417 protein-coding genes, 7 tRNA genes, 1 pseudogene, 1 CRISPR repeat array and 1 riboswitch (1 of these 427 running past the window's edge) are annotated in these 432,948 nt (G+C 44.2%); of the genes and pseudogenes, 159 read left to right on the top strand and 266 right to left on the bottom strand.

Going from position 1 to position 432,948, the window contains the following annotated elements; genetic code table 11:
* Positions 1-151, bottom strand: a 151-nt coding sequence (locus MSP8886_RS21880) for an aldehyde dehydrogenase family protein (protein ID WP_139063105.1), incomplete at its 3' end; no start/stop codon positions are given.
* A 341-nt stretch (positions 152-492) separates the two neighbouring features.
* Here MSP8886_RS21880 and MSP8886_RS07740 point away from each other — a divergent pair.
* The 8 genes from MSP8886_RS07740 to MSP8886_RS07705 all read left to right on the top strand — a co-directional run bounded on the left by MSP8886_RS07740 (position 493) and on the right by MSP8886_RS07705 (position 8,507).
* Complete coding sequence (locus MSP8886_RS07740) at positions 493-1,230, top strand: fumarylacetoacetate hydrolase family protein (RefSeq protein ID WP_067014411.1); 738 nt, start codon at positions 493-495, stop codon at positions 1,228-1,230.
* A gap of 8 nt (positions 1,231-1,238) precedes the next feature.
* Positions 1,239-2,009, top strand: a complete 771-nt coding sequence (locus tag MSP8886_RS07735) for a fumarylacetoacetate hydrolase family protein (RefSeq protein WP_067014409.1) — start codon at positions 1,239-1,241, stop codon at positions 2,007-2,009.
* 11 nt (positions 2,010-2,020) lie between these two features.
* Positions 2,021-2,824, top strand: a complete 804-nt coding sequence (gene hpaH / locus MSP8886_RS07730; RefSeq protein WP_067014406.1) for a 2-oxo-hept-4-ene-1,7-dioate hydratase — start codon at positions 2,021-2,023, stop codon at positions 2,822-2,824.
* Positions 2,825-2,834: 10 nt separating this feature from the next.
* Positions 2,835-3,641, top strand: coding sequence for a 4-hydroxy-2-oxoheptanedioate aldolase (gene hpaI / locus MSP8886_RS07725; RefSeq protein WP_067014403.1), 807 nt, complete (start codon positions 2,835-2,837; stop codon positions 3,639-3,641).
* Between the two features lie 160 nt (positions 3,642-3,801).
* The gene (locus MSP8886_RS07720) at positions 3,802-4,707 is read left to right on the top strand and encodes a helix-turn-helix domain-containing protein (protein WP_067014399.1); all 906 of its coding nucleotides are present in this window, start codon (positions 3,802-3,804) and stop codon (positions 4,705-4,707) included.
* 153 nt (positions 4,708-4,860) lie between these two features.
* Positions 4,861-6,045, top strand: a complete 1,185-nt coding sequence (locus tag MSP8886_RS07715; protein WP_067014396.1) for a multidrug effflux MFS transporter — start codon at positions 4,861-4,863, stop codon at positions 6,043-6,045.
* 276 nt (positions 6,046-6,321) lie between these two features.
* Complete coding sequence (locus tag MSP8886_RS07710) at positions 6,322-7,491, top strand: p-hydroxyphenylacetate 3-hydroxylase oxygenase component (protein WP_067014393.1); 1,170 nt, start codon at positions 6,322-6,324, stop codon at positions 7,489-7,491.
* Positions 7,492-7,592: 101 nt separating this feature from the next.
* Positions 7,593-8,507 (top strand): p-hydroxyphenylacetate 3-hydroxylase reductase component, encoded by a 915-nt coding sequence (locus MSP8886_RS07705; protein WP_067014390.1) that lies wholly within the window; start codon positions 7,593-7,595, stop codon positions 8,505-8,507.
* 281 nt (positions 8,508-8,788) lie between these two features.
* Here the strand turns inward: MSP8886_RS07705 and MSP8886_RS07700 are convergent, their stop codons facing one another.
* Both MSP8886_RS07700 and MSP8886_RS07695 read right to left on the bottom strand, forming a co-directional pair.
* Positions 8,789-11,050, bottom strand: coding sequence for a YgiQ family radical SAM protein (locus MSP8886_RS07700; protein ID WP_067014387.1), 2,262 nt, complete (start codon positions 11,048-11,050; stop codon positions 8,789-8,791).
* Positions 11,051-11,220: 170 nt separating this feature from the next.
* On the bottom strand, positions 11,221-11,868 hold the full coding sequence (locus tag MSP8886_RS07695) for a class I SAM-dependent methyltransferase (RefSeq protein WP_067014384.1): 648 nt from the start codon (positions 11,866-11,868) through the stop codon (positions 11,221-11,223).
* A 159-nt stretch (positions 11,869-12,027) separates the two neighbouring features.
* Here MSP8886_RS07695 and MSP8886_RS07690 point away from each other — a divergent pair, with 159 nt between their 5' ends.
* Positions 12,028-12,186 carry a DUF2496 domain-containing protein gene (locus MSP8886_RS07690; protein WP_067014381.1) on the top strand — a complete coding sequence of 53 codons (159 nt, stop codon included), beginning with the start codon at positions 12,028-12,030 and terminating at the stop codon, positions 12,184-12,186.
* A gap of 28 nt (positions 12,187-12,214) precedes the next feature.
* Here MSP8886_RS07690 and MSP8886_RS07685 read toward each other — a convergent pair whose 3' ends face one another.
* From MSP8886_RS07685 to iscR, 19 genes are all read right to left on the bottom strand, one after another.
* Positions 12,215-13,363 carry an enoyl-CoA hydratase/isomerase family protein gene (locus MSP8886_RS07685; RefSeq protein WP_067014378.1) on the bottom strand — a complete coding sequence of 383 codons (1,149 nt, stop codon included), beginning with the start codon at positions 13,361-13,363 and terminating at the stop codon, positions 12,215-12,217.
* A 291-nt stretch (positions 13,364-13,654) separates the two neighbouring features.
* Positions 13,655-14,992, bottom strand: a complete 1,338-nt coding sequence (der, locus tag MSP8886_RS07680; RefSeq protein ID WP_067014375.1) for a ribosome biogenesis GTPase Der — start codon at positions 14,990-14,992, stop codon at positions 13,655-13,657.
* A gap of 92 nt (positions 14,993-15,084) precedes the next feature.
* Complete coding sequence (gene bamB, locus MSP8886_RS07675; RefSeq protein WP_067014372.1) at positions 15,085-16,218, bottom strand: outer membrane protein assembly factor BamB; 1,134 nt, start codon at positions 16,216-16,218, stop codon at positions 15,085-15,087.
* A 2-nt stretch (positions 16,219-16,220) separates the two neighbouring features.
* Positions 16,221-16,862, bottom strand: a complete 642-nt coding sequence (locus MSP8886_RS07670) for a YfgM family protein (RefSeq protein ID WP_067014369.1) — start codon at positions 16,860-16,862, stop codon at positions 16,221-16,223.
* Positions 16,863-16,912: 50 nt separating this feature from the next.
* The gene (gene hisS / locus MSP8886_RS07665) at positions 16,913-18,187 is read right to left on the bottom strand and encodes a histidine--tRNA ligase (RefSeq protein WP_067014366.1); all 1,275 of its coding nucleotides are present in this window, start codon (positions 18,185-18,187) and stop codon (positions 16,913-16,915) included.
* Between the two features lie 9 nt (positions 18,188-18,196).
* Entirely contained in the window at positions 18,197-19,309 is a 1,113-nt protein-coding gene (ispG, locus tag MSP8886_RS07660; protein ID WP_067014363.1) for a flavodoxin-dependent (E)-4-hydroxy-3-methylbut-2-enyl-diphosphate synthase, read from the bottom strand.
* 8 nt (positions 19,310-19,317) lie between these two features.
* Positions 19,318-20,403: a RodZ domain-containing protein gene (locus MSP8886_RS07655; protein WP_245659052.1), complete on the bottom strand. Its 1,086-nt coding sequence runs from the start codon at positions 20,401-20,403 to the stop codon at positions 19,318-19,320.
* A gap of 1 nt (position 20,404) precedes the next feature.
* Positions 20,405-21,133: a hypothetical protein gene (locus MSP8886_RS07650; protein ID WP_067014358.1), complete on the bottom strand. Its 729-nt coding sequence runs from the start codon at positions 21,131-21,133 to the stop codon at positions 20,405-20,407.
* A 74-nt stretch (positions 21,134-21,207) separates the two neighbouring features.
* The gene (gene rlmN, locus MSP8886_RS07645) at positions 21,208-22,320 is read right to left on the bottom strand and encodes a dual-specificity RNA methyltransferase RlmN (RefSeq protein WP_217491180.1); all 1,113 of its coding nucleotides are present in this window, start codon (positions 22,318-22,320) and stop codon (positions 21,208-21,210) included.
* 142 nt (positions 22,321-22,462) lie between these two features.
* A complete protein-coding gene (gene ndk / locus MSP8886_RS07640; protein ID WP_067014352.1) occupies positions 22,463-22,870 on the bottom strand; it encodes a nucleoside-diphosphate kinase in 408 nt (135 codons plus the stop codon).
* 184 nt (positions 22,871-23,054) lie between these two features.
* Positions 23,055-24,200, bottom strand: coding sequence for an IscS subfamily cysteine desulfurase (locus MSP8886_RS07635; protein WP_067014350.1), 1,146 nt, complete (start codon positions 24,198-24,200; stop codon positions 23,055-23,057).
* Between the two features lie 69 nt (positions 24,201-24,269).
* Positions 24,270-24,695: a SufE family protein gene (locus tag MSP8886_RS07630; RefSeq protein ID WP_067014347.1), complete on the bottom strand. Its 426-nt coding sequence runs from the start codon at positions 24,693-24,695 to the stop codon at positions 24,270-24,272.
* A gap of 116 nt (positions 24,696-24,811) precedes the next feature.
* Positions 24,812-25,342 carry a putative Fe-S cluster assembly protein SufT gene (gene sufT / locus MSP8886_RS07625; RefSeq protein WP_067014344.1) on the bottom strand — a complete coding sequence of 177 codons (531 nt, stop codon included), beginning with the start codon at positions 25,340-25,342 and terminating at the stop codon, positions 24,812-24,814.
* A gap of 3 nt (positions 25,343-25,345) precedes the next feature.
* Positions 25,346-25,696 carry a HesB/IscA family protein gene (locus tag MSP8886_RS07620; protein ID WP_067014341.1) on the bottom strand — a complete coding sequence of 117 codons (351 nt, stop codon included), beginning with the start codon at positions 25,694-25,696 and terminating at the stop codon, positions 25,346-25,348.
* A gap of 9 nt (positions 25,697-25,705) precedes the next feature.
* Positions 25,706-26,923: an aminotransferase class V-fold PLP-dependent enzyme gene (locus MSP8886_RS07615; protein ID WP_067014583.1), complete on the bottom strand. Its 1,218-nt coding sequence runs from the start codon at positions 26,921-26,923 to the stop codon at positions 25,706-25,708.
* 11 nt (positions 26,924-26,934) lie between these two features.
* Positions 26,935-28,194 (bottom strand): Fe-S cluster assembly protein SufD, encoded by a 1,260-nt coding sequence (gene sufD / locus MSP8886_RS07610; RefSeq protein ID WP_067014338.1) that lies wholly within the window; start codon positions 28,192-28,194, stop codon positions 26,935-26,937.
* Between the two features lie 3 nt (positions 28,195-28,197).
* Complete coding sequence (gene sufC / locus MSP8886_RS07605; RefSeq protein ID WP_067014335.1) at positions 28,198-28,983, bottom strand: Fe-S cluster assembly ATPase SufC; 786 nt, start codon at positions 28,981-28,983, stop codon at positions 28,198-28,200.
* Positions 28,984-28,996: 13 nt separating this feature from the next.
* Positions 28,997-30,433 carry a Fe-S cluster assembly protein SufB gene (sufB, locus tag MSP8886_RS07600; RefSeq protein ID WP_067014332.1) on the bottom strand — a complete coding sequence of 479 codons (1,437 nt, stop codon included), beginning with the start codon at positions 30,431-30,433 and terminating at the stop codon, positions 28,997-28,999.
* 66 nt (positions 30,434-30,499) lie between these two features.
* The gene (gene iscR / locus MSP8886_RS07595; protein WP_067014329.1) at positions 30,500-30,988 is read right to left on the bottom strand and encodes a Fe-S cluster assembly transcriptional regulator IscR; all 489 of its coding nucleotides are present in this window, start codon (positions 30,986-30,988) and stop codon (positions 30,500-30,502) included.
* 357 nt (positions 30,989-31,345) lie between these two features.
* On the opposite strand from iscR, the gene MSP8886_RS07590 reads away from it, so the two are divergent.
* On the top strand, positions 31,346-31,888 hold the full coding sequence (locus tag MSP8886_RS07590) for a hypothetical protein (protein WP_067014326.1): 543 nt from the start codon (positions 31,346-31,348) through the stop codon (positions 31,886-31,888).
* Positions 31,889-31,947: 59 nt separating this feature from the next.
* Positions 31,948-33,309: a DUF2254 domain-containing protein gene (locus tag MSP8886_RS07585; RefSeq protein WP_083200857.1), complete on the top strand. Its 1,362-nt coding sequence runs from the start codon at positions 31,948-31,950 to the stop codon at positions 33,307-33,309.
* 38 nt (positions 33,310-33,347) lie between these two features.
* Here the strand turns inward: MSP8886_RS07585 and MSP8886_RS07580 are convergent, their stop codons facing one another.
* The gene (locus MSP8886_RS07580; RefSeq protein ID WP_067014323.1) at positions 33,348-34,247 is read right to left on the bottom strand and encodes an aspartyl/asparaginyl beta-hydroxylase domain-containing protein; all 900 of its coding nucleotides are present in this window, start codon (positions 34,245-34,247) and stop codon (positions 33,348-33,350) included.
* Between the two features lie 171 nt (positions 34,248-34,418).
* Between MSP8886_RS07580 and MSP8886_RS22320 the strand changes: the two genes are divergently transcribed.
* Positions 34,419-34,565, top strand: coding sequence for a hypothetical protein (locus MSP8886_RS22320; RefSeq protein WP_175365282.1), 147 nt, complete (start codon positions 34,419-34,421; stop codon positions 34,563-34,565).
* A gap of 12 nt (positions 34,566-34,577) precedes the next feature.
* On the opposite strand, the gene MSP8886_RS07575 is transcribed toward MSP8886_RS22320, so the two are convergent.
* From MSP8886_RS07575 to MSP8886_RS07565, 3 genes are all read right to left on the bottom strand, one after another.
* Entirely contained in the window at positions 34,578-36,254 is a 1,677-nt protein-coding gene (locus MSP8886_RS07575) for a SulP family inorganic anion transporter (protein WP_067014320.1), read from the bottom strand.
* Between the two features lie 94 nt (positions 36,255-36,348).
* Complete coding sequence (locus MSP8886_RS07570) at positions 36,349-37,128, bottom strand: endonuclease/exonuclease/phosphatase family protein (protein WP_067014316.1); 780 nt, start codon at positions 37,126-37,128, stop codon at positions 36,349-36,351.
* Positions 37,129-37,165: 37 nt separating this feature from the next.
* Positions 37,166-38,620 (bottom strand): phospholipase D-like domain-containing protein, encoded by a 1,455-nt coding sequence (locus MSP8886_RS07565; protein WP_067014313.1) that lies wholly within the window; start codon positions 38,618-38,620, stop codon positions 37,166-37,168.
* A gap of 215 nt (positions 38,621-38,835) precedes the next feature.
* Between MSP8886_RS07565 and MSP8886_RS21875 the strand changes: the two genes are divergently transcribed.
* Complete coding sequence (locus MSP8886_RS21875) at positions 38,836-39,189, top strand: YkgJ family cysteine cluster protein (protein WP_083200856.1); 354 nt, start codon at positions 38,836-38,838, stop codon at positions 39,187-39,189.
* Between the two features lie 19 nt (positions 39,190-39,208).
* On the opposite strand, the gene MSP8886_RS07560 is transcribed toward MSP8886_RS21875, so the two are convergent.
* Complete coding sequence (locus tag MSP8886_RS07560; RefSeq protein WP_067014310.1) at positions 39,209-41,686, bottom strand: molybdopterin oxidoreductase family protein; 2,478 nt, start codon at positions 41,684-41,686, stop codon at positions 39,209-39,211.
* A gap of 349 nt (positions 41,687-42,035) precedes the next feature.
* Here MSP8886_RS07560 and nirB point away from each other — a divergent pair, with 349 nt between their 5' ends.
* The 5 genes from nirB to MSP8886_RS07535 all read left to right on the top strand — a co-directional run bounded on the left by nirB (position 42,036) and on the right by MSP8886_RS07535 (position 48,915).
* Positions 42,036-44,576 carry a nitrite reductase large subunit NirB gene (gene nirB / locus MSP8886_RS07555; protein ID WP_067014306.1) on the top strand — a complete coding sequence of 847 codons (2,541 nt, stop codon included), beginning with the start codon at positions 42,036-42,038 and terminating at the stop codon, positions 44,574-44,576.
* Between the two features lie 40 nt (positions 44,577-44,616).
* Positions 44,617-44,943 (top strand): nitrite reductase small subunit NirD, encoded by a 327-nt coding sequence (gene nirD, locus MSP8886_RS07550; protein WP_067014304.1) that lies wholly within the window; start codon positions 44,617-44,619, stop codon positions 44,941-44,943.
* Positions 44,944-45,009: 66 nt separating this feature from the next.
* Positions 45,010-46,476, top strand: coding sequence for a NarK family nitrate/nitrite MFS transporter (locus MSP8886_RS07545; protein WP_067014300.1), 1,467 nt, complete (start codon positions 45,010-45,012; stop codon positions 46,474-46,476).
* A gap of 386 nt (positions 46,477-46,862) precedes the next feature.
* Positions 46,863-47,639, top strand: coding sequence for a hypothetical protein (locus MSP8886_RS07540; RefSeq protein ID WP_067014296.1), 777 nt, complete (start codon positions 46,863-46,865; stop codon positions 47,637-47,639).
* A gap of 115 nt (positions 47,640-47,754) precedes the next feature.
* Positions 47,755-48,915 (top strand): esterase-like activity of phytase family protein, encoded by a 1,161-nt coding sequence (locus MSP8886_RS07535; protein WP_217491331.1) that lies wholly within the window; start codon positions 47,755-47,757, stop codon positions 48,913-48,915.
* Between the two features lie 128 nt (positions 48,916-49,043).
* Here the strand turns inward: MSP8886_RS07535 and MSP8886_RS07530 are convergent, their stop codons facing one another.
* Complete coding sequence (locus MSP8886_RS07530) at positions 49,044-49,877, bottom strand: AraC family transcriptional regulator (protein ID WP_067014574.1); 834 nt, start codon at positions 49,875-49,877, stop codon at positions 49,044-49,046.
* A gap of 170 nt (positions 49,878-50,047) precedes the next feature.
* Here MSP8886_RS07530 and MSP8886_RS07525 point away from each other — a divergent pair, with 170 nt between their 5' ends.
* From MSP8886_RS07525 to MSP8886_RS07505, 5 genes are all read left to right on the top strand, one after another.
* A complete protein-coding gene (locus MSP8886_RS07525; RefSeq protein ID WP_067014294.1) occupies positions 50,048-51,187 on the top strand; it encodes an ornithine cyclodeaminase family protein in 1,140 nt (379 codons plus the stop codon).
* Between the two features lie 103 nt (positions 51,188-51,290).
* A complete protein-coding gene (locus MSP8886_RS07520) occupies positions 51,291-51,710 on the top strand; it encodes a RidA family protein (RefSeq protein ID WP_067014291.1) in 420 nt (139 codons plus the stop codon).
* A gap of 61 nt (positions 51,711-51,771) precedes the next feature.
* Positions 51,772-53,064, top strand: coding sequence for an NAD(P)/FAD-dependent oxidoreductase (locus MSP8886_RS07515; RefSeq protein ID WP_067014289.1), 1,293 nt, complete (start codon positions 51,772-51,774; stop codon positions 53,062-53,064).
* A 38-nt stretch (positions 53,065-53,102) separates the two neighbouring features.
* Positions 53,103-54,494: an APC family permease gene (locus tag MSP8886_RS07510; RefSeq protein WP_067014286.1), complete on the top strand. Its 1,392-nt coding sequence runs from the start codon at positions 53,103-53,105 to the stop codon at positions 54,492-54,494.
* Between the two features lie 95 nt (positions 54,495-54,589).
* Positions 54,590-55,681 (top strand): methyl-accepting chemotaxis protein, encoded by a 1,092-nt coding sequence (locus tag MSP8886_RS07505; protein WP_067014283.1) that lies wholly within the window; start codon positions 54,590-54,592, stop codon positions 55,679-55,681.
* A gap of 102 nt (positions 55,682-55,783) precedes the next feature.
* On the opposite strand, the gene MSP8886_RS07500 is transcribed toward MSP8886_RS07505, so the two are convergent.
* The gene (locus MSP8886_RS07500; RefSeq protein ID WP_067014280.1) at positions 55,784-56,686 is read right to left on the bottom strand and encodes an aspartyl/asparaginyl beta-hydroxylase domain-containing protein; all 903 of its coding nucleotides are present in this window, start codon (positions 56,684-56,686) and stop codon (positions 55,784-55,786) included.
* 472 nt (positions 56,687-57,158) lie between these two features.
* Positions 57,159-59,180 carry an NADPH-dependent 2,4-dienoyl-CoA reductase gene (locus MSP8886_RS07495; protein WP_067014276.1) on the bottom strand — a complete coding sequence of 674 codons (2,022 nt, stop codon included), beginning with the start codon at positions 59,178-59,180 and terminating at the stop codon, positions 57,159-57,161.
* A 174-nt stretch (positions 59,181-59,354) separates the two neighbouring features.
* Between MSP8886_RS07495 and MSP8886_RS07490 the strand changes: the two genes are divergently transcribed.
* On the top strand, positions 59,355-59,963 hold the full coding sequence (locus MSP8886_RS07490; protein WP_067014273.1) for a TetR/AcrR family transcriptional regulator: 609 nt from the start codon (positions 59,355-59,357) through the stop codon (positions 59,961-59,963).
* A gap of 117 nt (positions 59,964-60,080) precedes the next feature.
* Here MSP8886_RS07490 and MSP8886_RS07485 read toward each other — a convergent pair whose 3' ends face one another.
* From MSP8886_RS07485 to MSP8886_RS07470, 4 genes are all read right to left on the bottom strand, one after another.
* Positions 60,081-60,572: a DUF2165 family protein gene (locus MSP8886_RS07485; protein ID WP_067014268.1), complete on the bottom strand. Its 492-nt coding sequence runs from the start codon at positions 60,570-60,572 to the stop codon at positions 60,081-60,083.
* 115 nt (positions 60,573-60,687) lie between these two features.
* Entirely contained in the window at positions 60,688-61,980 is a 1,293-nt protein-coding gene (locus MSP8886_RS07480; RefSeq protein WP_067014265.1) for an NAD(P)/FAD-dependent oxidoreductase, read from the bottom strand.
* 77 nt (positions 61,981-62,057) lie between these two features.
* A complete protein-coding gene (locus tag MSP8886_RS07475) occupies positions 62,058-62,477 on the bottom strand; it encodes a RidA family protein (protein WP_067014261.1) in 420 nt (139 codons plus the stop codon).
* 106 nt (positions 62,478-62,583) lie between these two features.
* Positions 62,584-63,723, bottom strand: a complete 1,140-nt coding sequence (locus tag MSP8886_RS07470) for an ornithine cyclodeaminase family protein (RefSeq protein WP_067014258.1) — start codon at positions 63,721-63,723, stop codon at positions 62,584-62,586.
* A 315-nt stretch (positions 63,724-64,038) separates the two neighbouring features.
* Here MSP8886_RS07470 and MSP8886_RS07465 point away from each other — a divergent pair, with 315 nt between their 5' ends.
* A complete protein-coding gene (locus MSP8886_RS07465; RefSeq protein WP_067014255.1) occupies positions 64,039-64,872 on the top strand; it encodes a helix-turn-helix domain-containing protein in 834 nt (277 codons plus the stop codon).
* Between the two features lie 173 nt (positions 64,873-65,045).
* Here the strand turns inward: MSP8886_RS07465 and MSP8886_RS07460 are convergent, their stop codons facing one another.
* From MSP8886_RS07460 to MSP8886_RS07450, 3 genes are all read right to left on the bottom strand, one after another.
* Positions 65,046-66,536 (bottom strand): carbon starvation CstA family protein, encoded by a 1,491-nt coding sequence (locus tag MSP8886_RS07460; RefSeq protein ID WP_067014253.1) that lies wholly within the window; start codon positions 66,534-66,536, stop codon positions 65,046-65,048.
* Between the two features lie 213 nt (positions 66,537-66,749).
* Positions 66,750-67,484, bottom strand: a complete 735-nt coding sequence (gene btsR / locus MSP8886_RS07455) for a two-component system response regulator BtsR (RefSeq protein WP_067014250.1) — start codon at positions 67,482-67,484, stop codon at positions 66,750-66,752.
* Between the two features lie 54 nt (positions 67,485-67,538).
* A complete protein-coding gene (locus tag MSP8886_RS07450) occupies positions 67,539-69,215 on the bottom strand; it encodes a sensor histidine kinase (RefSeq protein WP_067014247.1) in 1,677 nt (558 codons plus the stop codon).
* 152 nt (positions 69,216-69,367) lie between these two features.
* On the opposite strand from MSP8886_RS07450, the gene MSP8886_RS07445 reads away from it, so the two are divergent.
* The 4 genes from MSP8886_RS07445 (at position 69,368) to MSP8886_RS07430 (ending at position 72,798) form a co-directional block, all read left to right on the top strand.
* Complete coding sequence (locus MSP8886_RS07445; RefSeq protein ID WP_067014245.1) at positions 69,368-69,832, top strand: GNAT family N-acetyltransferase; 465 nt, start codon at positions 69,368-69,370, stop codon at positions 69,830-69,832.
* 147 nt (positions 69,833-69,979) lie between these two features.
* Entirely contained in the window at positions 69,980-70,960 is a 981-nt protein-coding gene (locus tag MSP8886_RS07440) for a TRAP transporter substrate-binding protein (RefSeq protein ID WP_067014243.1), read from the top strand.
* Positions 70,960-71,481 (top strand): TRAP transporter small permease subunit, encoded by a 522-nt coding sequence (locus tag MSP8886_RS07435; RefSeq protein WP_067014241.1) that lies wholly within the window; start codon positions 70,960-70,962, stop codon positions 71,479-71,481. The genes MSP8886_RS07440 and MSP8886_RS07435 overlap by 1 nt, the downstream gene beginning before the upstream one ends.
* Before the next feature lie 9 nt (positions 71,482-71,490).
* On the top strand, positions 71,491-72,798 hold the full coding sequence (locus MSP8886_RS07430; RefSeq protein ID WP_067014239.1) for a TRAP transporter large permease: 1,308 nt from the start codon (positions 71,491-71,493) through the stop codon (positions 72,796-72,798).
* Between the two features lie 207 nt (positions 72,799-73,005).
* Here the strand turns inward: MSP8886_RS07430 and MSP8886_RS07425 are convergent, their stop codons facing one another.
* The 8 genes from MSP8886_RS07425 to MSP8886_RS07390 all read right to left on the bottom strand — a co-directional run bounded on the left by MSP8886_RS07425 (position 73,006) and on the right by MSP8886_RS07390 (position 79,390).
* Positions 73,006-73,584 carry a hypothetical protein gene (locus tag MSP8886_RS07425; protein ID WP_067014237.1) on the bottom strand — a complete coding sequence of 193 codons (579 nt, stop codon included), beginning with the start codon at positions 73,582-73,584 and terminating at the stop codon, positions 73,006-73,008.
* Positions 73,585-74,101: 517 nt separating this feature from the next.
* A complete protein-coding gene (locus MSP8886_RS07420) occupies positions 74,102-75,295 on the bottom strand; it encodes a lipase family protein (protein WP_067014235.1) in 1,194 nt (397 codons plus the stop codon).
* A gap of 13 nt (positions 75,296-75,308) precedes the next feature.
* On the bottom strand, positions 75,309-75,857 hold the full coding sequence (locus MSP8886_RS07415; protein ID WP_139063104.1) for a DUF6795 domain-containing protein: 549 nt from the start codon (positions 75,855-75,857) through the stop codon (positions 75,309-75,311).
* A gap of 506 nt (positions 75,858-76,363) precedes the next feature.
* Positions 76,364-76,771 (bottom strand): GFA family protein, encoded by a 408-nt coding sequence (locus tag MSP8886_RS07410; RefSeq protein ID WP_067014231.1) that lies wholly within the window; start codon positions 76,769-76,771, stop codon positions 76,364-76,366.
* Positions 76,772-76,908: 137 nt separating this feature from the next.
* Complete coding sequence (locus MSP8886_RS07405; protein ID WP_067014229.1) at positions 76,909-77,373, bottom strand: GNAT family N-acetyltransferase; 465 nt, start codon at positions 77,371-77,373, stop codon at positions 76,909-76,911.
* 88 nt (positions 77,374-77,461) lie between these two features.
* Entirely contained in the window at positions 77,462-77,830 is a 369-nt protein-coding gene (locus MSP8886_RS07400; RefSeq protein ID WP_281197713.1) for an Imm41 family immunity protein, read from the bottom strand.
* Positions 77,831-77,943: 113 nt separating this feature from the next.
* Positions 77,944-78,522, bottom strand: coding sequence for a hypothetical protein (locus tag MSP8886_RS07395; RefSeq protein ID WP_175365281.1), 579 nt, complete (start codon positions 78,520-78,522; stop codon positions 77,944-77,946).
* 109 nt (positions 78,523-78,631) lie between these two features.
* On the bottom strand, positions 78,632-79,390 hold the full coding sequence (locus MSP8886_RS07390; protein ID WP_067014223.1) for a hypothetical protein: 759 nt from the start codon (positions 79,388-79,390) through the stop codon (positions 78,632-78,634).
* Positions 79,391-80,673: 1,283 nt separating this feature from the next.
* On the opposite strand from MSP8886_RS07390, the gene MSP8886_RS07385 reads away from it, so the two are divergent.
* Genes MSP8886_RS07385 through prpD form a run of 4 tightly spaced genes read left to right on the top strand, consistent with a single transcriptional unit; the run spans position 80,674 to position 84,979 of the window.
* On the top strand, positions 80,674-81,357 hold the full coding sequence (locus MSP8886_RS07385; protein ID WP_067014221.1) for a GntR family transcriptional regulator: 684 nt from the start codon (positions 80,674-80,676) through the stop codon (positions 81,355-81,357).
* Between the two features lie 31 nt (positions 81,358-81,388).
* Positions 81,389-82,267: a methylisocitrate lyase gene (gene prpB / locus MSP8886_RS07380; protein ID WP_067014219.1), complete on the top strand. Its 879-nt coding sequence runs from the start codon at positions 81,389-81,391 to the stop codon at positions 82,265-82,267.
* A 56-nt stretch (positions 82,268-82,323) separates the two neighbouring features.
* On the top strand, positions 82,324-83,451 hold the full coding sequence (gene prpC, locus MSP8886_RS07375; RefSeq protein ID WP_067014218.1) for a bifunctional 2-methylcitrate synthase/citrate synthase: 1,128 nt from the start codon (positions 82,324-82,326) through the stop codon (positions 83,449-83,451).
* Positions 83,452-83,491: 40 nt separating this feature from the next.
* Positions 83,492-84,979, top strand: coding sequence for a 2-methylcitrate dehydratase (prpD, locus tag MSP8886_RS07370; RefSeq protein WP_067014216.1), 1,488 nt, complete (start codon positions 83,492-83,494; stop codon positions 84,977-84,979).
* 109 nt (positions 84,980-85,088) lie between these two features.
* Here prpD and MSP8886_RS07365 read toward each other — a convergent pair whose 3' ends face one another.
* From MSP8886_RS07365 to MSP8886_RS07355, 3 genes are all read right to left on the bottom strand, one after another.
* Positions 85,089-88,157, bottom strand: coding sequence for an efflux RND transporter permease subunit (locus MSP8886_RS07365; RefSeq protein WP_067014214.1), 3,069 nt, complete (start codon positions 88,155-88,157; stop codon positions 85,089-85,091).
* The gene (locus MSP8886_RS07360; protein WP_067014571.1) at positions 88,157-89,209 is read right to left on the bottom strand and encodes an efflux RND transporter periplasmic adaptor subunit; all 1,053 of its coding nucleotides are present in this window, start codon (positions 89,207-89,209) and stop codon (positions 88,157-88,159) included. Before MSP8886_RS07360 ends, MSP8886_RS07365 begins: the two co-directional genes overlap by 1 nt.
* A gap of 492 nt (positions 89,210-89,701) precedes the next feature.
* Positions 89,702-89,959: a hypothetical protein gene (locus tag MSP8886_RS07355; RefSeq protein ID WP_067014212.1), complete on the bottom strand. Its 258-nt coding sequence runs from the start codon at positions 89,957-89,959 to the stop codon at positions 89,702-89,704.
* Between the two features lie 487 nt (positions 89,960-90,446).
* On the opposite strand from MSP8886_RS07355, the gene MSP8886_RS07345 reads away from it, so the two are divergent.
* Complete coding sequence (locus MSP8886_RS07345) at positions 90,447-90,836, top strand: tautomerase family protein (protein WP_067014208.1); 390 nt, start codon at positions 90,447-90,449, stop codon at positions 90,834-90,836.
* A 111-nt stretch (positions 90,837-90,947) separates the two neighbouring features.
* On the opposite strand, the gene MSP8886_RS07340 is transcribed toward MSP8886_RS07345, so the two are convergent.
* Positions 90,948-93,461: a CoA transferase gene (locus MSP8886_RS07340; protein ID WP_067014206.1), complete on the bottom strand. Its 2,514-nt coding sequence runs from the start codon at positions 93,459-93,461 to the stop codon at positions 90,948-90,950.
* 431 nt (positions 93,462-93,892) lie between these two features.
* Between MSP8886_RS07340 and MSP8886_RS07335 the strand changes: the two genes are divergently transcribed.
* From MSP8886_RS07335 to MSP8886_RS07315, 5 genes are all read left to right on the top strand, one after another.
* Positions 93,893-94,339, top strand: a complete 447-nt coding sequence (locus MSP8886_RS07335) for a universal stress protein (RefSeq protein ID WP_067014204.1) — start codon at positions 93,893-93,895, stop codon at positions 94,337-94,339.
* Positions 94,340-94,391: 52 nt separating this feature from the next.
* A complete protein-coding gene (locus MSP8886_RS07330; protein ID WP_083200869.1) occupies positions 94,392-95,948 on the top strand; it encodes a BCCT family transporter in 1,557 nt (518 codons plus the stop codon).
* 143 nt (positions 95,949-96,091) lie between these two features.
* The gene (locus MSP8886_RS07325; protein WP_067014199.1) at positions 96,092-97,252 is read left to right on the top strand and encodes an iron-containing alcohol dehydrogenase; all 1,161 of its coding nucleotides are present in this window, start codon (positions 96,092-96,094) and stop codon (positions 97,250-97,252) included.
* Positions 97,253-97,290: 38 nt separating this feature from the next.
* The gene (locus tag MSP8886_RS07320) at positions 97,291-98,787 is read left to right on the top strand and encodes a CoA-acylating methylmalonate-semialdehyde dehydrogenase (protein WP_067014197.1); all 1,497 of its coding nucleotides are present in this window, start codon (positions 97,291-97,293) and stop codon (positions 98,785-98,787) included.
* A 135-nt stretch (positions 98,788-98,922) separates the two neighbouring features.
* The gene (locus tag MSP8886_RS07315) at positions 98,923-99,831 is read left to right on the top strand and encodes a LysR substrate-binding domain-containing protein (RefSeq protein ID WP_067014568.1); all 909 of its coding nucleotides are present in this window, start codon (positions 98,923-98,925) and stop codon (positions 99,829-99,831) included.
* Between the two features lie 306 nt (positions 99,832-100,137).
* Here the strand turns inward: MSP8886_RS07315 and MSP8886_RS07310 are convergent, their stop codons facing one another.
* The 5 genes from MSP8886_RS07310 to MSP8886_RS07290 all read right to left on the bottom strand — a co-directional run bounded on the left by MSP8886_RS07310 (position 100,138) and on the right by MSP8886_RS07290 (position 103,190).
* A complete protein-coding gene (locus tag MSP8886_RS07310; RefSeq protein ID WP_067014195.1) occupies positions 100,138-100,905 on the bottom strand; it encodes a hypothetical protein in 768 nt (255 codons plus the stop codon).
* A gap of 649 nt (positions 100,906-101,554) precedes the next feature.
* A complete protein-coding gene (locus MSP8886_RS07305) occupies positions 101,555-101,845 on the bottom strand; it encodes a hypothetical protein (protein WP_067014193.1) in 291 nt (96 codons plus the stop codon).
* Entirely contained in the window at positions 101,838-102,263 is a 426-nt protein-coding gene (locus MSP8886_RS07300) for a hypothetical protein (protein ID WP_067014191.1), read from the bottom strand. Before MSP8886_RS07300 ends, MSP8886_RS07305 begins: the two co-directional genes overlap by 8 nt.
* A gap of 223 nt (positions 102,264-102,486) precedes the next feature.
* Positions 102,487-102,771: a hypothetical protein gene (locus MSP8886_RS07295; protein ID WP_067014189.1), complete on the bottom strand. Its 285-nt coding sequence runs from the start codon at positions 102,769-102,771 to the stop codon at positions 102,487-102,489.
* Complete coding sequence (locus MSP8886_RS07290; protein ID WP_067014187.1) at positions 102,768-103,190, bottom strand: hypothetical protein; 423 nt, start codon at positions 103,188-103,190, stop codon at positions 102,768-102,770. The genes MSP8886_RS07295 and MSP8886_RS07290 overlap by 4 nt, the downstream gene beginning before the upstream one ends.
* Positions 103,191-103,502: 312 nt before the next feature.
* Positions 103,503-104,731: a CRISPR direct-repeat array (repeat unit 28 nt; unit sequence TTTCTAAGCCGCCTGTTCGGCGGTGAAG).
* A 1,029-nt stretch (positions 104,732-105,760) separates the two neighbouring features.
* Here MSP8886_RS07290 and abiEi point away from each other — a divergent pair.
* The 4 genes from abiEi to MSP8886_RS07270 all read left to right on the top strand — a co-directional run bounded on the left by abiEi (position 105,761) and on the right by MSP8886_RS07270 (position 108,852).
* Positions 105,761-106,285, top strand: a complete 525-nt coding sequence (abiEi, locus tag MSP8886_RS07285; RefSeq protein WP_067014185.1) for a type IV toxin-antitoxin system AbiEi family antitoxin — start codon at positions 105,761-105,763, stop codon at positions 106,283-106,285.
* Between the two features lies 1 nt (position 106,286).
* Entirely contained in the window at positions 106,287-107,177 is an 891-nt protein-coding gene (locus tag MSP8886_RS07280; protein ID WP_067014182.1) for a nucleotidyl transferase AbiEii/AbiGii toxin family protein, read from the top strand.
* A gap of 90 nt (positions 107,178-107,267) precedes the next feature.
* Positions 107,268-107,615, top strand: coding sequence for a helix-turn-helix transcriptional regulator (locus MSP8886_RS07275; RefSeq protein WP_067014565.1), 348 nt, complete (start codon positions 107,268-107,270; stop codon positions 107,613-107,615).
* Positions 107,599-108,852 (top strand): type II toxin-antitoxin system HipA family toxin, encoded by a 1,254-nt coding sequence (locus MSP8886_RS07270; protein ID WP_067014180.1) that lies wholly within the window; start codon positions 107,599-107,601, stop codon positions 108,850-108,852. The genes MSP8886_RS07275 and MSP8886_RS07270 overlap by 17 nt, the downstream gene beginning before the upstream one ends.
* A 216-nt stretch (positions 108,853-109,068) precedes the next feature.
* On the opposite strand, the gene MSP8886_RS07265 is transcribed toward MSP8886_RS07270, so the two are convergent.
* From MSP8886_RS07265 to MSP8886_RS07210, 12 genes are all read right to left on the bottom strand, one after another.
* Entirely contained in the window at positions 109,069-109,383 is a 315-nt protein-coding gene (locus MSP8886_RS07265; RefSeq protein WP_245659051.1) for a DUF411 domain-containing protein, read from the bottom strand.
* A gap of 152 nt (positions 109,384-109,535) precedes the next feature.
* Complete coding sequence (locus MSP8886_RS07260) at positions 109,536-111,884, bottom strand: heavy metal translocating P-type ATPase (RefSeq protein ID WP_067014176.1); 2,349 nt, start codon at positions 111,882-111,884, stop codon at positions 109,536-109,538.
* Positions 111,877-112,104: a hypothetical protein gene (locus MSP8886_RS07255; protein ID WP_067014175.1), complete on the bottom strand. Its 228-nt coding sequence runs from the start codon at positions 112,102-112,104 to the stop codon at positions 111,877-111,879. Before MSP8886_RS07255 ends, MSP8886_RS07260 begins: the two co-directional genes overlap by 8 nt.
* Before the next feature lie 99 nt (positions 112,105-112,203).
* A complete protein-coding gene (locus MSP8886_RS07250; RefSeq protein WP_067014173.1) occupies positions 112,204-112,917 on the bottom strand; it encodes a copper resistance protein B in 714 nt (237 codons plus the stop codon).
* Positions 112,918-112,929: 12 nt separating this feature from the next.
* On the bottom strand, positions 112,930-115,017 hold the full coding sequence (locus tag MSP8886_RS07245; protein ID WP_067014171.1) for a copper resistance system multicopper oxidase: 2,088 nt from the start codon (positions 115,015-115,017) through the stop codon (positions 112,930-112,932).
* A gap of 211 nt (positions 115,018-115,228) precedes the next feature.
* Positions 115,229-115,624: a hypothetical protein gene (locus MSP8886_RS07240; RefSeq protein ID WP_067014169.1), complete on the bottom strand. Its 396-nt coding sequence runs from the start codon at positions 115,622-115,624 to the stop codon at positions 115,229-115,231.
* Between the two features lie 57 nt (positions 115,625-115,681).
* Positions 115,682-116,575, bottom strand: a complete 894-nt coding sequence (locus MSP8886_RS07235; RefSeq protein WP_083200854.1) for a CopD family protein — start codon at positions 116,573-116,575, stop codon at positions 115,682-115,684.
* Positions 116,576-116,656: 81 nt separating this feature from the next.
* The gene (locus MSP8886_RS07230) at positions 116,657-117,004 is read right to left on the bottom strand and encodes a copper resistance CopC family protein (RefSeq protein WP_067014165.1); all 348 of its coding nucleotides are present in this window, start codon (positions 117,002-117,004) and stop codon (positions 116,657-116,659) included.
* A gap of 130 nt (positions 117,005-117,134) precedes the next feature.
* Entirely contained in the window at positions 117,135-120,254 is a 3,120-nt protein-coding gene (locus MSP8886_RS07225; protein WP_067014163.1) for an efflux RND transporter permease subunit, read from the bottom strand.
* A gap of 9 nt (positions 120,255-120,263) precedes the next feature.
* Entirely contained in the window at positions 120,264-121,817 is a 1,554-nt protein-coding gene (locus MSP8886_RS07220) for an efflux RND transporter periplasmic adaptor subunit (RefSeq protein ID WP_067014161.1), read from the bottom strand.
* Positions 121,814-123,202 (bottom strand): TolC family protein, encoded by a 1,389-nt coding sequence (locus MSP8886_RS07215; protein WP_083200853.1) that lies wholly within the window; start codon positions 123,200-123,202, stop codon positions 121,814-121,816. The genes MSP8886_RS07220 and MSP8886_RS07215 overlap by 4 nt, the downstream gene beginning before the upstream one ends.
* A gap of 70 nt (positions 123,203-123,272) precedes the next feature.
* Positions 123,273-123,692 carry a hypothetical protein gene (locus MSP8886_RS07210; RefSeq protein WP_067014159.1) on the bottom strand — a complete coding sequence of 140 codons (420 nt, stop codon included), beginning with the start codon at positions 123,690-123,692 and terminating at the stop codon, positions 123,273-123,275.
* 414 nt (positions 123,693-124,106) lie between these two features.
* Between MSP8886_RS07210 and MSP8886_RS07205 the strand changes: the two genes are divergently transcribed.
* Positions 124,107-124,454, top strand: coding sequence for a helix-turn-helix transcriptional regulator (locus MSP8886_RS07205; protein ID WP_067014157.1), 348 nt, complete (start codon positions 124,107-124,109; stop codon positions 124,452-124,454).
* Positions 124,438-125,691 (top strand): type II toxin-antitoxin system HipA family toxin, encoded by a 1,254-nt coding sequence (locus tag MSP8886_RS07200; protein ID WP_067014155.1) that lies wholly within the window; start codon positions 124,438-124,440, stop codon positions 125,689-125,691. Before MSP8886_RS07205 ends, MSP8886_RS07200 begins: the two co-directional genes overlap by 17 nt.
* A 39-nt stretch (positions 125,692-125,730) precedes the next feature.
* Here MSP8886_RS07200 and MSP8886_RS07195 read toward each other — a convergent pair whose 3' ends face one another.
* The 9 genes and pseudogenes from MSP8886_RS07195 to MSP8886_RS07150 form a co-directional block, all read right to left on the bottom strand.
* Positions 125,731-126,444 carry an HAD family hydrolase gene (locus tag MSP8886_RS07195; RefSeq protein ID WP_083200852.1) on the bottom strand — a complete coding sequence of 238 codons (714 nt, stop codon included), beginning with the start codon at positions 126,442-126,444 and terminating at the stop codon, positions 125,731-125,733.
* Positions 126,445-126,446: 2 nt separating this feature from the next.
* A pseudogene (locus MSP8886_RS07190) lies at positions 126,447-127,088 on the bottom strand (FGGY-family carbohydrate kinase); the annotation flags it as partial.
* A gap of 770 nt (positions 127,089-127,858) precedes the next feature.
* On the bottom strand, positions 127,859-128,161 hold the full coding sequence (locus MSP8886_RS07180) for a hypothetical protein (protein ID WP_067014149.1): 303 nt from the start codon (positions 128,159-128,161) through the stop codon (positions 127,859-127,861).
* Positions 128,154-129,401, bottom strand: coding sequence for a reverse transcriptase/maturase family protein (locus MSP8886_RS07175; protein WP_067014147.1), 1,248 nt, complete (start codon positions 129,399-129,401; stop codon positions 128,154-128,156). The genes MSP8886_RS07180 and MSP8886_RS07175 overlap by 8 nt, the downstream gene beginning before the upstream one ends.
* A complete protein-coding gene (gene avd / locus MSP8886_RS07170; RefSeq protein ID WP_067014145.1) occupies positions 129,398-129,748 on the bottom strand; it encodes a diversity-generating retroelement protein Avd in 351 nt (116 codons plus the stop codon). The genes MSP8886_RS07175 and avd overlap by 4 nt, the downstream gene beginning before the upstream one ends.
* Before the next feature lie 55 nt (positions 129,749-129,803).
* Positions 129,804-131,276, bottom strand: coding sequence for a hypothetical protein (locus MSP8886_RS07165; RefSeq protein WP_067014143.1), 1,473 nt, complete (start codon positions 131,274-131,276; stop codon positions 129,804-129,806).
* 18 nt (positions 131,277-131,294) lie between these two features.
* Complete coding sequence (locus MSP8886_RS07160) at positions 131,295-136,112, bottom strand: phage tail tip fiber protein (protein ID WP_067014141.1); 4,818 nt, start codon at positions 136,110-136,112, stop codon at positions 131,295-131,297.
* On the bottom strand, positions 136,112-136,624 hold the full coding sequence (locus MSP8886_RS07155) for a hypothetical protein (RefSeq protein WP_067014139.1): 513 nt from the start codon (positions 136,622-136,624) through the stop codon (positions 136,112-136,114). Before MSP8886_RS07155 ends, MSP8886_RS07160 begins: the two co-directional genes overlap by 1 nt.
* A 2-nt stretch (positions 136,625-136,626) precedes the next feature.
* Positions 136,627-137,178, bottom strand: coding sequence for a hypothetical protein (locus MSP8886_RS07150; protein WP_067014137.1), 552 nt, complete (start codon positions 137,176-137,178; stop codon positions 136,627-136,629).
* 162 nt (positions 137,179-137,340) lie between these two features.
* Here MSP8886_RS07150 and MSP8886_RS07145 point away from each other — a divergent pair, with 162 nt between their 5' ends.
* Positions 137,341-137,904: a hypothetical protein gene (locus MSP8886_RS07145; RefSeq protein WP_067014136.1), complete on the top strand. Its 564-nt coding sequence runs from the start codon at positions 137,341-137,343 to the stop codon at positions 137,902-137,904.
* A 21-nt stretch (positions 137,905-137,925) separates the two neighbouring features.
* Positions 137,926-138,474, top strand: coding sequence for a hypothetical protein (locus MSP8886_RS07140; protein WP_067014134.1), 549 nt, complete (start codon positions 137,926-137,928; stop codon positions 138,472-138,474).
* 32 nt (positions 138,475-138,506) lie between these two features.
* Here the strand turns inward: MSP8886_RS07140 and MSP8886_RS22315 are convergent, their stop codons facing one another.
* From MSP8886_RS22315 to MSP8886_RS07035, 20 genes are all read right to left on the bottom strand, one after another.
* Positions 138,507-139,253 carry a phage antirepressor KilAC domain-containing protein gene (locus MSP8886_RS22315; RefSeq protein ID WP_175365280.1) on the bottom strand — a complete coding sequence of 249 codons (747 nt, stop codon included), beginning with the start codon at positions 139,251-139,253 and terminating at the stop codon, positions 138,507-138,509.
* A 3-nt stretch (positions 139,254-139,256) separates the two neighbouring features.
* A complete protein-coding gene (locus MSP8886_RS07130) occupies positions 139,257-139,661 on the bottom strand; it encodes a hypothetical protein (protein ID WP_067014132.1) in 405 nt (134 codons plus the stop codon).
* A 315-nt stretch (positions 139,662-139,976) separates the two neighbouring features.
* Positions 139,977-143,081, bottom strand: coding sequence for a hypothetical protein (locus MSP8886_RS07125; RefSeq protein ID WP_067014130.1), 3,105 nt, complete (start codon positions 143,079-143,081; stop codon positions 139,977-139,979).
* A 288-nt stretch (positions 143,082-143,369) separates the two neighbouring features.
* Complete coding sequence (locus tag MSP8886_RS07115) at positions 143,370-143,720, bottom strand: hypothetical protein (protein WP_067014126.1); 351 nt, start codon at positions 143,718-143,720, stop codon at positions 143,370-143,372.
* An 11-nt stretch (positions 143,721-143,731) separates the two neighbouring features.
* Positions 143,732-144,664 (bottom strand): phage tail tube protein, encoded by a 933-nt coding sequence (locus MSP8886_RS07110; RefSeq protein ID WP_067014124.1) that lies wholly within the window; start codon positions 144,662-144,664, stop codon positions 143,732-143,734.
* Positions 144,665-144,757: 93 nt separating this feature from the next.
* Positions 144,758-145,168, bottom strand: a complete 411-nt coding sequence (locus MSP8886_RS07105) for a hypothetical protein (protein ID WP_067014122.1) — start codon at positions 145,166-145,168, stop codon at positions 144,758-144,760.
* Positions 145,168-145,449 (bottom strand): hypothetical protein, encoded by a 282-nt coding sequence (locus tag MSP8886_RS07100; protein ID WP_067014120.1) that lies wholly within the window; start codon positions 145,447-145,449, stop codon positions 145,168-145,170. Before MSP8886_RS07100 ends, MSP8886_RS07105 begins: the two co-directional genes overlap by 1 nt.
* A gap of 4 nt (positions 145,450-145,453) precedes the next feature.
* Positions 145,454-145,813, bottom strand: coding sequence for a hypothetical protein (locus MSP8886_RS07095; RefSeq protein WP_067014118.1), 360 nt, complete (start codon positions 145,811-145,813; stop codon positions 145,454-145,456).
* A gap of 73 nt (positions 145,814-145,886) precedes the next feature.
* Complete coding sequence (locus MSP8886_RS07090) at positions 145,887-146,924, bottom strand: major capsid protein (RefSeq protein WP_067014116.1); 1,038 nt, start codon at positions 146,922-146,924, stop codon at positions 145,887-145,889.
* A gap of 75 nt (positions 146,925-146,999) precedes the next feature.
* Complete coding sequence (locus MSP8886_RS07085) at positions 147,000-147,380, bottom strand: head decoration protein (RefSeq protein WP_067014115.1); 381 nt, start codon at positions 147,378-147,380, stop codon at positions 147,000-147,002.
* Between the two features lie 52 nt (positions 147,381-147,432).
* Positions 147,433-148,737 (bottom strand): S49 family peptidase, encoded by a 1,305-nt coding sequence (locus MSP8886_RS07080; RefSeq protein WP_139063101.1) that lies wholly within the window; start codon positions 148,735-148,737, stop codon positions 147,433-147,435.
* Positions 148,703-150,226 carry a phage portal protein gene (locus tag MSP8886_RS07075; protein WP_067014111.1) on the bottom strand — a complete coding sequence of 508 codons (1,524 nt, stop codon included), beginning with the start codon at positions 150,224-150,226 and terminating at the stop codon, positions 148,703-148,705. The genes MSP8886_RS07080 and MSP8886_RS07075 overlap by 35 nt, the downstream gene beginning before the upstream one ends.
* Positions 150,223-150,450: a gpW family head-tail joining protein gene (gene gpW / locus MSP8886_RS07070; RefSeq protein WP_067014109.1), complete on the bottom strand. Its 228-nt coding sequence runs from the start codon at positions 150,448-150,450 to the stop codon at positions 150,223-150,225. Before gpW ends, MSP8886_RS07075 begins: the two co-directional genes overlap by 4 nt.
* Positions 150,447-152,474, bottom strand: coding sequence for a phage terminase large subunit family protein (locus MSP8886_RS07065; protein WP_067014107.1), 2,028 nt, complete (start codon positions 152,472-152,474; stop codon positions 150,447-150,449). The genes gpW and MSP8886_RS07065 overlap by 4 nt, the downstream gene beginning before the upstream one ends.
* Positions 152,458-152,943: a DUF1441 family protein gene (locus MSP8886_RS07060; RefSeq protein WP_067014105.1), complete on the bottom strand. Its 486-nt coding sequence runs from the start codon at positions 152,941-152,943 to the stop codon at positions 152,458-152,460. The genes MSP8886_RS07065 and MSP8886_RS07060 overlap by 17 nt, the downstream gene beginning before the upstream one ends.
* A 337-nt stretch (positions 152,944-153,280) precedes the next feature.
* Positions 153,281-154,012 carry a phage tail protein gene (locus MSP8886_RS07055; RefSeq protein WP_067014103.1) on the bottom strand — a complete coding sequence of 244 codons (732 nt, stop codon included), beginning with the start codon at positions 154,010-154,012 and terminating at the stop codon, positions 153,281-153,283.
* 74 nt (positions 154,013-154,086) lie between these two features.
* Positions 154,087-154,308 carry a hypothetical protein gene (locus MSP8886_RS07050; RefSeq protein ID WP_067014101.1) on the bottom strand — a complete coding sequence of 74 codons (222 nt, stop codon included), beginning with the start codon at positions 154,306-154,308 and terminating at the stop codon, positions 154,087-154,089.
* The gene (locus MSP8886_RS07045; protein WP_067014100.1) at positions 154,301-154,606 is read right to left on the bottom strand and encodes a hypothetical protein; all 306 of its coding nucleotides are present in this window, start codon (positions 154,604-154,606) and stop codon (positions 154,301-154,303) included. The genes MSP8886_RS07050 and MSP8886_RS07045 overlap by 8 nt, the downstream gene beginning before the upstream one ends.
* A 2-nt stretch (positions 154,607-154,608) precedes the next feature.
* Entirely contained in the window at positions 154,609-155,124 is a 516-nt protein-coding gene (locus MSP8886_RS07040; RefSeq protein ID WP_067014098.1) for a hypothetical protein, read from the bottom strand.
* Complete coding sequence (locus MSP8886_RS07035; RefSeq protein ID WP_067014096.1) at positions 155,121-155,450, bottom strand: hypothetical protein; 330 nt, start codon at positions 155,448-155,450, stop codon at positions 155,121-155,123. Before MSP8886_RS07035 ends, MSP8886_RS07040 begins: the two co-directional genes overlap by 4 nt.
* A gap of 408 nt (positions 155,451-155,858) precedes the next feature.
* Between MSP8886_RS07035 and MSP8886_RS07030 the strand changes: the two genes are divergently transcribed.
* From MSP8886_RS07030 to MSP8886_RS07010, 5 genes are all read left to right on the top strand, one after another.
* Positions 155,859-156,227 (top strand): hypothetical protein, encoded by a 369-nt coding sequence (locus MSP8886_RS07030; protein ID WP_067014094.1) that lies wholly within the window; start codon positions 155,859-155,861, stop codon positions 156,225-156,227.
* An 82-nt stretch (positions 156,228-156,309) separates the two neighbouring features.
* Entirely contained in the window at positions 156,310-157,200 is an 891-nt protein-coding gene (locus MSP8886_RS07025) for a hypothetical protein (RefSeq protein WP_067014092.1), read from the top strand.
* Positions 157,201-157,202: 2 nt separating this feature from the next.
* Positions 157,203-157,691 carry an Aca2/YdiL-like domain-containing protein gene (locus MSP8886_RS07020; protein ID WP_067014090.1) on the top strand — a complete coding sequence of 163 codons (489 nt, stop codon included), beginning with the start codon at positions 157,203-157,205 and terminating at the stop codon, positions 157,689-157,691.
* The gene (locus tag MSP8886_RS07015) at positions 157,684-157,917 is read left to right on the top strand and encodes a hypothetical protein (protein WP_067014089.1); all 234 of its coding nucleotides are present in this window, start codon (positions 157,684-157,686) and stop codon (positions 157,915-157,917) included. Before MSP8886_RS07020 ends, MSP8886_RS07015 begins: the two co-directional genes overlap by 8 nt.
* Positions 157,918-158,025: 108 nt before the next feature.
* Positions 158,026-158,286: a hypothetical protein gene (locus tag MSP8886_RS07010; protein ID WP_067014087.1), complete on the top strand. Its 261-nt coding sequence runs from the start codon at positions 158,026-158,028 to the stop codon at positions 158,284-158,286.
* Between the two features lie 46 nt (positions 158,287-158,332).
* On the opposite strand, the gene MSP8886_RS07005 is transcribed toward MSP8886_RS07010, so the two are convergent.
* The 12 genes from MSP8886_RS07005 to MSP8886_RS06955 all read right to left on the bottom strand — a co-directional run bounded on the left by MSP8886_RS07005 (position 158,333) and on the right by MSP8886_RS06955 (position 165,772).
* Positions 158,333-159,484 (bottom strand): tyrosine-type recombinase/integrase, encoded by a 1,152-nt coding sequence (locus MSP8886_RS07005; RefSeq protein ID WP_067014085.1) that lies wholly within the window; start codon positions 159,482-159,484, stop codon positions 158,333-158,335.
* Positions 159,481-159,981, bottom strand: a complete 501-nt coding sequence (locus MSP8886_RS07000) for a hypothetical protein (RefSeq protein WP_067014083.1) — start codon at positions 159,979-159,981, stop codon at positions 159,481-159,483. Before MSP8886_RS07000 ends, MSP8886_RS07005 begins: the two co-directional genes overlap by 4 nt.
* Positions 159,982-160,059: 78 nt before the next feature.
* Positions 160,060-160,953, bottom strand: a complete 894-nt coding sequence (gene orn, locus MSP8886_RS06995; RefSeq protein WP_067014081.1) for an oligoribonuclease — start codon at positions 160,951-160,953, stop codon at positions 160,060-160,062.
* 31 nt (positions 160,954-160,984) lie between these two features.
* Entirely contained in the window at positions 160,985-161,296 is a 312-nt protein-coding gene (locus tag MSP8886_RS06990; RefSeq protein ID WP_175365279.1) for a MarR family transcriptional regulator, read from the bottom strand.
* 35 nt (positions 161,297-161,331) lie between these two features.
* Complete coding sequence (locus MSP8886_RS06985) at positions 161,332-161,643, bottom strand: helix-turn-helix domain-containing protein (RefSeq protein WP_067014079.1); 312 nt, start codon at positions 161,641-161,643, stop codon at positions 161,332-161,334.
* Between the two features lie 2 nt (positions 161,644-161,645).
* On the bottom strand, positions 161,646-161,810 hold the full coding sequence (locus tag MSP8886_RS22310; protein ID WP_175365278.1) for a hypothetical protein: 165 nt from the start codon (positions 161,808-161,810) through the stop codon (positions 161,646-161,648).
* A gap of 3 nt (positions 161,811-161,813) precedes the next feature.
* Positions 161,814-162,446 carry a hypothetical protein gene (locus tag MSP8886_RS06980; protein ID WP_067014077.1) on the bottom strand — a complete coding sequence of 211 codons (633 nt, stop codon included), beginning with the start codon at positions 162,444-162,446 and terminating at the stop codon, positions 161,814-161,816.
* 2 nt (positions 162,447-162,448) lie between these two features.
* On the bottom strand, positions 162,449-163,135 hold the full coding sequence (locus MSP8886_RS06975) for a replication protein P (RefSeq protein WP_067014075.1): 687 nt from the start codon (positions 163,133-163,135) through the stop codon (positions 162,449-162,451).
* Complete coding sequence (locus tag MSP8886_RS06970; protein ID WP_067014073.1) at positions 163,135-164,109, bottom strand: LvrA C-terminal domain-related protein; 975 nt, start codon at positions 164,107-164,109, stop codon at positions 163,135-163,137. The genes MSP8886_RS06975 and MSP8886_RS06970 overlap by 1 nt, the downstream gene beginning before the upstream one ends.
* On the bottom strand, positions 164,106-164,804 hold the full coding sequence (locus MSP8886_RS06965; RefSeq protein WP_067014071.1) for a DUF2786 domain-containing protein: 699 nt from the start codon (positions 164,802-164,804) through the stop codon (positions 164,106-164,108). The genes MSP8886_RS06970 and MSP8886_RS06965 overlap by 4 nt, the downstream gene beginning before the upstream one ends.
* The gene (locus MSP8886_RS06960) at positions 164,801-165,361 is read right to left on the bottom strand and encodes a hypothetical protein (protein WP_067014069.1); all 561 of its coding nucleotides are present in this window, start codon (positions 165,359-165,361) and stop codon (positions 164,801-164,803) included. The genes MSP8886_RS06965 and MSP8886_RS06960 overlap by 4 nt, the downstream gene beginning before the upstream one ends.
* Before the next feature lie 84 nt (positions 165,362-165,445).
* The gene (locus tag MSP8886_RS06955; RefSeq protein WP_067014068.1) at positions 165,446-165,772 is read right to left on the bottom strand and encodes a MarR family transcriptional regulator; all 327 of its coding nucleotides are present in this window, start codon (positions 165,770-165,772) and stop codon (positions 165,446-165,448) included.
* A gap of 243 nt (positions 165,773-166,015) precedes the next feature.
* On the opposite strand from MSP8886_RS06955, the gene MSP8886_RS06950 reads away from it, so the two are divergent.
* Both MSP8886_RS06950 and MSP8886_RS06945 read left to right on the top strand, forming a co-directional pair.
* Positions 166,016-166,768: a helix-turn-helix domain-containing protein gene (locus MSP8886_RS06950; RefSeq protein WP_067014066.1), complete on the top strand. Its 753-nt coding sequence runs from the start codon at positions 166,016-166,018 to the stop codon at positions 166,766-166,768.
* Positions 166,769-166,834: 66 nt separating this feature from the next.
* Positions 166,835-167,455: an outer membrane beta-barrel protein gene (locus MSP8886_RS06945; protein WP_067014064.1), complete on the top strand. Its 621-nt coding sequence runs from the start codon at positions 166,835-166,837 to the stop codon at positions 167,453-167,455.
* 45 nt (positions 167,456-167,500) lie between these two features.
* On the opposite strand, the gene MSP8886_RS22305 is transcribed toward MSP8886_RS06945, so the two are convergent.
* The gene (locus MSP8886_RS22305) at positions 167,501-167,662 is read right to left on the bottom strand and encodes a hypothetical protein (RefSeq protein ID WP_175365277.1); all 162 of its coding nucleotides are present in this window, start codon (positions 167,660-167,662) and stop codon (positions 167,501-167,503) included.
* Positions 167,663-167,883: 221 nt separating this feature from the next.
* Between MSP8886_RS22305 and MSP8886_RS06940 the strand changes: the two genes are divergently transcribed.
* From MSP8886_RS06940 to MSP8886_RS06880, 15 genes are all read left to right on the top strand, one after another.
* On the top strand, positions 167,884-168,195 hold the full coding sequence (locus tag MSP8886_RS06940; protein WP_067014062.1) for a helix-turn-helix domain-containing protein: 312 nt from the start codon (positions 167,884-167,886) through the stop codon (positions 168,193-168,195).
* Between the two features lie 140 nt (positions 168,196-168,335).
* Positions 168,336-168,758: a hypothetical protein gene (locus MSP8886_RS06935; protein WP_067014060.1), complete on the top strand. Its 423-nt coding sequence runs from the start codon at positions 168,336-168,338 to the stop codon at positions 168,756-168,758.
* 11 nt (positions 168,759-168,769) lie between these two features.
* A complete protein-coding gene (locus tag MSP8886_RS22300) occupies positions 168,770-169,207 on the top strand; it encodes a hypothetical protein (RefSeq protein ID WP_067014058.1) in 438 nt (145 codons plus the stop codon).
* Between the two features lie 9 nt (positions 169,208-169,216).
* Positions 169,217-169,432, top strand: coding sequence for a carbon storage regulator (locus tag MSP8886_RS06925; protein WP_067014056.1), 216 nt, complete (start codon positions 169,217-169,219; stop codon positions 169,430-169,432).
* Positions 169,432-169,755, top strand: coding sequence for a hypothetical protein (locus MSP8886_RS06920; protein ID WP_067014054.1), 324 nt, complete (start codon positions 169,432-169,434; stop codon positions 169,753-169,755). The genes MSP8886_RS06925 and MSP8886_RS06920 overlap by 1 nt, the downstream gene beginning before the upstream one ends.
* 10 nt (positions 169,756-169,765) lie before the next feature.
* On the top strand, positions 169,766-170,032 hold the full coding sequence (locus MSP8886_RS06915; protein ID WP_067014052.1) for a hypothetical protein: 267 nt from the start codon (positions 169,766-169,768) through the stop codon (positions 170,030-170,032).
* A 40-nt stretch (positions 170,033-170,072) separates the two neighbouring features.
* Positions 170,073-170,228, top strand: coding sequence for a hypothetical protein (locus tag MSP8886_RS22295; RefSeq protein WP_175365276.1), 156 nt, complete (start codon positions 170,073-170,075; stop codon positions 170,226-170,228).
* Entirely contained in the window at positions 170,213-170,491 is a 279-nt protein-coding gene (locus tag MSP8886_RS06910; RefSeq protein ID WP_067014050.1) for a hypothetical protein, read from the top strand. The genes MSP8886_RS22295 and MSP8886_RS06910 overlap by 16 nt, the downstream gene beginning before the upstream one ends.
* Positions 170,492-170,500: 9 nt before the next feature.
* Positions 170,501-171,418, top strand: coding sequence for a recombination-associated protein RdgC (locus MSP8886_RS06905; protein ID WP_067014048.1), 918 nt, complete (start codon positions 170,501-170,503; stop codon positions 171,416-171,418).
* Positions 171,415-172,101, top strand: a complete 687-nt coding sequence (locus MSP8886_RS06900) for an ASCH domain-containing protein (protein WP_067014046.1) — start codon at positions 171,415-171,417, stop codon at positions 172,099-172,101. Before MSP8886_RS06905 ends, MSP8886_RS06900 begins: the two co-directional genes overlap by 4 nt.
* Positions 172,098-172,565, top strand: a complete 468-nt coding sequence (locus MSP8886_RS06895) for a hypothetical protein (RefSeq protein WP_067014045.1) — start codon at positions 172,098-172,100, stop codon at positions 172,563-172,565. The genes MSP8886_RS06900 and MSP8886_RS06895 overlap by 4 nt, the downstream gene beginning before the upstream one ends.
* 23 nt (positions 172,566-172,588) lie before the next feature.
* The gene (locus MSP8886_RS06890; protein ID WP_175365275.1) at positions 172,589-174,091 is read left to right on the top strand and encodes a DNA cytosine methyltransferase; all 1,503 of its coding nucleotides are present in this window, start codon (positions 172,589-172,591) and stop codon (positions 174,089-174,091) included.
* A 9-nt stretch (positions 174,092-174,100) separates the two neighbouring features.
* Positions 174,101-174,265 carry a hypothetical protein gene (locus tag MSP8886_RS22290; RefSeq protein ID WP_175365274.1) on the top strand — a complete coding sequence of 55 codons (165 nt, stop codon included), beginning with the start codon at positions 174,101-174,103 and terminating at the stop codon, positions 174,263-174,265.
* Between the two features lie 47 nt (positions 174,266-174,312).
* On the top strand, positions 174,313-174,624 hold the full coding sequence (locus MSP8886_RS06885) for a hypothetical protein (protein WP_067014043.1): 312 nt from the start codon (positions 174,313-174,315) through the stop codon (positions 174,622-174,624).
* Positions 174,621-175,862: a tyrosine-type recombinase/integrase gene (locus MSP8886_RS06880; protein ID WP_067014041.1), complete on the top strand. Its 1,242-nt coding sequence runs from the start codon at positions 174,621-174,623 to the stop codon at positions 175,860-175,862. The genes MSP8886_RS06885 and MSP8886_RS06880 overlap by 4 nt, the downstream gene beginning before the upstream one ends.
* Positions 175,863-176,064: 202 nt before the next feature.
* Here the strand turns inward: MSP8886_RS06880 and MSP8886_RS06875 are convergent.
* The 3 genes from MSP8886_RS06875 to uvrB all read right to left on the bottom strand — a co-directional run bounded on the left by MSP8886_RS06875 (position 176,065) and on the right by uvrB (position 178,532).
* Positions 176,065-176,141, bottom strand: a tRNA-Val gene (locus MSP8886_RS06875).
* A gap of 85 nt (positions 176,142-176,226) precedes the next feature.
* Positions 176,227-176,409 (bottom strand): hypothetical protein, encoded by a 183-nt coding sequence (locus tag MSP8886_RS06870; protein ID WP_067014039.1) that lies wholly within the window; start codon positions 176,407-176,409, stop codon positions 176,227-176,229.
* Positions 176,410-176,501: 92 nt separating this feature from the next.
* Positions 176,502-178,532 carry an excinuclease ABC subunit UvrB gene (uvrB, locus tag MSP8886_RS06865; protein WP_139063111.1) on the bottom strand — a complete coding sequence of 677 codons (2,031 nt, stop codon included), beginning with the start codon at positions 178,530-178,532 and terminating at the stop codon, positions 176,502-176,504.
* Positions 178,533-178,720: 188 nt separating this feature from the next.
* Between uvrB and MSP8886_RS06860 the strand changes: the two genes are divergently transcribed.
* Positions 178,721-179,593 carry an MBL fold metallo-hydrolase gene (locus MSP8886_RS06860; protein WP_067014036.1) on the top strand — a complete coding sequence of 291 codons (873 nt, stop codon included), beginning with the start codon at positions 178,721-178,723 and terminating at the stop codon, positions 179,591-179,593.
* A gap of 81 nt (positions 179,594-179,674) precedes the next feature.
* Positions 179,675-181,417, top strand: coding sequence for a SulP family inorganic anion transporter (locus MSP8886_RS06855; RefSeq protein WP_067014034.1), 1,743 nt, complete (start codon positions 179,675-179,677; stop codon positions 181,415-181,417).
* A 124-nt stretch (positions 181,418-181,541) separates the two neighbouring features.
* Here MSP8886_RS06855 and MSP8886_RS06850 read toward each other — a convergent pair whose 3' ends face one another.
* From MSP8886_RS06850 to ihfB, 5 genes are all read right to left on the bottom strand, one after another.
* Positions 181,542-181,859: a ComEA family DNA-binding protein gene (locus MSP8886_RS06850; RefSeq protein ID WP_067014032.1), complete on the bottom strand. Its 318-nt coding sequence runs from the start codon at positions 181,857-181,859 to the stop codon at positions 181,542-181,544.
* Between the two features lie 191 nt (positions 181,860-182,050).
* Positions 182,051-182,752: an orotidine-5'-phosphate decarboxylase gene (gene pyrF, locus MSP8886_RS06845; protein ID WP_067014029.1), complete on the bottom strand. Its 702-nt coding sequence runs from the start codon at positions 182,750-182,752 to the stop codon at positions 182,051-182,053.
* An 89-nt stretch (positions 182,753-182,841) separates the two neighbouring features.
* Entirely contained in the window at positions 182,842-184,020 is a 1,179-nt protein-coding gene (lapB, locus tag MSP8886_RS06840; protein WP_067014027.1) for a lipopolysaccharide assembly protein LapB, read from the bottom strand.
* Positions 184,021-184,025: 5 nt separating this feature from the next.
* On the bottom strand, positions 184,026-184,349 hold the full coding sequence (locus MSP8886_RS06835) for a LapA family protein (protein WP_067014024.1): 324 nt from the start codon (positions 184,347-184,349) through the stop codon (positions 184,026-184,028).
* 75 nt (positions 184,350-184,424) lie between these two features.
* Positions 184,425-184,748 (bottom strand): integration host factor subunit beta, encoded by a 324-nt coding sequence (gene ihfB / locus MSP8886_RS06830; RefSeq protein ID WP_281197711.1) that lies wholly within the window; start codon positions 184,746-184,748, stop codon positions 184,425-184,427.
* 204 nt (positions 184,749-184,952) lie between these two features.
* On the opposite strand from ihfB, the gene ppa reads away from it, so the two are divergent.
* Positions 184,953-185,483 carry an inorganic diphosphatase gene (gene ppa / locus MSP8886_RS06825; protein ID WP_067014020.1) on the top strand — a complete coding sequence of 177 codons (531 nt, stop codon included), beginning with the start codon at positions 184,953-184,955 and terminating at the stop codon, positions 185,481-185,483.
* Positions 185,484-185,615: 132 nt separating this feature from the next.
* Here ppa and trxB read toward each other — a convergent pair whose 3' ends face one another.
* Positions 185,616-186,569 carry a thioredoxin-disulfide reductase gene (gene trxB, locus MSP8886_RS06820; RefSeq protein ID WP_067014018.1) on the bottom strand — a complete coding sequence of 318 codons (954 nt, stop codon included), beginning with the start codon at positions 186,567-186,569 and terminating at the stop codon, positions 185,616-185,618.
* Between the two features lie 134 nt (positions 186,570-186,703).
* Complete coding sequence (locus tag MSP8886_RS06815) at positions 186,704-187,447, bottom strand: HesA/MoeB/ThiF family protein (protein WP_067014017.1); 744 nt, start codon at positions 187,445-187,447, stop codon at positions 186,704-186,706.
* A 54-nt stretch (positions 187,448-187,501) separates the two neighbouring features.
* Between MSP8886_RS06815 and MSP8886_RS06810 the strand changes: the two genes are divergently transcribed.
* Positions 187,502-188,800 carry an inosine/guanosine kinase gene (locus MSP8886_RS06810; protein WP_067014014.1) on the top strand — a complete coding sequence of 433 codons (1,299 nt, stop codon included), beginning with the start codon at positions 187,502-187,504 and terminating at the stop codon, positions 188,798-188,800.
* Between the two features lie 171 nt (positions 188,801-188,971).
* Here the strand turns inward: MSP8886_RS06810 and MSP8886_RS06805 are convergent, their stop codons facing one another.
* From MSP8886_RS06805 to MSP8886_RS06745, 13 genes are all read right to left on the bottom strand, one after another.
* Positions 188,972-189,481, bottom strand: a complete 510-nt coding sequence (locus tag MSP8886_RS06805; protein WP_067014012.1) for a chemotaxis protein CheW — start codon at positions 189,479-189,481, stop codon at positions 188,972-188,974.
* A gap of 115 nt (positions 189,482-189,596) precedes the next feature.
* On the bottom strand, positions 189,597-190,466 hold the full coding sequence (locus tag MSP8886_RS06800; RefSeq protein WP_067014010.1) for a Tim44 domain-containing protein: 870 nt from the start codon (positions 190,464-190,466) through the stop codon (positions 189,597-189,599).
* Positions 190,467-190,479: 13 nt separating this feature from the next.
* Entirely contained in the window at positions 190,480-191,487 is a 1,008-nt protein-coding gene (locus MSP8886_RS06795) for a tryptophan--tRNA ligase (RefSeq protein ID WP_067014008.1), read from the bottom strand.
* Between the two features lie 144 nt (positions 191,488-191,631).
* Complete coding sequence (gene recD, locus MSP8886_RS06790) at positions 191,632-193,569, bottom strand: exodeoxyribonuclease V subunit alpha (RefSeq protein WP_083200848.1); 1,938 nt, start codon at positions 193,567-193,569, stop codon at positions 191,632-191,634.
* Complete coding sequence (gene recB, locus MSP8886_RS06785; RefSeq protein WP_067014006.1) at positions 193,556-197,227, bottom strand: exodeoxyribonuclease V subunit beta; 3,672 nt, start codon at positions 197,225-197,227, stop codon at positions 193,556-193,558. Before recB ends, recD begins: the two co-directional genes overlap by 14 nt.
* On the bottom strand, positions 197,224-200,619 hold the full coding sequence (gene recC, locus MSP8886_RS06780; RefSeq protein WP_067014004.1) for an exodeoxyribonuclease V subunit gamma: 3,396 nt from the start codon (positions 200,617-200,619) through the stop codon (positions 197,224-197,226). The genes recB and recC overlap by 4 nt, the downstream gene beginning before the upstream one ends.
* A 351-nt stretch (positions 200,620-200,970) precedes the next feature.
* The gene (locus tag MSP8886_RS06775) at positions 200,971-204,105 is read right to left on the bottom strand and encodes a DEAD/DEAH box helicase (RefSeq protein ID WP_067014002.1); all 3,135 of its coding nucleotides are present in this window, start codon (positions 204,103-204,105) and stop codon (positions 200,971-200,973) included.
* Complete coding sequence (locus tag MSP8886_RS06770; RefSeq protein ID WP_067014000.1) at positions 204,095-204,910, bottom strand: Hachiman antiphage defense system protein HamA; 816 nt, start codon at positions 204,908-204,910, stop codon at positions 204,095-204,097. The genes MSP8886_RS06775 and MSP8886_RS06770 overlap by 11 nt, the downstream gene beginning before the upstream one ends.
* Positions 204,911-204,927: 17 nt before the next feature.
* Positions 204,928-206,679, bottom strand: coding sequence for an ATP-binding protein (locus tag MSP8886_RS06765; protein ID WP_067013998.1), 1,752 nt, complete (start codon positions 206,677-206,679; stop codon positions 204,928-204,930).
* Positions 206,680-206,999: 320 nt separating this feature from the next.
* Positions 207,000-207,302: a type II toxin-antitoxin system RelE/ParE family toxin gene (locus tag MSP8886_RS06760; RefSeq protein ID WP_067013996.1), complete on the bottom strand. Its 303-nt coding sequence runs from the start codon at positions 207,300-207,302 to the stop codon at positions 207,000-207,002.
* Positions 207,292-207,546 carry a type II toxin-antitoxin system ParD family antitoxin gene (locus tag MSP8886_RS22285; protein WP_067013994.1) on the bottom strand — a complete coding sequence of 85 codons (255 nt, stop codon included), beginning with the start codon at positions 207,544-207,546 and terminating at the stop codon, positions 207,292-207,294. The genes MSP8886_RS06760 and MSP8886_RS22285 overlap by 11 nt, the downstream gene beginning before the upstream one ends.
* 131 nt (positions 207,547-207,677) lie before the next feature.
* Positions 207,678-207,753: transfer RNA gene (locus MSP8886_RS06750), tRNA-Ala, on the bottom strand.
* Between the two features lie 47 nt (positions 207,754-207,800).
* Positions 207,801-207,876: transfer RNA gene (locus MSP8886_RS06745), tRNA-Ala, on the bottom strand.
* 358 nt (positions 207,877-208,234) lie between these two features.
* On the opposite strand from MSP8886_RS06745, the gene MSP8886_RS06740 reads away from it, so the two are divergent.
* Together MSP8886_RS06740 and MSP8886_RS06735 are read left to right on the top strand one after the other, a co-directional pair.
* The gene (locus tag MSP8886_RS06740; RefSeq protein WP_067013992.1) at positions 208,235-209,476 is read left to right on the top strand and encodes an EAL and HDOD domain-containing protein; all 1,242 of its coding nucleotides are present in this window, start codon (positions 208,235-208,237) and stop codon (positions 209,474-209,476) included.
* A gap of 66 nt (positions 209,477-209,542) precedes the next feature.
* Positions 209,543-209,627: transfer RNA gene (locus MSP8886_RS06735), tRNA-Leu, on the top strand.
* A 94-nt stretch (positions 209,628-209,721) separates the two neighbouring features.
* On the opposite strand, the gene MSP8886_RS06730 is transcribed toward MSP8886_RS06735, so the two are convergent.
* From MSP8886_RS06730 to MSP8886_RS06715, 4 genes are all read right to left on the bottom strand, one after another.
* Positions 209,722-210,171 (bottom strand): acyl-CoA thioesterase, encoded by a 450-nt coding sequence (locus tag MSP8886_RS06730; protein WP_067013990.1) that lies wholly within the window; start codon positions 210,169-210,171, stop codon positions 209,722-209,724.
* Positions 210,172-210,329: 158 nt separating this feature from the next.
* Positions 210,330-210,809 (bottom strand): DUF4156 domain-containing protein, encoded by a 480-nt coding sequence (locus tag MSP8886_RS06725; RefSeq protein WP_175365273.1) that lies wholly within the window; start codon positions 210,807-210,809, stop codon positions 210,330-210,332.
* A gap of 244 nt (positions 210,810-211,053) precedes the next feature.
* A complete protein-coding gene (locus tag MSP8886_RS06720; RefSeq protein WP_067013986.1) occupies positions 211,054-212,673 on the bottom strand; it encodes a methyl-accepting chemotaxis protein in 1,620 nt (539 codons plus the stop codon).
* A 142-nt stretch (positions 212,674-212,815) separates the two neighbouring features.
* Positions 212,816-213,964: an EAL domain-containing protein gene (locus MSP8886_RS06715; protein ID WP_067013984.1), complete on the bottom strand. Its 1,149-nt coding sequence runs from the start codon at positions 213,962-213,964 to the stop codon at positions 212,816-212,818.
* A 162-nt stretch (positions 213,965-214,126) separates the two neighbouring features.
* On the opposite strand from MSP8886_RS06715, the gene MSP8886_RS06710 reads away from it, so the two are divergent.
* On the top strand, positions 214,127-214,525 hold the full coding sequence (locus MSP8886_RS06710; RefSeq protein ID WP_067013982.1) for a helix-turn-helix domain-containing protein: 399 nt from the start codon (positions 214,127-214,129) through the stop codon (positions 214,523-214,525).
* Positions 214,526-214,722: 197 nt separating this feature from the next.
* Here MSP8886_RS06710 and MSP8886_RS06705 read toward each other — a convergent pair whose 3' ends face one another.
* From MSP8886_RS06705 to MSP8886_RS06610, 22 genes are all read right to left on the bottom strand, one after another.
* The gene (locus MSP8886_RS06705; RefSeq protein ID WP_067013980.1) at positions 214,723-215,022 is read right to left on the bottom strand and encodes a hypothetical protein; all 300 of its coding nucleotides are present in this window, start codon (positions 215,020-215,022) and stop codon (positions 214,723-214,725) included.
* Between the two features lie 112 nt (positions 215,023-215,134).
* A complete protein-coding gene (locus MSP8886_RS06700; RefSeq protein ID WP_067013978.1) occupies positions 215,135-215,350 on the bottom strand; it encodes a hypothetical protein in 216 nt (71 codons plus the stop codon).
* 98 nt (positions 215,351-215,448) lie between these two features.
* Positions 215,449-215,628 (bottom strand): type II toxin-antitoxin system RelE/ParE family toxin, encoded by a 180-nt coding sequence (locus MSP8886_RS22530; RefSeq protein ID WP_245659050.1) that lies wholly within the window; start codon positions 215,626-215,628, stop codon positions 215,449-215,451.
* A gap of 317 nt (positions 215,629-215,945) precedes the next feature.
* On the bottom strand, positions 215,946-216,122 hold the full coding sequence (locus MSP8886_RS22280) for a hypothetical protein (protein WP_175365272.1): 177 nt from the start codon (positions 216,120-216,122) through the stop codon (positions 215,946-215,948).
* Complete coding sequence (locus MSP8886_RS06690) at positions 216,115-216,540, bottom strand: Tse2 family ADP-ribosyltransferase toxin (protein ID WP_067013976.1); 426 nt, start codon at positions 216,538-216,540, stop codon at positions 216,115-216,117. Before MSP8886_RS06690 ends, MSP8886_RS22280 begins: the two co-directional genes overlap by 8 nt.
* Before the next feature lie 109 nt (positions 216,541-216,649).
* Positions 216,650-216,832 (bottom strand): hypothetical protein, encoded by a 183-nt coding sequence (locus MSP8886_RS06685; RefSeq protein ID WP_067013974.1) that lies wholly within the window; start codon positions 216,830-216,832, stop codon positions 216,650-216,652.
* 187 nt (positions 216,833-217,019) lie between these two features.
* Positions 217,020-218,099: a hypothetical protein gene (locus MSP8886_RS06680; RefSeq protein ID WP_067013972.1), complete on the bottom strand. Its 1,080-nt coding sequence runs from the start codon at positions 218,097-218,099 to the stop codon at positions 217,020-217,022.
* Positions 218,096-218,233 carry a hypothetical protein gene (locus MSP8886_RS22275; RefSeq protein WP_175365271.1) on the bottom strand — a complete coding sequence of 46 codons (138 nt, stop codon included), beginning with the start codon at positions 218,231-218,233 and terminating at the stop codon, positions 218,096-218,098. The genes MSP8886_RS06680 and MSP8886_RS22275 overlap by 4 nt, the downstream gene beginning before the upstream one ends.
* Before the next feature lie 175 nt (positions 218,234-218,408).
* On the bottom strand, positions 218,409-218,993 hold the full coding sequence (locus tag MSP8886_RS06675) for a Rha family transcriptional regulator (RefSeq protein WP_067013970.1): 585 nt from the start codon (positions 218,991-218,993) through the stop codon (positions 218,409-218,411).
* Between the two features lie 448 nt (positions 218,994-219,441).
* Positions 219,442-220,269 (bottom strand): hypothetical protein, encoded by an 828-nt coding sequence (locus tag MSP8886_RS06670; protein ID WP_067013968.1) that lies wholly within the window; start codon positions 220,267-220,269, stop codon positions 219,442-219,444.
* A gap of 134 nt (positions 220,270-220,403) precedes the next feature.
* Entirely contained in the window at positions 220,404-221,162 is a 759-nt protein-coding gene (locus MSP8886_RS06665) for a hypothetical protein (RefSeq protein ID WP_139063098.1), read from the bottom strand.
* A gap of 67 nt (positions 221,163-221,229) precedes the next feature.
* A complete protein-coding gene (locus MSP8886_RS06660; RefSeq protein ID WP_067013964.1) occupies positions 221,230-221,571 on the bottom strand; it encodes a hypothetical protein in 342 nt (113 codons plus the stop codon).
* A gap of 87 nt (positions 221,572-221,658) precedes the next feature.
* Positions 221,659-222,036: a hypothetical protein gene (locus tag MSP8886_RS06655; RefSeq protein WP_067013962.1), complete on the bottom strand. Its 378-nt coding sequence runs from the start codon at positions 222,034-222,036 to the stop codon at positions 221,659-221,661.
* A gap of 413 nt (positions 222,037-222,449) precedes the next feature.
* Positions 222,450-223,826, bottom strand: coding sequence for a phage tail tape measure protein (locus tag MSP8886_RS06650; RefSeq protein ID WP_067013960.1), 1,377 nt, complete (start codon positions 223,824-223,826; stop codon positions 222,450-222,452).
* Between the two features lie 259 nt (positions 223,827-224,085).
* Positions 224,086-224,172: transfer RNA gene (locus MSP8886_RS06645), tRNA-Leu, on the bottom strand.
* A gap of 11 nt (positions 224,173-224,183) precedes the next feature.
* A tRNA-Cys gene (locus MSP8886_RS06640) sits at positions 224,184-224,257 on the bottom strand.
* Between the two features lie 21 nt (positions 224,258-224,278).
* Positions 224,279-224,353: transfer RNA gene (locus tag MSP8886_RS06635), tRNA-Gly, on the bottom strand.
* A gap of 96 nt (positions 224,354-224,449) precedes the next feature.
* Entirely contained in the window at positions 224,450-225,010 is a 561-nt protein-coding gene (gene pgsA, locus MSP8886_RS06630) for a CDP-diacylglycerol--glycerol-3-phosphate 3-phosphatidyltransferase (protein ID WP_067013958.1), read from the bottom strand.
* Positions 225,011-225,053: 43 nt separating this feature from the next.
* Entirely contained in the window at positions 225,054-226,874 is a 1,821-nt protein-coding gene (gene uvrC / locus MSP8886_RS06625; protein ID WP_067013956.1) for an excinuclease ABC subunit UvrC, read from the bottom strand.
* A 14-nt stretch (positions 226,875-226,888) separates the two neighbouring features.
* Positions 226,889-227,530, bottom strand: a complete 642-nt coding sequence (locus MSP8886_RS06620) for a response regulator (RefSeq protein WP_067013954.1) — start codon at positions 227,528-227,530, stop codon at positions 226,889-226,891.
* Positions 227,531-227,658: 128 nt separating this feature from the next.
* A complete protein-coding gene (locus tag MSP8886_RS06615) occupies positions 227,659-228,465 on the bottom strand; it encodes a replication protein P (RefSeq protein WP_245659049.1) in 807 nt (268 codons plus the stop codon).
* Entirely contained in the window at positions 228,374-229,285 is a 912-nt protein-coding gene (locus MSP8886_RS06610) for a DnaT-like ssDNA-binding domain-containing protein (RefSeq protein ID WP_067013950.1), read from the bottom strand. The genes MSP8886_RS06615 and MSP8886_RS06610 overlap by 92 nt, the downstream gene beginning before the upstream one ends.
* A gap of 237 nt (positions 229,286-229,522) precedes the next feature.
* On the opposite strand from MSP8886_RS06610, the gene hpf reads away from it, so the two are divergent.
* The 6 genes from hpf to MSP8886_RS06580 all read left to right on the top strand — a co-directional run bounded on the left by hpf (position 229,523) and on the right by MSP8886_RS06580 (position 232,136).
* Positions 229,523-229,840: a ribosome hibernation-promoting factor, HPF/YfiA family gene (gene hpf / locus MSP8886_RS06605; RefSeq protein ID WP_067013948.1), complete on the top strand. Its 318-nt coding sequence runs from the start codon at positions 229,523-229,525 to the stop codon at positions 229,838-229,840.
* 169 nt (positions 229,841-230,009) lie between these two features.
* Positions 230,010-230,666: a Bax inhibitor-1/YccA family protein gene (locus MSP8886_RS06600; RefSeq protein ID WP_067013946.1), complete on the top strand. Its 657-nt coding sequence runs from the start codon at positions 230,010-230,012 to the stop codon at positions 230,664-230,666.
* A 106-nt stretch (positions 230,667-230,772) separates the two neighbouring features.
* Complete coding sequence (gene tusD / locus MSP8886_RS06595; protein WP_067013944.1) at positions 230,773-231,165, top strand: sulfurtransferase complex subunit TusD; 393 nt, start codon at positions 230,773-230,775, stop codon at positions 231,163-231,165.
* Between the two features lie 4 nt (positions 231,166-231,169).
* A complete protein-coding gene (locus MSP8886_RS06590; RefSeq protein ID WP_067013942.1) occupies positions 231,170-231,514 on the top strand; it encodes a DsrE family protein in 345 nt (114 codons plus the stop codon).
* Between the two features lie 2 nt (positions 231,515-231,516).
* Positions 231,517-231,804 carry a DsrH/TusB family sulfur metabolism protein gene (locus tag MSP8886_RS06585; protein WP_067013940.1) on the top strand — a complete coding sequence of 96 codons (288 nt, stop codon included), beginning with the start codon at positions 231,517-231,519 and terminating at the stop codon, positions 231,802-231,804.
* A 5-nt stretch (positions 231,805-231,809) separates the two neighbouring features.
* Positions 231,810-232,136: a TusE/DsrC/DsvC family sulfur relay protein gene (locus MSP8886_RS06580; RefSeq protein WP_067013938.1), complete on the top strand. Its 327-nt coding sequence runs from the start codon at positions 231,810-231,812 to the stop codon at positions 232,134-232,136.
* Positions 232,137-232,215: 79 nt separating this feature from the next.
* Here MSP8886_RS06580 and cobA read toward each other — a convergent pair whose 3' ends face one another.
* The 6 genes from cobA to MSP8886_RS06550 form a co-directional block, all read right to left on the bottom strand.
* Positions 232,216-232,959: a uroporphyrinogen-III C-methyltransferase gene (gene cobA / locus MSP8886_RS06575; RefSeq protein WP_067013936.1), complete on the bottom strand. Its 744-nt coding sequence runs from the start codon at positions 232,957-232,959 to the stop codon at positions 232,216-232,218.
* A 114-nt stretch (positions 232,960-233,073) separates the two neighbouring features.
* Positions 233,074-234,375 carry a serine--tRNA ligase gene (gene serS / locus MSP8886_RS06570; protein WP_067013934.1) on the bottom strand — a complete coding sequence of 434 codons (1,302 nt, stop codon included), beginning with the start codon at positions 234,373-234,375 and terminating at the stop codon, positions 233,074-233,076.
* A 133-nt stretch (positions 234,376-234,508) separates the two neighbouring features.
* Positions 234,509-234,880, bottom strand: a complete 372-nt coding sequence (crcB, locus tag MSP8886_RS06565) for a fluoride efflux transporter CrcB (RefSeq protein WP_067013932.1) — start codon at positions 234,878-234,880, stop codon at positions 234,509-234,511.
* Positions 234,881-234,923: 43 nt separating this feature from the next.
* On the bottom strand, positions 234,924-236,267 hold the full coding sequence (locus MSP8886_RS06560; protein WP_067013930.1) for a replication-associated recombination protein A: 1,344 nt from the start codon (positions 236,265-236,267) through the stop codon (positions 234,924-234,926).
* Positions 236,267-236,899, bottom strand: a complete 633-nt coding sequence (gene lolA, locus MSP8886_RS06555; RefSeq protein WP_245659048.1) for an outer membrane lipoprotein periplasmic chaperone LolA — start codon at positions 236,897-236,899, stop codon at positions 236,267-236,269. Before lolA ends, MSP8886_RS06560 begins: the two co-directional genes overlap by 1 nt.
* A gap of 30 nt (positions 236,900-236,929) precedes the next feature.
* The gene (locus tag MSP8886_RS06550) at positions 236,930-239,788 is read right to left on the bottom strand and encodes a DNA translocase FtsK (protein WP_245659047.1); all 2,859 of its coding nucleotides are present in this window, start codon (positions 239,786-239,788) and stop codon (positions 236,930-236,932) included.
* A gap of 295 nt (positions 239,789-240,083) precedes the next feature.
* On the opposite strand from MSP8886_RS06550, the gene aat reads away from it, so the two are divergent.
* A complete protein-coding gene (aat, locus tag MSP8886_RS06545) occupies positions 240,084-240,860 on the top strand; it encodes a leucyl/phenylalanyl-tRNA--protein transferase (protein ID WP_067013926.1) in 777 nt (258 codons plus the stop codon).
* Between the two features lie 246 nt (positions 240,861-241,106).
* Positions 241,107-241,325, top strand: coding sequence for a translation initiation factor IF-1 (gene infA, locus MSP8886_RS06540; RefSeq protein ID WP_067013924.1), 219 nt, complete (start codon positions 241,107-241,109; stop codon positions 241,323-241,325).
* Between the two features lie 157 nt (positions 241,326-241,482).
* Here infA and clpA read toward each other — a convergent pair whose 3' ends face one another.
* Together clpA and clpS are read right to left on the bottom strand one after the other, a co-directional pair.
* A complete protein-coding gene (clpA, locus tag MSP8886_RS06535; RefSeq protein ID WP_067013922.1) occupies positions 241,483-243,741 on the bottom strand; it encodes an ATP-dependent Clp protease ATP-binding subunit ClpA in 2,259 nt (752 codons plus the stop codon).
* A gap of 20 nt (positions 243,742-243,761) precedes the next feature.
* A complete protein-coding gene (gene clpS, locus MSP8886_RS06530) occupies positions 243,762-244,112 on the bottom strand; it encodes an ATP-dependent Clp protease adapter ClpS (protein WP_217491104.1) in 351 nt (116 codons plus the stop codon).
* A 322-nt stretch (positions 244,113-244,434) separates the two neighbouring features.
* Between clpS and MSP8886_RS06525 the strand changes: the two genes are divergently transcribed.
* From MSP8886_RS06525 to MSP8886_RS06465, 13 genes are all read left to right on the top strand, one after another.
* Positions 244,435-244,707: a cold shock domain-containing protein gene (locus MSP8886_RS06525; protein ID WP_067013920.1), complete on the top strand. Its 273-nt coding sequence runs from the start codon at positions 244,435-244,437 to the stop codon at positions 244,705-244,707.
* Between the two features lie 158 nt (positions 244,708-244,865).
* A complete protein-coding gene (locus MSP8886_RS06520) occupies positions 244,866-245,594 on the top strand; it encodes a pseudouridine synthase (RefSeq protein WP_067014542.1) in 729 nt (242 codons plus the stop codon).
* Entirely contained in the window at positions 245,515-245,934 is a 420-nt protein-coding gene (locus MSP8886_RS06515; RefSeq protein ID WP_245659058.1) for an NUDIX domain-containing protein, read from the top strand. Before MSP8886_RS06520 ends, MSP8886_RS06515 begins: the two co-directional genes overlap by 80 nt.
* Before the next feature lie 63 nt (positions 245,935-245,997).
* Positions 245,998-247,125, top strand: a complete 1,128-nt coding sequence (mnmA, locus tag MSP8886_RS06510; RefSeq protein WP_067013916.1) for a tRNA 2-thiouridine(34) synthase MnmA — start codon at positions 245,998-246,000, stop codon at positions 247,123-247,125.
* A gap of 72 nt (positions 247,126-247,197) precedes the next feature.
* On the top strand, positions 247,198-247,824 hold the full coding sequence (hflD, locus tag MSP8886_RS06505; RefSeq protein ID WP_067013914.1) for a high frequency lysogenization protein HflD: 627 nt from the start codon (positions 247,198-247,200) through the stop codon (positions 247,822-247,824).
* Positions 247,825-248,267: 443 nt separating this feature from the next.
* Complete coding sequence (locus MSP8886_RS06500; protein ID WP_067013912.1) at positions 248,268-250,490, top strand: NADP-dependent isocitrate dehydrogenase; 2,223 nt, start codon at positions 248,268-248,270, stop codon at positions 250,488-250,490.
* A 257-nt stretch (positions 250,491-250,747) separates the two neighbouring features.
* Positions 250,748-251,986, top strand: coding sequence for a hypothetical protein (locus MSP8886_RS06495; protein WP_067013910.1), 1,239 nt, complete (start codon positions 250,748-250,750; stop codon positions 251,984-251,986).
* Positions 251,987-252,103: 117 nt separating this feature from the next.
* Positions 252,104-252,889 (top strand): hypothetical protein, encoded by a 786-nt coding sequence (locus MSP8886_RS06490; protein WP_067013908.1) that lies wholly within the window; start codon positions 252,104-252,106, stop codon positions 252,887-252,889.
* Positions 252,890-252,924: 35 nt separating this feature from the next.
* A complete protein-coding gene (locus MSP8886_RS06485) occupies positions 252,925-253,716 on the top strand; it encodes a hypothetical protein (protein WP_067013906.1) in 792 nt (263 codons plus the stop codon).
* Positions 253,717-253,761: 45 nt separating this feature from the next.
* Positions 253,762-254,550, top strand: a complete 789-nt coding sequence (locus MSP8886_RS06480; protein WP_067013904.1) for a hypothetical protein — start codon at positions 253,762-253,764, stop codon at positions 254,548-254,550.
* Between the two features lie 166 nt (positions 254,551-254,716).
* The gene (gene purB, locus MSP8886_RS06475) at positions 254,717-256,090 is read left to right on the top strand and encodes an adenylosuccinate lyase (protein WP_067013902.1); all 1,374 of its coding nucleotides are present in this window, start codon (positions 254,717-254,719) and stop codon (positions 256,088-256,090) included.
* A gap of 103 nt (positions 256,091-256,193) precedes the next feature.
* Positions 256,194-257,399 (top strand): cupin domain-containing protein, encoded by a 1,206-nt coding sequence (locus MSP8886_RS06470; protein ID WP_067013899.1) that lies wholly within the window; start codon positions 256,194-256,196, stop codon positions 257,397-257,399.
* A gap of 11 nt (positions 257,400-257,410) precedes the next feature.
* Positions 257,411-257,827: a GNAT family N-acetyltransferase gene (locus MSP8886_RS06465; protein ID WP_067013897.1), complete on the top strand. Its 417-nt coding sequence runs from the start codon at positions 257,411-257,413 to the stop codon at positions 257,825-257,827.
* A gap of 99 nt (positions 257,828-257,926) precedes the next feature.
* Here the strand turns inward: MSP8886_RS06465 and bamJ are convergent, their stop codons facing one another.
* Positions 257,927-258,547, bottom strand: coding sequence for a BamJ family beta-barrel-assembly machinery protein (bamJ, locus tag MSP8886_RS06460; RefSeq protein ID WP_067013895.1), 621 nt, complete (start codon positions 258,545-258,547; stop codon positions 257,927-257,929).
* Between the two features lie 193 nt (positions 258,548-258,740).
* On the opposite strand from bamJ, the gene MSP8886_RS06455 reads away from it, so the two are divergent.
* The 3 genes from MSP8886_RS06455 (at position 258,741) to MSP8886_RS06445 (ending at position 261,586) form a co-directional block, all read left to right on the top strand.
* Positions 258,741-258,959 carry a hypothetical protein gene (locus tag MSP8886_RS06455; RefSeq protein ID WP_067013893.1) on the top strand — a complete coding sequence of 73 codons (219 nt, stop codon included), beginning with the start codon at positions 258,741-258,743 and terminating at the stop codon, positions 258,957-258,959.
* Positions 258,960-259,011: 52 nt separating this feature from the next.
* Positions 259,012-259,503, top strand: coding sequence for a universal stress protein (locus MSP8886_RS06450; RefSeq protein ID WP_067013891.1), 492 nt, complete (start codon positions 259,012-259,014; stop codon positions 259,501-259,503).
* A 67-nt stretch (positions 259,504-259,570) separates the two neighbouring features.
* A complete protein-coding gene (locus tag MSP8886_RS06445; protein ID WP_067013889.1) occupies positions 259,571-261,586 on the top strand; it encodes a DNA topoisomerase III in 2,016 nt (671 codons plus the stop codon).
* Between the two features lie 17 nt (positions 261,587-261,603).
* Here MSP8886_RS06445 and MSP8886_RS06440 read toward each other — a convergent pair whose 3' ends face one another.
* The 4 genes from MSP8886_RS06440 to MSP8886_RS06425 form a co-directional block, all read right to left on the bottom strand.
* Complete coding sequence (locus MSP8886_RS06440; RefSeq protein WP_067013887.1) at positions 261,604-262,221, bottom strand: LysE family translocator; 618 nt, start codon at positions 262,219-262,221, stop codon at positions 261,604-261,606.
* Between the two features lie 87 nt (positions 262,222-262,308).
* Positions 262,309-263,082, bottom strand: coding sequence for a hypothetical protein (locus MSP8886_RS06435; RefSeq protein ID WP_067013885.1), 774 nt, complete (start codon positions 263,080-263,082; stop codon positions 262,309-262,311).
* A gap of 136 nt (positions 263,083-263,218) precedes the next feature.
* Positions 263,219-263,920 carry a hypothetical protein gene (locus tag MSP8886_RS06430; protein WP_139063096.1) on the bottom strand — a complete coding sequence of 234 codons (702 nt, stop codon included), beginning with the start codon at positions 263,918-263,920 and terminating at the stop codon, positions 263,219-263,221.
* Between the two features lie 173 nt (positions 263,921-264,093).
* On the bottom strand, positions 264,094-265,668 hold the full coding sequence (locus MSP8886_RS06425; protein ID WP_067013879.1) for an inorganic phosphate transporter: 1,575 nt from the start codon (positions 265,666-265,668) through the stop codon (positions 264,094-264,096).
* A gap of 478 nt (positions 265,669-266,146) precedes the next feature.
* Between MSP8886_RS06425 and MSP8886_RS06420 the strand changes: the two genes are divergently transcribed.
* Together MSP8886_RS06420 and MSP8886_RS06415 are read left to right on the top strand one after the other, a co-directional pair.
* Entirely contained in the window at positions 266,147-266,587 is a 441-nt protein-coding gene (locus tag MSP8886_RS06420) for a universal stress protein (RefSeq protein ID WP_067013877.1), read from the top strand.
* Between the two features lie 11 nt (positions 266,588-266,598).
* On the top strand, positions 266,599-268,185 hold the full coding sequence (locus MSP8886_RS06415; protein WP_083200846.1) for an alanine/glycine:cation symporter family protein: 1,587 nt from the start codon (positions 266,599-266,601) through the stop codon (positions 268,183-268,185).
* Positions 268,186-268,296: 111 nt separating this feature from the next.
* Here MSP8886_RS06415 and exaC read toward each other — a convergent pair whose 3' ends face one another.
* Entirely contained in the window at positions 268,297-269,814 is a 1,518-nt protein-coding gene (exaC, locus tag MSP8886_RS06410) for an acetaldehyde dehydrogenase ExaC (protein ID WP_067013875.1), read from the bottom strand.
* 209 nt (positions 269,815-270,023) lie between these two features.
* Between exaC and MSP8886_RS06405 the strand changes: the two genes are divergently transcribed.
* Together MSP8886_RS06405 and MSP8886_RS06400 are read left to right on the top strand one after the other, a co-directional pair.
* Positions 270,024-270,941 (top strand): helix-turn-helix domain-containing protein, encoded by a 918-nt coding sequence (locus MSP8886_RS06405; protein WP_067013873.1) that lies wholly within the window; start codon positions 270,024-270,026, stop codon positions 270,939-270,941.
* 181 nt (positions 270,942-271,122) lie between these two features.
* Complete coding sequence (locus MSP8886_RS06400) at positions 271,123-272,334, top strand: MFS transporter (protein ID WP_067013872.1); 1,212 nt, start codon at positions 271,123-271,125, stop codon at positions 272,332-272,334.
* A gap of 13 nt (positions 272,335-272,347) precedes the next feature.
* Here MSP8886_RS06400 and MSP8886_RS06395 read toward each other — a convergent pair whose 3' ends face one another.
* The 3 genes from MSP8886_RS06395 to folM form a co-directional block, all read right to left on the bottom strand.
* Positions 272,348-272,626 (bottom strand): hypothetical protein, encoded by a 279-nt coding sequence (locus MSP8886_RS06395; RefSeq protein WP_067013869.1) that lies wholly within the window; start codon positions 272,624-272,626, stop codon positions 272,348-272,350.
* A 159-nt stretch (positions 272,627-272,785) separates the two neighbouring features.
* The gene (gene folE, locus MSP8886_RS06390; RefSeq protein ID WP_067013867.1) at positions 272,786-273,472 is read right to left on the bottom strand and encodes a GTP cyclohydrolase I FolE; all 687 of its coding nucleotides are present in this window, start codon (positions 273,470-273,472) and stop codon (positions 272,786-272,788) included.
* Positions 273,473-273,554: 82 nt separating this feature from the next.
* A complete protein-coding gene (gene folM / locus MSP8886_RS06385) occupies positions 273,555-274,277 on the bottom strand; it encodes a dihydromonapterin reductase (RefSeq protein ID WP_067013865.1) in 723 nt (240 codons plus the stop codon).
* A gap of 259 nt (positions 274,278-274,536) precedes the next feature.
* Between folM and MSP8886_RS06380 the strand changes: the two genes are divergently transcribed.
* Complete coding sequence (locus MSP8886_RS06380; RefSeq protein ID WP_067013864.1) at positions 274,537-275,448, top strand: dienelactone hydrolase family protein; 912 nt, start codon at positions 274,537-274,539, stop codon at positions 275,446-275,448.
* Between the two features lie 82 nt (positions 275,449-275,530).
* Here the strand turns inward: MSP8886_RS06380 and rpoS are convergent, their stop codons facing one another.
* From rpoS to MSP8886_RS06315, 13 genes are all read right to left on the bottom strand, one after another.
* A complete protein-coding gene (gene rpoS, locus MSP8886_RS06375; RefSeq protein ID WP_067013862.1) occupies positions 275,531-276,544 on the bottom strand; it encodes an RNA polymerase sigma factor RpoS in 1,014 nt (337 codons plus the stop codon).
* Positions 276,545-276,574: 30 nt separating this feature from the next.
* The gene (locus tag MSP8886_RS06370; RefSeq protein ID WP_245659046.1) at positions 276,575-277,447 is read right to left on the bottom strand and encodes a peptidoglycan DD-metalloendopeptidase family protein; all 873 of its coding nucleotides are present in this window, start codon (positions 277,445-277,447) and stop codon (positions 276,575-276,577) included.
* Positions 277,448-277,502: 55 nt separating this feature from the next.
* Positions 277,503-278,423 carry a DUF368 domain-containing protein gene (locus tag MSP8886_RS06365; RefSeq protein WP_067013860.1) on the bottom strand — a complete coding sequence of 307 codons (921 nt, stop codon included), beginning with the start codon at positions 278,421-278,423 and terminating at the stop codon, positions 277,503-277,505.
* Complete coding sequence (locus tag MSP8886_RS06360) at positions 278,416-279,081, bottom strand: protein-L-isoaspartate(D-aspartate) O-methyltransferase (RefSeq protein ID WP_067013859.1); 666 nt, start codon at positions 279,079-279,081, stop codon at positions 278,416-278,418. The genes MSP8886_RS06365 and MSP8886_RS06360 overlap by 8 nt, the downstream gene beginning before the upstream one ends.
* Entirely contained in the window at positions 279,078-279,824 is a 747-nt protein-coding gene (gene surE, locus MSP8886_RS06355) for a 5'/3'-nucleotidase SurE (protein ID WP_067013857.1), read from the bottom strand. Before surE ends, MSP8886_RS06360 begins: the two co-directional genes overlap by 4 nt.
* Positions 279,802-280,896 carry a tRNA pseudouridine(13) synthase TruD gene (truD, locus tag MSP8886_RS06350; RefSeq protein ID WP_067013855.1) on the bottom strand — a complete coding sequence of 365 codons (1,095 nt, stop codon included), beginning with the start codon at positions 280,894-280,896 and terminating at the stop codon, positions 279,802-279,804. The genes surE and truD overlap by 23 nt, the downstream gene beginning before the upstream one ends.
* Positions 280,897-280,979: 83 nt before the next feature.
* Complete coding sequence (gene ispF / locus MSP8886_RS06345) at positions 280,980-281,465, bottom strand: 2-C-methyl-D-erythritol 2,4-cyclodiphosphate synthase (RefSeq protein ID WP_067013853.1); 486 nt, start codon at positions 281,463-281,465, stop codon at positions 280,980-280,982.
* A gap of 23 nt (positions 281,466-281,488) precedes the next feature.
* Positions 281,489-282,196, bottom strand: a complete 708-nt coding sequence (gene ispD / locus MSP8886_RS06340) for a 2-C-methyl-D-erythritol 4-phosphate cytidylyltransferase (RefSeq protein ID WP_067013851.1) — start codon at positions 282,194-282,196, stop codon at positions 281,489-281,491.
* A complete protein-coding gene (locus MSP8886_RS06335) occupies positions 282,193-282,468 on the bottom strand; it encodes a septum formation initiator family protein (RefSeq protein WP_067014532.1) in 276 nt (91 codons plus the stop codon). The genes ispD and MSP8886_RS06335 overlap by 4 nt, the downstream gene beginning before the upstream one ends.
* A gap of 106 nt (positions 282,469-282,574) precedes the next feature.
* Positions 282,575-283,876 (bottom strand): phosphopyruvate hydratase, encoded by a 1,302-nt coding sequence (eno, locus tag MSP8886_RS06330; RefSeq protein WP_067013849.1) that lies wholly within the window; start codon positions 283,874-283,876, stop codon positions 282,575-282,577.
* Positions 283,877-283,927: 51 nt separating this feature from the next.
* Positions 283,928-285,562, bottom strand: a complete 1,635-nt coding sequence (pyrG, locus tag MSP8886_RS06325; RefSeq protein WP_067013847.1) for a CTP synthase — start codon at positions 285,560-285,562, stop codon at positions 283,928-283,930.
* Between the two features lie 187 nt (positions 285,563-285,749).
* A complete protein-coding gene (locus MSP8886_RS06320; protein ID WP_067013845.1) occupies positions 285,750-286,706 on the bottom strand; it encodes a PDR/VanB family oxidoreductase in 957 nt (318 codons plus the stop codon).
* Between the two features lie 165 nt (positions 286,707-286,871).
* Entirely contained in the window at positions 286,872-287,990 is a 1,119-nt protein-coding gene (locus MSP8886_RS06315) for an aromatic ring-hydroxylating dioxygenase subunit alpha (RefSeq protein ID WP_139063095.1), read from the bottom strand.
* 324 nt (positions 287,991-288,314) lie between these two features.
* On the opposite strand from MSP8886_RS06315, the gene MSP8886_RS06310 reads away from it, so the two are divergent.
* Complete coding sequence (locus MSP8886_RS06310) at positions 288,315-289,034, top strand: GntR family transcriptional regulator (protein WP_067013843.1); 720 nt, start codon at positions 288,315-288,317, stop codon at positions 289,032-289,034.
* Between the two features lie 38 nt (positions 289,035-289,072).
* Here the strand turns inward: MSP8886_RS06310 and MSP8886_RS06305 are convergent, their stop codons facing one another.
* Positions 289,073-289,372, bottom strand: a complete 300-nt coding sequence (locus MSP8886_RS06305) for a DUF6482 family protein (protein ID WP_067013841.1) — start codon at positions 289,370-289,372, stop codon at positions 289,073-289,075.
* 201 nt (positions 289,373-289,573) lie between these two features.
* Here MSP8886_RS06305 and MSP8886_RS06300 point away from each other — a divergent pair, with 201 nt between their 5' ends.
* On the top strand, positions 289,574-290,254 hold the full coding sequence (locus MSP8886_RS06300) for a P-loop NTPase fold protein (protein WP_245659045.1): 681 nt from the start codon (positions 289,574-289,576) through the stop codon (positions 290,252-290,254).
* 77 nt (positions 290,255-290,331) lie between these two features.
* Here the strand turns inward: MSP8886_RS06300 and MSP8886_RS06295 are convergent, their stop codons facing one another.
* The 22 genes from MSP8886_RS06295 to rpsB form a co-directional block, all read right to left on the bottom strand.
* Positions 290,332-292,377 carry an FUSC family protein gene (locus tag MSP8886_RS06295; RefSeq protein WP_067013839.1) on the bottom strand — a complete coding sequence of 682 codons (2,046 nt, stop codon included), beginning with the start codon at positions 292,375-292,377 and terminating at the stop codon, positions 290,332-290,334.
* Between the two features lie 10 nt (positions 292,378-292,387).
* Positions 292,388-293,248, bottom strand: a complete 861-nt coding sequence (locus MSP8886_RS06290; protein WP_067013837.1) for an efflux RND transporter periplasmic adaptor subunit — start codon at positions 293,246-293,248, stop codon at positions 292,388-292,390.
* Positions 293,245-293,457: a DUF1656 domain-containing protein gene (locus MSP8886_RS06285; protein ID WP_067013835.1), complete on the bottom strand. Its 213-nt coding sequence runs from the start codon at positions 293,455-293,457 to the stop codon at positions 293,245-293,247. The genes MSP8886_RS06290 and MSP8886_RS06285 overlap by 4 nt, the downstream gene beginning before the upstream one ends.
* Positions 293,458-293,706: 249 nt before the next feature.
* The gene (locus MSP8886_RS06280; RefSeq protein ID WP_067013833.1) at positions 293,707-294,645 is read right to left on the bottom strand and encodes a D-2-hydroxyacid dehydrogenase family protein; all 939 of its coding nucleotides are present in this window, start codon (positions 294,643-294,645) and stop codon (positions 293,707-293,709) included.
* An 11-nt stretch (positions 294,646-294,656) separates the two neighbouring features.
* On the bottom strand, positions 294,657-295,994 hold the full coding sequence (tilS, locus tag MSP8886_RS06275) for a tRNA lysidine(34) synthetase TilS (RefSeq protein ID WP_067013831.1): 1,338 nt from the start codon (positions 295,992-295,994) through the stop codon (positions 294,657-294,659).
* Between the two features lie 88 nt (positions 295,995-296,082).
* Positions 296,083-297,030, bottom strand: coding sequence for an acetyl-CoA carboxylase carboxyl transferase subunit alpha (accA, locus tag MSP8886_RS06270; protein ID WP_067013829.1), 948 nt, complete (start codon positions 297,028-297,030; stop codon positions 296,083-296,085).
* A 114-nt stretch (positions 297,031-297,144) separates the two neighbouring features.
* Positions 297,145-300,621, bottom strand: coding sequence for a DNA polymerase III subunit alpha (dnaE, locus tag MSP8886_RS06265; RefSeq protein ID WP_067013827.1), 3,477 nt, complete (start codon positions 300,619-300,621; stop codon positions 297,145-297,147).
* A gap of 4 nt (positions 300,622-300,625) precedes the next feature.
* Positions 300,626-301,225: a ribonuclease HII gene (rnhB, locus tag MSP8886_RS06260; protein WP_067013825.1), complete on the bottom strand. Its 600-nt coding sequence runs from the start codon at positions 301,223-301,225 to the stop codon at positions 300,626-300,628.
* Entirely contained in the window at positions 301,225-302,379 is a 1,155-nt protein-coding gene (gene lpxB / locus MSP8886_RS06255) for a lipid-A-disaccharide synthase (RefSeq protein ID WP_067013823.1), read from the bottom strand. Before lpxB ends, rnhB begins: the two co-directional genes overlap by 1 nt.
* A gap of 70 nt (positions 302,380-302,449) precedes the next feature.
* Positions 302,450-303,226: an acyl-ACP--UDP-N-acetylglucosamine O-acyltransferase gene (gene lpxA, locus MSP8886_RS06250; protein ID WP_067013821.1), complete on the bottom strand. Its 777-nt coding sequence runs from the start codon at positions 303,224-303,226 to the stop codon at positions 302,450-302,452.
* Positions 303,227-303,664 (bottom strand): 3-hydroxyacyl-ACP dehydratase FabZ, encoded by a 438-nt coding sequence (gene fabZ / locus MSP8886_RS06245; RefSeq protein WP_067013819.1) that lies wholly within the window; start codon positions 303,662-303,664, stop codon positions 303,227-303,229.
* On the bottom strand, positions 303,661-304,701 hold the full coding sequence (gene lpxD, locus MSP8886_RS06240) for a UDP-3-O-(3-hydroxymyristoyl)glucosamine N-acyltransferase (RefSeq protein WP_067013817.1): 1,041 nt from the start codon (positions 304,699-304,701) through the stop codon (positions 303,661-303,663). The genes fabZ and lpxD overlap by 4 nt, the downstream gene beginning before the upstream one ends.
* Before the next feature lie 3 nt (positions 304,702-304,704).
* Positions 304,705-305,199, bottom strand: a complete 495-nt coding sequence (locus MSP8886_RS06235) for an OmpH/Skp family outer membrane protein (protein WP_067013815.1) — start codon at positions 305,197-305,199, stop codon at positions 304,705-304,707.
* Positions 305,200-305,231: 32 nt separating this feature from the next.
* Positions 305,232-307,553 (bottom strand): outer membrane protein assembly factor BamA, encoded by a 2,322-nt coding sequence (gene bamA, locus MSP8886_RS06230; RefSeq protein WP_067013813.1) that lies wholly within the window; start codon positions 307,551-307,553, stop codon positions 305,232-305,234.
* A gap of 10 nt (positions 307,554-307,563) precedes the next feature.
* Entirely contained in the window at positions 307,564-308,907 is a 1,344-nt protein-coding gene (gene rseP / locus MSP8886_RS06225; protein WP_067013811.1) for a sigma E protease regulator RseP, read from the bottom strand.
* Entirely contained in the window at positions 308,904-310,079 is a 1,176-nt protein-coding gene (gene dxr / locus MSP8886_RS06220) for a 1-deoxy-D-xylulose-5-phosphate reductoisomerase (protein ID WP_067013809.1), read from the bottom strand. Before dxr ends, rseP begins: the two co-directional genes overlap by 4 nt.
* Entirely contained in the window at positions 310,079-310,882 is an 804-nt protein-coding gene (locus MSP8886_RS06215; RefSeq protein ID WP_067013807.1) for a phosphatidate cytidylyltransferase, read from the bottom strand. Before MSP8886_RS06215 ends, dxr begins: the two co-directional genes overlap by 1 nt.
* Positions 310,883-310,885: 3 nt before the next feature.
* A complete protein-coding gene (gene uppS / locus MSP8886_RS06210) occupies positions 310,886-311,617 on the bottom strand; it encodes an undecaprenyl pyrophosphate synthase (protein ID WP_067013805.1) in 732 nt (243 codons plus the stop codon).
* Positions 311,618-311,667: 50 nt separating this feature from the next.
* Positions 311,668-312,225: a ribosome recycling factor gene (gene frr / locus MSP8886_RS06205; protein WP_067013803.1), complete on the bottom strand. Its 558-nt coding sequence runs from the start codon at positions 312,223-312,225 to the stop codon at positions 311,668-311,670.
* 7 nt (positions 312,226-312,232) lie between these two features.
* Complete coding sequence (gene pyrH / locus MSP8886_RS06200; RefSeq protein WP_067013801.1) at positions 312,233-312,955, bottom strand: UMP kinase; 723 nt, start codon at positions 312,953-312,955, stop codon at positions 312,233-312,235.
* Between the two features lie 126 nt (positions 312,956-313,081).
* Complete coding sequence (tsf, locus tag MSP8886_RS06195; protein WP_067013799.1) at positions 313,082-313,942, bottom strand: translation elongation factor Ts; 861 nt, start codon at positions 313,940-313,942, stop codon at positions 313,082-313,084.
* 86 nt (positions 313,943-314,028) lie between these two features.
* Entirely contained in the window at positions 314,029-314,763 is a 735-nt protein-coding gene (rpsB, locus tag MSP8886_RS06190; protein WP_067013797.1) for a 30S ribosomal protein S2, read from the bottom strand.
* Positions 314,764-315,146: 383 nt separating this feature from the next.
* Between rpsB and map the strand changes: the two genes are divergently transcribed.
* The 5 genes from map (at position 315,147) to MSP8886_RS06165 (ending at position 321,542) form a co-directional block, all read left to right on the top strand.
* Entirely contained in the window at positions 315,147-316,004 is an 858-nt protein-coding gene (gene map, locus MSP8886_RS06185) for a type I methionyl aminopeptidase (protein WP_083200845.1), read from the top strand.
* 86 nt (positions 316,005-316,090) lie between these two features.
* Entirely contained in the window at positions 316,091-318,784 is a 2,694-nt protein-coding gene (gene glnD, locus MSP8886_RS06180) for a [protein-PII] uridylyltransferase (protein WP_067013795.1), read from the top strand.
* A gap of 6 nt (positions 318,785-318,790) precedes the next feature.
* Entirely contained in the window at positions 318,791-320,005 is a 1,215-nt protein-coding gene (dapC, locus tag MSP8886_RS06175; protein ID WP_067013793.1) for a succinyldiaminopimelate transaminase, read from the top strand.
* Between the two features lie 40 nt (positions 320,006-320,045).
* Positions 320,046-321,083, top strand: coding sequence for a 2,3,4,5-tetrahydropyridine-2,6-dicarboxylate N-succinyltransferase (dapD, locus tag MSP8886_RS06170; protein ID WP_067013791.1), 1,038 nt, complete (start codon positions 320,046-320,048; stop codon positions 321,081-321,083).
* A 114-nt stretch (positions 321,084-321,197) separates the two neighbouring features.
* Entirely contained in the window at positions 321,198-321,542 is a 345-nt protein-coding gene (locus tag MSP8886_RS06165) for an ArsC family reductase (RefSeq protein ID WP_067013789.1), read from the top strand.
* Between the two features lie 86 nt (positions 321,543-321,628).
* Here MSP8886_RS06165 and MSP8886_RS06160 read toward each other — a convergent pair whose 3' ends face one another.
* Positions 321,629-321,829 carry a hypothetical protein gene (locus MSP8886_RS06160; protein WP_067013787.1) on the bottom strand — a complete coding sequence of 67 codons (201 nt, stop codon included), beginning with the start codon at positions 321,827-321,829 and terminating at the stop codon, positions 321,629-321,631.
* Positions 321,830-321,906: 77 nt separating this feature from the next.
* On the opposite strand from MSP8886_RS06160, the gene dapE reads away from it, so the two are divergent.
* From dapE to panD, 4 genes are all read left to right on the top strand, one after another.
* A complete protein-coding gene (gene dapE, locus MSP8886_RS06155; protein WP_067013785.1) occupies positions 321,907-323,043 on the top strand; it encodes a succinyl-diaminopimelate desuccinylase in 1,137 nt (378 codons plus the stop codon).
* 15 nt (positions 323,044-323,058) lie between these two features.
* Positions 323,059-323,331 (top strand): hypothetical protein, encoded by a 273-nt coding sequence (locus tag MSP8886_RS06150; RefSeq protein ID WP_067013783.1) that lies wholly within the window; start codon positions 323,059-323,061, stop codon positions 323,329-323,331.
* Between the two features lie 3 nt (positions 323,332-323,334).
* Positions 323,335-323,709: a hypothetical protein gene (locus tag MSP8886_RS06145; protein WP_067013781.1), complete on the top strand. Its 375-nt coding sequence runs from the start codon at positions 323,335-323,337 to the stop codon at positions 323,707-323,709.
* A 151-nt stretch (positions 323,710-323,860) separates the two neighbouring features.
* Positions 323,861-324,241: an aspartate 1-decarboxylase gene (gene panD, locus MSP8886_RS06140; RefSeq protein ID WP_067013779.1), complete on the top strand. Its 381-nt coding sequence runs from the start codon at positions 323,861-323,863 to the stop codon at positions 324,239-324,241.
* A gap of 85 nt (positions 324,242-324,326) precedes the next feature.
* On the opposite strand, the gene tpx is transcribed toward panD, so the two are convergent.
* Both tpx and MSP8886_RS22665 read right to left on the bottom strand, forming a co-directional pair.
* Entirely contained in the window at positions 324,327-324,821 is a 495-nt protein-coding gene (tpx, locus tag MSP8886_RS06135; RefSeq protein WP_067013777.1) for a thiol peroxidase, read from the bottom strand.
* A 92-nt stretch (positions 324,822-324,913) separates the two neighbouring features.
* Positions 324,914-325,384: a cold-shock protein gene (locus MSP8886_RS22665; protein WP_067013775.1), complete on the bottom strand. Its 471-nt coding sequence runs from the start codon at positions 325,382-325,384 to the stop codon at positions 324,914-324,916.
* Between the two features lie 278 nt (positions 325,385-325,662).
* Between MSP8886_RS22665 and MSP8886_RS06125 the strand changes: the two genes are divergently transcribed.
* The gene (locus tag MSP8886_RS06125; protein WP_245659044.1) at positions 325,663-325,884 is read left to right on the top strand and encodes a SlyX family protein; all 222 of its coding nucleotides are present in this window, start codon (positions 325,663-325,665) and stop codon (positions 325,882-325,884) included.
* Positions 325,885-325,924: 40 nt separating this feature from the next.
* On the opposite strand, the gene MSP8886_RS06120 is transcribed toward MSP8886_RS06125, so the two are convergent.
* The 8 genes from MSP8886_RS06120 to cysM all read right to left on the bottom strand — a co-directional run bounded on the left by MSP8886_RS06120 (position 325,925) and on the right by cysM (position 336,955).
* Positions 325,925-326,710 (bottom strand): class I SAM-dependent methyltransferase, encoded by a 786-nt coding sequence (locus tag MSP8886_RS06120; RefSeq protein WP_067014519.1) that lies wholly within the window; start codon positions 326,708-326,710, stop codon positions 325,925-325,927.
* Positions 326,711-327,186: 476 nt separating this feature from the next.
* The gene (gene tsaB, locus MSP8886_RS06115; RefSeq protein WP_067013774.1) at positions 327,187-327,912 is read right to left on the bottom strand and encodes a tRNA (adenosine(37)-N6)-threonylcarbamoyltransferase complex dimerization subunit type 1 TsaB; all 726 of its coding nucleotides are present in this window, start codon (positions 327,910-327,912) and stop codon (positions 327,187-327,189) included.
* A gap of 7 nt (positions 327,913-327,919) precedes the next feature.
* Positions 327,920-328,576, bottom strand: a complete 657-nt coding sequence (gene adk, locus MSP8886_RS06110; RefSeq protein WP_067013772.1) for an adenylate kinase — start codon at positions 328,574-328,576, stop codon at positions 327,920-327,922.
* 225 nt (positions 328,577-328,801) lie between these two features.
* A complete protein-coding gene (gene ppc, locus MSP8886_RS06105; RefSeq protein WP_067013770.1) occupies positions 328,802-331,432 on the bottom strand; it encodes a phosphoenolpyruvate carboxylase in 2,631 nt (876 codons plus the stop codon).
* A gap of 83 nt (positions 331,433-331,515) precedes the next feature.
* Entirely contained in the window at positions 331,516-332,397 is an 882-nt protein-coding gene (gene mazG, locus MSP8886_RS06100) for a nucleoside triphosphate pyrophosphohydrolase (RefSeq protein ID WP_306455639.1), read from the bottom strand.
* A complete protein-coding gene (relA, locus tag MSP8886_RS06095) occupies positions 332,394-334,646 on the bottom strand; it encodes a GTP diphosphokinase (RefSeq protein WP_067013766.1) in 2,253 nt (750 codons plus the stop codon). Before relA ends, mazG begins: the two co-directional genes overlap by 4 nt.
* 16 nt (positions 334,647-334,662) lie before the next feature.
* Complete coding sequence (rlmD, locus tag MSP8886_RS06090; RefSeq protein ID WP_083200843.1) at positions 334,663-335,976, bottom strand: 23S rRNA (uracil(1939)-C(5))-methyltransferase RlmD; 1,314 nt, start codon at positions 335,974-335,976, stop codon at positions 334,663-334,665.
* Between the two features lie 85 nt (positions 335,977-336,061).
* Positions 336,062-336,955, bottom strand: a complete 894-nt coding sequence (gene cysM, locus MSP8886_RS06085; protein ID WP_067013764.1) for a cysteine synthase CysM — start codon at positions 336,953-336,955, stop codon at positions 336,062-336,064.
* Between the two features lie 133 nt (positions 336,956-337,088).
* Between cysM and MSP8886_RS06080 the strand changes: the two genes are divergently transcribed.
* Together MSP8886_RS06080 and MSP8886_RS06075 are read left to right on the top strand one after the other, a co-directional pair.
* Positions 337,089-337,319, top strand: a complete 231-nt coding sequence (locus tag MSP8886_RS06080) for a hypothetical protein (protein WP_067013762.1) — start codon at positions 337,089-337,091, stop codon at positions 337,317-337,319.
* A 55-nt stretch (positions 337,320-337,374) separates the two neighbouring features.
* On the top strand, positions 337,375-340,227 hold the full coding sequence (locus MSP8886_RS06075) for an ATP-binding protein (protein ID WP_067013760.1): 2,853 nt from the start codon (positions 337,375-337,377) through the stop codon (positions 340,225-340,227).
* On the opposite strand, the gene acpS is transcribed toward MSP8886_RS06075, so the two are convergent.
* From acpS to glgC, 8 genes are all read right to left on the bottom strand, one after another.
* A complete protein-coding gene (gene acpS, locus MSP8886_RS06070) occupies positions 340,208-340,591 on the bottom strand; it encodes a holo-ACP synthase (protein WP_067013758.1) in 384 nt (127 codons plus the stop codon). The two genes, MSP8886_RS06075 and acpS, sit on opposite strands and share 20 nt — an antisense overlap.
* A 25-nt stretch (positions 340,592-340,616) precedes the next feature.
* On the bottom strand, positions 340,617-341,354 hold the full coding sequence (gene recO, locus MSP8886_RS06065; protein ID WP_067013756.1) for a DNA repair protein RecO: 738 nt from the start codon (positions 341,352-341,354) through the stop codon (positions 340,617-340,619).
* Positions 341,355-341,381: 27 nt separating this feature from the next.
* Positions 341,382-342,284, bottom strand: a complete 903-nt coding sequence (era, locus tag MSP8886_RS06060; RefSeq protein ID WP_067013754.1) for a GTPase Era — start codon at positions 342,282-342,284, stop codon at positions 341,382-341,384.
* Positions 342,284-342,961 (bottom strand): ribonuclease III, encoded by a 678-nt coding sequence (gene rnc, locus MSP8886_RS06055; protein ID WP_083200842.1) that lies wholly within the window; start codon positions 342,959-342,961, stop codon positions 342,284-342,286. The genes era and rnc overlap by 1 nt, the downstream gene beginning before the upstream one ends.
* A gap of 13 nt (positions 342,962-342,974) precedes the next feature.
* Positions 342,975-343,799 carry a signal peptidase I gene (gene lepB / locus MSP8886_RS06050; RefSeq protein WP_067013752.1) on the bottom strand — a complete coding sequence of 275 codons (825 nt, stop codon included), beginning with the start codon at positions 343,797-343,799 and terminating at the stop codon, positions 342,975-342,977.
* 59 nt (positions 343,800-343,858) lie between these two features.
* A complete protein-coding gene (lepA, locus tag MSP8886_RS06045; protein ID WP_067013750.1) occupies positions 343,859-345,664 on the bottom strand; it encodes a translation elongation factor 4 in 1,806 nt (601 codons plus the stop codon).
* A 243-nt stretch (positions 345,665-345,907) separates the two neighbouring features.
* Entirely contained in the window at positions 345,908-346,540 is a 633-nt protein-coding gene (locus MSP8886_RS06040) for a riboflavin synthase (RefSeq protein ID WP_067013748.1), read from the bottom strand.
* Positions 346,541-346,886: 346 nt separating this feature from the next.
* Positions 346,887-348,140, bottom strand: a complete 1,254-nt coding sequence (gene glgC / locus MSP8886_RS06035; RefSeq protein WP_067013746.1) for a glucose-1-phosphate adenylyltransferase — start codon at positions 348,138-348,140, stop codon at positions 346,887-346,889.
* 90 nt (positions 348,141-348,230) lie between these two features.
* Between glgC and glgA the strand changes: the two genes are divergently transcribed.
* Positions 348,231-349,661, top strand: a complete 1,431-nt coding sequence (glgA, locus tag MSP8886_RS06030) for a glycogen synthase GlgA (protein WP_067013745.1) — start codon at positions 348,231-348,233, stop codon at positions 349,659-349,661.
* Between the two features lie 90 nt (positions 349,662-349,751).
* Here glgA and MSP8886_RS06025 read toward each other — a convergent pair whose 3' ends face one another.
* Both MSP8886_RS06025 and MSP8886_RS06020 read right to left on the bottom strand, forming a co-directional pair.
* Positions 349,752-350,615, bottom strand: coding sequence for a substrate-binding periplasmic protein (locus tag MSP8886_RS06025; RefSeq protein WP_245659043.1), 864 nt, complete (start codon positions 350,613-350,615; stop codon positions 349,752-349,754).
* A 109-nt stretch (positions 350,616-350,724) separates the two neighbouring features.
* Complete coding sequence (locus MSP8886_RS06020; protein WP_245659042.1) at positions 350,725-353,001, bottom strand: transglycosylase domain-containing protein; 2,277 nt, start codon at positions 352,999-353,001, stop codon at positions 350,725-350,727.
* A gap of 396 nt (positions 353,002-353,397) precedes the next feature.
* Between MSP8886_RS06020 and MSP8886_RS06015 the strand changes: the two genes are divergently transcribed.
* The 6 genes from MSP8886_RS06015 to MSP8886_RS05990 all read left to right on the top strand — a co-directional run bounded on the left by MSP8886_RS06015 (position 353,398) and on the right by MSP8886_RS05990 (position 357,753).
* Positions 353,398-353,748 (top strand): Rieske (2Fe-2S) protein, encoded by a 351-nt coding sequence (locus MSP8886_RS06015; protein ID WP_067013742.1) that lies wholly within the window; start codon positions 353,398-353,400, stop codon positions 353,746-353,748.
* 99 nt (positions 353,749-353,847) lie between these two features.
* A complete protein-coding gene (gene grxB / locus MSP8886_RS06010; RefSeq protein WP_067013740.1) occupies positions 353,848-354,519 on the top strand; it encodes a glutaredoxin 2 in 672 nt (223 codons plus the stop codon).
* Between the two features lie 5 nt (positions 354,520-354,524).
* The gene (gene modA, locus MSP8886_RS06005; RefSeq protein WP_067013738.1) at positions 354,525-355,301 is read left to right on the top strand and encodes a molybdate ABC transporter substrate-binding protein; all 777 of its coding nucleotides are present in this window, start codon (positions 354,525-354,527) and stop codon (positions 355,299-355,301) included.
* Between the two features lie 75 nt (positions 355,302-355,376).
* Positions 355,377-356,072, top strand: coding sequence for a molybdate ABC transporter permease subunit (gene modB / locus MSP8886_RS06000; RefSeq protein ID WP_067013736.1), 696 nt, complete (start codon positions 355,377-355,379; stop codon positions 356,070-356,072).
* The gene (gene modC, locus MSP8886_RS05995) at positions 356,072-357,160 is read left to right on the top strand and encodes a molybdenum ABC transporter ATP-binding protein (RefSeq protein ID WP_175365270.1); all 1,089 of its coding nucleotides are present in this window, start codon (positions 356,072-356,074) and stop codon (positions 357,158-357,160) included. The genes modB and modC overlap by 1 nt, the downstream gene beginning before the upstream one ends.
* Positions 357,161-357,306: 146 nt before the next feature.
* The gene (locus MSP8886_RS05990; RefSeq protein WP_067013732.1) at positions 357,307-357,753 is read left to right on the top strand and encodes a MarR family winged helix-turn-helix transcriptional regulator; all 447 of its coding nucleotides are present in this window, start codon (positions 357,307-357,309) and stop codon (positions 357,751-357,753) included.
* 88 nt (positions 357,754-357,841) lie between these two features.
* Here MSP8886_RS05990 and MSP8886_RS05985 read toward each other — a convergent pair whose 3' ends face one another.
* Both MSP8886_RS05985 and MSP8886_RS05980 read right to left on the bottom strand, forming a co-directional pair.
* Positions 357,842-360,082, bottom strand: a complete 2,241-nt coding sequence (locus MSP8886_RS05985) for a bifunctional diguanylate cyclase/phosphodiesterase (RefSeq protein WP_067013730.1) — start codon at positions 360,080-360,082, stop codon at positions 357,842-357,844.
* A gap of 217 nt (positions 360,083-360,299) precedes the next feature.
* Positions 360,300-360,917, bottom strand: a complete 618-nt coding sequence (locus tag MSP8886_RS05980) for an OmpW family outer membrane protein (protein ID WP_067013728.1) — start codon at positions 360,915-360,917, stop codon at positions 360,300-360,302.
* A 330-nt stretch (positions 360,918-361,247) separates the two neighbouring features.
* Between MSP8886_RS05980 and MSP8886_RS05975 the strand changes: the two genes are divergently transcribed.
* On the top strand, positions 361,248-362,126 hold the full coding sequence (locus MSP8886_RS05975) for a carboxylate/amino acid/amine transporter (protein WP_067013726.1): 879 nt from the start codon (positions 361,248-361,250) through the stop codon (positions 362,124-362,126).
* Positions 362,127-362,132: 6 nt separating this feature from the next.
* On the opposite strand, the gene MSP8886_RS05970 is transcribed toward MSP8886_RS05975, so the two are convergent.
* From MSP8886_RS05970 to MSP8886_RS05960, 3 genes are all read right to left on the bottom strand, one after another.
* On the bottom strand, positions 362,133-363,548 hold the full coding sequence (locus MSP8886_RS05970) for a mannose-1-phosphate guanylyltransferase/mannose-6-phosphate isomerase (RefSeq protein WP_067013725.1): 1,416 nt from the start codon (positions 363,546-363,548) through the stop codon (positions 362,133-362,135).
* Between the two features lie 119 nt (positions 363,549-363,667).
* Positions 363,668-364,411, bottom strand: a complete 744-nt coding sequence (locus MSP8886_RS05965) for a YccT family protein (protein ID WP_067013723.1) — start codon at positions 364,409-364,411, stop codon at positions 363,668-363,670.
* Between the two features lie 241 nt (positions 364,412-364,652).
* Positions 364,653-364,922: a hypothetical protein gene (locus tag MSP8886_RS05960; protein ID WP_067013721.1), complete on the bottom strand. Its 270-nt coding sequence runs from the start codon at positions 364,920-364,922 to the stop codon at positions 364,653-364,655.
* A 315-nt stretch (positions 364,923-365,237) separates the two neighbouring features.
* Here MSP8886_RS05960 and MSP8886_RS05955 point away from each other — a divergent pair, with 315 nt between their 5' ends.
* Positions 365,238-365,696, top strand: coding sequence for a superoxide dismutase family protein (locus tag MSP8886_RS05955; protein ID WP_067013719.1), 459 nt, complete (start codon positions 365,238-365,240; stop codon positions 365,694-365,696).
* A 71-nt stretch (positions 365,697-365,767) separates the two neighbouring features.
* Here MSP8886_RS05955 and MSP8886_RS05950 read toward each other — a convergent pair whose 3' ends face one another.
* The 4 genes from MSP8886_RS05950 to MSP8886_RS05935 form a co-directional block, all read right to left on the bottom strand.
* Positions 365,768-367,177, bottom strand: coding sequence for an esterase-like activity of phytase family protein (locus tag MSP8886_RS05950; RefSeq protein WP_067013717.1), 1,410 nt, complete (start codon positions 367,175-367,177; stop codon positions 365,768-365,770).
* 157 nt (positions 367,178-367,334) lie between these two features.
* Complete coding sequence (locus MSP8886_RS05945; RefSeq protein WP_245659041.1) at positions 367,335-368,945, bottom strand: ATP-binding protein; 1,611 nt, start codon at positions 368,943-368,945, stop codon at positions 367,335-367,337.
* 371 nt (positions 368,946-369,316) lie between these two features.
* Positions 369,317-370,921, bottom strand: a complete 1,605-nt coding sequence (locus tag MSP8886_RS05940; protein WP_067013713.1) for an isocitrate lyase — start codon at positions 370,919-370,921, stop codon at positions 369,317-369,319.
* Between the two features lie 49 nt (positions 370,922-370,970).
* Positions 370,971-373,139, bottom strand: coding sequence for a malate synthase G (locus MSP8886_RS05935; RefSeq protein ID WP_067013711.1), 2,169 nt, complete (start codon positions 373,137-373,139; stop codon positions 370,971-370,973).
* A gap of 167 nt (positions 373,140-373,306) precedes the next feature.
* Here MSP8886_RS05935 and MSP8886_RS05930 point away from each other — a divergent pair, with 167 nt between their 5' ends.
* The 3 genes from MSP8886_RS05930 (at position 373,307) to MSP8886_RS05920 (ending at position 376,704) form a co-directional block, all read left to right on the top strand.
* Entirely contained in the window at positions 373,307-374,839 is a 1,533-nt protein-coding gene (locus MSP8886_RS05930) for a DUF3612 domain-containing protein (RefSeq protein WP_067013709.1), read from the top strand.
* A 260-nt stretch (positions 374,840-375,099) separates the two neighbouring features.
* Complete coding sequence (locus MSP8886_RS05925; protein WP_067013707.1) at positions 375,100-375,303, top strand: tautomerase family protein; 204 nt, start codon at positions 375,100-375,102, stop codon at positions 375,301-375,303.
* Positions 375,304-375,486: 183 nt separating this feature from the next.
* A complete protein-coding gene (locus tag MSP8886_RS05920; RefSeq protein ID WP_067013705.1) occupies positions 375,487-376,704 on the top strand; it encodes a ribose-phosphate diphosphokinase in 1,218 nt (405 codons plus the stop codon).
* A gap of 456 nt (positions 376,705-377,160) precedes the next feature.
* On the opposite strand, the gene MSP8886_RS05915 is transcribed toward MSP8886_RS05920, so the two are convergent.
* A complete protein-coding gene (locus tag MSP8886_RS05915) occupies positions 377,161-377,745 on the bottom strand; it encodes a hypothetical protein (RefSeq protein WP_067014503.1) in 585 nt (194 codons plus the stop codon).
* A gap of 224 nt (positions 377,746-377,969) precedes the next feature.
* On the opposite strand from MSP8886_RS05915, the gene MSP8886_RS05910 reads away from it, so the two are divergent.
* Complete coding sequence (locus MSP8886_RS05910; protein WP_067013703.1) at positions 377,970-378,413, top strand: hypothetical protein; 444 nt, start codon at positions 377,970-377,972, stop codon at positions 378,411-378,413.
* Between the two features lie 119 nt (positions 378,414-378,532).
* Positions 378,533-378,913 carry a hypothetical protein gene (locus tag MSP8886_RS05905; protein WP_139063094.1) on the top strand — a complete coding sequence of 127 codons (381 nt, stop codon included), beginning with the start codon at positions 378,533-378,535 and terminating at the stop codon, positions 378,911-378,913.
* A gap of 35 nt (positions 378,914-378,948) precedes the next feature.
* Here the strand turns inward: MSP8886_RS05905 and MSP8886_RS05900 are convergent, their stop codons facing one another.
* A complete protein-coding gene (locus tag MSP8886_RS05900; RefSeq protein WP_067013698.1) occupies positions 378,949-379,212 on the bottom strand; it encodes a DksA/TraR family C4-type zinc finger protein in 264 nt (87 codons plus the stop codon).
* A gap of 288 nt (positions 379,213-379,500) precedes the next feature.
* On the opposite strand from MSP8886_RS05900, the gene MSP8886_RS05895 reads away from it, so the two are divergent.
* Complete coding sequence (locus MSP8886_RS05895; protein WP_067013696.1) at positions 379,501-380,592, top strand: OmpP1/FadL family transporter; 1,092 nt, start codon at positions 379,501-379,503, stop codon at positions 380,590-380,592.
* A gap of 28 nt (positions 380,593-380,620) precedes the next feature.
* Here MSP8886_RS05895 and MSP8886_RS05890 read toward each other — a convergent pair whose 3' ends face one another.
* Positions 380,621-381,937, bottom strand: coding sequence for an MFS transporter (locus tag MSP8886_RS05890; protein ID WP_067013694.1), 1,317 nt, complete (start codon positions 381,935-381,937; stop codon positions 380,621-380,623).
* A gap of 255 nt (positions 381,938-382,192) precedes the next feature.
* Between MSP8886_RS05890 and yiaY the strand changes: the two genes are divergently transcribed.
* Entirely contained in the window at positions 382,193-383,341 is a 1,149-nt protein-coding gene (yiaY, locus tag MSP8886_RS05885; RefSeq protein WP_067014500.1) for an L-threonine dehydrogenase, read from the top strand.
* An 89-nt stretch (positions 383,342-383,430) separates the two neighbouring features.
* Here the strand turns inward: yiaY and MSP8886_RS05880 are convergent, their stop codons facing one another.
* From MSP8886_RS05880 to nudK, 3 genes are all read right to left on the bottom strand, one after another.
* Positions 383,431-384,342, bottom strand: coding sequence for an AEC family transporter (locus MSP8886_RS05880; protein WP_217491328.1), 912 nt, complete (start codon positions 384,340-384,342; stop codon positions 383,431-383,433).
* A gap of 12 nt (positions 384,343-384,354) precedes the next feature.
* On the bottom strand, positions 384,355-385,254 hold the full coding sequence (locus tag MSP8886_RS05875; RefSeq protein WP_067013692.1) for a TauD/TfdA family dioxygenase: 900 nt from the start codon (positions 385,252-385,254) through the stop codon (positions 384,355-384,357).
* A 382-nt stretch (positions 385,255-385,636) separates the two neighbouring features.
* Positions 385,637-386,218: a GDP-mannose pyrophosphatase NudK gene (gene nudK, locus MSP8886_RS05870; protein WP_067013691.1), complete on the bottom strand. Its 582-nt coding sequence runs from the start codon at positions 386,216-386,218 to the stop codon at positions 385,637-385,639.
* Positions 386,219-386,486: 268 nt separating this feature from the next.
* Here nudK and MSP8886_RS05865 point away from each other — a divergent pair, with 268 nt between their 5' ends.
* Complete coding sequence (locus MSP8886_RS05865; protein ID WP_067013688.1) at positions 386,487-387,185, top strand: helix-turn-helix transcriptional regulator; 699 nt, start codon at positions 386,487-386,489, stop codon at positions 387,183-387,185.
* Positions 387,186-387,546: 361 nt separating this feature from the next.
* Here MSP8886_RS05865 and MSP8886_RS05860 read toward each other — a convergent pair whose 3' ends face one another.
* Entirely contained in the window at positions 387,547-388,896 is a 1,350-nt protein-coding gene (locus MSP8886_RS05860; protein WP_067013686.1) for a hypothetical protein, read from the bottom strand.
* A gap of 566 nt (positions 388,897-389,462) precedes the next feature.
* On the opposite strand from MSP8886_RS05860, the gene urtA reads away from it, so the two are divergent.
* From urtA to MSP8886_RS05790, 14 genes are all read left to right on the top strand, one after another.
* The gene (gene urtA / locus MSP8886_RS05855; protein WP_067013684.1) at positions 389,463-390,743 is read left to right on the top strand and encodes an urea ABC transporter substrate-binding protein; all 1,281 of its coding nucleotides are present in this window, start codon (positions 389,463-389,465) and stop codon (positions 390,741-390,743) included.
* Positions 390,744-390,919: 176 nt separating this feature from the next.
* Positions 390,920-392,578: an urea ABC transporter permease subunit UrtB gene (gene urtB, locus MSP8886_RS05850; RefSeq protein WP_139063093.1), complete on the top strand. Its 1,659-nt coding sequence runs from the start codon at positions 390,920-390,922 to the stop codon at positions 392,576-392,578.
* On the top strand, positions 392,575-393,741 hold the full coding sequence (urtC, locus tag MSP8886_RS05845; protein ID WP_067013682.1) for an urea ABC transporter permease subunit UrtC: 1,167 nt from the start codon (positions 392,575-392,577) through the stop codon (positions 393,739-393,741). The genes urtB and urtC overlap by 4 nt, the downstream gene beginning before the upstream one ends.
* The gene (gene urtD / locus MSP8886_RS05840) at positions 393,738-394,610 is read left to right on the top strand and encodes an urea ABC transporter ATP-binding protein UrtD (protein WP_067013680.1); all 873 of its coding nucleotides are present in this window, start codon (positions 393,738-393,740) and stop codon (positions 394,608-394,610) included. The genes urtC and urtD overlap by 4 nt, the downstream gene beginning before the upstream one ends.
* The gene (gene urtE, locus MSP8886_RS05835) at positions 394,607-395,338 is read left to right on the top strand and encodes an urea ABC transporter ATP-binding subunit UrtE (protein WP_067013678.1); all 732 of its coding nucleotides are present in this window, start codon (positions 394,607-394,609) and stop codon (positions 395,336-395,338) included. The genes urtD and urtE overlap by 4 nt, the downstream gene beginning before the upstream one ends.
* Before the next feature lie 66 nt (positions 395,339-395,404).
* Positions 395,405-396,346 (top strand): urease accessory protein UreD, encoded by a 942-nt coding sequence (locus MSP8886_RS05830; RefSeq protein ID WP_067013675.1) that lies wholly within the window; start codon positions 395,405-395,407, stop codon positions 396,344-396,346.
* Positions 396,347-396,419: 73 nt separating this feature from the next.
* Positions 396,420-396,722, top strand: a complete 303-nt coding sequence (locus MSP8886_RS05825) for an urease subunit gamma (protein WP_067013674.1) — start codon at positions 396,420-396,422, stop codon at positions 396,720-396,722.
* Positions 396,723-396,745: 23 nt separating this feature from the next.
* Positions 396,746-397,063, top strand: a complete 318-nt coding sequence (locus MSP8886_RS05820) for an urease subunit beta (protein ID WP_067013672.1) — start codon at positions 396,746-396,748, stop codon at positions 397,061-397,063.
* Complete coding sequence (gene ureC, locus MSP8886_RS05815) at positions 397,063-398,769, top strand: urease subunit alpha (RefSeq protein ID WP_067013670.1); 1,707 nt, start codon at positions 397,063-397,065, stop codon at positions 398,767-398,769. The genes MSP8886_RS05820 and ureC overlap by 1 nt, the downstream gene beginning before the upstream one ends.
* Before the next feature lie 25 nt (positions 398,770-398,794).
* Positions 398,795-399,241, top strand: coding sequence for an urease accessory protein UreE (gene ureE / locus MSP8886_RS05810; protein WP_067013668.1), 447 nt, complete (start codon positions 398,795-398,797; stop codon positions 399,239-399,241).
* Positions 399,219-399,896, top strand: coding sequence for an urease accessory protein UreF (locus MSP8886_RS05805; RefSeq protein WP_067013666.1), 678 nt, complete (start codon positions 399,219-399,221; stop codon positions 399,894-399,896). Before ureE ends, MSP8886_RS05805 begins: the two co-directional genes overlap by 23 nt.
* Positions 399,897-399,974: 78 nt before the next feature.
* Positions 399,975-400,619: an urease accessory protein UreG gene (gene ureG, locus MSP8886_RS05800; protein WP_067013664.1), complete on the top strand. Its 645-nt coding sequence runs from the start codon at positions 399,975-399,977 to the stop codon at positions 400,617-400,619.
* A gap of 28 nt (positions 400,620-400,647) precedes the next feature.
* Positions 400,648-401,232, top strand: a complete 585-nt coding sequence (locus tag MSP8886_RS05795) for a HupE/UreJ family protein (RefSeq protein ID WP_067013662.1) — start codon at positions 400,648-400,650, stop codon at positions 401,230-401,232.
* 226 nt (positions 401,233-401,458) lie between these two features.
* Positions 401,459-403,678, top strand: a complete 2,220-nt coding sequence (locus tag MSP8886_RS05790) for a bifunctional diguanylate cyclase/phosphodiesterase (RefSeq protein ID WP_067013659.1) — start codon at positions 401,459-401,461, stop codon at positions 403,676-403,678.
* 120 nt (positions 403,679-403,798) lie between these two features.
* On the opposite strand, the gene MSP8886_RS05785 is transcribed toward MSP8886_RS05790, so the two are convergent.
* From MSP8886_RS05785 to ectA, 5 genes are all read right to left on the bottom strand, one after another.
* The gene (locus MSP8886_RS05785; protein ID WP_067014492.1) at positions 403,799-405,238 is read right to left on the bottom strand and encodes an aspartate kinase; all 1,440 of its coding nucleotides are present in this window, start codon (positions 405,236-405,238) and stop codon (positions 403,799-403,801) included.
* An 87-nt stretch (positions 405,239-405,325) separates the two neighbouring features.
* On the bottom strand, positions 405,326-406,324 hold the full coding sequence (gene thpD / locus MSP8886_RS05780) for an ectoine hydroxylase (protein ID WP_245659040.1): 999 nt from the start codon (positions 406,322-406,324) through the stop codon (positions 405,326-405,328).
* An 80-nt stretch (positions 406,325-406,404) separates the two neighbouring features.
* Positions 406,405-406,794 (bottom strand): ectoine synthase, encoded by a 390-nt coding sequence (locus MSP8886_RS05775; protein ID WP_067013657.1) that lies wholly within the window; start codon positions 406,792-406,794, stop codon positions 406,405-406,407.
* Positions 406,795-406,970: 176 nt separating this feature from the next.
* Positions 406,971-408,284, bottom strand: a complete 1,314-nt coding sequence (gene ectB, locus MSP8886_RS05770; RefSeq protein ID WP_067013655.1) for a diaminobutyrate--2-oxoglutarate transaminase — start codon at positions 408,282-408,284, stop codon at positions 406,971-406,973.
* Between the two features lie 60 nt (positions 408,285-408,344).
* The gene (gene ectA / locus MSP8886_RS05765; protein ID WP_067013653.1) at positions 408,345-408,836 is read right to left on the bottom strand and encodes a diaminobutyrate acetyltransferase; all 492 of its coding nucleotides are present in this window, start codon (positions 408,834-408,836) and stop codon (positions 408,345-408,347) included.
* A 494-nt stretch (positions 408,837-409,330) separates the two neighbouring features.
* On the opposite strand from ectA, the gene MSP8886_RS05760 reads away from it, so the two are divergent.
* Positions 409,331-410,677 (top strand): sodium-dependent transporter, encoded by a 1,347-nt coding sequence (locus MSP8886_RS05760; RefSeq protein ID WP_067013651.1) that lies wholly within the window; start codon positions 409,331-409,333, stop codon positions 410,675-410,677.
* Between the two features lie 103 nt (positions 410,678-410,780).
* Here the strand turns inward: MSP8886_RS05760 and MSP8886_RS05755 are convergent, their stop codons facing one another.
* On the bottom strand, positions 410,781-411,020 hold the full coding sequence (locus tag MSP8886_RS05755) for a DUF2061 domain-containing protein (RefSeq protein ID WP_067013649.1): 240 nt from the start codon (positions 411,018-411,020) through the stop codon (positions 410,781-410,783).
* A gap of 153 nt (positions 411,021-411,173) precedes the next feature.
* Positions 411,174-412,064, bottom strand: a complete 891-nt coding sequence (locus MSP8886_RS05750; protein ID WP_067013648.1) for a MerR family transcriptional regulator — start codon at positions 412,062-412,064, stop codon at positions 411,174-411,176.
* Positions 412,065-412,267: 203 nt separating this feature from the next.
* Between MSP8886_RS05750 and MSP8886_RS05745 the strand changes: the two genes are divergently transcribed.
* The 7 genes from MSP8886_RS05745 (at position 412,268) to MSP8886_RS05715 (ending at position 419,810) form a co-directional block, all read left to right on the top strand.
* Positions 412,268-413,266, top strand: a complete 999-nt coding sequence (locus MSP8886_RS05745) for an NAD(P)/FAD-dependent oxidoreductase (protein WP_139063092.1) — start codon at positions 412,268-412,270, stop codon at positions 413,264-413,266.
* The gene (locus MSP8886_RS05740; protein WP_067013644.1) at positions 413,263-414,261 is read left to right on the top strand and encodes a YbgA family protein; all 999 of its coding nucleotides are present in this window, start codon (positions 413,263-413,265) and stop codon (positions 414,259-414,261) included. The genes MSP8886_RS05745 and MSP8886_RS05740 overlap by 4 nt, the downstream gene beginning before the upstream one ends.
* 9 nt (positions 414,262-414,270) lie before the next feature.
* A complete protein-coding gene (gene phrB, locus MSP8886_RS05735) occupies positions 414,271-415,674 on the top strand; it encodes a deoxyribodipyrimidine photo-lyase (RefSeq protein ID WP_067013642.1) in 1,404 nt (467 codons plus the stop codon).
* 198 nt (positions 415,675-415,872) lie between these two features.
* Positions 415,873-416,352, top strand: a complete 480-nt coding sequence (locus MSP8886_RS05730) for a MarR family winged helix-turn-helix transcriptional regulator (protein ID WP_067013640.1) — start codon at positions 415,873-415,875, stop codon at positions 416,350-416,352.
* A 295-nt stretch (positions 416,353-416,647) separates the two neighbouring features.
* The gene (locus MSP8886_RS05725) at positions 416,648-417,652 is read left to right on the top strand and encodes an ABC transporter substrate-binding protein (RefSeq protein ID WP_067013639.1); all 1,005 of its coding nucleotides are present in this window, start codon (positions 416,648-416,650) and stop codon (positions 417,650-417,652) included.
* Between the two features lie 63 nt (positions 417,653-417,715).
* Positions 417,716-418,612 (top strand): ABC transporter permease, encoded by an 897-nt coding sequence (locus MSP8886_RS05720; RefSeq protein ID WP_067013637.1) that lies wholly within the window; start codon positions 417,716-417,718, stop codon positions 418,610-418,612.
* The gene (locus tag MSP8886_RS05715; protein WP_067013635.1) at positions 418,605-419,810 is read left to right on the top strand and encodes a quaternary amine ABC transporter ATP-binding protein; all 1,206 of its coding nucleotides are present in this window, start codon (positions 418,605-418,607) and stop codon (positions 419,808-419,810) included. The genes MSP8886_RS05720 and MSP8886_RS05715 overlap by 8 nt, the downstream gene beginning before the upstream one ends.
* A gap of 103 nt (positions 419,811-419,913) precedes the next feature.
* Here MSP8886_RS05715 and dapB read toward each other — a convergent pair whose 3' ends face one another.
* The 7 genes from dapB to rpsF all read right to left on the bottom strand — a co-directional run bounded on the left by dapB (position 419,914) and on the right by rpsF (position 426,057).
* Entirely contained in the window at positions 419,914-420,714 is an 801-nt protein-coding gene (gene dapB, locus MSP8886_RS05710; protein ID WP_067013633.1) for a 4-hydroxy-tetrahydrodipicolinate reductase, read from the bottom strand.
* A 169-nt stretch (positions 420,715-420,883) separates the two neighbouring features.
* The gene (locus MSP8886_RS05705) at positions 420,884-422,446 is read right to left on the bottom strand and encodes a methyl-accepting chemotaxis protein (RefSeq protein WP_067013631.1); all 1,563 of its coding nucleotides are present in this window, start codon (positions 422,444-422,446) and stop codon (positions 420,884-420,886) included.
* Positions 422,447-422,537: 91 nt separating this feature from the next.
* A complete protein-coding gene (gene dnaB / locus MSP8886_RS05700; RefSeq protein ID WP_067013629.1) occupies positions 422,538-423,914 on the bottom strand; it encodes a replicative DNA helicase in 1,377 nt (458 codons plus the stop codon).
* A gap of 123 nt (positions 423,915-424,037) precedes the next feature.
* Positions 424,038-424,481 carry a 50S ribosomal protein L9 gene (gene rplI / locus MSP8886_RS05695; protein ID WP_067013627.1) on the bottom strand — a complete coding sequence of 148 codons (444 nt, stop codon included), beginning with the start codon at positions 424,479-424,481 and terminating at the stop codon, positions 424,038-424,040.
* A 19-nt stretch (positions 424,482-424,500) separates the two neighbouring features.
* On the bottom strand, positions 424,501-425,367 hold the full coding sequence (locus MSP8886_RS05690) for a YybS family protein (protein ID WP_067013625.1): 867 nt from the start codon (positions 425,365-425,367) through the stop codon (positions 424,501-424,503).
* Positions 425,368-425,389: 22 nt separating this feature from the next.
* Positions 425,390-425,620, bottom strand: coding sequence for a 30S ribosomal protein S18 (gene rpsR / locus MSP8886_RS05685; RefSeq protein ID WP_067013623.1), 231 nt, complete (start codon positions 425,618-425,620; stop codon positions 425,390-425,392).
* Positions 425,621-425,643: 23 nt separating this feature from the next.
* Positions 425,644-426,057: a 30S ribosomal protein S6 gene (rpsF, locus tag MSP8886_RS05680; protein ID WP_067013621.1), complete on the bottom strand. Its 414-nt coding sequence runs from the start codon at positions 426,055-426,057 to the stop codon at positions 425,644-425,646.
* A 259-nt stretch (positions 426,058-426,316) separates the two neighbouring features.
* Here rpsF and MSP8886_RS05675 point away from each other — a divergent pair, with 259 nt between their 5' ends.
* Positions 426,317-427,057: a MipA/OmpV family protein gene (locus tag MSP8886_RS05675; RefSeq protein WP_067013619.1), complete on the top strand. Its 741-nt coding sequence runs from the start codon at positions 426,317-426,319 to the stop codon at positions 427,055-427,057.
* A 197-nt stretch (positions 427,058-427,254) separates the two neighbouring features.
* Here MSP8886_RS05675 and MSP8886_RS05670 read toward each other — a convergent pair whose 3' ends face one another.
* The 5 genes from MSP8886_RS05670 to MSP8886_RS05650 all read right to left on the bottom strand — a co-directional run.
* Positions 427,255-428,142: a DMT family transporter gene (locus MSP8886_RS05670; RefSeq protein ID WP_067013617.1), complete on the bottom strand. Its 888-nt coding sequence runs from the start codon at positions 428,140-428,142 to the stop codon at positions 427,255-427,257.
* A gap of 151 nt (positions 428,143-428,293) precedes the next feature.
* Positions 428,294-428,995, bottom strand: coding sequence for a thiamine ABC transporter ATP-binding protein (locus MSP8886_RS05665; protein WP_067014485.1), 702 nt, complete (start codon positions 428,993-428,995; stop codon positions 428,294-428,296).
* The gene (gene thiP, locus MSP8886_RS05660) at positions 428,982-430,586 is read right to left on the bottom strand and encodes a thiamine/thiamine pyrophosphate ABC transporter permease (RefSeq protein ID WP_067013615.1); all 1,605 of its coding nucleotides are present in this window, start codon (positions 430,584-430,586) and stop codon (positions 428,982-428,984) included. The genes MSP8886_RS05665 and thiP overlap by 14 nt, the downstream gene beginning before the upstream one ends.
* On the bottom strand, positions 430,586-431,587 hold the full coding sequence (thiB, locus tag MSP8886_RS05655; RefSeq protein WP_067013613.1) for a thiamine ABC transporter substrate binding subunit: 1,002 nt from the start codon (positions 431,585-431,587) through the stop codon (positions 430,586-430,588). The genes thiP and thiB overlap by 1 nt, the downstream gene beginning before the upstream one ends.
* Before the next feature lie 48 nt (positions 431,588-431,635).
* A riboswitch (TPP riboswitch) is annotated at positions 431,636-431,746 on the bottom strand.
* Positions 431,747-431,768: 22 nt separating this feature from the next.
* A protein-coding gene (locus MSP8886_RS05650; RefSeq protein ID WP_067013611.1) for a 3-deoxy-D-manno-octulosonic acid transferase crosses the window boundary here: on the bottom strand, positions 431,769-432,948 show its 3' portion. 47 nt of this gene lie beyond the right edge of the window; the window shows 1,180 of its 1,227 coding nt (coding positions 48-1,227); its start codon lies off the right edge, out of view; its stop codon occupies positions 431,769-431,771.

Genomic DNA, 432,948 nt, shown 5'->3' with positions numbered 1-432,948 from the left:
GAAATGCGGCTTTCGCAGCGGCGACCGCTTCTGCTACTTGTGTATCGGACGCGTGGGCCACTTCGGCAAGCACTTCTCCCGTCGCAGGGTTAAAGGTTTGAAACGTCTCCTTACTTTCAACCCATTTACCATTTATTAAGTTCTTAATCATTGTCTTCATTCTCCAAGCTAGAAATCAGGTATTTTCTTTATCACACCCAATTTAATTAACATGTTAAATAAATTAAACTTAACAGCAATAAGGTGTCAAGCCCGCACAGCGAAAGAAAGCAAATTAATTTGCGAGAGAGAATGACACGACTAAGAAGTACATAGGAATTGGCAATAAAAACATGGTTACGCACAGGCAATGGACTCGATCCAGAACCTTGATGCCATCAGTGACATTAAGATCGCCAACTATTCATCGATTAAAGTGATCCTCGGTGTTGACAAAGATTTTCTTTTACGCAAATATGATTAACATGTTAACTACATTTGGCAAAAATCATAATGTTTTACTTTAGGCAAAAAGAATCCGATATCGCCATTGAAAAAACGGCCCAAACCCGTGTTGAGGTCCCGTTAGACGACGCACTCCTTCCCCCGACATCTGGCAGCGTTATCGGCGTGGCACTCAATGATAAAGCCCTCGTTCAAACGCTTGAAAAAAGCTTTCACGAGAAGCCCCATGTGCAACCACCGAAAACACCTGTTTTGTATATCAAAACAGACAATACGCACCTAGGCTATGGCGCTCCGATCAAGGTACCGACTGATAAAGGCCCTGTTTATGCAGGCCCAGCATTAGGCATTGTCATTGGGAAAACCGCCACACGAGTGAGTACAGAAAACGCCCTTGATGTGATTCAAGGGTTTACGGTAGTGAACGAAGTCAGCTTGGCGGAAACGTCGTTTTACCGCCCAGCCGTCAAGGCCAAATGTCGTGATACTTTTTGCCCTATTGGCCCTTGGATTATTGACAAGGAATCGGTCCAGAATCCTAACAGTCTCACCATCCGCACAGTCATTAATGATCAGCAGGTCCATGAAACCAACACAAACCAGCTCATCCATTCAGTTGAAGAAATCGTGAGTTATATCAGCGGATTCATGACCCTTGAGGCGGGTGATATCCTCATTGCCGGAACACCACTGCGTTCTGCCGAGCTTGAAATCAAGCCTGGCGATAGTGTGATGATCGATATCGACGGCATTGGTCAACTTAGCAACCCAGTGGAAATGGAGTAGGAAAAGACATGAAGAGTGCTCGTATACTATTTAATCATGAAACTTTGCATGTCACGGTGAACGAGAAAGACCAAGTCGTTACACAAGAAGGCAAGGTGCTTGAAGAAGGCTCCTTCACTTGGCTGCCCCCTTGTGACGGAAAGATTTTCGTTTTAGCCATTAACTACGCTGACCATGCGGCCGAGCTGTCCTTCAAAGCACCGGATGAACCGCTTGTGTTTTTAAAAAACAACAACTCTTTGATCGGCCATAACCAACACACCTATCGACCAGACAATGTGGATTACATGCACTATGAGTGTGAACTGGTGGTTGTCATTGGCAAACAAGCCAAAAACGTTTCCGTCGACGACGCGATGGATTACGTGGGTGGGTACACAGTGGGTAACGATTACGCCATTCGTGACTATTTGGAAAACTACTACCGTCCAAACTTACGCGTTAAGAGCCGTGACACCTGTACACCAATCGGTCCTTACCTTGTCGATGCGAAAGAGGTCAAAGACCCTCACAACTTGGTTCTTCGTACCTATATCAACGGCGAACTCAAACAAGAAGGCAATACAAAAGACTTGGTTTTTAACATCCCTCAGTTAATCGCTTATCTAAGCGACATCATGACCCTATCGCCTGGCGATATGATTTTCACCGGCACGCCAGAAGGTCTAGCCGATGTAAAACCAGGAGATGTGATTACGACCGAAGTAGAAGGTGTTGGTGTTCTAAAAAATACCATCATTTCAGAAACGGACTACCTAAAAACGATTCATAAACAATAAGGGGGAGAGACATGCTTTCTAAAGATATTATTACTTCCTGCGCACAACGCCTTAACCAAGCGGAAAAAGAGCGCAAGCAGATTCGTCAAATCTCCCTTGATTACCCAGACATCACCTTTGAAGATGCCTACGCCATCCAGCGCGAATGGGTGCAGATCAAACTCAATGAAGGCCGTAAAATTATTGGTCATAAAATTGGCTTAACCTCTCGCGCCATGCAAATGAGCTCCCAAATTGATGAGCCGGATTACGGCACTCTATTGGACGATATGCTCTATCACGATGGCTGTGAGATTGACACGGACAAATTCATTGTTCCTCGTATCGAGGTCGAATTGGCTTTCATTCTCGATAAACCGCTGAAAGGGCCTAACTGCACGATTTTTGATGTGTACGATGCCACAGGCTACGTTGTTCCAGCGTTAGAGCTGATTGACGCACGCAGCCAATCTATCGATCCTGAGACTAAACGCCCAAGAAAAGTTTTCGATACGATTTCAGATAATGCTGCTAACGCCGCCATCATTCTAGGTGGCCGTCCCATCAAAGTGGATGAAATGGATTTACGCTGGGCTGCCGCCATCATGCAACGAAATGGCATCATAGAAGAAACCGGTGTGGCGGCTGGCGTGCTCAATCACCCTGCTAATGGTGTCGCTTGGCTTGCCAATAAACTGGCCCCATTTGATGTGGAATTAGAAGCAGGTCAGATTATTCTGGGCGGCTCTTTCACACGCCCCATTGCCGCAAGAAAAGGCGATACCTTTAATGTTGACTACGGTCCATTGGGTTCTGTTTCTTGCCATTTTGCCTAGGAGGTTATGAATGTCTGCCCCAAAAAACACCTTTAAAGCCGCGCTAAAAGAACGTCAAGCACAGATTGGTCTCTGGTTAGGGCTCGCCAATAACTACACCGCAGAACTGATTGCATCAGCTGGATTTGATTGGCTATTGATCGATGGCGAACATGCCCCCAACACATTGCAAACGATGGTTGGCCAAATGCAAGCCATAGCCCCTTTTGCTAGCCATCCTATTGTTCGTCCTGCATGGGCAGATCATGTGGCCATTAAGCAAATCTTAGATATTGGTGTGCAAACCATTTTGGCTCCCATGGTGGACAGTGCTGAACAGGCCAAACAAATTGTCAAAGCCACTCGCTACCCTCCAGAAGGCATTCGTGGCGTTGGCAGTGCTCTAGCACGGGCTTCACAGTTCAATAGAACGCCTGATTATCTAAAAACCGCCAATGACGAAATCTGTGTATTGGTACAAATTGAATCCGTTCAAGCTGTTGCAGAGTTGGACAACATTCTGGCGGTTGAAGGGGTCGATGGCGTATTTATTGGTCCGGCGGACCTCAGTGCATCCCTTGGCTATATTGGTCAACCTAATCACCCTGATGTGGTTAAGGTTATTGAAGAAAGTATTGCTAAGATTGTAGCCGCTGGCAAAGCCCCCGGCATCTTGATGGCAGACAAGAAGCAAGCAAAACATTATTTATCTTTAGGAGCGTTATTTGTCGCCGTTGGTAGTGATACTGGCTTACTGATGAATAGCACCAAGGCTTTAGTGAGTGAGTTCAAAGGTGAGCCCAACTCGCTAGAAGAGGCAACAGTATCCGTCTATTAGGCGTCTGCTGCTTGTAATCTGAATGTTTATATCCTCCCATATTTTCATTCAGAAAACGGATCTAATTTGATCATTCCTATTTTTGCCAGCACTATGACAATTCATAGGCTGGCCTTTTTTAACCGCAATCATTCACTAATAAAAATAAGAATGCTTTACCATGAACAAAGAATGGATACCAAATATAAATATTGGTCAAGACTACGATAAAGCCTATCAGGATGCGACCATTCATTTTGATGTGCTGGGTAGAATGGCAGACTTTTTTGGCCGCGATATGCCTATGCATCTGCATGCCGAGTATTGTCAAATCCACCTTATTCTATCCGGTAAAACGCTTTTTAATATCGATCAAAACGTGTTCAAGGCTGAAGACTGTGCCGCTTTTTACACCCCACCCGCGACGCCTCATGCGTTTTTAACGGAGCCAACCGCTCCAGGTTATGTGATTACCATCCATAGTAGCCACCTGCAAAAAATTATGGTTGAGTTGAACAAATACAGCAATCAAGAATCCTTGCTGATGCCCTTCTGTATTGATAAACAAAAGGCGTCAGAAACAGATAAGATATATTGGGAACAACTATTAAACCTTTTCAAGATGCTCAAAGCAGAATGGGCATCTTCTTCTCTCTATCAACAAAACAGCATCGAATCTATTGTAAAACTTATTTTTATCAATATGTTAAGACTGTCTGGTGAAGAACACCCCAAAAAGCAACACAGTCAAAATGAGATTCTTTGTTTTAGAGAGTTCAGTACCCTTATTGAGAAATACTTCCTTAAAGAAAAACAAATTCAATTCTATTGCCAGCAATTGAACATCAATGAAAGCCGGTTAAACTATCTGTGCAAGAAAATAACAGGGGCGAGCCCAAAGAAAATGATCAATAATCGGATTCTTTTGGAGGCTAAACGTCTACTTACTCATACTAACAAAAACTTAACTGAAATATCCTACACTCTGGGCTACATAGATCCTTCTTATTTTTCTCGCTTCTTTATTAAACATGCGAATATCAGCCCATCAGAATTTCGGAAACACCATAGAACAGAGTCAACTTAATTTTAAACTGAAGCAATTAAAGTAGATTGATAAACACTCGCCTTTTGGCAATTCAAGGTAGTTAGAGCCATTGGTATTTAAAGAGGCAGTGAACACCAAGATATCGATTGTGCAACCACTGTAATTAATCATCTTAATATAAGAACGAGACTTATGAATTCGTTAAAAAGTAGACTGTTAATTCCCTTACTTGGCTGCCTTGTGGCATTTGGCCCTTTATCCATCGATATGTACTTACCAAGTTTGCCAACCATCGCCAATGATTTAGGAACCAGCAATCAAGTCATTCAAACAACTATTACCGTTTTTCTATTAGGAATGGCATTAGGCATGTTGTTTTTTGGCCCTCTATCAGATTTATTAGGTAGGAAAAAACTCTTGATCGTGGGCATTATCTGCTACCTTTTAAGCAGTTTTGGCTGTTCTATTGCGGCCTCAGGTGAAAGTCTTATTGCCTATCGTTTTTTACAATCCCTAGGTGGTGCGGCAGCCTCTATCTTAGGTAGGGCGCTGGTGAGAGATCTATTTGAACTAAAAAGAGCCGCATCTATTCTTTCTTATATGCATGTCATTTCGATGATGGTGATGCTCGTTTCTCCTATTTTGGGTGCCGCCATCGTCGAGCATTTTGATTGGCGTTGGATTTTTTACGTTCTAGCCTTATTCTCTCTTATCACGCTACTTAGCAGCATTTGGATTCTGCCTTCTGAACAGAGTAAGAAAAAGCAATCCTTTCACATTACTCATTATGTGGAAAACTATCTCATCTGCTTACGGGCACCACTCGTGGTTCAATACGCACTGACTAATGCGTTCTCGTTTGCAGGTATGTTTGCTTTTATTGCGACCTCCTCTTTTATTTACATAGAGCATTACCATATTTCAAAGCAGCACTACGCTATGCTCTTTTCAGCCAATATATTCGCCATCATCCTGATCACATTACTGAATTCATATTTAAGTAAACGCTTCACGGTGAAAGCGGCTCTTTATTGCATGATATTTGTTTCTTTCTCTGCAACACTAATGATCTGGTATACATACTTTTTCACTCAGGTGCCTATGACGTTATTTATTGCTGCAACCATGATTTATATATCGGTTACTGGGGCTATTGGTGCTAACAGTTTGGCTATTCTATTCTCCCAACTACCTGATAAAGCCGGCACCACGTCAGGGTTATTGGTTGCTGTTCAATTTGCCATGGGGAGCCTGATCAGCTACATCGCCAGCTTGCTTTTCGATGGCTCCCCACAAATTTTACTTATTATGATGGGAAGTTGCGGCATACTATGCAGTAGCTGTTTTATTAGCACATTGATAACGCGAAATAAGTAGGTTTGATATATTGAACGTAAAAAGCGTCTGATGATCACACCAAGCATTTTGACTATCAAAAAGTGTGTCTTAATTTTCTGAGCCTACCTATTTCACTTAGGGTATTGTCAAGAAAACCCTGCCATTTCAAGAGATATCCGTCTTGGTGTTTTTCTAAACAGGCAAGCACCGCATTCTAGAAAAGTCCTAACTTTTGTGAAAAAAGCACATTCATTAAACCTTGCTCCCGTCTAATACTGTTCTAATCAAAACAAAAACAAAATAGAGAGAAAAATAATGAAACGAGCTAATCCTTTATTAAAAGACCTTCAAGCTGTTCTACCAGACATCGCTAAAAATGCGACAAAAACAGAAGAACTCAGAAAAGTACCATCTGAGAATATCGACCTTCTTAAAAAAGTTGGCTTACATAAAGCCTTTTTACCAAAAGCCTATGGTGGCTATGAAATATCGCTTCCTGAATTTGGCGATTGTATTGCTGCGTTAGCGGGCGCTTGTGCCAGTACCGCTTGGGCATTCAGTCTTTTATGTACCCATAACCATCAACTTGCCTTGTTCCCAAAGCAGCTACAAGATGAGATTTGGGGTAATGACCCTGATGCACTGGCAAGCAGCAGTATTGCACCATTTGGCCGCTATGAAGAAACGGAAGGCGGCATCCTATTCAATGGTGATATGAAGTGGAGCAGTGGTTGTGATCATGCCCAATGGGCGATTGTTGGCTTCTTACGTGATAATCAAGAAGGGGCTAAAGATTACTGTTTTGCGGTGATTCCCGCGACCGATTACACCATCGACGACGATTGGAATGCGATGGCAATGAAAGGCTCTGGCACAAAGACGCTGCAAATTAGAGATGCCTATGTTCCAGAACACTGCATTCAAAAAGCCAAAGATATGATGGAAGGCAAATCCGCAGGTTACGGCCTGTATCCGGACAGTGATTTATTTTATTCACCCTACCGCCCTTATTTTGCCTCTGGCTTTTCGGCCATTTCTCTTGGTATTGCAGAACGTATGCTCGAAGTTTACAAGGAAGTAACCAGCAACCGTGTGCGAGCCTACACTGGTGCAAAAGTGCATGCCGCTATTCCAGCGATTCTTCGTACAGGTGAGTCGACTCACCAAATTCTTGCCGCTCGTGCTTTCCTAGAAAAAACATGGGAAGAGCATGCTGAATACGCTAAAGCCCATCGCTACCCTGATCGTTACACTCTCGCCCATTGGCGTACAAACCAAGCCTACGTGACAAAAATGTGTATTGAAGCCGTTGATAGACTATTTAATGCTATTGGTGCATCAAACTGGCTATTGGATAAAGAAGCACAACGCTTATTCCGCGATGCTCATATGACAGGTTCACATGCTTACACGGATTATGACGTTTGCGCTCAAATCCTCGGCCGTGAAGTCATGGGGTTAGAGCCGGATCCATCACTACTATAATTTCACTTTAAAGGCTCCTTAAAGAGGTCAGATCCCTTAAACATTAAGAGATCTGACCCCTTTAAAAACAAAATACATGCATAATAATAAGAGAGAATACTATGAGCTTTGACCCTAAAGAATTCCGACGCTGTCTGGGCAATTTCGCGACAGGCGTTACTGTTATGACGGCTAAATCATCCGACGGAAAACAAGTCGGTGTCACTGCGAACAGTTTTAACTCTGTGTCACTTGATCCGCCACTTATTCTGTGGAGTATTGTTAAAACTTCCAGCAGCTATGCCATTTTTGAACAATCAGAGCACTTTGCTGTCAACATACTAGCAGCTGATCAAATAGACTTATCCAATAATTTTGCGAAACCCAGTGACAATAAATTTGCCAACATTGAATATACTTCGGGCGTTGGCGGCGCTCCTATATTGCCAAACACTGCAGCGAATTTTCAGTGTGAAAAATACCAAGTTGTCGATGGTGGAGATCATTGGATAATGATTGGTAAAGTCGTCGCTTTTGAAAATCACGGCCGTGCGCCCCTGCTTTATGTGCAAGGAAGCTATGCTGGTGCTGTGTCATTTACCGGAGCAAAAACGGCTGCCAATAATGTGGCATCAGGAGAAACTCTAGCAAGACTCCATGACAGCACGATTTATCTCATGCATAAGGTGCTGCAAAAAGTCCAAATGAACTACTTGCCTAAACAGTCTTCGACTGGATTAAGCACAGGTGAAGCGCGTATTTTATTGGTACTAAGTGATGCTAAAAACATTACTAGAGAGGATCTAGATAACCTTGTTACTATTCCATCTCGGGATGTCACGAATGCCCTTGAAAGCCTTAAATCCTTTGGACTAATCAATGAGCGCTTTGAATTGACAATAAAAGGTTTCGATGCTGCAGAGCACTTGTGGGCGATTTCTGATCAACAACAGAGTACACTGTTTGCTAACTTTGACCATAAAGAATTAACCACATTCAAACAAAGTCTTCATCATTTAATCAAACAGCTTTCCTGATCATTTGCTCCCTTCGCCGATAACAACAATTAGTTAAGCCGCTTGCTAAACTCATTTTACCAAGCGGCTTATTAAACCTCTTACTTATAAAGAATCTAGCTTCACTCTATACTCAGGCAGGTTCTTGTCACTCAAATCGTCTTAGACGTCTTTAACCCTATAAAAAATTAGACGACCCATGACCCTACAGTTTTGTTAAGGGCACGCGAATCATCACCCTAGGAAGCCATGTAGACTAATTAGCTTGGATGTCTCTATTATCATGCTAGCAACATAGCCATCTAACGTGACTTCACCTTGGGTTTACGACGCTTCGTAGACTGAGCCACGCCCCCCGCCGCTTGATAACCAGATGGCTTTCCACCATGGGCATTTTTACGACGCGCTTTTTCTGTAGCGGCATTCTTTTCCATGGTGGGGCGATTAGAGCTATGGGAGGCTCCTGTCGCCTGGCCAACTTTAGCTTTCTTTGGACGACGATGTACTTGCTTATCCTTATCTTCTGCTGGAACCAACTTATTCGCACCGTGGCCGATCAAATCGGCACGTCCCATTTTTATCAAGGTATTACGTAAATCTTGCCAATTACTGGGATCATGGTATCGCAAAAAGCCTTTCTGTACCGTCCGCTGCTTATAGTCTTTCGGCGTATAAACTTCTTCACTTTTGTAGGTCACAGGCTTCAATGGGTTTTTCCCAGAGTGGTACATTGCAGTGGCCAATGACATGGGCGAAGGATAAAAGGTTTGTACTTGATCAGGTTTAAAATCATTAGTTTTCAGCCAAACTGCCAGATTCATCATATCTTCGTCTGAACTTCCGGGATGAGCCGCAATAAAATAGGGAATCAAATGCTGCTTCTTGCCAGCCTCTTTGGAGAACTTATCAAACATTTTCTTAAAGCGGTCATAGGTCCCCATCCCAGGCTTCATCATCTTAGACAGCGTACCTTGCTCAGAATGTTCAGGGGCAATTTTCAATAATCCCCCCACGTGATATGTTACAAGCTCTCGAACATACTCAGGGTCTTCTACGGCGAGGTCATAACGTAAACCAGAAGCAATCGATATGGTATGAATCCCTTCAACGGCTCGAGCTTTACGATATAACTGAGTCGTTGGACTATGATCCGTATTCAAATTAGAACAAATCGTTGGATACACACAAGACAACTTACGGCAGGAGGCTTGAATCTCGTCATCCTTACAATTCAAGGTATACATGTTTGACGTGGGTCCACCTAGATCAGAAATATGTCCCGTGAAACCCGGCACCTTGTCTTTGATGTCGTCAATTTCTTTTAAAATAGACTCGTGTGAACGTGATTGAATCACTCGACCTTCATGTTCCGTAATCGAACAAAAGGTACAGCCGCCGAAACAGCCACGCATGATATTGATCGACGTTTTGATCATATCATAAGCGGGAATACGCGCTTTTTTATACTTGGGATGCGGGACGCGTGCATAAGGTAAATCAAATACCCCGTCCATTTCAGAGGTTTCTAATGGAATCGGTGGTGGATTCACCCATATCTCTTTTTTGCCGTGTTTTTGTACCAAAGCCCGAGCGTTGTGAGGGTTCGATTCCAAATGTAAAATACGTGATGTATGTGCATACAACACGGGGTCTTTAGAGACTTTTTCAAACGAAGGAAGACGAATATAGGTCTTCTCCATTGCTAACTTCTCTCCTCGACGGAGCGGTGCAGGAATCACGCGAATCGGCATTACATCACTGTCTGCTTCGTCTTTAGACTGACATTTTCCCTCTGGAATATACTCGTAAGGACTATAGATTTTCTCTACTTTACCGGGCCAATCCACTCGGGTTGAATCAATCTCAGTATAACCACCCGGAGGGGCATTACGCACAATGGTCGTACCACGAATATCGGTAAGTTCATCAATTGTTTTACCCATCGCCATTTGATGAGTCACCTCAAGCATGGCTCGCTCTGCGTTACCATAAAGCAGAATATCAGCCGTGGAGTCAACCAACACAGAACGGCGCACCTCGTTGCTCCAATAATCGTATTGGGCAATGCGGCGCAAACTGGCTTCAATACCACCAATCATCACAGGCACATCATGGAAAGCCTGCTTACAACGCTGTGAGTAAACAATGACAGCCCGATCAGGACGTTTACCGCCCATACCATAAGGCGTATAAGCATCGTCATTACGAACTTTAAGGTCTGCCGTATAGCGGTTTATCATAGAGTCCATGTTACCGGCAGTAATCCCGAAGTATAAATTCGGTCGACCAAGGCGCATAAAATCATCCGTATTACGCCAATCTGGTTGGTCTATAATCCCTACTCGATAACCTTTTGACTCCAATAAACGACCCAAAACTGCCATGCCAAAGCTAGGATGATCCACATAAGCATCCCCTGTGACAATAATCACATCGCAGCTGTCCCAGCCAAGCGCGTCCATTTCTTCTCGTGTGGTTGGCAAAAAAGGCGAGATGCCATAGCACTCTGCCCAATATAAAGGGTAAGAGAAAAGCTCTTTGGCAGTTTTATGTCGTTTGGTCATTATCGGCTCTTGGTCTTAGTCAATATTCAACACAATGGTGTTGCCATATCATGAAGACATCGTTTATCAAGTGAATTTTCCGGCATTATCCCAGAAAACGACTCAGGTAAACAGCGTCAATCTCCAAAGCCATATAAAGAATATTTATTAATCACTCACGCCATTTGCCGTTAGCTTTGTTGCGGTAAGATATGCCAAACACTCTCTTCAAAAAAAGCATAGCCACGCTCTTTATATTGTGGGTTAGCTTGCACCAAATCTTCCGATGCTACTTTCTGAATCGCATCGCCCCACATGGTGACAATACTGTCATCTTCTACAGAAAATGGAGGCCCCTCTTCCCCACCGCCATGCCTAGTGGAGACCAACAACAACGTGGCGTTAGGGGACAAGCGTGCTTTTGTATGCGCCACATAGTCCGCTCGTATTTCTTCAGGTATTGCAATCATGGCGGCACGATCGTAACAGGCATCAAAATCTTTCTCGTCAAAAAGGAAATAATCTCCTTCAACAATACGCAGAGGTAGTCCAATCACGGTATGGATTTTTAAATCTCCTACCTGTTGAGTTTCATAAGGCAAATCATTATCACCCAAGAACTGCACAACCGCTAACGGTGACAGCTCTATCCCCGTTACTTGATAGCCTTGTTCAGCAAGCCAAATCATATCATTGGACTTACCACATAAAGGCACTAATACATGACTGCCTTTCGGCAGGCTCGGCCAGTACTCTACCAACCAAGCATTGACTCCTTCCTGATGAAATCCTATCCGGCCATTTAGCCAACGGTCTAGCCAAAACTCATTCGTAATCACAACAACCTCGCGGAGTACTCACAGATTTCATTGTCTTGTCCCCTGTATTCTTAGACAATACCTGAATAAAGAAGGACACACCTTTGCGACACATACTATTATAAGTTCACTTCTTTATTTTTACAGGCCAAATACGACAATTAATAGATAGGAAAAAGAATGTCACTAGACAATGCTCCCACCCATATCAAGCTCGCTGTCGATCTTATCGAGATGCTAGAAGAAAGCAACATCGATAACCAAACCATTATCGATGCATTGACAATTGCTCTTAATGACTTCAAAGCAAAGCAAAAACAAGAAGAGCAATCATCCTAGCAAAATAAAGCGCCTTCAGGCCAAAAGATTACCCTTCGGCATCCATCACGTCGATTAATTTTTTATTACCTAAGAGAATCTGAACCTTTTCTTCAAGAACATCTGAGACTCTTCCATACAGCCACTTAGGGCGCTTATCTTTATCGACTAATAAGGCTCTCACGCCTTCGGAAAAATCGCCCTGCTTACAGCAAGACACAGACAGTTCTAGTTCTCGTGCAAAAACTGACTCTAAGGTTTGATGTTTTGCCCACTCAAGTTGCTGCACAATAATATGGGCTGACAAAGGACTGCCTGTCAAAAAGGTATTTTTGGCTTTTATCATGGCGGGACACTCTGGAGAATAAGACAACATGGAAGCATAAATATTATGGATATCGCCTGTCATCAAACTAACAACCGTGGGAGATAGAGCAGTCAACTCAGGCTTGAGCAAAGGTAAATCATCAGACTGGGACAAAGTAAATAATGCCTGCTCAATAATTAACGTGACTTTTTCAGGGTTCAAATCCGTCATTTGAGCCATCATTAATCGTTGCTTCAACTCGGCACAGTCCTGCTCCATTAAATAGTGCGTTGCTAGCCCAATCTCACAAGCATCCGTGGCATTAACTTGATAAGCCGTTAATGCCAAAAAACGTGCAACGGCGTCATCATCCAACTGATTCAAAAAGTAACTTGCGCCAACATCAGGGTACAAACCGATGCTAATTTCCGGCATGGACAAGCGACTCTTTTCGGTAACAATACGGTAGTTTGAGGCCATCATTAACCCCATGCCGCCGCCCATCACATAACCACTCCCCCAACAGATAACGGGTTTCGAAAAACGGTGTAACAGATAATCAAGAGCGTATTCTTCACGAAAAAACTGTTCACAATACGAGGTATCCCTTTCCTTTTCTAAACTACGATAGACATCCACCACGTTACCGCCCGCACAAAATGCCTTAGCGCCAGCACCTTCCAACCAAATAGCGACGACAGTTTGATCCATCGCCCACTCTTCTAGTTGGGAGTATATTGCCTGAATCATGGGTAATGTGAGGGAATTTAACGACTCTGGACGATTTAATTGAATCACGCCCATTTTATACTGTTTTGCAAACGGCAGGACATCAAATATAACACTATTACTATTCGCAGTGGCCTCCACTACGCTTAATCGATTAGCCATTACCTTCTCCTTTCTTATTGTTATGAATGGCTTGCTATCATCCTTGCTCACCATTTTGTCACAGCGAAATCTATGTTGACGACAACGCTTTACAATACTTTATTAAACCAATATCAAAATGCTCATCTACATCCCATAAGTACCAACGGCGGCACCCTACTAGGATCTAACGGTAACAAAGCTACACTTTAAACATAAAAAAACCCCTTGATAAACACAAGGGTTTTTTTCGTAAATCAAAAGTAAGAGACAGTAAATACGGCTTACCATTCACCGCTCTTCCTCTTGATGTTACTTTTTCGTCGCGTAGGGGTTGTCACCCGACTTGAACTCAAACGAGATAGGAGTACCGGTAATATTCAACACCGTTCGAAACTTATTTTCTAAATAACGCTTATAGCTACCAGGCAATGCATCGGTCTGATTGCCATGCACTATGATACGCGGCGGATTGGATCCCCCTTGGTGGGCATAACGTAACTTAATACGGCGGCTGTTCACCAATGGTGGCTGATGTTCTGCAACAGCATCTTCTAAAATTCGAGTTAAACGATTCGTTGACCATTTCGCATAGCAAGAATCATAAGTCGCTTCGATTGTGTCATATAAGTTACCGACGTCAGTCCCGTGCAAAGCGGAAATGTAGTGCACTTTCGCATAAGGAACAAAACCCAAACGACGCTCAATTTCATTTTTTATGTGCTCGCGTTCATCTTTCGTCAGGCCATCCCACTTATTCACAGCGATCACCACACCACGCCCAGCATCCAGCACATAGCCAATCATGTGAAGATCTTGTTCAACTAAATCTTCATGGGAATCAATGACGACAATAACCACATTCGCATCTTGAATCGCTTGCAAGGTTTTCACAATAGAGAATTTCTCTACCGCTTCTTTCACATGTTTACGACGACGCACACCAGCGGTATCAATCAAGGTGTACTCTTTTTCATTACGAATATAAGGGATATAGACACTGTCCCGAGTCGTACCTGGCATATCGTAAACCACCACACGATCCTCGCCCAACATACGATTAACCAGTGTCGACTTACCTACATTTGGTCGGCCCACGACCCCGATACGAATACCACGAGCAGACAATTGGATATCATTTTTAGCCTCTGCAACCTGCTCAGCAAAAGGCAACATAACTTTATCAATTAAGATATGAACCCCTTTACCATGAGCAGCGGCAATAGGATGTAATTCCCCTAAACCAATTGAATAAAAATCGGCTAGCGCAATATCCTCATTAATCCCATCCGTTTTGTTAACGACCAAATAAATCGGTTTATTTGCACGACGCAAATGATTAGCAATCATCTCGTCTGCCGGATTCAATCCATGGCGGCCATCAACAAGAAACAAAACTGCATCGGCCTCCTCAATGGCCAACAATGACTGACGAGCCATTTTTTCATCAATACCCTGCTCGTCACCGCTAATGCCGCCCGTATCAATGACGATAAACTCATGCTCGCCCACTTTACCATCACCGTATTTTCGGTCACGTGTTAAGCCCGGATAATCGGCTACCAAAGCATCACGTGTCTTCGTCAGACGATTAAACAGTGTTGACTTACCAACATTGGGTCTACCTACCAATGCAATAACTGGAATCATTTTATTACCTATAAAAATACAAAACGGCCACCATCCCTATATTGGCATGGCGGCCTCTTTAAATGTGCAGGTTAGAAAAGTCGAAGCCGACTTCAATAACTTAATGCGGTCACATCAGAGTCTGGTGTAAGTATAAACAATTGCTTATCAGCCGACACCATACGACTGCCCGAAGGCACATCATCATGAGCAATGTCCCGCGCGATCACTTTGCCATTTTTCAGATCAAGCAAATGCACGTAGCCACCTCTGTCCATGACAGCAACATAATCTCTAAAAAACTCAGGCGTAATCAAAGCTCGATCTTTCAGGTTCTTATTGACCCAAATTTCTGAGCCATTGCTGGCATTTAAGCCATAGACCGTACTATCTTGGCTTACTACGACCAGCAAATTATTTCGAAGCGCCACACCAACATCACTTGAAATACTACGCTGCCAAATAGGACGTCCGGTTTCGAGTGACAGGGCCGCAAGCGTGCCATTGTAAGCAATCGCATAGACCACACCATCTTTTACTACCAAACGACCATCCACATCAGATAATCGCTCTATTTCATAGCGACCTTCAGGAGTACCAACCGCATACTCCCAATCCGTTTTACCTGTTTTCAGGTCATAAGCTTTTACGCGGCCATCAGCAAAACCTGCAATGACTTTGCCATCTGCAATAACGGGGGCACTTGTACCACGCACAGTCAAGGCTGGCAAATCCTCTTTCGCGCGCCACAAAACATCACCCGTTGTCGCATCCATCACGGTTAACCAGCCATCACCTGTTTGTACAGCCAATTTACCATCAGCGTAAGCCGGACTTGATAAGACTTCTGAACTCAAAGTTTTGGTCCAGTTTACTTTCTTATCTTTTAGGGAGACCGACACAAGCTGAGCTTGATAGGTACCAAAATAGATGTTATCGCCAACTTTTGTCACACCTGCACTTGGCTTGTATTTGGTGTCAATACGCTCCAATTCATCGCCATTTTTTTGCGCTAGTTGATAAACTGAACCCTCATCGGTCACAAAAAACAGCGAACCGTCTTTTGCTACAATATTATAGCGCTCGCTGGATTCACCAAAGTTGCCATCCACGCCAGTCCGCCAGGTACTATGCAGATCCACTTCACTCTTAATGGGCTTAGGATCAGGTAATGCAGGAAGCGAGCTAGAACAACCTTGTAACATCAAGGCCACCAATACTACGCCCGCGAGAAGTGACTTACTCATAATTAACCTTTCACCAAGTCTCTAAGTTTAATATCTAACAAAGGATGTTGTACTTTATTACCCAAAGCCTTACTAGCTTTTTCATAAGCGGCACGCGCTTCATCGCGCTTACCTTGTAATAAGTAAATATCGCCTGCCGTTTCTTCTCGTTGTGCCACAAATTGCGGCTCTGTCACCTTATCAAGAGTCGCTAGCGCTTTAGAGTAATCTGCCTTTTGAGCCAACACTCGAGCAATACGCACATAAGCAATGGCTTTAAAAGAAGCATCGTCTGTTGCTTTCGCCGCTGCTTCAAGATCACTTATCGCTTTATCATAATCCTTATTATGGACTTCTAAGCGCGCCGCAATAAGCTGGCCAAGCATGGCATATCCCGTATCACTGTAATCTTTCTTAAGCTGATTAGAGATATAGGCAACGGTTTTTTGGTTATCCTTATCAGATAAATCCCCAGATGCTTGAAGCAAATTCTGATATAAGGCAGATGCTTCACTAATATGGGTTGCTTGGCTACGTTGCCATGCTTGCCAGCCAAAATACCCACCAACGACAACAACAACAGCAATCAGAAGAATCGTGCCGTACTTTTTCCACCACTGTTTAAACGCTTCAATTTGTTCTTCTTCAGTCTTTAACTCAGACACTTTCTATTCCTCATTCAACACGCCGCAAACAGGCGTGGTACGGTTATCGATTAGAATTTTGTATTAACATAAGCAACGACTGAATCGAATGAACAAGTCTCCTGCTCACCCGTTTGCATATCTTTTATTTGGCAAATACCTTGATCCACTTCATCTTGACCTAAGATAACGGTAAAGCGTGCACCAGAATTATTGGCCTTTTTCATTTGGTTTTTAAAATTACCACCGCCACAATGACGCATCACGACAAGATCATTGGTATGTGAGCGAATCTCTTCCGCTAGCACAAAAGAACGCACCTCGGCATCCTCTCCAAAGCTCACAATAAATAGATCGACCGATGGTTTCGCTTCATCTGGGATCAAATCAAGGGTTTCCAGCAATAAGACTAAACGCTCAATCCCCATAGCAAAACCCACGGCAGGTGTCGGCTTACCGCCCAAGAGCTCCACCAAACCATCATAGCGGCCACCACCACAGACCGTTGCTTGCGCCCCTAAATGCGTTGTCACCCATTCAAACACCGTTTTGCTGTAGTAGTCTAACCCTCGAACCAAGCGGCGATTGATTACAAAAGACACACCATTGGCTGTCAACAAACTCTGCAAACGATCAAAATGCGCTCTCGATTCTTCACCAATGAACTCTTCTAGACTTGGTGCCTTGTCTAATATGGCTTGCGTATTAACATCTTTCGAATCAAGAATACGCATTGGATTAGTGGATAGGCGACGCTGGCTATCTTCATCCAACTGATCTTTAAAGCCTGTCAGATATTCCACAAGCGCCGCTTTATAGGCCTCGCGCTCCGATGACTCACCAATGGTATTGAGCTGTAATTCCACGTGATCCAGCAACCCTAGTTTTTTCCATAAACGGGCTAATAGAACAATCAATTCCGCGTCGATATCGGCACTGCTCATGCCAAAACACTCCAGTCCTATTTGATAAAACTGGCGGTAACGACCTTTCTGTGGTCGTTCATAGCGGAACATCGGGCCCGTGTACCACAGACGCTGAACCTGATTGAATAAGAGACCAGCCTGATCCGCAGCACGCACGCAGCTAGCCGTTCCTTCTGGACGTAACGTTAATGATTCACCGTTACGGTCTTCAAATGTGTACATTTCTTTTTCAACAATATCCGTCGCTTCTCCTACACCACGTTTAAAGAGGTCGGTATTTTCTACGATGGGAAAACGGATTTGCTGATAACCATAGGATTTAGCAACATCGGCAACAACATTTTCTAAATACTGCCAAACAGAGGATTGACCAGGTAAAATATCATTCATTCCCCTGAGTGCTTGAATTTTACGAGCCACGGTGGTTCCTTAATCTTTTGCGATAATATTTGCAAGTTCACGTTCTTTTGCGACAGCTTTCTGACGAATCATTCTTTCTAATTCATCAACAAGCGTCTCATTTTTTACTTTACCACTGGGCTTACCATCGGTATAAACCAAATTATTCGGTGTGCCACCAGCCAAACCTAGATCAGCCTCTTTGGCCTCTCCGGGGCCGTTAACAACACAACCAATCACGGCCACATCCATGGGAATAGTAACGTCGTCTAAGCGCTCCTCTAATTGATTCATCGTTTTGATGACATCAAAGTTTTGCCGAGAGCAGCTTGGGCAAGCAATAAAGTTAATGCCACGATTACGCAATTTAAGACTGCGCAACATATCCCAACCGACTTTAATTTCCTGCACTGGATCAGCCGCTAACGAAACACGCAGCGTATCACCAATACCGTCCATCAAAAGCAGACCAAGACCGATGGAGGATTTCACCGTTCCTGAGCGTAACCCACCGGCTTCGGTAATCCCTAAATGCAATGGGTTATCAATTTGTGCGGCAATCTTACGGTAAGCCGCAACCGTCATAAAGACATCAGACGCTTTTAAACTGAGCTTGTACTCATGAAAATCCAGCTCATCAAAATATTGCAGTTGACGAAAAGCCGATTCAACTAAGGCATCGGCTGTTGGTTCACCGTATTTTTTCTGTAGATCTTTTTCTAATGAGCCAGCATTCACACCAATACGAATGGGAATATTTTTATCACGGGCACAATCCACCACCGCACGAATACGATCTTTATTGCCAATATTACCTGGATTAATACGCAAGCAATCCACACCATATTCGGCGACTTTCAAGGCAATTTTATAATCAAAATGAATGTCAGCAACTAAAGGAATGGATACCTGCTCACGAATGTGCTTAAACGCTTCTGCCGCATCCATAGAGGGAATGGACACACGAACAATGTCTGCACCAGCATCGGCAATCGCACGGATCTGTGTAACGGTTGCTGCCACATCGCAAGTTTCTGTATTAGTCATACTTTGTACACTGATTGGGGCACCACCACCAACAGGTACATTACCCACCATAATCTGACGAGACTGACGGCGCTTAATAGGCGATTCAAAATGCATAATATTCTCTACTTGAGCTCAAAACGAGCCAGGTCTTTATGTGTATAAGAAGAAAAGTCGAAAGACTTACCTTTATAATCAAAAGAGGAAACGCCCCTCGCATACCCCAACACAACGCGGTACGGAGGCGTGCCAGTTAGATCCAACTTATCTCCTGCGTTTTTCACGCCAGAGTATAAAATCTTACCAGTACTATCACGTACTTCTACCCAGCAATCGGCATCAAAGGTGGCTTCAATATCATTAGTATAGGTCGGTGCAGGCTTCGCAAGTTCGCCATTAGCGGAGGGTTGTGATAGATCCGCTGTCGCCACAGCTTTTGTTTCCTGCTCAACCTTTTTCGCATTTACCCCTGAGTTTTCAAGCAAAGCAATGGTTTCAGCAGACATTCCCGTAGTCACGCCATCGTCTTTTTGAGTGTGAACCTTTGCATCAGTAGACTCATCTGCAGCGCTTGCTGCTGCCGCTTTTGATTGCGAGATATCGGTGTCTCCAGTCTTCGCGGCCGTATCGCTGTCCACATCTTGCTCATTTAATGCATCAAGAGCTGGCGGTGTACTATCTGCTACTGGAGAAGACACTGTCGAGGGAGGTGATGTTTTTGCTTGAGAAGAGTTTGCCACTGGTGGATTTTTATCTATCGCAGCAGAATTTTTGCTCGAAAAGCTCGGCCACCAAACCGCTAAGAAAATCAACACAGCAATAATAACGGCGGAGACCAACATGACAATAGGATCCCCAAACTTGGTCTGTTTGTTAATAACCTTATCTACAGGTTTAATAGTCGTTTCAGCACCAGACTGCATTGCATCGAAGGCAATTAATATTTCGGCCTGATCCATTTCAAGGAAACGACAGTAGGCCTTCAAATAGCCCCGTGCAAATGTTTTAGAACGGAAGTAAGCAAAGTTATTGGACTCAAGCGCTCGTACTTGATCAATTGGTAACTTAAGCTCGGTCGCCACTTCCCTTTCATCAAAGCCACGCTCAGCACGCTTTGCTTTTAATCGATTACCTATGTTGATATCAACAGTAGGCTTGTCAATTTGACTCTTTTCTACATTTGGAACGTCAGCTTTGAATTCAGTTGTCATATCAATACCTTGAGCGATCCAGGCAGGTCAAAGTGCTCGCAGATGAATAAATTGTAGGGTCAGTCTCGCGTGCGATTACTTGCCGCGACAGACAGTTATATTCATCAAAATACACGCTATTGGTAGCGTGTTTTGTGTCAGCCTGGATATTATTTAAAATTAGGCGAGCCTTACTAAGGTTACCCCGTATTAAAACAAGATTAAGCTCTGTCATCAAACCTATCAGAGGCAAATCATCAATTTCTTTTGCTCTATCTAAGTCCTTTTCAGATAATTTTACGTCAAACTGACGCAGCTCACACCGAGACAAATTAATCCACACGGATTGTCGAGCTGAATAACCACCTAAACTGGCCTTTTTGAACTCGTGACACGCTTTTTGCCAATGATTTTCTTTACCTAATAAAACACCGTAGTTATTTAAGATAAAGTCATCGTCTGGATACAAAGACAAGGCCTTCTCATGCTCAGCTAACGCCTTGCTTTCTCTTCCAGCATTAAACCAGTAAAGACTTCTCAAACGCCAGTAATTCCTACCTTGATGTGCTTTTGACACCTGGTCGAGCTGAGCTTTGCTTAACGCAAACTGCCCTAACAATATATGCGCTTGTGCAAGATCCAATCGGCGTTCATCCGAGATATCAGACTGTAGGTTATCGGTACGCTGATAAGCACAGCCAGTCATCACCCAACACACCAAAAAAAGACAGATCACTCGTATTATCTTCATTAAGACATCCTTGTCTACAATGATATTCATTTACCTGTTGTCTCTCAAAAGAAACAACCTAACACCTTAGCCCATTACTTTACTTCACGTAACTCAATGTATTTTTGACTGCGGCGCGTTTTATCCTGAAAGTCTCCAACCAGTTGACCACATGCCGCATCAATATCATCGCCACGGGTAGTTCTAACTGTCACAGTGTAACCCGCATCCGCCATAATTTTCTGAAAGCGACGGGTACGGTTATTAGAGGGTTTTTCATAGCCAGAGTGAGGGAAAGGGTTAAACGGAATCAAGTTAACCTTACATTCCAACTCTTCCAATAAAGCCGCCAATTCATAGGCCTGCTCTTCATTATCATTCACCCCAGACATCAAAGTATATTCGATGGTGATATGGCGCTTATCTGGCAAATTGGCCAAATAATGCTGGCACGCCTCCAACAATTGCGCAATGGGATACTTTTTATTGATTGGCACCAGTTCATTACGCAGAGCATCGTTCGGCGCATGCAGAGAAATCGCCAACGATACATCGGTACGTTTAACTAACTCGTAGATTTTAGGTACCACACCGGAAGTGCTCAAGGTCACACGGCGCTTCGATAGCCCATAAGCGTTATCGTGCATCATCAAGATCATCGCATCAACAACAGGCTCAAAGTTCATCAGAGGTTCCCCCATCCCCATCATGACCACGTTAGTCACACGACGAGGGCCATTAGGATCCATCGGGCCAAAAGATTTTATCGCAATCCAAACCTGACCAATGATCTCAGCTGGTGTCAAATTACGATTAAAACCTTGCTTGCCAGTAGAACAAAAACTGCAATCCAAAGAACAACCTACCTGGGAAGACACACATAACGTTGCTCGATCCCCATCGGGAATAAGCACCGTCTCAACACAATCATTCTTGCCGCCTTCGGTACGAATGATCCATTTACGGGTACCATCGCTAGAAATATTTTGCGAAACGACTTCAGGCGCCCGAATCTCGCAAATCGTTTCCAGTTTCGCACGTAATGCTTTACTGACATCCGTCATCTCTTCGAAGTTTTCCGCCCCCTTTTGATGAATCCACTTCATCACTTGAGTCGCACGAAACTTCTTCTCACCGATAGACTCAAAGAAGGCAATCAATTTTTCAGGGGATAAACCTAATAGGTTTACTTTTTTGGTGTCAGTCATAATAAATATCGCTTGCTACGAATAGCATTTAGTGTAAACGAAAAAAGCTTCTGAAAAGAAAACGCTTTTCAGAAGCCTCTGTAAATCTGTAAAAAAGCGGGCTAATGCCCGCTTTAAGCAATCAGATCGGGCAAGCGATCAATTACTTACCGAAGAAGTAAGCAACTTCACGAGCCGCTGATTCTACAGAGTCAGAACCGTGAACCGCATTTGCATCGATAGATTCTGCGTAATCTGCACGCAAAGTACCAGCAGCGGCTTCTTTAGGATTCGTCGCTCCCATTAGTTCACGGTGACGAAGTACGGCATTTTCACCTTCAAGAACGGATACAACAACAGGACCAGATGTCATGAACGCAACCAAATCTTTATAGAAAGGACGCTCTTTGTGCTCAGCGTAAAAACCACCGGCCAATTCGTCGTCTAGTTGAACCATTTTCGCTTCAACAATTTTAAGACCAGCACGCTCAAAACGAGTGTAGATTTCACCGATTACGTTTTTCGCAACCGCATCTGGCTTGATGATAGATAGAGTGCGTTCTAACGCCATGATATAACTCCAAAATTAATTCAAAAGGGTGATGGCTAATTGGACAAAAACCATAAAAGCCATGACCCAAGACATAAAAGTTTCAGCGCGTGGATTATACGCATCTCTTTGTTAAAATTGTATGCTCAACACGAGATTCTTTTGCAATTCTCAACAAAAAATACACTTTTACAGCAAAAAAACCTTACCTAAGCGCTGTAACGGCCTTTTTAATTGTCTCCGCAGCAAAGTCCACCTCTTCTTCTGTGGTAAAGCGCCCCACAGACAGACGTAATGAGCTATGCGCCAAAGTATCGGACAAACCAATGGCTCGTAACACATATGAAGGCTCTAAGCTCGCAGAGGTGCAGGCGGACCCAGATGACACAGCGATGTCCGTTAATGACATCAACAACACTTCCCCATCCACATCAGCAAACCCAACGTTTAACACACCAGAGACACGGTTAACTGAATCGCCATTAAGATGTACACCAGAGATTTCACTTAGGGACGACCATAAACGCTCACGTAAAGCTTGAATTCGAGCACAGTCTTGCGCCATCTCTTCATTCGCCAGACGAAATGCCTCTCCCATTCCAACAATTTGATGGGTTGCCAAGGTTCCAGAACGCATACCTCGCTCATGACCACCACCATGGATTTGCGCTTCTAGCTTCACTTTTGGTGAGCGACGTACGAATAATGCACCAACCCCCTTTGGTCCATAGGTTTTATGAGCCGTAAGTGACATGAGATCAACCTTCATTGCGTTCACATCAATCGCAACTTTACCTGTAGTTTGGGCTGCATCCACATGCAAAAACACACCATTTTTACGAGTTAATTCACCGATAGCCGCAATGTCTGTTAATACACCCAGTTCGTTATTACCATGCATCAGAGACACCAAAATAGTATCTTCTCTGAGAGCGCCCGCTACTTGATCTGACGAGATAACGCCATGAGTATCGGGTTTTAAATAGGTCACTTCGAACCCTTCTTTTTCAAGCTGCTTACAAGGATCCAGTACCGCTTTATGCTCAATCATAGACGTAATAATATGACGACCTTTTTGACGATACGCATGCGCTACACCTTTTAGAGCCAAGTTATTCGCTTCCGTGGCACCGGATGTCCAAACGATTTCCCGGGCGTCCGCACCAATCAAACTGGATACTTGCTGCCTTGCTTCCTCTACCGCCTCTTCGGCACGCCAACCAAAGAGATGTGAGCGAGAAGCTGGGTTCCCAAAATTGCCATTCTGGGTCAAACACGCCATCATTTTTTCAGCCACTCTTGGATCAACAGGCGTGGTCGCTGAATTATCTAGGTAGACTGGGGTGTTCATTTAAAGCTCTCCAATAAAAATAAAATCGATATCTTTTAGTAAACAAGAGTCGATCAAAACAACACAATACTAAGCCGCCGCTTGCGCGATATTTTTTATACGTCCCACAATAGAACGCAAACCATTGCCCCGAGTAGGACTCAAATGACGCTCAAGGTCCAGCTGAGCAAAATACTCATCAATATTAAAATCCAAAATATCTTGCGGCGTTTTATGATCGAATGCTGCCAGCACCACACCAAGCAAGCCACGTACGATAATGGCATCACTGTCGACAGCAAAGGTAAGCACTTCACCTTTCTGAGCATCTTGCTCGGTACCTGGTTGAATCCATACATTGCTTTGACAGCCTTTCACCAAACGCTCGGACGTACGCCACGCCTCATCGAACGCAGGCAAAGACTTACCTAAATCAATAATATACTTGTACTTATCTTCCCAATCGTCAAAAAACGACAGATCGTCCACAATGTCTTCTGTACTAGGTAAGGACATGACTCCCCTCTTTTTTATCAAGGCCATAAAAGCAAAAACGGCGCTTAGCAATATCCAAGGCCGTTTCTTATTGTATTAGATTTTAATCGTCGACCGAAGCGATCAAGAGAAAGCTATTAGAAGAAGAGACCCGCTTCTAGTTGCGCTTCTTCACTCATCATCTCTCGCGACCAAGGCGGATCGAACACTAAATCCACTTTAACCGCTTCGACGTTCGGCACTTTGGCAACACGGTATTCCACATCGCCCACCAACACAGGCCCCATACCACAACCCGGTGCCGTTAGCGTCATATCAATCAAAACCCTTTTATTTTGTTGATCCAGTTCAACCTTATATACCAACCCCAGAGACACCAGACTGATGGGTATCTCAGGATCATATATGGTATCCAAAGCTTGCCAAACCTGATCTTCACTAATCTGATCCGTGCCGAGATCATCAAACTCAAGCACTTCTGGCTGTTGCCCAATGGCCTCGGCATCGGTTCCATCAATACGCAACATATTACCCTGCCAAGTGACGGTATAGTTGCCACCTAGACTTTGATTGATTGTAATAAATTGCCCTTCTGGAATACTAACCGAATCACCGCTGGGTACTCTACGTGCTGGACAAGCTCGCTGGGTTACTACCATTTTCTGCATGTATTAGCTCACACTGAAGCTTTCGCCACAGCCGCACTCAGCCACAACGTTTGGATTATTAAATTTAACAACTTCGTTCACACCTTCACGAACCAAGTCAATTTCTGTCCCTCTAAGCATTTGAGCGGATTCTGAATCCACAGCAAAAATCACATCACCAAAGGTCAGCACATCATCGCTATCAGATGCCCCTTCGACAATGTCCAACACATAAGAAAAGCCAGTACAGCCACTTTCTTTCGTGCTCAATCGAATCAACTTACCAGGCTGCTTAGCCAATTTAGAGGCAAAATATTTCTGCGCTGAAGCGGTTAAAGACACGCTAGAGACAGGATCAAAGGTAGTTGCTGTCATCACACCCTCCTAAGCCAACATGCTGCGCACTTTTTTCAGCGCAGCAAATAAGGCATCAACTTCTTCTAATGTATTATAAATCGAGAACGACACTCTTGCCGTACCAGGCACATTAAAACGCGCCATTAAAGGCTGAGCACAATGATCGCCCGTTCGCACGGCGATACCTTGTCGATCCAGCAAAAAGCCGATATCCGCTGGATGCCCGTGATCCATCACAAAGCTCAACACTCCAGCTTTGTCTCTCGCTTTACCTATAATGGTCAGACCTTCAAACTGTTCAGCAAGTGCCGTCGCGTGATCTAACAAGGCTTTTTCATGAGCCTCTACCGCTTCTCTATCCAACGCACTTAACCAACGGATGGCTTCGCCCATAGCAATAGCATCACCCACATTTGGCGTGCCCGCTTCAAAACGATAAGGCAACACATTCCACGTCGCGTCTTGCAACGTCACAGTAGAAATCATCTCACCACCAGTACGCCAAACAGGCCACTCAGCAAGAACAGACTCCTTACCCCACAAGGCACCAATACCCATTGGTCCATAAATTTTATGCCCTGAAAACGCATAAAAATCACAACCAATTTCTTGTACATCGATCTTACGGTGGGCAGCACCTTGCGCACCGTCCACTAAAACCAACGCCCCGAACTGCTTAGCTTTAGCAGTCATCTCTTTAATAGGATTGACCGTACCTAATGCATTCGATACATGGGGGAAAGCGACGAACTTAGTATGTGCGCTTAGCAGCGCCTGGTAAGCATCTAGATCCAACTCACCAGACTCAAGTACCGGCACCGTTTTCAAAGTCGCACCAGAGGCTTTACATGCCTGCTGCCAAGTCACTAGATTGGCATGATGTTCCATTCCCGTCGCGATCACTTCATCACCAGCAGACAACAAAGCAGCCAAACCGTTAGCAACGATATTAATGCCTTCAGTAGTGCCCGTCGTCCAAATTACTTCTTCGCGCTTTGGCGCATTGATAAAGTCTTTTACGATGTCTCGCGCCGCTTCAAAATGGCGCGTTGCTTCATCCGCAAGTCGATGGGCACCACGATGCACATTGGAGTTACAGGTCGTGTAATACTCCACCAAAGCGTCGATCACACACTGCGGTTTTTGTGTCGTGGCCGCGTTATCGAGATAAATAAGTGGATTACCATCAATTTCACGTTTTAATATGGGAAACTGCTCACGAATAGCTGCTACATCAAAACTCATCATTTTCTCGCTTATTCCACATCCATTTGCGCAAAACGTTCACGAATAATCGGGCGAACCCATTCCGCTAACGCCGCATTTGGCATTAAATCTATCAACTCATTAATAAAACCAAAGTTGAGCATCACTTGCGCTTTGGAGCGACTTATACCACGAGTTTCCAAGTAATAAAGTGCTTGCTTGTCGATCTCTGCAACCGTGGCACCGTGAGCACACTTCACGTCGTCTGCGTAAATCTCTAGCTCCGGTTTGGTATTGATTTCTGCTTTGTCCGACATCAACAGATTACGATTATTCAGTTCCGCCGACGTTTTCTGCGCATCTCGGTGAATATGAATACGGCCATTAAATACCGCACGAGCACGATCTGCGACAATACCACGGACGTTTTCTTGTGTTGTACCGTTCGCCATGGCATGTTCGACAGTAGCATGAAGATCAAAAAGCTCTTTATTATCCAGCAAATACATGGCATTGAGCTTAGCGTCCGCATACTCGCCCGCATGAATAATATCCGTGTCTAAACGCGATAAATCACTACCAAAAGCAACAATCGAGCTGTGCATTTTGGCATGGTCATGCAGGTTAAAATGACTCCCTCCGATGGCAACATTGGTTCCTGTCTGCAAAGCAAATCGGTAATGCTCTAAATATGCCTTTGCGGCGACATTGTACTCAACAAATGCCGTGTTTAAGCTTTCACCTTGGGCCTGCACATCTTCAATCACCGTTAATCGAGCTCCAGCACCCAATGACACCTGAACTCGTGTATGAGACTCCGCACTCTGGCTCAGTAAAGAGCTAATACGGATGGGCTCGGCAACCTCAACACCTTCTGCAACCGTCACAATCACCACATCTTGTGCTAAGGCATCGTTAACTAAGCCAAAAAGATGTCGCTGAGGTTTAATAGTTGAAAAAGCATTCAAGGCATCTGTTTGTTTTGCCGAATCCAAATCACGACCTAAGGCAATAGACACCCCATCAGGCAGCGTTTTGGCTAATTGGGACGGATCAAATTTCCCGTTTACAAAGACCAATTCAATGGCCGACAAATCCGCAATGGCAATCGGCTCCAAGTTGACCTCATCAGTCAACACTTTGGCTTGCGAACGCTCAACCGGACGAAGCGGTGTATAACGCCATGCTTCTGTTTTACGTGTTGGCCATTGGCTATTGGCAAGGAGATCCAAGGCATCAGCTCGTTTTGGAGCAAGCCAATCATTAATACCTTGCGCTCGAGCAATGGCACTTTCTAACCATTCACTCATGCATTACCCCTCAAGTTCGTCTTCAGCTGGCTCATTCTGTAGCCAAGCATAACCTTGCGCCTCTAATTCAAGCGCCAAGGATGCATCGCCACTCTTGACAATTTTGCCACCTGACAAAACATGAACGAAGTCAGGTTTAATATAATCCAAAAGACGCTGATAGTGAGTTACAACAATAAAGCTACGATCATCAGAGCGCTGGCTATTTACCCCTTCTGCTACCACTTGAAGGGCATCGATATCCAAACCCGAATCGGTTTCATCCAAGATGCAAAGCTTTGGTTTCAACAGCAACATTTGCATGAGTTCATTACGCTTTTTCTCGCCGCCGGAAAACCCTTCGTTCACGCCACGCTTCAAGAAGGCCACAGGCAGATTTACCTGTTTACAAGCGGCTTTGGCTTCTTTCAAAAAATCTGCTGAGGTAACGGGGTCCTCTCCGCGAGCCTGTCGTTGTGCATCAACCGCCGCCTTCAAGAATTCCAAGTTGCTGACGCCTGGGATTTCAACTGGGTATTGAAAGGCTAAGAATAAACCAGCACGAGCACGCTCTTCGGTTTCCATTGCCAGTAAATCATCACCATCAAGGGCCACACTGCCGCTTTCAACATGGTAACCATCACGGCCAGACAATACATAACCTAAGGTACTTTTACCTGCGCCATTCGGGCCCATAATGGCGTGCACTTCACCGGGCTTCACATCTAAGCTCAAGCCTTTAATAATCTGCTTTTCTTCCACGCTGGCGTGTAAATCTTTTATCGTCAACAAACTCTTTGTGTTTGACATCGCTAATAATTCCTTAACCTACAGAGCCTTCAAGGCTTATTTCTAGTAACTTGCCCGCTTCAACGGCAAATTCCATGGGTAATTCTTTAAATACTTCCTTACAGAAGCCATTCACAATCATGGACACGGCTTTTTCGGGATCAAGACCACGCTGACGACACAAGAATAATTGCTCGTCACTCACTTTAGAAGTGGTGGCTTCGTGCTCAACAATAGCGGATGGATTTCGGCTTTCCACATAAGGGAAAGTGTGCGCACCACACTGGTCGCCAATCAATAAAGAGTCACATTGAGTGTAATTACGCGCCCCTTGGGCACCTGGATTCATTCGCACAAGGCCACGGTAGCTGTTATTACTTCTACCGGCAGAAATCCCTTTGGAAATGATGGTGGACTTAGTATTTTTTCCAAGGTGAATCATCTTGGTACCGGTGTCAGCTTGTTGGCGACCCCGTGTTAAAGCAACCGAGTAAAACTCTCCTACACTGTTATCCCCTTTTAGAATACAGCTTGGGTACTTCCAAGTAACAGACGATCCGGTCTCGACCTGAGTCCAAGAAATTTTCGCGTTGGTATGACAAATACCGCGTTTGGTGACAAAGTTATAAATGCCGCCTTTGCCGTTCTCATCCCCTGGATACCAGTTCTGAACCGTGGAATACTTAATCTCCGCATTATCCAGAGCCACTAACTCAACCACTGCGGCATGCAACTGGTTTTCATCACGCTGTGGCGCAGTACAGCCTTCAAGGTAACTTACATGACTGCCCTCATCCGCAACAATCAAAGTACGCTCGAATTGACCTGTATTCTGCTCATTGATACGGAAGTAAGTAGACAACTCCATTGGACAACGCGTGCCCTTAGGAATATAGACAAAAGAGCCATCAGTAAAAACAGCACAGTTCAATGCCGCGTAGTAGTTGTCTTTTTTCGGCACGACACTACCAATGTATTTTCTAACAAGATCTGGGTACTTATGCAGCGCCTCAGAAATAGAACAAAAAATTACACCCGCTTCTTCTAGCTTTTCGCGAAACGTGGTAACCACAGACACAGAGTCAAACACCGCGTCCACTGCAACGCCCGCCAACATCTGCTGTTCGACCAAAGGGATCCCAAGTTTTTCGTAAGTACGCAGTAACTCCGGATCTACTTCGTCTAGAGATTTAGGCTTATCCTGCATACTCTTTGGAGCGGAATAGTAAGAGATGGATTGAAAATCGATCTTGGGATAATCCACCAATGCCCAATCGGGCTCTTCCATTTCTAACCACTCACGAAATGCACTTAGACGCCATTCGAGCATCCATTCAGGCTCATTTTTCATTGCTGAAATACGGCGGATAACGTCTTCATCCAAACCAGGCACAAAGGTTTCTGATTCTACATCAGACACAAACCCGGCTTCGTATTCTCGCGCCAGCGCCTTATCTATCTGCTCAGTCATATTAACACTCACTATTTATCGGAATAGATATGAATTACCACACCATTCACTAATGTCTACGCTACCCTAGCCAACAAGAGCGGCACTAATTTTGTCATTCTCAGAACAATTTTTAATACTGTCGGCATTCTGACGTCGAGCAACTTCTCGAACATCATTGCGCAAAACCAATTGCTCTAAGCTAATTTGGCTTAAGAAATCGTGTATTTGATCACTTAAATCACACCAAAGATGATGCGTTAAACAGGTATTTCCACCCTGACAATCACTTTTGCCCTTGCAACCTGTCGCATCAACGGACTCATTTACCGCATCAACGATTTGTGCAACAAAGATCTCCCCTAAGGAGCGACTTAAACGATAGCCGCCACCTGGGCCTCTAACGCTGGACACCAAGGATTGCTTTCGAAGCTTGGCAAAAAGCTGCTCTAAGTATGACAGGGAAATGCCTTGCCGATTTGAAATATCTGATAACGACACGGGACCATGGTCTGAATGTAACGCCAAATCGAGCATGGCGGTTACAGCATAACGACCTTTTGTTGTCAGGCGCATAAGCTATCCAATTAAGACTGTGTATTCATACCAAATAGTACACAAAACCTACTGTTTTGATCAAGTATTTACCTGACTATTTTACTTGGTTATTTAACAGCTATAAAAAAGGGATTCATTCTAATAAGCAAAGCTGGCACATTTTACGTTGCACGCCACAAAAACAAAACCTTCACCCAAAGAATACTCATCATTTCACTATTTATATCACCAAAAGTTCATAGGAATGAGCAAGAATAAAGCCCAGACCTCAAGAAATTGTGCAAAGCACCGTTATAGAGGTATAAAAGCAACATAATAAGAAATAAACATCAGACAGAATGACTTTGTAGCTAAACAGAAGTCGTAGGAGTTAAGATGGCGACATCCACTAATAACAAAGAAAAAGACAAAACTGCCCCAGCCTTAGAAGAGCCCACCAAAAAGAAGAGTGGAAAACTTATTATTGGCTTTTTACTCTGTTTTCTGGTTAGCGTTGGCACTTCTGCAGGTATCACTTTCTTTCTTGCCCCTAAGGAAGCGAAGCAAAGCAGCGTAACAGAGGATAAAGATGTTGCTAAAGAGTTAGCGACGTTCCAGCAAACCATCGACAGTCAAAACGAAAAACTACAAGCCATGAAGGCTGAGAACGACATTCTCAAACTGTACCTAAGACACAGCAGCGCTACAGCATTAAAAAACATTCTTATCAATCAAGAAGATAATATTCAAGCCTTCTTAAAAGTACTAAAAGCCTCCATGGCTGATTTAACCAAGCAACTCCAAGACAACACCCCTGAAATAAAAAATTGGAACGAGCAGTACCAGTACCAACTTGATCTAGCACTCAAAGGCAGCCTTGAGCGAGAGGATTTATTGAAACTCCTAAAAACAGGTGAGCCCAATGAAAAAAGCCAGTAGCGTATTAATACATGCAAATTCGCTAAAATACATTCAAATTTGAGACAGGGTCGTGTCATTTGACATTATTTATAAAAGATACGCAGCTACTAAAAACCTACGATACAGTTAAAACCAGCTTCTGGTTTACACCTTGCCTGATTTTATTGCTGACGATTTCCTGTTGCGCAGTATTGTTATGTATTGACTTCTATTCAGAACTCCACTCGGTCCGCTGGCTACATTTTTTATACCATGCGGACGCCGACATCACTCGCAGCCTACTAACCAGCATAGCTGGTAGCATCATGACCGTCGTCAGTATCACCTTCTCCATCACCATAGTGGCGCTGACCACTGCTTCGTCACAGTTTGGGCCAAGACTTATTCGTAACTTCATGGAAGATACCAGCACCCAACTGGTACTTGGCACATTTATCGCTCTATTTGTCTACTGCCTTGTTCTGGTGCGTATGACTGGCCACTTTGCAAATGGCGATTATCTCCCCGGACTCACTATCGCTGGTGCCATGCTCATGACGCTATTCGGTATTCTGCTACTGATTTATTTTATTCATCATGTGTCGCAAAACCTGCAATCAGATAATGTCATTGATAATGTTCATTTAGAATTACAGCGCACACTCGAAAAAATATTTGATCAACAAAAAGAAGATGAAAACACTGAAAGTCGGCATAACCAACTAACAACTGAATCAGTCAAAACAGACAATCAAAAAGAGATCATTAATCTAGCCGATGCCATTCAGATAAAAAGTGACCAGTACGGCTATATTCAAACCATTAATTACACGTGCCTTTGTAAACTCATGAAAAAGCTTGATGGCTATATCGAGATCGTTGTGAAACAGGGCGATTTTGTGGTCAAACGCATGGTAACCATGAAATGCTATCTTCCCTACCTATCAAAAGAAGACGAACAAGCCCTTCTCCAATGCTTTACTTTTGGTGCCAAACGAACCCCAATACAAGACCCTGAATTCGCCATTCATCAACTTGTCGAGATTGCACTGAGAGCCCTTTCTCCTGGTATTAATGACCCATATTCCGCCATCGCCTGTGTGGATAAACTCACCGCGACCTTGTGTGATATGACACAAAAGACCTTTCCAAAAGGCTATGCCTGTGATGAAGATAACCTTGAACGCGTTTGCTATAAAGTCACTTCATTCCATAACCTTGCCAGTATTGCCTTTGATCAAATACGACAACACTCACAAACTTGTCTGGCCATCAGTTTGCGTCAATTAGAGGGACTGATTCATATTGCAGAGCAGGCAACCGATTCAAGCCACTGGTCTTTTATCGACCATCAAAAACGCATGATCGAACATAGCCTAAAACAGCGCCCACTAATCGATTTAGACAGAAGAGAGATCACTAATCGGCTGCAACACCTAGACAAGCTATTAACAGCATAAAGAAGACAGCAAGAGGCCTAGAACCTCTTGCCAAACAACTAGAAAAATAACAGGTAAATTAAGCCGAGATAAATACCATACTGAACAAAATAGTATAGAGGTTTATTGACGCCTTTTAGCTTTCTCACCCAATTACGCGCTTTATACAAATAGTGGAATGCTTTATTTAAAACACCAACTTTATCTCCTTTAACATTTTTAGTCGCGGAAGCCGCCAATAATGTATAAGACAAAAACTGATTGAACCAATCAACTAAAAAGAAAGTAACAGGACGTTTAACATCGAGAAAAAGCACAATCCTATTATGGTCTGTTTTATTCTCAGCATGATGAATATAGGTTTCGTCAAACATAACGGATTCACCATCTCGCCATGAGTATTTTTCCCCGTCCACTACAATATAGCAATCGTCGGAGTTAGGGGTTACCAACCCAAGATGATAACGAAAAGACCCAGCATACGGATCTCTATGCTCACCCAATCTTGCCCCAGGCGGCAACATGGCAAACATGCCCCCTTTCACACTTGGAATACCCGATAAAAGCGCAACAGTCTTCGGACAAAGCTCCATAGCGGACTTTAGATCAGTGCCGTACCACTTCAAATAAAAACGCTTCCACCCCGTGCGAAAGAAGGAGTTAAAGCCCAAATCATCCAAATCATCAGAGGCTTTAATTTGCGCAGCCTCATTAAGTTTCAACGCCTCATCACGGATCATTTGCCAGTTCTCATCGACTACTTTAAGCTCGGGGAACTCATTAACACTAATATAAGGCGTTTTTTTTACTCGTGAAAACAAGTAAAACAAGCAATTAATCGGTGCTAACAGATTTGAATGATCAGTAATTTTCCGTTTCAACCTTTGATGCTGTACAACCCCACGATTTTGAACATATATTCCACACAATATGAAAATCAGTAAAACAGCCAACCCCATGACATTATCCTTCAATACGATCAGATAAAAAAACTTAACTTAAAAGGAAAAGATATTAAATAAATTCATAACAGAAATTAGATTTTTTAATATTTCTTTTTTAAATCAACACTTATTGGCGTAGTGTGAGGACAGATCGAAACCAAAGCCAGCTAAAAAAAAGAAAAAAAAATGAAAATGAAAAATACAAAAACGGTTTCTTTTAGACAAAATCCACTTTTCTCCCAGAGAAAAGATCTTTCCAGTCAAAATAAGCACGAAAAAACTTATTTTTTACAAGATTTATCAATAGTAACTTGTGAAAAAAGCGAAGGTTAGAAGAAAGGCCATCTACTTAGCGCGTTTTCGAAATGCATCAACAACATCGGCAACCGTCTCATGGTAGGCATCAGCACCAATCAACTGAGTTACTCCAGAACGATCAAGTTCCGAACGGACGTTTTCTGTAACTTCCGCAAACACCAAACGTATTGCCAACGTTTGCAACTCTTCAGAGAGAGACAGTAGGGTTTTTGCAGATGTAAAATCGACATCATCCACGGCTCCAGCATCAATACAAAACCACTGCAATGAAGGCTGAGCACGGGTGACTAAATACATAATCTGATGACGCATGTATGACGCGTTCGCGTAATACATGCTGTGGGTAAAGCGATAGACAAGCAACCCAGGCGCTAGCTGTGCGTTCTTATCCAAAGCAACCGCACGCCAGCGGCCATGATCAGAAGGAACAACCACACTATTATGGGGCTGATAGCCATGACGAGTATGAACTAATAAGGAAAGGGCAATAGCGAGTAAAATCCCCTGCTCTACCCCCCATAAAACAACAACCAATGCGGTAATCAAAGCAACCCAAAACTCCCAAGGACGTTCAGATAATATAGTGCGCATTCCTTTTATGTCGATCAGTTCAACCCCAATAAGAAACACCACTGCAGACAAAGTTGCTTGGGGCAAATAGGTTAAAGGAGCAGTCAGTAGTAATAATACGATGGCAACGATCGCTGCCGTAATCAGATGGACCAGCTGGCTTCGACCTCCCGCACTGTCGACCATTTGAGTTTTGGTGGGACTACCATTGACCACAAATGATCCCGAAAGAGCCGCACCGATATTAGCCGCCCCTAGACCAATTAAATCACCGTTATCATTGACACTTTCTCCATGCCGAGCGGCATAAGCTCTAGATGTCGCGGCACTTTGTGCGATAATGACAATGAACATAGCAAAAGCAGGCGGAATAAGAGCCTCAAATGTTTGCCAACTAAGTGAGGCATCTGGCCAACTCAAACGGGGCAAACCACTGGGAACCGTACCAAGAGATTGAATCCCGTAACCTTGCAAATCCAATAACCAACTAGCCAATATCGCACCAACCACCGCAATCAAGGTCCCTGGTATACGTCTAGATACTCGTCGTAAGCTGAGGATCACCACCAAGGTGGCAATAGCAACAACCATGCTATCAATGTTGGCACTTTCCAATCTCGACCAATGAAGCAATGTGTGATACAAGCTACCGATCCCACCCGCCTGCATTCCTAGCATACCGGCAATCTGACCTAAAGAGACTTGGATTCCAACTCCAGTTAAAAACCCAATAAGCACCGTTCTTGACAGAAAATTGGCCAACATTCCCAGATTAAAAACACGAGCAACCAATAACATAACGCCAACCATTAAGGCCAACACTCCTGCTAACGCTAAATACTCCGGTGACCCAACCACGGCAATGCCTGCTAACGCCGTTGCCAACATAGCAGCCGTTGCGGAATCGGCCCCAACCACCAGTTGGCGGGAAGAACCAAAAAGGGCAAATAAAAACATTGGTAGTAACATAGTGTAGAGCCCTGCCACCACGGGTACGCCTGCAATTTGCGTATACCCCATCACTTCAGGGATAGCGAGGGCGGCCAGCGTCAATCCAGCCATCACTTCTTGAGGGAATTGAGCCCATTTGACCGGTAACACACCTTGAAAAAAAAGATATTGCTTATTACTCATTGCCACACCAATACTCTTCTTGCCAGTCTGCCGTAGGATTACTATTTTTATTTACAGTATTGCCCATGCCTTTACTCATTATCACTTCATGGCGTTATCTAGACGCTACTATTTTTAGCGACAGGCTGATGGGAAAATGATCCGATGAATGAATATCTGTATGCACATGCACATCCACCACGTCTAAGCCACGACAATAAACATGATCGAGATGTTTAAAAAAATGGCTTAGCCTTGGCTGACGTATCAACTTAACTTCCTCTAAAAAAAGAGACATCGCTAGGCTATTAAAATACGCTAATCTTTTTCCATTCCAAGTATTAAAGTCACCAGCCAATATAATCGGCCCATTATGATGTTTTAAGACTTGAAAAACTTGATCCAAATGCGTTTTAAACTTTCTCAAAGAAACAAAGTTTATAATATGGGTATTCACTACCAGCAACGAAGACTCTAGAAAAGAGCTCTCGGCACTGGTAATCGGATACTCCGTCGCCAATAGCATTTTTTTGGTTTTCGTTATCGGCTCACTATAGGGAGAAGCAGAACAAAAATGTTTATTAGCAGTGACGGATGACCCCGTTTTAATCCCTGTTTCGATGCTAGTTTGCAGATTTTTAAAACTGCGCGCCATAATCCATTGATGTTGAGTCGACTGACTGAAGATCACATCGAATGGAGAATTAAAAACGGCTTCTTGTAAGAGTACCAAATCTTTGTCATGAATGAGTGTCTGGAAGTCTTCTTGCCATCCCTCTCTTCGGCACTTAAAAACATTCCATAATAGCACGTCAATGTTTGGCCCCATTACCGCTTTCGATGCACTCCCCATTACCTTTAGGGATTCTATTTTTCGATAACGACTTTTCATCATGAAATATTAGCCTTGTAGAAATCGTGCTATTAATGTCTCACAGGTAAGGTGAAAATAAACGAACCAAATTATTTCGAACTTTTTTATAACTCGGCACAGCTCTAACATCATTCTCAGTAACCAGAGATGCATTCTGTTTCTTTTGCAGAAAGAACTCTGTTAACTGCTTATTTAGCCCCACATCAAAGCACTCTAAATTAATTTCGAAATTAAACTCTAAACTTCTCGCGTCCCAATTTGTCGAGCCTATAAACGACCATATATCATCAATCATGACTATTTTACTGTGATCAAAAGGCCGCTTGTTTTTATAGATTCGTATTCCATGCTCCATAATTCTAGAGAAATTTGCTTCCATTACCCAGTCGATAAATGGAATATTACTGTGTTCAGGTACAATGATTTCAACCAAGACACCGCGCAGTGCTGCCGCATGAAGAGACGTCATCAAGGTTTGGTCTGGGATAAAATAAGGCGTCATAACCTTAACGCTTTTTTGGGCACAACCGATTGCGCTTATTAACGTCCAATGTATTCTATCATGGTATTCATCTGGTCCATCTTGAACCACTCGGGCAATAACGGGTTTGTCGCCCCTTGACGTTTGCGTATCTGGACAATACAAAGGAAACTCAATTAACTCGCCAGTTGCAAAGAACCAATCTTCGATAAAAACTTGGCTAATTTGATCAATAACAGGGCCAGTCACTTTAAAATGGATGTCATCAATAGGATGCTTCGATGACATCACCAAGTTATCTTTACTGACGTTCATACCACCGATATATGCTTCTGCCCCATCGACACACAATATTTTTCGGTGATTCCTTAGGTTAATAAATCGCGTACTGGTCAGCGAGATAGCGGGTAAAAAGCGCGCTGTTTTAACCCCGCGTTTTTTAAGAGCTCTATCTGACTTATGCCAACTGTAACCAATGCCAACCCCATCCAATAACACATTGACGATAACCCCCCGCTCATGGGCTTTGGCTAGCGCATCAACAAACTGATGTCCAAGAGAGTCATAATCAAAGATATAGCTGGATAAAACAATATAATGCTGTGCACGGTCAATGGACTCAATCATAGCTGGATAAGCCATCTCACCATTGATGAGTGGCGCCACTCTATTTCCCGCAACATAATTAACAGGGTGAATGGCATACCCAGCAACGATAGCAGAATGCCAGTTTGCTGGGAGCTGATGGAAATCTACCGTCTTTTCTTCTGGACGAAAATCTTGTTTAAGGGTTTGCGGGTGCTCCTTTCGCGCCAAGCGCTTGATACGATTGATCCCAAACAACCAATAAAACAAGCTGCCCACAACGGGCGATAATATAACAAGACCAATCCAAGCTAGCGATGTACGTTCGTTCTCCTTAAACAAAAGGACATGCAATGATGTCATAATCGATAAACTGACATGCAAAACCACAATGATCGTGACAAAATGGAAGTCAACCCACCTAAACAATACTTCAAATATATGCATAAACCTCAACTCAAAGAATATTCAGCTAAACCATTAATACCGCTAACAACAGCAAGCTCTATCATGTCTTTTATAGTGCCAAGTTACCATGTATTTTATAGTGATAAATGACACCAATAATCAAATGGATAAAGCCGCTTATAAAGCAAGTACAAAGCACTGAGTTAAGCGCTAAACTTGACCAATAAAAAAACAGTAAATCGGATAACCACACCATGATAGATAATCGCAATATTATTGCCAAACTACGCGAGAACATCCCTTCGTTTGCATGCAAACCTGGCTGCCATGACTGCTGCGGTCCTGTCACGGCATCCTCGGAAGAAATGTCACGCCTCCCGGAAAAAACAGAGGCAGAACACGACGCCGCCTTAGCACATTTTAACTGCGTACACTTAGGGGAAAATGGTTGTGAAGTTTACGACGAACGCCCGCTAATTTGCCGACTTTTTGGTACAACACCACATCTGGCTTGCCCAAATCACTGTCGCCCTGACAACATGATTGATCCGGACATTGAAGCTCAGATCCACCACTATATAGCGAATACACGACAAGTTCTGGTATAATCTCACTTTCGATATACTATCAGCAAAGCATGGCGAGAATCGTACTCAATGGTTCATCTATTGCTCTGGCTTTAGGTTGCCTATCGAAGAGTGCTCGCAGTTCGTTAATCTTATTCCTAGAAAGCGCTCCCGTTTTGGTCACGAGTAACTGATTCATTATGCCCTCTTGGTCAAACCCCATTCGAATGTCTCCATTCTCATGGCTCAAACGGATCGTTTGTCCATCACAAAAGCCCAACGCTTTGATGATCTCCTCTAAAGAAGACTCACTGGCAATGTGATAGAGATAGCCAGAGGTGATTTTTTGTCTGGACCAATAGCCCGACAGAGAAAATGTAACAGGCTGACGAAGCATCAAAAGAGCGCTGGTCTGAGCCATAAAAGGCGCAATAGTCACGGGGGTGTATTTAAACTCCGGCTGTCCTGAAACAGGGTCTGTATCGCTTGCGATCAATACACAAGGTTTGCTGTTTGCAGCGGTGACATCATTCCAATGGATTGGCATAAAGATCTCATTGTCACTCATTGACTCACTGAGCACCACACGGGCAAAACAGCTCCCATGTTGATTACGGATACAGGCCAACGCATCAGGATGAAGGGAAAAGGCGGCGGCAGTCTTGGCATTAATCAAGACATAAGGCTCAGGGGTGTGCTCAGCGAGTCGAGAAGACAACCCTGTGCGTGTCATGGTATGCCACTGGTCTCTGGTGCGGCCACTATTAAGTACCAAAGGAAAGGCCTTGGATAACGGGTTTTTAGGCGCACTGTGCTGCACGGCAAGAAAGTTAGCCCGATGGTTGGCTGTAAAAAAACGTTTATCTTCAAAGAATCGCCGGTTTTGAGAAACACCTTGGTCTTCTATAACAGGCCATTGCCGTGGTTGAAAAGATTGATACTCTTCATCAGACACATTCGCCAATCCGGTTAGATTTAAGTCACGCTGACCAGAATCATTATTTAACCCGGTAAGCTGAGCATATTCACGAAAAATATCGCCTTCATGGCGATAGTCAAAAGCCTCTTTAAATCCCATACGCTGGGCAACTTGGGATAAAATCCACCAATCCGGTTTGGCGAGGCCCGGACTGGCCATAAGACGACGCTGCCTTGATATGCGACGTTCTGAGTTGGTAACAGTGCCCGATTTCTCACTCCACCCTTGCGCGGGCAATACTATATCGGCACAACGTGTGGTTGCAGTATCTGCGATGCAATCAGACACCACAACCAAAGGACAATCCAATAATGCTTGTTTGATTTTCGCACTATTAGGCAAGCTGACGACAGGATTTGTCGCCATAATCCAAATCGCTTTAATTTTGCCGGAGGCGAGCGCATCGAACATATCAACCGCCTTTAGACCCGGCTTGGAGGCAAGACGCTGAGTCTGCCAAAATGTTGCCACGGCCTCCCTATCTTTAGGGTTGTCAAACTCCATGTGTGCGACTAACGTATTCGCTAACGCCCCTACTTCTCGTCCCCCCATTGCATTCGGTTGACCCGTCACGGAAAACGGCCCACAACCAGGCACACCTATTTTGCCCATAGCGAGATGGCAGTTAATAATACTGTTCACTTTATCTGAGCCTTGAGTGGACTGATTTACCCCTTGGGAATAAATCGTTAAGACCTTATCCGTCTTCGCAAACGTCTCGTAAAAGCCTGCCAATGTCTGCTCATCCAAGCCAGTAATATAAGACACATCGCCTTCTTGTAATGCGGCCTCCAGCGCTTCGGAAAAGTGGTTTGTATGGTCAGCGATAAAGGAGGCATCAAGCTGTTGCGTTTTAGAAAGATAGTGCAATAAGCCATTAAACAAGGCCACGTCCGCCCCTGGATTTAATGCCAAATGCAGGTCTGCAATTTCACAACTCTCATTACGACGTGGGTCAATCACCACCACGACTAAATTAGGATTAGCTTGTTTGGCAACACGTAATCGCTGGTATAAAACAGGATGGCACCAAGCCAAATTAGAGCCAACTAAAATAACCAGCTCAGCAAGCTCAATGTCGTCATAGCACACAGGAACAGTGTCCATGCCAAATGCACGCTTATGACCAACCACAGACGAGGCCATGCAGAGCCTAGAATTACTATCAATATTACTGGTACCAATAAAGCCTTTAAGCAATTTATTGGCGACGTAATAATCCTCAGTCAAAAGCTGACCCGAGACATAAAAGGCCACAGAATCTGGACCGAACTCCGCTACTGTTTTGGAAAACTGCTGAGCCACCTGATCCAACGCTGTATCCCAATCCGTTTCCTGCCATTGTTTATCGACCTTCATTTTTGGCATTAACAAACGGCCATCCTCGATGACGGTATCCCCCAACGCAATGCCTTTCGTGCATAACTTACCGTGGTTGGATGGATGATCTTTATCTCCTCGGATATCGAGTTTTCCAGTTATCATAGGACGAGCTTCTATACCACAGCCAACCCCACAATAAGCACATGTCGATTTAACCCATCCTTCATCGTTAAGCATAATCCTTCTCTTATGGTTTCTTCCTTTCCTATTTAGCAATTTATCGATTACTCACATGTGGGTAATTGCCCTATTAAGCTTAGCAAAGACCCAACACAGAGACATAAGAATGATGTGCACATGTTTGATGAAGAGCAACGTTTCTCTCATCGGTGCCGAACAGAGTGATCCAGGGTTACTGATAATGAAAGCCGTCAAAGGCATGCAAGATGCACCCTCATTGCAATCGGTAACATCATTACGATTGCCATACAAGAGACGTCACTAAAAGCTAGCCTCGATCAAAAGCAACATACACATCCTGCATTATACTTACCTTTAACGGCCTAACCTGGAAAAGGAACTTCTTATGAAAAAGCAAAGAATTTTAGTGGTTGGTAACGGTATGGTAGGCAATAAGCTGATTGATAACCTCATTCAAGCGGACCATCACCACATCGATATTATGGCTTTTAGCGGTGAACCAAGATTAGCTTACGATCGAGTTCACCTTACCTCTTATCTGACAGGCAACCATGCTCAAGACCTTGCGTTAGTTGATGCTGACTACTACCAACAGCATCAGGTGCATTTCAGCCTGAATGATAAAGTGACACAAATCGACCCGCTTGCTCAAACCGTCACAACCGAGTCAGGCAGACTAGAGTCCTATGACAAACTGGTGCTTGCCACAGGCTCTTATCCTTTTGTTCCTCCTATATCAGGTAATGACCAAGAGCACTGCCATGTCTATCGTACTCTTGAAGATCTGGACGCCATCAAACGCTCCAGTCAACGAAGCAGAGCCGGCGTAGTGATTGGTGGCGGATTACTGGGGTTAGAAGCAGCAAACGCCATCCAAAACCTTGGCCTTGAAACCCATATAGTGGAATTTGCGCCGCGTCTCATGGCAGTACAGCTGGACCAAGAAGGTGGCGATCTACTCCGTCGTAAAATTGAAGCGATGGGAGTGACTGTTCATACCCAAAAAGTAACCACCGAAATCGTGGCTGGGGAAACCTTACGTTATCGCATGAACTTTAACGATGGCAGCCATCTTGAAACCGACATGATCGTCTTTTCAGCTGGTATACGCCCACAAGATAAATTGGCGAGAGCAGCGGACATCGCCGTCGGTGAGCGTGGTGGCATTGAAATAAACCAATATTGCCAAACCAGCCATGCCAACATCTACGCCATTGGCGAGTGTGCCTTATGGCAACAGCAAATTTTTGGGCTCGTCGCACCTGGTTATCAAATGGCGAAAGTCGCCGCTCAGCACATTCTCTCTCCCGAACAGACTACACCGTTTACCGGTGCCGATATGAGCACCAAGCTGAAATTGCTGGGGGTTGATGTAGCCAGTATTGGGGAGGTTCACGGTAAAACTGAAGGTACCCTCTCCTACACCTACAAAGATGATATTGAACAAGTTTATAAGCACTTAATTGTTTCCTCCGACAAAAAGAAAATCGTTGGAGTCGTATTAGTCGGAGATACCCAAGCCTATTCCAATTTATTGCAAATTCGTCAAAACGGCATGCCACTGCCAAACAATCCTTCAGTACTGATTCTACCAAACCTAGTCAATGATGATTCTGCGGCCATCGGCGTCGAGGCGTTACCAGACAAAGCCATCATCTGTTCGTGTTTTGATGTGTCTAAAGCGGCGATTAAACAGGCCATAATCAGCGGCTGTGTCAATATGGCCGACCTAAAAGCAAGTACCAATGCTTCAACGGGATGCGGTGGCTGCAGTGCTTTAGCCAAACAAGTACTTGATAGCGAGTTAGCGAAACTGGGCGTCGAAGTCAACAATCACCTATGCGAACATTTTGCTTACTCCCGCCAAGAACTCAGTGATCTTATTCGCGTACAACAAATCAAAACATTTGAGGCATTACTGGCTCGCTATGGTAACGGCCATGGTTGCGAAGTGTGCAAACCAACCGTCGGCTCCATCTTAGCGTCGTTTTGGAATGACTATATTTTGCAGCAAGAACATTTGGAGCTTCAAGACACCAATGACCTTTATCTAGGGAACATGCAAAAAGATGGAACCTACTCCGTAGTACCCCGCATTCCAGCAGGAGAAATCACCCCTGAACGTTTAATTGTCCTCGGTGAAGTCGCCCGCGATTTTAACTTATACAGCAAAATAACCGGGGGGCAGCGTATCGATTTATTTGGCGCCCAATTAAACGATTTACCTGCCATCTGGCAACGTCTGGTAGATGCTGGGTTTGAAACAGGCCACGCCTATGGCAAATCACTGCGTACCGTCAAATCCTGCGTTGGCAGCGCCTGGTGTCGCTATGGCGTTCAAGACAGCATGGAGTGTGCAATCGATTTAGAAAATCGCTACAAAGGATTGAGATCACCACATAAATTGAAGTTTGCGGTTTCCGGTTGCACCCGCGAATGCGCTGAAGCCCAATCAAAAGACATTGGAGTGATCGCCACGGACAAAGGATGGAATTTATTCATCTGCGGAAACGGAGGCATGCGCCCTCGTCATGCAGATCTGTTTGCAACAGACCTCGATACGACAACCTTAATTCGTTATATCGACCGACTATTGATGTTCTACATTCGCACTGCTGACCGATTACAACGCACCTCTGTCTGGCTAGAAAACCTTGATGGCGGCATAGACTACCTAAAAGACATCATTATTGACGATAAATTAGGACTAGGGGCGGAGCTCGAACAAGCAATGGCCGACAGTATTTCTAAATATCAATGTGAATGGAAAACCACACTGGAATCGCCAGAAAAGCGCCAACGCTTTCAACACTTTATTAATAGCTCAGAGCGAGATGATGGCGTTCAATTTATAGAGATTAGACATCAAAAATCCCCCGCTCCAAAAGGTAATACGTTAGAGATAGATAAGCCTGTTACGGCCTAATCATTCTGCTAATTAACTCTATATAAAATGAGGAATGGTCATGAATAACTGGCTAACCATTTGCAACATCATAGACATTGCCCCCAACACTGGCGTTTGCGCGAAAGTGGGAGAGAAACAAGTCGCTATTTTTTTCCACAAAAGAACGGATGCCTTATATGCCATATCTAACTATGACCCCATAGGCAAAGCGAACGTGTTATCCCGAGGCATTATTGGCTCGATTGGTGACCGACTATGTGTCGCCTCACCTCTGTATAAACAGCATTTTGATCTGCAAACAGGTACCTGCCTTGAGGATCCTAGTGTGCACATTAACGTGTACAAGGTTCGACAAAACAGCGGCCTAGTTCAAATACATCAATAATGACGCCAAATACCCCATCAGAACATGTCATCACTCATGATCTTTGATAAAGGATAGGAACACAGTATGGAACACTCTAAATTCTCACTGTTCAGTTTTACCGGAAAAATGAAAATTCTCCATTTAAGTTGGATGGCTTTCTTCATCACCTTTGTGGTGTGGTTCAACTTTGCCCCTATGCTAGAGATGGTCAAAAGCACCCTTGGACTGTCCAATCAAGAAATAAAAACGCTGCTCATTCTTAACGTTGCGCTCACCATCCCAGCACGTGTTTTCATTGGCATGTTAACGGATCGGTTTGGGCCACGTTTAGTCTATTCGGCGCTCTTAGCTCTCTGCTCAATACCTTGTTTTATGTTTGCGTTCGCCGATACCTTTTTACAAGCCGCCATTGCACGCTTTTTATTAGGCTTTATTGGCGCGGGTTTTGTTATTGGTATTCGACTGATCTCTGAATGGTTTCCCCATAACCAACTGGGCACAGCAGAGGGTATTTATGGTGGCTGGGGAAACTTTGGTTCAGCCGCTGCGGCTTTCTCTTTACCTACACTGGCGATTGTTTTTGGTGGTGAAAATGGTTGGCGTTATGCAACCGCACTAACAGGTCTGATGAGTTTACTATTCTCTATTGTGTTTTATCTAAACGTGGCAGACACACCCAAAGACTCAACCTATTTTCGACCTAAACATTTATCGGCCATGGAAGTCACGTCCAAAGGCGACTTCATCTTTCTGTTGATTATGAAAATTCCCATGTACGCGGTACTGGCCTTATTAGCGTGGAAGCTATCACCAAGTGGTATCAACATGATTGAGCAAGATGTTGTTTATGTCATTGATGCTGTACTTATTGCTATCTATCTACTGGAAGTGAAGCAGGTTTGGCAGGTTAATAAAAATATTTTCACTACACCTGTTGAGCCAATCCACCAATATAAATTTAAGCAAGTAGCGGTGCTCAATGGCTTGTATTTTGCCACATTTGGTTCTGAACTCGCCGTGGTCTCTATGTTGCCATTGTTCTTCTCCGATACCTTTACCTTAACCCCAGTCATGGCTGGCATGGTAGCCTCTTCCTATGCCTTTATGAATTTAATGTCGCGTCCTGGCGGCGGCATACTCTCTGACAAGTTTGGCCGGAAAACGACCTTAATCGCTCTGACTGCTGGCCTATCATTAGGGTATTTATTAATGGCTCAAGTCAACAGCTCATGGCCTATCGGCCTCGCCGTTACAGCCGTTATGGCTTGCTCTTTCTTCGTACAAGCCGGTGAAGGAGCGGTCTTTGCGACCGTACCACTAATCAAACGTCGTATGACAGGGCAAATAGCAGGGATGACAGGAGCTTATGGTAACGTCGGATCCGTTGTATATTTAACAATACTCTCCTTCGTAAGTTATCAAACCTTCTTCTACGTGATTGCTGCAACCGCCGTCATCGGATTTCTGACATTGTTTTTTCTAGAAGAGCCACAGGGAGAAATTGCTGAAATTAATGCGGATGGTACCGTCACTATGATTAACGTCTCTTAACAACAGCAAGGTGGTGATAGCATGCACGATCACCACCTTTTGCTTTACTTGATGCTTCTCCATCGCAAACAAACAAGCACCGTCATCACAGAGCCTTGTAGCTGACCACTAAAACAGCAAAAAGATCTCTTATAAAACGTAACCTTCACTCTCGATTAGAAGAGACCGTTTTATCGATCAATACGAAAGACCATTAGATAGTAATATCCGCTTTTTAATGTATTTGTCCTATCATATCTAAATTAATCCTATGACAAGCCAAAACAAAATGCCTACATCTCATGATGGACTGTATCCTGCCAGTTATAACCAGTATAAATTTGCCGATAGTTCTCTCTAACCGTTTCTTATATGATGGACAGACAATCACAAAAGTAGAGTACGCCATGGGTACGAAAGTTGTTGCTTTAATGTTTTTGGGAGTGAGTTCTTGTACATTTGCTGCGAGTGCTAACCACTCTGTGAAACTCGGTATTTATGCCTCATCCATCACTTATAAAGAGCCAAGTGTCATGACCGAAAAAGGGATGATGACGGGCTTGAAGGGTCAGCTTTCTCTGCATAACAATGGCCAGGCTATTTTGCTAGACCTAATGTATTCAGAAGGTGATATGGATTACGACGGTAGCGGAAAGTTGACCAACATACCAGACAGTATATTAGAAGTGCGAGGCATGTTGGGCCGAGACCTATATCTTCAGTCTGGTTACAGAGTCACCCCTTACATTGGTTTGGGCTATCGTAATTTAAACGATAACTCCAAAGACATGATCACGACAACCAATCGTGTTGGTTATGAACGGGAACAGGTTTACTGGTACAGCCCACTGGGTATTGAGATTCAAAATGGCACCTTAAATGGTAGTTGGCGTCTTGGTGCTAGATTGGAATACGATTATTTTATCGCTGGTAGAAATCATACCTATTTAAGTTCTGTTCCAGGTAATAACGATCTTCACCTCAAACAAAATCGCGGGTCTGGTTACAGAATGAGTGTCGATTTTACGCGAGCCCTTTCCAGTATAACCGCCGTAACAATTCAGCCTTTTTACAAATATTGGAATGTAAAGCAATCAGACACGGGACGAAGCGGTGGAAAAGTATACGTAGAGCCTGACAATAACTCGACTGAATGGGGAGTCGGCTTATTACTGTCTTTTTAACACGTGACTCTTGCATCTTTCTCTTACCATACAATGCTGGTCATAAATTTGACAAAACAAGTGATTAGAATGCATTAGGGTTTCCTTGAGCTTCTCTTTCACTGGTAGAGATTTAATGATGAAAAAGCAATTATTCCACACCGTATTTTTCGGACTACTACTTAGCTCCGCTATGATGGCCCAAGCACTTGAAATAGGCGCTAAAATCAACACGCCTTGTCCCTTTGGAGAATGCTCAAATGGGTTTGAGCTGTCTTATTTTGGTGAAGTGGATGTACCAACTAACACGTTTTTTCAGAATGTAGAAGTCGGTGGGCTCTCTGGGATCGACTATGATCCCAATACGGGCCATTATATTGCCATTTCCGATGATAGGTCAGAAAAGGGGCCCACTCGTTTTTACACCCTGAGTCTGGATTTCACCAAAGAGAGTCTTAAAGCGGTGCATATTCTCAAATCCACCACGCTCCTTACTAAACAAGGCAAACCATTTGGCAAAATGATGGCTGACTCTGAATCCATCCGAGTATTCAATGGTAAAGTCCTTTGGACAAGTGAAGGCTGGGGTAGCCATGAGATTCCCCCTTTTGTTCGCATCGCCGATATGAATGGCCACTTTATAAGGGAATTTACTCTACCTAAAGGCTTTGCGCCAACCAAGAATCATAAATCTGGTATTCGAGACAATCTCGCTTTTGAAGGCTCCACCGTCTTGCCCGACGGTGACATTCTAATAGGCATGGAAACCGCTCTCTACCAAGATGGTCCAATTTCCAGTCTATTGCATGGCAGTCTCGCTCGAATTATTCGTTACAATGCTCAAACAGGCAAACCTAAAGCGGAGTATGTTTATCCTGTCAGCCCTATTCCTCAAGCGGCAGCAACAGCCAAAGGGGGAAATGATAATGGTGTATCGGAAATTTATGCTCTAGACAACACCCATTACCTAGCGCTAGAGCGCGGCTGGGCTGAGGGCGTCGGCAATTATGCCAAGCTGTTTTTGGTGGACATTAGCGGCGCCACCGATGTGTCTAACATTGCCTCTTTAATCCACACTAAACAACGCATTGTCCCTGTTCGCAAAACCCTAGTGCTCAACATTCGTGCTCTAGGGATCAAGCCAGATAACCTAGAAGGCATTACCATCGGCAAAACGAAAGCCGGTCAGGAAGTACTGATTATTGAAGCGGATAATAATTTTAATAAGCATGAAACTAACCAGTTCCTCGCCTTTAAAGTATTAAAACGTCCTGGTTCCAACCAATCAGCGAACTAACGAACAAAGCGTCTTTCTCCCATAGACGCTAGGCCATTATGGCGAATGGCGTGGTTTCTTTAGCCCTAAGGAAGCCATTGAATGCACTACAAAAGAGCAAAATTCATTTTAGTAAGCACCGTTTTAAATCAAACGTATCGAATACGGTCAAGATAGCTTTGCTCTTTGACACGGCTTTGGTAAACCATTGGCGTGGTATTAACCAGCTTTTTGAACTCCCTAAGGAAGTGTGGTTGATCACTAAACCCAAGATCACAAGCAAGTTCTGAAAAGGCGACTTGATCATTGTGATTGATATTATACACGGCAGATTGGCAGCGAATAATACGGCTAAAGGCTTTTGGTGACATGCCTAAATCCGCCTTAAATTGACGTTGTATCGTGCGTGTCGAGAAGCCCGTTAAATCCTCCAATTCCTCCACTCTAACACTACCTCTGGTTTCACTAATCGTCTTCACCACTTGCGCCGTTAAAGAAGAGTGTTGTCGCGTTTCTTGACCATTATAAAACTGCTTAAAAAGCGCCACTTGATCAGTGAAATTTTCTTGCTTAACAATACTCTCAAATACTTGATTTGATTCAGGAATCACCTCAATAAATTGATAATGATGCTCGACTAACTCTTCAGCGGACACCCGCAAAAAATCAGGCACGATACCAAACGCAAAACGCACACCGAAATAGCGATGATGGCTCTTCAATTCGATATCAATCGCTGCCATCGGCGTCCCAAACACTTCCGCTGTTGGCTGGTTGCTATCGCAATCAAATAAGATGTCCACGCAGCCATCTGGAATAGCGAATGCCTGTTCGTTAGAGCCATTCGCCTCAAAACTATAGTAATGGGAAATGGCCGGATTATCCGATCTAGACAAATAGAAATTTTTCGCTGCACTCATTACCAGCCAAGGCTGCTTAGAGCGTATTTCCGCAAGACGATTTACCAGCGCATGTTTTGACATAACGTAACCCATTAATGAGAACTCTTTACTGTTATGTTGCAAACCAAATGCCAAAACATGGCTAGGAAACTATTTTTATCTATGTCGCAAAAATTCAATACACCACACAAAAACCTGACTAGGATCAAATAAATCGTTTCAAAAACCACGCTACAAAAATAGGTGTTGCTATGTCTGAAGATACTAAAATTGATTTTATTTACCTGTCAGAAGAAGACATGATTAAAGCTGGTGTCACGGATATGCCAAGTTGTGTTGATACCATGGAAGAGATGTTCACTCTGCTTTACAAAGGCGACTATCGTATGGCAGGACCCAATAGCGACTCTCATGGTGCTATGATCACTTTCCCCGACGAGTCCCCTTTTCCGACTATGCCAAAGCCCACTGCCGACCGCCGTTTAATGGCGATGCCAGCTTACCTTGGCGGTAGCTTTCAAACCTGCGGAGTAAAATGGTATGGCTCCAACATTGCCAACCGTGAAAAAGGTCTACCACGCTCTATCTTGATGTTTATTTTGAATGACATCGATACGGGTGCACCGATGGCTTACATGTCAGCTAACCTACTATCGGCTTATCGTACGGGCGCAGTTCCGGGTGTTGGTGCTCGCCATCTTGCACGTAAAGACTCCAAAGTCATTGGCTTACTAGGCCCCGGCGTCATGGGCAGAACCGCAGTTGCAGCCTTTATCGCCGCTTGCCCAGAGATCGATACCATTAAGGTAAAAGGTCGCGGTCAAAAAAGTTTGGATGAGTTTGTGAAATGGACAAACGAGAATTATCCACAAGTCACGAATATTCAAGTGGTCGATACCCTAGAAGACGTAGTACGTGGTTCTGATATCGTCACTTATTGTAATTCAGGTGAAACAGGTGACCCATCAACTTACCCGATCGTTAAGCGCGAATGGGTGAAACCAGGTACTTTTCTTGCCATGCCAGCTTACTGCAGCTTAGACGATGCCATGGAACAGAAAGATGTACGTAAAGTCTTGGACAACACTGGCTTGTACCAAGCGTGGTATCACGAAGTTCCAAAACCTGCCCACAACTATATTCCTCTCCCTGGTGTTCGCTTCATGGACATGATTGAGGAAGGCAAGCTGACTCTAGAAGAGTTGGAAGACATCGGCAAAATCACCGCTGGAGAAGCTCCCGGCCGTCTAAACGATGAAGAAATCATCATCATGTCAGTGGGCGGTATGCCCGTAGAAGATGTGGCATGGGCAACAGTGGTTTACCGCAACGCTGTCGAGAAAAACATCGGTGTCAAACTCAACCTTTGGGACACACCAGCACTTCGCTAACAGCAACCATTCGCCAATAGCAACGACGCGAGCGCCTTTTCCTAATGTGCGCTCGCTTATCGTGCATCTCGTTACTAACTTGATAAAAGATTTGAGAACATAAATGAGCACCATTGTAAAAGTAAAAACGGGTTCTAAATTTGAAGAAATCGCCAGCTACTCTCGCTTAGTAGAAGTAGATAACTGGATCTTTGTCTCTAACACAGCGGGTCGAAACCCAGTCACTCAAGAAATACCAGAAGACGTGATTGAGCAGACAAAACAAGTCTTCGCCAATATCGAACGCGCATTAGCGACCGTAGATGCCTCTCTTGGGGACGTAGTGATGTCCCGTGTATTTATCCAAAACCCAGAAGACACAAACGCTGTTATGGAGTTTATTGGTACCCAGTTTAAAGGCGTTAATCCAGCCACAACCGTGACTTGCCCGCCGCTAGGTTCCACCGTCTACAAAGTGGAACTAGAAGTCACCGCGTACCGTGGTGCAGCTAAAGCAGACGTTCAAGAAATCAAATTAGCTTAACAGAACGTTTGCATTACTTGTCCTCTGCAAATGCTCTCTTTACACCATCCGGAAATGTGCTATGACAAAAACACTTGACGCAATTGAAACACAAGACCAGCTTCCCGAAAGCACCAGTGTGGTGATCATTGGTGGTGGCATTGTGGGTGTCACTGCGGCACTCACCCTTGCTGAACGTAATATCCCAGTGGTGTTGTTGGAGAAAGGTCACATAGCTGGCGAACAATCTTCCCGTAACCTTGGCTGGGTGCGTAAAACCAATCGACATTTTGATGATGTGCCCTTAGCCGTAGAGGCGGATCGACTATGGTCAGAGATGCCAAACCGTATAGGTCAGGATGTTGGCTACAAACAAGCGGGCATCATGTTCCTTGCTAAAACCCAAGCTCAACTTGCTATGCACGAAAGCTGGCTAAAATCCGTTGAGTCATTAGAACTCGGCTCCAAAATACTAAGCGCTAAAGAAATCAGCCAAAAAGTACCGGGCGGTCAAGGCCACTGGGAAGGCGGTATTTTCACCGCATCAGATGGTCGTGCTGAACCTTCAATAGCAGTGCCTGCTATGGCAAAAGCAGCCCAGAAAAAAGGGGCAATTTTGATTCAGCACTGTGCCGTTCGCACCTTATCCATGAGCGCAGGAAAAGTTTCCGGTGTCGTCACAGAGAAAGGGGAGATCCGCTGTGATCGCGTACTGCTTGCGGGTGGCGCTTGGTCACGCCGCTTCCTCGGCAACTTAGGTGTATCGTTGCCGACACTGCCGCTGATTTGTTCTGTGTTTAGAACCAAACCGATGGAAGGTCCGACTGATATCGCTGTGGGTGGTCCTGATTTTTCTTTTAGAAAACATAAAGACGGTGGTTTTATTATCACCCAGCGCGGCAAGCTTGATGCGCCCATCACGCTGGACCATTTGCTAATTGGTCGTCGCTATATGGATCAACTTCGCACCCAACGTAGCTTTTTGAATATTTCTTTTGGTCGTCATTTTATTAAGGACCTTGCCCTTGCTCGTCGCTGGGGAGCCAACAAGGTGTCACCATTTGAAAAGATCCGCACCTTGGATCCGAATTTCAATGCCAACCTTAATCAAGATGCGTTCAACAATCTTTGCAACGCTTGGCCTGCTTTCGAAAAAGCCGAGCTAGAAGAAGCTTGGGCGGGTGTGATTGACGTCACCCCTGACTCAAACCCCGTGATTGATCATGTTCAAAAAATCCCCGGATTAACCGTTGCTACGGGCTTTTCGGGCCATGGTTTTGGAACAGGGCCTGCCGCAGGGGAATTAGCCGCGGACTTAGTATCTAACGCGACGCCATTAATCGATCCAAGCCCTTATCGCTTTGATCGTCTCTAAAATCGACCTAAGATTTTAATTATAAGAGGAACGGAACAATGAGTGATACATCGACCATAAATTCAATACCGACAGGTCACAGTACCATGTCGAAAAAAAAGATCGGTCTGCTCACTATGATGGCAACTTGTATTGGTATGGTTATTGTCCAAGGGGCAATGATTTCTGCTATGCAAGGTATTGGCCTAGGTGGTATGGGATTTATCTTTGCCATGCTGGCGGCTTTGATCATCGCACAATTTAATGCCATGAGCTTTTCTGAATTGTCTTTGATGTTTCCACAAGAAGGAACACTGGCGACTTACACACAAAAAGCCATTGGTCATTTTCCTGCTATCGTTTCGGTGTTTGCAGGTTATGTCGTCGTCGCTACGTTGGCTTTGCCAGTCGAGTTATTCCTAGTGGATGCCATGGTTGGTCAGCTGCTGCCAGGCATGTTCCCTGAAAAACTGATCCCGATTTTGATTGTGGCAATTTTGGCCATCACCAACATTATCGGTACCGACGTTTTTTCAAAAGTTCAAAACGTGCTAGCTTTTGTCATGGTCAGCGCCTTAATCCTTACTGCTTTAGCCGCTGTTTCAGGAAGCACAGAACCGCATCCTATCTTAACGGGCGCGACGGTCGACTGGGGCTTTTCTGGCGTAACAAATGGTAGCTTTATTGGTTTAATTGCTTTGGCTATGTGGCTGTTCGTGGGCTCTGAATACATCTGCCCCATGATCAATGAAGTAAAGAATCCAGAGAAAAATATTCCTAAAGCCATGCGTCTTTCTTTGCTCGCTATCTTCTGTATTTTCGCCCTATTTGTTTATGGCGCAAGCTTATACTTAAATACGGACGAGTTACTGAAATCCCCTATTCCTTACCTAAATTACGCGAATGCCGTATTTGGTAAAGCGGGATTAATCATTGCCACCATTATGGCGTTGACAGCGACCTGTAGTACAGTAAACACCATTTTTGCAGCACTACCACGTATGCTTCACGGTATGGCACAAGACAAACAAGCTTTTCCTATTCTAAAAGTGACCAATCGCTTTGGTTCTCCTTGGGTAGGCATTGTGATGATGGCCGTTCTAGTTATCATTCCTTTTTTAGTGATGACTATTGACTCTTTAATTGTCTTTGTAATCGCCGCCACCACAAGTTATTTGTTGGCCTATATCATCGCTCATATTGATGTCATCATCTTGCGTCGTCGCATGCCGAATCACAAGCGACCTTATCGCACACCTTTCTTCCCAATACCACAAATTCTGGGGATCGTTGCGATGGTGTACGTGGCTCTCCACAACTCTCCATCACCAGATATGACTAAAATGGTGTATAGCATTGCTGGGGGCATGTTGGCTGTAATCTGTGTGATCGCGGCTATCTGGGTGAAATTCTATATGAAACGTAAGCTCTTTGAACCCGATATGGACTAAGACTCCCACTTCAAAACGTCAGCTGGCTTTCCTAGTCACTGGCGTTTTGCTTTTTCAATACTCATATTATCGTGTTTAAGTAAGCGAGCCTGCCTATGCTGTTTAGTAAAAAGAAAAATCTCGAGGCTTTACAAGAAAAATTAACGAAAGTGAGTAGCGAAAAGCTCGCTTTAGAACAGGAAATTCACCACCTCAAAGAAAAACTGCATCAGCAGGAAGAAAAACATCAACACACACCTCCGCCACAAACGCACGATGATCGCTTACTACTCGCCCAGCAGCCCCTTCTTAGTCAAGCTCTCAACACGATCAAACAAGTTTCCGAATACCTATTTGAACCTATGAGTGCGTCAGAAGGCAGTAACCAAAAAATTGCCGACAACAAATCCGATATTGCTAACATCACCCTCTCCTTAACTGAGATTGCCAACAAAACCCAGTCCAGTCTTGACGATGTTAACAATCTAAAAAACATTACCAATGACATTAAAAATTTCACGGACACTATCCAAAGCATTTCTGAGCAGACCAATTTATTAGCTCTCAATGCCGCCATTGAAGCGGCTCGTGCCGGCGAATACGGACGAGGCTTTGCGGTTGTTGCAGACGAAGTTCGCACACTGGCTAACAAAGCCCGTGACTCCAGTGAGCAGATATCTAGTTTGGTACAAAAAATTGATGGTCATACCAACGCAGTCAGCGGGCAAATCGACACACTGCATCGGTCAGTATCCGCAGTCAGTCAGAGTTGCGAACAGCTCGATCAATCCTTTCGTCTCACCGCACAAGACTCTGAAAATATGATGTCAGCAGGCTATCACTCCATGGCCTTTGCCCATGTCTCTGCCGCCCTGCTAGAGCTAAATCAATGGCAATCATCTTACCTTATCGCTGCCTTAAACAATCAAACATCAAGCCCCTTTAGAGACATAAAGGAGACGGATTTCGGTGCTTGGTATTACCAAGGAACAGACAATGAATTTAACTTCCGTTCACAATCCGGTTTTCTTAAAATCGATAATGAATTGTCTGCTTTAAATAAGATAGCAAAGGAGCTGACACAATCCACGCCCCATAGCGCTGCACACCTAGCGCAACTAGAAGAGAATATAGTAAAACACATTATGAATACCTACCAATATATGCAACAGATCCAGAATTATCTATTTAAGCAAATCAACCATTAAAGTAACTTTCTTTTCTCTTCAGAGACAGAAGTCATTCCATAGGCAAGGTTGCCTATGGTCTTTTATTTTTAGCAAGCATAAAATGAGAACATTAGCTTTATCTTATTTAAAAAAGATAATATAAATAAGGTAAATATACAATGCGTACTGTAGAAAGTAATATAGAGGCTTATTAAAGGCCTTAACCTTTTTACCAACCACCCTTATTTTATACACATAGGCGAAAATTTTATTTAGGAAGCCAACTTTGTCACCTTTTACATTTTTTGTCGCCGAGGCTGCCAGTAATGTGTAAGACAAAAACTCATTAAACCAATCCACTAAAAAAAAACTAACTGGTCGCTTAACATCTAAAAATAGCACAATTCTATTTTGGTCTGTTTTATTTTCGGCATAATGAATAAATGTCTCATCAAACATAACAGACTCACCATCCCGCCAAGAATACTGTATACCATCAACCACAATATGACAGTCATCAGAATTAGGGGTCACCAATCCTAAGTGGTAGCGCAACGAGCCTGCATAAGGATCTCGATGCTTCACTAAGCGAGCCCCTGGAGGCAACATGGCAAACATAGCCCCTTTCACGCCCGGCACAGTGGAGAGTAGTGCCACTGTATTAGGACATAGCTGCTTAGCGGACTTTAGATCAGCACCGTACCACTTTAAGTAAAAGCGCTTCCAGCCAGTACGAAAGAACGAATTAAAGCCGAGATCATCCAAATCCTCAGATGCCTTGATTTGTGCTGAACTATTCAAGACGAGTGCCTCATCACGAATCATTTCCCAGTTATCTTCTACAACCTTCAGCTCAGGAAATTCTTTGACATCAATAAAAGGGCTCTTTTTAACGCGAGAAAACAGATAGAATAGGCAATTAATTGGGCCTAAGAAATTGGAATGATCGGTAATTCGACGAGATAACTTACTATGCTTAACCACACCACGGCTCTGAACATAAAAAGCACACATAACGAACAATAGAAAAACAGCAACCCCCATAAGCGTATCCCCCAAGGTATTGAAAACACCTCAAGAATGAGGTCAATTCAAACTATGCTATTTTAACCACCATTCAAAAACAAATTCACTTTACTCATTATTGAAATAAGAAATAGGAATAACTTAAAAATCCCTTATAAAAAAACACTATTCTTAAGAAAAGAGGAGAATAAGAAAATAATTAGAAAACACATTAGAGTATAATAGTGCTATTCTTCTACAATAAGAATAAATATAACCCCTTCGACAGATCTAAATAGCAATCGATTTTCAAGAAAATTAGGTTAACAAAGGCACTCAGAAAAATTCACCCAGCAAATAATGCTATAGCCATAAAAGAAATGATCCATTATAGCTATAGTAGGTTAGCTCTGAGCTGGAGAATAAGACTTACGAAAATAATTCCATCCCTCAAATAGCAGATAATCACATAAAAAAAACATGAGTAAAGTCTCTGCTATACTCTAGATGCTTACAACTCACACGCCAATAACGTGCCTTGTTTTATCGCACGTTTCGCATCAAGCTCTGATGCAACATCCGCTCCGCCAATAAAGTGCACAGGTCTATTTATGCTCTCACCTAAGGTTTTATTGGGTAATTGACCCGCACAAATCACAACGTTATCAACAGCCAAGCATTGTGGCTCCCCAGCCACGGTGAGGTGCAGCCCTTGATCATCGATTTTTTGATACTCACAATTGGCAAGCATGGTCACGCCTTTTTTCAACAGCTCAGTTCGATGAATCCAGCCTGTGGTTTTTCCTAAATTCGCACCGACCTTGGAGGCTTTTCGCTGTAGCAAGAAGACTTCCCTCACGGCTGGTTGAAAGTTTGGCTTCATTCCTTCCACGCCACCTCGGGTTTGAAAGGTCATATCCACTCCCCACTGATTCATAAACTCACCAATGGTTTTGGCTCCGTGGGATAGCTCATGGATCAGGTATTCGCTGATATCAAACCCAATACCACCCGCACCGATCACCGCCACACGCTTACCAACGGCATGACCATTCATGACATCCAAATAGCTCAACACTTTTGGATGATCGATCCCCTCAATCTCCGGTTCCCTTGGTAGGATGCCCGTTGCCATGACTACATCGTCAAAATCGCATTGATTCAATAGCGATTCATCAACGCATGTATTGAGTTTTAACGTGACACCTGTCAGCGCGATTTGACGCTTAAAATAGCGCAGTGTTTCATAAAACTCTTCTTTACCAGGAATACGCTTAGCAATATTAAATTGCCCACCAATCTCACTGGCCATATCAAATAAAGTGACCTTATGTCCTCGTTTCGCCGCCGTTGTCGCAAACGCTAAACCGGCAGGGCCAGCCCCTATAACGCCAATACGCTTTGGCGTTTCAGCGGGCGCAATAATGAGCTTCGTCTCATGGCAGGCTCTTGGGTTAACCAAGCAAGATGTGACCTTCTGATAAAAAACATGATCCAAACAAGCTTGATTACACCCGATACAGGTATTGATTTCATCAGCTCGATTTTGCTGTGCTTTCACCACAAACTCAGGATCGGCAAGAAACGGCCGAGCCATAGACACCAAATCCGCATCGCCCCGAGCCAGAACATCCTCAGCGACCTCCGGCATATTGATCCGGTTAGAGGTGACTAAAGGGAGAGTTAACGACTCTTTAAGCTTCGCAGTCACCCAAGTGAAGGCCGCTCTTGGAACTTTTGTAGCAATTGTCGGCACTCTGGCCTCATGCCAGCCAATGCCCGTATTGATAATCGTTGCGCCTGCTTTTTCGATCGCTAAACCAAGGGATATGACTTCCTCTAACGTACTCCCTTGTTCCACCAAATCCAGCATGGACAAACGGTAGATAATAATAAAATGCTCGCCCACCGCGTCGCGAATGCGTTGTACGACTTCTACCGGAAGACGCATCCGATTCTCATATTCTCCGCCCCAATCATCCTCGCGGTGATTCGTACGAGCAGCAATAAACTGATTGAGTAAATACCCTTCGGAGCCCATCACTTCAACTCCGTCGTACCCGGCTTTTTGCGCTAATAAGGCAGCATTCACAAAGTCATCAATTTGCTTAGCAATTTCATCTTGGGTTAATTCATGGGGAGGGAAAGGGTTAATCGGGGCTTGTAATGCGGAAGGAGCAACCAACTTGGGGGTAAAAGCATAACGGCCTGAATGCAAAATCTGCATACAAATCTTTCCGCCTTCGGCATGGACCGCAGACGTCACTTGACGATGGTTGATGACATCCTCTTCGGTTGTCATCAAAGCCGCATTAGCGTAAACCCCTCCTTCTTCATTTGGACCGATACCACCCGTTACAATCAAAGACACACCGCCCTTTGCTCGCTCTGCGTAAAACGCCGCCATACGAGGAAAGCCATCTTTGGCTTCTTCTAGACCCAAATGCATGGATCCCATAATAATGCGGTTTTTTAATTGCGTAAAACCGAGATCCAATGGTTGAAAGAGATGCGAATAAGCTGACTGACTCATAATGATGCCCTTTTAAGGATGTTATTGTTATACAAACCACGACACGACTGCTGTGCTCGATACCTCGTACTGGGTTCGCTTATAGAGGTCTCTTAACAAGCTAAAAACAATCTAGACAGCGTCAAGATAGAATTTAATTTTGACACTGTCAAGATAAACAGCTTTAATCCGAGCATGACCACAACGAAAAAAACCTATCATCATGGTGATTTGAAAATCACCTTAATCCAAGCCGCTAGCGACCTTCTTCATAAAGAAGGGGCCAATGCCTTATCGATGCGTAAGTTAGCAGACATCGTTGGCGTATCTCGCACCGCCCCCTATCACCATTTCAAAGATAAAAATGCCTTACTCTGCGCCATCGCAGCCAATGGCTTTGAGCAGCAAACAGAGCGGCTTAGACAGCTAATTAACCAGCAAGACCATAGCGAAGAAACCTTTAAAAAATACGTCTTTTTATACATTCATTTTGCCCAACAACAAAGTGAGCTCTATGACCTGATGTATGGCCGTACCTTATGGCAAACAGGCACACCTAATGACAGCTTAAAGATAGCATCACGCCAAGCTTTTAAATGCTGGATAGACTGGGTGGAAGCCCTGCAAAAAAATGGCGTTTTGACCAGCAGCAATACACCACTCAGGGTCGGACAAGCCACCTGGGCAAGCCTACACGGCCTTGCCAGATTCTTAATCGATGGTATTTATATTGACGAAGAAAATGTCACCGAAATGGCAGAACAAATGCTTGAGATGATGATACTCAAGCACTCTCTTGTTTGAATAAAATTAAAAGGTAAAAACATAAGATATTGAGTACATGAATATAAATACCATGCACTCAATATAAAACTGGAGAAAAAACAAATCGAGTGAATAAAAGCAACGCTAATACATCTACTATGACTTTTCCTCTTGATTAATAAAGATCAATACTAGAAAGAGTACCACGATAAAACGAAATGCAGAGGATTGCCCATTCCAAATTTTAGACTGCCACATTAAAAACCACTCTGCACCAATCGTCATAAATCCAGTAAACCAGAGCAACACCCCAAGTAATAAGCCAACATTGGCCCATTTTTTAGCATGATTAAAGGTCCTGTTATCGGCAAGACGGCTATGCCACATTTGCCACACACCTAAGGCACACAATATCCCTACCATGGCTTCGGTAAAGATAATCAGCCAATAAAAGGCATGATGTAGAAAAGGAACTTGAATTGAACGATAGACCAGAGGATTATTATCAAAAATCGAATCCATGGTTAAGACATGCTGAACAAAAGCATAATTGGATCCATAATCCACTATATTATTAAAGGCAACTAACCCTGCAAACAAGGCAACACAAGCCACTAAAATAACTTTGATAACTCTTAAATGATTCATACCCACTGTCCATGTGATAATCGTTAGTCTTCGAGTCTCTCCTTATACACTGGAATCTAATGAAAAAAAATACCAACACAAAAAATGTGTCAGTATTTTTTTGAGAGACAACCGCCTAGAAGCGATCAAATCGATAAGGAGCAGGATTAACAATCGGTTCGTGATTGGAGACAAGATCCGCCGCTAACTGACCTGCTGCAGGTCCTGTTCCAAAACCGTGACCAGAGAAGCCCGTTGCAACCGTTAAGCCAGGAATGCTTTTCACATGATCAATCACTGGACTTGAGTCAGGTGTGATATCAATCACCCCAGCCCACGCTTCCTCTAGTTCAGCCGCTTCAAACGCTGGCCAAGCCTTTCTCAAGTTGGTTATGGCTTCATTGTTCAAAGCAGGATTGGCTTGTGGATCCATAGTACGGATTTTTTCAAAAGGCGTCACTTGATTGCCTTTCCAACGACGTGCCAAGGTTAGGTCTTTAAAAAACTCACGACCCATCGACACTCGCAAAAAACCACCTTGAGTGCGTAATTGGGATAGGTAGCGTCGACCAATTAATAAATGATCTAAAGTGAGTTTGGCATCTAACGCCCCACGCTGGGTGACAATAAAACCACCACCTTGATGTTTCCTAAAAGAGAAATCTGGACCACCAACAGCAATATCAGTCGGCCCTTCCATTGGTTTGGTTCGCATCACTGAGCATATTAATGGCAAGGTATATAAAGACACACCTAAGTTGCCCAAGAAGCGTCTTGACCACGCGCCACCAGCCAGCAGCACTTGTTCACAGCGAATTTCCCCTTGCTCTGTCACCACACCAGAGACCTTGCCCCCAGACATGGATAAAGTACGAACAGCACAGTTTTGTACCATTATTGCACCCAGCTCAATGGCTTTTTTCGCCATGGCAGCTGTTGCCACGGCAGGCTCCGCACGACCATCAGAGGGGGTATAGATTCCCCCTACCCAATCGCCCTTTCCACCTGGCACTTTTTGATCAATTTCTTTTTTACTCAATAAATGTGAGTCCAAATCCAGAGCCTGAACGGACTTCAACCAGCCTTCACTTGCTGCCAGTTGTTCTTCTGTTTTTGCCAAAAACATAATGCCAGCTTGTTTATAGCCTGCATCATGGCCAATTCTCTCCGGCATTTGCGCCCAGAGTCGATCCGCTGCAGCCGCCAGAGGCACATCCTCTGAGTGACGGTTGGTTTTCCGAATCCAGCCCAAATTTCGTGAAGATTGCTCTCCTCCGATGTGGCCTTTTTCTAACAAAACAACAGGAATATTACGCTCAGCTAAGGTTAGCGCAGCCGTCACACCAACAATACCACCGCCAATCACCACAACAGTCGTTGATTCAGGCAACTGATCTTGCGTTTGTACCGTATCGAGTGTTTTTGTCATAACAAATTCCCTAGGAATGAAAGGATGCTTTCTTCATGGCGAAAACATCCTTCTTAGTGTTTTAAAAAACAGGATAATTAAGCAATTGTGATCTCTTGAACATTAGCTTTCGAAGCGCCACGATAAGCCGTGACTTCTAATTCCACTTTATAAACAGTGGAGCCTAAAGGAGGACAAGTTACCGTCGTCGCTGGGTTAACCCCTTTAAACTTAGTCCCAATAAACTCCATCACCGCTGGCGTGTCTGCTGGGTCTTGGATAAACACTCGTGACACAACGACATCTTCTAAACCAGAATCGACCGCCTTAAGAGCTTTCTCAATGTTACTGAAAACTTGTTTAGCTTGCTCAATCACGTCCTCTGGAATTTCTTTTGTCTCTGGATTACGGCCTGCCGTATTAGAAACATAAATCCAATTATCAACAGAGACAACACGAGAATAGCTGCCTTTCTCTTCAAAAATGGAACCTGTTTTTGCTTTGATAATAGTCGTCATGATATTCACCTATAAAATAATGATGTTTAAAAGTCGTTTTGTGAGTAGCTCAATGACAGCAAACCTAGTTGAGGCTTGCCATCACTGTTATTTCAGTTTTATGCTGCTATTTTAACACTGGGGTTTCCCAAAGGTTCAATTTGACACCAATACCTTTCTCTATTGCATTGCGGTAAATCACGGTTGCCCAAGCAATGTCTTCTACTGGCATACCGCCGACAGACATAATAATGATTTCGTCATCATTCTGACGACCTGGCGCTTCATTTGCCACGATTTTACCAATGTCTTCAAGCTCCGCTTTATCAAGTTGACCGGCAGCGATCATGTCCATAAAGCGCACACCGACTAGTGGAACATGGTTATGGGCTGGTTTCGGTAATTCTTCATACCATGCCTCGTATAAACGCGTATTATCCAATACCTTACGCACACCAGGACCTTCCATTCCCTCATCTAACGAACAACTTGCTGGCATGGCTAAAAATGCCCCCGGTTTCACCCATTCGCGTTTTACCATTGGGTAAGTTGTTGGATCACCAGTCTCTCCAGAGTTACAATAAGTGACAAGATCTGAACCTCGGACCACGTCTTCAATAGTATCCACTACTTGGATATTGCTAATTTGTGGAAAGGTTTCCTTCACCCACCCGATAAAATCATCGAGACTCTTTTGACCACGCCCTTTAATCTTGATGGTATCAATATGATGGCACGCCGCCATAAAGGCTGAAACAGTGGTTTTCCCCATCACACCTGGGCCAAGCAAGCCAATCACTTTGGCATCTTTACGAGCTAAGTGACGCGCGCCCACACCTGGGATCGCTCCTGTGCGGTAAGCAGACAGTAAATTAGCCGACATATAAGCCAAAGGCGCAGCGGTCTCAATATCGCTTAGCGTTAACATCAATATAGAGCGAGGTAAGCCTTTCTCACGATTGGCGATGTTAGAACCATACCATTTTACGCCACAGGTCTGAAAATCCCCACCTAAATAAGCAGGCATAGCCATTAAGCGTCGATCCGCTGTGGGTTTAGGCATCGTTGGAAAAGGGGACTCATCAGGGAACGTAATTAAAGCGCCGTGGGAATCACTATTAGGACCTGCCATGCGATAATCGCCTTTATGCAAAAGCGCAAACATTTCTTCCATGGTGTCGACACATTTGGGCATATCGGTAACACCGGCACGAATCATGTCTTGCTCAGATAGATAAATAAAATCGATAGTTGTGTTCTCAGACATAGCAATACCTAATAATAAAAATGAATAGTTTTTGTTTTTACGTCCCTAAACCGAACAGAATAAACCCCTTTATCTTGATTCAACACCAATGAACAAGTGGTTCTTGATACAAATGGGTTAGCAACGCTTGCCTTTGATCCTAATCCTGTCCAATAGCTGCGTATTGGAATTTTCCGACATGAATCATGTTCACCCAACAAACCAAAAATAACGGCATTATTTTTGCATGATTATTTGACAACAGTACCTAAGAGCAAGTGAAAGCAGCCTATAAGCTGACTTTTTATTCATCCTTCATTCAAGCAGAGCCATGCCATGTCAATATCATCCAGACCTATTCCGATGTTCGATATTCGCTCAGAACAACCTTGGTTTGTTCTTAATTCTGCTAAGCAATTCTCTCTTTACCCATCGTCAAACCCTGCCATTTCCCACTATTACAGTTTTGAACTGAAACAGGAATGCAAACTTAACTTTGCCATTCCTGATGGTTGTGTTGATGTGGTATTTGACTGTGATGAATATAAGCCACGGGCCATGATTTGCGGTACGCCACTAGAAGCTCGTAATACCCAACTTATCGCTCAACATCGCTATTTCGGTGTGCGCTTTGCAAGAGGTGTCATACCAGACTTTATTGATGTCGCCACAGAAGAGTTAATCGATCAAGAGTTTGACTTTTTAGAGACGATCCCCAACAGTTACGAGGCTTTCGAGAAGATTGTTAGCCAGCCTAGCTTTGCCAAACAGGTGGCCATTTTTAACGAATTTTTATTGGGTAAGCGGATAAGACAACCTTCCTCACTCACTCTTCAAGTAGTGCAGGATATCTACAAGAAAAAAGGCAATATCCGAATTCAAGACTTAGAAGCTCTAACAGGCTACACAACGAGAACCATACAAAGACAATTTCGCGACGATCTTGGCGTGTCTCCCAAAACATTCAGCCGCATCATTCGTTGCCAATCAGCTGTTTGTGATATTCACAATAATAATGAATTGGTTTTCTCTGATTTGGCCTGTGACTTAGGGTTTTATGATCAATCACACTTTCTTAGCGAATTTAAAAAGCTTGTCAGCACCACACCGTTGGATTATTTGAATCGTATATCGCACGGTACCTATCAACAAAGAATTCGTTATCTCTGAGCGATTTCAGTGCAATAACGCTCCCCCGGTAAAGAAAAAGCCCAAAATGAAGCACTCTGACTGTTTTCATTTAGCAAAATCCTCATATAAAAAAGCCGATTGAGACTTTTCTCAATCGGCTTTTTCACTAATATCAAACTTAACGTTTGCCTATTGCTTCTCCACCTACAGGGTTAAACCGTTTTCGGCACCGTGTTTAACTTATCTTCTTCAGCCTGATCAAACGCTGGATCGCCTTTGCCTTTGGAGATTTTGATCACATAGCCAGTCACAAATAAAGTGACAACAATACCAATCGCAGTCGATAAAGACATAGATAAGCCAAAGCCCAAAGTACTGTTGTTGAGTATGAAAGTGGTACAGACCGCTGTCATAAACATCGCAGGAATCGTAGAGATCCAGTGTAACTTATTGAATCGAAGCAAGTAGGCCGAGGCGGTCCATAACATCATTACCGCCGTCATTTGATTGGCAAAACCGAAGTAGCGCCAAATCACTGCAAAATCCACTTGCGTCAGAATGCCACCAATAATGAACAGAGGAACAGACATAAATAAGCGGTTTTTCAGTGTTTTTTGCTCCATGTTAAAGTATTCAGCCAAGATCAGACGGCTAGAACGAAATGCCGTATCGCCAGAGGTAATCGGCAGAATAACCACGCCCAAAAAGGCAATGATGCCACCGAACGTACCAAGCAAGCCAAAGGACGACGAATACACCACATTACCAGGCCCACCATGGGCAACGGCAGCGCCTAATGATCCCATTGTGCCAAAGAAGGACAGTGCAATCGCACACCAAATCAAAGCGATCACTCCCTCACCTATCATGGCACCAAAGAAGACAAAGCGACCATTCTTCTCATTTTCCAAACAACGAGCCATCAATGGTGATTGCGTAGCATGAAAACCCGATACCGCCCCACAAGCAATGGTGATAAATAGAGCCGGCCACAGAGGTAAATGATTTGGGTTCATATTAGTAAACATATCGCTAAACGAATAATTCGCTAACAGCGCATGATGGGATGAAAAGCCAATCGCACAGACCAACCCAACCGACATAAAAATCAGCAGCGCCCCAAACAATGGGTAAAAACGTCCAATGATTTTATCAATAGGAACAATCGTCGCCAAAATATAGTAAGCAAAAATGATGGCAACCATAGTTCCCATGGACAGTGTCGCGCTGGTTTGGTGATTCACCAAATTGGTAATCATACTCGCAGGGGCGGACACAAACACCACACCAACCAGTAACAACAACACCACAGCAAACACATTCATAAAGTGTTTTGCACCGTTGCCGAGGTAACGCCCCGTGATAGAAGGAACCGATGCCCCACCATTACGAATAGACAGCATCCCCGAAAAGTAGTCATGAACGGCACCAGCGAAAATACACCCAAAGACAATCCATAACATAGCAGCAGGGCCATATAGCGCCCCCATAATGGGACCAAAAATAGGACCGACACCGGCAATATTTAATAACTGTACGAGGTACACTTTCTTGTTCGACATGGGAACGTAATCCACACCATCACGCTTAGAAAACGCAGGTGTCGTACGATTCTCTTTGATACCGAAGACTTTTTCGACAAAAGTCCCGTAAATGAAGTAACCCGCGATCAGCGCGGCTACACAGAATAGAAACATCATCATCTTATTATTTTCCTCTGCATGATTGTTTTTATAATTGCAGCGGCTAAGATAAATCGGCTTTTCTAAAGAATCACCCAAGCTTTTACTCAGTGGCAAGATACTAAGCTAAGCGGTCATAGGAAAAATTGAGCGGAGCGTGACAACCTTAAAAAGTCAACAAAACGTCATGATAATGACGAGAGGCACACATTCTTCCCAAAGGTGGCGCAATCGTTAAACAATCCCCAACATATGCTTCAAAGTCTTTAAATAACGACGACTCACTGGCACCAGTTTCCCACTGTGTGTCATCACTTCTGCCAAGCCATTATCCAGTAACTGAATCTCTTTAATACTCTTCGTATTAATAAGATATTGGCGATGACAGCGTAGTAAATCCGTTTTTTCTTCCAAGGTCTTTAATGTAAGTTGGCTACTTGCCGTCTGATCGGCGGTTTGCACATGAACTCCCGATAAATCACTGTAAACCATCTCAATCTCCTGAAGTGGAATGATCATAATGCGATTGTGTCCAAGACAAGGCACTTGCTGAAGTATTTTAGGCGTGAGCGCATCCATTTGCGCCTGTGTATGGGGCGCCTCTTGATTATGCTTCACCTTTAACAGGCGCTGTAAAGTCTTATCCAAACGTTTCGGGTCAACCGGTTTCAGCAAGTAATCAAGGGCGTTGTCTTCAAAGGCACGAACGGCATACTGATCAAAGGCCGTGACAAACACCACACAGGGCATCGTCTCAGGATCCAACATACCAATCAGCTCAATACCACTGAGTTGTGGCATTTGAATGTCCAAAAAAACGGCATCGGGCTTTAACGTATTAATCAACTTGAGCCCTTCTATGGCATTATTAGCCTGCGCGACGACGTTCACTTTTGCGGACTCTTGAAGCAACTCTGTCAGCTCTTCACGGGCCAAGAACTCATCATCTATTACTATTGCCGTTAGCATAACTACTTTTCTCGACGATTATTGTTATTGAATGATTGCGCAGCCCCCCACACCTTAAGAAGAAACCTGATCAGGGACGAGAAAACGCATTCGTGTTGCTTTTCCTGCTTCACACTCCGTTTGCAGCGCAGCTTTATCACCAAAAAAATGCACAAGACGCTTTGCTACGATCTCCATCCCTAGACCTTGATTGCCATCCGACGCTGGCACAAACTGCCCCGCATTGTCTTCCACGACAATATTATACCCCACCCCATTGCGTTCACTATAGATGCGCACCCGCCCACCTTCTAACATTGTACTGATACCATGCTTGATAGCGTTCTCAACCAGTGGCTGTAGGGTAAAACTGGGTAATAACCTATCCTGTATCGCCTCATGAATATTAACCTCCACGGTTAGACGATCGGTAAAACGCGCCTTTTCAATCGTCAAATAAGCATTCACATGGGCAAGCTCGTCTTTAAGCGCCACCGTTTCAATATTCTGCTTGAGGTTACTCCTAAAAAAATGCGAAAGATGCTGAATTAGCTCTCGTGCTTTATTCGGATCTCGACGAATCACCGCACTGATGGTATTAAGTGCATTAAATAAAAAGTGGGGGTTCACTTGCGCATGCAACAGCTTAATTTCCGCTTGTGTTAACAGCGCTTGCTGCTGTTGGAAATCGCCATATAAAATTTGGCTCGACAATAACTGCCCGATCCCCTCTCCCATGGAACGGTTGATATTCGACAAAAGTTTCCGTTTAGGCTCATAAAGCTTAATAGTACCCACCACTTTTTTACCCGCTCGCAACGGAATAACCAATACCGTCCCGAGCTTACAGGTATCTGAAATAGAGCAATGATAAGGTGATTCACGGGCGCCTAAATAAATGATGCGGTTTTGCTCCATTGCTTGCCGCGTATATTTGGAGGAAATCGGCGTATTGGGCTTATGGTGATCCTCACCGATACCAATAAAAGCCAACGTATTTTCCGTATCCGTAATGGCCACCGCCCCGACATTAGTCTCCTCGTAGATAATCCGAGCGACTTTTTCCGCACTGCTCCCATCAAACCCTGTACTCCAAATGCCCACACTGCGCTCGGCGATGGTCAGTGCTCGCCTTGAAAACACCGCAGAATATCGCTCAAAAATGGTTTTCTTATCTTGCAGAATACTGACAAATAACGCAGCACCGACACAATTGGCAATGATCATCGGCGCCGCAATCTCAGACACCAAGGAATAAGCACGGTCAAAGGGTTTAGCAACCGCGAGAATAATCAGCATTTGACTGACTTCCGCCACGAAAGTGATCGCCAATACAATCAAAGGATTAAATAACAGGTAGGACTTATCCTTTCTGACTAAATACAAATGCAATAAACCACCGATCAAGCCCTCCGTGGTCGTGGAAATCGCGCAGGCCACATCGGTAAAGCCACCCAAAGTATAGCGATGAATCCCCCCCGTTAACCCCACTGCAAAACCAACAACCGGCCCCCCCAGTAAGCCACCAATGACCGCCCCAATCGCACGGGTATTAGCAATCGCATCGTTAATATTCAGACCAAAATACGTTCCCAAAATACAAAACAGAGAAAAAAGCACATAACAACTAAATTTATGGGAACGCTGAGAGGAAATATTCAACAAAGGCAGAAATATTGGCGTCTTACTCAGCATATAAGCCAACACAAGATACACACACATCTGCTGCAACAAAGACGGAACTAAATGCATAAATCGATACTTATTGTTAAATGGAAAGCGGCAAACGAACACCCTAGAGAGTCAATTTACTCCCCTAAACCAAGGTGGACAAGGTTTAGGTTGTGTGAGTAAAAAAGTTCGGGCAATATCAAAGCAATACATTTATAAGACGATCAAAAAACATGGAAGAAGCATTACACATTAAACAAGAGTCCCCCAACCAGCCCGATGTCATGGCACTGATTAGCGATCTCGATGCCTATCAAGCTTCCTTGTATCCGCCAGAAGCCCGCTACGCATTGGACTTAGCCTCTCTGTCCCAACCTAATGTGCTTTTCGCTGTCGCCCGAGATCAACAGAACAAAGCCCTCGGTTGCGGGGCCATCGTTTTGAATGATTCATACGGTGAGGTAAAACGTCTATTTGTCAGCCCTGAAGCCAGAGGCCAAGGCGTGGCCCAACAATTGATTGCCACTTTGGAAACCAGCGCTTATCAATCAGGTTGTCGAACACTTATGTTGGAGACTGGCCCCTATCAGCCAGACGCCATCGCCTTCTATCGTAAACAAGGCTATGGGACTTGTGGCCCATTTGGCGACTATCCTGACCATCCTCTTAGCGTGTTTATGAGTAAATATCTCGATTAGCTATTATTACGAATAAAGCTTGTTATATACCTTCCTAAACAACCACGTTGTCGTGATGAGTAAACTACTCGTCGTGATACGACTCATCTAAAAATACATAGCCGCTTACAGTAAAACTTCACTTCTTACTGGTAGGACAGAATCATTATGCGCTATTCCGGCTTGTTATTACTTTCCGCTACTCTGTGCCAAGCTCCTATGGTATTTGCCGTAACGAAATTCGATTTTACCAATGAATACAATGCCACTTCGATCCATGCTCAAGGCGATCAGTATTTTATCGATCAAGTATCCAAATTAACGAAAGGTGATGTGCAAATCACCCTGCATACGGGTGGTTCGTTGGGGTTTAAATCCGCCGATAATTTTTATGCGGTTTCCGATGATGCCGTGCAAATAGCCGATACCCTCGCGGGCAGTATGGCGGGAATCGATCCTATTTTTTTAGTCTCCTCTTTGCCCTTTTTAGTAAAAAACGAAAAACAAGCCGAAGATCTTTATAAAATAGCAAAACCCTATTACCAAAAAATCTTTGCTAAAAATGGGCAAATATTGCTTTACGCTTCCCCTTGGCCAGCGAGCGGTATTTGGTCAAAAAAAACCGTTACCAACAAACAAGAGCTAGCGAATTTAAAAATCCGCACCTATGACAAAAATGGCACGTTAACACTACGTGACGCTGGCGCTGATCCCATTAAACTATCTTGGGCGGATGTGGTACCTCAACTGTCGACAGGAGGCATTCAAGCCGTGCTCACCTCTGCGGATGCGGGTGCCAGTGGCAAGTTTTGGGAGCATCTCGACAACTACAGCGCCATTCAATACGCCATTCCACTCAACATGGTGCATATGAATAAAGATGAGTTTGATGATCTGCCTAAAAAGGATCAGCAAGCCATTTTAAAAGCCGCCGCTCTCACGGACAAACACAATTGGCAAGCTGTAAAAACTCGGGTAGCAGAAAATTATAAAGAATTGGTGGCACACAAAGTCACGATTCACAAAGATCTTCCAAAGCCTTTTATCCATTGGTTACAAGAGTCCGCTAAACCATCCCTTAAAGAATGGTTAAAAGATACCGGACAACCGGGCCAAACCATCATTGCTGAATTTGAGAAAAGCAAATAATGCTGATTCGATTCTTAGCCACGCTATCAAGACAACTTAACCGGTTATCTGGTGCCTTAGCCATGCTATTAATCGTCTATGTGCTGTGCCATATCCTGCTGGAAATTGTACTGCGGTTATTTGGAACATCGACCTATGTTCTGGATGAATTTGTCGGCTACGCGGTGGCGGCCATTACCTTTCTAGGCTTAGGTTACAGCCTAGAAAGAAATAGCCTGATTAGAGTGAATATTCTCATGGATCGCTTACCAGAACGTTTTCACTGGCTGCTAGATCTGCTTGTTTCGGCTATGTCCTTCACTATTTTCACATGGATTTCCTACTACTGGTATATCAATACCCTGAGAAGCTTTCAGCGCGGCACAACCAGCTCGTCGATTGCCGAAACCCCGCTGTGGATACCCGAAGGCATGGTACTAATCGGCTTAGTATTACTCTGTTTTACACTGCTGGTGAGAATGTTGTTATTGATATCAACACGACATGTGCCCCATATCGAGTTAGCCCAATCCCATGAATAGGATGTAAACATGGACATTGTATTAACCGCTGTTGCCGTGATGACACTTATTTTTGTGGTGCTTGGTTTAGGCGTCTGGGTGTTTTCAGGCTTGGCCATTGTTGCCCTTTTGTCTTTGGTGCTGATTGGCGACGTTAGTTTTCATCGGGCTGGCGCAATTCTCAGTCGTATTATTTTCAGTGCGGGAAATTCTTGGGAGTTATCCGCCATTCCACTGTTTATCTTAATGGGGGAACTGATTTTCCGTTCCGATATTTCAGATCGATTATTTAAGGGCCTAGAACCTTGGACCAAAAAACTACCAGGGGGAATACTGCACACCAATGTGTTCGGATGCGCCTTATTCGCTGCCGTTAGCGGTTCTAGTGCCGCCACCACGGCGACCGTTGGCAAGATCACCACAACGGAATTAAAAAAACGTGGCTATAATCGTAGCTTGTCCATTGGCTCCTTAGCAGGAGCGGGCAGCTTAGGGTTACTCATTCCGCCCTCTTTAGTCATGATCGTCTACGGTATTCAATCCGAAGTCTCCATCAGCAAACTCTTTATGGCGGGGATTTTGCCTGGTATTTTGATTGCCTTGCTATACTCTGGCTATCTTATCATTCGTGCTTTAATGAACCCGTCCTTGTGTCCACCAGAAAACGTTAGCCAGATCAGTAAGCTCAAAAGCATTGTGCTGCTTCTCCCTGTGATCTCATTGATTGTGATCGTCATGGGTGCCATCTATACAGGCATTGCCACCCCCTCTGAAGCGGCGGCAGTGGGTGTTTTTGCTACCTTGTTAATCTTACTAAAAGAAAGACAACTCTCTTTTGCAATGATCCAAGAAGCCTTGATCGCCACACTCCTCAGCTCCACCATGGTCTGCAGCATCCTCATCACCGCCGCCCTGTTATCAACCGCCATGGGATTTTTGCACTTGCCATCGGAGTTAGCTCGCTATATTGCCAATTTGCACCTGTCACCAGCGTGGCTCTTATTCGCCTTAGCTATTTTTTATATTGTATTAGGCCTTTTTTTAGATGGCATTTCCATCACCGTCATGAGCCTCCCCATTACCTTGCCCATCGTCGTGCAAGCAGGGTTCGACCCGCTTTGGTTTGGCGTATTTCTAGTGATACTGATAGAACTCGGACAAATCACCCCACCCGTTGGTTTTAACCTCTTCGTCCTACAAGGGTTAACGGGGGAAAAAATAGGCCAAGTGGCAAAAGCCGCCTTCCCTTTCTTTATCCTCATGTGCACCGCGGCCCTTATTCTATGCTTAATCCCCAATATCGCTTTATGGCTGCCAAACCTCCTATCGCCAAACTAGCATAGGTACACCCAGAGGGAGCTAGAAAACTCACACCTAATTCGTAATAACTCACGTTAGCAACCGCTCTATTCTATTTTTAAGCAAACTTTTATCGGTCTCTTTTGGCTAACCGCCTCAACACTGGCTTGGTGAAGTTGGTGGCAATTTTGGAACAAAATTGATGACAGCTTTACCAAGTCCGCATGCTTTGATTTGTTATGACTATTAGATTGATTTGTGAAATACAATGGCATCACGAAATTCGTTGTTCTCTATTATTGGTTCGGATAACTCAATGACATTGAAAAACTCAGAAAGCTTATTTTTTGCTATATCGAGATTCTGCTCACTAGGTGAAATAATATCCGGAGGTATTAATATATTTTCAAACCTCAAAGTAGTCTCAAGATCAAACTCTTGATTAGGATCTTTGTAACCACAGTTATCGAATAGGACTATGCCGAAAATTTTAGCTTTAATGTTATCCCCATCAAATGAGCAGAAGCTTATCTTGGTAACATCAACCGGTATATGCTGACTATCAAGATAAACAGATCCATCTATATACCCGTCTTCAGGGTTAATTGGGAACTCGAATTCTTTGTTTTGAAGATCGGAAAAAGATTTAAAGTGGATCTTAATAAAATCTAGCTGGATACAGGTTTCTTCAGTTTCGTTTTGAAACTCTAGCTCATCTAAATCTATCGAGATCGATAGATTTAGAGTCATCGGCAAGCCGACATTCTCATTTTTGAATAATAGAGCATTTATTTTACCGCAATCAGGGCTAATTTTTATTGCCACCGTCTCTCCTCAGGGCCTAACATTAGTTTAATAGTGCGCATGCATATTTATCCAGTAAATCGGCGTGCGTGTTATTCTAGTCTTAGACATTTAGATAAATTTAGCTAACACCATAATTTATATAAAGTTATCCATCATAATGAACGTTTAGGCTTCGGCTTAAAGCATCAGTAGGGAAAAATATGAGGCTTTCGTCTTCCTAGACGCTATCCTTACACTCTAATCTATTTTCAAATCAGTGCCAATTAGAACATGTTGATATTTGATTCAGCGCAGGGTCAAAGCCCTTTTCATGAAAGCACATCAGAGTAGTTCGGTTTAATCAGGTCAAAAGGTGTTCGACCCCATAGATCCCACGCCTGCGAGGGGGTGACCTTGAGCAAGCCCAAAAAGCCGTTACTTTTTGGGCGCTTGCAAAAAGTAACCCGCTCAGCAGAGCGGAATAAAGCTCATAAATACAAAGCGATTGAGAGACAACAAACAGAACAACCCCATCCTAGCCTTGTTTGATTCGATATTAAATACGATTGTTATCTAATGCTAAGGCTGCTGCCTGAGTGATCCTTCGAACCATTTTAGATAATGCTTTCTTAATAAAATCGTGGGTGATTTCAAATTGCAATGCCGCATAGTGAGACCCACAAAAGCATAAAAGATGGCCTAAAAAGCCTTTCACTTGCTCATAAAGGGTGGCAGATTGTTTCGCGATTAGATTTAATGTCTGTGCCATCACATCAACGAACTTTGAAACGCCTGTTACAGCTGGGCTTAAGGTTAAGGCTGCCGCTCCCAGTGAGGAGGCTTTTAACAAGGTCATTAAGGCCGCCATAATTTTTTTGAAAGAAGTATTGTTAAAGGTGGAGGTAAACCTGTCTTTATAAAACAGAACCACATTATTCTCTAAATAGTTATCACTTATCACTCTTAAGTCTGCCCAGCTTTCAGTATTAGCCGAGTTTATATAGCCTGGGTTGCCGTCTTCGGGCAATGAATGAGCCGAGAACTCAATTAATCCGCCGCTGTTTGATAGAACATACTCTTTGCCCTGATAAGGAGCATGATAAAATGGCCAAATGGGCAGCATCGGTACGGGGTCTGTATTGTGAATGCAGCGAAAAATCTGATCAATACTGGCGGTGGACTTAATAGCGAATGATTTATGCCCTACACGAGGGGCACCAAAGGTGTATAAACAAGCTCGATTGCCAAAGTTTGCTTTAACCCATACCGCACATAGATGGGCTAAGGCTCCACCTAGGCTGTGCCCTACACAGTGTATTGTGCCTGTATTGCCTTGTTTGATGGCTTCATCAATCGCTTTTTTCAGTTTCGGCTTTATGGATTGGAAGGTTCTCACAAAACCCATATGAGCCGCAGAGCTATTGTCTGATGTAATGGTGGAGATAGAGGCATCTGTTAGGGCATCTCTAATACGATTATCCGTACCTCGAAAAGTGATGGCAATGTCTTTGGAGTAGTCCCCTTTACCAGTACCAATATAAACAAAGCCAGACTCAAGGTTTATAGCTCTACAGATTACACCTCCAGATACGCCATTTATGGTATCTTTTTTTGTATTAAAACTGAAATATTTATCCACATATGGGTTGGCTGAAACAGTAGTTCCTAAAATATTATTAGCTGCTTGTGTCCTTGTTTCATAAGCAAACTCTGCTAATTCAGATGCTAATTTTGGGGTTAAACTATTCATTATAAAATGCCTTTTATTGTTCAAGTCCCTTAAGTTTCAATGCACTTAGCACTACTAATGGCTGTACTGGTGACTCTGGACAATGGTATTCATATTGAGTTTCTTTTATCTCTTTTGTAAAAGAAGCATCAATATTTTTAAGTTGCTCTTCAACCATTTTTAATCTTTTGGTTCCATTGCTTGGAAGCCGTGCTTCCCATAGTCGATATCTTTTATCATCAATTTCAGTTAATATCTGTTGAGTCACTTTGGGTACTCCAAACATAGAGTTTGGTTCTCTGGATTTAATTTGATACCCATCAAAATGAAATTTACCTTGCTCATCAGTATAGATGTAATCATTAAAGTGTATTTTGCCAGAATAGACTAATGCGATTCGAATAGGTTGATTAACCAGAGGCTTTCCTTCGAATGTTAGGGTGCCATTGACCTCTGGGCATAGATAAATGGTTTCTTTTTTCAGGAAACAAGCCATATAAAACCTACTTTTATGGGTGAAATGAGTATCGTTAGGAAGAGATACGAGCGGCATAGAGTGTAATGTTGGCTGGGATCCTTCCACTTCTATTCATTTTCTCTATGCTAAATAAGGATGTCAATGTTGGATCAAGCATTGGCGTTGTAAGTTTTGCGTCATGACTAGAGGTGAGCCAAATCCTAAGGTAATCAGAGAAATACCATCAAATCAGCAACACCAAATAACCCCATCCTAGCCCTTAAAAAAGGGGAAGGGACTTGGTGATTAGTCGCCCTTGCCTTCTGGGGATCAATGGCGTCGCCCATAAGTCAGCCAGTTTCATTGATCTTAATCTAACCAACCAATAATTTTTTCGAAAGTAACATTTATCGACAAAACACCTTAAAAAGCGATTATTTCCAACGCTCTAGAGCTGTTGCAGAACAATCAATGACACCGACTCTTTTGATTGCAAATCCAAACTGACAGATCAGGTCTGAGCTAGTACACCTAAACTATTGTGCCATAAACACTAAAGCTGATTCAAACCAAAACTGACAAGCGTTGTGAATCCGTCTTGAACGCTTGTATGGCAAATTTTCCTGCTCCAATTATTTTCTCGATGGCTCGTGCCCTTCATACATAGGCAAGTTTATTTCTAGTTCTTCCCAGTTCCCTTGTGATGTGATGAAGTTATGCGAGATGGGGCGTTCAACTATATCACTGTCGATTATCCCTAAACGGATTCTGAACTTGTCCGGCTTTGCTGAGTTTGAACTGTATATTGGTGCACCGCATGTCGAACAAAAGTATTTCCGCTTACCTTCACTACTCTCGTAATATGTAAGAGTGCCTTTTGCATCGTTAAGGTGAAGATCTGACTTATTCACATCGCCATTGGTTGCAAAAGCACTGCCACTCGCTTTTCGACATAGTGAGCAGTGACAATAAATAGGATCTGTAATTCCACCATGTAGCTCGAACTGAATAGAGCCACACAAACAACTTCCTTTGTACATTTCGCCTCCGTGGGAAGTAAATAGATATTTGCCAACGCTCCGTTAACACACGCACAGGCTTTGTCGAGTGTAACGTAAAATTGCCATGCCTATACGCGGAACGGAGCGAAGGTTGTGTGTCGTTGCTTAACGGCTTGTTAGCCGTTAAGCTCAATATCCATAATAGTTACAGAAACACCGCGATATTCTTCTTTTCTGTTGGTAGACCAACCCAACCTTGAATAGAACTGTTCTTTAGTTGGAGTAAAAAGATACAAAGTTTCATATTTTTCGAGCCGCGCGCGTTCCAGTATATGGTGTATAAGCATAGAACCTATCCCTTTTCCTCGATGATCTGGCGCAACAAATACGCTTGCCAGCCAAGGAGTTAGTTCGGTGTGAGTATCCATATCATTTTCGATTATTGCGGCTGAACCCAAAACAGTTTGTCCCTCTTTTGCGATGAAGGTACTCGGCACTAAACCACCTGAAAGATAACGCTCCATTTTTTCTATACGTTGCTCAACACTACCCTTTGGATTTAGGTAACCCCATTCGTCATGATGCCACTTTGCCAACATTGGAATATGTTGTGGCTCATCTGCAAGATCAATAATATTCATAATCGACTCCGGCTAACGCCGCAAGCAGCGGCGAGCGTTAGCGAGTCCAGCACCGAAGGTGCGATGCTGCCTTGCCTTGTTAAGTGCATTATCTGCTAAGGTCAGAGTAGTCGAAGCTATCATTCGGAATCATTTCACCTTTAAAAAAGCCTTCAAAAACTAGCTGCACTCTTTCTCTGCGGTCAAATACCTGTTCAGAATCCAAGTCTTTAATAGCGAAGAAGTCATTTTTGTTATGGTGTGTTTCAAATGTAGTCATTAGATAGCTAAAGATTCTAGCTATCGGCCAAGCAATCTCTCTAGGTATGCAATCATCGTTGCCATATTTTATTGCAAGGTCATAGATCGCGTTATCCAGTTTCCAGTATTCATCATCGTCCCATATGTGAGACTCATGAAGTTTTGATATGAAAGATTGCTCATCAAACAACTCGCTTGATGCCCAATTCCTAAACAGATCTTTAATAATTCAATCTCCTGAGCACTTAACGCCCAAATTTAGCGAGGAAAGCCGCGCAGTGGGTTGACGTCTCAGCCAGCGTTTTTTTTGCTGGCGATAATATTTGTTTGTTATTTGGGAACACCCCAAAAATGTCTATTTAAAAAAATATTATTTTGATCAATTGTATATCTAGGAATACTATTTCTATCAAAATAATCAACCCAAAATTTAATTGTTTTCAAAACATAGTCAGTTAATTTCTCAGTTTCTCCATCTGTAAAGGTAACAATAAAACTTGGGCTTTCTTGAGTTTGAGACTCTCGATACTCTTTGCTTTTTTGAGCTTTCTCCATTTTTTCCTCTATGTTTTCATTAGAGAAAAAAGTAATACTTTGTGCAGTGGAGGATGAGGCTTCTTTTACATCCGGAGTGTACATTGTGATTTTAAAATGCTTTACAGAATTGGCTATATCTTTTGCTATGACCAAATGCTTTTCATTGTCCCATATTTTATTAAGTTGCTTTTTATTCTGGTGTTGAGAAAGGTAGTTAATGCACCAATCCCGAAGAGCATGTGCTGTGACTGAAAAATTAAAAAAATGGTCCATTACATCTTCAGCATTCTGCTCAAAATTCACTCTATTACCTTCTCTAACAAGTTTGAGCAGCATGTCTTTGGGTTCGTTGATTCCTGAAATGAAAGACAATTTTTACCTCCCCACATAACGCCGCATTATGGTGTAAGCAGCGATCGGCTATACTTGAGCGAAGCGAAACTGCCAAGCGTTGCGAATCACTCTTAAATGCTTTGTTAAGTTACGATTTCACCTGTTCGATCAACCAATTAAAATTGTCTACCAAAAAGGCAGATTCAGTTATGTCAACTTTACGGACAAACCTTTGCATATTTCTGTCCAAGTCTGTTCTTCTTTCCGTTTTGTACCGAAGTTGCTCAATATGATTTTTGTTAAGTCTGAACTGAACCAAAAAACCATTTGTCATAAAAAAGAACAATACATCGTCGTTATCACCTTTACGGACGGGATTGAGCATAATATTTTTAATGGCGTTATCCTCGATACGAGATGATTTATCAATTACACGGAACATTGTGATGTTAATGAAGTCATCAAGAGAAAGACTGCCACCCCAATGTAAGCAATTTGCCAAAATGCACTGTCGTAGAATCTGATCAAAATCTCCGAGTTCTATGCTGGAAAACTCCTTTAGAGATGAAATTGACGCTCGCCATAAGATGCTCAAGTGATACAAATACCACTTCTTATAGTCGAACTTCTTGAACCCAATGTGTTCTTTGTACTTTACTACATTCTTCGGATTTTTAGTGAAAGCAGTTCCATATTGCTCATAATTCACACTAAGAAACTGTTCGCAGTCCCGACATAGCAGTTTCTCTTTAGGATCAACGTTCCGGTAAACAGGTTTTGTATGTTCTTCAAAGACATATAACTGAGACTCACCTGCTTTAACTGATTTAAATACAGAGCTAGGGACTATATGCGATCGCTGAAGGATAGCTTCCTTATTGCATAGGCGACATATTTCCATTTTCACGTAGTCCTCCTAGTAACTTAACAGCTTAATAGTACGCATGCGCATTTATCCAATAAATCGGTGTGCGTGTTATTCTAGTCTTAGCCATTCAGAAAAATTTAGTTAACACCATGATTTATATAAAGTTATTTATCATAATAAGCGTTAAAGTTTCGACCGAAACAAGCACGCTTGTTTTGTCTAATAACCGTGCATCAGGAGGAGAGAAATATGTGGCTTTCGTCTTCCTAGACGCCATGCTTACACTCTAATCTATTTTCAAATAAGCGCCAACTAGAACATGTTGATATCTGATTCAGCGCAGGGTCAAAGCCCTTTTCGTGAAAGCACATCAAAATAATTAGGTTTGATCAGGTCGAAAAGGTGTTCGACCTTTTAATCCAATGAGGTAACTATTGTTGGACTGAAGTCCAACCTACAAATCGTCTTCGACGCAACGAAGTTGCGCGACCCTATGGATTTTCAGGGTCATTAACAGAAAGGATCTCTCGAACAGAAAAACCAATCTATGCCTTACAGCCTAAAGCGTACCGAGAAAGTAAGTTGTATAAAACGTCGATCACACGCTTCTCGTTAAAAAGCGAATTTTTGGTTACTTTTTGGGCGCTTGCAAAAAGTTACCCGCTCAGCAGAGCGGAATAAAGCTCATAAATACAAAGCGATTGAGAGACGACAAACAGAACAACCCCATCCTAGCCTTCCCCTTAAAAAAAGGGGAAGGAACTTGGTGATTAGTTACCCTCGCCTTCTGTCGGAGTTAAAGCCTATAGGGGGATGAAAGCAATTAGACTGAAAAAGCCGCTTCGACGCAACGAAGTTGCGCGACTTTATGGTGTTTCAAAGTCAGTTAAAAATACCTTGTCTCCTATCCTCAAAACCAATCTATGCCTTGATGGGGCTCTGCATTGACAACATCATATCTCTATGAGGAAACGAGGCGCTGCCCTTAAAAGCGAATTTTTGGTTACTTTTTGGGCGCTTGCAAAAAGTTACCCGCTCAGCAGAGCGGAATAAACGAGCAGCTCAAAGTAATTGAGTGGAAACAAATACACCGGAAGACCCAAAGAACAACCCCATCCTAGCCTTCCCCTTAAAAAAGGGGAAGGAACTTGGTGATCAGTCGCGCCGCACACGGCAATGCCCGTTCAGCACTCTCTACTCGACTAAAAAATGTTCAAAATTTGTTTAATAAATAAAAATTGTCGACAATATAACTTGATAAACACCAAAAATAAGATTAAAACTGCATATATTGTCAACAATAAATAGAACACATAGCCATTATGAGTAACCTTGTTTCTGTCAAATTTTCCACCTTATCGGAAGACATCGCCCAGCAGTTAAGTCGTGCCATCGTTCAAGGTCATATTCCTCAAGGCAGCAAAATTTCTGAAGCGGAATTAGCCAAACAATACGGTGTATCAAGAGGGCCGCTTAGGGAGGCCATTGTTAAATTAGAAGGTCTTGGCTTGGTCACTCGCACGGCAAACGTGGGGGCACGGGTGATAGAGCTCAATATTGATGACATGTTAGAAACCTTTGCAATGCGAGAAGCATTAGAAGGCATGGCCGCTAGGCTGGCGTCGGAAAAAATGCCCGAAGAGGAAGTCACTCGGCTATATCATCTGCTAGACGAGCACCAAGCCTATCTGGATGCGAACCACGATGAGCATTATGTGCAACAAGGAGGTAACGACGATTTTCATCTCCGTATCATTCACGCTAGCGGCAACACCAAGCTTATTCGTCTATTAACAGAAGAGCTGTATGCCGTTATCCGCATGTATCGACACCACACGGCGGATCAAAGACGCGACCCACGCCAAGCGTTGCGTGAGCACAGGGCCATTTTAGACGCCATAGCCAATCACGAAGGCGACCTTGCTGAATTACTGATGCGTCGGCATATCAGCCGTGCCAGTCAATTGCTGAAACAAGCCATGGAGCAATGCCTCGTTAAGCCTTAACCCAAAAGATAAAGAGAAAGGGAGAAAAATAATGACAAAACACTCAGCAGGATTACGTTTTAGACAAGCAGTACAGGAGCATGCCCCTTTACAAGTGGTAGGTGCGGTGAACGCCTATTGTGCCATGATGGCCGAGCAAACAGGACACCATGCCATTTACTTGTCCGGCGGCGGTGTCTCCAATGCCTCCTACGGTTTACCAGATCTGGGCATGACGGATTTACACGATGTTCTAGAGGATGTACGGCGCATTACTTCCGCTTCCGACTTGCCCTTATTAGTCGATATCGATACGGGCTTTGGTGGGGCTTTTAATATAACCAGAACCATACAACAAATGGAAAGAGCCGGTGTTGCAGCGGTACACATTGAAGACCAAGTCCAGCAAAAACGCTGTGGTCATCGCCCGAATAAAGCCATCGTCAGCCAAGACGAAATGGTCGATCGCATTAAAGCCTGTGTCGATGCTCGTCATGATGAAAGTTTTGTCATTATGGCCCGCACGGATGCCCTCGCCGTAGAAGGTATGGAATCGGCCATCGAACGGGCAATTGCCTGTGTGGAAGCGGGTGCCGACATGATTTTCCCAGAAGCCATGATCACCTTGGAGCAATACAAAGAATTTGTCGAGGCCGTCAAAGTGCCTGTCTTGGCCAATATCACCGAATTTGGCGCCACTCCGCTGTTCAGCAAAGAAGAATTAGCCAGCGTTGGGGTCGGTTTGGTGCTCTACCCCTTGAGCGCATTTCGCGCCATGAATAAGGCGGCCCTTAACGTTTATCAGCACCTATTGAGCGATGGCCACCAACGCAACGTGGTCGACAGTATGCAAACACGTAACGAGCTTTACGCCTTTCTCAACTATCATGAATACGAAGACAAATTAGACGAGCTTTTCTCTAAAAAATAACCACTCTCTAAACAATAATAACTCCCTAAAAAAACAACAAAGCAAGGAGCAGAAACATGGCTAAAGTTCTTTCCGGCGCTGGCCTACGCGGCCAAAGCGCAGGCCAAACCGCACTCTGTACCGTCGGTAAAGCCGCCGCAGGATTAACCTATCGTGGCTACGATATTGATGTATTAGCCGATAAAGCGAGCTTTGAAGAAGTCGCCTATCTTTTATTATACGGTGCACTGCCGAACCGTACTCAGCTGCGAGACTATGAAGCAAAACTTATGGGCTTGCGAGCCTTACCTGAAACCCTCAAAAAAGCCTTAGAACTGATTCCCGCAGAAGCTCATCCAATGGATGTCATGCGCACGGGCTGTTCCTTTTTAGGCAATCTAGAACCAGAACAGGACAACGAAGAAACGCACCATACAGCGAATCGTTTGATCGCCGCCCTACCCGCCATCGTGTTGTATTGGTATCGCTTTAGTCATGATGGTGTGCGCATTGATACCCTCAATGACCATGTTCCTTCCTTGGCGGGGCATTTCCTCACCATGTTGCACGACAAAGCCCCTAGCGCGCTTCACACAAAGGTCATGAACACCTCGCTGATCTTGTACGCAGAGCACGAATTCAATGCTTCGACCTTCACAGCTCGGGTATGCGCTTCCACTTTGTCGGACATGTATTCTTGTGTCACAGGTGGTATTGGCAGCTTACGCGGCCCGCTTCACGGCGGCGCAAATGAAGCGGCAATGGACATGATCGAACCTTGGCAAACCCCAGACGAAGCCGAAGCTGCGCTACTGCAAAAACTGGCTAATAAAGAAAAAGTCATGGGCTTTGGTCATGCTATTTACAGTGACCGGGATCCACGTAATGACATCATTAAAAAGTGGGCGAAAAAACTCAGTGAAGACGTCGGCGACGACCATTTATACGCGGTGTCTGAACGCTGCGAAGCGGTTATGTGGCGTGAGAAGAAGCTCTTTTGTAACGCGGATTTTTTTCATGCCAGCGCTTACCGCTTTATGGGCATTCCCACTAAGCTATTCACGCCAATTTTCGTTTGCGCTCGAGTAACAGGCTGGACCGCCCACGTCATGGAACAGCGCGCCAACAATCGCATTATTCGCCCCAGTGCCGATTACATTGGACCAGATCATGCTGATTGGGTGGATATTGACGACCGTCCTTAAGCGAAAAATAGACAAGAGAAATACTAAGTAAGGATCAAAAATGAGTGCCAACGTAGACCAAAACAACCGTCCGGATTACGACCAAGTCATCCAGGACATCGCCGATTATGTACTGAACTATAAAATAGAAAGCCAAGAAGCCCTGGATACCGCTCGTAACTGTTTAATGGATACCCTCGGCTGTGGTTTACTCGCCCTGCGCTTTCCCGAATGTACCAAGCATCTTGGTCCCATTGTGCAAGGCACAGTTGTCCCCAATGGGGCCCGCGTTCCCGGCACGTCTTTCTCCCTCGACCCAGTCAAAGCCGCGTGGGACATAGGCTGCATTATTCGTTGGTTGGATTACAACGACACTTGGCTAGCCGCCGAGTGGGGACACCCTTCCGATAACTTAGGGGGCATTTTGGCGGTGGCAGATCACCTTTCCCAAGTACGCTTGTCAAAAGGCGAACAGCCGCTGACCATGCGAGACGTCTTAGAAGGTATGATCATGGCCCATGAGATTCAAGGCGTCATCGCCCTCGAAAACTCATTCAACCGTGTGGGCTTGTGTCACGTTTTATTGGTACGGGTTGCCTCGGTTGCCGTAGTAACCAAAATGATGGGGGGCGACAGAGAGCAAATCATGGCCGCGATTTCCCAAGCATGGGTAGATGGTTCCGCCCTGCGTACCTATCGCCATGCGCCTAACGCAGGCTCTCGGAAATCGTGGGCGGCGGGGGACGCCACTTCACGGGCCGTTCGCTTAGCCGATATGTCCATGCGAGGCGAAATGGGCATTCCCGGTGTATTAACGGCGCCACAGTGGGGGTTTTATGATGTGTCTTTCTCGAAAACCAACAAAGACCAAGCCATCAAACCAGAAGCGCAACGTCAGTTTGCTTTCTCACAAGACTACGGCACTTACGTGATGGAAAATGTCTTGTTTAAAATCTCTTTCCCGGCGGAGTTCCATGCACAAACGGCAGCAGAAGCCGCTGTGATACTGCATCCCCAAGTGAAAGACCGCTTGGCAGACATCAATAAAATCGTCATTCGTACCCATGAATCGGCCATTCGTATTATTTCTAAATCCGGCCCATTGGCAAACGCTGCCGACCGCGATCACTGCTTGCAGTACATGGCTGCGGTTCCATTAGCCTTTGGTCATTTAATTGCCGAGCACTATGAAGATGACTTCCATGACGCCAACCCCATCATCGATGAGCTGCGTGATAAAATGGAAATCGTCGAAGACAAACGCTTCTCTGCCGAATACCTAGAAGCCGACAAACGCTCCATTGCCAACGCCATTCAAGTGTTCTTTAAAGACGGAAGCAGCACTGAAGAAGTGGTGGTGGAATACCCGGTTGGGCACCGTCGTCGTCGCGAAGAAGGCATTCCACTTTTGGAGAAGAAATTTAAAAACAACTTGGCAACGCGCTTTCCGAACCGCCAATGCCAAACCATCTTTACTCTGTGTAAAGATCAAGCCACGCTAGAAAGCACGCCAGTTAACCGCTTTATGGATTTATTTGTCATCGCTTAACAGCCCAAGACATTGATTTCCATACATTCAACGAGGGCGCTTAAATCATTAAGTGCCCTTTCTGTTACTCCATTCTTTGCCTCACTTCCTGTCTTGATCGGATTGCATACTACAACCCGTAGTCACCTCGACGCGCACTTTCCCACTGCATGACAAGTTTTAACGCTGCAGGCAACACCAATAAGGTAATGAGGGTGGCAATCAATAATCCACCGATAATGGCATACGCCATTGGCTGCCAAAAGACTTCTCGGGAAATCGGTACCATCCCTAAAATCGCAGCACAAGCGGTCAATAAAATAGGACGGGAGCGATGCATAGCCCCTCGCGTAATGGCCTCGTGAATGGATACACCGTCTTGAATATTACGATCCACCTCAGAGATTAAAATAATCGCATTGCGAATGATCATGCCAAACAAAGCGATAATCCCCAGTAAAGCAACGAATCCCATGGGGGTGCCTGTCGGCAACATAGCAATCACGACCCCGATTAAGCCAAACGGTGCGATAAATAAAGCCAATAACATCCGTGAAAAGCGACGTAGCTGAATCATTAATAGTGTCAGCATGCATAAAATGGTCACAGGCAATACATCATAGACTGACTGGTTTCCCTTACTTGAATCGGCAACCGCTCCCGCTTCTTTCAGCTGATAACCTGGAGGCAGTTTCTCTGTAAAGCTCTGAACCACAGGAGCCAACTCATCGGACAAGGTTTGTGGTAATTCCCCCGATGCCACGTTTAATTGCACACTAATATAGGGCTCTCGATTCCAGCGCCAAACAATGGGATCGGTTATGCCATATTGAATGGTAGCAATCTGTCTTAATGGCACGGTTTGTCCATTGCTCATTGGTATTTGCAAGTTACTGATGGTGGATACGTTTTCCTTAGCTTCTTTATCACCTTGCACCACCACATTTACCATACGGTTATGATCACGAAGCGAAGTAATTACTTGTCCAGAGAAGATATTAGCCAGTGTATTGGCCACTTGTTCAGAACTTAGTCCCACCGCCCGAGCTTGAGTTTGATTAATATCAATGGCAATGCGACGTTCTGGCTCACCGCTGGTCAGGTTAATGTCTCGCGCCTGCGGATCTTTTCCTATTAACACGGCTAAATCCGTTGCCAATGAACGCACCTTATCCAAATCCGGCCCCATAATACGATAACGCACAGGCCACCCCACTGGTGGACCAAGTTCTAAGGGTGCCACACGGCTAACAATATCTGAATCATGCTGATTCAGATAACGCTTGATATCCGCACTCAACCTATCTCGAACGTCAGTAGACTTCGCTACGACCACCAGTTCGGCCACATTTTCATGACTGAGCAAGACATCCATCGGCAAATAAAAGCGCACCGCTCCGGAGCCAACATAGGAGGAAAAATGCGCCACGTTTGGCTGTGTTTTAAGCCACTTTTCAAGCGCTATGACTTTTTCTCGGGTGGCACTTTGCGTCGCATTTTGCGGCAAAGTCAAATCCACCAGCAATTCGGGGCGATCTGATGATGGGAAAAAAACCGACTTCAACTGGCCCATCCCGACAATGGCCAGACCAAGCAAAACACAGGCAAGCAAAATAACGCTCTTAGGCCTAGATAATGAGTAGGATAACAAACGACTAAATATTCTTGAGTGAGAGCTGATCTTATCCTTAGGAGAAGACAGCGCCGCTGGCAACAGCCAAACACCTAATAGAGGTGAAAATAAAATCGCCACAATCCAAGAACTCAGCAACGAAATCAGCACCACAACAAACATGGAATAACAGTATTCACCGGCGCTGGAAGCGGCAAAGCCCACCGGAATAAAGCCAGAGATCATTACCAAGGTACCTGTTAACATCGGAAAGGCGGTACTTTTAAACGCGTATACGGCGGCTTCTTTTCGTTTCCAACCTTGTTCTAACCGAGAAACCATGGCCTCAACAGTAATCATCGCATCATCGACTAGTAAACCTAATGCAATAATCAAAGCTCCCAAGGAAATACGTTGCAGTCCAATTCCAACGATTTCCATGCCAACAAAGGTCATCGCCAATACGATAGGAATAGAAAAAGCGACCACTAAGCCTGCTCTCATTCCCAAAGAAATAAACGAGACTGCCAACACAATCACAATGGCTTCCACCAGTACTTTGACGAAGCCATTCACCGCCCCTTTTACCACCTTGGATTGATTCGCCACCGTAAAGACATGCATACCATGGGGTAAAAGCCACTTAGCCTTATCCATTTCTTGGTCAAGCCGCTGACCAAAATCCAACATATTACCTGTCTTTGACATGGAAATAGCCAGCCCTATGGCAGGCTGCCCATTGACTCGAAACTCGGGTTCCGGTGGTGTTTTTAACACTCGATGAATGGTGGCAATTTGCGTTAAAGGCACAAAATGGCCATCGATATGCAGCACAATATTTTGCAAACTTTTTTCAGACTTAAAAGCCCCCGATACTTGTAAATCAATACGCTCACTTCCTGTACGAATCACCCCAGCAGGAACAATGGCATTTTGCTGTTGCAGCATGGTCGTCACTTGCTTAAAGCTCAAACCTAAGCCAGCTAGTTTTTCAGGTGAAAAAGCAATATTAATTTGCTCATCTTGCGCCCCCAGCACCTTTATTTTACTCACGTCTGGCACACCTAATAGTCGGTCCCGAATACGGTCAACCACATCCCGCAGTTCACGTTCCGTAAAGCCTTTTCCGGTAACCCCATAGATGGTGCCATAGGTATCATCAAACTCATCATCCACCGCAGGTTTACTGGCACCCGATGGCAAACTAGGGGATAAATCTTTCATTTTTTTGCGCACCTGATACCAAATTTCTGGCACCATTTTAGGCGGTGTATCATCCCGAAGGTTCACAAACACAACAGACTCACCTTCCCGAGTGTAGCTTTTTAAATAATCCAGATAAGGCACTTCTTGCAGTTTTTTTTCCACCACATCAGTAACAAATTGCGTGGTATCTTTCACCGATGCGCCAGGCCATACGGTCGACACCACGGCTTTTTTGATCGTGAAAGAAGGGTCCTCATTACGGGGCAGATTGATATAGCTGAGTACGCCCATGACGACGACAACCATCATCAAAAAGCTGACCATTTGTTGATTATTCAGAGCCCATTCAGATAGGTTAAAACGCTTGCGTGGGTTAGACATCAGTTCGCATCCTTAAACAAGGTGACTTTCATGCCAGGGCGCAATGTCGATACGCCCGCCACCACAACACGCACTCCAGCAGACAAGCCTTTTGACACAAAAATACTGTCATTGCTGTAGCGAACAACCGTCACTGGCTGCAAATGAACGGACTGAGTTGACTCATCAAAAACATAAACGGCAGGCTGCTTACCTTGGCGCGTTAACGCCAATGCTGGTAATTGAATAATATTAGCTTCACGAAGACGAGCCGAGCCTTTCACAATAGCACCCAATACCATTTCCTTTGGGAAGGTTGTCAATTTGATTCGTACTCGATAGGTTCTTGTGTTTGTATTCGCCTGCGGGCTGACATCTCGCACCGTTCCAGTGGTTTTAATGCTCGGGTCAGACAATAAAGACACGGTGATCTCGCTATGGGGAGGCGTATTGGTAATCATCTCCTCAGGCACGTCAAACACCGCATTGCGCTGAGTCAGAGAAGCCAGTTTCACCACCTCCTGTCCAGCTGAAACCACTTGCCCAACATTGCCACTCACTTGGGTCACGACGCCACTTTCCGGTGCCAACAACTTGGTATAACTCACATTATCAGAGGCTTCTTTGACAGCCGATTTCGCACTTTCATATTGCGACAAGGCAGTATCATAATCGGACTTTTTCATATCAAATTGCGATTGGGAAATAACGTGCGTTGACAGCAGTTTTTTATAGCGTTCGTAGGTGATTTTCGCCAAACTCAAACTGGATTGTGCACTCACTAACTTCGCTTTAGCATTGGCTAACTGATTTTTGGCATCACTGGTATCCAGCGCCGCCAGCAACTCCCCCTTAGAAACCTTATCCCCCACATCCACTTTGCGCTCAATAATACGACCACCTATGCGAAACCCTAAAATAGTCTCGTGTTCTGGCTCAATATCCCCAATCAAGCTCACCTGATCGGACGGTGAGTCCGCAGATAACAACACGGTTTTCACGGGTCTAGGTGGTTCTGGTTCGACTTTTTTTTGCTCACTGCAGCCAGACAGCACCACACAAAATGACAGCACAACAGCTTTTCCAAAAAATGATGAAAAAGACCTCTGCAATCTCTGACCCAAACAAAAAAACATCATTTCGAAAACCTCATTAGAAGACGAAAACCAGCAAACTTTGATTTATTCTAAACTCATCTTTAGCTATCTGAGCAAAGAACCAACAGAGTACCCGATAAATATCAATAAATGATTAAACATGAGAGTTTATTAGAGGCAACCGTGATATCGAATGGCATGTCTGGACAAATGACACTGATCACAGCCTTCTTTCCTTCTTTCCTTCTTTCCTTCTTTCCTTCTTTCCTTCTTTCCTTCTTTCCTTCTTTCCTTCTTTCCTTCTTTAGTAAGAGTAACACTCTCTTTCCAGTAACAGAAAATCGGTCGAAGTGGCGGGGGAATAGAATTGGCTTATTGAGTTCTTTTGGAGCTGATGAAGGCTATAAGCCATTTTTCATCAGCTCGCACATCCCAATGATAGGAATTAATGGTAGGGCGAAATAGAGTTTATAAATGCTTACTGTCTAAATCACTTTGAATAATTTCAAGCAATTTTGCTTCAAGCTCTTCATTTCTATGGAGGTTGATATAGTGTGCTTCTTTTGCACTTAAATGATAGGAAACATTCTGCTTAGTCTTTTCATTTTCCACTATCAAGGCATGTTCGTGTCCATCTTCCGTTGAAGCTAACTTGATTGTGTACTTGTTACCAGCAATAAGAACATGTTCTGTTCTATATATCTCTAATGAAGTTAATTGCGTCATTAAAACCCATCCTAAATTAATATGATTTTTTGTTTTTCTACCAAGCTCTATTGGCTTTATCTTATTTGATTGGCAGTTCTAGAAACCCCTATCAAAATAGAGAGACAAATAAAAATAAAGAATAACAAGAAAATGCATATAAAAAAATACATTTTCAAATCAAATATATTTTATATAAATCAATTAGTTAAATTTTCAAACAAAATAACTCAGGGGCATAACAGAGTTGATAGTGGGTTTGATGGACGTCACTCACCACCAAAGAACACCAATACCCTGCTTTGCTGTTACCTCTTGTGGGCGGAACTGGGTTGTCATCGCTTTGGGGGTCGATAAAGATTAAAGGATATTTTTCTGACTCCAAATCTCGCCAACTGCAAATTGCCAAGTAACGTGATTCAATTAGGGAAACCTCGGCCTTACCCATCAATCGCAAAGGAAAGTCTGTATGCTAATAAACAAATAGTAACCAACTGATGGAGGTAACATGCCACTAGTAAGAATTGATTTAAATGAAGGGCGTTCGGATGATGAAATAAAAACTATCATGGATACTATCCAAGATTGCGTTGTTGACGCCTTTAACGTACCCAAAAACGATCGCTACCAGATAGTGACCGAACACAAACCGGGGCGCATGGTGCTGCTTGATACAGGATTAGGGTTCGAACGCAGCGAAGATGCCATCGTCATTCAAGTTTTCACCAGTCCACGTGCGACGGTTATGAAGACTCACTTCTATAAACATGTCACTGAACAGCTTGGCAACGCCATTGGACTATCGCCTAAGGATATTCTCATCTCAGTCATCACTAATACAGACGTCGATTGGAGCTTTGGATTTGGCGAATCTCAATACCTAACAGGTCGCCTATAATGACGCCAGACCGTTATTTTTGTTCATAGCGTCACTTGGCTTCAATGAAGATAAGGTACTTACCGACTCTTAATAAAAGAAAAACGGGCGGGCATAAGCCCGCCAAAAGTATTAGCTTGGTAAGAACTCTTTCCCCCAGCCTAACCCTATAATGTTGCGTTTGAGCATGGAATCGATCGCGGCCTCGTCGTACCCAACTTCTGCCAGAATCTCACGTGTCGAATGACCCGTTCGCTCTGTTGGTTTCAATGGGCGAATAGCGGACTCTGTAGGACGAATCGCATAATGATCGATTTGAGTCACTTGATGGCCGCAGGGGTGATCGGGGAAGATCGTAAAGGCAAAGCTACCTCGGTCAATACCGGTGGTTCCATCACTAAGACGACTGTTTTCCGAGCGTAGGTGTTTGATCGACTCAGGAACAGCAACCGCAATGTCTTTTGCCCACATTTTATCTGTCCAATATTCTGATGGCGCTTTAGCTAGCTGCTGGGTCAGGAAGGATTTGATATCGTCCACCTCCCCAATTCCCTCCAACCCTTCAATGGCCGCTATTTTGTCCAGCTCTAAACTATTAGAATCCAGATAAATCCAGCCATCACTGGTTTGATAAAAATGTGCCAACGGTCCGAATCCCATCCCTTCTCTGCCAGAAGGTTCATTAAATGGTGGACGTCCCGCGTAGTCGTAACAATAAGGAATCTGCAACAAGTTAGTAACCGCCGAGAGTGAAGTACGAGCACGAGAGCACTTGCCTGTTCTCAATTTTTGGTACAAAGCCACAGCCGTTGCCAAGCCAGCCGCAAAACCGCAATTAACATCAAGTGTTCCAATGTGTGCATGTTCTTCTGGTGTTTCTATCCCACCAAAGCGACTCATAATGCCACTGATTGCCTGAATAATATCGTCGTAACCAATGTACTCCGACATTGGCCCCACGCGCGGCCCACCCAAGCAATCCAGACGGCAAAACAATAGATCGGGGTTGATCTTCTTCAACGTCTCTTCATCCAACCCTAATTGGAGGATCTGTCGCTGAGGGGCGTTCATAACGACCATATCCACTGACCGAACCAGTCGATTGAAGATCTCACGACCTTCTTCGGTGGAGATATTGACAACCGCACTACGCTTATTGACCCCCGACTGGAAGGTGTACATGGTGCCGATCAGTGGATCATAGAGCGGCTTGACAGGATCTAACTTGATCACTTCAGCACCAAAGCGAGTTAAGAATGCGGCGGAGTGAGGACCCGCAATAACATTCGTCAAATCTAGTATGCGCAGATCTTCCAGCCAGCCTTTACCTGATGCTGGTTGTATATCAGCACCAGTGGGTCGAGTGACTTTTTCCTCGGCAGCGACCTCATTCAGTTCAGCCAATGCTTCATCGAAACTGACATGACGACAAGCTCGCGGCGTCAACATGGCATCGGCTTCGTTTTCTAACCAAGCGATAGGGCCAGGTTGCTTCATGATGCCATAATCTGGTGTGTCTACCTCAACAATCAGGCCTGCAAGGTTAACATGCTCGTCCTGCACCCATTCTTCCGTTGTACGATGAGGCGCGCCTGGAATCGATGCTTTGCCAAAAATGCGTCCCCATTCCTCGGAGGTTTTGGTAAGAAAAGCGGCTTTCATTTTCGCTGCGATAATATCCGCCCACCTTTTCGGTAATGGGTAAACACCAATGGACGTCTCACCATCCCATTCACTGATAGGGAGATGTAAATCAGCCACTTCCGGCAGCCCTTCGGCAACCAGTTCATCATAGATGCCTAAGACGGTTAACGCTCGTTTGGCATGGTTACGGTGAGAAGGACAGACACAATAAAATTTACGGCCGTCAGCACATTCATAAGTACGATAAAAGGGGTCTAGATACTCTTGTAAATCGTCGTACGAAAGATTCAAGGGAATCTTGTTGTTGCGGCGGTATTCTATCTCATGCTCACGCATGGTTTTGTAGCGTTCAGGCAATCCATCAATAACATAGGAGTTATAGGACAGTCCTTCCATCATGGCGGCTGCGATAGGCACCTCAATATGATCACCGCGCCCCGTTTTTTCTCGCTCGTATAGGGCAAGCACTGCGGAGGCAGCCGACAATGCCGTCGCATAAGAGGATCCCAGAGGAAGCGGCGAAAAACTTGGATTCAACCCCATCAATACACGATTGAACCCCATATCCGTATAACCGCCACAGGCTGCAGCAACGACGGCTTCCGTCGCTTTCCATTCTCGACGCAACGTATCGTTACTAGCAAAACCAGGTATCGACAATGTAATCAGTTCTGGCCTAGCCAAACGTAGAGATTCAAAATCAACCCCTAACTTTTTCATAACACCAGGGCGGAAGTTTTCTATGACAATATCCGCTTTATCGATCAAGGCTAATGCCTGAGCAAGGCCTTCTTCGGATTTCAAATCCAGCTCTAGACTCAGTTTATTTCGGTTGAGAATTTCATTGGCTGGATTTTTCCAAGTTGGTCCACCCGGCGGATCAATATGGATAACGGTGGCACCGAAGTCGGCTAACGCCATGGCGGCAGCGGGACCTGCAATCTGCTGACCAAAATCTACAACACGGACACCTTTCAAAGGCAATTCATTGTTATTATTCATTTTCACCTTTCCTATCTATGTAAAGCGTTTTCTAACAAAAAGTGAGGGTTGCTTTAATCTCACAATAACCAAGGTGGTTACTGACTTTCTGATTTCGCTTAACCAACAACCGATCAAGTTGCCACACTCTGGATAGGAGCCGAGTCTAGAAATGGCTTGGGCTGTGCACCAGCAATAAATCTCTTCCCTTAGGGTGAAGTTTTTTTATGAGTAATTGGAGTTTCAATTCCCTAATCCGGTTTATCGCGGTAAAAACGGCTTTAGCCATAAATAATTTTTAGTCTAAGAGTGTCTTTTTATTTCTTTTCTGCTTCTGACTCTTTTTAAATAATGAGCCTCGATATCGTTATAGGAGCTAACCGCCCATTTCGATCATCACTGCCACGGGATTAATTAAATAAGAAAAATATAAACCGTTAGGAGCAGCACCAATGAATACAATGTATAAATGCATCCTCGTGCCGGTAGACTGGGGCCACGAACATTCGTGGCAAAGTTTGCTATCGGCTTCAATCGATCTCGCTCGGCGTCACCACGCCCAGCTGATGGTCGCCTTCATCGACCCAAACTCGGACACTCCAACTCTCGCCAATTTTTTGCCGAAAGGGACAAGTCATCTTCTTGAAGAAAGACCGAATCCGTTCATTGCCGAACATATTTCTAAAAATATTAGGGTGCCGTTCCAAGCGGAACAGGGACAAATTTATTCTGAAATCCTGTACATTGCATCAGTGCTAAATATTGGCCTGATCTTTATGGCCTTACACACCCCTAATCTGGCTAACCAGTTAATCGGAGCCAACGCAAAAAAAGTAGTACGCCATCCCCAATACTCGGGGATGGTGTGTAAAAAATGGAGAGTAAAGCATTATGAATAATAAAAACTATAATCTTCCGGGATCAGGCCTGTTGGCTGGTGTACATCCAGTTATGGCTATTGGTTCAGCGGTACTTGTACTTGCATTTGTCGTCTTTACAATTGCTAACCCTACCTATGCCAGTTCTGTATATAACTCAGCTCAGAGCTTTATTGTCACTAACTTCAGCTGGTATTACATTGGCTTAATGAGTTTTATGCTGTTTTTCTCGGTTTGGCTCATATTTAGCCGTTATGGAAATGTCCGTCTTGGTAAGGACACAGATCGTCCTGAATTTGGTTTCTTTTCTTGGTTCTCTATGCTATTTGGTGCGGGTATCGGTATCGGCATACTGTTTTGGAGTATTGCGGAGCCTATTAACCATTTCCAAAGCAACCCCTTTATAACTGTCGCTCAAGAGCAAACACCTGAAGCCGCTCAAGTCGCTATGCGCATCGCAATCTTCCACTGGGGATTGCATGGATGGGCACTGTTCTCAGTAATAGGCATGGCCTTGGCTTACTTCTCGTATCGCAAAGGTCTCCCACTTTCAATTCGCTCCTGCTTGTATCCGCTGTTCGGAGAACGTATATACGGTCCAATCGGACACGCTGCAGACCTTCTCGCTGTATTTGGTACAGTATTCGGCATAGCCACCTCACTTGGATTAGGTGCACAACAAATCAACGCAGGATTGGCCTATTTATTCGGCATCAAAGTGTCGTTAGGAATACAAGTCGGACTGATAGCCCTACTGTCTGTTTTAGCGACGCTGTCTGTACTCAGTGGTCTAAAAAAGGGAATCCGAATTCTCAGTGAGCTGAATATGCAGATGACCATAGTGATGCTCGCACTGTTTGTTATTTTCGGACCAACCATCTATATTCTGGGCTCAATTTTCAACAATCTTGGCGACTATATATCCCACGTCGTACAGCTAGGACTTTGGGTCGATACAACACCTAAAAGCCAGTGGCAAGGCTGGTGGACAATCTTTTACTGGGGCTGGTGGATTGCTTGGTCTCCTTTCTGTGGCATATTCATCGCCCGTATATCCAAAGGTCGTACTATCCGAGAATTTGTTCTCGGCGTTCTGCTTGCGCCAACACTTCTTGCTGCACTTTGGATCACGATCTTTGGTGACTCTGCTATGTACCTCCAATTGTTCGGAGGCGGCGGCATTGTCCAAGCCGTAAATAAAGACACTACCACAGCGCTTTTCAAGACAATCGAGCTACTGGGTAACGGTGAAATAATAACCCTGCTGATGGCTGGTCTCTGTACGCTGATGCTGATTACTTATTTCGTCACCTCTGCCGACTCCGCCACCTTAGTTATTTGTACACTGCTGTCCATGGGGGATGAACATCCTCGTGCACGCTATCGCATTTTCTGGGGGATTGCTGTCGGTGCGGTAGCCGCCGCACTTTTGATTGCGGGGGGACTCAAGGCGCTGCAAACGGCGTCCATTGTGGCCGCACTGCCCTTCTCCGTCATTGTTATCCTTGCCGTAATCGGACTGTGTAAGTCTCTAAAGGCGGAGTTTTATGAAGAGTCGGTGAACGTTCTGCGTGAGAGGGCTCAGAAAGCGACGGAAGATGTACAAGCAGTAAGTGCACCGAGTAAATAGAGCCCTTTAACAACAAAATTTTAACCCCATCTCTTGGTTAACTAAGAGATGGAACTTAACTCAGAGACCTAAGTTGATTTTGGCTAGCAATATCATCCAAAGAGCATTGCAGTCTCTGTATTTTATAAAATCAAGGAGTTGATATGTCTACTCAAATCATACTACCACGAGTCATGCAGGTCGGCGCGGATGCAACTAAAGAGATCCCCAATATACTTGCAGGGCTGGGTTGCACACGGCCACTGATCATCACCGACAAGATGATGGTACAACTTGGCTATGCCAAAACCTTACAAACCCTACTCAATGAAAACGAGTTAAATGCCGATGTCTTCGACGACACCATCCCCGAACCAACAGTTGCCTCCATTCAGGCAGGCGTTGAAAAAGCACGTGATGGTAACTATGACTGCATCATTGCTCTAGGCGGTGGCAGCCCAATTGATAGCGCTAAGGCAATCGGAATTCTCGCCCACTTTGGGGGAACCATGCGAGATTATAAATTCCCTCGCGTTGTAAACGAAGCCGGTCTACCAGTCATTGCCGTGCCAACGACGGCCGGCACAGGCTCCGAAGTGACTCGCTTTACCATTATTACCGATGAAACCAATGACGAGAAAATGTTATGTGTCGGCATCGGCTTCATGCCTATAGCGGCACTTGTGGATTACAAACTAACACTGAGTCTGCCGCCACGAATTACTGCTGATACAGGGATCGATGCCCTTACCCATGCAATAGAAGCTTATGTCAGCCGTAAAGCGAGCCCTTACAGTGATAGCCAAGCACTCGCTGCCATGAAGTTACTGGCACCAAACCTTCGCAAGGCTTACCACAATGGTAAAGATACGCAGGCACGCGAAGCCATGATGCTCGGCGCAACTATGGCGGGGATCGCCTTTTCGAATGCTTCCGTTGCTTTAGTACATGGCATGAGCCGCCCCATTGGAGCAGCCTTCCATGTTCCACATGGACTCTCTAACGCCATGCTCTTGCCAAGTGTTACTGAGTTCTCCATTCCTGCAGCACCAGATCGTTATGCAGATTGCGCCAAAGCGATGGGGATTGCCAAAGAAACAGACAGTGTTGACCAAGCAAACCAAAAACTACTTCAGGAACTGCGCGACTTGAATAGTGAATTACAAGTCCCCACACCTGAGCAATTCGGTATCGACCGTGAACATTTTCTAGAACTGATGCCGACAATGGCTCAGCAGGCACTGGCATCAGGCTCACCTGGAAACAATCCTAGAATTCCTAGTGACAATGAGATCGTGGAAATATATCGCACTCTTTGGGCTTGAAATATCAAACGTTAATTTATTATTAAATAGGAAATAACATGAACACTATCGGACATTTGATCAACGGTAAAACTTTTGTTGAAGGCAGCCAAAGTCAAGACGTATTTAACCCAGCTACGGGAGAAGTGACCAAAAAGGTCGATTTAGCCTCTAAAAGCACTGTCGAGGAAGCGATTGCTTCGGCTCAGGCGGCTTACCCTGCTTGGCGCAATACGCCGCCAATGAAGCGCGCACGTATCATGTTCAAGTTCAAACAACTTTTGGAAGAAAATGCCGATAAGATCTGTGAACTGGTAGGTGAAGAGCATGGCAAAATCGTTCATGACGCAGCAGGCGAACTACAGCGTGGTATTGAAAATGTCGAGTATGCTTGTGGCATACCTGAGCTACTAAAGGGGGAGCACAGTAAAAATGTGGGCCCCAATATTGATTCTTGGAGCGAATTCCAACCTCTAGGTGTGGTTGCTGGCATTACGCCATTCAACTTCCCCGTAATGGTACCACTTTGGATGTACCCCATGGCAATCGCTTGCGGCAACACCTTTGTCTTGAAGCCATCAGAACGCGACCCAAGCTCAACACTGTTTGTCGCACAGTTACTACAGGAAGCGGGGCTACCAGAGGGTGTATTCAATGTTGTTAATGGTGGCAAAGAAGCAGTAGATACACTACTGACTGACGAGCGAGTTAAGGCAGTCAGTTTTGTCGGTTCTACCCCTATCGCTGAGTATATTTACAGCACCGCTAACGCCAATGGTAAACGCTGCCAAGCCCTCGGTGGCGCCAAAAACCATGCCATTGTGATGCCTGATGCAGATATGGACAATGCGGTCAATCAACTACTCGGTGCCGCCTTTGGCTCCTCTGGTGAACGTTGTATGGCGTTGTCCGTTGCCGTTGCCGTCGGCGATGCCGCTGCAGACCAGCTCGTTAGTAAAATGAAAGAAGCCATGGTCAGCCTCAAAGTAGGAAACCATAGTGATAAAAGCAACGATTTTGGCCCAGTGATTACCTGCGCTCACAAAGATAAAGTGGTTGGTTATATTGATAGCGCAGAAGAAAATGGTGCCGAAGTCGTCGTTGATGGACGCAACCCTCAAGTATCAGGATACGAGAACGGTTTCTTTGTCGGCGGTACGCTGCTTGACCGCGTAACGCCTGACATGCTGAGCTACAAAGAGGAGATCTTCGGTCCAGTATTGCAGGTAGTTCGAGTGAAGACGATGCAGGAAGCAATGGATCTGATTGATGCACATGAATATGGTAACGGCACATGCATTTTCACCCGAGATGGAGAAGCAGCTCGCTATTTCAGTGATAATATTCAGGTCGGTATGGTAGGCATCAACGTCCCTCTACCAGTTCCTGTGGCATACCATAGCTTTGGTGGCTGGAAGCGATCCTTATTTGGTGATTTACATGCCTATGGACCGGACGCTGTACGCTTCTATACCAAGCGTAAAACGATCACTCAACGCTGGCCCTCTGCTGGTGTTCGAGAGGGTATAGAGTTCTCAATGCCAACAATGAAGTAACCTTGACTGGCGGCTTTCTAGGGCCGCCAATTACAAAAAATAATGAGCTTAGTCGGTGAGTATTTTTTGGCGCGTTCCATAAAAAAAACAATACTAGGCTCCGCTTTAAACTTCGTTCTGAGACCCCTAACAAATATGAAAAAGCGTCTCCCACCCTTAAATTGGTTACACTCTTTTGATGTTGCTGCTCGCCATTTGAATTTCACTCAAGCAGCCACAGAGCTAAACCTCACTCAAGCCGCCGTAAGTCAGCAAATAAGAGGACTCGAATCACAACTAGGTTGTACACTATTTAAACGCCTACCAAGAGGACTGGAATTGACAGATTCTGGTCTTGCTTATCTGCCAGTGATTCGTGATTCAATAGCACGTATGTCAGCTGCAACAGATGAAATATTCGGACAAATTCGACATCGTCCATTAACCTTAAAAGTAAGTTTGGTCTTCTACACCTGCTGGCTGGCTCTTAGGCTAGCGCGTTTTCGTGAAGCCCACCCCAATATTTCTCTACGTTTCACTAGTAATATTTGGGTAAATGAAGTGGATCAGAAGGATGCTGATATGGAAATTCGCTATGGCCATGGCGATTGGCAAGGTATGATCTGCGAACGCTTAACTTGGGATCGCCTAATCCCCGTTTGCGCCCCAAAACTAAGTAATTTACAACGCCCCCCTGTGTCGATTAAGGAGTTATCACAATGCACACTTTTACATGTACTTGGATACGAGGAAGGTTGGGGACATTGGCTTAACAAAACCGGATATGGGCATATGGAAGCCGCCTCCAATATCCAGTTTGATACACTGATCTCTGCACTGGAAACCGCAGCCCAAGGAGAAGGCGTTGCGCTGGGACGTTCGTCTCTTGTTGAAGGAATGATAGCCAGCGGGAGACTCATCTCCCCCTTTGAACACAGCATAGAAACCTCAGAAGCCTTTTATCTTGCGAGGCCAATCAAGCAACACCCCCATCCCAATGCAGAAGCATTCAGGCAGTGGATATTACAGGAAATTGGGACAAATACTGCTCAATTAACGGGATGAACGTGAAATTTAGATACTGTTTGGACAGCCAAGTTTCAGACGAAACGATGCTGTACCCTCTCAGGAAACAACGTAACCAACCCTAAGAGTTAGCTGTTAAGGTAGCAATCCGTAATGGATGGCTGCCTTAATTGGTTATTCTCAATCTTTGAAAAACGTCACAATGAATTCGATCGGAACACAAAGTTTGACTTTGTGTTCCTCTTTCTAGAGGAAGATAAAGCCATAATTCCGATAGAACGTAACAAGATCATCGGCTTTGACATCAGCAAATAATCCAACGACGCCCATGCTCTGCCTTTATCCTTATGAAAGATCAATTTTTGTCAAAGACTGAACATTAATAACATCAAGAGTTCTTCTATATGACACAATTTCTATATCAGTTACATCAACCTCGCCGTAGTCTTTATGACGCAAATTTGAAAGCATCTCATGACTTTCAGCAGGAAGGTCTAATTCAGAAGAAAACACCGTGAGGCTTGCGTGGCAAGTATTTCTTAACTTACTTACAGATGTTTCAGGCCCCGATGTGACAAGGTTGCTTTGTTGTAACCTCTCAAAGAAATCTAGTCTGAGATCTGCCATATTAAAATCAGGAATGCCACACAAAATTAAACCACTTTTAACACCAACTATCCCACGCAAGGAAATACGCATTCGACCGACATCACTAAATGTTGTTTTTAACACTTCCGCATACCGTTTTACTAAGTTATCTGACTCATAAACAGTCTGCCTGTAGGCTTCTAGCGACCTAAAAGTAACGTGTACATTGTTATCACAATAATAAAAATGATTTTCGCCAAGTAATGGTTTTAACTTATCGAGATCTCTCCACACTTCCAAAGGTATTTTGGGGCGAAATACGACACTCACTCCCCATCTGCTATCTCCATCAACAGGTAAAGGATCTATATTGATTTGATTGTCTTTAATAAACTCATTGTTTGACTGATATATATGCTCGTATCTTTCTTTAAAACTCATCATTGACGATACTTCCAGAGAGTGGTATTCCATTAAGCAACGTTTTAAAACAACATCAAAGCTTACAAAAACGGCCAACGCCATCTAACCCTAACCCAATCCAAAACCTACCCTTTTACCCCATGATAAACAACCACCAAAGCCCTCGCCTGAGAGCCTCGGTTTGGTTTTATTATTTGTAATAAGAGATCCGCTCGACGTTATCGTTTACCCAGTTTGGTGTGTAGCGGTGCGATTTACTGTTGCTTATTTTTCTGGGAAAGTGCGGATGGCTTGTACCGTGTCATTTAGGTCGCTGGCGGGGAGGACAATGGGATTGCTTTCCAGTTTCATGGCGGTGACGATGTTGTTGATCAATTACTTTCCTTGAGGGAATCGCTCTCGGCTTCCAGCAGGGCAGTGTCGGCTGAGGTGACGGAAAGGTGTTTTTGCTCGTGGAGTTTGTTTGGGGTCGATTAAGGCTAGACGCTATTTTTTTATCTTGATCCCGAAATTCTTTAACGCCTAACTCCCAGCCTAGCAAGCCCTGCGCGCGAAAAAACAAAATGTCGTTCTCTTCTTATGAAAGCGACATTTTATGGTTAAAGCCTTGTGCTTATTGGGCTAGAGCAAAGGGCTTGATCAACTCAATGGCGGCATGTTGGCGGCAAATCACAGGTCTTTTTTAATGAAAACGTTTTGTTTAGGCACAAAAAAACCACCCGAAGGTGGCTTCTTCACTTAACATTCAGCGCTATTTCATATCGATATCAAAACCGGACTCTGACAAAATATCTGACACCATGTAGGTGACCATTTCAGCATCAGCATTGATATCTTCATCATCACCATCGATATCAGAAAAATCTTTAAACACCCAATCACAAATATTCGATGCAAATTTATCAAGCAACCGCGCCTCTTCTTTGGATGATACTTCAATCTGCGTATCACCACCTTTCGACGCTATTTCGAATACTTGGCTATCGTATCGCTTTGATAATGATAAAAATGCCTTCTTTTGTGCTTCTGTAAAATCACTCATAACGTACGAACCTCCCCATAACTCGCCAATTCTTAATGATATCCTGAACCTTGCGTTCGTACTCATCAACACTCATTTTCCGAGTAACGACAATAGACCAATGATGCCCATTATCTTGCTGCATTTTAAAGCCATCAGGCATCACAGAATTGCGATCAACAGCCAAAAGCCATTTTTTTATACCAGGTCTTATGATTCGCTCTAATTGCTTTAAGCTAGCCGCCAATGAAATGCCTGTTTTTGAGTTGGCAAGAACAAACTTACCAGTGGGGTCATAAGAAATTTCTTTTCCTGGCCTCAACGGGTTTTGAGGACTCTGCTTTGAATTAGCAGTACGAATAACATGATGTTTTAACTCTTGCTCTATTAACTCAAGCTCATGCTCAAATATAAGCAAAGATTCCTTACCAGCACTCATAACAATTCCTTTTTCGTTAATACTACTATGCTGCTCGAATATACTCGATTCATAACATGATAGCAGCTGCACCATCCGATTTTTACGAAATATTTTAACTGACTCCTCAGATCTGAGGAGTAACAAGCTATGTGAAATAGCCGAATTTCCGATTTTTCGACCAGAAATGAGGCGGGATCTGAGAGGGGCCAAAGAGAATATTTCATTTGACCCCAAGTATTCATTATTCGACTAAGTACTCATACCCTTGATCTTCGATATAGTCTTCCATCACATCACAGATTTTCTCAGCATCGGTAGTGTGAATGGGTTGCTTTAAAACAACAACGTTATTTTTGGCATCCTCAGCGATTTTGTCACACATCAGGTTTAAAAACGTAAGCACATCCTTAGCTTCTTGTTCAGAATCAATCGATTCTTTTTTGAGTATGGCTAAGATAGTTGAATCTTCAGGGTGCGACGCATAATAAAACATGATGTCTTTTATTGGCTGATGTATATTTTTCATGATGAAACCCTCATTCTTCCTATCTTCTCTAATTTTCGGGCCACAATCTCAAGCTTCTGTATAAGCTCTGGAACACGAATTCTTTTTGTGACCGTCAAGCTCGCATGGCCTGGGCGGTCATGCACAATTTTCAATCCATCTACCTGTAACATAGATTCGTCAATGGTATAGATATCCATCTCTGCATGAAATCGAGCTTTTGACTGTACAAGCTTTTTAAATTTTTTCATATTAGTCGCAAAAGAAAGCCCAACATCGCTAGAAGCTTCTACGTATTCCATATCACTAGAAAACTTAAAATCGATTTCTCGTACACCATTATTAGTAAGAGTGGGATGCGTTCCTGGATCAACAACTCTCACTAGCTTTTTTAGCTCAGCAATTTGCGCTCTAACATCATCTACTTGAATTAGTTCCATAATCTATCCTTTGATTGTCAATAAATCCTATTTTTGACTCCAATACTTCTCTGTAATTACCCTCTTAGAGCTCAGCAATATTAAGCCATATCACAGTGCAAAACCAACTCAAACAGTAACCAAGGAGCTTTCGCCCCTTGATCCTTCCCTGCTCTAACCCTCTCCGAAGTGTTTACCTGTGGCATTTTTGACACGTTCGATGGTTTGGTCGACCCATGCGGGGTTGGTTTGGAGGTGGTCGTCGTCAAAGGTGCGGATCACTTGCAAGTAAAACTTGAGGCTGATTCATTTCTAGTAGGCTTTTTAGTCTTATTTCTAGGCCGCCTGTTCGGCGGTGAAGCCATTACTGTGCACAGGCAAAATCCAGTGCCGTTTCTAAGCCGCCTGTTCGGCGGTGAAGCCATTACTGTGCACAGGCAAAATCCAGTGCCGTTTCTAAGCCGCCTGTTCGGCGGTGAAGCCTTTTGGGTGGCAAACACTTCAAAGCTGTCTTTTCTAAGCCGCCTGTTCGGCGGTGAAGAATGACCCCATCCGAACAATGTAAAGCGGCAGTTTCTAAGCCGCCTGTTCGGCGGTGAAGATACACCGATCACGCCGTGGTAAATCTCGTTTGTTTCTAAGCCGCCTGTTCGGCGGTGAAGATGCATGCCAGTTGGCATCCCTATCCCACTCTTTTCTAAGCCGCCTGTTCGGCGGTGAAGGCCTTTTGATTTAAGTTTTTCAAGAGCGTCTTTTTCTAAGCCGCCTGTTCGGCGGTGAAGGCGTCTTGCTAAAAACAACAGGTGCCCATCGCTTTCTAAGCCGCCTGTTCGGCGGTGAAGGCGTCTTGCTAAAAACAACAGGTGCCCATCGCTTTCTAAGCCGCCTGTTCGGCGGTGAAGCTGATTTCTAGGTTATCAATACCGTTTACTATTTTCTAAGCCGCCTGTTCGGCGGTGAAGCTCGCAAGACACGGCGGTCTCGTGGCTTGTTGTTTCTAAGCCGCCTGTTCGGCGGTGAAGCGCAAAACAACGTCAAAAACCTGTACATCATCTTTCTAAGCCGCCTGTTCGGCGGTGAAGCATTCGACAGTCTGATACCTGCGAACAACTCTTTTCTAAGCCGCCTGTTCGGCGGTGAAGGGACAGAGAAAAAAACTAAGCTCCGCCAGATTTTTCTAAGCCGCCTGTTCGGCGGTGAAGTTCGCTGGGGAGAAATGAGGTTCAATTTTGTCTTTCTAAGCCGCCTGTTCGGCGGTGAAGTTGAAATATATGATGATGGACCTGACCCATTATTTCTAAGCCGCCTGTTCGGCGGTGAAGATCAATTTATTTTGAGAATGGGTGCCAAGCAATTTCTAAGCCGCCTGTTCGGCGGTGAAGATACAAGGGAACACTATACATGACATCTACAATTTCTAAGCCGCCTGTTCGGCGGTGAAGAAATACTTCGGAATAAGATACAAGGTTGTGATTTTCTAAGCCGCCTGTTCGGCGGTGAAGTTTTATTTCTAGAACTTCTTACCATTCTCAGCTTTCTAAGCCGCCTGTTCGGCGGTGAAGTAGACAAAATTGGCATTAACTATTTGATTGTTAAAGAGCTTTGTGTATTTTTAGCAAAAATACCCTTTTTTAAACAGGAAATGCCAAGCCCCTATTTATAAGGGCTTGGCATTAGGTCGAGAAAAAAGGGTTAAAACCAAGGCGTAATTCCCACGCCCACCGTAATACCCGTCCACTTGTCGACCTTCGCCTTTACTTGCTTACCAAACGCTAAAATACTGCATATATATACAATATAGATTTAAGCACAGGCAATCACCAAGTGAATTTGTGTAAGAAGAAGGATTTCCGATTTTTTGACCAAAAATGAGGCGGACTAGCTAAACTCATCGACGAAGAAGAGAACTAGCCGCTCTTTTTTATGACTGAACGAAAATGACAGTAATTTCGATGAATTTACAGACACGCTAATTCAGCCAAAAATACTGAAAACATAGAGAAAAAATGGAAGCGTTTGGAAAATTTAAGGAAAATATATGGAAAAAGAAAAACAAAAAAGGGCTTACAAATATATGTAAGCCCTTGACTTTATTACTAAAGTCGGTGGTAGGACTAAGCAGATTCGAACTGCTGACCTCTACCATGTCAAGGTTACTCTGAATATTCTCTTACATGGCGTTCAACGACTTTATATAACGTATTCAATACCTTAGTAAACTCACATACTTTGAATCAAAGCAATATAAGGCAATAAAGCTCTATATCAGGGGATTTTGGCCCATTTTGATCCCATCTTGGCCCATGACCTCTACACTTCGAATCAAAGCATCTCAAATCACCCCATACTTTAAAGGCAAAAATACCCATAAATGCATAGTTTCAATTGCTTTGAATCAAAGCATACTTTTGGACATTTTTGTTGCTTTGATTCGAAGTAAAATAGAGCTTTATACCATTCAAAGCTTATCCCATCATAAGAGGTCTACAAAAAAACACCTTAAACGTAATTTTTTGTAGACCTAAATCTTGTCTACTTAACTCATTAGGTCTACAATTTAACACCAATAAAGTAATAATTCGTAGACCATTATGAGAAAAAAAGAAAAATTACTGTCCGCACTATCTCATGCTACTAAAGCCGGTGGAGGTGTTCATACGGCTACGGAGATAGCATTTATGCTAGGCGAAAAACATACACCTGCTTTTACAAAGTTTCTTACAGATTGCGTACGAAAAGGTGTGTTACGAAGAGTTGCAGCGGGTATTTTTGAAAGTACCATTACTCCTCCAGATGGATCCACGGCAATTTACAAGGTTGTAAATAAGCTCAGAGGAGACGTACTTAACTATATCAGCCTAGAGAGCCAACTTAGCTATACAGGCGATATTTCACAAATTGTTATGGACAGACTCACTGTGATGACAAAAGGTAGAAGTGGTATTTTTCCGACACCTTATGGCGTCATTGAGTTTACACATACAAAAAAAACGATCGAGACAATCGCTCCTAATATTTATTTCGATTCAGATATAAAAATGTATCGGGCCAAAACAACCCAAGCTCTTATTGATTTAAAAAACTGTAATCGAAATCTGCACATGCTGGAGGCATAACATGCTCAAAGAAGTCATAAAGCAAATTGTTAACACCAATCCTGAGTATGCAGGGATAACACCTGTTATAGAAAAAGAAATATTGCACCATGATATTATGGCGGTCATGGTAAAACAGGGGGTTATGCAATCACTGACTTTTATTGGCGGCACATCACTTCGCTTATGTCACAACAGCTCTCGATTGTCTGAGGATTTAGACTTTAATGGAGGGCATGACTTTAAACCTGATGATTTTGATGGTCTGGAAGTCGAGATTCAAAAGTACATACAAAAAAAATATGAAACAGAAGTCTGGGTAAATAAGCCGAACCAAGACAAACAAGGAGACACATCTTCTTGGAAAATTAGTATCGAAAAAGAAGCCAACCGCCCTGATCTACCACGTCAAAAAATGCATATCGACATTTGTGCTATCCCTTCTTTCGACATTGAGAGAAGACCACTGATAAATCATTACGATGTCGTCGTTCCAACAGAAGGACTTTTGATCCCAGTACAGTCGTTAGAAGAAACCTTGGCAGATAAATTCATTGCTCTAGCATACCGTTCCAGACGAATTAAACCTCGTGATGTTTGGGATATTCTTTGGATCAAGCAAAGAGGTATTGACGTATCCATAGAGCTGATCAGCAAAAAACTTGCAGCAAGAGAAAAAACAAAATCTCACTTCATAGAATCGCTTAGCCTTCAGGTCGAAAAATTACTCAACGAAGAAGAGGTAAAAGCCGACTTCAACAACGAAATGAGCCGTTTCATTCCAAGCCAAATTAAACAGCGAACAATTGATAATCCAGAATATTGGCAATACGTGCAACTTGAAATTAAAAGCATGACAGACCTGATACTCAAACCTGATTTACAGACAAAGAAATTTGATATGGGACTTTAAACGCCGAAAAAAGAAACTCTTAAGTTGCCTTAAATAAAAATAGCAACTAATATGTTTCTATATATTAAAAAACAACTTATTAGTTTCCTTATGATAAACCTACTACAGCAAATCAAACATCGCCGTTTAGCACTGAAACTCAAGCAGAATGACATGCTAATGCGTGTTGGCATTTCTAGGCAGCAGTACCAACGGCTTGAAGCAAAAGGCAATCCAAGACTCGATACGCTTGAACTGATTGCCAAGGGTCTCAATAGCGACGTCATGCTGATTCCAAAAGAAAAGCTGAATGCTGTTTTAGCGGTTCTTGAAAGCGATGGTGACAACACATCTTTACCGCACAAACAGCCTGATCATTCTGATGAACAAAAAAAACTATCGGATGATCTATGGAAAGGATTACTAGAAGATGGGGACGAAGATGACAACGGAAATTAGTGTTCTTAAGTTGACATTACATGGCCATCTAGTGGGGTATTTGGCAGGGGCAAAAAATGGACGTAATATTCTTCATTTTGCTGAAAGCTTTCAATCTAATATAGCGCGCCCCACTTTTAGCTTAACCACCCATCAAAATTTTCCGCGTGCTGATAAAATGCTATCAGAGCCATGGGCGACCAACCAACGCTTGCACCCTATTTTGTCTAATCTATTGCCTGAAGGTTCTTTGCGAGAGCTGATCGCTCAAGGACTCAAAACCCATGTTGATAATGAGTTTCATATTTTGTCTTATCTGGGCATGGATTTACCGGGCGCATTAGTCGCTGAACCGATGGAGCCTGAAGATGTTCCTCTACATTTATTCTCATCTCATGGCCAACTAAAAGCGGTTAAATTCGACAAACTAAGCCAAGAGAACAAGTTTTCCTTGGCTGGTGTTCAAATGAAGTTTTCCATGACGGAAAAAGACGGTCGATATAATTTGTCGAAAGACAATGTGCTTGGCGATTGGATTGTGAAAACACCCTCCACTAAACACAAAGAAGTGCCCGCCAATGAGTTTACTGCCATGACTCTCGCTTCTCTCATTGGCGTGGATATTCCTGAAATAAAATTGGTCGAGATAGACCAATTAGACAACCTTCCTCAAATCAACCTTCCGGATGAAAAATTAGCTTTCGCCATAAAACGGTTTGATCGGCGTGACGACCAACGCATTCACATGGAAGACTTTGCTCAAGTTCTTGTGAAGTACCCACATGAAAAATACAGTTCTGGCAACTACGAACAAATAGCAAAAATCCTGTATCAGTTTTCTGGTAATGGTTTAAGTGATGTCCAGCAACTTGCTCGTCGTATACTCACCAACATCCTATTAGCAAACGGCGACGCCCATTTGAAAAACTGGAGCTTACTGTATACAGATCAAGTCACACCCAGACTTTCCCCCGCTTACGACATAGTCACCACCAGTGTTTATATTAAAAGCGAGCAACACTTTGCCCTTAATCTAGCTAAGACAAAAGCTTGGTACGATGTCTCATATAAGCACTTTGAACATTGGGCTACTAAATCAGATATTCCATGGCGAGCGATCAAACCGCATCTGGATGATGTGATGAAAAAAGCGAGAAGCCTTTGGCCTGAGGCTTTAAAAAACCTACCGATGAATGAAGAGCACAAACAACAGCTAAAAGCGCATTGGCAGAAACTTCATAAAGATTTTCGAGTTTAATACTGTATAGCAAAGTCTAATAAATCCAGATTAATCATATTCTTTATAGACATATAGATAGGGATATATACCGAAGTATGAGAATTGAACGTCTATTGTACTTAGACATAAAAAGACCCCCAGTAATTGGATAGTCCAACTATTGGGGGTCACTTCATAGCTCGGCTTTTTCCTTTCAGCTTGATAACCTGTTGGATTTGATGGATTTATCGTTTATCAATATTGTTGATAAACTGTCATCGTTCCTTTTTGGCTAAACTGAATCACATTAAAATCTTTGTATTGCTGACCTTTTGCAGCCATGCCAGGAGAATACCTTGGCATTCCAGGCACAGCCAACCCTGATACATTTTCAGGTTTCTCAAGTATTAAACGTGCCACATCTTGTTCTGGCACATGCCCTTCAATTAAGTAACCGTCGATAACAGCGGTGTGACACGACTGTAGTTGCATGGGCATACCCGCATCTTTCTTTAAAGAGGACCAGTCTTCTGTGTGATGATAATTAACGGTATACCCCTCTGCCTCCATTAGCTCACCCCATTTAACACAACAACCACATGTCGGAGACTTGTAGAGATCTATTATAGGTTGTGCAAACACGCTAGCACTTACTAACGTTAAGATTGAAGCTGCAATGCTTTTATTTATTACCTTCATATATTCACCTCTTTCAAAATTAGCTATTTACTATTAATTTGGCTATCTGATAATTTTACCGCACGCAACCTTAAAGCATTTAGTATGACACTCACCGAGGAGAGCGACATAGCTACAGCGGCAAAAATAGGCGATAAGAGAATACCTGTAAACGGATAAAGTACTCCTGCAGCAATCGGTACTCCTGCCATGTTATAAATGAATGCAAAGAACAGGTTCTGTCGAATATTACGCATGGTTGCCAGGGATAATCGCCGTGCCTCCACGATGCCCATCAGATCGCCACGTAATAGAGTAATACCCGCACTTTCGATAGCCACGTCGGTTCCTGTCCCCATGGCAATACCTACATCTGCGGTTGCCAAGGCTGGCGCATCATTAACACCATCACCAGCCATAACAACAACACGACCCTCATTTTTAAGCTGTTGAATAACATTGCCTTTATCTTCCGGCAATACTTCTGCCTTCACTTCATCAATGTGGAGTTTTCGAGCTACAGCTTCGGCAGAGGTACGATTATCTCCGGTCAGCATAACCACACGAATCCCTTCATTCTGCAGAGCGGCTATTGCCGCTTTAGTGGTGTCCTTGATCGGGTCTGCAATCGCCAGCAAACCACAAACCTTTCCATCAACTGCGGCAAAAATTACTGTTGCACCGTCCTCTCGAAGTTGATTGGCTTCTTCCTCAAAGGCGGATGTATCAACATTTTCTGACTGCATTAACAATCGATTACCAAGCAGAACCCTTTTTCCATCGACTTCACCAGTAACGCCTTTGCCGTTTGGAGAGTCGAAATCTATGGCGTCTGGTAATGTTAGGTTCATTGTTTTAGCTTTATCCAAAATAGCATGTGCCAAAGGGTGCTCGCTGCCCTTTTCAAGGCTACCGGAATAACGCATCAAGTCCTCATCGCTGAAACCATTTGCCGAGACCAGCTTTGTCACCTGAGGTTTACCCTCTGTTAAAGTCCCGGTTTTATCCACTACCACTGTGTCTACTTTCTCCATCCGCTCTAACGCCTCGGCATCTCGTATCAAGACACCAACCTGAGCACCACGACCGACACCGACCATGATAGACATAGGCGTCGCCAGACCAAGCGCACAGGGACATGCAATAATCAGCACACTCACAGCGGCAATCAGACCAAAGGCCATGGGCGGCGTTGGACCGACGATAGACCAGACCCCGAACGCAATGATAGAGACCAGCAGAACAACTGGGACGAACCAACCAGCCATTTTGTCAGCCATTCCCTGAATAGGCGCACGACTTCGCTGCGCACTGGCGACCATCTGGACGATCTGAGATAGCATTGTGTCTCGTCCGACTTTGTCGGCTCGTAAAATAAAACTGCCTTGCTGATTTATGCTACCACCAATTACCTGATCTCCAGTTTTCTTAGTAATAGCCAAGGGTTCACCAGTGACCATGGATTCATCAACGTTGGAACTACCCTCAAGCACTTCGCCATCTAGAGGCACCTTATCGCCTGGCCGAACTCGCAATCGATCACCAACCTTTATTTGATCGAGCGACACATCAGACTCACTACCATCATCGTCCAGTTTTCTTGCCGTGGCTGGAGCCAGATCTAATAGGGCTTTGATAGCCCCAGAGGTTTTTTCTCGAGCTTGGAGTTCAAGTACCTGTCCCAGCAACACTAGTACAACAATGACAGCGGACGCCTCGAAGTACACTGCGACCGAGCCATCGTCCGCGTGAAAAGCGTCAGGAAATATCTGCGGAGCCAAGGTCGCGACAAGACTGTACAACAGAGAGACGCCCGTACCGATGGCAATAAGTGTGAACATATTAAGATTGCGACTGAGTACTGATTTCCAACCACGTACAAAGAATGGAAGACCACACCAAACGACCACTGGCGTCGCTAAAACTAACTGAATCCAGTTGGATGTTTGTGGCGACACAATGTGGTCAATATTAAAAAGATGACCTCCCATTTCGATCAAAAAAACCGGAAGAGCAAGGGCCAAACCAATCCAGAATCGACGAGTCATGTAAGCAAGTTCTTCGGAAGGGCCGTCGTCGAGGCTTACCGCCTCAGGTTCAAGCGACATGCCACAAATTGGGCATTCACCCGGGCCTTGTTGACGAATTTCTGGATGCATAGGACAGGTAAACATGGTTCCGGATGCAACCGACTCTGTCTGCTCATTTTCTTCACTGAGATACTTTTCTGGATTATTATCGAACTTCGACTGACAACCGGAAGAACAGAAATACCAAGTTTTTCCGGCATGCTGACTGCTATAATCTGCAGTTTGGGGATCCACTGACATTTTGCACACAGGGTCATGTACACCGTGGCTTTTATGTTCATGATGATTCGAATGCTCACTCATCCTGTGCTCCTTTTTTACTCGCGGGCCAGTCAGAAAAAGCAATGAAATACAACAAAATCAGATTGACCATTGGGACCAGTATCAGCAGTCCCAGCCAGCCAGAATATCCAGCTCGCTTGCATATTCTATAGACAGGTATAACGACTAAGGTCGCAATCACTAACATCCATAACCAGTGTCCTGCCCACATTGTGCTACCAAACATACTTTCGTTCATCATGGTATTGTCCTTTCTTTTATATCGTAGAAATTAATGGTGATGTTAGTGAGACTTTTATCTTTCATCTCACTGACATCCCTTTTACTTCTTGTAAAAAAATTAAAACCAAGCCGTTACGCCAATGACAAACTGAGAGTTGCTAATGCTATCTCCATTATCACGAGCAAGATCAGCCGTAGCACCGAGCTTTTTACTCCAGTCTATACCTATATAAGGTGCAAACTTACGTGTTATTTCATACTTTAGTCGAAGGCCTGCATTGATATCAGTAAGACCAGCACCCATGCTTAACTCGTCATCACTCTTACCATAGGCGTTCATTTCAAATTCAGGCGTTAATATCAGTTTTTGAGTGATTAACCATTCCTGTTCGATGCTTAAACGAATGGAGGTTTGCCCTTTTTCTCCAACAAAGAAAGCACCGTCAATGTCGAAAAAATACGGAGCCAAACCTTGGAAACCAAGCACCAACCAATCACGAGATGGGGACGGTTTAATATCTCGCCTTACGCCCATCTGCATATCCCAATACGGCGCTACGGCATGACTGTATAGAGCCTGTACTTCTAGGCCCTGGTCGTCACTATTCTGGTATTCACTTGACGTTTTAAGCCAGATTTTATCCATATCATAACCAACCCATGCTTGAAAACTAAAGCTGATTGGATCGTCTGACTCAAGGCCTTTTTCTAATTGGTCGATGGCGACATAACTTAATAAAGGGTCATCTTCCGCACCTGCATAAGACAAAGAGCTCATAACAGAAGCCGTTGCCATCACTAATGTAAAGCCTAGTGAATTAAAGTTTTTCATTTATTACTCTCCTTATTTGATGACCACTTTTCTAAACATGCCAGGCATGTGATATAGCAAATGGCAGTGATATGCCCATTGCCCCAAGGCGTCTGCGGTGACTAAATAGCTGATTTTTGAACCAGGCTGAACCATCACAGTATGCTTACGTGGAATGTAATCAGGGTCTCCTGTTTCTAACTCGCTCCATACACCATGTAGATGCATGGGATGAATCATCATGGTGTCGTTCACCAAGGTAATTCGCACTCTTTCGTTATACGCCAATTCAAGTGGAGCGGAATCAGCAAAATTGATTCCATTAATTGACCACATATAACGATTCATATTGCCCGTTAGATGCAGCTGGATTTCTCGAGTGGGTTGACGTTTATCATGAGTAGGATGCAAGCCTTTTAGGTCTGCGTAGGTCAGTACTTTACGGTTATAGTTCGCTTGATGATCCCTTAAGCCAATACCTGGGTCGTTAAGGCCGCTTTGAGGCATGCCTGATTGCATGTCTACTTGAGGACCATTTTCTGAATCTAGATGCTTAATCTCATTGTCACTGCCGTAACCTGCTAAACCTAAAGTAGGCATAACCATACTTGGCTGACTGAGATCCATCCCTTCCATGCCAGTCATTGAGCCTGAACCCATTGCCATTTTGCTGTGATCCATGCCTTCCATGCCAGCCATTGAGCCTGAACCCATTGCCATTTTGCTGTGATCCATGCCTTCCATGCCAGCCATTGAGCCTGAGCCCATTGCCATTTTGCTGTGGTCCATGCCTTCCATGCCCGACATAGAGTCTGAACCCATTGCCATTTTACTGTGGTCCATGCCTTCCATGCCCGACATAGAGTCCGAACCCATCGCCATTTTACTGTGGTCCATGCCTTCCATGCCCGACATAGAGTCCGAACCCATCGCCATTTTACTGTGGTCCATGCCCTCCATATTCATGCCCATATCGCCATGCCCTAAGATCGGCATAGGGTCCATATCAGGGATTTTGGCCGTGAACATTTCATCTGACGTGAAGTTACCAACGGTATAACCAGAACGGTCAATGCTCTGAACGAAAATACAATAAGCATCCTCCATCTTCGGCTCGACTATCACATCGTAAGTTTCCGCAACACCAATTCGAAATTCATCGATGGTAACAGGCTGAACATTTTGTCCATCACTCGCTACCACGGTCATTTTTAAACCTGGAATTCGCACATCAAATATCGTCATCGCAGAGCTATTAATAAAGCGAAGACGAACTTTTTCTCCTTGTTTAAAGAGTGCTTGCCAAGGTTGTGCCGGTGGGTTCCCATTCATTAAATACGTATAGGTGGCGCCCGTGACATCAGAAATATCTCGGTCACTCATACGTTCCTGATTCCACATGGAGCGTGCTCTCCATGTGTTCACCAACCCTTGTTTTTTGATATCAGAAAACAAATCAGACATCGTTCTTTCACTGTAATTGTAATAGTCTGATTGCTTCTTTAAATTCGCATATATCGTTTCAGGCGCCTCATCCGACCAGTCCGACAGCATGATGACATGCTCCCGATCAAACACAACAGGGTCTGCTTCTTTAGGGTCTATAACAATCGCGCCATACACTCCCGTTTGTTCTTGAAAACCTGAATGACTGTGATACCAATAGGTACCACTTTGCTTAACTGGAAATTTATATTCGAATGTTTCTCCCGGTTTGATGCCCGCAAAACTAAGGCCAGGAACGCCATCCATTTCTGTCGGTAAAATCATCCCATGCCAGTGCAAAGAGCTGTCATGATCAAGATTGTTTTTTACTCTTAGCGTGACCGTTTCACCTTCTTTCCAGCGTAACAAGGGTCCGGGAAACAGTTGATTAATGACCGTTGCTCTAGCAGGCGTTCCCGTAAAATTAACGGTTTTATAATCAATGCTTAAATCAAAAACTTTCCCAGATAACTGAGTTAAAGATTGGCCAATGGCACTTGCTAGTGCATTTTTTGAAAACGGAATGGTAGTTAAAGCCAGCATGGCAGAAGCACCAAATACAAACTGACGACGGCTAAGCACTGTACCGCTCGATGATTTGTTCTGCTCTTCGTGTGAAGGTTTGAATACTGTCATAAACTGAACTCCCTTAATCTAATTAAACCCACAACACCTGTTTGCAGGTGCAACCAAATAATGTAATGAATAAAAGACATAATTGTCTCCAACAATGTTCTTGAGAAGATCCAATACAGGCATTATCCCTGTAGTGGATAAAAGGTTAATAATAGAAAATAACGGTTAGTGGCCTTGGAGCGTCCGACAAAACGACGGATTCATCCAAAGATTAAGAAAGTATCGGAGGGCGATATAAAGAAGAGCTATTCAACGGTAGCTCTTGTTGAACTAGATGAGCACTACTCTGACTCAGTTGAGAGCCGTAATAAATCCACTGACGATCAATGATCGCGGCCATCGACATGCAAACGCTCATCGGACACGAGCTTTTGTCTTTGCAACAATCTAACGCATTCGTGACCGGCAATATTTGAACATACTGATCTGTGTGTGTTTCAACAGACGCGTTGTGCAACGAAGCCTTATGATCGACCATCGAGCCATAAGTAGCAGTAGCAGTAAGTTGCATTGAGTGATATGCCATTGGACCAGCCACAGAAGTCATTATCTGGCTAACAAACACGAGCAAAACAAATATAATGATAACGATTTTATTTTGTCTCATTATTCTTCCCCCAATCAACTTTCACCCCAAACAACATCACTTTAAATACACCTCTAATTAATGCATTGGAGGACCAACAAACGTCGTAAATATCGCCGTGACCACCAAAATAGAAGAAGCGATCATTTTTTCCATTAAAATAGATTTTTGAATAAGAAATGTATTACCGCGTTTCAGTATTAACGGCACAAGATGTAATTTATGGTATGCCGCCATCACCAGAATAACAACGACCAAAGCAAGTTTCACCAACAACCAGAAACCATAGTCTGACGAGAATAAGTCTTGCCATCCTGTCAGAACATAGCTCATCCATGCTCCACAGATAATCAAAATCAAAACAGCAACCGCTGCAAGTTCGCCAAAACGCTCTAAGATTCGATTAGATTCCTGGTGCGTGGATTTTCGCGCAACCAACCACAAAGGGAATAGCAACCCTAACCACCAAGCAGCAATCAAGATATGAGTAAAGAATATAATTTGATAATACCAAGCTTGCTCTGTCGCATGACCCGTGAATGAAAACGAATAAATCAAACTGGCTATGCCCAAGGAAGCGACCATTAATGCAAGGCGTGAAAATGGCCACAGACTGAAGGCACGATCCGACCCAAGGGTAAATGACGCTATGATCACCAAGCAATAACCAATCACATTAGCGATTAAGGTACTGCCCGCAGGCGAATCCCAATAGATAGAGACCATCTCTGGATCAAACATAGACCAAAGACCTTCCTCCATCGCCCCACCAACGAGGATAAAAAAATAAGCTATTGTCGCCGCTAAACCAATCAACGCACCTCCTCGTACGTACCTTTTTATACTACTCAATAAAGCAGACTGATGACGCAACAAACAAAATGCAAATAGCCCACCTACAACGCTTGATATACCAAAATACAATAACCAACGTGTCAATAATTGCGCGATTTCCCAGTTCGTTAACATCATACAGCCCCTTTTTTATAAAATGAAAAGCCTAAAAGATATAATCTAATTAGCCAGTTGAACTAAACAGTTTAAATGTTCAAATTAATGCTGCATAAAACCATAAGAGCCTTTCATCATGTGTCCATCTTCGCCCATTGCTTTCCAATGAACTGTATAACTGTCCGGCGCCAACATTGGTAACATAGTTTGAAAATTTTTCGTTGTTGCACCGTCACGATTAAACCGAACCGACACGGGCTTACCTTTAGATCCTACTACCTTGAGACTTACAACTTTCATAGGGTTCTGGAAATTTAGCTCTACTCGTTCTGCTTGAGCCATTAGCATGGCACCGTCTTTGGGGTATGTCATTGTCATCATGCCGTGTGCATATACGTTTACAGCAGCTGTCATTGCGAATACAGAAAGCGCTAATTTGATTTTGTTCATACTATGATCCTTTAAAGTTTAATTGCTTTGAGCTTAATATTGGTTTGCACTGGCACAAAGAGGAGCCCACCTGTACCAGCATTTTGTGCGGCTCTGAAAAACCGCGTTTTACATCGATTGAAACAAACACTCATTTCAATGAAGATTTTTTCCATAGAAAATACACCGCAGGCAAAACTAATAACGTCAGTACGACCGCGCTCACCATACCGCCAACCATAGGTGCAGCGATTCGACTCATCACCTCCGATCCCGTTCCAGTACCATATAAAATTGGCAACAAGCCGATAATGATGGATACCGCCGTCATCATCACCGGACGAACTCGCATACCAGAGCCATGAAGCACCGCATGGTAAAGCGTGTCCGCGCGAGGTAAGACGCCTTTTTCAGCGCATTTTTTTTGTGTCTCTGCCCAAGCTTGATTCAAATACATCAGCATAATGACGCCGATTTCCACGGCCACGCCAGCCAGCGCAATAAAGCCAACCCCCACTGCAACCGAGAAGTTGAAACCAGATAAATACATCAACCAGATACTACCCACCATAGCAAATGGCAAGGTGCCCATAATGATCGCCACCTCGGAGAAGTTACGGAAGTTGATATACAAGAGGACAATGATAATGGCCAATGTGAGCGGAACCACATAGGTCAGCTTTTCTTTTGCCCGTTGCATATACTCATATTGACCAGACCAATTTAATGAATAACCTGCTGGTAATTGCACTTGGTCTGCTACGATTTTTTGTGCGTTTTCGACATAACGGCCAATATCTACACCTTCAATGTCCACAAAGGTCCAACCGTTTAAACGCGCGTTTTCACTTTTTAATCCTGGCGGACCTTCTTCCACATAAACATCAGCAATATCCCCTAAAGCAATTCGTAAACCATTCGGAGTCACGATTGGCAAAAGGGCTAATTGCTCTGGTGAATCACGATATTCTTGTGGATAGCGAACATTAATGGGATAGCGCTCAAGCCCCTCAATAGTATTAGTGACATTCATGCCACCCACCGCCGAAGAGATAAGCTCTTGAACATCTTGAATGTTCAACCCATAACGCGATGCCTTCGCGCGATTAATGTCTATATTGACGTAACGACCACCGGCCACACGCTCAGAATAAACCGATGCCGTGCCTTCAACTGGTTTCAAGATTTTCTCTAGCTGCAAACCAATATCTTGAATCACTTTCAGATCAGGACCTGCAACCTTTATACCCACAGGGGTTTTGATGCCCGTTGCCAGCATGTCGATTCGTGTTTTGATCGGCATTACCCAAGCGTTAGTAATGCCAGGGATCTTGACCAGCTGATCAAGCTCTTGCTTGATCTTGTCGCTGGTCATGCCGTCTCGCCATTCAGAGTGAGGCTTGAGTTGAATAAAGGTTTCGATCATCGTCAAAGGTGCTGGGTCTGTCGCGGTTTCTGCACGGCCAACCTTCCCAAAGACAGTTTTCACTTCTGGCAAGGTCGCAATCAGTTTATTGGTTTGCTGTAATACCTGACGTGCTTGTCCGATGGAGATCCCCGGATACGCTGTTGGCATATACATCAAATCACCTTCGTCTAAGTTAGGAATAAACTCACTTCCCAACTTATTTAACGGCCACATACCAATGGCAAATATAGCAATCGCCACCAAAATGGTGGTTTTCGGAAAACTCAACACGGCTTTTAACGCCGGCATATACACCGCGATCAAAGCCCGATTAACGGGGTTTTTATGCTCAGGCAAGACTTTACCTCGCACAAAGTACCCCATCAAAACAGGCACCAGAGTGATGGCTAATGCCGCCGATGCGGCCATGGCATAGGTTTTGGTATAGGCCAACGGGCCAAACATCCGTCCTTCTTGGGATTCCAAGGTAAACACAGGCACGAAACTGACGGTGATAATAAGCAGACTAAAGAATAACGCGGGGCCGACTTCGGTAGCCGCGGCGGTCACAACCTGCCAACGGTTTTCCTTGGTCATTTCGACTTTTTCCATATGCTTATGGAGATTTTCTATCATCACGATTGCGCCATCAATCATGGCGCCAATGGCAATCGCAATACCGCCAAGCGACATGATATTGGCATTAATACCCTGCAAATGCATGACGATGAAGGCGGTCAAAATACCGACAGGCAGACTGATGATGGCCACCAAAGAGGAACGCACATGAAAAAGAAACACCATACAAACCAACGCAACCACAAGGAACTCTTCCAGCAGTTTGGTCCATAAATTCTCCACGGCACGATCAATCAAACCGGAACGATCATAAACCGTCACCACCTCAACGCCTTTTGGCAAGCTGGATTTCAAGGTTTCCAATTTCGCTTTTACGCCTTCGATGGTTTTCTGTGCGTTTTCACCAAAACGCATCACCACCACGCCGCCGACAGTTTCGCCTTCACCATTGAGATCTGCTAACCCTCGACGCATTTGTGGGCCAATACCAACGTCTGCAACATCTTTGATCGTCAACGGTGTGCCACTTTCACTGACGCCAAGCGGAATCATTTCAATATCTTCGACGCTCTGAATATAACCAGACGCTCGAACCATGTATTCAGCTTCTGCCATTTCAATGACCGACGCGCCGACTTCCTGATTACCGCGTTTAATGGCATTTTGAATGTGACTCAATGGCATGTTTAACGCGCGCAATTTATCTGGATTCACACTTACCTGATATTGCTTCACCATGCCGCCAATGGGCGCCACTTCCGATACGCCAGGCACGGTTTGTAATTCATACTTCAAGAACCAGTCTTGCAGTGAACGCAATTGACTCAAGTCGTTTTGACCGGTTTTATCCACCAAGGCATACAAATACACCCAGCCGACGCCCGTTGCGTCTGGCCCCAATTGCGCCCTTGCGTTACTGGGCAAGGATGGCGCAACCTGACTTAAATACTCCAACACTCGGCTTCTCGCCCAATACATATCGGTATCTTCATCAAAAATCACGTAGACATACGAATCCCCAAAGAACGAATAACCGCGCACTGTTTGAGCACCGGGCACAGACAACATCGCCGTGGTCAACGGGTACGTAACTTGATCTTCCACAACTTGTGGCGCTTGTCCTGGATAGCTGGTTTTAATGATAACTTGCACATCAGACAAGTCAGGAATGGCATCAACGGGAGTATTCTTTAACGAATACAAGCCAGCGCCCACTAAAATAAAAGTAGCCAACAACACCATGAATCGGTTGTTTATGGACCAACGAATGATCGCTTCAATCATGATATTCCCCTACTCAGTGTCAGCGTCAAAATAGTCAGTGACCATGAACTTCACGCTGCTTTCACGCGTAATCTCAAGTTGAATATTTTTGCCAATCGGTAATTCATCTAGTTCTAACCAATCGGCTAGTGCAAAGTCCATCGTCATTTTTGGCCAATTCCAATCAGCAATAGCATCGTGGTCCACATTCACCTTGCGTGTTGTCGCATCGATACGATTAATACGGGCAGCTACCCAAACATTGTTGGTAGGTTCTGCTGCTGACATTTCATTACCAGACATTGCCGTGTTAGCCATTTCAGTGCCACTGGCAGGCATTGAAGTCTGCTCACTGTCTATATTCATGCGTTTGAAATCCGAGCTTTTGCTGGATTCAGAGTCCAACAAAAACTGCGCCGATGTCACGACCTCATCACCCAGCACCAAGCCGTCTAAAATTTCCACGTAGTCATCACCGAACGCGCCGGTTTCGACTGCAATCGATTTATAACGCCCTTCACCCAATGCCAGTACCACGCGGCTTTGCTCGCCGCCACGAATTAGCGCTTCTTTTGGTATCAAGCGTTTTTTACCTGGCTCCGTGGTTTCAATACGAACATGGGCAAACATATCTGGCTTCAAAAGTTGCTCAGGGTTGTCTAAACGAATGCGAACACGCAAAGTGCGGTTTTTGGCATTTAGAGTCGGATAAATAAAATCCACGTTACTGGCAAAGGTTTTCCCCGGTAGGAAATCCATAACAGCCTCAACCGGTTGACCCACCGCGACAAGATGCGCTTGTCGTTCAAACACTTCAGCATCCAACCACACCTCACTCAAATCCGCGATCGACATCAAAGTTGTGCCTGGCTTAATGTAGAAACCATCTTGAATTCCAAGGTTGTCAATAACGCCGCTTTGTGGCGCAAAAAATCGCACTGTTTGAGACACTTTGCGCTTTGTCTTTAACGCTTGGATAAAACTGCTCGACACTTGCAGAGCTTTTAGCCTTTCTTCACCCGCGTTGATCATGCGCTGGTCTTTGCGCGCTAACGCAAAGACAAATTCTTCCTGCGCATTCACCAAGGTTGGTGAATACAGATCGAACAAAGGCTGACCTTTTTCAACTGAATCACCATTGAATTTAATAAAGCTCTTTTCGATCCAACCTTCGACACGAGGATGAATATGAACAATCTTGTCTTCGTTGTAGGCCAAATAGCCCACAGTACGAATGTCTGGTTTCAGCACGCCTTCAAACACTTTTCCTGTTCGCACGCCAAGGTTATTAACGACTTCAGGCGAGATACTCACAGTACCAGCGCCCTGATTATTGGAACCTTGATCATCGCCATAAAAAGGAATCAAATCCATTCCCATAGGAGATTGACCCGGCTTGTCACGACGGTAATTTGGGTCCATTGGCGCCACCCAATATAAAGGCGCTTTTTCACCTTTCGTGACTGATGCACCAGCATTCATTTCCCCGTTCATGGCATTAAATGCTTGAAGACCAAAGTGATAACCCGTAGCCGAAAGAACGCCACCTAGTACAAATACGCCGATATACCCGATTACTTTCATTTGAGTTTCACCTCTTCACCTTGTGCCATCACATAATTCAATTCTGCCAAGCGCTTGAAACGCTCAATGCGAATATTCAACAATTCAATATGCGCATTCAATGTCGCGATACGCGCCTGAACCACATCCGAAAAAACACCATCATTGCTGGTATAAGCATTCAACATGGCTTGTGCGCTTTCTCTGTAACTAGGAAGTAACTTTGTTTGATAAAGACGGATTCGTTGATCTAGCAGAGTAATATCAGATGTCAGAACACGGTATTTCGCCATGAGTTCATTCAGCACCAGCTGCTTTTCAGAAAGAAAAGACTCAACTTGTAAGGATGCAGCTTTCACCTGAGCATCCTGTCGACTAGATGAAAAGATTGGCACGCTGACACTCACCGCAATCGACGCCAGATCGGCTCGATCTTTACCACTTAGGTCATCACCGCGATACCCATAGCCCAAGGTAACGCCCCATTCTGGTTTGTACTTTTGCTCGGCAATCGATTTATCTATCTGCGCGGTATTGGATTGAACATCGACAATGCGAACCAACGGATGCTGGCTCAGACGAGCCGCCAATGCCAATGAATTCGATGAAAGCGACGAACGGCTATTAGACGGGGTTACCATAATGGGTTCACCCGTTGTTTTCAGAGTGATTTCTTGATCAGCTTTATTCTGACCAGCCATGGCCGGAAGAATATATTGGGATAATTTTTTCAGTGCATTTTCTTTCGCTTGGCGAAGCTGTGTTAGACGATGATCTAACTTAATCAACTCCAGCTCAGAACGCACTAAATCTTGCTGTTTGGCTCGCCCGTACGCCGAGCTATAACTGCTTTCCACTACCTCGTGAAGTTGTTCGAACAAGGTTCTATTTTGCTTAACGAGTTTGATACTTTCTTCGTAGCTGTAGGCCGTTAGCCAAAGATTTGACACTTCCATCGCCAGCATTGCGCGACGATTATCTCGCATCAAGGGCATTTGATCGCCTTGTGCGGCGTACTTTTCTCCTGTTAAACGTAAGGTATCGCCAGCTGGAAACATCTGCGATACCGACACGCTAAATTGCGTCATCGCTTCTTGGTTAAAATCAAAACTGTCGGTTGGCATATTCAATAAACCAACATTGATTTTTGGATCCGGCAACGCCGTCATACCTTGACTTAAGGCACGAATGGCATTTTCTTTTTGCTGGCTGGAAATCAACCAATCATCTTGGGAGACGGCTTTTTCCACCGCTTGTTGCAGGCTTAATACTTCTGCGCTCGCAACAAGTGGCAGTAACGACAATAGGAAAACGGAGGCAATACGATGCGTTTTACCGATTAAAAATCGACGGCAATAGACACTCTGTAATACATGACAGAATGCCAAAAAATTGTGTTTGGCCATTGGCTCGACTACTCATTTTTAAATTCATAAAATCTCAACGCGAATGAAAGCGATGAGTGAAACAGCGAATTTAAGAAATGACTATAGGGGGGAAGTAAGGCGTATTTGGATGGGTAGAAACGTAAAATTCAGACAACAGAGCCGTATGAACAGAGGTGATTTTGTCAGAGTAAGAATGGTAACTGACCAGTAAGGCTGAAAAGTTACTGCAATGATTGTCCATACAATTTTGATGATTATGCTCTGATGTCAGACTGGAACATTCATCCGCCGAGGTTGAGGCACAAGAGGAAACTTCTTCAGAAGACATATGATGAACTGATAAATCAGACATGGTATGCGCTTCCATAGACATCATATTCGAGGAAGGCGACATCATACTGTTCGTTGCCATTGCCATCGAAAATAACGATAGCACAAACAGCAACAAACACACGAAACCGTGTTTTCTCGCTGATATGCTGATGTTATTTAAAACAAATGATGGCATTTATAAAACTCTCTGCTACTAATCAATAAACTATGTGCAAGTAATCAATAAACTATGTGCAAGTAATCAATAAACTATGTGCAAGTAATCAATAAACTATGTGCAAGTAATCAATAAACTATATGCAAGTAAAAAGCGTAAAGCAACTCAAACTTAAATTTTGATAATCATTTGGACTTCCCAGACTTTACAAGACAACAATTGACATAAAAACCTATCTAAATCGAGGTTTTCATAAACTTCAAGTATATCGTCACCATTGGTTTCATCATTCCATTTATCCATGGACTAAAAAAATACTTCCTTATATTTCCGCACTTTCAGATATCGAAAAAAGAAACACTTAAGTTGCCTTACATCGAAATAGCAACTAATATGTTTCTATAAATTAAAAAGCAACTTATTAGTTTCCTTATGATGAATCTACTACAGCAAATCAAAAATCGTCGTTTAGCACTAAAACTCAAGCAGAATGACATGCCTATGCGTATTGGTATTTCTAGACAGCAATATCAACGACTTGAAGCAAAAGGCAACCCAAGACTCGATACGCTTGAACTGATTGCCAAGGGCCTAAACAGCGATATCATGCTGATTCCAAAAGAAAAGTTGAATGCTGTTTTAGCGGTTCTTGAAAGTGATGGTAACAACACATCTTTACCGCACAAACAGCCAACTCATGCTGACGAACAAAAAAAACTATCGGATGATCTATGGAAAGGATTACTAGAAGATGGGGACGAAGATGACAACGGAAATTAGTGTTCTTAAGTTGACATTTCATGGCCATCTAGTGGGGTATTTGGCAGGGGCAAAAAATGGACGTAATATTCTTCATTTTGCTGAAAGCTTTCAATCTAATATAGCGCGCCCCACTTTTAGCTTAACCACCCATCAAAATTTTCCGCGTGCTGATAAAATGCTATCAGAGCCATGGGCGACCAACCAACGCTTGCACCCTATTTTGTCTAATCTATTGCCTGAAGGTTCTTTGCGAGAGCTGATCGCTCAAGGACTCAAAACCCATGTTGATAATGAGTTTCATATTTTGTCTTATCTGGGCATGGATTTACCGGGCGCATTAGTCGCTGAACCGATGGAGCCTGAAGATGTTCCTCTACATTTATTCTCATCTCATGGCCAACTAAAAGCGGTTAAATTCGACAAACTAAGCCAAGAGAACAAGTTTTCCTTGGCTGGTGTTCAAATGAAGTTTTCCATGACGGAAAAAGACGGTCGATATAATTTGTCGAAAGACAATGTGCTTGGCGATTGGATTGTGAAAACACCCTCCACTAAACACAAAGAAGTGCCCGCCAATGAGTTTACTGCCATGACTCTCGCTTCTCTCATTGGCGTGGATATTCCTGAAATAAAATTGGTCGAGATAGACCAATTAGACAACCTTCCTCAAATCAACCTTCCGGATGAAAAATTAGCTTTCGCCATAAAACGGTTTGATCGGCGTGACGACCAACGTATTCACATGGAAGACTTTGCTCAAGTTCTTGTGAAGTACCCACATGAAAAATACAATTCAGGCAACTACGAACAAATAGCAAAAATCCTGTATCAGTTTTCTGGTGATGGTCTAAATGACGCCCAACAACTTGCCCGTCGTTTACTCGCCAACATCCTATTAGCAAACGGCGACGCCCATTTGAAAAACTGGAGCTTACTGTATTCAGATCAAGTAACTCCCAGACTTTCCCCGGCTTACGACATAGTTACCACCAGTGTGTATATTCAAAACGAACAACACTTTGCCCTTAACCTTGCAAAGACGAAGGCTTGGTATGATGTCTCATATAAACACTTTGAACATTGGGCAACTAAATCAGATATTCCATGGCGAGCAATCAAACCGCATCTGGACAATGTAATGGAAAAAGCCAGAAGCCTTTGGCCTGAGGCTTTAAAAAACCTACCCATGAATGAAGAGCACAAACAGCACCTAAGAGAGCATTGGCAGAGACTTCATGAGGATTTTCGAGTTTAATAACGTATAGCAAAGTCTGATAAGTCCATTACTCTTAGGTTAGTTGACCTCTGATAGCTTCTCAACAACTTCAGCAACCTCTTCATAGCTACTTACAACCCAATGGGCTCCAGCCTCAATAAGTCGTTGTTTGTGATTTGGATGCTTTGCATGAGAGCCAGCAGTCAGGCCTATACAAAGCATCCCGGCACGTCGAGCGGCTTCGACACCAGCCGGACTGTCTTCAATAACTAGAGCACAGTCCGCAGGAACAGACATATTTTTTGCTGCCAATAAAAACAAATCCGGTGCTGGTTTGCCATTTTGAACCATAGTGGAAGAGAAAATATTGCCAGCAAAATACGACTTAAGCTTTGTAGCGGTTAGACTCACATCAATTCGTTCTGGATGAGAGGATGAAGCAACGCAAACAGGCAAATCGAGTGATTCAATGAAGCTCCTTACACCTTTAACGGGCTGTAGCTCTTCTTTAAAACACGTAAACAACTGTTTGTTCATTTCATCCAACGATTCCTGCGATAGCATTACGCCTTGTTTGGCGAACAATTCATCCCGTGCCGATTTCATACTGCGACCTTGGAATTGTTGAATTACCTCTTCTTCACTCAGTATTCCACCTTGTTTAAGAATCACATCATGCAAAGCCACAATAGACAAATTTTCACTGTCCACTAACACGCCATCGCAATCAAAGATAATTAACTTGAGCTTTCTAAGTTCAGATGCCATTGCTATTTCAGTATCGAATGTCACGGTTACAACTCCCTAGCAACAGATTGAAGTCTACAAAACGCTAAGAATCGAGCATCATGCTGTTTGCAGATATCAGTCTCGGCCGGTACATACTTTTTCCCAAAAGAAGACATGGCTTTCATCGCACTTTCTAAGTTGGAATATCTGCCAGCAGCAACCGCGGCTAGCATAGCGGTTCCAAGCATGACGGGTTCATCCGAGCTTGGCGCAATAACCTCTTTACCAGTTGCGTCAGAAATGAGCTGACGCACCAATGGATCTTGTCCAGCACCGCCACTTATAATAACCCTTGAGATGGTCAACCCTTGTTCTGCCTGAGCTTCGATAATTTGTCGCAACCCATAAGCAAGTCCGCAAATACCAGCGATATAAAGTGTTACTAGGCTATCAATAGATTTATCCATATTTAACCCCGCCATGATTGCTCTGGCTTTTGGATCAGCAAAAGGCGCCCTATTACCCAAAAACTCAGGGACAACGTGAACTCCCTTGGCTAGATTGATCGCTTCACTCAAATTATGAATGTTTGATTTAGCACGATTAGACAGCCATACACTCAAAGGAAGTTTGGCTTCCTTTGCTAACTGCTGCGCTTCGGCCGAAGAAGGATGCATCATTACCAAGTGATCAATTGCTGCCCCTGCCGCAGACTGGCCAAATTAACTATGCCACTACAATGAAGAAGGGTTTAAAAAATCTGATCTAGGTTACATAGCTGTTACGGCATTAAACGAATACGGCCTGCTTGATCAAGCTGCTTTCGAATTTTTAAGAGCTGATAAGTCCTGTAGTTTTCAGTTGCTTAAAACTTTAGATGAAATAACAGACAATGAAAAAAAATATTCTAAGTACCGCTATAAAAAACAGCCAGAAATTATCTTCAACAACGAAGGCTACTTTGTAGCACGAAATTGGGGAGTTCAACACGTAGATGGATTTATTGAGAAACTTGCAAATCAATTCAAAGTATTACAAATATTAAAAGATTAAGAACGCAAAAAATTAGACTAGCTTAAAGGGTAAAGGTCACTAAAAAGCAGTAAAAATACAAAGTTAGGATCAAAGTGGTATCAATCTGGTCCCTTTTTGGTCCCAATTCAGATACAAAAAAGCCGAACACTGGGTTCGGCTTTCGTAACTTACTGAAGAGTAAGTATAAATTTTGGTAGGACTAAGCAGATTCGAACTGCTGACCTCTACCATGTCAAAGTTGCTTCGCTTTGACAGTAAAGCGATGATTTAAAAAGAAAAACAGGTGTGTTTTATCCTTTATTCTAGACCTGTACATCAATAACAAAATCAGTAACTTACATTATGCTTAGATAAGAATCATTCGAGCAAAGTGCAATATATCGCCACTCCGATATGAATTTTTATGGTACAAAAAAAACGCTTTCGCGGCTTATATTGATTTCTAAATCGGGTATTTAGCCTGTATCTGCTCAACAGCTCGGAGCCCAAGAGTCCGAGCGACTTCTGCCCCCTCTTCGTCGCCTGCTGCGGATTTTCGTAGGGCTTCTAGAAATAGCGGGTCGCTTTCGCTTTTATATGCCATTTCACGGTTTTTCATTCGCTGCGCTGCTGCTTGCTCTGTTTCAAACGCTTGCTGTCGAATAATGCTTTCTTGTGTTTCTTCGTTAATGCCAAGTTTTGCCATAAATTCTGGCGTGGCGTCTGTGTGAGTCTGGCCGTCGTAGATATACGTAAATTCATTCATTTTTTAGTGACTCCGCGAGTGTGTTGAGTGATTTAATTAGTCCGTCGCTGTCTGCGTGCTTGGCGTGGCCATGCCATGATGCTGCCATTTTACGCATATCATCGTCGGTGATTTTGCCTTTTGCATGCTTGCGTATTTTTGTCTTGATGCGCTTGACGCTGCTTTTTCGAAGGCGCTTGGTGTGCGAGTAAATATGGTAACCGAGGTAATCCAAGCTACGACCGTTTTGCTTGGAGACAGGAAATATCTGGGTTTTGTTGTTGAGCGTCAGTGCGAGTTGTCGCTCTAAAAACATTTCGATTTTCCGCAACGCTAGATGCAAATACTCTTTATTATGATGCACAACGATAAAGTCATCGATGTAGCGCATATATCTCTGCGCTCTAAGCGTGTGCTTTGCATAACGGTCTAGCTCGTGCAAATACACGTTCGCAGCAATTTGATTCAATATACTGCCTGGCAATATCCCAACGCCTGGAGACTCGCAGGGGCCGGAATCGATCACATAATCAATCAGTTCCAGCGTTTGCTCGCACTGAATGTGATGGCGCAATAACCGCTTTAGCGTATCGTGCCGGATGCTAGAAAAGTATTTGCTGACATCGGCTTTCAGTGCGTATGCCACACCGTGTTGCTGCTCGACTTGCCTGACGAATTGCTGAGCTCGATCGACTCCAGCATGAGTGCCTTTGTTTTTGCGACATGCGTAACTGTCGTCAATAAATCGCCTATCGATAATGGGCATGATGATGTTGTAAATTGCACGCTGAAAAACGCGATCACGAAAGCTTGGGGCAGATATTTTTCGTCGTTTCGGCTCAAACACCCAAAAGTGACGGTATCGATCTGTTTTGTATGTTTTCCAGATGAGCTCATTTTGCATTTGGATGATGTTTTCTTCGAGATTATCGAAGTAGCGCAAACAGGACGGGGCTTTTGATTTGTTTTTACGGCACGAATAAGCCGCACTTATAAGGTTGTCGAATTGATAGATTTGATCGAACAAAGCGGGCGCACCCGCCTGTTCTGTTTGTGTTTCAGCAATAGCTGGGGCGACATCATCCTTTTCAAAATGCACACTCGACGCACCCATGAGTGCATCGATTCTGGCGATATCAAGAGCTGAGCGAGACACGATATTCGAGTTCACGTTCGAACGAGGATTATTGACGTTGAGAGCCGACGGCCCCGCATCACCTGCGTTGTTCGAGTTGCCACCGCGAATCGGGAATCTATTCATAATGACGCCGCCTGCGGTTGAGACTTAATCCAACCGCCGATCATTTTACCTATTTCTATCAGCATCTTGCACCATATTTCGTAACGTCGCGCGTTTATCGCATGAGTTTTTTTAGCAAACCGGACCTGCTCCATGTGCAACTTCATTTCGTGATCGAGATTGCGTAGTGCGGTCTTTTTATGATGTAAAAATCTAGCGGCGATCATGTGTCTTTTTATTTCCCACATCGTTTTACTAATCTCCACACCCAGCGTGTATTTTTCGTATCGCGGAAAATTTTTGATGGCGTTGTGCGCGTACGCCATAGCATCGTTAAATTTTGACTCTATCATTAAGTTCGTTTGCATTTTAAACCCAAGCAAAACCCCGCTATCGCGGGGAGATCAGAAGAACAGCAAGCAGCTAAGCAAAATAAGCTGAGCGAGACACGATAGACGAGCTCACGTTCGAACGAGGATCAGTGACGCTGAGAGCCGACGGCCCCGCAGCACCTGCGTAGCCCGAGCTGCCACCGCGAATCGGGAATCGTTCGCCCACATTGCGCACCCAGATGCCACCCTCCGAACTGGGGGCGGCGTGCTCAACGCCAAGGCGACGCATTAGCTCGTTACCCGTATAACTTGCGTCTTTTGTTACATTGCTATTTAGCGCGCTGTACGAGTACTGACTGCCATCTGATCTAGATGTAACAGCGGTGCTCAGCTTTGGCACGCCCGTTGCGTTATCGTAATAAATCCCCTGGCGAGTCCAGAGGGATTCGTCTAGTTCAGGCTGATTGTCAGATGTGCAAATAATCTCGCCTTCAAGCAATTTGAACTGATCAACCCACTCCCACTTATTGCCGACCAAATCGAAGACGCCGTAATCCGTGCCGTCGTGCGACCATGAGCTTGGCCCTGCGCCAGCTCTCGTATAGCCGTAACTCGACGTGTCGCCAGGCGCTTTGCCGTCTTGGCGCGTTGCGCTTTCATATCGACGAGCGTGAGAGCGGCCGTAATATGTATTGCCAGTAATCTCGGGGTTGAATTTGAGTGAAATCAAACGCAACAACTCCCATTCGTGCATACTGATCATGTGCCAGCCAGCACCCTTGGCTTTGTACATAGCTTTCATCTGGTCAAAATTTAGCGAACCCGTCGGATACTGACCGCCTACGCCCGCCAATTTTCCGTCCACACTGGTGCTTTGATAGGGGCTGATAAACACCTCAGATCGAGGTGCACCATTCGTCAGAAATGCAGTCATGATGCCTGTCCCGAGATTCAGCTCGGGCAAATCGAGATCTTCGTAATTTCTGCGACCGATGACGCACATCTCTTCAAGATTTGAAAAAGCGTCGGTAATTAGTGTGCGTTTGCCGCCGCTGATTCGCTCCACCGCATTGCGGTAGCCCATAGTTGCCGAAATTGTTAGTGATTCGGTTTTTTCGGCATAATCATTTTCAAGGCTTGATCGCTGTTCTGCTATTTCACGATCAAGCTTTACGAGTGACGCAAACGTATGTGTCGTGCCGGATGCGTCGGTGATCGCTACATCCTTATCTTGGGTGACCATTTCCTCAAGAACTTGATGCGTTTTTGCTGCAAATTCATTTGTCTCACGAAGCGCTGCAATCCCCTCTAAAAATGGCGCGCCAGTAGGCTGCACAGCGGCAGGCTGATTAGTTACTGTCGCCATACTCCATGGTTTCGCAAGCGAAAGTGTACTATTACCACTGCCATCAATAGATGTACCGCTGGCGATTTCAGTGGGGGCTCCATTTACTATTAACGCCCAGCCAGATTTGACACCAGATAAGTCAACACTGCCGCCGACGGAGACGGTAACGTCCCCGAAAGCGACAGAAATAGACGGCAAATATAACCAATTAGCCATTTTAAACTCCAAATTTGATTAAGTAACTCTAAGAAGGCGCCAGCTGATATTGCATGGATCCAACGTCACGTTGTACGCACCATATACTCTAATTCTTAGATTAATGGTCGCTTGGCTGTAGAAACGAGTTAATGGGATAACTTCTGCGGACACTCCCCACGCTGAAGTTGAGGGAGTATTTGATTGAACACCAGTATTGACAAAACCTACGGCAACACCCGTATAAAATTTGCTGCCGCTCCATGCGTTTGCCGGATACCCTGTATCAAGAATGGCATCATATTTTATCGTGCCATCACCGCCTTGAACTCTCCCCAACGAAAATGTGCCGCTTGCCACGGTCATTTCACGCGACACAACAACGCCGTTAAACTCAGCTGATCCATTCTTCAAAATCCGCCAGCCGGACACACCTGGCGAATAGTTGGCGGACTGAATCACATCGCCTATTTTTGCATTCGTGATTTGTCCATCACCTATTTTTGCTGACGTAATAGCAGCATTAGCGATATGAGCATTTGTTATTTGTCCATCACCTATTTTTGCTGACGTAATAGCTGCATTAGCTATGTGAGCATTTGTTATTTGCCCGTTCGCAATTTTTGCAGACGTAATAGCCGCATTGGCTATCTGGGCATTAGTGATAGCAGAGTTGACAACTTTTTCTGATGTGATCGTCGCATCTTTGATGCTGGCACCATCGACAATCAATTCATTTGCATAGACCTGATCCCCCTCGATGCGAAACGGCGTTTTTGTGCCGTTCTGAGTCTTGAACTTCATCTGATTTGCAATGAATTCAAGAGAGCTACCGTCGACGCCCGCATTAGCAAAAACACCTGCCAGCTGATCCCCGTAAACAGCGAGCAAAGCCGCTGTTGCGGCGCCGCGACCATCTGCTTCGAGTATCGTTTGATACATATTCCCTGCTGATATTTCGACGGTTTCCCCATCGGCATTGGTGCCAGTTACTTTGACGTTTCGCAACGCTTCGGCAATAGACGAATTACCTCTCCATGTATTACCTGCCAACTCGCAAGACGCGGCGGTCTCGTGACTTGTTGGATTGCCGCTGGAATCAACACAATAGCCTATTGCAGCGCGGCGGTAATCGCTAAACTCAGCTTTATTTTCATCAACCACCACTTCTAACTCATCGACTGTTTGAGCCAGTGCCGTGGTTTCATTGGCCACCGCTTTTGTCTCACTGCGAGCGAGCGCAATCGTGTCATTTTGCTTGAGTTGCTCACGCTCTGAGGCTGCGGCATTAGCGGCTTCAAGAAACGCATTTTCAGAAAGATCATCATTATCGACTTGAGATTGATGGGTGCTAACAATTTGCTGAGAGATAGACCCCGCCTGTGCATCGAGCGTTTGCTCAACTGCACTTACTCGAGCTCCATACTCTTGCTGTGTTGTCGATTGTGCGATTTGCGAAATCAATGCTTCAGCACCGTCAATCCATTGCTCTGCTGAATTGGCCTTGGTGACCGTGCCGTTTTCGTCAAGCTCCGTAAGCTTCGCAATGACGCTGTACTGAGCGTTCCAACTATCTAAAGTCTGCTGAACATCGTTTTGAGTTAGAGTATTTTGCTCATAAAACGTGGTGGTCACATAGTTAGACAATTGGCCGCTGACTGCATCAATATTTTGCTCTGCTGAGCTAACACGACCTTGGAGCCCTTCAATTGCTGCTTGTGCGGCAGTGCGTTTGCCTGCCTGCAAACTGTGGAGCTGATACATATCATCCGTGGTTTCACCCAAGATAATGCGCAATCCAGTGATATTGCTTGCTGTGTAATCCTCTACATCACCAAAATCAACAGTCACTGTGTACAGCTGGCCATCGTCCAATATTTCAGGAATGTCCATTTCATAATCGGACGAGTAGTCGTGCGAAGCGGTTTTATATTGGACTTTACCTGCCCACACTGCCCCACTTTCTCGCGCAATTGATAACTGAATAACATGGTTATCTGCGCCGCTGTAATCCATTGTCGCGGCGATATCGCCCAGCGTTAAATCAACCCATGCACCAGCGTTGTAAACTGCCGTGCCACTTTGCGCGACCCAGCCATCTAAACCAGTGTTAAACGTGGTGACGTAAGCCGGTTGAATGGCGGCAATAGCCCCCGCCACGGTTTCTGTTAGCTGCGTGAACGTTGCCCGCTGATTGATCAGCCCCGCTTGTACTGATAGCTCAGATTCAGCGTCGGTCAAGCGGTCGTTTGTTGTATCAATGCGAGAAGCTTGCAACGCGATAGATGCATCAACACCATCAATCAACAACTTAGCTTCGCTAAAGCGATCGTTCGTGTATTGATAAGCGCGATTTATGATGGTCCCGTTTGACGGATCGATTTCAACAACGGCATTCAGGATGCGATAGTACTCATCGTTCTGACTGAGTTGATAGCGTTGCATTTCAGCTGCACGAGCAGCCGATTTAAACAACTGCTCAGCAACATCATCCGTTTCAAATTGCTGCTTTTGCACTCGCTCAGCTGCCGCTTTCGCGACTTGTTCAATGTCATCAGACAGTGATAAATCACGTTCTTTTAACTGATTAATAGCATCAGAAACTGCATCGTTTAACGTCGTAACAGTGTGAGCGCTTGACTCACCAAGGCCAAAGGCGTCGTAAGAGGCAATGGCAATTTTGTATTCTGTTAACGCTGCCAAGCCATCTAACGTGATAGAAAGGCTCTCGCCTTTGTAACGCTGGTTTGCATCATTTTTTGGCACTGGGGCCACATTAGCAAGCCAAACAACCGCGCCCTTTGCATTTGAAGGTGCTGACAATGTCAATTTTATATCGTTAACAGAGGCCCAAGCCTGTATAGCGGGAGCGATTGGTGCTGGCTTAGACACGGCCAATGCTGCAGACTCACCAACAACGCCAGCAACATTCACGCCACTCACTCGCACTTCAAACGAACGAGGAAACCCCATTGATTTAAATAATTCAAAACTAATGGTTGTGGTTTCAGTTACCGTATTAATACTTGCTAAAGCATGTCCACTTTGAACATTATAAATTTCAACCTGATAATGCCTTAAAGCAGGCGACACTAATGCAGACCATTTTAGCGTTAGAGAGCTATCAAACTCACCAACGACAGCCAGCCCAGTAACACGATCAACAACAGGCACATTGACAGAAAAAGTGGCTGTTGTTGCGCTCGATCTAGTGAGAGCATTACGAGCTCGAACGGTCGCATAGTAATTACCAGCTGCAAGATAAGGCAAATTCAAGATTGGTATGTAGTCGTCGGCCCAATCATTTGAGCTGGACAGCGTCGTAGTCAACACTTGAATGCTATCTGATGCGCGATAAATCTCGATTAAATAATCGTGGACAAATGCGCTGTTTGATTGAGGCCATGTTAAGGCCCCTACAGTCCCCTCATTCCAGTTATTAGACAAGTAAGACAATGTTTCAGGCGGCGGTAATACACTGGCATCCGCAATCGTTGGCTTAGTTACAACTTGCTGATCTGGAATATCAATCCAAGGAAAGATAGAAGGGTCATACATTGCACAAGCAAATGAAACCGAGCCATCGGCATCAAGGGTTCGCGTTGCTACTCGCCACAAAATGCCATCGTTAAGACCAGGCATATCCATGACTAACAAGTCACCACAGCGAACCTTAATCGTCCATGGCTGGCCATTAAACGATATAACACCACCTTTGCGGCTTTCTAATAGCGCTTGGCGCGCAATGTCTAGTGCTTGATATCGATTCGTGCACGACTCAACAGTAATATCAGCATGAGACTCTTCCCAATTATCCTCTGCTAAATAACCCTGATATTCAGCGTCATTGATTGGGTAAGTTGCTTCGTTTGTTTCCCATTGTTTGTCGGGGTCGACATAGGTGATGGTGACGCGATTATATTTATCTCGTGCACCATTAGGACTTTTTGAGATATCTCCTATTATATCGTCATAAGTAATCGTATGGTTTGGGTTCGCATCATTTTGAATCACATAGCGCCAAACGCCCGCAGTTTGCGTGAGAAAAGCGCGACTCTCGGACACTAACTGCTTAATATTGTCAAATGGCGTTTTGGATGTGTCGATAGCGGCGTTACAAGAAAACCGTTTTACCATTATTGAGCTATTTGAATTGCTTGGGTAGCTGACATCGGCAAGTGTCGCTGATGTTTTGAACGATTCAAAATCAATCAAAGTATCAGACATGCCGACGCCATATTCAGCTGAACGAAAATAATCCAAAACCACTAACGCAAAATTATCCGAATAACCTGTACTGCCTGTGCGTGGGTCATATAACAGAGCGCCTTCTATAATGGATTTAAAGACAGGCAGGCCGCTGTACTTGTCTTGATCATAGGTATATTGCACCGCTTCATAAGCAAGCCCTTGCAAGCGATGATTCGATGTCCATTCACTTAATTCCGAAACCAAGTTCGCATCAGCGGCTTGCGATGGATAACCATGATGAAATGTATGCCGAAGCAAGGCTCCGTATTCGCTTTCAGCTTTATCAGACACAGTAACGGAGCTTGAGCTATGAACGGGGCCCACACATTGAACTAAAACTGAGTTGAGGTATTTATTTTTTGGTCCTGTCGTATTCAGAAACACGCGAGTGCCCCCAACTTTTCTGCGACCATAAATAACAGGGATGTTTGCAGAAGATGAGCTTTTGTTAACGGTTAAGCCTGAGGCCGCACTGTCTGCTGGATCAGTACCTGGCACCTCTGGTTTTAATAACCCTCCAACCCAATCGATAGCATCATCCACAACGTTAACAATTGGATCTACTATCTTGCGAACACTTTTAAAAATCTTGCTAAAAAAGCCCATTATTTACCCCATTTAATATCGCTGATTTCTGTACCGGCATAATCCAAGCCTCTATCATCGGGGTAGAATTGGTGTTGGGAATCTGAGTTTGTAGAACGGCCGCGCACTTGTTGCCAATGAATAATATTGGCGCTTGATGTGACTTCTATTGTGTAGCCGTCTTCCGCATCGGTCGCTTCATATTCAATCATCCGACCTTCAAATAGCTTATCAAACTCTTCTGAGCCATCGTCCCAAATATATTGGCGGTAATAGGTAATGGTTTGATTTAGATAATCATCATCGTAAAACGCCAGAAGAACAGGGTCGTATTCAGAAGCTATGTTTAACGTAACCTGAAAATCACCTGTTGTTATTTCAAGAGTTTCCTCCACATCACCAATACCGTCTGTGGCAAGATACAAATCAGGCTCATATACATCCCCCATGAATTCAACTGGGATACCGCCGTCTGTCATTAAAAGGTCGCCACCACTGCGAAATGACATCTTGATTAAGTTACGAATAATCATGTTTACAACATCTCCTCAAAGCTTGCTGAAACCGTGGTTAACGGGCCCTTGGTTTTGTACGATATTGCATCGTCTGTACGGGTGACAGTAATTGGCACGGCTTGCGTAATTACTGCTTCTGCGGCAAAAACAGCACGACGGAGCTTAGGAAAGATAGAAACGGTGTTGTCGGATGACGACATCACTCGATACACTTTGCTGTGACCGTTAAATCGTATGTAATGACCAACTGTTAACGACCCTCCCCCCGTAATTTGAATAGACTCAGCGCCCGCTTGGGTTGTCGTTTGAACCTGCCAATTGCTGGTTGCATCTTTGTGGTAAGAGCGCACGGGGTGAATAATGTCGTCATCAATGGACTGGCCTTTCATTGCATCTAACGCCACCTCTAAAACAAGAGATTTTGCATCCAGATAATTAGGCCAAGTAACAGCAATCTCCCAGCGTTGTTGCTCTAAATTACGAGAAATCTTTCTGCCTGAGCGCGACCGGGTAACCGTGTTGGGATCATTAGAGGTGATGGTCACCTCTGCTTCATCAATATAGGGGAGCATTGGCACCTCAAGGACATAAAAAAAGCCCGCCAAGGCGAGCTTTTAATAAAAGATATGCAGCGGTCACAAAAACCGCAGTGTGAATAATTTACCTCTGCTAACTTCCCTTTTCAAGATAAACTACGTATAAATAAAGCATTTGACCTGACAAAGGACTGACAAATGAAACAAACAATATTATTAACTGTGGCTCTTTCTTTAACTGGATGCACCTCCATGATAGATACAATGGATAGCTTTGCAGGGATGGGGAAACTCACTGTAGACAAAAACTCGTTTGATAACACGAAAATCATATATCTTACTCCTGACGCGCTTTACAACCCTGACGCCAGTATTTTTGACCCTGTATCTACACGACTTGGTGCGGTCTGGACATCCAAATCCCCTCAATTCGTCAACCTCACCTTTCAGGAAGATGGCGGCTATGTGAAATTTGACGAGGTCGCATTTAAAGTCAACGGCAAGACAAAAATTTACCCCATTGGTTTAAGTGACTTGGATTTTGACAACTCCAAGCTGTCTGGCATGAAAAGCACCGCTTACGCACTAATACCGATGTCAGAATTTAAAAATATACTGACCGCCAAAACCTGCCAAATGAAAATAGAAAAAGCAACAGGATATGAAGTGGCCAGCTGTTCAATTGACCGTATTCCAGGTGGAAAAAGAACTGCTATTCTAGGGTTTAGAAATATGTTGAAAGCAATAGAAGAGAAAAAATAAGATTACCATAGGGGTTAGTTTATGGATGATGTAGATCTGCTTGTTACCGCACTTTATAGAGCGCAAAAAACCGGGGAGCCTTTAAAAATTAATTACTCTGGCGGTTCACAACCAAACACAAGCCGAACAATATTTCCTCTCGATATAAGACATAGTGAGGTTACAGTTCAGTGTTTAACAACCGAGAAAGAGAAAACTCTTGAACTTGAAAAAATGTCGTTATGCGTAAACCAAGAAAGACCTGCATACGACATGAGTAACATCTATCATGATACACTCGAAGAACTTCTAGAAGAAGATGGTGAATCGCTAAGCGAAGCCTGTAAAAATGCAGGATTTGAGGTAGCCCTGCGTAAAAACAATATAAAAATATTCTACATAAAAGAAGAAAACGGGAAAAAGAAAAAAGTTGATATACTTCGGCTTTACGATAATCCATTTAATATTGATGAAATTAACGTTTTTTCGAGAAAACCATATCTGAACAAGGTGGTCGATATCCATTCTGCAAAAGAGGAATTCCTATCTCGACTAGAAAAAGTTAAAGCGAACTATCAAAGCATGCAATAAACAAAGCGCCCCGAGCGAGGCGCTTTTATCACTTAATGAAGCTGTGGGTGTTCTTCATCCCACAATTGTTTGAGCTTCGTTAGCCCCTTTCCTGTCACCACGGTGGTGACAGATTGTTTTAATCCGTGCTCTGGATGTTGAAAGTTGCTAAGTTTCACATTCAGCAAGCCTTGTTCTATCTTCTGTTGATATGGCTCGTTTCGTCGAGAAATCCAGCCAATATTGCGCAGAAAATCAAATAATCGCCGCTGGCCAGTGCCGATTATCTTAGCGGCTTCCCCTACGCTGATCGCATCAGGTGAAATATATACTCGTTCAGCAAATTGCACCTTTGGCGCGTCCTGCTCTACTTTCTGAGACAATTGTTTGTTTGTCTGTTCAAGTTTTAGCCGCTGTTCTTCAGACTCCATCGCTAATTTCAGTATGTCCATTTTACTGAGCTGGTTTATATTAGGCGCACTAGCATGCAACTGGTCGCGCATTTCAAAGAAGGCTTTAACCAGGCGTTTTTTAAACGCCTTTACCGTCTCATTATTGCGCATATAAGTCAGCAGTAGTGTTGCTTGCTGCTCATTGAGTATTGCTACCTCTCTATTTTGAGAGCCACCTTTTGTTTCAAAGGATCGCATTTCAAATGCGACCCTTCCGAAATCCTCCAAGTCAACTGTATTCTGCCGTATCAGCTGAATAACTGTTTTGTGAGTATTTCCAATGCCGTCAGCGATGGCCAATGAAGTGGTCACCGGGCATCCATTTTGTTTGATCACAAGTGATTGCATCGTTTATCCCTCCATTCTAGCCAGTTCGGTTGCATATTGTGCTCTATGGTCGTATTCGGCCTGCACAAAAGCCAAATCCACAAACACATCGCACCGCTTGGCAGATCGGTAAAGGTGTCGCTCTAAATAGCTAAAAAAGCCCACCCAATAGCCCTTTGTGGCGGTTTTGTCTTGAAAATCGATATCCCCCGCGATATGCCCCAGCACACCCGCCCCCACATTGTCGGGGTCGTCTTTTAGCTGTTGCAAGAAGTGTGCGGCCATTTCACGGCCAAAGCGGTTGGCTTTTCGATAGTTGGAGGTAGGCCTTACTGCCCAGTTACTGTTAGAAAGATTGGCGCCTGCATGGTCTAGGGATAGACTAAAGCGCGTTGGATAAGGTGCCGTTATGGCTTGATTACAGATCATAATGATCTCCTTTTTGCATTCTCTGAAATACCCAATAACTGATTGGGTGTCAGGAGGTTCAGAACGGCCAAAAAGGAACCGCGGGTAGCTTTCCCCGAAGGTATTTTATCACTACCGCCCTCCCGACTTAACAGGAGTTACATTTGCGCATGAATTTTGAGCACAAAAAAACCAACACTACGGGGTTGGATTTCCGCCTAATTGAGAGGTTCTGACGCCTCAAGGTGGATACTAGATCAGGAATGACAAGATTGCAAACTTTCTAAAAACACCACAATAACTGGTTGGAAATTAAGAGTATCTCTTTTAACAGTCCTATCGCACGCCTTTTATTTTTCCTCCATTGCGCCCAGCTTCGGCAGAAACTCCGTTATAGACGAGTTTTTGCCCCACTTTAGACTTAAGAACCGCGACAATTTGAGTGGCGATTTGCTCACCTGCAGCCTGCCCAATATCTGTTGAATTGCTGGATTTTGATGTGCTTACCTGAACAACAATATCACCAAACGAAATTTGGTTAATCGTTGAGCCTTTGCCACTCTCGCCCGTAGAGTCTTTCGATAGCGTTAAGTTATTACGGTGTCTCGGGTCTGTTTGTGTCAGCACCTCTTCGCCTTTTAACAATATGGCGGGCACTTCATTGGCTGCCAAGCGTGCGGAGTAGTTGTCCGAGTCCTGACCAGCAATACCACCAGTATGATAGGTTTGGTTTTTTACATTACCGACTTGCTCAAGACCATAGGCAGTTAAGGCAGCGGCTGCCGCAATCCCCAAGGCTGGACCAACGATAGGAATTGGCGCTAACGCCGTATAAGCTGCCATAGCGCCCTGATAAGTTTGGATTCCTATATTGTAGATAGCCGCTGCTTTACCTATTGCTGCCAACTCTTTGTTTTTACTGTTCGCCATACCAACAAAGAGATTATTAAAGTCTCTTTGTTTGTTTAGACTGGTCTCTAGGTCTTGCTGCTCAGCCTTTTTCTGATTTTCAGCGGTTCGTTTGTCTGCGATAAGCTTGGCACTATCGTATTGTTTTTGGGTAATATCCTTATCGCGTAAGTGTTTATCAAGCAGCTTTATCTCTTCAGCGTAGCGGTCCTTCTCTTTTTGCAGCTCGGTTTTTCCGTAATCGTCATACCCTTTGAGAATGCCTTTTTGGTATTCTTTGAACATTTTTAACTGGTAATCATAGGACTCTTTTTGGAAAGCAATCACTTTAGCGTCTTGGTCATTCGTGATGCCGTTGTCTTGCATATACTGGAGCACACGCTGCTGGTGTTCTAGCGTCATTTGCTCTCGCTTAGTGTAGTTTTCAGAAAAGGCAGCTAAACGTTTTTGACGTTGAGCCAACTCGAAACGCTCTTCTTGAAGTGCATAGCTTTGCTTTGTCTTAAACTTCAAGTCTCTCCGATCTAGTTCAATTTTATTCTCTTTCTCTTTGTACTCTTTGTTGCTTATAAGGTTATTTTTATGCCGACTGTCTAATATCGACTTTTCTTTATCGTAAAAGGAGGTGATATCAGACATCTGTTTATCAAAAGCCGCTTTTCTGCTTTGCTCCGCTGTCTGAGATGCGGTTTGAATCAGTTTTATACGATCATTTAGTGCTTGTGTCGATATCTGCTTACGCGCTTCTGTCTGCGCTTTTTTCACTCGGGTTTCACGCGCCTCAATTTCGGTGCTAATGCTTAAACCAAGCTCCATAAGAGATTGTTTTTCATCCATCTCTTTTTGAAGTGATTTGGATTTAACATTTCCAGATCGCCCTCTAAAACTTGCTGGATGTTCGACCTTTTCAGACTGTAACGCTTTAATTTTTGCGGATGAGGCCGCTATTTTTTCATTCACCTGGTCTAATGAAGCAGTTAAGTTATTGTACGACGTTGTGGCCAGTTTATTGTTTAACTGGTCTGTAGATACGCCTAATAAATCAATTTCTTCTGTAGCATCCGCTGCGCTGCTTTGCAGCATGCTTAACACGGTTACACCTGTGAATAACAGACCAATTGGCCCCCCCACCAAACCTAATGCACTGCTCAAGCCACGCGCGGCAATAGAACCTGCTCGCATTGATGCATTATGCGCTTTTTGCACCGTGGTAAGCCGCTGTGTCGATTTTTCTAAATCTAATTTTGCACGGTCTAGCTTCTTGGTGTTATCTGTTGCCACTTGAATTGCAGCGCTATTTTTAGCAACTTGCGCCTGATGAGCCTGTTCTGCTTTTTCCGCTCGTTGAGTGGCTGTTGCAAGACGCGCTTTAGAGGCGGTCAGCTCTGCCTCAGCTGCTTTCAGTTTATCCGCTCTTTGTTTCGCATGGTCCAACTGGGCGGCGTGTGACTTTAAGGCGGATGCCGCTTCCACGTCTGCTGCTGCTGCAGCCTGGGCAGACTTCGCTCTTTCTAGGTTAGACGCGGATAATTTTTCGCTTTCTGCCGCATCACGTTTTTTAGCGGCAATGGATTCTTTATACGCCAACTGCTCAGTAGTGAGCTTTATTTCTGCTTTAGCTAGTGCCGCCTTAGCTTCTTCTACATTGGCGGCGGCATTTTGCTTGGACGCAACTGTATCAGCGAACTTAGCCTGCATTGATGTGACAAATGCGGTCGTCATGCGGCCCGCGTATACAGAAGCCACTACGGTGCCTGCTGTTGACATGGTATCCAGTGCATTCGATACCGCGTCACCATCGCTTGCAAAATCGTTAAACAAATCGCTCACACCTTTTACGGCTGGCTCAAACTCCGCTGCCAATTGCTGTGATAGCGTTTTGGCGGCGTTCTGCATAACATTGATTTCATTGGCAATCGCTGCCAACTTGATCGCGTCTGTTTGCTTGAGCACTTTGTTTGTTGCGTAGGCTTCGTCTTGCATTTCGCGCAAGCCTTTGGCGCTATTACGCAACAATGGCAATAGTGCAACCAGGTTATCGCTACCCAGTTGATCAAGATATACTCGAGCGCTAGCATCGCTCAGTCCGTCAAGCTCTTGCGCTACTTTATAAAGCAGCTTATCCGGTGCTAAGTCGACAAAGTCTTTTACATTCAGATTCAATGTTTCAAAAAAATCAGCGGCCTCGCCTGTGCCGATTGTCGCAAATTCTTGAATGCGTACCGACATATCTTTGAGCACATCATTCATGGCTTCGCCATCGATGTTGTATTTGCTCGCGGCATACTGCAAAGACGTGATTTGTTCTGTTGTTGTGTTGAGATTGTCCGCTGCGATTAGCGATGATTCGCCTAAGCTGGCCATCTCTTTGGTAAAGCTGACAATCCCAACCCCGCCCAACCCCGCTGCAATAAGAGACTGAGCAGAAAGGGCCGTTTTTTTAAGCTCTTGAAAGTTGGCCTTTGCAGAATCAAATGCCGCACGAGTGCGGTCTGTCGCGGTTATAATAAATTGGTGGCGTGTATCACTCATCGTTCTGCAAAGCCCCTTCTATGATATTCATGGCTCGTATAAAAGATTCTGGCTGGTCAAGCAGTCCGCCAGACAGCGGGAAGCGGTTTTTTTTGAAATGACTGTAAAGTTTGATTAGTTCGTTGCTTTGGTGAGTAATCATAGGTTTTAGACACGTATCCGATTCAATAACGTCATCTATTACCCATTGTTTCATTGGCGCTGGGTTGTTTTTGTCGCAGTGGCGCCCCCATGTACAGTGATTGCAATCAAATTGATCCGCATTGCTGTATACGGCCACTGCGATGATTAGTTTTTTTCTTCGTATTCTCGAATAAAGGCACGGTTGATAATCTCGTTAAACACTTCAACTAAGTATTTTTGCTTAACAAGATTCAACATGTGTTGGCTGTATTCGATTGGCTTGCCCTCTGCGTCGAAAAAACCTTTCCAATTCTGAATAGCAAAACGCAGCGCATCTCGCATCGCTTGTCCGCTGTAGGTAAAATGACCTTCTGAATTAATGCTCGCACCTGATTGCACCTGCATAAACTCTAAGCCACTGAGCGGCTTTAATAACCACTCTACGTCCCCTGATTCGTCTCGATCAGACTTAAACCAAGTCGGTGCGATTTTGCTTTCTGAATTAATGGTTACCACAATGTAACTCCTTACGTGAATAATAAGCTGAATTCGTCATCGCCAGCGGTTGGCAAGGCTGCCAAGCTGATATCGCGCGTCACTTGGCCATTACGATCGGCGGCTTTTGGTGCGGAAACGTTGTACACTTTCGGCATGGAAATAGTGTAAATATTGCCTGCCTGATCACCAATCCCGCCCGTTGTTAACACTGATTCGGCACCATTTTTCCAATCAATCAAGTAGTCTTTTTGATCGGCCGTTTTCGCCAGTGGGTCAATGGAGCCAGTCACATTACGATCACTAATATAAATATCACCATAGCCATCTGTGCTAGACATAGAGTCTGGCGTGGCTACAGTTATGCCCATATCTACCGTTAATTTCGACACATCCAACGCGCCGCCAAGACTAAATGCAACGCCAATCAATGGCACTGGCACAATAGACGAATAGGACGCTGCAGGGACATCAATAGCAGAAATATTGCCAGATTGATGTCCGGTGAATGTGAATGATGCTTTGCCGATTGAGCCAGTTGATAGATCAAAAGTTACTTTGCCCATGCAGCCGGTTAGCTTGATAACGTCGCCATCTTCCCATACGTAAATAGTGCAAGATTTCTGACCTGTAGTGGCAGGCAAGTATTCGACTGACGTATCTGCCGTGATGGTTTCTTGGAAACCACATGCTTTCAATGCATCCCCCATTTCTGGCGCCGTACCAACCACGCCCGACCCTTTGATTTCCATGGTAAAAGACACTTCTAGCAAGTGGCCTGCATAGATTTTTTTCAGCTCACCAAAAGTGGCCCTAACAGGATTACGTGCCGCCATTCGCTCATTGGCTGGCGACCATTTTAGGTCTTCCACCAATTTGGCATTTTCTGCCGCTGTTGGCGTGGCATCAGTGCCTTGGGTGGCTTCAATTTTTAGAGCGATAACACTACGCTTTGTCAGTTTCATTGGTCGTCTCGCTGTCTGGTTTATGTTTAATTACGGTGCCGCCTTGGCGCGGTTTATGCGTCATTTTTGGCGGTGCAGTTGGCTTTTTCTTGGTCATAAGCTTGGGTCCTGAGTGTTGTAGCGGTAGCGAACTTGGTACACAAGCTCACGACTAAGTGCTGGCTGTTCTGAGTTAATTTCTGATTCACCCACTCGATATGAGCTGATTTCCGTCATGCCTGGCACTTTACCCTGCAGTGCCATTAGAGCTTTATGAATATCGCCGCGATACTGATTAGCTAAAACTTCCAGCTGTGTGGACTGAGTGAGCACCACTTGCGTAATGACCAGATCAAATACCGCATCCGTAAAAGCGCCCTCACCTTCTGTGGTTTCAGCTCCCTGCCGAATGAGTACGCGCGTTTTATCAGATTTGTACACTGGCGTTCGTTCGACCACAGTGGGCTGCATGGCGCTGGTTAGCGCATTGGTTATGGCCACCATGATGGATTCGATTTTGTGCATTACATCACCTTCTCAACTTGGTACTTAGTGACGCCAGCGCCCCCACCAACAGGCTGACGTAGGTAATACGCTGTGCCTGCGATGGTAATCTTGGAGCCGAGCGGGTTTTCAGGTATATCCACATCCGCTACGGTCAGCACGTTGCCCTCCCCAACAAAATCATTTCCATCGAGGAAGTCGTTTTTAAAACGCACGACAATGGCTTGCTCTGGCGCTGACTCGTGAAAAGCCTCTTCGCCAAAATTTTGGGACATCAACCGGAACATTTCGAGCTTGTTCATGGCATTACGCCTTTTTCGCTGCGCCTAGCGAGATAAAGCGATCGAATGCAGCTTTGTCTTTCGCAGTGAAGCGAGTGCCGGGCTTGTGGTTCCCGATCGTATTAATCGCAACCATACCTAAACTGTCGGCGGCTTTGGCTGCTTCCGCCGCTTTGGCTGCTTCCGCCGCTTTGGCTTCTTCCGCCGCTTTGGCTTCTTCCGCCGCTTTGGCTGCTTCCGCCGCTTTGGCTGCTTCCGCCGCTTTGGCTTCTTCCGCCGCTTTGGCTTCTTCCTCTGCTTTAGCTTCTGCATCCGCAATGGCTTTGGCTTCTGCATCGGCAATGGCTTTGGTTTTTGTAGCTTGATCTTTTTGTGCTTGAGTCATGTTATTTCTCCAATAAAAAAAGCGACTATCAGGCCGCTTTTAGTTAGGTGGTTTTACTTGATTAGCCGCTGAATTATTCCAATACGGTCATGGAAGAGGTTGCGTTCGGGTTGCCAGGTGCAACAAGTGGGGCGGAAACAGATAAAGCGACACGCAAAGATGGGTCAAACTCATCTTTAAATTTGCTAAACATTCGAATAGCAATCATGGCTTCAACGTCTAAAATAGCGCCAAAGTGCTGCGCCCCTGCCACCGCATCAGACAAGAAAGTCACTTTCTTAGCCTTCTGCATAGCGGTTTGAACGCCTTTTACTGACACGGTGCGAGTGTCTACCCAGACCGCTAAGTTATTGCCCAACACGCCTTTCAAGACAATGCCTTCAGGCATGGTGACACCGCGTTCTAATGCACCAGACTGACCAGAAAAGTCCGTATCTAGCGAGTCTTTCACTTGGGCGTTATTTTTGAACGGCTGCCACACATCTAACGGCAAAATCATGTCCGTTGGCGCCACGCCGCCTTCGGCATCTGACATGCGTTTGCACTGGATATCAATCTGATCCACAATTTTGGCGTTTGGATCGTTCCAATATTCATTCCCCGCTTCACCATCAAGCACGACCGTCAACGCTGGCGATCGACCAAAATCAACCAAGGCTTGGCGACCATCTTTATACGTGAGTGTTAGTTTGCCGTCAGCAAAACCATGCGCAGCCATCAATTCACATAACCGCGTTAGACGTTGATCATGGGTGATAAATTGCTCTGTTGTTGCTGCGTTTAAGCGATCTTTAGGTGTCACCTTATCGCGCACTCTTTCGCCAGCACGTCGACGCAAAGAATTAGACGGGGTAACAATGTCTTTCATTTTGGTGTAGCCAGGTGTTAAGCGCTTAGTAGAGGTTGCGCGCTCATAAATTACTTGACCTTGCTCCATCGGCATCACCAATGGTGCTACTTCTTTGCCTGCGAACTTCATCTCGACAAGGACATATTCTTCCTCGCTTTCAATGATGGTCGACGCAAAACGGTTTAGGTAAAACGTTGGGGTGACGGCTTGTTCTTCGATGTACTGGGCTAGCTCGTAGCGGTCATTTACTGGATTAGGCATAACTTAACTCCATAAAAAAACGCCCTCTTTGGGCGTTCTTGATTGATTTTTAAAAGGGCGTTTTTGTGGGGTTGTTTAAACAGGCAAGCGCAAGTAAATGCCTTGATCCGCTAACAGTTCTTTCACTTCGTTTGTACTGGACCATGAATCATCCAGCACCAACAGGCTTGGGTTACATTCCACTTCGCAATAAACAGGACATAACGCGTCTGCCGCAGTAGCATCGGTTGCATAAATCGCAATTCGACGGGGAATCTGTGAGCCATCGGTTGCCGTTTTTACACAAGGGATATATTTACCCGTTGCTGTCACACGACCTAGTAATGCACGTTGAGCGACGTTGCTACCGCTGGCAATCGTGACCGTGTCAGTGATTTGTGGTTTTTCACCCGTAATAAACGGGATAAAGTTTTCGCTAACGTCTTCAACAGACGCCATTCCGTAGTTATCAGACATAATAAAACCTTTCTTTAATTGACTATGAGTCGAAAAGAGCGCTTAGGCTCAGTTAGGCATGCATTTGTGAGTGAGCCGCGATCAGCGGGTTTTTTGATTTTTGTTTACCATCAGCATCGGCGCTAGTATCCAAATCGTTATCATCTGATGGCACGTCTGGATCAAACTTGCTCATTACCTTTGCAAAATCGGTCGTTGCCGTTTTTTGTTCGGTGGTCGATTCAAGCGTGGCAGAAATAGGCGATACACCGAGCAAGGCTTCACCTTCTGATGCACTCATGCTTGTGTTGAAAGCGATGTGATGTGCCATTTCCGTACGGCCTTCACTTTGCTCCGACATGATGATGCCTTTGATGCGCTCTCGCTCGGCAGTGGTTGCTTCGGCACGAATTGCGCTTTCGTCTAACTGTGGGCCTTGTGATTCCTGCGCGTTTGCGTTTGAGTCTGGTTTTGACATTGGGATTACTCCGGTGTTGGTTGGGTTGATCTGGTCAATGAATTCTGCCAACGAATCCGCTGGAGACATGATTTTGTCGGCTAGCTTTAGCTCGACCGCTTGTTTTGCATTGAGTACCGCCGCTTCGGTGGCCATCAGCGCGTTAAAATCACAGCCACGATTGTCGACAAGAGTTTGCACGAACATGGTTCGTATTTCTTCAAGTTCGGCTTTTTTTCGATCGAATACATCATCAGGCAAAGGCTCGTATGAGTTGCCCTCGGCTTTTCGTGAGCCAGCAGTGATGAGTGTGATTTTTTCGCCACCATCTTCCAGCATTTTAGAAATATCGACATGCGCCATGATCGCACCGATTGAGCCCATGCGGTCGGTACGCGATAGCGTCACCGTGTCGGCCACTGATGCAAACATTTGTGCAGCGCTGCAGGCTTGAGGGTCGACAATGGCGCGGGTTGGTTTGGTAACAAAGGCTTTCGCCCAATCTGTCAAATCAAACAAACCATCAACTGAACCGCCAGGAGAATTAATGTCGTAAATAAAACCCTTAACAGCCGCATCATTCTGCGCCATTTCAATATTGGCGCGAATGCCGTCGTATCCTGTCATGCCACTGGTTGGCTGTAGATATCCAAATCGATGCGTTAACGAACCATGCACAGGGATGATGGCGACACCATTTTGCACACGATAAGGCCGAACGGTCTCTCGACTAAACCCAGCGGCCATATCAACAAGCTGGGCAGATTCAAGCGTTTCACCGTTCATTTCCAATAGTGAAAAGTCAATTTTCCCATTTTTCTTAAGCGCCCCGAGCAGCACAGAGAAATACTGTGGGGTTACTGCAAGATTTCGGTTAAAAATCTCGTCAAGCAGTAGCATTATTCGATTCTTCTGTGTCACTGGAATCACCTATTTGTTGGTAAATGTCGGAGAGTTTGACACCCTTTTCTGCCATTACTTGGCGCTCATGAGCGATCTGCTCTAAGTTATCTTCCCAATCTAGCCCTTGCTCGGCACATTCCGCTTCGTAAGTTGAAAAACCGTACTCAACACGAAGCTTGGCACCTTGCGCCTCTTTCACTGGGTCAACCCAGCCTTTGCCGCTGGCGATCCAGCCGCACTGACAATACGCTGCGCGATTCGCATAAAAATCAGGCGCCTCTAGGGTGCCTTTGTTGACCTGCTCTTCTAGCCATAACTCGTAAACGGGTTGCGCCCATGATGAGATAAGCCAAGCACGTCGATTTTTCACAAACTTATAGGCTTCCAGCATGGACGCGCGAGCGCTTGAGTAGTTGGTTTTACTGAAATCCTTCATCAACATTTCGTAAGGCATGCCGAACGAAACACCAATTTGACGAAAGATATTTTCTACAAAGGCGCTGTAAGATGGATTTGGTCGACCCGGTAAAAACGGGGTAACGTCCTCATTTGGTAACAGTGGAATAACTGAGTTAGGGCGCATGGAATAATCCATACTGTTCCTAGCATCTAGATACTCGCTGGAAACTGTAGCGCCTGCGTCACCATCAGCAGACGGGGTGTAAATTTGCCTTATCAGCTCATCGGGCATATCCGATTTAACAAATGCCGCGATCAAAGCGTTGTTTGCCGCCGCTTTTAGCTCGGCTTGTGAGTAGTCGTCTAATATCTTGAACTCAGATAAAGCCGACACCAAAGCACCGACACCGCGCGATTGCTCTGGCCGCGTAATGTCGTAAGTATGGATCACCATGCGACGGCCCCAAGGGGTTCGAGCTGGCACTCTTGTCCATTTTAAAAGATCGCGTGAAATATCAATCGGGTGACGATTGGCAATGTGGTAAGCGATCGCCTCACCATCACTGTTTTTTTCTATCCCTCGTCGCATGCCTGCACCGTCTGTTTTGCCATATGGCGTGCAAACGCGATCAGGGTCGATGATTTGAATACAAAATGCGTTGTCGCGCGCTTTCTTCCAACGCGGCACAGCAAAGCTTTCACCCGCATCAAACGACTGCATGAACGTCAGCTGCGTCATAGAATGAAAGTTCTGATTTCGCGCCAGCGATGCGTCGTGAGAGTTAGCCCAAAGTTTAAAAAGGCTTTTGGCTTTTTTCGCCCACTCACGCGCCCATTCAGGGTCTTTGCCCAGCGCTTGATAATTTGGCTTTGGTGTGGGCATTAACATGGAGCCGACGACGTGGTCGGTCATGGTTTGCTTTGCGCCCTTTGCTACACCGTTGTTGCGAAAAAGATCCGCTTGACGGGCATCTAAAATGCTTTTTTCTGGCAGTAGGTCGGCGTCTGCACTGCGTTTTCGTGGTCGCCAATTCTTGTGATGATCGTTGTTCGCACCGCGATACGCTGGATCACTTCGAAAAGGTTGTCCTGTATGGTCAAGTATCATCGTGGCACCGGATTAGCTGTGATGCCTCGACCCCCACCACCTAGCGCACGAATGCGACGAGTAAGACGGGTAATTTCGGCATTCATTTGTTGAATTGACACCGTGGCAAAAGAGATGCTGTCTCCATCGCCCGATACGCTTTGCGTTGCTGTGCCGAGTAGGCGTTTTGATTTGGCCGCTTTGAGTGCGGCCAATTCGGCTTGCGCTTCTTGTAGCTCTGTCACGATTTAATACTCCCCACCTTTCCAAAGGATCGTTTTTTTGGCTTGGGCGGTTCAGTTGATGTTACCACCGTTTGCTCAGCTGGCTTTGGCGCTGGCTTTTCTGTCGACTTTGGCGCCTCTGGCTCGATTTCGGTTTGCACAAATTGAAGCGCTGACGGCTCGATAGTTGGCATTGTTTTATCCATGAGTTTTTGAAGCGATCTGAGCTGCATACCAAAGTTTTGCTGTAGTATTCGGATCATTGCGAAGTTGCCGACGCGACAATCTAGCGGCTCGTTTCGACCTCCAATGGGGTTTTCAAAGTCCACATAACCTTGACCGTTTTTATGTTTGATCGTCATTTTCTCGATCACTAACCCATGAAAATAACGCTCGTCGTACACTTCTTTTAATGGGAAATGGCAATAGCCGGGGCCGTGCTTCTGATGCTTGATTCGCGCATAGATCACTTGTTTTGCCGTGACTGTATTTAACTCAGTTAAATATGTTTTATGTTTTGGATTAGCTTTATTCGGAAAGCTGGCAACCGGCTTTGTTGAGCCTTTTTCTTTAGAACCAAATGTCGGAATATATCGGAACGGATCACGACGACAGAATTTATGAACCTCTGACGTAAAGTGACCGCCTGCATCAATGCCACACAACCTAGCGCGATGAATCACGCCTGTGGCGCTGATAAATTCACGGTTCATGTGCCTTTCTAGCTCGTTCCATATCTCTGGACGGGATAGATCGCCATATAATTTAACGTAATCTAGTGACCACGTTTCCTCGTTTGGCCCCCATGCAACAAATTCACCCTCGAAACGATCATCTTGCGTATCAAACCAGCAGGTTATGATAATGCCATCGTGTGGCACTTCGGCCTGATATACTTCTCGTCGATTCTCAAATCCTGTGGCGTCTATGCTTTCACTTTCCACCTCAAAGGTTTCACCCATTGACGTGTTTTTCCATGTTGTCATCAGGGTGTTATCACCCATTTTTTCGAATTTATGAGCCTCTAAGAATTTCTCTACTACATCCTGAAGTTTGGCGTTCGGGAATGGGCTGTATAACTCATTTATGTAAAAACCAGCTACACCAGTAAATGGTGCGGTCGCTCGCCATTCGCCAAGCTGCAGCGCTTCGTTTTTTTGATTATTTGTAAAAAGCCCTTCACAACTTGAGCATTTAATTTTGGCGGTTTCTGGTAGGTGCTCTTCGTAAACCTCATGAATTTCTTCTTCGGCTTTTTCCCAAACAACCATATCCCACTTAAGCGTTATAAAATCGCCACAACATGGGCACGGGATAAAGAAATGGCGCTTATCACTAAGCGCCATTTCGCGTTCTATTTCGCTCTGTCCCTTTAATGTGGGGGAGCCGCCGAGGATGATCTTTCGGTTGTAAAAGGTCTTGCCACGCTCGTATGCCAGCTTTAGTGAGTTACCTTCACCGCCTGAGTTACGCGAACAGCGGTCGGGCTCTTCTACTAAAATCAATCGAATTGGGGATGATGCTAGTTTTGAAGGTGCATTTGAACCGACTAACTCAAGGTGACCGCCTCGGAAATGCTTACTTAGTATCGTATTGCCAGCGTTTCGAGATTGTTGATTGATTCGCTTGGCAAGCGGTTCACTATCTCGAACCATTGGAGCGAATTTTTCTTTCGAATAACGCTCGGCCATATCCTCAGTTGGGAACAATACAAGCGCTGGGCAAGGATCGCGGTGTATGTGAAAGCCGAGCACGTTGTTTATTACGCCATCTGTCCATGCTACTTGCGCGGATTTCTGACAAACAACGCGCGGTATCTCTGGATCACAACACGCGTCTTGAATCTCTCTTAGAAACGGTGTTACTGATACTCGGTAATCACCTGGTAATGCACTGTTTTCTGCTGAAAGCTTTCGATATTTTTCTGCCCATTCCGTGATTGACTCGTCTGGCGGTGGTAGCCAAAGTGGCTCTAGATCTTCGTAAACTTCGTCCATATTAGCGAAGCTGATGTCTTGTAAGAAGTCATCACTCGTCAATGACATGATCGCCTCCCATGCTTACCAGCGCGGATTTTACCTCGTCTTCTACGATCGCTTTTTGCTCTTTGGTTAATCCAAGACGCTGAGAAAGACGCGGCGCTAAGTTCATCAAACCTGATTTTGCAGAGGTGATGATCTGGCCTAGCTTGAATTCAATATCAGGTCGTCTTACTAATTGCTTGGCTTCTTCACGCACTGAAATCTCTTTTTCTGTGGCTTGCCAGTGCTTCAATCGTGCGGTTTCTATTTCTAGATCATAAGCGCTAGAAACTTCCTTACCCTGCCCCACTCCTGCTTTCAACATTCGCTGGGTTACAAGCCACTCAATTACGGACTCAGTATCGTATGTATTTCGCTGTCCACGACCGCCGACAATCTCTATCGGCATGCCGTTTTTTTGCCACGTGGTGAGCGTTTTTTCAGTCACTCCAAGTATGTCGGCAAGCTCTTTTTTCTGGACTTTTTTACCCATTTCCAAAACCCACAAAGAAAAGCTAAATATTTGAAAGCAAACATTATTCAATCAAGAGCTGACACCCTCATACACACAACAATGTTGCTTAGTGAAAAACAGATAAGGAGACTTCGAAGCGGTTACCCAAGTCGTCGGTTTTTAAAATCAAAAATAGAATAAAAAATAATGACAAAATCGATCACAGAAAACTCAAAAACAAACAAAACTACTTTCTATGACCGATCATCAAAAAGGAAGGAAGTCCTAGGAACATTTTATAGCTAGAAATACCATGAGGTCAGAATAACCCCCATATGCTTTAAGTCTAGGAAGGACCCATAATTATATTTATCAATCACTTAGCCACCTTAACCGCATAATATTTGGCTGCTTCCGAAAATTCCTCACTTATTACGTCACGGGCTTTCTTGTCTGCCTCTTTGTAGAATGGCAAACGCCTTTCGTAGTTCGGTGCATCATCAGTGAAGACGATCGCTTGCTTAAGCTTCTTGCCTTGTCGATAGTAGATACCAATCGGCTTATGTGGCGCCTTTGGTAACATAAAAAACTTACGGGCTTTTCGCATTGTGTTCTGGCTGTGCCCAGACTCTGTAAATGCCTGTACGTCCCGCAATATATGAGCTGATGTTGATTTAGGTATGTTACCGAACCTATCAAGACGAATGTCTGCGCCAGGCACAGCATACTGTCCTTTTCGAATCAAACCAGAACGTCTAAGCCGCCTCTCAAAGTTCTTAGCATTACGATCACCACCCTCAATCATTGGGTTTAAATAACTTGCAGCATCACCGCCCCCCTTTGATACGTAACTTCTATCCTTTAAAAGGATGACAGCTTCCATTCTTTTCTGTCTCGCATACCGTGTCATTACTGCGTTTAGCGTCCAGCGTGTAGGCCTATCGATATACTTAGGCAACACAATCTTTACGAGATGCTCCTGTACTTTGTCAGCTGTACGATTAAGTGCCCGAACAGTTGCCTTGGGAATTAAATCCTTTTCTAAGCTATTGAGAATCCTATCAATTCCATCAAAATCATTTTTAATTGAAAATCTAAAGTCGTCCATACACACACTGCCTCAACTGCTCTATGTAGGCGGTTATTTGCCCCATCTCATCGATAGGAACAGTGAACGCCACGTCATTGACTGTCGTGTTTATCAGCACTGGCTCTACCGCCTGGCATTGGGCTGGCTGACTCATCGGGCTTAACGTCGTGCACCCGCCCAAACTGGCGCAGATAGTTAGCAGGATCAGTGCGCGCTTGATGTAAGCGCTGTTGTTTCTGTGCTTCATCATCACGCCTCTTTAGCTGTACACCCCATTCGATCAGGATGAGTAGGAATTTCAGTAAACTAACCATCTTTATTCTTAGCCTTGCCATAGTTAGCGGCTAACAAATTAATCAATGCTTTCAACCAATTAGGCCAACTATCTGTAAAGCGCTTGGGCAACATCGCAACAGCATGAGCCACCGCATATAACACACCAATCACCACACCAACCCAAGCGGGCAGCATCTCAACCAGTGAAGGTAAGGCGCCAACAATCATGGCGATAACACCGCCATTATCGGTTGCCACGGCATCCGCTGCATAAGCAGAAAACGGCATAAATAACAACATCAAACCAAGCGTAAACATCAAACGAAATACACGCATAATCACACCTCTCTCTCTAGCCCATACAAATCGTATGGAAAGTTTTTAATGAACTCGTTAACAGCACCAGCGCCATGGATAGTGTTATAAAATCGTTTCCAATAGCTCGCTAAGCCGCTGATATCATTAGCATTAGGCAACACTTCCGGCACTCTTAAATAGTGCGTACGGCACATTGCCGCAGCGTATCGATTGTTCCAAACCAATGCGTTATGGTCTGGCCAGCCGCAGGCATCGTAATTCTCATCGACGCTGTCAGACGTCATATTAAGCAGCGCGTCACGCAATGCAGGCTTGTATTTAATAAATTTGAGCCACAAATCTTTATGAGTGAATGGCTCCATCTGAAACAGCCCCATAGCTGGGCCTTTGCCGAGCTGTTTTATGTAGGTGCCGTGTGACTCTTGCGACAGCGTCCCCATTACCAGTTGATCCGCCGCTAATGAATACGCACCGATCTGCTGTAACGCAGGCAACACAACGTATTCACGGAATTGAGAAAGGTTTAAACCGCTCATTTGATGCCCCAATAATTCAATGCAATAGTGATGACTGCAGCGACAAATGAACCAAGAAAAGTTATGGTTTTCCAACTACCTGTCGCCGTTGTTGTTTTAACCTCAACCCGTCTAATACGAATCTCATGATCATCTAAAACGTTGTCATGGCGCCTAACACCATCATCATGCCTAAGATGTCGCTCCTCTGAACGCGCTAGTATTGAGCTGAGTTCAGATACAGATTTAACCAGCTCCGTTATTGCCCGTCTTTGCTCTGCAAATTGCTCTTTATTTTCGATACGTTGAGCAGCTATAAGCTCTTTAAACGAATCTAAATCACTCATGCAGACTCCAAAAACAAGAAAGCCCCGCGATTGCGAGGCTAGAAACGAAAAAACCCGCTCAATACGAAATACTGGCGGGTTCTATATAGTGTGTTGCCCTTCAAACACAGTTCTCAGAGCATGAACAAAATGTACCTCCTAACTTCCCCTCTCGCAAGCCTTGCGCGCGCGAAAAGCTAACTTTGTATTCTTCATTGGAATACAAAACAATCGACTTCAAAGGTGCATAAACACTAATAAAATGCCACTTATGTAAATTCCATTAGTGACGGCATGGTGACGGAAAATAAAAGAAAAATAATTTAAAATAAATTCAATAAAGTGCTTTACACGTCGCAAACGCGACGATATAGTATAACTGTGCTTACGGGAACCGCCCGAAGCCAACCTAACTAAGAGGATCACATCATGACTAATTCAATTTCATTCAAAATCACTTCTGAAGAAACATTCACAGACTTCACAGAGCTTAACCAAGAGTTTTCAAACGCCGCGACTTACGGACCTGTTCTTGAAGGCTTTCAAGTAAACTTCGTGGTTGACGTTACGTTCAATGGAGAAGAAAAAAGCTTTGAAGTTATCTACCAAAGCGAAGAGCGAAATAACGGAATGATGGCGTACAACGGTTATGAAATGGCTGTAGCCACAATTTACGGCTGTGACGCAGACGAGTCACAGGAGCTGCTAGCGTTCATCGAAGATGACTACACAGTATTAGACGCTCTTAACAAAAGAGCAAATCAGTTAGCAAAAGAACAACTTGAATCAATGATCTAAAACTAAGCGCCCCAATGATGGGGCGCTTATTTCAACTGCTTACGGTACAGACCGAAGCAAACCTAACTAAGAGGACAACAACATGAAAGCCATTCTGAAATTTAAATGCACCGACATAACAGAATACGAAAAAGACATTGAATATAATGAAAGTGATGTTTGCGAGATTGAAGCAATTAATGGCTTCGCCGCCGAACATGGCGGCTACTATGGGCGTCCTCACGGTTTTAGAATGGCTTACGAGGGGAGCCGTTACTTTGGGCTTTGCTATGGATGCACATTACAGATTCTACCGAAGCGAAAAAGACAGAATTTAAGAGAGCTTGTGCTCAAGAGCTTCAACGTCGATATCGACGTACTCGAAGCCTTTGGTTGCTGGCTCACCAGCGACAGCAACTTCACTGGAATAGGCTGCGACTCAGAGAGCGTGTATGTATTACTAGACGGAGCGAGGCATGGGGTGAGAACCCCGTTTTTCGAAATTCGCTGGAAAGCGGAATGGGAGTACTTAGAAACGTGGCTACCTCACGACGCTCACCCGTACGACACGCGAGACCAATACGCTAATCGCTCTCTTGAAAACTTAAAAGCAGTGAAGAAAACGTACGAGCATGAAATGTATGAGTACGAAAGACTCTTAATCGAGTTTAATGCCCCAGAAAGCGAATTTATGAGCGAATCCAAAATTATTGATCTCTATTTTAATCACATCGAAAACGTCGAAAAGAACAGGAATGAATATCACGACGATGTTTTGGATGAAATTAAAGATTGCCTTTCCAATCATTTAGCCCTTAGGGGGCTACTTGAGAAATACAAGGGTGTTCTAGATAAGACAAGAAATCAAATTGCTGCAACTTATTTTAGAAGCGAACCTGAATTCATCTTTTACCACAAAATGAATTCAGGGCTGGGATACTCGACGGGTTACGCGCCCAATAAACCATTCCAAAAATTAAAGGAGTTAAATTAAAAATGTCATGGTCTAAATTAACAGCACCAGAACTTCAAGCAATGCGCGGACTATTCTTCGCATCCACAACCGAAGCTGCCGAGTGTATCGCGGGCTTAGGCGGCAAACATCCAGCTCGAAGCTGGCAACGCTGGGAGTCTGGACAGCACGCCATTCCTGACGATATCGACACTGAAATCTATGCACTATGCTCACAACGTACCGAGTGCATTGATGGTATTTTTGATGCTGAACAAGAAAGCCAGAAAATCAAATGGTATCCAACCTTTGAAGACTTCGCCGTCGATTTCCCGACGGGGAACAAAGTATGGTGGCGATTACATCAAAGTGTATGCGCCGCGATATTTTCAGAAAACAGTGACGCAGAATTACTGACTGATATAGAAACAGACAAAGAAAGCTACATCTATAAATTCTTTGCGCGTACTCGTGAAGAGGACTTAGAGTGGGCGAGACAGGAAGCAAAAGCCAAGGAGCTGGGCATTGATTAAATCAAAAGTGCTTCTGACGTTAAAAATAGGAAAGCGAACGTTTGAAATAACTGAAAAAGACAAGTTCGTGACCAGCGGGTCAAGCGTTCTTTTGCTGGGTCAAGGGCGAACGAATCCTGAACTCAATATGAAACACTTAAAAGAGATTAATAAATTTGAGCGCATTGAGCACGCGCATGAATTTGGCTCTATGACATCGGTGTTTAGTTTGGGTGATAGAAAATAATTTCAAAGAAATTCAACTTAACGTTTTAAACGTCGCAAACGCGACGCTATAGTATAACTGTGCTTACGGGAATCGCCCGAAGCCAACCTAACTAAGAGGATATACATCATGACTACACTAATAAATCTTTTCTTGGAAAAAAATCTTGCTGATGGATACACACTAGCAAACTCAATCGACAACCAAGATTTACTTGAAGAAAACAAAAACAGAGATTTTTCTTCAAAAAATTTAAGTGTCCATGTTAAGAGAAAAGCGGAAAAACTTTCTGACTTTTTAGATAAAACACCACGAGATCTGACTGACAAACAGACTTTTGAGGGATTCTTATTGCTAAATGATCTTTTGACAAAAATTGAAATGGCATAAGATAAAAATAGATAAAAAAGCCCTCCCCGCGAGGGCTTTTTATTTCCTACAAAACCACTTCCGCAGCCAATTTCCCTACGGCCTCCACCATCAGCGGCCATGCGTATTCACTCTCATATCGACCTTCCAAATCCCCGCGAGAGTGGTTAAGAAGCATTTTCCGCACGGTGCTATCAACGCCGCTTTGCATCCAATAATCGTTAGCAAGTTTACGCATGTCATGAGACGTAAAATACATATCCATGCCGCTGCGCAGATCCTTATACCAATTACAAGCCGTCATCGTGCTAATGGGCCGCTTACCGCAACGGCTAAAAACATACTGGCCGCGACGCGATGCCCTAGCCTGCCGCAACAGCGCGACCAGCTCAGGAGACAGCGGCGTACGCAACTCCACGCCTGTTTTCGTATTCTCAGCGGGGATAACCCACTCGCCACGATCAAGATAAAAATGTGACCATTCCGCCAAGCATGTTTCTTCAATGCGTGTGGCTTGGCATAACTGCAGCGTGAAAAACAAACGCCGGTTAAACTGCGCCTTATTAATCTCTGCCGCCACCGTTGCCAGGTCATCGACCTTCAAACGCCCAGAATTCGCCTTTTCTTTGCTGGTCGAAAAATCCCGCCAACCGATCCCCTTTAGCGGATCTGCCGCAATCACTTCCAGCTTTGCCGCCAGCGAACACGCGCGCTTTAACACCGCCCAAGCCGTACGAATTGACGACAACGCCAGCGAATTTTGTTTAGCACGATAAAGCCGCTTATAAATCGCATTACGAGTTAGCCCAGCTACAGGCAGCCCCTCAAAACACCCTAGCAAATGCTTGTGAATCAAGTAATAAGCGGATTTAACAAAGCCCTCGCTGAACGTTTTATCATGCTCAATATGATTCAAAAACCACAGCAGCAGCGCCCCACACTCAACCACTGTATCAACCTTATTACCCGTTCGCTCACCCGCCATCACTTGCGCCCGAATCTCGCTCAAACGCTTAAACAAGTCGGACGCCTTCAGCGCTGGCCACTTCCCCAGTGGCGTTCGTATCTTACGATGCCCCTTATACACCACATCGTAAAACGTCCCACCCGTTCGCAGCTTATTGGCACGAAATTCAACACGACGAGAATCAAAACACCACTCTTTATCACTCGTTGCTAAAAACTGCTTAATTGAAGTATCAGTAATGCGTTTTGTCATACAGCGGCCCCCAAAGCCGCCGCTAACGCATGCAAAAACCGAGATTTTCCCTCGGCAACGTGCTTCTCAAACCGATTTTCCGTTAGCTTAAAATGCTGCGCCTTAAGCCGAAGCTCAGCCGCATAAAGAGGAAGAGAGCCAACAATAGCCCTATTAGAGGGTGCTATCCCGCGAGCATCTTTGCGCCCATCCGACAGCACCGCAGCGAACAAACACAAGCGCTGCATAGGCGACAACGACTCAAACAAATAGCCATAGCCGCTCGACTTAGCTGTCAACGACTCAATCGCACGAATCATCTTAGCGTTAGATTCACCGCCGCCGCCAAACTCAGGCACCACGCCCGATTCCAACATATCGCAAATCTTGCCCGTATTACTGACCCCAGCCCAGCCCGCATCAGCAGACGACGACACCAGTGTATCAACATGCTTATTAACGATCGCCCACGACAACCAACCCAACGACCCCATTTTATTACGATCTTTCCAGCGCATAATATCCTCCACGTCATCACGACGTTGATAGTGTTTACATTCCGAAAGACGCTCAACGAACGCCCTTTAAAATGGAAACTAAATGCGCGGGCTAGATGGTCCGTGATCTGGGCCCAATTTTTCAAAACTTTTCATAGTAGAAAACTGAATTGACTGAGCTTTCAAAAGAGACTCTCTAATTCTTAGATTATTGCGAATCGCTTCATCAGCCAAATCACCCGCCAAAGATTCTTCCAGTCGCTTAGTTTTGACTGCCAGCTCTGCCGCGACTTTCCCAAGCAGCTCTTCCAGCTTCCAGCCGTATCGATTCTCACGACCCATTAGCACATCACCACCAATTTTCAGAGGAGGAATTAAACGCCCCTCTAGTCCAGCCGTATACGTCCCTAATTCCTTAAGCGTCTCTTGAATATCGCTCATCGCCGTATGAGCATAGGTCTTCTCAACCTTTGGCAATCCAGCATTAGACCAAGCCGTTTGACGCAGTAGATCAATGCTCGATACATCAACCGTGCGATAGTGAAAGAAGTCTTTAAGCTGTGGCATTTGAGCATCGAGATAAGACACATCAAATCCAATGCTATTACCAAACAAAACGCCGCCCGTTTTCGCCTTGCGGTCGTACTTGGTCACACCATGATGCATCAGCCATCCCAACACATGCCGCACAGCCTTTTCATTACTACTATAAACCGCCACATGCTCGCCTGATTTATTGCGCAACTGATCAATCAAACCCGATTTAGTGTGAGTATCCAATGCCCATGGGTCCATACGCCCTAAAAACGACTCATCCCAAATACCCACACTAATGCGATAACGCTCTTGCAGCTTGTCATCACAGATCACAAACGCCATTTCGAGAATCGGATAATGCAAAGCACCATGCACCCGCTCACCATTTTCTAACGTCTCGTAACCGTTTAACCCGCCTGTTTCTAAATCACACCCAACCAACATAACGTTTGACATAACACCCTCTCTTTACCAACAGTGATTAAAATTAAACCTTTGGAGACGACCCTTTCACCCACCAAGTCACGGCCTTGCACTTGCCGATCGAACAAATACGAATGGGGCCTTTTTCGACTTCTTGCGCGGTTTCCGCTTCGCTCATGCGACGAGCAACCATATAACGGTCTTCTCCGTGCTTGCTGGCCAACTCACGAGACGTTAGCCCGTTCGTCTCTTGGATCATAGCAACAACCCGCTCTATCTGTTTCTGTCGCGCACCGCTCTTGTTAATAGCGTCCGCCGCTAAATGGCTGGTTTCTGGATCTCGACTTCTCGCCGCTTGAGTTTGAATATTCATCATAAAAACCTCCTCGCTTCACAGCGATGATTAACGGATTAACACAACTTTAAAATCGCACTTCGATACTGACCAAAGCTCTGATAAGACATCGCCACCGCATCGCTTGCAACGAACGCTTTCAACTGCCCAAGCTTAGAAGACTGATGATTTGAGCAACCGGCTAAATAATCCAACGACACATCATAGAAATCCGCCAACGACAGCAATAAATTCAATGACGGATTGCTGGCCGACCCCTTTTCCAGCTCATAAACATGCGTCTTTGACACACCGACCGCATCAGCTACAAACTGTAATGACACTTTTCTAGCCTCTCGCAATTCAGCTAGACGCTCAGATAGAGACATATTCAACCGCCTTTTTTCACATGTAAATTGATAAAATACATACTGAACTGACCCGCACCAAAACATGCAGCTGACGCAAAGGCTCGTATAACCAAATCATCATTGAATAGACCAACAATAAGCGCGGCCATAAAGACATAGACCATCAAAATAGCTTGAATCATCATCCCCTATCCTCGACCAATAGCGATGCGAACATCACCCAACTCACTAAAAGACCGCTCTTTCTTTTTCTCTTTAAGTCGCTTAACCTCAGAATTTGCGGCATTCAGCTCACGATATAACTCGCGCATCTTCTCTTTTGTTTTTTCCGCATCACCTACGCGGTTAAGCAAATGCGCCATCATTTTTCGTTCAGCGGCGTGATTAACGTCATGCCCCCAATCCGCAACCGAGCTATCACCATGAAAGTAATTTGTTTTACCAACCAAATGACCGGCTTTAATCTTGATATGACCGCGAGAGTTCACCCAAAGTAAGCCCCATTTACCTGGCAGCTCGTCAGGGCTGATCATGCCTTCAGGACAGATGAAATACCGAAATGTCCCCATTCCCAAAACCTCGCCATTGCGGTGGGGCTTCTTCTTATCTACCAAAAAGTCGGAGCGGCTCACCTTACTTTCAACCACCACAGAGAAATCATAATCGTAATTAAAGCCCCACGCGTCCGCGATCTCACCGAAAAACAATGGACCAACTTCGGTAAAAGCAATTTTGCAATGCGCGCCATTTGCAGACGGTGAACGCAACAGCCACTTTTGCGCCAACTCGTTTAAATTGTTATGCGTCATATCAAAAGCCATGATCACCCTCTCCCCAACAATGCTTTCAAATCACCAACACGCGATCGGCCTAGCTGTTTCAGCTCTGCGCGTTCGCTGGCGGTCAATTTCTTTTGCTCGATCAAGTTAGGCTTGCTCACTTCCAGTTGCTCGCCGCGAATCACGCCATCACACAGTTTGGCGTATTCTTTCTTGTAGGCACGTTGCCCTGAGTCCGTATCGCTGCGGCGTAGGCGGTGCCAGCTGACCGTTTTACCCGCCAAATACACAGCAGGATGAGAAGGACGCCAAGCAACGATGTCATGACTATTGTTGACCGCTTCACGATAAGCGTCGTCGGCACTGGGTAGGCCGTAACACCAGATAATAAACTCAGCCACCACAGGCCATTTTGTGTATTTGTTCTCTGTTGCATAACGCTTGGCGCGATTAACACCCACGCGCAACATCTCAGGATTGACGTTCCCGCGTATCAACTCATGCGCCCATTGTTTTTTAATTTCCGCCTCTATTTCGGGCGTTCTCATGGATGTCGTGTGGCTGGTATAAAACGCCTTCAACGTATTGAAAACCGCATCAACCGTCTTACGCATCGCATCCAAAGCGGCTCGTTGATCATCGTTAGGCTGGCGCTGCTCAGACACAACAGGACGACCAGAAACGGGCAACGGCCCTTGTGAATTCGGTAATAAATTATTGATATGTTGCATCAGAATCTCTCCTCTTCGTTCACCATTTCGGTTGCCCAATCGCGGCTAGACTGCCCGTTGTTTCGTATCGTCGGCAATTCCTCGTCGCTCCAGCGCTCGTTGTTGATCCACGTTGCTGGGTGCGGCTGGTATTGTTTCTGGTCATCGGGTGCCAAGGCGTACAAATCCCCCCAACGCTTTGCCTGAATCATGATCCCAGTAAGAAATTCAATTGCAGACTCGCGATCATTTGGCAATTTGATTTTAAGAAAAGCCTTCTCAGCCGATTTACGCCCTGATTTTTTCTGATAGGCATCATAAAAAGTCACAAACGCCTCGGTTAACAATTCGCGCTTGGCTTTCGCATCGAATGAATCAGAATCATCAGCCACGGCTAACTCGTTCGATTCGGCAGAATCGGACAAAAGATCTAAGTTCTCAGTCTCTGTAGAAGTCTTTGTAGTAATCTCTGTATACGTCCCCCGTTTCAACGTAGGTGCCCCTACATCTTCACGTTGGGTGTCCTCCGAATTTTCGGAGGAGGTGTTACAGTTGGGCGTAACACCATCATCAACAACCGGAAACGTAATGCGGTCAATTTCGATAGCAACTGGCTCAATGAAAAGGATGTTTGATAAGTGGTTGCCACCAACCGTCTTAGAGCGCAGTTCAAGAGTGATTAAACCCGCATCACGCAAGCGCTTGAGGGAATCTTGAACTTCTCGCTTAGTCATACCAAAATCGTCAGCAAACGATTGATAAGAGCGCTGTAATTTATCGGCTGAAAACTTCTTTCGATGCCCAATAACTTGCCCCGTGTGTTCATCACGAATTTCAGTCGGGCGATACCAGTATAGGATTTCAGACAGCAATGTGATGGCTTTGTGGTCAGGACGACCAGAAGGCAAAGAAATTTGCTTATACCAAATTTTAGGCGTCACGTTACCGGTGAAACCAAGGCGACCAATGGCCGCCACAGTTTGGGTTATGCTCATGAAGAGACACCCCCAATTCTCAGCTGCTTTTCTTGCTGATCAGTGGTGGCGACATTAAGTGATGCATTCTTCCCGTGAGCGTGGCCAAGAGTTAAGCAATTAAAATCAAGGCCACGATTACCAGAAGACTTCGTGTCCTTAATTTTTGTAGGCTCTACACCTTCTTGTTTATTGGCTTTGTGTTTAACAACCTCTTCAGGCTTATCGCGCTTACCAAAGACATTAACCAATTTTCGGCAAGCTGAAACAATCCACCCCTTGCAATACAGATCCGCCTGCTGGGCGCTTGCGCCGTATGTTTTTTGAAACTCTTTACGGGCTTTTTCTAATTGCGGATAAATGACATCAAAAGAATAAGCGGCTAATTCTGCATCACGCTCCAAGCCGATAAATTCAACACGAGAATCCCAAACGATACGACCGCCATATATGCGCGGTCGTGCTCCATGCAAGGCATAAACGCCCGATATACTCATAATGGCAGACACCAAAATGGACTCGTATTCCTTGATGGTTTTACGCTTAATAGGACGCGGGTAAGTTGAAATGATATCCAGCTCATCAGTATCGATACGGTACTTTTTCATAAGCGACACAGCTTGACGCTTGGCGGTTTCCGCCTCGTGCGGATTATCAGATTGAGACAAAGCCAAGAGCTTACGAATTTTTTCTTGGTAGCGCTTATCCATGCTCATGCCCACACCCCCGCTTTTCCCTTCAATTCAGGATTAAGCAGCGCAAACACATGGGCCTTAGTGCGGCGGCCTTTGAACATGCGAGCGATATAACCCTCGCGCTCAAGCTCTTTTACGCCCTGCTGGACTTTATCAACAGAAATCTTGGATAAGGTAGAAATCTCGTTAGGATCTAACAAGATGCGTGGCGATTCGCCGAACTTAGGAAGGTGGAATTGAATAGCGCGCTGTACGCGTTTGGCGTAGACAGACAATTGATCAGATTTTTGACGTAACTGTGCCATGATGGATCTCCGTGAATTATATTCGGAGCCACCTAGTCGAAGTGGTAATTTCGAGAATAAGGTGGCCGGACTAACGGGGTTACCACAATCAGCTTCACGGAACGCTGACCCATCCGAAGATGGCCCCGCCAGACCGACCATAAAAGGTAGGTACAGGCATGCTGCAGACATAAAAAAACCGCTATTAAGGGCGGCTTGTCTGCCCGTGAATTTATGCTGGGTGGTAATCCAGTCCCCTACTTTTTTTGTAGAGGCGGTTAAATTATTAATCATTGCTCTGTACCTGTCAATCAGATAGAGAACACCGCGCTCATTCTGAGCAAAATAACATTCTTGTTTTCGATATCCGTCGAAAAATTAGTGAGCGGATGGCCCCGTCAAAACAGGGTCTAAGGCATCCACCAAACGAGTAAGTTCTGCATCATCAAACGCCAAAAAATCCCGCGCCGCGACAGCAGCCACGGGCGGGAAATAAGGGCAATCGAGAACAGCAACATAGAGAGAAGACGCGCCACACTGAACACGACGCACGAACCCTTGCTCCATCAGTTTTTCAACGGACTTCAACGCATCTTGGGTTCGCGACTTAGAACAACGACCGATGTCATAGAGTGTTAAAGCCCTAGTCGACTTCAACAAAACACCCATAATCTCGTGATCTAATGTGGTAAGCTGGTTTAGCATAATCCCTCCTGAAAACACTCTGAATGACGCTTCACAGCGGGAGACAGAGCAAATCTTTGAACGGCTTGATCAAACTTGATCATTGCTTACGCCGTCACATTATACGTAAATATAGCACTATAGGTAATTTTTAAGCAAACTTTTTCACGCATGTAAATTGAGAAAATGACTCACAGCGCCAAAATAGAGAATAATTCACTAAAAACATCATAAACGCATCAAATCCAGTAAACAGGTAGAGCCATGCCGAGCGTGACGCCACTAGAAAATGAAGTTCTCGAAAGCACTAAAGGCGCTTGTTCACTTGCCATGCAGCGCATTATCAATGCATCACGATATGAGAAAAGCGACGTGGCCGAATATTTGGGGCTCTCTACTGTTGCGCTGGATCGTCGCATGCGCGGCGCTGTCAGTTTTGCGTTAGAAGAAGCCATGCTCATTTGTCGGCTGATCGACATTACGCTACAAGACGCATTGAAAATTGGTGACATGTCGGACGAAGAATTTCAGAATGCGTGGATATTTCAATGGCGACGTCAAAACTTCACCAAACACATCGCACACCTTGAAGCAGATAAAGGCTTAACTCAGGGCAGAATTGCTGAGATATGCGGACACAGTCAATCATGGATAAGTCGTGTGTTATCGGGCAAAGCCAAGTTAATTGGCCGTGTCTGTAGAGTATTAGAGCAACGACTAGACCTGCCCGAAGAATGGCTTGATAGAAAACCTCTATCCCCACCAAAAGGCCAGCAAGTTAATACCGACCTTATCAGTAAAACTAGCAGCCAGCTATTAGGCGCCGTCAAGCAAGCGGGGTTCGACGTCGACAGTGATCTCCTTGTCCCTTACCTAACCGCCGTAGTTCAACTGTATAACGCTCGCGTTGCCGTGCGCGACGGCTTCGACCCAAAAACCGACGCCGCGCAATTTCAGTCCATTTTCGAACAGCTCACGATGCAGCTAAAAATGAAAGAAGGGTTGTGGAAGTTTTAGGATTTTATATCGCGATGGCGCCCGCCCTACGTCATCGAGATCACAAGGATGGGCATGGAGCAATCAATGAAAAAAACACTACTCACGACCGCACTACTCGCATCAATCAGCAGCGCCTACGCCGCCGATGCACCGCAATGGAATCAACTGTCTATTGGTTATGTAAATGGCACATTAGAACAATCTGGATCAAGCGATATTGACCTAAATGGTGCGGCGATTTCAGGCAGCATTCTACTAAACGACAGCGTGTTTCTGGCGGGTCGCTTTGAATCGACCAGCGGCGACATCAATATCAGCAATCGTAATGTCGATGTTGACGTGCGCCGTGGCGAGTTTGGCCTTGGTTATCGCTATGGCGTCACCAGCACAACAGACGTATACGCAAAGCTGAGCGGCATTTATTATGAAGTCGAAGCGTCTTTGGGCAACATAAGCGCCAAAGAAGACACAAACGGTGGCCAGCTTGAAGCGGGCATTCGCTCTATGATCACACCAAACGTAGAGCTGGGCGCATCAGCAGCTTACATCAAATACAGCGATGTGGACGATGGCGAAGATGATAACGACAAAAATCTAAATATCTTTGCGGCCTACCATTTTAACGATAAATGGTCTGCTGGCCTTGGCTACTCGAAAATGGACGACGTTCATTTTACTGAGCTGAAAGGCACATACGCTTTCTAAAGCAAGCACACACAAGCGCAAAGCAATGTTTGCGCTTGTGTGGCATCAACCAATAGCAACGATGTCATTTAATCTATCAAACACATCAACCAACTCATCCAGCATCATCCGATAATAAACCACCATCCCCAGCTTACCATCGTCTTTCGCATTATTTAGCAAGCATTCCAGTTGCCTAATGCGACCCTCTATTTCCTTTTTTTCCATGTGGGCTTTCCTCCTGCCCTGTGTTGTAAGCGCTTTCAGAGGTCATTACAATAACATGACGCTAACTCTACACGATAACGACAAAACACTATCCGATTTACACGATAATCGGATAGACCCACTACACGCACACAATTCATAAACAATTACTCAGCGGCAAAAAACATACCAATCGGTTAATATTTAATCTCAACAACCAAAACTTAAAAAAAGACTCTCATATGACGTTCGGCAAAAACCTAAAAGCCGCACGGAACGCCGCAAAAATTTCAAGGAACGAATTCGCAAAGCACATCAAACGATCAGTGCACACGATTAAATCGTGGGAGCTGGATCGACATCGTCCCGATGACATGACCATTGGCAAAATTGAGGATTTTTTCTACCTAGAGAGAGGCTATCTCTCAAGCCCTACCGCGCTCAGCCATGCAAAGCTTATTGGCTCATTGAGTTGCGCCATTAACAAATTACCCAACCCAAAGCGCCAACACGCCATTGCTTTAATCGAAAATATTACCCACCTGATCAACTAATCAAGCCCTTATTCCATCTATCCTAACACCAAGTTACTGTATGCACATACAGTAACTTTATTTTTATTTTTTAAATTTTTAATTTGCATATAAATTACCTTTGGAGTAGATTTTAAGAATAAACCAAGGGAGAGACAAGAATGTCATCGACAAACATAACGTTTTATGCATCCAAAAAAGCCACGCTAAACACCACGCAACTAGAACCTCTAGTGCTCGCTGCGTACGGTTTTCCCGTTAAGACAATTTCTCACAAACTCGGCAAAGCCGACCCAACGATCAACCACCATTTGATAGCAGCGCGTAAGCACTACGGCGCTCGCAACAACATCAATGCCGTGGCCATTGCGGTCGCGCGTGGTGACATCAAATTCAAGTTACACACCTCGTACACCAGCACATTGCGCTGCGGCGCCATCACGTTCGCCCTGCTCGCAGGCTTTATAGCCCTGCAAGACACCCCTTTTTCATTTGGCGATATAGACCACGCCATCGCAAGAACCCGACACGTTCGCGGCCACAAAGGCAAACGTGACAACGCACTCGATACATTAATCGTCTAGGAGAAAACACCATGGCAAGACAACCATTAGCTCGCGGCCGATTGGCTTACGTTGCAGAAACGTACCCAAGCAACGAACTGGACCAAAACCGCCAGCCAAAACAAAAAAACCGTTACGCAACGCTAGGCAAAGTGACAGCGTGGCCAGCGGAAAACGGTGCCACCATGCCTCAGATCAGCCTTGATCTGGACGCCCTACCCGTTGGCATGAGCGGCTCGACAAAGCTAATGATCTTCTGGGATGACGCCAACCAGCAAGACGGCTACACGGGCTACGACCAACAGCCGCAATCATACGGCAGCTGGCAACAGCCAGCACCACAAGCCCCTCAAGGGGGCTTTAATCAGCCCTCTCAAAGCGGCTATCAACCACAGCGCACACAGCAACACCCACAACAGTCTCGCCCTCAAACACCACAGGCGCCACAAAACAGAGAAACAGGACATTAGGAGAAAACCATGTCAGAAGGATTTTTAATTTTAAGCCGTAGACCGCAAGAAGGGGTCACCATCACCGTACCTGCGAGCGAGACAGAGACCGTTGTGTCCGTCTCATCGCTGGGTGTGCAAGGATGCCAAGTCAAGCTGGGGTTCAAAGCCAGCAGCGACGTAACAGTGCTACGTGACGAACTCATCAAGCACAACACCGCCGAAAAAACCGAAGGCGCAGCGTGATGAGCGGCTTCACTTTTACTCGCAAAAAAGGCCAAAAGATCATCGTCTTAAATGATCAAGCCTTGCCGCTGGCCATCATCGAAATTGGGAGTCGCAAAGGGCATCAAACCCGCTTAAAAATCGCCAGCATTGTAAATGTAAATGGCGAAGTAAGCGTAAAGCGCTGCACACGCAGCGACGGCGAGCAATTCGCAGTCGGGGAAGTGGTGCTTAGCGTCAACGCAGACAGCAAAACACACCGCACCGCCTTCACCATCGAAAAGTTTCCGCACTACCTGCAAGTAGCGCGGTACGAAAACTACAAACAAGCCTTAAACGGCTGAGGTTGCAGAAATGACTGATCCAAAATTTATCGAACTAATTGAAGCCGCTACCAAAGAGGCTGAAAAAGCAATGTTGAAATTTCCTCAACCAAACTATGTGCTACTTAAGATTGCCGAGGAAGCTGGGGAGGTGGTGAAAGAGGGTGTGCATTGTTCGGAAGGGCGAGGTGATTACAAAAACCTAAAAACTGAAATAACTCAGGTAATCGCGATGCTTTATCGGTTGCACCAAGAGGGCGACCAAACAATAGGCTTAGAGCCAATCAAAAATTTTTAGCATCAAAAACAAGCCTTAAACGGCTAAAGGGAGAGTTGATATGAGTTTTGCAGTGTTTGGTGCCTCAATAATGGAGGCTGAGAAAATGGCTAAAAAGCGCCTTTCTTTAATTGAGAAATCCGGCGCTGCCTCATGCCAAGAGAAAGTACAAAAGTGGAAGCTTGATCGCAAAAAAACGCGGTGGATTTGTGTGTAGAAGATGTTGCTGAAAACAACGAAATCCAGCAACAGAACTATGAGGCGGCGATTAAAGAATTGACCGTTCATTACATGGAGAAAATGAAAGAGAAACAGATATCGCCAATTCTCAGCAGCCCGAAAAGCGCCAAAGAATTTGTTGAGATAGCAAAAAAAGGCGGAGCAAAGCGAATACTAATCAAGCAAAAAGTAAGAGAGCCAAGCGAAAAACAACCTTGGAAATATACCACATCGTGGAAAGATCCACAGCAGCACATTTAGGAGCCACCCATGTTTTTCAAAACCGCTACGTTATTTCAGTTAAAAGAAACGGTCGACTTCGACAAGTTAGAAGCCGCGCTTGCTGAATTCCCATTAAAAGAAGTGGACTCACAAGACGAGTTCAGCTTCGGATCTATGCCACTTGTCCGCAACAGCGAAACATGGTCGCTACGCTCGAACGACTGCTTGCTAATGCGCTTCGGCAAAGAAGAGAAAAACCTTCCTTCCTCTGTGGTTCGTGAAGCGTTGGAAGAGAAAGTGGCCGAGATCGAATTAATCGAAGGCCGCAAAGTGGGCCGTAAAGAAAAAGCCGACATCAAAGACGAGCTGATCTTTACCATGCGCCCTACCGCCTACGCCAAGCGCAGCGATGTATGGATGCACATCGACAACAAAGCAGGCTTTATTGCCATCTACAGCACCAGCGCGAACATGATCGAGCAAGCGTTTAAGCACCTGCAAACCATGCTTGGCAGCTTCCCAATGACACCACTGCAAGCGCAAGTGTCACCGTCTGCCACCATGACCCACTGGCTCCTGATGAACGACGTACCCGCCAGCCTAGAAACAGGCGCAACGTGCGACATCCAAGAGCCACAAACAATGGACAAGGCAAAAATTGCCTTCACAAATCTTGAGCCATTGTCCGAAGACGTGACCCGCCACTTACAGCAAGGCATGAACGTGAAAAGCCTCGCCCTGCGCTGGACCGACAAAATCAACTTTGTGCTACACGATGACCTAACCATTCGTAAAGTTAAGTTTGATGATGCCATCAAAGAGGCCGCATTCAACGATTCTCAAGGCGGTGGCTTGTCTGATATGGACGCCACCTTTGCTCTAGCCAGCCTAACCACGCGCGAACTCTTCACCAGCCTGTGCGCTTGGTTTGAAATCGCAACAGCAGAACAGGAGCAAGCGGCATGAAAGAGCGCGGGATTTTATTCAACACCGACATGGCTCAAGCCATTCTTGATGGCCGCAAAACCCAAACACGTCGACCAGTGAAAAAAGAAATCGTCGATCAAATCATTTGGATTGGCTCTAGTGGTGATGATGAAAACGAATTTGAATTGCTTGGACTAAAGCATGACAAGTGGCGGGATGATGGCGTTATACAGCCCGCTGAATGGCTTCTATACAACACCGAATATCTAGAAGAAGGCGTTATTCCGATCGGTCAGCAACTTGGCGCAGTAGGCGACCGCTTATGGGTGCGTGAGACGTTTTGCTGGGGTGGCTACGTTAAGGATCATGAAGATCTTCTTTATAGAGCGGATTGTGATTACTCGCTAGAAGAGCGTGGAGACCTACCATGGACGCCATCCATCCACATGCCTCGCTGGGCTTGCCGCTTAGTGCTGGAAATCACCAACGTACGTCTTGAGCGAATCCAAGACATCACAGAAGCCGACGCCAAAGCAGAGGGCACCATTACAGAAGAAATGGCCGCAAATAGCGGCTTAGATTGGCGATTTGGTGATCGCAAGCAGTTTCAAGATATGTGGGACAAAGTTTATCCAAACTCATGGGATAACAACGAGTGGGTATGGGTAATTGAATTCAAAATTGCCGAGCTAAACGGCAAAAAAATGGAGCAAGCAGCATGAACACGTTATCAATCGATTGGAATTTAAGCGACCTTGCTGGCCACGATAAACACGGAAACGAAATCAGCGTACGCGAATTAGTCGCGGCGATTGAGGGCTTTCAAGCCATTGAAGCCATCGCCAAACTGTCACCAGACATGCGTGACTCACTTGCTCGCCAGGCGGCGGAAAACCACCGTATGGCAATGCGGTGCGAATCACAACAGCGTGAAATCGCCGCATTAGAAAGCGCGTTAAACAATACATACGCTCGCATCAGCAACTTGCTTGCTGAACATGCCAATATACAAAACGACGCAGCACTATCCGCCCTCGCTATCTATGCAAACCCTCACAGCTGGGCCAACCCACGCAACGAACACGGCGACCTAAAAACCGACCAAAGAAACGTCTTTATTAAAGGCTTCCATGGCTTCGAACTCGCCATGTCCGTACTACAACAAAACAAAGAACAAGCGGCGTAAACCGCCCAACAGGGAGAGTAACCATGCATTTTTTCAACGCTCAAAACGGTCAGCTTGATTTGCACCTACCGCAAGAATTGATCGTCGATAACTTTGCAGGCGGCGGTGGCGCCTCTACAGGCTTAGAAATGGCGTTAGGTCGTCCAGTTGATATCGCCATCAACCACGACCCAGAAGCCATTCGTCTTCATGCAGCTAACCACCCTGATACTGAGCACTATTGTGAGTCAGTATGGGATATAAACCCTGCTGAAGTATGCAAAGGTCGCCCTGTTGCGATCGCGTGGTTCAGCCCTGATTGCAAGCACTTTTCAAAAGCGAAAGGTGGCAAGCCCGTAGACAAAAATATTCGCGGCCTTGCATGGGTTGCCGTTCGCTGGGCCGCAACCGTTCGCCCTAAAGTCATCATGCTAGAAAATGTGGAAGAATTTAAAACGTGGGGGCCAGTAAAAGACGGTGAACCGGCTTTAAATCAGAAAGGCGAAAGCCAAAAAGGAAAAACCTTTAAAAACTTCGTAAAAGAATTGGTTAAGCTAGGTTATAAAGTTGAATGGAATGAACTAAAAGCCTTTGAATTTGGCGTACCGACAACCCGCAAGCGTTTCTTTCTTATTGCTCGATGCGATGGCCATCCGATTTGCTGGCCAACACCAACCCACGGAGACCCTAAATCATTAGAAGTGCAATCTGGCATTTTAAAGCCATGGAAAACAGCGGCAGACATCATTGATTGGTCACTGCCTTGCCCAAGCATTTTTACACGCAAGCGCCCTCTTGCTGAAAACACATTAAAACGTATCGCCAAGGGGCTACAACGCTTTGTAATTGAATCTGACAAGCCATTCGTTGCGCCGTCATTCATTACAGAACATGCCAATGCCAGCAATCAACGCAACATGCCAATAGACGAGCCGCTGCGCACAATTTGCGCGCAAGTAAAAGGTGGGCATTTTGGGTTGGTGACAGCTTTTTTAACTAAATTTCGAAGCGGCAGTGTTGGATATGAGGCTTGCAGTCCAGTACACACTATTACGGCTGGCGGAGAGCAAAAAAGACTAGGCACTGCGAATACTCAAGGAATTGTTACAACTCATCTAATCAAGCTACGTAACAACAATTACGGCTCACCTGTCACCGATCCAGTGCCAACCATCACCGCTGGCGGCAATCATATAGGAGAGGTTCGCGCCTTCCTAGTGAAGTATTACGGAACGGCCGTAGGCCGCGCCATTGATGAGCCATTGCACACCGTGACCACAAAAGACCGCTTTGGGCTTGCGACCATCCATGGAGAGGATTATCAAATCGTTGATATCGGTATGCGCATGTTGACACCACGAGAGCTTTACCGCGCCCAAGGCTTTCCAGATTCCTACATCATCGACCAACTAAACGACGGAACCAAGCTTTCGAAAGCCGCGCAAGTTCGTATGTGTGGTAACTCAGTTTGTCCAAAACTTGGCGCCGCACTGGTGAGGGCAAACACCACAACACCACAAATCGCCAAGCGCACGAAAGTGGCATAAGGAGAACCCATGAATAATGAAGCCAAACCAATACCATGTGAAACGCCAGGCTGTCAGGCAACGACAGAACACGACGGTACAACATCGATCTGGATCGATGAAAACGGCAAACAGCGCCATCTCTGCCAAACCTGTATAAAAAAAATTATCGAGGAAAACAGTAAGAACCTCTGAGTACAGCAATCAATACATAAATATCATCATTGAAAAAGGAAAGCACAATGAGCTTAATAAAACCAAAATGGCCCCGCAAGCAACGCCTTGCAGAGTTTGCAAAGAATAACTTTACTGACCCTGAGCGCGAGCTGCCTCGCCTTCGTCGCCAGCTCAAAAAAGGCGAGCTGCCTGGTGAACTAGAGGGAAAGTTGTGGTTTGTCTGGATTTTACCAGATGGCCAACCAGCCTACGGATACAGCGAAAGCACACCGGAAAAACCAAAAGAAAAACGTATTGAATCAGCAAATACAGGCAACCCACTTGCTGACGCAATACTACTGAAACACGAATTTAGACAAGGCATGGCAACACGATGAGCCCTAGAAAGCCCAACAGACTCGCACGCAACTTAAAAGTAATGCGAAACCAAAGCGGGACCTATTACTACTACAAAATGCCTGATGGCAAAATGGAGTCGTTGGGCAAAAATATTCCTGAATCCGTTGCAATCGACGCTGCAGCCGCGCTAAATATTGCCCTATCGGATCAAGAATCGTTAGTTAATCGCATTGCTCGTCGCGCCGAAGAACTTCGCAATTACAACCCAAGTAACCCTCCCATGTCGCAAGTTTTAGACGAGTTTAAACACACTGTCTTATTGGCTGCATTGGAAGCGAAAAAACAGAGTAAAAGTACAGTCGATATCAAGCTGAGCAAGTTAGATGAATATATGGAGTTGTGGTCAAAAATTCGAGTGCAAGACGTTCGCACGTTCGACCTCAACAACTTACTCAAAACCAAGACGCCACACGCTCAACAAAAACACGTCCCGCTAATGCGTGACATATTTCGCTATGCGATCACCGCAGGGTATTGCGACCTAAACCCAGCTGAACAGCTAAAAGCAAAAGAGCCAGAAGCTCGCAAGCGACAACGCCACACATTCGACAGCTATATGGAGATTTACAAAATTGCGCCGCCCTGGCTAAAACGTGCCATGGATATCGCTTTATATAGCCTGCAGCGCCGCAGTGACTTGGTAGACATTCAAATTGCGCGCGATATCGATATAAAAACACGCTCTATCAAAATATTGCAGCGCAAAACCCGCAACTACAAAACCCCTGTTCATATCAACATCGCAATGGGCGACCCGCTGTGGAACGCTGTAAACGATGCAATCACCAGCACAACACACTGCCCTTACTTAATACATTGTCGGCCAAACAGAATGGACAGACGCGACCTAGCCGCAAAACCCCACCCATTCGCCGTGTTACCGGATTACTTAACGCGTAAATTCCGTGAATGGCGTGACAAAAGTGGCGCATACGATCACCTAAAACCAAACGAAAGGCCATCGTTCCACGACATCCGCGCGCTCGGCATCATGCTCTACTTTAAAGCCGGCTATCCGAAAGAATATATTATGGCGCTGGCTGGCCACGCGACAGAAGACATGACCAACCACTACATAGACGGCCACGAACAAAAAGAAGCCCTGCAAGTGGCGGCGGGTCTAGACGTCAGCAAAATAGACATGACAAATATCAACTGGAAAGACAATCGAATACCGAGAGAACTCGCCAAACTCATCGACGAAGAAGAGAGCTAGCCGCTCTCTTTTTTTTATATGCTTGAACGAAAATGACATTAAAAAAGGCGATTTTAGAAACATACAAATACAGCCAAATTAATGCTAAACACTACCAAAGAACAGATAGATAAGGATAAGAAATGGATAAAGTAAGGATAAACAGACACAAAAAAAGGGCTTACAAACAAATGTAAGCCCTTGATTTTATTACTAAATTCGGTGGTAGGACTAAGCAGATTTGAACTGCTGACCTCTACCATGTCAAGGTAGCGCTCTAACCAACTGAGCTATAGTCCTAAAAAGTGTTGGCTATTATACCCAGCCTTTTTGGTTTGACAAGGGTTTGTTTCATTTTTTTTAAATCTTTGTTTTCACACACAAACTAGGCTGGGATCAGTAGTTCGTGACCGACCACTTCGTCAATCAAATGGTAAGGCACTTTGTATTCTTGGCCTTTAAATTTAACCGTAACGTAGTCGTAGAACATGTTGATGACTGTGCAATTGACAATAACGCCGTTGTCGATCACACGAACGATATTGTAGTTTCTTAATGTTATCGCCATACCCCACTTCCTCTTTTGTTGTTACTGTTATTTACGCCATCAAATTGATGTTATTTTACTCAGATATATAGAGGCGACAAGCAGGTTCTCCCTTAGCCTTCGCCCACGTCTTTCAGCTTTTTCTGCAATTGACGAATTTGATCGCGGTAACCCGCCGCCAATTCAAATTTAAGCTCTTCGGAAGCGACGATCATTTCTTTTTGCAGTTGTACTATGGCTTTACGAACTTGCGCCACATCTTCCATGCTTTCAACTTGATAATCTTTGGCGGTTTCTGCCACTTTCTTAGTTTGTTTGCCACGACCTTTCCCTGCACCTGGGTTATAAGCGCCTTCGAGAATATCTTCTACGGACTTGGTAATCCCTTTTGGTACAATACCATGTTCTGTATTAAAGGCTTCTTGGGTGGCCCGGCGACGGTTGGTTTCGCTAATCGCACGCTCCATGGAACCGGTGATACGATCCGCATACAAAATCGCCATCCCTTTCACGTTACGGGCGGCTCGACCAATGGTCTGAATTAAAGAGCGTTCTGAGCGTAGGAAGCCTTCTTTATCGGCATCCAAAATGGCAACCAGACTCACCTCGGGAATATCAAGCCCTTCTCGCAATAGGTTGATCCCCACCAATACATCGAATTCTCCTAGACGTAGATCTCGAATGATTTCAACACGCTCTACGGTATCGATATCCGAATGCAAATAGCGAACGCGTACACCATGGTCGTTCAGGTAATCGGTTAAATCCTCGGCCATGCGTTTGGTCAAGGTAGTGACTAACACACGCTCGCCAATGGGGGCACGCTTGTTGATTTCCGAGAGCAAATCATCCACTTGTGTGGCCACAGGACGCACTTCTAAAATCGGGTCAATCAAGCCAGTTGGGCGAACAATTTGTTCAACGACCCAATCCTGATGCTCCTCTTCGTATTTTCCAGGTGTGGCGGAGACAAAGATCGTTTGTGGTTTAATTTGTTCCCACTCTTCAAAACGCATGGGGCGATTATCGAGAGCTGAGGGCAAGCGGAATCCATATTCCACTAAGTTTTCTTTCCGTGATCGGTCACCTTTATACATGGCGCCGATCTGCGGTACGGTCACATGGGATTCATCAATGACCAATAGCGCATTCGCAGGGAGGTAATCGAATAAGGTTGGTGGTGGCGAGCCTTCTTCTCGGCCAGATAAATAGCGTGAGTAGTTCTCAATGCCAGAACAGTAGCCTAGCTCTTGCATCATCTCCAAGTCGTATCGCGTGCGCTGCTCTAAGCGCTGTAATTCGACCAGTTTGTTCATGGATTTAAGTTGTTCCAATCGTTGGTCGAGCTCTACTTTAATGCGTGCAATGGCACTTTCTACTGTTTCGCGCGGTGTCACATAGTGGGTTTTCGGATAGATCGTCACCCGTGGTACTTTGCGAATCGTTTTGTTCGTGAGTGGATCAAACATAGATAAGTTATCCACTTCGTCATCAAATAATTCGATGCGTATGGCAGTGTCTTCAGAATCGGCCGGAAATACATCGATCACATCGCCTCGTACACGAAAGTTACCGCGCTCAAACACCATATCGTTGCGACTATATTGTAATTCTGCCAAACGGCGTAGTACAGCCCGTTGGTCGATACGATCCCCCCGATCAAGGTGCAGCATCATTTTTAAATAAGATTGTGGGTCCCCCAAACCGTATATCGCTGAGACGGTTGCCACGATGATAACGTCTTCTCGTTCTAGCAGGGCTTTGGTAGCCGATAAGCGCATCTGCTCGATGTGCTCATTGACTGAGGCGTCTTTCTCAATAAAGGTATCGGACGCTGCTACATAGGCTTCTGGCTGATAATAGTCATAATAAGAAACAAAGTACTCGACGGCATTATTCGGGAAGAACTCTTTAAATTCGCCATACAGTTGCGCCGCTAAGGTTTTGTTGTGTGCCATGACAATGGTTGGTCGCTTGACTTGCGAAATCACATTGGCAACGGTGTAAGTTTTACCCGATCCAGTCACCCCCAATAGTGTTTGGTGGGCAAGGCCCGCCTCAACCCCTTGTACTAATTTTTCAATGGCTTTTGGCTGATCACCAGCTGGGGCATAAGAGGAAACGACTTCAAATTCTTGCGACACAACCTTACTTCCTTCGTGATGGGAACGACTCATTAGATTAACAAATTTTCCCCTTGTCGTCCGAGAAATCGTGCCATTTATTCCAACAACTCATTACAACAGCAACACTAAACAAACAGCCTCTTTACTAACTATCAAACCTTATATAACATTATAGAATAACTTTATATTTAAAAAGGCAGACAGACATGCCCTCTTCTACCCATACCATTACGGCTTTTTTTGATGAGACTACCTTTACCGCTTCTTATGTCGTTGAAGACCGTCATCAGCAAACCTGTGCCATCATTGATTCCGTCTTGGATTTTGATCCTGCATCAGGTCATACCAGCACAGTCAATGCGGATAAAATCATTGCATTCATAAAGGGTAAACACCTCACGCTCACATACATTTTAGAAACCCATGTCCATGCGGATCACTTTTCTGCCGCCTCTTATTTAAAAGAACAACTGGGGGGGAAAACGGTTATTGGCGAACACATATCCCAAGTACAGAGCACCTTCTCTAAGCTATTAAATACCGATGATAGCTTTGCCCATGATGGCTCGCAGTTTGACCTTCTCGTTAACGAGTCCAGCATACTTCCATTTGCTCAAGATTCTATTCGTGTACTGCACACGCCTGGCCACACACCCGCTTGCGTGAGCTATTTAATTGGCGATGCTGCCTTTATTGGCGATACACTTTTTATGCCCGATTACGGCACGGCACGATGTGATTTTCCGGGTGGCGATGCTCGCGCCTTGTATCAGTCTATTCAAAAGATTTTCAGCCTTCCTGATACAACACGACTCTTTTTATGCCATGACTACAAAGCCCCTAACCGCCATGAGTATGTTTGGGAAACCAGCGTCGCTGAGCAAAAAAGCCATAATCTGCATATTCACTCAGGGATTACTGAGGAAGAGTTTTGCACGATGCGCCAACAAAAAGATGCCACTCTCAATATGCCAAAACTGATCTGGCCAAGTGTGCAAGTCAATATGCGTGCGGGCAATATGCCTCCTCAGGAAAGCAATGGTATAGGTTATTTAAAAATCCCGATCAATCTGCCCTAAAACCATCGTCCCATAACAGTGGACATGCTTATAAAAAGGCAGTGTGAAAAAAGGCACTCGTTGTCATAAAGGATATTTTTTGTGAAAAATAATACGCTTGTTCGATTACTTCCCGCTTGGCAATGGTTGAAGACTTATAAAGCGGCGGATATGCAGGCTGATACGATCGCCAGCATCGTCTTTACTATCATGGTCATTCCACAAAGCTTGGCGTATGCCATGCTAGCTGGTCTACCAGCGATAACCGGATTGTATGCCAGCATTTTACCCTCTATTTTATATTCTCTTTTTGGCACGAGCCGCATCTTAGCGGTTGGACCCGTTGCCATCACCTCGGTCATGACGGCATCCGCCGTATTGCCTTTTGCAACCGTGGGAACAGATCAATACGCCACAATCGCCATTTTACTGGCGTTGCTATCAGGCACGATGTTATTGATATTGAGCATTTTGCGCCTCGGCTTTTTAACTAACCTACTAAGTCATCCAGTGATCTCCGGCTTTATTAGTGCCTCTGCGCTGTTAATCATTCTTGGGCAAGTAAAGCATTTACTCGGTGTTCACACCTACGGCGACACCCTCATTCCGCTAGTGAGTAGCCTAGCCAAGCACATTCATAACACAAACATTCCGACACTCGTGTTAAGTATCGCTTCGATTACATCTCTGGTGCTGATGAAGCGGTATTTCCCTTCTTTGCTGAAAGCCCTTGGTTGTTCTTCCAAAACCGTCCAGCTTTTTGGTAAGTCAGGCTCCATATTGGTGGTGGCTGGTACAACGATTGCTGTTGGCGTTTTCTCTTTGGATCGGCTAGGCGTTAGCATTATTGGGGCGGTATCCAGCTCTATTCCCACCCTCAAGATCAGTGCGGTGAATCTCAGCGTACTTAAGGAGCTGCTCCCCAGCGCGTTTCTGATTAGTATTGTCGGCTTTGTCGGCTCAGTATCAGTCGCCCAAACCTACGCAGCGAAATACCGTCAAGACATCGACCCAAATCAAGAATTAATGGGACTTGGAATGGCGAATATTGGTTCCGCCTTATGCGGTGCTTTTCCTGTTACAGGCGGGTTTTCACGCACGGTATTGAATGCAGAATCTGGAGCAAAAAGCCCGATGACAGGGATTATTTCTGCATTATTAATTCTGTTAACCTTACTCTTCTTAACACCGCTGTTTTATTATTTACCGACTGCCATTTTGTCCTCTATTATCTCTATCTCGATGTTGAAGCTGGTTAATATTGGAGACGTAAAACAGCTTTGGCGATTTTCTAAAAAAGAAGCCATTCTTTTATTGGTTACGTTTTTCGTTGTGCTGCTCGATGGCATGGAAACAGGCTTAATTGCGGGTGTGGTTTTATCTCTCCTGTTCTTCCTTTGGCACACAAGCCATCCTCATATTGCCATTGTCGGCCGAGTGCCGGGAACAGAACACTTTCGTAACGAGCAGCGTTTTGCGGTCGAAAAGCACCCTCACATTCTCACCATTCGCATCGACGAGAATCTATTTTTTGCTAATGCTCGGGTATTAGAAGACCGACTGCAAACCATTGTTTCGCAAAATACCGACATTAAACACTTAATCTTAATGTGTAACGCGGTGAACATGATCGATGCCAGTGCAATGCAAAGCTTAGAGAAAATCGTCGTCCGCTTATCTGACTCTGGGGTGAAGCTGCATCTATCGGAAGTAAAAGGTCCAGTGATGGATAAATTAAAAGGCACTCAGCTGCTCAATACCCTCACTGGCGAGGTATTTTTGACACAGCATCAAGCCATACAAAAACTGGAAAAGCGCTGCGGGGATGAACAAGAGGACCAATAAAGCCCCATCTTTTGTCTGCCCTAGCCAATACTAAAAAAACAAGCCCATCAAGTTATTTTTAACCATGATGGGCTTGTTTTTTAGCGATGTCGATACATTTGCATGATCGACAAAGCCTTATGGGTTACTGCTTGGATGAAGCACTTTTGGCATCAGACGGAATTGCCACTTGCAGCAACGCTTTATTGCGCTCTAGCAATACCTCACCAATACCTTTCACCTTCACAAGCTGATCAACCGATTTAAACGCACCATGCTCTTTACGATAATCAATAATCGCCTGTGCTTTTTTCTCACCCACACCAGACATGACGGCCGCCAGTTGGTCGGCCGTTGCCACATTAATATTTAGAGGAGTGGCGGCAAACAGAGCCATAGGAGACAAAGCGAGTAAAAGAATAGAACGGAAAAGTAACGTGCGTAAAAAAGACAACGTGATCATAATAACATCCTTTTTGTTGGTTAATACTCGGCATCCAGCCAATAAAAAAACGACCCTGAGTATTATGAATACGTCAGGATCGTTTTTAGGGTAAAAGCTTTTTTTGATCAATTCAAGGGGCAATCTATTGACCCTTTCTATAGCACCCGTCTTATCACCAAGATGCTATTTATTCTTTGTTACATGCGCTATTAACAAACACCAAGGTCACGATTGACTTGCGTTAATACCGCAATCGGATCCGCCGCTTGAGTGATGGGTCGTCCCATGACTAAATAATGACTCCCCGCAGCCATGGCTTGAGTGGGTGTCATAATGCGCTTTTGGTCTCCCTGATCAGACCCCGCAGGACGAATACCTGGAGTTACCAACACAAAGTCCTTACCAAGCTCTGATGATAGGATAGAAGACTCCTGTGCAGAGCAAACCACACCATCCATACCCGAAGACTGAGCTAACCTTGCAAGGCGCTTCACATGTTGCTCAGGCGTTAGATCAATCCCCACTTCGATCAGGTCAGACTGATCCATACTGGTCAGCACCGTAACCGCAATCAGCAAAGTTTTATGATCCAGTTTTTGCAAGGCATTGGCGGAGGTTTCCATCATACGACGGCCACCGGAAGCATGGACGTTGACCATCCAAACCCCCGCTTTGGCCGCCACACATACGGCATTCGCCACGGTATTTGGAATATCATGAAATTTAAGATCTAAGAAAATTTCAAAACCCAATTTATGGAGTTCATCTAAGATAGCAGGACCTGCTGTGGTAAACAGTTCCTTACCTACCTTCACTCGACATTGGCTTGGGTCGAGGCGTTTCGCCATCTCAAGAGATTGCGCCATGGTTGGGTAGTCTAGGGCAACCACTATCGGGGATTGGCAGTTCATTCGTCGTCCTCTTTTTACGGCTATTTATTCGTTCAGTGTCTGTTATTTGATTGGCGGCTAGCAGGGTAGCTCGCCAATTTTCAGTAAAATTATTCGCCTTCCAAACCATGTATGGGCTTCACTGTCCCCCAGTTTTTACAACTAGGGCATTGCCAATGCAGCTGATAACCGGAAAAACCACACTGACGACATTGGTATTGCGGTTTGGAGTTAGCAAGCTGATCAATCAGCTCATACAATACTTCAAGGTGTTGCTGATTCTGCCCACGGGATAAGTCCATCTGCAGGTTGATAAGTGCTTTAAAGCCTTTTACCGTAGGATGGGAACGTAGTTGCTCAACCATAAACATTTCGGCATATTCTTTGTCATCAACCATATAGTGTTCAGCCAAAGCCAAGATAAGCGCCGCAGAAGGCTTTTTCTGGTTTTGCTCTTGTAGAAACTTCACAAAACCACTACTGCCCCACACCCGTTGATAACAATCTTTTAGCTTAGGAATCACGACGGATATATATTCCGCATCCTGTTCAGCCACTTGCTTTAACTCTTTAATCGCATCTCGATAGCGACGCTGGCTGCTTAGCACATCGGCGGCCCCAATGCTTGCTCGAACACAACTAGGGTCGACTCCCAAGGCTTGCTTATAATGTTGGTAGGCTTCTTTTGGCTGATCTTTTTTAAACAGTGTTTGCGCCATCTCACAATGAAAGTGCGCTAAGCGTTTGATTTCTTTTTTATTAGGCGAGTCTTTTACCAGTTCCGTACCAATTTGAATAGCGTTATCCCAGCTTTGCTCAAATTCGTATAGATCCACCAGCAGGGTTAAAATCTTGGGATGAAACTCACTTTTACGAGATGCCGTTGCCATGTTGAGTAACAAGCGACTAGCACGATCCAATAAACCCGCCGACATAAAGTCACTGGCCAGTTCTAATTGCACCATGCGCATTTCTCGTGAAGATATTTCAGGGCGTGCTAACAAGCTTTGATGAACATTAATGGCTTTTTGTATCTCACCTTTTTTGCGAAACAAGCTGCCCAACGTTAAATGAATATCAAACGTATCAGAATTAATTTCTAACGACTCAACAAACGCATCAATGGCTTCGGATTGCTGGTCATTTAGAAGGTGATTTAAGCCTCGGAAATAGTCAGGTGGAACGTTCTTCTTTTCACGCTTTGGCTTTTTCGCCGGATTTTTTCGCCCCATTGCCCAGCCGATAAAAAGCGCGACAAATAGAACAATAAACAACCCAACTTCGGTCAACGCCGCTACTCCTTCCCTGAAGACAATTCTTGGGTAATGGACGCTTTGCGTAATTGATCCAATTCCTTATTTGCCTTATCAAGACGCTTGCTCAGCAAACGAACCTGACGCTCTGAACGTAAATAACTAACCGAACTTACCAACAAGGCAACACACGCCCCAAAAGAGAAAGATAATATCGAATAAAGCGCAACACTCAACTCTGGCCCTTGCCAAAAAACAAGGTCAAGGCGAATAAGCTGTGGATTTCGGATGGCAAAAAACACACCGACAGCCAGAAAAAAGACAATCAGGATGATTAATACAACCCTTTTCAGCCATTTAAGCATAAAGCAACCTACTAAATTAGAATGGCGACATTATGCCGTCATAGCTAAGAAAATTCGAGGTATAAAGATGTAAATTTAGTTGAGTTCGTTAACATCATCATCTGGAGAGTTTACCAACTCTCGCAATTCTTTTCCCGGTTTAAAGTGTGGGACGTACTTAGCAGATAACTCGACAGACTCTCCAGTCTTCGGGTTACGACCTATTCGAGGTGCACGGTAGTGCAAGGAAAAACTACCAAAACCTCTGATTTCGATGCGCTCACCATTCGCCAAAGAATCGGACATATGATCAAGCATAGTTTTAATGGCTTGCTCTACATCCTTCACCGGCAAATGTGATTGCTGATCGATTAACAACTCTATCAGCTCAGATTTCGTCATTCTCGTCTCCGCGACTATATTTTGATCACATAGTAAGACTAGCTAAATTTAGAAAGAAAGCAATCACTTAAAGAGATCAAAGGGCAATTAATGCGCTTTTTTTGCAATATTGAGCAAATATTTATCGAGTCGGGGGATTTGATAACTGGCATCCTACATAGCGAGCTTTTATAATGCCGAACATCGTTACAACCATTTTTACAACCATTGGAAGATAAAACAATGAGCTACAATACAATTCCTGCGGGCAAAGATGCCCCAAATGACATCAATGTTATCGTTGAAATTCCTGCCCAAAGCACACCCGTAAAATACGAAGTAGACCACGACATGGACGCTTTGGTGGTAGACCGTTTTATGACGGCCCCCATGTTTTACCCTGCCAACTACGGCTACATCAACAACACCTTGTCAGATGACGGCGACCCAGTTGACGTGTTGGTTATCACACCTTACCCAGTGGTAGCAGGTTCTGTTATTCGCTGCCGCCCAGTAGGCGTACTAAACATGTCTGACGAAGCGGGTATGGATGCTAAACTGGTTGCGGTTCCTCACGAGAAACTAAGCAAAGAGTACGGTCATATCCAAGACGTACAAGACATTCCTCAACTGCTTCGCGACCAAATCGAACACTTCTTCGAAAACTACAAAACCCTTGAAAAAGGCAAGTGGGTAAAAGTTGAAGGCTGGGCTGGCATCGAAGAAGCGAAAAAAGCCATTGTTGAAGGCATCGAAGCGTTTAACGCTAAGTAATTTTCTTTGACAATACCAAAATAAAAAAACCGATCTCAAGATCGGTTTTTTTATGCTCAGTGCTTATGCTTCATTAGGACTCAACACCGCCTCGTGACTTAAACTCATCAAGGTGTTTTTTTGAGTGTTGTATTAGGCTTGCGAATCTAAGAAACGCTCGGCATCTAGTGCTGCCATACAGCCAGTACCAGCGGATGTAATGGCTTGACGGTAAATATGATCAGACACATCACCCGCCGCAAAAACGCCCTCTACGCTCGTCTGAGTGGCATTACCGTGAGAACCCGTTTGTACCTTGATGTAGCCGTCTTTCATGTCCAGCTGGCCTTCAAAGATGTCTGTATTAGGTTTGTGGCCAATGGCAACAAACAAACCAGCGACATTCAACTCTTTCTTTTCGCCTGTTTGGTTATTCTTAATGCGAACACCAGTAACACCGGCATCATCACCTAGTACTTCATCTAACTCAGAATACCATTCAATTTTCACATTACCATTCTTGGCCTTTTCCAATAACTTATCAGACAAGATTTTCTCAGAGCGGAACTTGTCACGACGGTGAATCACCGTCACTGTCTTCGCAATATTGGCTAAATATAGCGCTTCTTCAACCGCTGTATTACCACCACCGACGACCGCCACATCTTGATTACGATAGAAAAAACCGTCACACGTTGCACAGGCCGATACACCTTGCCCCATGAATTTCGCTTCACTTTCCATACCCAGATACTGAGCACTTGCTCCGGTGGCAATAATCAGTGCGTCACAAGTGTAAACGCCGCTGTCACCTTCTAAACGGAAAGGACGGTTTTTCAGATCGACTTTATTCACATGATCAAAAATAATTTCTGTTTCAAAACGTTCTGCGTGTTTGCGCATGCGTTCCATTAGCTCAGGGCCTTGAACACCTTGATCATCACCTGGCCAATTGTCTACTTCCGTTGTGGTGGTTAATTGCCCACCCATTTGCATACCAGTAATCATTACAGGGTTTAAATTCGCACGTGCTGCGTATACTGCGGCCGTATAGCCTGCTGGGCCGGAACCCAAAATCATTAACTTAGCGTGTTTCACATCGCTCATTTCATTGCTCCTGTAAACGGACATCCTGCTAGCTATTGAACCAGCATCTTTTCATGTGACGAATTCTAACCAATATAGAACAAAACTATTAGCAAAAATTGTTAATAACTAACATAGGGGCGTTCTATGTGTTTTCAAGATTGGCATGTCTGGCATTGCGGATCTTTTGTCAATCGCATTTCACGCCAGTGCCCTGCAAAACCATCGAATATCTTCAATAGACCATGCTCAACACGGCCACAACCACTGGCTATTTTTAGTGCATCCAAGGCTTGCAGCACCCCAAGGGAACCAACCACAGGGCCAATTACCCCACTTTGACTACAATTGAGCTGGGCGTCTGACATATCTGGATACAAGCACTCATAGCAAGGAAACTTGTTCTGATGGTATAAAAAACTCACTAACTGCCCTTCCCAACGAATCGCTGCGGCACTCACCAATGGTTTTTTAGCGGCTAAACAAGCACGGTGAATGGCCTGTCGTGCGGTGTAATTATCCGTACAATCCAGTACCACATTGGCCCGTTCAATCGCTTGATGTAACCGTTCACCTTCCAAGCGATCGGGTAAAACGGTAAGCGTCACATCAGTATTTTTCGCCGCCAACTGAGCCTTGGCCGCCGCCGCCTTGTTTAACCCTAGTTGCGTATCTGCATAGAGTACCTGACGTGGCAAATTGCTGGACTCAAGCGTATCACCATCCGCTAATATCAACTCTTTAACCCCGGCACTGGTCAAATAGGTAGCTGCAATGTTCCCCAATCCACCAAGACCAATCACTAAAATGGTCGATTCAAAAAGAGCCATCTGCCCTTCCACGTCAAAATTGCTCAATAGTAACTGTCGACTGTAGCGTTCAAGCTGAGATTCGTTCATTTTTCCCTTACTCTTTGCTAAAATTATGGGCTTATTTAACCATCGGACACCTAAATGAAATTTCCTGGCAGACGCAAGATCAAACACTACTTTCCCGTTTCTGAAACCAAACCCGTCTTGCCTACTTCCGAGGTGCGTCCCGACAAAGATACCTATATTGTCGGGCTAGATGAAACCATTGTCGACGTTATTGCCAATGTTACAGACGAATTCCTAGACAAATTTAATATCCACAAGGGATTATCCAATCTTGTGGATGAAAAAACGGCAACGGCTATCTACCACGAGTTGACTGAAAAGAAATGCATTTCAGATCATTTTGCTGGCGGCACCATCGGCAACACCATTCACAACTACTCGGTTCTTGCGGATGATAAGTCTGTCTTATTAGGCGTGATGTCATCCAATATCAAACTTGGCTCTCCCGCCTACCATTATATTTGTCATACCAGCAGCAAAGTAGACATGAACCATCTTCAAGGCGTGCCTGGCAACATTGGTGGCGGTATTACCTTGATTACCCCAGATGGAGAACGCACCTTCGCTATAGCTCCTGGTGATATGGATGAGCTAGACGCAGACCATATCCCTGAGCAAATTATTGCAGGGGCGGCGGCCTTTGTGAGCTGTGCTTACCCTCTACGTCATGATGGCAAGCCCATTAAACAAGCCATGTTAACCGCCTTAGAGTATGCCCATCGTCACCATATACCCACCGTGCTAACCCTAGGGACGAAGCATGTGGTGGTCGAGCATCACGATGAACTGCTTGAGATCATCAAAAAGTACGTTAATGTTCTTGCCATGAATGAGTTAGAAGCAGAAGCTCTCACTGGCTTTTCTGATCCGCTCAAAGCCGCTGATGCGATTCTGGATTACGTCGATATTGTCTTGCTCACGGCTGGGTCTGAGGGCTTATATCTATGTGGCCACACCGAAAGCGATTTGAAACGCGAAACCACTAACCCCATTAAATCGGGCAGCATTGCGGATTTTAATCGCTGGGAGTTTAGTCGTCCGATGCCGTTAAAAGCCTGCAAGAATCCTGTTAAGGTGTTTTCACACATTGACCCATACATGGGTGGGCCTGAAAAGATACGTAACACTAACGGCGCTGGTGACGGTGCATTATCTGCCTTGCTGCACGATATCTCAGCCAATCATTTCCATCGAGAGACCATCCCCAATTCCAGTAAACACGCAGCTCCCTTCTTGGCGTATTCATCGTTTGCGCAAATTTGTAAATATTCCAACCGAGTCAGCTATGAAATTTTGGCGCAAAACGCACCGCGCTTATCACGTGGTTTACCAGAAAGAGAAGACAGCTTAGAAGAAGCCTATTGGGAACGTTAAGTTATTCCCTATAGGCTATGTGAATACACATAGAATCGACGTGATCGAATAAAGCTAACGCGGAAAACGGTACCTCTCATAAAACGTCTTGCATAAAAAAACCATGCTTAGTCGGCATGGTTTTTTATGTCACCTAATATGACGTGAACTCTCTGCCTAATCGCTGTGTTATTACATGGCTTCGATGCCAAGGGCATCATTGCGTTCAAACATACGATCCAATTCCAGCAAGATCACCAATTCTTCATCTTTTTGGTAAACACCCTGAATAAACATTAAGGCTTCATCGTTACCCACACTTGGGCTTTGCTCGATTTCCCCTTGGTATAAATAAAAGACTTCTTGAACGGCATCCACTAGAAGACCGATTTGCTCACCATCGTGTTCAACAATGATAATACGCGTGTCATCTGTAATGGTACATTCTGGCAAACTGAAACGAACACGGGTATCAACCACTGTCACAACGTTACCACGTAGATTCACAATACCAAGTACATAGGAAGGTGCGCCTGGTACCGGTGCAATCTCACTGTAACGAAGTACTTCTTTAATCTGCATGACGTTAATACCATAGGTCTCGTCAATAAGCTTAAAGGTAAGGTACTGTAGTAATTCCCCTTTTTTTCCTTCCACTGCAATGTTTTTGCCGGACTCTTTAATAGGCGCTAATTCAGACATGGCTCACATCCATATACAATTAAATTAAGGTAGTAAACGAAACAACCGATATGACCAGTTTAGACACATCGGCTGAGGTTTTCGTGCAGATTCATGTAACAATTGGTTATCTTGTTTAGTTATCTTGTTGGATACCAACAATCGTCCAATTACTGCTTGCATCTGACATATTTTTTTCTAAGTGCCAAATTTCATTGGTATCAGAAGTTTCATCGCCTTCTTTAATCCAGCCAGTAAACCTCAAGGAAATAGAAGCTACAGAGCCAATTATTTCACCACGAACCAACTCTACCATCAAAGACACAACCTCAGTACGAGGTTTGTTATCGCCGTATTTAGCCCTTTCTTTAACCAGCATGTTATAAATTTCAGGGCTGACATAATCAAGAATCGTATCGAAGTTATTATCATCCCATGCTTTTTGCAAAACAACATAGTGATTTTTGGCTTCTGCCACAAACGCCTGCTCATTAAAGCCCGGCGGCAATTGGATCTCTGGCTCACCAGAAAATCCTGCCCCCATAGCACCAGGGCCAGGTTGCACACCACCTTGTGAGCCATTATAGGCATCACGGTACATATTATTGCCCGCCGCTTCTTGTGCTGCACGACGTTTTGGCGCAATAAAAAACTTGTAAATTAAGAAGCCGATCAAGGCAAACAACAAGATATCGCCAAAGGAGATGCCATGAAAAGCACCACCAAAAATAGACGCAAACAAACCGCCCACTAATAATCCACCTAACAAGCCGCCACCGAGGCCACCTAAAAAGCCACCGCGTTTACCTTGTTGGGTATTGTTAGTTGATTTATTGCTACTAAAGGCCCCCTCTGAATTTTTACTACTTTTAAATTTAGAACTGGAAAAGCTTTTACCAAAACTTCCCCCGCCACCAAACTTTTTAGCATTTGCGTCGGCGCTAAAGCCACCGACGCCTAATGCCAGAACAAATGCCATCAATAAGGCATATACAGATGTTTTCATGGAACTTCTCCGGTTATTTAAAATTCACTAAACCAACGGCACTTCGCAAATCAGCGATACGCTTGCGTGCATGGACACGCGCCTTCTCGCCACCTGCTTGCAACACCTGCTCTACATGAGCAGGGTTTGCCATCAGCTCTAAATATTTTTCACGCGGCTCAGCCAATTGATCATTCACAAGCTTAAACAACTCTTTCTTCGCTTCGCCCCACGCAATCCCTTCCGCAAAATGCTTACGCATTTGCTCTGTTTGTTCAGGGGTCGCGAAGGCCTTGTAAATATCAAACACAGTCGAGTCGTTTGGATCTTTCGGCTCACCAGGCTCTAATAAATTCGTTTTGATTTTATTAATGCCTTTTTGTAACTTTTTCTCTGTCTCAAACAATGGAATCGTATTGTTATAACTCTTACTCATTTTGCGGCCATCTAGACCTTTTAGTATAGAGCCTTCTTCGCCGACCACCGCTTCGGGTAAAACAAAATGCTCACCAAATAAATGATTAAAACGCCCAGCAATATCACGAGCCATTTCAATATGTTGAATTTGGTCGCGTCCTACAGGGACTTTGTTGGCATTAAAGGCCAAAATATCGGCTGCCATAAGTATAGGATAGCAGAACAATCCCATTGTGATACCAAAGTCAGGATCTTGATTGTCTGCCGTATTGGCATCCACCGCGCCTTTATAAGCATGGGCACGATTCATTAAGCCTTTTGCCGTGACACAAGTGAGTAGCCAATTCAATTCGGCAATTTCTGGCACATCGGATTGACGGTAAAACGTTACCTTCTCTGGATCCAAACCACACGCTAGCCAAGTGGCGGCTATTTCTTGACGAGATTGCTGAACACGTGCGGGATCCTGACACTTAATCAAAGCGTGATAGTCAGCCAAAAAAAAGTAAGCATCGTTGTCTTCTTGACGGCTTGCTTCAATCGCAGGTCGAATCGCACCAACATAGTTACCTAAGTGTGGAGTGCCGGAAGTTGTAATACCTGTTAAAACGATTTCTTTTGCCATTATTCCTACTCAATCATAATAAAAACTGCGCTAACCCTACCATAAAAAGGCTATATCAAGAACGTTAACGCCCAATTTCAAATTCGTTTATACCTGCCTCAATCCAAAGGCATTAGTCAGATAATGGAGTTGTTTTTTCCAATATCAAGCATGCGACCAAAGTTCTTCAGGCAGCCCAGAATTTCGCTCAATACGTGTCTGAGCCGCCGCCATCACTAGGCTAGCAGCGCCCCACAAGGAAAACTCTTGTCGCGCCCGAGTGATACCAGTGTAAATTAATTCTCGTGTTAAAACGGGAGAAGGTGTCATGGGCAACAGAAGGGAGACTCGTTCAAATTCAGACCCTTGGGATTTATGAACCGTCATGGCAAACACCACCTCAAATTCACTCAAACGACTCGGCAGCAACCCTGTAAAGGAGCCGTCCGATTGCATAAACCAGACCCTTAATCGCTGGGACTCATCCGGCATACACAAGCCGATGTCCCCATTAAACAATCCTAACCCCGCATCGTTACGCGTGATCATCACCGCTTTTCCCGGGTACCAAACATGGGGATCTGGGACCCGACCTCGTTGATAGAAATAGTGCTCAATGTGCTTATTCACCAGCTCCACACCAAACTCCCCTTGGCGTACGGCAGTGAGTACCTGATAAGAGGAAAACACCTTATACAAGCTCGCGATGTCCTGCTTTTGTCGTACCGCCTCCCAGTAGGCATCATAGCCTTTCGCTAAGGCGGCGATATTCGGCTTGGTTTGTCCTTCTTCTGGCACATGCCAATGCACATCGTGATAATTGGCCTGCAAGCACGACAACACCCCTTTGACATCCCCCGAGTTCATCGACTTCGCCAACTTGCCAATACCGCTATTCGCATCGAATCGGTAGCTTTTTCGCAACAAGGTCAATGCCCGACTGATGGGTGGTGCGGCGGGGTTTGCAAACTGACTGACATTCTCTGCGGTGAGTTGTGTCAAACGTGCCGCCCAATCTGGCTGAAAATAAGCGGTCTCGATTCCCAGGGAGACATCCCCCAAAACGCTCCCCGCTTCGACCGATGCCAACTGATCTTTATCACCTAGTAAAATTAATCTAGCATGGGGTGGCATGGCATCGATCAATTTTGCCATCATAGGCAAATCCACCATAGAAACTTCGTCCACCAGCAATACATCCAAATGCAGAGGGTTCTCTTTATGGTGCTTAAAGCGACTGCGGCCAAAATCACTGCCTAACAAGCGGTGCAAGGTACTGGCTTGCTCAGGAATCGCCTGTTTTATCTCATGGCTTAATGGCAAGTCCGCCTTAGCGTTAGAGATGGACTCCGTCAAGCGTGCTGCGGCTTTCCCCGTGGGCGCAGCCAATTCAATCCGTAACGGCTTACCTTGCGCCGCCGACTGAGCCACCAACAGGGCCAATAATTTCGTGACCGTAGTTGTTTTCCCCGTCCCTGGTCCACCACTGATCACAGAAAAGGGCAAACTGGCGGCGTTCGCAACAGCAACCTTTTGCCAATTCACCTCAGCGCTTTTCTCGGGAAACAATTGCTCAATCAGCGTGGCATCGGGCTCAAACGGCTCCGCATTGGACTGTCGTTGTAAATACACTAACACCTGCTGTTCATACTGAAAGTAACGGTACAAGTACAAACGAGTACCCGCCAGCACCATGGGGCATTCGGCCCCCTCAGGCACAGAACCGTCGGTTGATGTCGCGATTAACGCGCTCGACGATAAGGCCTGACACCAAGACGTGAGTGACAGCACATTACATTGCGCCAATTCAGTCTGTAGCTGTCCTGCGGTGATGCCCTCTGGTGGTTTTTTCCAAATCTTCGCCAGATCAATACAGATATGTCCTGCCCCTAAAAACGCACTGCATAAAGCGCCAGCAAGCAGTAACGGATAGTGATCTTCCCCCGCATGTCGTGCCAGCTGTTCTATCCATTGACGATCGATGGGGCGCAAGACGCCACGCTCTTGCCACAGAGCCAAACCAACCTTTTGTGGCACATCTTGCTCAGCACTTGTCGTCTCATCCAATGACGCCAATAGGTCTAACTGGTTAAAAAAGTCCAAGCTGCCCCTCCTCTTTTGTCGCCGGTTTACTGAATAACACATCCAGTTCGTCAACATGCTCTCGCGTTAATCGCGTTGTAAAAATGCCGGTATTCGAGCCAGGCGTCATGCCTCGTAAAAACAGATAAACCACCCCACCAATGTGAGTGTCATAATCGTAATTGGGCAGACGCTGTTTCAGTAAACGATGCAAAGCCAAGGTATAAAGCTGATACTGTAAATCGTAACGATGCTCGGCAATGGCATGCTCCAAGGCACCTGCGTCGTAATCGGTGAAGGCATCACCAAGATGATTCGATTTATAGTCCAGCACGTAGTAACGCCCCTGCCATTCGAATAACAGGTCAATAAAACCTTTTAACATGCCTTTTAGAGGGCGATCCTGAATGCTCGGTGCCGACTGAGAAACCCGATCATAACGTCGCGCAATCCGATCCAATTGCAAAGCATTCATACCGCTGACGGGCATAAAAAATTCCATCTCTTTACGACACTGTTTTGGCGTTAAGTGGCCAAGGCTCACGCCTGACATTAGCTCAGTGTTAACCATGTCAGATAACCAGTCCATCAACACCGCTTGCCATTCTCCGAAACCTTGCCGCTGAAAATAGTCCGCCATCAAACCTTGGTGGGTCACTTTCAGCAGGTCTTTAAAACTTGGGGCGGAGATCACCTCATGAAGGGCTTTGCCTTCTAACGTATCGTGTAAAAAAGTTCCTGGTTGGGCACCACGGGGAAAACTAAAGCGGTTTTGCACAGGTTCAACTGGCTCATCGGCAATGAGTAAATCCTCTTCAAATACATCGCTTAAGCGAGCCATTTCATCCAAACCGGGTAGGCTTTCATCGTGCTGCTCTTTTGCCTCCACCACCAAGGAAGAGTAACTGCCCACCCACCAATCACGCTCAATGCGACCACGAAACTCACGGGCATGGGGGCCACTAACCTCCGCTTGAAGCATTTCAAAGCGCGGCAATTCCGGCGCGTCATCCGGTAAAGTCACTAGGGCCATTTGCGCTTGATCTGTTTGGCTCCCTTGATCTTCTTGGGATTCTTGAGAGAAGCTTGTGCATAAGCGCTCTAGGGTCAATCGCAAATCCCCCGCCGCCAACGGCTCCCCCTCACACAGTAAGGCTCCGACACCGCTCAAATGCACATCGCAAATTGCTTCTCGCTTTTGAGTCGCGCCCTTACCGACCTCCATTGCCCCAATAAAACACGCTTCTTTAGATCGCGTAAGCGCCACATAGGCCAAACGAATCTCAGCCGCATACAACTCGTCTTTATGACGCTCGCTTTCCTCTTCATCAGGATCAATGGAAATCCACAATTGTTGCTGATCATCGTGGTAGAGCGCTGACTTGCCTCTGTCTTGAAATGGCGTTAATGCAAAAGGCAAATAGACAATCGGATATTCCAAGCCCTTACTCTTATGAATGGTGACAATACGCACCAGCTCCGCATCGGTTTCAAGGCGAATTTTCTGCTCATCGCTGTCCCCGTTCGGGTTTTGAATCGACAGACGCAAATAACGCAGTACCCCTTCTTTGGAATCCAGTTCGAGGGATTTTTGTTGCAGTTTTTCCGTCAGATGCAAAAAGTCCGTTAAACGTCGCTCGCCTCCCACTTGCTCCAGCATGGTCGGCGCGAGATCCACGTCTTGCATAAACTCTCGCAACATCGGCAGCAACCCTTGCTTATCCCAAATCTCTAAATACGCTTGAAAAGATTGCACCCACTTTTCGTACACCACATCGTCGTGATTCAGAGTATCCAACGCCTCTAAACTCCAACGAACCAGGCCCGTCGCCAAAGCCGAGCGCATTTTTATTTCTTGTCCATTGGAAAGTATCGCCGTTAGCACGATCAATAGCTCCCGCGCTTCCACGGTATCAAACACCGAGCCTTTATCACTTAGATAAACACTAGGGATACCCCGACGGCGCAACGCTTCTTTCAAGGCATTGGCTTGATTAAAATTCGTCACCAAAAGCGCCACATCTTTTGGTCGTAGCCCTTGGTCACCAATCCGTGTTTGCTGACTTTGCCCTTCAAGCAACAACCCATGCAAATGGGCCGCGCAGGATTCCGCCATAATGGTACGATATTGCGCGCTGGATACTGGTTCATCACTTGGTTGATATAAAAATTGCAACGCCGCTTGAGATTGGCCTTGTCGAATAAAGGTTCCCTTAATGCCCCGATCCTGAACTTGCACAAACGGAATGCCGTTTACCCGAAACGGCTCGTCTTGTGTGGAAAACAAGGCATTCACCGCTTGAATCATCGCCGCCGACGAGCGGTAATTGGTCGCCAAAGAATACACATTATCGACCCTTCTTTTGGCCGACAAATAGGTATAGATATCCGCTCCCCGAAACGCATAAATGGCCTGTTTTGGATCACCAATCATAATCAAGCCAAGTCGGTTATCCTCTGGCGAAGCATCTTTATAAACACTTGAGAAAATCCGATATTGCACGGCGTCGGTATCTTGAAACTCATCAATCAGAGCAATCGGATACAAATGGCGAATTCGCTCGGCCAGCTTGCCCGTAGTATCTTGCGCTAATGCCACATCCAACGAGGTCAGTAAGTCAGTAAACGTCAGCGATTGGGTTGTGCGCTTCCATTGCTGCATGCGCTCTTTGGTTTTCTCCCACAACTGAGCGAGCAACACGGCTTTCAGCCGCCCAGACTCTGGGAAGATTTCTCGCAACCGCGCAACATCGCTGAAAAAAGCATGGGCTGGCAATGAACCATTTTTACTTAACCGCGTCGCGTGTTCATGGGTATCAAATTTTTCTAGACATTTATCCAACTCAAAACGGGATGAATGAGCCCATTGCGTCATGGCCTGAATGTCTTTAGAAGGGTCTTTGCGCCAAAACGTCCGTTTAATACCACTGTTTTCAAGTGCATTAATAATATCTTGGGACTGTTCGCGCCACATTCCCCGTACTCTTTCGATGGCCTCTTGGGCCGCCACTAAAGCCCCTTGCCAATCGTAATCAGGGGACACCAACTTGGCGTCAGGCTGGTTCTGCAATAGTGATAAATCTTTTTGTAACGCATCCGGCGATGACCAAATGGGCTTAATTAACGCCGCCTTATCATCGTCCAGTGGGTAAAATTCACTGCGCCATACATCTTTGACCGCCATAGAAAGGGGCGCTTGCTCGTCTGTTTCGATGGTTTGCTGAAACAACATGCGACTTTCAAAAGCATTCTGGCTCAACATACGCTGACAAAAGCCATGAATGGTAAAGACCGCCGCCTCATCCATTTGTTTTTCAGCATAGAGCAGCTTTTCGATGGCATCGGCTTGCAACGTAGGGCTCATTTGCTCGATCCAGTCTTTTAAAAAACCATCGTTTGTCTCGTTTTGCATCAGAGCCTTACGGGCCGTTCGAATCCGCCCACGAATACGCGCTTTTAACTCGGCGGTGGCCGCTTCGGTAAAGGTCACCACCAGAATTTGATCCACCGTCAGAGGCTTAACTAAGTCCCCTTCCAGCCCGGTGGGCACCAACAAGCGTAAGTACAAATTGGCAATGGTGTAGGTTTTCCCCGTCCCTGCGCTGGCCTCGATCAAACGCTTGCCATACAAAGGAAAGGTCAACGCATCTAGCGCTTGTACAGACGGCATATCGCTCATTCCAGCCCCTCCAAATGACGGTGCATGGGTAACCAGACCTGTTCGCACAAATGCGTAAAGCGTTCTTTTTGATCCAGCAAAGAAGGGAAATAACGCTGCCAATAGGCATCTTCAACTTCACTCTTGGTAAACGCACTGCTGCTTTCTTGATAAAGCTTCACCGCTTGCTCCCAGGCGACTTGTTCGTCCTCCGCCGTTTTCGGGGCACAGTAACTTTTGCACCAAGAATCCGCTGTTTTGGCAGGCAAAGGTATGGGCTCACATAAACCTAACTGCAATAGTTCCAATAGTGTATTCAGATGCGCTGTCGCTTCAGCGGGAGACAGCATCATAAAGCCATATTGCGTCATTTTGCCCGTTTTAGATAAGTTAATCAGATGATGCTGTTTTGGTGTGCTCTGTGCGCACAAAGCCAGATGCTCGATCCACGTTTGCATTTTCTGATTGGCGGTTAGATCACCAATTCGATAAGACAAACGTGTTGTTGGTGTCGCCAATTTCAGCCAACCTTGTAGCTCAAACGATCCCGTGCGCAAATTCACCTCAAGCGGTGCACAGTCTTCTAACGAGTAACCTCGTAATACATCAGCCAATTGCTGGCACTGTTGGCGATAATGGGCCAAAGACAAGCGTCCAAACGCCCCATAAGGCAATACACCCGTTAACGGTAAGCGTTTAAAAAAGATTTCTTCGTCACCGTTGAGCATCGCTTCTAACATCTCGGATTGCAGCAAATACCCCGACAATCCTTCTAATGCAAAAGGCTCGTCTTCAAATTCCTCTTCCTCTTTGAGAGTTAAAAAGGCTTTGAGTCGTCTCTGGGTAAAATATCGAGCAGGATTAGCAATAAAACGTGACAACTCCTCCAATGGTAACTCAAGACGAGGTTGCTCCTGTGCGGCCAAAGGCGCTAAGGACAAAGGCTGACTCTCTTGGGCTCGATGCAACAACGCGGGCAGCCACTGTTCATTAAAGCTATAAAATCGTGAGTGCTGGCTTCCATCATGGTAATAAAGAGCGTTAAACGGCTGCAACGGATGTTCAGTCACGAGCTTTTCTAAAAAGGCCGTTTGTGCCTCATCGGGGGGCAATAATTCATCCCCAGTAAACACGCAACTTTGTGTCATATATTCCAATAATTCACTCACGAGAATAGAAGGATTTTTCTCGCTGTTGTCACGAATGCTTCTCCCAACATAACTTAGATAAAAGCATTCACGGGCCGACATGAGCGCCTCAAGAAACAGATATTTGTCGTCCTCACGACGACTTCGATCACCACTGCGATAATCTCCTACCATCAAATCAAACCCCATAGGCGCCACACTGCGGGGGTAATCCCCCTCGTTCAAGCCTAATACACAAATGACTTTAAATGGCACAGAACGCATGGGCATCAAGGTACAAAAATTCACCCGCCCCGCCAAAAAGCGTTGCCCACCTTGTGCTTCTTGCAACATGGGGGACAAGACCTGACGGACCACTTGTTGCTCTAATCGCTCGGTAAAATAGGCATGCTGCCACTGCAATGTCAGTGTATCTAACTGTTTACTAAGCAAAGTAGGAAACGCATCATCCTCTTCCACCAAGAAGAAGCGTTCGCACAAGTGATATAAGGTCTCTATCCATTCTTTGGGGGTGAGTGAGTCCATTAATCGACTTTGTGCTTCATTAATGGCCGCTAAAAACTCCGCCAACTTACCCGCAACAGACGCTTCTAATCCTTCAATATCGCCATAGCTTAAGGTATTTTCCCAGATATGATCGTGTCCCATGGCGTAGCCGAGTAGCATCCGCCGCACCCCATTCAGCCAAGTGTGGGACTCCTGACGAGGCAAATCATGACGCTCTGCTGTATGCTTATCCAAGCCCCAGCGAATGCCCACTTCTGTTGCCCATTGGCGTATACGCTCCAGCTCATGGGCTTCTAATTCAAACCGTGCCAGAAGCGCTGGTACTTCTAACACACTGATTAATTCGGAAAGCGTAAAGCGACTTTCGCCTAATCCAAGCAAATACAAATAGGCATCAACAATGGGGTTTTCCATGCCGCCCGCCTGGTCAATCAAGGCGAAAGGAATATGCTGGGCATGGCCTTTTCTATGGCCACTCTTTTTTTCGCTACCAAAGACGGCCTTCACAAACGGACTATAGGTATTCACGTCAGGCAACATGACGATAATGTCTTTCGGCGTCAGCGTCGGATCGCTTTCAAACATATCCAATAGCTGATCATGCAGCACTTCTACTTCACGCAGCGGACTATGACAAACCTGAACTCGCACACTGTTATCGTCAGACGCAATCACATGGCGATAATCTGCGGTCGTTATGTCGTGCTGTCTCTCCTCCTTCGATCCATGGTTTTCTAGGGTCAACACATCTTGCTGTACCCATTGTAATAAGCCACTTGTTTCGGCAGATTCATCCGCTTGAGAGGGTTGATAATCTTCGAAGACTTCCACCTCACCATCGGCGATGTCTTGTAACTGAGCGATGTAATCACGACCAAGGCGCCCCCAACTGGCGAGCAGTGGATTGGCCTCCAAATGCAATGTATCGATACTCAACCCAGGCTTCAGGGTTTGGCGCTTAATCACCCGACCTATGTAATGTTTATCCACCACGTCGCCCCAGTAAAAACGACAAGGGTTTTGCAGAAAGAGATGAATATCGATCCAACCGGATGACGCGAGCACACGAAGCGACTCCAACGTATTCGGCGGCAACGAAGACACACCAAAGATAAAAATACGCGACGGCATGTCTTCTGGTCGTGGGCGAGAACTGGCCGCCTCCGCCAAAGCTTCAATCAAATTACCACGGTGATATAAGGACGTTCCGCGCTCCGCTACATCCGCCACCAGATCCCGCCATAAAATCGCTTGCCAAGGTTGCTGCTCAAAGATGGCTTTTAGCTTCGGATCTTGCGCTTCCCCGCCTTCCCAAGATTTGATCCAATCCGGACGATACACCAAATATTGGTCGTAAATATCCGCAATGCTACTACACAGCTGAAAACGACGTACTTGACTGTCGTCCTCTTCGAGATACCAACTAAGAGCCTGAAACTCCTCCTCAGCAAGGCGTCGATCTAACAAGCGCATCAAACGCCACACCAAAAAAGGCTTATTAAACTCACTCTGTTCGGGAATATCGGATAAGGTTTGCGCAAAACTTTGCCAAACAAAGGTAGAGGGTAAAGGAAAGGCAATGCCCGCCGCGATACTATGCTGCTCAGCTAAAAACATCTTCAACCACTGGGCCATGCCAGGGTTTTGCACAAGAATACGCTCATCCTCAAACGGATTGTCCGGGGGAGACAGCGCGAGAATCTTCGCCAGAAGCACCGCTAAATCTTCAAGACGGTTTCCGGTGTAAAGCTGGAACATGCACAAACCCTTTTTTCAGGAAATAACAGTCATTTAACACAAACAACGAAGCGAACAGTATAGAAAAAATCGCCCAACCTTGCGCGCTTTAAAGCAGAAAATCGCGAACACCAATTTTTGCAAAGTTTGACACAGGGGAAGGGATGTTGAAGGACGCTTCTTTGGGTAATGATACTCATAAGTAAAAACGAAAAATGGAGTGGTAAGTTAAGCTGCTAGGGCTGCTCAGGATTGGTGTTTGTCAGCCTGAGCAGCTTGGAGTGTCGTCTTTTGGCTATAAGCGGACGTTAAGTCACTTAACACATTTAGGGGGAGCCCCATATATTTTCACATGTAAGCAAACGAGTAGTTTTATCTAGCTCTACTGAAATACTTTGGAAAATTGGAGATGCAATCGTTTACAACTTGCTGATGGGTATCCAATATCCCAAAGTCAAATACATCAAAATCGACACCCGCATCATGAAGAGCAATAGCAAGCTTTTTACAGACCTCTCTATCCACGTAGCCGCGAGAGTAAAGCCACATTTCAAGGCTATTTGACAATCCAAGTTTTAGGCGCGTTTGCAAGCTCCTAAGAAGCCCCAATACATCGTCGCCCAATCCTTTACCCTCAGCCACATCAGCTATTGCCCCGACATACAACATAGAATCAAAAGAGAGTGCACCGTCAGCCAAGTCTACTATGTGGTCCATTTTAAGAGCTCTTTGCTGCGACCCTGCTTGATAATAAGCGCCTGATTGAACCAAGTAACCATGCAGATCAGCGTAGCTAGTTCCTGAAATCCATAATTTTGCAAATTCTAATATTACGTCTTCAGGCTTTATTTTGAGAAACACCTTGTTGTTATTGAGCTGAGATAGCAAAGGCCAGCAAATCAAAAGAAGTTCATCTGAGCTTTGAGCTTGTTCTATTTCACCCCAATTTTCATCAAGCCAATTTTCGATTAAGAATAGATTTCTCAACCCCAGCAATGATTTTCCGAAGAATGGTCTTTTCTCTTCAGGCACGGAAAGAACTCTACCTGAGATAAGTGAAAATGCCTTCCGTAGCTGTTGTTTCTGATCTTCGTCTGACAAAAAGTAAGCCAATGTTCCTTGAGCCAACTCATCAAAGAACGTTCGAGGTGCATCTGGATTGTCTTTTAAATAGGATAAAAAGTAACTCTCGATTGTTTCAATCAAAGTTTCTTTAAAATCTATTTCAGCTTGCAGCTTGTTAATATGATCGAGCTGTTTACGCATACCTTTCGTGTGTTGCATTTCCTCATCTATGCAGATTTTTCTATAATTATGAGAATCTACGATGAATTCGAAAACATCAAAATTTAATGATCTGAAATCAATAGGCGAGAATAAGCTCAACAAACTACTAGCGCAGTCCTCTGCATTAGTAAAATCAAGCAAATGCATTGCTCTTTGCCATCGCCAACTTTCACGAAAATTACCGCGCTTATCAAAGACATCCGTATCCGCAAAAATGACACTCCCTTCGGTATGGTATCCAGCTCTGCCTGCTCGCCCGATGAGATTGTGGAAATCACGTGTGGTGATTTCTTGTCCGGCTTGAAATGTGCTTGAAACAACTAAGTACCTAATTGGAAGATTCACCCCCTGGGCAAGAGTGGAGGTACACACTACCAACACTGACTTATTGGATTCCATTGCCCACTCTACAGAAACACGGATGCCATTCGGAATGTTGGAACTATGCGGCAATATTCCAAGTGAAATCGAGCGAGTAAATATAAACTCATTTCCAAAATGCAAACTGGAAAGGTTCGCAATTTTGTCCAATTCGCTCTGATCACTAGAAGTGCTCGGCGGTGGTAAAACAAGGCCTCTATCGTAGTAATCAACTAAAAGATCACATATTGACGTAACTGTGCTCTTTGCTCCGCAAAAAATGGCTACTGGGCCTTGGTGACATAACTTAACACCTAAATATGCGGCAACACTTGGATTATTGTTCTTAATAGGAAATACACGTTCTTTTTTCTCCCCCTTTTTTTTGCCAAGATTTATTTGCTCAATCACCCTAGGAACGAAAAAATCTCTATCAGCCTCACGATCTTGATCGACATATTGGAGTTGACCCATTGCAGTTTGCCAACTTGCGAAGGCTGTACTTCTTACTGTTGGTAAACACCCAGCTCCTTGAATCTCAATACCAGCCTCTCCATTAAGCCATTCACCAATAGAATTTGCGTTAGCCATTACAGCAGAGATCAAAACCTTCTGAACATCAGCCCCTACGCGGGATTTGAGGTAGGCCATCAATAGCTCATAGGTAACACCTCTCCTTCCAGTGTCAAACTGATGCCCTTCATCAAAAATAAGCAAGCCAATTGAGTCAGCTAAAGCAGGTTCATGCCTCAGAAGATAAACAAGTTTCTCTGGTGTGGTGACAACTATGGACTTGGTAGCTGTTCCATCCTGATCAGTTTGTCCGGTTAAAAATCTTATAAGCTCGTCATCACTATCGGAAATATCCAGAACATCTTGCAATTCGTTGATATTTACATCTTCACTTTCGAACGCCTGTTCAAATGTAGTGGTAATCTCCCTGCATAAGGCTCTGAATGGCGCTACAATTACGGCAACGTCAGAGCGCCCTGACAAAAACGAGCTTCGAATTATTAATTCTGTCGATTTTGTCTTTCCCGCGCTCGTGGGCATTTGCACAACAGCAGATAAACCAGACAAAACTCCTTGCTCGCCCAGCAACCTCTGAGCAGGCCAAAACTCTTGAACAAATTTCGGCTTAGTAATTACATTTATCCATTGTTCTATCGGGATTTGTGTATATTTCGGCAAACAGTTTATTGAAGAGTTTTCGATTTTTCTTAGCAGGATAGAAGAAATAATATCGACAAACAAAAGCTCTCTATCAGAACCTTTTTCGTAAACCTCATGCCTTAAAACCTGTATTGCCTGCTTAAAGTTATCGGCATTATCGCTTAAACTGAAAAATCTTCGAGTGGCGTAGCCGACATTATCTATAGCTTGAGTTAAATAGGTTTTTTCTACGCGATACCAATCTTCATCGAAGTCAGACTTTAATATCCATATCAAAACACCCTCAAGATTAGTGTCAGTGAGTAAGTCTGTATTATAGGGTAAGCTTTTGGCTAAAACGATGGAGCTGCCAGGCATGTTCGCTAGATAGTAGGCCGCCGAGCCTATAACCTTTAGATAAATAGTCATCTCATCAGCCAGATGAGACTGAATCAAAGCATCAAAATATTGCCCAACGGATATAAGCTCAGACTTTAAATCTTCATATTCATCAGCCTCTTCAACCTGTTGTTCTTCACGGGCTTCGATAGCAGACAGGTCGCCCAATATGCCAATAGTCGTAACCAATAGCTTACGTGGATCGACAGGCAGCGCTATATGGGATGCTTCATCAATAGCAAACTCATACATCTTTGCTTTCGATTTCGTAATTGCCAGCATTTTCTTTGAGGGCGCTTCAAGCTTCATTAGCAGCCCTCTCGTATAGGCTGTGTACTAAAGACATCAATACAGGGCCTCTTATCACAATCATTTCTAACTGCGTTCGAGATGAATGTTCCTGAGTAGAAGCTTCAGCCAAAGTTTCCACACAACATGAGCTGTCAGTAAGAACCGCTGCCGCTCCAAATTTCGTTTTATATGGGTGGTCAACATTTTGTTGGAATCTTGAGACAATACCCATTCCGGCAAAATCTTTCTGATCGTATAACCTTTGCTTTGCCCCGTTTAACGATTCCGCAAGTCTAGCCTCATCCTTTGAGCTGTCGTCAATTGCTGTTTGCAAAGTATTTCTGGCATTGTTCTCAGAAAGGCGCGCTTTTACCTCATAAATTATTAATTCGTCTTTGCTGGAGGGCTTTTTATTCTTTTGCTTAAAACCTAGAACATCTGAGCCCTTGGAAGACTCATTGCAAATTATCTTCCGGTCGTAGCGGGTTCTTGGAACATAGTAATCGTGAAGAAAAGCCAAATAATCAGCGACCAATATTTCTGCAAAATCTCCTGCACGGATACTCGGCCCCGGGCGTTCAGTTTTATGAGGGAACTTTATTTTCAACAGGTAGTCTGCCTTTGTCATTCTTTCAGGCTTGAGTATTTCAATTGCATCATCAGCGCAATAATGATTTCTGAAATGCCTTGCCCAGTGAGACATTGTCTCTTCATTAGCCACATTATAAGCGAACTCAAATACAGGGACGTTCTCACCTGTTGAAATAGCGATTACTTCACCAGTATCGTGAAGCCAAGTTAGATGTTCACTTGTCCAAGGCATGCTGTAAAATCATCTCTTCAATTTATTGTTCTGTTTTCAAGCAACCATTGATACTGCCTGCGAGCTGCTGATATAAGGTCAGAAAACTTCATTATTGATACATTTGGCTCTCTTCGATCCTGGGCGGGAAGGTTATTCCCCAATTCCCCACCAATGATAATGACATTAATTTGCTGATCAATCCCATTTTTTTGAAAGTCATTCCGGTAGCCCGTCGCTTGTTGGTAGTCTTCGAAGACTAAATTATGGCTTGGTCTCTTAAATTCAATGAGAAGTCGTTCACCATTCAAATTTTCTGAAAGGAAAAGATCTGGCCTTTTATCCGCCCTATCTCCTTTATATTTATGCCCCAAATATTCTTCAATTTGCCGCTTTAGAGTTATATTAGAACTAAACAAACTATACTCGACACCAAACAGCCATAAGTTTCCCTCGATTGACTTGTGAACATGCTTTTCAAGTGTTTCAGGTCTCAAGCAAATTTCTTCCAGATAATCTAGGAAACCAAGCCTATTATTAGCTTGCTCTGCCACCAATGCCATTTCGACTAGTCCAAACTCTTCTAGAGCCTCAGCAAACCGTGATATTTCAGAATGGCGAGCTGAGTTGATATGTTCTAATACTATTCGGTAATCATTGCGTTCCAAAGCATCTAAAAGAACATTTACCACGGGCTCAAGTTTATCTTCTGGTTCTTGATAAAAACGATCTAGAATCTTTTTTATTGCTTTATCGGCAAATTCACGTCTGTTTTCTGGTAGTTTTGAAATACGGTCTAATGCTTTTTTCCGTAGTCTAGCCTGTGCTAAATGCATTTCTTGGCCATAGACACTCTTGAGTTGCTCAAGAAGGATAGGTTTAACTTTTTCTGCAAGCGTTTCCTCCGTAATACTCCCTTCTATCAGTGCTCCCCAGTCTGCAGTAACATCATTAGAACAGTCTGTTAGTTCAATCTCACCAAAGCATTTTTCTAATAATTTTCTTGGAATATCATCTGACTGATCTAGCCCGAAAAAACTAGGCTCACCCACAACCTTTCCATCGATACGAATTGAAATCCCAGGTTTTCGCAACTTACGTTTTTGATTACTAATTGTGCAGCGTAATGTTGCACTCCCAGAGAGCAAAGTTATATTTTTTTCTTTGTACTCACCCTGCAAGTCATCAATATCTAATGGCTTGTCATTTATAATTATCTTAAAGTCATTTTCTCGTCCATATTCGGCGATCAATAGCTGTTTTAATTTATGTTCTGTAGGAAATCTTATGTGTTGATGGAGATGAGATAACGTAATACGAGTACCGGAATGTTCAGCACTATCCGATTCTTTAATGTTCAAGGGCATATCAGGTAGCCCATCATAATTTGCCAGTAGAGCCTTATCAAACTCAAATGTTGAATATCTGTTGCGAGCCCACGTTTCTAGCTTCATTGACGACGTAATCATCAAGCCCGCAAATTTGCCGATACCTTTTCGCCCTTTAACTCTTCTGTGTAGGTTAGGAGAATAATGACCACTTCGATCTCGTCGGTTTCTAGCTATATTAAGGTATTCACTTTGCAACTCATAAATAGTCATACCTGAGCCATTGTCATGAACTACAATCGGTGTACTAGATAATGGGACAGGTAACTCAATGGTAACTTCAGTAGCCTCAGCATCCCATGCGTTGTCAACTAATTCCTTCAAAGCTTTCTCGGGAGATCGGTAATTCTCACTTAACAAAAGAGCTAATCGTGTATCGACCTTGAAAGAATGTTGTGCCATTAATAATCATCCTTAATACTGTTTGTGGTTCAAAATTATTAATTACTTAGAGCAGCCAATTTGTGAAGTTTTAATTAACTCAAAAGCAACTTTAACGTCCACTTTGTGTCGTAAGCTGTTGTTTCAGCATAGTATAGTTACAAATCTCCCGCACCACTTATGGCACAGTTTTTTTGCTCTTACAACGCTAGGGGTAGATATAGGTCACGATTTTCGTCTGGAAGTATGTAAAGTTAGTTGTAGAATTTGGGCTTCGGTGGCGTAGCCGAAGGCTTGCATGATAATGGTGCAGAGGCTTGTTTTTTTATGGGAATGGTCGCCTAGCTTAATATATGCTGTTGAATATCCATGGACTTATGCAGGATGCGGATAATGAAAATATCCTTTTCACGCTTTCTGTAAAAGATGATGTGGTGCTCATGCTCAAAACGGCGATACCCTGTTTTGATGTCATCGCAGGTACGTCCAAGGCTTGAACTGTCTGCCAATAAGATCACGGCGCGTTCAAGCACTGTGTCGTAAATATCGGCCTGCTTTTGACCCCACGTCTGGGCGGTGTAGAGGTAAATATCAATCAGGTCTTGTGCGGCAAGCTTTGAGTAGGTGTAGGCTTTATTGACCATTCAGCTTAGCTTTCGCTTGGGCGATGATTTGGGCGTGAGTCAGAGTGCTTTCTCCGCTTTCTTCTCCAGCCTGTAAAGCTTGGCGCAAGTTTTCCAGTTTGGCTTGATATTCGGCCTCTTGCTCTTCCAACAAGCGCAACCCTGCACGTACAGCCTCGCTGGCGTTACGGTAGCGGCCTGTTTCTTTCAGATTTGCAATGAAGCTGGTGAAATGCTCACCTAAATCAATACTGGTCGTCGGCATAATACCCCCCTCTATTTTCCCTTTAAAACTACTAATATTTGGTAACTCTGTCAATTTGATGGTTATTAAATAAACAGCACCTGACAACAAAAAACATAGCTGACTTGAAAGAAGAATGAAGTATAAAGGATTGGTGGAGCTAAGCGGGATCGAACCGCTGACCTCTTGCATGCCATGCAAGCGCTCTCCCAGCTGAGCTATAGCCCCGAATAAAATCGGATAAGGTATCCTGAGATGTTCTATGAAGATAAAGTTGGTGGAGATATGCGGGATCGAACCGCAGACCTCTTGCATGCCATGCAAGCGCTCTCCCAGCTGAGCTATACCCCCAAAAAACTGCGGAAGATTCTATTGATGACTTACCGCCCTGTCAATCATTTTAATACCTTCATAAACAAGATCTTGTCTTTTTTCCTCTTCGTGACCCCATAAAAGAATAAATCGTGCAACGACAGCCCTCTCGATTGCTGCATAGTATTTATCATGGTTTTATACTAATTGTGGATAAATCAACATCAGACATCAGTAAGGATGTATGTCTTAGGGCGACGCAGGATGCTAAAGCCAACTTTTCAGGTGGATAAAGGCATTTTGAGTCTATTGTAAACAAAGTGTTGGCCCGCACCGATTTCCTACTAATCAAATGGTGCAACAGCCTCTCTTCAAATGATGTAGTTTTAGAGAACCTATGAGCGAATTTTCAAGCACACTAGACGAGCTTATGATGGCCCAACAGCCTATTTTCAAAAGAAATAGAGAGATGTTTGGCTACGAGCTATTGTTTCGCGATGACACTCACACGACCCAAGCCAGCGATGGTCTACAGCCAACGGATGGTAACAGTGCCACCAGCCAAGTGTTGGTCAATTTATGCATCGGCATCAATCAGCTTGAAAGCCAGATTCGCATGCCTTTTTTTGTCAATATGACAACAGAGCTGATTCTATCAGACGCCTTCATTCCCATTGATCCCAACACGCTTTATATTGAAATTGTTGAGAATCAAGTGATCTCCGAGGACTTTATTGAGGCCGTCTCACGCTGGCGGCAGGCGGGTTATCGTTTCGCTCTGGATCATTATCAATTCAGTGAGGAATACGAAGCACTGCTTCCCTTTATCTCCGTCATTAAAATTGATGTGAAACTGACATCGCCTAATCTGTTTAGCGAGCAGATTAACCAACTCAAGGCAAGAGGGCTTATTTTATTGGCCGAAAAGATAGAAGACCAAAGTATGTTTGAGCTTTGCAAAGACATTGGCTTTGATCTCTTCCAAGGCTGTTTTTTGCAATCCCCTTCTCCTATCAAAGGCAAGAAGATCGATTCAACAACGCAAAGCGCTTTACGCCTAGTGACAGCGCTGCAAGATAAAGACATTAGCATCAATAAAGTAACCGAGTTGGTCGCCCAAAGTCCCAAATTGTCTTTTCAATTACTGCGTATTTTAAATAGCCCACTTTGCGGTATTAGCAAACGGGTTGAATCCATTAAGGATGCGGTGATTTTTCTTGGTTTAGTGCAAATCAAACGCTGGGCTTTGCTCATCACACTTGCTTCATCGTCATCAAGCTCAGAAGCATTAATGAAGATGCTATTAACACGGGGTCGTTGCTGTCAGATACTTGCTGAGCAAGATGAGAAAAACCTGAGCGATACGGCGTTTATCACCGGTACCATGTCTGGCATTGACGCACTATATGGCATAGAAAAACATTTAATTTTAGAGCAGGTATCACTTGGACAAGACATCATCGATGCGATTTTTGACTATAAAGGCAAGCTAGGTGAGTATCTAAAAATCACCTTGGGAATAGAAAATAATCAGGCATCTGTACCAGATACGGTCAGCAAAGAGAACAGAGCAAAATACAATCGAGCCTTTTTAGATGCGATGATTTGGTCAAACGATGTTCTAAGAGCAATTAGTTAAACTTTTTTCCATCTAAAGTGTTGACAGGGTTATAAAAAACCATAGAATACGCAACACCTTTTCAAGGCCAGTGTGGTGGAATTGGTAGACACGACGGATTCAAAATCCGTTGCCTTCGGGTGTGGCGGTTCGAGTCCGCCTACTGGTACCAACATAAAAAAAGCGCTTACTTCGGTAAGCGCTTTTTTTTCATTTCATGGTTCCAAAAGCTCACTCTTTAGCTCAATTTCAAAACGAGCAGCACGCTAAATAATAACACCCAGCCCTTCTTCTCCTAGATGCTCAATCACATAGTCGGGCAAGTCTGCACGATCCGGTATCGGTGTTGGATTACCATGATCATCAATGGCTACAAATTTAAACATACCTTCCGTGACCTTTTCACGGACCCCAATACGCGAACGACGTACCCAAGATTCCACATGGATATTCATGGAAGTTCGACCGACTGACTCGACTCGGGTATATACGCCAAGCACATCCCCTACTTTGACAGGACGAATAAAGCTCATCTGATCTAACGCTACCGTCACCACTCGCGCCTGAGCACGCTGGCCGGCACAGATACCTGCCGCGGTGTCCATTTGCGAAACAACCCAACCACCAAAAATATCACCTGCCGGGTTTGTGTCCCCAGGCATGGCTACCGTTCGCGTTGTTAAACGCCCTTTAGCTTTCTCTTCTTTTTCCGACATAACACCCTCTCGACAGGCCTATTTGATTTTCTTATAGGTTAACACAAGTGTACAAAAGCCTCAGACTATTTATCGAATACCCAAAGGAAATATAGCGACTAATCAAACACAATAAATGCCTAATTACCGAAAATAGCAACATCTCATCAATTGCTTTACTAATTACTACCAGAAGCCGAGCCACTGGTGGCTGGATGGTTAGTGGCTGTATCCTTCTTCACTGAATCACCCTTTACTGCCCCCTTTTCAACAGGAAAATAAATTGCCTGTCCGGTTAACGCCGCCTCAGGCAAAGCAAAGCCAGAGCCTATCCCTGTACCAAAACCACCACTGCCCACAGATAACCCTAAGCCAACGCCCGTCCCTCTGAAGGAGGATTGCGTAACGCTTGTGATGATCACGCCATTGGCACCTATTTTCGCAGCCTGCTCTTTTAATTCATTGATCGCTTTTTCTTTTCTTGAATCCGCTGAAAAGCCATTTTCACTGCTCGACCGCACCGTACCAAGCACCTCATAATCGAAACTGGGCTTTTCTTTAAACACGGTGACTTGATCTGCCTCGATAGCAGGACGCTTCTCCCCTGTCAGTTGATAAGAACCCGAAGCACAACCTTGCAACACGAAAGAAAAGACCACTATCCACAAGCATCTCATCCACATTATCATATCTAACGTCTCTCTTAATTATCCTGATGGTAACCAGTAAGTACAGCAGTACCCGGCTATGACTCTCTGAGTATAGTTTGACAAGATTATCGCTCAAGGATGCCAAACAACAAATAAAATTTACGAGTCATAGACACAAGAGAACACCACAAAAAAACCACCCGTACAGGTGGTTTTCATCAAGCTGTCGAAACACCGCCCTATAACGAACGCCTCATACTTTAAATTTTAATACCAGAGCGTTTAACTCGATTGCCAAGCGTGTTAACTCAGCCGCACTTGCACTCGTCTGGTTTGCACCCACGACGGTTTGTGCAGCCAAATCGCTAATCGCAGTGAGATTAGCGTCTATCTCTTTAGCCGCTTGCGACTGTTCCTCTGTGGCACTGGCAACTAAATGGCTACTGTCGGTAATCGACATAATATGGGCGGTAATCTGTTCCAATACTTCAACCGCTTCTGCCACGACAATCTGAGCCTGGTTACTTTTTTGCCCCGTGCTATCCATTGAAGCAACCGCCTCACTCGCCGACGTTTGCACTTGATGCACCATGGTTTCAATTTCCTGCGTCGACTCTTGAGTACGATGGGCAAGGTTTCTAACCTCATCCGCCACCACAGCGAAACCACGACCGGCTTCACCTGCACGTGCCGCTTCAATGGCCGCATTCAGCGCTAATAAATTGGTCTGTTCTGCAATCGCACGTATCACGTCTAAAATTTTGCTAATTGAAGCAATCTGTTCTGCCAATTGGTTAATCACTCGAGAACTGACCTGCATTTCGTCGTTCATCTCAAGAATGACCGACGTCGTCTGTGCCACACGCTCTTTCCCTTCTACGGCCAGTTTTGTTGATTCAGCCGATACTTCAGATGCCTTGTGCGCCGTTCTCGCCACATCGTCCACTGCCGCGCTCATTTCTGTGATAGCGGCAGCGGCCTGTTGGATCTCATTATTTTGCAACATCAAACTATTCGATGAGTTTTCTGTCACACTGTTCAACTCTTCCGCAGCTGAAGAAAGTTGTCCAGAAGAGTCACCGATATGCACAATAGCCTCTCGCAAACTCCCTTGCATCGCTTGTATCGCACTACTCAAGCGAGTCAATTCATCATTACCTTGCACTGTGACGAGCTGAGTTAAATCCCCCTCAGCAATACTTTCAGCAGAATCAACCACCTCTTGTAGCGGCTTATTGATACTCTTAGAGATCACCAAGGCAATAGCAACGGCAATGGCAGCAGCAGCGGCAATAATAGTCACAATCAAGATAAAGCTATCGTTATATTCTTTGACGGATTTAAGCCTAGCTTGATCTGCTCCTTTATGGCTGGCGGACACCAGTACTTTCAGTAATTGAACCATATCATCGGCAGAGTGGTTCATATTAGGCAATAAATCTCCAATGGCCTCTTTTTGATCTTTCATTGCCAGCACCACCACCTGATGTTGCGCTGTATAATAGTGATTTTGTTGCTCTTTAAATTGATCAAATAAACGTCTTTCGCGCTCTGAATGAAGTGTTTTCTCATAGTCCTCCTCAAAACCAGCGACACTTTCTTTTATCTTATTAATGCTCTCTAAGGTATTTTCTTTCTCCGTTTTATCCCCGTCACTTAATAGTCGAAAGGTAAATATCCTTACTCTCATCAATTCACTGTTTATATTCCCTAAGCTAATGATCGCTGGAACAACTTTCTCCTCTATTGTTTTTGAATTAGCACGCATCCCCTTCATAGAAGAAATTGCGATCAAACCTAAACACATTAGAAGAAGAATCATTAATAAAAAGGACATCATTAATCGCAATCTAATATTAAAATTTCTTAACATACCCATTCCTTTTAACTTATAGGGCTTTAAAAATTCATTAACGATAAATAACTATTTGATTTAAAAACACACAGAAAAATTAAAAGAAAATTTTCTTTTAACGAATAACAAGACAATATATAAAATAGCCTCTATGCAACCACTAACAGACTTTTTGACACAGCCATGTCTCTAACTTGCTCTTTGGTAATGGCGGGCAAAAGAAATACCCTTGTATCACCTCATATCCCATTTTCTTCAAGCAATCAAACTGTTCTTGGCTTTCAACTCCTTCAGCAATCGAGACAGCCCCTATTGCCTGACTGATGGCCAGGACGCTTTCCGTTAAATTTTTTGATGCTTTTTGGGGCAGCCCATTAACAAAAGCTCGATCCAACTTTAATTGTGAAACAGGCAATCGAAGCAGTCTTTTAAGATTAGAATAGCCCACACCAAAATCATCTATTGATATATCAATACCTATATCGTGAATGGCATTGACCATATCCGAAAAATAATCGATGGATCTTATTTTTTTATTTTCCGTCAATTCAATGACTAAACTACTAGGTAAAATAGCATTATCACTTAAAACAAAACGAATAATATTTTTTAGGTTAGGATAATCAAAACTAAAAGGGGAAAAATTGACTGCTACTCTAGGAATATTGATCTTTTGTTTTCGCCATTTTGCCAATTGCTGACAAGCATGACGCAGAACCCACAAATCTAATTCAGCGATAAATCCAAAATTTTCAGCAAGGGCAATAAAATCATCAGGTGCAACTTGACCAAATTCCTGACTATTCCACCTTGACAATACCTCAAGCCCATAGAGACTACCGTCCGATGCATTGATTTGCGGTTGGTAGTAGAGCTCTAATAAATCACGTTGCATATCTGCGCTTAAGGCTTTAGCCATTAAATAGTCTGAAGAAACCTTATCATCACCCAATTCGCCCGATCCCCTTCGAACTAACAGGCAGAAGTACGGCTGACCCAACAGGTGAAATGTCTCGACTGAGACACTCACTTGATAAGCCTCGCGACCACTAGACACCAGCATCAATTTGATTGTCTTTCCTGTGAAGCATTTGAACTCACTTAAGTGAAACACTCGCATGTCGAGTTCAAACCAGAAGTATTCCAGAAGTAAGGGCTTATCAATGGGTAAATGGGATAATAGAAACAGTTGTCTTGCTTTCTCATTACAAGAAACAATCAAATCATTACTATCCAACACAATTAAGCTATCATTCGACTCTTGAAGCTCTGGCGAATTAAGCTCAGCATTTAAATCATCCTTTTTCACAACCCAACCCTTCTATAGCATGCTTCAGAAGCCACAAGACACCACTGATCACTTGTCTTTAAGACATAAAGATTCACCAATATTGCCTAATAGGCAAATAGAGTCAAGCAAATTGCCCCATAGGTTTTGCCTTACAGGCAAAACAAAACGGATAATCTTGCCATGACGATTGGCCATGTTATAAAAATACTGCGAATTCAACGCAATATGACGCAAGAACAAGTTGCTCTGGAGGCTGATATGGCTACCAGCAATATTTCACGAATTGAAAAAGGGCAAAGGCAACCCTCGCAAAAAGCACTACTCAAACTCGCCAAAGCTCTAAACACCACACCATCTATGCTGTACGCCGCATGCGAACAACCAATAGACGACATTTTTTTCTTTTTGGAAACAGAAGAGAATGAGGAGAAGACGGCAAAAAACATCAACCAGTTACTGCTTAACAATGACGCTCAAACCGTCCTAAAATTGTTCAGCGAACTCACACCAAACAATAAGTTTTTACTACTGGAACAGCTAAAAACCCTACACAAGTGGCAAGGTAAAATGGATAAGTAGCGCACTTTTAGCAAAGACACTCACCTCAAAGACAGGGGCAACCATCGTCCAATAACAACATAGCAGGGACTCTTCTAAAAGTGAAGGACGGAAGCTAAAGATAGCTTTAGAAGATGGCTGCACGCCAGCTTCATACAAAGAGAGTAGAGGCCGATGAAAAACCAATAGACTTTCATCGGCAGCAAAATTCAAGAGGGTTAGCGGTAATAGTTATTCATGGAAAAATCGTCGTCCTGCTCTTCCATGTACCCAAGATCATCATCCGTATCTGCGAAAAATCCATCCTCATAGTCAGGCATACTATCTTCTTCATACTCATAGTCGAAGTCATCGCCCTCATAATCGTCGCCACCGTACCCATCATCTTCCTCATACTCATCATCCCAGGATGCGTATTTACCATCCCTTTCTTTTAATAAGCAATGACGAATAGCAGCCGCTTCACCATTAAATCGAGTATTTAATACAGTTGTTGAGAGTTCTTTAGGTAAATTCATCAGACAGCCCTCCATGTTAAGGCTTATCAAACAGACAAACTAAGATTAGCAAGGAATATTCCACTCGGTAAAATCAAATAAACCATATTTACATTCCAATAGTTTATAGTGATTATTTATAAAATAGCACATTCAGAAGATTGGTCAAACGCCCGTATAGAAAGGATTGAAGAGCATTTTCACCCGAACAAACCAAGGCACAACCCACTACAGAAGAGGCCTGCTTTATCAGCCATTGAATGCAAAAAAGCACCGCTAAGTGGTGCCCAGGTTCAAGATAAACATCACGGATGAATTCGCCTGAGTATAGAGGGTTGTACATATTCATTAATGGTAATCCTCATAGTTGAGAATGTAAGCATGACCATCAACAAACTCGACAGTAATACGCCAACTCCCGCTCACGGTAATAGACCAACCCCCATCTCAATTGCCTTTTAAAGGGTGCAAGTTAAAACAGGGTAAATTGATATCATCAACCTCATGGGCGGTATCGATCGCAGCAAGCTGCATACGTATTTTGCGCTGATGCTTTGCTTGAATACCGGAAACGCTTCTTGTTTCGAAGTATTTCTTAAGGCCTTTGTGCTTGAATGTTTTGATCATAAAATGAGTGTAACGTGGCACGCATCAACAAAAGCCCACACTACGTAGGGCGTAACTGGGCGATTTGCTGTTGCTTATTTTTCTGAGAAAGTACGGATAGCTTGTACCATGTCGTTTAGGTCGCTGGCAGGGAGGACGACGGGGTTGCTTTCCAGTTTCATGGAGGTAACGATGTTGTTGATGAGTCGCCTTCCTTGGAGGGAATAGCTCTCGGCTTCCTGCGCGGTGGTGTCGGCGGGAAGGTGTTTTTTCTCGTTGAGTTGTTTGGGGTCGATGAAGATGAGTCGATATTTTTCATATTGACCCTAAACTCTCATTTACACTTCAGGGTTTTCTGAAATTGTGTCTAGAATAGATTGATAAAACATCAAGTCGTTACTAATTTCTACGGCCTCATCACTGTCTGGATCAATTGTTTTTAGCTTTTCTAACAAGCCGTCCATACTCGCCTTAACCGACGCCCTAATTATGCGTAACTCCATTATATTAAACATTTTTTTCTCCTACTGTATCTTTGTATTCACTCACATGTATGGCGTACTCATTAGCCCAAGCCAATAGTGTTTTTTTCCAAATATCGACATGGATATCCTCCAAAGATCTTATAGAATAATGGCCTCTAAATTTTCCATTTGTTAAGTCTTTGGTTAAAGTAAATCCTGCTGGAAGTGGCGTATCTTCTGGTAGAACCCACCAGTCAGGACCAAACCTAAGGTTAGGCTCAGTGAACAAGCTTAAGCCACCGGATTTATGATCAATCATCTTCGTTTTAGGATTGATTTTCACATCATACACTTGGGTGTCATCGCGCGGTGGCATCGTTCTGAGGTAATCAAATTTAGGTTTTGTCCGAGCTCCTGCTCGAAATAAAGCAGTTGGAAGTTTTATAAAATACTCAACAGGTGTGTGCATCACTGATCTCCATATCAAATTTATTCAAGCCAAACACTATCTTTTCTTATTCAGATAATCAACCTAAAGCCCACACTTCAACAGGTGTGGGCTTTTTTATGTCCGTCGTTTATACGTCTAAAAAGGTGCGGTTGGCGTATTCTTTGATGCATTCGACGTTTTTATTGACCCAGTCAGGGGTGCTTAGCTGGGCAATTTGCTGTTGCTTATTTTTCTGGGAAAGTACGGATAGCTTGTACCATGTGTTTAGATCGCTGATGGGGAGGACGACGGGGTTGCTGGAGAGTTTCATGGAAGTGACGATGTTATTGATGAGCTACTTTCCTTGGAGGGAATAGCTCTCGGCTTCCAGCGCGGTGGTGTCAGCGGGAAGGTGTTTTTGCTCGTGAGTTGTTTGGGGTCGATGAAAGCTAGGCGCTCTTTTTCATCTGACCCCGAACTCCTTCCGGACGGATCTTGATCTAAGTCCGACAATGACCCTATCGCTTCTCAAAGCAAGGGAGAACATCTTTGGTAAAATACGGTTCTTGATTACTCCAGAACAGATAAGACACCCGCAAGAAACCGTGAGCAAAAGCGTGAAGCACGGGCACGATATTCGGCGCGTTTGTTATTACCTTCGTTGTTCCGGTTTTGCCGATATAGTTACCATCTTGTACAGCAATTCCCAAGGGAACTGAGAAGTGTCCTTCGTGCATCATAGCCAAAGGGTTGTTCAGTTGCCCCCTCCGCTCGACCATGAGATCTGGAGCACCGAGGCCAACGCCGATGCTGTTACCATAGGCATATACGGAACGAAGATATCCTTTGTCGGTCCATGGGAGAAACTCCCCAGGTATAAAGTTGGCGTACTGCATAGTCACCGAATGAGGAAAAGCTCGTTTCAGCGCGAGCATATTTGCCTTGATCCCTTCGACATACCGTTCAGGTGTGAAGGTTGGGTCATCCTTTTTGGAGACGTCGACGGCTGTTTCTTGAAGGTTAATGCCAGCAATCTTCCCGTCGAATTCTCTGCCGAGAGCCGCGATTAGCTGCGCAAACTGATGTCGAACTTTCGGATTCCAGCGTTTTGCAGCCCAACCTTTCAACTTCCCTTGATCAGTTCTTTCTTGGACTGCTCCCCCGTCATATCTGGGGGTTAGCAAGTAGTCTGGGACTGCGATGTTGGTGCCCGAAAATGTCGCATCCTGAAGCTGCACCCAGAGTTGCTTGCCGTGTGCGGCCAGATAAGCGAGATCCTCTCGTATTGCCGAGAAATCGTAGTCGCCTTGAGTCGGCTCCAGTTCTCGCCAAGAATACATGATTTGAGCCCCCTTGAAACGATCAACACGAAGGAAAGGATTTCCGCGTATGGCTGCCCGGTCTCCCGCAAAATACACAAAGTTGTTGATACCGTCATTCTCTATTGGGCACTTGGCGTTACGATATTCCTTGTAAGCGTTCAAATACTTGTCGGCCGGATTCATCCATTGTTTCGCGTAGATGTGATTGGCGCCAGTTAACAAGAATAAAAGCATGATTGTCGCACTTTTCCATGACCTATTACGTGTGCCTTTCATGACCCCTCCCTTATTTTTGCTCGTTGAGCTGTTTCATCTCCAAGCTCTTTATATTTGATGGCTTGTCGATTTCTAGCCACCTCAACTAATATTGACCAAGCTCGGAATGCACGCTCCACTTGATTAATAGTCATTATCTGTACCTCCGTAAAATATAAAGACTATAACTACCCATTTGCCTTTTAAATAGAGAATAGATGATTACAATTGATCTAAACCTATCCCTTTACCCCATGAAAAACAATGACTAAAGCCCACACTCGGTGGGCTTTAGTGCTTGTTATTTGTACTTAGGTATTGGCCAGTCGTCTAGGAAAGTGCGGTTGGCGTATTCCTTGATGCATTCGACGTTTTTATTGACCCAGTCGGGGGGGGGCGTAGTTGGGCGATTTGGGTTTGGTACATGCGGATGGCTTGTACCATGTCGTTTAGGTCGCTGGCGGGGAGGACGACGGGGTTGCTTTCCAGTTTCATGGAGGTAACGATGTTGTTGATCAGTTTGTACTTCTCAGCCTCCAGCGCGGCGGTGTCTTCTGAGGGGGCGGGAAGGTGTTTTTGCTCGTTGAGCTGTTTTTCCATTTGGTTGAAGGCATTGATGTAGGCTTCTTTGAACTGGGCGGCTTTGCTGCCGGTGAAGCCCATGGCCAAGAAGACGAAGCCGTCGCGGGTGATGCGATACATAGGGCGAGTCTTGTCTTGTTCATCTTTATATTCAGCCAGCTCAAAATTGAGCGCGCTAAATTCAGCACTGCATTCAAGGTTTTCTATTTTGCGTAATACGTTTCTATGTTGTTTACCAAAATACTTGGCAAGATCAGTCGAAGTGGTGGTAATTTGATCGTTAGTAATTTCTACAACAGGTGCATTATTACTTGAGAGAATATCCGTAGCCATAGTGGCCTCCTGTGATTGCCTTTAAGTAAGACCACCTCAACGCCAATTAAGGTGGGCAAGCCATACGGGTTGGCGTACCAGTCACAGGGCTGGCGCGTCCGAAGACGCCCCGCACAACTTACCCATAACAGGAAAGCTATACGCCAGACACAAAAAAACCGCAGTAAAGCGGCATCTGTATCCGCTGTGATTTCGGAACGCCAATCCCGAGCACTGGATTTTGCCAGTGCAAGGAGAATGTTAGATCAAGATTCGGGTGGGGTCAATGGAGAAGCATTTCAAACAAATCAAATTTAGTGATAAATGGTCAGATAGATTCCGAGTTTTCATCTGATCTCAAACTATCATTCTATCTTTGATGACTAACGTTTGCTAACAGAGGCGGGGTTAGCCCGTCCCTGTTAGCAAAGTAAACTGGTTGGAATCTTGTTTGCAGTCCATCACCTATTTACAGTGCTTTCGAAAGCTCATCCAAAATAATAGATGAATCCCTCACAATTTGCTCGCTAACAACCGGTTCGGCACCATGAATTATTGAGTTACGAAGAGTTATTAAATCCCTGATTTTCACATATAGCGACTCGCTAATTTTCTCGTTTCGGAAGAGCATTTCAGATAATTTTGCATTGGAAATATGTCGGCGATGTTTACTGGAAGATACAGAGATAGTTGCCATTTGATACTTTGATCCATTAGTGGAAATAATTTCTTCTATTTGGTTGTAGTTTTTCAAGAACTCTTCTAGGCTTCCTCTGTCCGTTTCCTTTCTTGATGGATCTACTTGATTCTGAAGTTTCCTGCTCTCTCTTTCAATTCGCTTAGGTGATATGACCTCAAAAATGAAGTAGGTGACGGCCAGTAATGTGGTTATAAATGCGCATTGTGCTGAATTTATAATTATCGTGCCAAGCAATGTACCTGAACTCTCATATGATATAGCCAAGTTTGAGAGTAGTAATGTAACAACGGAAGATACAGTTACAAACACTAGTAAGGTAAAATACCTGCTTTTAAGGCTCTCCACAGCATCAACTAAAGTTTCATCCTCTATCTCTTCACGACTAAGTTCATTTCGGAAAAATATAAAACCTGTAAGAGTCAATCCGTACACACCTGCTAACACTTGCGCAGAAGTTGAAAAAAGGTAAAGAATTTGGTTCTCATTCAATACCAATACTGGATTCCTTGTACCTAGGTAGCTTGTAGTTACCGCCAAGATACTAAAAGCAATGCAAAAAAAAACGATTATTTTTGATGGTGCCCAGAAAGTTTGCATTTGTCTCCTAACGCCCTAAGTAACTGCAAGCAAAATTGGCGCGCTTTATTGTGTCTAAATTAAATCACTTATTAGAACTTTGAAGCCAGATAAAAACTAATTTTGCATCTGCCCCAAAATTTCAAAGTCTCTAATTATTTCTCTTTTAATATCTTTCTATTTTGATATTTTACTCTATCCAAATTAACATCCATCAAGATACTGACAGTGTGAACCGATAATCCTTGAAGAAGCAGGTCACGGCAAGTCTTAACGCCTCGTTTTGAAAGAGAACCGTTAACTTTATAATTTTCAGTATTTTTAGGATAATCATCATAGTTTTTAAAATCAAAACCAGAAAGCTCTTTATTAACTCTATCAATAAGAGCAGAACGTTCAATATTTAATTTTTTTATCCGTTTTAACAATTTAATATTATCATTTTTGTAAATTTTATCTGCAAATTCAAATTCAAAGTCACGCATACTTAAAACATGAGCACCTTTCCATTGACTTCTTATTTTCTCTTTATATTCAATCAATCGTTTTAATGCAAAATAGTCATATTCTGATTCAAAAGAATTGCATTTTGAATACTCTTTCAGCTCAACATACAAATCTCGAGTAAATATTTGAACTTCATGCGCAATTGTATTTCGTTTTTCGATGATTCTTTTTAAATCCTCCACTTCAAATTCAGAGAGCACTTCATCCTTAATTAATCGTTTAAATACCTGAGGCATAATTTTCATTTTTTCGTCATAATATCTATCGCCAAATAATTCTGAAAATTGCTCTGATGCTTTAAGCGATTCCACTAAATGTTTTTTCAAATCTTCTGTATGAAACACTAATCGCATCATATCATTTGTACGATACCTAAGTATCAACTTCAACAATTTTTTTAACATCACATAATTCACTTTTTTAGGTAGGACTAAAAACCTCGCAGATTGGTCCATTTTTAGAGCAAAACCCACACTACTTTTTTGTTTGTATGTACGTTAACAGAATAACAAAAAACGCAATTATGACAGTATATAAAATTATTGGACCGTAATTACCCTGTTTGGCTTCAGAGGCTAGGTATGCATTAAATTCTTTTTTACTTTGTCGCTTACCATATGCAGAACCTGGGTTGTGCTGCCCCACTGAACTAATACCAGTTTGAACATATTCTTTTGCGGCGGATAGAGTTGTTACTGGGCCGAAGTCATGACCTCCGCCTTCTTTTAGGATGTACCAAGAATTACCATTTTTAACAATCATCCTACCATCTGATACCACGTAATTACCTGCTTCTACCCTTTTTACAGTAACCATAATGCGTAGCTCACTCCCTTAAAATAATGAAGTTATTCTTAATTCATGCCAACCTAAGAGGCGTTGATATTGTTCAGTTTTTTATACCTACCCTTTTAAGTAGTTAATTATTTCATCAGCTTTTTTATCATAGTAAATTTCATTATCATTCGGATCTATAATAACGGTATGTACTATAAAACCTGCATTAGATAGTTTCTCTAATACTTCGCATAAATTTGACGGTTCTTCATTTTTTGGTCGAGCAGCTACGACAAAATAATAGTACTTTCCGTATTTTTTAATAACTTCATCAACACTACGATCGGCCTCTTCAAAACTCTGGGAAAGAATAAATCCATCTTTCTCGTTAAGAGTAAAAACATGAGCCTTTTGAGTTAATCCTAATTTGGGTTTTAGATAAACATTTATAGTTTTACTTTTCCCAACAAAATGACTACCTATAACTACAACAGCACTTTTCATAAATACTCCAAAAAATAAAAACTTTATAATGCGCATGTACTTTTACATATTTATCAAAAGCCCTTATTTCGATATCATGAACTCTTATTGATTGATCCTACTAATCTTTTTCTTTATACACCAGAAAAACCTTACTAACCACTGACAAATCTCATCTCTATGAGCTTCATTTATACGTCAAACTCCCATCCCCCTTGTGACCACGCCCATGTTCCGCATCATGCCCTGTGCCTACGATTTCAAGGGGGGAACGATTCGTTCCTCCTCGATGCTTTAAAGGCATTTATAGGGGTCGGCATTTCACCGACCCCCTTTAACCGCGACACAATAGACTTAGGGGGCCCTGTTTTAGGGCTCCCTTCCACTAAGAAAGAGCGGACCTGACCTACCAAAATAGTAGTTCAGCTTAAACACTAGCTCGTTCGCTTATCCGTCAAGCTCCCATCGGCTCTTGTGGCGACGTCCATATTGCCCATCATGCCTTGGGCAAATTCGGCTTTGAGTCTTTCTATCACTTGGTCGCTTATTTGTTGGTCGTAACTTGGGTTGCCTGTTGGTGTTAGGTGGATGGTTGGCGCGAAGGTGATGCTTTTGTTGTGGTTTTGTAGCTGTTGGCTTTGCTTTGCGATGGCTTCGGGTGCGGGTTGGTCGGTTTTGTCGTCTGCAAACCAGCCGCCTATTTTGCTGCCGATCCATTCCCCTAATGAGCCGCCGCCCATGCCGCCTGCGATGGAGCCAACAATGCCCCCAATGGCAGTGCCGATCACGGGGACGACGGAGCCAATGGCCGCGCCAGCTAAGCCACCTGCGGCGGCGCCTCCCAAGCCCCCTGCCATGTCGCCAGCGGTGGCACCGATTTGGGTGCTGTTGCCTTGGGAGATGGCGGAGGCAAGGCCAGCGCCTTGGAGGGCAATGTCGAGCGGCCTGAACAGTTTGCCCGCGCCTTTTAGTACGCCGCCTGCGATGCCCCCCATGGGAATGAGTGAACTGATTCCCCCTGCTGCGCCCGCTAGGTCTGCCCCAGTCATGGCTAGGTCGGCGACGTTAGATAGGCCACTGGCATTGGCGGAGCCTGAGAACATGCCCAAGGCTGCGCCACTGCTGAGTAGGCCTGCGAGCCGTCCGTATTTGCCAAAGCGAAAGCGTCCGCTGAGGCGGGATGGTCTGGCTCGTCTTGAGGTGGCTTTTCTGCCACTGGATCGACCTTGTAGGTAGTCTCTTTTGCGTCGTTTGCGTTCCTCTTTGCTAAGGCGTTCGCCCCCGTAGGCGGTGGGGCTTTGTCGTGCGCCTGCGCCTAGGCTGTTGAGTTTGCGGTTTAAGCGGTCGAGGGAGCGTGAGGCTCGGTTGGCGCTTTGGGTAGTTTGGTCGGTTGAATTGGTAAGTTTCGTTTTGCCAAGGTTGAAGCGATCGCGCCCGTTGCCAAGGGTGAGTTTGGCGAGTTTAAAGGCGATGGCTCCGGCTTTGACGGCGGCAATGGCAGCGGCCACGCCCATTAGACCTGTGGCCAGTTGTGGGTTGGCTTCGGCAAAGTCGGCCACGCTGTCCACCACGGACATGAGCGGCGGTAAGACGGCATCGAGCACGGGCAAGAGTCGATCCCCAAGAATGATGGTCATGCGGTCGAATTTGGCCCCGAGCATGTCGAGGCTGTGACCTCGTGTGGCGGCGCGGTTGGCGTATTCGCTGTTGACGACTTTGCCAAAGACGGCGGCGAGGCCGTTTTGGTCGTCGTTGCTTAGGTAATTGGTGGCATCATCAAGGTCTACACATCGACTCAGAGCATCAGACAATGGGCTTTTCGGAATATCGATAGATTGGCTTTCTTTTGCAAGACGCTCAAGTCGTCACCTCACGCTTAAAAATTGAAGCCACGCTCTATATTCGCCGGTGCAATATCTGGTGCAGATTTGGTGCAAAACTTTGGAAAACATAGCATATAAGCAGAAAAGTTTACAATTTGAAGGAGTGTTTAGAAAACGATGAAAGCCAGAAACGGCGGGGGGTTTGAAGGGGATAAGAAAATTTAAAGCAAAAAAAAGCACCACTAAGTGGTGCCCGGGACCGGAATCGAACCGGTACGATATTTCTATCGCAAGATTTTAAGTCTTGTGCGTCTACCAATTTCGCCACCCGGGCATTGTCTGATATGGAGGCCGGAGTCGGAATCGAACCGGCGTTCACGGAGTTGCAGTCCGCTGCATGACCACTCTGCCATCCGGCCTTTATCAGATCACTTTTAAGATGGAGCGGGAAACGAGGCTCGAACTCGCGACCCCAACCTTGGCAAGGTTGTGCTCTACCACTGAGCTATTCCCGCGTCTCAAAAGACGGTGCCTATTCTATGTATTTGAGCTTTCACGTCAAGGAAAAATTCTAAATAAATAGCCTACTTAGGCACTTTTTTTCATTTTGATTACTTTTTATCCCAATGTTTCGGCATAAGGTCTGGCCAAGCCGCTTTGAGATAAATATACATAGACCAAAGTGTGAGCAAAGCGGCAATCAACAATACCGATTGACCCATAACAGCGTACTCTGTGCCAGGCTGCGTTCCCAGCAAGATAAAAATCGCCAACATTTGCATCGTTGTTTTTAACTTACCAATGTAAGAAACGGCCACACTGGCACGTTTACCCATCTCGGCCATCCATTCGCGCAATGCAGAGATCACAATCTCACGACCAACAATCACCGCACTGGCGAGTGTCATCAGAGGATCAGAATAATTCGCAACAAGCATCACCAACGCTACAGAAACCATTACCTTGTCCGCTACGGGATCAAAGAAGGCTCCAAAAGGGGTGGTTTGATTCAAGCGTCTTGCCAAGAAACCATCTAACCAGTCAGTAAAAGCCGCAACAGCAAAAACAATTGCACATGCATAATAGCGCCCTTCCCATGGCAAATAGTAAATGCCGACCAAAATAGGGATCATGAAGATCCTTACAGAGGTTAATATATTTGGTATGTTCATTTGCTTCCTATTTTAAACACAAGATGTACAACACAAAATCTGGCTAGTTTTTATGGAGGTACAGGTAGATTTCTTCGGCTTTTTTGGCACCTATTCCCTTCACTTTTGAAATATCTTCTTGACTCGCAGCCAGTAACCCCTGATATCCACCAAAGGCAGAAAGCAACTCCTTACGACGATTTGGACCAATCCCAGGAATGTCCTCCAACACAGAATGTCGGCGCTTTTTGTCTCGACGGCGACGATGGCTTTTCACAGCAAAGCGATGCGCCTCATCCCGAATATGCTGAATCAAGTGCAAAGCAGCGGAATCGGGCGGCAATACCACCTCGTCTTCTTTAGAGCCTATGTACAAGGTTTCCAAGCCTGGCTTACGTGTGTCCCCTTTCGCTACGCCCAATAGAAAGACATCCACCAGACCAAGCTCTTTGAGCACATTTTCCGCCTGTGTCAATTGACCTTTACCGCCATCAATGAGAACCACATCTGGCTTTTCCAACTCACCACTTTTAACACGTTTGTAACGGCGTGTTAATGCCTGTTTCATCGCACCGTAATCGTCACCGCCTTCAATGCCTTCAATATTAAAGGATCGATAACGTTTTTTATCCGGTCCGTCAGGCCCAAACACAACACAAGAAGCCACTGTCGCCTCACCGCTAGAATGGCTAATATCGAAGCATTCCATGTGCGCTGGCGGCTCTTTAAAACCCAATATTTTTTGCAATGCGGTGACACGACTAAAGTGATTACGCTTGTCTGACAGACGAGCCTGCAAGCCCTGCTCAGCATTGAGCTTAGCCAGATCCATCCAGCGAGCACGCTGACCACGAACATTGAACAACAACTCGATACGCTTTTGTGTGGTGGCAAAGATTCCGTCTACCAACACTTGCGCATCATCCAGTTCATGGCTGGTAATCAGCACTTTCGGCAATTCTTGCACACCACTGAGGTAAAATTGCGCAATAAAAGACGAAAGTAATTCGCTCTCAGTAATTTCTATCGGCATTTTTGGGTAATAACTCTTACTTCCTACCACTTTACCGTGACGAACCATCATCACATGCACACACAAACCACCTGGTTGAATTAATGCGGCGATCACATCCGCATCCCCTGTTTGTCCGTACACATGCTGCTGTTCTTGAATATGCTTCAGCTGGATCATCTGGTCACGCAGCTCAGCTGCGCGCTCAAACTCCATATCCATGGCAGCCGCTTTCATCTTATCAGAAAGCTCATTGGTCAGTTCTTGGTTCTTTCCTTGCAAAAACATTCTTGCATGACGAACATCTTCAGCATATTGCTCATCATCAATCAATCCAACACATGGACCAGAACAGCGCTTAATCTGATATTGCAGACAAGGCCTTGATCGATTGGCATAGGTTCCATCCTCACACTGACGAACCTTAAATACCTTTTGCATGGTACTCAAGCTTTCTCGAACAGCTGTTCCGTTAGGAAAAGGGCCATACAGCTTCCCTTTTTCGGATTTATTACCGCGCCGAAACAACAGCGCAGGATGAGGATGATCAGACAGGAGAATGTATGGGTAAGATTTATCATCCCTAAGCAGGATATTATAAGGAGGTCGATGCTGCTTTATGAGCGTTTGCTCTAGCAGTAACGCTTCGGTTTCACTTTGAGTGACAGCAATTTCAATGGCGTCAATGCGACTCACTAGCGCCATAGTCTTAGTGGTTAGACCCGTGGCACGAAAGTAACTCGACACACGGCTTTTAAGATTTTTCGCTTTACCGACATATAACAACTCCCCTTTACCGTACATACGGTAAACACCTGGACGAGTCGTTAGATTGCTAACAAAATGCTTTGGATCAAACGCTATATGGCTCAAACAAACCTCGTTGACTACCCCATGCCTAGCACGTTGTAGCGTACAGCCAAGTGAATCAATTCTACATCGCTTTCGATATTCAGCTTCGAAAAAATACGTGTACGATAAGTGCTCACTGTTTTCGGACTAACATTTAGGTGATCAGCAATCTCAGTAGACTTTTTACAATCTACTATCATTTGCGCCACTTGCAGTTCACGATCAGATAAGGCTTCTAAGGGAGAACCTTTACTATCAATGGAAAATTTTGACAGTGCCATTTTCTGAGCGATGCTTTTCGAAATATAGTGACCGCCTTTTTGCACTGTTTCCAATGCTTCCAGCAGCTCATCGGTATTTGTTCCCTTTGTCAAATAGCCAGATGCTCCCGCCTCCAACAACTTCGTTGGATACAAGCTGTCATCTAAAGCAGACAATGCAATCACTTTGATTTTCGGCAGGATGCGCTTAATTTCCTTGGTAGCACCGAGGCCACCAATGCCGGGCATATGAACATCCATCAATACGATGTCTGGCAATAGTTTTCTCGAGTGAGAAATCGCGTCTTCACCGCTGCGAACGATGCCAACTACATCAACACCTTTGATGTCTTGTAATACACGACTAATACCCAAGCCAACCATATCATGATCATCAACAATCAGCACTTTTAACAAGAAATCACCTCACCACTCTCTTTACATTACCGCGAAGCATGGATGCCATCAAAGAGCCCGACCCAATACTATGTGTAAATCCATTATCGCGTCCAAGCTCCTTCAAAACAAGCATTTAACACCCATTATCATTCCGGTAATGCACCAGTGTACCCCAAGACTTTAAGCTTTTCCTTGCTTATCTTGCGATATTGTTTACGGATACCTGACCCTGGCGTCTTGTGAATATAGTAAAACATCGGAGCAATTTCTTCCTCTGCTAATGAAAGCGCTTTCGAAATGGAGCGAATCAATTCGTCGATGTCTAACGTCTGTTTATCTTCAATCATAAACACTTTAGGGATGCTTAAACGCTCCCCTGAGATAACACGGTCTACAATTTTAAGATAATTCGCTTCAAAAAGCGGCCAAGAAATCCGCTCTTCCTCTGTCTTTAATTTATACCAGCCTGTTTGTGCGCCTGCAAAGTAAACTGCAGGATGAGTCCATTTATATTGTAATGGGTCGCTTCGACATTGACACGCCTCATAATAGGCAGTGCGAGGATCCAACAAGCCATATGCCTTATAGGCAGTATGAATCAGTTTTAAAAACTCAGAAATAGTCGGTGGCCAAGCGTAAACTTCTTTCGTTCGTTCTACAGCATACGCCAACAGCGGCTCTTGAAAACCTTTTAACGCAACCGCCCACTCGCGTTTTGCCAACTTGACTTCGTCTGGCGTACTGTAAGCCGACGCAAATTTATGAGTATAAATCGCTTTAAACCGAGCAAACAGCATATTTACCAAGACTCGTGTTTGTTGCTGTGCCTCATCTTGCTGCTGAGATTGATAAGACGCTTGCTCACCAGTCTGTGTCGTGGATGTTGCTGAGGGCGTCGCTAACTTGTTCGCGAGAGGTTTTACTAAATTTTGAACTGCTTGAGGTTCCTTCATATGAAGACCGATCCGATTGTTTATATTGCCACTGACGTTTTACGTATTTAAAAAATTCACTGTTCCACGTTCTTACATTTTTCCGCTGTTCTTTGATTCTCAACAAAAATTCGGCCTGTAAAGATAAAGCAAACTCACGCGAGATGCCTGATTGGGCAATCTGTTCGAGAGTCGCCTCCTCAGGTTGCCATTGATCTGGCTGCCGAGCACGCTCTTTTTGCTCTAGATACAAATCAAAATCGGTTACACCGCGACGATCATTTACTACAGGTGGTTGTGATCGAGCGTTAGGATCTCGTGATGCACTCCTAGCCGGATAAGACGTCGTCTGCTGTTTAGGCGTAAAATGCGATCTGGGAGAATGCCCGCCAGACGGATTCATTGAGGCTCCAGTGGAATAGTCAGAAGTAACTTTTTCACGAGATGCCTGATGTAGACGGTTCATTTTTTCCATCAACCTGTCATCTGACTGAACACCAGAAGCAGACCCGTTTTTGACCGAGTCAGATGTCGCCGTACCACTAGAGTCCATAGTTGATGAAATCGCTGCACTTTTAGCGGTCAGCTGAATTTCTAAAATTTGCTCTTGCTGCTTAAAATGCAACAACTGACTCATTTGTAAGTTGTTCAATAAGCGCATCAGAATGGGTACTGTCCAGAATGGAAGTTGCCTATTAAGATGGCTAATCTCCATTCGTAATGCAGGCGCATTGAACATATAGGCTTGCTGCCTTAAAAAAGTCAATAACACCGTTTCTTCCAGACCGATCTGGGCAGCCAAAGAAAATGAAATCGGCAATGAATAATCGTTATTTAACATAATTCTCGCTTCATACGTTTAGCATGACAGTCTAGCAAAAGCTGATTATATAAGCACGATAACCTGCACATAAGACAGACTGCAATCAATAGATCTTTCTTTCACTCATAAAGTGATGACGAGAGTATGACCGTTAGATTAAATCCCATTGACAGCTTCTTCACCCACTTCTATGCTGAAAACGTGAAGAGAAAATATCTTCACCCTAAAGCCAACTTTACTGAGGAGAAAAGTTGTATGCATACGATAAACATTACTGGGCACCACATTGATGTCACCCCTGCAATCAAAGATCACATCACTGAGAAATTTAACAAAGTCTCCAAGCTGACAGACCAAATTACTACGGTGAATGTCACGCTACAAAAAGACAATAAAAAGCAAAAAGCTGAAGCAACTCTTCATCTTCCAGGCAAAGAAATATTCGCTGCCGCCTCCTCTGAAGATAGGCTCTTTCATGCGATAGACGCCATGATAGACAAGCTAAGCAAGCAAGTTGATAAACACAAAACCAAACAAAGCGCAGCCACCCACAAAGTGGCCGTTGTATCTTAGTCTGCCATTCCCATCCATTACTGATTAAGAGTGAGACATCCCAAAACACCGAGATATTTCTCGGTGTTTTTGCGTGTTAACGTATACGCTACAAAACCTAACTTGAAATTTGGAACTAACAGCCTCATATTAGGTCATAAGGTATATTAACTTTGAAGGAGTACCACTCATGCGTTACACAGATGCCCTTTCGACACACTCGTCAAAATCGGCCAATAAGACGCTCCGCAACACTTATGGCTTGCTATCGTTAACCTTACTGTTCAGCGCCTTTACTGCGGGAATGAGCTTGGCTTTTAACCTTCCGCATCCTGGCATTATTATCACATTAGTAGGCTTCTACGGCTTGCTTTTCCTAACCTATAAATTTAAGAACAGCTCGGCTGGTCTTTTGTGTGTATTCGCCCTAACAGGCTTTATGGGCCTCACTCTTGGCCCCATTCTGAATGCTTATTTAAGTATGGCAAATGGCGCAAGCTTGATCATGAGCGCCCTAGGTATTACTGGCCTGTCTTTTCTAGGCCTGTCTGGCTACGCCATCGTATCGAAAAAAGACTTTAGCTTCCTCGGTGGCTTCCTGACCGTTGGCTTCTTCGTCTTATTGTTCGCTATGATCGCTGGTTTTTTCATTCATATGCCAGCATTGCAAATCTTTATTTCAGCAGGTTTTGCCCTGTTCTCGGCGGCTGTGATCTTGTTACAGACAAGTCAAATCATTCGTGGTGGTGAAACAAACTACATCATTGCAACAGTCAACCTTTATGTTTCTTTGTATAACATGTTCTTGAGTGTTCTATCATTACTTGGCATGGCAAATGACGACTAATTAATTTGCCAGTCAAACACTTTAGAAAAGGCCGCTGCATGCGGCCTTTTTTATTGTTAAACTTGCCTACGACGAAATTCCAGTAAATTTATCCAAGGTCGCAACCATGCATTATGCTCTCCTCATTACTGGCTCGCCCTATCAAAGCAAGGCTTGCCACAGCGCATTACGGTTTTTAAAAGCCGCACTGAGTAACCCAAACTACTCTCTAGAAGGTGTTTTCTTCTATCAAGATGCCGTGCTTATTGGCAACAAAATGGCACAACCTCCCCGAGATGAGCTCGATTTAACAGCGGCGTGGCAAAGTCTTGCAAAAGAACATCAACTACCACTTTACCTTTGTATAGCCGCCTCTGTGCGTCGCGGTATTATTGATGACAAAGAAAGCCAGCGTTATGAGCTGACTGAAAGCTCTTTAGCGGATGGCTTTCAGTTAGAAGGCCTTGGTACGCTTGTTGAACTCATCAATACTACCCACAAAGTGATTCAGTTTCGGTAATCCAATGAAAAAAACACTTATTCACCTAACCACCTCACCTTATACAGGACTTGCCTGCAAAGAAGGGTTAGATCTTGCTCTTGTTCTAGGCACCTTTGAGCAACAGGTCGATATTTGCCTTTCCGATGCCGCCATAGCCCTATTGTTTGTCAATCAGGATCCAAGTAGCGAGCATGGTAAACAGCTCCATAAGCTACTTGATGGCCTAGAATTCTACGATATCAACAATGTATTCATTGAAAATAACAAACTCACCAACAAAACTGAGATTTGGCCAAACACTCACGCACTCAGCAAAGAAGAATGGCACTCGTTATTTTCCAAATATGAACATGTATTCAGGTTTTAATCATGCAACTGCATCAGCTTAACCAGCACACTTACTCTGAAACCATCGAAGAGACTTGGCGACATAGTTTGCAAAAAGGCGACGCCTTGGTACTCATCGAAGAGGCTATCTTGCGAACCATCCACCAGAAAAAAATGCTAAAGTCACTAATAGAAAAGCAAGGCATCTCGCTTTATTATCTGCAAGCAGATGCTCAGGCTTATGGCCTCACGCCCGATATTGGCTGTGCTCTGGACGACACTCAATGGGTGGGCATAACACTGCGCGCTGATTCAAACATTAGCTGGTAAAAGACATGACATATCACTCAGATCAACTTGCCTTAGATGAAGAAGGCTATTTACTTAATTTAGACGACTGGACTCCCGAACTGGCCGAAGCACTCGCCGCCAAAGAAGACCTAACACTTTCCTCGGAGCATTGGGAGATCATCCATTTATTACGACACTTTTATCAACAATTTGAAGTCTCTCCTGCCATGCGTCCCTTAGTGAAAGCCGTAACAAAAGAGCTTGGCCCAGAAAAAGGCAAGAGCATTTATCTGATGAAGCTATTTCCTGGCAGCCCACCCAAGCTAGCCGCTAAAATTGCAGGTTTACCCAAACCAGCAAACTGCCTATAAGACAATAAAGCAATAAGAAAAAAGCGCCATTTTCGCCTTTTTCTTATTTGTTAAACGGCTTTTTAGGATGCCTGCTTAATTAATACTTACCATGCCATTCAAGCTTGCTTTGCAATGTCACCACCTCACCAATAATCAGTAAGGCAGGCGATTTTACATCATTATCAGTCACCACTTGATGGATATTGCGAATGGTCGAGGTAAACACCCGTTGCTCTGACGTAGTACCTTTTTCAACAACCGCAACAGGCATAGAAGGCTTCATTCCAAATCGAATTAACGATTGGCTAATTTCTTCAAGCCCAGTTAGCCCCATGTAAATGACTAAGGTTTGCGCTGGATGAACCAATTCATCCCAAGGCAGCTCCGTTGTACCGTCTTTTAAATGACCCGTTAAAAAACGCACAGATTGTGCGTAGTCTCGGTGGGTAAGCGGAATCCCCGAGTACGCCGCACAACCCGCCGCAGCCGTCACTCCAGGCACTACCTCAAACGGTACCCCCTCTTCCACAAGCTCTTCTAGCTCTTCACCACCGCGCCCAAAAATAAAAGGATCGCCCCCCTTAAGACGAACTACCACCTTCCCCTCTTTAGCTTTTTTCGCCAACAAGCTATTGATCTCTTCTTGAGGGAGGCTATGTAAGGATTTCGCCTTACCCACATACATTTTTTCAGCACTGTTTGGGATCAACGCAACAATCTCTGCTCCCACTAAACGGTCGTAGAGCACCACTTCTGCAGTAGTAATCAGACGATGCGCTTTAATGGTTAATAAATCGGGATCACCAGGACCTGCACCGACTAAATAGACTTTACCAGCCATGTTTCTTCTCTTGCTATCGTTTACAAAAAAGCCTCCTTAGAAAGAGGCTTTTTGCATTATCAATTCTATGTCACTCAATACATGATCACTGAGCACAATATCGGCAAATCAAACCTAAGCTTTACCAATGACCGTTTTACCACCCATATAAGGCACGAGTACATCAGGAACACGCACAGAACCATCTTCATTTTGGTAATTTTCAAGAACCGCTACCAAAGTACGGCCCACGGCCAAAGCCGATCCGTTTAAGGTATGAACCAATTCGGGACGACCTGTTTCAGGGTTACGCCAGCGAGCCTGCATACGACGCGCTTGGAAGTCCCACATATTTGAACAAGAAGAAATCTCACGGTACTTATCTTGACCTGGTAACCATACTTCTATGTCATAGGTTTTATGAGCAGAGAAACCTAAATCGCCACCACATAAAATGACGGTACGATAAGGAAGTTCTAGCTTTTGCAAAATCACTTCTGCATGACCAACCAGCTCTTCAAGGGCCGCTTCGGAACGGTCAGGGCGGCAGATGTGCACCAATTCGACTTTTTCAAATTGGTGTTGGCGAATCATACCACGTGTATCGCGGCCATAACTGCCCGCTTCACTACGGAAGCACGGCGTATGAGCAACAAACTTTTTATGCAAATCCACATCATTGAGAATCTCATCACGCACTAGGTTAGTGACTGGCACTTCGGCAGTTGGTATCAAGTATAAATCATTGTTTCCACTGTCTTTATCCACAGGCACTTTAAACAAATCTTCTTCAAACTTAGGTAGCTGCCCCGTTCCCTTTAAAGAGTGAGCATTGACCAAGTAAGGCACATATACTTCTGAATAGCCGTGAAGATCCGCATGAGTATTAATCATAAACTGCGTTAAGGCTCGATGAAGACGCGCTAGTTCACGATATAGGACCACAAAACGGGAACCCGTTATTTTAACAGCGGTTTCAAGATCTAATTGCTCTAAAGCAGCACCTAGATCCACATGATCTTTAGGCTGAAAGTCGAATGTTTTTGGCTCTCCCCAACGACGAATCTCAACGTTATCGTCTTCAGAGGTGCCTTCAGGAACCGACTCATGGGGAATATTTGGAATTCCCTCTAACAGACTCTCCAGTTCTTCCTGAATTTGATTTAACTGTGCCTTAGCACGCTCAAGATCATCACCTAAACTGGCTGTCTGTGCTTTTAACTCTGCGGCTTTGTCTTTATCGCCCGCTTTCATCGCTTGGCCGATTTCTTTAGATACGGAGTTACGGGACTGTTGCAGCTGCTCTGTTTCAACCTGAATCGATTTACGGCGCTCTTCTAAAGAAGAAAAATGAGCGACATCTAGCTCATAACCTTTTTTCTTAAGCTGTGCCGCAATGGCTTCTGGATCAGCGCGAAGCGCTTTAATATCTAACATCGGTGCAACTACGTCCTCTAACAAAAATGATCAACAATAACGATCGAAAATCTGATTGAAACCCAATCAGCGAAATAACGGGATCAATCTCAACCCGCTTAAAAACGTTCTATTTAAATTAAACACTCTCTATTTAAAAGTAACGCGCTAAAAAGATTCCCCCAGCAACGGCGGCAATCCCTAATAGGCAGCTCAATAATAAATAGCTTACGGCACTAAGCCAAGCCTCCATATTGATCAAGGCGATAATTTCTAAAGAAAAGGTAGAAAAAGTGGTAAATGCGCCCAAAAAACCCACCATAACAAGTGGTCGATAAGGTTCAAGGGATTGCATTTTCTCCCCTATAATCACAAAAGCCACTCCCATCAAGAAGCAACCTAAGATATTAATCAGCATGGTGGCAAACGGAAAGTGATGATGCCAATACGTATTAATCCATCGCGTCATACCATAACGACTCAACGCTCCCAAAGCCCCACCCATAGCAATCATTATATAAAACATGTTAATCCTCTTCTCTTTATTATTACTTACCTGAGTCACTACCTTAATGATCTTCTGGGTAACGTTTTATTAAACTGCTCGCATCCAAATCCGACAGCCATTCTAATTTATCAGCAATTTTCTTCTCAAGGCCACGTTCTGACGGGTGATAATACCGAACCTGAGACACCTCCTCTGGAAGATAGTTTTCACCTGCCGCGTAAGCATGCTCTTCATTATGAGCATAACGATAGGTCTCTCCATGCCCCATATTCTTAGCAAGTGCAGTGGGAGCATTACGCAGGTGAACAGGCACTTCATAACTTGGTTGTGATGAAACATCCGACATGGCTTGGTTAAACGCTTTATACACAGCATTACTTTTAGGCGCACACGCCATATATACGGCAGCTTGAGCAATCGCCCGATTACCTTCTCCTGGGCCAACACGCTCAAAGATATCCCAAGCATTCAAGCCAATTTGCAAGGCCCTAGGATCAGCATTACCAATATCTTCAGAGGCAATAGCCAGCAGACGACGCGCAATATACAAGGGATCACAGCCACCATCCAACATTCGCGCCATCCAATATAATGCACCATCTGGTGATGAACCACGAACGGACTTGTGAAACGCCGATATTTGATCATAAAAGGCATCGCCACCACGATCAAAGCGGCGCACACTGCCTCCTAACACATCCTCTAGATGTTCATGGGTGACTGGCACACCAGGCTCGACAAAATCCGACAATATTTCCAAAAAATTTAACCCACGACGAATATCACCATCCGCCGCTTGCGCCAGAATCGACAAGTCATTATCACTCAATTGCAAACCGGCTTGCGCGATGCCTCTTTCTGAGTCTGCTAAGGCTCGCTGCAAAACCACTTTAATGTCATCAACAGAGGGCGTTTTCAACCGATACACACGGGCACGAGACAAAAGCGCTGAGTTTAGTTCAAATGCAGGGTTTTCCGTTGTGGCACCAATAAACAAGAAAGTCCCATCTTCAATGTATGGCAAAAAAGCATCTTGCTGGGACTTATTAAAGCGATGCACTTCGTCAACAAACAACACCGTTTGCACATCTCGCATCATACGCATCTGCTTCGCTTGATCAACAGCAGCCCGAATATCTTTCACACCGGACATGACAGCTGACAGCTCAATAAACTGAGCATCTAGCGCATGAGACAATAACTGAGCAAAGGTAGTTTTACCAACGCCTGGTGGTCCCCATAAAATAAAAGAATGGCAATGACCAGTTTCCACCATGCGCCGCAACGGACGGCCGTCACCAACGAGATGAGATTGACCAATATAGTCGCTCAATTGTCTGGGACGCATTCGAGCGGCTAAAGGCTGATAAGACCCTGCTTGTTGCTCAGCAAAAAGATCCTCCATTACTGCCCTTCTTGAATCACGTCCACGTCATCAGGAACGGCTAGGGAAAATGTTTTCGCAGGCTCACCGGTATGAAATTCAACATCTTTAAAGTGAATAATGGTCGTCTGCCCCAAGCCATCCAAAATACTCATATCAGAAATTTTACCGTCTTTAAACGACAATGTGAGCTGTTTAAACATGTTGTCATCTTGGTTTTTTGGCTCTAAGCGAAAACGGTTAGTATCGAGTTTCGTCACCTTGTAATTTGGCAAAATTTTTGCTGCTGGCATTCCCAATAACGCAGCAGGAGAACGACCCACCTCACCTGATAATGGTTTTTTGGTAGCTTGTTGCAAATCCACATCCCAAATCATCACGGTCTTACCGTTGGAAATAATGCGCTGAGGATAAGGCGCAATACTGTTCCAAAGAAAGCGGTTAGGCTTGGCAAGAATAAACACACCATCACTTTCCTGGACTTGTTTGCCAGAGCCATCATAGGTTTCTTGATGAAATGCACCCTTTAAATTACGGTTATGCTCCAAAAGCTGGCTCAATTGCGTTGCGGCACTGTTATTACTGGCTGCGAAAGTAAGGTTACTGAACCCTGTTAGCACCACCGCTAGTATTAGCATCATTCTATAAATCAAAATACTCTCCTGAAAATTCTTCCCGCATCATTACTCGGGAATTAAAATATCACGTTGTCCATTAGTCCCCATCGGCCCCACTAATCCCGCCGCTTCCATAGCCTCAACGAGATTGGCCGCCCGGTTGTAACCAATTTTTAAGCGCCGTTGTATGGACGAAATGGATGCTTTACGTGTCTCAATGACAATTTTAACAGCGTCATCATAAAGAGCATCTTTGTCTTCTGTATCCTCACCAGACATTAAGTCTTCAGGATTCACAACCACATCATTAATGTAGTTAGGCTCCCCGCGCTCCTTCCATTCCTCCACTACGGCGTGGACCTCATCATCAGACACAAATGCACCATGCACTCGAATCGGAGTAGGCAAACCCGCAGGTAGATAGAGCATGTCCCCCATCCCCAACAGTTGATCCGCCCCACCTTGATCTAGAATGGTCCTAGAGTCAATTTTTGATGACACTTGGAATGCCATTCGAGTCGGAATATTCGCCTTGATCAATCCAGTGATCACGTCTACGGAGGGACGCTGAGTCGCCAGAATCAAGTGAATACCCGCTGCTCGTGCTTTTTGTGCAATACGTGCAATTAGCTCTTCCACTTTTTTACCCACAATCATCATCATGTCGGCAAACTCATCCACTATGATAACAATGTAAGGTAATGGCTCTAGGTGTGGCACGGTTCTCGCCACACCGTCCTCTGAGAACATCGCCATTTCAGGCTGCCATAATGGGTCTTCAATCGGTTGACCTGCCTCAATGGCCTCGCGCACCTTCTTGTTATAGCCTGCAATATTACGCACGCCCAATTTCGACATCAGCTTATAACGACGCTCCATTTCATCAACTGACCAACGCAAGCCATTAGCGGCATCTTTCATATCCGTGATAACGGGGGTCAGCAGATGTGGAATCCCCTCATAAATCGACAATTCCAACATTTTAGGGTCAACCATGATCATGCGCACTTCGTCCGGTGTAGACTTGAGCAACATACTGAGGATCATCGCGTTTACCCCAACAGATTTACCCGAACCAGTTGTCCCTGCCACCAACACATGAGGCATTTTTGCCAAATCCACCACCACAGGCTCACCAGAAATATCATGTCCAAGAGACAAGGTTAATGGCGAGGTGGCTTTATCGTACATCTCGCAGTTAATCACCTCAGAAAAATACACGGTGTCGCGCACTTGGTTGGGAATCTCGATACCGATCGTCGACTTACCCGCAATAACCTCAACCACCCGCACGCTCATGACACTCATAGATCGGGCTAAATCTTTAGCAAGATTCGTAATCCGTGAGACTTTTACTCCCGGAGCAGGCTGTATTTCAAATCGGGTGATTACGGGGCCCGGATTCACTTCGACCACCTCAGCTTTTACACCGAAGTCTTGCAGGCGACGCTCTAATAGCTCAGACAAGCCCACCAGCTCATCTTCCGTATACCCACCCTGTTTGGGCCTAGGCTTCGCTAACACAGAGCGATCTGGCAAAGAATAAGTTGGTTGAGAACGAGAGGACTCTTCTTCCGAATAAGGTCCATTGATACTGTCTAGCTGCTTGGCTTCAGACAAAGTACGAAACGCAGGGCGATGCGTTGAACTTCCCTCAACAGCCGCTTCTTGGCCACTTTTCTGTGACACGAACTCTTCTGTCGCTAACATTGCACCTGATGTGTTCTCTTGAATCTTTGCCGACGAAACACTCGGGCTAGCTTTAGGCGCAGACGTAAAATCAAGTGGCTCTTCCATTTTATCGTCTAACGCCAAGTTCTTAGCCTGACCATTTCGAGAGTATTTCGCCTCATCTGCCCGCTTTTTCAGCTCGGCATTTTGCAAGGCTTGTGATTCATCATCTTCGATATACAAGGTATCGCCGACAGATACATCGGTTTCATCCCAAGATAATTCATCAAGGCCATCAAAGACAGGTTCTTCATGGGATATGTCATGTTCTTCTTTTGTTTTTGCAGATTTAGAGCGAGAGAACAGCCTAGCCAGCGAAAACCGCTTCTTAGCAGTGGATTCCGTCTCTTCTTCCTCAACCGGCTCAACGGGAGACGCATAAGACTTTTCAGCCCCCACTTTCGCCTTGCTTTCACGGGTCAATCTTCGCTTGCGCAGAATAGCGGGTTCATCCAACTCATCATCAAGCACATCCTGCGTCGCTTTCTTCCCTTTAGAAGCCGTTGCCACTGGAGCTTTTACTTCTGCGTCATCTGGCGCTAACAGCGCTTCTTGAGCTAGCCTTTCTGCTTTGGCTGCTTTTCTAGCGAGCCGGTAATCGTTCAGCCTGACGATCAGGTTATACACTCTCGCCCCTAAACCATCGATCACTGCCATCCAGTGCACTTGGGTTAACAGAGTAAACGCCAAAATAACCAAAGCTAGCCCAACTAGCGTTGCGCCATCATAGCCAATAAAGCGATATAACACCTTCCCCAATCCGCGTCCTAATATTCCTCCCGTACCATACTGCAACGAGGTGTTGCCCACGGTATGTAAATAACAAAGCACTGAACCAAAAGATAAATACAGAATAGAGCCAATCGTGCATAACAGCGCATTATTGATCGCCAACAACTTATGGGGATTGCGCCATAAGATGATCACTACCCACAAAAATAAAGGTGGTAATGAATAAAATAAAGAGCCAAAAAAACTTGAAAACAAATCGGCAATCAGTGCACCAATTGGCCCCATCGAATTATGTATCGGCCCACCGCTACCAGAATAAAACCAGCCTGGGTCATCTGGACTATATGTGTACGTTGCCAAACCAAAGAAAAGCAAAAACAACAAAGCGGCAATAAACGCCGCTTGTTTGGCAAACATATTCCAAACCGGTGATCGTCCAGACTCACTCACTTCTTCAGCCAAAACACATCCATCCTGTTACTATAAGTTAGATAAAAATAAATCAGGTAAAATACGGGCTCCAGAGCGGAGCAATAAGTACGCCAAGCTTAACATAAAAAAGCGCCGCCAAAGAATTGACGGTTTACTTTTACAAACTTCTTGCTTGTCTTAGAAACACAGCAGACTAACTATCGTTTTAAAACACTATGGCTCTATAATAGATTGTTTTATAAGAACCTTATGAGCAAGATACAACTCAATTATTGTGACCGTCTTAAATTAACGCATCCAAATACACATTAAGGGCGCAAACCATATGCCTCAGCATCATCCAACCGATCAAACTCCAAACGACCCCACTGAAATAGCTCAACAGGAATTGGTGCTACTAAGTGACGATGTGCTTGATACTCCCAATCCTAACAAAGCACTCGATGATCCTGAAGGCCTTTCCGCCGTTGGCGGAGACCTCTCCTCTGAGCGCCTAATCCATTTATACAGTAAAGGCTTTTTTCCTTGGTATAGTGACCCAGATCCGATTTTGTGGTGGCATCCAAAAGAACGCTGCGCCCTTGTTCCCCGTGCTTTTCACGAATCAAGATCCTTAAGAAAGGCCGCTAACAGAGACAATTGGTCATTTAGCCTAAATCAAGACTTTGATAGCGTGATCCATCACTGCGCAGAATTACGCGCCCAAAAAGAAGGCACTTGGATTTCTGAAGATATTAAAAACGCTTATAAGAATTTACACAAGCTAGGCTTTGCTCACTCTTTCGAATCTCGTATTAATGGCAAACTGGTTGGCGGGTTTTATGGCGTTGCAATGGGAAAGATGTTTTTTGGCGAATCTATGTTTTCACTCTATCCCAATGCGTCAAAACTCGCACTCAGAGAGTTTTGCCGCCGCTCCGAAGAGTATCAAATTGAACTAATTGATTGTCAGGTCGAATCCGATCATTTGTTGACACTTGGTGCCACGCTCATGGCGCGATCAAAGTTTGTTCACGCCCTAGAGGTACTGATTCCCTCGCCGAAAAAAAACGATTTATTGAATAATCAGGCCATTTTTGGCATCAAAACGCCCAATTTTTGAAAATAACCATCGCTTAAACGGCATCTAAGTTTGCCTTACGCCGACTTTTTAGGCAAAATATGCCTCGATCAAAATTCAGACATCGTTAAACTCAGTAAAGAGACTTTTAGTAAAGGTCCGGTTTAGTCGTTTAGCGATACATCGGTCGAAGAAGAGACTCGACTCTCCTTGCCGTCTGCGAATCAACCCATTGGTTTGGTTCGCGCGTCTACTAATAAATTTAGTTAATACCATAGGACACATATTGTGGCAAAAGAAGAAGGCTTAGAAATGGAGGGCACGATCATTGATACGTTGCCTAATACCATGTTCCGTGTCGAACTAGAAAATGGACACGTTGTAATTGCTCATATCTCTGGAAAAATGCGCAAAAACTACATCCGTATTTTAACTGGCGATAAAGTAAAAGTAGAACTAACACCTTACGACCTTTCCAAAGGCCGTATCGTTTACCGTTCTCGTTAATTCATTGCTCACCAAACCGTTTGATTTCGAACCTTGGTGTACTGCAACAGAAACATAAAAAAACCGGACTGAGTCCGGTTTTTTTATGGCTTACTTTTCTATTCTCCAGCTATTTCTATTCGCCGCCGAATAGAAATACTCGCTAGACCAAGCGGTATTAATGCACAACAGCTTCTTTGACGACATCAAATTTAAGCTCATCACGTTTTTCATCCAATGTCACCTTCACATTCCCCCCCTCATGCAAATCACCAAATAGAATATGATCGGCCAGCGGTTTCTTTAGGTGCTCTTGAATGACGCGAGCCATCGGACGCGCGCCCATCTGACGGTCATAACCTTTGCTTGCTAACCAGCCTCGAGCAGTATCGGAAACTTCCAGTAATACACCCTTAGGATCCAATTGAGCCTGCAATTCCACTAGGAATTTATCCACAACGCTAAAGATAATTCGCTCATCCAATTGTTTGAACTGAATGACGGCATCCAAACGGTTTCTAAACTCTGGTGTAAAGGTTCGGTTGATAATCTCTAAGCCATCGGTTGAGTTATCTTGACTAGAGAAACCAATAGAGCGTTTTGCTAACTCTTCTGCCCCGGCATTTGAAGTCATCACCAGAATCACGTTCCGGAAATCGGCTTTACGACCATTGTTATCCGTCAACGTACCGTGATCCATTACCTGCAGTAGTAGATTAAAGACTTCTGGGTGGGCCTTTTCAATCTCATCTAACAACACCACACTGTGTGGGTTCTTGGTAACCGCTTCTGTCAGCAGCCCACCTTGGTCAAAACCAACATAACCTGGCGGCGCACCAATTAAACGAGATACCGCATGACGCTCCATATACTCAGACATATCAAAGCGGATCAACTCAAGCCCCAATTGCTTAGCAAGCTGTTTGGTCACTTCTGTTTTACCCACACCCGTTGGCCCTGCCATTAAGAAAGAACCTATTGGTTTTTGCTCTGCCTTCAAACCAGCACGAGACAATTTAATCGCAGAAGACAGCGAGTCAATCGCATCATCTTGCCCAAACACCACCATTTTCAGATTGCGCTCCAAGTTAGACAAGACCTGACGATCATCAGAGTTAACCGCTCTAACAGGAACACGGGCAATCTTAGATACGATGTCTTCAATATCAGACACAGTAATAGTGCTCTTACGCTTATCTTCCGGTTGCAAACGTTGATAAGCACCCGCTTCATCCACTACATCAATCGCCTTATCTGGCATATGACGATCAGTCACATAGCGTTGAGCCAATTCTGCGGCTGCCAATAACGCGGGCTCTTCATATTTGATTTTGTGATGTTCCTCAAACGCCCCAATAATGCCTTTGAGAATTTGATAAGTATCATCGACACTAGGTTCATTCACATCAATTTTCTGGAACCGGCGCGCCAAAGCATGATCTTTTTCAAACACACCACGGAACTCTTGGAACGTGGTTGATCCGATACAACGCAATCCGCCCGAACTCAATACAGGTTTCAACAAGTTGGAAGCGTCCATAACACCGCCAGAAGCGGCACCCGCGCCAATTATGGTATGAATTTCATCGATAAATAAAATCGCATTGGGCTGTTTTTTCAACTCGCCCAAAAGGTGTTTAAGACGTTTTTCGAAATCGCCACGGTATTTTGTACCAGCAAGCAAAGCCCCAAGATCTAAAGAGTAAACCACCCCATCGGCAATCACATCAGGCACTTGTCCATCGACAATGCGCTTGGCTAACCCCTCAGCAATGGCGGTTTTCCCCACACCCGATTCACCGACGAGCAGTGGGTTGTTTTTACGACGACGAGACAAGGTTTGAATCACCCGCTCAACTTCGTATTCACGACCAATCAATTTATCGATTTTACCGGCTTTGGCTTCTTCGTTCAGGTTAGTGGCGAACTTTTGCAACGGTGCCGTTGTGCCTTCTTCGCCCTCTTCCTCTTCTTGCTCCATCCCTTGAGAGGAAGCATTGCCTAGTTTCGATATGCCGTGCGCCACATAATTGACCACATCAATGCGGGCCACACCATGGCGTTTTAATAAATAAACAGCTTGGCTTTCTTGCTCGCTAAAGATAGCGACCAACACATTGGCACCCGTAACTTCACGTTTACCAGAAGACTGTACATGAAAAACCGCGCGCTGTAGTACTCGTTGAAAACCTAACGTGGGTTGAACTTCGCGCTCTGTGTCATCATCAGGAATCAGCGGTGTAGTACTATCGACAAACTCCTCAAGCTCCTTACTAAGCGTTTCTAAGCCAACGCCACAGGCAGTTAGGACAGTAGATGCCGCACCGTTACCGATCAACGCCAGCAACAAATGCTCTACCGTCATGAATTCATGGCGCTTGTCACGCGCCGCTTTGAAGGCATTATTTAGGGTCTGTTCTAGCTCTTTATCTAACATTGCTATTCCCTCACTCTGAGTCAGTCGACTTTTTCTAAGTCACACATTAAGGGGTGCTCATTTTGCTCTGTAAACTGTTGTACCATTGCCACTTTGGTTTCTGCAATATCAAATGGATAAATACCGCAAACCCCTTTTCCTTTTTGGTGAACCTCCAACATCACCCGATTAGCCTTTTCTCCATCCATCGAAAAAAAGCGCTGAAGAACAAATACCACAAAATCCATTGGTGTGAAATCATCATTGAATAACACCACTTGGTACATGGATGGTGGTTTCAACTCCGTTTCGTCTGGCGCAAGGGCAATATTAGAATGCCCAAACTGATCCTCATCTTCTGATATTAGTCTAATTTGTTGATTTACAATCATCCCATGCCTCTGAGGCTACAATTTTTCACATAATTCACCATAAAAAGGTGGATTACAAGCTTATACGTATACACATTACCACTTGGATTTTACAAATTCCAAAAGGGCTTCTATCCTCAATTATGAAAGGCTTAAAATGTGCAACCAATGTTTATGATTAAAATCATAGCACGAAAACAACTTAACATTTTGAACCTATTAAGTAAGTCATTACATGCTTTAAATGCGTTATGCAGGCTTTTAATAACCACTTTACGTGATAATTCAAAGCGCTGCGAATTATTAGCCATCTATGGTAACCAGAGTAAATAAGGAGTGACTCATGCACAGTGGATCCGTTAAGTGGTTCAACAATGCCAAAGGCTATGGTTTTATCGTTTGTGAAGAATTTAATGAAGATTTATTTATTCACTACTCCGCCATCAAGGTAGAAGGCTATAAAACGTTAAAAGCCGGACAAGCGGTGACCTTTCAGGTTGAGCCAGGTAAGCGTGGCCTTCATGCCATTGATATCACCCCAGTAACAACCAGCCAATCGGATTCTCCCCAACAAGAAGAGAAAGGAGAAGTTGCTCAACAAAAACAAACCGCCTAAAAGTCACACCTTTGAGCCAAGGCGACGTACTACGTCGCCATAGCGCGCTTTTTTTGCTATCTTACCTGTTATAAGAGATGTGTGCAGGTAGGCTTTTTAGCGCCCATCTTACCTGCTCTTTTTACTTGCATCATTCACCTGAAGATTGTAATTACCCCATGAGCTCTTCCATTATTGCCTTTAACAAGCCCTTTCGAGTACTCAGCCAATTTTCCACTGACGATGGTAAAGCCACATTAGCGGAGTTCATCAATGTGCCTGATTTTTATGCTGCAGGTCGTCTAGATTATGACTCAGAGGGATTAATGCTGTTGACAAATCAGGGAGCCATCCAACACATTGTCGCTTCCCCTGATTTCAAATGGCCAAAAACCTATTGGGTTCAGGTAGAAGGCGAGATAACAGACCATGCACTCGAACAACTTCGCCAAGGCGTCGAGCTAAAAGACGGTCTAACCAAACCCGCCCAGGCCTCGCGTTTAGCCGCACCAGACCTTTGGCCAAGAACCCCGCCAGTTCGTTATCGAGAAGCCATTCCGACGAGCTGGATAGCCCTCCAAATCCATGAAGGAAAAAACCGTCAGGTACGCCGTATGACCGCTGCTGTCGGCTTTCCTACGCTACGCTTGGTTCGCTATGCCATAGGCCCCTATACCTTAGAGGATCTAAACTCAGGCGTTTGGCGCTTTGCAGAACCGACCAGTGAACTTATTGAAGAGGTAGAGAACTTTGAAAAACGAAGAAAGAGGAAAACTGCCACACCTAACCGTCGCCGCCCTAGTAACAAGACGCCACCCACATCTCGAAATCAACCAGTATCTCATGGTAAAAGAGTGGCAGGACGGAAAACTGGTCATCAACCAGCCAGCCGGACACGTCGAAAATAATGAAAGCGTCACCGAGGCGGTCATCCGCGAAACAAAAGAGGAGTCTGGTTGGATCGTTAAACCAATCGGCTTACTAGGCTTGTATGCTTTTACACCATACGAAGGGGCAGACACCTACCATCGTCTTTGTTTTGTCTGTGAACCGGTAAACGAAACCAACGACCCCCTCGATGCGGATATTGATTCAAGCCATTGGCTCACCTATGAGGAAATCATGGCTCTTCCCCATCGCAGTCCATTAATTAAAACGTGCATTGAAGATTTCATAAACAACCCCATTATTTCCATATCATTCTTGTCTGATCAGCACTTATCGCCTGTGCCGACCTCGCAAAAATGAAGTACAATGTGCCATCCTATTCACTGAGGCGATGCCTCTTCGTTCGATGAGAAAAAACCGGTCATGAAAGAAAGCCACTACCTAACAGATCAACCAGCCAACCACGACAAAAAAGTCATCGTCGGGATGTCTGGTGGTGTCGACTCCTCCGTATCAGCACTGATTCTGATGCAGCAGGGTTATCAGGTTGAAGGCCTGTTTATGAAAAACTGGGACGAAGACGATGGCACAGAATATTGCACCGCCAAAGAAGATCTAGCGGATGCTCAAGCCGTCAGCGACAAACTCGGAATTAAACTCCATACGGCTAACTTTGCGGCGGAATATTGGGACAATGTGTTCGAGCATTTTTTAGCGGAATACAAAGCCGGACGCACCCCCAACCCAGATATTCTGTGCAATAAAGAAATCAAATTTAAAGCTTTCTTGGAATATGCCCTAGAACTGGGTGCCGATTACATAGCCACAGGCCATTACGTTCGCCGTGGCGAAAAAGATGGCGAACCCGTTCTCTTAAAGGGACTGGATAACAACAAAGATCAGAGCTACTTTTTATACGCGGTTGGAAAAGAGGAAATCGGTAAATCTCTCTTTCCTGTTGGCGAGCTTGAAAAACCGGAAGTTCGACGTTTAGCAGAAGAATTTGGTCTAGTGACTCACAATAAAAAGGACAGCACGGGAATCTGTTTTATTGGTGAGCGACGCTTTAAAGATTTTCTTGAGCAATACTTGCCCGCCCAACCGGGCGATATAGAAACCCTTGAAGGCGATAAAATCGGTAAGCACTTTGGTTTAATGTACCACACTATTGGTCAGCGCCAAGGCTTAGGTATTGGTGGTTTATCTAATTACCCAGATGAACCTTGGTATGTGGTAGAAAAAGATTTAAAGCGCAACGTTTTGATTGTTACCCAAGGCGGTCAGCATGAGTCCCTATTTAAAACTCACCTGATTGCTGACAACTTTGACTGGGTAGCTCGTGAGAAGCCAAACTTTCCGCTGACTTGCAAGGCAAAATGTCGTTATCGTCAGCCAGATCAAGACTGCACCATTCATGAATTGGCGGATGGTCGAGTGGAAGTTTCATTTAAAGAACCACAGCGCGCCATTACCCCAGGACAATCCGTCGTCTTTTATGTTGACGACCTTTGCTTAGGGGGCGGCATTATTAATGTCGCATTTAATAAGTAATAACCAGCAAAGACAAACAGTCATGGATATGTATTCATTTTTTAGAGACGCATTTTTAAGAGACGGTGTATTTTGAGTCAACAAGAAAAAGAGCAAACCATTGCCCTATCCGCGATTTTTCAAGCGGCGGAACTCGTCGCCACCTTGGCCAAAACGGGCAAACTTGATAAAAATTACTTAAAACCACTGATAGACAGTATTTTAGTGGTCAACCCAGACTCGACAGAAGACATCTACGGTGGTCAATGGGATTGCAAAAGCAACCTTGCACTAGGTCGACGCGTTGCTCGTCAAGCACTGGGTAAGGAACGCGCCAGTGTTAATCCAGATACGCTTCGTTACGCTCTAAGCCTGATTCATTTAGAAAGCAAACTAGCCAAAGAGGACGCTATCCTCTCAGCATTAGGTAAAGGTATTCAACAATTAGACCGCCAAAAAGCCCATTACGACGATGTATTACACGAAAATATGATGGCTGCGGTCTCTGGGATCTATCAGGATACTTTAAGCACAATGACTTTTCGTATTCAGGTGCAAGGTGATAGCCGTCTGCTTCAGCAACCGGCAATTTCTAATCAGGTTCGAGCCACGTTACTAACGGGCATTCGAGCCGCGATGCTATGGCGCCAATTAGGCGGTAAACGTTGGCATTTAATCTTCAAGCGAAAAGCTTTATTAAACGCCTTAGACGCCCGTTAGCCAAAAGAGACAGTGCCATATATAGTGTATTGCAAGTGACATAAACAGGACAAAAATACGATAAAAATCCATGCCCAACCTCTGTCTAACGATATGAGAATAACTCACATCAATTATGAGTATATTTTTATCCGATATCTCTGGCATTTTTTTTTAGGTAGTATGTTGGGCAAAATAATATTATAGAGTGAGACCTTTGCACGATGTCATGAGCGACGCTAAGACACGGCAAAAACAGACGAGAAAGCGGAGTTTATAGCGATAAATGAGCATTTTGAGTCTGTTTTTAACAAAGTATTGGCAAGCGCAGTAGTCGTGCAAAAGTTTCAGAGTGCATTTTGCTTAATCTGGTAAAGCACTGCCTCACACACATTTACCATGACGGTCTACGTCAGCTTCTATTTTATTGGCTCATTAGTAGCCTAAAACGTTAGGGGAATTACATGTCAACGAAACAAACCATCTACTACACATTCACGGACGAAGCTCCGGCATTGGCGACAGCTTCTCTACTGCCTATCTTTGGCGCTTTCGCAAAAGAAGCAGACATTGAACTAAAACTCACTGACATTTCTTTAGCAAGCCGCGTTATTTCCGCGTTTGCTGATCGTCTTCCAGCGGACAAGCAAGCAGAAGATGGCCTAAAATTCCTTGGCGACCTAACAGCAGACCCTGAAGCAAACATTGTAAAACTGCCGAACATCAGTGCCTCATTGCCACAGCTTTACGCTACCATAAAAGAATTGAATGCCGAAGGTTACGGCCTTCCTGAATACCCTGAAAATCCACAAACAGACGAAGAGAAAGAGGTTCAAGCTCGTTACGCTAAAGTACTAGGCAGTGCGGTTAACCCTGTATTGCGTCAAGGTAACTCAGACCGTCGCGCACCAGCAGCCGTTAAGAGCTATGCCCGTAAACACCCTCACTCAATGGGTAAATGGAGCAAAACATCGACTTCTCACGCCGACTACATGCGTGGCGGAGATTTCTTCTCTTCTGAGCAATCCATCACAACAGATGTGGATCAAACCGTTCGTTTAGAATTCGTCGGTCAAGACGGCTCTGTTGAGGTGAAAAAGTCTCTTCCTCTTGTTGCCGGTGAAGTACTAGACAGCATGAACATGAGCTGCAAAAAACTTCGCGTCTTCTTTGAAGAAACCCTTCAAGATGCTAAAGAAAACAACATCATGTGGTCTTTACACGTTAAAGCAACCATGATGAAAGTGTCTCACCCAATCGTTTTTGGTCACGCGGTAACCGTTTTCTATAAAGACGTCTTTGAAAAATATGGCGAACTTTTCAACGAAATCGGCGTTAACCCAAGAAACGGTTTAGGTAGCGTTTACGACAAGATCCAATCTCTTCCTGAAGCCAAACAAGCAGAAATCAAACAAGCCATTCAAGACGTTTACAACACTCGTCCAGAACTTGCGATGGTAGATTCTGATAAAGGCATCACTAACCTACACGTACCAAGCGACGTCATCGTTGACGCTTCTATGCCTGCGATGATTCGTAACTCAGGTAAAATGTGGGGCCGTGATGGCAAAGCACACGACGCAAAAGCCGTTATGCCAGAGAGCACTTACGCCCGAATTTACCAAGAAACCATCAACTTCTGTAAAACAAACGGTGCGTTTGATCCTGTAACTATGGGCACCGTGCCAAACGTAGGGTTAATGGCGCAGAAAGCAGAAGAATACGGTTCTCACGACAAAACGTTCGAAATGACAGATGACGGCGTGATGCGTGTTGTCGATGCCAATGGCAACGTTCTGATGCAACACAATGTTGAAAAAGGTGATATTTGGCGTGCTTGCCAAACCAAAGATGCACCAATCCGTGACTGGGTAAAACTCGGCGTTACTCGCGCTCGCCAATCTAACACACCCGCTGTATTCTGGTTAGAAGAAGATCGTGCTCACGATATTCAACTACGCAAAAAAGTGGAACTTTACCTAAAAGATCACGATCTAGAAGGTCTAGACATTCGTATTATGCCTTACAACGAAGCAATCCGTTTCTCTATGGAACGCATCATTCGTGGTAAAGACACCATTTCTGTAACAGGTAACGTGCTACGTGATTACCTAACCGACTTGTTCCCAATCATGGAACTTGGTACGTCTGCGAAAATGCTGTCCATCGTTCCTATGTTGAACGGCGGTGGCATGTACGAAACGGGTGCAGGTGGTTCTGCTCCTAAACACGTTCAGCAGCTTGTTAACGAAAACCACCTTCGTTGGGACTCTTTAGGTGAATTCCTAGCTGTGGCAGTGTCTTTCGAAGAACTTGGCATCAAGCACAACAATGCGAAAGCAAAAATTCTTGCGAAATGCCTAGATACAGCAACAGGTAAATTGCTAGACAACAACAAGTCACCTTCACGTAAAGCGGGTGAAATCGACAACCGTGGTAGCCACTTCTACCTAGCACTTTACTGGTCTCAAGAATTGGCAGCGCAAACAGAAGATGCAGGCCTTGCGGCGAAATTCGCGCCACTTGCTAAGCAACTTGCTGACAACGAAGACAAAATCGTTGAAGAACTTGCCGCAGTACAAGGCAAACCTTCTGGTCTATCTGGCTACTACCATATGGACCTTAAGGAAGTGGCTAAAATCATGCGTCCTAGCACGACCTTCAACGATGCATTAGCAACACTTTAATCGTCACTAAAGACGCCTAGATATCAGATAGAACTATTTATCTGATATCACACTAAAAATCCCAAGTGGCTTGGCTACTTGGGATTTTTTATCTTTTAGTGTGAAAAAATAACGCTATAAAAAGATAGAAAAGGCATAAGTTTAAAAATGCACACCCAACTTTACATTCTATAGACCCTTTCACTTAAGCTTGTATCTTTACAATTCAAAACGAAAAATATAACCTACGGGGAATATTATTAAGGAGGATATAAATTATGTCTTGGGAAAAATTAGACAACAAAATCACAGCGGATTCCATTATCCCATTGGATGTTAAGACGTGCCGAGAATACGATGTTACACTGCCGTCCAGTTTCCCATTTAATCGAGTAAAATTTACCTGTCAGGCATTAGCCATGCTATCTCGCCTCAATAGCTATGATATGGATATGGTGGTTAAAGACATTCTCAAAATTTACTCTAACCCATACGCCCCAAGTGTGACCAAGCACAGTCGCAATCCTCTGCGTCGTATATGGCGTAATAAATACCCCTTTCGCAGCTACCATTATTTAATTCAATTTGAGATAGTCAATGGCTTCATTGTCATTGGTGACATCTTTTTCGACAAACAACTGCATGGACCGAAAGGAACCTCTTCACACGAGCGGACCATGCTGTATGAAGTTAATCGATTATCAAATGCTAGGTACAATAAAGCACTAAAGGAAAATGAAATAGATGCTCTTAGAGAGGCTTGGGACACAACCACCCCTAGTCCAGTTAGTAATATAAAAACATCTCATGCTGCGGTGAATGGCATGCAAAATGAATTAGCAAAAGCCACTTGGTTGATGGGAACCCATGTGGATGCGGCCTATCGTTCTGATAATATACAAGCTTATACCCTATTCCATAACCCCAGCGACGGAAAAGGACTGGACGGCATTGAGTGTGTATTCGATAAGACCTTAGGTAGAAAAACCCATAATGCACAACATCTCGCGAGTGTACTAGAGCAAAACCAGCGACAAGGGAAGCATGTTAAATGGGTAGCCCACAGCCAAGGGGCAATCATCTTCAGCACAGCCCTGCAGATTTATCATAAAAGAAACAATCAAACCCCACTTACCACGCAACAACTGGCAGTTCATGGCTCTGGCGCCCAAGTAGAACGACTAAAGAATTTCGCAAGACAAGCAGGACTAAAGATTAATAGCGTACGCAACAACCCGTTTGATGTAGTACCCAACGTATTTGGTCCAAACGATCTATCTAATAGTAGCCTTGCAAGGTCTACAAAATTCGGTAAATTAGTGTTTGGAGACGATGCAGGAGCAAGCCCACATACACTGCCATTTTTAGGGCTAGAGACCTATGCAGAGCAATTACGCATGTTAGGGTATCGAGACCAAGCCAAAGAAGTAAACCGCTTCTTACGACAATTACCAAGCGGTGATAGATTTTATAGAATGGAAATGCGTAAAAATCCAACCAAATACCTTCACTCTTAGGAAATACATATTTTTTGGTGTTCTACATGTGATTTAAAAAGCCTTATTGAATACCAATGGTATGTAATTATCGATAGGCGCGAAAGCCACTCACAAAACAACATGGCAAAGTAAACTATGCTTAAACTCATCAAAAACTTTCATCGTGGCTTTATCGGTGGGCCGAACTTTTCCATTCCTGCTGAACGAGTTGTTCTATTAGGGAACAAACAGCTGTCCATAACAGTTCCAGATAACAACATGGCAGTTGTCCCCACACCGATAGCCAAAAACTTCCCATACGACTCAAAAGCTTGGTTTAAAGAACATGCTCAAACGTATCTTCAGCATGAATTTGTTATTATTTTCACCAAAAACTGGATGTACCTACCCGTTATACCAATTGGTACCAGCAGCGAATATGGCATGCTAAGCTGTCAGCCTCGTATCAAGCGAACCAATAAAATCGATGTAACAGACTTGAACGCATTATCTCGCTTCGTCACTCAAGAATATAAAGACTTTCATAATCAGCCCGATGGAAGAAATGCTGAAATAAGAAAAGAAATAGAAGAACGTATGAGTAGGCTAAAAAATGTAACAGATGCTGAATTACAAAAAGAAATTGATGAGTCTATCGAAATGGTAGGCCGTCCACCTTTACCTCCAGCAAAATTGCTAACCTTTAATAATAAAAAGTGGATTTTTTATCAGGAGGGAAGAACTAACCATCCATCACATATCAATTTTTATTGTTTACCACTTAGCTCGACTAGTTTTCTAGAAATTAAATTTAACTACCATGTAGATCGATCAGATAAATATAAAAAATGGTCAAAACATGCCGAAGAGTCAGAAAGGCGGATTATGGAGTCGGTTACTTTAACGGACATACCTGAGGAGCAAGTTAATCTTCTCAACTAGCTCTTTGAAAGTAACGAGACGGAAAAGGTAAGGCTATGATTAAATTCATTAAAAACTTACATCGTGGCTTTATCGGAGGGCCTGATTTTTCTATCCCTGCTGAACGAGTCGTTCTATTAGAGAACAAACAACTCTCTATAACGGTTCCTGACAACAATATGGCTGTTGTTCCTAAAGCCATAGATAAACACTTCCCATACAACTCACAAGCTTGGTTTAAGGAACATGCTCAAACATATCTTCAGCATGAGTTTGTGATTATTTTCACCAAAAATTGGTTGTATTTACCAGTTATTTCTGTTGGCACCAGCAGCGAATATGGCATGTTAAGCTGCCAGCCGCGTATCAAACAAACGAGTAAAATTGATGTAACCGATTTAGAGGCTTTATCTCACTTCGTCACTCAAGAATATGAAGATTTTCATAACGGCCCTAACGGTATCAACACAGAAATTCGAAAAGGAGTAAAAGAACGACTAACTAAATACCCTCCTCCTACAAGTGAGGAAAGATTAAAGAAAGAAATGGATGGATGGGTAGAAGCTAGGGGAAAGACCCCACTCCTTCCAGCAAAAAAACAAGAATTTAATGAGAGAATATGGGTTTTTTATCAGGAGTTTAAGAATAATACAAAAATATCTCATACAAATTTTTACTGTTTACCACTTAGCGCAACCAGTTTTTTAGAAATAGAATTTAACTACCGTGTTGATCGATATGATAAATACGAAAAATGGTCAAAACATGCTGAAGAGTCAGAAAGGCGCATTATGGAGTCAGTGAGTTTAACCGATATCCCAGAAGAACAAATTAACCTGCTTAATTAGCACTTAGGGAATCCATATATCAAAGGCAAGGATGATGATAAAGCTATGATCAAACAGATTAAAAATTTGCATCGCGGTTTTATCGGTGGGTCAGATTTTGCTTTCCCATCTGAACGCATTGTTCTATTAGGCAATAAACAACTATCTATGATAGTTCCAGATAACAATATGGTCGTAGCTCCCAAAGCAATAGACAAACACTTTCCATACGATTCAACAACATGGTTTCAGGAAAATGCCCAACACCATGATCAGCATAAGTTTGTGATTATATTCACCAAGAACTGGATGTATCTGCCTGTTGTTCCAGTTGGCACCAGCAGTGAATACGGTATGTTGAGCTGCCAACCTCGTATTAAGCAAACTAATAAAATTGATGTAACCGATTTAGAGGCTTTATCTCACTTTGTGGTACAAGAATATGAAGATTTTCATAATGGCCCTAATGGAAAAAATACAGAAATCAGAAAAGCAGTAAAAGAACGATTTAGTAAACACTATCCTCCAGTAAGTGAAGAGGAACTAAAAGAAGAAATGGATGGATGGGTAGAAGCCAAAGGTAAACAGCCTCTTTCTCCAGCCAAAAAACAAAACTTCAATAATAAAAAATGGATCTTTTATCAAGAGTTAAAAGGAAATAGAATATCGCACACAAATTTTTATTGCTTACCACTTAGCCCAACCAGCTTTTTAGAAATAGAATTTAACTATCGAGTTGATCGATCAAATAAGTATAAAAAATGGTCAAAACATGCTGAAGAGTCAGAAAGGCGCATTATGGAATCCGTTACTTTAACTGACATCCCTGAAGAGCAGACGCCCTTGCTCAATTAAAGATTATTGGGTCTTTATTTCGACAAAGGTCTCCCTCCGCAGAAGGCTACTACACGGGGCAGCCTTATACTAACGGCTTATAAAGATTCCCCCTTACCATAGAAGTACGCCCCCCTTTTGCCTATAATAGCGGCTCCCTGAAAACCATGTTCGAGGCGTTATCTCAATGGAATTAACTAGCTTAAATGCGATTTCCCCCATAGACGGTCGTTACGGATCGAAAACCAACGTATTGCGTCGCTCAGTAAGCGAATACGGGTTGCTACGTATGCGTGTTATAGTGGAAGTGCGCTGGCTACAGGCTCTTGCCAAACACCCACAAATCACCGAAGTACCTGCACTTAGCAGCGATGCAAGCGCTTTGCTAGATCAGCTCGCTGAGAACTTTAGCGAAGCCGATGCCCAAGCGATTAAAGACATTGAGAAAACCACGAACCACGATGTCAAAGCGGTTGAGTACTTTATCAAGAATAAAATGGCTGACAATGCTGAACTCGCGGCGATTTCTGAGTTTGTTCACTTCGCTTGTACCTCTGAGGATATTAATAACCTATCCCACGCGCTGATGCTCCGTGAAGCACTGGAAGAAGGCATTACCCCAGAGCTGAATAAGGTAATCACAGCAATTGAAGATTTAGCGCTTGAGCATGCAGAACAATCTATGTTGTCTCGTACTCACGGTCAAACCGCCTCCCCCTCAACCGTTGGTAAAGAAATGGCCAACGTTGCGGCGCGTTTGAAGCGTCAACTTAAGCAAATCGAAAACGTTGAATTTTTAGGCAAAATCAACGGTGCGGTGGGTAACTATAACGCCCACCTTTCGGCGTACCCAGATGTTGATTGGCAAGCGCACGCTGAAGCCTTCGTGACTTCTCTAGGTTTGACTTGGAATCCTTACACCACACAAATCGAACCACACGATTACATCGCAGAATTGTATGATGCGATCTGCCGTTTCAACACCATATTGATCGATTTTGACCGTGATGTATGGGGCTACATTTCCATGGGCTTTTTCAAGCAAAAAACCATTGCTGGCGAAATTGGCTCTTCCACCATGCCCCATAAAGTCAACCCAATCGATTTTGAAAACTCCGAAGGTAACTTAGGTATTGCCAATGCCATCATGGGTCACCTTAGCGCGAAACTGCCGATCTCTCGCTGGCAACGCGACCTCACAGACTCAACTGTGCTGCGTAATCTAGGGGTTGGTTTGGCACACAGTTTGATTGCCTACCAAGCAACTCTTAAAGGCATCAGCAAGTTAGAAATCAACGCACCTCGTCTTGAAGCAGACCTGAATGCCGCTTGGGAAGTATTGGCTGAACCCATTCAAACCGTCATGCGTCGCTATGGTATTGAATCCCCCTACGAGAAGTTAAAAGAACTGACTCGTGGCCGTACCATCGACCAAGCAACCATCGAAGCCTTTGTTGATACACTGGAATTGCCTGAAAAAGCGAAGAACGAGCTTAAAGCACTTACCCCTGCGACCTACATTGGTAACGCCGTGGCACAAGCAAAAGCCATTCGCAACTAAGGCCTGCTCTAATTAATAAGAGTAAGCCAATTAAAAAGAGTCGTTAAAACGGCTCTTTTTTGCCTTTTAGTGATCCCACTTTCTTTATTGTAATGAGCAAATAATGAGCGACTTAAACACCCCATTGAGCATTCTTGGCGGCATAACAGCACAAACCTTTCTCGAGGAATACTGGCAGAAAAAGCCCCTTCTCATTCGCGCAGGTCTTGTTGATTTTACCGTACCACTCGACGCCGACGAGTTGGCGGGCATGGCAATGGAAGAAGAAGTTGAATCACGCATTGTCGTTGAAAATGGTCTCACACCTTGGGAAATGCGCCAAGGTCCGTTTACCGAGGACACCTTCGCGACATTGCCCGAAAAGGAGTGGACGCTACTGGTTCAAGCGGTCGACCACTGGGTACCTGAGGTTCAGTCGCTGAAAGAGCAATTTCAATTTTTGCCAAGCTGGCGATTAGATGACGTAATGATCAGCTACGCCACCGAAGGCGGTAGTGTTGGCCCTCATTATGATCAATACGATGTTTTTTTGGTTCAAGTGGCTGGAAAACGCCGTTGGCAAGTCTTATCCCCGGATCAATATCAAGACTCTGCCATCCCTAATATTCAGCTGCATATTTTAGACAACTTCCCTGTGGATCCAAATATGGATTGGGAGCTTGAAGCCGGTGACATCCTGTATTTGCCCCCTAACTTTGCTCACAATGGCCGAGCTCTTGACAGTGAATGCATGACTTACTCCATCGGCTTTCGCGCCCCCAGCATACAAGAGGCGTTGACGGGGGTTCGTGACAAACTATGCGAAGTCGACAACCCAAAAGACCGCTTTGCTCCACCCGAAACAGCGGCTCGACAACATAGTGCTCATATTAGCAAAGACGATATCGCCAACTTACAAAGCCAACTCGCCCGTTTGATCAATCAACCAGACATGCTTGCTCAGTGGCTTGGCGAAACCATGAGCGAAAGTAAATACCCTGAATATTTAGTGCCGTTTAACCAACAGGAGTTAGACACCGCATTTGAGCACGCTCTTCAAGGAAAAACCTTTATTCGCCCTGGCGATGCTCGAATCTGCTACTATTTACTAGAAGATCTAGAATCAAACAATAGCGTACAAATCTTTTGCAACGGTGAAAGCTTGGTGGTGAATGCTGACCTAGCAATTTTTATACAAGCAATTTGTGACCAAACCGAATTTGATTTTTCAGGACTCGATTTAACACAAGACCCAGACCTAGAACCCTTGTTACATTTTTTACTTCGTCAACAAGGGGTGATCGAACTGGTTGCTAACGAAGAAGACTAGAGGAACCCTACTTGAAGGTACTCACATCCGATTGGAACAGTAGCAAAGACCAACTCACATTTGTGCGTAAACAAGTCTTTATTATAGAACAAGGCATTGCCCCAGAAGATGAATGGGACGATCAAGATGAAGACGCCGTTCACTTTGTCTCATTTGGTACAACCGCCGTGCCAACGGGCACCTGCCGCTTAACGGAAAATGGTCAAATTAGCCGTCTGGCCGTTTTGCCTGCTTATCGTCATCAGGGCTATGGCGAGATGCTAATCAATCGGGCGATCAAAGTTGCCAGAGAAATGGGCATTCGACATGTCTTTTTACATGCCCAAGTAGACGTACAGACCTTTTATGAAAAGCAGCGCTTTAAAACCGACGGCAAAATTTTTCTAGAAGCAGGGAAAATGCATATCCGTATGGAACGTGAGATTTAGTCTTCTTATGGGTATCTAGCTTAAACAAAAAAGCGAGCCTTCCATTTTAGATAGGCTCGCTTTTTATGCTGTGCTTTTTTTAATTTAAAAAGCGATTAATTAAACAACAGCAATTAGCTCAACATCAAACTGAAGTACAGAATGAGGCTGGATCATAGCACCGGCACCTTGAGCACCATACGCCAGCTCAGCAGGAATAGTAAGACGGTATTTCGCGCCTTCTTTCATCAATTGTAATGCTTCTGTCCAACCGGCAATAACACCCGTTAGAGGAAATTCAATTGGCTCGCCACGGGCGATAGAGCTATCAAAAACCTGTCCATCGATCAAGCGACCTTCATAGTGAACACGTACTGTAGAGCTGCGCTCTGGAGTTGCACCAGTTCCTTCTTGTGTTACTTCGTATTGAAGGCCACTTTCTGTCACTGTCACACCTGGTTTTGCTTTATTCTCTTCTAGGAAAGCAGCACCTGCCTGAATGTTGGCTTGAGATGCCTCACGACTCTTCTCTTCCATTTTTTGTTGAAGCTCAGCAAAAGCGGCTTCAAGTTCCGCACCTGGAACACGCATTTCAGCACCATTTAGGGCATCTTCAATGGCTGCGAACAAATGAGGTAAGGATAGTTCACCAAGATCACTACCACGAAGTTGATCACCAATTTGACGACCGATGCCATAAGCGATTTTAGATTGGTTAGAGTCGAACGACAGTTCTGACATAAAAATACTCTCTTTATTTGTAAAAATTTGAGGCGCTATCATAACATAGCCGTAAGCTCAGGAAAGAGCCGGCTTTCAGGCACACCAAAAACCCATCAACTTATCTCTTACTTTCAAAACAAAAATAACGCTTGCTAATGATATTGATTATCATTTACAATTTATCATTATCAACGGAATGGGGCACTTCACCATGAAAGCTAAGGTTTTTGTATCGCAAGTCAGCCATAAAAAAGATGATAAAAAACCCATTGATTACTGGGGACTACTCTTCGTTGGCATCATCTTGATTGTCTCATTTAGTTGTTTCCTATTCGACACATATCAGGAAAACTTACAGACTCAAGCCAGTGCCAACATTATACAACCCACACAGTTAAAACATGATCTAGATCATCATATAAAAGTGTGAAAGGAATAAACTCTTTTTATAGAAGATAAACAACACGCCAAGGAGAGTCTCCATGTTACCTGAAGTCAACACTATCCTTTACGCCTGCGACTTAGAAGGCCAAACTCAATCAGCGCTAGGGCACGTTATGAACCTTGCCCTTGCCCATCAGGCCAAGGTTGTGGTTATGCATGTACTTGAACCACTTGGTGCTCAAGCAACCAATATGATTACCAACTATCTGCCTGAAGAAACCACCAAAGCCATGCGCGAAGAGGCTGTCAAAAACATCAATGAAAAGATGAGGGTGTTACTCAGCGACTACATTAATGACAATAAAGAAGCGCTATCCGCCTTAGCTCATCCACCTGAAACTAAAATTGCACAAGGCATCCCTTATGAAGCCATTATTCATGTTGCTGAAAAAGTGGAAGCCGATATTATTGTTATGAACAGCCGTAATCATAGCCGTTTTGGCCAAATGATCATTGGTTCTACTGCGAACAAAGTGATTCACCACAGCAATATCCCAGTACTGGTTGTACCCATCAAAGCACATAAATAACAGACACACTAGCCAGAATGACCCATCTTAGATACACTTACTGTATATATAAACAGTAAGTGTATCTATGATTCTATATATTGCCGAAAAACCCAGTCTTGCTCGCGCTATCGCCGCCGCCCTCCCTTCCCCGCAAAAAAAAGAAGAAGGCTGCATTTGGTTACCCAACGGCGATTGCATTAGCTGGTGTATCGGCCACTTACTAGAGCAAGCTGAACCTCATCAATATAATCCTGCTTATAAGTCGTGGAGCCTAGATCACTTACCCATTATTCCAACTGATTGGCAATGGCAAGAAAAGTCCGGCACTAAAAAGCAACTCAGCATCCTGAAAAGACTTATCAAGAAGGCCAGTCTGTTAGTCCACGCTGGCGATCCAGACCGAGAAGGACAGTTACTGGTTGATGAAGTACTGCACTACACTAACGTCCCCGCCCAAAAGCTAAAAAGCACACAGCGTTTACTCGTTAGTGATTTAACCCCGACTGCGATCAAAAAAGCCCTAAACAACTTACGACCTAACAGTGAGTTCGCCGCCTTATCACGCTCAGCACTGGGCCGTGCCCGAGCCGATTGGCTATTAGGATTGAATCTAACAAGAGCTTACACAATTAGAGGCCGTCAGGCTGGCTATCAAGGGGTGTTATCAATTGGCCGAGTGCAGACTCCAGTACTGGGTTTGGTAGTCGCCAGAGACAAAGAACGAGAAGCGTTTGTGCCCAAAGACTTTTACCAAGTCTGGGCAACTGTTCAAACGTCGCAGGGCGCCCTGTTCCAAGCAAAATGGCTGCCCAGTGAGGCCTGCCAACCCTATATGGATGATGAAAACCGCGTTCTGAGTTTGCCACTGGCCCAAAATGTCGCCAGCAGAATCACCAACAAGCCAGCTAGAGTCATCGATGCACAATACAAGCAAAAGAAACAAAGTGCACCATTGCCATATAACTTGTCGGCATTGCAAATCGACGCAGCAAAGGCTTTTTCTTTATCTGCCCAACAAGTACTAGACACCTGCCAAGCTCTGTATGAACGTCATCAGATAATCACTTATCCACGTTCCGATTGTCGTTATTTACCCGTCCAACAACACAAAGATGCACCCGCTATTATTAATGCACTGGCACGCTCTGGTGGAGACAGACAGCCAGCAGCCGAAAACGCAAACGCTTCTCTTAAAAGTAAGGCTTGGAATGATAAGCAAATCACCGCCCACCATGCGATTATCCCAACGACTCAAGCTCACAAAGCTGCTTCATTATCAAAAACAGAAGCCTTGGTTTTTAATTTAATCGCTCGCCAATATCTTATGCAGTTTTATCCTGAATACGATTATTTGGCCTCTTACATCAAGCTAGAAATAGAGGGTGGACTCTTTGAAGCCAAAGGCAACACTCCCATTTCGCTGGGTTGGAAAAGCCTTTTACCGGCCAAAAATAAAGCGAAAGACTCTGAAGACGAAAACCAACACGAGCTACCAAAGTTGTCGAAAGGGGAAGCCTTATGGTGTACACAAGGGCAAGTGCAAGAAAAAGTGACTACGCCCCCCGCTGCCTTCACCGACGCTACCTTACTCGCCGCCATGACGGGCATCAGCCGATTTGTCACCGACAAAGACATTCGCGCTATCTTAAAAGAAACAGATGGGCTAGGCACTGAAGCAACACGGGCCAGTATCATCGAATTGCTTTTTAAACGAGGTTTTTTGACTAGGCAGGGTAAACAGATTCACGCTAGCCAAACGGGCCGAGCCTTTATCGATTGCTTACCAGAGCAATTGGTCACCCCAGATATGACGGCAAAATGGGAGTCAGCTCTCAATAATATCAGCCTAGGTGAGGCCAGCTATCAATCCTTTATGGAAAATTTAGAAACAAATTTAAATCAACTACTTAGCTCCTCACGAGACATGCCTACTTCTGCGCTACAAAATCTTCCTGCCCCAAGTAAAAAGCCTTTTACCAAGCGAAAAGGCACAACCAACAGAAAATCGACAGGCACCCGAAAAACCGCCACAACCAATAAAAGCTCGGGGGGCAGAACCGCGACGTCAAACGCAAGACGACGCTCGAAAGCGTCGTCTTAAATCAGTAGAGTGGCAAGTTAGCCTATCGCCAACCAGCCTCCGACCCCCATCATCAACGTCCCTGCGATACGATTCATAATCCGCACATTGCCACTTTTCATCAAAACGGATTTTAGCGTGCGACCGCCTGCGGCATAGATTAATAAGCAAGTAAATTCAAGACAAAGAATAATAGCGATGAGGATCAATAGCTGACTTGCCAAGGATTGGTTGGGGTTTAAAAAAGGTGGCAACAATGCTATGAAAAACGCCCACCCTTTGGGATTAGCAATGGCTGTCACAAAACCTTGAGACAGCAATTCAAACACGGAAGCGACTCGATCCGACGACTCCATTTTGATAGCCATTTTTCCTTTCGACAACCACATTTGAATACCAACGTAAGCAAGGTACAAACCACCAAGCAATTTTAATGCGGTAAATGCGCTTGGGTAATTCAGCAATAAAGCGGCAACACCAATGGAAGATAAAACAGCAACCATAGCAACCCCTGTCAGCTCACCGAGCATCATCCACAACGCCCGCTTTACCCCAATGGTCATACCCAATGTCATTGCGAGGGTCATACACATACCAGGGGTGATAGATACAAAGAAAAAAGTGGGTATAAACGCACTTAAAAGAGCTAGATTCACCGCATCACCCTATTAATATTAAAAGCTGACTATAACGTGAAAAATAGAACTTTGGATAGCACAAAGCGATGAATTCTGTGGATTAGGTTAGAAGTGTTTCTTTTCTTTAAACGTGGCGTCGTCCATGAATTTATCCCATTCGTCATTGATGCTGCTCTCCTCATCTTCAACAGTGGTCTCTTCTGCTTCTCGCTTCGCATCAAGCTCTTTTTCTATTTCATCAATAATCCCTTCTAGCTGCTTAATAGATGACAGCGTCTCAGGGTTGTCTTTTACTGGGGCTAATTGCGATAAGGCTTCCTTATATGAAGACAAGGCTGCGTCCATTTTACCTGTTAAAAAGGCTTGTCGACCTAGGTAGGCATGAAAATCGGCGTTTAATTTGTACTTATAAAATAAAAGCAGCCCCTCGTAACGAGCACCTGTATCAGAATTTAACGTTTTCTCTTTCACACTTTGCTTGATAAAAAAGTGGAACGATTCCAACAAGCGCTTCAATTCCATGATTAATAGCTCATCATTAATTGGCTTTGCTCGACGCTTTTGCTTACTCGACTGAAACTCTGTCATTTCTTGTTCTAAATGACTTTTTCGTCGTTGAAGAGCTGAGTTAGGCTCAAACTGGATAAGTTCATCATAGAGGGTAACCATACGAGAAAACAGCCAAAGTCTCATATCTTTGGGCTGATATTGAGGCGGTAAATCATCAAGATAACGACGCACCTGACGAATCTGGTTATTAATACTTGCGATTTTACGGAGCTTTTCGATGCGAGCCTGTTCTTTAAGCTGCAATACGATTGCAACCCCTACAAACCCGCCTATCACAAGCAATAAAACCGTAACTGTCACTGCCGTCATATTAAAAAAATTGCCTTCAATGCTACAAAAATCATTATTTAAGAGGAAAGGAAGATGTGAATAAGTTGCCCCAAGTTAAGAACACATGCTCATACCTTCTTCAATTATATTGCCGAAGCACATTACAAACCAAGTACTAACTACCCCCTGTTGAGCGATTCGTAAATAATGCCTGTTCAACCGACTCTATTATTCGCTTTAAACGATCAATGTCCTTTTGAGCTTCACCTATAGCGGCAACTTTTTCCATTTCAACCAATGCAGTCCGATACTTTTCTAATGCTCTTGCCTTTTTGTCCATATCCACATCACTGTCTGCCTGATGAACCAACAAATCATGATAGGCAAGACTATTTCCGTAGCGAATCAATTCCACTTGCTGTTTCGCTGTTTGCTTATCCACAATACCATTTAGCGCAAAGCCTTTGATCAATGCAGGCAAGCTAGAGAGCGATGCTTGAATCTTAGACAATTGATCCGATTGTGTCACTCTTCCCTTATCGGCTAACTTAGCACTCGACTTTAACTGATCACGAATTTTAAATAACTCTGGTAGCTTATCGGCAAGTTCCTGACCGTAACGCTGATGGGAACCCAATTTAGGAATAATCGTCAAAAGGTAGTCAACCAATAACAACTTTGTCTGGTGAGGCATATAACGATCCATCACGATATCCAAAATGGATAATATGCGATAACAGCGATTTACTAACTGATCAGTCGCTTTCTTTTTTAATTCGCGTTGTTTTTCATACCATTTCAGTACACCAAAAATGGTCAAAATCGCAAAAGAAACACACAGACAAATAACGACAATGAGTACAATATTATTCATCATGACATTCTTACCAAATCCAGTGAACAGTAAAATGGAACCTATTTAAAACAACGGTGCTGTCTTACTAAGGAAGGTATAAATACAAAAAGGCCAGCAGAACTGACCTTTTTGATTAAAGCACTCTTTTTCAACTAAAGCACCCAGAGAAGGCTTCGTTAATAACCGCAATTAACTTAATGCGTAACAGAGAATCCGACCAACATATAAAAAATCATTGCAGAAAGCAACGCCGATGCAGGTACGGTAATCACCCAAGCGGCGGCAATACGAAGAATTGCGGAGCGTTTAACCAATTCTTTTTTCGTCGCTTTCTTCAACCCTTTACGCTCGCCTTTAGAAATAGGTGAAATATAGCTGGCATTTTTTAAGTCTTTAAGAATTTGGCGTTTTTCGCCTACATCTGCCTGCGTAAAGCGTTTAACAAAAGCCTGTGTCTCTTCGATATCATGACCCGCACGCTGAGAGTGCTTAATGATCGAGGCTATCTTCTTTTCATAAGACAGCTTTAGGTACTCCCGCAAGAAACCCACGCCAAAAATGCCACCAACAGCAATATGGGTGGAACTAACAGGAAGGCCAAACTGAGAAGCAATAATCACCGTGATAGCAGCGGCCATCGCTACACAAAAGGCACGTGTTTTATCCAACTCAGTAATTTCAGAACCAACAGTTTTTATCAGTTTGGGCCCATACAGAGCTAAACCAACCGAAATACCAAACCCTCCAATCGCCATCACCCAAATTGGAATCGGTGCAGAGTTGGCAACCGCCCCCGTCATTAGCGCATCATTTATGGCCGCTAATGGTCCAATCGCATTGGCAACATCGTTTGCCCCATGGGCAAAGCTTAATAACGCAGCAGAGGCAATCAGTGGGATGGTGAATAAGCTATTCACAGCATCTTTATCATTTTTCAACTTCATTGCCGCTCTATCAACCATAGGGCGAACTAAAAAGTATCCCGTCATAGCAACTGCAAAACCGATTAATAAAGCGGTCGTCATATCCAATTTGAACAGATGTTTGAAGCCTTTCATGATCAAATAAGTTGAAAACGCCCAGACCATAATCGCCACCAACAAGGGCACGACTTTCCGAGCGGCAAGAATCATATCGCTACGGTAGGTCACAGTACGCTTGATAAACATCAGAAAAGCCGCCGCAATAAGCCCCCCCATTACAGGAGAGATCACCCAACTAGCCACAATGGCACCAAGCTGGTTCCAGTTTGCAATCCCCCAGCCACCAGCGGCAATACCCGCACCAAGCACACCACCAACAATAGAATGGGTGGTAGAAACGGGTGCTCCAAGATACGTTGCTAGGTTTAGCCAAATAGCACCCGCTAGTAGAGCAGCCATCATAATCCAGATAAAGGTTGCAGAATTGGCAATAGAGCTTGGGTTAATAATGCCTTTCTGAATCGTCCCAACAACCGTACCACCTGCAATCAGAGAGCCTGAAGCTTCAAAGATTGCAGCAATCAGAATAGCCCCCGTCATAGAAAGCGCTTTCGAGCCAACGGCAGGTCCAACGTTATTCGCAACGTCATTTGCCCCTATGTTCAGTGCCATATACGCACCAATACCAGCAGCAATCGCTAAAATGGAGACATTCGAAACGGCGACACCTTGACTCACTGCATAAAAGCCCGCCAATAGCACAAATGCGAGAGCTATCAACACACGAATCAATTCACTGCCACCCAATAGGGTCTTTTCGTTTTTCAATTTGCTTGTAAGATCCATAGAGGCTCTTCTTTAAAGATTTATCTATGCCAAACTGCGGCTTACTTGACAAACTTATGGCTCATCATTCATCGCAAAATGCCTACCCTAGCACTTTTAGAAAGTTTGACGCTTTATTCATCCTGTCACATTTCCTTCATGAAATGTTAATCGCGCGCCATTCTACACCGAGGCAATTCAGATAAAAACCCTTAACATCTTTTATTGGACTCATTCCTACTAGGCCATCTCACTCACTGCAATTGCAATGCAATAGTGTAGGATGCAGTTCAAAATTTCGCCCTATAAAACCTCAGTATTTAGAGGATTATCTATTAAAGTTTGCTTTTTTATTAAAAATTAGCCATAAATGTGTAAAAACAATGCATTGCATGACAACGCCATATAAAACCAATGCCATTGAAACACTATAAGCCGCTACATTTAGTAGTAAAAATATAGCTAATCACCCCTAAATCAATCAAAGAGGGAACGGACTATGTCAGCAACAATCATTGTCGGTGTTGATGGAAGTGAAGCAGGTAATCGTGCTTTAGCCTATGCAAAACGGCTCGCAACGTTAATAGGAAGTGAATGCAAACTTGAACTCGTTTGTGTGGTCGAGTGGTCTCCTTATACATTTCAAACACCAGAAGAAAACTCCCATCGTAAAAAGCAAAAACAAATTGAAACCCAAAACGCCCAAGAACGTGTTATCGATCCCGCTTTAGCATCTCTAAAAGAGGAAGGAATCGCCGCGTCTGGCGTTGTGAAATTTGGTAAAGCCTCCTCAATTCTCAATAACATTGCTGTAGAACACAACGCTGAACAAATTGTCGTTGCTCGCTCCACAGAGCAAGGTTTAAGTGCACGAGTTTTTGGCAGTGTAACCGCCAACCTCGTTATGAGCGCCAATGTCCCCGTAACGGTTGTCAGCTAAGGAGCATGATTATGCTAAAACGTCCCTATTTTATTTTTACGTCTTTTATAAGCCTGCTGCTTTTAACGCTAAGCTCTAGTGCACAAGCGGAAGAAAGCTCTGGCGGCATTGATGCCGTGGTCAATGAAATGTTTGGTCATGCCACAGGCTGGTTTGTTAGCCTTATCTTCGCACCTTTTCCCGGAACGAGTTTCCCTTGGATTGTGCTTTGGTTAGTCACTGGTGCATCCATCTTCACACTCTACTTCGGCTTTTTACAATTTCGCGGCGTGGGCCACTCTATTGCTTTAGTAAAAGGTGACTATTCCGACCCAAATGACGCAGGAGAAGTAAGTCATTTCCAAGCACTGGCCACCGCCCTATCTGGAACGGTAGGCCTAGGGAATATTGCAGGTGTGGCCGTTGCGGTGTCTATCGGAGGACCTGGCGCGACTTTTTGGATGATTCTCGCAGGCCTTATGGGCATGGCTTCCAAATTTACCGAGTGTACACTGGGGGTTAAATACCGTAATGAGTACAAAGATGGCAGCGTCTCTGGTGGACCTATGTACTATATTTCCAAAGGTTTTAAAGAGCGTGGCATTCCTGGCGGTCGATTCTTAGCTGGCCTGTTTGCTGTGTTTTGTATCTTAGGAGCACTTGGTGGTGGCAATATGTTCCAAGCCAACCAAGCCCATGCGCAATTAACCCAAGTCATTGGTAACTATCCAGGTTGGATTACTGGCGTGGTATTTGCCGCGCTCGTCTTTATTGTAATCGTCGGTGGGATCAAATCCATCGCACGTGTTACGGATAAGATTGTTCCTTTTATGGGGATTCTTTATGTTGGCTCAGCCATTGTTATTTTAATCGTTAACGCCGATAAAATAGGCTGGGCATTTGGCCAAATCTTTGCGGGCGCTTTTACCGGCCTTGGTGTGGCGGGTGGTATGGTCGGTGCCTTGATTCAAGGCTTTAAACGCGCGGCCTTTTCTAACGAAGCAGGGGTAGGTTCTGCGGCTATTGCCCACTCTGCTGTACAGACAAATGAACCAGTTACCGAAGGGTTTGTATCGTTGTTGGAGCCGTTCATTGATACCGTTGTTATTTGTACCATGACCGCCCTAGTCATCATCATTACAGGTCAATTGGTGCAAAATCCAGAAACAGGCATGTATATTTTAAACGAAGCAGGTACCGCCATTAAAACTGCCGACGGCTCTTCTGGTGTCGCACTAACGTCTGCCGCTTTTGCTTCTGCGTTTAGCTGGTTCCCTATTTTGCTGGCGATTGCGGTTATCCTGTTCGCTTTTTCGACCATGCTCAGCTGGTCTTACTATGGCTTAAAAGCTTGGACCTATCTCTTTGGTGAAGGCAAAACAGCGGAGCTAACTTTTAAAACCTTGTTTTGTGTCTTCGTTATCATCGGTGCCGCCGCCAACCTAGGCCCAGTGATTGATTTTTCTGATGCGGCTATCTTCGCCATGGCTGTTGCAAACATCATCGGCTTGTACTTCTTAATGCCGATTGTTAAGAAAGAGCTTACCTCCTATCAAAAACGTCTAAAGTCTGGTGAAATTGTTAAATATAAAGACCGCAAAAAGGCGCAAAAAGCCTAGTCTCTACTACCAGTAACAAGACAATTAAAAGACCAAATGACAGTATCATTTGGTCTTTTTTTATTTAGGTCGTTGGCCGTTTTACTACTACTTTTTGCGAACAACTAGGTCTTAAAAGAAGCCCAATGGATTAATGTCATAGCTTACCAACATGTTCTTCGTTTGTTGATAGTGCTCTAGCGCTAGTTTATGAGTTTCACGTCCGACACCGGATTTTTTATAACCGCCGAAAGCAGCATGGGCAGGATATTGATGATAACAGTTCATCCATACACGACCCGCTTCAAGGTTACGCCCCATGCGATAAGCGAGATTGGTGTCTCGCGTCCATACCCCCGCCCCTAGACCAAACTCGCTATCGTTAGCAATTGCTAGCGCTTCGGCTTCATCTTTAAAGGTCGTAATACTAATCACAGGACCAAAAATTTCTTCTTGGAACACACGCATGTCATTTGTTCCCTTAAACATGGTTGGTTGAACATAGAAGCCTTTATCAAAGCCATCCATTGACTCAACACCACCGCCGATCAAAAGCTCTGCTCCTTCTTCTTTACCGATATCAATGTAGCTTAATATTTTATCAAACTGCTCTTGAGACGCTTGTGCGCCTACTTGAGTCTCTGTATCTAATGGGTTACCACGCTTAATGGTTTTAGTACGTTCAATTGCCAAGGCAATAAACTCGTCATAGATAGATTCTTGGATCAAGACACGGGAAGGACAAGTACATACCTCTCCTTGGTTAAAGAAGGCCAATACCAGCCCTTCCACACATTTGCTAATGAAGGTTTCTTCTTGTTGCATAATATCGGCAAAATAGATATTAGGTGACTTGCCGCCCAGCTCCACGGTAGATGGGATGATATTTTCAGCCGCACACTTCAGAATATGCGAACCTACAGGCGTTGATCCTGTAAAGGCAATCTTCGCAATACGCTTACTGGTTGCTAGCGCTTGGCCCGCCTCAGCACCAAACCCATTAACAATGTTTATCACGCCTGCGGGTAAAAGATCGCCAATAACTTTTATCAGCTCTAAAATAGACGCTGGTGTCTGTTCTGCAGGTTTTAATACAACACAATTACCTGCGGCAATCGCAGGCGCTAACTTCCAAGCAGCCATCAATATTGGAAAGTTCCACGGGATAATTTGACCAACCACACCTAATGGCTCATGGAAATGATAAGCCACGGTATTCTCATCCAACTCTGCGGCACTGCCTTCTTGGGCTCGTAAACAGCCTGCAAAATAGCGAAAATGGTCTGCAGCCAGCGGAATATCAGCATTTAAGGTTTCACGTACCGCTTTGCCGTTATCCCAGGTTTCAGCCACGGCTAGCAGTTCCAAGTTTTGTTCAATGCGGTCAGCAATCTTCAGGAGTATATTCGCACGATTAATAACAGAGTTTTTCCCCCATGCCGCTCTTGCTGAGTGGGCAGCATCTAGTGCCAAGTTGATATCCTCTTCGGTGGAGCGGGGAATACGACAAAAGACTTCACCAGTCACAGGGCTTATATTGTCAAAGTATTGCCCTTTCACAGGGGGAACCCACTCACCGCCAATATAATTCCCGTATTCAGCTTGGAAAGAAACGACGCTACCTTCGCTACCAGGTTTTGCATAAATCATGATGATGTCTCCAATCTTGTTGTTTTTATAACGGTGTCTTTTCTGTTCTCACTGTAGGAATAAGCGACACACAAAGCTTGCCTGTGAGTCCATGATAGTTGCCTGTGTGTCCAATTTTTATTCAAGCTCATAGTTGACCCTAATGCCTATTGGGTAGATTATTAGTCTCAAACAAATCACGCCATACAAAAATAATCTGAGGTGTGCTCATGACAAATGCAGTGATCAATCCATCATTAACATGGCAAAAACGCTCGCCCACTCAACTGGTTGAAAACCGTGTGTGCTTTGCTGGAATAGACTCAGAACTCAGCATCTATGACACGTATGAGCAAGCTAAAAAAGTCAGCTTAAAAGCCGACTCTCTGCTGTATTGCGGCATGGTGACAGGGGCTAAAGTCATGCATACGAAACAAAAAAGCGACATTGCTTTCCTGCCTCATGAATCATTTATTTTAGCGCCCAATGAAGAAGTATTTATCGATTTTCCAGAGGCGAATATCAATCACCCCACAACCTGCTTGACGATTGCACTATCAAAAGAGCGTGTTGCGCAAATTAGTGATCGTATGAATGATACATGCCTTCCCAATTTGGCCGACAAAATTGCCGTCGACCCAAATCAGCCATTACACACCCTGCATACTCAAGCAACACAACAGGTAATTGATCGTTTAACCAGCCACTTTATACAAAATGATCCTGACCGCGATTTACTGGTGGACTTTGGTGTCAATGAACTTATTATGAGAATCTTACGCTATCATGGAAGAGAGGCATTATTGCGCTATACACAAACCACCCCTGATGCAACGGGGTTAACCTGTGTGATTAATTGGATCGAAGAACACCTTGCTAGCCCTTTAGACATCGATGCTTTGAGCAAAATGGCCTGCATGAGCCGTAGCCGTTTTTATGATATATTTAAGCGACAACTGGGCTGCACACCACTGGAATACCAACATCAAAGACGCATGGCACAAGCCCATTTAAGACTCAAAAAAGGGGCTACTGTTACGCAAGTCAGTTTCGAACTAGGCTATCAAAGCTTGAGTCACTTTAGTCGTCGTTTCCATCAGCATTTTGGCCTCTGCCCTAGCCAAATAGCTCAAACACGACTGAATTAACAAATAGACAGTCATGACGATGCAAATTGCCATAGAAATGTTCGTTATTACCTGTGTTCAATAGCAATTTGCTGGCAACGTTATACCACTCTTTAGTATATTAGCCGTTTGTCGTACCCAGTATTCGTTTCGCTTAGGGCCCCCTCCCCCTAGGTCTATTCACCTGTCTGTTAAGGTCAACATGCCTTCTTTATTCAAACATACCAACTTTGTTCATTATTGGATTGGACAAATTGCCTCATCCTTTGCTTTTCAAATGCTCACCGTAGGCATTGGCTGGCAAATGTACAACTTAACAAACAGCCCGATGGCACTGGGTTTGGTGGGATTATGTCAATTTCTCCCGCAATTAACCCTGACACTCGTCGTGGGGCATATGGCAGATCGCTATAACCGACGCCTTATTTGTGTTTTCAGCCGACTCATCATGACCATGACAGTGGCTGTATTGGCCATCAGTAATATAACGGATCATATTTCCGCCACCATTATCTACAGTTGCGCGGTCATGTTGGGAGCTGCACGCGCCTTTGAAATGCCGGCTAACCAAGCCATTCTTCCCAATCTAGTCCCTGAAGCTCTGTTATCTCGTGCCATGAGCGCCATTGCCTCAGCCCGAGAAATTTCAGTCATTGCAGGACCTGCCCTCGGTGGATTAATTTACCTATTAGGGCCAACAACCTTATATTCCACCAGCAGTCTCTGTTTTTTGCTGTCCAGCGTGATCATGTTCTTTCTACACTATAACTTTGTTGTCAAAGCAAAAGCGCCTATTAATATGACCCATCTATTAGGCGGGCTACGTTTTGTTCGCAACAATAAGGTTATTCTTGGTTCCGTATCACTGGATATGTTTGCGGTATTATTAGGTGGGGCCACCGCATTACTTCCAATTGTCGCAAAAGATATTTTGCATACTGGGCCTTGGGGATTAGGGTTATTACGCTGCGCACCAGCACTCGGTGCATTATTAGTGTCAGTTTATCTTTCACGTCGACCACTTGAACACAGTGTCGGTAAGATTATGTTTGCCGCCGTCGCATCATTTGGCGTGGCCACCATTTTATTTGGCTTATCTAGCACACTCATTCTCTCTTTGGCGGCTCTCACTTTGATGGGTGCATCCGATATGATCAGTGTGGTCATTCGCTCTACTTTAATTCAAATAGAAACCCCAGACGATATGCGCGGACGCGTCAGCGCAGCCAACTCAATTTTTATTGGTAGTTCTAATCAATTAGGAGAGTTTGAATCTGGGGTGACCGCCGCTTGGTTTGGGGTTATCCCAGCCATTTTAATTGGTGGTATAGGTACCATTGCCGTTGTGGGTATCTGGATGTATCTATTTCCTACCCTTGTACATCGCAACCGTTTGGAAAAAGATAACACTTGAACCAACATCGACTCTATTTAAAGAGGCGTTTTTTCTTTTTATCGATTCGCTTCCAAGTCCAACTAGGTGGCTCGCCTTTCAACCAATAAATCAATAACAAAATCACAGTGGCGATACCAACCCCCACGCCCCACTCTTTCAAAGTGACTTTGGGATCATAACTGACACTAATAACCCCAATCACAGCAAAATAAACTACCAGTACAGCCCAGCCTTGCCATGCTGTTGGCTTTCCCCATCCCCAGCCATTTTTCTTAGCGGGAAACCACGTATTTTTACTCTTCTTTTGCACTGCGACCTTTCCATCAATTAGACGATAACTGTTCTATAAACGATAAAGCCCACAAGACTTACCTTTAGCCAGACCTTATACCAAAATACATAGAACAGATAGAAAAAGAGCCTACACTAGGTAGACTCTGTAAGCATTCCCTACGCACAGAAGACTACACTATTGGCTCGATAAAAACTCACCACGTGTTTTGTCACTGCTCTTAAACAAACCGCCTAAGGCCGTTGTTTGCGTGGAAGAGCTGGCATCCATCACACCGCGGGCTTTAACACAGTAATGCACAGCATCAATGCTAACAGCCACATTGTCGGTTTCCAGCAAGGCTTGCAATGTGACCAAAATTTGCTGAGTCAAACGTTCTTGTACTTGCGGACGCTGACCGAAAAAGCGCACAATACGGTTAATTTTCGACAACCCAATGATCTTATTTTTTGGCAAATAAGCCACCGTTGCCATACCATCGATCGTTACAAAATGATGCTCACAAGTACTGGTAAAGCTGATATTACGCACCTTTACCATCTCATCGACTTTCATCTTATTTTCTATAACAGTGATCTTTGGAAAATTCGAGTAATCAAGACCAGAGAAAATCTCACGCACATACATTTTAGCGATTCGATGCGGCGTTTCCGCCAAACTGTCGTCGGTTAGATCCAAACCTAACGTGCCAACAATATCTTCAAAGGCGTACTTTATACGCTGATATTTCTCTTCAGAGGTCAAACCGTTATCAATCATCGGCGTCTCAAGACCACTCTTAATGAGAGCATCACGAACTTTGTGCGCTTCTTCTGAAAGCCCTAAATCACTTACTTTTGCTTGTTCTGCTACAACAGATTTCATATTGATGTCCTAAGTTGCTGTATCTTGTCAGATGACACGGAGGCGAGTTGATCGGCCCCAGCTAGACGACTCTTTACTGCCACTAAACAAGGTGTCTACCTCCATCTAGCGACAAGGTTCTCCCTGTCATATAGCGATTTTCTAAAATGTACTTTACAGCCAACACGCCTTCTTGCTCACCCGGTTCTTGATGTAAAAGTGACTTATTCAAAGCCTGTTGACGATATTCTTCATCGTCTTCTGGATTAAACATCAAAAGAGAAGGCGCGATCGAATTCACATTGACCAAGGGAGCATAACGCTTAGCAAAAGAGCAAGTTAAGTTAGCAAGCCCCGCCTTACTCGCCGCATAAGCAATATGCTTACCACTGCCTTTTTCAGCCACATAATCCGTCATATGAATTATATCGGCTTTTCCTTTACGCACAGAGCCTGCAGATAATAAAGCTTCGAATGCCAGATTCATACGGTACGGCGCAAATACATGCACATACCACATTCTTTCCATTAATTCGCTGGGATCAATATCCTCTGCCTCAGACTGCCAGTCGGAGGCATTATGAATGATCCCCCGTAACGCATTATAACGCTGCTGAATTTGCGCGATGAACTCATCTACTCCTGATTGGGAGGAGAAATCAGCTCGAATACAATGCACCCCCCTCTCTTCTAGTTCAACAATACTCGGTTTGTTGCGGCGATAAGTAATCACCACTTGATGGCCGTCTTCGACCAAGGCTTTTGCACAGGCTAATCCCAATCTCTGTGCGCCTCCTGTAATAATAATCGGCACGTCATGTATCATGTAAGTCCATTCCCATTGAGTAATATTTGTGAGCCATAGAAAACCATATTACCAATATCATAGTATTCTTAATAATACGCTACGGATAATAATGAAAAAAAGATCATCCGTTCTCCTAAAATGTGTCTAGTTGTCTACAAATTAAACTAGAATACAGAGAGAAAGCTAATGGATACTTACCATGTCAAATAGAATAGCAAAAAAAAGATACGCAAATGAATGAGTTCTATCTATCAACATCATAGAAAGGAAAAGAACAATGGAACACCAGCCACCAAAGCACCTGAATTCTTCTAGCATCCCTCAAGAGGCGTTTGATTGGTACGATGAGTATGCCCACGGTGACATTGATCGACGTACTTTTTTATCGAAACTCGGTACACTGGGCATGGCAGGGCTGTCTTTATCTGTTATTACGGGGGCCTTAATACCCAACTATGCGTTAGCTGAACAAGTCTCTTTTAATGACCCAGACATTACGGCCAGCTACTTGGAATTTGACAGTCCAGCCGGATACGGCAAAGGACGTGGTTATTTTGTTGTGCCTAAAGGCATTAGTCAGGACAACCCCGCGCCCGTCGTCTTAGTGGCCCATGAAAACCGTGGACTTAATCCGTATATCAAGGACGTCGCTCGACGCCTAGCAAAAGAGGGATTTGTTGCTTTTGCACCCGATGCTTTGTTTCCCATTGGAGGCTACCCAGGTAATGATGACGAAGGGAGAGCCATGCAAAAAACCTTAGACGGTAGCAAAATAGAAAAAGATTTTATGAGTGCGGCTGTCATGCTAAAGCAGCATTCTCTGAGCTCTGGCAAACTTGGTATGGTGGGATTTTGCTATGGTGGGTATTTAACCAATACATTGGCCGCCTTTATGCCCAATACGCTGGATGCAGGCGTACCTTTTTATGGCACCCCAGCCACCTCCCATCTTAAACAGATTCGAGGGCCGTTAATGCTGCATTTTGCCGCACTCGATAAACGTGTCAACGCAACTTGGCCTGACTATGAAAGAAACTTAAAAGAAAACAAGGTGAATTACACGGCCTACACTTACCCCAACGCAAATCATGGGTTTCATAATGACTCAACAGCACGTTATCAAAAAGACAGCGCCGAGCTGGCTTGGTCTCGAACCATTGCCTTTTTTAAGCAACATTTAGCGGCCTAACAATCTAAGCTTAAATACAAAAATGCCCGAGACATCATCGGGCATTTTGGTCATTGATATGTTTTTCGTTTCTACGGGAGTGTTAATTACCAAAACCGATGACGTCATCAAGGGAAAGGCCTTGTTTGTCCATCATCAAACGTAACTTACGTAATGCCTCAACTTGAATCTGTCTGACTCGCTCACGGGTTAGACCTATTTCTGCACCAACATCTTCCAGTGTACTTGGTTCATAACCTCGTAAACCAAAACGTCGCGCAATAACCTCACATTGCTTGTCATTCAGTTCATTTAACCAACCCTCAATGCTCTTTAAGACATCCCCTTCTTGGCGGTCCTCTTCTGGACCTTGGTGGTTGGTGTCGGCAATCACTTCCATTAAACTTTTATCGTTATCGTCCCCCCCGCCAACATAAGAGTCAATGGAACTGATGCGCTCATTTAGTCCCAGCATTTTTTGCACATCCGCAACGGGACGATCCAGCATTTCTGCAATTTCTTCAGGACTTGGCTCATGATCCAGCTTTTGCGTCAATTCACGTGCCGCACGCAAATAAACATTCAACTCTTTCACCACATGAATCGGCAAGCGAATCGTACGAGTCTGATTCATGATCGCCCGCTCAATGGTTTGACGAATCCACCAAGTCGCGTAGGTAGAGAATCGAAAACCGCGTTCAGGATCAAACTTTTCAACCGCTCTGATCAACCCCAGATTCCCTTCTTCAATCAGATCCAACAAAGACAACCCACGATTCAAGTAACGTCTTGAAATTTTCACAACTAAACGTAAGTTACTGACGATCATTCGTTTACGGGCACTTTCGTCTCCTTTCAGAGAAAGGCGTGCAAAATACACCTCTTCTTCCGCTGACAACAAAGGAGAAAAACCAATCTCACTCAAATAAAGCTGAGTAACGTCTAAACTTTTGTTGGATTCATCGTTGGCATATCGAGCGTTCACGGCAGAATCAAAATCGTCATCACTGTTATCGTTCTCAATACCCTCAATATCATCATCCACCAAATCTAGATCAAAATCCAAATTGGCGAGCGTTTGAGTTGTTTTACTTGTATTTACATTTACTGTTTTCATTTTTATCCCCTCCTCGCCCAGCGTGAATTATTATTGTCTGGGAAGTATTTTTAGTGGATCCACTGGTTGACCATCACGCCTAATTTCGAAGTGCAAAAGAGGTCTATCATTACCCTTGCCACCGATAATAGCCAAAGCGTCGCCCGCTTTCACATGCTGCTCTTCCTTCACTAAAATCCGTTTGTTGTACGCATAAGCACTGAGGTAAACATCGTTATGTTTCACTATCACAAGGTTTCCATAACCAATTAAACCACTGCCCGCATATACAACTGTTCCGTCGGCAACTGCTTTGACCAATTCACCTTTTTGCCCTTTGATGTCTATACCTTTACTACTAACGCCGTTACTTGAAAAGCCCTTTACAACTTTCCCGACGAGTGGCCATTGCCAAGAGGTCACTTTTTCAGAGTTTTGTATATGAGAAGAGGATTTTTTTTCAGGGATATTCACCTTTTTTTGCAGGGTAATATCGGAAGGTGAAACGCTAGGAACCCGAGCTGTTTTCGCTACAGCTCGTGTTCTTGACGAGGATCGACTAGACTGAGAAGAGGCACGACTGGCTGTTCTTGAAGCTCTCTTCTCTAACCATATTTTTTGCTTAGGATAAATCGTATAGGGGGGACGAATATGATTTAATGCAGCCACCTCTCGATAATCTTTACCATAGCGAAAAGCAATAGAAAACAAGGTCTCCCCGCGACTTACTCGGTGGTAACCAGAGCGAGGAACGGAAGACACCGAGGCATCATTGGCACCGTAAGAGCCTGTATTTTCATCTGGGAAGTTAATCACTTGATAAGCGCAACCAGATAAAGAAAAACACAATAGTATTACCCACTTAATTCTCCAAGCTGCAATGCGGGTGATACCACCTTTGGCCTCAAACTTATTAATAACCAACGTCCTCTCTTACCATCTTAACCGCCCTATCGCTAACACTCAGATACATTTGACTTTATTTGTCCGTGTTTCGTAAAAAAATGTAAGAAATGAGAAAAACGATCATAAAGCCGATAATCATAAAACCGAGTGGCAATAATAAATCCGTCGTAAAATGATACGAACTAGTGTGCCAAGGAAGAATTAAGTGCTCTTCAACAGGTAGTTTTTTACTGCCTATTTGTGTCCAAGAGTCCACCACTTTCCATGGCCATACCTTTACCAATGCCCCCACCATAATACCTATTAAGGCAGACAGGGTAAGCGACTTAGCATGCTCCAATAAGTATTGCAGAACTTTTGAAAAACTCAGTAGGCCAACTAACGCCCCCACGGCAAACACTCCAATCACCGCAAAATTAAAATCTTTCACAGCACCAAGAATAAAACCGTACATTCCCATCATTAACAGCAAAAAACTTCCGGAGATACCAGGTAGAATCATCGCGCAAATAGCAATGACGCCAGAAAAAAACACCATTGAGTAAGTGGTATTGACTTGAATGGGCACCACCAATGACAGAGACGCGCCAATGGCTATGCCCACAACAAGCGTCAGGAAATGACGCAAAGAAAAGCGTTCTATGTGCCCAATCAAGAAATAAGCCGATGCTAGGATCAAACCAAAGAAGAAGCTCCACACATATTCAGGATACGTCGCCAGTAAATGCGTTATCAGCCCCGCAATACCCACAATACTGGTTGCGATACCCGCCCCTAAAGACAACAAAAACGCCCCATCAAAATGGCGCCATAGTGCTTTAATATCGCCTTTTACCAGCATAGTAAGACTTTGTTTATTGACGCCACTAAGAGCCGCAATCAGGCGATCATACACACCTAGAATAAACGCAATGGTTCCACCTGATACTCCGGGGATGACATCTGCTGCCCCCATCATGACACCACTCATATAAATTTTAAGCCATTTAGGCATAGACTTTTCCTTCCAATAAGGGAACAAAATGGGCCGCTTCAATCGCTAAACGCTTCCAACGGTCTCCTTCTTTTCGCCAACAACCAATTTGTGGTGTAGGCTGACTAATCGGCATAATTAATATACCGTTTTCTTTTAGGCAATTGGTTAATGCAACCGGAACTTTACTCACCATTGCCGTAATAATGACAGCATCCATGTCGATTTTTTGTGGCCAACCTGCCTGGCCATCGCCAAACAAGTACTCCACATTGCTAATCCCCATCTCCTCAAGCCGCTGTTTGGCAAGCTTATGAAGCGTTTCCTGTCGCTCAATGGTGTGCACTTTATTAAAAAAGTGCGCCAATATTGCCGTTTGATAACCCGACCCAGTGCCAACTTCCAACACTCGACCAAGGCGAGCATATTCCAGTAACCATTGCGACATTCTTGCCACCGTCAAAGGCTGACTAATGGTTTGATTACGACCTATAGGTAAAGGCGTGGCTGAGTAGGCAAGATGGGAAAAAGCAGGTTCAACAAATTTCTCTCGCGGAATATTCCCCATCTTAGCCAGTAATGCCGGATGGTGAATACCCTGTGATTTCAGCTGTTGTAACATCTGAGAGGCACGAGACTCAGTCTGCTTAATCAGCCCATTGAGATTGTGTAGACTCATAGATCAAAAGAACGAACCCAAGCATCTAATGGCTGTTTTGCTTCATAACATGTCATGTCCGTATGAATAGGGGTAATGGAAACATACCCTTCTTGCACCGCATGGAAATCCGTCCCTTCTGAAGCATCATGAGGCTCTGATAAAGCGCCAATCCAAAAGCTTGGCAAACCTCTTGGGTGTTGTGCACTAATTGCTTCTTGTGCTCGTTGGCGATACCCTAAGCGTGTCACTTTTATCCCCTTTAACTCGCTATAAGGCACATCAGGCACGTTAACATTCAGCAAAATACCTGGGGCAAGGGTTAGACTCTTAGCATCGTCTAAGAGTTTCATGACAACTTCTGCTGCTGTCTCAAAATACGTATTTCCCACTAAGGAGACGGCCAGCGCTGGCTGACCAAGATGTCGGGCTTCCATTGCTGCCGCTACAGTACCTGAGTAAATCACATCATCACCCAGATTAGCCCCATGGTTGATACCAGAGACCACTAGATCCACCTGTCCATCAATCACTCCCGACAGGGCTAAATTCACGCAATCAGTTGGTGTCCCATCCACTCGATAGTATTTATCAGTTACTTTAGTGGGTTGCACTGGACGCGTTAGTGTTAATGAGTTACTCGCACCACTGCGATTGCGGTCTGGTGCGACCACCAAAATATCGTATTGTTCTTGTAAGGCTTGCGCTAAAGTATTAATGCCGACGGCATCAATTCCATCATCATTGGCGATCAATATTCTCATGGTATTTCTCAGCTGATTTGTCGGTAACATGTATCATTTCGCGTAAAATACTGGTGGCGAAACATCCTTTAGACAGGGAAAACTCAACAATGAGTTGAGTCTGTTCGTTGGACTTCTCAAGCAATTCCCAGGCCATATCAGTCGGCATCAGTCGCGCCAAGCGGCTCTCTCGACTTAAGCCAAAGTCAATTAAGGCCTGCATTAACTCCCCTTCTTGGCGAACGGATTCGATAATAACCGCTTCTCGCTGTGCTCCGGTGCCATCTTGCCAACCTTCGCAAATCAACGGCAGAACGGGATGCACGTTACCTAATACCGCTTGTAAATGCATCGACGCCGTCATTTCTTTCAAGCGAAACTGCTCATCACGGCCTTGATGTTGGACAATATCGCCATCACACAATCGACACCACATGCCATTTCTAACCTGTGCGCTCAGCGCTTCATTGAAGAACCAAGAGCGAATAGCAGATAGCCAAAAACCTTCTGTTTTAGAAAGCTTTCTTTTGCTTTGCCGCCCTTTGAACACAAAGGGTTTGCCATTATGCAAATTATTGCCGTTAATACCAAAGCGTTGCGCGCCATAATAATTCGGTACACCACTCATTTTAATCAGCTCAAGGCGGCTTTTCAGATCCTCCAAATCGCCTTTGATGTCGCGAATGCGCAGCACAAAACGATTACCAACATGGGCACCTGTGCGCAGTTTTTTAGAATGACGAGCTTGTGTGATCACTCGAACCTTTTCAGGTTCACGGAATGCTTCTTGAATATTGGTTAAATCCGGCTCTTTATTAATCATATGCAGACAAAACCACTGACGAGTACAAGCATGACGATCTTTCACGCCACTATAAGTGACTTTATTCGCAGCGATACCTGCCATTTGCGCTAAACGTTTAGCTAAGAAGTCCGTATTAATACCCTGTTTTTCAATAAAAACAAAACAAAACTCACCATGACCATCAGGTTCAAATCCCAACTGTTCTTCCACAAAAAAGTCTTGTACTGTGGTTTTTAAATCGCCCGTCACTTTGGGGGTGGACCAAGCGTACTCCCATTGGGTATTCATTCACTACCTACTTTGCGGTTTTATTCTGGTTGGATCCATCACATCATGCAAAACATAAGATGATGCTATTTGCTGTTATCAGATTATGCTGGCTGGTAAATAAGCGCTACCGCTTCCACAGCAATGCCTTCTTTGCGTCCCGTAAAACCGAGCTTTTCTGTCGTTGTTGCCTTCACATTGACCGCCCCGATATCAATTGAAAGATCCTCTGCGATGTTCGCCCGCATCGCATCGATATGCGGACGCATTTTGGGCGCTTGGGCAATAATGGTTACATCGACATTACCTACGGAAAAACCTAGCTTTTGAATTTCTTGATACGCCTTTTTTAATAACAAGCGGCTATTCGCACCTTCAAAAGCCGCATCAGTATCTGGAAAGTGTTTCCCTATGTCGCCTAACGCCGCAGCGCCTAGCAGTGCATCGGTTAAGGCATGCAACACCACGTCACCATCAGAGTGGGCAAGCAAACCTTGCGAGTAAGCAATACGTTCTCCTCCCAAAATAATGTGGTCGCCTTCTCCAAATTTATGTACATCAAAACCATGACCTATCCGAAAAGGCACCATGACAATTCCTCCTATCTATATCTCTATTTGCTGATTGAGTTAATATTATGCGAGACGAGCGCTTCTGCAATAAACAAATCTTCTGGAAAGGTCACTTTGATGTTTGTGCTTTCCCCCAGCACGAGATCAGGCTGCCACCCAGTATATTCCATCGCAGAGCATTCATCGGTAATCGCCACGCCCTGTGTCTGAACATTCCGTAACGCCTGTAGCAAATCACTGGCAGGAAATTTTTGTGGCGTTTGAGCCAGCCAGATAGCATCGCGGTTGAGTGTAGCTTGTATCTTACCATTAGCTTTTTGTTGCTTAATCGTATCCCGAGCAGGCATCGCCAAAATAGCCCCTTGGACACCTTGATGTAAAATGATACGTTCTAGTGCACTTTGGCTTAATAATGGCCTTGCAGCATCGTGTACTAACACATCCTGCTCAGTAACCTGTTGAGCTTGCAATAAATATTCTAGTCCCTTTAAGACGGTATCCGAACGCTCCATACCTCCGTGATAAGTAAACACACGGGGGTGACTGACCCATGAGGAGTCCGCCCAGTACCCATCCTGCTCTCCAAGCCCAACCGCAACCCCTGCTATCATCGGGTGGTTCACAAAAATAGCTACGGTACGATCCAAAATGGTTTTGCCCAATAGAGAGAGATATTGCTTAGGGCAATCAGCCTTCATTCGCTGGCCAATGCCAGCAGCGGGAATAATAACCCAAAGAGGTTGTATCATTTGTCGACTATCCGATAAAACACTTCGCCGTTTTTAATATATTGAAGATCCGTACGGATATGCTCCTCTACGGCCTCTTCTCCCGAGCGAAGATCATCTACTTGTGCTCTTAGTGCTTCATTACGCTGCTTAAGATGCAAATTCACACGCTCCTGATAGGCAATTTGTTTCGCCAATTCTTCTTGGCGCTTCACACCCTGATCACCGTAGTACAAATGATAAGACTGGTAGCCAATAGCCAATGCAAACAAAACAAATAATAAACGTGGCATAACGCCCTCAGCAGATAACAAAACGAGTCCCTATTATCGAAGGATTTCGCTAAAAACAAAATAAAAAAGGGAGAACAGAGTCCTCCCTTTTTTAAGTTTTTACAAATTATGCCTGACCTTTAATCTCAGACAAGCCTTTATATGGCGCTTTACCACCCAGTTGTTCTTCAATACGTAGCAATTGATTGTATTTAGCCACACGGTCAGAACGGCATAGAGAACCCGTCTTGATTTGACCAGCGGCTGTGCCGACGGCCAGATCGGCAATTGTGGCATCTTCTGTTTCACCTGAGCGGTGAGAGATGACAGCGGTGTAGCCTGCATCTTTCGCCATTTTGATCGCTTCCAATGTTTCGGTCAAAGAGCCGATTTGGTTAAATTTGATCAAAATAGAGTTGGCAATACCGTTATCGATACCGCGCTTTAGAATCTTCGTATTGGTTACGAACAAATCATCACCCACTAGTTGGAGTTTATCACCCAATAGTTTTGTTTGATGTGCAAAGCCGTCCCAGTCAGACTCATCAAGACCATCTTCAATGGAAACGATGGGGTACTGGTTAGCAAGATCCTGTAGGAAAACGTTAAACTCTTCTGAAGTGAACTTCTTACCTTCACCTTTAAGGTCGTAGATGTTGGCCTCTTTGTCATAGAACTCAGACGCTGCACAGTCCATCGCCAACGTGATGTCCTTACCAAGCTCATAACCTGCGGCAGCCACCGCTTCTTTGATAACAGCAAGTGCTTCAGCATTGGAAGAAAGGTTCGGAGCAAAGCCCCCTTCATCGCCCACCGCCGTGCTCAAACCTCGAGCACTGAGTACTTTTTTCAGAGCGTGGAAAACTTCTGCACCATAGCGCAATGCTTCGCGAAAATTAGGTGCACCAACAGGCTGAATCATGAACTCTTGAATATCAACGTTGTTATCAGCATGCTCACCGCCGTTGATGATGTTCATCATAGGAACCGGCATAGAAAACACGCCAGATGTGCCATTCAAATCAGCGATATGTGCGTATAAAGGCACTTTTTTCGAGATCGCAGCGGCTTTAGCAGCGGCTAAAGACACGGCTAAAATAGCGTTGGCCCCAAAAGTCGATTTGTTTTCTGTACCATCAAGCTCGATCATAATCTGATCAAGCTCTTTTTGTGCCGCTGCATCCTTACCAATTAAAGCGTCACGGATCGGACCGTTAACTGCAGCAACCGCTTTTAGGACACCTTTACCCAAATAACGGCTTTTATCGCCATCGCGTAATTCTAAAGCTTCACGAGAACCGGTAGAGGCACCAGAAGGTGCACACGCTGAACCTACCGAACCATCAGCCAAAATCACATCAGCTTCAACAGTAGGATTACCACGAGAGTCTAAGACTTCTCTGGCTTTGATATCAACGATCTGACTCATAACAAACCTCTTAAAATAAATGAAAAATCACAAACAGCCTATTTGCTCGACTTATTTTTCTTTACCTGCATGTTTCAATGCTGCATGAACAAAGGCACTAAACAGGCCGTGTCCGTACCTAGGAGTAGAGGTAAATTCTGGATGGAATTGACAAGCAACAAACCAAGGATGATCGGCAATTTCCACCATTTCAACCAAAGAATTGTCTTCTGAACGACCTGAGATCGTCAAACCTGCTTTTTCCAACGCTTCAACGTAGAAGTTATTTACTTCATAACGATGACGATGACGCTCTGTAATCACCGCTTGACCATAAGCTTCAAATGCTTTTGTGCCTTCAGTTAGATTACAATTCTGCGCGCCAAGGCGCATCGTCCCACCTAGATCGGATTCCTCTGACCGGATTTCTTTGGAACCCTCTGCATTAGTCCATTCAGTGATAAGACCAACAACTGGGTTCTCTGCTTTTAAATTAAACTCTGTACTGTGCGCACCTGCAAAATTAGCTACGTTACGAGCGTACTCAATAACGGCAACCTGCATTCCTAGACAAATCCCTAAATAAGGGACTTTATTCTCACGAGCATACTTCGCCGTGGTAATTTTGCCTTCCACACCACGCTCGCCAAAGCCGCCAGGAACCAGTATGGCGTCCATACCGTTAAGTATATCCGTACCATTTTCTTCTATTTGCTCAGAATCGATGTAGTGCAGTTTTACCTTAGTTCGAGCATGAATACCAGCATGGTCCATAGCCTCGATTAGAGATTTATAGGCATCCAACAGCTCCATGTATTTGCCCACCATGGCGATGTTGATCTGCTTCTCTGGATTCAATTTTGCTTGCGTCACTTTATTCCAGATACTTAAATCTGGCATATCACAATCAAGGTTAAAACGCTCAACAATCAAACTATCTAAGCCTTGATCATTAAGCATCTGAGGAATACGGTAAATAGTATCAGCATCAGGAAGGGAAACAACGGCGCGTTCCTCTACATTTGTGAACAACGAAATCTTCTTACGCTCAGGCGCTTCGATAGACACCTCAGAACGACACACCAAAATATCTGGCTGAATACCAATAGAACGCAGCTCTTTTACAGAATGCTGGGTGGGTTTCGTTTTGGTCTCACCCGCGGTACGAATATAGGGAACCAACGTCAAGTGCATAAACAAAGCTCGGTGGGAACCCACTTCAACTTTCATTTGACGCACTGCTTCCAAGAAAGGCTGAGACTCGATGTCACCGACTGTTCCGCCAATTTCGACCAAGGCAATATCTGCACCTTGAGCGCCCGCGATAACACGTCGTTTGATTTCATCTGTAATATGAGGAATAACTTGAACCGTTCCCCCTAGATATTCACCACGGCGTTCTTTCTTCAAAACATGCTGATAAACACGGCCTGTTGTGAAGTTGTTACGCTTGCCCATTTTAGTAGATATGAAACGTTCGTAGTGACCAAGATCAAGGTCGGTTTCTGCGCCATCTTCAGTAACGAAGACTTCGCCGTGCTGGAAAGGACTCATGGTGCCTGGATCTACATTGATGTATGGATCCAATTTAAGCATGGTGACCTTTAGTCCACGTGATTCAAGGATAGCAGCCAAAGAGGCAGCCGCTAAGCCCTTACCAAGTGATGAAACCACGCCGCCGGTGACGAAAATATATCGTGTCGCCATGAGTATTTAACCCGCCTTAAAATATGAAAAAGTGACATTTAATGATGAAAGGAATTACCCCTTCAGGACGGGAGGATATAATAGCATTGCCAGCCAGTTGGCTCAATGTAAAACACAACGGATTTACGTCAAGCCAACCGAATACGGTATAAACAAAGACAATATAGATAACAAGTGTGAGATAAGGCTATAAATCCAGCTCAATCACCGGGCTTTTAGAGCGCGAACAACAAGGCATAATAAGCTTCCCTTCGGTATGCTCTTTATCCGTTAGAAACACATCACGGTGATCGGGTGTGCCACTTATAACCCCCGTTTGGCAGGTACCACAGACACCTGACTCACAAGAGACGGGAACAAAGACACCATTGCTCTCCAACACTTGAAAAATCGTTTGATCTTCTGCCACGTCTAACAACTCGCCCGTGCTGGCAATTTTCACTTTGAACGCCGTATTGTCCACATCACCTTCTGCCAAATCTGGGGCCGTAAAATATTCACGATGTACTCGCTCATCAGGCCAACCTAGATTCTCTGCTTGCTGGATAATATGAGTGATAAAATCAGCAGGACCACAGACATACAACTCGCCGTCCATAGCATTTTGAGACAGTACATTGACCACATCCATACGACCAGATGTCGGTACTTGGCTATAGTGAAAATGCATTTTGTCGGAAAACGAACCAGACTCAAGCGCCTTAGCAAACGCAGCAGTGTCAGGAGACTTAGCACAATAGTGAAACTCAAATGGCAAGCCCATTTTGTGCAACTGCTGAGCCATTGGAAGCAATGGTGTTACACCAATACCACCCGCAATTAACAGGGCTTTGCGCTTAGTTTTTGCCAGTGAAAAATGATTACGTGGGGCACTGATATTCAGCTCATCCCCTATGTTTAGGGTGTGTACTTCTCTGGAACCACCACGAGATAGGGAATCTTTCAGCACCGCAATTTCATAATATTGAGGGTCTGACTGCATACGGCATAAGGAATATTGACGAATCAAACCACTTGGTAAATGAAGATCAATATGAGCACCCGCTTCATAAGGCGGTAAAGCAGAGCCGTCTTGACTACCTAAAACAAGACGTACAACATTCCGAGCTTCTTCTACACAATTTCTAACAACAACAGGAATCATTCATCCCCCTACAAAAAGCCGAACTAAGCAAAGGAAACTCATACATACCCTTTTACATTCTGGCTATAAGATTTAAATCACTCGTCTAAGACTTTTACGGTAGAAAACCACCTCGTTAACATACCGCAAAAGTCTCACTATTAATCTAGCTCACATTACGTGCTTTTAAAAAGACACTTCCTGTAATGGCGCAGATTGTTGCTTACCAGACGAACGCTTAGACGGATTTGCTTGCTCCTGCTGTGCTATTTCCTCATTGATAATACGATTAATAACACGGCGAGATTGTACCCCTCCGGCATCAATATCAAGTTTTAATAGCTGATAGTCAGGAAAAGCCAGTAAATTCTCTTGTTGACGCTCCAACACCTCTAAATCTTCAGCAAAAATTTTGCCCTGTCCTTCACGAATAGAGTCCGTTAAGGCTTGATCTTCGGGCTTAAAGTGTCGTGCCATTCCCCAAAAATACCAGATAGAGGTTTCGGTTTCAGGAGTAATGAAGTCCACCACAACACTACCAGCTTTTTTGTTTGCTGGTGCTTCAAAACCACCATGACCAGCGTGGGCAACACCAACATCAATTAGTACATGGGAAGGCGGGGTAAATCGACAGATTTGCCAACGATCTACAGGCACATCATCGGCTAAACCGTTAGCTCGAAGAGCGGCTTTCCAGAATGGCGGAGCCATAATATTTTCCATATACCGACTAGTAATGACAGTATCGCCTTCTACTTTGGTTGATACAGGTGATTCATCGATTTCTTTTTGGCCGATACTGGTGGCATGTACATAGGTTTCGTGGGTCAAATCCATCAGGTTATCAACCATTAAGCGATAATCGCAATTGATGTGGTATAACCCACCACCATAAGCCCATTCGGGGCTCACAGCCCATTCAAGGTGCGGAATCAACTCTTTATCGGCTTTGGTTTGATCGCCAGGCCAAACCCAAATGAATCCGTAGCGCTCTTCAACCGCGTAAGACTTCATACAAGGAAAGCCTTGCACACGCTGCAGTGGCATCTCTTTCGTTTTACCATCCGCCCCCATCTTCAAGCCATGGTAACCACAGACTAACAGTCCGTCTTCCACATAGCCCAACGATAAAGCAGCCCCTCGATGAGGACAAAAGTCCAATACAGCGGCAATCTCATTATCGTGTGAACGATAAAAAGCGATACTCTCACCACAGATCTTGCGCCCTAGCGGTTTACTGCCTGCAACCTCATCGGACATCGCAGCCACATACCAAGCATTTTTAGGATAAATTTGTTCTTTCATGTTCTCTCTCCTTTTTATTTTTCTTTTGAAAGTGCTTCGTACGACGGCTGTACCTTGAAGCGCTTCACCAGAATAGCAACATTGGATCCAATATAGACAAAATACAGATAAAATAAAACATATTAAGCTACAATGGATCCAATACTTAATAGAAAAAAATAATGTTTTACAACACAACAGTTTGATTAATAAGCATTTATTGCGTTTTTCTTATTTTCCATCTTTACACTTTTTTTAATATAAAATGGGAATACATTACGCGACACCACATGCAACACAGAAAAGTATTAAGATAACCCCAACCAACACAAACAAAGGACAACCATGAGCAAACCCGGCCAACAAGTCATTAGCCGCCTACGACAAATGATTCTTTCTGGTGAACTTCCCGCTGGGCAACGCCTTGCCGAAATCCCCACATCAGAAGAGCTAGGCGTTTCCCGAACGCCTGTGCGCATCGCGTTTCGAACGTTAGAGCAAGAAGGACTGTTAACGAAACTTCCAAGGCGGGGCTATATCGTTAGGCAAGTGACTCAAGATGAGATAAAAGGCTCAATAGAAGTGAGAGGGGTATTAGAGGGATTGGCGGCACGACAAGCCGCTGAAATTGGGTTATCTGACGCTCATAAGGAAGAGCTAATCCATTTGCTAAAACAAGGGGATGCACTTTTCCTAAGAGGTACTATCAGTGAACAGGATCTTGAGCAATACCACGATATCAACAAACGCTTCCATCAAATTATTATTACGGCAAGCCGTAACCCTGCCATAGAAGAAGCATTGAGCCGCAATGAACACCTGCCTTTTGCCTCCATCAGTGCGTTAGCATTCGACAAAAATAATTTATCGCGAGAATATCGACGATTTAACTTTGCTCACATGCAACATCATGCCGCCGTCGATGCCATCATTCATGGACAAGGAAGCCGAGCGGAAGCCATCATGCGAGAACACGCCAATGCCACCCTAGGCTACGCCAAGATTTTCTGTGAACAAGAAGGCAATGAACACGAAATGCAAGTGATTGGTCGAGCTAGCTTGTAAACCTTTTTCGACCAACCATGCAAGGACACAGTGACAATCTAGGATAAGTCATGATTGCCTAACGACACTTCAAGAACATTGCCGCCTTCTCGAACGGGCTGACCCACCATTTCGTCGTAAGCACTTTGATGAACTAACACCATCTTAGCAACTTGTTTGTCCTTAAATAGCGCCTGTAGATCCAACTTGTTATGGCTGGTTAAGCAACGCCCTTTGTCATTCATTACAAACGATTCTTCTCCATCCAAAACCACTGATAACTGATACAAATTCGACTCAAGGGAATGAATTTTGACCTTATCAAATAACGCAACCTGATTAAGCTCTTCTAGGGTCATAGCATTGTCCTATCTTCTAGTGAAAAACAAAACTGTCTCAACAACTGATACGTTGTCACTATGTCACTGGTTTACTTTTTTTGCGTCACATCAAGTGAAATGTAAACCCATCACGTTTTCACAGAATAACCGTATATCTCATGCTATGGTTAAAGAGTGAATATAAAAAAACGTCTACCCACTAGAAAAGGAGAATTCCCTTTGAACAAAGAGCAGCTGCATGAACTATATGCCTACTCTAGCGATGTCGAACACGCGCTCAAACGCATGCAATGCGCCATTGAAAAGCCTGAGAGAACGCTAATCGGATTAACAGGTGGCCCAGGGTCGGGGAAAAGCACGTTAGCAAACTATTTATCATCACGCATGGCTGAAATTCAGCCAGGACAAATGATTTGTCTCTCTATGGATGGCTTTCATTACTCTAAAAAAGAACTCAGTTTATTTTCTAATCCAGAAGAAGCCTTTTCTCGTCGAGGCGCCCCGTGGACATTTAACAGCACGGCTTTTATCGAGCGCCTAAAAAGGGTAAAGCATGGTTATCAAGAAGAGGATGTGGCTTGGCCAAGCTTTGATCACCAAGTGGGTGACCCAGTCGAAAATGATTGCCTTATTTCAAAAGACATTAAATTAGTCTTCGTAGAAGGGCTGTATTTACTTCACCAAGAAGATGGTTGGGCAGGTTCTACTGCGCTTTTTGATCAGCATTGGTTTTTAGATGTTCCCCTTGAGATCGCCATAGAGCGTTTAGCCCAGAGACACATGCAAGCATGGGGATATACTCATGCTCAAGCGATATCAAGAATCCAAAACAACGATGGTTTAAATGCTGGTATTGTCGCGAAAAGCAAGTCAAAAGCAGACTGGATAATAACCATTTAATCCCTAGCTTTTTCCAGCTTAAGCTAACTGAACGCGGTTAGCTTATCCTACCTCTTAATCTCCTACTGTATAATTTATTATGTATTCTGGTCTGCAATGGTATCAGCACTGCGCTCAAAAGTGAGATTAAGTCGAATAAACATGCCTTTGATTGCCTCAACTTGCGTTGACTCCCCTACCGCAGAGACCAATTCATCGTAGAGTAAAGCACTTGTTTTGTTAAACTCATCATCATGCTTACCTTTTGTCGCTAATAAGAAGGCATCGGCTAAGGCATTCTGCCATTTATCTAAGGATGCCAAATGCTTGCCCGCTAAGTTTTCACAGATTGAATGCAAACGAATCGAAACATGACCCAGATTGAGTGCACTCAAAGCAAGATCCGTAATGGCACGAGATTTAGAGCCTTGGTCATAATTGGTTAGTCGTAAAAGCCGATCCGCCATACGTCGGTTATACCAAGCCACAGGTGTCGCTTGCTGATTAATATCTAATAAGTCTTGATAGGTCGCCTTAAAAATTCGATGCACTAATAACTGAACACTCGGCCCTCTGATTAAATGAAACACCCAAAACAGAATACATACCCCAGTAAAAATAGCCATGGCGGCACTTAGGGTATAATCAATCGAAAAAGGTCGAGCCATCCCCCTACCGGGACTGACTAAAATGGAAAAGGGTATACAAAAACCCAATCCATAGGGCAAGGTTTGTCGGTCAGCGAGCAGTAACAAACCAACAAAGTAAGGGCCGGCTAACACAAGAAGAAGAATTTCCAACTGCCCCGAACTTTGCGATAGCAAGTTAAGAGCATAGAAAAGCGTAACGAACACAGCCACTACCACGCCAATCAACAAACGCTTCATTACAACGCGCAGTATAACGAGCGGAATACGCGCTAACATAATAGAGAACATTACCGGCAGGATCATAATCATCAAGGCCGCGCTCGATCCAGTACTCACCCAAATAGTAGCGCCAATTAAAAATACCACACTAGTACGAAACCCCGTAATCACTCCCGCCAAGGGGTCACGATAGCTTTGCATTCTTGGTTCATTGAGTAATCTACTATCTCGCTCCTCTAACGCTCGATAAGCCCGTAACAACACAGTCAAATCCGAGGTAATTTCCGAGCCTATATTGATAACATGCCTTTCAAAAGGCTGCTCTGCATCGTTATTGGCTCGAAAGTCAGCAAGCTCTCGACGCAATATTTTTACTTGGTCTAAGCAATAATTAAAATCGTCTGATTCTGCAATCTGAGTAAATGCCGTTCTCAAGCGGTCTATAAGCTGGGTCAGGGTGGGGGTCATTAATTCATAATGACGCCGCTGTAGCCGGCCAAAAATTTGTATCAATGCAAGTAGAGACAATACTTTTTGACATAACTGGTTAGCCGCTCGGGAACGTCCAGGCCCTTTTGGTCCTTCGTAACTCACGGCACTGGAATCCTCACTAACGACCCCAAGCGTCGTCATAATAGCATCGATTTGTTGATGCCGAGCCTCATGAGAGCCTTCTTTATCCAGCTCCGTAACGAGATAGCTCAATGTCTGATTAATGACTGACCGAGACTGTCGTTGCAGGCTGTTTTTTACTTTCATCGGCCAAAACAAATGACTGACAATACCCGCACAAATCGAGCCGATAATAATTTCACTCATACGAGCTTGCGCCACATTAAAAACCGCCTGACTGCTGGCAGCAGCGGGGTTGGCCATCACTAAAATAATAATAATCGCCGCGGTCACCCCCGCCATGGCAAACGCATAAATAAAATTAGCTTGGCGTACCATCACAGACAAAGCGGAATTAATGCCTAACCATAACGCTAAAACACCTAACCCCAAATAAGGGTATGGCATTAGCTGGGTCATGACCAAGATGCCAAACAAGCCACCAACGATTGTGCCGACAATCTGACAAATGGCTTTTTCAACAACCAACCCCGTTTCTGGGCGCATTTGCAAAAACACAGCCGATACTAATGCCCAATAAGGCCGATCAAGGTTTAAAAACAAAGAAACAGTGAGTGCCATGGCCATCGCTATGACACCTTTCAGTGCAAAAATAATCGCCTGCTTTTCAGGAAAAAACAGATTCCGTAATACGAGGCCCAAATTCGTCTCCTTACTGCTTCGCGAGATGAATTGTAGCCGTCATACCCGCGCTGAGGTGAACACCTTTTGGCAATGGATCCAATTTGATATCAACTGGAATACGCTGAGATAAACGCACCCAGTTGAATGTTTGCTGAATTTGCGGCAAAAGCTGGCCATTACTTTTTGTATTTGTATCCGCAATGGCTTTACCAATACTCACCACATGACCCGTTAATGGTTTACCACCACTGAGTAGCGTTATCTTTGCCTTTTGATTTAAATGAACTAACGGTATTTTAGTCTCTTCAAAATAACCCGTTATATAAAAAGAGTCTGACTTAACAATGGCAAACACCGGTTTACCTTGACCTACATAATTACCTTGATGTAGGTTCAAGTTAATTATATAGCCTGATACGGGGGCATAAACTTCCGTACGATTTAAATTTATTTGTGCTGACTCTTGTTTGGCTTTCGCTAAATCATACTTAGCTTTGTCTACTTCAGCGCTGATTCGTGAGGATTGTAAATCCTCTACACTAATAGCTTTTTGACGACTCAACTCTGAACGTCGCTCATATTTGTGTTTAGCCAACTGCCAAGAATACAAGGCAATTTCCGTATTAGCTTTACTCTGATCTAGTGCCGCTTGATAGCGTTTTTTATTGATAGAAAAAAGTAAATCGCCTTTTTTCACTGGTTGATCATTGACAATGTTCAGTTTAGTCACCCAGCCAGAAACATCTGGGGCAACCGTGATAATATTGGCCCGCACACGTCCATCTCGCGTCCACGGAGAATGCATATAATCATTCCACACCCAGCGCCCTGATAATATCGCACACACTATCACCAACAAAGTGATCAACATTCTTATTGACTTCGTCATTGAGAAAACCTTCCTCCTAATAGATACACGGTTAAAGCTAAATAACAAACGAATAAAGACACTTCAAACCATGCCACTTTCCAAATACGGTCATGCCAATCTAAGCGATGTAAAACGAAACGGGTACAAGCCGCCATTAAGAAAGCAATAGGACAATAAACGACCAGCGGGCTAAACTCTAATCCACCTAAAACAACAGCCTGAAGCATAATGAATATCCTGTCATTATAGAATTCGGGAGGGAGATCGAGGAAATAACTCGCTTGCCATTACCAAAACAAGCAAATTCATCTCCTCTCACTAAGCATAGAATTATATCGACCTAAAACCAAACAATTGTGCAGCTAACAACGAAATAAAAAACAATTATAAAAGCTTTTTCACGAGCAAATGGCAATAGAAAAAAGCAACCATCGTTTGTGCTATACAATACAGATAATCATGACAAAGCAGAACAATTAGTCAGTGAAAAAACGTACGATATTGTCAAATGCCACTTGGCAGTATAACTCGTAGCTCTGTTTCTCAACATAGCCGATATGTGGCGTTGCCAAGACATTTTGCAGAGATAGTAATGGATCTGCCGCCCCTAGAATGGGCTCTTGCTCAAACACATCCACTGCGGCAAAACCGGGATGGCCAGAACCTAGTGATGCGAATAATGCACCCTGTTCAACTAATTCAGCACGACTGATGTTTACAAACAACGAATCTGGCTTCATTAATGAAAGGTCGGCCTGTGTTACCACACCAGTTGTCGCTTCGTTTAATCTTAGGTGCAAAGACAGTACATCGGCTTGAGCGAAGAAGGCCTGTTTAGACTCAGCCGCTAAATACCCCATTTCCTCTGCTTTTTGGCGAGAGGATTCACTCCCCCATACCATTACCTTCATACCAAATGCCGTCGCATAGCGGGCAACACGTTGACCAATTTTACCAAAACCCCAAATCCCGAACACTAAGCCCTCAAGTATTCGGCCTAGGCCAAGAGAACCTGATGATTGCCACTGCCCCTCTTTTAGGCCACTTGCATAAGGCACAATATGACGTGATGCCGCCATCACCAATGCCCAACATAATTCTGAAGGCGCAACAGGAGATCCCACTCCTTCAAGAATGGTGACACCATGGCGCTGACAGGCGTCCACATCAATGTGATTACTGATTTTTCCAGTTTGACTGATGACCTTTAAATTAGGTAAAGCGGACAAAAACGCTTCATTAATTTGCGTTCTTTCACGAATCAATACCACACCATCAACCGAGCCTAATGCCTTAATTTTCTCTTCTGGCGTCAATATATCACTGACGACCATCACCTCATGCCCTGCCAATAAGGGCATACAATTAAGATCTTTAATCACATTTTGATAATCATCCATAATGGCAATTTTCATACTAGCTCCTCTCAAGCCACATCATTATTAGGAAAAGGCAAACGCGCATCCATTTGCCACTCAATATTAAGCTCCGCATACGCAGGATGACGCCATAAAGATCCAATCGCCACCAGTTTATCCCCTGTTGCCTCACTAATAAAAATATAGGGAAGATGATCTCGCCACCAATTTGGAACCGATAAATCATTAAGCCATTTCTTTAGTTTACGGTGCTGACCATTGCCCATCAACAACTCCCCTCCTTGAGGACGCGCCTGCAACTTACAGAATCGACTTTTACTCAATCCAGTGATGCGTATTTGATCAAAGGCACGGCGTAACCAATTCCCTTCTAACAGAGGGGCTAGGATAACCGGTTCATCGGCAGGAAGAACATACATCACATCATGGTGACGTCGAATCCTTGCATCGGGCAAAATAAACTCTGGTTGCTTATCCCGCTCCCCCATCATCATTCTTTCGATATTTTCTAACTGCGGGTACGGTAATGAGATATGCTTTGTTTGCAAGAAATGCTTTAACCAGAATAAACGCTCTTCTTGGTTCTTATCTTTTAAGAACGACAACATTAGGCCATTCCATTGATCACACCAGCTACGCAACTGCTGCTCAGATAACACCTCTAACATGGCATAGTCTGTCGCTATACGCTGCGAGCTCGAAACAATACGTTGCTCAAGATGAGGAAAATGCTCTTCCAATCTAGGCAATACTTGATGGCGTAAAAAGTTCCGAGTAAAACGCGTGTCTAGGTTAGATTCATCTTGAACCCAAGACAATTTTTGTAGCTCGGCATAACGCAAAATATCGTCTTTTGAGACATCAATAAACGGTCGGATCAATCGTGATTTTCCTAACGCCCTTTCCATCGGCATACCCGACAAGCCTTTGCCCCCCGTACCACGCAATAATCGAAATAATACGGTTTCTACTTGATCTCCCCGATGGTGTGCCAACAATAAAACATCATTCACATCGAGGGTTTGTTGAAACGCCTCATAACGGGCGTTACGGGCCGCTTCTTCAATTGAGGCCTGAGTCTGTAACTGCACACGGTGGGCAACAAAACGTACCCCTAAGTCTTGGCTAACACTTTGACAATGCATCAACCACTCATCAGCATGCTCGCTTAATCCATGATGCACATGCACCGCTGCCAGTTTTTGACGTTGATTATCATCAAGCGACTCATATAAGACATGTAATAAAACATGAGAGTCCACTCCACCGCTGAACCCAACCCACACTGTATCCGCAGAAGAAAACACGCAGTCTATCCAATCTACACAAAAGGTCAGCGGGTCAGAAGCACTCATTGGCGACATGGGTAAATCACACTTCAACATTCTCTCCCAAATATAAACCTATTTCAGGACGGGACAAGGCAAACAAAAAAGCCCCCTGAAATAGGAGGCTTTTCGCGTCAAACAATGATTATAAACCGTAAGACATCAAACGATTATAACGACGAGCTAATAGCTCCTCTTCTGTCAGAGCATCCATACGTGCCAACGCGGCTAACACACTTTCTTTTAAGCTATGAGCGATTTGCTCATGGGCCACATGGGCGCCCCCCATTGGCTCTTCAATAATAGTATCCACAAAACCTAACTCTTTTAGACGTTGCGCAGTGATTCCCATGGCTTTTGCTGCATCTGAAGCACGCTCAGCACTCTTCCAAAGGATAGATGCACAGCCTTCTGGAGAGATAACAGAATAAGTACCATATTGCAGCATCATCAACTCATCACACACCCCAATTGCTAAGGCTCCACCTGATCCACCTTCACCGATGACCGTTGAGATAATGGGCGTTTTAAGACGGGACATGACAGCCAGATTATAAGCAATTGCCTCACTTTGGCCACGCTCTTCCGCCCCAATACCAGGATAAGCCCCAGGAGTGTCAATCAGAGTAATGATCGGCATGTTAAAACGCTCTGCGGTTTCCATCAGGCGCAACGCCTTACGGTACCCTTCTGGACGAGGCATACCAAAGTTCCGCAATACTTTTTCTTTCACTTCGCGGCCTTTTTGATGACCAATAACCATCACAGGACGACCTTCTAAACGAGCGACACCACCGACAATGGCACGATCATCGGCGTAATGACGGTCACCATGCATTTCTTCAAAATCTGTAAATACGTGTTGGATATAGTCCAGAGTGTAAGGACGTTTAGGGTGACGTGCCAATTGTGACACTTCCCAAGCACCAAGATTGCTAAATAAACTTTGTGTGAGGGAGACTTTTTTCTCTTCAAGACGACTAATTTCGTCACTGATGTTCAGTTCATTGTCGTTGCCGACTAAACGCAACTCTTCAATTTTTTGCTCAAGCTCAGCAATCGGCTGCTCGAAAGGGAGATAATCTAAATTCATAGTTAATTACACTGCTGTTTGGTTGCCATCAAATACAAAGGCAAAAGACATTTCGCCATTTGCTCTGTCGGCGCGCTCATTGCCGCGCTCGATTGTACAAATTATAAAATGGGGCTAAGTATACACTAGCTGAACATTTTGTTTACCGTATTGTTTCTGAAGTTCGTGAATTAATTCATCATCTGGACGAATTTTCCAATTCGAACCCAGTCGAATGTCGCCACAGGCCTTATCTGTATCAAAGCCAATCACTACATCACAACCGTCGCCACGAAAAGGCTCCATGTATTTCGCCAAATTCTGAATGGCAGTCTGGGTAACACTTTGCGCTGTCCACGTTATACGTAACGCTTCCACATAACGCACTCGCGCTTGTGCTATATCTAAGACATTTCGAGCAATGACTTTTTGTCCACCACGAAACTCGTCGACCGTAATTTCCCCTTCTACCACGACCACTTCATCTTTTACAATGACGTTTTTAAAGGTTTCAAAGTTATCTGGAAAGACCGTTACTTCAATTCGAGCAGAACGGTCGTCCAACGTCACAAAAGCAATATTGCCTCCTTTCTTACTTTTGGTAATACGAAGATCAACAATCAAGCCTGCCATGACTTGGGTGTCCCCTCGTTTCGGTTGTAGATCCACTATGCGGGCACGTGCAAAGCGACGAATTTCCTTTTCGTACTCATCTATTGGGTGACCTGTTACATATAGACCTAATGTGTCTTTTTCGCCATCTAAACGCTGACGACCAGGCCATTCATGCCTAATACCAATTTCATCGTAGGCATTTTCGGTGGTTTCCTCCACCGTAATACCAAATAGATCCATCATACCAGCATCGTTATCTTTAGCGGCTTGATCGGCTCGTTTTAGAGCTTCATCGATTGAAGCAAACAAGGTTGCCCTATTCGGCCCTATCCTATCAAATGCACCTGACCGAACCAACGCTTCCATAACACGCTTATTCACCTTCCGACCGACACGCTGGCAAAAATCGAAAATATGTTTAAATGGGCCGTCTTTACGAGCCTCGACAATGGCTTCAATCGGGCCTTCCCCAACGCCTTTAATCGCCCCCAATCCATAAACAATCACACCCTCTGGGGTGACGGTAAATTTATACATGGACGCATTGACTGAGGGAAGTTCAAGCGGCAAATTCATGGATCGACACTCTTCCACGAAAATCACGATTTTATCGGTGTTTTGCATATCGGCCGATAAGACCGCTGCCATAAACGGCGCAGGATAGTGCTTTTTCAACCAAGCCGTTTGATAGGAAACCAAGGCATAAGCAGCAGAGTGAGATTTGTTAAAACCATAACCAGCAAATTTCTCCATCAAATCAAAAATGTTACCGGAAAGGTCTTTATCTATATTGTTTTTGAGTGCCCCCTCCATGAAGATCTGACGCTGCTCGGCCATGACTTCTGGCTTTTTCTTACCCATGGCGCGGCGTAATAAATCGGCCCCCCCTAGGGAGAATTTTGCCAATACCTGGGCAATCTGCATAACCTGCTCTTGATACAAAATAATGCCATAAGTTGGCTCAAGAACAGGAATCAAATCTTCGTGCTGATAATCTGGGTGCGGGAAAGCAAGCTCTGCACGGCCGTGCTTACGGTTAATAAAGTCATCTACCATGCCTGAACCCAGAGGTCCAGGACGGAACAAAGCCACCAAGGCGATAATATCTTCAAAGCGGGATGGCAATAGCTTCTTAATCAACTCTTTCATGCCACGGGATTCAAGCTGGAACACCGCCGTGGTTTCCGCACGCTGCAATAAGTCGTATACCGACTTATCTTCTAGGTCAATTAGTGCGATATCGAGTGGTGGCTTACCTGCAACCTCGTGAATGGTATTGATGTTTTTTACCGCCCAATCCACCACAGTCAGTGTCTTCAGACCTAAGAAGTCGAACTTAACCAGCCCGGCTTCTTCCACATCGTTCTTATCGTATTGTGTGACGAGACCAGAACCATCCTCTTCACAATAAAGCGGAGAGAAATCCGTTAATTTAGTCGGTGCGATGACCACACCACCTGCGTGCTTACCAAAGTTACGCACTACCCCTTCCAGTGAGAAAGCCATTTCCATCACTTCTGCTGCGTCTTCATCACCCGCGAGAAACTCAGGTAAAGCAGGTTCCTCTTCCAGAGCTTTTTTCAGCGTCATGCCTATTTCAAACGGAATCAGTTTAGAGAGTTTGTCACCTAAACTATAAGGCTTACCTTGTACACGCGCCACATCCCGTACCACGGCTTTCGCCGCCATTGCACCAAAAGTAATGATCTGGGAAACCGCATCACGACCATATTTACGCGACACATAATCAATAACTCGGTCGCGGTTATCCATACAGAAGTCGATATCGAAGTCAGGCATGGAAACACGCTCTGGATTCAAGAATCGCTCAAACAGCAAATCGTATTCAAGAGGGTCCAAATCGGTAATTTTAAGGGCATAAGCCACCAAAGAACCTGCACCAGAGCCACGACCAGGACCCACCGGAATGTCGTTATCTTTTGCCCATTGAATAAAATCCATTACGATCAGAAAGTAGCCTGGAAACCCCATCTGATTGATGATATTGAGCTCAAAATCAAGACGATCCCAATACTCCTGGCGACGCTTCTCAATTCGCTCACCGTATTTATTCAGCAAAAAATCAAAGCGTTCTTGCAAGCCATCGTAAGAGAGCTTTTTGAAGAAATCTTCCATGGTCATGCCATCTGGCACAGGGAAGTCAGGTAGGAAATATTTCCCAAGCAAGACATCCACATTACAACGTTTAGCAATCTCAACAGTGTTTTCCAGGGCTTCTGGGATATCTTCAAACAATCCCTGCATCTCTTGCGCGGTTTTAAAATATTGCTCTTCAGAATAAAGACGTTTACGACGCGGGTCATCCAATGTCACACCATCATGAATACAGACACGCGCTTCATGGGCTTCAAAGTCTTCACGTTTCAAAAAACGTACATCATTGGTTGCCACAACAGGACAACCCAACTCATTCACCAACGGCACCACAGCATGAATAAAGCGTTCTTCTCCCGGACGACTGGTACGCTGTAATTCAACGTAGAAACGATCTGGAAATACCGACATCCAATAAGCCAAGCGCTCCTTGGCTTCCTCTGTATGTTCTTTTAACAACAATAAACCAATGTCACCAAACATCGCACCAGATAAGGCAATGACATCTTCACTGTTTTCTTCCACCCATTCGCGCTTAATAATCGGACGGCCTTCTACTTGACCTATCTGATATCCTTTGGAGATAACCTTAATGACGTTTTTATAGCCTTTGTTCGACATGGCAAGTAAGGTTAGTCGAGATCGCTCTTCAACCACACCGTCAGCCTCAAGAACAATATCAGCACCACATATTGGTTTAATACCTTTGTCCATCGCGCCTTTGTAAAAACGCACAAAACCACAAAGGTTATTCTCATCCGTAATCGCTACAGCGGGCATGGCCTGAGCCTCTGTCGTGCCCAGCAGACCTTTAATTTTCACTAAGCCATCTACCAGAGAAAACTCGGTATGGACACGTAAATGGATAAACGATGTCGACAAAATATTATCCTTCTAAGATTTTCTTTACAGGGCCAAATGATCGCCTATGAATAGGTGTGACGCCATGTTCTTTTAGCGCAGCAAGATGCATTGCCGTAGGATAGCCTTTATGTTTTTCAAAGCCAAATTGCGGGTAATGCTCAGCCATTTTAACAATGTCTCTATCACGTGTAACTTTTGCCAAAATGGAAGCAGCGGATATGGCCATATGACGAGCATCTCCCTTAACAACCGCTTCAGCAGAGCAAGGCAAATCTTTCGGAATACGGTTGCCATCCACCAAAGCATACTCCGCTTGAATCGGCAGTTGGTCAATGGCTCGTTTCATCGCCAACATACTAGCATGGAGGATATTTAACTCATCTATTTCTTCTGTGGAAGCACTCGCAATGGCATAAGCAAGTGCTTTCTCTTGAATCTCAACAAATAAAGCTTCGCGCTTTTTTTCACTGAGCTTTTTAGAGTCAGCCAACCCATCAATTTTGTTGTTTGGATCTAATATCACTGCCGCCGCAACCACTTCACCAGCTAGGGGGCCGCGTCCTGCTTCATCCACACCCGCAACAAGATCGCCAAAATACACGTTACTAACAAAAGGTTCCATTAGGGCGTTCTTCCTTGCAGCATATCTACGATTGCTTTAGCGGCTGTCTGACCAGCATTCTTGCGCAACATGTCATGCAAATCATAGTATTTATGCTGAATATTTTTATCACTCAAAAAGGCCTGCCAAGTCTGTAATAAACGTCGAGACATGTTTTCTGGCGTTGCTTGATCTTGAATTAACTCAGGCACTAAAGCCTCGTTTGCCAATAGATTGGGCAAAGACACATAAGGCACTTTTAGCATTCTAGACATAATAGCATAGGTTAACTTGCTGAAATTATAAGCAACAACCATGGGACGCTTAACCAACATGGCTTCCAGTGCAGCCGTGCCCGATGCCAATAAAACCGCATCACTAGCAGCCATCACCACTCTCGATTTACCGTCAATGACAATGGCTTCCATATGGGCTTCGCGCAAAAGAGCCTCAATTTGCTCTTGCCGCTCTTGATTGATCGCAGGTATCAAAAAAATTGCCTTAGGCTGCTGTTGCTTAACAAGCTTCATCGTTTCAATAAACAAAGGCGCCAAACGCGCAACTTCACCGCTACGGGATCCAGGTAAAATAGCAAATACAGGCCCCTCTATATGTGTCGGTAAATTAAGCTGCTCTCTCGCTTGTTTGGCATCACTCTCTAGGGAGATCTCATCCGCTAGCGTATGCCCAACACAAACAACAGGAATATTATGTTCATGATAAATAGGCAGTTCAAAGGGAAACAAGGCTAACATTAAATCAACGGACTTTTTGATTTTGAAAATACGTTTTTGACGCCACGCCCAAACAGATGGACTCACATAATGGATGGTTTTGATACCTTGAGCTTTTAGTTTACGCTCTAATGGTAAATTAAAATCAGGAGAATCAATGCCAATAAAAGCGGTTGGCGAATCATTAATACATAACTGAAATAACTGTTTTCGGATACCTAACAACTCTCTTAAGCGCCCCAATACTTCAAATAACCCCATCACAGACAGACGATCCATCGGCACCAAGCTTTTTAAGCCTTGAGCCTCCATCAAAGGACCACCAATCCCTTCAAATAACGCATCGGGCTGCAGTTTCTTTAGGTGAGCAATGAGACTTGCTCCTAGAATATCACCTGATGCCTCACCAGCCACTATTACATAACGTGTCACTGACGCCATTTCATATCTTCCATCTTTAATAATAAAAAACCCCGAAATAATCCGGGGTTTTTATAGAGCTATTTTTGGGCTATCGGATGATGCCACGTTTAGAGCGCCGAATTGACAAAACAAATTCTGCTACATCTGATATATGATAAATATCATCCTGCTCAATATCGTGCAAAGCACGCTCCAAGGTTAAACCTTTTAAATAAATGATTTTATAAGCCTTTCTTAGGGCTCTAATAACATCTTGAGACACACCACGGCGGCGCATCCCTTCGAAGTTCATACCATGCGCTTTTGCAGGACTGCCAGACACCATCATAAACTGAGGAATATCTTTTGCCACCATGGATCCCATGCCACACATGCTATAGGAGTTCACCTGACAAAACTGGTGAATTCCAGTGTAGCCACCAAAAATCACAAAATCCCCCACTTTTACATGACCAGCTAAGGCGGCGTAATTCGCAAAAATATTATTATCACCAATAATACAATCATGCCCAACATGGGTGCTTGCCATAAAGAGATTATGGTCGCCGATCTGAGTTATACCATTATCCTGAACAGTACCACGATGAATTGTCGCATTTTCTCGAATAACATTATGGTCACCAATCACGAGCTCAGTCGGCTCACCTTTGTACTTCTTATCTTGGTTTGCTTCACCAACAGAGGCAAATTGATAAATTTCATTATTCTGGCCAATGGTCGTATGGCCGTTGATCACAACATGAGACTTAACAACGCTATTAGAACCAATCTTTACATCAGGCCCAATAACGGAAAAAGGCCCAACTTCTACACTTGGATCGATTTCGGCTTTTGGGTCAACTAAAGCTGTTGGGTGTATTGCCACTTATATCTTCCTATCTGCACACATGATTGTTGCGGCACAAACTAACTCACCATCAACCGTTGCTTCACATTCAAATTTCCAAATACCACGCTTTTGCGTGAGGATCTTAGCTTCTAATTGTAGACGATCTCCAGGCACAACAGGACGTTTAAATCGTGCTTTGTCGGATCCAACAAAATAATAAATAGAACCATCAGCAGGTGTTTTATCACTCGTTTTAAAGCCGAGAATACCCGCAGCTTGCGCCATGGCTTCAATAATCAACACCCCAGGCATCACGGGGTGATTAGGGAAATGACCATTAAAGAATGGTTCATTAATGGTCACATTTTTATAAGCTATAATGGACTCATTCAAATGCAGTTCAACAACACGATCCACCAGTAAAAACGGATACTTATGAGGTAAGTATTGGCGGATTTCATTCACGTCCATCATTTATTATCAACCTTCTCTAATAACTTATTAACTTGTTGTTTCAATTGCGCAAATTGCTTTGCCATATCATCAATTCTTCTAATACGAGCCACGGTGCGACGCCATTTACTCGTTGGTTCCATTGCTATCCCAGAAGAGTAAGACCCTGCCTCTAAAAGAGAGTGAGTAATCATACTCATACCTGTGATATGTACTTTGTCTACAACCGTAAGATGCCCAGCAATACAAACGCCTCCAGAAATAGTGCAAAAAGAACCAATTTTTGTACTACCAGCCACTACTGTGCACCCTGCAATGGCGCTATTATCACCAATTACAACGTTATGAGCAATTTGTACTTGGTTATCAATTTTAACACCATTACCGATAGTGGTATCATCTAGAGCCCCTCGATCAATAGTCGTACTGGCACCGACTTCTACATCATCACCAATAATAACACGACCAATCTGGCTAATTTTCTCCCAACCATCTTTTTTTGGTGCAAAACCAAACCCATCAGCACCAATGACAGCACCACTGTGTATGATAGCGTTGGCGCCTATAGTAACATCATGATAAATAGTCACATTAGGATAAATCGTGGAACTAGCACCAACTTTAGAGCCTCGACTGATCACACAACCTGCACCTATTACACAACCGCGCTCAATAACCACATCATCATCAAGCACTACATTAGGGCCCAATACGACATCTTCTGCCACTGTTGCCGTTTTGGATACAACACAGGTTGAATCAATACCAGACCAACCTTGTGTTGCTGGCGCAAATAAGTGAGAAAGTTTGGCAAAGGCTAAATAGGGATTAGCGACAATAATTGCGTTATTAACCAACTCAGCAATCTCATCACTTTTCACTAATACCGCACCTGCCGAGGTATCATAAAGTTGACTTTGATATTTAGGACTTGCCAAGAAACTCAATTCATGACTCGCCGCTTTTTCCAACGTCCCTAATCCAGAAAGTTGAAGATTAGGATCTCCCTTTACTTTGCCTTGAACTTTTTCCGCTAACTGCGCCAAAGTATAGCCCATGATTTACTTACCTTTATTAAGACGATCAATTAATGCTTTTGTAATATCGGAATCGGGTGCAGCGTATACAGCAACATCACGGTTTAACACTAAATCCAACTTACGTTTTTTAATGATAGCCTTTAATGCCGCTTCACCTTTTGGGGTCAACTTATTAATCACACTTTGCTCCAAGCCTTGGGCTTGACGCTGCATTCCTGCCGCCATAGAACGCAGTTGATTTTCACTTTGCATTAACTCCATACGACGTTTTTTTAAGTCTGCTGGACTTAAAGTTAGCTCATCTCGCTTCAACGCGTCGGCTTTTTTCTGAACTTTTTCTCGTTCACTTTTTAAACGCGCGTCCATTGCAGCAACTTGCTTTCTTGGTTCAGCCGATTCTTTTTGACCCATATTGCTCTGTAACAGCGCCGCTCTAAAATCCACAACCGCCACATTGTTTGCATGCACACAGCCAACCATGAATAAACCAACAAGAGCACCTAATATTTTTTTCATTCTCTATCTCCTCTCATACCCACTATTAATTATTAAAATGTCGTCCCTAACTGGAACTGGAAGAAGTCGGTTTTATCACCTTCTTTCGCATTTAATGCTTTTGCAATATTGAAAGATAATGGAGCAATTGGCGTAATCCAAGTCCAACTTAACCCCATGCTGTACCTCAACTCAGAAGGATCAAATCCCTCTTTACACATATTATTTGAAGGCAAGCAATGGGATGCAAATACGTTACCTGCGTCTAAAAATAATGCTGTCCGAACCGATTTGTGATCTTCTACACCAGGCATAGGGAAAATCAGCTCAGCTGTTGCTGTGGTTAAAATATTCCCCCCTAATGCAGACGGTGTACTCGTCGATCCTGGTGGATAAGAGTTTTTAGGTCCAAGTGATGAAGAACTGTAGCCGCGAACAGAATAACTGCCGCCAGCAAAATAGTTTTCAAAGAATGGCAGTTCATCGCTTGATCCATAGCCATTACCATATCCCACACGACCTTTTACGTGGAACAACCAAAGGTTTGAATTGTCAATGTTCCAATATTTCTGGGAGTTCAGACCTATTTTGTAATACTTTTGGTCACCTAATGGGGTTGACACTTGCAAACTCGCCGATGTCGAATAACCATTCGTTGGCAACACACCGCCGATCAAATCACTATCAGACCAAGTAATAGACCCTAATACATCATTATAACTATTACCGTACTTATCGATATAAGAACTGGTCTCAAGAGACGGAGTAGAGCCAAGTTTAACGGTGGTTTTCTTAACTGTCGCCCCAAAGGTTAAGCGCTGGGTATCAGAAATAGGATAGCCATAGCTTAAACCTAATCCAATTTCATCTAATTGGTAGTCCTCTACATCATCCGCTGCATAATCACTGGTTTGATAGAAAAGCTGTACGCCTCGGCTAACCCCATCAACAGTGAAATACGGGTTAGTGTAATTAATGGCGTAGTTAGATGTTTTATTTGAGCGCTGTGCATTAAAAGCAAGCTTGTTGCCTGTACCTAAGAAATTAGACTTAGAAATACCAAATCCTAGCACGACCCCATCAGAATCAGAAAAACCAATACTCGCCTGAATACTACCTGAAGCTTGCTCTTCTACTGATACATCCAAATCCACTTCATCGGTTGTCCCTGGTACACGACGTGTTTTAACATCCACATTACTAAAGAAACCAAGACGCTCAATTCGACGTTTCGAGTCTTCAATTTCAGAACGTGTTGCTAATGCCCCTTCGAATTGCGTCATTTCACGACGTAATACTTCGTCTTGCGTCTCACTGTTACCACTAAACACAATACGACGCACATATACTTTTGGTCCTGGCGAAATTTGATAGGTCAGATTCACCTTATGATCGGGTAGTTTTTCGGGAATCACATTCACATTAGCAAACAGATAACCAAAGTCCCCTAACTTATTGGTAATATCTTCAATAGTCTTGGTTACCTTACTGCGTGAAAACACATCACCCTTTTTCTGATCTATCTGTTTCCAGACCAAATCTTCAGAAATAGGCAGACTACCATTCAGCGCAACTTTATTTACAGTATAGGGCTTGCCCTCACTCACATTAATAACCACGTAGACATTACGCTTATCTGGGGACACACTCACTTGACTTGACACAATTTGGAAATCCAAATAACCGCGGTCAAGGTAGAAACTTTTGAGACTGTCTAAATCCCCTTGAAGCTTCGCTTTGGTGTATTCATCCGCAGAGCTAAAGGGATTCCAAGAAGCGCCTTTAATGCCAGATTTAAAGTCTTTTGTGAGTTGCTCATCAGTGAACTGCTTATTACCAATAATATTAAGATGAACGATTTTGGCTGTTTTGCCCTCATCAATTTTAATAGCAACATCAACACGATTACGCGGCATTTTCGTCGTCGTCACGTCAACTTTTGCACTATAACGCCCTTGGGCATAGTATTGACGCTGAAGTTCTTGCTGAATTTTATTCAAAGTCTCTGGCTTGTAAATCTCTCCGACTTCCAAACCTGATAACTTTAAACCGCGCTTTAAATCTTTGGTTTTTATCAGCTCGTTACCCTTGATGGTTAAATTACCAATAGAGGGACGCTCTACTACTTTAAAAACCAGCACGCCCTTCTTATTTTCATAAGCATCAACATTACTGAAATATCCAGTATCAAAAAGCGAATTAATCGCCTTGTAGACTTCATCGGAATCATAAGGTTGCCCTTGATGAAAACCGATAAGATCAAAAGCTCTAGTCGATGGCATTTGCACCAAACCATCAATACGAACATCTTCTACATTTTTCGCGACACTTTGCACGCTTATTAAAGCCAACAATACAGCTGAAACGACTTTCACAAATACCTCTCTACAAACGGGCAATATCGTTAAAAATGGCCACTGCCATCAAAGTAAACAATAGAGAAGCCCCAACGCGATAAGCCAGTCCCTGAACTCTTTCAGATACAGGCTTACGACGAATCGCTTCAATGCCAAAAAATACCAAATGCCCCCCATCTAACACGGGAATAGGTAATAAATTAAGCACACCTAAACTTACGCTTAGGTACGCCATAAACGTCAAAAATGATTGCAAACCAGACTCAGCAGAAGCGCTTGCTACTTTTGCAATGGTGATAGGGCCAGACAAATTGTCGATAGATATTAGCCCATGCAGCATTTTCCCTATAGAAGAAACCGTTAACGATACCATCTTCCATGTCTGATCGGCACCATAAACAAGTGACTGAAGCAGACCAAACTCACGCTCTCGAATCAATCCCTGATCCCATTTTGGAGGAACAACCGCCAATCCAGCATACCCAACATCGCTCTTACCTCGAGCAACCGATTGAGGTATCAGCGTTAAATTAACCTGACGACCGGCTCGATCAACCATTACCGACAAACTTGAACCTGGGTGGTTCTGCACCTGCTGAACGAATTGTTCCCAATCCGTCACAGGCTGATTGTCAACCTTTATAACCTTATCTTTGACTTGAAACCCTGCTTTTTTCGCGGCGCCATCTTTCAAGACTTGAGCAATAACGGGCTCCACTTTTGGCTGCCAAGGTTGTAAACCAAAGGAGGCAATCAAATTCTTTGGCTCTTTACCCGCCATCCAACGATTTAAAAGGATTTTATCCTGTTTTGCTGACTTTTCATCAGCTTGGTAGCGAACGGTAATGGTTCCACTATCACCAATCAAGTCCGCTAACACTAAATTTACATCTTCCCATGAAGAGACTGGCTTGCCATTAATTGCCAGTAGTTCATCGCCAGAGCGAAGCTGAGTTTGCGAAACAGGAGAGTCAGGCAGTATTTTACCGACTTTTGGAACCAAATACTGAACGCCCATTAACGCCACTAAGGCGTAGATAATGATGGCTAAAATAAAATTAGCAATAGGACCAGCAGCAACAATAGCAATTCGTTGCCAAACAGACTTGTTATCAAAAGCCTGCTCTTTTAACGATTCAGGAACATTTCCTTCACGTCCATCAAGCATGCGCACATACCCACCTAATGGAATCATCGCTAATGTATATTCGGTTCCAGTTTTTCCAACATAACGAAAAATTGGCTTACCAAAACCAACTGAAAAACGCAGTACTTTCACACCACAACAACGTGCAACAAAAAAATGCCCAAACTCATGAAAAGTGATCAATACCCCTAAGGCAACAACAATCGATAAAATACTTTCGATCATAACCAATTTCTCTCAGCAATATACTGTTTCGTCATTACCCGTGCTACTTTATCCGCTGCAAACACAATATCAAGGGAATCAACGGATTGAATGTCAGTAGAATGTAAAACTGCACGATTTACCGTCGAGATATCCAAAAAGCGGATCCGCCCCTTAACAAACGCATCAACCGCTACCTCATTCGCCGCATTGAGAACTGCCATTGCCGTTCCACCAAGATACCAAGCCTCTGCTGCGAGCTGTAAATTAGGAAAGCGTTCTAAATCAGGCGCTTCAAAATGTAACGACGCTACTTTCACAAAATCCAATGGTTCAACACTGGTCGCCACTCGATTGGGCCAAGTCATACCATAAGCAATGGGCACCCTCATATCAGGATTACCCATTTGCGCAATCACAGACCCATCTCGGTAAGATACCATGGAATGAATAATGCTTTCTGGGTGGACGACTACATCCACTTCATTGGGCGTGACATTAAATAACCAACACGCTTCGATTAACTCAAGCCCCTTATTCATCAAGCTAGCCGAATCAATGGAAATCTTTTGTCCCATAGACCACTTGGGATGAGCACACGCTTGAGCCAATGTTACTTCTTTCATGGCCTCTAATGACCAGCTTCGAAATGGCCCGCCAGAGGCGGTCAGAACAATCTTACTAAAATCTCGCTTATGGGCTCCATGTTCATCTTGAGGGAGGCTCTGAAAAATAGCATTATGTTCACTATCGATCGGCAATAGAGTAACACCATGCTTAGCCACCTCATCCATAAACAACTGCCCAGCAGTCACTAACGCTTCTTTGTTCGCTAACAAAATGCGTTTTTTGGCTCGAATACCAGCAAGAGTGGGTTTAAGTCCTGCAAACCCCATAATGGCCGCCATGACTTGGTCGACTTGAGCGTCCTCAGCAATACTGTCTAATGCCTCGCTCCCCCACTCAAAAGAAATGGGCAGACCATCGCACAGAGTCGCCACGCGATCTCTTGCCTCCTGCGACCCCATAACAATCCGCTTTGGCAAAAAACGTCGGCAAATATCCGCCATCTTATCAACACTTTCGTTTGCTGATGCACAAGCCAAGAAAAACTTATCTGGGTGCTGCTCAATAATATTCAGTGTGCTTTGACCAATAGAGCCTGTCGCCCCTAACAAACAAACACCTTGCATTACAGCCACCCAAAGATTGTTAAAAGCAAGACAAAAATCGGAGCGGCAGCGGTCAGACTGTCCACCCTATCCATCACGCCGCCATGACCTGGAATAAGATGACTGGAGTCTTTCATGGACTCATGTCGCTTCAGCAAGCTCTCCATTAAATCGCCCAATATAGACACAAATACCGTCACCAAGCCGATTATAACCAGAATACCCCATGATCTGACATCAAATCCTACTTGATAGGAAAACAGTGCCACACCGATCTGAGTAAAAACCAAACCACCAAGCACTCCCTCCCAGGATTTACCAGGGCTTACTTTAGGTGCCAATTTACGTTTACCAAATGCCTTACCGGAGAAATACGCACCCGAATCCGCCCCCCAGATAAGCCCCATCAATACCAGAACCCACACGACAAAATTATTGGACTCTTTCAAGACCACCATGGCGGACCAAGTTGTGGTCAGTACCAAAGCCCCCAGAACAATTCGACTCCAACTAAATCGCCATAGTTTCAGAGATGGATAACAGACCACCCAGTAAAGGGCAACTAGCCAGACAAGAGGTGCAACATATAGAATACTTTTCTGCCATCCCCACACATGAACGACAAAGCACAGCCCTGCGATCACAATGGCAAAAACAAGGCGGGCCAATACAGATTGAACACCAGACAAGCGCGCCCACTCCCAACCGGCCACCAAGACAACCGTCCCCATCGCCAACATAAAACTGGTTGGCCCTAAAACAAACACGGCACAAATAAAGAGAGCGGCCATAACAATGGCACTTAGAATACGAGGAAATAACATGGTTTACCGACCACCATAACGACGTTGGCGATTTTGATAAATCGAAATGGCATCATCAAAATGCGCTTGATCAAAATCTGGCCATAAAACAGGCAAGAAAACAAACTCGGTATACGCAGTTTGCCACAATAAAAAATTACTTATCCGCTGCTCACCTGAAGTACGAATTAATAAATCAGGTGCCGGCAAATCTGCTAATTGAACATGATTAGCCAACATGGTTTCGTCAATGTCGTCCACATTAATATGACCAAGCACGGCCTGTCTAGCCAACTCTTTGGCGGCTTGAGCAACATCCCAACGCCCACCATAATTTGCCGCAATAACAAGCACCATACCGCTATTGTCAGCAGTCAGCGCCTCAGCCTTAGCAATCTCTTCTTGTAGGAGAGGACTAAAACCAGAGATTTCCCCCATAATTCTGAGACGAATTCCCTGTTGATTCATGCGCTTCACCTGCTTTCTCAATGAGCGCACAAACAGCCTCATCAAGCCGTCTACTTCAGACTTTGGACGTTTCCAGTTCTCACTGGAAAAAGCAAACAAAGTTAATACCCTGACGCCAGCTTTGGCGGCCATTTCAACCACACGCCTTACCGTGGAGGCCCCTGCAGAGTGACCTGCAATACTCGGGAGATGTTTCTTTTTTGCCCAACGATTATTACCATCCATTATAATGGCGATATGAGCAGGAACGACGCCAGAATGATCTTCTGACTCAGCCAAATCTGACATAACTCTACCTTAGTCAATAAAAAGGGCAGGACGATACCTGCCCTTTTTATTTAGATTTCCATCAAGTCTTTTTCTTTCGCAGCAAGACGCTCTTCTACCAAAGCGACATACTTATCTGTGACTTTCTGAACTTGATCCTGACCACGACGTTCGTCGTCTTCAGAGATTTCTTTCTCTTTGACTAAATCTTTCAAACTACCGTTTGCGTCACGACGAATATTGCGAATCGCAATACGACCATTTTCCGCTTCCGCTTTGGCTTGCTTAAAATAGTTACGACGTGTCTCTTCGGTTAACGCAGGCATAGGAATACGAATCAAACTACCGTTAGTAGCAGGGTTCAAACCAAGATCGGATTTCATAATGGCCTTTTCGATCTCAGGCACCAAGTTACTCTCCCAAGGAGAAACCCCTAAAGTGCGTGCATCTTCTACCGTAATGTTTGCCACTTGATTTAACGGTGTTTCAGAACCGTAATAATTTACTTTTACAGAATCAAGAATACTAGGATGCGCTCGGCCTGTACGAATTTTGTTAAAAGAAGACTCAACCGCTGTCACAGCCTTTGCCATTCTCTCTTCTGCATCTTTAAGAATGTCGTTAATCATAATTTCCTCACTTAATTAGCGTGCCTTCATTGCCACCTACGATGATATTAACCAAAGCACCTGGCTTACTCATATTGAATACACGAATTGGCATCGAGTGGTCACGAGTCAAACAGATTGCTGTTAAGTCCATGACACCTAACTGTTTTTCCAAAACTTCATCATAGCCTAATGTATCATATTTCATGGCAGATGGATCTTTCATTGGATCAGAAGAGTAAACCCCATCGACTTTTGTTGCTTTCAATACAACATCAGCATCGATCTCAATGCCGCGTAGACATGCAGCAGAGTCTGTTGTAAAGAAAGGATTCCCTGTACCCGCTGAAAAAATCATAACCTCACCTTCTTTCAGCAAGCGCATTGCTCGACGGCGGTCATAAGGTTCAACAATTCCCGTCATAGTAATCGCCGACATCACTCGAGTTCGAATATTCGCACGTTCCAAGGCATCACGCATAGCCAAAGCATTCATCACCGTTGCCAGCATCCCCATATGGTCACCAGTAACGCGATCCATGCCCGCTTGACTCAACGCTTGACCCCGAAACAAGTTACCACCACCGATGACGATCCCAACCTCGACACCAATACCACGCAATTGACCAATCTCTAAGGCAATGCGATTTAATATTTTAGGATCAATACCAAACGGCTCCTCACCCATCAAGGCTTCACCACTTAGTTTCAACAAAATTCGTTTGTAGTTTGGGTTTTTCTCTTTTGGCATCTCAATCTCCGGCAATGGTGTTGTCTAAAATAACAGACGTGAGCCACTTTCACGACTATCTATAACGCTTGTTTCATAAAAAGGGGCAGATAAACTGCCCCTTTTATAAAAACATTACAGCAAGAATTAACCTTTAAGCTGAGCTGCCACTTCTGCTGCGAAATCAACTTCCGCTACTTCAATACCTTCACCTACCTCTAAGCGAACGAAAGAAGTGACTGTTGCCCCAGCATCTTTGACAAGTTGACCCACTTTAATTTCTGGGTTCTTAACGAAAGGCTGCTCAACAAGACTATTCTCTGCCAAAAATTTCTTCATACGACCTACAATCATTTTGTCAACGATTTCTGCAGGTTTGCCAGCCATATCAGGCTGAGCACGGATGATTTCTTCTTCTTTAGCCAAAATATCAGCAGGCATATCATCACTACGAACAACGCGAGGAGAAACCGCTGCAACGTGCATAGACACATCTTTAGCCAATTCTGCATCACCACCTTCCAACTGAGTCAATACAGCAATTTGACCGTTACCATGCAAGTAACCGTTGATCAGACCACCTTCAATGATCACAGCACGACGAGGTGTGATGTTTTCACCAATTTTTTGAACCAATGCTTCGCGAGCTTCAAGCATTTCACCTGAGATCACTTTAGCCATATCGGTTTCTTTTGTTTCAAACACAACATCAGCGACTTTGTTTGCAAAAGAAATAAAGCCTTCATCACGAGAGGCAAAGTCTGTTTCAGAGTTCACTTCAACCAACACACCGTAAGAAGCATCATCAGCTACACGCATGATAATGGTACCTTCTGCTGCAGTACGACCCGCTTTTTTAGCTGCTTTCATACCACTTGATTTGCGTAGCTCTTCGATTGCCACTTCGATGTCAGCATTTGCTGCTACAAGTGCTTTTTTACACTCCATCATACCTAAGCCAGTGCGTTCACGTAGCTCTTTTACCAATGCTGCAGATACTGCCGCCATGTCCAAATCCTCTTAATACTATTTCAAATTTAAAAAAGGGGGCGAGATGCCCCCCTTTAGAAACCAGAGCAAACTATAGGGTTCGCTTATGCTTCAGCCGCTTCGTTTACTTCAACAAACTCATCTGCATTTCCAGCCGTCGCAGCACGACCTTCTAAAACTGCATCAGCGAAAGCGCCAACGTACAACTGAACAGCACGGATAGCATCATCGTTTGCAGGAATAACGTAATCGATACCATCTGGATCACTGTTGGTATCTACAATACCGATAACTGGAATACCAAGCTTGTTCGCTTCTTTGATTGCAATACGCTCGTGGTCAACATCCACAACAAACATAACATCAGGAAGACCGCCCATATCTTTGATACCGCCCATAGAAAGCTCTAATTTTTCAAGCTCACGAGTACGCATCAAGGCTTCTTTCTTAGTTAGCTTATCGAAAGTACCATCAGACATTTGAGTTTCAAGGTCACGAAGACGCTTGATAGAAGCACGAATAGTCTTGTAGTTTGTCAACATACCACCCAACCAGCGGTGGTTAACGTATGGCATACCAGAACGAGCAGCTTGTTCTTTGATCGTTTTAGACGCAGCACGTTTTGTACCAACAAACAAAACCTTGTTTTTGTTTTCAGCCATTTTCTTAACAAGCTCTAACGCTTCGTTAAGAGCTGGAACAGTGTGCTCAAGGTTAATGATATGAATCTTGTTACGAGCACCAAAAATGAAAGGCTTCATTTTTGGGTTCCAGTAACGAGTTTGGTGACCAAAGTGTGAACCAACCTGTAACAGGTCGCGCATAGAAACTGTAGGCATTTTACTATCCTTTAAATTTGGGTTATTTAAGCTTACCAACCAAGTGCGTCAGCCAGACAAGGTTTAAAGCAACCATTGGCACCCCAGACACACTCACTTTAATGCGGCAAGATCGTTAGTTTTCGTCATTAAGTTGTTGCTTCACTTAGACACAAGTCTAGTAAGCGGGCGATTTATACCATATTTCGCCCTAAATCTAAAGACTAAAAGCGAGCTTTTATTCCTCAAGAGTTTGTATTTTTTTCACACTAACAGGGGCGATTCTAGACATTAAGTCATGTAGAATAATAAACATATATGACAATTTAATACGTTGTGTTACCGCTCGCGACTAAATCGCAGCAAAACACCAACCCTACATTTAGAAAGATATATTACTTATTATGAGCAACGAAATACTAAGCAAAATTGAAGAGTTAACCCGCGGTGGCCGTAGCGAGGTACCCAGCTGGACGCCCAAAGCACCTTCCACACGATTTACTGATATTAACGATATCGAAGGTATGCGTGTAGCAGGCAAACTGGCGGCAGACGTACTCGTAATGCTTGAAGAGTTTGTTGTCCCTGGTGTCACCACAGAGCAACTGGACATTATTGCCCACAACTACTCAGTCGATGTACAAGGCGCCATTCCAGCCCCACTAAACTATCACGGCTTTCCTAAATCTTGCTGCACATCGGTTAATGATGTCATCTGTCATGGCATACCTAATGACAAATCCCTAAAAAAGGGCGACATCGTTAATATTGACATCACCGTTATTAAAGACGGTTACTATGGTGACACCAGCCGCATGTTCTTTGTCGGCCAAGTTGCCCCCCATGCAGAACGCCTGTGCACGGTTACTCAAGAGTGTCTTTATCTTGCCATCGACATGGTCAAACCTGGTGTACGCCTTGGCGACATCGGCGCCGCCATTGCCGCTCATGCCCATAAAAATCACTACTCCGTGGTAGAGGAATACTGTGGCCATGGTGTTGGAACAACTTTTCATGGCGAACCCCAAGTGGCTCATTACGGAAAACCAGGCACTGGCGTTGTGTTAGAAGAAGGCATGACACTCACCATTGAGCCTATGATTAATGCAGGAAAAAAACAGGTTAAGCACACAGGACCAGACAACTGGATTGCAAAAACCAAAGATGGACGACTTTCTGCACAGTACGAACACACACTGTTAATTACACAAACTGGTGTCGAAGTTTTAACACGACGCCCTGAGGAAACACGCTTCTCTTAAGAGGGGCGTGAGTACTTTTTACAAATGAGTACTGCAACCACCCTTGCCAAATTGCTATCTTGATAACGCTTTTTCTGAGGCCTTATATGGATTTTCCTGCTTTTCCTGATGCTCCGCCACTACTAACTCCTGAAGAGAAAAAAGAGTTATCACAACCGAGCTGCTCCATTTCTCGCTACAAAGCGATTCTAGAAGAAAAAACAGCCGCGTATGATGACCTCTTTCATGCCCTTTACCCGATCGAAAAATTGGTAAAAGGGTTAGCCGCAGTCTACGACGAAGCCTTACAGGCTGCTTGGACAGCAAAAGGCTTAGCTCAAGAGAGTAACATGAGCTTGTTAGCAGTTGGCGGCTATGGTCGCAGTGAGCTTCACCCCAAATCCGACATAGACTTACTTATTTTACTTGATGATAATGCCTCACCTGAAAGCGAGAAAATTGAATCCTTCATTACTTTTTTATGGGATATCAATTTAGATGTCGGTCACAGCGTCAGAACGGTAACCCAATGTACCGAAATGGCAGCCCATGACATTACCATTATCACCAACCTGATCGAATCTCGGACACTGATTGGCCCCGATGATCTACTAGCAAACCTAAAGCTTAATATTGATGTAGACCACATGTGGGATGGCCACACGTTTTACAAAGCCAAAATAGCAGAGCAAAAGCACCGCCACGCAAAATACCAAAACACGGCTTACAACCTTGAGCCTAATTTGAAAGAATGCCCTGGCGGTCTTCGCGATATGCAAGTCATCGACTGGGTTGCCAAACGTCACCTACATACCCACCGACTCAGCGCCCTGATTGATAAAAATTTCCTCTCCGAAGATGAATACATTCAGCTCAAAGGGGCAGTTGGCCATTTATGGCGTATTCGCTGGGCGCTCCATATGATCGCAGGTCGCAAAGAGGACCGTCTTTTATTTGATCATCAGCGCACCCTATCAAAAGTATTTGGCTTTGAGGATGATGACCTAAAACGCAATGTAGAGCGTTTTATGCAAGGCTATTACCAAAGCGTGGCCGCTATTCAACAACTCAACGATTTACTACTTCAACACTTCGAAGAGTCGTTTTTGTTGATTGATGAAGAAGACACCATAGAGATCATTAATGAGCGCTTCCAGATTTGCAACGGTCAACTTGAAGCCACCAGCCCCAGCCTTTTTCAAGATACACCATCCGCTATGCTTGAAATGTATGTGCTAAGAGGAAATAACGAAAAAATACGAAGCATTCGCGCCAACACCATGCGCCAACTACGCGACAGCTTGGATTTAGTAGATGATGAGTTTAGAACCAACCCTCAAAACACCGACTTCTTTTTAGACATTATATCAAGCCGCTATCGGCTGACCAGCACATTACGCTCCATGAAACACATTGGCTTGCTAGGCCGTTATCTTCCCGAATTTGGTGCTATCATTGGGCAAATGCAACATGACCTTTTTCATATTTATACGGTCGATGCCCATACCCTGCAATTAGTAGAAAACCTACGCCGCTTGTGGCTACCAGAATCCAAGCAAAAGTTCCCCATTTCTACGCAAGCCATGCGCCATATTCCCAAGCCTGAACTGTTATACATTGCAGGCCTCTACCATGACATTGCAAAAGGACGTGGCGGAGACCACTCGGAACTCGGCTGCGTAGACGCTCAAGCCTTCTGCGAACGCCACAGACTCCCCAAAAGAGATACAGATCTCGTCGTTTGGCTTGTTCGTAACCACTTATTTATGTCTGTGACTGCTCAACGTAAGGACATCTCTGACCCTGAGGTCATTTGGGAGTTTGCAAGTTATGTGAAGGATCAAGAGCATTTGGACTATCTCTTCATCCTAACAGTGGCAGACATCAACGCCACCAACCCCACCATGTGGAACAGTTGGCGAGCCTCCCTAATGCGCCAACTGTATTTAGAAACCAAGCGCGCCTTGCGTCGTGGCCTTGATTACCCTATTGACGCCGACATGCAAAGCGACGAACACAAACAGCGCGCGTTGGAAATCATTATCGAGCGCAACGTCGATATTATGGATGCGGAAAACGTTTGGAATAAAATAGAAGAAGAATATTTTATTCGCTCCAATGGTGAAGAAATCGCCTGGAATACAGAGGCCATACTTCGCCATCGCCCGAGCGAAAAACCCCTCGTTGCAATCAGCCCATTAGGCGGAAGAAACTTCTCAGGAGCGAGCAAAGTATTCATTTACACGAAAAACAACAAACACCTGTTTGCAGTGACAGCCACTCTGTTCGAACAACTTGGATTCACCATATTAGATGCCAAAATCAGCAATACGACAGATAACTATACGCTCGATAGCTTTGTGGTAATGGACATTAACGACAACGAAACCAGCTTACATCTAGACAAAGAACGCATTACCTTTATCCGCGAAACCCTAACCGAGCAACTGGACAACCCCTCTTTGTACGAAAGTGTAATTCAACGTTATACACCGCGCATTTTAAAAATCTTCAATTCACCCGCTACCGCACACTTTGTCAGCCAACCAGAAGAGGTCTGGTCCGCAATAGAAGTGACCGCACCAGATCGACCAGGACTGCTTGCCTTAATTGGTCAGCTTTTTATGAATCAGAATATTATGCTACATAAAGCGAAAATTGCCACATTAGGTGAACGCGTAGAAGATACCTTTTATGTCACAGAAGAGGATGGCAGGTTGATTACTGATCCTGAAAGAATGAATACCATCTGTACTCTATTAAAAGAAAAAATTGACCGTTTTTCACAAGCCATGGATTGAGACAAAATGAACCCATTTATTCGTTCTTTACACCCTTACCCTTTTCAAAAGCTAGCAGAACTTTTGGAAGGATTAACGCCCAATCCAGAGAAACCGCTTATTCGGCTGACCATTGGCGAGCCCCAACACGAGTCGCCTCAGTGTGTACTTGATAAGTTAGCAGACAGTCTAAAAAGCGGCGTCAACAAATACCCCAACACAAAGGGCGAGTTACCTTTACGCAAAGCCATCGCTGAATGGACAAAACACCGTTTTCACTTGGATTCAATTGACCCCGAGACCCAAGTTTTACCCGTGACAGGTACTCGTGAAGCCCTTTTTGCTATCACACAAACCTTAGTCGGCGAAAAATCCAATACCCTTGTGGTTAGTCCCAATCCATTCTACCAAATCTACGAAGGTGCTGGCATTTTAGCGGGTGCTGAACTTTACTACTTACCTTGCGGCCCTGAAACGCGCTACCAAATTAATTACCAAGACATCAGCGATGATGTGTGGCAACGCTGCGAAGTACTTTTTGTCTGCTCACCAAGCAACCCAAGTGGCACAGTCACAACGCTTGACGACTATGCCTACCTACTAGAAAAAGCCAGAGAATTTGACTTCACGATTGTTGCCGATGAGTGTTATTCAGAAATCTACTTCGATAACAAGCCTCCACTTGGACTCCTTGAAGCTTGCCAACAATTAGGCAATACCAGCTACGACCATTGCTTGATTTTTCAATCACTATCAAAACGCTCCAACCTTCCTGGTTTACGCTCTGGTTTTGTTGCGGGGGACGCCAACATTTTAAAACCCTTCTTGCTCTATCGCACCTATCAGGGCTGCTCGATGCCGATTCACCATCAAGAGGCCTCTGTTGTCGCTTGGCAGGATGAAGAGCACGTTGAGAAAAATCGCGATATTTACACACGCAAATTTACTAGTGTGTTAGAAATATTGACCCCTATTATGAAGGTCAGTAAGCCAGAAGCTGGGTTCTATTTGTGGCCAGAACTCGACATAGATGATGAAACATTCTGTACCGAACTCTACAAGCAGGAAAGCGTACTGGTTCTGCCTGGCAGTTACCTAGGGCGCCAAATCAATGACTATAATCCTGGCAGCAAACATGTACGCATGGCCCTTGTTGCAGAGGAATCACAGTGTGTTGAAGCGGCACAACGAATCCGCCACTTTATCACCAATAATCAACATCTTATGACCAAATATCAATAAATTAACCCTATCCCTTTAAAGAAACTCAATGGAGAACATAATGAGCGATCAAATTTTTGCATTCGGTCTTGGTATCGGAACACAAAACAAAGAAGGCAACTGGCTAGAAGTCTTCTACTCCGCGCCCAGCATTGATGTAGAAAAAAGTACCCTTGATGCGCTATTAGAAAGCACGAATTACGAAGGTGGCAACAGCACTCTAGTACTAGATGACAGCGACCTAAACCGCCTACACATGAGCCTACTAAAAGCGGGCAACATTGAGCAAGCTGAACTTGCCTCACGCCTGAAAGCGTCTTCTCAACCGATTGTATTGTGTATCCTAGCAACCGACGAAGCCCCCACCAACCCTGCTGAAGTTTACTTAAAACTCCAACTGATTTCTCATCGTTTGATCAAACCTCATGGCACCGTGCTTGACGGCATGTTTGGCCTACTGATCAACACCGCATGGACCAGTGAGGGCCCTATCGATGTGCGCGAACTTGCTGATCGTCAATTAACCGCTCGCATGCAGGGCCGCACCATTGAAGTATTCAGCGTTGACAAGTTCCCTAAAATGGCCAACTTTGTGGTACCAAGCGGTATTCGTATCGGCAACGCCGCCCGTATTCGCTTGGGAGCACACCTTGGCGAAGGCACAACCGTCATGCACGAAGGCTTCTGCAACTTTAACGCAGGTACATTAGGCAACAGCATGGTTGAAGGACGTATTTCTGCTGGTGTCGTTGTTGGCGAAGGCTCTGATCTCGGCGCAGGTTGCTCTACAATGGGCACCCTTTCTGGTGGCGGCAACATCATCATTGGCATTGGTGAAAAGTGCCTTGTTGGTGCCAACGCTGGTATTGGTATCGGCCTAGGAGATCGCTGTACTGTTGAAGCGGGACTGTATGTGACAGCAGGCCAAAAAATATTGGTGCGCGACAGCAATGGCGAACCCGTTGCGACGGTTAAAGCTCGCGAGCTCTCGGGCAAATCGGATTTGCTCTTTATCCGTAACTCAGAAACCGGTGCTGTTGAATGCCGTACGAATAAAACAGCCATCGCCTTAAACGAAGAGCTACACGCTCATAACTAATTCCAGACCATGATTTGACTGCTCAACGAAACACACCTGAGCAGTCAATGACGGCCAGCATGAAAACTAATATTCGACTAACGACTAAACAGACATGAGATAAGGAAACAGAACATGGTCGATATTTACGGCATCAAAAATTGCGACACCATGAAAAAAGCATTTCACTGGTTAGACGAGAACAACATCGAGTACACCTTTCACGATTACAAAAAAGAAGGTGTAAATGAAACACAGGCAAAACAGTGGCTTGAGGAATTAGGTTGGGAAAACATCATCAACAAACGCGGTACCACATGGCGGAAACTAGATGATAAAACCAAAGATACTATGAATAATGAACTGGCACTGCAAACTATTCAAGATCAGCCGTCCATCATTAAGCGCCCATTGCTAATTAAAAACAATGAGATTATCTTAGGGTTCAAGCCGTCTGATTATCAAGCGATCTTTCAATAAGGCTCACGTTTATCCAATGACATTATTTGCTAACGCAACTAGATACCAATGACGTGATATTTGATCCATTCATCAAATGGTTAGAATTAGCGAAGGACTGGCGTGTAGATTTGTGGAGATGACGATGGCTGCCTTACAACAGGCGTGATACTGGGTGTATATCCATTAACGGAGTCATCAGAACGTATGACAGGCACATAATAAGATTGCTCAACAACAGGCTGAGGAATAAGCCAGCTACAGCCACTGCCCAACAGCCCTAACAGAATAACCATACTAAATTTCATAACCCACCTTATGATAACACCCGAGCCAATACTGTAATGTTATTATAAGGTAGCTAAATCGAACACAAAGGTAAAGAATGTCTAACTTGTCACCCACGTTAAAACTTGCTCTGGATCTAATATCCCGCTCTTCTATCACTCCTGAAGACGCAGGTTGTCAGGATGTGATGATCGAGCGACTCAAACACATCGGCTTCCACATCGAACCGATGCCATTCGGCGACGTAAAAAACTTTTACGCCAAGCGCGGCACATCCGGTCCTAACCTCTGCTTTGCCGGCCATACCGATGTCGTACCAACTGGCCCAGAGAGCGAATGGAAAGTTCCGCCCTTTGCCCCCAAGATCATCGACGGCATACTCTATGGACGCGGTGCCGCAGACATGAAAGGCAGCTTAGCGGCGATGGTTACGGCTGTTGAGAGCTTTATTGAAGCCAACCCGAACCATAATGGTCAGATCTCCTTTTTGATTACCAGTGACGAGGAAGGCCCATTTGTAGATGGTACGACACGAGTTGTCGATGCTCTTATGGCAAGGGAAGAAAAGGTCGACTGGTGCATCGTTGGCGAACCATCCAGCACCCATACGCTGGGTGATATTATTAAAAACGGCCGTCGAGGCTCATTCAGTGGCGACTTGACGATTTATGGTAAACAAGGCCATGTGGCCTATCCCCATTTAGCAAAAAACCCCATTCACTTAGCGGCGCCCGCCATTGCCGAACTAGCGAGCACTCATTGGGATGACGGTAACGATTTTTTCCCTCCCACCAGCTTTCAGGTGTCAAATTTAAACGCTGGAACAGGAGCAACCAATGTCGTACCTGGCACATTAAAAGCGCTATTTAACTTCCGTTTTTCATCTGAGTTGGATTTTGACGCATTAAAGTCCCGTGTCACTGAGATTCTAGACAAGCATCAACTTCGTTACGATGTAGAATGGACTTACAACGGCCTACCGTTCCTTACTCGTCCTGGTGAACTGGTCGATGCGATTAAAAATGCCATTGAAGCCACTGTGCAGATTACCCCCGAACTGTCGACCTCAGGTGGCACATCGGATGGGCGCTTTATCGCCAAAATGGGCACACAAGTGGTCGAACTTGGTCCAATTAACGCCACCATTCATCAAATTAATGAATGCGTCGAAGCCGAAAGCCTAAACCAGCTCAGTGCCATCTATGAGCGCATTCTACAGAATTTATTTACCTAAACAGCTTAATCCATTATGTCTCTAAAAAGCCGCCTTCATAAACTTGCGATGAAACTTGGCAACAATCCTCGTCTCGCATTGCTCAAAATGATACAAGGTGGCCTTTTATTTGCTTTTGGCTCCTTAATGATTATGGTCGCCAATCGTGTCTTGGAAGACTCCATACAAGCAGAGCTTATTGCCCTACTTGGACTGATTATTGCCGGTGCAGGTGTTATTTGGACATTAGTAGGCTATTTATCCATGAGTATTTTGCGACTCTACAACATGATCAACAAAAAGGATTAAACGATGCAACCCGACATCGAAATTTACCTTTTATCTTGCCCAACTGATAAAATCATTTCTTGGCTGAACGAAAGATTCACCTTGCTAGATAAGCAAACACCATCTGCGGTTTGCACAAAATTGGTAATGTCGTACGAAAACCAAGTTATTCCAGTCACCATTATAGAACAAGCGGCAGGAAAGCGATTTACCTCGATCCTGTTTGACACTGACAAAACCCCTTGGGATGATGACATCAGCTGCGCAAAAGAAGCCTACCGCACTCTACAATGCGAAATTCGCTGCAACCTTCAAAGCTGGTCGGAAGACGATAACCAAGATCCAGATCAATGGTGGAAAATCAACGATTACGAAGAAGGCCCATTTATTTGGAAGTAACAGAACGACTCATCTCAATCAGACACAACTAAACACCAATACGCACTACCCATATTGAGAAAGACACTTTTTTTCATAAGCGAACGTTAAGTTAAGCTGATTATGATGATCTTACAACACAACAAACCATTATTTGAAAGGGATACAACTCATGCAAATTACACTCTTAAAAGGCAAACTCCATATGGCCAGCGTCTCTCAAGCAGAGCTTTGGTACGATGGCTCCTGTGCAATAGACAAAGATCTTGTTGAATTGGCAGGTTTTCGTGAATTTGAACAAATTGACATTTATGATGTTGATAATGGCGAGCGTTTTCATACCTATATCATTCTTGCTGAAGCGGGCTCAGGCACCATTTCTATGAATGGCGCTGCCGCGAGAAGAGTACAAGTTGGAGACCGAGTCATTATCGCAGCATATGGTACTATGGACGAAAGTGAAGCGGATAGCTTTAAACCTAAGCTAGTCTACCTAAACAAAGACAATACTGTTGAGCGTACTACCAATACTATTCCAGTGCAGAAAGATTAATGTCTTCTATCCTGAACAAAAAAAACCAGCTATGTCGACATAGCTGGTTTTTTTGAAAAACATTAAAAATAGCTAACTAACAAATTTATAGCACTGCAAGTGCCGCATCATAGTTAGGCTCATCAGCAATTTCAGCAACCTGCTCGCTATAAAGCACCTTCCCACTCTCATCCAATACAATAACGCTACGAGACAACAGACCAACCAGTGGTCCGGTTTTAAAGGTTAACCCGTAATCATCACCGAACGTTGAACGAAAGCTGGATCCCATATCCACATGGTCAATCCCCTCTGCACCACAAAAACGAGCCGCAGCAAACGGCAAATCCGCAGACACACAAAGTACATTAACCCCCTTTAACGAGGCTGCCGATTCATTAAATTTACGAACAGAGGTTGCACAAGTGGGTGTATCAACTGATGGAAAAATATTCAGAACAAGCTTAGCACCCTGATAATCTTTTAAAGATACCAATGACATATCGCTCTTCACTAATTCAAAATCAGGTGCCATTGATCCCACAGCAGGCAGCGAGCCAACAGTTTCGATTGAATTACCTTTCAATGTAACAAACGCCATACTATCCCCTTGGTATTAATCAATATGATTATTAATAAATGACTTTTTGAGCAGTGTATGACTCAAAATCATAAAGAAAGACTCAACTAACGCTATCCTCGTACAATAGACACGTTTTCGGCTTGTTTTCCTTTCTCACCCTCAGTCACATAAAAACGAACCAACTGTCCTTCCACAAGAAAGCGACGGCCACGGCCACGAATGGCTCGATAGTGAACAAAGACATCGTCGCCATTTTCCATAGTTAAAAAGCCAAACCCTTTTGAAGAATTAAACCATTTCACCGTTCCCTGCTCACGATCGTCGTCTTCATCCTCATCAGGCTGCGACTGAGCAGCAGAGCTATTACCCTGACTAATAATGGCACCAACGTAAACAGAAACCAAAGTAAATGCAAAATAGACCAAATAGTTTGTTCCGAGTACCTCACCTAATACACCGGCTATCAGCAAAGGAACAATAAGCGCAATAACTAGACTTGTAATAAATGCACGTACTGAAAACAAGCTTGAACCAACAGAAGAGCCTTTCGTACTTGCAACATTATCCTGATGATCATTCATAACTGTATCTCTTATTAATATGTTGAGTTGTTGAGACGAGGCGATTATTTACCAAAACAAGACACCCCGTTTTATTTTATACAAATGTGAAAAATTAAAAATTTTACTACACTCTTTCAAAATTGCCATGTGAAGCGAAAGATGATCGTAGTAAGATAACCATCTTGTTTAAAAGAGCAATTTTTCGCCTTTTCTATTTTTACACGTAATCAATTACGGGTAATCCATAGAGAATGGCTCCCAAATTAAGAGCTTAGCTCATTAAGGTTACCATACTGATGCCATCAATGAACACCTCAGATATCGAGCAACGAGTTGATGAACTCGAATACCAAGTGCAATTTCAAGAAGACACTATCGATAGCCTAAATAAAACCATCGCCCTACAACAAAAAGATCTTTTATTGATACAAGAAAAATTATCTTTTCTAGCCAAACAATTAGAAAACTATCGCCAACAACAAACTATCCATGGCGACGACAAGCCACCCCATTATTAGTAATAATAGTGAACCCACTATATCAACACAGATAATAGAACTAACTGGCCTCTAATGATTTTAGAACATGGACGTCAAATCGCCCAGCTTTTCCCTCAAGTTGGTAAGTTGGCACCATTCCACTCAAAAAGGGCGCACCTTTAGGCCGCTTTACAACGACTCGATATTCCGCTAGTTCAAGTGCTATGGGTAAAAGAGCATCAGCGTCCTCATCTTTGCCAACCAAATCACGGAAAAATGCCATTTCTTTTTTTGCCGCCGCAGACGATTTGTCCGTATGCGGATACATGGGATCAAGATAGATCACATCAAACATTTGTCCAGTGATGGATTGAATATCCGTATCCAATAAAGTCATTCTAGCAACAATTTCACCCACTTCTTGATGATTTAAAGCACGGGCTAAACCATCTTTAAGCATTGCTCTAACAAAGCCCACACGCTCACACAATGACAGCTGACAGCCAAGACTGGCTAACACGAACGCATCACGACCCAAACCAGCAGTTGCATCAAGCACACGCAGACCATTACGCTTATTTAAACCAACCGCTTTAGCAATATCCTGACCTTTTCCTCCACCAAATCGTCGTCGGTGATCCGTCGCACCGGAAGTGAACTCAACCAGCACAGGTTTAGGTGCGCCCTTGCCCGTTTTAGCCAAACTCACACCGTTTTCCCCTACTAACAACAAATAGCCGTATTCATCCACATATTTCAGCGGCTTATCAAGTCGATAAAGTGATACATTTAATTCATCGGCCAATTGTTTACTCAAGTGATCGAATACAACATCCAGTGAGGCGACAGCAAAACGACTAAACAAAAACATCTACTCCAATTAATTGATTTCAAGGGCTACCCGATATCATCGCTTTGGCATTTTGGTATCTCTGAAGAACGGATTGAACTTTTACTAATAATCTTCTATGTACCGAAAGCATGAGCCACTGTTATGAGAATAGGCTTTTCAAAAAGCCTTACAGAGACGGGAGTCAATAAATTCACGATACCAGACACTTTCTTATTATAGAGAAATCATGAAGGTGACACACTATTATTGACTTTCATCACAGGAAGTTGAGAACGAATCTCCATTGTAAAAAAGCGCTCACTATTCACAGTAATGCACAATTTATTAATATCGCTTTTCTCATAAAAATACCCATTTTAACAGCCCCCAAAATAACAGCGACCAACCGACATTTACTATATTTACAGAGTCCGCTTAAAAAAATCACCTCGAAAGAGGTGATAACAGAGTCATTACAAAATGTACGCTAAAGAAAAATAAAGCTCACCCTAGCGTTTTCCTATTCTAGGCGCTTGTTTCTCCCAGGTAATTTCATCTCTTAAATAAATAGGAATCGCATCGTAAGCCGACACTGTTTCTCCTTTTTCAAAAGCAACAATGGCCAGTTGTGCAATGCAGGCCGCTCGCGGCGCAACCTCCACCAGCACCTGTTCCGGTTGAGCTGGCAATAAACCGGTGAGTATTTCATCGTATCGCCACCCCGACCCAACACCTTGGTAGGGCAATGACAGAGCTTCTAGTCTCTCGGGCTGAATCACACGCTCATCGAGCAAGGTCTTCACACTATACCGCTCTGTTGTCTTATCCCCTCCCGTCACCTTATCAACAAAGTACCCTGCAACATAGATTTCTCCCATGCGGGCATCCAGTGCTGACAACCAATGATGCAATCCAGTTTTCTGGAAGCCTTCCAGTGCTTGAGCCGCTAACGTCGAAATAGGAATGACAGGTAAATCTGCACCATAAGCCAATCCTTGCACGATACCGGCACTGATACGAAGCCCAGTAAAAGATCCAGGACCTCGCCCAAACGCAATGGCATCCAGGTCCTGTATAGCCACACCGGCTTGCTGCAAAATCTGCTCTACCATAGGCAGAATCAAATCATTATGCTGACGTGGCGCCATACGAAAATCTTCCAATACCACACCATCAATATTCAATGCAACAGAACAAGCCGAGGTAGATGTATCTAATGCTAAAATTGCCACCATCGAATAATTACGCCTTTAACGAAGTCAGCAAGCTTTGCTTAATATCGTTCAAATCGCCCACACCATTGACTTTGACAAATTGTGGTGCGCTAGTAGGCTCTTCTTTTAGCCATTGTTGATAATAACCAATTAGCGGTGCTGTTTGCTCGTGGTAAACTCCTAAGCGTTTACGCACGGTTTCTTCTGTGTCATCAACGCGTTGAATAAGATCTTCACCCGTTACGTCATCTTTACCTTCCACTTTAGGTGGATTGTAAATCACATGATAAGTACGACCTGAGCTTTCATGAACTCGACGGCCACTCATACGTTTCACAATTTCTTCATCGGCAACATCAATTTCCACTACATAATCAATATGAACACCCGCCTCTTTTAGGGCATCAGCCTGTGGAATCGTACGAGGAAAACCATCAAACAAGGCACCATTTGCACAGTCTTCTTGTGTTAGGCGCTCTTTAACAAGCCCAATAATAATATCATCGGAAACCAATTGACCGGCATCCATGACCGCTTTTGCCTTTAAACCCAACTCTGTTCCGGCCTTGACCGCTGCACGTAACATATCACCCGTTGAAATTTGCGGGATACCAAACTCTTCAGTAATAAATTGAGCCTGAGTTCCCTTACCTGCGCCTGGGGCACCTAATAATATTACTCGCATAACACGTCTCCAAAAGTCAGTCTATAAACTGGGAAGCAACCATCTGCCACATGAAAAAACACGCACAAAAAAGGCGCAAAAAAAGCAACAAAAAACAGATGACTTGCGTTGTAAAAAATTGAATGGCCGCTTAGCATAACCAAGCAAGCCTTCAAGATGCAAATTTACTGTCTTATTTTCGCTATTTTCACGCCTATTTTGAATGTTTTTTAACCAAAAGCTGATCTAGCCCGTATTTTGCATACCGCTAGCAATCCCTGCCATCGTAATCATTAACGCCTTATTTACTTCTGGATTATCAGGCTTTTTACGACTTCGATGCAGCAATTCAGCCTGCAAATAATGCAAAGGGTCAATATAAGGATTACGAACATCGATGGACTGGCGAATGGTTTTATTGTCTTCAATCAGTCGGTCCTGTTGTTTCAACTCTTTAACCAATTCACGCACCTGAGACAACTTGCTACGCAATAAACGCCCTAGCCCCTTAAGCTCTTCATCCACTAGACGCTTCTCATAATACTCAGCAATATCTGGCTCAGCCTTAGCCAAAACCATATCAAGCATATCCAAATAAGCGCCAAAGAACGGCCATTTTTTATGCATTTCCCGCAGTTTATCTAAATTGCCCGATTCGATGGCTTGCTCTAATGCACTTTCAGCTCCTAGCCAAGCAGGTAACATGAGACGAATTTGCATCCACGCAAAGATCCAAGGAATAGCTCGCAAACTCTCGACACCACCATCTGAGCGACGACGCGCAGGCCGAGACCCCAACGGCAGCTTAGCCAATTCTTGCTCAGGCGTTGTCGCCCTAAAATACGCCACAAAATCTTCATGGCCGCGTACAATAGAACGATATTGGTTCATGCCGACTTCGGCCATCTCATCCATAATGGCCCGCCACTCTTCTTTTGGTGCAGAAGAAGGTGTCAAAGTCGACTCCAGTACCGCAGAGCAATACAGTTCCAACGAGCGTACAGCAATATCAGGGATACCAAACTTAAAACGAATCATTTCCCCTTGTTCTGTGACACGAATGGAACCGTTTACTGAACCAGGAGGTTGGGACAAAATAGCCACGTGGGCAGGACCACCACCACGACCAACGGTGCCACCACGCCCATGAAACAAGGTTAAGTGTACACCATGACGTTTACACAGCCCCGTTAAAGCCTCTTGAGCGCGATACTGTCCCCATGTTGCCGCAATTTGCCCCGCATCTTTCGCCGAGTCAGAATACCCTATCATGACTTCTTGATGACCGTTGATATAAGCTCTATACCATGGAATGGCAAAAAGCTGCTCAATGATCGGTTCAGCATTATCGAGATCCGCTAAAGTTTCAAACAGCGGTACAATACGCATAGGAAAACGCACACCTGACTCTTTTAGCATTAAAGCAACCGCCAATACATCTGACGGCGCGCTGGCCATAGAAATCACATAGGAACCAAATGAACTGCCTTCCCCCCTAGCGATCATAGCAAAGGTATCCAGCACTTCTTTAACCTCGGGCGTCGGCGACCAATCTAAAGGCAACAAAGGACGCTTAGAATTCAGTTCTGTCAACAAAAACGCCTGACGGGAAGCTTCATCCCATTCGGCATAATCTCCTACCCCATAAAAGCGGGTAATCGCTGACAAGGCTTCAATATGACGCGAGGCATCTTGACGCACATCCAACTTCACCAAGGTTAAGCCAAACGTGGCTGCACAGCGAATCAAGTCTAATAGAGCGCCATTTGCTATGACTTTCATGCCGCAATCGATCAGAGACTGATAGCACAAAGTCAAATCATCCATTAATTCCTGACTGTCCAGCATAATGCTCTCAGTACTCTCAGTCCGACCATCCAAGCGCGCTTGGGCCCACTCTTTAGTCGCGATCATACTTTGTTCTAAACGGCGTAACACTTCTCGGTAAGGCTGAGGACTATCTCCCACGCGTTCACGTAAAGCGGCATTACACTGAGTCATCGAAAACTCAGAACGCAAAACATTCAAATCTTTAATATATAAGTCAGCGGCCATCCACCGAGCCAATAATGTGACTTCTTCGGTAACTTTGTGGGTGACATTAGGGTTGCCGTCTCGATCTCCCCCCATCCAAGTCGCAAAGCGAATGGGCGCCAAATTTAGAGGCAAATGCTCCATATCAGAATACTGACGATACTGCTTATCTAATTGACGGAAAAAGCCTGGAACGGCCTCCCATAAGGACTGCTCTATGACCGCGAACCCCCACTTTGCCTCATCAACTGGCGTGGGACGCTGCTCACGAATTTCATCGGTATGCCATGCTTGGGTAATGATTTCTTTAAGGCGGCGAATGTGTCTCGCTTCCTCTAAAGGAAGAATATTATCTTTATCTAATGCTTCAAGTTCCGTTGAAATATTATCGTATTTGCGGATAAGTGAGCGTCTAACCACTTCCGTTGGGTGGGCAGTGAGCACTAACTCAATTGACTGTTTTTGCAAAGCATTAAGCATTTGCTCTGAGGAAACCCCTTCCTTTGACAAACGCCCCAGTAAATCTCCCACCGGATTTTGGTATATACCAAGGCTTTCGTTAGTACGACGGCGATGAACTCGATGATATTGCTCAGCAATATTTGACAGGTTCAAAAACTGATTAAAAGCACGCGCCACTGGCACAATGTCTTTTTCATCCAGTGCTTCCAGTGCTTCAATCAGTGCAGCTGAGTCCCCTGAGTGACGGCCATCTTTTGATAACTGACGGACCTTCTCGACCGTTTGTAAAAAATCCTCTCCCAAGTGATTGCTCATGGTTTCCCCTAGACAATCCCCGAGTAATCTCACATTTTCACGTAATGATGCTTGACGGTCACTCACTTCACCCCTCCTTTCAAACAAAAGACACAACAAAACACCTGTATCTTTTGGCTTCAATAGTTATCATTATTGTTAACGAGAGCTTACAGGCCTTCTCGTTTCGATTGCTCCCATAAAACATCTAGCTCCTCAAGAGAACAATCCGTTAAGCGTTTTCCTCTTTCCGATACTAACGCTTCTATACGAGCAAAGCGACGGCGAAATTTTACATTGGTACGATTTAAAGCCACATCGGGCGCTACTTTCAAATGGCGAGCCAAATTACTCATAGCAAACAAAACATCGCCCATTTCCGCTTCAATGTGCGCTTGCTCTGCTTGTTGAATGGCTTCTTCCAGTTCAGCTAACTCTTCCCGTATCTTGGCAAAGACAGGCGCCGTATCCGGCCAATCAAAGCCCACTTTAGCGGCTTTTTTCTGCAGTTTCTCAGCTTGCATCAAGGCAGGCATGGAGACAGGAACCCCATCTAATAGACTCTCTTCTTCGTAGGAATGATCTTTGCGGGCATCGTCGTCAAGGGCCTCAGCTTGAGAGCGCTGATTTTTCAGCCGTTTTTCTTCTGCTTTGATACGCTCCCACTGGCCTTGCAATGCTTCTTGCGAAACCGGAGGAGCTTCTCTAAAGCGCGCTAAGTCTCCATCTGGAAAAATATGAGGATGGCGACGCAGCATCTTATCAACGATTTCATTGACGACATCATCAAAGTCAAAACGCTGCTCCTCTTTGCCTATTTGTGCATAAAACACCACTTGGAAGAGCAAGTCACCCAGCTCTTCCTTTAAATGCTCATAATCACGACGCTCAATCGCATCCAACACTTCATAAGCTTCTTCCAATGTGTAAGGCGCAATGGTCTGATAGGTTTGATTTTTATCCCAATCACAGCCATGCTCTTTATCCCGCAAACAGGCCATAAGTGTTAATAAACGATCCATAGATGTCATAGTGGGTTCTAACTCACTCAAAAGTCTTTTTCCCTAAACACATTCAGCACATTCGGAAGCTGATCAATACGATGAAGTAGCTTACTCAACACCCCTAGCTCCCCCACCTCAATAGTGAAACGAATGACGGCTGTATGACTCTCTTTTGTCGATAATGTATTCATGGACAACAAATTGACTTTTTCATTCGCCAAAAGCGCAGTAATATCGTTGAGCAGACCGGTTCGATCATAAGCTTCTACCTGAATATTTACCGGATAGAGGTTATCCACCTCTTCTCCCCAACTCACTTCCACCATACGTTCAGGCTCTTCACCACTCATCTGAATGATGTTTGTGCAATCTTGTTTGTGAATAGATACGCCCCGACCTTGTGTGATATAACCGACAATCTCATCCCCTGGCACTGGCGAACAACATTTAGCCATTTGTGTCAGCAGTTTTCCAACTCCCAAAATATGCACATCATTATCAGAGGATTTATGACGACTTTTCTTCAGTCTCACAGGCCGTACGACAGAAGATGCATTACCATCCAGACTCATCAGATCATCAATCGCATGAAGCACACGAGATAACTGAATATCGCCAGCCCCTAAAGCCACGTAGACTTCATCTGCGTTGGAAAAATTAAAGCGAGAAGACAACTTCATTAAATCAAGGCGACTTTCATCCACACCAAGTCGCTTGATCTGCTTATCGAGAATCAGTTTCCCTGCTTCTAAGTTTTTCTCACGATCTTCTTTTCGAAACCAATTTTGAATTTTCGCTCTAGCACGATTGGTTTGCACATAACCAAAGGTAGGATGCAACCAATCTCGGCTAGGTGAGCCCTCTTTAGAGGTAAGAATCTCAACCTTATCACCAGTTTTAAGATGGGTAACCAAAGAGGCGATTTTGCCGTTTATTTTGGCACCACGGCAACGATGACCAATTTCTGTGTGGACGCGGTAAGCAAAATCAACCGGAGTGGCATTCACTGGTAAATCCACAACATGCCCATCAGGAGTGAACACATAAATACGATCTTGCTCAATTTCACTGCGAATTTGTTCTGATAAAGACTCAAAGTCATCTTGCACTTCATGGAAATCCAAGATTGTTCTTAACCACTGCAGCTTTTCTTCATAGCTTGTGCTGTTAGAGCTTAAATCCGTTCCCTTGTACTTCCAATGTGCACACACGCCCAGTTCAGCATCTTCGTGCATGGTCTTAGTACGGATCTGAATTTCTAATGCTCTGCCCTGTGGACCAATAACCGCCGTATGCAAAGACTGATAACCATTGCTTTTTGGATTACTAATATAGTCATCGAACTCTTGTGGGATGGGCTTCCATAAATTATGCACCACACCTAGAACGCCATAACACTCCATGGTTTCATCCACTAAGATACGGACGGCACGTACATCGTACACTTCATCAAAGCCGATGTTTTTACGCTTCATTTTACGCCAGATGCTGTAAATATGTTTCGCACGGCCCATTAAATCCGCGTGAATATTAATACCTTCTAAACGCTTACGTAGTATTGCAATTACATCATCTATGTATTGCTGACGATCAAGGCGCTTTTCATCCAACCAAGTTGCAACACGTTTGTATTCCTGTGGATAAAGGTAACGAAACGATAAATCTTCTAATTCCCATTTAATATGACCAATACCTAAACGGTGAGCCAATGGGGCATAAACACTTTGTACTTCTAGGGCAACGGCAACTCGACGCGCTTCATCTTGGTGCTTGGCTTCCTTGATGGCGCAAGCACGCTCTGCCAGCTTGATCAACACCACTCGCACATCATCAATTATCGACACCAGCATCTTACGCAACGATTCCAGCTGATTTTCACTGCTTCCTAATACTTCCGCTGCGGAATCAAGGGTTAGGTTTTTCGACACCTCTCCCATTCGCACCACACCTTCGATGATAGAAGCAACTTTCCTCCCAAACATGTCAACAACATGAGAAATAGGCAACTGATCTTCTCGAACCACACGGTACAAAGCCGCCGCAACCAAAGAGTCCTGATCGGCACGAAAACTGGATAAGATCTCGACCATCTCCAGCCCAGCTCGAAAAGTACTTGCTTGTGGCCCCCAGTAAGAAGGACGTGGAGACTGAAATTCAGCTTTACGAGCCAGTTCACACGCCATACGTAGCGGCACTCTTGAGCCGTCATCGACGGTATTGGCAAACTGCGCCATCCATAGATCAATATCAACCGTCCCATCTGATGAAATCGGGTGATCTTTTCTTACTGTTACCATTGCCTTACCCTTAAAATTACTTCTTTTGCAGTAACATCATAGTTTCTACATGTGAGGTTTGGGGAAACATATCCATCAAACCTGCACGTAAAACACGATATCCTTTCGTGACTAAATATTCAGCATCTCTTGCTAAGGTAGAAGCACTGCAAGAAACGTACAAGATTTGCTTAGGACGCATATTAATTATTGCCTCCAAAAACTCAAATGCCCCCGCACGAGGCGGATCTAACAATACTTTCGTAAACGCTATATTGCTCAGCTCTCGACTCACAGGCTTGGTTAAATCCGCGGCAACAAAATGTGCATTATCAAGATGATTAGCCGCCGCGTTCTCCCCTGCTACAGCCACCATCTCTTCTTGAAGCTCAACTCCTACTACCTGCTTTGCGCGTTTAGCCAAAGGCAAAGAAAAATTACCAACACCGCAAAACAAGTCTAATATCGTATCTTGCTCGCAGGGTTCCAACCAGTTCATAGCCTGCTTAACCATTTTTTCATTCATAGCTGCATTAACTTGAATAAAGTCTTGGGGATGATAATGAAGCCTTAAATCATCAAGCTGATAAAAACGTCTATTGCCATCAACCTCAGCCCTTTTCATCTCTGGCTGTTGCCAATACAGTGCGACTTGCTGTTGTTGGGCCCATGACTCCCACTGTGCTTTGAGAGAATCATCCAATGCTTGAATCAAGCGAAAAGTGACCGCAAGACCTTTACTGTCTTCCAATAACTCAACGTGCCCTAATTTTTTGGCTAAAGCATCAGCAGCAAGCGATGTTTTAAGTGACTCAAAAACGGCTTGAAGGGGTGTGGTCAGCACCAAACAACGATCAATTGATACGATTTCGTTCGAAGATTTTCCACGAAAACCTAACTGTACCCTTTGTTTTTTGACCTGAACCGATAAACGGGCACGACGACGATATGCCACCGGCTGATCCGCTAGCACAGACAAGGGCTCATCAGAGGAGACTACTTTACGAATCTGCCCCTTTAGCCAGTCGTACTTAGCATCCAATTGCTTTTCTTGAGCCAAATGTTGAAAGCTGCATCCGCCGCACTGGAAAAAATGCGGGCAGGCAGGAGTCACTCGATCTGGACTGTGGTGAATAACCTGATTCAACGACGCCTCATCAAAACGACGCCCCGCTTTGCTGACTTGTGCTTCTACCGTTTCACCCGGTAAGGCACCAGAGATAAAGGTGACCTTACCCTGTTGACGAGCCACCCCCTTTGCGTCATGTGTCAGTCCCTCAATCTCAAAAAGCTGGATGGGACCAAGTGCCGGGGGGCTAGGTGGACGTCGCGTTGGGTGTCTTCTTCTCAAGGGAATGTCTCTTCAACAAGATAAATAAAAAGGATGCCCTATTCTAACGCATATTGACACAATACCCTATGCTTGCAGCATAGCTTCACGAATCAAACACCCCAGTCGATAGATAGCGATCACCACGGTCACACACAATCGCAACAATCACAGCGTTATTAAGGACCCTAGACAACTCTAACGCGGCATAAACAGAACCGCCAGACGATACTCCCGCAAAGATCCCCTCCTCTTGCGCTAAACGCCTCATGGTTACCTCCGCATGGTTTTGCTCGACATCTATCACACGGTCAACTCGCGACTCGTCAAAAATGGTCGGTAAATATTCTTTCGGCCAACGGCGAATACCTGGAATACTGGCCCCATCGGCAGGCTGCAAGCCAACTATTTCAATGTTTGGATTTTGCTCTTTAAGGTAATGAGAGACCCCCATAATGGTGCCTGTTGTCCCCATTGAACTAACAAAGTGAGTAACAGTGCCTTGTGTTTGCTGCCAAATTTCAGGACCTGTTGTTAAATAGTGCGCATTAGGATTATCCTGATTACCAAACTGATTGAGCACTTTACCAAGTCCTTGCGCTTGCATCTCCATTGCCAGATCTCGTGCTCGCTCCATACCTTCTTCTTTTGTCACCAGATGCAGAATAGCACCATAGGCAGTCATGGCAGATTTACGTTCCTGACTCATATTGTCAGGCATGATAAGATGCATTTTATAGCCCTTTATCGCTGCTGCCATTGCCAAGGCAATTCCTGTATTGCCACTGGTCGCCTCAATTAAGCTGTCTCCTGGCGCGATCTCACCGCGTAATTCCGCTTGTAAAATCATATTGAGCGCAGGACGGTCTTTAACCGAGCCAGCTGGATTTTGCCCTTCGAGCTTCAATAACACTGTGTTATTTGGGTTTGGGTTGATTCTTTGCAATCGCACTAAAGGCGTTTGCCCAACAATAGACTCTATACTAGGATATTCAATCATAAAAACTTCATTGACATTAATGATGTAGGAAAAGAAACTTAACGTTATAACGCATTAAAAAACACTTCATTAAAAGAATAAAATAAGAAAGCGTTATAAACTTAGCTCATACTCTCTTTTTTTGGAGCTACAAATGACGAACAATGCCCTAAAATCAGGCGTCTTGATACTGGCCATCACCTTACTAGCAGGCTGTGATTTATTTGACAGCGATATGGATAAGTTATCAGATGACACACTCCGAGCCAAATGGAAAGAATGCCAAGGCATCAAAGACATCTCGCGACTCAAAGCCACGGCCTGTAGCAACTATGAAAAACAGTGTAAAAAACGCCAAAAAGCAGGAACACTTGCTTGCTACTAGTCCGCTTGCTTACTAAATAGACACAAAATAGCAAGCCAAAACGGATCATGACAATATGAAGGCACTTGGAAAGATCAAAACACTTTCACCAAGTAAGACACTCTTTTGGATTATTTTTACGCCCCCACTTATCCTCTCATTGGCCGCCGCGTGTTTTTTATTTTTTTCCAGAATAAGTGATTTAGAGCAACAACTCGAAAATAAAGCCCTGATTATTTCCGATTTACTAGTCTCTAACAGTCAAACATCCTTGGCATCTGATCACGCCCCCCTTTCGGCACAGTTACTACAAAATGCCTTGAGCTATGGTGATGTCCACAACATTCAAATTTTTAATAGCAAATACCATATTGTTGCGGAAACAGGGGCGGCACCTTACTTGCCATCCCCTACGCTAACAGAGCAGACCATCAATGAGCAGAAAGACAATGCCATTATTCGCATCACCCCTATTTACCATATTCTCCCGACACAAGTTGATGACATTAGCGGCCAACCAGATTTTACCAACTTACGCACTCCGAATCATTTAATTGGTTGGGTCAAAGTGGAAATAAGCAAAGATAAGCTTGCGATACAAACCTATCAGCTCATTAGTCTTTTGGCCTTGTTCTTCGCGTTTTTCAATGGCATCACCGCCTACGTTGCTTGGCAAGCGTCCCATTACTTGGCTCGCCCATCGGAAATCATTACTGGAGCAATCAACAACCTCGTAAAAGGACAATTTGCGTCGGCTAAATCCCTTAAACTTTCCCCCCAATTTAGCTTACTGGAAAAAGGCATTAGAGATTTAGCCGAGCGCTTAGAAAGCCACAAAGAGGAACTTAATGCTGGCATAGAGCAATCTACTGAGGACCTACGTAGCAATTTGGATAGCCTCGAAGAAAAAAGCGCCCAACTTCATATTGCCAATAAAGAAGCCATGGAGTCCAATCGCCTTAAATCGCAATTTTTAGCCAATATTAGCCATGAGGTTCGCACCCCACTCAACGCCATCTTGGGTTATACAAAAATACTGCAAAAGAACCTAGTCGACGATCAGCAAAAGATCTATATAGACACCATTGAGCAGTCGACGAATAGTCTACTAGCTATTATTGGTGACATTCTTGATTTTTCAAAAATTGAAGCAGGCAAACTCAGTTTAGACCATGGTGATGTCAACCTAAGAGAATTAGTCGATGATGTGTATCAAATTCTAAGCGCCAGCTTGCTAACCAGTGAAAAACAAATAGACCTTGTGCCGGAATTTTCAGAAGACGTGCCACAATGGGTCACAGGTGACGCGGTGCGCATCAGACAAATCCTTAACAACCTAATCGGTAATGCCATCAAATTCACCCACAAAGGCTCCATTCGAACCAAAGTCACACTGGTTAAACAAACCAGTGACCAACTCTTATTCTCTTTTAAAGTCATCGACACCGGTATCGGCATCCCTGAAAACAAATTAAACCGCCTGTTCAAACCCTTCTCTCAAGTCGATAACAGCACAACACGCCAATTTGGCGGCACAGGGTTAGGACTTGTCATCACCAAAAAGCTCGTGGAACAAATGGACGGCAACATTGATGTCTATAGTGATCAAAAAAGTGGCTCTACTTTTTACTTTACGTTAAATCTCCAGCCCTCAGAAAAACCAGCTCAAATACCGGAAAAACTGCATAAACAGTTTATCTTGCTTGAACCAAGCCATCTCTATCGCCTTTATCTTACTCACTACCTAAAAAGTATCGGCGTGCAGTGCACAGCTTGTTCAACCTTAGAACAAGTCATCGCCAAATTAGGTCAACAGGATGCAGACATTGATGGTCTTTTGATCAGCATCACCCCATCCGACAAAAGTGCTAATGAGGCTCATGAGCTTATCAGCTACGCCAGTTTGCAATTCCAGATACCCAGCATTCTGATGATCCAACCACCGGGGCAAACAACGCACTACCCCGCTCTCAAAGCCATTTGTAGCAGCACACTACTTAAACCAATCAGTCATAAGCACTTGTACCATGCGCTGAAAACCATATCGTTACCGATGAAAATCGATACAGCCACACCTTTGCTGCCAAAACAACAAGCCCATATTGCAGAAGAGCAAGTACAAATAGAGCCACAACCCTCCATAGACTCCCAAGATCTGCAAATAGAATCAGAACAGCAAACTCATGGTTTGAAAGTCCTAGCCGTAGACGACACCCCCATTAACCTGCAACTTATGTCTCACTGGCTAGCCCCTAACGGCATCGAAGTCACCTTGGCATACAGTGGAAAACAAGCCATCAATATTGCCAAAGAGAATACGTTTGACCTCATCCTCATGGACATCCAGATGCCAGAAATGGATGGGATTGAAACAACAAAACAACTACGTACTCTTGAGGCCTACCAAGACATTCCCATCATCGCCGTCACCGCCCATGCTCTCGGTATAGAGCAAGAAAAAATGCTACTTAGCGGTATTAACGCCTACCTCACAAAGCCCATAGATGAAAATATATTATTAAATACCATCGTGAAATGGTGCACTAAAAAAGGCAATTACCAAGAGCAACTCAATAGTGAAATAGCCAATGCCTTTGATGTAAATAAAGCACTAGAAATTGTGAATCATAAAACCGACGTCGCTAAAGAAATGTTTGATATGCTGGCAGACACCCTAGAAGACGAGAAACGCCTAATCAAGCATCATTTCGAACATCAGGATCTTGAAAAATTAATCCATGTTGTACACCGTATCCATGGTGCGTCCAAATATACAGGCACTATCAATATGACACGACATGCAGGCTATTTGGAAACACACTTAAAAGAGCTAGGGTTTGAAGAGGCTGAAGGGGTGTTAGAGGACTTCCTCGATGCCATTGATCAGGTCATTAATGCCAGACCTTGGATTAAGTGGCCTCAAGAATAACAAAAGCTTGGGCGTAGGCCTTTTCGTCAGTCAAACTCAAATGCCAACTTATGGGATGATCAAAACGCGCCGCTATTTCATCATCAACCCACAACGTAGGCTGACCTGATGGCAAATTGCGCACAGAAAAATGTTGAAAACTCACACCACGACCAATCCCTGTACCAAGCGCTTTCACTGCTGCCTCTTTTGCAGCAAAGCGCTTGGCAACAAACGCATTCCCATTGTCTACGTTGCTGATCGCCGCCCACTGGGCTTTTTCTTCGGAGGTTAAAATACGATCAATAAACCGTTCACCTAAGCGCTCAATTGACTTCGTCATCCGCGCAATATCCACCAAATCGGTACCTATTCCAACAATCACTTCCAACCCCTACCTGTAAAAATCTCTATATAGCACGAAAGATGGGCACACCTAAAAGCCGCTCTCCTTGAAAGGGTTGCTTTGGCAGCAAACGACGAGCCGTAATAGGCTTGCCATTTAATAAACTGTCCAACCAAGCCCTGTGCAACTCTTTTGCCAAACTCAGCACCTGCTTATCTGACCAATGGCCATTATGATAATCCAGTGCCACTTTCCCCTCAACAAACAACAATGGCGTCAGTTTTGGAATCTCTCCAAAGTAGGGACGCAAGCCAAATTTTTCATGAAACTGATAAAGCTGCTTAGGATCAAGCGGCTCACCACGTCCTGTAGACGACAAGTTAATTGCCGATCCTAACTCACTAAATAGACCCACCTCAAAACGCCGCAGCAAAGGGGCAATCGCCACTCCCGAATGAAGATTTTCAATCAGCCACTGATAGAGGTAATAGATATCCGACAAAGGTAAGTTCAAAGGCAGCAACTTAGTCAGAATCTCATGAGCATATAAAGCGGCATACAAAGACATCCCTTCTAACGATCTCTGTCGATGCAGACTTTCCATACTTTTTAAAGTTTTCAGCTCGCCTCTTCCCGTTAACTCGACTTCCAAGCACAAAAAAGGCCCAGGTATAACCCGAGCCTCTTTTTTTGGTAAACGCCATACACCACGCACTAAACCTTGTTCAAGACTCAACAAATCCACCAGAATTTTACTATCTTGAAAAGGGCGTGTATGAATAACATACGCACTAACGCGCATTCTACCTACTCTTCTTAATCATCCAAGCTACTCTTCCTGGTATCCCAGGCTTGCCAAAGCACGCTCGTCATCAGACCAGCCAGAGCGAATTTTGACCCATAAATTCAACATCACTTTATGTTGAAATAAGTTTTCCATATCAATACGGGCTTCTTTACCAATCAGCTTAATTTTCTCACCACGCTCACCGATAATGATACGTTTTTGCCCATTTCTCTCGACCAAAATTAATGCACTGATGTGTATTGCCGTTTCTTCATAGACAAACTCTTCAATCTGAACCGCCACTTCATAAGGCACTTCCTGCCCCAATTGGCGGGTAATTTTCTCACGCACAATTTCAGCCGCCAAAAAACGCGAACTGCGGTTGGTAATTTGGTCTTCTGGATAAAACGCTACGCCTTCAGGGATATAGCTTTCCACCAAACGCTCAAGGCGATCCAAATTATCATTGCGCAATGCGGAAATAGGCACAACTTGGGCAAATTCCATACGCTCAGATAAGTTCGCTAAGCGAGGTAAAATGGTTTCCTTTTCTTTAACTTGATCCACTTTATTGACCACGAGAACCACAGGACAGCGAGCATACTTCACTTTTTGCAGCACGGATTCGTCTTCTTCGGTCCAACGATCGACATCCACCACAAACAAAATCACATCCACGTCTTTTAAAGCAGCGGAAGCCGTTTTATTCATAAAACGGTTAATTGCTTTGGTCTCACCAAGATGCAGGCCAGGTGTATCCACATAAATTGCCTGAGTATGCCCTTCCGTTTTTACCCCCAAAATCTGGTCACGGGTTGTCTGAGGCTTACGAGAAGTAATCGATAATTTTTGCCCTAGAATGTGATTGAGTAAAGTTGATTTACCAACATTCGGACGGCCAACAATCGCTACATAACCACAGTGGGTGATCTCAACTTCAGACATTATTTTTGTTCCAGTAATTTAAGGGCTGCGGCGGCCGCATTTTGTTCGGCAATGCGACGACTGTTACCGGCGCCTTCTATCGGTTTATCGCAAAGCTCAACAAGGCAGTGCACATGAAACGTTTGATCGTGGGGCTCTCCCAAAATCTCGACAACCTCATACTGTGGCAATGCATGTTTACGAGCTTGTAAGAACTCCTGCAAACGCGTTTTAGCATCTTTAGTAACCACTTTAAGAGAGGTGGCGTCCAGTCGATCTTTGTACCAAGCTAGTATATGTTGGCGAGAAACATCCATCCCCGCATCCAGATACATACCGCCGATAATCCCTTCTACCGCATCGGCTAAAATAGAATCCCGACGAAACCCACCGCTTTTCAGCTCTCCGGCTCCCAATTTTAAAAAGTCGCCAAGCTGAAATTCGCGAGCTAACTCCGCTAAGGTGTCGCCTTTTACCAAGGAGGCTCTTAGTCGACTTAACTCGCCTTCCTTCGCCTTCGGAAAGCGATGGAACAACTCTTCAGCTATGACATAATTTAAGATGGAGTCACCTAAAAACTCAAGGCGCTCATTATTTTTACCGCCAAAACTGCGGTGTGTCAGCGCCAATTCAAGTAATCCAAGGTCAGCGAAAAAGTACCCTATTCGCCGACACAACTTTTGATACAGTGAACTCAAAATTTCTCCAACATTATTTAATCAAACCGTTATATTCAAAACTTGGAAGACTGAAAAACTTATTCCAATACAGCCACACATAAAACGCACGACCTTTTAAGTCCGATTCAGGTACAAAGCCCCACACTCGACTATCAGCACTATTATCACGGTTATCCCCCATCACGAAATAGTGGCCTTTTGGCACGACATAATCCCCTTGGAGTGGGTTCGGATAGTGGTTGTTATAAATATCATGAACCGTACCGTCTAAGTCTTCTTTAAACAAACTTACCGCTTCTTGGTTTTGATCTGGCGATGGCGGTAGGTTGGTAATAAACTTCTTACTGATCAGCTTGCCATTGATCTTAAGAATTTTATTGTGGTAGCTAATATGATCCCCAGGCAAACCTACTACTCGTTTAATATAGTTGATACTCGGATCTCGTGGGTATTTAAAGACAATCACATCACCACGTTTTGGCTCCGTTGTTTTAATCAAGGTGGTGTTCAATACGGGCAAGCGAATACCGTAATCAAACTTATTCACCAGAATAAAATCACCAATTTTCAATGTCGGCAACATTGAACCGGACGGTATCTGAAAGGGTTCTACAACAAAGGATCGCACTAAAAAGATGACAGCAATGATGCCAAAATAAGACTTCACTTCTAATACAAACTTTGGTGTATTCGCTAATCGCTCTTTTTCCGCTTTACTTAGTGCTGAGCGAGCCTCTTCTGGCATATCAGCCAATAACCTTTTGCGCTTTGGTGCAAAAACCAGTCGGTCATACAACCAAAACGCCCCGGTAATTAAAAAAGCCAAGGTCAGTATCAACTCGAAATCAAAACTCATACATCTGTCTCCATTACGGCCCACACATTAAGTGGGCCAAATCTAGGTTCATGCTGCGCTTAGCTATCTATTTGCAATGCTGCAAGGAAAGCGGATTGTGGAACTTCCACGTTGCCAACCTGCTTCATGCGCTTTTTACCTTCTTTCTGTTTCTGTAACAATTTCTTCTTACGGCTTACATCGCCACCGTAACACTTAGCAATAACATTTTTACGCAAGGCTTTTACGGTTGTACGAGAAATAACTTTGGCACCGACAGCGCCTTGAATCGCCACATCAAACATTTGACGCGGAATCAACTCTTTCATCTTTTCACACAAAGCACGACCTTTATATTGCACATTGTCTTTATGCATGATCAACGCTAAGGCATCCACCCGCTCGCCGTTGATTAGAATATCTAAACGGCATAATGGAGCAGGTGCAAAATGTGAAAAGCTGTAATCTAACGACGCGAATCCACGGCTACAAGATTTCAGTTTATCAAAGAAGTCCATTACCACTTCGTTCATAGGTAGTTCATAGCGCAATTGCACCTGCTTACCGACAAACTGCATATCTTTTTGAACACCGCGCTTTTCCACACATAAGGTAATCACACTACCCAAGTATTCTTGTGGCACTAAAATATTGGCTTCTACAATCGGCTCACGCATTTCTTTAATGGAACCTGGGTCTGGCATTTTAGAGGGGCTATCAACATTAATGACCTCTCCATTTGCTAATTCGACCTCAAAAATAACCGTCGGTGCGGTTGTAATTAAATCAAGATCGTATTCACGCTCTAAACGCTCTTGGATGATTTCCATGTGCAGCATCCCCAAGAAACCACAACGAAAACCAAACCCTAACGCATCAGAACTTTCAGGCTCGAAGAAAAGCGAAGCATCGTTCAAGGTTAATTTATCCAGAGCCACACGAAAATCTTCATAATCATCAGCACTGACTGGGAACAGTCCCGCATACACTTGAGGTTTCACCTTTTGGAAACCTGCTAGTTGAGCGACGTCCGGAGTGGCGGCATGGGTAATGGTATCCCCGACAGGTGCACCATGAATGTCCTTAATCCCAGCAACGACAAAACCCACTTCACCCGCTTTAAGAATATCAGTTTCTTTGCGCTTCGGTGTAAAAATACCGGCCATATCCACAAGATGCGTTTGCTTAGTCGATTTAATAAAAATCTTGTCTTTTTTACGCAAAGTACCTTGTTTAATGCGCACTAAAGACACGACGCCTAGATAATTATCAAACCAAGAATCAATAATGAGAGCTTGCAATGGGGCATCCACATCCCCTTCTGGAGGCGGAACCGTTGCCACCAACCTCTCTAAGACATCTTCAACCCCCATCCCAGTTTTAGCAGAACAGGTTACCGCATTCATGGCATCGATGCCGATAATCTCTTCAATTTCGCCACATACTCGCTCAGGTTCAGCTTGAGGTAGATCTATTTTGTTCAATACAGGCATAACCTCAAGGCCTTGATCAATCGCGGTGTAACAGTTTGCCACAGATTGAGCTTCCACCCCCTGAGCCGCATCCACCACCAAAAGCGCGCCTTCACAGGCGGCTAATGACCGAGAGACTTCATAAGAAAAGTCCACATGTCCTGGCGTATCGATGAAGTTAAGTTGATAGGTTTGACCATCTTTGGCGTGGTAATCCAAGGTCACACTTTGCGCTTTGATGGTAATCCCACGCTCGCGCTCAATGTCCATAGAGTCAAGAACCTGCGCCGACATTTCACGCTCACTCAACCCCTCACAGATTTGGATAAAACGATCTGCTAGGGTCGACTTTCCATGATCAATATGGGCAATAATACTGAAATTACGTATGTGCTTAAGATTTTTTGAAGACACTATTTACTCACACTTTAAAAGCGATATTTGGTTGAATACGGCGTTCTTTAATTCGAGATTGTTGTCTTTTAGGCCGTTTATTTGTCATAACAAAAAACGACGCGAGAAGAATCAGCACAACAAAATACGAACCAGTCTGCATTCGGATTAGAAATTGGCGAGCATTCTACCGAAAATCAACCAAGGACTCCATTTATTTAAATGAACAAACAGACAAAGTCATTATAAACAACACAGTAAAAATCAGGGTAAAACGATACCCCGTTGTTTTAAGACACGTTCAACCGTATCCACTGTGGCTTGTGTATGAGCATCAATTTCTAAATTCACTTTATCGCCCGCAGTAAGATTGCCAAAGGTGGTTAAACGAAGCGTTTCTGGAATCAGTGACACTTCAACCCAGTCATCACCTATGTCACTGATGGTCAAACTGGCACCATTGAGGCCAACATAACCTTTATCGAACAGATAACGTCGCGCATCCACTTCATCTTGACGGTCAACAGTAAAACGAATATGAACACTTTCGTTAATCTGTTCCACTCGAGACACGCTCACCGTGGTCATGATATGCCCTGACATAACATGCCCGCCCACTTCATCACCCATTTTGGCAGCACGTTCAAAGTTAACGCCATCGCCATCGTTTAACAAACCGATATTGGTTAATTTGAGGGTGGTATCAATAACATCAAAAGATAAAATATCCTGCTTTATCTCAGAAACCGTTAAACAGACGCCATTGATCGCGACACTTGCGCCCAACTGCTGATCTAACATAGAGCCCATCGGAAACTCTATTGCCAGTTTTTTATTACGGCCATCCGCTTTAATAGATTTAACGGCCGCAACACCTTGAACAATTCCGGTAAACATAAGAAGCCTTTCACTAGATTTATCATTGATCAGAACCTATACAATACGGGCAACTTATGCTCAACTGGAGAAGAATTAATCACCTCCACACAAAGCACCGCCAACTCTACCTTCGCAAGAGTTATCATAGATTCACTAATAGGGTTATCCACAACATGCGGGGATAACAAATCGTAACACTCATCGTTCTGAGTTATGTGTCTAAAATCCTATTTTTCAAGCAATTTGCATGCTGAAAATACCATTCAAGAGCACGTTTACTTGCTATTTAACCACGTAATATGACGAAAAAGCCGCTTTAATGAGCGGCTTAATCAATGCAACATGCTAATGAAGCTAAAAAGGCTTATTCATCTAACGCCTCAATCATATCTTGAGTCACTAAAGTAATACCGTCAGAATTACGATAAAAACGTGCAGAATCAGCGGCTGGGTCTTCCCCAATGATGGTTCCTTCTGGAATACGACAGTCAGAATCCACCACTACACGATGAAGGCGACAATGACGCCCGATATCACAGCGCGGTAGAATCACAGATTTATTCACATGAGAATATGAGTTAACGCGAACGTTATTAAAAAGAATCGACTGTTCTACCGTCGAGCCCGACACAATACAGCCAGCAGATACCACTGAGTTGAGTGCGGTACCGATGCGTTCTTCATAATTATAATTAAATTTCGCGGCCGGACGCTGATACTGTGCGGTACGAATGGGCCAACTCTCATCATACAAATCCAACTCAGGTACGAGCTTAGTCAAGTCCATATTAGACTCCCAATAAGCCGTCAACGTCCCCACATCTCGCCAATAAGGCTTTTGTGGATAACTTTCGTTTGGAATAACACTATGGGAAAAGTGATGGGCTTTTATTTTACAGCGACCAACAAACAGAGGAATAAGGTCTTTACCAAAATCGTGACTGGAGTCATCATCCTTTGCATCAGAGCGTAAATTGTCACATAAGAATTTGGTATTAAAAATGTAGATCCCCATACTCGCAAGAGCAACATTGGGGTTACCTGGCATGGTTGGTGGATGGGTCGGTTTTTCCTCAAAAGCAATAATATTGTCGTCCTCATCCACATGCATAATGCCAAATTGATCAGCCTCTTGGATAGGCACTTCAATGCAAGCCACACTCACATCAGCACCACTTTCAATGTGCTCTTTTAGCATCAAACTGTAATCTTGTTTATAGACATGATCGCCCGCCAGAATAAGCATGTACTCACTACCCAAACCATTAATCATGGCTAAGTTCTGATACACTGCATCGGCGGTTCCACGATACCAATCTCCACCCGTTTGCTGTTGAGCAGGCCATAACTCAATAAACTCATTAAAATCTGAGCGTAAAAAGTTCCAACCTCGCTGCACATGTTGATTCAAAGTATGAGAACGATATTGAGTCAGCACGGCAATTCGACGCATGCCCGAATTAATGCAATTAGAGAGTGGAAAATCAATGATTTTGTACTTACCAGCAATAGGTACGGCAGGCTTAGCACGGTTGTCAGTTAATTGTTTCAGTCTAGAGCCACGCCCACCTGCTAAAATAATTGACAGGGTTTTCATGCATGCAGTGTTTAAATCCATATTTCACCCTTTAAATATTATCTGCTAACTCTACATTAATTTATATTTAGGTATACTCTTGAGACTGTGCTAAATCAATAAGATACCTATATGAAGAAGATTCTATTTGCTGCATCCGAAATACATCCTTTAATAAAAACTGGTGGGCTTGCTGATGTCGCAGGCGCACTCCCTATAGCGCTTAGAAAAAAGGGTCTCGATGTCAGACTCATAATGCCAGCTTACCAAGGCATACTGGACAAAGTCGAGTCTATTTATCATAGCACCAACTTAGGCAATCCGTTTGGCATTGGCGATATCATTCTCTTAGAATCTCGCCTTCGTGAAAATGACATTCCTATTTGGCTTGTACAATGTCAAGCACTTTATGAGCGTGATGGTGGGCCTTACTTAGACACTAATGGCCTAGATTATGTCGATAATCACCTACGTTTTGGCGCTTTTTCTTGGGCAATCGCTATGCTGGCTCAGCATGGTAATCTGCTTGGCTGGCAAGCGGACATTCTTCATCTTAACGACTGGCAGACTGGATTTGCCGCCGCCTATTTAAAAAGCTGGAAGCTCAATCACCTTCCAATCGTCAGCACCATTCACAACCTGCGTTACAATGGCAGTTTTGATATGGCTAGATACGGTGATATGCGCCTCTCTAATGAATTATTAGACTTGCATGGTATGGAGTTTTATGGCCGCTTTTCAGGGCTCAAAGCAGGATTAGTCTATGCCGATCGCATCACAACCGTTAGCCCAACTTATGCAAAAGAAATCCTCACTAGCGAATACGGGGACGGAATGGATGGCACATTGCGAGCGATACGCTATAAATTAACAGGTATTCTAAATGGCGTGGACTACGATCAATGGTCTCCCGAAAAAGACGATCACATCGCAACGCACTATTCGCCAGACACCATTGAGAAAAAATTGGATAATAAACTGGCCTTATTAAGAGAAAATGGCCTTTCAGAAGACCCGACTAAACTGGTCTTTGGTGTGGTGAGTCGACTCACAGAACAAAAAGGCTTGGACCTGATTCTTGAGGCCATTCCACAGGTACTCAACAAAGGTGCCCGTTTAATCATTCTGGGTTCCGGTGATAGAGCTCTTGAGACCGCCTATCAAGCGTTGCAAGCGTCTTACCCTGAGCAAGTCTCTATTCGTATTGGCTACCATGAAGCCTACTCTCATCGTATTCAGGCAGGCGTTGACGCTCTACTCATCCCCTCTCGATTTGAGCCTTGCGGCTTAACACAGTTGTATGCGTTAAAGTACGGAACACTTCCCGTTGTTAGAAAAACTGGAGGACTGGCAGACACCGTCTTTGAAGGCACAGAGCAAGCAAATGGATTTGTCTTTGAAAATGCCACCGCGTTGGATTTGAGTAAAGCACTTGAGCGCTGTTTAACCTGCTTTGCTGATATGCAAGCGTGGCGGATACGGCAATTTAACGCCATGCAATATGATTTCAGCTGGGAAACCGTCACCGATGAATGGATAGAACTTTATAACCAGCTTGCTTGATAATAACCTAGGAAGTAGCGTTGTTTCTGTAGAAGAGATTCACAATCTGTATCAAGTTTCTCTTCTACATTTTTTCGACTCGGCTCTCTGTCAACCACTATTTTGGGAAAGGGACTTAAGCTCTTTTGCATGGGTTTTATCCCACTCTTTTAACCCTTTCATCAATGATGTTTCCGCCACGCCATCCTGACGCATATCCCGTAATGCTTTGGCAATTTTTTGTCTCAGCTCTTCTGTATTACAAGGCGAATCTTTAGACATAGTCAAATACAAGCCTTCACTGCTAATAGATGGCTCGACAGGCACAATTTTGCCACTCAATCCGAGCATCGCAACATAAGCTTCTCCGGGATTTTTCTCGTATAACACATAATCGACACGGTCTGCAGCGAGCATCAAAAATGCTTGAGACAAACTGGCCACACTAAGAATATTGAGGCGACGCTGTGCAAACTCATCAAATACTTGGCCAAAACTATTATTGATCACCGTCACACCCCATTTTCCAACCAAATCTTCTTTGGAATGAAATGGAAATTGATTACCTTTTCGCTGCCAAACAACACTTGTAGTATGCAGCATTACTGGGGAAAAATAATCCATATAATCGGCTCGAGTACTGGTGTAAAAAGCCCCAGCCATCAAATCAACACGCCCACTTTTCACTTCCGACTGCGCTCTTGACCAAGGACCAACATGTTCCAGTTTGATCGGCACACCAATACGCTTACTCAGTGCCTTTATAAAGAAAGCATTCGCTCCTAATAACTCATTAGGATTATTCGGATTACGCCATAAAAAAGGTGGATACTCAGAGTTGCCCGTCGCAGTCAACGAGCGGCACTGTTCTTTACTCGTCGACGTCTGAGCCAAAACGCTTTGGGTGCCCAATAAGACCCCGAAGAGCCCCATTAATGGCACAATGCGCAAAAGCTGTTTATTGTGTAAACGCATAACCTGAGAACACTCCTCAAACAAACACCAATTAGGTGGCAAACTCATCAGCAACAAATAAAGCATACAATGAAAATGAATTTATGCATTACTTTGTATGATATCTTTTCTAAAAAGGCCAGAAGCACGAACTCGAACTGGTGGGCTGAGTCCCATCAATAAAAGCTAAGGACTCACGATTTTTACAACGTTTTGCGGCTATTTCAAACGAATCATCCAGAACATCATACCTGACCGCACCATTAGGCAATGTTTCAGGTAAAGAGCGAGGGTTCATATGCCGAGTAAAGTCAATCCACACTTTTTGTGCACCTGTTGCGCCAGTGATATCTAAGGGCGCATTATCGTCATCCCCCAACCAAACCGTACTGGCATAATCACCAGTAATCCCCTCAAACCAACTGTCCCGCTGACCATTAGAGGTTCCTGTCTTTGCAGCAAACGTCAAGTCTGGAAAAGCATGTTGAGCCGCTTTAGCGGTACCGATTTCAGGCACTTTGGTCATGCCATCCAACGTTACTGCCAGCAAAGCATCCGTAAAAGGCACTTTGGTTGAGCGATCAAAACGCTTCAATAAATGATCATGTTGATCCATGACCGCCAACACCACACCAAGCTCACTACTTTTTCCACGGGAGGCAATCGGCTGATACATACGCGCCACTTCAAAAGGCGACAGTTCAAGCGCCCCCAATGCCATCGCAGGGTGCATAGTAAAAGGACGCTTCACCCCCAGTTGACGAAGGGTATCACCGACTCGATCAAAGCCAATTTGTTGAGCCAAGTTGACCGTCGCTAAATTATAAGAGTGGGCCATGGCCTCATAAAGATGTACCACACCATGAGTCTTACGTGAGTAATTTTCAGGCTCCCAAATTTTGCCATCGACATTAAAGCGCATACGCTTGTCATCAATATGACTCCACCAAGTATAGTGCCCCGTCGCTAATGCAGCCATATACAAAGGCGGTTTTACCAAAGAGCCGATTGGTCTCACCGCACCCAACGCTCGGTTGAACCCTGAATAGTGTTTATCACTAGAGCCCACCACAGCACGTACCTGACCATTTTGACGATCCGTCACCACCATGGCACCCTGCAAGCCCGCCAAACGTTTGTCATACCTTTCGAGAAGCGCTACCTGACGACGCATAGCTCGTGTCGCCGCTAACTGAGCACGAATGTCGACCCCCGTATAAATACGCAAGTTTTTCGTTGCTAAGGTCTCTTTGTCAAAATCCCGAGACAACTGCAAAGAAACAAGATCTAAATAATCGCCATAAATTGAACGTGTCCTACGTTTGTCCGCTAGGCGAATGGGCTGCTTCACCAGTATTTGATAGTCTGCAGGCGTCAACCGCCCTTGATCTTTTAAAATCGCTAAAACAGTATTGCGTCTTGATAATGCTCTTTTCGGATGACGTTCAGGATTATAATAAGAAGGCCCTTTAACCATACCAACCAGTAACGCCATTTCATCAATATTCAGCTCCTTTAAAGGACGACCAAAAAAGTGTTGGCTGGCGGCAGCAAAACCATGTAGTCCTTCATTGCCAACTTGCGCCAAGTACACTTCATTCATGTAAGCAGTAATAATCTCTTGTTTGGAATAGTGATACTCCAACAATAAACTCATGACGATCTCGGTCAGCTTTCGAGTGTATGTGCGCTCAGAGCTTAAAAACATATTTTTCACCAGCTGCTGAGTCAAGGTAGACCCTCCTTGACGACGAGAATCATGAGTAAAGTTAACCCATGCCGCCCGAGCAATACCCGTTAACGAAATCCCCCAGTGGTGGAAAAAGTCTCGATCTTCCACTGTGGTTAAAATCTCAATCAAAGACTTGGGAATATCACGATAGGTCAAGATTTGTCGGCGTTCAGTGTTTCCGCCATAAAGAAAACCAATGCGCTGAGGCTCAATACTCGCTTCTGCAACAGGGTGCCCATTAAGGGACTGAATTTGTAGCTTACCATCGACAAACGAGAAAATACGCCTTTCACTAGGATGAAAGCCATTGTAATAGACATAAGATCTCAAGTGAGCACTTACTTTTGTTTTGCTTCTTGCCGCCCAGCCGACTTTTTGACTATTACGTCCAAAACGATAGCCCGTTTCCTTGAGCAGCGCTTCAAGTTCTGCTTTTTTCCAAGGAGCACCACTTTTCAAATAAATCGGCGCACTAAGCACCTCAGAGGGCACTTGCCATTTCTGACCTTCAAAGCGTGTCACAACCTTTTGATCAAGCCACCATACCCAGCCAGCAAAAGGAATACTGCCGATCAAACAAATAATCAGACCCCATTTAAAAACAGCACGCCATGCTCGCCCCAAAAATCCACGAGTTTTTTTCGGGGGAGATTTCTTTTTCGTTTTTGAAGTCATAGACTTACGAGAAGGTTTCGAAGGGGGTTTAATAGCCATAGCGCCAAGTATAAGTAGCTTGGCAAAGGCAAGCAACATGATAGAGCAACAAACATAAACTCTTTATACCAAACGTAAAAAAAGATACCTTTGTTACCTTGATATTGACAAGGTATAGGGTAATCTGACATTTTCAACAACTAGGAAGAATAACAGTCATGGAGAGTAAAGACATGATGAGCAACACGAAACGACAATACATTAATGTCACAGCTACGCAGTATAATGGCTTGACTCAGCACGATAGTATCAGTATGACAGAAGCAATGTTCCTTATAGGAAAATGCTCAATAAACAACGCCTCTGCCCAAGATTGGCATAAATAATACTTTTTACTTGGAAGAATGTGGTGAATGTATGTTTTATAAACATCTAATTCCTAATGCACAACGATTATCTGAAGGTAAAGCGCTTCACTTCAAAGTAAATCAAAGCGAATTTGTTATCATCAAACAAAAGGGTGAATTGCGCGCCTATGAAAACCGCTGCCCACATCAAAAACGTGCGCTAAACTGTTATACAGAAGAAATTTTTGATGAAGATGGTGATTACATAAAATGTCATCATCACGGTGCTCTTTTTTCACCAAATGATGGCCAGTGTATTGCGGGACCATGCCAAGGTAAAAACCTAAAAAAAGCAACACTTGGTGTAGAAAAGGGCGATTTTTATATACTGATTGGCGAAGGCAGCCCTGCTGTGGCATAACAAGCAACACCACTTTGCTTGTATACACCATGAGACACCATGCAACCCAGCTGTGTCGTATGTCTTACACCAATCAGTATGATGCTTGCGGAGAATACGATGCAGTTATATCAGTATGATCATTGCCCAAATTGTGTTCGTGCCGATATGGTGGCCAATTACAAAGCACTTTTCCATGAAAAAATATACCTTCTCCATGGTGACGATGATGAGTGTTATGCCCTATTAAAAAAGCAATCTTCTTTTAAAAATAGACAGTTACCCATTTTTAAAAGTGACGATAACACCATTATCACCGATGGCTTAAAGATTGCTCGATACTTAGATAAAATCGGCAACTCAGAGAAACCTATTCGGCCTTCCACTAAGAACATCACCGCTCACAACATTCTCGAGGAAGCAGAACTTCACATCAATTGCCTTGTCTTTCCGCGTAATATTCTATTAGGGCTCCCTGAATTCTCATCACGCCAATCTCGCGATGAGTTCCGTATCAAGAAAGAAAGTGAGATACGCCGCCCCTTTGAGAAAGCACTCGAAGAAACCCAGCACCATAAAAAAATCGTTGAAACAGCCTTACAAAGGCTCCCTGAACAATCGTTGCCCTCAAACCATGATCACACCATCAGCTGGGATGATGTGATGTTATTTCCAAAGCTTAGAAACCTCACCATGGTGTTAAACCTACAATTCCCTGATCATTTGCGCCGTTATATCGATGAGGTAGCGCAAGCCACCTCTATTCATACTTACTACCACTTCGAGATTTAGTTTAAATGCCTTTTCCAACCCTTTTATTGAGAGCTCGCTTGCTGCTCCCTAAAATATTGATCTGCAACCTCCTCATCATGCTAACCAGCAATGTGTTTGCTTCCCCTCTACGTATTGCAGTTGCCTCTAACTTTACTGCCCCTATGCAGACACTAGCCCCCATTTTCGAACGAGAAACCGGTGAAAAACTGCAGTTATCCTTCGGCTCCTCAGGAAAATTTTATGCCCAAATTCATAATGGTGCTCCTTACGATGTCTTTTTGTCTGCCGACCAAGCCAAACCAGATAAATTAATCAAAGCAGGCTTAGCTCAAAAAAGCAGTAAAGTCATTTATGCAAAGGGAATACTTGTCTTATGGTCCGCGACAAAAAAGCACATCAAACCAGTTAAGGGAACTTTAGAGCAAGCCCAAAAAATAACCATCGCCAATCCAAAACTGGCGCCTTATGGCTTGGCCGCTAAAGAAACCTTAAGCAAATTGGGCTTATGGAGCACCCTACAGAACAAATTAGTACAAGGTGAAAACATAGGACAAACCTATCAATTTGCTTATTCACAAAATGCAGAGTTGGGGTTCGTTGCCCTGTCCCAAGTTTTGGCTGGGCCTGTAAAAGGCCACTACTGGCAAGTACCTAATAACGATCACAGCCCAATCAAACAAGCGGCAGTCCTGTTAACTCACAGCCAACATAAAACACAGGCCCAAAAATTCCTTAACTTTTTAGTACGAAAGGATATTCAAAAGCGTATTAAAAACTTTGGTTATGACTCTGGTCAGTAAGTCACCCTAGACAAACACCAATGATACGATTCACTTATCTTTTTCAATATAGTCTTGCCTTAAGGTGATAACCCTATGTTATTAAGTTCAGGAGATTGGACGGCTATATGGTTAACGCTCAAATTAGCGACCAGTGCCACCACACTGTTGCTGATCCTCGGCACCCCATTAGCTTGGTGGCTTGCGAGAACATCCTCTTGGCTTAAGGCACCAATCAGTGCCATTGTAGCAATGCCCCTTATTCTCCCTCCTACAGTACTAGGGTTTTATTTATTAATATTCCTAAGCCCTAACGGAGCACTGGGCCACTTTTTAGCAAACATGGGGCTATCCCCACTCCCCTTTAGCTTTAGTGGTTTAATCCTCGCTTCAATGATCTATTCTCTTCCCTTTGTGATACAGCCGTTACAAAACGCCTTTGTCGCTATGGGGAATCGTCCTCTGGAAGTTGCAGCCACATTAAGAGCATCAGCATGGGATCGCTTTATTCATGTTGCCCTCCCCATGGCAAAGCCGGGTTACCTTAGCGCGGCGGTATTAGGCTTTGCTCATACTGTCGGGGAATTTGGTGTGGTACTAATGATGGGAGGTAATATCGAAGGAGAAACCCGCGTTCTATCGGTTCAAATATATGATCATGTAGAAGCTCTCGAATATGCCCAAGCCCATACATTGTCTTTACTTATGATGTTGTTTGCTTTTGTGGTATTAGCCTTTTTATATGCGACTCAAAAAGTAAACAAACAAAAAGCTCATATAGGATCATGGTGATGGACGCAATAAACATTCGATTGAGCCGATCTACACAACCCGCATCAAATTTTGCCTTAGAAGTCGATCTCACTTTACCAAACCAAGGCGTCACAGCAATATTTGGGCGCTCCGGATCCGGTAAAACTACCCTATTACGCTGTTTAGCGGGTTTAGAGAAAAATCATCAGGGCCAAATCGCCTTTAACGAGACTATTTGGCAAAGTGAAGCGGGGGATTTCTTGCCCGTTCATAAACGCCCCATTGGGTATGTTTTCCAAGAAGCCAGTCTATTCCCTCACCTATCAGCTCGCGATAACCTAGCTTTTGCCATGAAAAGAGCCAGCCAAGAAAACAGTATAATCGCCCATCAAGACGTGATTGACCTGTTAAATATTGCCTCGCTACTAGAGCAATTTCCTCACCAACTGTCTGGTGGAGAAAGGCAACGTATTGCCATCGCGCGCGCTTTATTGATTCAACCAAAGCTTCTTCTCATGGACGAGCCATTATCCGCTCTGGATGAGGGCTTGAAAAAGGACATTCTTCCTTACTTGGAAGCCGTTTGTTCCACCATGTCCATTCCCATTCTTTATGTCAGCCATGCTTTAGACGAAGTCATTCGCCTAGCCCAATATACGGTCATTATGGATCAAGGGAGAATTGTCGATCAGGGAGAAACCCAATACCTTCTCGGAAAATTATCAACGTCCCGATATACCTACCAAAACACACGTTTTATGATAACGGGTCAGGTCACAGAACAAAATGAACAATGGGGACTATCCACCTTATCCTTTGGTCAACACAGCTTAATGATTTCGCGTACACATGAAGTCATTGGCGACACAGTAAAACTGCAAATTCAAGCACGGGATGTCAGCATCGCACTCTCTGCCAATGAAGACTCCAGTATCATCAATCGTCTAGCGGTTTATATTGACGATATTGCTACCAATAACACGGATCCAAACACGGTATTGGTCAGAATGATGGCCGACCACACTCCGATTCTCGCAAGTATTACGGCCTATTCAGCCCAAAAACTAAACTTGGTCATTGGGCAGCAGGTCATTGCACAAATCAAATCCGTCGCAGTATTAAGATAACCCTTTTTCATCAGCTGACGTGCTATATAAATCAACAAAATACTTAAGGAAATAGTTAATACTAATGAGTCCCATTTATTCTTTAGATGAGACAAATCTACAGCAAAAAACAATAATTAACTAAATCAATAAAAAGACATTATTCTATGGAAGATCAAGCATTAGCACTTCGATCCCTCTTTATTGGGTCAATAGATAGCTTAAAAATTGCAATGAAAAAGGCGATGATGGAGCAAAATATCTCCGGCTCACCGCTGCTTTTTTTCGTATTAGACCATATCCAAAATATCCCTAACTGTACAGCTTTGGACATCAGTCAAAAGATGCATCGTGATAAAGGACAAGTTACACGTGTTATCAAGGAGCTGATTGACAAAGGGCTGGTTACTAAACAAATCAACCAACGCGACAGGCGTAGCAACTTTATTTTCCTAACAGAGGAAGGTAAAGCTTATCACCGGATACTAAAGCATGCCGACAATGACGCTATCACCCTGATGAAAACCAACATTAGTTCGGAAGAGCTTGATACTTTTCTAAGAGTTGGACAACGCATGCTGCAAAATATTCAAAGCCATATTAAAGAACCATAAATTGGCGGCGTTGAAGCAATGTAGAATCTAGCTCACGCTAAATCAACGAAATGAATGACTCGTACATTGCTTTTACTGTTGTGCATATTTAATTTTCTGAGTACTTTGGTTGTAGTGCAGCCTTTTTTAACAGGTCAGATAACTCGGTTTCCGATTTTTTTGAAGATAAATAGAAAGCTAGCATATTCTTTTCCATGGGCTTTGAATACAAATACCCCTGTCCTATATCGCAGCCATATTGCTTTAGCAACGCAGCTTGTTTGTCTCGTTCAATGCCTTCAACGACTACGTTTACCCCCATAATATGGGCAAGAGAGATTATGTCATGCACTAAGCTCTGTTGCTCACGAGAAACTTCTAAATGTCGAATAGATTGCGGCGCTATTTTGATCGTATCGACGGGTAAATTTGTCAATGTCGATAAAAATGAATATCCAGTATTAAAACCGTCTATCGAAATCGAAACGCCCATTTCCCGTAGGGTGGCCAATTTTGCGATCTCCGACTTTGAACCATTTATCACAATGGACTCGTCTAACTCGAGTATTAAATAATGAGCAGGCACATTGCTGGCCTTAAGTATAGAAGTAATAACATCAATAAAATCAGGCTTGATAAAATGTTTATAAGCAAGATTTACACAAACAGGCAGAGCGACACTAGCTTCTTCTAGTTGAGACTGTATCGTCAAACAGGCTTGTTCAAACACCCAATAACCGACATCAACCATCTTTTCTGACTCCTGAGCTAAAGGCCAAAATACTGAATGATGGAGTACACCTTTTTCAGGGTGATGCCAACAGATCATCGCTTCGCATGCAACTACGTCTCCCTCTCTCATGTTTATTAAAGGCTGGTAGCAAAGCATCAGCTCTTGGTTTTCTATGGCTAAGCTCAATTCATCCTCAATATTTTTCAAACCATCCATGCAATCTTGTTTGAATTCTTTCTTTTTCAGCCTCTCTTTGAAAAAGTAAGCGTTATTACGACCCAACTCTTTCGCCTTATACATGGCCATATCCGCATGACCAAGAACCTCTTCCGATGAATCCCCATCTTCAGGAATCAAAGTAACACCAATGGAAGCTGATACAGAATAGTTTTTCCCTTGTAAGACGACAGGCTCATTGATGGACTTCAATAGCTCTTGAGCTAACAACTTAACCGCTTTACGGTCTCGATAATCGGACAATAAAATAGCAAACTCGTCTCCACCAAGACGAGCGACTAATCCTTTCCCCTCTACAATGCTCGTTAAACGTGCCGCAATAACCAGCAGTAACACATCACCAGCATCGTGCCCAAGACGATCATTGATCTCTTTAAACCTGTCCAAGTCTAAGTACATAAGTGCACAACGACTCTTATCGCTGTTTAAACAGGCAATGGACACCTTTTCAAGAAAAAGACGACGATTGGCTAATTGCGTTAGTGGGTCATAAAAAGCCAGTTTTTCCAGCTCACGAGTTTTAAGGCGAATAATCAGTTTAAGCCTTTCAGGTTCTAGCAATATATAGCGTAAACTAAATACCGCAAACAGAGCGACTAACAAGGTGACAGCATAGCCAATCACATAGACCATTAAGCCATTCGGTTCTTTTTGCGACAAAAACAAACGCCACACATTATTAGGAACATTGATATTAGTCGATGCCACAATATCATCTAGTGGCTGCACTGACTTAACAAACACATCGTTCTGCCCTTTGTCAGGATCAAAATGGCTAAGCTGATAACGAAACCCCTTCTGCTCAAGAGCTTTCAAATCGGTTGCCTTAATTAAGTCATCCAAATAAATCAGTGCGGAAACAAATCCCCAAAACTCATCAACCCCATTATTCTTAATAAAGACGGGATTGCGGCCGATAACGGCCGTCCCTCCTTGAACCAAATTAAACGGCCCAGCTAAAGTGAGTGCTTTATCTCTAATGGCATCAATCGCGTCTTTTCGACGCTTATCATCTTTTAAAATGTTGTGTCCTAACGCGGCTTCATTGCCTTCTAATGGATAAATCATCGACACCACGCCACCAGGAGCCAGCTGTAAATTGGAAATTCCGCCAATGGAATCAATAATATTATGGGCATAATAAGCAAAGCGTTCAGGAGACCCTAAATGATCCAGTTCCAGCGCTAAAAAATAGGTAGCAGATAATGAACTAATGAGCCGACGCTCAATGGCACGAGCTTGTGCGACCGCAAATTCTTGAATCAAGGCGACCTGCTCTTTACGCTTAATATCTTCTGTTTGATGGGTAAAAAATATTCCAATGCCCAACAGGAAAAAGAAAACGCCATAACAGATAAAGTTTCGTTTGAATCGGGTCAAGAATACACTCCCATCCCCCAAAAAAGGTATAGGAAGTATGAAACAGAACCGGCATCTTCTCGTTATAGAATTAGTGAAGAGATGTAGCGAAAGTTACATATCAATACGTAACACAACATGCTATTTAGGAATAGGTTTAAGCCAACAAAGCTCAGATAACAAAAACCCTGATCTCTTTCGAGCATCAGGGTTTCCAGACTTTACCGTGTCTTAACCACTAGAAGGTATAACCAACACCCACCATAACGGCAAGAGGATTCACTTTAGTGCTGATTGTCCCAACCGCTGTATGAACATCGGTATCAATATTCATGTACCAAACAGATGCGTTGGCAAACAACTTATCATTAATCTTCATATCAACGCCCGCTTGTGCAGCAAGGCCCCAAGTGCCATCAACACTTACATTCGTGCCAGCCAATGCCCCTTTTCCTTTCGCATCAAAAAATACTGTGTGGTTTAACCCCGCCCCAACATAAGGACGAATATCGCTGTTTGACTTGCCAAAATAATACTGTGCCATTAAAGAAGGTGGTAACTGAGAAACTTCCGCTACTTTTCCAAGTTTAGCAGTGGAGACATCGTGTTTAAAAGGGGTCGCCAACAACAACTCTGCCCCGATATTATCAGTTATCATATAAGTCAAAGTAGCAGCCAGCTGAGTATCGTTACTGATTTTTAGCTCTTGGTTATCACTTACAGCAACGTCATCACTGCTCTCATTTGGCATCACGGTAGCGACACCACCACGAACGAAGAAGTCACCTGCTTGATGCGCCAAAGCAGCAGTAGAACAAAGAGCAGAAACAAGAGCCACAGGTAGTAAAGCTTTCATGATAGATTCCTTTTTTTCTTGATCAAACAAAGTTTCAATGACAAGAAAAGTAACAAGGATCTAACATCAAAATATTAATCTAGATCAATTTTTCTCTTTCTCAGCTTTTTTATAGATGAGAAATACCCACTCAGATCAATAAAATGCAACTTGATAATCCAGAAAACATCGATTAATTGCCTCACCGCTTCACACATCAGAACCCCACTTCTCTTTTTCAGATTTGAAAAAACAACACTAGTAAACCCAATAAAAATTACAAGTTTACTAATTTACCTAACACACTGAAATCGGTAAACTTGTGCCATCATCACATTGGAAACTAGATTCATGTCAATATTACTTGCCGTCACCCTGTTGTGGGCTTTTTCCTTTAGCTTAATCGGTGTCTATCTTGCTGGACAAGTTGATGCCTGGTTCTCTGTATTAATGCGAGTATCACTTGCGACCTTGGTGTTTTTACCCTTTTTGAAATTACGTCAAATTGAAGCCAAAGTAGCACTACAACTCATGGTTTGTGGTGCATTACAGCTTGGCATCATGTACGGTTTTTACTATCAGTCCTTTCTCTTTTTGACGGTTCCCGAAGTTTTACTCTTTACCGTCATGACACCGATTTACGTCACCTTACTGAATGACTTGTTAGATCGACGTTTAAACATTGGTTTTATCATCAGTGCCTTACTTGCCATTCTCGGCGCGGTCGCCATTCGCTACCAAGAAGTGAGTGACGGATACATAAAAGGTCTTTTGATTGTTCAAGGGGCGAACTTATGTTTTGCTGCAGGTCAAGTGGGCTATAAACGTATCATCGCTAAAGAGCGTCCAGACCTGCCTCAGCGCACAGTATTTGGCTGGTTTTTTCTTGGAGCTCTTGCCGTCGTGATTCCTTGTTTCTTAGCGCTGGGCAATATTCATAAACTTCCTACCACCCCTTTACAATGGAGCATCCTTGTTTATCTCGGCGTCATTGCCTCAGGAGTCGGTTATTTCGCTTGGAACAAAGGGGCGACAATGGTCAACGTGGGAACCTTAGCCGTCGCCAATAACCTGCTGATTCCTGCCGGTATTTTTGTCAATGTGGTTTTTTGGAACCATAATGCCGACATACTGCGGCTCTCTATTGGTGGCTCCATCATCCTATTAGCCTTGGTCGTGAACGATAAATTCAACCAAAGATTCAGCAAGCACCTTACCAAAATGGCATAAAAAGGTTTAACGTCCATAACGGTCATGAAATCGGACGATATCATCTTCACCAAGGTAGCCACCAGACTGTACTTCGATCAGTTCTAACGCTATCTCTCCTGGATTTTCGAGAGAGTGAGTTTCTCCCAAAGGAATATAGGTGGACTCATTCTCTGAGAGAAGAAAACTCTCGTTCCCCTTGTAAACACGGGCCGAACCTGAGACCACAATCCAATGTTCGGCCCGATGGTAATGCATCTGCATGCTGAGTTTTTCACCTGGCTTAACGACAATACGCTTCACCTTGTAACGTTTCCCCATATCCATAATTTCATAACTGCCCCAAGGACGATGCACTTTTTTATGGAAATTATGCTCTTCACGACCACTGGCCTGTATACGCTGCACAATTTTCTTCAGTCCTTGTGAGTGCTGCTTATCCATTACCAAAACAGCATCTGCCGTTTCAATCACCACAAGATTGTCAACTCCGACCGTTGCCACTAAACGACTCTCTGCTCTGACCAAACTGTTTGAGGTAGTTTCAAGCATCACATCACCCATTAGAGCATTATGGCGTTCATCTTTCTCAGCGTATTCGAATAGCGCCTCCCAAGATCCTACATCACTCCAATCTCCCCTATAAGCAACCACTTTGGCTTGCTCAGTTTTTTCCATGAGCGCATAATCAATGGACTCACTCGGACAGGCAGCAAAACTCGCTTCATCGATGCGAATAAAATCTAAATCTTCTTTACGTTCTTGATAGGCCAAACTCACCGACTGCAGTATCTGTGCTTGATGTAACGCCAACTCAGTCAAGTAACATTCTGGTTTAAACACAAACATGCCACTGTTCCAAAGATACTCTCCAGATAAGTAATAACGCTGAGCTGTGTCTTTATCTGGCTTTTCAACAAAGGCGGTGACGGATGAGCCATTCAGGGACTGAATATAACCATAACCCGTTTCAGGTCGGGTGACTTCTATACCAAAGGTCACTAAACCTCCTTCTTTGGCCACTTCAATACTTTGCTTGATGGCCTCACTAAAAGCATCCAGATCCTTAATAAGATGGTCCGCAGGCAACACCAACATAATGCATTCTTGCTCTGAATTATCATCTTGATGGTGTCGTCTCTTCGCTTCTAGTGCCGCCAATGTGATAGCAGGTGCCGTATTACGCCCCACAGGCTCCAGCATAATACTGGCGTTTTTTATGCCGAGTTCTTGTAGCTGTTGAGCGACTAAGAAACGATGGACCTCATTACAAACAATGATAGGCGCTTGCTCAGATAACCCTTGCACTCGTAACAAAGTTTCTTGAAAAAGCGTATAAGTAGAACCGAATAAATCAATAAACGGCTTAGCGGTATGATGACGGGATAACGGCCATAAACGCTCGCCATTCCCCCCCGCTAAAATCACAGGAATAAGAACCACACTTGCTCCTTCACATAGGATCAAATCACTACTCTATTTGGATGTATAAAAAAACCCTGTCAAAACAGGGCTTTTTTACATAAGAACGTTGGCGTTTATCGCTTAAGCAATATTCCGCTTTATTGAACTAACCAAACCTGGAAGGCTTTACGCTCAGGCTTATTGGCTTTGTCATACCAAAACTGCAACATTTCATATTGTGTATTCTTTACTTTAGGTTGATGGGTATTATCCACCATCCAAATACGAAAATCTTTGCGAGTCTGCTCGTCTGACTTATTAAACCAGAATTGCATCATCTGGAACTCGTTTGTCTGAGTAACAGACTTAGGAGCAGGGGCCGGAGCGGAGTACGTTGCATTAGCAGAAGCATTAGCTTGCTGTGTCGTAGCCCCCTCACCGGTAAACTCTTTGATTTCTTCGCGGTAATTACGTAGAGGTTGGAAGCCAGGCTGAAGTGGCAACATACTGACTTTATATTGAACCTCGTCGCCTTTGCTGTTGACTATGTCAAATTTTGGCTTTTGAGAATACTTCTCTGCTCGCGCTTTTTGGTGAATAAAAGGCGCTTTTAATTCAAGATTAGCCCCTTTTTTGACATCCAACTCAATGATCAGTGGCTCAGACTTAATCATATCAACATCGCCACCATGACGAAGCGATTGATTATAACGAACAACAATTTGGTGATGACCTGATGGAATGGTCACATCAAAATCATCACCATAATTATTACCATCTTTCAGGTCGATGTACATGATTTGATAAGATGTTGGCACTTTAAATGTGGCCGCCATAGCATGGGTGGTAACAGCTCCAAGTAGAAGCGAGCTGGCAAGGAAAATTGATTTTTTAAAGCGCATATATTGGCTCCCTAAAAAGCGCGATCTGTGTTATCACGAACTTATATGGTGAAAATATTATTATTCGAAACCTGTTCGAACTCCGTATCGAGCGTCAATTTATCACAAACAGATGGCAAGTTAAGAGAAAACAGTACTTTTTATACACGCTTTCCCAATTTTGACTTGATTCGATACTACAAGCTATCCTGATAAGACTATCTTTTATAACATTTTTTTATAAAATTAAGGGGCATTCAACTTAACCCAGCGGGCCGTGTGGGCCACCACCACGGTGATCTCCCCCAGTGTAAACATCCTCTTGCGTTTGTTTAGCACCTTCTTTTTTCTCTACCTTGTCTGAAGTCTCAGTACTGGCCTTAGCGTCAGGCACACCATAAGCCCCTGCTGGACCACCACCACGATGATCCCCTCCTTTATAGCCTGCGTTATCCATAGACGCACACGCCGTTAGCCCAAACATTACAGCGGCCAATATGATCGCCTTATTCATTTTTAAACAATTTGTCATCTCAACGCCTTATTCCATTTTTCATAAAGCGAATCCTAAGAGGCTTAGTCGGTAAAAGCAAACAATCAAAACCATTCCTCAAGTGTTGGTTTTTTTACAAACAAACTCCATTAGAGACAAATCTTGCAAAAAAATCGTACACATAATGAAAGAACATCTGCTCCCCCATTAAAACCATGCACACAAGGTAAGAGAAAGCGTAGTGTGAGGGAAGTTGAACGATTTTCAGAAAGCCATAGGATCAATACTTGTTATGGCTAAAGATATTCTTCAATCTCATCAACTTTCATATCAATGATTCAAGGAGTGCTTATCATGATGATCTCTTGCAACCGAAAAATGACCATTCTTGGAGCGGGCTTGCTTGCCAGTACGCTGTCTTTTGCTGTAAACGCACATTCACTACACGCTAAGATAGATGCTTACCCTGGAACGAAAACAACGGTAACAGGCCATGTCTCTGTTCATTTTGATAAAAAAGATATGACTGTCAAATACAACTTAAAAGGGTTGAAACCCGTTAATGACGGAGGTCTGCATATTCATGTTGGTACCAGCTGCAAAAAAGCTGACAAAGTTGGTGGTCACTATTTCTCTCCGAAATCTGGCGGCGACTACTGGAAAAGCGCTCAATGGGTATCTGACTCTAAAGGTCGTGCAAAAGGCAGCTTTCGCTTGATATCAGGATTAGATTACAAAGCCAATCTGGGGCACGCTGTGGTGATTCATGATGCAAGCGGGGCGCGGATTGGCTGTGGTATTTTAGAAAAGTAATCGTCCCTAAAGTAATCACTGTCAAAATGGGATGCCGAAACATCCCATTTTTGATTAATCACTAACAGCCGTTAGTTCCCCATCAAATTTGCCTTAATAATATACAATTGCGCTGCGTCTATTGTATTACCATCCAAGTACTTCTGTTCTAGCTTGCCCTTGGTAGACCAAGTGGCAAAATCATCGTCGTTTAATACCCCTAAATGATAGGGATCAATCACCCACATACCTTCCATTTTATCATGTGGATAGGAAACCGCTTTGGCCACATCGACAACCAGTGACTTACTAACAGGATAAATGCCTTTTTGGGCCAACGCCTCCCAGCCATTTTTCTCCGTATACTGCTCAAGGGTCAGACCATCAATCATCAAGCCATGGTTGGCATCGCGGGTAATGGATGATGACAAAGCCACTGTGGACAAGGGGGTACCACGGTTAAGATCAATTCGATAAATTTTCTTTTGCACATTAGGGTTCGCCTTACCATCTGGGCCGCCCAACAAGAACCCTCCGTCGCGCTCATCAACCAAAAACTCATGGCTATTTAAGTCTGCTAACTCAGAATTCGAATTTTGCGCTTTATCTTGACGATAGAGGTATTGCTCGGTTTTGCCTGTTTCAAGGTTCACTGTAACAATACGCGTTAGATCCCCCTTTTGAGCCGCTTTATTTGGATTGCGCATTGTTGATTGCATAATGCCAACCAAGGTTTTCTGATCTGGCGTCACAGCTAACCCTTCCATACCTCGGTTAGGGCGACGGTGGGCAAATACTTCAGGCAAATGGAAAACATCGCGGCTGTCACTCTTAAATGGGTTAATACGACCAATTTCAACACCATTGCTATCGTAATGAACAATATGTGGCCCATACTCATCACTCACCCAAAAGGTGCCATCTTTCATGGCCACGAGGCCCTCACTGTCTAAGCCATAATCATCCACTTTTATAGGATTAGTCACTTTGTTATAAGGCTTAGCATCGTTCATTAAAATTGGCTTACCATCAACATGATAAGGGGGTTCCCCTGTGCCGCCCAGTGCAGGAGAATTTGGTAGCCCTGTAATAGGCTGTCCATCAGGACGACGTAGTAAAATGGTATCTACTTGACGAATTTGACCGTTATCCTCTACCTCAAACAAACCAATCCGAGGAGTATAATTTGGCACAGGGAAAATCTTACCTTTGCCATAGTCCCCTTTATAGCTCGCATTCGGGCCACGATCCGTCAGGGCGTAAAATTGATTGGTCTGATTTGGGTTGCCAGTCATGGAAGAGCCATAACCGCCATTTCGAATTTCAAATGGCTTATGAGTTTTGTCATCAATCAAATCATGACGTAACACGGTATAAGGTAAATAACTTCCCGTTTTCGGAAAGGACTTTACAAACGAAGGGGCTTTTGACATAGAAGACTGGCTAGCACAGCCAGATAACACACCCGCACAGAGTATGCCTGCAAACCACAACTTATTCATAACGCTTCCTCTTATGATATGGGGCGTTTAAACGAACACCCATTTGTCAATATAAGGTAAAGAGTCAGCATGACAATTTAATTAATAAGCCAACAGATAATTTAAAAACAGATCTAATAACAGTATATGGAGAGCAGCCAATGACACCTAATAAAGCTTAAAAAAACGCTGCTATTCGAATTCGGTTAATAATAGCCTCTAGGTCTTCAAGCAAAAAAGGTTTACTCAAAAAATCATTCATCCCTGACTCAAGGCATTTATGTCTTACCTCCTCTTCAACATGAGCGGTAAGCGCAATAATCGGTGTTTCACTTCCTTCTGTATTTTTCTCCACTTGTCGAATAGCAGCTGTGGCCAAAAAACCGTCCATATCGGGCATATTACAATCCATAAAAATGGCATCGTAATGCTTATTCTCAGTAAACTTTTCCAGCGCCCCCCGCCCTGTTTCGACCACATCAACAACACACCCCAATTTACCGAGCAGTTGTTCACAGATCATTTGATTTATTTTATTATCTTCAGCTAATAAAATACGTAACGTCTCAGTATGAATATCTGACTCACCCCCTGAAACGGGTGATAATCCCATTTTAATGTCCTCCGTTACGGTAAACGGAAGTTCGACAGTAAACGCACTCCCCACACCAAGGGTGCTCTCTACGGAAATCACTCCCCCCATAAATTCCACCAAGCGTTGCGTAATACTCAACCCTAATCCAGTCCCACGAATATTCGAATTAAATTGATTGACTTGGTAGAACTGATCAAAAATATATTGCCGATATTCTGGCGCAATACCAATCCCCGTATCACTCACGGTAAAAATGAATGTCACGGTATCTTCATCATGACTTTTTTGACAAGAGACCTTAATGGTTATTTCACCTTCATCAGTGAACTTGAATGCATTACCAATAAGATTATAGAGAACTTGATGAAGTCGATAAGGGTCCCCCTGTACCCATTCAGGGATATCGTCCATTATGCAAGCCAGCTTTATCGGCTTTTTTTCAAACTGTACTGACAATAGCAACACTGCCTCATTAACCACATCACGAGGGTTAAATAGCAGCTGCTCTAATGCCAGTTGTTTTGCGTCCATTTTAGAGTAATCAAGAATATTATTAATAATGTGTATCAATGTTCGACCAGCATTATTGATCACATTTACCTGTTGCTTTTGTTGCTCGTTTAGATCACTCATAGCCAATAATTGAGCCATACCAAGTACACCATTCATGGGCGTTCTTATTTCATGGGTCATTGACGCGAGAAAATCTGCTTTCGCCTGAGCGGCACATTCTGCCGCCACCTTCGCTTTTTCCAACTCTGCGGCTTGAGCAGACAAGTTTAAATTATCATTCAATGCTTGCCAGTAGGCACGATGCTGCTGTTTTCCCATCCCGAAAATAAACAGGCCATAACCCAGTATTAAACAAGCAATGGTATAGTTACCAGGCGCTTCTAAAAATGCTCCAGCGGCTAAAGCAAAGGGGACACAGATAAGAAAACAATAGGGGCGCAGTATTTTATAACTAGGAGCCAAGACATTAACACCTCCAATACTAAGACAAGCCGCTGACATCATATTAATTGTCACCGCGAGATCAATAGAGGGGTTAACAAAAAACAACCATGCTGAACTACCAACCCAAGCGATGGCAGATGCTGAGTAGAGAACGCAGTAGTGAGTATAGTAAGGTGAAACGGTTACCTCATTGGTTGTAGAGAGTTTATTAAACAGAACCAAACGATAAACTTGCAATATCAAAAAACATATAGAGAAAAACCCAATGATATATACGTGCTCGCGTGCGGTTACTGAGCTAAAAACAGCTCCCAAAAAGGCAAATAAATAAAATATTCCACCATATCTGGAACGTCTAGCAATATCTTTTAAGCTAATATCACTAACTTGATTGTCATCAAGTCTATAGAATGCATTCTTCAAGAAAAGCTCTCAGAATTTAATGGATGTTAAGAGTATTATCTGCATCAAAAAAAGATACCAATGCACTCAATCATAGAACATTTCAATAATATTGAGAACTAATAAGTCAAAGGCTAACTGAGGGGAACAGCTAGCCTTTTGCTTACTTACACACTTCGCTAATTTGTATTGGACTCACTGTCCAATCAAATGGCCGCGAATTGGTTCATGGTATTATCTTTACCAGACGCTTTAAGCGCTTGTTCACCAGAGAAATACTCTTTGTGATCATCCCCAATGTTGGAACCAGACATGTCTTGGTGTTTTACACAGGCCAAACCTTGACGAATTTCTTGGCGCTGCACTTCCCTAACATACCCCAGCATACCCAACTCTCCGAAGTAATCTTTTGCCAGATTATCTGTAGACAACGCAGCAGTATGGTAAGTTGGCAAGGTAATCAAATGATGGAAGATCCCAGCCTGAGCGGCGGCGTCTTTTTGGAAGCGGCGAATACGCTCATCTGCTTCTTCTGCCAATGCACTAGCATCGTAATCTTCTGACATCAGTCTTTCACGTTGATACTGGCTCACGTCTTTGCCTTCTTCCAACCAAGCATCAAATACTTGTTGACGGAAGTTCAGTGTCCAGTTAAAAGATGGACTGTTGTTGTAAACCAACTTAGCACTGGGAACAACGTCACGGATACGGTTCACAAGATTAGCAATTTGCCCAATATGCGGCTTCTCTGTTTCAATCCATAATAAATCCGCCCCATTTTGCAAAGACGTAATGCAATCCAACACCACACGATCCTCACCTGTATTAGGTTTAAAACGCACCAACCCATTGGCTAAGCGAGTAGGTTTGATCACACGGTCACCCTGTTTGATGGCCATATCACCCGATTTCATTTGCTCAAGGGAGGTCACTTCTTCTCCATCAATAAAAGCTGTGTATTGTTCAGCCAAATCCCCCGCACTGCGAGACACAGGGATTTTTTGCGTTAGACCTGCACCCAAAGAGTCGGTACGGGCAACAATCACACCATCATCCACCCCTAGCTCCAAAAAGGCATAGCGAACGGCATTAATTTTTGCCAGGAAGTCTTCATGAGGCACGGTCACTTTCCCATCTTGGTGACCACATTGTTTTGCATCAGACACTTGGTTTTCAATCTGAATACAACACGCCCCGGCTTCAATCATCTTCTTCGCGAGCAAATACGTAGCTTCTTCGTTACCAAATCCCGCATCAATATCAGCAATAATCGGCACCACATGGGTTTCAAAGTTATCGATTTTTTGCTGGACGGCTTGCTCACGGACTTGATCGCCCGCCTCTCTCGCCTCGTCCATTTCTTTAAACAAATGTTGTAACTCACGCGCATCGGCTTGTTTCAAAAAGGTGTACAGTTCTTCAATTAAAGCTGGTACAGACGTTTTTTCATGCATAGATTGATCAGGCAGAGGACCAAATTCAGAACGCATGGCAGCCACCATCCAACCAGACAAATACAAGTAACGACTGCGCGTGGTACCAAAATGCTTCTTAATGGAAATCATTTTTTGCTGACCGACAAAGCCATGCCAGCACCCTAAAGACTGGGTGTAATTCGCTGGATCTTTATCATAGCTTGCCATGTCTTCACGCATGATCTTAGCTGTGTACCTGGCAATATCTAGCCCTGTATTAAAGCGGTTTTGTAATTGCATTCTCACCACATATTCTGGGTTCATCGCCGCCCAAGTCGGGCCTTGTTGAGAAAGGCTTTGGCTTACTTGTTGAGTTTTATTTTTGTACGTCATCATGTGATTTCTCGCTCTTCAGGTTGTTTAAGATAAAATTAATGTATTTGGATCAAACTTTTGCTCTTAGACGATAAGCATGTAACAAAGGCTCGGTGTAACCGTTAGGCTGATCCGTTCCTTTAAAAATCAAATCTTGCGCCGCTTGGAAGGCATAACTGGTCGATGGATTCTCAGCCATCGGTTGGTAACCGTCAGTGGCCTGATTTTGCTTATCCACGACTTGAGCCATGCGTTGCATTACCTCATCAATTTGCTCTTTAGTGCACACGCCATGCAGCAACCAATTAGACAAATGCTGACTGGAAATTCGCAAAGTGGCACGGTCTTCCATCAAACCAACGTCATTGATATCCGGCACTTTGGAACACCCCACGCCAGCCTCAACCCAACGCACCACGTACCCTAATAAGCCCTGTACATTGTTTTCGACTTCTCGGTCGATCACTTGGCGAGACAGGGTTAAATTGTCCGGAATCGTCGGGATAAGAAGTAGATCCGTTAGACTCGCTTGCGAACGGTGCTTAATACGTTCTTGCACTTCAAACACATCCACTTGGTGATAATGCAAAGCATGCAATGTCGCTGCGGTGGGAGAAGGCACCCAAGCCGTACTCGCCCCCGTTTTTGGATGCGCAACTTTTGCCTCCATCATGCCAGCCATCTCATCCGGCATGGCCCACATGCCTTTGCCGATTTGTGCTTTACCAGACAAACCACATTGCAAGCCAATGGTGACATTGCGATCCTCATAGGCTTGAATCCAAGGCTGATGCTTGATTTGTTCTTTTGGTAAAAAAGGCCCCGCTTGCATACTGGTATGTATCTCATCGCCAGTGCGGTCCAAAAAGCCAGTATTAATGAAAAACACCCGAGATTTCGCCTGACGAATACATTCTTTTAAATTCACTGTCGTGCGACGCTCTTCATCCATAATGCCGATCTTAATGGTGTTCTCTGGTAGCCCCAGCATTTGCTCAACTCGACCAAACAGCTCACAACTAAACGCCACCTCCTCGGGTCCATGCATCTTAGGTTTGACAATATAAATGCTGCCTGTACGACTATTGCGAATGCCTGCTGATCTCTGCAAATCCAACGCGCCGATTAACGCCGTGACAACCGCGTCCATTATGCCTTCGGGGGCGAAATTCCCCTGCGCATCTTGCATCAAGTCACATTCCATTAAGTGCCCAACATTGCGCACCAACAACAAAGCGCGGCCTGGCAAGCGATATTCATTACCCTCTAAATCTGTATAAACTCGGTCTGGGTTCATTCTGCGAGTTTGTGTTTGACCCCCCTTCTCAAAGGTGGCTTCTAGGGTACCTTGCATCAAACCTAACCAGTTTCGATAAACTTCAATCTTATCCTCTGCGTCCACGGCGGCTACCGAATCCTCACAGTCGATAATGGTGCTTAGAGCCGACTCAATAACAATGTCGTTAATATTCGCTTTATCCTTAGCACCGTTCAGACCATTACGATCAAACTGAATTTCCACATGCAAACCATGGTTTCTTAACAGGATGGCTTCCGGCTCACTACGCTGCCCATTCACCGCGACCAACTGACAGGGTTGTTTCAAGCCCGTTTGACTGCCATCCTCAAAAAAGGCTAATAGATGGCGGTAGTACACCATGTAACTGATGACGTCTTTATGGGAGCCAGACTCCAGTGGAAAAACGTCATCCAAAAACCCTTTGGCTTTCGCGATGACCTGTTCACCACGAACCGCGTTATAACCTTGACGGCTGCCTAATTCCGCGTTTTTTGGGATCACATCAGTGCCGTAAAAGGCATCGTACAAACTGCCCCAACGGGCATTGGCCGCATTCAACGAAAAACGGGCATTCTTCGCAGGCACCACTAATTGAGGCCCCGCCAAAGTCGCGATTTCATCGTCCACATTTGCAGTGGTAATGGTGAAATCTTCCCCTTCCGCGACCAAGTAGCCAATCTCCCTTAAAAAAGCCTCATAGGCAGGTACATCCAATGGTTGTCCTTTATGAGCAAGGTGCCATTGATCAATCTGACGTTGCATCTCATCTCGAGTCGCCAACAATTGACGATTCACAGGCGATAAATCGGCAATCAACTGATCAAGATCACGCCAAAATTGATCAGGCTCGATAGTATGAAGGGGCAATACATCGTCATTGATGAAACGGTAAAACCCTGAGTGAATCACACTGTTATTTTTTGGTAAGGGCATAGTCATCTCACTTTCCTTCTTAAATCGGTCTGTTCATAGTTACCTACGGCAAAACACCAAGGTTTATCAGGTAGCAAAGGGGTCACTCGTGTTAACCATTGCTTGATTTATAGACTACGCTCTAATAATCTAAAATTTCACAATAAGAATTACACAGTGTAAATTTCACAAAAATGAAAAATAAAAATAGCCTCAACCGTAAAGCCCATTTTTTGGGCACTAAGATCCGCAACCTGCGTAAACGTAACCGTTTGACAATGGAAGACTTATCCGCCCGCTGTATAAAAATGGATGCAGAATCTGCCCCATCGGTGTCTTATTTATCCATGATTGAAAGAGGAAAACGCATTCCTAGTGAGGAGTTATTGGAAGTCATTGCCAGTGTTTTTCAAAAAAATGTGGCTTGGTTTTTAGACGATATTCCCGAGGAAGAAGCCATTACTCCGACAAAAGGCTCGGGTGGCGGCATCAATGGCATGGCATTAGAGCCAAACTTTCTCTTCTCCAAAGAAATTTTGCAAATCGCTATTCCAGAAATGCTTTCCCAAACAGGCACCAGTGGCCGTCAATTTGCCCATTTGCTGATTCGTGCTCACCAAGAGCATCATCAAAATCACTTTCCAGATTTAGAGCGAGCCGCCGAAGAAGTAGGACTCAAGCGCTTACCCTTAAGTCTCGATGACCTGATCACTATCACCAAACAAATGGGATTGCAGATCAAATGGTTCCGAAAAACGCCCATAGCCGTCCTACAAGACATGGGCATTGATGAAAGCCATGTGGTGACCTCCTTTTTTGATCCGCCAAGCACCATCTACATCAATCAAATTATGAAAAACCAGCCGCAACGTTTGAAATACAACCTTGCGGTACACATCGGTCACACGGTATTACACGATAAAGATGGGATGAAAAACGTCTTAGTCACAGGACGTAATGAAATCTCGCCACTTCAATCAAAAAGCACTAAGACCCATTCATCAGGCGCAGGCATGGATGCTCAGGACATTCTGTATGCTTGGCGAGACTTCGAGTGCAGCTTTTTTGCTGGCGCTTTACTGTGTCCCAAAGTCCCCTTTCGGCAAATGCTGGATCGCAATGGCTATGAAATCAATACCGCAAAGCTGGCAGATGTGTCCGAATCGGTCACCATGCGGCGCATGACCGCTGCTTCGCCTTATCCCCATTGGCATTACTTTGATGCCTACGCGCCAGGCAAGCTCAAAGCTGTGTATCGGGGTAATGGCATCCCATTGCCTTGGGGGAATATGAGCATGGTGGAAGACCCTTGCCAGCATTGGTCGGTATTTCGCAAAATCAGCGAACCAAGTACTGGCACCTCAGCGCAAATATCCATACTCAATGTAGGGGATGAACCACGGATTTATGCTTGTGAATCCATTAAAGTGCACGACCTAGCGGGCAACAGTCATGTACTTTGTTCCGGCATCGATTTAAACCCAGCCATTGACGCTCAGAGTAAAGATGCCCTAAGCATTGCAGCCGATTTACGCCAAGCCTGCGTAACCAAAGGAGGCTCCTCACCCATTCCGAGAAGTATCAAAAAAGACCTAATGAGTGTGGCGAAAATTCTCAATATTAATTGGATAGAACGGGGAATAGACAATGATGCTCGCGTGATTTGCTCCCGTGGCGCCGTCTGTCCAAGGAAACCAAGCTGTTATCAGCAATGTGAGGCGAGGTAGTTGGCGTGTTTGGGGAAAGTTGATATTGGAAGCTGGTAGTAATTGAGAAAGAGCCTTAATCGCTCGGTAGTTAGCAATATTATAGTCGCCATGACCATTAGAATGACGGGCAATGAGGCGAAGGTGAATAGCCTTGCAACCACCCTAAGACAAGAGATATAAAGAGGCTACTTAATGTTAGTAGAAATAGCATAAATGGGAAGCCACGCTACTCACAATGAATCAAATAACAGCAGTATATTTCAGTAGGGAGATAATCTATGCCAGTCATTACCATCCAGCAATCACCCGGTCGAAGCAAAGAGCAGAAGCAATTGTTAATAAAACGTATAACAGAAGCGTTTGAAGAAGCCTATGAGCTGCCTCCTGAAGCGGTGACGGTCTTCTTTCAAAATTTCGATGATGAACATTGGGGGAAAGCAGGAAGGTTACATTGCGATAATAAGGCCGCTCAACAGGATTAGGCTGTGAGATTTATCCGCTGAATGGGCTCCGTTTACGCTCATTGACAGATGCTTTAGATGTTTTGTGGACAACGATAAGAAAACGCCATTTATTGGTAATTAGCTCTATCGACTCTATCAAAATAAACCTACAAGTATTAAAATTGTCGCAAACTCCCCTCCCTTCAGTTAAGGATTTTTTTCATGACTTTGTCGACCGGCCAGTCAACGAATGTTGTCGTTGTTAGTAACTCTTCCGATAATCCATTTGCTATTGATATTGCCTATGCAATGGGTCAGTACGATGATATTGACGATATTATCAGTATGAAACAATTCATGAACTCCGAGTTCTGCCCGCGTTTCATCTCTGACGAACATGACTTCGACAACATTGGTCGCAAACTAAAAGGCAAGTCTGTGATCATTGTGAGTACCAACAGCCATGTGAAAAGTCGCCAAGAATTAGCCATGGCAAATTTGATCATCGCTCGCGCAGCAAAAGAGAACGGAGCGGCTCGTGTGATCCTTGTCGAGCCAGACTTATTCTACAGTGCACAGGATCGTGGCCCTCATCTGAGCTTAGGCGAAACCAGTTTTCAACGTGACATTAAAGACGTAAAGAAATTCGATGGCCAACCTTTTACCGCTAAGCTCTATGCCCAAATGCTCAAGCTATCGGGCGTTGATACGGTTATGACAATACATAATCACTCCGATTCAGTACAAAAGATGTTTAACGAGGTCTTTGAGGGAGACTTTCATAATCTCATCCCTTATGAAATTTACGCCCACTACTTGTTAAACTCCGATATGTTGGATTACGGTGAAAACGGTGAAGGTCTAGTACTGTGTGCACCTGATAAAGGTGCCCGTGATTTCGTCAAAGAGATGTTTCATACTCTTGGCTTACCAAAAGCGAAGTTCATCATGCTAGATAAAGAGCGGACTAATGAACGTAAAGTCGAAATCACCCTACACAAAGAAAGCGAACACACCTTTGATGGATTGGATGGTGCTAGTATTGTCTTGTTTGACGACATGGTTCGAACTGGGTCTACGGTGGTAAAATCTTGCCAATTCCTACAGCAAATTAACCCCAAGCGTATGGTATTCGCTGTATCACACTTTTATGCCAGCGACGAAGGCCGCGAGCGTATGGCGCACCCTGCTCTCGGTGAAATCCTTACCTTGAATACCCTGCCGACGATTCTAAATCGCGACGAACAAGGCCGCTTGCGTAAAAAAATGGTGGTTCTAAAAGTCGAAAAATGGCTGGCCCAAGAGCTTTGCAACATTCTAGATTTGCCTCAAAACCACGAGCCAAACCCCTATAAAATCGACATGTCGTCTAAAAACCCTCGCTTCAAACGCAAAATCTGGTTTAGCGAAGAATTACAAGAACTGAAAAAAAGTAAATAATCAAATCGATCGACACTCATATAAGGCGCGTCTTCTTTAATGAAAGACGGGCCTTTTTGATGAAACCAACCAGTCGTCTGCATAACTCCGACTCTCCTTTTCAGCTTTCTACCTTATCTTGATTCTAGTTTCATATATCGCTTTCTCTTCTTCCCCAATAAGCACATACTCATCTCGTTACACAACCCCGTAACACAGCCCTTAGGTTGGCTCAAAGCGACTTCAGGTTTATTGAGTGATGACAAATGGTGACTATCATGAGTAAGGGTCAAGACAGCAAAAAGAACGCTAAGAAAAAGCCTCTTTTAACAGCAAAAGAAAAAAAAGCGGCTAAGAACACTAAGAAAAACGAAACCAGTATCTTAGGTAGTAAATAAGAGTCAAAAGGCCATCACAATCCTGTGATGGCCTTTGGGCCTTTGCTATATCATGCTAATCAGCACTCACACAGGCATCTTATCCTCGAAATGCGAGTAATAAAATATCTTTGATTTTCCGGTCTATTTCTATTTCTGCAGTCTCAAAATCCACTTTCTCAACTTGATATAAAAAAGGCTGAACAGCACGCAATTTTTTCACTGCCTGAGGGTCATCACTCAGTAGCACCGACACATATGAAAAAGCATCATAATAAGCAAAAGCCTGTTTTTTTAGTGCATTCAGATAGGAGTCAACCGCTTCATCGCCAAATACCTGTTTAATCGCCATAATCGAGCCATAAACAGTAGCGCCTTCATACAACGCATTCGTCTCAGCGCCTGCTTTCCCCACAGGATTCAAGCCACGAACCATTTCTTGAATCACGTCTGCAAGCAGCATCACATCATTGGTGAAGCTTCTCGCGGGTATTTGAATTTTATATTGGTAAGGGGCCTTATCATTTTCAAACAACAGCACAGGTTTAGCCGAGTTATCATCGATTTCAAAACCCACAAACTCTGCTTGGGAAGGCGCTTTGCCAAATAAAAATTCAACCGCTGGCAACCAAGCCGTACGTAATTTTTCTAACTGTTCAATCTGTACCGATTTTGACTCAGTCACAACCTCTTCCTTCTTCATCTTTTCAACATAGTGAGCACAACTCTTTTAGCCTGCTCATGAATGAACCAAACCTTAACACACTAAGCACGCAGGAGTTGAAAAAATGTAGTACATGACGTATGTTGGGAGCACGTACGATTGTGCTGTACAGAAAAGGATTTTAACGTTGAACAAATTTATACAATTCAAAAATAATACTATAAGACCCGCTTTACTTATCATAGGTGCCGATAGCACTTATCATAGGTGCCGATAGCCCAGCGGCAGAGGAGTTACTATTAGGTACAGCAGTTCAGGAAAGTCTTGCTTTTAAATATCGTAATCAACAAAGAGGAGGCCCAGCTGTTAGTTATTTCCAAATAGAACCTAATACTCATAACGATGTTTGGACCAACTTTATTGATTACAGACCAAAGCTTAAAGAAAAGGTTTTATCTCTACTTACTAACAAGAGTGCGGATAAAATAAATGAACTTGAATATAACGATAAGTATGCTGCTGCAATAGCTAGAATCATATACATGAGAGTTCCATCTCCTCTACCTCCGATTGGTAATATTGAGAAACAAGCAAACTATTGGAAGGCCCATTACAATACACCTCTCGGAAAAGGTAAACCTTCAGAATATATAGAAAAATGGAATAAATATGTTCTAGGGGTTAAATAATGAGACTATTAAATATTATCCTTTTACTATGTTTCACGTCCATATCTCACGCTGAAAATCTATATAAGTCGCACGTATCAATAATCAAGAACGACTCAAAAAACCATCAATATCTGCATATGCGCTTTGAGATAACAAGCGATAATCTGCTCAAAATTGAAAAAATCGATAAACACGACTTTTTTTTAGATGGCGGACAGTTTGAAGTCATTCTTAACAAGAATCGCTTTCCGATTAGCGCTCCACACTGCAAAGGCAATATCATTTTAAGAATGCCTTGGTCTAGCAAGACGCAAGGAGGGATAGAGAAAAAGTACGCAGTCTATCAGTCTCTAGAGAAGATACAATCCGGTAAAAAAGACAAGCTTACTATAACGCTAGAACTCAACCCGTATGTTGAAAAATCGGGAAACTCATACGAACTTACTCAATGTAATGTGTTTTTCCGTACCGCTCATGGACAATATATTAATAATACCGAGCCATTAAATGCTCAGTAAACAGCGACATTTCAGTCATTTTACTTTTGTATAGACTAACGCAACTGGCTATCTTTACTACCAGCACGGTTATATAAAGAGGAGCGACCTTTCTTCTCCTGTTCGGACTGACACACTATACACAAACGGACGCCAGGAATCGCCTTTCGCCGTTTCTCAGGGATTAGGGCATCACACTCTTCACAATGGGTCAAACTCTCTCCTTTAGGCAGACTTTGCTTTGCCCGCTCAACTTCAGAATCTACCGTTGCGTCTATTTGATCTTGTACTGCGCCATCTTGTGCCCACCCACTGGCCATGATAACTCCCCTTACTAGACACTTTGTGAGCATCCTACCGCCCTTTCACTAAGGCAAGACAGAGATGTTCACACTATCGTCATCAAAAAAATGATCATATAATACATTTTTATAACACTATTTTTACACTTACTTTTCTCTCTCTCATTCTACTAAATACATAAGAATACATAAATGAAACATAACGCACTTAGAATCTACCTTATGTGCTCGTCTGTCATCTCTCATAAAAATACTCTCATTGACTGTCAAGCGGTTATGAATCGCCAACAAAACAGGTGAAATATAATGAAAAAAACACTCTTAGTTGCTAGTTTAGGCACCCTCAGTATAACGGCTGCTTATGCAGGTGGTATGGATCGATCCGGTCAGCCTATTACTGCCCTGTTTGAAAAAGGAACCTATTTAGAGCTCGGTGCTTATACCGTTAAACCCAATGTCTCTGGCTCTTTGGTGGGCTCTCTCCATTCTGGTGATGTCAGCAAACGCTTTACACAATTCGGCGGTGCTTATAAACAAGATCTTTCAAACGACTGGTCAATGGCAATCATAGTCGATCAACCCTATGGCGCCGATCTTCGCTACCCATCAGGGACGGGTTATCCACTTGCAGGCACCACTGCCTCGGTAGACTCGCTGGAAGTAAGCGGCATCTTGCGCTACAAAATTAATACGCCTTTTTCGGTCTACGCAGGCGCACGGAACCTTACCTCCAAGGGGAAGGTACATTTACCCAGTGCGACCTACTCGATGAAGACCGACACTCAAAACGATTGGGGCTACTTAGTAGGGGTAGCCTACGAAATACCCGAGATTGCCCTACGGGCCTCACTGACCTATAACTCACCAATAAAGATCCACTTTCATAATAAAGAAGCCATCACAAGAAATTCACTGGCCGCCGAAACACCACTTGATGTCACCATGCCGAAATCCATCAATTTTGACTTTCAAACGGGCATCACTCCCACCACATTATTAATGTTTTCAGCACGCTGGGTCGAATGGAAAAAAACGCAAATTACGCCCCAGTTTTACACAACCTTTGTCAGTCCAGGGGACAACCTCGTTGACTACAGTGAAAATACGATTTCTTATCGCTTAGGCATTGGTCAAAAACTCACCGATACTTTATCCGGTTCCTTGGCTGTGGCCTATGAAAAATTGTCTGGTAATATCGTCAGTAACCTTTCCCCAACCGATGGTTATAAAGCCTTGATTGCCGGACTAAAATATCAAGCAACACCAAGTACGGCCATTGCAGCAGGAATCAGCTACTCATGGATTGGTGATGCCAAAACCAGCCTATCGGGAAACGAAACTAAATTCGATAATAATCATGCCACTGGATTGGGGCTAAAAGTGTCCCATCATTTCTAAACACGCACGTTAGACTGATTAAAAGACCTCAGGTGAGGTCTTTTTTTGCTTCACGATCGGCCATCACGAATACCATGCCACCGACGATAAAAAAGACCATCAACGACAACACGCCAAGTGAATATCCCGTAAACTGAAGACCAGAGAACCCGACTACATGTCCCTTCATAAAATAGGTAAACAAAGCAATCAAAGCGGGCCCTAAAATAGCGGCAAACTTACCGAAGATATTAAAAAAGCCAAAGAATTCTGCCGATTGCTCAGGTGGAATCAAAGAGCCAAAATACGATCGACTCAAAGACTGAACGCCACCCTGAGCGGTGCCTATCAACACTGCCAGTAGAATAAAAGCCCCATTAATCCAAGACGATGGCATAGACTCCATTAAAGCGGCTACGAGGGTAATCACCCCATAGGTAGTAATGCCAAACAAAATCATGGTACGCGTCCCAAGGGACTCAGATAAGCGGCCATACAACAAAGTACTAGGCCAAGCGATAATCTGGATAGCTAATACAACCAGCACTAAATCCACCTGCCCCATGGTCGAGTTTTTCATACCAAAGTCCATCGCCATCACAATGATAGTATCGACTCCATCAATATAAAGAAAATAGCCAATTAAAAAGAGATAAATCGCCCGTTTTTGTTTGATTTTTGCCACAGTCTGAGCCAAACGACGCCAGGTATCTTTAAAGGGAGTTTTAGAGGGTGGGATGCCGTATTTTTGTTCGACGTTCTTTAACAATGGCACAGTGAAAATAAGCCACCAAACAGCGGTAATCAAAAACGCCGAGGCAAATCCCATCATCGTAATGCCATCGTCATTTTTGAAAAAAGCAAAAATGATACCTAGGGTGATAACAAACGGAATAGTCGAACCAATATAACCCCACGCAAACCCTGCCGCCGACACTTTATCCAGACGATCTTTGGGTGAGACATCCAACAAAAAGGCATTATAAAAAATATTCGCCCCAGCAAACCCCAACATAGCAATATTGTAAATCACCGCTGCTAACAACCACTGAGTATCCCCCACTAGCATCATGGCGCTAACACTAATAATCCCTAAAAAGGCAAACGCACTAAATAGCTTTTTCTTATTCCCTTGGTAATCGGCAAAGGTGCCAAGCAAAGGTGAAATAATAGCAATCAATAAAAATGCGGCCGCATTAATCAGACCAATAGCAGTGGTACTGTCTTCCGGTGCGAGGCCTGCACGCAGACTGATAGTATTAAAAAAAATCGTATAAATCGTCGTCGAGATGATTAACGCAAAAGCCGAGTTACCAACATCATAGACAACCCAGCTACGTTCAGTTTTCGTAAAAGCATTGGACACAATGCGACTCCCTTAAAAAGATGACAGATATATAGAAAACGACAAAACATGTCGGCCACCTCATGTACTACAGCAAAAGGGTGACTTTTTTGTGTCAGTAAACAAACTCAGACCATCAACAAACCATCTCAATCACATACTCCCTCTTTATGCAGAACCCTTGTCATAAATCAAATCATTCTGTGGCTAGCAGAGCCACAATAGCACCAAAGATCACGAAAAAACATGTGGCCTAAACACGAAGAGGTAAGCATCATGAGTAATACATTTTATATACCTGCAGTAAACATTATGGGCGAAAACGCGCTTAACGATGCCGTCAAACAGATTCAGGCACTAGGTTTTACACAGGCATTGATAGTCACGGATCCCGGCATGACTAAACTGGGCGTGACAACCGAAGTCAAAACCCTTCTGCAAGAGCAAGGTATACAAAGTTTGGTGTACGATGGTGTTCAACCTAACCCAACAGTCGATAATGTGAATGCGGGCCTTGATGTCCTGCATACACACCAATGTGACTGTGTTATCTCTCTCGGCGGTGGTTCTGCTCATGACTGTGCCAAAGGTATTGCACTGGTTGCGACAAATGGCGGTCACGTTAGTGACTACGAAGGCGTAGACGTCTCTAAAAAAGCACAGTTGCCATTAATCAGCATCAATACCACCGCAGGCACCGCCTCTGAAATGACACGCTTTTGCATCATTACAGACCAAGAACGCCATATAAAAATGGCCATTGTCGATCAAAATGTTACACCAATCCTATCGGTTAACGACCCGAGATTAATGGCAGGAATGCCCTCAGCTCTTACCGCTGCAACTGGGATGGATGCCTTAACACACGCCATTGAAGCCTACGTATCTACCGCAGCGGATCCGATTACTGACGCTTGTGCTATTAAGGCGATTGAGATCATTCGTGACAACCTACACGAAGCGGTTCATAACGGATCTAATATGGAAGCTCGCACTCAAATGGCTTATGCACAGTTTCTAGCCGGAATGGCCTTTAATAATGCCTCTTTGGGCTATGTACATGCCATGGCGCACCAACTTGGTGGATTCTACGATCTGCCACACGGTGTTTGTAATGCTGTTTTATTACCCCATGTGCAACGCTACAACAGCCAAGTGGCAGCACCTCGCCTAAAAGACGTAGCTAAAGCCCTAGGTGTGGAAGTACAGGGAATGAGTGATAAAGAAGGTGCGGATGAAGCCATTGCAGCCATCGTCAAGTTATCTCAGAGCGTGAATATCCCTGCAGGCCTAAAAGAACTAGGCGCGAAAGAAGAAGACTTCGCCACATTAGCAAGCAATGCAATGAAAGACGCCTGTGGATTCACCAACCCAATTCAACCAAGCCATGAAGACGTCGTCGCCATCTTCAAATCGGCTTTCTAACCCAACCGCGACGAAAACACCGGCCTTGTAGCCCATCTACAAGGCCTTTTTGTTTCTGAAAAACTTTTCCTCGCTTCCCCCCAATACATCTAAAAAAAACGTTCAACTATATACAAACAAATTGGTATCGAAAAAACTGATAACAGAGTACTAATCATAACAGCTATTGCTGCAATTTCAGAATGGACATTCAGCTGATTAGAAACTACGACAACATTTCCAGCCATTGGTGTTGATAGCATTAAAGCAATAATCATTATTACATTTTTATCTAAAGAAAATTGATAATAAAATAAAACACCTAAAAAAGGAACAATTAAATGTTTCCAAATAACAGACGAAATTAAATATTTAACATCAAACTCAGCCCTAGTAATCTTAGATAGAGAAATCCCAATAACCATCATTCCCAAAACACTATAAGCACCTTTAAAATTAGACATAAAATCTAAAACAGAACTGGATATGTGAACTTCTAAATACTTAAATATCAACCCTAAAAAAGCCGCATATAATATTGGCAAAGTAAATAATTTTAAAATACATTCTTTCGTACTAAAATTACCTTTCGCAGTTATAAAATACCCAACAGAAAACTCATATATATTGACTCCTATAATAATGAATATTGCAATCCCCCATTGTTCTGGAGAAAATAAAGACAATACAATAGGAAGCGCAAAATACCCAGTATTACCTGTACCACCAGAAAAAGAAAACAAATTTCGTTTATTATTAGACCATAAAAAAGCAGATACTTTATAAGCTAAAATAGCCAAAAAACTTGATGTTAGAAAAGATCCTAATGAATACTTCAAAAAACTCAAATCTGATGGAGAATTAATTATTGAATAGAAAATAACAAAAGGTGATATGACATAGACTAAAAGCAGTGAAATATCTTTTGCATTTACACTTGTCCTTTTCCCTATAACTAAACCAATAATAGATATAGATACTAGCAGGCATATCTTAATGGTTATGAGGCTTATTGACTCCACTAGTTTTCTCCATTACTTTAAGGTAATAACGTCTGCTGCATTATGAGAAAATGAACTATAGCAACGCTGTAACCAGCGTTTCCCTGATATTTTTCCTCTTCCATGTAACACTCTTAAGTTACTAAAAACGACTAAGTCACCAGCATTCCAATTACTCTCAATTTTATATTTCGAAGTGAGAGATGAAAGTTTCAAAAGAGACTCATTAGCTTCTTCGTTTATAGCTTTAGTATTATGCATCGCACCCTTTACTTCATATTTTCCATCTACCCTATCAACTACTGAGCTATGGCAAACTCCGTTTTTAACACTAAAAGTCTCCGGTGCATGATGTATAAATAATCTTTTTGAAAGTAGGTCAATGTCCTTTTCATTTAGCTTATCCAAGCATTGTTCCAAATTAACAATATTTGTTGGCGTGTTACTCTCGTTTGAAAGGCATAACAATGACAAAGCATGAGGCCTCATATGCCTTTCCAAGTATGCTCCATCTGTATGAAAATCAAACGAGTCAATACCATTACTAGAGATACTTTTTTCCATACCCATTATTGGAACAATTTCATGAACAAGCGCTCCATTTTTTTCATTTTGATACGAAAATGGATTTAAACCCAAAGCAGAAGTAACTCCCAATAACACTAACTCAGAAAAATTGGATTTATCTTCTGGTTTAATACCATTTTGGGGAGGAGAGAATTCTTTAGCGTCCCCTATTGGTAAAGATTCAAATTTAATGACACCAAAACCATTATCTAAATCTTCCCTTAACTTAGATAATCCCGGCATTACAGAAAGAATAGACCTCTTAGCCAAATCTATACTCTCTTTGTTAATTTCCATTTTTGAAATATTTTCAAAATATGAAGAAATAAAATCCTGTTCCATCTTGGAAACTTTATAAATATGCATACCATTGCTTCCCTGTCTACACTTCATAGTAAAGTCAATTATCTGACGGGGGAGATTCTATTTAAATGATAATCAGTGTCAACAGAAAAGGTATCAAAAAAAATAAAAACACATAAAAACACATAAAAATACAAAACTGATTTGGATATTTAAACCACTCTAAATTAAAAAAACAAAAAAGTGAACATTACTTAAAAAACATGGCCTAATCTAATATGGCATTGATATTCATAAATGAGTAAAATAGGACTATCAATTTTAAGATCTCTCCTGTATAGGCCTACTATCTTTTATCTTCATAACTGGCGTCTTTATATAAGTTGAAGAAAGATAGGGGGGGAAGTAAGCTTTTGCTACATCACCTGTCAGATAAATTTCTATTTTATCCGAATAGGCTATTCAACTTGGCATATTGCAATAACATAATGGTTTTCCCATCTCTGATCTCACCCGAATCCACCATGTCGCAAGCCTGTTTAAAGTCCAACTCCAGCACGTCGATGTTTTCTTGCTCGTGCTCAAGACCACCGCCTTGGGATACTTTCATCTCGTCGGAGTATTCCGCCACAAAAAAATACAACAACTCCGTTACAGCACCAGGGGACATATAGGCTTCAAACACCTTCCTCACCTTGTCCACTTTAAAACCAGTTTCTTCTTGGGTTTCCCGCTTGATACAGTCTTCTGGATTATCCTGATCTAAAAGCCCAGCGCAGGTTTCGATCAACATCCCATCAGTATTACCATTCAAATAGGTCGGTATACGAAACTGACTCGTCAAAATCACGCTTCCTTTTTTCAGGTTATAAAGCAAAATCGTCGCCCCATTGCCCCGATCGTAGACTTCACGCTCTTGCCGTTGCCACTGTCCTCGTTGATTCTGCAAGTCAAACGACACCTTATTTAAGGTGTACCAGTTATCAGATAAAAGCATTTTTTCTAGATTACGAATATCCACACTCATAATTTTCCCATTCGTTTATACAATAGATACCAGATGAGATTAATAACATAAAAAATTGGCTTTGTAGCCAACTTGAAACTGCCAAGGGCTAAACAAAATAGAATAAGAAAACCAACAAAAAAACAGGTATTTTGGCGTGTTTTATATAAAAAATATCATATAAAGATTTTACTATTAGTGGAGTAGAGAGTAAGTTAATGACTCCCATTCTCTTTAACGCTTTGCCTGCCTTAAGTGGACGGCCAATAGAGTATAATAACGGTGATTTATGAGCGAGCCACATCCAACGGAAGAGTTTGAGCAAGAGCTGTTTTCACTCATTCATCGGTTGCTACCCGTCGATGGCATCCGTTTTTATATTTACGTGCCATGGGCACAATTAAAGCAGGAACTCAGCTCAGACCACGATCTTGATGATATGATGGAAAATTATCCAAAGAAGTATTGGTCCATCGATCCCATGCATCCCTCTCATTATGAGGGTACTGATAAAACCGTCATTAGTAATTCTCAACTTATGAGCCATGAAGCTTGGTCGCAAACCGAAATTCTCAATAAGTTCTACCGCCCAAATGGCTATTTCCACAACTGTGATATGTTTTTCCGACAGAGGGATCGCATTGTCGCGATTCTATCTATGGTACGCAAAAGCCCTGCTATACCCTTTACAGACGCAGAAATGGATCTGCTTCATCAGACTCAACCCTTTATCGAATATTGCTTGGAGAAGATGTATATCTCTGAACGAGCCCATAACCGCTCAAGTTTAATTGACGAATACCATCTCACGGCCCGCGAAGTCGACGTTATCGAAATTGCCCTCACAGGGGTCAGCAATAAGGTTCTCTGCCGACATTTGGGGATCTCATTACCCACTCTTAGAACTCATATGCAACGCATCTATAGTAAAGTAGATGTTCATTCTAATGCTGAACTGATCTCAAAACTGGCCAAATACGCCCTCTAAGCTTTATAACGGTTCGTAACCTTAATCTGTGATGAAACAGAGCATTAGCCTACCAGCATCCGCCACTTTCAAAAGGCTATTTGCTTGCTACCCAAGCGTTAGAGAAAATCTTAATAACAGAACCAAAAGTCTGCAAAAAGGCACTAGCAGAAGGCATGGAAAAGCCATACTGGAATGCGAAGAAGATAAACAGCATAACTGCCGTCCCACCTGAAAACGAATACTAGCAATAGAAACCTCCCTTCCATCACCACAAAATGAAAATCGCATTTTTTGTGATAGAAGGGAGTAGCTCGCATCATTTGAAACAATAATATCCTAGAGTTTTACGACTCTAGCTTAATTACTTGACAGGGATTCCCTAATGAGAACTGTCGATTACATTTTTAATTGTATCATCTTCATCTTTATTGATGAAAAAACCATAGTCTTCCAAGAAAAAGCTCGTTCTTATCTGTCTATTTTTATCTTGACTGTCATGACAAGTAATCATTTTAGCATTCCCTGATAGAGAAAAATAAAGCGTCGCTGCTGGGACTTTTTTCTCGACAACACAAGCAGTCACTTCTGGTTTTCCGTAATCTAACCCTGCAACACTGGTCGCCATATTTCTAGTCACTTGGTAACTGATATGACTGCCCACAATCATATCCTTCCAATCCCCCTTTAATACAAGGTTAGATAAAACAGTGCTGTCAGAGTTCCCATCGCCATAATTTGTTGTTGAGCTCAAGTTAATTAAACCCAAAAAGCTTAATTGTATATTTTTATAGGAGCTGTTATTAGTTCGTGTTTTTATTTTCCAAATGCCATTGGTTGTGGTCGATGACAACTCGCTCGTATCATTAAATGAGCTAGACTTATCTTCGAATGTTGATGTCCCTGTCATCCTATATTGTGAGATTTGCTTGATAGGCTCTTTCAACTTTTGTGAGGTTATTTCTCTCAACACTTCCTGCGGAATAGCCGTAAGAGTTTTGGTATCAACGATAGGCTTTTTAACGGGAGAAAAAAGAGGTTTATCTCTTAACTGATCTTTGGATCGACAAATCGCTCTTGCTATTACGTTTCTATAATCACTTGGATCTGAGGAAATCGCTTCGTAATCAATACGGTTCATAACAAGACCATCTGTAACACGAAATTGATCATCTACATCATAACCAACAAGTTGAGCGATTTTTTTTGATGAGCAGTCTATTAGATCCCCCTCAAACTTATATCCATATGGTGCCTGAAATGGAAGATCATAAGCTACTACTGGTTCATTGGATGCACTCCATAAAAAAATGTCACCACTTCTAGTCGTATGGAGACTATTAATATCCATTAAAATACCAGGTGTATTATTTTTCTTATCTCCATAACGAATAACACGCCAGTCACTTTTGGACTTACAGGCGTTCGATATATAAGGTGAAGAGTGTAATACTTGAGAAGAATAATCATTTAATCTCTTTGGCAAAGAGTATTTATCATAGCCTCCAGGATAAGGATAGACACGTTTAGGAGTAATTCTATAGTTCCAATATGTTTTATCATCATTGCAAGAAACAGAGACCTGTACTAAACCAGATGGAGTAACAACAGCAGCACTAACTTTGTTACTAATATGTAAAATACTATAAGGTATAACGTGAAGCTTTTTCGACAATTCCACTGAATAAGTACTAAGATCGGAATAGCTTTCATCACTTTTTTCTATAGCCATAGTAACGCATGAACTTAGTAATAGAAAAACAGTTAGCAGCAGCCTAACAAAGCACCTTTGTCCTATCATAAAACATCCCTCATCCTTCAAACAACCAAAAATCAATTAGTTATAATAAAAAATAATAAGCTACTCATTAAGTTTCATGCTTCATAAGAAATAAAACCAATAACATAACTCAACATTAAATACATTTTTGATAGGCTAAGAGAGGCTGTTTGATATGAAAATCCTTCTCATTAACACCATCCATGACAATAAATGAACGATACTATAAAAATATAATAAAAACCATAAAAAAACCCACCCCATCGTAAACATGGAAGCGTCTCTCTCTATAGATCGAAAGGGCGTCCTTGACGCTTGATAAGCCTACGCGGAGATATACGAGAAACGCCCCTATACGTCATTTGACGTATCCCCCTGGGTCATTCTGCGAATACATTTCTTGACGATTTCTATAGATACTGACTTGGCTTACTTAATTTGATTCAAGCCGTGTTGAACACGGTATTTAGATCATTCGCTCTCTCAAACGACAAGCCCATTAGAAGGAAAACTCGAACATGAAAATGAAGACGCTAGTTTCCGCTATAGCCTTAACTGGGGCGACGCTGATCCCCCTGCCATCGTTGGCCGCCGATACGATTAAGGTCGGGGTGTTGCATTCGCTTTCTGGCACCATGGCGATTTCTGAAAGCACACTAAAAGATACCGTGTTAATGCTGATCAAGGAGCAAAATGCCAAAGGTGGTTTGCTGGGTAAGAAACTTGTTCCTGTGGTCGTAGACCCTGCCTCTAACTGGCCGTTGTTTGCGGAAAAAGCCCGCGAGTTAATCAGTAAAGACCATGTAAGTGTGATCTTCGGTTGCTGGACGTCGGTCTCCCGTAAATCTGTGTTGCCAGTATTAGAAGAACTCAATGGCTTGATGTTCTACCCGGTGCAATTCGAAGGGGAAGAGTCCTCTAAAAATATTTTTTACACTGGCGCCGCGCCAAATCAGCAAGCGATTCCTGCGGTGAATTACCTAATAAACGATTTGGGTGTGAAACGTTTCGTTCTTGCCGGTACAGATTACGTTTACCCTCGTACCACCAATAAAATTCTTGAAGCCTATTTAAAATCGAAAGGCATTCCGGCCAAAGACATTATGGTCAATTACACCCCATTTGGTCAGTCTGATTGGCAGTCTATCGTTTCTCAGATCAAAAAATTCGGTAGCCAAGGAGTAAAAACAGCCGTTATTTCCACCATTAATGGTGATGCGAACGTACCTTTCTATAAAGAGTTAGCGAACCAAGGGATTTCCTCGGAAGACATTCCTGTGGTTGCCTTCTCCGTGGGAGAACAGGAATTGTCTGGTATTGATACCAAACCCTTGGTGGGGCATTTAGCGGCATGGAACTATTTTGAAAGCGTTGATACGCCAGAAAATGAGAAATTTATTAAAGAATGGAAAGCCTATAAACACGACCCGAATGCCGTCACCAACGACCCAATGGAAGCTACCTATATTGGCTTTAATATGTGGGTCGATGCCGTGAAAAAAGCCGGTACGACGAATGTCGATGCGGTGGAAAAAGCCATGATTGGTCAGAAGTTTCCAAACTTAACAGGCGGTATGGCAGTGATGGGCAAAAACCATTACCTCAGCAAACCGGTTCTGATTGGCGAAATTCAAGACGATGGTCAATTCGAAACCGTCTGGCAGACAGATAAAACCGTCCCTGGAGACGCTTGGTCCAACTATTTACCAAGCTCTAAAAACATCATTGCGGATTGGACCTCGCCAATTAACTGTGGCCATTACAACACAGTCACCAAGCAATGTTCTGGCGGAAACTGATCATACGTCATTGGATATGACCTATTGAATGAATGCATTTGACCCTCCCAGGTTAATGTTGGCTCTCTTCTAAGCGGTTAGCAGAGAGCCCTTTTTCCTCACGGTACGAAGTCATTGCTACATCCTATTCATCTCGATCTTTTTGCCCCTTCATAACCATTCCATGGAGTATCGCTTTGAGACATTTACTTGCCTTTTGCTGTTGCCTTTTGGGGCTGCTATTGCCTTTGGCGCACTGCGCTGAAACCAAGCAAGCCCCACTGGCGCAAGGCGCTGAATCTAATACAACCGCCAATCAACCACCAGCAAACATCGCCCCTTTGGTGCTTGATCTGACTCAAGCAAAACTCAATAAATTATTGCCCATCCTGAAACAGCTAGAAGCTGTCAGTGATGAATCCATGGTGCCACTGTTCCATGCCATGATGCATGGTGATTTGTACTTTATTAAAGCCAATCGTCAACTTGTTGTCGCAACAGAAGAGTCGGGACAACGTCTTTACAAAGGTTTATACAGCCATGTCTTGATGCCCAGTATCAGTGAAGACGACCTGAAAAAAATACGCGTTAATAATCGCCTACGCGGGTATTTGCGTAATGCCATTGCACGAGTGCATTTAACCGCCGCTTCTCCAGACGTCAGAGAAGCAGCGGTACGCGAGCTATTGGCCCATTTGGATAAAGATACGATCGCCACACTGGAGCGCTTGTATCCGAATGAACCCAATAAAAAAGTGAAAGAGACAATGGGCTTGGCCTTAGCCATGAATACCGCATCGCAAACCAACCTCCCTGACTCAACACGTATCGCCGCCATTGACCGTTTGTCCACCAGCTTGGAAAACGATGTACGTAATAAACTGACGACCTTAACCTATCAAGATAATCCTGCCATTAAGAGCGCCGCTCAAACAGCACTTAAACACATTGCCCAACGAGTGGAACGCTTTAACTTTTTAAACCAATTATTCTTTGGTCTGAGCCTTGGTTCTGTCTTGTTGCTAGCCTCCATTGGCTTGGCGATTACCTTTGGTGTCATGGGAGTCATTAATATGGCCCACGGCGAGATGATCATGCTTGGCGCTTACACCACCTATGTAGTGCAATTGATGATGCCAAATTACATTGACTATTCTATCTGGGTAGCGATCCCTGCAGCCTTTTTGGTATCGGGATCGGTCGGCGTATTAATCGAACGATTGGTGATTCGTCATCTTCATGGCCGTCCATTGGAAACCTTACTGGCAACCTTTGGTATCAGCTTGATTCTGCAACAGCTGGTGCGCACCATTTTCTCTCCCTTAAACCGTCAAGTGTCCTCACCCAGTTGGATGAGCGGCTCTTGGGAAATCAATCCTGTGTTCTCCCTTACACTAAACCGTTTGTACATTTTGGCTTTTTCACTTTTGGTGTTTCTCGTTCTGGTGATGGTGCTGAAGAAAACCTCATTGGGTTTAAACGTTCGAGCGGTATCACAAAACCGCAATATGGCAAAAGCCATGGGGGTTCGAACCGCCTGGGTAGATGCCATGACATTCGGCTTAGGTTCCGGTATCGCTGGCATTGCAGGCGTGGCCTTAAGCCAACTGACCAACGTCGGGCCAAATTTAGGACAAGACTACATCATCAACTCTTTTATGGTGGTGGTGTTTGGCGGAGTCGGCAACTTGCTGGGCACCCTGGTGGCGGCTTTTTCATTGGGGATTGCCACCAAGTTCTTAGAACCCGTCACAGGTGCAGTATTGTCTGCCATTTTAGTACTGGTGTTCATTATTCTCTTTATTCAAAAACGTCCTAAAGGACTCTTTCCACAAAAAGGGAGGGCCGCAGAATGAGCCGTCTTAGTCAGTATTTTTCCGCTGGACGTACCTCTGGCAAGCACACTATGCCGTTTGTGGTGATCTTGTTGGCGCTCACCGCTTTTGCTTGTTTGTCTAACTTGTTACTGCCTGCGGACTCTGTCTTCCATGTGAGTACTTACTCCATTACCTTGCTGGGTAAGTATCTGTGCTATGCCATGCTGGCATTGGCTGTGGATATTATCTGGGGCTATTGCGGAATATTAAGTTTGGGCCACGGCGCTTTTTTCGCCTTGGGCGGTTACGCCATGGGGATGTATTTAATGCGTCAAATTGGTGACCGTGGAGTGTATGGCAACCCTAATCTACCCGATTTTATGATCTTCCTGGGTTGGAAGCAGTTACCTTGGTTCTGGCACGGCATGGATCACTTTTGGCTTGCCATGATCATGGTAGTGCTCGTCCCTGGCCTATTGGCGTTTGTGTTCGGTTGGCTGGCGTTTCGTTCCCGTGTAACGGGCGTCTATTTGTCCATCATGACACAAGCACTGACGTATGCGTTGATGCTGGCTTTCTTTCGTAACGAGATGGGCTTTGGTGGCAATAATGGCTTAACGGATTTTAAAGACATCCTTGGTTTTGATTTGCAATCGGATCATACCCGTGTGGCGCTCTTTGCCATTACGGGTGTCATTCTGGCGTTGCTGTTTGTCATATGCCAAAAAATCCTCTCCTCCCGTTTTGGTAAGGTAATTCTAGCCATTCGTGATGCCGAAGCTCGCTCGCGTTTTATTGGCTATCGAACTGATCATTATAAAGTGTGGTTGTTTGTCTTCTCCGCAGTCATTGCGGGGATTGCCGGAGCGTTATATGTGCCACAAGTGGGCATTATTAACCCGGGCGAATTCTCTCCCATCAACTCCATTGAAATGGTCATTTGGGTAGCAGTAGGTGGTCGAGGTACCTTGATTGGGGCGATCATTGGAGCCCTATTAGTCAATTATGCGAAAACTCGCTTTACCGCCATTATGCCGGATGCTTGGCTGTTCGCTCTGGGAGCAATGTTTGTGCTCGTCACCTTGTATTTACCCAAAGGACTGGTAGGCGTATACGCACAGCTTATGAGTAAACACAGCTCAAAAACGCCACCAACACCACCCGCCAATACCACCGCATCTGTCAAGGAGTCTAACGCATGAAAGCGATTGATAACGCTGTAGGCAGCTTACGTGAGACGTTTCGCCCCGATCAAGTATGGCCGTTTCTTGCCCCAGAAAACAACAAAGTGAATGTGGACAAGAACATCATTCTCTATGTAGAAGGTTTGAACCTGAGTTTTGATGGCTTTAAAGCCCTCAATAACCTTAACCTCTATGTGAACGATGGTGAATTGCGCTGCTTGATTGGCGCCAATGGAGCCGGCAAAACCACCTTGATGGATGTGATCACAGGCAAAACCCAATGCGATGCTGGCACAGTGTATTTTGGTCAAACCCAAAACTTGCTGAGCAAAGACGAAGCGCAAATAGCTCAACTCGGTATCGGTCGTAAATTCCAAAAACCCACGGTATTTGAAGAACAAACCGTATTCGATAATTTGGAACTATCACTGAAAACCGATAAACGTGTGCTACCGACCCTGTTTTCCCGTTTAACTCCCACGCAAATAGATCGTATTGATGAGGTGTTAAAAATCATCGGTTTAGCGCAACAACGCTTTATGCTGGCTGGCGCTTTATCTCATGGGCAAAAACAGTGGCTGGAAATCGGCATGTTATTGGCGTCTGATCCCAGACTTTTGCTGATTGACGAACCCGTCGCGGGCATGACACCACAGGAAACCGAGCGCACGGCAGAGCTACTAACCTCCCTTGCAGGCGAGCGCACCGTTATTGTCGTCGAGCACGATATGGAATTTGTGCGCAGCATCGCACGAACAGTTACGGTCCTACATCAGGGCTCGGTACTGGCTGAAGGCACGATGGATCAAATTCAAAACAATAAAGATGTGATTGAGGTCTACCTTGGCGAAAGCGAAGACGGCACAGCGACAGGAGAAGAAGTATGATATCCATTAACAATGTCGATCAATTATACGGTGGCACACAAATCCTCTGGGGGCTGGATTTAACAATCAAACCGGGCTCTATTACCTGCATCATGGGCCGCAACGGTGTCGGAAAAACCACACTACTTAAAGCCATTATGGGATTACTCCCCATCCAAAGTGGCGAAATCACCATGGATGGTGAGGTGTTAAATAAGCAGAGTGCTGAAAAACGCGCCTACGCTGGCATAGGCTATGTACCACAGGGTCGCGATATTTTCCCCATGCTCACCGTAGAAGAAAACCTGCGCATTGGTTTGCCCGTTCGCAGCAAGCGCGCTAAAGATTCTCTACAAGGAACACTAAAAGATAGTCCAAAGGACATCCCTGATAAAATTTTTGAGCTTTTTCCGGTGTTAAAAGACATGCTGCATCGCCGTGGTGGCGATTTGTCCGGTGGCCAGCAACAGCAACTTGCCATCGGTCGAGCCTTAGTAATTGAACCCAAAGTACTGATTCTAGACGAACCTAACGAAGGAATTCAGCCAAACATTGTAAAGCAAATTGGCGATGTGATTCTCAAGCTCAATAAAGAGGAAAACCTCACCGTTATTCTGGTGGAGCAGAAGCTAGGCTTCGCAAAACGTGTTGGTAAAGAGTTTCGTTTAATGGAAAAAGGTCGTATTGTCGCGTCTGATGATATGGACAAACTTGATGAGAAACTGATAAAACAGTATCTCGCCGTGTGAAAATTTTATTTCATACCCCATGTTTGCAAAGACTAGACCCGCAATATCCAAAACATTAGGGAATCGATGAACAACACACATAATCTTGCCTTGGAGGATGAAACCGCTCTCCAAGATGGAACCGATCCCCAAGGCAACACATCACCAGTCACAAGGCCTGGTAAGCAAGCCTCATCTTGGCATGCTTTTTTAACCTTAGGGCTAGCCAAAACTGCCCGTGGTACAGTGCTGAAAACCTGTGATCACCAAGGCCCGCTTTATGTTCAAAAACCCTTTTACCCTGAAGGCCCAGCAGTCGCCCACATTTATTTGTTGCATCCTCCTGGCGGTATGGTCTCGGGAGATCGCTTAACCATCACCGCCCACCTCGCGGAAAACACCCACACGCTCATCACCACGCCAGGTGCTGGGCGTGCTTATCGTGCCCGTGAAGACAAAACCTTACAGCATCAAACCGTTGAGTTGAACGTTGCTCACAACAGCATTATGGAATGGTTACCTCAGGAGACCATTCTCTACCCAAACGCCCATGTTCGCCTAGAAAACCGTATTAATCTCACCGGTAATGCAACCTTCATTGGCTGGGAAGTTACTTGTTTTGGCTTACCAGCGAACCAAGAAACCTTTGAAGCTGGCCACGCCGAGCAAGGCTTGCAGATTTATCAAAATGGTCGCCTAAAAGTACGTGAACGACTCGTTATTGACGACCAGAGCCGAGGGATATTCACAGCGAAAGCGGGGCTAGACAACAAACCAGTAAATGGCCTAATGATTGCAGGCCCTTTTGACCAAAAACACAATTATGATGAACTCATCGATGCATTACGTGGCTTGTGCCAAGCCCATCCTGCATTAAGCGGCGCAACCCTAGTTGACGACTTTATCATGGTGCGCTGTATTCATCATGATAGCGAACAGGTAAAACAATTATTCACTCAATGCTGGCACCTACTTCGCCCAGCTTTGATTAACAAAGAGGCCTGTGAACCGAGAATTTGGGCAACGTAATCCTCCTCTCTCTTTACATAAGGGGAAGGAAAATTAACAACTAATAACGAAAGACAGAAAAAAGGCATTTAAGATGGAATTACTCCCAAGAGAAAAAGACAAACTTCTTGTTTTCACCGCTGCTCTGCTTGCCGAACGTCGCTTAAACCGTGGTTTGAAACTGAATTACCCTGAAGCCATGGCTTACATCACCATGGAAATCATTGAAGGCGCGCGCGATGGTAAAACCGTTGCTGAGCTAATGAGCTATGGCAAGACTTTATTAAGTGCCGATCAAGTGATGGACGGTGTGGTGGATTTGATTCATGAGGTTCAGGTGGAAGCCACCTTCCCTGATGGAACAAAACTAGTCACTGTTCACAACCCTATCAACTAGGTTCTTTTTAAAAGGAAAGCATCATGATTCCAGGTGAAATACAAGTTGCTAAAGGGGACATTGAGCTCAATGTTGGCCGTAAAACCGTCAAAGTTCGTGTCGAAAATACTGGAGATCGCCCTGTCCAAGTTGGCTCCCATTACCACTTCTACGAAGTTAATCCCGCTCTCTCTTTTGATCGTGAGTCTACTAAAGGCTTTCGACTCAACATCGCTTCGGGCACCGCTATTCGCTTCGAGCCAGGCCAAGGCCGGGAAGTGGAATTGGTGGAATACGCAGGTACCAAAACCATCTACGGTTTTCGTGGCGATGTCATGGGCACATTGGTAGGAGCAGAATAATGGCAAAGATGGATAGACAAAGTTACGCCCAAATGTTCGGCCCCACTACGGGAGATCGTGTGCGTTTAGGGGATACTGACCTTTGGATTCAAGTGGAAAAAGATTTCACCACCTATGGTGATGAAGTGAAATTTGGCGGTGGTAAAGTCATCCGTGATGGTATGGGACAGAGCCAAGTCACCAATGACATCGCCGTAGATCTGGTCATCACCAATGCTCTAGTGCTAGACCACTGGGGCATTGTAAAAGGCGATGTTGGCATCAAAGAAGGCCGTATTGTCAAAGTCGGCAAAGCGGGGAATCCAGATGTTCAGGACAATGTAGACATTGTGGTTGGGCCTGGGACGGAAGTGATTGCAGGGGAAGGCTCAATCCTTACCGCAGGTGGCATCGATGCACACATTCACTTCATTTGTCCGCAGCAAATTGAAGAAGCGCTGACCTCTGGCGTCACAACCATGTTCGGCGGTGGTACAGGTCCTGCGACGGGGACCAATGCAACCACTTGTACACCAGGGCCTTGGTACATAGGTAAAATGCTACAATCCACAGACAGCATGCCCATGAACCTAGGCTTCCTCGGCAAAGGCAACGCTAGTTTACCAGAGGCCTTAGAAGAACAGCTTGAAGCCGGCGCCTTTGGTTTAAAACTTCACGAAGACTGGGGCACCACACCCGCGTCCATTGATTGCTGCTTGAGTGTCGCGGAAAAATACGATGTACAAGTGGCAATACATACTGACACCTTAAACGAGTCCGGCTTTGTCGACAGCACCATTGGTGCCTTTAAAGACCGTGTGATTCACACTTATCATACCGAAGGCGCAGGTGGTGGACACGCACCAGATATTATCCAAGCGTGCTCTAACCCCAATGTTTTGCCTTCCTCCACCAACCCAACTCGACCCTACACACGCAATACCGTGGATGAGCATTTGGATATGTTGATGGTGTGTCACCATTTGGACAGCAATATTCCAGAAGACGTGGCCTTTGCCGATTCTCGTATTCGTAAAGAAACCATTGCTGCCGAAGACATTCTTCATGACCGGGGGGCGTTCAGTATGATTTCGTCTGACTCCCAAGCCATGGGCCGTGTTGGCGAAGTGATTACTCGCACATGGCAAACTGCCCATAAGATGAAACAGCAATTTGGTTTGCTACCAGAAGATGAAGAACTGGGAGCGGATAACTTCCGTGCTCGTCGTTATATCGCCAAGTACACCATTAATCCTGCTATAGCCCATGGCGTCAGTCACGAAGTAGGCTCCATCGAGCCGGGGAAATTAGCGGACTTGGTGTTATGGAAGCCCGCATTCTTTGGTGTCAAACCGTCAATGATTATTAAGGGCGGCATGATTGCCAGTGCGCCGATGGGTGACCCAAATGCGTCTATTCCAACACCGCAACCCGTTCACTACCGCCCTATGTTTGGTTCATTTGGCAAAGCTGCAGCAGCGACTTCTGTGACCTTTGTCTCGAAAGCGGCACTGAATAATGGACTAAAAGAAAAACTGGGGCTGGATCGTACCTTGGTGGCCTGCCAAAACACCCGCAGTATTTCCAAACTGGACATGGTGCATAACGATTGGTTGCCCAATATTACAGTCGACCCACAAACCTATGAAGTCCGTGCCGATGGGGAGTTGCTGACCTGTGAGCCTGCTGAGGTGTTACCACTTGCTCAACTCTATTGTTTATTCTAGGAATGTCTATTTAAAGGAACACAAGATGCTGGATATTTATAAACGCTTAGGCACACACTGCCACGATGAAGTCTACACCAAAGTCATTTTGACCCACGAGCAACGAGATCGTGGTCGCTTAAAGTTAGTAGGCGAAAATGGCGAAGACATTCGAGTTTTTCTAGAGCGCGGCAAACCGCTCCAAGTTGGGGAGTTTCTCAAATCTGAATGCAACAAAATAGTGCAGATAGAAGGTGCCGTTGAAGACGTAGCCCACGCAAGTTGCGACGACTGGGAAGCCTTTTCCAAAGCTTGCTATCACCTTGGTAATCGTCATACCAAGATCCAAATTGGCGAACGTTGGTTACGCATTAAGCCAGACCATGTATTAGAAGAAATGTTACACATGCTGGGGTTGGTGATTAGCCATGAAGAGGCGGTGTTTATCCCAGAGTCTGGAGCCTATAGTCATGGTCATCACCACCACGGATAGCCGTGCTCTGCGCCTCTTGCAGTTAAGCAGTGTCAGTCTGCCAGTGGGTGGCTATGCGTTTTCTCAAGGTATGGAGTACGCCATTGACCAAGGTTGGGTCAAGCGCAAAGCGGATGTGTCCAACTGGATCAGTTTGCAGCTTCAGCAATCGGTTGCTCGTGTGGATTTACCTATTTTACGACTCTGCATGGTAGCCGCGAGAGAACAAGACATACCACGTTTGCTGGAATTGAATGACTTAGCCTTGGCCTGTCGTGAAACCAAAGAGCTGCGCTTAAACGATACCGCCATGGGCGAAGCACTGGCTCGATTAATGCGCAGCCTTCAGATTGAAATCCCCTTTGTTCGTTTGGAAGACATCAGCTTTGTCACTTTATTTGCCATTGCCGCGAACCATTGGCAGATCGATTCCGACCTAGCGGCAGTGGGGTTTACCTGGTCTTGGCTAGAAAACCAAGTGGCCGCTGCGACTAAGCTGGTTCCCCTTGGACAAACCCAAGCCCAAGAACTGCTTGGCGAGCTACAGACGGATATCAATGAGGCCATCGCACACGGGAAAAACATTGAGGAAGACAGAATTGGTGCAGGTTTACCAGCCATTGCCATCGCCAGTTCACTTCACGAAACACAATATTCACGGCTGTTTCGTTCTTAACCCCCTCCTAACCTGCTCGATGAGGGGGTTAGAACAAACAGGCTATTTATTATTCAAGTGACAACAAGGAAAAAGATTATGAGTAAAAAACAAACCTTACGCGTTGGTGTCGGCGGCCCTGTCGGCTCGGGCAAAACCGCCCTACTACGTTCGTTATGTTCTGCCCTTCGCGACCATTACAATATTGCTGTCGTCACGAATGATATTTATACCCAAGAAGACGCAAAGTTTTTAACCGAGCACGAAGCCTTGGATGCTGATCGCATTGTTGGTGTAGAAACCGGTGGTTGCCCACATACAGCGATTCGTGAAGACGCTTCCATGAACCTTGCTGCCATTGATCAGCTTTTAGAGCGTCACGGTGAATTGGATGTGATTTTTGTGGAAAGTGGCGGCGATAATTTGAGTGCAACCTTTAGCCCTGAATTATCCGATTTCACCATTTATGTGATCGACGTTTCCGCTGGAGATAAAATCCCACGCAAAGGTGGCCCAGGTATCACCAAATCCGATTTGTTGATCATCAATAAAACCGATTTAGCGCCTCTGGTTGGAGCCTCTCTCGAGGTTATGGATCGAGATGCGAAGATGATGCGTGGCGAACGGCCTTTTGTCTTCTCCAACTTGAAAAATGCCCAAGGTTTAGACCAAATCATTCAACTCATCATTAACGAAGGTATGTTAGAATCCAAAACCATTCCAGCCGCAAGAGCGGTGGTTTAACCCATTGATTTTACTCAGGAGATTTACTATGCGTCGTTCTACGCTAAAAATAGGATTAACCGCTCTTATTGCTATGCTACCCACGCTTGCCCTAGCTCACCCAGGACATGATGGATCAACCAGTTTTTCCACAGGCTTTATGCACCCAATGGGCGGCTTAGACCACTTGTTAGCCATGATCGCCATTGGTCTTTGGGCTGCTAGCATGGGAGGCCGTGCTTTGTGGGCGGTTCCTGCGGCATTCGTTGGCACTATGATAGTCGGCGGTGCGTTGGCAATGGCCGGCATGCGCGTTCCTTTTGTAGAAGAAGGCATCTTGATGTCAGTTGTTCTAATGGGTGCCCTATTAATTGGTGCAGCACGCTTTAACGTGATGACCTGTGTCGCTATTGCTGGCGTCTTTGCTTTCTTCCACGGTGCAGCACACGGTATGGAAATGCCGCTAAACGCTCATGGAGCGGAATACGCGCTGGGCTTTGCTCTAGCGACTACACTATTGCATGTAGTCGGTATGGGGTTAGGCATGGTTCTGGCCCGTCTTGAAATGCCGATTATAACGCGTTTAACTGGTGGAATGATCGCAGCAGCGGGCGTTTTTATGGCAGTCGCTTAATCACCTTAGATTCTTTAGCAGCAGACTAAACACTAAGCTGCTTTCTGAAAAACGTTGTCTGGTCAAACAGCCAACGTTTTTCTTTTACTTATCACCCGTTTTAGCTAGATTAAAAGCAATCTTGTTCATGTATCATAAGATAATTTTATAGGATGAAAAATTCTCTGTACCTATGCTGGAGGATTGCTAGCTCACTCTCTTTAAAGTACACAGGCGAGGACTGTCTTTGATTTTACCTAAAATTCGTTTCCCTTTTGTCACTGCCATCTGTCTGTGTCTGTTTACACTGTTATCAACTGCTTCTATCTATTTCGTTCATAGCTATAACAGCTACTTCAACCATGAGCAGAAAATTTTACTCGATAGCGTGACTCAGGATCAAAAAGCGATTCTACAGCGCCAATTCTCACTTACCTTTACCAGCACTCAGATACTGGCTTACAACATCCAGCTAAATCAAGGCTACATGCCCTATTTTAATAAATACGCAAAAAACATTATTGACTCTATCAGCAGCATATCGAGCCTCCAGTTGGCGCCAAAGGGCATTATCGAAAAAATTTATCCGCCAAAAGGAAACGAAGCAGCAATCGGCCTTAACATTTTACAACACCCCCCGTATAACGAGTTGTCAGACATTTCAATTCGCCATAATAAAGCCATTCTAACGAGCCCTGTTCAACTCGTTCAGGGAGGAAGAGCGGTAATTTATCGAGTCCCTGTGAGTATTACAAACAGCAAACACCAAAACTATTTTTGGGGCTTTGTGTCCGCCGTTATCAATATCAATGAACTCATTTTAAACAGCCGTTTTGGTGATTTAGAGCAACAAGGTTACCAATATAAAATACTCTATTTTAAAACCCCTTCCCATCCCATTGTGGTGGCCCATTCCTCAGAACCAGTCGGTAAACTGTTTTCAACCAAATTCCTTTCCCTGCCATCTGGTCAATGGGAATTAAGAATCAGCCACAGCATACCTAAAAACGTCCTTGGTGAGATGCAGTTTCGCTATACACTGGCTCTATTGATACCAGCGCTGATCGCCTTATTTTTCTTTTATATGTTGCTGCAGCCTTCTCGCCTAAAGCTCTTGGTAAATGAAAAAACCCAAGAACTTGAAAAACTTGCTTATCAGGATCCATTAACAGGTCTGCCCAATAGACGGTTTTTAACTGATAAACTGCAACGCACTATTTTCAAACAGAAAAAAAAGGTACAACGCTCCGCTTTTATCTATTTTGATTTGGATAATTTCAAAAGAATCAATGACTCCGTTGGACACGATATCGGTGATCAAGTTTTGGTACTCGTAGCAGAAAGACTACTCAGTCTTTCTCACCAGAAAAGTCACGTTATTCGTTTGGGCGGCGATGAGTTTTGCATCTATTTAAGTGAGATTGATAGCCATCATGAGGTGAGTCAATACGCCGAACAAGTTTTACAAATCATTCAAAAACCCGTCACCATCTACAAGCATCACTTTATGATGAGTACATCGTTAGGCATTGCAATGATACCAGATGACGGACAAGACCTAATCAGCATCATGCAAAACTCAGATATGGCTCTATACCGCGCGAAGCAACTAGGCAAAAATCAATATGCCTTTTATACAAAAAACATTAAAGACAATACCATGAAAGATATACTGGAGGAGGATGAACTACACAGAGCCTTAACAAAGAATGAATTTGAGCTGTATTACCAACCACAATTTAAGTTAGCCAATGGCAAGATTTTTTCTGCTGAAGCCTTGATTCGCTGGCATCATCCAGAAAGAGGACTAATTGGACCTGACACCTTTATTCCACTAGCAGAAAGAACAGGGTTGATTATTGACATTGGATATTGGGTCATTGAAACCAGCATTGCATTTATTGCCCAACGACATAAGGACAGGTTAAGCCCCATTTGTATGCATATAAATCTGTCAGCCTTACAGCTTAGAGATGCAAAACTGGTCAAGCAAGTTACTAAATTACTGGATCAGTACCAAGTATCGCCAAAAGAAATAGGTTTTGAAGTGACAGAAACTGCCTTACTCAGTGATGTAACCTTAGCAAGCAATATTCTACAAGCCTTTCAAAATATGGGGATTAGCATCGCCATTGATGATTTTGGCGTAGGCTTTTCCTCTCTTGGTCAGCTGAAAAACCTTCCCGTCAACATATTAAAAATAGACAAAAGCTTTGTTGATGATTTAGAAACCAACCCAAATGACAAAAAAATTGTCGAAGCCATTATCGCGATGGCACACAAGTTAAGCATTCATGTGGTCGCAGAAGGGATTGAAAACGAAACTCAGTGGTGCCTATTAGAAAATTACTCATGTGAGTATGGTCAAGGTTATGTTGTCAGCCGTCCCTTGCCCAAAGCAGCGTTCAACACATTAGTCGAAAAGAACAAACAAGCCTATAGAAAAAGCCTCGAGAAAGATATCTAAAAGGAGAGGTGCCAGGGCGACAGAGAGTGGGAGCAAGCTCCCATCCCTTTTTAACACATTCCCCTTTTAGATAGGTAATGACCAATAATCCACTACCTCATATTGTCTGTTAGCAGACTTTTAGGAAGCAAGACAGATAGCTCGACCGTGCTCGTGCACTTCGACAAGTTCTTTGTGTAAGCTACAAATCGCTTTCTCGTAATCTTCCTCTTCTACAACAAACTGCATATCTACTTGGCGCATAGATTGGTGCATAGCAAGTACGTTAATATCTTGTTCAGCAATCGCTTTCACCGCTTTTGCTAACATACCTGTTGTTTTCATATCACTACCAATTGCAGACACAATAGCAATTTTACGCTGAGAAATTTCTGCATCAGGGAATTTTTCATGCAGTACTTTCATCACCCGTTTCAAGGTATTTAGACTTACACCTAAATAATGAGTGATAGTGTTCGCATTAATGTCTTTGGCAATAATATGAGCTTTAAACTGACGCATCACTTTCAGTATCGCCACATCAAACTGATCAATATCACCAGCCATGTCTTGATCAAAAATCTCAACCGCAAACACACCACGAGAACCCGCAATAATCTCAACACAAGGCTCATCACTAACGTAATCACCGGTAATCAAAGTACCCGTATGCTCAGGCTCAAAGGTATTTTTCACACGTAACGCGATATTATGTTGGCGTAGCCCTTTTGCGGCTTTAGGGTGAATCGCTTCCATCCCCAAATTGGCTAATTGATCGGCAACATCATAGTTAGTTCGGCCTATTGGCACTGCCTTGTTTTCACCAACCAATCTAGGATCCGCACTGCTTAAGTGAAACTCTTTATGAATAACTGCTTCGTGGGCTTCAGTCAAAACCGCAATTCGACTAAAGGTCATTTCACTGTAGCCGCGATCAAATGTTGACATTAAACCCGTTTCACTGTGGGCATAACCTGTGGCAATAGGCAACTGAGTAGACAGATCAATGTCTTTAAATGTATCGATAATTCGTTCATCAAGAGACATATGACAAGGGCTATTCCAACCCGTCAAGTCAACGAATACCGCATTGACACCATCACGCTTTAATAAAGTAGCGGTATTCCAAGCACTGTGTGCTTCGCCAAGACTCGCCAACATTTCACGTACCGTCGCCAAATGTTCACTGATTGAAAAGTGACCATGCTGACACAAACGATGTAGGTCTTCTAAACACTCTTGGGCATCTTGCAAACGGCGATTCAAAAAGTAGTTCGCCTCTTCAAGCAAAGCCCCATCAAATAAGGAGTGATTAATTTCCAACATGGCAGCCCGCACATCTTTCAGCGCTTTGGACCAAGAGTCCTGATTTCGCTCTTTAGCGAAATAGGCATAAACACCAGCGTCTCCAGTTTTCTTATGCTCTAGCAGCTGGTCGGTAATACCACCATAAGCTGATACTACAAAAATGCGGTTATATAAGTCATTCGTTTGAGCTGGTTTAAACACGATATTATCGCGTACAGAGTGGTAGTCGCTCATGGACGTACCACCGATTTTTTCAACTGTATGTAGTCCCATCATTAAACCCAATTTATTAAGGGGCTGAAGAGCAGTCTCCAGCCAAAATCTAAACTGCCGCTATATTGTCATAAGGCTGCAAAAAGTTTAAGTATTAATCACTTTTTTCAACGGCCTAATGTCTTCTCTGGCGGCAATATATTCTGGTCTTACTTTAGTATCACCAAATGGTTTGCCAACACGATTGGATAAAGCATTGTAAACAAAAAACAAATTTGAGCGAGGCGCGGGGATAATGTTACCGTTGGAGCCATGCAATAAATTGCAATCGAATAAAATAATTCGCCCCGGTTGCCCTACTGCGGCCTCTATGCCATATGATTCCACCAAGTTTTGTACTATTTGATCATCAGGTACGCCTACTTCTTGCTTTTTTAACGATGACAGATAGTTATTGTCTGGCGTTTCCCCCACACAGGAAACATAAGTGTGGTGTGACCCTGGAATGACAAGAAGGGGACCATTGTTATGGTCATTAGGTGTGAGGGTAATAGACATACTCAGTGCTCGCATTCTCGGCATGCCATCTTCTACATGCCAAGTTTCAAAATCAGAATGCCAATAAAACTCTTTCCCCCTAAACCCCGGCTTGTAATTTAAGCGGGGTTGATGGAGATAAACCTGATCACCCAATATGTATTCCGCGATTCTTACCAGTCTCGGATCTTCGGCAACACTTTGAAAAAAATCATTCAGTTTGTGAACATCAAATACCGAACAAATGTCGCCACTGTTGGCTTCAGTGATGCTCTCTTCACGTTGTTTAATAAACTCATCATCTCGCAAACACTGCATATATCGCTGCATTTTTGCGATTTCATCTTCGCTAAAAAGATGATCTAGAAATAAAAAGCCGTTTTTTTCATAGTGATCTAAAAGCGCCTCATCTAAAGGCGCTTTTTGTCGATCATCAGAGAAAATAACGGGGTCTTTGCGATTGAAATACGTAGGCTTCTGATATTGTCTAGATGGATAATCATCGACTACCCTATCTTTTTTCAACATTTCATCAGTAGTAACACTCCATTTAGTTTGCCCCAATACTTCAGGAGACTCACTATCTAGAACATACGCCGACGATGACATTATCGCTCCTCCTTCTATACTTCTCTATGTTAACGAAATGAGCTTTGTACCTTTACTTGACTCTATTAAAAGATGTTTTATTAATCTAACAACTCGTAAGCGCCTTCTGAGTTGTGTACTTCTTTGCCTGTAATCGGTGGATTAAACACACATGCCAATTTAAGTTCTTTAAAGGCTCGTAGAGTGTGGGCATCGTGTTTATCTAAGACATATACAACACCTGGTTTGATATGGTGTTTTTGACCCGTTTCGCGGCTTTCCACTTCCCCTTCACCGGAGATGCAGTACACGGACTCTAAGTGATTTTGATAATGCATATCAAAATCTTTGCCTTCATAAATTGTCGTAATGTGGAAAGAAAACCCCATGTTATCTTCTTTTAGCAGCAAACGAGTACTTTCCCAATTTCCATCAGGGGAAACAACACGACGTTCGGTCTTTTCGCATTCAGCTAAATCACGTGCAAACATAGTATTCTCCTATAAACGATCTTCACAATTTTAAACAGGTGGTAGACCACCTTGATTCGATATATTTTCCTCACTCTTAAGCTCGGTGTATGCCATATCGATTCTTATGGCAACAGCCAGCTACTCATAACAACACCGAGTTAGTTAAGAGTGAGTTGCAACTTTCAACAATGCTGTTATACGGCGATGTCGTAATTTTCATCAAAATAGCTTTTTGCCTCTGGCATGTCGTCTTCTTTGGCACATACTTCTTTGATTGCGCTCTCAAGAATGTCGATACCTTGCTTGAGATCTTCATCGCTAATAATCAAAGGACAAAGGAACTTAACAACATGATCATCTGCACCTGATGTCTCAATCATTAAGCCATTTTGGAAACATTTGTGCGTAATCTTGCCAGCAAGCTCACCACTGACACAGTTAATACCGCGCATCATGCCTCGTCCATGTAGGGTAAAGTTACCTTCACCGTATTTATCCACAATGGCTTGAGTACGCTTAAGGATGTAATCCCCTTTACGCTGAATCTCTTTTTCAAAGGTATTGTCTTTCCAAAAGGTATCAATAGCGGCTTTTGCTGTGACAAACGCCAAATTATTACCACGGAAAGTACCGTTATGCTCACCTGGCTTCCATTGGTCCAATTCAGGTGTCATAAGGACAATGGCAAATGGCAAACCATAGCCACCAATTGACTTCGACATAGTAACGATGTCTGGCTTGATACCCGCAGGCTCGAAACTAAAGAACGTACCAGTACGACCACAACCAGCTTGAATGTCATCAACAATCAGTAACACTTCGTGTTTTTTACATACCGCTTCTAGGTTCTGCAACCATTCAAAGCTTGCAGCATTAATACCACCCTCACCTTGAACCGTTTCAACAATAACCGCAGCGGGAAGGTCTACACCACTGCTTGAATCCGACAATACTTTGTCTAGATATTCCGTGGTTTCAATACCATCGCCAAGGTAGCCATCAAAAGGAACCGTTGAAACACCTGCGCCTAAACTGGTACCAGCTGCACCACGGTGATGAGAGTTACCTGTTACCGATAGGGACCCCAAGCTACAACCGTGGAAACCATTCGTAAAACTCACAATGTTTTCACGACCGGTTACGTTTCGAGCGAGCTTCAACGCAGCTTCAACAGCATTTGTTCCTGTCGGTCCGGTAAATTGGACCATATATTCTAGATCTCGAGGTTTTAAAATATACTCATTAAAACTTTCCAGAAAGGCCGCTTTCGCTTTGGTATGCAAATCCAAGCCATGGGTAACGCCATCTTCCATAATGTATTCGATTAATTTTTCTTTGAAGACAGGATTGTTATGGCCATAGTTCAACGTACCAGCCCCTGCTAGGAAGTCGATGTATTTGTTGCCATCCTCGTCAAACAAATGAGCACCTTGGGCACGATGAAAAACACGAGGGAATGAACGTGCGTATGATTGTACTTCCGATTCAAGCTCTTCAAAAATTTTCATGTGTTACTTCCTCTTAATTAAATTTATACAAATCAATAAACAGAACAGGACAATGAGGCCCTATTGAAAAGGCCCAATGCGAACCAAAAATTCTGTGTCATGTTTTCCTTGAAAGTGACTATCTTTATCGTATTGAACAGTGTCTTCTAGTGGCGCGTCTAATTGCTTAGCAATACTACGGAACAATGCCCATGAAGCTTCGTTAGATTGGGTAATAGTGGTCTCTATATAAGCCACATCGGAACAAGCTGGACGCTCTAATACAGAAGACAGCATTTTTTTGGCCAGTCCTCGGCCTCTTGCCGCTTCTCCAACTGCCACCTGCCATACAAACAAAGTATCTGTTCTATTCGGAATCAAGTAGCCAGAAATAAAGCCAACTAAACGATCTTCTAGCATTGCCGAAACACTAGTCTCACTAAAATGATCCGCTTGCAGTAAGTTGCAGTACACCGAATTAGTATCCAGTGGAGGACAACTAGCGACCAATTGGTTAACTGGCATACCATGCTCTGCGCTTGGTTTAATAAGCTCTATGTTTTTCAAAGCCACACCTCAACAAATTAGAAAACAAAGTATCTATTCAAATAATGAGTGCCTTCTAATCTAGAAACACACATATAAGCCCCGAATAATCGAGGGGTAATGATTTTTTTATCACTCCAAGTCTCAACAAAGTGATTTGATGTCTAACCATTCTAGACAGATTAATTCATATGTCCAGCATTTATTTAGAGAACTAATGTTTTGTTCAGAAATATTTTCCTTAAGATATCTTGGTGAACTTCCCGAACGCCTTAAGAAATAAGGCATTGCTAAAAAATCGGGTTAAGATAAAAAATGTCGTTTTTTTGTTGCATGATCGAAACAAAATTCGGAGAATCCTGCCCCTAATAAAAAGCTAGCCCCCACAAATCAAACCTGTCGCCATTTAATGGTGATGAGAGCCTTGCACAAAAACATCATTTGCAAAGTCCTCAATATACGTTGTTTGTAGGAGGCGGCGTGGTATCGCTGTTTAACTTTCAACTTTTTTAGAGATTATTATGCAAGAAAAGACATCTAGTCAGGGCTCGTGGGCGAGCCGATGGGTATTTATTATGGCGGCGACAGGTTCTGCCGTTGGCCTTGGAAATATTTGGAAATTTCCCTATATCACCGGAGAAAACGGAGGTGGAGCCTTCGTTCTAGTCTACCTCGTGTGTATTTTGCTTGTGGGCATTCCTATCATGATGGCTGAGGTCTTTATTGGCCGCCGAGGTAGAAAAAACCCCGTCGACTCTCTGGAAGATGTTGCTGAGGAGTCCAGTCAAACTAAAGCATGGGGACTAATTGGCATCGTTGGTATGTTCACTGGCATTATGATTTTTTCTTTCTACTCCATTGTCGCCGGTTGGGTATTGAACTATATCAAAGCCATGGCGACAGGAGAGCTAGCAGGACTGACATCCGATCAAGCCAGTGCCACCTTTAAAGCGTTGCTAGCCGATCCGATGACACTGCTCGGCTGGCATACCTTGTTTGTTGTGATGACAGTATTTGTAGTAGCAAGAGGCGTAAACAAAGGGCTTGAGATTGCAACTCGCATCATGATGCCTGCGCTTTTCATCCTCTTACTTGTTCTGCTTGGTTATGCCATGAGCACAAAAAGCTTTTCTGCTGGTTGGCATTTCATGTTTGATTTTGACTTCAGTAAGTTAAGCTGGGGGGCGGTATTAGTTGCCTTAGGCCACTCTTTCTTTACTTTATCTCTTGGTATGGGAACCATGATGGCTTACGGCTCTTATATGCCCAAGAAAGCCTCTATTGGTAGTACTGTGTTGGCCATTGGCGCTTTGGACACATTGGTAGCCCTAGTCGCTGGCTTGTGTATTTTCCCTGTGATCTTCGCCAATGGGATGGATCCGGCAGCCGGCCCAGGCTTGATGTTTATGTCTTTGCCCGTTGCCTTTGGGCAAATGCCTTTTGGTCAACTATTTGGTTTCCTATTCTTTGTTCTTGTGGGCATCGCCGCTTGGACATCCTCTATCTCACTAATGGAGCCAGCCGTTGCCTTTATCGTGGAGCGCATGAAGGTCAAACGTATTACAGCCTCAATCGGCATTGGTTTCATCGTTTGGTTACTGGGGATTGCTTGTCTTGGCTCCTTTAACTTTATGAGTAACATTACCCTCTTCGGTAAGAATATCTTTGATTTCTTAGACTATGCGACAGCGAATATCATGTTACCACTTGGTGGTATCTTCACAGCACTCTTCGCTGGCTGGGCCGTTAAATCAAAATTCTCCGCAGAAGAACTATCTATCTCTAAGCTATTTTTCTCATACTGGAAAATAAGCGTGATGGTCATTAGCCCAATTGCTGTTGCTATCGTTTTTGTTTTAAACCTTTAACTAAAAGCGGTTCAGTAGACATATCAAAGCCTCATTTACCCAGTGGATAAATGAGGCTTTTTTTATAAAAACGTCAAATCACATGATCAAAAAAATACCCTAATTACATGGATCTTAGTGCATAGCTCTCACTGGCTGATTCAACAATATTCACCAACATGGCCTGACTGTTTGACCCAGAATAACGCGCCCAAATTTTCTCATGAAAATAAAAAGCCACTGTGTTAATAGCTGGCTCAATAAGAGCCACCGCACCACCAACCAACACGCTTCCAGTAATAACATAAGCAACCGTAAAGGCAATGGTAAAGTGCATCACGGCGAAAGTAAGTGTTTTAGTCATGTGAATCTCCTCTGTTTTTCTAAACTCTTTTGATGACTTTGATAATAGAGGAGATCTTATGATTGACTAAATATATTATCTGAATAGTTCTAATAGATATTTTATTAAAAGCTCATATGATATTGGTAATTGATAGAAGAGACCAAATTCCAATTAGCGAGGTTTGGATAAAGCGAACCCTAAAATCCCTTCTAATGGCTCCGAATAAGCGTAAACTGACTTTGCCAATGCCACCTCAGTTTCTTGCAAAGCCACCCAGAAACTTGCTCCAATAATAGAAGTAGGCTTTCCCCATAAAGACATCATCGCTATCGACTCATTAATATTATTAATAAATTCCCCTTCAGCAAACACAATCACACCTTGAGAATCCCCTTCCAATACAAGCTCATTAAGCTCTTGAGGACTAGCCATCATTGGCATGACCATACAGGAATGACCTTGGTCGCTTAATATGGCAGCCGCTAAAAAACACCACAAAGTGCGCTGCCCTAATAGTCCAGTGATTAACACCTTAGGGGCGGCTTTTTGTTGATCTTTTAATGTCATTAACCGAGAACACAAACAAGCCGTCAAAACAGTTTCACAAAAGCGACCAGCGGCTTCTCGAGCAAGCTTATCAAGACTGGGGATAATCCAATTACGTACAACAATTGATGATGGGTATTGAGAGAAAACCTGTTGATACAAGTGCGCTATTTTATCCTCATCAAATGCGTATGATGCCATTACCAACTGATCCTGCCAGTCCAACCACTCATTAGAAAGCTCAAGGCTCTCCAATGATGCCCCTGTATCCACCTTGTCCAATAAAGAACGAACTTTGCTCACTGAAACACCTTGTTGGATCCAATGAACAATGGACTCAACTCGTTGCACATCATTAAGATTGTATAAACGATGACCTTTCGCGGTTCGTTTTGGCTTTAACAAACCATAACGACGCTCCCAAGCCCTCAAGGTCACAGAATTTACACCAGTCTTTTCCGATAAAGTTCGGATAGCAAAGACGTCTGCATTCTCTTTATTCAAATCATTTTTCACCTAGCGTTTTCTCCCACTAGTCTATCCAGCCAAGGTCTCTGAATCAAAACTAAAAGCTGTACATTTTTTTTTTTGTACAAGATGCATTGCATTTCTTGTACAAGCATCTATATTGTATAAATAATAAATTATACAAGCAATTCTACCGTATAAGTCTTACAACAGATAACTCAAAGCAAGGTTAGATAATGGGAGAGAAAAGTATGACCAAGGAAACACCACACAGCTCGCCCCCATACTATGATGTTGCGATTGTCGGAGCAGGACTTGCGGGCAGTTTATGCGCCCAACAACTTTCCCACATGGGATGGTCAGTCTGTGTTATTGAAAAGAGTCGGGGCTCTGGTGGCCGTGCTAGTAGTAAACGTCTTGACCAAAGCACAAGCTGTGAGCTTGGTACTCCCTTTATTTCAATTAGCCATAAAGCCACTCGACCACTTTTTACAGCATTGGTAGAGCAAGGTGTTGCGGCTTACTGGTCTGATGCACAGGCATATGTTGGTATTCCCAAAATGAGCGCCATTACTCGTCATTGGTTAGCTAAAAGCAATTTAATTACCAATACACGTATCCATTACCTTGAACAAGATAGTCTGGTAACAACGAATATTTGGCGACTCTGTGATGAGCAACACCAGACCGTAGCACAAGCTAAATGCCTTATTATTACCGCACCGGCTTCTCAGACGGCGGCGCTATTATCAACAACTCAGGATATCAATGAACTCTTTACAAGCGCTCATAAGGCAGCCCAAACGACTCAACCACAATGGGCCATGTGGCTAGACACTGAGCCTTCTACAATGCCATCGATCATAACGCCCAAATCGTCATCATTACAGAGGCTTGTCAAAGACAGTAACAAGCCTAACAGAGGGCAAAGCCGTGCAGAAAGATGGGTCATACAGGCGTCACCAGAGTGGACTCAGCACCATTTGGAAGAGAATAAAGGCGTCGTTGCGACCTTATTATGCCAAGCATTTTTCCATGAAACTCAACTCATACCGAAAAATACAGGCGCTCCCCATCGATGGCTGTTGGCACGAACCGAAGCGACTAACCATCAGCAGCCGTTTATGTGGCATACCCAGAAAAATATTGGCCTTGCTGGTGATTGGCTCTGCCAAGGTGATGCTGAAGGTGCCCTAATAAGCGCTTTGAGTCTATGTGACCATCTCAATCAGATGAGGATAACAAGATGACAACCATTGAACAGCTCCCACAACACCAATTTCATGCAGATCATCTAAATCACCGCATTCCTGTTGGCATCAGTGCCTGTTTGCTGGGTGATAATGTTCGATTTAATGGTGGACATAGTCGATCCACTTATTGCGATCAACATTTAAGCACCTATTTTGATTATCAAAAATTTTGCCCTGAAGTCGCTGCTGGGTTTGGAACACCTCGGCCAACACTACGTCTCGAAGGTGACCCAGAGGCCCCAAGAATGACCTATTCAGATCAAAAAGGAGGCGATGTTTCCGACGTATTCATGGCCGCCAGCCAACCCTATATTGATCAGCTAAGCCACTTAGACGGCTATATTCTGATGAAAAACTCTCCAAGTTGTGGACTAGAACGTATCAAGGTTTATCAGGAAAATGGCCACCCTCATATGCAGCGCACAACAGGATTATTCACCCGAGCCTTACAATCCCGCTATCCACTTTTACCCGTCGAAGAAGACGGTCGACTCAACGACCCTATGCTACGTGAAAACTTTTTAACACGAGTATTCGCCCACCATGAGTTTCGCCACTGTGTCAATGCCAGACCAAGCATGAAAGCCCTTATTGCTTTTCATAGCCGCTACAAATATTTGGTTATGGCCCATTCTCAAGCCGCTTACAAACAATTAGGAAAAATGCTCTCTGGTAACGACCCAAGAACATTAGATGAGCTAAAGGAAGCGTACTTTGAGGGCTTTATGACCGCTCTTGCCAAACCTGCTAAACGAAAAAACCACTGTAATGTATTAATGCACCTTATTGGCTATCTAAAACGCTCGGTTGATTCTTCGATCCGCCAAGACATATTAAACGTGATTGAACAATACCGCCGAGGAGAGGTGAATCTCGCCACGCCTGTGGCCCTGTTGCACCATTATTTAAAACATTACGGCAGTCAATATGTACAAGAACAACGTTATTTTGCCCCTTACCCAAGTGCGCTTGGCATCCGCAATACCGTATAGGAGTCTTTTATGGCTATAGAGCAGCTCGTCTGGATCCGGAATGATTTACGCTGGCAAGACAATCCAGCCTTATATTTTGCCTCCCTAAAAGGTCCCATTCGGGTGATTGTGATTGCCACGCCAAAACAATGGCAAGAGCATCATGAGTCTGGGTCAAAAATAGGACTGAGAGCAGGTTTGATTCGCTGTTTGTTTAGCAAACTGGTCAGTCTTGGTATTCCAGCGGACCTCATTGAAGTAGATCGCTTTAAGCATATACCTGATATTTTGTGCCAATATTGCCAAGACAATGGCATCAAACACCTGTGGTACAACCAAGATTTCCCGATCCACGAACGGCAAAGAGACCAAGCAGTTAAGCAAGCACTCCAAGCCATTCACATTGAAGTACATCCACAAGAGCCTGACCTGATCGTTTCTCGCCCAGTACTAAGTCAACAAGGTACACCTTTTAAGGTCTTTACTCCCTTTTATAAACGCTGGCTCACCATGTTGAATGAGCAATCTATTGAGCCACTGCCTATCCCCAAAAAACAAGCAGATGCGCTCTCTGAACAGCCTCTTACCATGATATGGCAACAGCCGTTTCGAGATGATCTCTGGAAGCCAGATCAAGACAAAGCCAACCAAACACTTTGGCAATTTTGTCATCGTAAAGAAGACCTGTATGACAAACAACGTGACTTTCCCATGACACCAGGCACCAGTACATTATCCCCTTATCTTGCCCTTGGCGCATTGGGGCCTAGGGAATGCGTGTATGCCATAGCCTATGTTTGCAATGAGCAAGGCCGATCATGGCAAGACAGTATTTGGTTAAAAGAGTTGGCTTGGCGAGATTTTTACCGTCAGCTTATGCTGCACTTTCCTACGTTATCAAAACACAAACCCTTTAAACCTGAAACAGACCGCATAGTATGGCGCGACAACAAAGCAGAGCGGCTTGCTTGGCAAAAAGGCCAAACGGGATTTCCTATCGTCGATGCGGCCATGAGACAACTCAATCAAACAGGCTGGATGCATAATCGCTTACGTATGATCACTGCAAGCTTCTTCAGCAAGTTATTATTTGCAGACTGGCATCACGGAGAGCAGTATTTTATGAGCAAACTGATTGATGGTGAGTTCGCGGCCAACAACGGTGGCTGGCAATGGAGTGCTTCGACAGGTTGCGATGCAGCACCATATTTTCGTGTCTTCAACCCCACAAGGCAGTCGGAACGCTACGATGCAAAAGGGGAGTTTATTCGTCGTTTTGTCCCAGAGCTAAAAAGCTTGGATAATAAATCGATTCATAATCCGTCTACCGATCAAAGAGACGCACTAGGTTACCCGAACCCGATTGTGGATTATAAAACCGCACGCAAAGCAGCCATCGAAGCGTTTGATCGATTAAAAAACCATCACTCCTAAACCGTCAAACGCCAATTCAGTTAGCCTTTTAGCAAATTGCCAATAAAACTTTCGTAATGATTGGTTTAGCTCTATAATTAGAGCTATAATCTTTTGTAATTGAGTCTGTTTGATGTGTACTTTCTCACTTATAATAGGATTCTAAGTTGCCAATACTGGCTATTATCTGTCACATTTTTTATGAGTTGCTTTAGCAATATGCCTGAATCACAACATTTACATGATGTCCTTGTCCATTTACGCCGTATCATCCGTGCGACTGATTTACAGTCAAAACGAGTCGTGAAAGCTTGTGGATTAACTATCCCTCAAATAATGGTGCTACGCTCTATTGAGAGTTTGGGCGATGTTACCGTTCGCAAAATATCCGACAGCGTATCATTGAGCCAAGCCACGGTAACCACTATTTTGAACCGATTGGAAGATCGTAAAATGGTTGAGCGTGTTAGAGCTCAAAAAGACAAACGCATCGTAAATGCCAGACTAACCGAGCAAGGCCGCACTTTACTCCACTCAGCGCCACCTCTATTACATGAGAAGTTCATTAGCGAGTTTGAGAGTCTACAAGGTTGGGAACAAACTCAAGTTCTGTCCTCTTTGCAGCGTATTGCCATCATGATGGATGCAGAGCACATTGATGCGGCCCCTCTTCTAGACATTAATTCTCCTAATCAATAACACTCAATCACTTCCTTACATCACAAATCTTATAGAAACTCGACTGTGCAATATAGTCGAGTTTTTTTGTTAATAGACAAGCTTCTAGCATTATTTTGACCTCATACTAACACCACTATTATCAGGCTCACTGAGCACCAATATCAAACGCCTATTACGACATTCTTCACGGTATCGAAGCGATAACAACTCCTTAATTCTTAATAATTCTGACAAAAATTTGCTATAAATACTTAGATATGTAAACTAAATTAATACAATAAGTACACAACATAATAATCAGAAGGAATCTACTATGTATAAAAAAGCACTCCTAGCAGGTTTAATGACCCTTGCAACCACCTCTGTTTTCGCGGCAAACAATCAATGCGGAAAGGTCACTATCGCAAATATGAACTGGAACTCAGCCACATTAATGGCAAATGTAGACAAGTTCATCCTGAATCATGGTTATGGCTGCCATGCTGAACTCGTTCCTGGTGATACCATGCCTACAGGTACTTCCATGATAGAAAAAGGAGAACCAGACATAGCGCCAGAAATGTGGACAAACTCAATGAAAGACGCCATTGATCGCGGTGTTAAAGAAGGCCGCCTTAAAATTGCGGCGAAATCCCTCTCTGACGGTGGCGAAGAAGGATTTTGGGTACCTAAATACATGGTTGACAAGGATCCATCGCTCGCCACCATCCAAGGAGTCATTAAACACGCGAAAGATTTCCCAAACCCTCAAGATAGCTCAGTCTCTGCATTTTACGGCTGTCCCCCTGGTTGGAACTGCCAAATATCAGCACAGAACCTTTTTAATGCATTACATCTAAAAAAAGCAGGGTTTGTTCTAGTCAACCCAGGTTCTGGAGCAGGCTTAGCAGGCACCTTAGCACATGCTTATGAGAAAAAAGCGCCATGGTTTGGCTACTACTGGGCACCAACAGCCATTTTAGGGAAATATCAAATGGTGAAGGTAGATTTTGGAACTGGCGTCAATAAAAAAGAGTTTACCACCTGTATCACTCAGGCAAACTGCTTAGACCCAAAACCCACCATGTACCCACCTTCCCCAGTTTATACGCTGACTACGGCTAAATTCGAGAAAAGATCCCCTGAAGCCTTTGCGTATTTACAGCATCGTTCATACACCAACAAGCAAATGAACAGCTTATTAGCTTGGATGGAAGACAACCAAGCTGACGGCCAATACGCCGCCGAAGAGTTCATGCTAAAACATAAAGATATTTGGTCAAAATGGGTTAGCAAAAAAGTGGCGGCTAAGCTCGATACCGCACTTAACAATCTATAAATCTTGTATTCAGAGGGCTTCATAAAGCCCTCTCTTATTCTATTTCGGCAAGAGACCCATATTATGTCTTCCAATTGGCTAACACAATTTCCTGATATGAGCCGTCGAGACTTACTCACCATTCGACAAACGTTAGATGGTGCTTATCGACATTTTTCACGCGAATACGGTGACGCAATCGAAGCGGCTTTTCATCCTCTTTTAAAATTTCTTATCTGGTTTGATAACCTGCTTATTCATACCCCTTGGTGGATCATCATCATTGCCATCACCAGCTTAGTTTATGCTGCTACCCGCTCTTGGAAGTTGAGCTTAGGCGTTGTTATCTCATTACTTCTCATTGGCTACTTTGGCATGTGGGAAAACACGATGCGAACCCTAAGCATTATCACAGTGTGTACCCTTATTTCTATCGCACTGGGTATTCCAATTGGCATCTTAATGGCACGTTCTGATAGAGCACAATCCATCATCACACCGCTACTTGATGTCATGCAAACCATGCCAGCATTTGTTTACTTAATTCCAGTGGTGATGCTGCTTGGAATAGGTAAAATTCCAGGCGTAATCGCGGTGGTCATTTATGCCATTCCTCCTGTTATTCGCTTAACAAACCTGGGTATTAGACTCGTCTCGAAAGAAACCCTTGAAGCAGCTACCGCCTTTGGGGCCACACCAACTCAAAGATTGCTAGGTGTGCAACTCCCCCTTGCCATGCCAACCATTATGGCTGGAATCAACCAAACCATCATGATGGCTCTCGCCATGGTTGTTATTGCCTCCATGATTGGGGTTAATGGACTCGGTCAACCGGTTCTCAGATCCATTACCAATCAATATTTCACGCTTGGACTTTTAAATGGCTTAGCCATTGTTGCGCTAGCGATTATCTTTGACCGAGTGTCACAAAGCTACGCGAAACGCACCCAAAAACATTTAGAGGGCGCACACAATGACTGAACACAACATACACACTAATGAGCCTTCTCTAGAAAAAAGCACAACCCTGATTGAAATAGAAGGCCTTTACCAGATCTTTGGCAAAACCCCTAAAGAGGTTCTCCCTAAAGTTAAAGCGGGAGCAAGCAAAGAGGAAGTTCTCGCCGAAACGGGTCACACTGTTGGTTTACAGGATATTAATCTAAACATAAAACGCGGTGAGATCTTCGTGATTATGGGCCTATCTGGCTCAGGAAAATCAACCCTTATCCGTCACTTTAACCGCTTGATAGACCCAACAGCAGGTCTCATTCGGGTGGATGGCGATAACATCATGGAGTTTTCCATGAAAGATTTAACCACGTTTCGCCGCCACAAAATGTCAATGGTCTTTCAACATTTCGGCTTAATGCCACACCGAACCGTTTTAGAAAACGTTGGCTATGGCTTATCCATCAAGGGTGAAAACAAGAAAGACTGGGAAGAAAAGGCCAACCAATGGCTTGAGACGGTTGGTCTCACAGGATACGGAGAACAGTACCCATCACAACTCTCTGGTGGACAACAGCAACGTGTCGGCCTCGCTCGCGCATTGTGTACTGACGCAGAAATATTGCTCATGGATGAAGCTTTCTCAGCGTTGGATCCATTAATTCGCAGTGAAATGCAAGAGCAACTCTTAGACCTACAGGAAAACCTACAAAAAACCATCATTTTCATCACCCATGACCTAGATGAAGCCCTTCGACTTGGTGATCGAATTGCAGTATTGAAAGATGGCAAACTGGTTCAAGTCGGCAATCCCGTTGACATCGTCCTAAACCCAGCGGATGAGTATGTTCGAGCCTTTGCGAAAGATGTCAACCGAGCACGAGCGCTCAGCGTACAAACCATCATGACTGCTAATACTGAAAAACTAACAGGCAAAGTAGCAGGTGATGTGAGGGGTGAGTTTCCTAAGGATAAGGACCATGCGTTTGTTTTCGATGAGGAAGGTTATCAGGGCATATTAAGCAGAGCAAAGCTGGACGATATGGACGACAACACGACTCTCAAGGAAGTATTACTGCCTCTCACTTCTGTACGTCAAAGTACACCATTACAAGATGTGATTCCAATTGCCCTCACCTCCCCTTTTGATATTCCGGTGATTAATAAAAAAGGCATATTAAAAGGGAGAATAGAAGCGAAAAAATTAGCCGACGTTTTGTCTCCCTAGCATTATTAATGCTTTCCTAAAACCATTCAGTATCTTAAAAGCGCAAAAATGGCCGCATGAGCGGCCATTTTGTGGCTTAACACCTCTATGAGTATACTTGTTACTACTTAAGATTCAGCACGTCCTGCATGTCGTACAAGCCTGCAGCTTTACCTTCTAGCCAATTCGCGGCACGCACAGCGCCTTTGGCAAACGTCATACGGCTACTGGCTTTATGAACAATCTCAATGCGCTCACCTTCAGTTGCAAACCAGACACTGTGTTCGCCTACCACATCTCCTGCACGAATGGTCTCAAATCCAATCTCTTTTTGAGTACGGGGACCAATTTGACCTTCACGCCCATAAACTGCACACTCCTTTAGGTCACGACCTAGTGCCTCAGCAACCACTTCTCCCATGCGCAAAGCCGTACCAGAAGGAGAATCAACCTTGTGCCTATGATGCGCTTCAACGATCTCTACATCATAATCATCGCCCAAAATCTGCGCAGCGGTAGAAAGCAACTTCAACGTTAGATTCACGCCAATACTCATATTAGGGGCAAAAACCACTGATGTTTTTTCTGCATAACTGGCCAACTGCGTTTTTTCAGCATTATTTAGACCGGTAGTGCCCACCACAATGGCTTTATTATGTTCTGCACAAAACGCCGCATTTTCAAGAGTTAGGCTTGGCGTGGTAAAATCGATCAACACATCAAAATCCGCCACGCTATCGGCAAGTGAGGCTGTGGCCGAAACACCAAGCTTACCGATACCTGCTATCTCACCAGCATCCGCTCCCACAAGAGAACTATCAGATCGTACAATAGCAGCCCCTAAAGACACCCCGTCAGTTTCATTGGTCGCTATAATTAGATTTTTACCCATGCGCCCAGAAGCGCCAATTACTGCAATTCTCATCCAACTCTATTCCTTAACAATCAATTGCATAAACCATAACAAATACCCACTTAAAACTCAGCTATAACCCACAACAAATAGCAGCGAGAAAGCAAAAAAGCCCAAATGCCGATAAACTTAATCCAAGTAAATCTGCATTTGGGCTTTTTCATCACCAACAAGTGTTTGGTTAGGCTTTCATTCGCTCGGCTAGGTTACCTTGCTCATAGGCTTCCTCTTCTATATGAGCAATATTCGTCACAATGCTTTCCGCACTTTCAATACTTCTTAAACTTAGCCCATCAACCTCTTGCATTTGATTATTCAAATCCCGAGCAACCGATGCTTGCTCCTCTGACGACACATTGATTTGCGAGGTCATTTCAACAATTCGAGTAATCGACGTTTCAATATATTTCATCTTTTCCGCTACAAGCGTCACTTTATCTACACCATCATGAGCAACCGTTGCCCCTTTATCAATGGTTTTAGTAACTTCTATCGTGTTGCTCTTTAGGGTTTCTGTCATCTTATTAATATTTTGCGTCGCATCTTGAGTGCGAATAGCCAATGCACGCACTTCATCCGCCACAACCGCAAAACCTCGTCCCGCTTCGCCTGCACGAGCAGACTCAATAGCCGCATTTAATGCCAATAAATTCGTTTGCTCCGCGATATCACTAATTGAGTTGACCACGGTGTTGATACCATCACTTTGTGATGCCAAGATTTCTACAACTTTCTTTGCTTCTAAAATTTCGCGATAGACCTCACGCATGGTCTCACCGGTCACTTTGGCGAGAGTTTGACTTTCTCTGGAAGCCACTTCTACTTCCCCTGTCGCCTCAACGGCTTTCCCTACATGTTCAGACACATCGTTTGCACTGGCCAGCACTTGTGAACTGGCCGATACAATACTCTGAAAAGTGTGGCGCTGCTGATTAAAATTTGCCAAATTGCTGGTGACACTTTGTTTGGCACCTGCTGCTCGCTTACGCAATTGCGCTGCCCCTTCTTTTAAACGATAACGAAATGTATCCGCCGCCGCTTGTTGATGTATATGAGCGAAGGGGATCGCGGCCTTTAAGCCTACACTTTTTGTATAAAGATACTGGCCAATCGGATTATTAGCTTCCACGGGTAAAGCTGACGCTGTGGCATTGAGAGACTCACTTTGTACCCAAGACAATATAAAACCTAATAAGGCCACTACTGGGCCACCTATTTGAAATACCAGTGAATTGGTTAACAGACTGATAATCCCCAGTAGTACAAAGAAAAACATTACTGGCCAAGTATGGTTACTCAAATAAGCAAGTAGTTTTGTCTTAGTGGGTAACATGCCTTTGCCTGCATTGATACGATCATAAATACTTTGTGCGTGATGAATTTCTTCCCTTGTCGCCTTACGACGGACGGATTCATAACCAATAATTTTTTGATTGTCTATCAAAGGACTAACATGGGCACTTACCCAATAGTGATCACCACTTTTGCAGCGATTTTTTACAATCCCCATCCAGCTGTTGCCTTGCTTTAAGTTGGCCCACATATCGGCGAACACAGCTGGAGGGACATCAATATGACGAATAAGGTTATGCGGCGCCCCAATTAACTCTTCCCTAGTGTAGCCAGCTACCTCACAAAAGGCATCATTGACAAAGGTTATTCGGCCTTTCACATCCGTACTAGAGACAAGTACATAATTGCTCGGGTAATCACATTCCTTGTTGGTAACAGGCATCTTACGCATATATTCATCTCATTTTATAATATTTAGAGCTTGTAACTTTATGTGTCCAATTGCGTTTTATCAATAAATAAATTTCAATATTAAAAATATATCACTCATCATCAAAATCACGGTAGGCATCGGGCGCTAGATCTTCAAAGCGAGTATATTTACCAACAAAGGCAAGTCGGCAGGTGCCAATCGGACCATTACGCTGTTTACCAATGATAATCTCAGCAATCCCTTTGTGTGGTGTATCTTCGTGGTAAACCTCATCACGATATACAAAGGAGATTACATCGGCATCCTGCTCAATCGCACCGGATTCACGCAAATCCGAGTTCACTGGACGCTTATTCGGACGATTCTCTAAGCTTCGGTTAAGCTGAGAAAGCGCCACCATTGGACACTCCATTTCTTTAGCGATGGCTTTTAAAGATCTCGAGATTTCAGAGATCTCGTTGGTTCGTCCCTCTGTGAAACCAGGTATCTGCATCAATTGAAGGTAATCGACCATGACCATTGCCACACCGCCATGCTCACGAGCAATACGGCGCACACGGGAGCGCATCTCGGTCGGGCTGATCCCACCAGTGTCATCAATGAACAGCTTACGATCTTTGAGCATTTTCACCGCTGACATCAACTTGTCCCAGTCTTCTTGTACTAACTGCCCTGAGCGCATACGTGTTTGGTCTATCCGGCCAAGGGAAGACAACATACGCATCATGAGCGCTTCCGCAGGCATCTCCAAACTAAAGACAATCACAGGCTTTTCACTGATCATGGTGGCATTTTCAACCAGGTTCATCGCAAACGTCGTTTTCCCCATAGAAGGACGACCTGCCACGATAATCAAATCCGCTGGTTGCAAGCCTGCCGTCATGTTATCTAAATCCGTAAAACCGGTGCTCAGCCCAGTAATCGCCCCATCCTGATGATACAGTTCATCAATCTTATCCACGGTGGCACTTAGAATATCAGAAGCGATTCTAGGCCCACCTTTTTTCTCTCCCCCTTCAGCAATTTGGAAGATTTTTCGTTCTGCTTCATCTAACACTTCCGCCGCCGTCATTCCTTCGGGATGAAAAGCACGAGCAGATATATCACTAGTGGTCATAATCAAACGTCGCAGTATTGAACGCTCACGCACAATATCCGCATAAGAGGCGATGTTAGAGGCACTTGGCGTTGCCTCAGCCACTTCAATCAGATAAGCCATACCACCGACGGACTCTAAATCCCCCCTCTTATCTAGACGCTCCCCGATAGTGACAACATCAACGGGCTCACTGTCATCCACTAAACGTGCAATGACAGAAAAAATAAGCTTGTGTTCGGGACGATAAAAATCGTCTGCTATGACCAGCTCAGACACTTTTTCCCATGCCTGTGGATCAAGCATTAGACCACCGATAACAGAACGTTCCGCTTCGATAGAATATGGTGGTAACTTGATAGAAGCGACTTCAGAATCGTTTAATTGCACGTAAAAACACCCAAGAAAGAATGGAGAAATAACAAGGAAACAAGCTTACCATGACCATAAAAAAAGGGCATCTTGCATTAAGCAAGATACCCTTTTTCAGTGTCAGAGATTCGTTAAAACGAATTACTGAGCAGCCACTTCCAACGTCACAGTTACAAGTACTTCTGGGTGTACTTGAACGTCGATTTCGAAAGAGCCAGTATGACGGATCGCACCTTCTGGAAGACGGATTTCTGCCTTCTCAACAGCCACTTCTTTAGAAATAGCTTCAGCGATATCACGTGTACCGATAGAACCGAAAAGCTTACCTTCATCACCAGCATTCGCTTCGATTTTGAAAGTTTTGCCTTCTAGTGTTTGAGCACGCGCTTCAGCAGCCGCTTTACGCTCTGCCGCTTGAGCTTCAAGCTCTGCACGACGCTCTTCAAAAGAAGCTAAGTTAGCTTTTGTTGCCATCACAGCTTTTTTGTTTGGAATCAAAAAGTTACGAGCATAACCTGGTTTAACAACCGCAAGGTCACCAATACCACCTAGCTTGTTTACTTTGTCGAGTAGAATAACTTCCATCTCGATCACCTCTAATTAATCATTCGCTATCACTTGAGTTGGATGACGTATCTCGGATGCGTTTTCGTATGTCAACGAAGCTATCAATCACGCTCAGCGTAATCAAAATATTCACAAACAACATATGCAAAAAAACGATACCGACAAGATAAAACGCAATCAGTCCAACAACCCCAATTCTTTTTTTTGCTAGAACACCGTGTACTAATGCAAGACCGGATAATACCAACGCTGGAATAGCCGCTTGAGATAAAATAAGGTACTGGCCACCTAGACCTTCGCCCAGTAACACCATTGCACCCAAAATCAAACTAAATGCTATTGGCAACCTTAGTTCATGGAATTCTTTACGTAATCCACCAGGATTATAGAGCCCCGCCTGCCATTTTCTCGCTAAAAACAACGAGCCAACCGCAGCCATCACTTGAACGATAGACAATGCCATCACCGCCTGATGGTAAATAACGCTTTTATCGGGTAAAGCCGCTACTTTCTCTTTCACCAAGACTTGTTGAATCATGTTAGTAACAAGCGTCAACATATCATGCATAATGAGTGGTAGTAGCATGGCACTAATGACAGCTAGAAAACTGCTGACCAGTAACACCCAACTCCACGACGTTGTCGATCTAAGTAAATAGGCCAACACCGTCACGTCAATCAATACCATTATCGCACTTGCATCACCTTGGATGACTGTCAACACCAATATAGGCAGACAGCCCCAAGCTAATACAGGTATTCCTTCTTTTACACCACGGCGAAGCACTACCAGCCCAACAATGGCGGCAGCTATCCAGAATAAGAGAGGAATTATACTAAACGCCATCACACCAATAATGGCATTACGAGGACGTTGCATAACCCATTTTGCTAAACCACTCATTCTGTTACTTCAGCCCTGCCAATTAATTAAAGTGGCTATCAGTGTAAGGAAGTAAAGCAATGTAGCGAGCGCGTTTGATCGCAGTCGCTAGCTGACGCTGGTAACGTGCCTTAGTGCCAGTAATACGGCTAGGTACGATTTTACCAGTTTCAGTGATGTAACCTTTTAGTGTTTCTAAATCTTTGTAATCGATTTCTTTAACGCCTTCTGCTGTAAAACGGCAGAACTTACGACGACGGAAAAAACGAGCCATGAGTATCTCCTAGTTCAAATTAATTAATCTTCTGATTCTTCAGAAGACGTTTCTTCAGTTGTGTTTTCAGTGTTGTTACGCTCTTCACGTTGAGGAGCAGAACGACGATCTTCACGACCTTCAGAAGCTTTGATTGGAGAAACGTCAGTTACCGCTTCTTTACGACGAATAACCAGATTACGGATAATCGCATCGTTGTAGCGGAAAGTGTCGTTTAGTTCGTTCAAAACACTATCAGAACACTCAACGTTCATAAGAACGTAATGTGCTTTGTGAATTTTGTTGATTGGGTAAGCTAGTTGGCGACGACCCCAATCTTCTAGACGGTGAACTTGACCACCATCTTCAGTGATTAGGTTAGTGTAACGCTCAACCATTGCTGGTACTTGTTCGCTTTGATCTGGGTGAACCAGAAAGACGATTTCATAATGACGCATTTAAGCTCCTTATGGGTTCTTAGTCTCCACACTTCCCCTGTTATAAAGCTGTGAGACAAGGAGTATTGATTTACAGGGACGCGAAGTATATAGCAGATCGCACAATAAATAAACGTTCTGCCAGCGTTTTGATGGATAAATTTCCCACTCTCATCTTAAGAGGTACAACATGGCCTTAATTTATTTACAAAGCACAATAATACTCATAGCATACAATTTATTTACATAATTTATCATTGTTATGAAAGGATTTATACCCATGTTGCGCTCTCTCCTCCCTTTAGTCGCTATTGTGCCTCCTTTGCTCTTAAGTAATAACGCACTTGGTGCTGACTTTTCATTTGGTGTGGCAGGCACTCGAATATCTTCTATCTATAAAGACACCCCTCCCCAAAATGCCGCCTTTCCTTTTGTTTCCATTGTCAGCGAACGCGGCTATCTAAAAGGTACGGAAGTAGGCTATAGCCTTTTTCCAAATGAATCCCAGCAAAATATCTCAGCCATTGTTGAATACAGTATGGATAGCTTTGACCCTGACGATTCTAATAATAAGCAAATGCAACTGTTGGACCGACGCAAGGCCACAGCAATGGCAGGGGTACGCCTCAAATACAATTTTTTGTTTGCTAAACTCGTGACCGATATAGGCAATCGACATGATGGTTACTATGGACTAATCGGTGCCGCTTACCCCGTCAATGTCTCTGCTTGGAGAATTACACCATCGATTACCTATAAATATCTGGATAAAAAGATGAGCAACCACCTATACGGTGTTAGCCAGGCGGAATCCATCAGAACAGGTGGCATCATCACAGAATACCACTCAGACAATACACGCAAAGTGACTATTGCTGTTCGTGGTGACTACAGTGTCAGTGCCTCTTTAAACCTATTTGTAGGGGTCAGTCATTCGGACTACAAAAGCGTGTTAGATAGTCCAATAGTGACAAAGGATTATAGCTATTCTGCTTCCGCTGGGATTATTTACCACTTCTAAGCGAAACATACCAATGAAGCTTTAGAATCCCCCCAAGCCATACTTCCGTGGCTTGGGTAACTGCTTTAGTTGAGCATTGCTACAGCCTTTCCACATGTCCATATTAAAGGCATGGTCGACATAGCCTTCTCTTTAACAGACACCTCCCCCTTAAGCCCTAGTAGACATAAGACAAACAAAGCCTAACAAACATCGCGTTATCGTCGTCGAACCATGCGAGCACTGATCAATACACTGAAAAAAATAAAGACAATGCCCAGCACCGCAAGAGCATTAGGCACATGTCCCCAAATTGCCCATCCCCAAAGGCCACTAAAAATCACCCCGACATAACTAACAGGAGAAACAATACTGGCTGGAGCAAAAGAATAAGCTTTTGTGTATAAATACATGCCTAAATACAGGGTCACACAGACCGTCAGCACCAAAGGCCAAGTCGACATAGGCAAAACAAGGGAATCACCACGTACCAACACTAACAGAAGCGATAATAACGCCGAGATGATAAAGTAAACGATCATGGTTTCTTGGCCACTCACTTGGTGAGATAGCATTCGTGTCGTCACCATAGAAAACGCTAACCCTACCGCCGATAACAGCCCAACAATTTGCCAAGGATCAATATGGTCAATACTAGGTTGAATGACCAAAGACACCCCAATAAAACCAATGATTAACGGCAACCAACGCGCTTTAGGTATGGTAATTTTATGCATCACCAGCACCACAAAAGGCACGCAAAGTGGCGCGCAATAGCGCAGTAAGGTGGCTTCAACAAGAGGAATGTGGTTCAGCGCCAAGTAGTAAAATAGAAAACCAGAAAAGCCCCCGACACTGCGCAGAAAATGAATTTTCCAAACCTCTTTTGAACGACGTTGCCAATGTCCATAAAGCTGGGGATACAGCACAATAATACAAAATACACTCTGCCAAAATACCAAAACAGGCACTTGGATCGTTTGCTGAACCTGTTTTGCAGCCACCCCCATAATAGACATGATGAAGGCATACACAACGGTGGCAATAATCCCTTTTTTGAGTAAATCCGCCTCATTCGCTAAGCCAGCCACTATTGCACTCTCCATCTATTAAATCGCCCTAACTCTCTCAAATATACTGAGACTGTGGCAACATGTCACGAGACAAGTGAAGGCAAAAGCATTTTTAATCAAAACAAGCAAATAGCATCACCTCGAGACAACCCGACTCTGACTTTATCCAGTAGAATAAGCCGCTTTAGGAGGCCGTTGTCATCCTTAGGTAATGCGAAAACACCTCGGGAATCTGACCGCCGGACAAGACTGATGCTTCTTCATTCGCCATAATTTTGCCCTTTTCAATCAACATCACCTTTCCACCAACAAAAACCGCCTCGCTTGGCATATGAGAGACAAGCAACGTCGTCATGTCAAAACGCTCAGTCACATCGTTCACCAAGGCTAACATTTCCTCTCGCAATGCTGGGTCGAGAGCACTAAACGGCTCATCTAATAATAAAATAGGTTTTTCTCTCACCAGTACTCGGGCAATGGCAACACGCTGCGCCTGTCCACCAGACAAAGCTTGCGGATATTGATCCGCCTTATCCGATAATTGTGTTTGCTTGAGTGCCCAACTGACCTTAGCCTTTTGTTCAGCCTGCAATGACAACGAAGGAGCGATCCCCACGGCCACATTCTGCCAAACCGTCAATTGAGGAAACAAATTATCACTTTGAAACAAGGTCGAAATAGGACGCTCATAAGGCAATAAATGCTCTAAAGCCTGCCCCTGAAAAGACACACGACCACGGCCTTGCAGAAAACCGCCAAGCAAATGCAACAAGGTACTTTTCCCTTCCCCACTGGCACCTAATAACGTCGTCATCCCCGGCGCTAAAGACGTTTGGTAATGAGCATGGAACGCGTCCCAATCATAATATAAATCAATACTTAACATGTGTTTTTCCGCCAATAAAACGTACCGATAGATAAAAAAGCAGCAAACACAGACAAATCAAAATAACCGCGATGCAAGAGCCCTCTTGTAGTCGATAAGAGCCAATCAATTGAAAGAGATACAAAGGCAAAGACACCAAGCCTTGGCTACCAAATAACGCAATCACCCCCATATCCCCGAGGGAAAGCAATACGGCATAACCAAATGCCTGAGAAACACTTTTCCGAATCAGCGGCCACTCAATCACTAGCCGGTTCGCCCCATGGATGCCTAAACTTGTATACAGGTTACGAAAGCGTTTTTCTTGCTGATATAACACTGGCATTAAGGCTCGCAATACAAAGGGCAAAGCCATCACCGCATTAACCCAGACCACCACCCAATATCCAGATTGGGGGCTTAAACCAATGCTGCGCAACCATAAAAACAGCCCCGTTGCCAACACTAGCCCTGGCACCATAAGAATCATACTGCCCAACTGCTCAATTTTACTGGATAAAAAAGCCAGCCGCCCTCGATCCATAGCCGTGCGAGCCAGCACGCCAAAACAGCCCCCCAAAAACAAACTTAACAGGCCTGCGGGAATGGCAATTTTCAGCGATACCCATACGGCCTGCCACGTCGCCTCCGCCATAAGAGTCTGGTAAAACGTTATCGAGAAAATGGGATCAAAAATTGCCAAAAAAGGAGGAATCACTAAAAAGACCGCTAGCGCCATAGCCAGACAATCCCCGGACCGAGCCACAATACTGTCTTTTAAAGGGTATAGGCGAGCATCCAGTAAGCTGACATCTTGCTGGTTCGCTGGGGCAAACCGATACACCATTAAGGCAACGAGACTACAAATACTCACCTGCAACAAAGATAAAAAACTCGCCTTATTAAGATCAAAGTCGAACCTTAGTGCCTGATAAATAGCCACTTCTAATGTGCTTGATTTCGGGCCACCCCCTAGACTTAACACCACCGAAAAACTCGAAAAGCACAGCATGAAAATCAAGACAAATGCACCCGGCAAGGCTTTTTTAATATAGCTCCACTCGATTAAGCGAAACGCTGTCCAGCGAGAGAACCCAAGCTGAGACGCTAAACGCCATTGACCAGACGGTACCAGACCATAACTTTGCAATAGCAAACGAACGGCCAATGGCATATTAAAAAATACATGGGCCAATAAAATCCCAAGCAATCCATAAAGCGGTGTCTCAACACCAAACAAGGCATGCAACCAACCTGAGTGCCCATAAACCACCACGATTCCCAAGATCGCCACGATGGTCGGAACAACCATAGACACTGCAAACAGCTGCAACAGTACCCCACGCCCCTTAAATTGACGGTGGGTTAAACAGGAAGCAACGGGCACCGCAATCAATAAACTCAGAACACTACTCAGCAGGGCTTGCCAAAGAGAAAAGCGAACCACACGCCAAAGATAGATATTGTGTAAATAACCAGCCCAAGACTCGAACTGACTAAAACGCAAAAGAGCTGCCAGACTGGCCGCTCCCACCAACACAAATACCAATAACCCAAGCAATGCAGGCGCTAGCCGAAACCAAGTAGCGAGATGATAACCCTTTCCCGGCATTAGCGAGTCGTCGCCTCAAGCCATTCGTTGGTCCACTGGGCACGGTGGCTGGCCACCTCAGCCGCAGGCAGTGTTAGCACCTTAGTCGGTCGTTGTCTGCTCGCAAAAGCTTTAGGCAGTCCTTCGGGCAACTTGATCACTGGCAACATCCAGTTTCCCGTCGCTACAGTCGACTGAAAGCCAGGAGTCAGTATAAAGGCCATAAATTCTTTAGCCAGTTTGGGGTGCGGCGCATGTTTCATCATCGCCGCGACTTCCACCTGAGGATAGTAACCTTCACTGGCCGGAGCGGCTTTATATTTGGTCACCCCCTCTTCCATAATGTGGTAGGCAGGAGAAGTGGTATAGCTCAACACCACATCCCCTTCTCCCTTTAAGAACAAGCTGTAAGCGTCTGACCAGTTTTTACTAACCGTGACCGTATGTTTTGCCAAGGTCGCCCACGCCTCAGCGGCTTTGTCTCCATAAACAGATTTCATCCACAACAATAGCCCCAACCCTGGAGTGCTGGTTCTAGGGTCTTCATAAATCACCCGTAAGTGTTGATTATCAACGATGCCTTTTAAACTTGTCGGTGGCGTCTTAAGCTTGTCAGAGTTATAAACAAACGCAAAATAGCCATGATCAAATGGCACAAAAACAGGATCATGCCAACCGCCGGGTAAAGTGACTTTGCTGGTATCCACCCCCGACTTGGCTAACAACCCCGTTTTTTCCGCTTTATGCATCAAGTTTAAATCCAGCCCTAGCACCACATCAGCATTGGAACTTGACCCTTCCAACTGCACACGCGATAGAATCCCAACGGAGGAATCAACAGAAACAAAATTCAGAGTACAGCCGCACTCTTTTTCAAAATTGGCCTTTACCGCAGGTCCTGGCCCCCACTTTGATGCAAAAGAATCATAAGTGTAGACATTTAAGGTTTGTGCCGTTGCACTGGCAGATAAAGACGATAGCGCCCCAGCTACCAAAGAGGCTAAGACAAAAGATTTATTCATATGTGTCGCTCCTAAAAAATGAGCGGCGTACGGGAGGGAAAAGGCAAGAGTGACTTGCTATCTCGATTCCTACGCCAGCATGATCTGGATCAGGTTCAATGGGTTGGCGTAAGCCTCTCAGCGTTCATAACAAAAATGAACACACCCCATGAGATAATGTGTGGGTATTGTAAAGAGTCGTTCAGCGGAAGTCTATTTCTGATAACACTCGGGTTACCGCACCTTGGTTTTGTTGAGCAAACCGCATTGCAGCTTGACCAAGACGATGACGCTGACTGGCTTTTCCTGATAGCGATAACACCACCTCAGCTAACTGAGTTTCGTCCTGACAACGAATCGCTCCATTGGCACGCAACAGTTGCTCAGTAATCTCTGCGAAATTAAACGTATGTGGGCCCACTAAGGTCGCTTTGCCTAAAAGTGCAGGCTCTATCGGGTTATGACCACCTCGACGAATTAAACTACCGCCGACAAAAGCCAAATCCGCCGCCTGATAATAGTGCATTAATTCCCCCATGGTATCACCAATGACCACATTAAAATCGGCCCACTGAGATAACTCAACGCTACTACGTAATGCCACTTTATCAAACAGGCTTTTCGCTAACTCAAAAGTTGCTGCAAAACGTTCTGGATGGCGAGGCACGATCACCAAAAGGGCACCCGGTATTTTCTCCACCAGCTGTCGATGGACCGCTAATAGAATCTCATCTTCCCCTTGATGGGTACTGCCCGCCACCCAAATAAAAGGACTGGTCATCTGAGCTTGCCAATTGTCAGTGACAACCGCTTCCGGCACCGTCAAATCAAATTTAATACTGCCAGTGACAATAACTTGTTTTGCTCCCAAGGCTGCAAAGCGATCCGCATCGGCTTGAGCATGAGCAAGAAACGTGTCCGGCAATTGCATTAGAGGACGAGATACCATGGAAAATTTTTCATATCGACGAAACGAGCGCTCACTCATACGGGCATTCACAATATCAACCTTTATCCCTTTGCGTTTAGCCTGACCCAGAAGGTTCGGCCAAAGCTCCGTTTCGACAATCAACAAATGGCGACACTCAAGACGCTTAAGCGCTCGCCTAACACTGCAACGCCAGTCCATGGGTAAATAACGATGCTCAGCAAATGGAAAGGTCTTTGCCACTTGCTCAGCTCCGGTTGGTGTCATGGTCGTAATCAACAAGGGGCGCTGGGGATATTTAGCTCGCCACTGCTCTACCAATGGACGAACTGCCAATGCCTCTCCAACAGAAGCACAATGAATCCAAAGATCCGCTTTCGTTGGAGACCAAAACCCCAACGCCTCCTTCGCTCGATAGTGCGCATAGTCTTTTTTAAAACGCCGCACTTTGATG

Origin of the sequence: Marinomonas spartinae (assembly GCF_900089775.1) — a bacterium.
GTDB lineage: Bacteria > Pseudomonadota > Gammaproteobacteria > Pseudomonadales > Marinomonadaceae > Marinomonas > Marinomonas spartinae.
Note: the sequence above shows the minus strand (reverse complement) of the source record. Positions and strands in the feature narration are given on the sequence as shown.

Coding starts and splice junctions, on each gene's coding strand:
- MSP8886_RS05715 (WP_067013635.1), top strand. CDS start 418,605: ATGACTGAACACAACATACACACTAATGAGCCTTCTCTAGAAAAAAGC.
- MSP8886_RS07240 (WP_067014169.1), bottom strand. CDS start 115,624: ATGAGACAAAATAAAATCGTTATCATTATATTTGTTTTGCTCGTGTTT.
- MSP8886_RS05665 (WP_067014485.1), bottom strand. CDS start 428,995: ATGTTAAGTATTGATTTATATTATGATTGGGACGCGTTCCATGCTCAT.
- MSP8886_RS06610 (WP_067013950.1), bottom strand. CDS start 229,285: ATGTTAAATAACGATTATTCATTGCCGATTTCATTTTCTTTGGCTGCC.
- ispG (WP_067014363.1), bottom strand. CDS start 19,309: ATGCATTTTGAATCGCCTATTAAGCGCCGTCAGTCTCGTCAGATTATG.
- MSP8886_RS22320 (WP_175365282.1), top strand. CDS start 34,419: ATGAAAATGAAAAATACAAAAACGGTTTCTTTTAGACAAAATCCACTT.
- MSP8886_RS22295 (WP_175365276.1), top strand. CDS start 170,073: ATGAGTTTTGCAGTGTTTGGTGCCTCAATAATGGAGGCTGAGAAAATG.
- MSP8886_RS07000 (WP_067014083.1), bottom strand. CDS start 159,981: ATGCGCTGGAAAGATCGTAATAAAATGGGGTCGTTGGGTTGGTTGTCG.
- MSP8886_RS05975 (WP_067013726.1), top strand. CDS start 361,248: ATGTCAATATTACTTGCCGTCACCCTGTTGTGGGCTTTTTCCTTTAGC.
- MSP8886_RS07735 (WP_067014409.1), top strand. CDS start 1,239: ATGAAGAGTGCTCGTATACTATTTAATCATGAAACTTTGCATGTCACG.
- surE (WP_067013857.1), bottom strand. CDS start 279,824: ATGAGAATATTGATCGCCAATGATGATGGAATTGATGCCGTCGGCATT.
- urtA (WP_067013684.1), top strand. CDS start 389,463: ATGAAAATGAAGACGCTAGTTTCCGCTATAGCCTTAACTGGGGCGACG.
- tilS (WP_067013831.1), bottom strand. CDS start 295,994: ATGTTGAAGTGTGATTTACCCATGTCGCCAATGAGTGCTTCTGACCCG.
- MSP8886_RS06455 (WP_067013893.1), top strand. CDS start 258,741: ATGAAAGCTAAGGTTTTTGTATCGCAAGTCAGCCATAAAAAAGATGAT.
- MSP8886_RS07540 (WP_067014296.1), top strand. CDS start 46,863: ATGGGTACGAAAGTTGTTGCTTTAATGTTTTTGGGAGTGAGTTCTTGT.
- MSP8886_RS07335 (WP_067014204.1), top strand. CDS start 93,893: ATGAATACAATGTATAAATGCATCCTCGTGCCGGTAGACTGGGGCCAC.
- MSP8886_RS07490 (WP_067014273.1), top strand. CDS start 59,355: ATGACCACAACGAAAAAAACCTATCATCATGGTGATTTGAAAATCACC.
- MSP8886_RS06660 (WP_067013964.1), bottom strand. CDS start 221,571: ATGGTTACTGTAAAAAGGGTAGAAGCAGGTAATTACGTGGTATCAGAT.
- MSP8886_RS06940 (WP_067014062.1), top strand. CDS start 167,884: ATGACGTTCGGCAAAAACCTAAAAGCCGCACGGAACGCCGCAAAAATT.
- MSP8886_RS06920 (WP_067014054.1), top strand. CDS start 169,432: ATGAGCGGCTTCACTTTTACTCGCAAAAAAGGCCAAAAGATCATCGTC.
- MSP8886_RS06710 (WP_067013982.1), top strand. CDS start 214,127: ATGACGATTGGCCATGTTATAAAAATACTGCGAATTCAACGCAATATG.
- MSP8886_RS07355 (WP_067014212.1), bottom strand. CDS start 89,959: ATGACGCAATTAACTTCATTAGAGATATATAGAACAGAACATGTTCTT.
- MSP8886_RS07435 (WP_067014241.1), top strand. CDS start 70,960: ATGCTGATTCGATTCTTAGCCACGCTATCAAGACAACTTAACCGGTTA.
- der (WP_067014375.1), bottom strand. CDS start 14,992: ATGATTCCAGTTATTGCATTGGTAGGTAGACCCAATGTTGGTAAGTCA.
- MSP8886_RS07055 (WP_067014103.1), bottom strand. CDS start 154,012: ATGGACGACTTTAGATTTTCAATTAAAAATGATTTTGATGGAATTGAT.
- truD (WP_067013855.1), bottom strand. CDS start 280,896: ATGAATACCCAATGGGAGTACGCTTGGTCCACCCCCAAAGTGACGGGC.
- MSP8886_RS06680 (WP_067013972.1), bottom strand. CDS start 218,099: ATGAAAGGCACACGTAATAGGTCATGGAAAAGTGCGACAATCATGCTT.
- MSP8886_RS07505 (WP_067014283.1), top strand. CDS start 54,590: ATGCTGTTTAGTAAAAAGAAAAATCTCGAGGCTTTACAAGAAAAATTA.
- MSP8886_RS07325 (WP_067014199.1), top strand. CDS start 96,092: ATGTCTACTCAAATCATACTACCACGAGTCATGCAGGTCGGCGCGGAT.
- MSP8886_RS05670 (WP_067013617.1), bottom strand. CDS start 428,142: ATGGAGAGTGCAATAGTGGCTGGCTTAGCGAATGAGGCGGATTTACTC.
- MSP8886_RS07160 (WP_067014141.1), bottom strand. CDS start 136,112: ATGGGCTTTTTTAGCAAGATTTTTAAAAGTGTTCGCAAGATAGTAGAT.
- MSP8886_RS06080 (WP_067013762.1), top strand. CDS start 337,089: ATGACGAACAATGCCCTAAAATCAGGCGTCTTGATACTGGCCATCACC.
- MSP8886_RS05955 (WP_067013719.1), top strand. CDS start 365,238: ATGATGATCTCTTGCAACCGAAAAATGACCATTCTTGGAGCGGGCTTG.
- MSP8886_RS06500 (WP_067013912.1), top strand. CDS start 248,268: ATGTCAACGAAACAAACCATCTACTACACATTCACGGACGAAGCTCCG.
- MSP8886_RS06305 (WP_067013841.1), bottom strand. CDS start 289,372: ATGACCCTAGAAGAGCTTAATCAGGTTGCGTTATTTGATAAGGTCAAA.
- MSP8886_RS06925 (WP_067014056.1), top strand. CDS start 169,217: ATGTCAGAAGGATTTTTAATTTTAAGCCGTAGACCGCAAGAAGGGGTC.
- MSP8886_RS06430 (WP_139063096.1), bottom strand. CDS start 263,920: ATGATGAATAATATTGTACTCATTGTCGTTATTTGTCTGTGTGTTTCT.
- MSP8886_RS05950 (WP_067013717.1), bottom strand. CDS start 367,177: ATGAATAAGTTGTGGTTTGCAGGCATACTCTGTGCGGGTGTGTTATCT.
- tsf (WP_067013799.1), bottom strand. CDS start 313,942: ATGGCGGCAGTATCTGCAGCATTGGTAAAAGAGCTACGTGAACGCACT.
- hpaH (WP_067014406.1), top strand. CDS start 2,021: ATGCTTTCTAAAGATATTATTACTTCCTGCGCACAACGCCTTAACCAA.
- MSP8886_RS06945 (WP_067014064.1), top strand. CDS start 166,835: ATGAAAAAAACACTACTCACGACCGCACTACTCGCATCAATCAGCAGC.
- folM (WP_067013865.1), bottom strand. CDS start 274,277: ATGATACATGACGTGCCGATTATTATTACAGGAGGCGCACAGAGATTG.
- MSP8886_RS07480 (WP_067014265.1), bottom strand. CDS start 61,980: ATGACAAAAACACTCGATACGGTACAAACGCAAGATCAGTTGCCTGAA.
- MSP8886_RS22275 (WP_175365271.1), bottom strand. CDS start 218,233: ATGACTATTAATCAAGTGGAGCGTGCATTCCGAGCTTGGTCAATATTA.
- hpf (WP_067013948.1), top strand. CDS start 229,523: ATGCATACGATAAACATTACTGGGCACCACATTGATGTCACCCCTGCA.
- iscR (WP_067014329.1), bottom strand. CDS start 30,988: ATGCGCCTGACAACAAAAGGTCGTTATGCTGTAACCGCCATGCTCGAT.
- rnhB (WP_067013825.1), bottom strand. CDS start 301,225: ATGGAACCTTTTGTTAGTAACGTGTATTTTGGCGATCTTGTTGCGGGT.
- MSP8886_RS07460 (WP_067014253.1), bottom strand. CDS start 66,536: ATGATGATGTTTCTATTCTGTGTAGCCGCGCTGATCGCGGGTTACTTC.
- MSP8886_RS06400 (WP_067013872.1), top strand. CDS start 271,123: ATGCCTTCTTTATTCAAACATACCAACTTTGTTCATTATTGGATTGGA.
- modB (WP_067013736.1), top strand. CDS start 355,377: ATGTTATTAAGTTCAGGAGATTGGACGGCTATATGGTTAACGCTCAAA.
- MSP8886_RS07220 (WP_067014161.1), bottom strand. CDS start 121,817: ATGAAAGTAATCGGGTATATCGGCGTATTTGTACTAGGTGGCGTTCTT.
- MSP8886_RS05705 (WP_067013631.1), bottom strand. CDS start 422,446: ATGCGTAAGATGCCTGTTACCAACAAGGAATGTGATTACCCGAGCAAT.
- MSP8886_RS07715 (WP_067014396.1), top strand. CDS start 4,861: ATGAATTCGTTAAAAAGTAGACTGTTAATTCCCTTACTTGGCTGCCTT.
- MSP8886_RS06700 (WP_067013978.1), bottom strand. CDS start 215,350: ATGAATATGTACAACCCTCTATACTCAGGCGAATTCATCCGTGATGTT.
- dxr (WP_067013809.1), bottom strand. CDS start 310,079: ATGCAAGGTGTTTGTTTGTTAGGGGCGACAGGCTCTATTGGTCAAAGC.
- MSP8886_RS06360 (WP_067013859.1), bottom strand. CDS start 279,081: ATGAGTCTACACAATCTCAATGGGCTGATTAAGCAGACTGAGTCTCGT.
- MSP8886_RS07275 (WP_067014565.1), top strand. CDS start 107,268: ATGATAAACCTACTACAGCAAATCAAACATCGCCGTTTAGCACTGAAA.
- MSP8886_RS07410 (WP_067014231.1), bottom strand. CDS start 76,771: ATGTACAAAGGAAGTTGTTTGTGTGGCTCTATTCAGTTCGAGCTACAT.
- orn (WP_067014081.1), bottom strand. CDS start 160,953: ATGTCAAACGTTATGTTGGTTGGGTGTGATTTAGAAACAGGCGGGTTA.
- MSP8886_RS07025 (WP_067014092.1), top strand. CDS start 156,310: ATGAAAGCCATTCTGAAATTTAAATGCACCGACATAACAGAATACGAA.
- urtE (WP_067013678.1), top strand. CDS start 394,607: ATGATATCCATTAACAATGTCGATCAATTATACGGTGGCACACAAATC.
- MSP8886_RS05760 (WP_067013651.1), top strand. CDS start 409,331: ATGCAAGAAAAGACATCTAGTCAGGGCTCGTGGGCGAGCCGATGGGTA.
- rseP (WP_067013811.1), bottom strand. CDS start 308,907: ATGATCGAAAGTATTTTATCGATTGTTGTTGCCTTAGGGGTATTGATC.
- MSP8886_RS07040 (WP_067014098.1), bottom strand. CDS start 155,124: ATGAGCGGTTTAAACCTTTCTCAATTCCGTGAATACGTTGTGTTGCCT.
- MSP8886_RS06805 (WP_067014012.1), bottom strand. CDS start 189,481: ATGTCTGAATTAGCGCCTATTAAAGAGTCCGGCAAAAACATTGCAGTG.
- sufD (WP_067014338.1), bottom strand. CDS start 28,194: ATGAGTGAATGGTTAGAAAGTGCCATTGCTCGAGCGCAAGGTATTAAT.
- MSP8886_RS06810 (WP_067014014.1), top strand. CDS start 187,502: ATGAAATTTCCTGGCAGACGCAAGATCAAACACTACTTTCCCGTTTCT.
- abiEi (WP_067014185.1), top strand. CDS start 105,761: ATGAGAAAAAAAGAAAAATTACTGTCCGCACTATCTCATGCTACTAAA.
- MSP8886_RS07520 (WP_067014291.1), top strand. CDS start 51,291: ATGAGCACCATTGTAAAAGTAAAAACGGGTTCTAAATTTGAAGAAATC.
- thpD (WP_245659040.1), bottom strand. CDS start 406,324: ATGTCATCGTCGGCGTATGTTCTAGATAGTGAGTCTCCTGAAGTATTG.
- lpxD (WP_067013817.1), bottom strand. CDS start 304,701: ATGGGCTATACTTTGGCGCAGTTAGCGGAAAAAGTTCAAGGCAAAGTA.
- MSP8886_RS06580 (WP_067013938.1), top strand. CDS start 231,810: ATGACATATCACTCAGATCAACTTGCCTTAGATGAAGAAGGCTATTTA.
- MSP8886_RS05935 (WP_067013711.1), bottom strand. CDS start 373,139: ATGACTATGCCCTTACCAAAAAATAACAGTGTGATTCACTCAGGGTTT.
- MSP8886_RS07385 (WP_067014221.1), top strand. CDS start 80,674: ATGAGTAACCTTGTTTCTGTCAAATTTTCCACCTTATCGGAAGACATC.
- MSP8886_RS07365 (WP_067014214.1), bottom strand. CDS start 88,157: ATGTCTAACCCACGCAAGCGTTTTAACCTATCTGAATGGGCTCTGAAT.
- MSP8886_RS07090 (WP_067014116.1), bottom strand. CDS start 146,924: ATGCCTAATCCAGTAAATGACCGCTACGAGCTAGCCCAGTACATCGAA.
- MSP8886_RS06975 (WP_067014075.1), bottom strand. CDS start 163,135: ATGCAACATATCAATAATTTATTACCGAATTCACAAGGGCCGTTGCCC.
- bamJ (WP_067013895.1), bottom strand. CDS start 258,547: ATGTCAGAACTGTCGTTCGACTCTAACCAATCTAAAATCGCTTATGGC.
- MSP8886_RS07615 (WP_067014583.1), bottom strand. CDS start 26,923: ATGAGTTTTGATGTAGCAGCTATTCGTGAGCAGTTTCCCATATTAAAA.
- MSP8886_RS07655 (WP_245659052.1), bottom strand. CDS start 20,403: ATGACAACTGAATTCAAAGCTGACGTTCCAAATGTAGAAAAGAGTCAA.
- hpaI (WP_067014403.1), top strand. CDS start 2,835: ATGTCTGCCCCAAAAAACACCTTTAAAGCCGCGCTAAAAGAACGTCAA.
- MSP8886_RS07690 (WP_067014381.1), top strand. CDS start 12,028: ATGTCACTAGACAATGCTCCCACCCATATCAAGCTCGCTGTCGATCTT.
- nudK (WP_067013691.1), bottom strand. CDS start 386,218: ATGAGTGTGGATATTCGTAATCTAGAAAAAATGCTTTTATCTGATAAC.
- MSP8886_RS07530 (WP_067014574.1), bottom strand. CDS start 49,877: ATGTCAAAACATGCGCTGGTAAATCGTCTTGCGGAAATACGCTCTAAG.
- MSP8886_RS06150 (WP_067013783.1), top strand. CDS start 323,059: ATGTCTCTAAAAAGCCGCCTTCATAAACTTGCGATGAAACTTGGCAAC.
- MSP8886_RS07180 (WP_067014149.1), bottom strand. CDS start 128,161: ATGAATGAATTTACGTATATCTACGACGGCCAGACTCACACAGACGCC.
- MSP8886_RS05875 (WP_067013692.1), bottom strand. CDS start 385,254: ATGCATATTTATAAAGTTTCCAAGATGGAACAGGATTTTATTTCTTCA.
- ppa (WP_067014020.1), top strand. CDS start 184,953: ATGAGCTACAATACAATTCCTGCGGGCAAAGATGCCCCAAATGACATC.
- MSP8886_RS06860 (WP_067014036.1), top strand. CDS start 178,721: ATGCCCTCTTCTACCCATACCATTACGGCTTTTTTTGATGAGACTACC.
- mnmA (WP_067013916.1), top strand. CDS start 245,998: ATGAAAGAAAGCCACTACCTAACAGATCAACCAGCCAACCACGACAAA.
- MSP8886_RS05730 (WP_067013640.1), top strand. CDS start 415,873: ATGCCTGAATCACAACATTTACATGATGTCCTTGTCCATTTACGCCGT.
- MSP8886_RS06425 (WP_067013879.1), bottom strand. CDS start 265,668: ATGGATCTTACAAGCAAATTGAAAAACGAAAAGACCCTATTGGGTGGC.
- MSP8886_RS06365 (WP_067013860.1), bottom strand. CDS start 278,423: ATGCCTAAATGGCTTAAAATTTATATGAGTGGTGTCATGATGGGGGCA.
- MSP8886_RS05925 (WP_067013707.1), top strand. CDS start 375,100: ATGCCAGTCATTACCATCCAGCAATCACCCGGTCGAAGCAAAGAGCAG.
- MSP8886_RS06405 (WP_067013873.1), top strand. CDS start 270,024: ATGACAAATGCAGTGATCAATCCATCATTAACATGGCAAAAACGCTCG.
- ureG (WP_067013664.1), top strand. CDS start 399,975: ATGAGTAAAAAACAAACCTTACGCGTTGGTGTCGGCGGCCCTGTCGGC.
- MSP8886_RS06935 (WP_067014060.1), top strand. CDS start 168,336: ATGTCATCGACAAACATAACGTTTTATGCATCCAAAAAAGCCACGCTA.
- rplI (WP_067013627.1), bottom strand. CDS start 424,481: ATGGAAGTTATTCTACTCGACAAAGTAAACAAGCTAGGTGGTATTGGT.
- MSP8886_RS06770 (WP_067014000.1), bottom strand. CDS start 204,910: ATGCCTTGGACAAGTGAACATCTAACTTGGCTTCACGATACTGGTGAA.
- MSP8886_RS06970 (WP_067014073.1), bottom strand. CDS start 164,109: ATGAGCATAACCCAAACTGTGGCGGCCATTGGTCGCCTTGGTTTCACC.
- MSP8886_RS06685 (WP_067013974.1), bottom strand. CDS start 216,832: ATGAAACTCTCCAGCAACCCCGTCGTCCTCCCCATCAGCGATCTAAAC.
- MSP8886_RS07570 (WP_067014316.1), bottom strand. CDS start 37,128: ATGATGAAAAGTCGTTATCGAAAAATAGAATCCCTAAAGGTAATGGGG.
- MSP8886_RS05720 (WP_067013637.1), top strand. CDS start 417,716: ATGTCTTCCAATTGGCTAACACAATTTCCTGATATGAGCCGTCGAGAC.
- MSP8886_RS06025 (WP_245659043.1), bottom strand. CDS start 350,615: ATGCGTTTACACAATAAACAGCTTTTGCGCATTGTGCCATTAATGGGG.
- MSP8886_RS06835 (WP_067014024.1), bottom strand. CDS start 184,349: ATGCTTAAATGGCTGAAAAGGGTTGTATTAATCATCCTGATTGTCTTT.
- MSP8886_RS06900 (WP_067014046.1), top strand. CDS start 171,415: ATGAAAGAGCGCGGGATTTTATTCAACACCGACATGGCTCAAGCCATT.
- MSP8886_RS07590 (WP_067014326.1), top strand. CDS start 31,346: ATGGCGACATCCACTAATAACAAAGAAAAAGACAAAACTGCCCCAGCC.
- MSP8886_RS06450 (WP_067013891.1), top strand. CDS start 259,012: ATGTTACCTGAAGTCAACACTATCCTTTACGCCTGCGACTTAGAAGGC.
- MSP8886_RS06870 (WP_067014039.1), bottom strand. CDS start 176,409: ATGGCGATAACATTAAGAAACTACAATATCGTTCGTGTGATCGACAAC.
- MSP8886_RS07075 (WP_067014111.1), bottom strand. CDS start 150,226: ATGATACTTGACCATACAGGACAACCTTTTCGAAGTGATCCAGCGTAT.
- MSP8886_RS06015 (WP_067013742.1), top strand. CDS start 353,398: ATGTTTTATAAACATCTAATTCCTAATGCACAACGATTATCTGAAGGT.
- MSP8886_RS05675 (WP_067013619.1), top strand. CDS start 426,317: ATGTTGCGCTCTCTCCTCCCTTTAGTCGCTATTGTGCCTCCTTTGCTC.
- accA (WP_067013829.1), bottom strand. CDS start 297,030: ATGAATTTAGATTATCTCCCTTTCGAGCAGCCGATTGCTGAGCTTGAG.
- glnD (WP_067013795.1), top strand. CDS start 316,091: ATGGATTTTCCTGCTTTTCCTGATGCTCCGCCACTACTAACTCCTGAA.
- MSP8886_RS05940 (WP_067013713.1), bottom strand. CDS start 370,921: ATGATGACGTACAAAAATAAAACTCAACAAGTAAGCCAAAGCCTTTCT.
- MSP8886_RS07215 (WP_083200853.1), bottom strand. CDS start 123,202: ATGGCCAAACACAATTTTTTGGCATTCTGTCATGTATTACAGAGTGTC.
- prpB (WP_067014219.1), top strand. CDS start 81,389: ATGACAAAACACTCAGCAGGATTACGTTTTAGACAAGCAGTACAGGAG.
- MSP8886_RS07320 (WP_067014197.1), top strand. CDS start 97,291: ATGAACACTATCGGACATTTGATCAACGGTAAAACTTTTGTTGAAGGC.
- prpC (WP_067014218.1), top strand. CDS start 82,324: ATGGCTAAAGTTCTTTCCGGCGCTGGCCTACGCGGCCAAAGCGCAGGC.
- nirD (WP_067014304.1), top strand. CDS start 44,617: ATGAATAACTGGCTAACCATTTGCAACATCATAGACATTGCCCCCAAC.
- MSP8886_RS06315 (WP_139063095.1), bottom strand. CDS start 287,990: ATGAAAGAACAAATTTATCCTAAAAATGCTTGGTATGTGGCTGCGATG.
- MSP8886_RS07245 (WP_067014171.1), bottom strand. CDS start 115,017: ATGACAGTATTCAAACCTTCACACGAAGAGCAGAACAAATCATCGAGC.
- MSP8886_RS06335 (WP_067014532.1), bottom strand. CDS start 282,468: ATGCCACGTTTATTATTTGTTTTGTTTGCATTGGCTATTGGCTACCAG.
- relA (WP_067013766.1), bottom strand. CDS start 334,646: ATGGTAACAGTAAGAAAAGATCACCCGATTTCATCAGATGGGACGGTT.
- MSP8886_RS06290 (WP_067013837.1), bottom strand. CDS start 293,248: ATGACGAAGTCAATAAGAATGTTGATCACTTTGTTGGTGATAGTGTGT.
- MSP8886_RS07580 (WP_067014323.1), bottom strand. CDS start 34,247: ATGGGGTTGGCTGTTTTACTGATTTTCATATTGTGTGGAATATATGTT.
- MSP8886_RS06125 (WP_245659044.1), top strand. CDS start 325,663: ATGCCATCAATGAACACCTCAGATATCGAGCAACGAGTTGATGAACTC.
- MSP8886_RS07535 (WP_217491331.1), top strand. CDS start 47,755: ATGATGAAAAAGCAATTATTCCACACCGTATTTTTCGGACTACTACTT.
- MSP8886_RS07005 (WP_067014085.1), bottom strand. CDS start 159,484: ATGACAAAACGCATTACTGATACTTCAATTAAGCAGTTTTTAGCAACG.
- MSP8886_RS05830 (WP_067013675.1), top strand. CDS start 395,405: ATGAACAACACACATAATCTTGCCTTGGAGGATGAAACCGCTCTCCAA.
- cobA (WP_067013936.1), bottom strand. CDS start 232,959: ATGGCTGGTAAAGTCTATTTAGTCGGTGCAGGTCCTGGTGATCCCGAT.
- pyrG (WP_067013847.1), bottom strand. CDS start 285,562: ATGGCGACACGATATATTTTCGTCACCGGCGGCGTGGTTTCATCACTT.
- MSP8886_RS07510 (WP_067014286.1), top strand. CDS start 53,103: ATGAGTGATACATCGACCATAAATTCAATACCGACAGGTCACAGTACC.
- uppS (WP_067013805.1), bottom strand. CDS start 311,617: ATGTCAGATTTGGCTGAGTCAGAAGATCATTCTGGCGTCGTTCCTGCT.
- rpsR (WP_067013623.1), bottom strand. CDS start 425,620: ATGGCTCGTTTTTTCCGTCGTCGTAAGTTCTGCCGTTTTACAGCAGAA.
- recB (WP_067014006.1), bottom strand. CDS start 197,227: ATGAGCGATATGCCGTCTGTACAAGCGCTAGATGCGTTGACCTTTCCT.
- MSP8886_RS22300 (WP_067014058.1), top strand. CDS start 168,770: ATGGCAAGACAACCATTAGCTCGCGGCCGATTGGCTTACGTTGCAGAA.
- prpD (WP_067014216.1), top strand. CDS start 83,492: ATGAGTGCCAACGTAGACCAAAACAACCGTCCGGATTACGACCAAGTC.
- MSP8886_RS07290 (WP_067014187.1), bottom strand. CDS start 103,190: ATGGAACTAATTCAAGTAGATGATGTTAGAGCGCAAATTGCTGAGCTA.
- ectB (WP_067013655.1), bottom strand. CDS start 408,284: ATGAAAATTTTTGAAGAGCTTGAATCGGAAGTACAATCATACGCACGT.
- MSP8886_RS07225 (WP_067014163.1), bottom strand. CDS start 120,254: ATGATTGAAGCGATCATTCGTTGGTCCATAAACAACCGATTCATGGTG.
- MSP8886_RS05900 (WP_067013698.1), bottom strand. CDS start 379,212: ATGGCCAGTGGGTGGGCACAAGATGGCGCAGTACAAGATCAAATAGAC.
- MSP8886_RS06895 (WP_067014045.1), top strand. CDS start 172,098: ATGAACACGTTATCAATCGATTGGAATTTAAGCGACCTTGCTGGCCAC.
- MSP8886_RS06560 (WP_067013930.1), bottom strand. CDS start 236,267: ATGGAGGATCTTTTTGCTGAGCAACAAGCAGGGTCTTATCAGCCTTTA.
- MSP8886_RS06705 (WP_067013980.1), bottom strand. CDS start 215,022: ATGAATTTACCTAAAGAACTCTCAACAACTGTATTAAATACTCGATTT.
- MSP8886_RS07740 (WP_067014411.1), top strand. CDS start 493: ATGTTTTACTTTAGGCAAAAAGAATCCGATATCGCCATTGAAAAAACG.
- MSP8886_RS06320 (WP_067013845.1), bottom strand. CDS start 286,706: ATGATTCCTGTTGTTGTTAGAAATTGTGTAGAAGAAGCTCGGAATGTT.
- MSP8886_RS06470 (WP_067013899.1), top strand. CDS start 256,194: ATGAGCGACTTAAACACCCCATTGAGCATTCTTGGCGGCATAACAGCA.
- dapB (WP_067013633.1), bottom strand. CDS start 420,714: ATGAGAATTGCAGTAATTGGCGCTTCTGGGCGCATGGGTAAAAATCTA.
- MSP8886_RS07150 (WP_067014137.1), bottom strand. CDS start 137,178: ATGCTCCCCTATATTGATGAAGCAGAGGTGACCATCACCTCTAATGAT.
- lepB (WP_067013752.1), bottom strand. CDS start 343,799: ATGAGTTTTGATTTCGAGTTGATACTGACCTTGGCTTTTTTAATTACC.
- MSP8886_RS05990 (WP_067013732.1), top strand. CDS start 357,307: ATGGAAGATCAAGCATTAGCACTTCGATCCCTCTTTATTGGGTCAATA.
- MSP8886_RS06380 (WP_067013864.1), top strand. CDS start 274,537: ATGGAACACCAGCCACCAAAGCACCTGAATTCTTCTAGCATCCCTCAA.
- MSP8886_RS07065 (WP_067014107.1), bottom strand. CDS start 152,474: ATGTCATTGACGAGTGATGACTTCTTACAAGACATCAGCTTCGCTAAT.
- serS (WP_067013934.1), bottom strand. CDS start 234,375: ATGTTAGATATTAAAGCGCTTCGCGCTGATCCAGAAGCCATTGCGGCA.
- MSP8886_RS07700 (WP_067014387.1), bottom strand. CDS start 11,050: ATGACCAAACGACATAAAACTGCCAAAGAGCTTTTCTCTTACCCTTTA.
- MSP8886_RS07305 (WP_067014193.1), bottom strand. CDS start 101,845: ATGAGTGATTTTACAGAAGCACAAAAGAAGGCATTTTTATCATTATCA.
- panD (WP_067013779.1), top strand. CDS start 323,861: ATGCAAATTACACTCTTAAAAGGCAAACTCCATATGGCCAGCGTCTCT.
- grxB (WP_067013740.1), top strand. CDS start 353,848: ATGCAGTTATATCAGTATGATCATTGCCCAAATTGTGTTCGTGCCGAT.
- modA (WP_067013738.1), top strand. CDS start 354,525: ATGCCTTTTCCAACCCTTTTATTGAGAGCTCGCTTGCTGCTCCCTAAA.
- MSP8886_RS22305 (WP_175365277.1), bottom strand. CDS start 167,662: ATGGAAAAAAAGGAAATAGAGGGTCGCATTAGGCAACTGGAATGCTTG.
- MSP8886_RS06590 (WP_067013942.1), top strand. CDS start 231,170: ATGAAAAAAACACTTATTCACCTAACCACCTCACCTTATACAGGACTT.
- map (WP_083200845.1), top strand. CDS start 315,147: ATGAGCAACGAAATACTAAGCAAAATTGAAGAGTTAACCCGCGGTGGC.
- MSP8886_RS07140 (WP_067014134.1), top strand. CDS start 137,926: ATGGATGATGTAGATCTGCTTGTTACCGCACTTTATAGAGCGCAAAAA.
- clpS (WP_217491104.1), bottom strand. CDS start 244,112: ATGATTGTAAATCAACAAATTAGACTAATATCAGAAGATGAGGATCAG.
- MSP8886_RS07405 (WP_067014229.1), bottom strand. CDS start 77,373: ATGAATATTATTGATCTTGCAGATGAGCCACAACATATTCCAATGTTG.
- MSP8886_RS06420 (WP_067013877.1), top strand. CDS start 266,147: ATGTCAGCAACAATCATTGTCGGTGTTGATGGAAGTGAAGCAGGTAAT.
- MSP8886_RS06795 (WP_067014008.1), bottom strand. CDS start 191,487: ATGGCAAAAGAAATCGTTTTAACAGGTATTACAACTTCCGGCACTCCA.
- MSP8886_RS07210 (WP_067014159.1), bottom strand. CDS start 123,692: ATGCCATCATTTGTTTTAAATAACATCAGCATATCAGCGAGAAAACAC.
- thiP (WP_067013615.1), bottom strand. CDS start 430,586: ATGCCGGGAAAGGGTTATCATCTCGCTACTTGGTTTCGGCTAGCGCCT.
- MSP8886_RS07020 (WP_067014090.1), top strand. CDS start 157,203: ATGTCATGGTCTAAATTAACAGCACCAGAACTTCAAGCAATGCGCGGA.
- MSP8886_RS05965 (WP_067013723.1), bottom strand. CDS start 364,411: ATGCGCTTTAAAAAATCAATTTTCCTTGCCAGCTCGCTTCTACTTGGA.
- MSP8886_RS07260 (WP_067014176.1), bottom strand. CDS start 111,884: ATGAGTGAGCATTCGAATCATCATGAACATAAAAGCCACGGTGTACAT.
- MSP8886_RS07630 (WP_067014347.1), bottom strand. CDS start 24,695: ATGTCCTTACCTAGTACAGAAGACATTGTGGACGATCTGTCGTTTTTT.
- MSP8886_RS07155 (WP_067014139.1), bottom strand. CDS start 136,624: ATGATTATTCGTAACTTAATCAAGATGTCATTTCGCAGTGGTGGCGAC.
- rpsF (WP_067013621.1), bottom strand. CDS start 426,057: ATGCGTCATTATGAAATCGTCTTTCTGGTTCACCCAGATCAAAGCGAA.
- MSP8886_RS07650 (WP_067014358.1), bottom strand. CDS start 21,133: ATGAAGATAATACGAGTGATCTGTCTTTTTTTGGTGTGTTGGGTGATG.
- MSP8886_RS07235 (WP_083200854.1), bottom strand. CDS start 116,575: ATGATGTTAACGAACTGGGAAATCGCGCAATTATTGACACGTTGGTTA.
- phrB (WP_067013642.1), top strand. CDS start 414,271: ATGGCTATAGAGCAGCTCGTCTGGATCCGGAATGATTTACGCTGGCAA.
- ispF (WP_067013853.1), bottom strand. CDS start 281,465: ATGGTGCCTTTTCGGATAGGTCATGGTTTTGATGTACATAAATTTGGA.
- MSP8886_RS06235 (WP_067013815.1), bottom strand. CDS start 305,199: ATGAAAAAAATATTAGGTGCTCTTGTTGGTTTATTCATGGTTGGCTGT.
- MSP8886_RS06675 (WP_067013970.1), bottom strand. CDS start 218,993: ATGGCTACGGATATTCTCTCAAGTAATAATGCACCTGTTGTAGAAATT.
- MSP8886_RS06020 (WP_245659042.1), bottom strand. CDS start 353,001: ATGACTTCAAAAACGAAAAAGAAATCTCCCCCGAAAAAAACTCGTGGA.
- MSP8886_RS06495 (WP_067013910.1), top strand. CDS start 250,748: ATGTCTTGGGAAAAATTAGACAACAAAATCACAGCGGATTCCATTATC.
- MSP8886_RS07430 (WP_067014239.1), top strand. CDS start 71,491: ATGGACATTGTATTAACCGCTGTTGCCGTGATGACACTTATTTTTGTG.
- MSP8886_RS06280 (WP_067013833.1), bottom strand. CDS start 294,645: ATGAAAATTGCCATTATGGATGATTATCAAAATGTGATTAAAGATCTT.
- MSP8886_RS05805 (WP_067013666.1), top strand. CDS start 399,219: ATGGTCATCACCACCACGGATAGCCGTGCTCTGCGCCTCTTGCAGTTA.
- MSP8886_RS06445 (WP_067013889.1), top strand. CDS start 259,571: ATGATTCTATATATTGCCGAAAAACCCAGTCTTGCTCGCGCTATCGCC.
- fabZ (WP_067013819.1), bottom strand. CDS start 303,664: ATGATGGACGTGAATGAAATCCGCCAATACTTACCTCATAAGTATCCG.
- MSP8886_RS07035 (WP_067014096.1), bottom strand. CDS start 155,450: ATGAGTGATTTAGATTCGTTTAAAGAGCTTATAGCTGCTCAACGTATC.
- MSP8886_RS07560 (WP_067014310.1), bottom strand. CDS start 41,686: ATGCTTAACGATGAAGGATGGGTTAAATCGACATGTGCTTATTGTGGG.
- MSP8886_RS07010 (WP_067014087.1), top strand. CDS start 158,026: ATGACTACACTAATAAATCTTTTCTTGGAAAAAAATCTTGCTGATGGA.
- MSP8886_RS07450 (WP_067014247.1), bottom strand. CDS start 69,215: ATGCATTTAGTTCCGTCTTTGTTGCAGCAGATGTGTGTGTATCTTGTG.
- MSP8886_RS06950 (WP_067014066.1), top strand. CDS start 166,016: ATGCCGAGCGTGACGCCACTAGAAAATGAAGTTCTCGAAAGCACTAAA.
- MSP8886_RS07045 (WP_067014100.1), bottom strand. CDS start 154,606: ATGCGTGTATTTCGTTTGATGTTTACGCTTGGTTTGATGTTGTTATTT.
- MSP8886_RS05820 (WP_067013672.1), top strand. CDS start 396,746: ATGATTCCAGGTGAAATACAAGTTGCTAAAGGGGACATTGAGCTCAAT.
- MSP8886_RS07060 (WP_067014105.1), bottom strand. CDS start 152,943: ATGGGTAAAAAAGTCCAGAAAAAAGAGCTTGCCGACATACTTGGAGTG.
- sufB (WP_067014332.1), bottom strand. CDS start 30,433: ATGACTGAGCAGATAGATAAGGCGCTGGCGCGAGAATACGAAGCCGGG.
- MSP8886_RS06160 (WP_067013787.1), bottom strand. CDS start 321,829: ATGAAATTTAGTATGGTTATTCTGTTAGGGCTGTTGGGCAGTGGCTGT.
- glgC (WP_067013746.1), bottom strand. CDS start 348,140: ATGGATTTAAACACTGCATGCATGAAAACCCTGTCAATTATTTTAGCA.
- MSP8886_RS06955 (WP_067014068.1), bottom strand. CDS start 165,772: ATGCTAAACCAGCTTACCACATTAGATCACGAGATTATGGGTGTTTTG.
- MSP8886_RS22285 (WP_067013994.1), bottom strand. CDS start 207,546: ATGCCGACGACCAGTATTGATTTAGGTGAGCATTTCACCAGCTTCATT.
- MSP8886_RS07315 (WP_067014568.1), top strand. CDS start 98,923: ATGAAAAAGCGTCTCCCACCCTTAAATTGGTTACACTCTTTTGATGTT.
- MSP8886_RS07125 (WP_067014130.1), bottom strand. CDS start 143,081: ATGAGTGATACACGCCACCAATTTATTATAACCGCGACAGACCGCACT.
- rpoS (WP_067013862.1), bottom strand. CDS start 276,544: ATGAAAACAGTAAATGTAAATACAAGTAAAACAACTCAAACGCTCGCC.
- MSP8886_RS07720 (WP_067014399.1), top strand. CDS start 3,802: ATGAACAAAGAATGGATACCAAATATAAATATTGGTCAAGACTACGAT.
- MSP8886_RS06600 (WP_067013946.1), top strand. CDS start 230,010: ATGCGTTACACAGATGCCCTTTCGACACACTCGTCAAAATCGGCCAAT.
- MSP8886_RS06890 (WP_175365275.1), top strand. CDS start 172,589: ATGCATTTTTTCAACGCTCAAAACGGTCAGCTTGATTTGCACCTACCG.
- MSP8886_RS06850 (WP_067014032.1), bottom strand. CDS start 181,859: ATGATCACGTTGTCTTTTTTACGCACGTTACTTTTCCGTTCTATTCTT.
- lpxB (WP_067013823.1), bottom strand. CDS start 302,379: ATGGCGTCAGTGACACGTTATGTAATAGTGGCTGGTGAGGCATCAGGT.
- MSP8886_RS07130 (WP_067014132.1), bottom strand. CDS start 139,661: ATGATCTGTAATCAAGCCATAACGGCACCTTATCCAACGCGCTTTAGT.
- MSP8886_RS06760 (WP_067013996.1), bottom strand. CDS start 207,302: ATGGTCAATAAAGCCTACACCTACTCAAAGCTTGCCGCACAAGACCTG.
- yiaY (WP_067014500.1), top strand. CDS start 382,193: ATGAGTAATACATTTTATATACCTGCAGTAAACATTATGGGCGAAAAC.
- MSP8886_RS06885 (WP_067014043.1), top strand. CDS start 174,313: ATGAGCTTAATAAAACCAAAATGGCCCCGCAAGCAACGCCTTGCAGAG.
- MSP8886_RS07705 (WP_067014390.1), top strand. CDS start 7,593: ATGAGCTTTGACCCTAAAGAATTCCGACGCTGTCTGGGCAATTTCGCG.
- MSP8886_RS07255 (WP_067014175.1), bottom strand. CDS start 112,104: ATGATGAACGAAAGTATGTTTGGTAGCACAATGTGGGCAGGACACTGG.
- MSP8886_RS05930 (WP_067013709.1), top strand. CDS start 373,307: ATGAAAAATAAAAATAGCCTCAACCGTAAAGCCCATTTTTTGGGCACT.
- MSP8886_RS07575 (WP_067014320.1), bottom strand. CDS start 36,254: ATGAGTAATAAGCAATATCTTTTTTTTCAAGGTGTGTTACCGGTCAAA.
- crcB (WP_067013932.1), bottom strand. CDS start 234,880: ATGTTTTATATAATGATTGCTATGGGTGGGGCTTTGGGAGCGTTGAGT.
- dapC (WP_067013793.1), top strand. CDS start 318,791: ATGAACCCATTTATTCGTTCTTTACACCCTTACCCTTTTCAAAAGCTA.
- MSP8886_RS07050 (WP_067014101.1), bottom strand. CDS start 154,308: ATGGTTAGTTTACTGAAATTCCTACTCATCCTGATCGAATGGGGTGTA.
- MSP8886_RS07295 (WP_067014189.1), bottom strand. CDS start 102,771: ATGAAAAATATACATCAGCCAATAAAAGACATCATGTTTTATTATGCG.
- MSP8886_RS07420 (WP_067014235.1), bottom strand. CDS start 75,295: ATGAATAGTTTAACCCCAAAATTAGCATCTGAATTAGCAGAGTTTGCT.
- MSP8886_RS06075 (WP_067013760.1), top strand. CDS start 337,375: ATGAAGGCACTTGGAAAGATCAAAACACTTTCACCAAGTAAGACACTC.
- MSP8886_RS07085 (WP_067014115.1), bottom strand. CDS start 147,380: ATGTCTGATAACTACGGAATGGCGTCTGTTGAAGACGTTAGCGAAAAC.
- MSP8886_RS22315 (WP_175365280.1), bottom strand. CDS start 139,253: ATGCAATCACTTGTGATCAAACAAAATGGATGCCCGGTGACCACTTCA.
- MSP8886_RS07165 (WP_067014143.1), bottom strand. CDS start 131,276: ATGGCTAATTGGTTATATTTGCCGTCTATTTCTGTCGCTTTCGGGGAC.
- MSP8886_RS07030 (WP_067014094.1), top strand. CDS start 155,859: ATGACTAATTCAATTTCATTCAAAATCACTTCTGAAGAAACATTCACA.
- tsaB (WP_067013774.1), bottom strand. CDS start 327,912: ATGGTGGCAATTTTAGCATTAGATACATCTACCTCGGCTTGTTCTGTT.
- MSP8886_RS07100 (WP_067014120.1), bottom strand. CDS start 145,449: ATGAACAAGCTCGAAATGTTCCGGTTGATGTCCCAAAATTTTGGCGAA.
- MSP8886_RS06485 (WP_067013906.1), top strand. CDS start 252,925: ATGATTAAATTCATTAAAAACTTACATCGTGGCTTTATCGGAGGGCCT.
- MSP8886_RS07280 (WP_067014182.1), top strand. CDS start 106,287: ATGCTCAAAGAAGTCATAAAGCAAATTGTTAACACCAATCCTGAGTAT.
- MSP8886_RS05785 (WP_067014492.1), bottom strand. CDS start 405,238: ATGGGACTACATACAGTTGAAAAAATCGGTGGTACGTCCATGAGCGAC.
- MSP8886_RS05980 (WP_067013728.1), bottom strand. CDS start 360,917: ATGAAAGCTTTACTACCTGTGGCTCTTGTTTCTGCTCTTTGTTCTACT.
- MSP8886_RS05960 (WP_067013721.1), bottom strand. CDS start 364,922: ATGACAAATTGTTTAAAAATGAATAAGGCGATCATATTGGCCGCTGTA.
- MSP8886_RS05775 (WP_067013657.1), bottom strand. CDS start 406,794: ATGTTTGCACGTGATTTAGCTGAATGCGAAAAGACCGAACGTCGTGTT.
- MSP8886_RS06965 (WP_067014071.1), bottom strand. CDS start 164,804: ATGAGCATGGATAAGCGCTACCAAGAAAAAATTCGTAAGCTCTTGGCT.
- MSP8886_RS07250 (WP_067014173.1), bottom strand. CDS start 112,917: ATGAAAAACTTTAATTCACTAGGCTTTACATTAGTGATGGCAACGGCT.
- MSP8886_RS06775 (WP_067014002.1), bottom strand. CDS start 204,105: ATGAAGCTTGAAGCGCCCTCAAAGAAAATGCTGGCAATTACGAAATCG.
- MSP8886_RS05690 (WP_067013625.1), bottom strand. CDS start 425,367: ATGAGTGGTTTAGCAAAATGGGTTATGCAACGTCCTCGTAATGCCATT.
- rpsB (WP_067013797.1), bottom strand. CDS start 314,763: ATGCCTACAGTTTCTATGCGCGACCTGTTACAGGTTGGTTCACACTTT.
- MSP8886_RS06960 (WP_067014069.1), bottom strand. CDS start 165,361: ATGATTAATAATTTAACCGCCTCTACAAAAAAAGTAGGGGACTGGATT.
- ureE (WP_067013668.1), top strand. CDS start 398,795: ATGCTGGATATTTATAAACGCTTAGGCACACACTGCCACGATGAAGTC.
- nirB (WP_067014306.1), top strand. CDS start 42,036: ATGAAAAAGCAAAGAATTTTAGTGGTTGGTAACGGTATGGTAGGCAAT.
- MSP8886_RS06310 (WP_067013843.1), top strand. CDS start 288,315: ATGAGCAAACCCGGCCAACAAGTCATTAGCCGCCTACGACAAATGATT.
- pgsA (WP_067013958.1), bottom strand. CDS start 225,010: ATGAACATACCAAATATATTAACCTCTGTAAGGATCTTCATGATCCCT.
- MSP8886_RS07620 (WP_067014341.1), bottom strand. CDS start 25,696: ATGACAGCAACTACCTTTGATCCTGTCTCTAGCGTGTCTTTAACCGCT.
- MSP8886_RS05865 (WP_067013688.1), top strand. CDS start 386,487: ATGAGCGAGCCACATCCAACGGAAGAGTTTGAGCAAGAGCTGTTTTCA.
- dapD (WP_067013791.1), top strand. CDS start 320,046: ATGAGCGATCAAATTTTTGCATTCGGTCTTGGTATCGGAACACAAAAC.
- MSP8886_RS05860 (WP_067013686.1), bottom strand. CDS start 388,896: ATGGCTATAGAAAAAAGTGATGAAAGCTATTCCGATCTTAGTACTTAT.
- MSP8886_RS06435 (WP_067013885.1), bottom strand. CDS start 263,082: ATGACGGCAGTGACAGTTACGGTTTTATTGCTTGTGATAGGCGGGTTT.
- MSP8886_RS06670 (WP_067013968.1), bottom strand. CDS start 220,269: ATGCAAACTTTCTGGGCACCATCAAAAATAATCGTTTTTTTTTGCATT.
- MSP8886_RS06480 (WP_067013904.1), top strand. CDS start 253,762: ATGATCAAACAGATTAAAAATTTGCATCGCGGTTTTATCGGTGGGTCA.
- MSP8886_RS06720 (WP_067013986.1), bottom strand. CDS start 212,673: ATGTTAAGAAATTTTAATATTAGATTGCGATTAATGATGTCCTTTTTA.
- MSP8886_RS07205 (WP_067014157.1), top strand. CDS start 124,107: ATGATGAATCTACTACAGCAAATCAAAAATCGTCGTTTAGCACTAAAA.
- thiB (WP_067013613.1), bottom strand. CDS start 431,587: ATGAATAAATCTTTTGTCTTAGCCTCTTTGGTAGCTGGGGCGCTATCG.
- MSP8886_RS07495 (WP_067014276.1), bottom strand. CDS start 59,180: ATGAGTCAGTCAGCTTATTCGCATCTCTTTCAACCATTGGATCTCGGT.
- MSP8886_RS06615 (WP_245659049.1), bottom strand. CDS start 228,465: ATGAAGGAACCTCAAGCAGTTCAAAATTTAGTAAAACCTCTCGCGAAC.
- MSP8886_RS05745 (WP_139063092.1), top strand. CDS start 412,268: ATGACCAAGGAAACACCACACAGCTCGCCCCCATACTATGATGTTGCG.
- MSP8886_RS07175 (WP_067014147.1), bottom strand. CDS start 129,401: ATGAATAGATTCCCGATTCGCGGTGGCAACTCGAACAACGCAGGTGAT.
- MSP8886_RS07445 (WP_067014245.1), top strand. CDS start 69,368: ATGGAAGAAGCATTACACATTAAACAAGAGTCCCCCAACCAGCCCGAT.
- MSP8886_RS06145 (WP_067013781.1), top strand. CDS start 323,335: ATGCAACCCGACATCGAAATTTACCTTTTATCTTGCCCAACTGATAAA.
- pyrH (WP_067013801.1), bottom strand. CDS start 312,955: ATGCCAAAAGAGAAAAACCCAAACTACAAACGAATTTTGTTGAAACTA.
- MSP8886_RS21875 (WP_083200856.1), top strand. CDS start 38,836: ATGATAGATAATCGCAATATTATTGCCAAACTACGCGAGAACATCCCT.
- MSP8886_RS07635 (WP_067014350.1), bottom strand. CDS start 24,200: ATGAACACCCCAGTCTACCTAGATAATTCAGCGACCACGCCTGTTGAT.
- urtD (WP_067013680.1), top strand. CDS start 393,738: ATGAAAGCGATTGATAACGCTGTAGGCAGCTTACGTGAGACGTTTCGC.
- MSP8886_RS06525 (WP_067013920.1), top strand. CDS start 244,435: ATGCACAGTGGATCCGTTAAGTGGTTCAACAATGCCAAAGGCTATGGT.
- MSP8886_RS06990 (WP_175365279.1), bottom strand. CDS start 161,296: ATGATGAATATTCAAACTCAAGCGGCGAGAAGTCGAGATCCAGAAACC.
- MSP8886_RS22665 (WP_067013775.1), bottom strand. CDS start 325,384: ATGAATGATCATCAGGATAATGTTGCAAGTACGAAAGGCTCTTCTGTT.
- MSP8886_RS07105 (WP_067014122.1), bottom strand. CDS start 145,168: ATGCACAAAATCGAATCCATCATGGTGGCCATAACCAATGCGCTAACC.
- MSP8886_RS07230 (WP_067014165.1), bottom strand. CDS start 117,004: ATGAACAAAATCAAATTAGCGCTTTCTGTATTCGCAATGACAGCTGCT.
- MSP8886_RS07110 (WP_067014124.1), bottom strand. CDS start 144,664: ATGAAACTGACAAAGCGTAGTGTTATCGCTCTAAAAATTGAAGCCACC.
- MSP8886_RS07545 (WP_067014300.1), top strand. CDS start 45,010: ATGGAACACTCTAAATTCTCACTGTTCAGTTTTACCGGAAAAATGAAA.
- MSP8886_RS07565 (WP_067014313.1), bottom strand. CDS start 38,620: ATGCATATATTTGAAGTATTGTTTAGGTGGGTTGACTTCCATTTTGTC.
- MSP8886_RS07095 (WP_067014118.1), bottom strand. CDS start 145,813: ATGACTCAAGCACAAAAAGATCAAGCTACAAAAACCAAAGCCATTGCC.
- MSP8886_RS06165 (WP_067013789.1), top strand. CDS start 321,198: ATGGTCGATATTTACGGCATCAAAAATTGCGACACCATGAAAAAAGCA.
- trxB (WP_067014018.1), bottom strand. CDS start 186,569: ATGAGCGATGTGAAACACGCTAAGTTAATGATTTTGGGTTCCGGCCCA.
- MSP8886_RS06730 (WP_067013990.1), bottom strand. CDS start 210,171: ATGTCGGAAAAAGAAGAGAAAGCTAAAGGGCGTTTAACAACGCGAACG.
- MSP8886_RS05895 (WP_067013696.1), top strand. CDS start 379,501: ATGAAAAAAACACTCTTAGTTGCTAGTTTAGGCACCCTCAGTATAACG.
- tusD (WP_067013944.1), top strand. CDS start 230,773: ATGCATTATGCTCTCCTCATTACTGGCTCGCCCTATCAAAGCAAGGCT.
- modC (WP_175365270.1), top strand. CDS start 356,072: ATGGACGCAATAAACATTCGATTGAGCCGATCTACACAACCCGCATCA.
- MSP8886_RS06520 (WP_067014542.1), top strand. CDS start 244,866: ATGAGCTCTTCCATTATTGCCTTTAACAAGCCCTTTCGAGTACTCAGC.
- MSP8886_RS06815 (WP_067014017.1), bottom strand. CDS start 187,447: ATGAACGAATCTCAGCTTGAACGCTACAGTCGACAGTTACTATTGAGC.
- MSP8886_RS05905 (WP_139063094.1), top strand. CDS start 378,533: ATGCGCTTTGAGATAACAAGCGATAATCTGCTCAAAATTGAAAAAATC.
- MSP8886_RS05755 (WP_067013649.1), bottom strand. CDS start 411,020: ATGACTAAAACACTTACTTTCGCCGTGATGCACTTTACCATTGCCTTT.
- clpA (WP_067013922.1), bottom strand. CDS start 243,741: ATGTTAGATAAAGAGCTAGAACAGACCCTAAATAATGCCTTCAAAGCG.
- MSP8886_RS07145 (WP_067014136.1), top strand. CDS start 137,341: ATGAAACAAACAATATTATTAACTGTGGCTCTTTCTTTAACTGGATGC.
- dapE (WP_067013785.1), top strand. CDS start 321,907: ATGTCTAACTTGTCACCCACGTTAAAACTTGCTCTGGATCTAATATCC.
- MSP8886_RS06415 (WP_083200846.1), top strand. CDS start 266,599: ATGCTAAAACGTCCCTATTTTATTTTTACGTCTTTTATAAGCCTGCTG.
- MSP8886_RS06905 (WP_067014048.1), top strand. CDS start 170,501: ATGTTTTTCAAAACCGCTACGTTATTTCAGTTAAAAGAAACGGTCGAC.
- MSP8886_RS06765 (WP_067013998.1), bottom strand. CDS start 206,679: ATGGCACAACATTCTTTCAAGGTCGATACACGATTAGCTCTTTTGTTA.
- MSP8886_RS07515 (WP_067014289.1), top strand. CDS start 51,772: ATGACAAAAACACTTGACGCAATTGAAACACAAGACCAGCTTCCCGAA.
- MSP8886_RS07475 (WP_067014261.1), bottom strand. CDS start 62,477: ATGACGACTATTATCAAAGCAAAAACAGGTTCCATTTTTGAAGAGAAA.
- MSP8886_RS06740 (WP_067013992.1), top strand. CDS start 208,235: ATGAGCGAATTTTCAAGCACACTAGACGAGCTTATGATGGCCCAACAG.
- MSP8886_RS07525 (WP_067014294.1), top strand. CDS start 50,048: ATGTCTGAAGATACTAAAATTGATTTTATTTACCTGTCAGAAGAAGAC.
- eno (WP_067013849.1), bottom strand. CDS start 283,876: ATGAGTCAGATCGTTGATATCAAAGCCAGAGAAGTCTTAGACTCTCGT.
- avd (WP_067014145.1), bottom strand. CDS start 129,748: ATGCAAACGAACTTAATGATAGAGTCAAAATTTAACGATGCTATGGCG.
- bamB (WP_067014372.1), bottom strand. CDS start 16,218: ATGAGTAAGTCACTTCTCGCGGGCGTAGTATTGGTGGCCTTGATGTTA.
- recO (WP_067013756.1), bottom strand. CDS start 341,354: ATGCGCGTTAGTGCGTATGTTATTCATACACGCCCTTTTCAAGATAGT.
- purB (WP_067013902.1), top strand. CDS start 254,717: ATGGAATTAACTAGCTTAAATGCGATTTCCCCCATAGACGGTCGTTAC.
- sufT (WP_067014344.1), bottom strand. CDS start 25,342: ATGCAGAAAATGGTAGTAACCCAGCGAGCTTGTCCAGCACGTAGAGTA.
- MSP8886_RS07500 (WP_067014280.1), bottom strand. CDS start 56,686: ATGGGGGTTGCTGTTTTTCTATTGTTCGTTATGTGTGCTTTTTATGTT.
- MSP8886_RS06880 (WP_067014041.1), top strand. CDS start 174,621: ATGAGCCCTAGAAAGCCCAACAGACTCGCACGCAACTTAAAAGTAATG.
- MSP8886_RS06040 (WP_067013748.1), bottom strand. CDS start 346,540: ATGTTTACCGGAATTGTTCAAGGTGTTGCGGCCGTTAAATCTATTAAA.
- MSP8886_RS06215 (WP_067013807.1), bottom strand. CDS start 310,882: ATGTTATTTCCTCGTATTCTAAGTGCCATTGTTATGGCCGCTCTCTTT.
- MSP8886_RS22280 (WP_175365272.1), bottom strand. CDS start 216,122: ATGTTTAATATAATGGAGTTACGCATAATTAGGGCGTCGGTTAAGGCG.
- MSP8886_RS06980 (WP_067014077.1), bottom strand. CDS start 162,446: ATGGCTTTTGATATGACGCATAACAATTTAAACGAGTTGGCGCAAAAG.
- aat (WP_067013926.1), top strand. CDS start 240,084: ATGCCTCAGCATCATCCAACCGATCAAACTCCAAACGACCCCACTGAA.
- MSP8886_RS07710 (WP_067014393.1), top strand. CDS start 6,322: ATGAAACGAGCTAATCCTTTATTAAAAGACCTTCAAGCTGTTCTACCA.
- adk (WP_067013772.1), bottom strand. CDS start 328,576: ATGCGAGTAATATTATTAGGTGCCCCAGGCGCAGGTAAGGGAACTCAG.
- MSP8886_RS05725 (WP_067013639.1), top strand. CDS start 416,648: ATGTATAAAAAAGCACTCCTAGCAGGTTTAATGACCCTTGCAACCACC.
- MSP8886_RS06490 (WP_067013908.1), top strand. CDS start 252,104: ATGCTTAAACTCATCAAAAACTTTCATCGTGGCTTTATCGGTGGGCCG.
- MSP8886_RS06915 (WP_067014052.1), top strand. CDS start 169,766: ATGACTGATCCAAAATTTATCGAACTAATTGAAGCCGCTACCAAAGAG.
- MSP8886_RS05920 (WP_067013705.1), top strand. CDS start 375,487: ATGACTTTGTCGACCGGCCAGTCAACGAATGTTGTCGTTGTTAGTAAC.
- MSP8886_RS07270 (WP_067014180.1), top strand. CDS start 107,599: ATGACAACGGAAATTAGTGTTCTTAAGTTGACATTACATGGCCATCTA.
- MSP8886_RS07465 (WP_067014255.1), top strand. CDS start 64,039: ATGTCAATATCATCCAGACCTATTCCGATGTTCGATATTCGCTCAGAA.
- btsR (WP_067014250.1), bottom strand. CDS start 67,484: ATGCTAACGGCAATAGTAATAGATGATGAGTTCTTGGCCCGTGAAGAG.
- MSP8886_RS22530 (WP_245659050.1), bottom strand. CDS start 215,628: ATGATCAAAACATTCAAGCACAAAGGCCTTAAGAAATACTTCGAAACA.
- MSP8886_RS07440 (WP_067014243.1), top strand. CDS start 69,980: ATGCGCTATTCCGGCTTGTTATTACTTTCCGCTACTCTGTGCCAAGCT.
- MSP8886_RS07265 (WP_245659051.1), bottom strand. CDS start 109,383: ATGGAGGCAGAGGGGTATACCGTTAATTATCATCACACAGAAGACTGG.
- MSP8886_RS06585 (WP_067013940.1), top strand. CDS start 231,517: ATGCAACTGCATCAGCTTAACCAGCACACTTACTCTGAAACCATCGAA.
- sufC (WP_067014335.1), bottom strand. CDS start 28,983: ATGTCAAACACAAAGAGTTTGTTGACGATAAAAGATTTACACGCCAGC.
- glgA (WP_067013745.1), top strand. CDS start 348,231: ATGAAGAAGATTCTATTTGCTGCATCCGAAATACATCCTTTAATAAAA.
- tpx (WP_067013777.1), bottom strand. CDS start 324,821: ATGGCGTTTGTTACATTGAAAGGTAATTCAATCGAAACTGTTGGCTCG.
- MSP8886_RS07330 (WP_083200869.1), top strand. CDS start 94,392: ATGGCTATTGGTTCAGCGGTACTTGTACTTGCATTTGTCGTCTTTACA.
- MSP8886_RS22290 (WP_175365274.1), top strand. CDS start 174,101: ATGAATAATGAAGCCAAACCAATACCATGTGAAACGCCAGGCTGTCAG.
- MSP8886_RS07310 (WP_067014195.1), bottom strand. CDS start 100,905: ATGGCGTTGGCCGTTTTTGTAAGCTTTGATGTTGTTTTAAAACGTTGC.
- MSP8886_RS06800 (WP_067014010.1), bottom strand. CDS start 190,466: ATGAAAACATCTGTATATGCCTTATTGATGGCATTTGTTCTGGCATTA.
- rlmN (WP_217491180.1), bottom strand. CDS start 22,320: ATGACTGACACCAAAAAAGTAAACCTATTAGGTTTATCCCCTGAAAAA.
- exaC (WP_067013875.1), bottom strand. CDS start 269,814: ATGATTTATGCAAAACCTGGTAGCGAAGGTAGCGTCGTTTCTTTCCAA.
- era (WP_067013754.1), bottom strand. CDS start 342,284: ATGTCTGAAGTTGAGATCACCCACTGTGGTTATGTAGCGATTGTTGGC.
- folE (WP_067013867.1), bottom strand. CDS start 273,472: ATGAAATCTGTTGTAGCAGAACAAGCAAAAGTAAGTGATTTAGGGCTT.
- ispD (WP_067013851.1), bottom strand. CDS start 282,196: ATGATACAACCTCTTTGGGTTATTATTCCCGCTGCTGGCATTGGCCAG.
- MSP8886_RS06690 (WP_067013976.1), bottom strand. CDS start 216,540: ATGCACACACCTGTTGAGTATTTTATAAAACTTCCAACTGCTTTATTT.
- MSP8886_RS07345 (WP_067014208.1), top strand. CDS start 90,447: ATGCCACTAGTAAGAATTGATTTAAATGAAGGGCGTTCGGATGATGAA.
- ndk (WP_067014352.1), bottom strand. CDS start 22,870: ATGGCGTTAGAACGCACTCTATCTATCATCAAGCCAGATGCGGTTGCG.
- MSP8886_RS06655 (WP_067013962.1), bottom strand. CDS start 222,036: ATGAAAAGTGCTGTTGTAGTTATAGGTAGTCATTTTGTTGGGAAAAGT.
- MSP8886_RS07300 (WP_067014191.1), bottom strand. CDS start 102,263: ATGAGTGCTGGTAAGGAATCTTTGCTTATATTTGAGCATGAGCTTGAG.
- recC (WP_067014004.1), bottom strand. CDS start 200,619: ATGTTCCAGCTTTACACCGGAAACCGTCTTGAAGATTTAGCGGTGCTT.
- ureC (WP_067013670.1), top strand. CDS start 397,063: ATGGCAAAGATGGATAGACAAAGTTACGCCCAAATGTTCGGCCCCACT.
- MSP8886_RS07485 (WP_067014268.1), bottom strand. CDS start 60,572: ATGAATCATTTAAGAGTTATCAAAGTTATTTTAGTGGCTTGTGTTGCC.
- frr (WP_067013803.1), bottom strand. CDS start 312,225: ATGATTAACGACATTCTTAAAGATGCAGAAGAGAGAATGGCAAAGGCT.
- MSP8886_RS07340 (WP_067014206.1), bottom strand. CDS start 93,461: ATGAATAATAACAATGAATTGCCTTTGAAAGGTGTCCGTGTTGTAGAT.
- cysM (WP_067013764.1), bottom strand. CDS start 336,955: ATGATTGAATATCCTAGTATAGAGTCTATTGTTGGGCAAACGCCTTTA.
- urtC (WP_067013682.1), top strand. CDS start 392,575: ATGAGCCGTCTTAGTCAGTATTTTTCCGCTGGACGTACCTCTGGCAAG.
- MSP8886_RS07470 (WP_067014258.1), bottom strand. CDS start 63,723: ATGTCTGAGAACACAACTATCGATTTTATTTATCTATCTGAGCAAGAC.
- pyrF (WP_067014029.1), bottom strand. CDS start 182,752: ATGAACTGCCAATCCCCGATAGTGGTTGCCCTAGACTACCCAACCATG.
- MSP8886_RS06285 (WP_067013835.1), bottom strand. CDS start 293,457: ATGCTTCAGGCTGTTGTTTTAGGTGGATTAGAGTTTAGCCCGCTGGTC.
- MSP8886_RS07200 (WP_067014155.1), top strand. CDS start 124,438: ATGACAACGGAAATTAGTGTTCTTAAGTTGACATTTCATGGCCATCTA.
- MSP8886_RS05825 (WP_067013674.1), top strand. CDS start 396,420: ATGGAATTACTCCCAAGAGAAAAAGACAAACTTCTTGTTTTCACCGCT.
- MSP8886_RS22310 (WP_175365278.1), bottom strand. CDS start 161,810: ATGATGATTCAAGCTATTTTGATGGTCTATGTCTTTATGGCCGCGCTT.
- MSP8886_RS05740 (WP_067013644.1), top strand. CDS start 413,263: ATGACAACCATTGAACAGCTCCCACAACACCAATTTCATGCAGATCAT.
- MSP8886_RS06985 (WP_067014079.1), bottom strand. CDS start 161,643: ATGTCTCTATCTGAGCGTCTAGCTGAATTGCGAGAGGCTAGAAAAGTG.
- MSP8886_RS05795 (WP_067013662.1), top strand. CDS start 400,648: ATGCGTCGTTCTACGCTAAAAATAGGATTAACCGCTCTTATTGCTATG.
- MSP8886_RS07685 (WP_067014378.1), bottom strand. CDS start 13,363: ATGGCTAATCGATTAAGCGTAGTGGAGGCCACTGCGAATAGTAATAGT.